The sequence below is a fragment of the Pseudozobellia thermophila genome, from assembly GCF_900141855.1.
GTDB classification, from domain to species: Bacteria; Bacteroidota; Bacteroidia; order Flavobacteriales; family Flavobacteriaceae; genus Pseudozobellia; species Pseudozobellia thermophila.
In genome coordinates this window covers 115,344-576,716 of sequence record NZ_FQYU01000002.1, presented here as the reverse complement: position 1 = coordinate 576,716, position 461,373 = coordinate 115,344, and the positions used below count along the sequence as shown (strand labels likewise).

At 47.3% G+C, this 461,373-nt stretch carries 430 protein-coding genes, 1 other RNA gene and 2 riboswitches (2 of these 433 running past the window's edge); of the genes, 213 read left to right on the top strand and 218 right to left on the bottom strand.

The features are described from left to right. Positions 1-189: the beginning of an AraC family transcriptional regulator gene (locus BUB37_RS07950; protein WP_072991455.1), read on the bottom strand. Its footprint begins 654 nt before the window's first position; only the first 189 of its 843 coding nucleotides appear in the window; its start codon is at positions 187-189; its stop codon lies off the left edge, out of view. A gap of 159 nt (positions 190-348) precedes the next feature. Beyond that, positions 349-442: riboswitch (TPP riboswitch) on the top strand. Positions 443-506: 64 nt separating this feature from the next. On the opposite strand from BUB37_RS07950, the gene thiM reads away from it, so the two are divergent. From thiM to BUB37_RS07925, 5 genes are all read left to right on the top strand, one after another. Continuing rightward, entirely contained in the window at positions 507-1,304 is a 798-nt protein-coding gene (gene thiM, locus BUB37_RS07945; protein ID WP_072991452.1) for a hydroxyethylthiazole kinase, read from the top strand. Beyond that, complete coding sequence (gene thiE / locus BUB37_RS07940; protein WP_072991450.1) at positions 1,304-1,939, top strand: thiamine phosphate synthase; 636 nt, start codon at positions 1,304-1,306, stop codon at positions 1,937-1,939. Before thiM ends, thiE begins: the two co-directional genes overlap by 1 nt. Beyond that, positions 1,936-2,772, top strand: a complete 837-nt coding sequence (gene thiD / locus BUB37_RS07935; RefSeq protein WP_072991448.1) for a bifunctional hydroxymethylpyrimidine kinase/phosphomethylpyrimidine kinase — start codon at positions 1,936-1,938, stop codon at positions 2,770-2,772. The genes thiE and thiD overlap by 4 nt, the downstream gene beginning before the upstream one ends. After that, a complete protein-coding gene (tenA, locus tag BUB37_RS07930) occupies positions 2,756-3,403 on the top strand; it encodes a thiaminase II (RefSeq protein ID WP_072991445.1) in 648 nt (215 codons plus the stop codon). The genes thiD and tenA overlap by 17 nt, the downstream gene beginning before the upstream one ends. A gap of 165 nt (positions 3,404-3,568) precedes the next feature. Next, entirely contained in the window at positions 3,569-4,081 is a 513-nt protein-coding gene (locus tag BUB37_RS07925) for a DUF5004 domain-containing protein (protein ID WP_072991442.1), read from the top strand. Positions 4,082-4,143: 62 nt separating this feature from the next. Here BUB37_RS07925 and BUB37_RS07920 read toward each other — a convergent pair whose 3' ends face one another. Further along, positions 4,144-5,244, bottom strand: a complete 1,101-nt coding sequence (locus BUB37_RS07920) for a polysaccharide biosynthesis protein (RefSeq protein WP_072991439.1) — start codon at positions 5,242-5,244, stop codon at positions 4,144-4,146. Positions 5,245-5,777: 533 nt separating this feature from the next. Continuing rightward, positions 5,778-6,488 (bottom strand): LytR/AlgR family response regulator transcription factor, encoded by a 711-nt coding sequence (locus tag BUB37_RS07915; protein WP_072991433.1) that lies wholly within the window; start codon positions 6,486-6,488, stop codon positions 5,778-5,780. Positions 6,489-6,604: 116 nt separating this feature from the next. Here BUB37_RS07915 and BUB37_RS21605 point away from each other — a divergent pair, with 116 nt between their 5' ends. Continuing rightward, positions 6,605-6,769, top strand: a complete 165-nt coding sequence (locus BUB37_RS21605; RefSeq protein WP_170863131.1) for a hypothetical protein — start codon at positions 6,605-6,607, stop codon at positions 6,767-6,769. Here the strand turns inward: BUB37_RS21605 and BUB37_RS07910 are convergent. The 6 genes from BUB37_RS07910 to nirB all read right to left on the bottom strand — a co-directional run bounded on the left by BUB37_RS07910 (position 6,766) and on the right by nirB (position 13,147). Then, positions 6,766-7,167, bottom strand: a complete 402-nt coding sequence (locus BUB37_RS07910) for a response regulator (protein WP_072991430.1) — start codon at positions 7,165-7,167, stop codon at positions 6,766-6,768. The genes BUB37_RS21605 and BUB37_RS07910 overlap by 4 nt on opposite strands. A 113-nt stretch (positions 7,168-7,280) precedes the next feature. Continuing rightward, positions 7,281-7,646, bottom strand: a complete 366-nt coding sequence (locus tag BUB37_RS07905; RefSeq protein ID WP_072991427.1) for a DUF7009 family protein — start codon at positions 7,644-7,646, stop codon at positions 7,281-7,283. Between the two features lie 4 nt (positions 7,647-7,650). Further along, complete coding sequence (locus tag BUB37_RS07900) at positions 7,651-9,498, bottom strand: sensor histidine kinase (protein WP_072991424.1); 1,848 nt, start codon at positions 9,496-9,498, stop codon at positions 7,651-7,653. An 18-nt stretch (positions 9,499-9,516) separates the two neighbouring features. Then, entirely contained in the window at positions 9,517-10,110 is a 594-nt protein-coding gene (locus BUB37_RS07895; RefSeq protein ID WP_072991421.1) for a DUF4202 domain-containing protein, read from the bottom strand. An 83-nt stretch (positions 10,111-10,193) separates the two neighbouring features. Beyond that, positions 10,194-10,574, bottom strand: coding sequence for a nitrite reductase small subunit NirD (gene nirD / locus BUB37_RS07890; RefSeq protein WP_072992667.1), 381 nt, complete (start codon positions 10,572-10,574; stop codon positions 10,194-10,196). A 53-nt stretch (positions 10,575-10,627) separates the two neighbouring features. Further along, positions 10,628-13,147: a nitrite reductase large subunit NirB gene (gene nirB, locus BUB37_RS07885; protein ID WP_072991418.1), complete on the bottom strand. Its 2,520-nt coding sequence runs from the start codon at positions 13,145-13,147 to the stop codon at positions 10,628-10,630. Between the two features lie 124 nt (positions 13,148-13,271). Here nirB and cobA point away from each other — a divergent pair, with 124 nt between their 5' ends. From cobA to BUB37_RS07855, 6 genes are all read left to right on the top strand, one after another. Continuing rightward, a complete protein-coding gene (gene cobA, locus BUB37_RS07880) occupies positions 13,272-14,045 on the top strand; it encodes a uroporphyrinogen-III C-methyltransferase (RefSeq protein ID WP_072991415.1) in 774 nt (257 codons plus the stop codon). A gap of 258 nt (positions 14,046-14,303) precedes the next feature. Continuing rightward, positions 14,304-15,722, top strand: a complete 1,419-nt coding sequence (locus tag BUB37_RS07875; RefSeq protein ID WP_072991394.1) for an MFS transporter — start codon at positions 14,304-14,306, stop codon at positions 15,720-15,722. Between the two features lie 86 nt (positions 15,723-15,808). Continuing rightward, positions 15,809-17,104, top strand: a complete 1,296-nt coding sequence (locus tag BUB37_RS07870) for an alginate export family protein (protein ID WP_072991391.1) — start codon at positions 15,809-15,811, stop codon at positions 17,102-17,104. Between the two features lie 175 nt (positions 17,105-17,279). Beyond that, positions 17,280-17,951: a response regulator transcription factor gene (locus BUB37_RS07865; RefSeq protein ID WP_072991388.1), complete on the top strand. Its 672-nt coding sequence runs from the start codon at positions 17,280-17,282 to the stop codon at positions 17,949-17,951. Between the two features lie 224 nt (positions 17,952-18,175). Then, positions 18,176-19,600: a DUF1593 domain-containing protein gene (locus BUB37_RS07860; RefSeq protein ID WP_072991384.1), complete on the top strand. Its 1,425-nt coding sequence runs from the start codon at positions 18,176-18,178 to the stop codon at positions 19,598-19,600. 54 nt (positions 19,601-19,654) lie between these two features. Further along, a complete protein-coding gene (locus tag BUB37_RS07855) occupies positions 19,655-21,142 on the top strand; it encodes a glycoside hydrolase family 28 protein (protein WP_094766588.1) in 1,488 nt (495 codons plus the stop codon). 7 nt (positions 21,143-21,149) lie between these two features. Here the strand turns inward: BUB37_RS07855 and BUB37_RS07850 are convergent, their stop codons facing one another. Next, positions 21,150-22,448 (bottom strand): serine hydrolase domain-containing protein, encoded by a 1,299-nt coding sequence (locus BUB37_RS07850; RefSeq protein ID WP_072991377.1) that lies wholly within the window; start codon positions 22,446-22,448, stop codon positions 21,150-21,152. Between the two features lie 462 nt (positions 22,449-22,910). On the opposite strand from BUB37_RS07850, the gene BUB37_RS07840 reads away from it, so the two are divergent. Then, positions 22,911-26,444: a nitrate reductase gene (locus tag BUB37_RS07840; RefSeq protein WP_072991372.1), complete on the top strand. Its 3,534-nt coding sequence runs from the start codon at positions 22,911-22,913 to the stop codon at positions 26,442-26,444. A 55-nt stretch (positions 26,445-26,499) separates the two neighbouring features. After that, positions 26,500-27,939 carry a rubredoxin gene (locus BUB37_RS07835; protein ID WP_072992664.1) on the top strand — a complete coding sequence of 480 codons (1,440 nt, stop codon included), beginning with the start codon at positions 26,500-26,502 and terminating at the stop codon, positions 27,937-27,939. Between the two features lie 55 nt (positions 27,940-27,994). Here BUB37_RS07835 and BUB37_RS07830 read toward each other — a convergent pair whose 3' ends face one another. After that, the gene (locus BUB37_RS07830) at positions 27,995-29,245 is read right to left on the bottom strand and encodes an MFS transporter (RefSeq protein ID WP_072991368.1); all 1,251 of its coding nucleotides are present in this window, start codon (positions 29,243-29,245) and stop codon (positions 27,995-27,997) included. Positions 29,246-29,618: 373 nt separating this feature from the next. Here BUB37_RS07830 and BUB37_RS07825 point away from each other — a divergent pair, with 373 nt between their 5' ends. Genes BUB37_RS07825 through galK form a run of 4 tightly spaced genes read left to right on the top strand, consistent with a single transcriptional unit; the run spans position 29,619 to position 34,877 of the window. Beyond that, positions 29,619-30,968 (top strand): Gfo/Idh/MocA family protein, encoded by a 1,350-nt coding sequence (locus BUB37_RS07825; protein WP_072991365.1) that lies wholly within the window; start codon positions 29,619-29,621, stop codon positions 30,966-30,968. A 9-nt stretch (positions 30,969-30,977) separates the two neighbouring features. Next, the gene (locus BUB37_RS07820) at positions 30,978-32,561 is read left to right on the top strand and encodes an arylsulfatase (protein WP_072991362.1); all 1,584 of its coding nucleotides are present in this window, start codon (positions 30,978-30,980) and stop codon (positions 32,559-32,561) included. 29 nt (positions 32,562-32,590) lie between these two features. Beyond that, complete coding sequence (locus BUB37_RS07815) at positions 32,591-33,730, top strand: formylglycine-generating enzyme family protein (protein WP_072991358.1); 1,140 nt, start codon at positions 32,591-32,593, stop codon at positions 33,728-33,730. Positions 33,731-33,743: 13 nt separating this feature from the next. Continuing rightward, positions 33,744-34,877, top strand: coding sequence for a galactokinase (galK, locus tag BUB37_RS07810; RefSeq protein ID WP_072991355.1), 1,134 nt, complete (start codon positions 33,744-33,746; stop codon positions 34,875-34,877). Here galK and BUB37_RS07805 read toward each other — a convergent pair. Further along, positions 34,874-35,578, bottom strand: coding sequence for a LytR/AlgR family response regulator transcription factor (locus tag BUB37_RS07805; protein ID WP_072991352.1), 705 nt, complete (start codon positions 35,576-35,578; stop codon positions 34,874-34,876). The two genes, galK and BUB37_RS07805, sit on opposite strands and share 4 nt — an antisense overlap. A 628-nt stretch (positions 35,579-36,206) precedes the next feature. Here BUB37_RS07805 and trxB point away from each other — a divergent pair. Beyond that, complete coding sequence (gene trxB, locus BUB37_RS07800) at positions 36,207-37,172, top strand: thioredoxin-disulfide reductase (protein WP_072991349.1); 966 nt, start codon at positions 36,207-36,209, stop codon at positions 37,170-37,172. Between the two features lie 77 nt (positions 37,173-37,249). On the opposite strand, the gene BUB37_RS07795 is transcribed toward trxB, so the two are convergent. The 7 genes from BUB37_RS07795 to BUB37_RS07765 form a co-directional block, all read right to left on the bottom strand. Then, positions 37,250-37,696, bottom strand: coding sequence for a hypothetical protein (locus BUB37_RS07795; RefSeq protein WP_072991346.1), 447 nt, complete (start codon positions 37,694-37,696; stop codon positions 37,250-37,252). A gap of 183 nt (positions 37,697-37,879) precedes the next feature. After that, positions 37,880-38,935 carry an aminotransferase class I/II-fold pyridoxal phosphate-dependent enzyme gene (locus BUB37_RS07790; protein WP_072991342.1) on the bottom strand — a complete coding sequence of 352 codons (1,056 nt, stop codon included), beginning with the start codon at positions 38,933-38,935 and terminating at the stop codon, positions 37,880-37,882. Further along, complete coding sequence (locus tag BUB37_RS07785) at positions 38,935-39,945, bottom strand: dipeptide epimerase (protein ID WP_072991339.1); 1,011 nt, start codon at positions 39,943-39,945, stop codon at positions 38,935-38,937. The genes BUB37_RS07790 and BUB37_RS07785 overlap by 1 nt, the downstream gene beginning before the upstream one ends. A 125-nt stretch (positions 39,946-40,070) precedes the next feature. Further along, positions 40,071-40,802 carry a head GIN domain-containing protein gene (locus BUB37_RS07780; protein WP_072991336.1) on the bottom strand — a complete coding sequence of 244 codons (732 nt, stop codon included), beginning with the start codon at positions 40,800-40,802 and terminating at the stop codon, positions 40,071-40,073. Between the two features lie 140 nt (positions 40,803-40,942). Beyond that, positions 40,943-42,715, bottom strand: coding sequence for a PspC domain-containing protein (locus tag BUB37_RS07775; protein ID WP_072991333.1), 1,773 nt, complete (start codon positions 42,713-42,715; stop codon positions 40,943-40,945). A 61-nt stretch (positions 42,716-42,776) separates the two neighbouring features. Further along, positions 42,777-43,106, bottom strand: coding sequence for a PadR family transcriptional regulator (locus BUB37_RS07770; RefSeq protein WP_072992661.1), 330 nt, complete (start codon positions 43,104-43,106; stop codon positions 42,777-42,779). Between the two features lie 169 nt (positions 43,107-43,275). Continuing rightward, positions 43,276-43,758: a DUF4870 domain-containing protein gene (locus tag BUB37_RS07765; RefSeq protein WP_072991330.1), complete on the bottom strand. Its 483-nt coding sequence runs from the start codon at positions 43,756-43,758 to the stop codon at positions 43,276-43,278. A 133-nt stretch (positions 43,759-43,891) separates the two neighbouring features. On the opposite strand from BUB37_RS07765, the gene BUB37_RS07760 reads away from it, so the two are divergent. The 7 genes from BUB37_RS07760 (at position 43,892) to nudK (ending at position 50,057) form a co-directional block, all read left to right on the top strand. After that, complete coding sequence (locus tag BUB37_RS07760; protein ID WP_072991327.1) at positions 43,892-44,347, top strand: DUF4442 domain-containing protein; 456 nt, start codon at positions 43,892-43,894, stop codon at positions 44,345-44,347. Positions 44,348-44,598: 251 nt separating this feature from the next. Continuing rightward, positions 44,599-45,489 (top strand): DUF6268 family outer membrane beta-barrel protein, encoded by an 891-nt coding sequence (locus BUB37_RS07755; RefSeq protein WP_072991324.1) that lies wholly within the window; start codon positions 44,599-44,601, stop codon positions 45,487-45,489. A 179-nt stretch (positions 45,490-45,668) separates the two neighbouring features. After that, complete coding sequence (locus BUB37_RS07750) at positions 45,669-46,466, top strand: TIGR00266 family protein (protein WP_072991321.1); 798 nt, start codon at positions 45,669-45,671, stop codon at positions 46,464-46,466. A 107-nt stretch (positions 46,467-46,573) separates the two neighbouring features. After that, positions 46,574-46,987 (top strand): response regulator, encoded by a 414-nt coding sequence (locus BUB37_RS07745; protein ID WP_072991317.1) that lies wholly within the window; start codon positions 46,574-46,576, stop codon positions 46,985-46,987. 179 nt (positions 46,988-47,166) lie between these two features. Continuing rightward, positions 47,167-48,867, top strand: coding sequence for a GMC oxidoreductase (locus BUB37_RS07740; RefSeq protein WP_072992658.1), 1,701 nt, complete (start codon positions 47,167-47,169; stop codon positions 48,865-48,867). 2 nt (positions 48,868-48,869) lie between these two features. Next, entirely contained in the window at positions 48,870-49,463 is a 594-nt protein-coding gene (locus tag BUB37_RS07735; protein ID WP_072991314.1) for a gluconate 2-dehydrogenase subunit 3 family protein, read from the top strand. Between the two features lie 12 nt (positions 49,464-49,475). Continuing rightward, positions 49,476-50,057 carry a GDP-mannose pyrophosphatase NudK gene (gene nudK, locus BUB37_RS07730; protein ID WP_072991311.1) on the top strand — a complete coding sequence of 194 codons (582 nt, stop codon included), beginning with the start codon at positions 49,476-49,478 and terminating at the stop codon, positions 50,055-50,057. Positions 50,058-50,063: 6 nt separating this feature from the next. Here the strand turns inward: nudK and BUB37_RS07725 are convergent, their stop codons facing one another. Next, entirely contained in the window at positions 50,064-51,332 is a 1,269-nt protein-coding gene (locus BUB37_RS07725; RefSeq protein ID WP_072992656.1) for a D-alanyl-D-alanine carboxypeptidase/D-alanyl-D-alanine-endopeptidase, read from the bottom strand. Between the two features lie 153 nt (positions 51,333-51,485). Here BUB37_RS07725 and BUB37_RS07720 point away from each other — a divergent pair, with 153 nt between their 5' ends. Further along, the gene (locus BUB37_RS07720; protein ID WP_072991308.1) at positions 51,486-51,683 is read left to right on the top strand and encodes a hypothetical protein; all 198 of its coding nucleotides are present in this window, start codon (positions 51,486-51,488) and stop codon (positions 51,681-51,683) included. Between the two features lie 84 nt (positions 51,684-51,767). On the opposite strand, the gene BUB37_RS07715 is transcribed toward BUB37_RS07720, so the two are convergent. Then, positions 51,768-52,706 (bottom strand): LysR substrate-binding domain-containing protein, encoded by a 939-nt coding sequence (locus BUB37_RS07715; RefSeq protein ID WP_072991305.1) that lies wholly within the window; start codon positions 52,704-52,706, stop codon positions 51,768-51,770. Between the two features lie 105 nt (positions 52,707-52,811). Between BUB37_RS07715 and BUB37_RS07710 the strand changes: the two genes are divergently transcribed. Then, positions 52,812-53,291 carry a Dps family protein gene (locus tag BUB37_RS07710; protein WP_072991302.1) on the top strand — a complete coding sequence of 160 codons (480 nt, stop codon included), beginning with the start codon at positions 52,812-52,814 and terminating at the stop codon, positions 53,289-53,291. 53 nt (positions 53,292-53,344) lie between these two features. On the opposite strand, the gene BUB37_RS07705 is transcribed toward BUB37_RS07710, so the two are convergent. Then, on the bottom strand, positions 53,345-53,764 hold the full coding sequence (locus tag BUB37_RS07705; RefSeq protein WP_072991299.1) for a DUF2141 domain-containing protein: 420 nt from the start codon (positions 53,762-53,764) through the stop codon (positions 53,345-53,347). A 166-nt stretch (positions 53,765-53,930) separates the two neighbouring features. On the opposite strand from BUB37_RS07705, the gene BUB37_RS07700 reads away from it, so the two are divergent. The 6 genes from BUB37_RS07700 (at position 53,931) to BUB37_RS07675 (ending at position 60,262) form a co-directional block, all read left to right on the top strand. Continuing rightward, entirely contained in the window at positions 53,931-54,824 is an 894-nt protein-coding gene (locus BUB37_RS07700) for an AAA family ATPase (protein ID WP_072991296.1), read from the top strand. Positions 54,825-54,839: 15 nt separating this feature from the next. After that, complete coding sequence (locus BUB37_RS07695; RefSeq protein WP_094766586.1) at positions 54,840-56,018, top strand: vWA domain-containing protein; 1,179 nt, start codon at positions 54,840-54,842, stop codon at positions 56,016-56,018. Positions 56,019-56,138: 120 nt separating this feature from the next. Further along, entirely contained in the window at positions 56,139-56,588 is a 450-nt protein-coding gene (locus tag BUB37_RS07690) for an SRPBCC family protein (RefSeq protein ID WP_072991293.1), read from the top strand. Positions 56,589-56,616: 28 nt separating this feature from the next. Further along, positions 56,617-57,081: a (2Fe-2S)-binding protein gene (locus BUB37_RS07685; RefSeq protein ID WP_072991290.1), complete on the top strand. Its 465-nt coding sequence runs from the start codon at positions 56,617-56,619 to the stop codon at positions 57,079-57,081. 3 nt (positions 57,082-57,084) lie between these two features. After that, entirely contained in the window at positions 57,085-59,445 is a 2,361-nt protein-coding gene (locus BUB37_RS07680; RefSeq protein WP_072991287.1) for a xanthine dehydrogenase family protein molybdopterin-binding subunit, read from the top strand. 16 nt (positions 59,446-59,461) lie between these two features. Beyond that, positions 59,462-60,262, top strand: a complete 801-nt coding sequence (locus BUB37_RS07675; protein ID WP_072991284.1) for an FAD binding domain-containing protein — start codon at positions 59,462-59,464, stop codon at positions 60,260-60,262. Positions 60,263-60,310: 48 nt separating this feature from the next. Here BUB37_RS07675 and BUB37_RS07670 read toward each other — a convergent pair whose 3' ends face one another. The 3 genes from BUB37_RS07670 to BUB37_RS07660 all read right to left on the bottom strand — a co-directional run bounded on the left by BUB37_RS07670 (position 60,311) and on the right by BUB37_RS07660 (position 62,313). After that, complete coding sequence (locus BUB37_RS07670; protein ID WP_072992650.1) at positions 60,311-60,673, bottom strand: TfoX/Sxy family protein; 363 nt, start codon at positions 60,671-60,673, stop codon at positions 60,311-60,313. 41 nt (positions 60,674-60,714) lie between these two features. Further along, on the bottom strand, positions 60,715-61,323 hold the full coding sequence (locus tag BUB37_RS07665; protein WP_072991281.1) for an FMN-binding negative transcriptional regulator: 609 nt from the start codon (positions 61,321-61,323) through the stop codon (positions 60,715-60,717). A gap of 153 nt (positions 61,324-61,476) precedes the next feature. After that, positions 61,477-62,313 carry an endonuclease/exonuclease/phosphatase family protein gene (locus tag BUB37_RS07660; protein ID WP_072991278.1) on the bottom strand — a complete coding sequence of 279 codons (837 nt, stop codon included), beginning with the start codon at positions 62,311-62,313 and terminating at the stop codon, positions 61,477-61,479. Positions 62,314-62,512: 199 nt separating this feature from the next. Between BUB37_RS07660 and BUB37_RS07655 the strand changes: the two genes are divergently transcribed. Continuing rightward, on the top strand, positions 62,513-63,544 hold the full coding sequence (locus tag BUB37_RS07655) for an AI-2E family transporter (protein ID WP_072991275.1): 1,032 nt from the start codon (positions 62,513-62,515) through the stop codon (positions 63,542-63,544). A gap of 30 nt (positions 63,545-63,574) precedes the next feature. Here BUB37_RS07655 and BUB37_RS07650 read toward each other — a convergent pair whose 3' ends face one another. The 3 genes from BUB37_RS07650 to BUB37_RS07640 form a co-directional block, all read right to left on the bottom strand. Further along, positions 63,575-64,879: a DEAD/DEAH box helicase gene (locus tag BUB37_RS07650; protein ID WP_072991271.1), complete on the bottom strand. Its 1,305-nt coding sequence runs from the start codon at positions 64,877-64,879 to the stop codon at positions 63,575-63,577. Between the two features lie 95 nt (positions 64,880-64,974). Beyond that, on the bottom strand, positions 64,975-66,531 hold the full coding sequence (locus BUB37_RS07645; protein WP_072991268.1) for an NAD(P)/FAD-dependent oxidoreductase: 1,557 nt from the start codon (positions 66,529-66,531) through the stop codon (positions 64,975-64,977). A 70-nt stretch (positions 66,532-66,601) separates the two neighbouring features. Further along, positions 66,602-67,468 (bottom strand): AraC family transcriptional regulator, encoded by an 867-nt coding sequence (locus BUB37_RS07640; protein ID WP_072991265.1) that lies wholly within the window; start codon positions 67,466-67,468, stop codon positions 66,602-66,604. Positions 67,469-67,637: 169 nt separating this feature from the next. Here BUB37_RS07640 and BUB37_RS07635 point away from each other — a divergent pair, with 169 nt between their 5' ends. The 3 genes from BUB37_RS07635 to BUB37_RS07625 are packed head-to-tail and all read left to right on the top strand — an operon-like array spanning position 67,638 to position 72,748. Next, complete coding sequence (locus BUB37_RS07635; protein ID WP_072992647.1) at positions 67,638-70,730, top strand: PVC-type heme-binding CxxCH protein; 3,093 nt, start codon at positions 67,638-67,640, stop codon at positions 70,728-70,730. 25 nt (positions 70,731-70,755) lie between these two features. After that, the gene (locus BUB37_RS07630) at positions 70,756-71,616 is read left to right on the top strand and encodes a sugar phosphate isomerase/epimerase family protein (protein ID WP_072991262.1); all 861 of its coding nucleotides are present in this window, start codon (positions 70,756-70,758) and stop codon (positions 71,614-71,616) included. A gap of 4 nt (positions 71,617-71,620) precedes the next feature. After that, complete coding sequence (locus BUB37_RS07625) at positions 71,621-72,748, top strand: Gfo/Idh/MocA family oxidoreductase (protein WP_072991259.1); 1,128 nt, start codon at positions 71,621-71,623, stop codon at positions 72,746-72,748. Between the two features lie 7 nt (positions 72,749-72,755). Here BUB37_RS07625 and BUB37_RS07620 read toward each other — a convergent pair whose 3' ends face one another. Then, positions 72,756-73,751, bottom strand: a complete 996-nt coding sequence (locus BUB37_RS07620) for a DUF1028 domain-containing protein (RefSeq protein WP_072991256.1) — start codon at positions 73,749-73,751, stop codon at positions 72,756-72,758. 288 nt (positions 73,752-74,039) lie between these two features. On the opposite strand from BUB37_RS07620, the gene BUB37_RS07615 reads away from it, so the two are divergent. The 4 genes from BUB37_RS07615 to BUB37_RS07600 all read left to right on the top strand — a co-directional run bounded on the left by BUB37_RS07615 (position 74,040) and on the right by BUB37_RS07600 (position 77,022). Then, positions 74,040-75,377: a 2TM domain-containing protein gene (locus tag BUB37_RS07615; RefSeq protein WP_072992643.1), complete on the top strand. Its 1,338-nt coding sequence runs from the start codon at positions 74,040-74,042 to the stop codon at positions 75,375-75,377. A 119-nt stretch (positions 75,378-75,496) separates the two neighbouring features. Then, positions 75,497-75,799 (top strand): 2TM domain-containing protein, encoded by a 303-nt coding sequence (locus BUB37_RS07610; RefSeq protein WP_072991253.1) that lies wholly within the window; start codon positions 75,497-75,499, stop codon positions 75,797-75,799. Then, positions 75,790-76,146, top strand: a complete 357-nt coding sequence (locus BUB37_RS07605) for a 2TM domain-containing protein (RefSeq protein WP_244526760.1) — start codon at positions 75,790-75,792, stop codon at positions 76,144-76,146. Before BUB37_RS07610 ends, BUB37_RS07605 begins: the two co-directional genes overlap by 10 nt. A 120-nt stretch (positions 76,147-76,266) precedes the next feature. Beyond that, positions 76,267-77,022 (top strand): LytR/AlgR family response regulator transcription factor, encoded by a 756-nt coding sequence (locus BUB37_RS07600; RefSeq protein WP_072992638.1) that lies wholly within the window; start codon positions 76,267-76,269, stop codon positions 77,020-77,022. Positions 77,023-77,102: 80 nt separating this feature from the next. On the opposite strand, the gene BUB37_RS07595 is transcribed toward BUB37_RS07600, so the two are convergent. Further along, entirely contained in the window at positions 77,103-78,290 is a 1,188-nt protein-coding gene (locus BUB37_RS07595; RefSeq protein WP_072991250.1) for an LETM1-related biofilm-associated protein, read from the bottom strand. Between the two features lie 975 nt (positions 78,291-79,265). Between BUB37_RS07595 and BUB37_RS07590 the strand changes: the two genes are divergently transcribed. Further along, entirely contained in the window at positions 79,266-80,393 is a 1,128-nt protein-coding gene (locus BUB37_RS07590; protein WP_072991247.1) for a BamA/TamA family outer membrane protein, read from the top strand. Between the two features lie 216 nt (positions 80,394-80,609). Here the strand turns inward: BUB37_RS07590 and BUB37_RS07585 are convergent, their stop codons facing one another. The 4 genes from BUB37_RS07585 to BUB37_RS07570 form a co-directional block, all read right to left on the bottom strand. Next, the gene (locus BUB37_RS07585; RefSeq protein ID WP_072991244.1) at positions 80,610-81,218 is read right to left on the bottom strand and encodes a superoxide dismutase family protein; all 609 of its coding nucleotides are present in this window, start codon (positions 81,216-81,218) and stop codon (positions 80,610-80,612) included. A gap of 174 nt (positions 81,219-81,392) precedes the next feature. Then, complete coding sequence (locus BUB37_RS07580) at positions 81,393-82,037, bottom strand: hypothetical protein (RefSeq protein WP_072991241.1); 645 nt, start codon at positions 82,035-82,037, stop codon at positions 81,393-81,395. A gap of 107 nt (positions 82,038-82,144) precedes the next feature. After that, positions 82,145-82,843, bottom strand: coding sequence for a DUF2490 domain-containing protein (locus tag BUB37_RS07575; protein ID WP_072991238.1), 699 nt, complete (start codon positions 82,841-82,843; stop codon positions 82,145-82,147). A 148-nt stretch (positions 82,844-82,991) separates the two neighbouring features. Continuing rightward, positions 82,992-83,573, bottom strand: coding sequence for a YdeI/OmpD-associated family protein (locus BUB37_RS07570; RefSeq protein WP_072991235.1), 582 nt, complete (start codon positions 83,571-83,573; stop codon positions 82,992-82,994). Between the two features lie 227 nt (positions 83,574-83,800). Here BUB37_RS07570 and BUB37_RS07565 point away from each other — a divergent pair, with 227 nt between their 5' ends. Beyond that, on the top strand, positions 83,801-86,716 hold the full coding sequence (locus tag BUB37_RS07565) for a ThuA domain-containing protein (RefSeq protein ID WP_244526758.1): 2,916 nt from the start codon (positions 83,801-83,803) through the stop codon (positions 86,714-86,716). Positions 86,717-86,785: 69 nt separating this feature from the next. Here BUB37_RS07565 and BUB37_RS07560 read toward each other — a convergent pair whose 3' ends face one another. The 3 genes from BUB37_RS07560 to BUB37_RS07550 all read right to left on the bottom strand — a co-directional run bounded on the left by BUB37_RS07560 (position 86,786) and on the right by BUB37_RS07550 (position 92,096). Further along, positions 86,786-88,399 (bottom strand): M1 family metallopeptidase, encoded by a 1,614-nt coding sequence (locus BUB37_RS07560; RefSeq protein ID WP_072991232.1) that lies wholly within the window; start codon positions 88,397-88,399, stop codon positions 86,786-86,788. 12 nt (positions 88,400-88,411) lie between these two features. Continuing rightward, positions 88,412-89,599, bottom strand: coding sequence for an MFS transporter (locus tag BUB37_RS07555; RefSeq protein ID WP_072991229.1), 1,188 nt, complete (start codon positions 89,597-89,599; stop codon positions 88,412-88,414). 289 nt (positions 89,600-89,888) lie between these two features. Beyond that, entirely contained in the window at positions 89,889-92,096 is a 2,208-nt protein-coding gene (locus tag BUB37_RS07550; RefSeq protein ID WP_072992635.1) for a bifunctional alpha,alpha-trehalose-phosphate synthase (UDP-forming)/trehalose-phosphatase, read from the bottom strand. A 102-nt stretch (positions 92,097-92,198) separates the two neighbouring features. Here BUB37_RS07550 and BUB37_RS07545 point away from each other — a divergent pair, with 102 nt between their 5' ends. Next, positions 92,199-94,001, top strand: coding sequence for a glycoside hydrolase family 15 protein (locus BUB37_RS07545; protein ID WP_072991226.1), 1,803 nt, complete (start codon positions 92,199-92,201; stop codon positions 93,999-94,001). Positions 94,002-94,083: 82 nt separating this feature from the next. Here the strand turns inward: BUB37_RS07545 and BUB37_RS07540 are convergent, their stop codons facing one another. The 5 genes from BUB37_RS07540 to BUB37_RS07520 all read right to left on the bottom strand — a co-directional run bounded on the left by BUB37_RS07540 (position 94,084) and on the right by BUB37_RS07520 (position 102,034). Beyond that, positions 94,084-95,895, bottom strand: a complete 1,812-nt coding sequence (locus tag BUB37_RS07540) for an acyl-CoA dehydrogenase family protein (protein WP_072991223.1) — start codon at positions 95,893-95,895, stop codon at positions 94,084-94,086. A gap of 81 nt (positions 95,896-95,976) precedes the next feature. Further along, positions 95,977-97,167: an acetyl-CoA C-acyltransferase gene (locus BUB37_RS07535; protein ID WP_072991220.1), complete on the bottom strand. Its 1,191-nt coding sequence runs from the start codon at positions 97,165-97,167 to the stop codon at positions 95,977-95,979. A 3-nt stretch (positions 97,168-97,170) separates the two neighbouring features. Next, positions 97,171-99,576 (bottom strand): 3-hydroxyacyl-CoA dehydrogenase/enoyl-CoA hydratase family protein, encoded by a 2,406-nt coding sequence (locus BUB37_RS07530; protein WP_072991217.1) that lies wholly within the window; start codon positions 99,574-99,576, stop codon positions 97,171-97,173. Between the two features lie 28 nt (positions 99,577-99,604). Continuing rightward, positions 99,605-100,072: a MarR family winged helix-turn-helix transcriptional regulator gene (locus tag BUB37_RS07525; RefSeq protein WP_072991215.1), complete on the bottom strand. Its 468-nt coding sequence runs from the start codon at positions 100,070-100,072 to the stop codon at positions 99,605-99,607. A gap of 189 nt (positions 100,073-100,261) precedes the next feature. After that, entirely contained in the window at positions 100,262-102,034 is a 1,773-nt protein-coding gene (locus BUB37_RS07520) for an AMP-dependent synthetase/ligase (protein ID WP_072991212.1), read from the bottom strand. A 709-nt stretch (positions 102,035-102,743) separates the two neighbouring features. Between BUB37_RS07520 and BUB37_RS07515 the strand changes: the two genes are divergently transcribed. Next, the gene (locus BUB37_RS07515) at positions 102,744-103,013 is read left to right on the top strand and encodes a hypothetical protein (protein WP_139278087.1); all 270 of its coding nucleotides are present in this window, start codon (positions 102,744-102,746) and stop codon (positions 103,011-103,013) included. 26 nt (positions 103,014-103,039) lie between these two features. Then, complete coding sequence (locus BUB37_RS07510) at positions 103,040-104,344, top strand: DUF6623 family protein (protein WP_072991206.1); 1,305 nt, start codon at positions 103,040-103,042, stop codon at positions 104,342-104,344. An 83-nt stretch (positions 104,345-104,427) separates the two neighbouring features. On the opposite strand, the gene purL is transcribed toward BUB37_RS07510, so the two are convergent. Further along, on the bottom strand, positions 104,428-108,114 hold the full coding sequence (gene purL / locus BUB37_RS07505) for a phosphoribosylformylglycinamidine synthase (RefSeq protein WP_072991203.1): 3,687 nt from the start codon (positions 108,112-108,114) through the stop codon (positions 104,428-104,430). A 99-nt stretch (positions 108,115-108,213) separates the two neighbouring features. Then, positions 108,214-109,425 (bottom strand): RsmB/NOP family class I SAM-dependent RNA methyltransferase, encoded by a 1,212-nt coding sequence (locus tag BUB37_RS07500; RefSeq protein ID WP_072991200.1) that lies wholly within the window; start codon positions 109,423-109,425, stop codon positions 108,214-108,216. Between the two features lie 82 nt (positions 109,426-109,507). On the opposite strand from BUB37_RS07500, the gene BUB37_RS07495 reads away from it, so the two are divergent. Next, positions 109,508-110,536 (top strand): WD40/YVTN/BNR-like repeat-containing protein, encoded by a 1,029-nt coding sequence (locus BUB37_RS07495; protein ID WP_072991198.1) that lies wholly within the window; start codon positions 109,508-109,510, stop codon positions 110,534-110,536. A 63-nt stretch (positions 110,537-110,599) separates the two neighbouring features. Here BUB37_RS07495 and BUB37_RS21435 read toward each other — a convergent pair whose 3' ends face one another. The 8 genes from BUB37_RS21435 to BUB37_RS07455 form a co-directional block, all read right to left on the bottom strand. After that, entirely contained in the window at positions 110,600-110,950 is a 351-nt protein-coding gene (locus BUB37_RS21435) for a DUF6515 family protein (protein WP_072992632.1), read from the bottom strand. A 114-nt stretch (positions 110,951-111,064) separates the two neighbouring features. Then, positions 111,065-111,511 (bottom strand): hypothetical protein, encoded by a 447-nt coding sequence (locus BUB37_RS07485; protein ID WP_072991195.1) that lies wholly within the window; start codon positions 111,509-111,511, stop codon positions 111,065-111,067. After that, the gene (locus tag BUB37_RS07480; protein WP_072991192.1) at positions 111,504-112,016 is read right to left on the bottom strand and encodes a hypothetical protein; all 513 of its coding nucleotides are present in this window, start codon (positions 112,014-112,016) and stop codon (positions 111,504-111,506) included. Before BUB37_RS07480 ends, BUB37_RS07485 begins: the two co-directional genes overlap by 8 nt. Positions 112,017-112,049: 33 nt before the next feature. Beyond that, a complete protein-coding gene (locus BUB37_RS07475; protein WP_072991189.1) occupies positions 112,050-112,592 on the bottom strand; it encodes an RNA polymerase sigma factor in 543 nt (180 codons plus the stop codon). A 94-nt stretch (positions 112,593-112,686) separates the two neighbouring features. Beyond that, entirely contained in the window at positions 112,687-114,510 is a 1,824-nt protein-coding gene (locus BUB37_RS07470; protein WP_072991185.1) for an ABC transporter ATP-binding protein, read from the bottom strand. After that, positions 114,510-116,219, bottom strand: coding sequence for a phospho-sugar mutase (locus BUB37_RS07465; RefSeq protein ID WP_072991182.1), 1,710 nt, complete (start codon positions 116,217-116,219; stop codon positions 114,510-114,512). The genes BUB37_RS07470 and BUB37_RS07465 overlap by 1 nt, the downstream gene beginning before the upstream one ends. A gap of 31 nt (positions 116,220-116,250) precedes the next feature. Next, positions 116,251-117,225: a glycosyltransferase family 2 protein gene (locus tag BUB37_RS07460; RefSeq protein WP_072991179.1), complete on the bottom strand. Its 975-nt coding sequence runs from the start codon at positions 117,223-117,225 to the stop codon at positions 116,251-116,253. Positions 117,226-117,266: 41 nt separating this feature from the next. Beyond that, positions 117,267-117,797, bottom strand: a complete 531-nt coding sequence (locus BUB37_RS07455; RefSeq protein ID WP_072991176.1) for a DUF4199 domain-containing protein — start codon at positions 117,795-117,797, stop codon at positions 117,267-117,269. A 571-nt stretch (positions 117,798-118,368) separates the two neighbouring features. On the opposite strand from BUB37_RS07455, the gene BUB37_RS07450 reads away from it, so the two are divergent. The 4 genes from BUB37_RS07450 (at position 118,369) to mtaB (ending at position 122,227) form a co-directional block, all read left to right on the top strand. Beyond that, positions 118,369-118,737 carry a hypothetical protein gene (locus BUB37_RS07450; RefSeq protein WP_139278086.1) on the top strand — a complete coding sequence of 123 codons (369 nt, stop codon included), beginning with the start codon at positions 118,369-118,371 and terminating at the stop codon, positions 118,735-118,737. Positions 118,738-119,039: 302 nt separating this feature from the next. After that, on the top strand, positions 119,040-119,333 hold the full coding sequence (locus tag BUB37_RS07440; RefSeq protein WP_072991167.1) for a type B 50S ribosomal protein L31: 294 nt from the start codon (positions 119,040-119,042) through the stop codon (positions 119,331-119,333). Positions 119,334-119,514: 181 nt separating this feature from the next. Then, entirely contained in the window at positions 119,515-120,690 is a 1,176-nt protein-coding gene (locus BUB37_RS07435) for a GlmU family protein (protein WP_072991164.1), read from the top strand. A 208-nt stretch (positions 120,691-120,898) separates the two neighbouring features. Next, complete coding sequence (gene mtaB, locus BUB37_RS07430) at positions 120,899-122,227, top strand: tRNA (N(6)-L-threonylcarbamoyladenosine(37)-C(2))-methylthiotransferase MtaB (protein WP_072991161.1); 1,329 nt, start codon at positions 120,899-120,901, stop codon at positions 122,225-122,227. A gap of 67 nt (positions 122,228-122,294) precedes the next feature. Here mtaB and BUB37_RS07425 read toward each other — a convergent pair whose 3' ends face one another. Further along, positions 122,295-122,588: a GNAT family N-acetyltransferase gene (locus tag BUB37_RS07425; protein WP_072992629.1), complete on the bottom strand. Its 294-nt coding sequence runs from the start codon at positions 122,586-122,588 to the stop codon at positions 122,295-122,297. A 166-nt stretch (positions 122,589-122,754) separates the two neighbouring features. Here BUB37_RS07425 and BUB37_RS07420 point away from each other — a divergent pair, with 166 nt between their 5' ends. The 3 genes from BUB37_RS07420 (at position 122,755) to cls (ending at position 126,001) form a co-directional block, all read left to right on the top strand. Next, positions 122,755-123,417, top strand: a complete 663-nt coding sequence (locus tag BUB37_RS07420; protein WP_072991158.1) for an alpha/beta fold hydrolase — start codon at positions 122,755-122,757, stop codon at positions 123,415-123,417. Between the two features lie 45 nt (positions 123,418-123,462). After that, entirely contained in the window at positions 123,463-124,422 is a 960-nt protein-coding gene (locus BUB37_RS07415) for a lytic transglycosylase domain-containing protein (RefSeq protein WP_072991155.1), read from the top strand. A 106-nt stretch (positions 124,423-124,528) separates the two neighbouring features. Further along, positions 124,529-126,001 carry a cardiolipin synthase gene (gene cls, locus BUB37_RS07410; RefSeq protein WP_072991152.1) on the top strand — a complete coding sequence of 491 codons (1,473 nt, stop codon included), beginning with the start codon at positions 124,529-124,531 and terminating at the stop codon, positions 125,999-126,001. Between the two features lie 66 nt (positions 126,002-126,067). Here cls and BUB37_RS07405 read toward each other — a convergent pair whose 3' ends face one another. After that, a complete protein-coding gene (locus BUB37_RS07405; RefSeq protein WP_072991149.1) occupies positions 126,068-126,583 on the bottom strand; it encodes a hypothetical protein in 516 nt (171 codons plus the stop codon). 12 nt (positions 126,584-126,595) lie between these two features. Then, the gene (locus BUB37_RS07400) at positions 126,596-127,495 is read right to left on the bottom strand and encodes a DUF6263 family protein (protein WP_072991145.1); all 900 of its coding nucleotides are present in this window, start codon (positions 127,493-127,495) and stop codon (positions 126,596-126,598) included. Positions 127,496-127,676: 181 nt separating this feature from the next. Between BUB37_RS07400 and rpmH the strand changes: the two genes are divergently transcribed. Next, positions 127,677-127,844, top strand: a complete 168-nt coding sequence (gene rpmH, locus BUB37_RS07395) for a 50S ribosomal protein L34 (protein WP_072991142.1) — start codon at positions 127,677-127,679, stop codon at positions 127,842-127,844. 123 nt (positions 127,845-127,967) lie between these two features. Beyond that, positions 127,968-130,823: a carbamoyl-phosphate synthase large subunit gene (gene carB / locus BUB37_RS07390; RefSeq protein ID WP_072991139.1), complete on the top strand. Its 2,856-nt coding sequence runs from the start codon at positions 127,968-127,970 to the stop codon at positions 130,821-130,823. A 45-nt stretch (positions 130,824-130,868) separates the two neighbouring features. On the opposite strand, the gene BUB37_RS07385 is transcribed toward carB, so the two are convergent. The 4 genes from BUB37_RS07385 to gndA form a co-directional block, all read right to left on the bottom strand. After that, positions 130,869-131,219 (bottom strand): GIY-YIG nuclease family protein, encoded by a 351-nt coding sequence (locus BUB37_RS07385; protein WP_072991136.1) that lies wholly within the window; start codon positions 131,217-131,219, stop codon positions 130,869-130,871. Between the two features lie 6 nt (positions 131,220-131,225). Further along, on the bottom strand, positions 131,226-133,484 hold the full coding sequence (locus BUB37_RS07380) for a tetratricopeptide repeat-containing hybrid sensor histidine kinase/response regulator (protein WP_072991133.1): 2,259 nt from the start codon (positions 133,482-133,484) through the stop codon (positions 131,226-131,228). A gap of 132 nt (positions 133,485-133,616) precedes the next feature. Then, complete coding sequence (locus BUB37_RS07375; RefSeq protein WP_170863130.1) at positions 133,617-134,120, bottom strand: DUF3124 domain-containing protein; 504 nt, start codon at positions 134,118-134,120, stop codon at positions 133,617-133,619. Between the two features lie 110 nt (positions 134,121-134,230). Continuing rightward, on the bottom strand, positions 134,231-135,643 hold the full coding sequence (gene gndA / locus BUB37_RS07370) for an NADP-dependent phosphogluconate dehydrogenase (protein ID WP_072991108.1): 1,413 nt from the start codon (positions 135,641-135,643) through the stop codon (positions 134,231-134,233). A 158-nt stretch (positions 135,644-135,801) separates the two neighbouring features. Between gndA and zwf the strand changes: the two genes are divergently transcribed. Next, a complete protein-coding gene (zwf, locus tag BUB37_RS07365) occupies positions 135,802-137,334 on the top strand; it encodes a glucose-6-phosphate dehydrogenase (RefSeq protein WP_072991106.1) in 1,533 nt (510 codons plus the stop codon). A 45-nt stretch (positions 137,335-137,379) separates the two neighbouring features. Continuing rightward, positions 137,380-138,105: a 6-phosphogluconolactonase gene (gene pgl / locus BUB37_RS07360; RefSeq protein WP_072991103.1), complete on the top strand. Its 726-nt coding sequence runs from the start codon at positions 137,380-137,382 to the stop codon at positions 138,103-138,105. Here the strand turns inward: pgl and BUB37_RS07355 are convergent. From BUB37_RS07355 to BUB37_RS07330, 6 genes are all read right to left on the bottom strand, one after another. Beyond that, positions 138,086-138,631 carry an acyl-CoA thioesterase gene (locus BUB37_RS07355; RefSeq protein WP_072991100.1) on the bottom strand — a complete coding sequence of 182 codons (546 nt, stop codon included), beginning with the start codon at positions 138,629-138,631 and terminating at the stop codon, positions 138,086-138,088. The two genes, pgl and BUB37_RS07355, sit on opposite strands and share 20 nt — an antisense overlap. After that, the gene (locus BUB37_RS07350; RefSeq protein WP_072991097.1) at positions 138,628-138,996 is read right to left on the bottom strand and encodes a 6-phosphogluconate dehydrogenase; all 369 of its coding nucleotides are present in this window, start codon (positions 138,994-138,996) and stop codon (positions 138,628-138,630) included. The genes BUB37_RS07355 and BUB37_RS07350 overlap by 4 nt, the downstream gene beginning before the upstream one ends. Positions 138,997-139,040: 44 nt before the next feature. Next, complete coding sequence (gene rmuC, locus BUB37_RS07345) at positions 139,041-140,408, bottom strand: DNA recombination protein RmuC (protein WP_072991094.1); 1,368 nt, start codon at positions 140,406-140,408, stop codon at positions 139,041-139,043. 65 nt (positions 140,409-140,473) lie between these two features. After that, positions 140,474-141,259, bottom strand: a complete 786-nt coding sequence (locus tag BUB37_RS07340; RefSeq protein WP_072991090.1) for an ABC transporter ATP-binding protein — start codon at positions 141,257-141,259, stop codon at positions 140,474-140,476. Next, positions 141,259-142,290, bottom strand: a complete 1,032-nt coding sequence (locus tag BUB37_RS07335; protein WP_072991087.1) for a FecCD family ABC transporter permease — start codon at positions 142,288-142,290, stop codon at positions 141,259-141,261. The genes BUB37_RS07340 and BUB37_RS07335 overlap by 1 nt, the downstream gene beginning before the upstream one ends. Next, positions 142,290-143,432, bottom strand: a complete 1,143-nt coding sequence (locus BUB37_RS07330) for an ABC transporter substrate-binding protein (RefSeq protein ID WP_094766649.1) — start codon at positions 143,430-143,432, stop codon at positions 142,290-142,292. Before BUB37_RS07330 ends, BUB37_RS07335 begins: the two co-directional genes overlap by 1 nt. A gap of 70 nt (positions 143,433-143,502) precedes the next feature. Beyond that, positions 143,503-143,718, top strand: a riboswitch (cobalamin riboswitch). A gap of 72 nt (positions 143,719-143,790) precedes the next feature. Here BUB37_RS07330 and BUB37_RS07325 point away from each other — a divergent pair. Beyond that, the gene (locus BUB37_RS07325) at positions 143,791-145,668 is read left to right on the top strand and encodes a TonB-dependent receptor plug domain-containing protein (RefSeq protein WP_072991084.1); all 1,878 of its coding nucleotides are present in this window, start codon (positions 143,791-143,793) and stop codon (positions 145,666-145,668) included. A gap of 8 nt (positions 145,669-145,676) precedes the next feature. Continuing rightward, positions 145,677-146,603 (top strand): ABC transporter substrate-binding protein, encoded by a 927-nt coding sequence (locus BUB37_RS07320; RefSeq protein WP_072991081.1) that lies wholly within the window; start codon positions 145,677-145,679, stop codon positions 146,601-146,603. Positions 146,604-146,663: 60 nt separating this feature from the next. On the opposite strand, the gene BUB37_RS07315 is transcribed toward BUB37_RS07320, so the two are convergent. Continuing rightward, positions 146,664-148,145, bottom strand: a complete 1,482-nt coding sequence (locus tag BUB37_RS07315; RefSeq protein ID WP_072991078.1) for a S41 family peptidase — start codon at positions 148,143-148,145, stop codon at positions 146,664-146,666. Between the two features lie 92 nt (positions 148,146-148,237). Then, a complete protein-coding gene (locus BUB37_RS07310) occupies positions 148,238-149,752 on the bottom strand; it encodes a S41 family peptidase (protein ID WP_072991056.1) in 1,515 nt (504 codons plus the stop codon). Between the two features lie 234 nt (positions 149,753-149,986). Between BUB37_RS07310 and BUB37_RS07305 the strand changes: the two genes are divergently transcribed. The 6 genes from BUB37_RS07305 to BUB37_RS07280 all read left to right on the top strand — a co-directional run bounded on the left by BUB37_RS07305 (position 149,987) and on the right by BUB37_RS07280 (position 153,695). Then, entirely contained in the window at positions 149,987-150,496 is a 510-nt protein-coding gene (locus tag BUB37_RS07305; protein WP_072991054.1) for an RNA polymerase sigma factor, read from the top strand. Then, the gene (locus BUB37_RS07300) at positions 150,483-150,932 is read left to right on the top strand and encodes a hypothetical protein (protein WP_072991051.1); all 450 of its coding nucleotides are present in this window, start codon (positions 150,483-150,485) and stop codon (positions 150,930-150,932) included. The genes BUB37_RS07305 and BUB37_RS07300 overlap by 14 nt, the downstream gene beginning before the upstream one ends. A 16-nt stretch (positions 150,933-150,948) precedes the next feature. Further along, a complete protein-coding gene (locus BUB37_RS07295; RefSeq protein WP_072991048.1) occupies positions 150,949-151,500 on the top strand; it encodes a DUF4252 domain-containing protein in 552 nt (183 codons plus the stop codon). Positions 151,501-151,570: 70 nt separating this feature from the next. Beyond that, the gene (locus tag BUB37_RS07290; RefSeq protein ID WP_072991044.1) at positions 151,571-152,113 is read left to right on the top strand and encodes a DUF4252 domain-containing protein; all 543 of its coding nucleotides are present in this window, start codon (positions 151,571-151,573) and stop codon (positions 152,111-152,113) included. 34 nt (positions 152,114-152,147) lie between these two features. After that, the gene (locus BUB37_RS07285) at positions 152,148-152,687 is read left to right on the top strand and encodes a DUF4252 domain-containing protein (protein ID WP_072991041.1); all 540 of its coding nucleotides are present in this window, start codon (positions 152,148-152,150) and stop codon (positions 152,685-152,687) included. 192 nt (positions 152,688-152,879) lie between these two features. Next, entirely contained in the window at positions 152,880-153,695 is an 816-nt protein-coding gene (locus BUB37_RS07280) for a mechanosensitive ion channel family protein (RefSeq protein ID WP_072991038.1), read from the top strand. Positions 153,696-153,792: 97 nt separating this feature from the next. Here BUB37_RS07280 and purB read toward each other — a convergent pair whose 3' ends face one another. From purB to BUB37_RS07265, 3 genes are all read right to left on the bottom strand, one after another. Then, the gene (gene purB / locus BUB37_RS07275) at positions 153,793-155,136 is read right to left on the bottom strand and encodes an adenylosuccinate lyase (protein ID WP_072991035.1); all 1,344 of its coding nucleotides are present in this window, start codon (positions 155,134-155,136) and stop codon (positions 153,793-153,795) included. A gap of 87 nt (positions 155,137-155,223) precedes the next feature. Then, positions 155,224-155,784, bottom strand: a complete 561-nt coding sequence (locus tag BUB37_RS07270; protein ID WP_072992622.1) for an adenylosuccinate lyase — start codon at positions 155,782-155,784, stop codon at positions 155,224-155,226. Between the two features lie 9 nt (positions 155,785-155,793). Further along, positions 155,794-156,486: an SIR2 family NAD-dependent protein deacylase gene (locus tag BUB37_RS07265; RefSeq protein WP_072991032.1), complete on the bottom strand. Its 693-nt coding sequence runs from the start codon at positions 156,484-156,486 to the stop codon at positions 155,794-155,796. Between the two features lie 35 nt (positions 156,487-156,521). On the opposite strand from BUB37_RS07265, the gene BUB37_RS07260 reads away from it, so the two are divergent. Both BUB37_RS07260 and BUB37_RS07255 read left to right on the top strand, forming a co-directional pair. After that, positions 156,522-157,175, top strand: coding sequence for a TrmH family RNA methyltransferase (locus tag BUB37_RS07260; protein WP_072991029.1), 654 nt, complete (start codon positions 156,522-156,524; stop codon positions 157,173-157,175). Between the two features lie 82 nt (positions 157,176-157,257). Then, a complete protein-coding gene (locus BUB37_RS07255) occupies positions 157,258-157,791 on the top strand; it encodes an SRPBCC family protein (RefSeq protein ID WP_072991026.1) in 534 nt (177 codons plus the stop codon). Between the two features lie 51 nt (positions 157,792-157,842). Here BUB37_RS07255 and BUB37_RS07250 read toward each other — a convergent pair whose 3' ends face one another. The 5 genes from BUB37_RS07250 to BUB37_RS07230 all read right to left on the bottom strand — a co-directional run bounded on the left by BUB37_RS07250 (position 157,843) and on the right by BUB37_RS07230 (position 163,576). Further along, the gene (locus tag BUB37_RS07250; protein WP_072991023.1) at positions 157,843-159,552 is read right to left on the bottom strand and encodes an alpha-amylase family glycosyl hydrolase; all 1,710 of its coding nucleotides are present in this window, start codon (positions 159,550-159,552) and stop codon (positions 157,843-157,845) included. A 50-nt stretch (positions 159,553-159,602) separates the two neighbouring features. Further along, positions 159,603-160,376 carry a carboxypeptidase-like regulatory domain-containing protein gene (locus BUB37_RS07245; RefSeq protein WP_072991021.1) on the bottom strand — a complete coding sequence of 258 codons (774 nt, stop codon included), beginning with the start codon at positions 160,374-160,376 and terminating at the stop codon, positions 159,603-159,605. Between the two features lie 87 nt (positions 160,377-160,463). Then, the gene (locus BUB37_RS07240) at positions 160,464-162,230 is read right to left on the bottom strand and encodes a DEAD/DEAH box helicase (RefSeq protein ID WP_072991018.1); all 1,767 of its coding nucleotides are present in this window, start codon (positions 162,228-162,230) and stop codon (positions 160,464-160,466) included. Between the two features lie 163 nt (positions 162,231-162,393). Next, entirely contained in the window at positions 162,394-162,999 is a 606-nt protein-coding gene (locus tag BUB37_RS07235) for a DUF4337 family protein (protein ID WP_072991015.1), read from the bottom strand. After that, a complete protein-coding gene (locus BUB37_RS07230) occupies positions 162,986-163,576 on the bottom strand; it encodes a non-canonical purine NTP diphosphatase (protein WP_072991012.1) in 591 nt (196 codons plus the stop codon). The genes BUB37_RS07235 and BUB37_RS07230 overlap by 14 nt, the downstream gene beginning before the upstream one ends. Positions 163,577-163,670: 94 nt before the next feature. Here BUB37_RS07230 and BUB37_RS07225 point away from each other — a divergent pair, with 94 nt between their 5' ends. The 4 genes from BUB37_RS07225 to serA all read left to right on the top strand — a co-directional run bounded on the left by BUB37_RS07225 (position 163,671) and on the right by serA (position 167,618). Further along, positions 163,671-164,123, top strand: a complete 453-nt coding sequence (locus tag BUB37_RS07225; protein ID WP_072991009.1) for a methyltransferase family protein — start codon at positions 163,671-163,673, stop codon at positions 164,121-164,123. Between the two features lie 110 nt (positions 164,124-164,233). Continuing rightward, positions 164,234-164,845 (top strand): hypothetical protein, encoded by a 612-nt coding sequence (locus BUB37_RS07220; protein WP_072991007.1) that lies wholly within the window; start codon positions 164,234-164,236, stop codon positions 164,843-164,845. Then, positions 164,842-165,540, top strand: a complete 699-nt coding sequence (locus tag BUB37_RS07215; protein WP_072991004.1) for a DUF3307 domain-containing protein — start codon at positions 164,842-164,844, stop codon at positions 165,538-165,540. Before BUB37_RS07220 ends, BUB37_RS07215 begins: the two co-directional genes overlap by 4 nt. A gap of 185 nt (positions 165,541-165,725) precedes the next feature. After that, complete coding sequence (gene serA, locus BUB37_RS07210) at positions 165,726-167,618, top strand: phosphoglycerate dehydrogenase (RefSeq protein ID WP_072991001.1); 1,893 nt, start codon at positions 165,726-165,728, stop codon at positions 167,616-167,618. Positions 167,619-167,657: 39 nt separating this feature from the next. Here serA and rlmH read toward each other — a convergent pair whose 3' ends face one another. Next, positions 167,658-168,131: a 23S rRNA (pseudouridine(1915)-N(3))-methyltransferase RlmH gene (gene rlmH, locus BUB37_RS07205; RefSeq protein WP_072990998.1), complete on the bottom strand. Its 474-nt coding sequence runs from the start codon at positions 168,129-168,131 to the stop codon at positions 167,658-167,660. Positions 168,132-168,255: 124 nt separating this feature from the next. Here rlmH and nadC point away from each other — a divergent pair, with 124 nt between their 5' ends. From nadC to priA, 4 genes are read left to right on the top strand one after another with little or no spacing between them, the layout of a single operon-like run. Then, on the top strand, positions 168,256-169,113 hold the full coding sequence (gene nadC / locus BUB37_RS07200; RefSeq protein WP_072990995.1) for a carboxylating nicotinate-nucleotide diphosphorylase: 858 nt from the start codon (positions 168,256-168,258) through the stop codon (positions 169,111-169,113). Next, positions 169,114-170,082, top strand: a complete 969-nt coding sequence (locus tag BUB37_RS07195) for a YihY/virulence factor BrkB family protein (RefSeq protein ID WP_072990992.1) — start codon at positions 169,114-169,116, stop codon at positions 170,080-170,082. It begins immediately after the preceding gene. Beyond that, a complete protein-coding gene (locus BUB37_RS07190) occupies positions 170,079-170,519 on the top strand; it encodes a DUF2147 domain-containing protein (RefSeq protein WP_072990988.1) in 441 nt (146 codons plus the stop codon). Before BUB37_RS07195 ends, BUB37_RS07190 begins: the two co-directional genes overlap by 4 nt. 14 nt (positions 170,520-170,533) lie before the next feature. After that, complete coding sequence (gene priA / locus BUB37_RS07185; RefSeq protein ID WP_072990985.1) at positions 170,534-172,990, top strand: replication restart helicase PriA; 2,457 nt, start codon at positions 170,534-170,536, stop codon at positions 172,988-172,990. 75 nt (positions 172,991-173,065) lie between these two features. Here the strand turns inward: priA and BUB37_RS07180 are convergent, their stop codons facing one another. Continuing rightward, positions 173,066-173,758 (bottom strand): LytR/AlgR family response regulator transcription factor, encoded by a 693-nt coding sequence (locus BUB37_RS07180; RefSeq protein WP_072990982.1) that lies wholly within the window; start codon positions 173,756-173,758, stop codon positions 173,066-173,068. A 231-nt stretch (positions 173,759-173,989) separates the two neighbouring features. On the opposite strand from BUB37_RS07180, the gene rpsF reads away from it, so the two are divergent. The 6 genes from rpsF (at position 173,990) to hisS (ending at position 180,338) form a co-directional block, all read left to right on the top strand. Beyond that, positions 173,990-174,328: a 30S ribosomal protein S6 gene (gene rpsF / locus BUB37_RS07175; protein ID WP_072990979.1), complete on the top strand. Its 339-nt coding sequence runs from the start codon at positions 173,990-173,992 to the stop codon at positions 174,326-174,328. 5 nt (positions 174,329-174,333) lie between these two features. Then, complete coding sequence (rpsR, locus tag BUB37_RS07170; RefSeq protein ID WP_072990975.1) at positions 174,334-174,630, top strand: 30S ribosomal protein S18; 297 nt, start codon at positions 174,334-174,336, stop codon at positions 174,628-174,630. A gap of 12 nt (positions 174,631-174,642) precedes the next feature. Further along, positions 174,643-175,095 carry a 50S ribosomal protein L9 gene (gene rplI / locus BUB37_RS07165; protein ID WP_072990972.1) on the top strand — a complete coding sequence of 151 codons (453 nt, stop codon included), beginning with the start codon at positions 174,643-174,645 and terminating at the stop codon, positions 175,093-175,095. Positions 175,096-175,190: 95 nt separating this feature from the next. Next, entirely contained in the window at positions 175,191-178,346 is a 3,156-nt protein-coding gene (locus BUB37_RS07160) for a TonB-dependent receptor (RefSeq protein ID WP_072990967.1), read from the top strand. A 62-nt stretch (positions 178,347-178,408) separates the two neighbouring features. Continuing rightward, positions 178,409-178,879 carry a DUF6495 family protein gene (locus BUB37_RS07155; protein WP_072990965.1) on the top strand — a complete coding sequence of 157 codons (471 nt, stop codon included), beginning with the start codon at positions 178,409-178,411 and terminating at the stop codon, positions 178,877-178,879. Positions 178,880-178,961: 82 nt separating this feature from the next. Continuing rightward, positions 178,962-180,338, top strand: a complete 1,377-nt coding sequence (hisS, locus tag BUB37_RS07150; RefSeq protein WP_072990963.1) for a histidine--tRNA ligase — start codon at positions 178,962-178,964, stop codon at positions 180,336-180,338. Here the strand turns inward: hisS and BUB37_RS07145 are convergent. Together BUB37_RS07145 and BUB37_RS07140 are read right to left on the bottom strand one after the other, a co-directional pair. Next, positions 180,333-180,881, bottom strand: a complete 549-nt coding sequence (locus BUB37_RS07145; protein WP_072990961.1) for an NUDIX hydrolase — start codon at positions 180,879-180,881, stop codon at positions 180,333-180,335. The two genes, hisS and BUB37_RS07145, sit on opposite strands and share 6 nt — an antisense overlap. A gap of 50 nt (positions 180,882-180,931) precedes the next feature. Continuing rightward, complete coding sequence (locus BUB37_RS07140) at positions 180,932-182,020, bottom strand: M42 family metallopeptidase (RefSeq protein ID WP_072990959.1); 1,089 nt, start codon at positions 182,018-182,020, stop codon at positions 180,932-180,934. Positions 182,021-182,124: 104 nt separating this feature from the next. On the opposite strand from BUB37_RS07140, the gene BUB37_RS07135 reads away from it, so the two are divergent. Next, the gene (locus BUB37_RS07135) at positions 182,125-182,814 is read left to right on the top strand and encodes a DUF4294 domain-containing protein (protein ID WP_072990957.1); all 690 of its coding nucleotides are present in this window, start codon (positions 182,125-182,127) and stop codon (positions 182,812-182,814) included. A 4-nt stretch (positions 182,815-182,818) separates the two neighbouring features. On the opposite strand, the gene BUB37_RS07130 is transcribed toward BUB37_RS07135, so the two are convergent. From BUB37_RS07130 to BUB37_RS07095, 8 genes are all read right to left on the bottom strand, one after another. Beyond that, positions 182,819-183,055: a DUF6095 family protein gene (locus tag BUB37_RS07130; RefSeq protein WP_072990955.1), complete on the bottom strand. Its 237-nt coding sequence runs from the start codon at positions 183,053-183,055 to the stop codon at positions 182,819-182,821. A 33-nt stretch (positions 183,056-183,088) separates the two neighbouring features. Beyond that, the gene (locus tag BUB37_RS07125) at positions 183,089-183,928 is read right to left on the bottom strand and encodes a DUF4249 family protein (protein ID WP_072990953.1); all 840 of its coding nucleotides are present in this window, start codon (positions 183,926-183,928) and stop codon (positions 183,089-183,091) included. Positions 183,929-183,932: 4 nt separating this feature from the next. Further along, on the bottom strand, positions 183,933-186,332 hold the full coding sequence (locus BUB37_RS07120; RefSeq protein ID WP_072990951.1) for a TonB-dependent receptor: 2,400 nt from the start codon (positions 186,330-186,332) through the stop codon (positions 183,933-183,935). Between the two features lie 114 nt (positions 186,333-186,446). Continuing rightward, complete coding sequence (locus BUB37_RS07115; RefSeq protein WP_072990949.1) at positions 186,447-188,666, bottom strand: NADP-dependent isocitrate dehydrogenase; 2,220 nt, start codon at positions 188,664-188,666, stop codon at positions 186,447-186,449. Between the two features lie 771 nt (positions 188,667-189,437). After that, entirely contained in the window at positions 189,438-189,788 is a 351-nt protein-coding gene (gene rplS, locus BUB37_RS07110; RefSeq protein WP_072990946.1) for a 50S ribosomal protein L19, read from the bottom strand. Between the two features lie 117 nt (positions 189,789-189,905). Then, positions 189,906-190,583 carry a tRNA (guanosine(37)-N1)-methyltransferase TrmD gene (gene trmD / locus BUB37_RS07105; RefSeq protein WP_072990942.1) on the bottom strand — a complete coding sequence of 226 codons (678 nt, stop codon included), beginning with the start codon at positions 190,581-190,583 and terminating at the stop codon, positions 189,906-189,908. Between the two features lie 249 nt (positions 190,584-190,832). Further along, positions 190,833-191,453: a tRNA (guanine-N1)-methyltransferase gene (locus BUB37_RS07100; RefSeq protein ID WP_072990939.1), complete on the bottom strand. Its 621-nt coding sequence runs from the start codon at positions 191,451-191,453 to the stop codon at positions 190,833-190,835. A gap of 256 nt (positions 191,454-191,709) precedes the next feature. Beyond that, the gene (locus BUB37_RS07095; RefSeq protein ID WP_072990936.1) at positions 191,710-193,104 is read right to left on the bottom strand and encodes a S1C family serine protease; all 1,395 of its coding nucleotides are present in this window, start codon (positions 193,102-193,104) and stop codon (positions 191,710-191,712) included. Positions 193,105-193,299: 195 nt separating this feature from the next. Here BUB37_RS07095 and dapF point away from each other — a divergent pair, with 195 nt between their 5' ends. From dapF to BUB37_RS07075, 4 genes are all read left to right on the top strand, one after another. Further along, positions 193,300-194,079 carry a diaminopimelate epimerase gene (dapF, locus tag BUB37_RS07090; protein WP_072990933.1) on the top strand — a complete coding sequence of 260 codons (780 nt, stop codon included), beginning with the start codon at positions 193,300-193,302 and terminating at the stop codon, positions 194,077-194,079. After that, positions 194,073-194,597: a GNAT family N-acetyltransferase gene (locus tag BUB37_RS07085; RefSeq protein WP_072990930.1), complete on the top strand. Its 525-nt coding sequence runs from the start codon at positions 194,073-194,075 to the stop codon at positions 194,595-194,597. The genes dapF and BUB37_RS07085 overlap by 7 nt, the downstream gene beginning before the upstream one ends. Further along, positions 194,597-195,640, top strand: coding sequence for an endolytic transglycosylase MltG (gene mltG / locus BUB37_RS07080; RefSeq protein ID WP_072990927.1), 1,044 nt, complete (start codon positions 194,597-194,599; stop codon positions 195,638-195,640). Before BUB37_RS07085 ends, mltG begins: the two co-directional genes overlap by 1 nt. Before the next feature lie 147 nt (positions 195,641-195,787). Then, positions 195,788-196,432 (top strand): hypothetical protein, encoded by a 645-nt coding sequence (locus BUB37_RS07075; protein ID WP_072990924.1) that lies wholly within the window; start codon positions 195,788-195,790, stop codon positions 196,430-196,432. Positions 196,433-196,649: 217 nt separating this feature from the next. On the opposite strand, the gene BUB37_RS07065 is transcribed toward BUB37_RS07075, so the two are convergent. The 4 genes from BUB37_RS07065 to dnaA all read right to left on the bottom strand — a co-directional run bounded on the left by BUB37_RS07065 (position 196,650) and on the right by dnaA (position 200,899). Beyond that, positions 196,650-198,143 carry an amidohydrolase family protein gene (locus BUB37_RS07065; RefSeq protein WP_170863129.1) on the bottom strand — a complete coding sequence of 498 codons (1,494 nt, stop codon included), beginning with the start codon at positions 198,141-198,143 and terminating at the stop codon, positions 196,650-196,652. A gap of 132 nt (positions 198,144-198,275) precedes the next feature. Beyond that, on the bottom strand, positions 198,276-199,001 hold the full coding sequence (locus tag BUB37_RS07060; protein WP_072990915.1) for an SAM-dependent methyltransferase: 726 nt from the start codon (positions 198,999-199,001) through the stop codon (positions 198,276-198,278). A 19-nt stretch (positions 199,002-199,020) separates the two neighbouring features. Next, positions 199,021-199,467 (bottom strand): low molecular weight protein-tyrosine-phosphatase, encoded by a 447-nt coding sequence (locus BUB37_RS07055; RefSeq protein ID WP_072990912.1) that lies wholly within the window; start codon positions 199,465-199,467, stop codon positions 199,021-199,023. A 7-nt stretch (positions 199,468-199,474) separates the two neighbouring features. Continuing rightward, positions 199,475-200,899: a chromosomal replication initiator protein DnaA gene (gene dnaA / locus BUB37_RS07050; RefSeq protein ID WP_072990909.1), complete on the bottom strand. Its 1,425-nt coding sequence runs from the start codon at positions 200,897-200,899 to the stop codon at positions 199,475-199,477. 203 nt (positions 200,900-201,102) lie between these two features. Between dnaA and BUB37_RS07045 the strand changes: the two genes are divergently transcribed. Further along, a complete protein-coding gene (locus BUB37_RS07045; RefSeq protein WP_072990905.1) occupies positions 201,103-201,519 on the top strand; it encodes an acyl-CoA thioesterase in 417 nt (138 codons plus the stop codon). Here the strand turns inward: BUB37_RS07045 and BUB37_RS07040 are convergent. The 4 genes from BUB37_RS07040 to ribD are packed head-to-tail and all read right to left on the bottom strand — an operon-like array spanning position 201,516 to position 204,649. After that, entirely contained in the window at positions 201,516-202,127 is a 612-nt protein-coding gene (locus BUB37_RS07040; RefSeq protein ID WP_072990902.1) for an IMPACT family protein, read from the bottom strand. The genes BUB37_RS07045 and BUB37_RS07040 overlap by 4 nt on opposite strands. Positions 202,128-202,134: 7 nt before the next feature. Further along, positions 202,135-202,998 (bottom strand): DMT family transporter, encoded by an 864-nt coding sequence (locus BUB37_RS07035; RefSeq protein WP_072990899.1) that lies wholly within the window; start codon positions 202,996-202,998, stop codon positions 202,135-202,137. After that, complete coding sequence (locus tag BUB37_RS07030; protein ID WP_072990896.1) at positions 202,999-203,604, bottom strand: HAD family hydrolase; 606 nt, start codon at positions 203,602-203,604, stop codon at positions 202,999-203,001. Beyond that, positions 203,597-204,649, bottom strand: coding sequence for a bifunctional diaminohydroxyphosphoribosylaminopyrimidine deaminase/5-amino-6-(5-phosphoribosylamino)uracil reductase RibD (gene ribD, locus BUB37_RS07025; protein ID WP_072992619.1), 1,053 nt, complete (start codon positions 204,647-204,649; stop codon positions 203,597-203,599). The genes BUB37_RS07030 and ribD overlap by 8 nt, the downstream gene beginning before the upstream one ends. Positions 204,650-204,714: 65 nt before the next feature. Here ribD and prmC point away from each other — a divergent pair, with 65 nt between their 5' ends. Both prmC and ligA read left to right on the top strand, forming a co-directional pair. Continuing rightward, positions 204,715-205,578, top strand: coding sequence for a peptide chain release factor N(5)-glutamine methyltransferase (gene prmC / locus BUB37_RS07020; RefSeq protein ID WP_072990893.1), 864 nt, complete (start codon positions 204,715-204,717; stop codon positions 205,576-205,578). Between the two features lie 61 nt (positions 205,579-205,639). Next, positions 205,640-207,637, top strand: coding sequence for an NAD-dependent DNA ligase LigA (gene ligA / locus BUB37_RS07015; protein ID WP_072990889.1), 1,998 nt, complete (start codon positions 205,640-205,642; stop codon positions 207,635-207,637). Positions 207,638-207,666: 29 nt separating this feature from the next. Here ligA and BUB37_RS07010 read toward each other — a convergent pair whose 3' ends face one another. Continuing rightward, a complete protein-coding gene (locus tag BUB37_RS07010) occupies positions 207,667-208,899 on the bottom strand; it encodes a hypothetical protein (RefSeq protein ID WP_072990885.1) in 1,233 nt (410 codons plus the stop codon). 78 nt (positions 208,900-208,977) lie between these two features. Between BUB37_RS07010 and BUB37_RS07005 the strand changes: the two genes are divergently transcribed. Beyond that, positions 208,978-209,280, top strand: a complete 303-nt coding sequence (locus BUB37_RS07005; RefSeq protein WP_072990882.1) for a hypothetical protein — start codon at positions 208,978-208,980, stop codon at positions 209,278-209,280. Between the two features lie 13 nt (positions 209,281-209,293). Here BUB37_RS07005 and BUB37_RS07000 read toward each other — a convergent pair whose 3' ends face one another. Further along, positions 209,294-210,205, bottom strand: coding sequence for a bifunctional metallophosphatase/5'-nucleotidase (locus BUB37_RS07000; protein WP_072990880.1), 912 nt, complete (start codon positions 210,203-210,205; stop codon positions 209,294-209,296). A gap of 2 nt (positions 210,206-210,207) precedes the next feature. Continuing rightward, the gene (locus BUB37_RS06995; protein ID WP_072990878.1) at positions 210,208-210,978 is read right to left on the bottom strand and encodes a 5'-nucleotidase C-terminal domain-containing protein; all 771 of its coding nucleotides are present in this window, start codon (positions 210,976-210,978) and stop codon (positions 210,208-210,210) included. 102 nt (positions 210,979-211,080) lie between these two features. Between BUB37_RS06995 and BUB37_RS06990 the strand changes: the two genes are divergently transcribed. From BUB37_RS06990 to BUB37_RS06930, 13 genes are all read left to right on the top strand, one after another. Further along, positions 211,081-211,614 carry a DUF6913 domain-containing protein gene (locus tag BUB37_RS06990; protein ID WP_072990875.1) on the top strand — a complete coding sequence of 178 codons (534 nt, stop codon included), beginning with the start codon at positions 211,081-211,083 and terminating at the stop codon, positions 211,612-211,614. Further along, a complete protein-coding gene (gene dapA / locus BUB37_RS06985; protein WP_072990872.1) occupies positions 211,614-212,507 on the top strand; it encodes a 4-hydroxy-tetrahydrodipicolinate synthase in 894 nt (297 codons plus the stop codon). The genes BUB37_RS06990 and dapA overlap by 1 nt, the downstream gene beginning before the upstream one ends. A gap of 174 nt (positions 212,508-212,681) precedes the next feature. Continuing rightward, the gene (locus tag BUB37_RS06980; protein WP_072990868.1) at positions 212,682-213,518 is read left to right on the top strand and encodes an outer membrane protein assembly factor BamD; all 837 of its coding nucleotides are present in this window, start codon (positions 212,682-212,684) and stop codon (positions 213,516-213,518) included. A gap of 12 nt (positions 213,519-213,530) precedes the next feature. Further along, positions 213,531-213,863 carry a DNA-directed RNA polymerase subunit omega gene (locus tag BUB37_RS06975; RefSeq protein ID WP_244526751.1) on the top strand — a complete coding sequence of 111 codons (333 nt, stop codon included), beginning with the start codon at positions 213,531-213,533 and terminating at the stop codon, positions 213,861-213,863. Positions 213,864-213,869: 6 nt separating this feature from the next. Then, positions 213,870-215,075 carry a bifunctional phosphopantothenoylcysteine decarboxylase/phosphopantothenate--cysteine ligase CoaBC gene (gene coaBC, locus BUB37_RS06970; protein ID WP_072990862.1) on the top strand — a complete coding sequence of 402 codons (1,206 nt, stop codon included), beginning with the start codon at positions 213,870-213,872 and terminating at the stop codon, positions 215,073-215,075. After that, entirely contained in the window at positions 215,068-215,955 is an 888-nt protein-coding gene (gene porD / locus BUB37_RS06965; RefSeq protein ID WP_072990860.1) for a type IX secretion system protein PorD, read from the top strand. Before coaBC ends, porD begins: the two co-directional genes overlap by 8 nt. 56 nt (positions 215,956-216,011) lie before the next feature. Next, positions 216,012-217,664 (top strand): DNA repair protein RecN, encoded by a 1,653-nt coding sequence (recN, locus tag BUB37_RS06960; RefSeq protein WP_072990857.1) that lies wholly within the window; start codon positions 216,012-216,014, stop codon positions 217,662-217,664. A gap of 128 nt (positions 217,665-217,792) precedes the next feature. Continuing rightward, positions 217,793-218,602 (top strand): enoyl-ACP reductase FabI, encoded by an 810-nt coding sequence (locus tag BUB37_RS06955; protein WP_072990854.1) that lies wholly within the window; start codon positions 217,793-217,795, stop codon positions 218,600-218,602. A gap of 92 nt (positions 218,603-218,694) precedes the next feature. Further along, positions 218,695-219,735: a glycosyltransferase family 2 protein gene (locus tag BUB37_RS06950; protein ID WP_072990851.1), complete on the top strand. Its 1,041-nt coding sequence runs from the start codon at positions 218,695-218,697 to the stop codon at positions 219,733-219,735. Then, positions 219,713-220,675: a CdaR family protein gene (locus BUB37_RS06945; protein WP_072990848.1), complete on the top strand. Its 963-nt coding sequence runs from the start codon at positions 219,713-219,715 to the stop codon at positions 220,673-220,675. Before BUB37_RS06950 ends, BUB37_RS06945 begins: the two co-directional genes overlap by 23 nt. Next, complete coding sequence (gene coaE, locus BUB37_RS06940; RefSeq protein ID WP_072990829.1) at positions 220,672-221,262, top strand: dephospho-CoA kinase; 591 nt, start codon at positions 220,672-220,674, stop codon at positions 221,260-221,262. Before BUB37_RS06945 ends, coaE begins: the two co-directional genes overlap by 4 nt. A gap of 80 nt (positions 221,263-221,342) precedes the next feature. Next, positions 221,343-222,926, top strand: coding sequence for a sensor histidine kinase (locus BUB37_RS06935; protein WP_072990826.1), 1,584 nt, complete (start codon positions 221,343-221,345; stop codon positions 222,924-222,926). A 9-nt stretch (positions 222,927-222,935) separates the two neighbouring features. Next, positions 222,936-223,649: a response regulator transcription factor gene (locus BUB37_RS06930; protein WP_072990822.1), complete on the top strand. Its 714-nt coding sequence runs from the start codon at positions 222,936-222,938 to the stop codon at positions 223,647-223,649. A gap of 56 nt (positions 223,650-223,705) precedes the next feature. On the opposite strand, the gene BUB37_RS06925 is transcribed toward BUB37_RS06930, so the two are convergent. The 6 genes from BUB37_RS06925 to BUB37_RS06900 all read right to left on the bottom strand — a co-directional run bounded on the left by BUB37_RS06925 (position 223,706) and on the right by BUB37_RS06900 (position 229,139). Continuing rightward, positions 223,706-224,203, bottom strand: a complete 498-nt coding sequence (locus tag BUB37_RS06925; RefSeq protein ID WP_072990819.1) for a gluconokinase — start codon at positions 224,201-224,203, stop codon at positions 223,706-223,708. Next, on the bottom strand, positions 224,200-225,102 hold the full coding sequence (gene miaA, locus BUB37_RS06920) for a tRNA (adenosine(37)-N6)-dimethylallyltransferase MiaA (protein ID WP_072990816.1): 903 nt from the start codon (positions 225,100-225,102) through the stop codon (positions 224,200-224,202). The genes BUB37_RS06925 and miaA overlap by 4 nt, the downstream gene beginning before the upstream one ends. Next, complete coding sequence (locus BUB37_RS06915) at positions 225,102-225,950, bottom strand: ion transporter (protein ID WP_072990813.1); 849 nt, start codon at positions 225,948-225,950, stop codon at positions 225,102-225,104. Before BUB37_RS06915 ends, miaA begins: the two co-directional genes overlap by 1 nt. Before the next feature lie 3 nt (positions 225,951-225,953). After that, on the bottom strand, positions 225,954-227,321 hold the full coding sequence (locus BUB37_RS06910; protein ID WP_072990810.1) for an exonuclease domain-containing protein: 1,368 nt from the start codon (positions 227,319-227,321) through the stop codon (positions 225,954-225,956). A 66-nt stretch (positions 227,322-227,387) separates the two neighbouring features. Then, positions 227,388-228,044 (bottom strand): YggS family pyridoxal phosphate-dependent enzyme, encoded by a 657-nt coding sequence (locus BUB37_RS06905; protein WP_072990807.1) that lies wholly within the window; start codon positions 228,042-228,044, stop codon positions 227,388-227,390. Between the two features lie 114 nt (positions 228,045-228,158). After that, positions 228,159-229,139: a Gfo/Idh/MocA family protein gene (locus BUB37_RS06900; RefSeq protein WP_072990805.1), complete on the bottom strand. Its 981-nt coding sequence runs from the start codon at positions 229,137-229,139 to the stop codon at positions 228,159-228,161. 164 nt (positions 229,140-229,303) lie between these two features. On the opposite strand from BUB37_RS06900, the gene BUB37_RS06895 reads away from it, so the two are divergent. Then, the gene (locus BUB37_RS06895; protein WP_072990803.1) at positions 229,304-229,945 is read left to right on the top strand and encodes a protein-L-isoaspartate(D-aspartate) O-methyltransferase; all 642 of its coding nucleotides are present in this window, start codon (positions 229,304-229,306) and stop codon (positions 229,943-229,945) included. A gap of 24 nt (positions 229,946-229,969) precedes the next feature. Here BUB37_RS06895 and smpB read toward each other — a convergent pair whose 3' ends face one another. Next, positions 229,970-230,434 (bottom strand): SsrA-binding protein SmpB, encoded by a 465-nt coding sequence (gene smpB / locus BUB37_RS06890; protein ID WP_072990801.1) that lies wholly within the window; start codon positions 230,432-230,434, stop codon positions 229,970-229,972. 77 nt (positions 230,435-230,511) lie between these two features. Next, positions 230,512-231,069, bottom strand: coding sequence for a SixA phosphatase family protein (locus BUB37_RS06885; protein ID WP_072990799.1), 558 nt, complete (start codon positions 231,067-231,069; stop codon positions 230,512-230,514). 38 nt (positions 231,070-231,107) lie between these two features. On the opposite strand from BUB37_RS06885, the gene BUB37_RS06880 reads away from it, so the two are divergent. Next, positions 231,108-232,883: a PorP/SprF family type IX secretion system membrane protein gene (locus BUB37_RS06880; RefSeq protein WP_072990797.1), complete on the top strand. Its 1,776-nt coding sequence runs from the start codon at positions 231,108-231,110 to the stop codon at positions 232,881-232,883. Between the two features lie 82 nt (positions 232,884-232,965). On the opposite strand, the gene BUB37_RS06875 is transcribed toward BUB37_RS06880, so the two are convergent. Then, positions 232,966-233,562: a TetR/AcrR family transcriptional regulator gene (locus BUB37_RS06875; RefSeq protein ID WP_072990795.1), complete on the bottom strand. Its 597-nt coding sequence runs from the start codon at positions 233,560-233,562 to the stop codon at positions 232,966-232,968. Positions 233,563-233,675: 113 nt separating this feature from the next. Further along, positions 233,676-236,276 (bottom strand): ATP-dependent chaperone ClpB, encoded by a 2,601-nt coding sequence (clpB, locus tag BUB37_RS06870; RefSeq protein ID WP_072990793.1) that lies wholly within the window; start codon positions 236,274-236,276, stop codon positions 233,676-233,678. 165 nt (positions 236,277-236,441) lie between these two features. Here clpB and ytxJ point away from each other — a divergent pair, with 165 nt between their 5' ends. Continuing rightward, positions 236,442-236,837 carry a bacillithiol system redox-active protein YtxJ gene (gene ytxJ, locus BUB37_RS06865; RefSeq protein WP_072990791.1) on the top strand — a complete coding sequence of 132 codons (396 nt, stop codon included), beginning with the start codon at positions 236,442-236,444 and terminating at the stop codon, positions 236,835-236,837. Between the two features lie 97 nt (positions 236,838-236,934). Here the strand turns inward: ytxJ and fahA are convergent, their stop codons facing one another. Continuing rightward, complete coding sequence (gene fahA, locus BUB37_RS06860; RefSeq protein ID WP_072990788.1) at positions 236,935-238,221, bottom strand: fumarylacetoacetase; 1,287 nt, start codon at positions 238,219-238,221, stop codon at positions 236,935-236,937. A 110-nt stretch (positions 238,222-238,331) separates the two neighbouring features. Here fahA and glyA point away from each other — a divergent pair, with 110 nt between their 5' ends. Continuing rightward, positions 238,332-239,606, top strand: coding sequence for a serine hydroxymethyltransferase (gene glyA, locus BUB37_RS06855; RefSeq protein WP_072990785.1), 1,275 nt, complete (start codon positions 238,332-238,334; stop codon positions 239,604-239,606). A gap of 128 nt (positions 239,607-239,734) precedes the next feature. Here glyA and BUB37_RS06850 read toward each other — a convergent pair whose 3' ends face one another. From BUB37_RS06850 to BUB37_RS06825, 7 genes are all read right to left on the bottom strand, one after another. Next, positions 239,735-240,388 (bottom strand): hypothetical protein, encoded by a 654-nt coding sequence (locus BUB37_RS06850; protein WP_139278085.1) that lies wholly within the window; start codon positions 240,386-240,388, stop codon positions 239,735-239,737. Positions 240,389-240,552: 164 nt separating this feature from the next. After that, entirely contained in the window at positions 240,553-241,227 is a 675-nt protein-coding gene (locus BUB37_RS06845; RefSeq protein ID WP_072990781.1) for a response regulator, read from the bottom strand. 18 nt (positions 241,228-241,245) lie between these two features. Next, a complete protein-coding gene (locus tag BUB37_RS06840; RefSeq protein WP_072990778.1) occupies positions 241,246-243,303 on the bottom strand; it encodes a tetratricopeptide repeat-containing sensor histidine kinase in 2,058 nt (685 codons plus the stop codon). A 113-nt stretch (positions 243,304-243,416) separates the two neighbouring features. Beyond that, on the bottom strand, positions 243,417-243,581 hold the full coding sequence (locus BUB37_RS21600) for a hypothetical protein (protein WP_170863128.1): 165 nt from the start codon (positions 243,579-243,581) through the stop codon (positions 243,417-243,419). A gap of 140 nt (positions 243,582-243,721) precedes the next feature. Then, the gene (locus tag BUB37_RS06835; protein ID WP_072990775.1) at positions 243,722-244,453 is read right to left on the bottom strand and encodes a LytR/AlgR family response regulator transcription factor; all 732 of its coding nucleotides are present in this window, start codon (positions 244,451-244,453) and stop codon (positions 243,722-243,724) included. 469 nt (positions 244,454-244,922) lie between these two features. Further along, positions 244,923-245,315 carry an acyl-CoA thioesterase gene (locus BUB37_RS06830; RefSeq protein WP_072990773.1) on the bottom strand — a complete coding sequence of 131 codons (393 nt, stop codon included), beginning with the start codon at positions 245,313-245,315 and terminating at the stop codon, positions 244,923-244,925. Next, the gene (locus BUB37_RS06825; protein WP_072990772.1) at positions 245,316-246,365 is read right to left on the bottom strand and encodes a glutaminyl-peptide cyclotransferase; all 1,050 of its coding nucleotides are present in this window, start codon (positions 246,363-246,365) and stop codon (positions 245,316-245,318) included. 129 nt (positions 246,366-246,494) lie between these two features. Between BUB37_RS06825 and ffs the strand changes: the two genes are divergently transcribed. The 3 genes from ffs (at position 246,495) to fsa (ending at position 248,257) form a co-directional block, all read left to right on the top strand. Then, positions 246,495-246,593, top strand: an RNA gene (gene ffs, locus BUB37_RS06820) — signal recognition particle sRNA small type. A 125-nt stretch (positions 246,594-246,718) separates the two neighbouring features. Then, on the top strand, positions 246,719-247,528 hold the full coding sequence (locus BUB37_RS06815; protein WP_072990768.1) for an SDR family oxidoreductase: 810 nt from the start codon (positions 246,719-246,721) through the stop codon (positions 247,526-247,528). A gap of 72 nt (positions 247,529-247,600) precedes the next feature. Further along, complete coding sequence (fsa, locus tag BUB37_RS06810; protein WP_072990765.1) at positions 247,601-248,257, top strand: fructose-6-phosphate aldolase; 657 nt, start codon at positions 247,601-247,603, stop codon at positions 248,255-248,257. Positions 248,258-248,312: 55 nt separating this feature from the next. On the opposite strand, the gene BUB37_RS06805 is transcribed toward fsa, so the two are convergent. Beyond that, complete coding sequence (locus tag BUB37_RS06805) at positions 248,313-249,695, bottom strand: transaldolase (protein WP_072990762.1); 1,383 nt, start codon at positions 249,693-249,695, stop codon at positions 248,313-248,315. A gap of 181 nt (positions 249,696-249,876) precedes the next feature. Between BUB37_RS06805 and BUB37_RS06800 the strand changes: the two genes are divergently transcribed. Both BUB37_RS06800 and BUB37_RS06795 read left to right on the top strand, forming a co-directional pair. Continuing rightward, positions 249,877-251,505 (top strand): ABC-F family ATP-binding cassette domain-containing protein, encoded by a 1,629-nt coding sequence (locus tag BUB37_RS06800; protein WP_072990760.1) that lies wholly within the window; start codon positions 249,877-249,879, stop codon positions 251,503-251,505. 29 nt (positions 251,506-251,534) lie between these two features. After that, positions 251,535-252,665 carry a hypothetical protein gene (locus BUB37_RS06795; RefSeq protein ID WP_072990758.1) on the top strand — a complete coding sequence of 377 codons (1,131 nt, stop codon included), beginning with the start codon at positions 251,535-251,537 and terminating at the stop codon, positions 252,663-252,665. A gap of 62 nt (positions 252,666-252,727) precedes the next feature. Here the strand turns inward: BUB37_RS06795 and BUB37_RS06790 are convergent, their stop codons facing one another. Next, positions 252,728-253,444, bottom strand: a complete 717-nt coding sequence (locus BUB37_RS06790; protein ID WP_072990755.1) for an ATP synthase subunit B family protein — start codon at positions 253,442-253,444, stop codon at positions 252,728-252,730. Positions 253,445-253,646: 202 nt separating this feature from the next. Here BUB37_RS06790 and BUB37_RS06785 point away from each other — a divergent pair, with 202 nt between their 5' ends. Further along, the gene (locus BUB37_RS06785; protein WP_072990752.1) at positions 253,647-254,192 is read left to right on the top strand and encodes a fasciclin domain-containing protein; all 546 of its coding nucleotides are present in this window, start codon (positions 253,647-253,649) and stop codon (positions 254,190-254,192) included. Here BUB37_RS06785 and pheT read toward each other — a convergent pair. The 3 genes from pheT to BUB37_RS06770 all read right to left on the bottom strand — a co-directional run bounded on the left by pheT (position 254,189) and on the right by BUB37_RS06770 (position 259,329). Then, positions 254,189-256,615: a phenylalanine--tRNA ligase subunit beta gene (gene pheT, locus BUB37_RS06780; RefSeq protein WP_072990749.1), complete on the bottom strand. Its 2,427-nt coding sequence runs from the start codon at positions 256,613-256,615 to the stop codon at positions 254,189-254,191. The genes BUB37_RS06785 and pheT overlap by 4 nt on opposite strands. Before the next feature lie 270 nt (positions 256,616-256,885). After that, positions 256,886-258,004 carry a 3-isopropylmalate dehydrogenase gene (gene leuB, locus BUB37_RS06775; protein ID WP_072990746.1) on the bottom strand — a complete coding sequence of 373 codons (1,119 nt, stop codon included), beginning with the start codon at positions 258,002-258,004 and terminating at the stop codon, positions 256,886-256,888. A 152-nt stretch (positions 258,005-258,156) separates the two neighbouring features. Next, a complete protein-coding gene (locus BUB37_RS06770) occupies positions 258,157-259,329 on the bottom strand; it encodes a 2-isopropylmalate synthase (RefSeq protein ID WP_072990742.1) in 1,173 nt (390 codons plus the stop codon). Between the two features lie 147 nt (positions 259,330-259,476). Between BUB37_RS06770 and BUB37_RS06765 the strand changes: the two genes are divergently transcribed. Continuing rightward, the gene (locus tag BUB37_RS06765) at positions 259,477-261,021 is read left to right on the top strand and encodes a hypothetical protein (RefSeq protein ID WP_072990739.1); all 1,545 of its coding nucleotides are present in this window, start codon (positions 259,477-259,479) and stop codon (positions 261,019-261,021) included. Between the two features lie 6 nt (positions 261,022-261,027). Next, a complete protein-coding gene (locus BUB37_RS06760; RefSeq protein WP_072990735.1) occupies positions 261,028-261,885 on the top strand; it encodes a DMT family transporter in 858 nt (285 codons plus the stop codon). Positions 261,886-261,991: 106 nt separating this feature from the next. Here the strand turns inward: BUB37_RS06760 and BUB37_RS06755 are convergent, their stop codons facing one another. From BUB37_RS06755 to BUB37_RS06745, 3 genes are all read right to left on the bottom strand, one after another. Then, on the bottom strand, positions 261,992-262,840 hold the full coding sequence (locus BUB37_RS06755) for an SDR family oxidoreductase (RefSeq protein WP_072990733.1): 849 nt from the start codon (positions 262,838-262,840) through the stop codon (positions 261,992-261,994). Positions 262,841-262,854: 14 nt separating this feature from the next. Then, positions 262,855-263,058: a hypothetical protein gene (locus BUB37_RS06750; protein ID WP_072990730.1), complete on the bottom strand. Its 204-nt coding sequence runs from the start codon at positions 263,056-263,058 to the stop codon at positions 262,855-262,857. A gap of 197 nt (positions 263,059-263,255) precedes the next feature. Continuing rightward, a complete protein-coding gene (locus BUB37_RS06745; RefSeq protein WP_072990727.1) occupies positions 263,256-264,119 on the bottom strand; it encodes an AraC family transcriptional regulator in 864 nt (287 codons plus the stop codon). A 664-nt stretch (positions 264,120-264,783) separates the two neighbouring features. Between BUB37_RS06745 and BUB37_RS06740 the strand changes: the two genes are divergently transcribed. Further along, the gene (locus BUB37_RS06740; protein WP_317616548.1) at positions 264,784-265,836 is read left to right on the top strand and encodes a fatty acid desaturase family protein; all 1,053 of its coding nucleotides are present in this window, start codon (positions 264,784-264,786) and stop codon (positions 265,834-265,836) included. 126 nt (positions 265,837-265,962) lie between these two features. Further along, positions 265,963-266,154 carry a cold-shock protein gene (locus BUB37_RS06735; RefSeq protein ID WP_072990724.1) on the top strand — a complete coding sequence of 64 codons (192 nt, stop codon included), beginning with the start codon at positions 265,963-265,965 and terminating at the stop codon, positions 266,152-266,154. A gap of 87 nt (positions 266,155-266,241) precedes the next feature. Here the strand turns inward: BUB37_RS06735 and BUB37_RS06730 are convergent, their stop codons facing one another. The 6 genes from BUB37_RS06730 to panB all read right to left on the bottom strand — a co-directional run bounded on the left by BUB37_RS06730 (position 266,242) and on the right by panB (position 272,605). Next, positions 266,242-267,726: a mannitol dehydrogenase family protein gene (locus BUB37_RS06730; protein ID WP_072990721.1), complete on the bottom strand. Its 1,485-nt coding sequence runs from the start codon at positions 267,724-267,726 to the stop codon at positions 266,242-266,244. Further along, positions 267,726-269,447 carry a purine-cytosine permease family protein gene (locus BUB37_RS06725; protein ID WP_072990717.1) on the bottom strand — a complete coding sequence of 574 codons (1,722 nt, stop codon included), beginning with the start codon at positions 269,445-269,447 and terminating at the stop codon, positions 267,726-267,728. The genes BUB37_RS06730 and BUB37_RS06725 overlap by 1 nt, the downstream gene beginning before the upstream one ends. A gap of 518 nt (positions 269,448-269,965) precedes the next feature. After that, complete coding sequence (locus BUB37_RS06720; protein ID WP_244526750.1) at positions 269,966-270,544, bottom strand: DUF4252 domain-containing protein; 579 nt, start codon at positions 270,542-270,544, stop codon at positions 269,966-269,968. A gap of 31 nt (positions 270,545-270,575) precedes the next feature. After that, the gene (locus tag BUB37_RS06715) at positions 270,576-271,274 is read right to left on the bottom strand and encodes an RluA family pseudouridine synthase (RefSeq protein WP_072990714.1); all 699 of its coding nucleotides are present in this window, start codon (positions 271,272-271,274) and stop codon (positions 270,576-270,578) included. Further along, positions 271,274-271,768 (bottom strand): signal peptidase II, encoded by a 495-nt coding sequence (lspA, locus tag BUB37_RS06710; protein ID WP_072990711.1) that lies wholly within the window; start codon positions 271,766-271,768, stop codon positions 271,274-271,276. Before lspA ends, BUB37_RS06715 begins: the two co-directional genes overlap by 1 nt. Positions 271,769-271,786: 18 nt before the next feature. Beyond that, positions 271,787-272,605: a 3-methyl-2-oxobutanoate hydroxymethyltransferase gene (gene panB / locus BUB37_RS06705; protein ID WP_072990708.1), complete on the bottom strand. Its 819-nt coding sequence runs from the start codon at positions 272,603-272,605 to the stop codon at positions 271,787-271,789. A gap of 142 nt (positions 272,606-272,747) precedes the next feature. On the opposite strand from panB, the gene BUB37_RS06700 reads away from it, so the two are divergent. Beyond that, positions 272,748-273,206: a 3-methyl-2-oxobutanoate hydroxymethyltransferase gene (locus tag BUB37_RS06700; protein ID WP_072990705.1), complete on the top strand. Its 459-nt coding sequence runs from the start codon at positions 272,748-272,750 to the stop codon at positions 273,204-273,206. 52 nt (positions 273,207-273,258) lie between these two features. Here BUB37_RS06700 and BUB37_RS06695 read toward each other — a convergent pair whose 3' ends face one another. After that, the gene (locus BUB37_RS06695; protein WP_072990702.1) at positions 273,259-274,725 is read right to left on the bottom strand and encodes a Gfo/Idh/MocA family protein; all 1,467 of its coding nucleotides are present in this window, start codon (positions 274,723-274,725) and stop codon (positions 273,259-273,261) included. A 169-nt stretch (positions 274,726-274,894) separates the two neighbouring features. On the opposite strand from BUB37_RS06695, the gene BUB37_RS06690 reads away from it, so the two are divergent. After that, positions 274,895-275,824 carry a 3-keto-disaccharide hydrolase gene (locus BUB37_RS06690; RefSeq protein ID WP_072990699.1) on the top strand — a complete coding sequence of 310 codons (930 nt, stop codon included), beginning with the start codon at positions 274,895-274,897 and terminating at the stop codon, positions 275,822-275,824. A 34-nt stretch (positions 275,825-275,858) separates the two neighbouring features. Here the strand turns inward: BUB37_RS06690 and BUB37_RS06685 are convergent, their stop codons facing one another. The 3 genes from BUB37_RS06685 to BUB37_RS06675 all read right to left on the bottom strand — a co-directional run bounded on the left by BUB37_RS06685 (position 275,859) and on the right by BUB37_RS06675 (position 279,896). Beyond that, on the bottom strand, positions 275,859-277,289 hold the full coding sequence (locus tag BUB37_RS06685) for an L-serine ammonia-lyase (RefSeq protein WP_072990696.1): 1,431 nt from the start codon (positions 277,287-277,289) through the stop codon (positions 275,859-275,861). A 64-nt stretch (positions 277,290-277,353) separates the two neighbouring features. Then, positions 277,354-278,601, bottom strand: a complete 1,248-nt coding sequence (locus tag BUB37_RS06680; protein ID WP_072990692.1) for a hypothetical protein — start codon at positions 278,599-278,601, stop codon at positions 277,354-277,356. A 125-nt stretch (positions 278,602-278,726) separates the two neighbouring features. After that, the gene (locus tag BUB37_RS06675; RefSeq protein WP_072990690.1) at positions 278,727-279,896 is read right to left on the bottom strand and encodes a Gfo/Idh/MocA family protein; all 1,170 of its coding nucleotides are present in this window, start codon (positions 279,894-279,896) and stop codon (positions 278,727-278,729) included. 210 nt (positions 279,897-280,106) lie between these two features. Here BUB37_RS06675 and dnaK point away from each other — a divergent pair, with 210 nt between their 5' ends. Together dnaK and BUB37_RS06665 are read left to right on the top strand one after the other, a co-directional pair. After that, the gene (dnaK, locus tag BUB37_RS06670; protein WP_072990688.1) at positions 280,107-282,011 is read left to right on the top strand and encodes a molecular chaperone DnaK; all 1,905 of its coding nucleotides are present in this window, start codon (positions 280,107-280,109) and stop codon (positions 282,009-282,011) included. A 123-nt stretch (positions 282,012-282,134) separates the two neighbouring features. After that, entirely contained in the window at positions 282,135-283,064 is a 930-nt protein-coding gene (locus tag BUB37_RS06665) for a hypothetical protein (RefSeq protein ID WP_072990686.1), read from the top strand. A 4-nt stretch (positions 283,065-283,068) separates the two neighbouring features. Here BUB37_RS06665 and BUB37_RS06660 read toward each other — a convergent pair whose 3' ends face one another. Both BUB37_RS06660 and BUB37_RS06655 read right to left on the bottom strand, forming a co-directional pair. Continuing rightward, positions 283,069-283,506 carry a YybH family protein gene (locus BUB37_RS06660; protein ID WP_072990683.1) on the bottom strand — a complete coding sequence of 146 codons (438 nt, stop codon included), beginning with the start codon at positions 283,504-283,506 and terminating at the stop codon, positions 283,069-283,071. A 150-nt stretch (positions 283,507-283,656) separates the two neighbouring features. Beyond that, positions 283,657-284,265: an RNA polymerase sigma factor gene (locus BUB37_RS06655; RefSeq protein ID WP_170863127.1), complete on the bottom strand. Its 609-nt coding sequence runs from the start codon at positions 284,263-284,265 to the stop codon at positions 283,657-283,659. Positions 284,266-284,376: 111 nt separating this feature from the next. Between BUB37_RS06655 and BUB37_RS06650 the strand changes: the two genes are divergently transcribed. The 9 genes from BUB37_RS06650 to BUB37_RS06610 all read left to right on the top strand — a co-directional run bounded on the left by BUB37_RS06650 (position 284,377) and on the right by BUB37_RS06610 (position 296,957). Beyond that, on the top strand, positions 284,377-285,534 hold the full coding sequence (locus BUB37_RS06650; protein ID WP_072990680.1) for a FecR family protein: 1,158 nt from the start codon (positions 284,377-284,379) through the stop codon (positions 285,532-285,534). A 200-nt stretch (positions 285,535-285,734) separates the two neighbouring features. Further along, positions 285,735-289,169: a SusC/RagA family TonB-linked outer membrane protein gene (locus tag BUB37_RS06645; protein ID WP_094766580.1), complete on the top strand. Its 3,435-nt coding sequence runs from the start codon at positions 285,735-285,737 to the stop codon at positions 289,167-289,169. Between the two features lie 11 nt (positions 289,170-289,180). Further along, positions 289,181-290,713, top strand: coding sequence for a SusD/RagB family nutrient-binding outer membrane lipoprotein (locus BUB37_RS06640; RefSeq protein WP_072990677.1), 1,533 nt, complete (start codon positions 289,181-289,183; stop codon positions 290,711-290,713). A 34-nt stretch (positions 290,714-290,747) separates the two neighbouring features. Beyond that, complete coding sequence (locus tag BUB37_RS06635; protein WP_072990674.1) at positions 290,748-292,247, top strand: mandelate racemase/muconate lactonizing enzyme family protein; 1,500 nt, start codon at positions 290,748-290,750, stop codon at positions 292,245-292,247. A 204-nt stretch (positions 292,248-292,451) separates the two neighbouring features. Continuing rightward, positions 292,452-293,387, top strand: coding sequence for an RraA family protein (locus BUB37_RS06630; protein WP_072990671.1), 936 nt, complete (start codon positions 292,452-292,454; stop codon positions 293,385-293,387). Between the two features lie 35 nt (positions 293,388-293,422). Continuing rightward, on the top strand, positions 293,423-293,857 hold the full coding sequence (locus BUB37_RS06625; protein WP_072990667.1) for a nuclear transport factor 2 family protein: 435 nt from the start codon (positions 293,423-293,425) through the stop codon (positions 293,855-293,857). Between the two features lie 13 nt (positions 293,858-293,870). Continuing rightward, positions 293,871-294,974, top strand: a complete 1,104-nt coding sequence (locus BUB37_RS06620; protein ID WP_244526749.1) for a bile acid:sodium symporter family protein — start codon at positions 293,871-293,873, stop codon at positions 294,972-294,974. A 204-nt stretch (positions 294,975-295,178) separates the two neighbouring features. Further along, the gene (locus BUB37_RS06615; RefSeq protein WP_072990664.1) at positions 295,179-296,219 is read left to right on the top strand and encodes a sugar kinase; all 1,041 of its coding nucleotides are present in this window, start codon (positions 295,179-295,181) and stop codon (positions 296,217-296,219) included. Positions 296,220-296,288: 69 nt separating this feature from the next. After that, positions 296,289-296,957, top strand: a complete 669-nt coding sequence (locus BUB37_RS06610) for a bifunctional 4-hydroxy-2-oxoglutarate aldolase/2-dehydro-3-deoxy-phosphogluconate aldolase (RefSeq protein WP_072990662.1) — start codon at positions 296,289-296,291, stop codon at positions 296,955-296,957. A 5-nt stretch (positions 296,958-296,962) separates the two neighbouring features. Here BUB37_RS06610 and uxuA read toward each other — a convergent pair whose 3' ends face one another. Together uxuA and BUB37_RS06600 are read right to left on the bottom strand one after the other, a co-directional pair. Beyond that, positions 296,963-298,165 carry a mannonate dehydratase gene (gene uxuA / locus BUB37_RS06605; RefSeq protein ID WP_072990659.1) on the bottom strand — a complete coding sequence of 401 codons (1,203 nt, stop codon included), beginning with the start codon at positions 298,163-298,165 and terminating at the stop codon, positions 296,963-296,965. Positions 298,166-298,219: 54 nt separating this feature from the next. After that, positions 298,220-299,026 carry an SDR family oxidoreductase gene (locus BUB37_RS06600; RefSeq protein WP_072990656.1) on the bottom strand — a complete coding sequence of 269 codons (807 nt, stop codon included), beginning with the start codon at positions 299,024-299,026 and terminating at the stop codon, positions 298,220-298,222. 135 nt (positions 299,027-299,161) lie between these two features. Between BUB37_RS06600 and BUB37_RS06595 the strand changes: the two genes are divergently transcribed. Next, positions 299,162-299,992, top strand: a complete 831-nt coding sequence (locus BUB37_RS06595; protein ID WP_072990654.1) for a fumarylacetoacetate hydrolase family protein — start codon at positions 299,162-299,164, stop codon at positions 299,990-299,992. 37 nt (positions 299,993-300,029) lie between these two features. Here BUB37_RS06595 and BUB37_RS06590 read toward each other — a convergent pair whose 3' ends face one another. The 3 genes from BUB37_RS06590 to BUB37_RS06580 are packed head-to-tail and all read right to left on the bottom strand — an operon-like array spanning position 300,030 to position 302,271. Further along, positions 300,030-300,374, bottom strand: a complete 345-nt coding sequence (locus BUB37_RS06590) for an L-rhamnose mutarotase (protein ID WP_072990651.1) — start codon at positions 300,372-300,374, stop codon at positions 300,030-300,032. Between the two features lie 40 nt (positions 300,375-300,414). After that, positions 300,415-301,242 (bottom strand): amidohydrolase family protein, encoded by an 828-nt coding sequence (locus tag BUB37_RS06585; protein WP_072990647.1) that lies wholly within the window; start codon positions 301,240-301,242, stop codon positions 300,415-300,417. 15 nt (positions 301,243-301,257) lie between these two features. After that, entirely contained in the window at positions 301,258-302,271 is a 1,014-nt protein-coding gene (locus BUB37_RS06580; RefSeq protein WP_072990645.1) for a zinc-binding alcohol dehydrogenase family protein, read from the bottom strand. 121 nt (positions 302,272-302,392) lie between these two features. On the opposite strand from BUB37_RS06580, the gene BUB37_RS06575 reads away from it, so the two are divergent. After that, complete coding sequence (locus BUB37_RS06575; protein ID WP_072990642.1) at positions 302,393-303,280, top strand: phytanoyl-CoA dioxygenase family protein; 888 nt, start codon at positions 302,393-302,395, stop codon at positions 303,278-303,280. 143 nt (positions 303,281-303,423) lie between these two features. On the opposite strand, the gene BUB37_RS06570 is transcribed toward BUB37_RS06575, so the two are convergent. The 8 genes from BUB37_RS06570 to BUB37_RS06535 all read right to left on the bottom strand — a co-directional run bounded on the left by BUB37_RS06570 (position 303,424) and on the right by BUB37_RS06535 (position 310,518). Further along, the gene (locus tag BUB37_RS06570; RefSeq protein WP_072990639.1) at positions 303,424-305,151 is read right to left on the bottom strand and encodes a phytoene desaturase family protein; all 1,728 of its coding nucleotides are present in this window, start codon (positions 305,149-305,151) and stop codon (positions 303,424-303,426) included. Between the two features lie 78 nt (positions 305,152-305,229). Continuing rightward, entirely contained in the window at positions 305,230-306,357 is a 1,128-nt protein-coding gene (locus BUB37_RS06565) for a Gfo/Idh/MocA family protein (protein ID WP_072990636.1), read from the bottom strand. Between the two features lie 4 nt (positions 306,358-306,361). Continuing rightward, positions 306,362-307,051, bottom strand: coding sequence for an SGNH/GDSL hydrolase family protein (locus tag BUB37_RS06560; protein ID WP_072990632.1), 690 nt, complete (start codon positions 307,049-307,051; stop codon positions 306,362-306,364). Positions 307,052-307,061: 10 nt separating this feature from the next. After that, positions 307,062-307,523, bottom strand: a complete 462-nt coding sequence (locus BUB37_RS06555; protein WP_139278084.1) for a hypothetical protein — start codon at positions 307,521-307,523, stop codon at positions 307,062-307,064. A 134-nt stretch (positions 307,524-307,657) separates the two neighbouring features. Further along, positions 307,658-307,993 (bottom strand): avidin-fold protein, encoded by a 336-nt coding sequence (locus tag BUB37_RS06550; protein WP_072990626.1) that lies wholly within the window; start codon positions 307,991-307,993, stop codon positions 307,658-307,660. Then, on the bottom strand, positions 307,990-308,727 hold the full coding sequence (locus BUB37_RS06545; protein ID WP_072990623.1) for a carbon-nitrogen hydrolase family protein: 738 nt from the start codon (positions 308,725-308,727) through the stop codon (positions 307,990-307,992). The genes BUB37_RS06550 and BUB37_RS06545 overlap by 4 nt, the downstream gene beginning before the upstream one ends. Positions 308,728-308,831: 104 nt before the next feature. Further along, a complete protein-coding gene (locus BUB37_RS06540) occupies positions 308,832-309,746 on the bottom strand; it encodes a helix-turn-helix domain-containing protein (RefSeq protein WP_072990620.1) in 915 nt (304 codons plus the stop codon). A gap of 10 nt (positions 309,747-309,756) precedes the next feature. After that, positions 309,757-310,518 (bottom strand): SDR family NAD(P)-dependent oxidoreductase, encoded by a 762-nt coding sequence (locus BUB37_RS06535; RefSeq protein WP_072990615.1) that lies wholly within the window; start codon positions 310,516-310,518, stop codon positions 309,757-309,759. A gap of 372 nt (positions 310,519-310,890) precedes the next feature. Here BUB37_RS06535 and BUB37_RS06530 point away from each other — a divergent pair, with 372 nt between their 5' ends. The 4 genes from BUB37_RS06530 (at position 310,891) to BUB37_RS06515 (ending at position 315,648) form a co-directional block, all read left to right on the top strand. Further along, positions 310,891-313,275: a TonB-dependent receptor gene (locus BUB37_RS06530; RefSeq protein WP_072990612.1), complete on the top strand. Its 2,385-nt coding sequence runs from the start codon at positions 310,891-310,893 to the stop codon at positions 313,273-313,275. 54 nt (positions 313,276-313,329) lie between these two features. Next, positions 313,330-314,484: a PepSY-associated TM helix domain-containing protein gene (locus tag BUB37_RS06525; protein WP_072990609.1), complete on the top strand. Its 1,155-nt coding sequence runs from the start codon at positions 313,330-313,332 to the stop codon at positions 314,482-314,484. A gap of 176 nt (positions 314,485-314,660) precedes the next feature. Next, positions 314,661-315,017, top strand: coding sequence for a pyruvate kinase (locus BUB37_RS06520; RefSeq protein WP_072992601.1), 357 nt, complete (start codon positions 314,661-314,663; stop codon positions 315,015-315,017). A gap of 64 nt (positions 315,018-315,081) precedes the next feature. Beyond that, the gene (locus tag BUB37_RS06515) at positions 315,082-315,648 is read left to right on the top strand and encodes a TlpA family protein disulfide reductase (protein WP_072990606.1); all 567 of its coding nucleotides are present in this window, start codon (positions 315,082-315,084) and stop codon (positions 315,646-315,648) included. A gap of 20 nt (positions 315,649-315,668) precedes the next feature. On the opposite strand, the gene BUB37_RS06510 is transcribed toward BUB37_RS06515, so the two are convergent. Further along, positions 315,669-316,064, bottom strand: coding sequence for a DUF983 domain-containing protein (locus BUB37_RS06510; protein WP_072990603.1), 396 nt, complete (start codon positions 316,062-316,064; stop codon positions 315,669-315,671). Between the two features lie 201 nt (positions 316,065-316,265). On the opposite strand from BUB37_RS06510, the gene BUB37_RS06505 reads away from it, so the two are divergent. Then, on the top strand, positions 316,266-317,141 hold the full coding sequence (locus tag BUB37_RS06505; RefSeq protein ID WP_072990600.1) for an AraC family transcriptional regulator: 876 nt from the start codon (positions 316,266-316,268) through the stop codon (positions 317,139-317,141). 16 nt (positions 317,142-317,157) lie between these two features. Here the strand turns inward: BUB37_RS06505 and BUB37_RS06500 are convergent, their stop codons facing one another. The 3 genes from BUB37_RS06500 to BUB37_RS06490 are packed head-to-tail and all read right to left on the bottom strand — an operon-like array spanning position 317,158 to position 319,165. After that, on the bottom strand, positions 317,158-317,922 hold the full coding sequence (locus BUB37_RS06500; RefSeq protein WP_072990597.1) for a TIGR02757 family protein: 765 nt from the start codon (positions 317,920-317,922) through the stop codon (positions 317,158-317,160). Further along, entirely contained in the window at positions 317,919-318,491 is a 573-nt protein-coding gene (locus tag BUB37_RS06495; RefSeq protein ID WP_094766579.1) for a CPBP family intramembrane glutamic endopeptidase, read from the bottom strand. The genes BUB37_RS06500 and BUB37_RS06495 overlap by 4 nt, the downstream gene beginning before the upstream one ends. Continuing rightward, entirely contained in the window at positions 318,488-319,165 is a 678-nt protein-coding gene (locus BUB37_RS06490) for an ABC transporter ATP-binding protein (protein ID WP_072992594.1), read from the bottom strand. Before BUB37_RS06490 ends, BUB37_RS06495 begins: the two co-directional genes overlap by 4 nt. Positions 319,166-319,348: 183 nt before the next feature. On the opposite strand from BUB37_RS06490, the gene folE reads away from it, so the two are divergent. The 5 genes from folE to BUB37_RS06465 all read left to right on the top strand — a co-directional run bounded on the left by folE (position 319,349) and on the right by BUB37_RS06465 (position 323,147). Then, positions 319,349-319,948 (top strand): GTP cyclohydrolase I FolE, encoded by a 600-nt coding sequence (gene folE, locus BUB37_RS06485; RefSeq protein WP_072992590.1) that lies wholly within the window; start codon positions 319,349-319,351, stop codon positions 319,946-319,948. 105 nt (positions 319,949-320,053) lie between these two features. Then, positions 320,054-320,353, top strand: a complete 300-nt coding sequence (locus tag BUB37_RS06480; protein ID WP_072990592.1) for a hypothetical protein — start codon at positions 320,054-320,056, stop codon at positions 320,351-320,353. A gap of 160 nt (positions 320,354-320,513) precedes the next feature. Then, positions 320,514-321,734 (top strand): sulfite oxidase, encoded by a 1,221-nt coding sequence (locus BUB37_RS06475; protein WP_072990589.1) that lies wholly within the window; start codon positions 320,514-320,516, stop codon positions 321,732-321,734. Then, positions 321,735-322,223 carry a monoheme cytochrome C gene (locus tag BUB37_RS06470; RefSeq protein ID WP_072990586.1) on the top strand — a complete coding sequence of 163 codons (489 nt, stop codon included), beginning with the start codon at positions 321,735-321,737 and terminating at the stop codon, positions 322,221-322,223. Between the two features lie 39 nt (positions 322,224-322,262). Further along, the gene (locus tag BUB37_RS06465; protein ID WP_072990583.1) at positions 322,263-323,147 is read left to right on the top strand and encodes a sterol desaturase family protein; all 885 of its coding nucleotides are present in this window, start codon (positions 322,263-322,265) and stop codon (positions 323,145-323,147) included. Between the two features lie 55 nt (positions 323,148-323,202). Here the strand turns inward: BUB37_RS06465 and BUB37_RS06460 are convergent, their stop codons facing one another. From BUB37_RS06460 to BUB37_RS06430, 7 genes are all read right to left on the bottom strand, one after another. Next, a complete protein-coding gene (locus tag BUB37_RS06460; RefSeq protein WP_072990580.1) occupies positions 323,203-325,422 on the bottom strand; it encodes a TonB-dependent receptor in 2,220 nt (739 codons plus the stop codon). Positions 325,423-325,903: 481 nt separating this feature from the next. Next, on the bottom strand, positions 325,904-326,209 hold the full coding sequence (locus BUB37_RS06455) for a DUF6787 family protein (protein ID WP_072990576.1): 306 nt from the start codon (positions 326,207-326,209) through the stop codon (positions 325,904-325,906). Between the two features lie 29 nt (positions 326,210-326,238). After that, positions 326,239-326,697, bottom strand: a complete 459-nt coding sequence (locus BUB37_RS06450; RefSeq protein WP_072990573.1) for a DUF6146 family protein — start codon at positions 326,695-326,697, stop codon at positions 326,239-326,241. Between the two features lie 105 nt (positions 326,698-326,802). Continuing rightward, on the bottom strand, positions 326,803-327,423 hold the full coding sequence (locus BUB37_RS06445; RefSeq protein WP_072990570.1) for a DUF937 domain-containing protein: 621 nt from the start codon (positions 327,421-327,423) through the stop codon (positions 326,803-326,805). A gap of 142 nt (positions 327,424-327,565) precedes the next feature. Next, complete coding sequence (locus BUB37_RS06440) at positions 327,566-328,516, bottom strand: D-2-hydroxyacid dehydrogenase (protein WP_072990567.1); 951 nt, start codon at positions 328,514-328,516, stop codon at positions 327,566-327,568. Positions 328,517-328,570: 54 nt separating this feature from the next. Continuing rightward, a complete protein-coding gene (serC, locus tag BUB37_RS06435; RefSeq protein WP_072990563.1) occupies positions 328,571-329,635 on the bottom strand; it encodes a 3-phosphoserine/phosphohydroxythreonine transaminase in 1,065 nt (354 codons plus the stop codon). A 129-nt stretch (positions 329,636-329,764) separates the two neighbouring features. After that, positions 329,765-330,805, bottom strand: a complete 1,041-nt coding sequence (locus BUB37_RS06430; RefSeq protein WP_072990560.1) for an acyl-CoA reductase — start codon at positions 330,803-330,805, stop codon at positions 329,765-329,767. A gap of 113 nt (positions 330,806-330,918) precedes the next feature. Between BUB37_RS06430 and BUB37_RS06425 the strand changes: the two genes are divergently transcribed. Next, on the top strand, positions 330,919-331,272 hold the full coding sequence (locus BUB37_RS06425; protein WP_072990557.1) for a 4Fe-4S dicluster domain-containing protein: 354 nt from the start codon (positions 330,919-330,921) through the stop codon (positions 331,270-331,272). 79 nt (positions 331,273-331,351) lie between these two features. Here the strand turns inward: BUB37_RS06425 and BUB37_RS06420 are convergent, their stop codons facing one another. Next, entirely contained in the window at positions 331,352-334,027 is a 2,676-nt protein-coding gene (locus tag BUB37_RS06420) for a TonB-dependent receptor (RefSeq protein WP_072990555.1), read from the bottom strand. 123 nt (positions 334,028-334,150) lie between these two features. Here BUB37_RS06420 and ychF point away from each other — a divergent pair, with 123 nt between their 5' ends. Continuing rightward, entirely contained in the window at positions 334,151-335,245 is a 1,095-nt protein-coding gene (ychF, locus tag BUB37_RS06415) for a redox-regulated ATPase YchF (protein ID WP_072990552.1), read from the top strand. An 18-nt stretch (positions 335,246-335,263) separates the two neighbouring features. On the opposite strand, the gene BUB37_RS06410 is transcribed toward ychF, so the two are convergent. Together BUB37_RS06410 and BUB37_RS06405 are read right to left on the bottom strand one after the other, a co-directional pair. Beyond that, positions 335,264-335,557, bottom strand: a complete 294-nt coding sequence (locus tag BUB37_RS06410) for a chaperone modulator CbpM (RefSeq protein ID WP_072990549.1) — start codon at positions 335,555-335,557, stop codon at positions 335,264-335,266. A 2-nt stretch (positions 335,558-335,559) separates the two neighbouring features. Then, positions 335,560-336,471, bottom strand: a complete 912-nt coding sequence (locus tag BUB37_RS06405) for a DnaJ C-terminal domain-containing protein (protein ID WP_072990546.1) — start codon at positions 336,469-336,471, stop codon at positions 335,560-335,562. Between the two features lie 290 nt (positions 336,472-336,761). Here BUB37_RS06405 and BUB37_RS06400 point away from each other — a divergent pair, with 290 nt between their 5' ends. From BUB37_RS06400 to BUB37_RS06385, 4 genes are all read left to right on the top strand, one after another. Then, positions 336,762-338,624, top strand: coding sequence for a DNA topoisomerase IV subunit B (locus BUB37_RS06400; protein WP_072990543.1), 1,863 nt, complete (start codon positions 336,762-336,764; stop codon positions 338,622-338,624). 25 nt (positions 338,625-338,649) lie between these two features. Continuing rightward, positions 338,650-341,397, top strand: coding sequence for a DNA gyrase/topoisomerase IV subunit A (locus BUB37_RS06395; RefSeq protein WP_072990540.1), 2,748 nt, complete (start codon positions 338,650-338,652; stop codon positions 341,395-341,397). Positions 341,398-341,401: 4 nt separating this feature from the next. Next, positions 341,402-341,833, top strand: coding sequence for a large conductance mechanosensitive channel protein MscL (mscL, locus tag BUB37_RS06390; RefSeq protein ID WP_072992586.1), 432 nt, complete (start codon positions 341,402-341,404; stop codon positions 341,831-341,833). A gap of 104 nt (positions 341,834-341,937) precedes the next feature. Beyond that, positions 341,938-342,894: a sterol desaturase family protein gene (locus tag BUB37_RS06385; RefSeq protein WP_072990538.1), complete on the top strand. Its 957-nt coding sequence runs from the start codon at positions 341,938-341,940 to the stop codon at positions 342,892-342,894. An 86-nt stretch (positions 342,895-342,980) separates the two neighbouring features. On the opposite strand, the gene BUB37_RS06380 is transcribed toward BUB37_RS06385, so the two are convergent. The 3 genes from BUB37_RS06380 to BUB37_RS06370 form a co-directional block, all read right to left on the bottom strand. After that, entirely contained in the window at positions 342,981-343,790 is an 810-nt protein-coding gene (locus tag BUB37_RS06380) for a TerC family protein (protein ID WP_072990535.1), read from the bottom strand. A 12-nt stretch (positions 343,791-343,802) separates the two neighbouring features. Then, positions 343,803-344,180 (bottom strand): DNA topoisomerase IV, encoded by a 378-nt coding sequence (locus BUB37_RS06375; RefSeq protein WP_072990532.1) that lies wholly within the window; start codon positions 344,178-344,180, stop codon positions 343,803-343,805. 77 nt (positions 344,181-344,257) lie between these two features. Beyond that, entirely contained in the window at positions 344,258-344,668 is a 411-nt protein-coding gene (locus tag BUB37_RS06370; protein WP_072990529.1) for a helix-turn-helix transcriptional regulator, read from the bottom strand. Positions 344,669-344,958: 290 nt separating this feature from the next. On the opposite strand from BUB37_RS06370, the gene BUB37_RS06365 reads away from it, so the two are divergent. The 3 genes from BUB37_RS06365 to BUB37_RS06355 all read left to right on the top strand — a co-directional run bounded on the left by BUB37_RS06365 (position 344,959) and on the right by BUB37_RS06355 (position 347,255). Next, positions 344,959-346,068, top strand: a complete 1,110-nt coding sequence (locus tag BUB37_RS06365) for a M14 family metallopeptidase (RefSeq protein ID WP_072990526.1) — start codon at positions 344,959-344,961, stop codon at positions 346,066-346,068. A gap of 112 nt (positions 346,069-346,180) precedes the next feature. Then, entirely contained in the window at positions 346,181-346,660 is a 480-nt protein-coding gene (locus BUB37_RS06360) for an Lrp/AsnC family transcriptional regulator (protein WP_072990523.1), read from the top strand. Positions 346,661-346,733: 73 nt separating this feature from the next. Next, positions 346,734-347,255 carry a DinB family protein gene (locus BUB37_RS06355; protein WP_072990520.1) on the top strand — a complete coding sequence of 174 codons (522 nt, stop codon included), beginning with the start codon at positions 346,734-346,736 and terminating at the stop codon, positions 347,253-347,255. Positions 347,256-347,344: 89 nt separating this feature from the next. Here BUB37_RS06355 and BUB37_RS06350 read toward each other — a convergent pair whose 3' ends face one another. Then, complete coding sequence (locus BUB37_RS06350; RefSeq protein WP_072990517.1) at positions 347,345-347,674, bottom strand: hypothetical protein; 330 nt, start codon at positions 347,672-347,674, stop codon at positions 347,345-347,347. A gap of 129 nt (positions 347,675-347,803) precedes the next feature. Next, positions 347,804-348,868: a 3-dehydroquinate synthase gene (aroB, locus tag BUB37_RS06345; RefSeq protein WP_072992583.1), complete on the bottom strand. Its 1,065-nt coding sequence runs from the start codon at positions 348,866-348,868 to the stop codon at positions 347,804-347,806. Between the two features lie 127 nt (positions 348,869-348,995). Between aroB and BUB37_RS06340 the strand changes: the two genes are divergently transcribed. After that, entirely contained in the window at positions 348,996-350,162 is a 1,167-nt protein-coding gene (locus BUB37_RS06340) for a proline dehydrogenase family protein (protein WP_072992580.1), read from the top strand. Between the two features lie 2 nt (positions 350,163-350,164). On the opposite strand, the gene BUB37_RS06335 is transcribed toward BUB37_RS06340, so the two are convergent. From BUB37_RS06335 to porX, 6 genes are all read right to left on the bottom strand, one after another. Then, positions 350,165-350,545, bottom strand: coding sequence for a DUF4258 domain-containing protein (locus BUB37_RS06335; protein WP_072990514.1), 381 nt, complete (start codon positions 350,543-350,545; stop codon positions 350,165-350,167). Between the two features lie 96 nt (positions 350,546-350,641). Beyond that, on the bottom strand, positions 350,642-351,841 hold the full coding sequence (locus BUB37_RS06330; protein WP_072990511.1) for an alanine dehydrogenase: 1,200 nt from the start codon (positions 351,839-351,841) through the stop codon (positions 350,642-350,644). Between the two features lie 106 nt (positions 351,842-351,947). Further along, positions 351,948-352,598 (bottom strand): hypothetical protein, encoded by a 651-nt coding sequence (locus tag BUB37_RS06325; protein WP_072990508.1) that lies wholly within the window; start codon positions 352,596-352,598, stop codon positions 351,948-351,950. 93 nt (positions 352,599-352,691) lie between these two features. After that, positions 352,692-352,850, bottom strand: a complete 159-nt coding sequence (locus tag BUB37_RS21595) for a hypothetical protein (protein ID WP_170863125.1) — start codon at positions 352,848-352,850, stop codon at positions 352,692-352,694. A 207-nt stretch (positions 352,851-353,057) separates the two neighbouring features. Further along, on the bottom strand, positions 353,058-353,465 hold the full coding sequence (tsaE, locus tag BUB37_RS06320) for a tRNA (adenosine(37)-N6)-threonylcarbamoyltransferase complex ATPase subunit type 1 TsaE (RefSeq protein WP_072990505.1): 408 nt from the start codon (positions 353,463-353,465) through the stop codon (positions 353,058-353,060). A gap of 13 nt (positions 353,466-353,478) precedes the next feature. Then, positions 353,479-355,020 (bottom strand): T9SS response regulator signal transducer PorX, encoded by a 1,542-nt coding sequence (porX, locus tag BUB37_RS06315; RefSeq protein ID WP_072990502.1) that lies wholly within the window; start codon positions 355,018-355,020, stop codon positions 353,479-353,481. A 165-nt stretch (positions 355,021-355,185) separates the two neighbouring features. Between porX and BUB37_RS06310 the strand changes: the two genes are divergently transcribed. From BUB37_RS06310 to hisIE, 20 genes are all read left to right on the top strand, one after another. Next, positions 355,186-356,415, top strand: coding sequence for an HD domain-containing protein (locus BUB37_RS06310; protein ID WP_072992577.1), 1,230 nt, complete (start codon positions 355,186-355,188; stop codon positions 356,413-356,415). Between the two features lie 23 nt (positions 356,416-356,438). Continuing rightward, positions 356,439-357,488 carry a UDP-3-O-(3-hydroxymyristoyl)glucosamine N-acyltransferase gene (lpxD, locus tag BUB37_RS06305; protein ID WP_072990499.1) on the top strand — a complete coding sequence of 350 codons (1,050 nt, stop codon included), beginning with the start codon at positions 356,439-356,441 and terminating at the stop codon, positions 357,486-357,488. Continuing rightward, on the top strand, positions 357,469-358,854 hold the full coding sequence (locus BUB37_RS06300; protein ID WP_072990496.1) for a bifunctional UDP-3-O-[3-hydroxymyristoyl] N-acetylglucosamine deacetylase/3-hydroxyacyl-ACP dehydratase: 1,386 nt from the start codon (positions 357,469-357,471) through the stop codon (positions 358,852-358,854). Before lpxD ends, BUB37_RS06300 begins: the two co-directional genes overlap by 20 nt. 1 nt (position 358,855) lies before the next feature. Continuing rightward, complete coding sequence (gene lpxA, locus BUB37_RS06295; RefSeq protein WP_072990493.1) at positions 358,856-359,641, top strand: acyl-ACP--UDP-N-acetylglucosamine O-acyltransferase; 786 nt, start codon at positions 358,856-358,858, stop codon at positions 359,639-359,641. Positions 359,642-359,690: 49 nt separating this feature from the next. After that, entirely contained in the window at positions 359,691-360,257 is a 567-nt protein-coding gene (gene efp / locus BUB37_RS06290; RefSeq protein ID WP_072990490.1) for an elongation factor P, read from the top strand. Between the two features lie 48 nt (positions 360,258-360,305). Continuing rightward, on the top strand, positions 360,306-361,238 hold the full coding sequence (locus tag BUB37_RS06285) for a UDP-3-O-(3-hydroxymyristoyl)glucosamine N-acyltransferase (RefSeq protein WP_072990487.1): 933 nt from the start codon (positions 360,306-360,308) through the stop codon (positions 361,236-361,238). A 104-nt stretch (positions 361,239-361,342) separates the two neighbouring features. Next, positions 361,343-362,215, top strand: coding sequence for a succinate--CoA ligase subunit alpha (gene sucD / locus BUB37_RS06280; RefSeq protein ID WP_072990484.1), 873 nt, complete (start codon positions 361,343-361,345; stop codon positions 362,213-362,215). A 116-nt stretch (positions 362,216-362,331) separates the two neighbouring features. After that, positions 362,332-363,078 carry a 3-oxoacyl-[acyl-carrier-protein] reductase gene (fabG, locus tag BUB37_RS06275; protein ID WP_072990481.1) on the top strand — a complete coding sequence of 249 codons (747 nt, stop codon included), beginning with the start codon at positions 362,332-362,334 and terminating at the stop codon, positions 363,076-363,078. Between the two features lie 113 nt (positions 363,079-363,191). Then, complete coding sequence (locus BUB37_RS06270) at positions 363,192-365,195, top strand: vWA domain-containing protein (RefSeq protein ID WP_244526748.1); 2,004 nt, start codon at positions 363,192-363,194, stop codon at positions 365,193-365,195. A gap of 13 nt (positions 365,196-365,208) precedes the next feature. Beyond that, entirely contained in the window at positions 365,209-366,024 is an 816-nt protein-coding gene (locus tag BUB37_RS06265) for a prohibitin family protein (protein ID WP_072990474.1), read from the top strand. A 201-nt stretch (positions 366,025-366,225) separates the two neighbouring features. Next, complete coding sequence (gene hisG, locus BUB37_RS06260) at positions 366,226-367,083, top strand: ATP phosphoribosyltransferase (protein ID WP_072990470.1); 858 nt, start codon at positions 366,226-366,228, stop codon at positions 367,081-367,083. Positions 367,084-367,092: 9 nt separating this feature from the next. Further along, positions 367,093-367,527: a GNAT family N-acetyltransferase gene (locus BUB37_RS06255; protein WP_244526747.1), complete on the top strand. Its 435-nt coding sequence runs from the start codon at positions 367,093-367,095 to the stop codon at positions 367,525-367,527. Between the two features lie 4 nt (positions 367,528-367,531). Next, positions 367,532-368,827, top strand: a complete 1,296-nt coding sequence (gene hisD / locus BUB37_RS06250; protein WP_072990465.1) for a histidinol dehydrogenase — start codon at positions 367,532-367,534, stop codon at positions 368,825-368,827. Position 368,828: 1 nt separating this feature from the next. Continuing rightward, positions 368,829-369,872, top strand: coding sequence for a histidinol-phosphate transaminase (hisC, locus tag BUB37_RS06245; protein ID WP_072990462.1), 1,044 nt, complete (start codon positions 368,829-368,831; stop codon positions 369,870-369,872). Continuing rightward, positions 369,872-371,008 (top strand): bifunctional histidinol-phosphatase/imidazoleglycerol-phosphate dehydratase HisB, encoded by a 1,137-nt coding sequence (gene hisB, locus BUB37_RS06240; RefSeq protein WP_072990458.1) that lies wholly within the window; start codon positions 369,872-369,874, stop codon positions 371,006-371,008. Before hisC ends, hisB begins: the two co-directional genes overlap by 1 nt. 84 nt (positions 371,009-371,092) lie before the next feature. Continuing rightward, positions 371,093-371,677 carry an imidazole glycerol phosphate synthase subunit HisH gene (gene hisH / locus BUB37_RS06235; protein ID WP_072990455.1) on the top strand — a complete coding sequence of 195 codons (585 nt, stop codon included), beginning with the start codon at positions 371,093-371,095 and terminating at the stop codon, positions 371,675-371,677. Positions 371,678-371,755: 78 nt separating this feature from the next. Next, positions 371,756-372,487 (top strand): 1-(5-phosphoribosyl)-5-[(5-phosphoribosylamino)methylideneamino]imidazole-4-carboxamide isomerase, encoded by a 732-nt coding sequence (gene hisA / locus BUB37_RS06230; RefSeq protein WP_072990452.1) that lies wholly within the window; start codon positions 371,756-371,758, stop codon positions 372,485-372,487. Between the two features lie 145 nt (positions 372,488-372,632). Further along, on the top strand, positions 372,633-373,388 hold the full coding sequence (gene hisF / locus BUB37_RS06225; RefSeq protein ID WP_072990448.1) for an imidazole glycerol phosphate synthase subunit HisF: 756 nt from the start codon (positions 372,633-372,635) through the stop codon (positions 373,386-373,388). Between the two features lie 21 nt (positions 373,389-373,409). After that, complete coding sequence (locus BUB37_RS06220; RefSeq protein WP_072990445.1) at positions 373,410-374,012, top strand: hypothetical protein; 603 nt, start codon at positions 373,410-373,412, stop codon at positions 374,010-374,012. Then, entirely contained in the window at positions 374,012-374,629 is a 618-nt protein-coding gene (hisIE, locus tag BUB37_RS06215) for a bifunctional phosphoribosyl-AMP cyclohydrolase/phosphoribosyl-ATP diphosphatase HisIE (protein ID WP_262987426.1), read from the top strand. Before BUB37_RS06220 ends, hisIE begins: the two co-directional genes overlap by 1 nt. 7 nt (positions 374,630-374,636) lie before the next feature. Here hisIE and BUB37_RS06210 read toward each other — a convergent pair whose 3' ends face one another. The 3 genes from BUB37_RS06210 to BUB37_RS06205 all read right to left on the bottom strand — a co-directional run bounded on the left by BUB37_RS06210 (position 374,637) and on the right by BUB37_RS06205 (position 376,278). Next, a complete protein-coding gene (locus BUB37_RS06210; RefSeq protein WP_072990438.1) occupies positions 374,637-375,359 on the bottom strand; it encodes a head GIN domain-containing protein in 723 nt (240 codons plus the stop codon). Positions 375,360-375,427: 68 nt separating this feature from the next. Next, on the bottom strand, positions 375,428-375,613 hold the full coding sequence (locus BUB37_RS21425) for a hypothetical protein (protein ID WP_139278083.1): 186 nt from the start codon (positions 375,611-375,613) through the stop codon (positions 375,428-375,430). Then, complete coding sequence (locus tag BUB37_RS06205; RefSeq protein ID WP_139278082.1) at positions 375,610-376,278, bottom strand: hypothetical protein; 669 nt, start codon at positions 376,276-376,278, stop codon at positions 375,610-375,612. The genes BUB37_RS21425 and BUB37_RS06205 overlap by 4 nt, the downstream gene beginning before the upstream one ends. A 194-nt stretch (positions 376,279-376,472) precedes the next feature. Here BUB37_RS06205 and BUB37_RS06200 point away from each other — a divergent pair, with 194 nt between their 5' ends. Then, a complete protein-coding gene (locus BUB37_RS06200) occupies positions 376,473-376,901 on the top strand; it encodes a DUF1330 domain-containing protein (protein ID WP_072990432.1) in 429 nt (142 codons plus the stop codon). Between the two features lie 172 nt (positions 376,902-377,073). Here BUB37_RS06200 and BUB37_RS06195 read toward each other — a convergent pair whose 3' ends face one another. From BUB37_RS06195 to BUB37_RS06185, 3 genes are read right to left on the bottom strand one after another with little or no spacing between them, the layout of a single operon-like run. After that, positions 377,074-378,174 (bottom strand): DUF4097 family beta strand repeat-containing protein, encoded by a 1,101-nt coding sequence (locus tag BUB37_RS06195; protein WP_212635262.1) that lies wholly within the window; start codon positions 378,172-378,174, stop codon positions 377,074-377,076. Next, complete coding sequence (locus BUB37_RS06190) at positions 378,146-378,685, bottom strand: hypothetical protein (protein WP_072990426.1); 540 nt, start codon at positions 378,683-378,685, stop codon at positions 378,146-378,148. Before BUB37_RS06190 ends, BUB37_RS06195 begins: the two co-directional genes overlap by 29 nt. After that, entirely contained in the window at positions 378,685-379,227 is a 543-nt protein-coding gene (locus tag BUB37_RS06185; RefSeq protein ID WP_072990424.1) for an RNA polymerase sigma factor, read from the bottom strand. The genes BUB37_RS06190 and BUB37_RS06185 overlap by 1 nt, the downstream gene beginning before the upstream one ends. Positions 379,228-379,464: 237 nt before the next feature. Here BUB37_RS06185 and BUB37_RS06180 point away from each other — a divergent pair, with 237 nt between their 5' ends. After that, positions 379,465-381,870, top strand: a complete 2,406-nt coding sequence (locus tag BUB37_RS06180; protein WP_094766578.1) for a TonB-dependent receptor — start codon at positions 379,465-379,467, stop codon at positions 381,868-381,870. Positions 381,871-381,875: 5 nt separating this feature from the next. Beyond that, positions 381,876-382,724, top strand: a complete 849-nt coding sequence (locus tag BUB37_RS06175) for a DUF4249 domain-containing protein (RefSeq protein ID WP_072990421.1) — start codon at positions 381,876-381,878, stop codon at positions 382,722-382,724. Between the two features lie 126 nt (positions 382,725-382,850). Here the strand turns inward: BUB37_RS06175 and BUB37_RS06170 are convergent, their stop codons facing one another. Then, a complete protein-coding gene (locus BUB37_RS06170) occupies positions 382,851-383,651 on the bottom strand; it encodes a DUF1853 family protein (RefSeq protein ID WP_072990418.1) in 801 nt (266 codons plus the stop codon). Between the two features lie 181 nt (positions 383,652-383,832). Between BUB37_RS06170 and BUB37_RS06165 the strand changes: the two genes are divergently transcribed. From BUB37_RS06165 to BUB37_RS06155, 3 genes are all read left to right on the top strand, one after another. Then, the gene (locus BUB37_RS06165) at positions 383,833-385,191 is read left to right on the top strand and encodes a Gfo/Idh/MocA family protein (RefSeq protein ID WP_244526746.1); all 1,359 of its coding nucleotides are present in this window, start codon (positions 383,833-383,835) and stop codon (positions 385,189-385,191) included. A 116-nt stretch (positions 385,192-385,307) separates the two neighbouring features. After that, entirely contained in the window at positions 385,308-386,465 is a 1,158-nt protein-coding gene (locus BUB37_RS06160; protein WP_072990412.1) for a vWA domain-containing protein, read from the top strand. Positions 386,466-386,484: 19 nt separating this feature from the next. Further along, entirely contained in the window at positions 386,485-387,954 is a 1,470-nt protein-coding gene (locus tag BUB37_RS06155) for a MoxR family ATPase (RefSeq protein WP_072990409.1), read from the top strand. Between the two features lie 183 nt (positions 387,955-388,137). Here the strand turns inward: BUB37_RS06155 and BUB37_RS06150 are convergent, their stop codons facing one another. Beyond that, positions 388,138-389,637: a sensor histidine kinase gene (locus BUB37_RS06150; protein WP_072990406.1), complete on the bottom strand. Its 1,500-nt coding sequence runs from the start codon at positions 389,635-389,637 to the stop codon at positions 388,138-388,140. After that, positions 389,634-390,332, bottom strand: coding sequence for a response regulator transcription factor (locus BUB37_RS06145; RefSeq protein ID WP_072990402.1), 699 nt, complete (start codon positions 390,330-390,332; stop codon positions 389,634-389,636). Before BUB37_RS06145 ends, BUB37_RS06150 begins: the two co-directional genes overlap by 4 nt. A 233-nt stretch (positions 390,333-390,565) precedes the next feature. On the opposite strand from BUB37_RS06145, the gene BUB37_RS06140 reads away from it, so the two are divergent. Then, positions 390,566-391,453, top strand: coding sequence for an anti-sigma factor (locus BUB37_RS06140; protein WP_072990399.1), 888 nt, complete (start codon positions 390,566-390,568; stop codon positions 391,451-391,453). Positions 391,454-391,508: 55 nt separating this feature from the next. Here BUB37_RS06140 and BUB37_RS06135 read toward each other — a convergent pair whose 3' ends face one another. Both BUB37_RS06135 and BUB37_RS06130 read right to left on the bottom strand, forming a co-directional pair. Beyond that, positions 391,509-391,994: a hypothetical protein gene (locus tag BUB37_RS06135; RefSeq protein ID WP_072992571.1), complete on the bottom strand. Its 486-nt coding sequence runs from the start codon at positions 391,992-391,994 to the stop codon at positions 391,509-391,511. A 188-nt stretch (positions 391,995-392,182) separates the two neighbouring features. After that, a complete protein-coding gene (locus BUB37_RS06130) occupies positions 392,183-392,617 on the bottom strand; it encodes a hypothetical protein (RefSeq protein ID WP_072990396.1) in 435 nt (144 codons plus the stop codon). Between the two features lie 69 nt (positions 392,618-392,686). Between BUB37_RS06130 and BUB37_RS06125 the strand changes: the two genes are divergently transcribed. The 3 genes from BUB37_RS06125 to BUB37_RS06115 all read left to right on the top strand — a co-directional run bounded on the left by BUB37_RS06125 (position 392,687) and on the right by BUB37_RS06115 (position 395,563). Then, positions 392,687-393,472: a tRNA pseudouridine synthase A gene (locus BUB37_RS06125; RefSeq protein WP_072990393.1), complete on the top strand. Its 786-nt coding sequence runs from the start codon at positions 392,687-392,689 to the stop codon at positions 393,470-393,472. A gap of 51 nt (positions 393,473-393,523) precedes the next feature. Then, on the top strand, positions 393,524-394,627 hold the full coding sequence (gene corA / locus BUB37_RS06120) for a magnesium/cobalt transporter CorA (protein ID WP_072990390.1): 1,104 nt from the start codon (positions 393,524-393,526) through the stop codon (positions 394,625-394,627). A gap of 138 nt (positions 394,628-394,765) precedes the next feature. Further along, positions 394,766-395,563, top strand: a complete 798-nt coding sequence (locus BUB37_RS06115; protein ID WP_072990388.1) for an alpha/beta hydrolase — start codon at positions 394,766-394,768, stop codon at positions 395,561-395,563. A gap of 8 nt (positions 395,564-395,571) precedes the next feature. On the opposite strand, the gene cysM is transcribed toward BUB37_RS06115, so the two are convergent. Continuing rightward, on the bottom strand, positions 395,572-396,459 hold the full coding sequence (gene cysM, locus BUB37_RS06110) for a cysteine synthase CysM (RefSeq protein WP_072990385.1): 888 nt from the start codon (positions 396,457-396,459) through the stop codon (positions 395,572-395,574). Further along, a complete protein-coding gene (epsC, locus tag BUB37_RS06105) occupies positions 396,449-397,243 on the bottom strand; it encodes a serine O-acetyltransferase EpsC (RefSeq protein WP_072990382.1) in 795 nt (264 codons plus the stop codon). The genes cysM and epsC overlap by 11 nt, the downstream gene beginning before the upstream one ends. 94 nt (positions 397,244-397,337) lie before the next feature. Between epsC and BUB37_RS06100 the strand changes: the two genes are divergently transcribed. Continuing rightward, a complete protein-coding gene (locus BUB37_RS06100; protein WP_072990379.1) occupies positions 397,338-398,018 on the top strand; it encodes a DUF2461 domain-containing protein in 681 nt (226 codons plus the stop codon). Here BUB37_RS06100 and BUB37_RS06095 read toward each other — a convergent pair. Further along, a complete protein-coding gene (locus tag BUB37_RS06095) occupies positions 398,010-398,417 on the bottom strand; it encodes a glyoxalase (RefSeq protein ID WP_072990376.1) in 408 nt (135 codons plus the stop codon). The genes BUB37_RS06100 and BUB37_RS06095 overlap by 9 nt on opposite strands. A gap of 206 nt (positions 398,418-398,623) precedes the next feature. Here BUB37_RS06095 and BUB37_RS06090 point away from each other — a divergent pair, with 206 nt between their 5' ends. The 9 genes from BUB37_RS06090 (at position 398,624) to BUB37_RS06050 (ending at position 411,186) form a co-directional block, all read left to right on the top strand. Continuing rightward, complete coding sequence (locus BUB37_RS06090) at positions 398,624-399,979, top strand: NAD-dependent succinate-semialdehyde dehydrogenase (protein ID WP_072990373.1); 1,356 nt, start codon at positions 398,624-398,626, stop codon at positions 399,977-399,979. 41 nt (positions 399,980-400,020) lie between these two features. Then, complete coding sequence (locus tag BUB37_RS06085) at positions 400,021-400,917, top strand: DUF72 domain-containing protein (protein ID WP_072990370.1); 897 nt, start codon at positions 400,021-400,023, stop codon at positions 400,915-400,917. A 55-nt stretch (positions 400,918-400,972) separates the two neighbouring features. Further along, positions 400,973-401,374 (top strand): acyl-CoA thioesterase, encoded by a 402-nt coding sequence (locus tag BUB37_RS06080; protein WP_072990367.1) that lies wholly within the window; start codon positions 400,973-400,975, stop codon positions 401,372-401,374. A gap of 843 nt (positions 401,375-402,217) precedes the next feature. Then, entirely contained in the window at positions 402,218-402,973 is a 756-nt protein-coding gene (locus BUB37_RS06075; RefSeq protein WP_139278080.1) for an Hpt domain-containing protein, read from the top strand. A 9-nt stretch (positions 402,974-402,982) separates the two neighbouring features. Continuing rightward, complete coding sequence (locus tag BUB37_RS06070; RefSeq protein ID WP_072990360.1) at positions 402,983-403,354, top strand: response regulator; 372 nt, start codon at positions 402,983-402,985, stop codon at positions 403,352-403,354. A gap of 1 nt (position 403,355) precedes the next feature. Continuing rightward, positions 403,356-406,088 (top strand): HEAT repeat domain-containing protein, encoded by a 2,733-nt coding sequence (locus BUB37_RS06065; protein WP_139278079.1) that lies wholly within the window; start codon positions 403,356-403,358, stop codon positions 406,086-406,088. Continuing rightward, complete coding sequence (locus tag BUB37_RS06060; protein ID WP_072990354.1) at positions 406,081-407,511, top strand: glycosyltransferase family 2 protein; 1,431 nt, start codon at positions 406,081-406,083, stop codon at positions 407,509-407,511. The genes BUB37_RS06065 and BUB37_RS06060 overlap by 8 nt, the downstream gene beginning before the upstream one ends. A 7-nt stretch (positions 407,512-407,518) precedes the next feature. Then, entirely contained in the window at positions 407,519-409,885 is a 2,367-nt protein-coding gene (locus tag BUB37_RS06055) for a sulfatase-like hydrolase/transferase (RefSeq protein ID WP_072990351.1), read from the top strand. Further along, positions 409,885-411,186, top strand: a complete 1,302-nt coding sequence (locus BUB37_RS06050) for a YaiO family outer membrane beta-barrel protein (RefSeq protein ID WP_072990348.1) — start codon at positions 409,885-409,887, stop codon at positions 411,184-411,186. Before BUB37_RS06055 ends, BUB37_RS06050 begins: the two co-directional genes overlap by 1 nt. 64 nt (positions 411,187-411,250) lie before the next feature. On the opposite strand, the gene BUB37_RS06045 is transcribed toward BUB37_RS06050, so the two are convergent. Together BUB37_RS06045 and BUB37_RS06040 are read right to left on the bottom strand one after the other, a co-directional pair. Further along, a complete protein-coding gene (locus tag BUB37_RS06045) occupies positions 411,251-412,549 on the bottom strand; it encodes a hypothetical protein (protein ID WP_139278078.1) in 1,299 nt (432 codons plus the stop codon). 721 nt (positions 412,550-413,270) lie between these two features. Beyond that, on the bottom strand, positions 413,271-414,134 hold the full coding sequence (locus BUB37_RS06040) for a sigma-70 family RNA polymerase sigma factor (protein ID WP_072990342.1): 864 nt from the start codon (positions 414,132-414,134) through the stop codon (positions 413,271-413,273). A gap of 174 nt (positions 414,135-414,308) precedes the next feature. Here BUB37_RS06040 and BUB37_RS06035 point away from each other — a divergent pair, with 174 nt between their 5' ends. From BUB37_RS06035 to BUB37_RS06025, 3 genes are all read left to right on the top strand, one after another. Continuing rightward, complete coding sequence (locus tag BUB37_RS06035; protein ID WP_072990340.1) at positions 414,309-414,818, top strand: DUF6155 family protein; 510 nt, start codon at positions 414,309-414,311, stop codon at positions 414,816-414,818. Positions 414,819-415,129: 311 nt separating this feature from the next. Further along, the gene (locus BUB37_RS06030; RefSeq protein WP_397459877.1) at positions 415,130-416,635 is read left to right on the top strand and encodes a DEAD/DEAH box helicase; all 1,506 of its coding nucleotides are present in this window, start codon (positions 415,130-415,132) and stop codon (positions 416,633-416,635) included. Positions 416,636-416,696: 61 nt separating this feature from the next. After that, positions 416,697-417,941, top strand: coding sequence for a glycosyltransferase (locus BUB37_RS06025; protein ID WP_072990334.1), 1,245 nt, complete (start codon positions 416,697-416,699; stop codon positions 417,939-417,941). Positions 417,942-418,004: 63 nt separating this feature from the next. On the opposite strand, the gene BUB37_RS06020 is transcribed toward BUB37_RS06025, so the two are convergent. After that, the gene (locus tag BUB37_RS06020) at positions 418,005-420,644 is read right to left on the bottom strand and encodes a PAS domain-containing sensor histidine kinase (RefSeq protein WP_170863124.1); all 2,640 of its coding nucleotides are present in this window, start codon (positions 420,642-420,644) and stop codon (positions 418,005-418,007) included. Between the two features lie 297 nt (positions 420,645-420,941). Here BUB37_RS06020 and BUB37_RS06015 point away from each other — a divergent pair, with 297 nt between their 5' ends. Then, positions 420,942-421,784, top strand: coding sequence for a 1,4-dihydroxy-2-naphthoyl-CoA synthase (locus tag BUB37_RS06015; protein ID WP_072992568.1), 843 nt, complete (start codon positions 420,942-420,944; stop codon positions 421,782-421,784). Positions 421,785-422,026: 242 nt separating this feature from the next. Here BUB37_RS06015 and BUB37_RS06010 read toward each other — a convergent pair whose 3' ends face one another. After that, on the bottom strand, positions 422,027-423,355 hold the full coding sequence (locus BUB37_RS06010) for a serine hydrolase domain-containing protein (RefSeq protein ID WP_072990328.1): 1,329 nt from the start codon (positions 423,353-423,355) through the stop codon (positions 422,027-422,029). Between the two features lie 54 nt (positions 423,356-423,409). Between BUB37_RS06010 and BUB37_RS06005 the strand changes: the two genes are divergently transcribed. From BUB37_RS06005 to BUB37_RS05990, 4 genes are read left to right on the top strand one after another with little or no spacing between them, the layout of a single operon-like run. After that, positions 423,410-423,829, top strand: coding sequence for an FG-GAP repeat domain-containing protein (locus BUB37_RS06005; protein ID WP_170863123.1), 420 nt, complete (start codon positions 423,410-423,412; stop codon positions 423,827-423,829). A 3-nt stretch (positions 423,830-423,832) separates the two neighbouring features. Further along, entirely contained in the window at positions 423,833-424,249 is a 417-nt protein-coding gene (locus BUB37_RS06000) for a 3D domain-containing protein (protein ID WP_072990323.1), read from the top strand. Between the two features lie 3 nt (positions 424,250-424,252). Then, positions 424,253-424,921 (top strand): peptidoglycan recognition protein family protein, encoded by a 669-nt coding sequence (locus BUB37_RS05995; protein WP_072990320.1) that lies wholly within the window; start codon positions 424,253-424,255, stop codon positions 424,919-424,921. A gap of 11 nt (positions 424,922-424,932) precedes the next feature. After that, positions 424,933-426,393, top strand: a complete 1,461-nt coding sequence (locus tag BUB37_RS05990; protein WP_072992565.1) for a M14 family metallopeptidase — start codon at positions 424,933-424,935, stop codon at positions 426,391-426,393. A gap of 16 nt (positions 426,394-426,409) precedes the next feature. Here BUB37_RS05990 and BUB37_RS21590 read toward each other — a convergent pair whose 3' ends face one another. The 3 genes from BUB37_RS21590 to BUB37_RS05980 all read right to left on the bottom strand — a co-directional run bounded on the left by BUB37_RS21590 (position 426,410) and on the right by BUB37_RS05980 (position 428,929). Next, entirely contained in the window at positions 426,410-426,577 is a 168-nt protein-coding gene (locus BUB37_RS21590) for a hypothetical protein (protein ID WP_170863122.1), read from the bottom strand. 210 nt (positions 426,578-426,787) lie between these two features. Beyond that, complete coding sequence (locus BUB37_RS05985) at positions 426,788-427,615, bottom strand: OmpA family protein (protein WP_072990316.1); 828 nt, start codon at positions 427,613-427,615, stop codon at positions 426,788-426,790. A 222-nt stretch (positions 427,616-427,837) separates the two neighbouring features. Continuing rightward, positions 427,838-428,929, bottom strand: coding sequence for a vWA domain-containing protein (locus BUB37_RS05980; protein ID WP_072990312.1), 1,092 nt, complete (start codon positions 428,927-428,929; stop codon positions 427,838-427,840). A gap of 282 nt (positions 428,930-429,211) precedes the next feature. Here BUB37_RS05980 and BUB37_RS05975 point away from each other — a divergent pair, with 282 nt between their 5' ends. The 7 genes from BUB37_RS05975 to BUB37_RS05945 all read left to right on the top strand — a co-directional run bounded on the left by BUB37_RS05975 (position 429,212) and on the right by BUB37_RS05945 (position 436,186). Then, complete coding sequence (locus BUB37_RS05975) at positions 429,212-429,673, top strand: (2Fe-2S)-binding protein (RefSeq protein WP_072990308.1); 462 nt, start codon at positions 429,212-429,214, stop codon at positions 429,671-429,673. 55 nt (positions 429,674-429,728) lie between these two features. Then, positions 429,729-431,963, top strand: a complete 2,235-nt coding sequence (locus tag BUB37_RS05970; protein WP_072990305.1) for a xanthine dehydrogenase family protein molybdopterin-binding subunit — start codon at positions 429,729-429,731, stop codon at positions 431,961-431,963. 123 nt (positions 431,964-432,086) lie between these two features. Then, the gene (locus tag BUB37_RS05965; protein ID WP_072990303.1) at positions 432,087-433,097 is read left to right on the top strand and encodes an XdhC family protein; all 1,011 of its coding nucleotides are present in this window, start codon (positions 432,087-432,089) and stop codon (positions 433,095-433,097) included. After that, complete coding sequence (locus BUB37_RS05960) at positions 433,097-433,714, top strand: nucleotidyltransferase family protein (protein ID WP_072990300.1); 618 nt, start codon at positions 433,097-433,099, stop codon at positions 433,712-433,714. Before BUB37_RS05965 ends, BUB37_RS05960 begins: the two co-directional genes overlap by 1 nt. 25 nt (positions 433,715-433,739) lie before the next feature. Beyond that, positions 433,740-434,813, top strand: coding sequence for an amidohydrolase family protein (locus tag BUB37_RS05955; RefSeq protein WP_212635261.1), 1,074 nt, complete (start codon positions 433,740-433,742; stop codon positions 434,811-434,813). A gap of 95 nt (positions 434,814-434,908) precedes the next feature. Beyond that, positions 434,909-435,922, top strand: a complete 1,014-nt coding sequence (locus BUB37_RS05950) for a M4 family metallopeptidase (RefSeq protein ID WP_072990294.1) — start codon at positions 434,909-434,911, stop codon at positions 435,920-435,922. Then, positions 435,923-436,186 (top strand): protealysin inhibitor emfourin, encoded by a 264-nt coding sequence (locus tag BUB37_RS05945; protein ID WP_072990291.1) that lies wholly within the window; start codon positions 435,923-435,925, stop codon positions 436,184-436,186. 45 nt (positions 436,187-436,231) lie between these two features. On the opposite strand, the gene BUB37_RS21585 is transcribed toward BUB37_RS05945, so the two are convergent. Together BUB37_RS21585 and BUB37_RS05940 are read right to left on the bottom strand one after the other, a co-directional pair. Continuing rightward, positions 436,232-436,375 (bottom strand): hypothetical protein, encoded by a 144-nt coding sequence (locus BUB37_RS21585; protein ID WP_170863121.1) that lies wholly within the window; start codon positions 436,373-436,375, stop codon positions 436,232-436,234. Between the two features lie 200 nt (positions 436,376-436,575). Further along, entirely contained in the window at positions 436,576-437,196 is a 621-nt protein-coding gene (locus BUB37_RS05940; RefSeq protein WP_072990288.1) for a GntR family transcriptional regulator, read from the bottom strand. A gap of 239 nt (positions 437,197-437,435) precedes the next feature. Here BUB37_RS05940 and BUB37_RS05935 point away from each other — a divergent pair, with 239 nt between their 5' ends. Further along, positions 437,436-438,248, top strand: coding sequence for a hypothetical protein (locus BUB37_RS05935; protein WP_072990286.1), 813 nt, complete (start codon positions 437,436-437,438; stop codon positions 438,246-438,248). A gap of 118 nt (positions 438,249-438,366) precedes the next feature. Here BUB37_RS05935 and BUB37_RS05930 read toward each other — a convergent pair whose 3' ends face one another. Further along, the gene (locus BUB37_RS05930) at positions 438,367-439,827 is read right to left on the bottom strand and encodes a c-type cytochrome (protein WP_094766577.1); all 1,461 of its coding nucleotides are present in this window, start codon (positions 439,825-439,827) and stop codon (positions 438,367-438,369) included. Positions 439,828-440,115: 288 nt separating this feature from the next. Here BUB37_RS05930 and BUB37_RS05925 point away from each other — a divergent pair, with 288 nt between their 5' ends. Together BUB37_RS05925 and BUB37_RS05920 are read left to right on the top strand one after the other, a co-directional pair. Beyond that, positions 440,116-440,331: a hypothetical protein gene (locus tag BUB37_RS05925; protein ID WP_072992561.1), complete on the top strand. Its 216-nt coding sequence runs from the start codon at positions 440,116-440,118 to the stop codon at positions 440,329-440,331. A 190-nt stretch (positions 440,332-440,521) separates the two neighbouring features. Further along, the gene (locus tag BUB37_RS05920; RefSeq protein ID WP_072990281.1) at positions 440,522-440,974 is read left to right on the top strand and encodes a cold-shock protein; all 453 of its coding nucleotides are present in this window, start codon (positions 440,522-440,524) and stop codon (positions 440,972-440,974) included. A gap of 41 nt (positions 440,975-441,015) precedes the next feature. Here BUB37_RS05920 and BUB37_RS05915 read toward each other — a convergent pair whose 3' ends face one another. The 10 genes from BUB37_RS05915 to BUB37_RS05865 all read right to left on the bottom strand — a co-directional run bounded on the left by BUB37_RS05915 (position 441,016) and on the right by BUB37_RS05865 (position 447,702). Further along, positions 441,016-441,621: a pseudouridine synthase gene (locus BUB37_RS05915; protein ID WP_072990278.1), complete on the bottom strand. Its 606-nt coding sequence runs from the start codon at positions 441,619-441,621 to the stop codon at positions 441,016-441,018. Then, entirely contained in the window at positions 441,614-442,351 is a 738-nt protein-coding gene (locus BUB37_RS05910) for a phytanoyl-CoA dioxygenase family protein (protein WP_072990275.1), read from the bottom strand. Before BUB37_RS05910 ends, BUB37_RS05915 begins: the two co-directional genes overlap by 8 nt. Positions 442,352-442,443: 92 nt before the next feature. Then, positions 442,444-442,761, bottom strand: coding sequence for a hypothetical protein (locus tag BUB37_RS05905; RefSeq protein WP_072990273.1), 318 nt, complete (start codon positions 442,759-442,761; stop codon positions 442,444-442,446). 83 nt (positions 442,762-442,844) lie between these two features. Beyond that, positions 442,845-443,258 carry a nuclear transport factor 2 family protein gene (locus BUB37_RS05900; RefSeq protein ID WP_072990270.1) on the bottom strand — a complete coding sequence of 138 codons (414 nt, stop codon included), beginning with the start codon at positions 443,256-443,258 and terminating at the stop codon, positions 442,845-442,847. A gap of 11 nt (positions 443,259-443,269) precedes the next feature. Continuing rightward, complete coding sequence (locus tag BUB37_RS05895) at positions 443,270-443,833, bottom strand: GNAT family N-acetyltransferase (protein WP_072990267.1); 564 nt, start codon at positions 443,831-443,833, stop codon at positions 443,270-443,272. Between the two features lie 213 nt (positions 443,834-444,046). Then, positions 444,047-444,886 carry an alpha/beta hydrolase family protein gene (locus tag BUB37_RS05890; RefSeq protein ID WP_094766576.1) on the bottom strand — a complete coding sequence of 280 codons (840 nt, stop codon included), beginning with the start codon at positions 444,884-444,886 and terminating at the stop codon, positions 444,047-444,049. A 367-nt stretch (positions 444,887-445,253) separates the two neighbouring features. Further along, positions 445,254-445,694: a hypothetical protein gene (locus tag BUB37_RS05880; RefSeq protein WP_139278077.1), complete on the bottom strand. Its 441-nt coding sequence runs from the start codon at positions 445,692-445,694 to the stop codon at positions 445,254-445,256. A gap of 288 nt (positions 445,695-445,982) precedes the next feature. Continuing rightward, positions 445,983-446,402: a carboxypeptidase-like regulatory domain-containing protein gene (locus BUB37_RS05875; protein WP_072990258.1), complete on the bottom strand. Its 420-nt coding sequence runs from the start codon at positions 446,400-446,402 to the stop codon at positions 445,983-445,985. 105 nt (positions 446,403-446,507) lie between these two features. Next, a complete protein-coding gene (locus BUB37_RS05870) occupies positions 446,508-447,170 on the bottom strand; it encodes a hypothetical protein (protein WP_072992559.1) in 663 nt (220 codons plus the stop codon). Between the two features lie 61 nt (positions 447,171-447,231). Further along, entirely contained in the window at positions 447,232-447,702 is a 471-nt protein-coding gene (locus BUB37_RS05865; protein ID WP_139278076.1) for a hypothetical protein, read from the bottom strand. A 184-nt stretch (positions 447,703-447,886) separates the two neighbouring features. Here BUB37_RS05865 and BUB37_RS05860 point away from each other — a divergent pair, with 184 nt between their 5' ends. Continuing rightward, complete coding sequence (locus BUB37_RS05860; RefSeq protein WP_072990256.1) at positions 447,887-448,210, top strand: hypothetical protein; 324 nt, start codon at positions 447,887-447,889, stop codon at positions 448,208-448,210. A gap of 85 nt (positions 448,211-448,295) precedes the next feature. On the opposite strand, the gene BUB37_RS05855 is transcribed toward BUB37_RS05860, so the two are convergent. From BUB37_RS05855 to BUB37_RS05810, 10 genes are all read right to left on the bottom strand, one after another. Further along, positions 448,296-449,183, bottom strand: coding sequence for a ChaN family lipoprotein (locus tag BUB37_RS05855; protein WP_072990254.1), 888 nt, complete (start codon positions 449,181-449,183; stop codon positions 448,296-448,298). Positions 449,184-449,201: 18 nt separating this feature from the next. Continuing rightward, positions 449,202-450,644 carry a M16 family metallopeptidase gene (locus BUB37_RS05850; RefSeq protein WP_094766574.1) on the bottom strand — a complete coding sequence of 481 codons (1,443 nt, stop codon included), beginning with the start codon at positions 450,642-450,644 and terminating at the stop codon, positions 449,202-449,204. A 9-nt stretch (positions 450,645-450,653) separates the two neighbouring features. Beyond that, positions 450,654-451,970: a M16 family metallopeptidase gene (locus BUB37_RS05845; protein ID WP_072990233.1), complete on the bottom strand. Its 1,317-nt coding sequence runs from the start codon at positions 451,968-451,970 to the stop codon at positions 450,654-450,656. 41 nt (positions 451,971-452,011) lie between these two features. Continuing rightward, positions 452,012-453,544 carry a DUF6850 family outer membrane beta-barrel protein gene (locus BUB37_RS05840; protein WP_139278075.1) on the bottom strand — a complete coding sequence of 511 codons (1,533 nt, stop codon included), beginning with the start codon at positions 453,542-453,544 and terminating at the stop codon, positions 452,012-452,014. Positions 453,545-453,575: 31 nt separating this feature from the next. Then, the gene (locus BUB37_RS05835; RefSeq protein WP_170863120.1) at positions 453,576-454,793 is read right to left on the bottom strand and encodes a DUF4876 domain-containing protein; all 1,218 of its coding nucleotides are present in this window, start codon (positions 454,791-454,793) and stop codon (positions 453,576-453,578) included. Positions 454,794-454,824: 31 nt separating this feature from the next. After that, positions 454,825-457,758 (bottom strand): TonB-dependent receptor, encoded by a 2,934-nt coding sequence (locus tag BUB37_RS05830; RefSeq protein ID WP_170863119.1) that lies wholly within the window; start codon positions 457,756-457,758, stop codon positions 454,825-454,827. A 175-nt stretch (positions 457,759-457,933) separates the two neighbouring features. Beyond that, entirely contained in the window at positions 457,934-459,079 is a 1,146-nt protein-coding gene (locus BUB37_RS05825; RefSeq protein ID WP_170863118.1) for a FecR family protein, read from the bottom strand. Between the two features lie 157 nt (positions 459,080-459,236). Next, complete coding sequence (locus tag BUB37_RS05820) at positions 459,237-459,797, bottom strand: RNA polymerase sigma-70 factor (RefSeq protein ID WP_072990218.1); 561 nt, start codon at positions 459,795-459,797, stop codon at positions 459,237-459,239. A gap of 321 nt (positions 459,798-460,118) precedes the next feature. Continuing rightward, positions 460,119-460,772 carry a response regulator gene (locus tag BUB37_RS05815; RefSeq protein WP_072990216.1) on the bottom strand — a complete coding sequence of 218 codons (654 nt, stop codon included), beginning with the start codon at positions 460,770-460,772 and terminating at the stop codon, positions 460,119-460,121. Continuing rightward, positions 460,762-461,373, bottom strand: the end of a protein-coding gene (locus BUB37_RS05810; protein ID WP_170863117.1) for a tetratricopeptide repeat-containing sensor histidine kinase. Its footprint extends 1,401 nt past the window's final position; only the last 612 of its 2,013 coding nucleotides appear in the window; its start codon lies beyond the right edge, outside the window; the stop codon is at positions 460,762-460,764. The genes BUB37_RS05815 and BUB37_RS05810 overlap by 11 nt, the downstream gene beginning before the upstream one ends.

The window sequence follows — 461,373 nt, the reverse complement described above, 5'->3', positions numbered from 1 at the left end:
CAGAACATCCCCCGATTTGTATTCATTTATCGAATCGCCGACAATCAAGCTCCCCGAACCTTTTAAAACATAGCTGATTTGAATTTCGGCATGCTGGTGGAGCAAATCATAAAACAAGGGACCTTGGTCTATCTGAAAAACCAAGGCTTCATTTTTGGGTTTGGGTATTTTAAACGGAAGTACCTTCAATGGAATATTTTGTACTAAAATACCTTAAAATGTAAAAAACAACCTCCTTATTGGGTAATATTTGGTTTTGCCCCAAGCCATAAAGGGCAGAATTTCTTTAAAATCCCGCACAATAAAATCCGGGTCCGTTCGATGTATGATCGAAAAATGTTACTTTTGGTACGGCTTTAGGGGTATTCTATTGTAGAATTGAGAGAGTCCCTTTGAACCTGATTTGGTTGATACCAACGTAGGGAAAAGTTCGCACCGTGTCTTCGGCCTTCTTTTTAATCTCTTCTCGAGGATTCCTATAGCCCTAAAATTTTTAAACCTTTGTTATGGAACACAATCTTTGGAATCACGTTTTACAAGTCAGGGCACAATCTCCCTTAGTACATAATATCACCAACTATGTGGTGATGAACAATACCGCAAATGCACTTTTGGCAGTCGGGGCCTCGCCCATAATGGCCCATGCCCATGCCGAAATTGACGAAATGGTAGGTATTTGCCAATCGTTGGTGGTAAATATCGGCACCTTGGATGAGTACTGGGTAAAAGCGATGCTACAGGCCTCGACCAAGGCGGCCGAACTGAAAAAGCCGTTCGTAATCGATCCCGTTGGTGCGGGTGCCACCTCTTTTAGAAACGATACCTTGTCAAAACTTTTGGCAACAAGACCGACCGTAATACGGGGTAACGCATCGGAAATTATGGCGTTGGCAAAACAGAATACCGCCACGACCAAAGGGGTCGACAGTACGGCCGAAAGCGATGAGGCCATAGGGGCGGCCATCGATTTACACCGGCAATTCGGCGCGGTGGTGTGTATTTCGGGGCAAACCGACATCGTGGTTTCGGGAGACAGGCGCAGCTATGTCAAAAACGGGAGCGGCCTGATGACCAAGGTAACGGGCCTCGGGTGTTCCGCCACGGCCCTAATCGGTGCCTTTATTGCCGTCGTTGACGATAAGTTTGAGGCGGTAACCGCCGCCATGGCCCTGATGGGACTGGCAGGTGAACTTGCTTCGAAACAGGCGGCCGGCCCCGGTAGCCTACAGATGCATTTGCTCGACAAACTTTACAATATTACCGAGGAGGAATTTTCGGCACACCTACAACTTGTGGTCAAATAATGGGCATTGAATTTCCATACCGACTTTATTTGGTGGTTTCGCAGGAAAGTTGTGCCGGCCGGAGCATTATCGAGGTGGCCGAACAGGCCATTGCCGGTGGCGTCGACATCGTACAACTTCGTGAGAAGAACATACCGACCGAAGTGTTCGTCGAAAGGGCCATGCTCCTAAAGGACGTTCTCGATAAACACAATGTGCCCTTGATCATTAACGACAATCTTGAGGTGGCGATGAAGGTCGGTGCCCTTGGTATCCATGTGGGCAACAACGATACCCCTCCGACCGGCATACGGGCTACGTGGGGTGCCCCGCATTGCTTGGGCTATTCCATCGAATACCTCGAGCAACTGCAGACCGATCAAACCAAGGCCTCCGACTATTTGGGGGTGAGCCCCGTTTTCAGTACGGCCACCAAAACGGATACGGTTACGGAATGGGGCCTTGGGGGGCTCGCCCGGATTCGGGCCCTGACCGATAAGCCTTTGGTGGCGATCGGGAGCATTAACGTTGACAACGCCTTTGAGGTGGTCAGGGCGGGGGCCGATTGCCTCGCCGTGGTATCGGCCATTTGCCAAGCCCAAGATCCGGCCAAGGCGGCAGAGGGACTAAGAAACGAAATAGAAAAAGCACTATGAAAAAATATAGCTATCCATCCGTTTTGAGCATTGCCGGCTTTGACGGGAGCGGGGGGGCGGGAATTCAAGCCGATATCAAGACGGCATCGGCACTCGGTTGTTATTCGACTTCGGTACTGACCGCACTGCCCGTTCAAAATACCACAGGGGTCAAGGCCATTTATCCCATTCCCCATAAGGCCATAGCGGAACAGATAGAGTCCATTTTTGACGATATTTTTCCCGATGCCGTAAAAATCGGCATGGTACATACCCAAGAACTGGTAGAAACCATTGTGGCCTCCTTGGGTAAATACCGGCGAACCCCTTTGGTTTTCGACCCGGTAATGGTTGCGACGAGCGGGGATAAATTGATCGAGGACGATACCATCGCTACCATAGTGGAAAAACTGATTCCCCTGGCCGATGTCATTACCCCGAATCTCGATGAGGCGTCCATTTTGGCCGAAATGCAAATTGAAAGCGTGGACGACATGTACGTCGCGGGCGAACAAATTAAAAAACGGGGTGCACGTTCCTTACTTTTAAAAGGAGGTCATTTAAAGACGGAAAGGCTAACATCGCTGTATTTTGCGGAAGATGGACAGGTGCACGAATTTCACTTCGAAAAATATGTGACCGCGAACACCCACGGTTCAGGCTGTACCCTATCATCGGCGATTGCCAGTTACATCGCCCGGGGGGAAACGTTGCTCGGGGCCATAGCCAAAGCCCAGGATTATGTAGACAAGGCGATCGGGTTTGGCAAGGACGTTAAGGTAGGTAAGGGCAACGGGCCACTCAACCATTTTTATAACCCACTGGAATTGAAAAAAAATGAATTGGAGCACTAAAGCATGGCAAGAAATCGGGCCCATCTATCAAAAGATTATCGAAATGCCCTTTATCGAAGAACTCATGAAGGGATCTCTTCCCTTGGAAAAATTTCAGTTCTACATGGTTCAAGATGCACATTATTTGGATCAGTTCGGAAGGGCCCTGGCCATAATCGCTGCAAGGACCCATGACCTTGAAGACTCCTTGGCCTTCATCAAATTTGCCGAGGGGGCCGTGGTCGTCGAAAAAGCCCTGCACGAATCGTATTTTGAGGGTTATGGCCTAAAGGAAAGGGGCAGCATTCAACCTACCTGTCACCACTATGGGCATTTTTTGAAAAGTACGGCGGCCTTGCAACCCGTTGAGGTGGCCATTGCGGCGGTACTGCCCTGTTTCTGGATCTATAAGGAGGTGGGCGACCATATCTATTCGAACCAAGTGTCGGACAACAACCCCTACCAAAAGTGGATCGATACCTATGCGGGTGAGGAATTCGGTCTAATTACCCAACGGGCGGTAGCCATCAGCGACCGCATAGCCCTAGGGTGTACCCCTAAACAACGACAGGCCATGACCGAAGCCTTTATTACCGCCAGTCGATTGGAATACGAATTTTGGCACAGTGCCTATACCTTAAGGAGGTGGTAGGGCACCTTTTCAAAGATGAGTCCCCCAAAAAGAACATGGTTATATGGGCCTTTGGGGGCGTGGGTTAGGTTTTTGTTCATGTTTGGGGGCAAAGTAGGGGTAGTTGAAGCAACCAATTGGCCAAATCATCATCTTTTATAAGAACCTAATCTTAACTGTAATTTTATGAAAGTACGAGTTTGTATATTGGGCCTTGCGGCCTCGTTGGCTACCTTGACGGCATGTAACACGGACAATAGTGTGGAGTGCCCCGAAAATTATAGCGGACCCCTAGCTTCCAGTGAGGAGAAAATGGTAGGGGAATGGCTGCTCACCGACATAATGGCCGATACCGAGGTCGATCTCACCGATGATGGGGAAGACAACCCCTCGACCAACATTTTTGATCAGTATTCCGATTGCCAAAGGGATGGGGCCTATACCTTTGCTACAGACCGGACCTATAGCTTCAAACAAAGTCTCAAAGCTACCGATTGTGAAAGAACCGTCGATTTGAGCGGCACCTGGCAACTCGCCGGTTCGACATTGGGCTTGGTGGGCTCTTGTACCGAACAGTACCTGGTTATTGAACTGAACGAGGATAATACGGAATTTGTTTTCAAGGAAAATTTTAATGTAACCGACGTTAGCGGCAATATCGTGCAGACCGAGGTCAGTTTTACGTATAGCCTTCAATAAGGCCTACCATGGTAAAAGTACAAGGGGAACGAAAAAAACACCGTTCCCTTTTTTTGTGCCGATCAATTTTGGTTCAGGTGTAGACCGGGTTTTACGAAGCTCGTCGTCTTGCTGTAAAAGAACAGGATTTGCGCACTTAACAAGGCCATCATTGAAATTATTTGAAGCTGTACGACCAAACTGATACTATCGTTAAAAACGAGAATGAGCAGCATCTGGATGACTCCGACCACGGTGGAAAAAAAGGCGGGGAGGTATTCTCCCGTAACTAAAAAATAGTAGGTAAAAATATTGGATAGGACGAAAAGGGAAACGGCAAGTCCCAATTGCCAAAGCAACTGCGAGGCAGATAGGTAGGTTTCGTCGAAGAAGAGCTCGATAATACTCTCGGGAAATAGGTAACACGCATATACGATAAGGGCCAGTAGCGAACCAAGGTATCCGATGAATTTCTTGACCAAGGGAATCGTGGGTATTCCTTTTTTGTGCTTGATCACCACGGTAAGGGAAAACAACAGAAGAAAAACCCAGGCCACCGCATAAATCGCCCTTCCAATCAGGGCCATGGACGTATAAAGGGCCGTATCGGCCTGGTTAAAGAAATGGCTCACCAGTACGATATCGCTGTTCTTGATGATTATTTGAACGAATTCGTACCCTGTGGCCAGAAGTACTAGATATAGTATTTTTTTGGCCTGCTCTTTGGAGTTGTTGTCAACGGAGCCTTTAAAGGGGCTGAGGAAACTACCGGGCATGAGCCGCTTAACAAGGCAAACGGGCAAGGAGGCACTGAGAACCATAAGGGAGCCCCAGCTCGTCGAAGGAAAAAAATCCTTAAGCTCGGTCAGGTAGAACAGACCTGAGGTGAGGAGAATTAGGCCCAGGGCCACACCGCAGGTATAGGGGACCTTAAAATTGCTAAAGGGCCTGTTTTTTTCAAAAAACGAACCGAAGCGTATCGCGAATACTTGCAGTACCATCCCGGCAAAGGCCACGGCGATCAGAAGGGTTATGGGCTGGGCACCCTCGGCAAAGGATTCGGGACCCAATACCTGCCCGAGCAGCAGGTTGTAAAGGTAGCTGGCCCCACTGGCCAAAAGCACACTGCCTATGATTAAACTTTCTGGGGTCGTTTCTTTGATTTTTATGGGGGCAAGGCTCATACTTCTTTTTTTCGGATAAATAGTGTTGACTGCTGGTGGATCGAATGAACCGTGTATCGAATCCATGCAAATATCCCTAGATGAAGGTAGATGGACGGCCGCATCTAGGTAAATGGGCATTTGCTGTAGACGAACGGTAATTTTTGTACTGTAAGTAATTGTAAGACATGGTTTTGGACTGTCTGTGGAGGAAGGTGTTTCCCTAATAGGCGGACCATAAAAAAAGGACAACCAAGCCAAGTAGCTTGATTGTCCTAGGGGCGGTTGCACGCTCCGAACCAAAACATTAAGTGTACAACCGATGAATTAACCCATATTGTTTACCGGGCATGGCCCAAATGGTGAAGGGCAAATGTCGCCCATTCCATAGCATTAAGGGGAGGGGAATCGACAAACGGAAAGTTTGTGTAGACGGTTGGGGGAATTATTGGGATGATGCCGCAAGATAGATAGGGGCAGGTCATGGGCCGATGGCCTTGGACGGTGCCAAGTGGGCATGCCAAATTATCCAATGGAAGCAAGGCGGGGAAGAACTATACCAGGTTCAGGCGGCGCATCAGTTCGGGGCGGTTGGAACGGCTGATGGGCACTACGTTTTTTCCGATCAAGACGCTGTTGTCTTCGATATCGATGATCTTGTTGAAGTTTATGATAAACGACCGATGGATCTGTAAAAAGGTCTTTTCGGGGAGTTTGCCCTTTATCTTCTTTAAGGTCGTATGAACGCGATGCGTATCCTTTTCAAGCTTTATCTCAATATAGTCGCCCTTGGCTTCCACAACCAGGATTTCGTTGCATTTGAGCTTTATTAATCGGCGGTCGATGTTGATGTAAAGCTCGTCGGCCCCATAAGTGGCCTTTTCGTCCTTGTCGGCGGGCAGGGGCTCCCTCGACATTACTTTTTTTAGTTTCTGAACGGATTTTTGGAAACGATCGTGGGTAATGGGCTTTACCAAATAATCGACAATGGCCTCGTATTCGTATGCTTCTATGGCGAATTCCGTATTGGAGGTGGTCAAGACTATATGGGGTGGGTTTTTGAGGGTCTGGATAAAATCTACCCCGGTAAACCCGGGCATGTGAATATCCAAGAAGACAATGTCGACTTCGTTTTGATTAAGAAATTTAATGGCGTCAATGGCGTTTTCAAACAGTTCTATGACATCCAAATCGGGAATCTTGGCACAAAGATGGCTTACTATAGCCCTTGAGGAAGCCTCGTCGTCGACAATAATACAGTTCATAATAGCGAATTATCTTTTCGAAAATACCCTATTAAGTTAACTATAATATTCTACAAATCGGACAATAGTTACAACGGCGGGCCCTTTGATAACGGAATACGGGCTACGGTAATTGTGTGCGAAGCGAATTATTTGTCCCTTTTGAAGTGGCTTCCGTCTTGCCCAAAACGGCTCGAAGGGGTGAGGGGAGGGTACAAGGTTCAATGGAGGTAAAGGATGTTGGTGTCGATATAGGGGAAGCGGTGGTGGGCCGCCATTTGGGCAAAGGAGGGGCCGGTTAGGCGGGAATCAGGTCGATGGCCTCCCAATAACCGAATATCTTCTCCATCTTTTTTACGTAATCTTCGTACTTCAATGGTTTTATTACATAACCCGCTATTCCCGAACAATAACATTCGACCAGGTCGTCCCGGTTCTGTGAGGTGGTAAGTACGACCACAGGTATGTACTTAAGGGTATCGTTTTGCTTAATGATTTTTAAGAACTCGTTCCCGTTCATTCGGGGCATGTTCAGGTCCAAGAGGATGAGGTCGGGCAAGCGGGTACTTGATTCCAATAGGTCGAGGGCCTCCTGACCGTTGCCGGCCATAACGAGCTCGTGTTTGGATTTTAGTCTCGCAACCGTTCGTTTCATCTTCATGGTCTCCACTTGGTCGTCTTCTATAAAAAGGATCTTCATGGCTTTTGTAATTGAGTGAAGGACAAACTTCGCACTATAAGGTCGAAAAAGAACGCCCTTGTCGACGGATGGGAGTTTACTGTAGACGAACGGTTCCCTTGTTTAGGTGGACCTTATTCGGCCAAGGGGTTCGGATAATTGTCCGATTCGTCCTCGTCCCTTTCGTCCAAACAAACAAAATCCTTCTCGACCAAGAGGGACAAAACCCCTCCCGTATCGAGTTTATACTCGTTTTTAAAGCCCACCTTGGGGCTATCGGCCCAAGTGTCGGCTTCCTTTTCGGGGACGAATACGGTAATCGTATTATCGACAAAGTCGGCCTGAAGTCCCGCAATGTTCTTTTTTGAACGCAGTTCGTAGACCAGTTTTTGGGTATTGAAAAGTGTGGTTTCGGTGTAATGTCCCGTTTGGCAGAAAGTCGCTACTTCGGTCTTGGTCAGTCGGTACCGTACCGAATTTCCCCTGATCCTTATCTTCATCTGACTATGTTTTTATAAGTTCGTTCTGTTCTGTATTATAATTGATGGTGACCCGGGTGCCCTTTCCCGGTTCAGAGGTAATGAATAGGCGTCCGTTGATGTAACTGATACGCTCTTTCATAAAGAACAGGCCCATCCCCCCTTCGCTGTTGTTTTGTGGGGGCCTATTTACCACTGAGGTATCGAAGCCCTTGCCATCATCATCGATAACTACGCTAAGGATGCCCTCCGAATAGTTGATGGTAACCAGGATGTAATTGGCATCGGCATATTTGATGGCATTGTTCACCGCCTCTTGGGTAACCCTGTAAATGTTCGTTTCGGCCAAGGAATCGAATCGAATGGGGCCCTCTGTTTTGTTTTCGAAAAGTATATTTTTTCCCGTAAGCTTAGAAAGCTCGACGGTCATTTTTTGCAGGGCCGGAAAAATTCCGTGGTCGCTTAACTCGGGCGGTGTCAGGTTGAAGGTGGCCGTACGGACCCCCTTTATCAAATCGGAGGCCAAGGCCTTGAGGTAATCTATTTTCTCGGCGGCTTTTACCTTGTTTTCAAGGTCGATGGATTCAATATTGAATTTGAGGGCGGTAAGCATTTGGCCGATTCCGTCATGGATGTCCTTGGCAATGCGCTTGCGTTCCTCTTCCTGCGACTCGACAATTTGGCTGGCCTGGATTCTTTTTTGGAGCATGCGCTCCTCAAAATTCTGCAGTTTTAATTGTTCCAGCTTTAGGGCGTTCCTCTTTCTTTCGGTAATATCGGAACAGAGGATCAGTACGCTTTGTTGTTCACTGGACGGGTGCATGGGAACAATCGACATGTCCAACCAATGGTTTTCGCCCGAAACCGTCGTAATGCGTATTTCCTCGGTGCGTATGACGTTTTTTCGATTGTTCCGAAGCACCTTCTTTAGGTATTGTTGTTGCCCTTCGTCGGTTGTGAGTATTTCCGATAGGGGCCTGTTCAGGTCTCCCGATTTGATATTGAGCAAGTCGAGGAACTTCTTGCTGATAAAAACGACGCTGCCGTCATGGCGCACACTTGCGAATAGGGCCGCATTGTCGATTACAAAGTTGAGCTCTTGAAGTTCCTTTAACGACTTTTCCTTTTCTATGAACAGACGCTGTGTTTCCATGGCCTGCCTTTCCGATTCGGCCCGGCTCTGCATTAAACTGGCAATGGTCTTGCGGATCTGGATCGACAGCGGCCTGAATATAAAGGCGATTTCCAACAGCAGGATGCAAAGCGAGATGGCCAACAGAAGGTATTCCTTTCGTTTTAGGTTTTCCAGTTTGGCCTTACTCCTTTTATCGTACTGGTTGACGATGGTGTCCATCACTTGTAGGAACCTGCTTTCGTTCTTTAAAATACTATTGGTCAGCACGGCGAGCTGGTCTTGGTTTAGCCTTTGGTCGTTAAAGGATGCGATAAGGGTTTCGGCCGCCCCTACCATGGCTTCGTGGTAGGGCTCCAATTTTTTGAACAGGGCCAAAATCTCAACGTGCTCCTCCACGGGCAGGTTTAAGGTATCACTGCCTTCCTGCAGGGCCCTGTGGGAGCTTTTCCAGACCGTGAGCGTCTTTTGGAGTTCGGGGACGATCGTGGCTATGTTGCCGCCCGGGTAGCCATCTTTGATGAGGAGGGCCTCTTTGGCCAACTTCTGGCTGTAGGCCCTTTGCCGTCCCGCCACATTGATGACCCTCGAGTCGTTCAGCTGTGAGTTGAGGTGGATTTGAATGAGGATCTGTGCGATGATAATGGTCAGGGCTATGCCGGCCAAGGCCAATAGGTACCATTTACGGATCCGTAGAAAGGTCGTATTGTCGAGTGAGTGTTGGTACTTTGTTGGGTCCACAAACCGTTGTTTATGAGGTTAAGCCGTCTCGATGGCCTTGGTGACCAAACGGACCGTATCTTCCGATAAGGGCAACTGCAATGCGGCCTCCTGGCCCTTTTTGGACATCTTTTGCCATGTTTTTTTTAGAATGTCGATCAGTTTGTCCTCGGGATGCCTTTGCGCGAAGTCCTCAAAATAATGCTCCAAAAACACCAGGCAGATGACATCTTCAAGGGTTTGGGTTTCCTCGTTTTTCTTGAGCTGTTTTTTTTGCAGCAAAAAAGCGACTTTTTCGATCGTTTCCGCATCATAACCGACTTCCTTCAATATGTCGGTGGCCGTTTGGGCGTGAAACCTCTTGAGCTCTTGCCGCCACCTGAGGTAACCCGCCCGGTTCATTTCGTACGACTTGCGGGGTATCTCCCACCTTCGTATGTGTTGACACCGGGCCGTTAGCTTAAGGGCATCCGAAGCATCGGGTGCAAATTGCCCCAGTTTTTCGGTCATTCTCATGGCGTAAAGAACTTCCTTGGGGTAGGTCTTCCCTTGGTACGTTTCGGTATTTGGGTCTTCGCTGTTGGCCGCATCGAACCGTTCGTATGCTTCGGCCAATTTATTATCAGTAGGCATGTGCTTCAATTTTTTAGGAAAGATAGCAAATAACTTTCCTTTTTATCAACCCGGGCCGTTTATGGGGCCGGTCGATTTGAAGGCTATTCGGTAAAACCGATGTGCACAAAGCCCTCAATGATCCGTACGGGATAGGTCGCAATGGCATTGAGGTTGCCGTTCAGATGCGCGCCGGTTTTCAATGAAAAGGTATTTTTGTGCAGGGGGCAGGCCACCTTGGGTTCCAGGTTTTCATCGCCGATCATACCTCTTGAGAGCACCATTTCCATTTTGTGCGGGCAAAGGTTCTGGCAGGCGTACCAGATATTCTCCTTGGCGAAGTTGAACACCGCAATTTGCTGGTCTTTATACTTTATGCACGCCCCGCCGTTCTTGGGAAATTTTGAGACCGGTGCCGCCTTGAACCACAGGGTAACTTCCTCGGGGGCTATGGTGTGATACTGATGCAATAGGGTTGCTTTCATAATTGGTGTTTTTATATCGTTGTGTTTACACTGTTCGCCTTGAATAAGGGGTGTCAGGCCCATTCCTTGGGCATTTTTTGTTCCCTGAGCGATACGAACTCTATGTTGTCGTCCTCGGCGTCGGAATTCACGAAATGGGTATACCGCGAACGTATTTCCGGGTTTTCTACAGCTTCTTTCCATTCACATTGGTACGTGTCTATATAGGCCTGCATCTCGGCGTCCAATTCGTCGGCTATGCCCAAGGAGTCGTTGATCACCACGTTTTTCAAATAGGTAATGCCTCCCTCGAGCTTGTCCAACCATGCCGCTGTCCGTTGTAGGGGCTGGGCGGTTTTTATATAGAACATGACAAAGCGGTCGATATAGGTAATGGCGGTCTTTTTGTCCACCTTTTCGGCCAGGAGTTCGGCGTGTTTCGGGTTGGCGCCACCATTTCCCCCCACATAGACGTTCCAACCTCCCTCGACGGCTATAAGGCCAAAGTCTTTGCATCGCGCCTCGGCACATTCCCTGATACAGCCCGAAACCCCACCCTTAAATTTATGGGGCGAACGGATGCCCTTGTAGCGGTGCTCTATTTCAATGGCGAGGCTTACACTTTCATCCATGCCGTAGCGGCACCAAGTGGAACCGACGCAGCTCTTTACGGTACGGAGCGATTTTCCATAGGCCTGTCCCGTCTCGAAACCTTCGGCCAGGAGCTCTTCCCATATCAATGGAAGTTCGTGAAGTTTCGCGCCGAACATATCGATGCGCTGTCCGCCGGTAATCTTTGTATACAGGTCGAATTTTTGGGCAATCCTGCCCAGGGCCATAAGCTGTTTGGGGGTAATTTCGCCTCCCGCCACACGCGGAACCACGGAATAGGTGCCGTTGCGCTGGATATTGGCCAAGTAGCGATCGTTGCTGTCCTGTATGGTTTCCTGCCGGTTGGCGGTTTCGTTGTATATGCTGGCAAAAATACTGGCGGCCACCGGCTTGCAGACCTCGCAACCGTAACCGCCGGATCCGGCACTGTCCAACAATTCGTTGTAATCTTTGATTCCGCGGGCCTTTACGATATCGTAGAGTTCCTGCCTCGAAAAATTGAAATGTTCGCAGATGCTGTTTTTTACCGTTTTACCGATCGTTTTAAGGCTCTCCGCCACCAGGTCGTTGAGCATGGGCTTGCAGCCTCCGCATCCCGTACCTGCCTTGGTCGCCTTGGCAACCGCTTTTACGCTTTCGTTACCGTCGTCGAGTACACTGCAACAGATCTGGCCCTTGGTAACGGCCTCACAAGAACAAATGACCGCCGTATCGGGCAGGTCCATGGCGCTGCCGAAGGCCGAACCTCCTTCGCCGCGTGCCCCCACGATCAATTCTTCCGCATTGTCGGGCAAGGGTATGTTGTTGAGGTACATTTGGTGCAAGATGCTGTAATCGGCCGCATCGCCTACCATGATTCCGCCGAGGAGCGTCTTTCCGTCGTGGCTGACATTGATCCGCTTATAAATGCCCTTGGTCTTGTTCTCGTAGATAATCGATAGGCCCTTGTCGGCGGGCATGTAGGGAACCCCGAAGCTGGCTACGTCGACTCCGATCAACTTCAGTTTGGTCGACATGTCGATTTCTTTTTTCATGGCCGCTTCGCGATTGTCCAAAATTTGGTTGACGGCCACTTCGGCCATTTCGTAGCCAGGGGCTACCAGTCCGTATATCATTTGATTGTAGAGGGCGACCTCGCCAATGGCGAAAATGCAGGGGTCGGAGGTTTGCATCCTATCGTTGACAACGATTCCGCCACGAACGCCCGTTTTAAGATCACAGGTTTTGGCCAGTTCGTCCCTGGGGCGTATACCGGCCGAGACGACGAGCATGTCTACCTCCAAGGTGTCGTCTTCCCCAAAGTCCATTCCCGTTATGGCCCCGTTCCCCAAGATTTTGTTGGTGGCTTTTCCCGTATGTATTTGAATGCCGATCGATTCTAGGGTGAGTTGCAGTACGTTGCTGCTCCTCGAATCGAGTTGCCTCGGCATTAATTTGGGGGCATATTCCACTACATGGGGCTCGAGCCCCATGTCCATAACCGCCTTTCCCGCCTCCAGGCCCAGAAGTCCGCCCCCCAGTATGGCCGCCTTTCCATTGTCTTTCCTGCTTTTTATTTTTTCGGCATAGGCCAACATGCCCTCGAGGTCCTCAATGGTCCGATAGACGAAGACCCCCTTTTTTTCGACCCCGTTGATGGGCGGGACAAAGGGAGCCGACCCCGTGGCAAGTACCAGGTAGTCATAGCTGTATTCCTTGTCGCTCGCCGTGGAAATGGTTTTGTGGTCCCGGTGTATATCGGTTACCCGCTCATTGATGATCAGGTCGATGTTGTGCGCACTGTACCATTCCAAAGGGGCCAGTTGAAGGGCCTGCGCATCGCGATTGGAGAAAAATTCACTGAGATGTACCCGGTCGTAGGCGGCCCGGGGCTCTTCGCCGAAGACGATCAGCTTAAAGTTTGAACTATTTTCATGGGCCATGAACTTCTCACAGAACTTATATCCTACCATTCCGTTGCCGACCACAATTACTGTTTTCATACCGCTTCGATTTATAACTTGAAAACAAAAATAAGTATTTATACGTAATTTTAAAGTAATTTTATATGAATAATTACGTAGTTTTGTTGGGAAATTCATAATCACATACCGTAAATTCAAGAATATGAAAGGGAGGAAGGAATCAAGAATAACCTTGGTAGGGGCCGGCCCCGGCTGTGAGGACCTAATAACCGTGCGGGGCTTGAGGGCCTTGCGAAGCGCCGATGTCGTCCTATACGACGCCTTGGTGGGGAAGAAGCTTTTGGAAGAAGTAAGTGAATCGGCCCAAAGTATATACGTAGGGAAACGTTGTGGGAAACATTCGTATGGTCAAGACGATATCAACAGGTTGTTGGTCGAATGCGCCATGAACTATGGCCATGTGGTACGCTTGAAGGGGGGAGACCCCTTTGTATTCGGGCGGGCGACGGAAGAAATCACCTATGCCGAGTCTTTTGGGATTCCCGTAACCGTGGTTCCCGGGGTAACAAGTGCCATTTCCGTCCCGGCCAGCCAAGGAATACCCGTAACGGCCCGGGGGGTGAGCAGTAGCTTCTGGGTCATGACGGCTACGAAGAGGGACGGGACTTTTTCGGAGGACCTGATGTTTGCCGCCCGTTCCCAGGCCACCATGGTCATTTTGATGGGGATGCGAAAATTGGACGCAATTGTGGGGGAGGTACTTAAGTACCGAGGGCCGGCAACCCCTATGGCCCTTATTCAAAACGGTACCCTGCCCAATGAATCGTGTGTGCTAACGACTTTGGGGAAAGTCCCCGATTGCGTGAATCGCATCGATACGGGCTTGCCCGGTATTATTGTTATCGGCGATGTGGTGGCTGAGCATCCCTCCTTTTTTCAGGAAGAGGTGCAACGCGTACTTTATTCAAACCTTTAAGGCCGACCTATATATTAAGGTATAAGCTCTACCGAACCTAGGCCAAGAAAACATATCAAGGGCCATGGGCTTGGGAAATACGCATTTTTTAACACCTGTAATTTCCATTTCCTGATTTTTATCGGATAAAATCGCCCTTCTTGATAAAATGACATAGTTGAAACTTAAAAACAAGGTATAAATACGTGTAAGTACGTATTTATACGTAATATTGTAAGGAACAACTAAGTAAATTATCCATCCTAAAAAATTGAGATCATGAAAACCCAAGTGTCAAAGAAGGCCACCGCCCTGAAGCTTACTAATTTGAAAAGTATGCCCATCCGTACGTTTTGGATTACCTCCATTGCGTTCTTTATCTGTTTCTTTGCCTGGTTCGGAATCGTGCCCTTTATGCCCGATGTGGTAAAGGATTTGGGGCTGACGCCCGAACAGAAGTGGAATTCCATTATCCTGGCCGTAACAGGAACCGTTTTTGCCCGATTGTTGATAGGAAAACTGTGCGATCGTTTCGGTCCCCGACTTTGCTATACCTATTTGTTGATACTGGGGGCGATACCCGTAATTTTGCTCGGCTTTGTGCAGACCCCCACGCAGTTCTTGGTATGTAGGCTCTTTATCGGCTTTATAGGGGCCTCTTTTGTTATCACGCAGTTCCACACCTCCATTATGTTTGCTCCCAACATTGTCGGTACGGCCAACGCGACATCGGCCGGTTGGGGCAATTTGGGCGGAGGGGCGAACCGCTTGGGGATGCCCTTGATTGCCGCCGCGGTGGTAAGCTTTGGCGTGGCCGATGAAATGGCATGGCGTTATTCGATGGTCATCGCCGGTATCATAGCCATGTTGATGGGGCTGGTGTATTTCTTTTTTACCACCGACACGCCCGAGGGCAATTTTTCCGAACTTAAGGCAGCCGGCAAAATGCCCGCCTTGAAAAAGGATGAGGAAAGCTTTTTGGAGGTTTTAAAGGATTATCGGGTCTGGATATTGTTCGTTGTATATGCCGCCTGTTTCGGTATGGAGCTTACCGTCTACGGTACTATGGACGATTATCTTCAGAACAACTTTGGGCTTACCCGGTCTACTGCCGGAAACCTGGTCCTCTCCTTTGCCTTGATGAATATCTTCGCGCGCACCTTGGGCGGTTTTTTCGGGGATAGGTTCGGAAAGATGAAAGGCCTGAGGGGGCGGGTGGTTTTCCTGACCCTGATCTTGGCCGCGGAAGGCCTAATGCTTTCGGCCTTTTCCATGACCACCAGCTTGGCCTTTGGTCTGGTCTTCTTGATCGCCTTCAGCCTAACGGTACAAATGGCGGAAGGGGCCACGTTCTCCGTCGTTCCCTTTATCAACAAAAAGGCCATCGGCTCCATTTCGGGTATTGTCGGGGCCGGAGGAAACGTAGGGGCTTTTTTGGCCGCCCTTTTTCTAAAATCGAAGTCCGCCATGGCCGAAACACATGCAATTTCCGTAAATTCGGCCTTGGGCGAAGAAGCCGTAAAAGCGGCCCAATCGACCGCCGCGGCGACTGCGGTGTCGGGTGGGTACTTTGTCATAGGCATTTTTGTTGTCATTAGTGCCCTGACCACCCTTGCGATCAGGTTCTCCATGGCCGACGAAAGGGCGGTGGAGGAAGAGATGAAGGCCGAGTTAACACTCTCCCGATCGACCGATTAATTTTTTAAAAGACGGCATAGGGGGGCGTTGGCCTTGACCGGTCGCAGACCTCCCGCGCTTGACTAACAACCTGTAAATTTTTAAGTATGAATAATCGCCCTTCCGTTTTCCTCTTTATTTGCCTATGCTCCTTTCAAATCGCTTTCTGCCAGTTCACCCTCGACGGTGAGTTTAGGCCCCGTACCGAATACCGGCACGGATTCGGGAATATTATCGCCGATGGGGCCGACCCCGGTTTCGCCATTTCGACACGGACCCGTTTGAACGCTGGATACAAGTTCAGTTCGTATGAATTTTATTTAAGCCTGCAGGATGTCATGGTCTGGGGGGAGAATAGACAGATACTGCCTTACGACCAGAACAATTCCTTTGCCGTTTTTCAGGCCTGGGCCAAATTAAAGCTGGCCAAAGACCTAAGCGCCAAATTGGGACGACAGGTAATTGCCTACGACGATCAACGTATTTTTGGGGGACTCGATTGGGCCCAGCAGGGGCGTAACCACGATGCCGCTTTGGTCAGCTACGGAAAAGACCGCTTCATGGTCGATCTGGGCCTGGCCTTCAACCAAGACTTTAGCAACCCCTCGGGGTTTCAATCCGTTGGTACGGCCTACAACACTTCAGGCTTTTTCTCCTATAAAACCATGCAGTACCTGTATTTAAAACAGCAATGGACCGATTTTTCGGGAAGCCTGTTACTGCTCAACAATGGGTTTCAGGACTTTACGGAAGAAGGGGAAGATCTTGTGGCCGACGGGGTCAGTAACTTGCAGACTTTTGGAAGCCATCTCAATTATTCAAAGGGAAAGGTAAAGGCGACCTTCAATGCCTTTTTTCAAACCGGCGAACGGCAAAATAGGGTCGAGGTGGGAAGTGCCTATCTCTTGGGGCTGGATCTGACCTATAGGGCCTCCCCGAAAATAGGCCTGGGTATCGGTGCCGAAATGATCAGTGGCGACAAGTCCGGTACGGCCGATAAAACCGAAGCCTTTTTCCCCCTATACGGGACGAACCACAAATTCAACGGCTTTATGGATTATTTTTACGTCGGCAACCATGCCAATTCCATCGGCCTGTTCGACCTTCACGCCAGTGCCGATCTTAAACTGGGAAAAAAATCGAGCCTGCTCCTAAAGGTCTTGAAATTTAATGGCGAGCAGGACCTGCCCAGCGGGGAAAGCTCCTTGGGTACGGAAGTCGATGTGGTTTTCTCCCAAAACTTGGACGGTTTCGGCTTTAAGATCGGATATTCCCAACTTTTTGCCGCTGACGGTATGTACGAATTGAAGGGCATTTCAGAAGGTGCCGCCGCCGATAGTCAAAATTGGGTTTGGGCCATGCTCGTCATCAAACCGAAGTTTATAAAAGCAAGTGGCCAATAAGCCCGTTCCAACGATGCTTCGATTGGGCCGTCTCGACCATTGGGGTCGGGGCGGTCCTTTTGTTTTTCGGCCTTCCTCCTTAACTTAAATTTGAGGATAGATTGTACCGATGGTTTTAATTTGATGCCCTTCATCATAAAATTCAATTATATTTGTACGTACAAATACCTATAAATTGAATCAAACCACAAAAATTGTTTTAGTAGACGACCATTCCTTGGTGCGCGACGGAATTCGTGCCTTGCTTGAAAGTGAGGAAGACCTTGAGGTCATAGGGGAAGGGGCCAGTGGCAAGGAAGCCCTTGCCCTGGTAGATGAAAAAGAGCCCGATGTGCTGATCATCGACATTCGAATGCCCGTAATGACGGGAATAGAGGCCGTAAAGGAATTGAAATCAAGAAATTCACCCGTCAAATCCATCATCCTTTCCATGCACGACTCGGAGGAGTATATATTGCAATCCGTGGGCGCCGGGGCCATGGGCTACCTGCTCAAGGATACGGGCAAGGCAGAGTTCATCAAAGCCATTCATACCGTTCGCGATGGCGGTAAATACTATAGCGGCGATATTTCGAACGTTTTGGTAAACCATTTGTTGAATCCCGCCAAGGAGGGAATCGAAGGCCCGAAAAGGAACAAGGCTGCCGACAATCCCTTTGATCTGACCAACAAGGAACTTCAGGTCTTGAAGTTGGTGTTGTCAGGACTTACCAATAAGCAGATTTCCGAAAAACTACAGAACAGCAAACGGACCATCGAAACCCACCGCTTTAACCTGATGCGCAAGATGGAGGTCAAAAATTTGATCGACCTGTCCAAAAAGGCACAGGAGTATAATTTGGTGTGAAGAACAAGCGCTTCCTTACAACCGAACCAGGGTTTTCAGATCGGGTCCTGCCTTGGTCTCTTTTGAAAAAAAGCGAAAGGGCCTTTTTTTTGATGGCGAAGGCCTTGGATAGGGGGCTACCCTAATTCGGTAAAAAGGGAAATATTTAAGTTTGTGCCGCCAGGCTTGTTGTTGTGGTAAAAAAAATAGCTTTATATTGCGGATTGTTTTAAAAACGCCCTGATATGAGAACATATACTACCACCTTGTTAATGATTTTGTTTTTAACTTTTGGCAACGCGCAATCGATTACAAAAAATAGGGTGATCGTCTTGACCGATATTGAGGCCGATCCCGACGATACCCAATCCTTGGTGCGTTTGTTTCTATATGCCAATGAAATCGAGATTAGGGGCTTAGTGGCTACGACCTCATGTTGGATGCAATCGTCCGTCCATCCCGAATCCATCGAAAAAGTGATCAAGGCCTACGCCGAGGTATGGCCCAATTTGTCGAAACATGCCGAGGGCTATCCCAAGGCCGAAGAACTTATGCGCCTGGTCAAAACGGGTCCCGCCAAGTACGGTATGACCGCAGTGGGCAAAGGGATGGATACCGAGGGTTCCGATTGGATCATTGCCGAGTTGGAAAAGGACGACGACAGGCCTTTGTGGATCTCGGTCTGGGGGGGTGTAAATACCTTGGCCCAGGCATTATATACGATCAAGGAGACCAAGTCGCCGCGGGAGGTCAAAAAGTTGGTGGCAAAACTTAGGGTCTATACCATATCCGACCAAGACGATAGCGGTATTTGGATCCGCAACAACTTTCCCGATCTCTTCTATATCGTTTCCCCGGGCGATTATTACGCCCATGCGACATGGACGGGAATCAATGCCTTCGTCAAGGGGATTGACAATAGCACGATCAGTAACGCGTGGCTTGCCGAAAACATACAACAGGACCACGGTCCGCTTGGGGCGGTATATCCCGACGTGGCCTGGGGTATGGAGGGCGATACCCCGGCCTTTCTCTCCTTGATTCCCAATGGACTCAATGTTTCGGAGCATCCGGAATGGGGCGGTTGGGGCGGCCGATACGAATTGTACAAGCCCGATTTTTCAAAAACCAAGGAGGGGAGCTCGATTGTTCGGATCCAACCCGAAACCCGGCCTATATGGACCAATGCCATTGATAGTTTGCCTCGTTATGTACCCAAGGCATACGGTAGGACCGTACAGCCCGACAGCGTTTCCCACAAAAGCGATAAAGCCAGCTTATGGCGCTGGCGCGATGATTTTCAAAATGATTTTGCGGCACGGATGGACTGGTGTATCCTGCCCGTCGAAGAGGCCAATCACCCTCCTGTGCCCAAACTGGGCCATGCAGACAAGATTACCGTTAAAGCGGGCGAGAGCTTTACCTTAGACGCCTTTGAAAGCACCGATCCCGACGGTGACAACCTAAGTTTTTTGTGGTTCAACTATCCCGAGGCGGGCACATACAGGAAATTGATTAAAGTGAACGGAGCTGAAAACGTGCATTTGGCCAATTTTACGGCCCCTAAGGTAAATAAGAAACAGACCGCCCACTTCATTGTAAAGGTTACCGACAAGGGGAGCCCTCGATTGAGCCGTTACAAAAGGGTTATCGTAACCATCGTTCCCTAGTGGCCGTATGCTGTTTGCCAAGTCCGTCTACCATCATAAAAGCCAAGTTACCTTATGAAGAATATAACAACAATCGCCTTGATGTTCTTTTTGGCCCAAGTGGTCCGTGCACAGTTCAGTACACCGGCGTCGGAAGAGCCACTTGTAACCAAGGAAGAGGTAGGTGCGCATGCCTTGCCCGCCGATATTGCCCCGATCAAGGCCCCTTTCGCGATGCCCCAACTAAATAGGCCGAAATTCGCGGCTTATAGCTTGAATATTATGCAACTAGGGGCAAAACCGGGTCAAAAGGTGACCAAGAGTATCCAAAGGGCGATCGATCGGGTACATAAACGGGGAGGGGGGACGGTCGTTGTACCTTCGGGGGTGTGGTACACGTCCCGAATCGAACTAAAGGGCAATGTTAACCTCGAAATACAGGAAGGGGCCGAGCTTCGGGTCGGGGGTGAAATAGAAGATTTTCTTCCAGCGGTATTTACAAGGGTCGAAGGTATTGAGGTGATGTCCAGCGGTGGGTTTATTTATGCCCACAAGGCCGATAATATCGGTATAACCGGTAAGGGCAAGATCATTGGCCCCGATCGGGATGCCCCCGTTAGAACGGCCCCCGGCCCCAAGGGTGTTGTGGAAAATGCCATTGATCAAAGCGCTCCGGTAAGGGAAAGGGTGTATGACGGTCACAAAGGAAGGTTTTTCTACAAGCCCAAATCGATTTGTTTGGTTGAATGCAAGAACGTTCTTATAGAAGGTATTACCATTGAGAAGAGCGTTACCTGGAACGTAACCCCGATTTATTGTGATGGCGTTATTATTCGGGGCATTACCGTTAATTCCGTGGGAATCCCGACCGGTGATGGTATAGATATCGAATCTTCCCGAAACGTCTTGATCGAATATGCCACGTTGAACAATGGCGACGATTGTTTTACCATGAAATCGGGACGAGACAAGGACGGAATCCGGGTCAACCGCCCTACCGAGAATATAGTGGTGCGGTATTGCCTATCGGAAGCAGGCCACGGAGCCATTACCACCGGCAGCGAAACGGCCGGTTGGATTCGTAACGTTTACCTGCACGATTGCATTTTTGATGGCACGGACAGGGGTTTCCGGTTTAAGACCCGAAGACCACGTGGCGGCGGTGTGGAGAACATCTATTACGAAAGGGTGAGGATGAACATTAAAAGACATGCTTTGGAGTGGGATTTGTTGGGGAGCAGAACCTATGTCGGCGAGTTGGCCGATCGCCTGCCCAAACGCCCTATAACCGAACTTACCCCGCGCTACCGTAACCTGTTCTTCCGCAATGTCGTTATACATACCGAAGAGAACTTCATTAAGGGAAAGGGCATACCTGAGGTACCCTTGACCAATGTGGTTATGGAAAACCTGGATATTACCTCGGGACAAAACATTTACCTGAGCGATGTAAAGGACTTTGTGATCAAAAACTCGGTGATCAGAAGCAAGGACCAATCCATCGAGATTATCGAGGGGCGGAACGTCAGGTTCGAGAATGTCGATATGTTCTACCGGGAGTAGGAAGGACCTAGAGGGGCGTGTTCATTTCAGACGTGTGGTGCTGGGCAATTTCACGGGTATTCGGCCGGTAGATCCCTTTGACGATCTGATAGAGGTCGGGGATAACGGTACGGGCAATTTTTGAGTTGTTGCTCAAGAGGACACAAATGCCCAAATCGGCTTCTGGGTATACGGCTATCTCGTTTCTGTAGTTGTTTACACTGCCCCCGTGGTGCCAGATCGTCTTTTCGCTACCGTCCTCTTCAAACTTGTGTATGCGCCATCCGAAGCCGTAATAAGACTTTTTATGGCCGGGCCATTTGTGATAATACTTATGGTGCCCGGTAATTTCGATAAATGGGGTAAAGGCTTCCGCCAAGGCCGATTTGTCCATTACCTCGGGGTTGTGGCCGAGTAAAAAACGCATCCACTTGGCCATATCGTGGGCACTGGCATTAATACCACCGGCCGCAATGGCATTGTAATAGTTGTCGGTCAGTTTAAGGCTTCTCCATCCTTTGCCCCTTTTGGCATGGGGCAGGGCCACATTCACGGTTTGGTTTAGGGTGTTGTAGTCCATTGAGGTACTGCACATACCAAGAGGGGTAAAAAAACGGTTCTTCAACGAAGCGCTGATCTCGTTGCCCGTTGCCTTGCGCATAACTTCCCCGCACAAAGCAAAAATGGCATTTTGGTAACTGTACATGGCACCCGGTTTACTGATAGGGGCTACTTCCTTGAATCGGGAGGCAATGGTTTCCATGGGAAGACCGGCTTCGACAAGATTGGTAAAACTGTGGTAGGGGGTTCCCGAAGTGTGCGAAAGAATATTGGCCAAGGTAATCTGGGAGGTGTTGTCTTGGTCGCCTAGTTGAAACTGGGGCAGATAATCGATAACACGATCCTTCCATTCGATATACCCCTCGTTTTTTAAATCGGCGGCGAGCACACCCGCAAATCCCTTGGAGAGCGAGCCGAGCCTAAAAACGGTTTCCCCGTTCACTAAATCGTTTTCGTTGTGTTTGCGTTTTCCAAAACCTTCGGCAAGTACTATACTGTCGCCCTGAACGATACTTACCCCTGCTCCCACGATTTCTCCCGAGGCGATCGCTTTTTGAAAATAGGAGCTTAATGCGGCGCTTAGCCTTAGCTTGTTCCTCTCATACTTTTCGGCATCGAGGCCGTTTTTGGCAAGGTCTTTTTTAACCGATGGAGGATCGGTTTGCTCCGTATCCGAATGTGGTTTTGATGAGGGGCTACTTGAAGTGGCATAAATAAGGGAAAGGGTCAAAAAAACAGATACGGCCAAAAATTTAAATGTCCTCATAGGTAGTAAAAGAGTTTGCCTTTTGGGGTTATGTAGTGTGAATATAAGATGAAATACTTAAATAACGGATGAATTGCATTATTTCTTATACATATCGGTATTTTTTTGGGACATTTTACCGGGTATTGAATTTAGGGGCGGTTTTTTTTAGGATATATAATCCCATAGGCCTTGTGCCACGGATTTCCTTGGCACCCAAAGGAATTTTCCTTTCGCGATGTGTGAACGAAAAATGACGATAGCGGCCATCGGAGGAAGTAGGGGCACAATCCTTACTGTATGCCACATACCCCGAAAGGGGCTTAAAAGTCCGCCCAAGATGGATTTTTTGAATAAAGGGGCCATTTTTTACGGTACTCTTAGAATATCGCCCAACTTTTACGATATAATTACTACGTATATATACGTATATTCTTAATTTGCATACGTAAATGTCACAGTAATAGTTATCAAAGCCTGACGATGTTGAAAAAGAAAGTGAATAAGACCATTTGTTCGTATTGCGGGGTGGGCTGCGGTATGGATGTTTCAGTTGATTCGAAAGGTACCATCACCGTAGAGGGCGACGTATCCTACCCCGTAAACAAGGGCATGTTGTGTTCAAAGGGTAAAAACTTAAATTATGTGGCCCAAGACACAACGGACCGCATTTTGTTTCCCCAAATGCGTTGGAGCCGCAACCATCCTATGCAGCGGGTATCTTGGGATTCGGCTTTTGAAAGGGCCGCGGCGGTTTTCAAGAGTATTATAGATAGGCACGGTCCCGACAGTGTCGGGTTTTATGTCTCGGGGCAATGCCTGACCGAAGAATATTACCTGGTCAATAAACTCGCCAAAGGCTTTATTGGCACGAATAACATAGATACGAATTCCAGGCTTTGTATGAGTTCGGCGGTGGTAGGCTATAAGAAAATGTTGGGCGAGGATTCCGTCCCAATTTCCTATGACGATATCGAACTGTCGGACTGCTTTCTGATTGCCGGGGCCAACCCGGCGTGGTGCCACCCCATACTCTTCCGCAGGATAGAAAAACACAAGGCCGAAAACCCGAACGTGAAAATTATCGTGGTAGATCCTAGAAAGACACAGACTTGTGCCATAGCCGACCTTCACCTCCAGATCCTGCCCGGTACCGATGTCATCCTTTTCAATGCCTTGGCCCGATGGTTGATCGAAAAAAGGAAAATTGACAAAAAATTTATAAAGCAGCACACCTCCAATTTTGAAGCCTGCAAAAAGACGGCCTTTGAGCTATCCCTTAAAAGGGCGGCCGAGCTATGTGGTATTGCGGTTGACGATATTCGAAAGGCCGCGGGCTTTATAGGCAATGCCAAAGCTTTTATTTCGATGTGGACGATGGGACTCAACCAGAGTGTCATCGGGGTGGCTAAGAACATGGCCCTGCTCAACCTGTCCTTGTTGACCGGCCAGATCGGCAAACCAGGGTCCGGACCTTTTTCACTTACGGGCCAACCCAATGCCATGGGCGGTCGTGAGGTAGGGGGGATGGCAAGCCTGCTTGCGGCCCACAAAGACCTCGGAAACCCGAAACATAGAAAGGAAGTGGCCGAATTTTGGGGCTGTAAGGCCATATCGGGCGAAGCCGGCTATACGGCAACCGAGATGTTCGATGCACTGGACCGCGGTAAATTGAAGGCCATATGGATCATCTGTACCAACCCCGTTGTAAGTCTGCCGAACTCGCACAAGGTCGAACGGGCGTTGAAAAAAGCCAGCTTCGTCGTGGTCCAGGACATTTCGCACAGGTCGGAGACGACCCAATTTGCCGACTTGCTCTTGCCGGCCGCCGGTTGGTTGGAGAAGGAAGGGACGATGACGAATTCGGAACGGCGGATCAGCTATTTGCCCCAAGTGATCGACCCTCCGGGGGAAGCGCTTCCCGATGCCGAGATTCTATGGCGTTTTGCCCAACATATGGGGTTCAAGGGCTTTGATTATAAAAACGCGGGGGAAGTTTACGACGAGCACTGCCTGTTGACAAAGGGAACCCATATCGATATTTCCGGATTGTCGCATCGCCGCCTGAAGGACGAAGGCAGTTTTCAATGGCCGGTGCCAGATCCAAAACACATGGGCACCCCCAGGTTGTTTACCGATTTGCGGTTTTATACGAACGATCAAAAATCCCATTTCAATGTCCCTCCCAAACTTTACAACCAATCCGAGGAAACCGATTCAACGTTTCCCTTGATATTGAATACCGGAAGGGTACGAGATCAGTGGCACACGCGCACCAAGACCGGCAAGGTAAAACGCCTGCTTGCCCATATCCCCGAACCCTATCTTGAGATGAACAAGGTAGATGCCTACCTTAGGGACTTGAAGGATGGCGATGTGGCGATCGTAAAAAGCCGTAGGGGGCAGGTTCAGGTGAAGGTAAAGGTGAACTTTGATATTCGGGAGCGCGTGGTCTTTTTACCCATGCACTGGGGCAAGGTTTTAAACAACGATTTTGGCCGGGCCAATAACATAACAAACGATTTGGTCGACCCCATATCAAAGGAGCCTGATTTTAAATATTGCGCGGTTCAGGTGGGGAAGTTCGTAAAACCCAAACAGAAGGTAGTGGTCATTGGGGCCGGGGCGGCGGCCTATCGTTTTGTACAAACGTACCGGGCTACCAACAAGGTAGACGAGGTACACGTTTTTTCAAGGGAGGAGCACCCCTTCTACAATCGGGTACTGCTGCCCGAATACGTAAGCGAGGAACTCACATGGCCGGCCTTGGAAAAACTAAAAAAGGGAGAGGTTAAAAAGCTCGGCCTAAACTTGCATTCGGGGTTGGGAATTACCGAAATAGACAAGGTAAACAAAAAAATCGTCGACGATTGTGGCAAGGTACACAGCTATGATATCTTGATTTTGGCCACCGGAAGCCGGGCCTTTGTGCCCAGTGGCGTCCAGATCAAGCTCCCCGGTCGGTTCACCATGCGCGAACGCGGTGATGCCGATAGTTTGCGAAGGTATTTAAGGGAAACGGGCCTCCCCGCCGAGGAACAGCATGTGGTTATTGTGGGGGGCGGACTGTTGGGGCTTGAGCTGGCAGCGGCCCTCAAAAAAAGAAACATCAACATTAGTATTATCCAGCGGGCGCCGAGGTTGATGGAAAGGCAGCTCGATCCCGTGGCCAGCAGGCTGCTGGCCGAAGACGTATCGGAACGGGGGATCGCCCTTTATTTCGATAATGAGGTGAGTACGGTATTTGAGGAAAGGAAACAAGACCATATTTTGTCGGTAACCCTTAAAACGGGGCGCACCATTGCCTGCAATGCCGTTGTATATGCCATTGGTACAAGGCCGAACATCGAGCTGGCCAAAATGGCCGATATCGATACCAGTAGGGGAGTGGTGGTCAACGATTATTTGCAGACCAGTGCCCCTGATATTTTTGCCCTGGGCGAAATAGCCGAGTACAACAATGCCTTGTTCGGTATTACCTCGGCCGCCGAGCAACAGGCCGATATTGCGGCCAAGTACATTTTAGGCGATTATGGCAGTAGGTACAGGGGATCGGTATTGATGAATATTTTAAAGTTCGAAGACCTCGACCTGTGCAGTTTGGGCATGGTGAACACGCCTGGCAATGATCCGGATTACGAAGAGATTATTTTTATGGATACCAGTAAACGGTATTACAAGAAATGCATCGTGAAGGACGACATCTTGGTGGGGGCCATTTTGATGGGAGATAAAAATGAATTCGCCGAATTTAAACGGCTTATCGAAGACGAAATCGAACTGTCGGAAAAGCGCGATGAACTTCTGAGGGGAAACAGCGCATCGGTACCCCTAAAGGGTAAATTGGTCTGTTCGTGTAGTCAGGTTGGCGAAGGCAATTTGATCGAAACCATAACCAACGGCTGCCATGAGTTTGCCGCTGTTTGTTCTCAGACCGGTGCCGGACTGGGATGCGGGAGCTGCAAACCGGAGATTCAGGAAATCCTGACCGCACAATTGCAGGGAGCGACCCGTTGAAAACGGGGTGGAGGGAACGATATGCGAAGAATAGCGAATGAAATACGATATTGTCATGGGCAAAAACTTACATAGGATAATGATCAAGGGGGGCGTTACTTCGCCAGGGGAACTCAAAGATGGCATTGCCATGCTCGAGGCCGTGGGACTGAAGGAAGTGTTTTTTGGTTCGAGACAGGATTTGTTGTTCCCCTTGGAAGGGGGAGGTGATACCTTTCTCGATAATATCTCAAAATTTGATATCGATGTCGAATCCGATAGAAGCGTACAGAATATCGTATCGTCCTATGTCGCCGCCGATATTTTTGAAATGACCCATTGGTTGAAAGGCTCGACCTACCTCTATATCCTTGAGGGCTTCGATTACGGTCCCAGGCTGAAAATAAACATTACCGACCCAAAACAGCGTTTGGTGCCCCTGTTCAATGGCAATCTCAACTTTATCGCCTCTGAAAACGAAGATTATTGGTACCTGAACATAAAACTGCCGGGCTGGGAAAAGGCAGCCTACTATCCGGTACTGATCTACAGTTGGGACATCACCGCCGTTGCCAAGGCCATCGAAGACCTTTATGAAGATGTGGACAACGTCGATGAGCTCTCGTTCATCTTGAACAAAAGGCTGAATACCAACAGCCGAACGATGGATAGGGTGTTGAAGGTTCCCTATATCAAGTTTCCATACTACGAGGGCATGAACAGAATGGGGCTTGACCAATATTGGTTGGGGCTCTATTGGCGCAACAATAGGTACGACCTGGGGTTCTTAAAGGAGCTGTGTGGTTTTTGTTTGGACAACAGTATCGGCAAGATTTGTATAACCCCCTGGAAATCCTTTATTGTAAAGGGGATAAAAAAATCGGGCCGCGACGGGCTGGAGCGCTTTTTGGGCCAAAGGGGAATCAACGTAAGGCATTCGCAGTTGGAAATGAATTGGCACCTGCCCGTTGATGATCGGGAAGCCCTTGAGCTTAAGAAGTTTTTGGTGCGCAGTTTTGACCAGAATGACATCAGCACCTACGGACTGACCTTTGGAATAAGCAACGACGTAGGCAAGCGTTCCCATTTCGCCTCGGTTATAATCGAAAAAAACGCCCCGCCCTCGATTATAAAAGATTTTGACGTAAGGCCTACCTACAACGTTCTTCATGCAGAGAACTTTGACCCGAACAACCAAAAATATCGTCCATTCGCCCAAGATGTGGATAAAATTGAGCTCCCAGGCCTGCTTATGGAACTCAGTAAAAAATATTTCGACCAACTGGGTTCCGAACCGAAGGTCGTGGCTTCTACCCCGGCAAGCCCAATGAAGGAACAACCTGTTCGCAAGGTCTATCAATGTACCGCCTGTCTAACGGTCTACGACGAGCACTATGGCGATGTAGGTTCGAACATTCCCCCGGGCATTCCTTTTTCCGAAATACCCGAAAGCTATACCTGCCCCGTTTGTGAGACCTCGAAGGCAGGGTTCGAACTGACCGAAATCAGGATATGACAAACAAAAAAACGGCCCATATTGGGCCGTTTGCTATAAATATCAAGCCTGCCACTTATGCGGAAGCCGATTCGGCCTGTGCCTTGGCCTTATTGTTACGTACCCAAAAATAAAGTATGGTAAACAATACGATGAGAATGATCGGGAAAATGGTTATGGTGCGCATGGTTTCCTGCCCGGCCACCAATTCGAGCTCGTCACCGGTCAACCCCCTAGCGGCCACTTTTTCCAGGTCGCTATCGATCCATCTACCTGTTATGGGTTGAAAGATGGTTTGCGAGAACATACCGACGGCTCCCATGATAGATAGGCCCAATGCACCACTTTTTGGAATCTTATCGGCAACGAAGCCGATCATGTTGGGCCAGAAATAGGCAACGCCCAATGCAAAGAAAACAGCGGCTATATAAGCCATTGCCCCCGTTTGTGTACTAAAGAGGTAGATGCCGATGGCCGCCAAAACCGCAGACCCCAATAAAACTCCCGTTTGGTCGAACTTGTGCACCATCTCGCCACCAAAATAGCGGGCAACCGCCATGATACCCGTAACAAGGGCTAGGATGAGCATGGGTTGGGCGCCACTTTTGGCAAGGATGATACTTGACCACTGTTGTGGAATAAATTCAGATGCCGCCGTCAAGGCCATACATACGACCATAAAGAGGAACAGAGGCGAGACCATGGCCTTTAAATTACCTGTAAGTGTGGCACCTTCCTCAACTTTGGCCTTGGGCCAAGATTGTCCGAAGAATAGATAGGCGTAAATAAGGGTCGGGATCATAATGATCCAAATCTGGGTCTCCCAGCTCATTCCCAGGTCGGTTATGAACTTGGAAATCAAACTTCCGACTACAATGCCCCCAGGGAACCACATGTGAAAACGGTTGAGCATCTTGCTCATTCGGGTGCCTTGGTAGGCATCGGCGATCATAGGGTTACAGGCGGCTTCGGTACATCCGTTGCCCAAACCGATTAGCAAGGTCGAGATTAAAAGGCCAACATAGCTGCCTGAATAAATGGTAAGGATTATACCTACGGCATGGGCAAAAAAGGCAAATTGCATAATGGCCTTTCCGCCTACTTTGTGGTAGATCAATCCGCCTATGACCATGGAAATGGGAAAGCCAAGGAACCACATCGAATTGATGAATCCCAATTGCTCGGCCGTTAAGCTAAGTTCTTCCCCGAGTTGCGGTAAAATACCCGCCCTGATACTGAACGAAAAGGCGGTGGTTATCAATGCAAAACAACTTGCATAAAAAAGTCTGTTGGCGTTAGGAGCCGATACATTTGCTGATGTTTCCATACGTTATTATTTGGTTTATTGTTTTTAGGTTGTGGTTTAGAATCTTATGGTTTAGGTGCCTTTTTTTTCGAAAATTGCAACGAAAGATAATCCAAAAATCCGTAATTGATAAAAAAATTGCGCTTTAACCAACAAAATAATTCGGTGAATATGTTAAAGCAACAGCGGGATGGTGTGACAAAAAACACCCCTTGAACTTTGTAAAAAACTCTACAGCAAGCATTAAGGGCTTCCTGTCTTTGCCCAAAACTATTGGGTCAGGGGGCAATTTCGTTAAAATCTGAAATTACGAAAACGATTGAGTAGGATATTATTTATATATTGATAACTTTACTGGATAATCACCAAATTCAACCAATAAAACTATAATAAAATGGAAAAATCATCCAAAAAAATTGAGAATGCCCATAAAGCCACCCATTCGAGAAGGGGGTTTGTAAAGAACAGTGCTCTGTTGGCAGGTGGGGCGATGCTTTTGCCCAATATGCAAATGAGCGGTATGGTCAATGTCTTGGGCAATAAAAAATTGAAACTGGCCCTAGTCGGCTGTGGCGGTCGCGGTACCGGTGCCGCCGTACAGGCATTGAACGCCGACGAGAATGTTGAGCTGGTGGCCATGGCGGATGCCTTTGAAGACCGTTTGAAGAATAGCCTAGCCAATATTTCCAAGGCCATGGGCGAGACCAAAAAGGTCAACGTTAAGGAGAAGAACCAATTTGTGGGCTTCGATGCGGCCCAAAAGGCAATGGACCTGGCCGATGTGGTAATTTTGGCCACCCCACCGGGTTTTCGTCCACAACATTTTGAATATGCCATAAATAATGGCAAGCATGTATTTATGGAGAAACCCGTGGCTACCGATGTGCCCGGCGTCAGAAAGGTATTGGCGGCGGCCAAACTGGCCAAGGATAAAAAGCTGAACGTGGTGGTGGGCCTCCAACGCCATTACCAAGATAGTTACTTGGCAGCTCTCGAACAATTGAAAAACGGGGCCATCGGCGATATCGTATCGGGCCAGGTATATTGGAACAGTGCCGGGGTATGGGTGCGCGAACGCCAACCGAACCAGACCGAGCTCGAATATCAAATGCGAAATTGGTACTACTTTAATTGGCTCTGTGGAGACCACATCCTCGAACAACATATACACAATATCGATGTGGCCAACTGGTTCATCGGGGAATACCCCATATCGGCCCAGGGAATGGGAGGAAGACAAGTAAGGACAGGGAAGGACCACGGCGAGATCTTTGACCATCATTTTGTGGAATACACCTATCCTAGCGGGGCCGTTATTGCCAGCCAATGCCGCCATCAACCGGAAACCATGAGCAGGGTGTCCGAATTTTTTCAGGGTACCAAGGGTACGGTTTCAACCGAAGGCAATAAGGCCAGACTGAAATCCCATGACGGACAAATCCTTTTTGATCATCGCGGTAAGGACGATCCCAATCCCTACCAGGTAGAACATATCAAATTGTTCGAATCCATCCGTAACGGAGGGGTGATAGCCGATGCCGAAAACGGTGCCAAAAGTACAATGAGTGCGATAATAGGCAGAATGGCCACCTATTCGGGCAAGGTTATAAAATGGGACGAAGCCATGCAGTCCAACTTGAAACTGGTGCCCGATACCCTTACCTGGGATTCGCCGGCACCCGTTCAGCCCAAGGCCGATGGAACATACGAGATACCTACTCCGGGCAAGACAGTTGTACTATAAACCGCGCATATGAAGATATCGATTAAATCAACTGTGTCCCTGCTTATGGCAGGGACACTTTTTTGGTCGTGTAGGGATGGCAGCAACGCCCAGGCCGATCAACCGACAAGCCCCCGGCCTAACATCATCTATATTTTGGCCGATGACCTCGGTTATGCGGAAGTAGGGGCCTATGGCCAGGAAAAAATAGAAACGCCCAATATCGATGCCCTGGCAAGCTCGGGAATGTTGTTTACCCAGCATTACAGCAGTGCCCCGGTCTGTGCCCCGGCACGGTATATGTTGCTCACGGGAAAACATGCGGGCCACGCCTATATTCGAAGCAATTCGGAATGGAAGGAACGCGGCGATGTTTGGAACTACAGGGCAATGGCCAAAGACTCGACCCTGGAGGGGCAAGGACCCATGCCGAAATCTACGGTTACTTTGGCGCACCGGCTGAAGGATGCCGGGTATGTCACCGGAATGGTCGGTAAATGGGGTTTGGGGGCGCCGCATACCCATTCGATACCGAATACCATGGGGTTCGATTTTTTCTTCGGATTTAACTGTCAAAGGCAGGCCCATACCTATTACCCATTGCACCTTTATAAGAACAAAGAACGCGTTCATCTGTCCAACGACACCATTGCACCCAACACGCGTTTGCCCGAAGGGGCCGACCCGAACGACCCTGCCAGTTATTCCAACTACACCCTAACGGATTATGCCCCCGACCTGATGTTCAGGGAACTGGGCAATTTTATAAGCGACAATGGGCAGAAGCCCTTTTTTCTTTACTGGGCCACCCCGATACCCCATGTGGCCCTACAGGCCCCCAAGCGTTGGGTAGATTATTATATCGAGAAGTTCGGCGAAGAGGAACCCTACTTGGGCGAAAGGGGCTATTTCCCGCATAAGAATCCGCATGCGGCCTATGCGGCCATGGTTTCCTATCTCGACGAGAACATCGGAAAGTTGGTACGGCAATTGAAAGACGAAGGTATCTATGAAAATACCCTTATCGTATTTACTTCCGATAACGGTCCGAGTTACGCCGGGGGTGCCGATCCCAGTTTTTTCGAGAGTGCCAAGCCCTTTGAGGGCAGTTGGGGTAGGGGCAAGGGCTACCTGTACGAAGGGGGGATCCGCGTACCGATGATCGCCGCCTGGCCCAATAAAATACCCGCAGGAACGAAAAGCGACCTTGTTTCGGCCCATTATGATATGGTGGCAACCTTTGCCGAGGTGGCGGGCTACCCCCTTCCAAAAGATACCGATGGTATCAGCCTATTGCCCACACTGTTGGCCGATGGCGAACAAAGGCAACACGGGTTCATGTATTGGGAATTTCCCAGTTACGGGGGGCAAGTGGCATTGCGTATCGGGAATTGGAAAGTACTGCGCCGCAACCTAATAAACGACGAACCCGAAACCCTTGAGGTCTATGACCTGGAAAATGATCCTAGGGAGCAACACAATGTTGCCGCGCAACATCCCGAAATCGTTCAAAAGGCAGCGGAGATTTTCGAAAGGGAGCGCGAAACACCTGAACTGGCACATTTTAAGATACCTGCCATTGAAAATGGTTTGATTCCTGAAAATAAGGATTAACTTTGTCATTCTACAACTTAAATAGAAACATGCATAGCATTTCCCGATTTTTTCTGGCCACGACGATCATTTCACTGACCGTGGCCTGTAAAGACACCAATAAGAAAACAGCTGAAACCGATAACGGCAATGAAAGGCTTGAAAAAGTAAAGGAGGTGGTGGTAGATACCACCGTCATCACGACAATACCCGAGGGAATCGAAGCACCCGAAGGCATGGTGTGGGTACCGGGAAAGGTATTCGAACAGGGGGCGGTAGCCCAGGACAAGGTGGCCATGGACCATGAGAAACCGGCCCATAAGGTTGCCGTTGATGGGTTTTTTATGGATGTTACCGAAGTGACCAATGCCCAGTTCAAAAAATTTGTTGACGAGACGGGCTACGTAACCGTGGCCGAACGCGAAATCGATTGGGAGGAGATGAAGAAACAGCTGCCGGAAGGCACCGCCAAGCCCCACGATTCCATATTGCAACCGGGCTCCCTTACCTTCAAAAAAACCAAGGGTTCGGTGCCCAACCTTTATGATTTTTCACAGTGGTGGAGGTGGACGATTGGTGCCAGTTGGAAACATCCCAACGGGCCGGGAAGCGATATTAAGGGCAAAGACGACCACCCGGTCGTACATATAGCCTATGAGGATGCCCTGGCCTATTGCGAATGGGCGAACCGACGCCTCCCCACCGAGGCCGAATGGGAACTGGCGGCGAGGGGTAACCATCTCGGTACCATTTACTTCTGGGGAGATGATATGGATGTGCTCAGCCAAAAGGGCAATACATGGGAAGGTGAGTTTCCGGTTACCAATACAAAGCAGGACGGCTTTGAGCGCAGGGCCCCCGTCAAGTCGTACCCGCCCAACGACCTGGGACTGTACGACATGGCCGGTAACGTGTGGGAGTGGACCTCGGACTGGTACAATACCAATTACTATCGTGAGGTGGCCGCACAACATACGATTTTAAAAAATCCCCAAGGGGCAAGTTCTCCCTACAATGAGAGAGACCCGTATGCCAGGGAGAAGGTAATGAAGGGGGGCTCTTTTCTGTGCAACGCCTCCTATTGTTCAAGCTATCGCGTTTCATCGCGTATGGCCACAAGTTTGGATTCGTCCCTCGAACACCTGGGTTTTCGAACCGTCGCCACCGTCGATATGGTCTCAGGGCAATAATTAACTTTATCCTATGCAATTTACGATCGATTTTATACCCGAGTTAAAGGTGGTGTCGCCCGGTAGGATCAATCTGATTGGTGAGCACACCGACTACAACATGGGCTACGTGCTTCCTACCGCCATCGAAAAGAATATTACCTTCGGTTTTCGGAAAAACGGATCCGATACCAAATGCGGTGTTTATAGCAAAACCTTTGATACGGGTTTTGAAATCGACCTGAACGGGATTGCCCGTAGTGGGGTCGAATGGGAGAACTATATTCTTGGCGTATTGAACGAGATTTCGAAACGTACCGACAAGCTCAGGGGCTTCGATTGTATTTTGGAAAGCAACCTCCCCACAGGTTCGGGACTAAGTTCTTCCGCGGCCTTGGAGTGTGGACTGGCCTACGGCTTGAACGAGCTTTTCGATCTGGGACTTACAAAACTTGAGCTGGTACAACTCTCACAGACGGCCGAACATACCTATGCCGGTACCCAATGTGGTATCATGGATCAATACGCTTCCGTAATGAGCAGGGAAAACCACCTTATTTTGTTGGATTGTTTGACCCTGGAGGCCCAATACATACCTATTGATCTGGATCCCTACAAGATCATTCTTTTGAATACCAAGGTCTCCCATAATTTGGCCACGAGCGAATACAACGTTCGTAAGCGCGAATGCGAACAGGGGGTGTCATTGGTCAAGGAGAAGTTCCCCGAGGTCGATTCGCTAAGGGATGTAACCGGAGATATGTTGAAGGCCTGCAAGGATGGTATGCCCGACAAAATTTTTAAAAGGTGTGCCTTTATCGTTGCTGAAAATGCACGCGTATTGCAAATGGCCGATGCGTTTAAGGCCGGGGACCATGCCAAGGTAGGCCAGCTTCTCTATGAAGCCCATCAGGGAATAAGTGAGCTCTATGAAGTGAGTTGTGCCGAATCTGACTTTTTGGTCGATTTTTCCAAATCCTATCCATCGGTTTTGGGAGCCCGACAGACAGGGGGAGGTTTCGGTGGCTGTACCTTGAATATCGTACATCGCGATGCGGTGGCCGAATTTGTCGAAGCGGCCACGCATGCCTACGAGGAAAAATTCGGTATCGTGCTCGAACCTTACGAGGTGGAGCCCTGCGGAGGAACCGGAAGTTTTGTGCCTTAATGTACCGAAGCGTTCAAAAGGGCCTCTTCGAGCTCCAATTTCTTGTGACGGCTTAAGGGAATTTGATTTCCGCACAGCTCTACATGCTGGCTGTTGTACCTTTCGACCCGGTTCAGGTTGACGATATACGACTTATGGATGCGTAAAAAGTCTTCGGCGGGAAGCTGGTTCATAAAGTTTTTCATTGTACTGAGCACCAAATAGGTTTCGCTGTCGGTAATGATTTTCAAGTAATCTCCCAAGCCTTCGATCCAACGAATATCCTTCAAGAATATTTTTACCTTCTTCAGTTTGCTGTTGACAAAGATATGCTCTTCTTCCTCGTCGGTGGCCCCACGGCTTCTCAACAGGGCCTTTTGGATCGATTTGTTAAAACGTTCGGAAGTTATGGGCTTCATGAGATAATCGGTAACATCGTAGTCAAAGGCCTGCATGGCATATTGGGGCTTCGATGTGATCAAAATGATCTGTGGCCTTTCTTCGAGTGATTCTATAAACTGGAAACCGTTGATAACCGGCATTTCAATGTCTAGGAAAACGATGTCCACGTGCTTGTCCGTAAGCCCCTTTTGTGCCTTGATCCCATTTTCGTAATCATCGATCAAAATGAGGTTTTTGTGGTCTTTTATAAGTTTGGATACTGCCGTTCGCTGAGTCTTGGAATCGTCTATAATTACGCATTTCAATATAGATGTACTCATGGTTCATTACTTTGATTGGGGGAAGTGAATTTTTAAATTTGTAATCTCAAAAAGAGTGCACGCAAAGGGAGTGTTAACCCTGAAGGTTATCACTTGAAGTTCGCCCGCTCTAACACAAAGATAGATATAATAACCATTTATAATGTAACCGAGGTTACTTAACTGGCGAATTGTACCTTATTTTTATCGAGTTGGTAATGCGCTACTTGTGGCGATTGAAAATTTTTTAACCGGTTAAGGGCGTTGTTTCGTTTATCCGTAATTCAGCTCCGTTTTTTGGACAAAACGTTTGGATTTTAAGGATATACCGGTCTTTATTGGCGGAGTCGGTACGATTTTGGTTTTTGCGGTCCGTCGAAAAAAAGGGATCTGCGCTGTACTCGCGCTAGGGTAATACCCTGGAGATTTACGCTTTTAAAAGTGAAATTTGCCTATTCGGGTCAGGGGAAGGTTCTTGGGCGAAACAATTTATGGCGGTAACGACGTCCCGAAAGGGGCATCCTTTGCCATAGAGTAAGTTAACGGCTTGATAACCGACAGATAGCTATAACTTTTAATAACTTTAAAGGGATGTTTTTTTGAAAAAAACTACATTTGTTCGTTAATTATTTTAAATGAGTATTGTACTATGGCAGAGAAGATAGAAAGGGTAAAAACGTTGATTATTGGTTCGGGCCCTGCGGGTTATACGGCGGCAATTTATGCGGCGCGCGCCGATTTAAAGCCTGTTTTGTATACGGGTATGGAGCCGGGCGGACAGTTGACCACGACCACAGAGGTCGATAACTTTCCCGGATACCCCGAAGGCATTGATGGCCCGACAATGATGGTACAGTTGCAGCAGCAGGCCGAACGCTTTGGCACCGATGTACGTATAGGAATGGTTACCGCCGTCGAATTAAGCGATCAGGTGGGCGGAATCCATAAGGTGACCGTCGACGATAGCAAGGAGATAGAGGCCGAGACCATAATTATTTCCACTGGGGCATCTGCCAAGTATCTGAATATCCCCAGTGAACAGCGCTTAAGGGGCGGAGGCGTATCCGCATGTGCGGTCTGTGACGGCTTCTTTTATAAGGGGCAGGATGTGGCCATCGTTGGAGCGGGCGATACCGCGGCCGAAGAGGCTTCGTACCTGGCCAATATTTGCAACAAGGTAACCATGTTGGTGCGCAAGGATTATATGAGGGCTTCAAAGGCCATGCAGCATCGCGTCAACAGCCTGGAGAATATTGAAATTAGATACAATACCGAAGTGGATGAGGTTCTGGGCGACCAAGTGGTCGAGGGAATTCGCGTGGTGAACAACCAAACCGGGGAGAAGGAAGAGATAGCCGTTACCGGCCTCTTCATCGCCATTGGCCACAAACCCAATACCGATATATTCAAGGGACAGTTGGATATGGACGAGACCGGGTACATCATAACCCAGGGCAAATCGACCAAGACCAACAGGCCCGGGGTCTTCGCCAGTGGCGATGCCCAGGACAAGGAATACCGTCAGGCGATAACGGCCGCCGGTACGGGTTGTATGGCCGCCCTTGATGCGGAAAGATATTTAGCGACCGTCGAAACTCCGCAGGAGATGGTTTGATAGCTATATTTAATAAGGAAACATAAAAAATCCGGTAAATGCTGTTTACCGGATTTTTTTTGTACATCTGTCGGCACTCAATCGATACGCCTGTAGTTCTCCGAAAATGTTCGATTGCCGTTTTCATCCACGGAAATTTGACTATAACTGTTCTTGTCGAGCTGAAGCTCGAATCGGAATACTTCAACGGTATCCTGAATGCTCATCATTACTTTTGAGCCGTATTCCAAGCGCTCTTCCAAGTAATCGTCCGTGTTGGTATATGAACCGTATCCGAACCATTCGTTCGGATCGTCGGGCGAGTAGCGGGTCCACATTACTTTGCCCTTACTATAGATTTTGACCTGTTGGTACCCGTTGGTATTGGGTATGGTGTCCGATACGTTCCCGTCTTCCCAATTGTAACGGTTAATGAGTTCCCAAGTGCCCTCCAGGGAGGGGGCTTTTTGAGGTTTTGTAGATGTATACAGGGTGGCCGAGACCAAGAATAACATCAAAAAAACCAATCCGAATAGCTTTTTCATGATATAGTGTTTTTAAAGGGTGTGAAATCAAATTGCCTTAATAAGATACGATTATTTTTGAATATTTCGTAAATATTTTCCTCATAAATTGGAATGTTTTTATATGGAAAAAGCTGTTGGACAACGTACTGCCGAGGCAGTGGCCTTGGTAGAATCATACCTTCGGTAGGGGAGAGGACCGCCCTAGATTTTTGGGAGGACGTTGATGCAGTTTAACAAATGGTCGATGTCCTTTTTTTCATGGGCGGCACTTAAGACGATACGGCTCATAATTTGGGAGTCTTCGTCGGGGTAGGCGAAATTGGTCACCACGATATGGTGGGCTTCCAAATATTCGCTCAACTGTACATCTGAAAAGGTAAATGCAGGGTGGTCGGGCATAAAGTGAAACTTTTTCTTATGGACCAGGCCCTTGGTAAAGTAGTCGATGTTTTCCCTCAACAGCCTTCTTTTTTTGGCATAGAGGTCATGGGCGTCGAGTAAGGTGGCCATGGCCGCCGGGCTGGCCGGACTCGCACCTCCGAAGAAAGCGGTCGCCTTTAATAGGTCGATGCGCCGTTGTGTGGCGAATATCGCCCCCGCCTGAATGGCAAATCCCTTGCCCAAGGAACAACAGACCACCAGTTCCTTGGGTTGCAGGGCCCTAAGGGTTTTATATACGCCGCCGCCGTTTTCACCCACGATACCGATACCGTGCGAGTCGTCGACAACAAGGATCAGCTCGCCCAGGGGCAGGGTACGCAACGCTTCAAAGTCGGGATGGTTACAGCCCGAAAAGTCAATGGCATCCAAGAAGACCACGGGGGGTTCACTTTGCTTGGCGGTGCTTAACTGCTCCCTTACGGCTATGTTGAGCGCGGTAAAGGTGGTATAGGTCTTCGTTTCGGTCTGGTAAAGGGCGGCATGGGTATTGGGAGCGTAGAAAAGCGGGTGCTTTTTATTGCGAAAGGTCTGCGAGATAAGTTGTCCGGCAAGGTATCCCGAAGAAAGGGTCAGGGCCTTAGGGCATCCGACCAAGTCGGCCAGATAGGCTTCGGCCTTGTCAAAGATGTCTACCTGTACATTCGATTTTCGGGATGCCCCATAATTGGTGCCGTACCGTTTGACGTTCTTAATGAACATTTCCTGAAATTCGGCATCGGTCTGAAGTCCCAAATAGGCCGTGCCTCCAAAATAGAGGTGGGCATCCCCCTTAATATTGATTACCCTTCCCGGAAACGAATTTATAGAATAGGCCATCACTTCAAAGTTACGCCAGATCCGCCTAATTGGGGAAAAACAAGTTTCCCGCCTTCCTTTATCCCGATTCCATTCGCTATATCCTTCTTAAGCAATAGGGAACCGTCCATATCCACATAATCGAGTTGGGGCAGCATTTGGGCAATGGCCGAAATACCCACGGTAGATTCGGTCATACAGCCCACCATTACCTTTAGGCCCATTTCCTTGGCCTTCTTTATCATGCGGAGGGCCGGGGTAAGGCCGCTGCACTTGGTAAGTTTTATATTGATACCGTTGAAGTACCTTCCGCATTTTTCAACATCTTCCTCAACGATACAGCTCTCGTCCGCTATGACGGGCAAAACACTGGATTCGTGTACTTTTTTCATGCCGTCCCAGTCGTCGGCACGTAGGGGCTGTTCGAGAAACTCGACGCCTAGATCCTTAAGCAAGGGGGCGTTGGCAATGGTTTCCTCGGCCGACCACGCGCAATTCGCGTCGATCCTGAAAATGGCATCGGTATGCTTTCGCAATTCTTCGACGATGGCCACATCGTTGTCGGTTCCTAGTTTTATCTTGTAGATGGGCCAGGGCATTTCCTTCATTTTCGCCACCATTTTATCGATGGGGGCAATGCCGATCGTATAATTGGTTATCGGGTAGTTTTCGTTCGATGTCCCCCATAATTCATATAGGGGCTTGCCCTTTAGTTTGCCGAATAGGTCCCACGCGGCCAGATCCAATGCGCATATGGCAAAGTTCGATAGGTTCTTATCGGTCAAAAATTGGTGGAAGGCCTCGGGACGGTCAAAGTCGTACGACTCGATCTCACTGCGGATCGCGTTGATTTCCTCGGTCATGCTTTCAACGGTAATCTTGTAGTAGGGGTTCGAGGTACTTTCGCCATAGCCTGTCTGGCCGTTCAACCCAAGGGCGACGACAAGGGTGTCCTGATAGTCGTGTGACTCGCGCGATATACTGAATGTGTGTTTTAGTTCAAGTACGTATTTTTTGAGGGATAATTGCATACTTAGGGTTTTATGGGTACGAAGATAAAAAGACCTTGGTTGAAGACGGGGCCCAGAACACAAATTTTTAAAGAAAAAGGCCCGATGGGGAACCACCGGGCCTTGGTAAGCCGGAGATGATTCGGTCAATATTGGTGAACGCTTCCCGAAACCGATTTTTTGGTCGATACATTGGGATCGCCCGAGTAGGATATGTTTCCGCCGCTGGTGGCATCGGCGGTCAATGATTCCGATACCCTGATCTGCACGTTGCCCCCGCTACTGGCATCCGCATTGCAGGTTTTGGCCTGTAAGCCTTTGGCATTGACGTTACCTCCCGAACTGACGTCTACGTCCACGTGGTCCGCCTGCCCTGAAATCGTGAGGTTCGCCCCGCTACTGGCATCGACTTCCAAGGCCTGGGAGGTCACGTCGACGTGTAGCAAAGCGCCGCTACTTCCGTCGATTTCCAAAGCATTGCCTTCGATGGGGGCCGTCGTTTTTAGGTGGGAACCGCTTGACGCCTTCAGTGCGGTTATTTTAGGTAGCGATACATAAACGTTTTTTGTGGCCCTACCGATATTCTCCTCGGCGTGTATGCGCAATTTACCATCCTTGATATCGGTAGCGATCAGGTCGATAATGTTTTCGTCGCCTTCAACCTCGATTTTATAGAGGTCGCCCGGACTTACATAGACGGCTAGGCCTTCGGAGGCCGAGACTTCCGTAAAATCGGCCGTAACCTTACGGCTTTCCTTCACTACATGGCCGTTGCCCGGTTTACCGGTGCCAAAATCGCCGATATTAATGTCGAATCCGCAAGAAGACAGAAAAACGGCTACTATAAAAGCAATTGCTATTCGTACTAGAGTTGTCATGACTGTTCGTTTTTTGATTGATTTTGATTGTTTTTGATGGTCGCTTGTTCAACCGACCCGGTAAAGTTGTTCATTATAGACGAATTACCTTAAAAGTTGTTACCGAATCGTACAATTTAAAGACCGAACCGTTATGTGCCCTACTCGTCGATTTCATGACCTTCTTCCTTTCCGTTAATATTGATGTCGACGTTGTCTTCGTGGTCCTTTGCCTTGATCCGAACTTCGTCCTTGTCAATTTTCATCTGAAAGGATTCCCCGTTCTCGTCCTTGATATGGATGTCTACCCCGTTTTTGTCGATTTGGATCCGATTTTCTTCTTCCTGCCCAATTTCCTCCGGACAATTTTGGCATTTCAGTTCGCCGTCCCTGCCCATCTTCCATATATAATCTTCGGGAGTGTCGATAGCTACGTCCCTCTCCGATCGTATCGTCCAATTGCGCCGGTTGGAAGGGTCGTATTTGAGAAGTTGTCCGGCGGGCAGGTAGAGATTGACCCTTACTTCCTGGTCGTTGAACTTGCTTTGGTCGGCCGTAGTCAGGTAATTGTTGAACATGAGGGTGTTGCCTCTTTGTTCGTATTCGTATACGATCTGTTCGGCGGTATTTCGGGCTTCGTGGAACGACGGACCGTTCGCTTCCTTGCGAATGGATATTCGGGCCAAGGTATCGTTCGATTTTTTGATGTTGAGCCGAACATCTTCCGATTGCAACATAGGGTTTCCTTCGTCATCGTAGACCATTATCATATCGTTCATGCGCACGTGCTCCCCATCGTCGTAAAATTCGGAGGAGACCAATTGGATGTTAAGGGTGTCTTGGCGGCTTTTGAGGTAGATCGGGTTTTCGTCGGTAACACTGCCGGTAAAGGCGTGGGAGGCCGCTTCCCGTACGCCCATTACGATAAGTGAGATCAGGCAGATCAGCCATAGGCCCAAAAGTGAGAACTTGGCAATAGGGCCGATCGACTTTAAATTGTTGACCAGGATCTTGAGCCCTAGATAGAGCAGGAAGAAGAAAGGAATGCCTATGACAAAGAAAAACAACAGGGACAGAAACCAAACGGGCGCGCCGGTTATGTTGTCTATGACCCCATGAACGCCGGGCAGGCTGATCCAATCCAGGGTGCCGACGGTAAGCATGCCGATGAACATGCCTATTATGGCCGCCGCACCGATAATTACGAGTATGATGCCGATAAATTTTCCGAATACCTTGAAGAGAAACATAATAATATCCCCCAGGGTATCGAAGAACGATTTTCCACCGTTCTTAACCTTGTTGGTCACACCTTCGTAATCGACGCTCTTGATTTTTTGGGCAACATCATCAAAGCCTTCCTTGACCTTGCGTTCTATATTGCTGATGTTGATGTCCTCCCCCCGCATGTCCAATTTCTCCGAGGTCGTTTTGGCCTCGGGGATAAGCAACCATAGCAGTCCGTAGATGATGATAAAGGCACCGGTAGATCCCACGGTAAGTATGATCCACAGCAATCGGATCCATAGGGGGTCGATGTTAAAATAGTGGCCCAGCCCCGAAGAAACGCCGGCGACATATTTGTGCTCCGTGTCGCGATAGAACTTTTTGGCCCTTTTGCGTCCGGCTGCTTTTTTACCGGGTACGGGCTCGTCCTCAAAAATATCCTCATCGACCATGTAATCTTCGGGCTGCCCCATAATGGTAATGACTTCGTCCACTTCCTTGAGGGTGATCACCTGTCTTTCGTTTTCGAGCTTTTCGTGAAAGAGCTCGGCGATGCGGGCCTCGATATCGGCCAAAATCTCTTCACTGCCCGGGGTGTTGGCGAACGAACGTTTTACCGACTCCAGGTAACGCTGCATTTTGTTGAATGCTTCCTCATCGATGTGAAAAAGCATGTTGGCGAGGTTAATATTTACAGTTTTGTTCATTGTCTTTATTTTTTACCCTGCACTTCTCCGTTTTAAGGGGTACAAGGGGCGTTCTTTAGGGTTATTTGTTATTGGTCACTAGGTTTGTTGCCGTTCTTAGCTCGTCCCACGTGGCATCGAGTTCCTTTAAAAAGAGTTTCCCGGTCTCGGTGAGGGCATAGTATTTTCTTGGTGGGCCCGAGGTAGACTCTTCCCATCGGTAGCTTAAGAGACCTGCATTTTTAAGGCGGGTGAGGAGCGGGTATATGGTGCCCTCGACCACCAGCATTTTGGCATCTTTAAGGGTTTCCAGAATCTCGGAGGCATACTTGTCCTTTCCGTTTAGAATGGACAGGATGCAGTATTCCAGAACACCTTTGCGCATTTGTGCTTTTGTATTTTCTACGTTCATAATTTCATTTTGCTTTTTATGCAGTTCCTTTCCGTTCGGGGAACGCGATGATCTTAAAAATGTGGCCTGCATGAATTGACTGTTCGTTTTTTGATCGATGAATAAACATTTTGATTGCGATTGATGAATAGACTCCTATAGATTCAGGTGTGATGAAGACCTGTTGTTGCTACTTGATGAATTTTATGGTCAAAGGGTATTCGAAATACTGCCCTTCGTTGGTTTTTATGGTGGCCAATATGGTGTACACGACGTTCACAATAAAAAGGGCGGCCTTTGCCAAGCCCGCCAGACTTAAGGGGATTAACCACGAACCAAACTTGAAATCGTCGGTGTTCAGGTTGATCGAAAAACTGTTGTAATTCGATAATTGGTCGAGGCCCAAAAAGCTGAAATTCAATATTTCGGGAAAAAAACCTACCAAGAACGGAATGCTGATCGCACCGAGTACAATGGAATAGAGCAGTAGGCTCATTTGAAAGTTCAGGGCCTGCTTTCCATTGTGGTCCACAAAGGCGTATTCGTTCTTGTTGGCCGTCCAGAGTACCAAGGGGATGATAAAATTCCCGAACGGAACCACGAACTTTGAAAAGGTCGACGCATGTATCAAGGCCGATAAATTTCTTTCGTGTTTGGTGAGTGTACTTTCCATGGCTTAGTAATTTCTTATGCAAATATATGGCTAAAAAAAGGTACTATGTAAAACAAAGTACTGAAATTTAAGAAATAATTAACATTTATAAACCCGGTTATTTTCTCTATTTTTACACAAAATCGAAAGTATAATGGGCGTTTCCGCAGGAAAATTCAATAAATTCACTTTTTTTAAATTGCCTGCCGCTTGGTGGACCGGGGTACGGGTAAAATCGATTAGCGACCAAAAATGCGTGGTAACCGTTAAATACGGTTGGCGAAACCAAAACCCTTTCAAATCGATGTTTTGGGCAGTACAGGGTATGGCCGCCGAACTGAGTACGGGTGCCATGGTCATCGATAGAATACAGCAAAGCGGAAAAAAAATTAGTATGCTGGTGGCCAACAACAAGGCCAATTTTTCCAAAAAGGCCACGGGAAGGATCACCTTTACCTGCGAAGACGGTCATTTGATCCAAGAGGCCATAGACAAGACCGTGGCCACGGGCGAAGGCCAGGCGTTTTGGATGAAGTCCGTCGGGGTGAACGAAGAGGGGGTGGTGGTATCGACCTTTCACTTTGAGTGGACGATCAAACTGAAACAATAACTTTCCGAATACCAAAAGACATTGAAAAAGCGTGTAATCCCATGTGCCGGGAACAAACGGATCCCGGTCGAGCTACTATGTCTTGCCAATTTTTAATTAAAAAACAGGGTTGGTAGATACAATTCCCTTTTTGCTCTAGACAGTGTTCGGGGGCATCTATTAAGATTGGCTTTCCTTTCTATTTTGGGCACTTTTACGGGGCTTGAAATGGGGCTACCCATTTTATAACTTTAATAAAGTAGCATTGAACTATGAAGAAAGCCTTGATTTTTTTATCTGTACTTGCATCGGGTATGGCTTATGCCCAAGAGACCGATGGTGTTTATGTTGATGCACAATTACTGCCCGGTTCCGACGTAGGAAGCGTCTTGAAACTGGAAGCCGGCCTAACCGTTCCCCTAATCAATACCGCCAAGGAAAAGTTGACCCTCGGAGGCAAGGTCCAACAAACGGCTTTCGATTTTGTCGACAAGGATGTGCCCTTCGAAACCGATCAGATTGAAAACTTCAATTCCTTTGGCATAAAATTCACCTACCAAAGAAATTTAAGCGATACCTGGGCCCTGAACTTGATGGGCGAAACCCAGATCGCTTCCAATTTCGATGAGAACGAAATAAAGACCGATGACATATTTTTTAACGGTCTGCTTACCTTCGACAGGTATAACGACGAAAACAATTCGATGTGGACCTTTGGTGCGGCCTACGACATTAGGTATGGCCTGTACTATCCGATTCCGGTACTGGCCTATACCAAAAGAATGGACGAGGCCTGGGCCTATAAATTGGGGGTGCCCGATAGCCGGGTCAAATATTCCGTGGGGGGCAACCACGAGTTTGAGGGCTTTGCCACACTTACGGGCTTTACCGGTAACATCAACGACGATATTGACATATACAAGCAAGAGTATACGGGTACGCTAAGGCAAACCAATGTCCTCTTGGGCTTGGGGTATACGCTGCGTTTCTGGGACCGTTTTAAGGCGACGCTAGAAGGGGGGTATACGGCGTACAACCAGATGCAGGTGCGCGATTATGACAATGAGCTGATCTACGATTTTGAAATGCCCAATAGCTTCTATTTAAACGTCGGCCTGAAATACACCTTTGACAGCAAGGCCCGGGTCAATAGGGTGTACTGATCCTAGGCCAACGGTCCCAAGGTGTGGGACGAACGCCATTGTTCTTGGTGCCCATGGTGCGGTAAGGCTTTATTTTTCCCGTCATTCTTGTTATATTTATTGGATGGGCCAAGGTGTTTTTGTAACAAAAGGAAAAACTTGGCTACGTATACGGTAAACTAAAAATAGGAATCGCAACTATGAACGCACACGAAATAGATTACCAGATTTACGGGGAGGAAATGCAATATGTCGAAATCGAACTCGACCCGCAAGAAGCCGTAGTGGCCGAGGCCGGTAGCTTTATGATGATGGATGCCGATATAAAAATGGATACTATTTTCGGCGATGGCTCCAATCAGGACACCGGGGTGTTGGGAAAGATTTTCTCCGCCGGAAAACGCATCCTGACGGGGGAGAGCCTCTTTATGACCGCTTTTTTGAACATTGGCCAAGGGAAAAAGCAAGTGAGTTTCGCATCACCGTACCCCGGCAAGATCTTGCCCATTGACCTGTCAGAGAAACAAGGCAAGTTCATTTGTCAAAAGGACGCTTTCCTCTGTGCTGCCAAAGGGGTTTCGGTGGGTATCGAGTTTTCGAAGAAATTGGGCCGGGGCCTGTTCGGTGGCGAAGGCTTTATCATGCAGAAATTGGAAGGCGACGGAATGGCCTTTGTCCATGCCGGGGGCACCATGGCCAAAAAAGTATTGGCTCCGGGCGAAGTGCTTAAGGTCGACACGGGCTGCATCGTTGGTTTTACCAAGGATGTGGACTACGATATTGAATTCGTCGGAGGAATAAGAAATACGGTGTTCGGAGGCGAAGGCCTCTTTTTCGCCACCCTGCGGGGTCCGGGAACGGTATACGTGCAATCCCTTCCCTTTAGCCGATTGGCCGGACGGGTTTTGGCCTCGGTGCCCCGTGGGGGAAAAGACAAGGGAGAAGGTAGTATCTTAGGTACGCTGGGCGACATTGTGGGCGGGGACAATAGGTTTTAAGGGCCTTGAAAACAATTTAATAACAAAAAAAGTTTGGATTGTTCCTGTCGAAAACCCTAGATTTGGTCCTGTTGTACATTTTGATTTTTCTACCCTAAATTTTTCGTATGAAGCCCACTGTCCATTCTGAACTTGTCGTTTGGGTCATAGACGACGATTTTGTTTCCCTTTTTGCTACGCGTTACGGAATTGAACAGTGGAACAGAAAATGCAGGGTAGTCGATTTTGACAATGCCGAAACGGCCTTGAAAATTTTTTCCGATACCTTGGAGGAAGGGGGCGAAAAACCGGATGTCATTCTCCTGGATCTGATAATGCCCGATATGGACGGCTGGACCTTTCTTTCCAAATTTGAGGAAATGTACGATGGGACCTCGGGCACCGACGTCTATATTCTTTCGGCCTTTACAAACTCCAAGGACCGCAAGAGGGCCAAGGAGCACCCATCGGTAAAGGGACATTTTGACAAGCCCTTGTCGAAACACCTCTTGGAGGAGGTCTTCACCAAAAATTACTCTTAAACCAGATCGTCAACCTGTTTTGCCCGGTTTTCCTTCCGGATCCGGCAATGCGAAAATACGTTCCGTTTAAAAAGGGTTGCCGCCTTCCCGGTCGCTAGGAAAGGCGTTTTTTGAAGGCCGCAAATTTTTGCCGTCCGGTTGAATATTCCCTATCTTGGGAGGATGAAATAATGGAATTTATGGCGAACTATAATATCGACGCAAAAAAGGACATGACCTACGATGCCATAGTAATCGGCTCCGGGATCAGTGGGGGTTGGGCGGCCAAGGAGCTGTGCGAAAAGGGCTTGAACACCTTGGTACTCGAGCGGGGAAGGATCGTAGAGCACGTGACCGACTATCCGACAATGAACCTGGATCCCTGGGATATGGATTATCGAGGCAGGTTAACCCCGGAACAAAGAAAAAAGCACTACAAAAATATACGTTCAGGTTGGGTAGGGGCCGATACCGAGCATTTCTGGGCCGATGATGAGGCCAATCCCTATACGGAGGTCAAGCCTTTTCTCTGGCTTCGCGGCCATCAAATGGGAGGAAAATCCTTGTTGTGGGGAAAACAGACCTACCGCTGGAGCGACCTCGACTTCGAGGCCAATGCGAAGGACGGCCATGGGGTCGATTGGCCCATTCGTTACAAGGATATCGAACCGTGGTATACCTATGTCGAAAAATTTGCGGGTATCAGTGGCGAGGCCCTCGGCCTGCCCCAGCTTCCTGACAGCCATTTTTTACCGCCCATGGAATTGAACTGTGTCGAAAAACACATCAAGGGTAGGATCGAAAAGAACTTTCCCGGTAGAAATATGATCATCGGCCGTGTGGCCCACCTTACCCGCCCCCTAAACGGCAGGGGCCAGTGCCAATACCGGAACCGGTGCAGCAGGGGATGTCCTTACGGGGCCTATTTTAGTAGCAATGCCGTTACCCTCCCTGCCGCAAACGCTACGGGCAAGCTTACCATTAGGCCCTATTCCATAGTTCAATCGGTTGTTTATGACGATAAAAAGGGCAAGGCCACGGGGGTCCGAATTATCGATGCCGAAACCAATGAAGATTTGGAATATTCGGCAAAAATAATCTTCGTAAACGCCTCGACGCTCAGTACGACACAGATATTAATGAACTCGGTCTCGAATCGCTTTGAGAACGGTTTGGGTAACGACAGTGGTGAATTGGGGCACAATTTAATGGACCATACCTATAGGGTCGGAGCCTCCGGTATCGTCGATGGTTTTGACGACAAATATTACAAGGGAAGAAGGCCGAACGGAATTTACATTCCCCGATACGTCAACCTCGACGAAAAGACGAAGTCCGATAAGTTCTTACGTGGGTTTGGCTACCAAGGCGGAGGTTTTCGAGGAGGTAATGCCGCCAATATAGAATCCTTCGGTGCCGAATATAAGGACAGTATCCTAAAACCGGGACCCTGGGAGTTCTTTATAACCGGCTTTGCGGAGTGCCTGCCCTATCACGACAACAAAGTTTCGCTCAACAAAGAGGTATTGGACAAATGGGGGCAACCTACCTTGTCCATAGACGCCGAATTCAAGGAAAACGAAAAGGCGCTCAATAAGCAGATCCAGGAAGATGCCGTGGAAATGCTCGATAAGGCAGGGCTGAAAGATATTGTCGGATTCGACAACGAGCATCCACCGGGGTACGGCGTACATGAAATGGGAACGGCCCGAATGGGTAAAGACCCCAAGACTTCGGTGTTGAACAAGTTCAATCAGGTACACGGGGCAGAGAATGTATTTGTTACCGATGGCGCCTGTATGACGTCTTCATCATGTGTCAATCCTTCGCTTACCTATATGGCCCTGACGGCAAGGGCCGCCGACCATGCCGTATCGGAATTGAAAAAACGAAACCTATAGTTATGGACAGGAGAAAAGTATTAAAGCAAACCGGACTATTGGCAGGGGCCACTGTTTTCGGCCCCTCCCTCTTTTCATTGTTGCAATCGTGCAGGGAAGAGCCGCGATTGGATTGGAAGCCTGAATTTTTTACCGAGGAGGAAGCGCTTACCATAGCGGCCCTATTGGATGCCATACTGCCTCGTACCGAAACACCGGGAGCCTTGGATGTAAAGGCCGATATGTTTATCGATAAGGTGATTGCGCACACCTACGATGAAAAGGAACAGCAGGGGATGCGCGACCAAATAGCGGAATTCAATGCGCAATGTGTAAAAAAACACGGAAGTAATTTCAGTGACCTTGGTGAAGCCGAAAAAAACGAGGCGCTGAAAACGGCCGAAGCTAATTCGGGCAAGTTCAGCCGGGGGGTATGGGGAACCGCAGTGGGCGAACAAGAACCGATAGGTTTTTACCGGGCCTTTAAGTCCATGGCCCTATGGGCCTATACCACATCCGAGGAAATAGGGGAAAAAGTATTGAACTACGATCCCATACCCGGTGGCTACGAACCTTGTAAGCCGCTTTCTGAAGTGGGCAATCGTTGGAGCCTATAATCTTATGACCCAATGGAAAATAGTAGAGTTAGAAATATTAAGAAGGAGGTACTTTCGGATAATTGGTACACCCTCAACAAATTTACCTTTGAGTACCAAAGGGACGATGGTACGTGGGAAACCCAGCAAAGGGAAGCCTACGATCGCGGCAATGGCGCCGCCATATTGCTTTACAATCGCGAAAAGGGAACGGTAGTACTGACCCGCCAGTTCAGGATGCCGACCTACATCAATGGCAATGCCGATGGCATGATGATCGAGGTGTGTGCCGGATTGCTCGATGGGGATCATCCCGAAGATTGCATCAAAAAAGAAGTGGAGGAAGAAACGGGCTACCGTATAGACAAGGTAGAAAAGGTTTTCGAATCCTACATGTCGCCCGGTTCCGTAACGGAAATACTTCATTATTTTATCGGGGCCTACGAAGAAAAAATGAAAGTGGGCGAAGGGGGAGGAGCCGACGACGAGACCGAGAATATCGAGGTCTTGGAGTATAAGCTGGAAGACGCCCTCCATATGGTAACGACCGGCGAGATCAAGGACGCGAAGACCATTTTGCTGCTCCAGTATGCCCAGATCCACAAACTGGTCTGAAAAGGCCTAGTACGTATCCCTGACCTTTTCCAAGATCGACTGCATCCTTTTCTTTACTTCCGACGAAGGGTGCCTAAAATGGTTGTTCATAAAACTGAAAATAAGGGTCTTTCCCGATTTTGTGATCAGGTAACCGCTCAGGCAGTGGTTGTTGCCCAAGCTGCCCGTTTTTGCATAAATATAGGGCTCGGGGTCGCCTGGGTACCAATTTTTGAGGGTGCCCGATTCCCCTCCGATGGGAAAATAACCGAACAGCTGCGCGCGTGGCACTTCCAAATACATCCTGTGCAGCACGTGCACCATAGATTCGGGGGTGAACAGATTGTATCTCGAAAGTCCCGAACCGTCTACCCAACGGGGCTCCTGTCTTAATCCGGGCAATAAGGTGCCTAGCACATGTTCGCGGGCCCGCTCACTGCTTAGCGTATCCGATAGGGTGGAAGAGGCAAGTATTAGGAGTTGTTCCGCAAGAAAATTGTCACTTTGGTGCATCATTCTTTTGTAGACCGTGTCCGAAGCGATGCCGTAGAAAACCTTTTTTTCACCTATGGGCATTTTGTCGACAAGCCTTAGCTCCTTTCCCAATTCCCGTTCAAGCAAATGCCTCGTAAGCTCTTTGCTGCCCCTATAGGGAATTTCAAGGGTGTCTTGCCGCGAAGGGTCGAAGTAAAAAATGTTCCTTTCGATTTCCCTGTTTTTGGAGGTACGGACCATGACCACACTATCCTTGAAATAGATCGGGCTCGCCTGTAGCCCCTGGTCGTTGCGTAGGGTAAGTACGTTGCCGTACAAAGGCAGGGACGAGCGTTCGGCCTGATAGTAATATTGATAGTCTCCCCACGACCAACCGGGACCGTATTTTTCGTCTTCGAGGTTGTCTAGGAACAGGGCGATATGGGCCTGCGACTTAAGGAAACGCATAAGCCCCTTGTCTTCAAAATAGGGGTGGAGCAAGGTGGGGTTTCCGGTACCTTCTATAAAAAGGGTGTCGTTCTCAAAGACATACTTTAGGGCCGGGATACTATCGGGCAACATATGAAGCGCCGCGTACAAGGTGAAGATTTTGGTATTGCTCGCCGGTGTAAAATACTTTTGGCCGTTGTATGAGACCAGGGTATCGCCAGACCCGGGATCGAAGAGGACAAAACCCGTGAACTGGTTTTGGTAAAAGCTTGAACCTAGGATGCTTTCAGTATTTTTTTTAACGATTCTCGAGCCGCCCGCACAACCCGTTAGTACGAGGGCCAGTATGAATGCAAAGAGGAACCTGATCATTTTTACCATTGGTTTTAGCCCCAAAAATAGGGCATTTAACAAGAATTTGGCTAACTTTTAACAGCAAAGGAACAATAATGGAAATACATTAATGTTTAACTTTATACGTGAATGATTACTATAAGAGAAACAATTAACTAAACATATTGAAATATGGCAAGAGCTATGCTTGAGTACAGTAAAACAGTGCTGAAAAAAGTTAGTTTCGATTCAAAACTGTTTTTAAAAGAACTAAAAAAAGCGGTAAATAGATTGCTCCCCGAAGAAATCGAAGAACTTAAACTCTGGTTACAACAGTTTACGACCGACAAACCGGAACTTCAACAAAGTTTAATTTATTTGAAAGTATAACTTACAACGATTATAAAGCCCTCTGAAAAAGAGGGCTTTTTGTTTTCCATGGATGGGGCGACAAGATAAACCCCTTTTGCGATACTATTTGTTCAAGGGGCTCACGATCTGTACGTCCTGAAAGGCGATGGCACCCCTGACTATACCCAAAATGACATCGCGCAGCGCCTCTGTAATTTGGATCTTTAATTCGCTTTTGTGGTAAATTAGGCTAACTTCCCTGGCCGGGGAGGGACTTTCAAAAAACTTGAGTTTTTCCTTTTTGCCTTCATCGAGCTCCAAGGTATTTAGATAGGGCAACAAGGTCATGCCCAAACCTTCGTCCGCCAAATTTATCAAGGTCTCGAAACTGCCGCTCTGTAGGCTGAAACGCTCATCGTCAAGACTGCGCGATGCCTTGCACAGGTTGATGACGCCGTCCCTAAAGCAATGTCCGTCCTGCAACAGGAGTACATCGCTTATACTGAGGTCTTCGGGCCTTAGTTTCGGCAACTTGTTGAGTCGATGGTTCTGGGGGACATAGCCAACAAAGGGCTCGTAATAAAGCGGGCGTTCCTTGATGAACTCTATTTCTAGGGGTGTGGCCGCAATACCGGCATCAAGATGCCCGTCCTGTAGGTTGCGAATAAGGTTTTCCGTACTCTGCTCCTTGATGATTAGGTTGACTTTTGGATACCGGTTGATAAAGGTCTTTAGGAACATGGGCAGGAGCGTGGGCATTACCGTAGGGATGATGCCCAAAACATAATCCCCTCCGATAAAGCCTTTTTCCTGGTCGACGATATCCTGTATACGATTGGCCTCGTTTACGATATTTTTGGCCTGCTTCACTATTTTTTTGCCCACTTCGGTAATGGTTATGGGCTTTTTGCTGCGGTCAAAGATCAGCACGTCGAGCTCGTCTTCGAGTTTTTGGACCTGCATGCTCAAAGTAGGTTGGGTGACAAAACTTTTTTGGGCCGCCAAGGTAAAATTTTGGTACTCGGCAACCGCCAGTACATACTGTAATTGGGTAATCGTCATAGCACATAAATTAAAGCGATAAAATTATAAAAAGTATCAATAAACCTTATGGAGATTTACGCTTTATATTTTTTAATTTTATGGTGGATTTAAATAGAATACATTATGAAACTAAATAGTATAGGACTAAGCGAAAAGGATTCAAAAACGATCAGCGACGATCTTAACGAACTTTTGGCCAACTTTCAGCGGTATTACCAAAACCTAAGGGGTATTCACTGGAATATTAAGGGAAAGCGATTTTTTGAACTGCATCCCAAATTCGAGGAACTCTATGACGATGCCAATATGAAGGTAGACGAGATCGCCGAAAGAATACTGACCCTGGGGGGCGTGCCGCTGCACACTTTCGAGGACTATATCGAAAATGCAAAGGTCCCGGTAGGTCGGAACATTTCCAAGGACGAGGATGCCATTCGACTCATTGTAGATTCCCTAAAAGACCTTTTGGTCATCGAAAGACGCATTTTAAATGCCTCCGACGAGTCTGGCGATGAAGGTACCAATGCCATGATGAGCGATTTTATCACCGAACAGGAGAAAACGGTTTGGATGATGAAAGCCTGGTTGGCCGAGGAGATTTAATAACCGGTAAAACTGATTTGAAGGCCCCGCCGATAAGCGGGGCCTTTTTTTGCTTAAAACCGAATGTTGAATTCCAGGTCTTCATCGGCAACCTCAAACTTGGCATCGGCAAAAACCGGAGGACCGTAAAGGTTGATATCCCCGGTTTGTCCGTAACTTTCAACGGGCATACCCGATACGTCAAAGTCCATTCTCTTGTTATCGTTACTGTCGTGAATGAGGAGCACGGCATACGTTCCGGGCTTGACATTCTCGAACCTAAGGCTAACATCGCCCTTCTTGGCCGGACTTTCGGCATGGGCCACCCCGACACCCTTCATAAAGGTAGCTTCGGTATGGAGTGAGGCCAAGATAGAACCCTGGTCCGAGAGTACGTTCTCGATCTTCAGGGTTATATGGGCACCTTCTTGCGCTTGGACACCGGCACCGAATAGAGCCAAAAGGAGCACGAGGACTAGAGCGGATCGTTTCATATTTAAAGTTTTTGTGGTTAATGAAGTAAAGGTCGACCAAAGCATCGGATAAAGACAACCTAACTTACCCAAGTGTCGAAAAGGGCGGGCGAATTGAATATTTCGGCCCCGAAGTTGGTATGCGTATTATAATTAACTTTACCTACACTCACATTATTCCGCTTTTATGAAAACACCAGAGCTTTCCGAGATAGGCAACATGCTAGAAAAACAGGGGTATATAAGTAACGGTTCGATCGCCATGTCCATTTTCTTGGCCATGCAATTGGAAAAGCCCTTGCTCATCGAAGGCCCGGCCGGCGTAGGAAAGACCGAGATCGCCAAGGTGATGGCCAAGGCCTTGGACACCAACTTGATCCGCCTTCAGTGCTATGAGGGACTCGACAGTACCCATGCCCTATACGAATGGAACTACCAGCACCAGCTCCTCTTCCTAAAAATGCAGGAAGCCTCGGGCCACGACCCGAAAATGCTAGAGGAAACCATATTTTCGGATAGGTTTTTGTTGAAGCGACCCGTTTTGCAGGCCATATCGCAGAAAAGGAAACCGGTGTTGCTGATCGACGAGATCGACCGGGCCGATGAGGAGTTCGAGAGCTTCCTGCTCGAGGTGCTGTCCGACTGGCAGGTGACCATCCCCGAGATAGGAACCATTAAAGCGGCCCAAAAGCCCCAAATAATTCTTACCGGCAATCGTACCCGCGAACTGTCGGAGGCCCTGCGCAGAAGATGCCTGTACCTGTGGATAGACTATCCCGACTTTGAAAAGGAGCTGGCCATCGTCAAGGCGAAGGTACCCGAGATCGATGCAAGATTGGGCGAGCAGATCTGTACCTTTATGAAGGAACTGCGTCAATTGAAACTGGAGAAAACGCCCGGCATATCGGAAACCATCGATTGGGCCAGGGCCTTGGCCGGTATGCACCTGGGCCATTTGGACAGGGAAGTGGTCGAAAACACCCTGGGGGTTGTACTTAAGGATTGGCAAGACATGCGCCATACCCAAGACGCGCTATCGGAACTTCTGGAAAAGACCGGTGTAACCTCCCGAATCGGGTAATTTTATCCTCCCTCTATGAAAACACCCTTGATACGGCACCAAACTGAAATTTCGGCCCACGTGGTCCTGCTGTGCCGTTATTTGAGAAAGGAAGGGTACTCCCTTGGGGTCGCCGAGGAAGCCGATGCCATGAAGGCCCTTGAAAGACTTCCTATCGATAAGGAACAGAACTTTGTCATGGCCTTAAAGGCGGTATTGGCCAAAAACAGCCATCAGTATCTCAACTTTGACGGGCAGTACGACGAATTCAAGCGCCAACTGGCCAAGGCGTCCGATTCAAAAATTAAGGAAACTCCCAAAAAGAAAGATAAAAAATCGAAGGCCGAAAGGGAGCAGGCGCGTTTCGATGCCCTGAAAAATTGGTTGAACCTAAATCCGTCCGAAGAAGAAAAGCAAGTGGCCTCCTATAGCGATATGGAAGTATTGGGCAAAAAGCATTTTTCCGATTTGAGCGAGGACGAGATCAAATTGATGATGCGATTGCTCAAGATTCTGGCAAGGAAGGTAGCACACCGAAAGAGCCGGCTTCGAAAAATTTCCAAGCGGGCACGCCAGCTCGATCTAAGACACACCGTGCGTGGCAGTATGCGAAGCGGGGGAAGCTTGCATAACCTGGTCTACAGCGAGCGAAAAAACAAAAAGCTCAAATTGGTGCTCTTATGCGACGTGAGCCAGTCGATGGACCTCTACAGCCGCTTTCTCGTCCATATGATCTATGCCTTTCAAAATGTATACGATCAACTGGAAACCTTTGTCTTTAGCACTGCCCTGCACCGGGTGACCTCCATTTTGGAGAACAATGGGCTCGACAAGGCCTTTGATATCATATCGGACAGGGTGCCCGATTGGTCCGGCGGAACTACCATTGGCGGGTGTTTGCAAGATTTTGTGGATGATTTCGGATATGGGATGTTGGATAAAAAGACCATTGTTTTGGTGATGAGCGATGGTTGGGATACCGGTGGGCCCGAAACCATTGAAAACGCCATGAAGACTATCTATAAAAAATCGAAGAAGGTCATATGGTTGAACCCCTTGGCCGGAAGCCCCGGTTTTGCTCCCGATACCATGGGCATGAAGACGGCCCTTCCCTATATCGATGCCCTGGTCTCTGCCCATAACTTGGAGAGTTTAAGGCAAGTTCTTCATCAGCTGCGCCAACGCCGGAATATTTCGAAAAGAATCGCTTTGTAAGAGATACTTTATGTATGTCTTAATGTTGTGTTATGTTTTATGGCAATATGTTAAAAAACTAATTAAAATATTTACGATTTACGACATGATTTTTTATATTCATAAGCTCAATGAAGAAATATGAAGATCAAAGGAAACTATACCCTTAGCACGACCCCTGAAATTTTTTGGCAAATGGTGATGGATCCCGATGTACTCGAAAAGGTTACCCCGGGAATCAAGGAACTAAAAGCGCTTTCCCCGGATAACTACGAGGCCCTATCCGAGGTAAAGGTAGGCCCGGTACGGGGAAACTTTAAGGGAAACCTGTCGATAAAGGATAAGGTAGAACAAGAAGGTTGTACCCTGGTCATCGACCAAAAAAGCAAAATGGGCAATGTAATAGCGGAAATCGTCATGACCCTCGCCCCGGAAGGGGAGGGGCAGACCAAGGTCGAATACACCGGTGAGGCAAAGATGTCGGGTACCCTGGCCAGTATGGGGCAGCGGATCATGAGCGGGGTGGTCAGTACCCTGTCCAAGCAGTTCTTTAAGTCGATGGAGGCCGAGATCGCCGCACGAAAAGCATAGGTTTAATAATAACTTTAAATACAAGAATATGAATGTAACCATCACGGTCAATGGGAAAACCTATACCCATGACATAGAACCACGGATCAGCCTTGTTCAATACTTACGTGAAACCTTGGACTTGACGGGAACCCATATAGGATGCGATACCAGTGGCTGTGGCGCCTGTACCGTTTCCGTTAACGGTGAAGCGGTCAAATCATGTACCATGCTGGCCGTCCAGGCCGATGGTTGTGAGGTTACAACGATCGAGGGCATGGCCCAAAACGGGGAAATGCATCCCATTCAGGCGGCTTTCAAGGAAAAACACGGCCTGCAATGTGGTTTCTGTACCCCGGGCATGGTTATGGTCGCCGCGGATATTTTAAAAAACCATCCGAACCCTTCCGAAGAGGAAATTAGGCACGGCCTAAAGGGCAATTTCTGCAGATGTACCGGGTATCACAATATTGTTAAATCTATTCAGCTGGCTGCTGAAACCTTAAACGAATAAATCATGGGTAATTTCATTGGAAAAGCAGTTAAAAGACGCGAAGACGCTCGATTTTTAAAAGGGGCGGGAACCTATACCGACGATATCAAACTTCCAAAAATGACCCAATCGGCATTTGTAAGGAGTCCCTACGCCCATGCCAAGATATTAAGCATCGACATTACCGAAGCGGAAAAAGCGGACGGCGTCGTGGCTATTTTTACGGGTAAGGACCCCTGTGGCGATTACGGCGTACCCTGCGGATGGCAGGTCGATTTCAAGAACGGGGAAACCATGAGGGAGCCCAAACACCCCCTTTTGGCCAAGGACAAGGTCAAGCATCTGGGCGAGGCCGTGGCCATTGTGATTGCCGAAACCCTCGAACAGGCCCGGGATGCCGCCGAACTCGTCGAAGTGGACTACGAGGAGCTGCCGGCCGTGACCAATCCCCTAAAGGCCATGGAAAAGGATGCGCCCTTGGTCCATGACGAATGGGAGGACAACGCGGCCTTCGATTGGTGCATCGGGAACGATAGGGCCGAAGTGGAAGCGGCCCTGGAAAAGGCCCACCACGTGACCGTGATGGAATACCGCAACCAAAGGTTGGCCCCGAACGCCATGGAGCCAAGAAGTTATATCGCCGACTACGATGTCAACGGAGACCGCTATACCTTATATACGAGTACCCAAAACCCGCACCTGATACGCTTGTTGTTGTGTGCCTTTGCATTGGGTATTCCCGAACATAAGGTGCGCATCGTCTCGCGCGATGTGGGTGGCGGCTTCGGAAGCAAGATTTATCATTATACCGAAGAGGCCCTCTTGACCTGGGCATCCAAGGAAATCGGACGACCGGTAAAATGGACCTCCGATCGCAGTGAGGCCTTTTTGACCGATGCCCATGGCCGCGACCATGTGGTAAAATCGAAAATGGGCTTCGACAAGGACGGTAAAATTGTGGCCCACCTTACCGATGAGTATTGTGGCATGGGTGCTTACCTTTCTACCTTTGCCCCGGCCGTGCCGACCTATTTGCACGGTACCTTGTTTCAAGGGGTCTATACAACGCCCTTGATCCATCTGAACGTAACGGCGCCTTTTACGCATACCGTTCCCGTCGATGCGTATCGCGGGGCCGGAAGACCCGAAGCCACATATCTGTTGGAGCGCATCATATCAAAGGGAGCCCAGGAAATGGGTATGGATCCGGTGGAAATCCGGCTTAAGAACTTTATACCGCCCTTTGACGGGGTAGAGCAGGAAGGTTACCAGACCCAGGTAGCCCTACAATACGATAGTGGCAATTACGAAAGGGCGCTTAAAAAGGCACTCGATAAGCTCGGCTATGAAGATTTTAGAAAGGAACAGAAAAAGGCCCGTGAGGAAGGCCGCCTGTTGGGCGTGGGCATTTCGACCTACATCGAGGGTTGTGGTATCGCCCCTTCCGCCGTTGTCGGGGCCTTGGGGGCCAGGGCCGGCCTGTACGAGGTGGGGCAGGTCAGGGTGCAGCCAACGGGCAAGGTATCGGTCTTTACCGGCTCCCATTCGCACGGCCAGGGACACGAAACCGTTTTTGCACAGTTCGTGGCCGATAAATTGGGTATCGATATGGCCGATGTTGAGATTGAGCACGGCGATACCGACCAAGTAGCCTTCGGAATGGGTACGTACGGGTCAAGAAGTTTGTCCGTCGGAGGCAGTGCCATTATCAAGAGTATAGACAAAATTTTGGAGAAAGGGGCCAAGATTGCCGCCCATAAACTGGAGGCCGCCGAGGATGACCTCGAATACGCCAATGGGAAATGGACGGTGAAGGGAACGGAAAAATCCGTGTCCTTCGGCGATGTGGCATTGACGGCCTATGTGCCGCATAACTATCCGGAAGGACTGGAACCGGGACTTGACTTTTCAAGTTTCTACGACCCGGGCAATTTTACCTATCCCTTCGGTACGCACATCGCCGTTGTTGAGGTAGACAAGGATACCGGCAAGGTGGAGCTGCAACGTTTCGTAGCCGTTGATGATGTGGGCAATATAATGAACCCGATGATCGTCGACGGTCAAATTCACGGCGGCGTGGCCCAAGGCGTGGGGCAGGCCCTGTTGGAAGAGGTCGTATACGACGAGGGGGGGCAGATGATTACCGGTTCCTATATGGATTATGCCATGCCACGTGCCGATGACCTGCCCATGATCGAGACGGACAATACGGTTACCCCGTGCCCCCATAACCCCTTGGGCGTAAAAGGGGCGGGTGAGGCCGGGGCCATTGGGTCCACTCCCGCCGTGGTGAACGCCGTTGTCGATGCCTTGGCACATTTAGGGGTCACCGATATTCAAATGCCCCTAAAACCACAGACGGTTTGGAAAGCGATGCAGAACTAATCAAAAAACTGAAAAAATGATACCAGCAAAATTCGACTATATAAAGGCATCTTCAATTAGCGAGGCCGTCAACCTCCTGGACAAACACGGTTATGATGCGAAAATATTGTCCGGGGGGCAAAGTCTGCTTCCGGCTATGAAGCTAAGGCTCAACCGGCCCGAAATAGTGATCGATATCCATGGGATCCCAGGAATGGACACTATTGAGGAAACAGGTGATGAGGTAATTATCGGCGCCAACTGCACGCATACCCAAATATTGAATTCCGAAGTGGTGTACAAAAATCTCAACATTATGCACCAAGCGGTGCAGACCTTGGGCGACGTGCAGGTCAGGAACCGCGGAACCATAGGCGGGAGTTTGGCCCATGCCGATCCGTCGGCCGATTATCCGGCCGTAGTACTGGCCTGTGAGGCAAATATAGAAGTAGAGGGAAAGAACGGAAAACGGAGCATTGCGGCTACCGAATTTTTTGAGGGCATATTTACAACGGCCTTGGAAGACGATGAGATCATAACCGCGGTACGGTTCCCGAAAATAGCCCATGGCACGTATTTGAAGTTTTACCAATCGGCCTCGCGGTTCGCGGTGGTCGGGGTGGCCGTCGTTCACGAGGGAAGCGGTGTAAAAGTGGGAATTACCGGAGTGGCCGATACGCCGTATAGGGCAACCGAGGTAGAAAAGGCGTATAATGGCAACAGCGATGCCGCCGAACATGCCGTAGATGGCGTAGAGGTGATGAGCGACCATTTTGCCGATTCCGAATACAGGGCCCATCTGGCCAAGGTAATGGTGAAAAGGGCCTTGGAGGCCTGATGTGATCAATACGAAATAACCCAAGCCCCGACGTTTTGTCGGGGTTTTTTATTTCCTTTTTTTACTGCTTTGGGCCAAGGGATTGTAATCGAGGCAAAGTTGGATCCAAAATTCCAAATCGGCATCGGTATCGAAACCCTCGGCACTGACGAAAACATAGCCTTTCATTGGCCGGCCCGTAAAGTTCATTTCGGAGCAGTGGTCTTGGCTCATGGCCATGCCGTAATTTTCGGGGCCGACGCGGCACATGAGCCTTGCCGAATCCGTTTTTTTATCGGTATTCAACCCAAAACACATTTTGTCATCGACCATATAGCACAGGCCGCCCATCATTTTTTTTTCCTCAAAGGCTATTGATCTCTGTTTTAAGATTTGCCTGATCCTGTCGGCCAAATATTCATCGTATGCCATGGTTTCCTTGTTTTTGGTAGGGGGGAGCGAAAGCAAATATATCAGTTTCCCTTTTTCATTGCCTTGGCAATGGCATGGCTTCCCGGATCGTCCCGGTCTTCCAGTTCTTCGATGATCTTGCCATGGTCGTGTTCCCTGTTCTGTGATAATTTGTACCGGGCCTGGATATCGGTAATTTCGATTTGGAAACCGACAATGCCCTTTACCTGTTTTAAGGTTTGGGGCGACATATTTTTCAAGGAAACGGGGTGTTTCGAATGGGCTTCATAGGTGTCTACAAGCCGGTGTAGGGAAGCCATGGTTTCCGCTTCGTCCAGAATTTTGAGTTTTCCGTAGACATGGACGGCGATGTAGTTCCATGTGGGTACTTCTTCCTCTTGGTACCAAGACGATGAAATGTAGGCGTTCGGACCATTGAAAATGCAGAGCACTTCCTCTGTTCGTAAAAAATGCTTTGCTTGTTCGTTGGCTTTCGCAATATGGCCGGTCAGGAATTCCTTCCCGTTTGTGTCGTACTCCAATTCCAACGGAATATGTGTGGCCAAGGTCTTTCCTTCCGAATGGGTGACCAAGACGCCAAAACTGTTGGCCTTGATAAACTGCCTTACTTCTTCGGGATTCCCATTTTTGTGATAATCAGGAATGTACATGGGTCGTTACGGGTATTTGGTTCGCTTATGCTGCCCTAAAACATTTTTTGTTCATTGCCTATGTGTTTTGCACGATAGGGGCACTATTTTCTAGGGGATCCGGGAATTCGATTCTACCCGGCCTTGCACCCCTTTATAAACCCAACAGGTCTCCTAATGGCTCAGCTCCGCAATTACGGGCAAATGGTCTGAAACGTGCTTGCCGTTCGGCAATCGTTCATCGATATGCGAATAGGACCTCACAGTAAAACCCTCGGTAAATATATAATCGATCCTTCGGTTGATGGGTTCTTCAAGATTAAAGCCGTTAAAGGTGCCTATGGGGCCCTTGTTCGGTTTTTCTGCGACCAAGAGTCCATCGGTCATTTTTTTGGCCAACAGTTCGATGGGCTGTTGTTCGGGCTGTAGGTTAAGGTCGCCCATAAGTACCACGGGCAGCTTTTCGCGGTTGATCGCCTTTATCTTTTTTAGAATGAGTTTGACCGATTTTTTTCGGGCCTTGACCCCGCGGTGGTCAAAGTGTGTATTGAATACCCAAAACCTTTTGTCGTCGTCCTTGGTCTTGAAAAGGGCATAGGTGCAAATGCGCTCCAGTGCGGCATCCCACCCGATGGAAACTTCATCCGGGGTGGTCGAAAGCCAGAACGTACCCGATTTTAAGAGCTCGAACTTTTGCGTGTTGTAGAAAATAGGGGAAAATTCACCCTTTTCCTTGCCGTCTTCCCTTCCCACCCCTACATAATCCAGATGGGGCATCGATTCGTTCAAAAACTGCAACTGCCTGAACAGAACCTCTTGCATGCCGATCACTCCGGGATCGAACTTGTTGATAAGGTCGACCATGGGGTGTTTCCTGTCGTTCCAGTTGTTCACGGTATCGCTTACGTTGTCGTATTTGATGTTGTAGGTCATGACCTTGACGTCCTGGCCTTGTAGGGTAAAGGCAAGGAAGAATAAAATCGCAGGGGCAAAATACTTTAAACGCATCATGAAGGTTGTTTAGGGGTTCAATTTAGCCATTTCCAATGCATTTTACGCCCAAAATTAGATAACCGGAGCGAATTTTTTTTTGCCTTTCGCGCTTTTAATCCAAACCGGTCAAAAAATGAAGCGTAAAGGCTACCCTTTGCACGGTTTTCGATATACATTCGCCATGGGTTGCCCGTGGCATTTAACTATATGTTCCTCTATGAAATCGATACATCCCAATATTATCCGACAGATTTTCATACTGCTTCTTATCGTATGGATAGGCGGACTCATTTTTTGGGAAATTGTACCTTATCTCTCCGGCGTGCTGGGAGCCATTACCCTTTACGTACTTTTTCGCAAATGGATGGTCAGGTTGGTCCGAAAGGGGTGGAACCCCAACATCGCGGCGGCCTTGATCATGTCGATCTCTTTTATTGGCATTTTACTGCCCGTAAGTGGTTTGGTCGCCATGCTCGGAAGCAAAATAGGAAGGGCCATCGAGAAATCGGAAAGTGTGGTGGAGGCCATAAAGAATCAACTCTTCATCGTAGAGAAAGCCGTTGATTACGACCTTACTTCAAAAATCGATGCTTCGGGGGCCTCTACATGGTTGACCGAAAGGGCCTCTACCTTTGCCGGTGGGACGTTCACCATGTTCATCGCTATCGCGATCATGTATTTTCTACTCTATTATATGCTGACCAACAGAAGGCAGTTAAAGGAGTCGTTGTTCGGGTACATCCCCATCAGCAAGGAGAACTTGAAACTCATCGGGAATGAGGTCCAGGCAATGGTGCGGTCCAATGCGCTGGGCATACCTTTGGTCGCCGTGGCCCAAGGAGTGGTGGCCCTGATTGGTTTTTTTATATTCGGAATCGACAATCCGTTCTTTTGGTTCGTCATCGTGGCCATCGGTTCAATGATTCCCTTTGTTGGGACACTGGTAGGTATTCTTCCGGTTTTTATACTGGCCATGGCCAACGGTAACCAGGTTCAGGCCTGGGGCATACTTTTGTACGGGCTGGTGGTCGTAGGCTCTACCGATAATCTAATACGGCTCTACGTGCTTCAAAAACTGGACAACGTACATCCCCTGATAACCTTGATAGGGGTTATCGTGGGCGTACCGCTCTTCGGGTTTATCGGGCTGATATTCGGTCCCTTGCTTATCAGTCTTTTTCTGATTGTGGTCCGCATCTACAAAAAGGAATACGGGCAAGGGAGCTTCGGTAAGGAAGGGAATTTGTAAGATGCCCGAAGATATGACTCCTCAAAAGGGCTAATTGTCCCTTTCCTTGGTATTGCCTTGCCCCTTGTTTCGATTGCGATTGTTCCTGCCTCTGTAATTGGAATTTCTCGAGCGGCCGCGGTTGCGGTTGCGGTTCCGCGAAGGGTTGTTGTTTTTCGATGGGGCAGGTGTATGTTGCGACTCTTCCCCGCTCTCCTCGTCATCGACGAACTGGTGTTCGGGCATACGCGGAACCTCCTGTTTGATCAATTTTTCAATGTCCCGCAAATAGGGCCTTTCGTCCTTATCGCAAAAGGATAGGGCTATGCCGCTGGCATTGGCCCGTCCGGTCCGTCCAATACGGTGAACATAGGTCTCGGGTACGTTGGGCAAGTCGTAGTTGATGACCAAGGCCAGGTCTTCCACGTCGATTCCCCTGGCGGCGATATCGGTAGCGATCAAAACCCTTAGTTTTCCATCTTTGAAGTCGCCCAAGGCCTTTTGCCTGGCGGTCTGCGACTTGTTCCCGTGGATGGCCGCCGAACGGATGTCGGCTTGGGACAATTTTTTAACGATTTTGTTCGCCCCGTGCTTGGTTCTCGAAAAGACGAGTACCGAGTCTTTTGGCCGCTCTTTTAGCAGGTGGATCAGTAACTTGGGTTTGTTCCTTTTGCTCACGAAATATACCCCTTGGTCCACTTTTTCGGCCGTGGCCTGCTGTGGTTTTATGGTAACCCTTTCGAAGTCGCCCAGCATTTTTTGTGAAAGCTCTACAATGGTCTTGGGCATTGTGGCCGAGAAAAACAACGATTGCCGTTTGGGCGGCAATTGCGCGATAATTTTTTTGATGTCGTGAATAAAGCCCATATCGAGCATTTGGTCGGCCTCGTCAAGCACCACGAATTCGAGGTCGCGAAAGGTAATAAAGCCTTGTCCCATTAAATCCAATAGGCGACCGGGGGTGGCGATCAGTATGTCGACGCCGTTTCTTAGTGTGTTCACTTGCTTGCCCTGTTTGACGCCGCCGAAGATGACGGTGTTTCTGAGTCCCGTATGCTTCCCGTAGGCGGTCAGGCTCTCGCCGATTTGAATGGCCAACTCCCGCGTAGGGGTTACGATAAGGGCCTTAATTTTTCTTTTGCCCTGTTGGCCGTTCTGCGAACGGTATAGATGATGGAGTATGGGAATGCCGAATGCGGCCGTTTTTCCGGTTCCGGTCTGGGCCACTCCCAAAAGGTCTTTCCCTTTGAGTAAGATCGGTATGGCTTGTTGTTGAATTGGGGTTGGGGAGGTGTAGCCTTCGGCTTCAACTGCTTTAAGAATGGGTTCGGCGAGGCCGAGGTCTTTAAATGTCATATAAATAAATAAGTTGCAAAGGTACGTTTTATTTAATGGACTGGGTAAATAGTGTTAAAACTCTGCTTTTTCCGGGTTATTGCCGGTCGGGGAATTTACCCTCCTAAGCCCATGATGGCCGCCTCGGCACACCGTTCGCCATCCATGGCCGCGGAAACGATTCCACCGGCGTATCCGCCTCCTTCACCACAGGGAAAAAGGCCCTCGACTTCAGGATGCTCCAGTTTTTCGTCCCTAGGGATGGTGACCGGGGAAGAGGTGCGCGATTCTACACCGACGATGTTGGCCTCGGCCGTATAGTACCCCTTCATCTTTTTTCCGAATTCCTCGAACCCCTTTCGCAAACGGCTCCCTATCAGTTTGGGCAAGAGCGAATGCAAAGGGGCCGATTTCAATCCGGGCTGATACGATGTAGGGTTGAGGGCCGTTGAGATCCGTCCTTCAACGAAATCCGTTAATCGCTGTGAGGGAGCCATTTGCGTTCTTCCACCCGAAGTAAAGGCTAGACGCTCCAAATCTTTTTGAAATTCCAGTCCCTTCAAGTTGCCAAAGGGTTCGTACTTCCTGATATCGCGTTCGACATCAATTTCTACCACAATTCCCGAATTGGCAAATTGGTTGTTTCTTTTGGAGGGCGACATGCCGTTTACGACAACCTCGCCCGGAGCGGTGGCAGCGGGGACGATAAAACCTCCGGGACACATACAGAACGAATAGACGCCGCGCCCCTTGACCTGCTGCACTAGACTGTAGGCCGCGGCCGGTAAAAGCTCGTTGCGCTTCCCCGAACAATGGTATTGTATCGAATCGATGATGTGTTGGGGATGCTCGACCCTCACCCCCATGGCGAAGGACTTTGCCTTAAGTGCTATTTTCTTCTTTTCAAGCAGGTAAAAGATATCCCTTGCCGAATGCCCCGTGGCCAATATGAGGCGTTTGACCTCTATTTCCCTATCGTTGTTCAGGGTGATGGATTTGAGTTTGTTGCCCTGGGTCGTGATATCCGTTAGTTTAGTATTGAAATGCACTTCCCCGCCATGGTTCAGTATGGTTTCGCGAATATTTTTAACGATTTTGGGAAGTTTGTTTGTGCCGATATGCGGATGGGCGTCGATCAGTATTTCTTCGGTAGCGCCATGGTGTACCAAACTGTGAAAAATGCGTTTTACGTCGCCGCGCTTTAGGCTTCGGGTGTAGAGCTTGCCGTCGGAATAAGTCCCTGCCCCGCCTTCACCAAAGCAATAATTGGAGTCTTCGTTTACCAAGTGTTCTTGGTTAATGGCTCTCAGGTCGCGCCGGCGTTCCCGTACGTCCTTACCACGTTCAAAGACCACGGGTTTAAATCCGAGTTCCAGGCATCTGAGGGCCGCCCACATGCCTGCCGGACCGAAACCGACGATGTGTATGGGGTGGGACCGTGACACATCCTTGTAATCAAAAGAAGGGTCTTGGGCAGGTATAGCTTCCCCGATATACGCTGCCAGCTTGTAATTGAAAACGATCTGGGGCTTGCGCGCGTCGATCGATTTTCTGATTATTTTCAAGGCAAAGGCCGATTCGGGAAGTCCCAAGTACTTGGCCGCCCTATGTTTCAATTGCCCCGGTTGGGCTTCCTCTTCAAGGGATAAACGTATCTGTAGGTTTTTTACCATGGTGCAAAATTAGGGGAATTTGGCCCAGGAATTTACTTTATGGCCCTATAATCCTTCTTGGCCCGTGGCCCTATCTGCCGTATTCCTTTTTGTAGGCCAAGGGCGTTCTGTTGGTGATGGCCTTAAACTGGCGATTGAAGTTGGAAAGGGTCTGAAAGCCGCTTTCGTAACAGGCGGTAGATACATTTTTCTTTTGTTCGATGAGCAGTTTACAGGCGTGGCCGATCCGTATTTCACTGACGAATTGGGTGAACGACTTATTGGCGTGTACCTTAAAATACCTGCTGAAGGAAGTAGGGGTCATATTGGTCATCTCGGCGAGGTCTGAAATGGCCAGTTTGTTCTTAAAGTTTTTCATTACATACGAATAGACCTTGTACATTCTTTCGGTATCCGCTTCCCGTAGGGTGTTGGTATAGCCCGAACTCGCCAAAAGGTGATAGTTGTCGGTATGGCTGATACAGTTCAGAATTTTAAGCAAGTGCAGGATGCCATCGAGCCCTTCGAGACCAACCAATTGCATAATCATTTTTTTGAGCTTCTTGGCCGTGTCCCCGGTAAATTCCATTCCCCTTAAACTTTTGCGAAACACCCTTCGCAATCGAATGGCCTCATCGGTATGTAGGAAATTGTTTCCCAAAAAATCTTCCTTGAAGTAAATGACGACTCCTTGTGCCCAGGGACTGTTCTCGGTTTCCCCCTGTTCTTGGTCGCTTCTCCAGAGATGGGGCAGGTTGGGCCCTGTAAAGGTGATGTCGCCTACCTTGAACGGTTTTACGCTATCCCCGATAAAGCGGGTGCCGTTTCCCTTTAAGACTAGGAATATTTGGTACTCTGAATGAAAATGCCAATGAGGGTCGAAAATGGGGTCGTTCAAAAGTTTGGCGACGTAGGCCCTCGATTCTGGAATAGGTGATTTTTGAAGTGCGGTCTTCACTTTCGTAAGGTTTTTTTAAAGGTCTATTCTTGAAAATTTAAGCACTTATATATCAAATATATTAATTAAGAAGTTGAATTATGATATAAAACAGTCAGTATGTGATATTTCAGAGTGATTTTTTGATGTGGATTATTCTTATCATTGAATGCTGAAAATCAAAGGTCTTATGAAACTCAACTTATCAACCGGCTGCCCACTGCTCTTTTTGTTCTTGATTATGGCCTGTGGCCCCGAAGAAAAACAACTTGCGGAACACTTGGATGATGAACCCCGTCGCATCGAGATTTTGTTTTTGGGTCATTCGCAGGAACACCACAACTCCAGGGCCTATTTCCCGATCTTGGCTTCGGCCTTGGCCAAGGATGGGATCAATATCACCTATACCGAAAATCAAAACGATATCAATAAGGCAAACCTTTCTAAATACGATGGGTTAATGGTTTATGCCAATCATGAACAAATTTCCCCTAAGCAAGAAAAAGCACTTCTTGATTATGTATCCGAAGGACATGCCTTTATTCCCGTTCACTCGGCAAGCTTCTGTTTTAAAAACTCCCCCGCTTATATCGATCTGGTCGGGGGGCAGTTTATGACGCACGAAACGGGAACCTTTACCGCCGATATTGTGGCGAACGACCATCCTGCAATGCAAGGGGTCGAGGCGTTTTCTACATGGGACGAAACCTATGTCCATGATAAGATGGCCGACGATATAACGGTTTTGATGGAACGGGTAGAGGGAGCGCATAGGGAACCGTGGACATGGGTGAAGAATTTTGGCGCTGGCAAGGTTTTTTATACGGCCTATGGCCATGATGAAAGAACTTGGCGCAACCCCAATTTCCATAACCTGATCGAAAAAGGCATATTATGGGCGGTTTCGGATCATGTGAAAAAAAACTGGGAGGCTTTTATGAAAGACATGCCCGAGTTGACCTATAAGGAGGTGCCGAATATTCCCAACTACGAGAAACGCGACCCTGCCCCCAAATATCAATTTCCACTCTCGCCCGAAGAATCGGCCAAGTTGATCCAGGTACCCGCCGGTTTCAAGTTGGAGCTATTTGCCTCGGAGCCCGACATAATCAATCCGATAGCCATGAACTGGGACGAAAAGGGGCGGCTATGGGTCATTGAAACCGTAGATTATCCCAATACCGTGCGCAATGATCAAGGGGTCGGGGACGACAAGGTGAAGATATTGGAAGATACCGATGGCGATGGGAAGGCCGATAAGGTTACCGTTTTTGCCGAAAATTTGAACATACCCACAAGTTTTGCCTTTGTCAACGGTGGCATCATCGTTTCCCAAGCCCCTGTTTTTTTGTTCCTGAAAGATACGGATGGCGACGATAGGGCCGATGTGAGGGAAACCATCATTGATGGTTGGGGGACTTTCGATACGCACGCTGGTCCCTCAAACCTGCAATACGGTATTGATAACCACATATACGGGGTGCTGGGTTACTCGGGTTTCGAAGGAAAAATTTTCGGTAAGGACTTTAAGTTCAGGCAAGGTATCTACCGGTTCGATAAGGGGTACGGCGACTTTGAATTTTTGACCAGTACCAGCAACAATACCTGGGGCCTAGGGTTTACCGAGGATAATTCCATTTTCGCTTCTACGGCCAATAATACCCATAGTGTGTTTTTGGGCATTCCGAACAATAATTTTGCCCATATAGAAGGGGTTGAGATCCAAGGAAGCTTAAAAATAGACGGACATTACGACATGCAGCCCATTACCCCGAACTACAGGCAGGTCGATGTTTTTGGCGGATTTACCGCTGCGGCCGGCCACCATTTCTATACCGCCCGAACGTATCCAAGCCGGTATTGGAACAAAACGGCCTTCGTATGCGAACCGACCGGGGGACTGGTACATATCGCCCAAATCGAAAAAGACGGTGCTGGATATGTTGAAAAGGATGGTGGAAACCTCTTTGCGGGGGCCGATGAATGGGTTTCGCCTGTTGAGGCAAAGGTAGGTCCCGATGGGGTGGTTTGGGTGGCCGACTGGTATAACTTCATCGTTCAGCACAATCCTACTCCCAAGGTGGAACGCGGTGGTTTTAATGCGGAAAACGGACCGGGAAATGCCTACGTCAATCCATTGCGCGACAAATCGCACGGGCGTATATGGAGGGTGGTCCCCAAGGAATACGACAATCCCGACATTTTCGAACTTGATATAGACGACCCCGATGCACTGGTGCATGCCCTGGGACATACCAATATGTTTTGGCGTATGACCGCCCAACGTCTATTGGTGGAACGGGGTAACGACGACGTTCTTAACGATCTCTATAAGCTGGTCAACAACAATGCGGTAGACCGTCTTGGGCAGAATGCCGCTGCCTTACATGCCTTGTGGACGATTGATGGCCTGGGGGCGGTGCAAGGCGATAAGAATGCCGCTGCCGTGGTCAGGGGGGCTTTGTTTCACCCTGCGGCCCCGGTGCGCAAGGCCGCCATACAGATCCTTCCAAAAAGCAATGGGGCCGATGGGGCCCTAAAGCTGGCGGGAGTGCTGAATGACAGGGATCCGTCGGTCCAATTGGAGGCCTTGTTGTATTTTTCGCAACGAAGTCCTTCTAAGGAAATAGGTGAGGCCCTTTATTCGCTCAGTCAAGATAAGGCCGTGCAAGAAGACAAATGGCTGTCCCAAGCCGTTTATGTGGCGGCGTCAAAGCATATCGATGGCTTTATAGGTGAATTTAAAAGGCATCATATGGAGTATAGGACAAAGCCTTTGCGGGGTGAGGGTAATAAAAAGGTTTTGGAGGGAGCCAGGCTGGCGGAGACCTTTGTGGAAAATTATATAGACAGGGTAGGTACCACTGGTGTGGGTGCATCTGCCGATGAAGCAGGGTCCGGATCCGTAATCAATATTGGAACGGTGACCAATGAAATGAAATTCGATGTTTCCGAATTTGTTGTCGAAGCGGGAAAAAAGGTGACCATTGTTTTTTCGAACACCGATTTTATGCAGCACAACCTGGTCATCGTACAAAAGGGACAAAAGGAAAAAGTAGGGGCGGAGGCCGATAGGTTGGCCGTTGATCCCATGGGACCCGAAATGAACTATGTCCCGGAAATACCGGAAGTCCTTTTTGCGACTGCCATTGTAAATCCCGAAGAGGGCGTTACCCTAAGTTTTACGGCGCCTATGGAACCGGGCGAGTATCCCTTTCTGTGCACTTTTCCAGGGCACTGGCGCATCATGCAAGGGGTTATGAAAGTCGTTCCCGCTAAATAATAATTGACCAGAAACTGAATATATTATGTTGAATTCCATAAAACTTGGGGTGAGTACCTGGTTGTGGCAGTCTCCCTTTACTAATGAATCGGTATCCCTTTTTCCCAAAATAAAAGCCTTGGGCTTCGATTTGGTCGAAATTCCTGTCGAGGACCCAAAGCTTATCGATGCTAAAGTGGTAAAGGACGCATTGGCCAAAAATGGTCTATCGGCTTCGGTGTGCGGGGTGTTCGGCCCTACCAAAGACCTGACCAGTGACGATGTCCAACTGCACAAGAATTGTTTCGATTACGTGGAAAAGTGTTTTGAGCTTTGTGCCGCCCTGGGTGTTGATTTTTTAGCAGGCCCTATGTATTCGTCGGTCGGTAAGGCAAGAATGGTACCCGACGAACAACGCCGGGCCGAATGGGAGCTCGCGGTCAAAAACCTGAGAAAGGTCTGTGCCCTGGCCAAGGGTTTTGGCCAATCCATTGCCTTGGAACCCCTGAACCGTTTCGAGTCCGATTTAATAAATACGGCAGAAGACGTAAGGTGCCTGATTGATGATATAAACGAGCCTAATGCCAAAGTTTTGCTTGATGGTTTTCATATGACCATTGAGGAGGAAAATATTAGGGAGGCGATCCATACGGTGGGCGATAAATTGATCCATGTCCAGGTGTCGGAAAACCATAGGGGGATACCCGGGACGGGTCTGACCCCATGGGACGATTTTCATCAAGGTTTAAAGGATATAAATTATACAGGGGATATCGTTATTGAAAGTTTTACCCCCGAAATACAGGAACTCGCCGGTGCGGTCTGTATCTGGAAAAACTTGGCCGATAGTCAAGACGAATTCGCCAGGGAAGGAATAAAATTTTTAAAGGAAACATTCAAAAGTTAGATAAATGGAAACAAAGAAAATAAACGTGGCCATTGTAGGACTGGGATTCGGGGCGGAATTTATCCCGATTTACCAGAAGCATCCCAATGCCAATCTTATTGCGATCTCGCAACGAAACGAAAAAAAGTTAAACGATTTGGCGGATGCCTTTGGTATCGATAAAAGGTATACCGATTACGATGAGCTTTTGAAGGATCCCGAGATCGACGCGGTTCATATCAATACACCTATTCCCGACCACGGCATTCAGTCGATCAGGGCCTTAAAGGCGGGCAAGCATGTAGCTTGTACGGTTCCCATGGCCACGACGGTCGATGAGTGTCGCGAAATTGTAAGGCTTACCGAAGAAACGGGGCTGACCTATATGATGATGGAAACCGTGGTCTATGCCCGGGAGTTTCTGTATATGAAAGAACTGTATGATAATGGCGAATTGGGCAAGGTGCAGTTTTTAAAGGCCAGTCACCAACAAGACATGGACGGTTGGCCGAACTACTGGCCGGGCTTGCCGCCCATGCACTATGCCACCCATTGCGTAGGGCCGGTCCTGGCCTTGACCCGGGGGCAGGCCGAATATGTTTCCTGTTTTGGTTCGGGAACCATTCGGGAAGAATTGATAGGCCACTACAACTCGCCGTTTGCCGTAGAGACCACGCATATCAAGTTTAAGGATTCCGACTTGAGTGCCCAGGTCTACCGTTCGTTGTTCGATGTGGCCCGTCAATACCGTGAGAGCTTTGAGGTTTATGGTTCAAAAAAGTCTGTGGAATGGCCCTTGATCGAAGGAAGGCCTTTGGTGGTGCATACGGCCAAGAAACCCGAACCGGAAATACCGGAAGAGGTTGATAGTCCCGATTTTGCAAAGCTATTGCCCAAGGAGATACAGCCTTTTACCACCCAGGGGGTTTACGATACCGATGAAAACCAGCACTTGTCGTTTACCCAAGGGGCCGGGCATGGGGGCTCGCACCCCCATTTGGTCCATGCCTTTGTAGATGCTTTGGTACAGGGCAAATCCCCTTATCCCAATGCACGGCAGTCGGCCAATATTACCTGTGTGGGCATTTTGGCCCATGAGTCGGCCTTAAAGGGAGGGGAGATTATCAAGCTTCCCGGGTTTACCTTGTCCTAGAATAAATTCAAAGACTTAAGATCTTTTTTAAATCGCCTTCCGAAACGGTCAACAGACCCGATTTGGGAAGGCGTTTTGTCAAGGTTTTCCAATTGGGGTCTTTTGAGAAAACGGTTTTGAAGATGGGCAAGGCTTCATCCAGCCTTTGGTTGTTGGCAAGGGCAATGGCCGTCCAATACTTCATTTCAAGGTTCTCGGGAAACATTTTTTCCGCGGCCCCGTATTCCCTTAATGCGGTATCCATATCGTTGGCCTCGATTGCCAAATCGCCTTTGTTCATGTGTTCATAGGCCCGGTGTACCTTTAAAAGCCGTTCTAGTTCTGCGACGGGTGTGGGACTGTCGTCTACCCGTAGATCCACCTTTTTGTCTTGCCAGATATGCTCGACCGGTTTTGCGTTTACAACCAACAAGGCGGCCGACTGTCTGCCGCGTATATCGCCTCCCGCCTTTTGTGCGGCCAAAAGCACCTGAACGACACGTTCGGCCAATGGAAGATGGCCATTGCTCTCGAAGGCCTCTACCATGGCAGGTACCACGCCGTCGTTGAGCATCATATTGGCCTGTACGGCAAAGTTGTCGCCTATGTAGTGACCGGCCGATTGCACGCAGTTCTTACCCGTATGGCTAGCGGCGTTTCCGTAGGCATCGAGAAAACCCACCTGCCTGAAGTCTTTTCCTTCGTCATTGGCGACCAAAATCCTTAGGGCTTCGCCGGCACTTTTTCCTTCTTCCATGAGTTTCAGCCCTTGGGGGCCGTATGCGGGATTGATAAAGGATTGTGTGGCTACGACCCCTACGCCCGATTTTCCCCAGGCAACAGAGGTGCCAACCGAAAACCAATGGCTTTGCACACCAACGGCCATATCGCCTGTGTTTTTGTCGCGGGCGACAATGGAGAAGGTGTGGGCAAATTGGTCTTTGTACGCTTGTTGGGCCCACGTATCAGGGAAAAGGCCGATGGTAAGTACTAGAAACAGGGTCTTAACAATGGAGGGTTTCATGGGTGCTCTTTTTTTGAAAGTATACGAATATAGCCAAAAAGCGAATTGTTTTTTTCGGGGTGTACGATAAAACAATTGGGGAGGGATTATTGACAAGTCGGAACCTCTTTATTGGAAAGAAATCGTTTCATGGCGATATTCGTCGGGTAATACATAGCATCTAGGTGAAGGTGTAACCTTCGGGGTCTCGCTCCTTCGCCCGGTTGTCGCTTAACTTTTGCTAACTTTAGGCGATGGCGGGCATTGCTGGTAAAAAGTCAAGGGTGTTTGGGTCTTATAACGATGAATATGCAACAGTTTATAAAGGATATTGGCAGGGCCTTGTTGATAGGTACGATAATTTATTTTGTGATTCTTACGGCCTTTTACCTAACAGGTAGGTTTAATACGGGGTTTCGTTTTTACGAGGCATGGAGGGAATATTACGAGAACATGTTGTTCTCCATCGTCCTTTACTTGGTCAATATCCATACCTGGCGTTTTTTACAGGGTAGGTTCGGTAGTAATTTTAGGTCTTTTAGGCGACTGGCCTTGGGGTTGGGCGGTAACCTGGTAGCCTCGTTGTTCGGGATATTCGTTGCGAGGGCGATTCTTATGGTGGGCTTGTACGGTCAATCGGTACCCGATTTTCTGGGTAACGAAGGTATAGGGCATTATTACTATTCCCTTCTTATTTCGGTTGTGGTGCTGGCCGCATTCTACGGTTTTTATTACTACAAATATCGCCAAGAGACCAAGGTCAAGGAACAAAAGATCATAGCGGGTACGGCGTCGGCCCAATTCGATGCGCTAAAGAACCAATTAGACCCCCATTTCCTGTTTAACAGCTTAAATGTTTTAACGAGCTTGATCGAGGAAAATCCGCGCCAAGCGCAAAAATTTACAACTTCGCTTTCAAAGGTTTATCGATATGTACTTGAACAAAAAAATAAAGACTTGGTTTCGGTCGCCGAAGAGCTTCGTTTTGCCAAGACTTATGTGGAGTTGTTGAAGATGAGGTTTGAGGACAGTATCGTTTTTGAAATTCCTGACGATATAGGGGAGGAAGAGGAGAAAATAGTGCCCCTTTCCCTGCAGCTGTTGCTCGAAAACGCGGTAAAGCATAATATGGTAACTTCCGACAGGCCCTTGGTCATAAGGGTTTATAAGGAGAATGGAATGTTGGTGGTGGCCAACAACCTTCAAGAAAGGCATGTAGTGAGGCGAAGTACGGGTGTTGGCCTTCAGAACATTAAGCAGCGTTATGCCGTATTGACCAATAAGACCTTGGTTATCGAACGATCGGCGACCGAATTCAGGGTTCGCCTTCCGATACTGACCCGGCAGGTTTCGGTAATGGGAAAACAACAGGATTATATTGACCATAAGCGATACGAAAAGGCCAAGGAGCGGGTAGAGAACATCAAGGCCTTCTACGGGAACCTTTTGGCCTACGTGATCGTCGTTCCGTTCTTGGTTTTTCTCAATTTTAAGACAACTTCCTTTCCTTGGGCCTTGTTTCCTTTGTTTGGTTGGGGTTTTGGCGTGACCATGCACGGAATGATGGCCTTTGGGTTCAATCCTTTGTGGGGAAAGAAGTGGGAAGAGAAAAAGATGAGGGAGTATATGGAGGACGATAGTTTTTGAATACCTTGGGGGTGGTGAGGCCGGTTCATCCCGCGAATTCGACAGTTGGGGAATCAAGATTGGGTGGAGCACCCGGTTTTATGGAAATTTGGGGAAACAAATAACGGATACTGGAAATTATGGAAAATATTGAAAAAGAAAGTAAGTACCTACGGGCCAAGGAGCGTGTTCAAGAGGTAAAAAAGTTTTACATGAGCTTGCTGTCCTATGTGGTCTTCATTGGCTTTTTGGCCGGTCTCAACTATTATATCGATCGATGGAGTTACCCTTGGTTCCTGTGGGCGGCGATGGGCTGGGGAATAGGCTTGGTTTTTCAGGGGGTAAAGGCCTTTGGGAAAAACCCCTTCTTCGGGAGAAACTGGGAAGAGCGCAAGATTAAGGAGTTTATGCAGGAAGAGGAGCGCTTTAATCGATGGGAATAATAAGTGGTGCTATGGTAACGGAACAGAACGATAAAAAGGCCAGGGCCAAAAAGAGGGTGGAAGAGTTAAAGGGCTTCTATATACATTCCGCCGTGTATGTGGTGGTCAATTTGTTTATTATGGTGGTGTCGGTGGTCGTGAGGATGAACGAAGGGGAGTCGTTCGCGGAGGCCTTTTTTAATCTTGGGATACTGGTTACGCCCTTTTTCTGGGGCCTGGGGCTCGCCTTTCATGCCTTGAAGGTGTTCTCGTTGAGCCCGATTTTTGGTAAGGAGTGGGAAGAGCGCCAAATCCGAAAGTTTATGGAGGAGGACAGGCGCGAAGCGGAAAAATACCGGGACCAATAGAAAATAGGTTATGTTTGAAAACACTTACGGAAATTTTTAAAAAATGGGGAGCGGGACTGCAATGGAATGGTTGAAGGGGTATATTCGCTTAACGAACGAACCGATAAACCGCCTAGAAAAATGAAGACCCTGATCATAGAGGACGAAAAACCATCGGCAAGAAGGTTGTCTAGATTGTTGGCGGGCATGGGTGTAGAGGTCACTACCTTGCTTCATTCGGTTAGGGAATCCATCGAATGGTTCGGTAACAATGGGCATCCCGACCTTATCTTTTTGGATATTCAATTGTCGGACGGACTTTCCTTTGAGATTTTTGAGCAAATCGAGGTGCGCAGTGCCATAATATTTACTACGGCCTATGACGAATACGCCCTTCAGGCTTTCAAGTTGAATAGTATAGATTATCTGTTGAAGCCCATTGATGAGGAGGAGCTGCAAGCGGCGGTTACCAAATATCGATCCTTGGTGCCCAGGCCCCAAAAAATGGCCTTGGATTTCGATGATATCAAAAAGCTTCTGGTCAACCCTTTGGAGCGGGAGTACAAAAAGAGGTTTACGGCCAGGGTGGGGCAACACCTCAAAATTATCAATGCCGAGGATGTTGAATGTTTTTACAGTGAGAACAAGGGTACCTATGCGGCCACCTCCGAAGGAAGAAATTACCTTTTGGATACTACCCTTGAGCATTTGGAGAGCGAATTGGATCCCCGGTATTTTTTTCGGGCCAGTCGTAAATTCTACATCAATATCAATCATATAAAAGACATTGTCTCGTATACCAATTCGCGCCTTCAGGTCAAGTTGAACCGCTTTTCGGGGCAAGATATTATCGTGAGCAGGGAGCGTGTAAAAGACTTTAAGTTATGGTTGGAGTAAATATGTTTAAATAATTGAAATATAGTAAATTGTATTTTTATATAGATATTTCTTATAGTGTTCAATCGGGTAAAATGGCCCTATTTTTCGATTCGATTTTCATCAAAAGACGAAGGCAGAAGCTTCGGGATCAATTTGATAAAAAGAGGTAGTAAGACCGCACCGCCCGGCAGCATAAATATGGCCAGGGAGGGTATGCTCTTAAAGATATCGATAAGTTGGTTCTGTACTTTTTTTCTTTCCTCCGGGGTAAGGTCCTTTACCGTCGCCTTTGAAATGAGAAACACCAGCTCCTTGCTTTCTGTCAATTCCTTCTGCAGGCGTTTGCTGTTTCTCAATATAAGCTTGTTGACTATTTTCGACATGCTATCGTGCAGTTGCAGGGCCAAGTTGGTGTCCTTTAAGAAAGGAACGGCCTGCATGTGGGCGCTGAAGAAATCTTGAACTTCGCGAATCGATTTTTTTATGTGCGTTTCATCGAAACCCAAATCCCTTCCTAGGGCACAGATAAACTCCGATTCACGGTACTCCAGCGATTGATCTTCCCAAACGGTCAAGCAGGCAATATCAAGGAAGTAGCGGTTTTCCCAAATCGATTCGTTTTTAAGTAGGTGGTCGCGATACAGGCCGTCGAATTTGTTGGCCTGGCTATCAATAAAGGTCAATGATGACGCAAAAAGTTGGGCCAATCGCTCATCGCTTTTGTTCTTTTTCTTTGAGTTGAGCGCGTGGTAGGTAATGTTTATGGTCAAGTATTCGAGGCGTTTGGCGTGCTCCCTAATGTTTTTTGGGTTTTTGGTGTACCTTCTGAAGAGGAGGACATCTATAAATAGCAGGGAGTTGGTGATAAAGCTGCTAAAGGTCTTGCTGATGGGGTTGTCTTCCAGGTATACCCTACTGTTTATTAGTTTTTCGAGTTGGGCCGAGGTTTTGGTCCCCGACAGGATCCTGTTGAACAAGGAGCCGTTTCCCACTTCTAGATCCTGATAGAACTTAAAGACCGTTTGTAAAAACAACGGGAAATCCTTGCGGCCCAATTCCAAGGTAAAAGTACCATAGAGGGCCGTCAATAAATTGATCTTGGCCTTTTCGTCTTCCGATAGGTCAAGTTCCGACATCGTAAAATCGGGTGTATAGGTATTTATACCGTAAACAAAGCCCATATGCTTAAGGGTGGCATAAAGTACTTCGTAGTCGGTATGGTAGTTTTGGTCATTGTCGACAAGCGAACCGAATTTATCGATCCATCCAGGAGCGGAAGGGTTCATAAACTACATTTTTTAGAGAGCCAAAATACTACAAAATGGGTTAAGGAGTTTGATGACAAACTTAAATAGCCGGGTAAATTTGTGCGTCCATCTAAAATTTTTCTTTTTGATCTACAAAGGGGATTATGAAATTTTTAACTTTTGTGTAGGAAATTACAATGATCTTTATTATGTTTATACTCCAAAAAAGATCTTTACCACTTATAGGGTATTGATTTTTATTGGGTTTGCCAAACTTAAACCTTAATAGTTCCCTAAATTAGTAGTCTTATGGAGTACGTTCTTTTTGCAGTATGGCTTACTTTCATGTTGTTGTTGTGTTTGAAAGTGCTATACGCCCGAAAAGGTCTTCGTAAAGTTCTTAAAGCAAAAAAATAGAACTTTTGATTTGTCAAGTCAACTGAAGGGTTGATTGATTTTTTCTTCGCTGATAAACCGCATAGACGGTTTATAAATGGATTTGGGTCTTTGTTTTAATTAGACCGGACTCAAGAGTGTCTTTATTGTGTCCATTTTTTGCATTCACGGGTCGGTAGCAAAGGCTTATAAGGATTTTTTTTGCGGTCTCCCAAGATTGGTACGCCCTATTTTGACTTGTCAATTTGTGCCTATGTGCCGGGTTTTGAACCCGCTAAATATCCCGACGTTCACGCCCCTGGACCAAACGTTTATTCCGGTTGTTTGCTTCGGTCCATTGCATCGGGGCCCTTGTAAGGGCTTTGGTTTTATCCAAAATTTCCTGTGTCACCAAGTAGGCATGGATGTATTGTACATGCCCAAGAAAAGCCCAGATCTTATATGTATTATATCGTGTTCCCCGTTATCAACGTGAACTGTGGAAGGGGCCAAGCATTGGCCGCCCACCCTTGCAAATCGTTCCAAGGGAGGCATTAGGGCAAGAATTTTATGCATAGGGTACACCGGTTGTGCTTATTAGGGCTTTATTTGCCTTGTTCACCCTAATAACAGTCTTTAATGACCGGAAAGTCTCTTATCTGCACCATAAATCGATCGGGAAAAAGTATTTGCCTAATTTTTCTAGTACTGTTGTCCCACTTTTTGCAAGGGCAGGATGAGAGTAAGGTCAAGAAAGATTCGCTCCATAAGAATTTAAAAATAGCCGCCTTTCCCGTAGCCTTTTATACACCGGAAACGGCCTTTGGTTTCGGCGGTTTGGGGATAGCTACCTTTTGGCTTAAGGACGAAGGTCGAACGACCCGGCCCTCGTCGATTCAATTGGGCGTGAGCTATACGACAAAAAGCCAGCTGTTGGTCTATGCCCCGTTTGAGTTTTATCGCGACGGGGAAAGATGGCGGTTTTTGGGGGAGATAGGGTATTACAAATATTTCTACAATTTTTATGGCCTGGGTATTGAATCCCCCGAAGAAAACGAGGAGACCTACGAGGTAACCTTTCCAAGGGTCAGGCTGTCCCTGCTTCGCGAAGTCTTCCCCGATTTTTACGTAGGCTTGGGGTACGAACTAGATCGTTTCGGAAGTTTAAAAATTAAGGAGGGCGGGGTATTGGAAGCTTCCAATGTACCGGGTAAAACGGATGGGACCATTTCGAACATAGGGGTTCGGGCCTTCTACGATACGAGGGACAATCGATTTTTTCCGACGAAAGGGGTTTATGTGCAAGGTAATTTTTTTACTTCCTCAAAACTTTTGGGCGCAACCTTCGGCTATTCGAAGTTTGAGATCGATGCCCGTTACTACTTAAAATTAGGCGATAAACAAGTCTTGGCGACGAATGGCTTTTTGGGCCATAGTACCAAGAATACCCCCTTTTACGACCTGTACTACCTGGGTTCGAAACGTTCGAGGGGAATCAACAACCGGAGGTTCCAAGACAACGCCGAACTCAGTTTTGCCTTGGAATACCGCTTTCCGATAGCCGGTAGGTTCGGGGCGGCGGCCTTTGGCTCGACCGGAACGGTCGCACCCGATTTGGCCAAGAGTGTTTCGTCTTCGTTCAAGATGGCGGGGGGAGTGGGCCTACGCTATATCATCAACAAAAGGGATGGTGTGCGTATTCGGGCCGATTACGGGATGTCAGGCGAGGGAGGAAACTTTTATTTTACCATTAAGGAGGCCTTTTGAAGATCGCTTGCGTCTGTTACACCTGTTTTCCGGGATCTTCCCTCGATTGCGGGCCGGTCTTGGCCCCGTATGCCCATTGACCCGAACCTTTGAAGTCCTTGTCCCGCTTTTTAGATGTTCGGAATGGGGCCTATGTGTCCTCCTTCCGAGAATTAAAATCCGTTAGGTATGTTGGGCCCGCTGGAACAGAAGGCGACCGTTTTTCAATGGACCGGGCTATCGGGCGATTGCCGAGCAAGCTACTCTTTCCCCTGCATTGCCACTGGGTTGCGAGGTGTAATCATCGATTCCTTCATGGACGATAACCGCCTTTCCAATAATGTTCTTTTTTTCATCGTCACAGTCCAAACACCATTGGTCGGTGCTAAAGTCGAGGGAGGCATGCCCTTCGGAATCGGCGGTAAAATTGCCTATGTCTCCCTTGTGGTATCCATTTTCGTCGCCCCATTGGCCATGTGGCTCCTCGGTGGGGTTCCAATGTCCGCCCGCGGATTTCCCGTCAGGGGCCGAGCAGTCGGCATTTTCGTGAAGGTGAATGGCATGGGGGCCTTGCGTCAAACCGCTGAGCACGACCTTCATTTCTACCTTGCCGTCTGCTTCGGTAAACCATACCCGGCCCTTCACATCGCTGTCGCTGGTGCCTTTCAGCAAGAGGGCCATGTCGGCGTGTCCCGTGTTGTTGTCGGTTTCGTTCGCTTCGCTCTTTTCCTGGTCGTTCTCCTTGTTTATGGGCTCCTTGGTTTTGTCACTATTCCGCTTGACATCCTTACAGGACGCTATCGAAAATAGAAAAGTGGAAATAAGGATCAATTTTGCGTACTTCATAAGATCTAAGTTTTTAGCGTTATACCTGAAGTTAACGGGAATGGGAAGACTGGGCAAGGGACTTTGTCGAAGGGGGCATCATCTTTTTCTTTTGGGTTAAAAATCCACCCCAAAAAAAAGCCTATCCCAGATAGGGATAGGCCAATAAACTTATAAAGAATTTTTTATCGAAGCTTATTCGGTTTTTTCCAAAAGAACCTCGGCATGCACGGCTACCTCGCTCCAGGTTTTGCTTACGCCGTCTTCCCCGGTGTGTAGGGCTTCACATGCCTTGTTGATCGACGCCACGGCATCGAGGGCCTTCCAGTTTTCAAGCTCCATGGTACCGTCAAAGGATAGTTTGGTCTCCGAAACCATCTTGTGGGTCAAGGGTATGTTGGAGGTCTCCCCGTTCAAGGTCACATCGATGGAACAGGCATCGCCTTCGCCTACTTTAAAAACCCCGGATATCAACTCGGTGTCTTTCATCACGCCAAAAAAGAACTCGAGGATCTTGGGATCCCTGGTTCCTGTGGCGTCATTGGTAAAGAGGCTGCTGACAGGTATGCTGAAGGCTACCCCGTCGAGGGTTTCAAGGGGAGTGGCCCCTTTTTTGTCATTTGATATGTTGATTTCCTTAAATTCTCCTCCAACAGGTACTTTTCCGGTAGTCTTATAGGCCGTAAAGCTTACCTTGGTCGAATCTTTTACCAAAGCAAATTGTTCTGCCATCTCGGTAGTTTCCGTTGCGCTACCCTCGGATGGGTTCTTTTTTGTTTCCTTACAACTGAAAGAGCCTATGAGCAAGAGTCCGACAGCGATAAATGTAATTTTCTTCATGTTGTACTCGGTATTTAGATGAATGTTGAAATTTTAGAGTAAAGATACTTATAGATAGATTAAATTCTAGTTGTTTGGCCCACTAAAAAAAGAAAGTAGGGTAGAACCTAACTTTTTTCCCTGTTTCCCTTAAACAAATTTCTCAGGTCGGGATTGTAGAAAACTCCTATCTGCAATCGGTCGAAATTTGCCGAGGGAAAATGATTCTTAAGGTAGCCTATCTGGGTGCTTAAATTGTCGGTGATGTTCACGCCTATCGCACCGTACAGCCGGTTTTGGCCAAATACTTCGTCTTGCAGGTTCAGAAAGATTTCATCATAAAAGTTAAGAAAAAAGATATCGGTAAGTGGCAAGGTGACCTGAATGCGGTACCGGGCCCGGTGTTGGGTATCTTTTCGGTCGCCGAAATCTATAAAACGCTGTTCAAGCCGGTAACGGTGTTCAAAGTTCAGTTCCCAGACCTTGTTTTTTAAGATAAACTGCTCGAAAATGCGATGTTCCCTTGTGTCGGTCTCCCCTTCAAAATCCTCAAAGGTACCGTCGGTGGTAATGTGCCCGTAGCCCAGGGTGGCTATGGCGTTGCCGGCTATATGGTAGTTGAGGCCCGTGCGCAGCAATAGCTGGTTGAAGTTTTTGCCATTTTCGTAATACCGGAGCTGGGCCTCGGTATGTAGGCTGAGCCGGTCCGAAATTTTATTGGTACCGAAATACATATGCCAAGAACCAAGGTGCTTGTCGCCACGTTCCTGCGCGCTGAGCTGTACCGTTAACAATAGGGCCAAAAGGAAGAGGATTTGTTTGTGCATTTCGAGGTGGACTTAGTTTTGGGGCCTAAAAATAAAAAATTTAATGAGTGCAGTGGCCTTATATCTGTTAAGGCTAACCCAAAATTTTAAATCAAATGACCATCGCTGGACGGTCCGGAAAAGTTCCGGTAGGCTTTGGACGGGTACTTTAGGTTAAATAGGGGTTTCTCGATTTGATGTTGAGCGAACTTAACCGGATGATTTCGGCAATTCGCTTTTGGCGCGTTCCTTCACGTTTGGCTTGATGAAGCCAATAGAGGTAACTTTTCCTTTGCCCGAAGGTGAATTTTTTGAAATTGGCATAAGCGTCGGGGTTTTGTTCAAATTCCTTGCGCAGGTCAACGGGCAGTATTCCCTTTTCCACTTGGTCCATGGCATCCCACGAACCGTTTTTCTTGGCCGTTTTTATGGAGGCAAGTCCACTATGGTGCATTAGGCCCTCGGCCTTGAGCGACCTAATGTGCTCCTTATTGCGTTTGCTCCATGTGCTTTTGGGCTTCCTACGACAGAAGTATTGGCGCCGCTTTCCGTCCCCCAGACTCTTTACGGTACTGTCGATCCACCCGTAACACAGTGAAACCCTTACGGCCTCTTCCCATCGCATGCTTTCCTTTGGGTGGTCAACGGCATAAAATATCAGGTAGATGCCTTTCTCTTGGTGAAAATGGGCCTCTAGCCAAGTACGCCATTCCTCGCTATTCTTAAAATAATATTCGGTAACCTCCTCCATCTATTGATAAATTCTTAATATGGGATTAAAAATACAGTTTTACTTTAAAAATTTTGGCGGTTTAGACCCTGAATTCCTATTTTTGGCGCTTCTGTTCAACCATTATTCAAATCAAACGATACATGAGAAAAATGACAGTTGCCTTAATGGCGATAGTGGGTCTGCTTCTATTTAGTTGTGGAAACAAAAGGGAGGGGAAACCCAAAGTTTTGGTCTTTTCTAAAACCATGGGCTACAAACACGCCTCTATTCCCGACGGAATTGCAGCAATTCAAAAATTGGGATTGGAGCATGGGTTTGCGGTAGATACCACAAAGAATGCCGAACTCTTCAACGATGAGAACCTCAAACAGTATTCGGCCATCATCTTTCTCAGCACCACGATGAACGTTCTTGACCATAGGCAAGAAGCGGCATTCGAAAGATATATCCAGGCGGGTGGCGGCTTTGTGGGGGTCCATGCGGCAACCGATACCGAATATGACTGGGGCTGGTATACGAAATTGGTAGGAGCCCAATTCTTAGACCATCCGGCAGGTACCCCCGAGGCCGATTTTAAGATAAAGGACCGAAACTTTATCGCCACCCAACACTTTACCGATTCGGTTTGGCACAGAAGCGATGAAATTTACAACTTTAAAAAGTTGAATCCAGACGTAAACGTGGTGATGACCGTTGACGAGTCTTCATATGAAGGGGGCAAGAACGGCGATTACCATCCCTTTGCCTGGTATCACGAATTCGACGGCGGACGGGCCTTCTATACGGGAGCGGGCCACACTTCGGAAAGTTATTCCGAACCTTTGTTCCTAAAGCATTTGCTAGGGGGCATTCAATACGCCATTGGAAAAAACGAGGTTTTGGACTACTCAAAGGCCACAACACAAATACCGCCCGATGTCGACCGCTTTACAAAAAAACAGTTAAGCGTGGGCGAGTTTTTTGAACCTACCGAAATGGCGGTTTTGCCCAATAACGACGTGTTGATCGCCCAGCGAAGGGGACAAGTGCTCCTGTATAGCGATGCTACACAAGAACTTAAGGAGGTAGCCTCGCTGGACGTTTATTACAAGACGCTCAATACGCCCGGTGTCAACGCCGAGGAAGGCTTGATGGGACTCCAAAAAGACCCCGATTTTGCCACCAACCACTGGATTTATCTCTACTATGCCCCTACGGGGGATAAATGGGTGAACCGCCTATCCCGTTTTAAGTATAGGGACGGTGTTTTCGATCTGGCATCGGAACAGGTGATCCTCGAAGTCGATTCGCAACGAGAAATTTGCTGCCATACCGGCGGCTCCATAGCCTTTGGCCCCGATAAGTTGTTGTACCTCTCCACGGGCGACAACTCCACTCCCTTCAACGAAAAGGGAGCCAAGTACGTAAACAACGGGTATGCCCCCTTGAACGACCTTCCGGGGCGACAGCAGTACGACGCGCGCAGGTCTTCGGGCAACACCAACGATTTACGGGGGAAGATCCTTCGCATAAAGGTTAATGAAGACGGTAGTTACGACATTCCCGAAGGCAACCTCTTTCCGGTAGGAACGGAGAAAACCAGGCCGGAAATCTATACCATGGGCCACAGAAACCCCTATCGCATTTCGGTCGACCCCAAAAACAGCACCCTGTATTGGGGCGAGGTCGGTCCGGACGCGAGAAAAGACCAGTTTAAAACACGCGGGCCCAAGGGTTACGACGAAATGAACCGGACCACGAAAGCCGGTAACTTTGGTTGGCCCTTGTTTATTGCGGACAACAAGCCTTATGTTGATTATGATTACGCAACCGGTGAAAGCGGTATCACCTTTGATCCGCAAAAGCCCATCAACGACTCCAAGAACAACACGGGACTCAGGGAGCTTCCCCCGGCCCAACCTGCCTATATCTATTATCCCTATGTGGCCTCGACCGAATTTCCGGAAGTAGGTACGGGCGGTAGAAATGCCATGGCCGGGCCGACCTATTATTCCGATATGTATCCAAACGGAGGCGGGCTTCCCGATTATTTTGACGGCAAGACCCTTATCTACGATTGGATGCGCGGATGGATGAAGGCCGTTTCCTTCTTTGAGGACGGAACCCTCTATAAAATGGAACCCTTTGCTTCCGATATCAAGTTGAACAACCTGATCGATATGGAAATGGGACCGAACGGAAGGGTTTATTTGTTGGAATATGGAAGCGGTTGGTTTACCCAGAACGACAATTCGGCTTTAAGTTATATCGAGTACAACGGAGGTAACCGCCCACCGGTAATCGATAATTTGGTGGTCGACCATACCTCGGGAAAATTGCCGCTTACGGTTACTGCCAAAGTAGAGGCACACGATCGCGAGAACGATGCCATTTCTTATGTTTGGCATTTGGGTGATACAAGTAAGGAAAGCACAGAGGCCGAGATCAGCCATACCTTCGATACGGCCGGTCAGTTCCGGGTCTATGTCGAAGTGAAGGACGCCCAAGGCGATGCCGTAACGAGTGATGTCATTTCCGTGGTTGCCGGAAATTCAAGGCCCGAGGTGGCCATTTCCCTAAAAGGTAACCCGGAGGTCTTTGAGAAAGGGGTGCCCGTGGCCTATGAGGTCAAGGCCACCGATGCCGATGGCGACGAGATCGACCCAAAGAATATTTTTGTTTCGGTCGATTACTTGGAAAGCTTTGACGAACAGAATATGTCCTTGGGCCACCAACAGGTTTCCGCGGCTGTTATGGGCAAGGCCTTGACACAGGGAATGGACTGTAAAACCTGCCATAAGGAGGCCAGTTCGTCCATAGGGCCCGATTACAAGTCCGTTGCCGAAAAGTATAAAAACGTCAAGAAGGCCCAATCGTACCTACAAAAGAAAATCGTTGCCGGTGGTGGCGGTGTTTGGGGCGAGGTGGTCATGCCTGCGCACCCGAACATTACCCCGGATGAGACGAGGCAGATCGTTGCCTACATCATGTCTTTGGCCGATACGGGCAAAAAGACCGAATCACTTCCGGCTTCCGGAAGCATTGTGCCGCAACCCAGCAAAGACGACAAGGTAATGGTGATTACGGCAAGCTATACCGACCAAGGCCAGGAAGGGACCATTCCGCTTACGGGAATGAAAACGGTCGTTTTGAAGGCCAAGGAAGCCGAAGCATCCGAGTAAACGTATTTCCTTAAAAACAAGAAAAGCGGTCCACATGCCAATGTGGGCCGCTTTTTTATGTCTAGGCGTTTATTTTACTTGCTTGTGGTCTACGTAATAATTGCGGTCTACTTGCAAGGTGGAAAGGTCGCCCCTTAGCTCCCGTGTTTTCCATTCGGCGGTAGGGGTAAGGGTATGGGACTTTCCATCGACCCAAATATCGAGCGGCATCTGAAAGCCATCGACGGTATTGGTATAGCGGTACTTCAATTGCTTGCCGTCGACCTTATATTCAAAAACGGGGATCATGGCCGTACGGAGGTACTGGTCGAACACTTTTGAAAGGTCGATGCCCGATTGGGTCGAAATATAGTCCTCTATTTGTTGGGTAGTTACCGTTTGGTGGTAAAATTCCTTGTTGAGTCCCCTAAGGATTTGCCGCCATTTCTCGTCGTCGCCCGCCAATTGCCTGATCGTATGCAGCATGTTGGCCCCTTTGTAGTACATATCGCCCGAGCCTTCGGTGTTTACACCGTAGGGGCCGATTATGGGCTTGTCGTTTTGAATGTTCGACCGTGTACCGACGACGTAATCGGCCGAAGCTTCCTTGCCGTAATAGTAGTCGATAAACAAATTTTCCGAATAGGCGGTAAACCCTTCGTGTACCCACATGTCGGCAATGTCCTTATAAGTAATGTTGTTGGCGAACCATTCGTGCCCCGCTTCGTGGATGATGATAAAATCGAATTTGAGTCCCCACCCGGTACCGGACAGGTCCCTGCCGAGGTAGCCTTTCATATATTGGTTGCCATAGGTTACCGAACTTTGGTGTTCCATACCGAGGTAAGGCACTTCAACCAGTTTAAAGCTGTCTTCGTAAAAGGGATAGGGACCGAACCAATGTTCAAAGGCCTTCATCATTCTAGGGGCATCCTTAAAGTGTTCCTTGGCCTTTTCCAAGTTATCGCGGAGTACGTAGTAATCCATGTCGAGGGTGCCTTTTTCCCCTTCGTACTTTTCGCCAAAATGTACGTAGTCGCCGATATTGATGTTTACCCCGTAATTGTTGATGGGGTTCGAAACGAACCAGTGGTAGGTATTGGTGTCCCTGTCCACCTTTCGCAACCTGCCGTTGGAGACGTCCATCAATCCCTTTGGTGCCTTCACACTGATCAGCATACTGTCTACCTCGTCGTACATATGGTCTTTGTTCGGCCACCAGACGCTCGCCCCCAAACCTTGGTTGGAGGTTGCGATAAAATCCTTGCCGTTCTTGTCTTTTTTCCATGAAAACCCACCGTCCCATGGGGCACGGACGGCTTCCCTGGGGTGGCCGGAATAGAACACCTTGATTTCGTTGTAGTCGCCCTTTTTCTGTTTTTTTATCAGGTGAACGAAGTGGGCGTTGCCCTTATGGACCACCTCGAGTTCCTTGCCCTCTTGGGTCACTCTTTCTATTTTCATGGGGGGCTGAAGGTCGATTTGCATCACTTGGTTTTTCTTCAGCACCTTGTAGCGGATGGTATTGCTTCCCGAAATGAACTTTTTGTCGGGGTCTACGGCGACATCGAGGTGGTAATAGTTGAGGTCCCACCACTCGCGTTCGGGGGTGATACTTCCCCGTAGGGTGTCTTGTTCGGTGAATTCCTGTCCCATGGCACCGGTAAAGGCCAGAAGGACCAGAAATGTCGTAAAATGTTTCATTTGCTAAAAGTTTTAATCAGGTTTGCTCGGCTTGTCCGATACGTGTTTTCTTCCTATATGGAGAAGGCCAAATAGCGGTCCGAGGGCCAAGATAATAAAAGCGTAGGACGGATTATAATTTTGTACTAAAACCGATACGGTTTCTATGCTAAGGATGCTAATGGCAAAACCGATACAATTGACCAGGGTGAGGGCGGTGCCTTTGAGTTCGGGAGGGACGGAAGCGGCTATCAAGTTGGAGAACTGGGGCGAATCGGCCGTTACCGCCATGCCCCAAAGTAGCCATCCCATCAAAAACAGGGGTAGGGGAAATGCGAAGAGTAGGGGCGATAGTATGCATAGGAGCCCGGATACGGCAAGGGATACGACGGCCACGTTGCGGCTTCCCGCCCGCAAAGAGACCCATCCGCCCAATACACAGGAGAGTCCGCCCAAGGCGATGACGGTTCCGGTAACCAATGACACGGGCATTCCGGAACCACTTAGGTTGTTATAGGTTGTTACGGCCAGCGGGGTAAAGGCCCAAAAGGCATATAGCTCCCACATATGGCCAAAGTAGCCGAAAGCGGCTTGCCGATAAGCAGGGAGCTTAAAGAGCAAGGGGCCTGCGCCCAGGTTAAGCCGGGCACTGGGTTTGCGATACGGTCCGTTGGGCACCAAGGCCCAGAGCGCAAAACCGCCGGTCAGGGAAAGTACCGAGGTTGTTTGGATTACCCGGGTAAAATCGCCGCCCGTGCTTGTTCCCCCGACGAAGTAGGGGAATGCGGTTCCCAGAACCAGGGCGCCTACCAGATAGCCCAAGGCCCTGCCCAAGCCTTCCCGATAATAATCGGCGGCTATCTTCATGCCTACGGGATAGATGCCGGCAAGGAAAAAACCCGTACCGAAACGGGCAAGGAGGAGCGTCCATTTGGACAAGTTTTCAGCAAGCAGGCAAAAGTTGCACAGGGCCGCCAAAACCGAACAGACCAAAAATACCCGGGAAGGCGAAAACCGGTCGGCCACCATAAAAAGACCGAATGCCAAGGTACCTATGATAAACCCGAATTGTACGGATGAAAGTACATATCCGATAATTTCGGGGCCTAGTCCCGTTTTGGTGGCAAGCTCCCCCACGATGGCGTTGCCGGCAAACCACAACGAGGTACAGGCGAATTGCGAGGCGATAATTACAGGGAGTATGTGGGGTTTGGGCTTCAATCAGTTTTTCTATCTATTAAATCAAGGGCAACTTTACCCGCTCGATTGGCTAAATTACCTCAAGCGGGGACAACGGGGCACTAGGCTGTGCTGTTTTGTCGCTGATATTCTGTCGAATTACAAAACGGGCCGTTTTTTATATTGACCTAATACCACCTATCTATCCGCTTAGGCGAAACGAAAAAACGGGGACCAATTGGCTTGGCCCCCGTTTTTCGGGATGTTCTTTAAGGCCGATCGGGCTTGCCCCATGTGCCTTTATACACGTCGATCTACCGCTATCGCCGAGTTAGTATACAAAGCGTTTCAACAAAGACCTTACGTTCTTTACACTTTCGACATAGTAGCGGGCATTTGTTTTTTGACGGCCTACCTTAACGGTAATCGAATCTTCGGGCAATTCCATAAACATAAATTCGTCGGTCCAGTCGTCACCGATCGAAAACACAAAATCGTAATCGTCTTCGGCATACATACGCATGGCGGCACGGCCTTTATTGACGTTGCTGCTCTTGATTTCCATTACCTTATTGCCGTTTAAGACGCTGAGGTCGTCGGTTCCGATCAGGCTGGTAAGTACGGTATTGAGCTCACTGGCCCTTTTTTGGCCAAAATCGGGGTCGGTGTTTCTGTAATGCCAGGCCAAGGAGTAGTTTTTTTCCTCGATAAAGCTACCCGGTGTCCGATCGACAAAGGATTCGAGTACCGGAAGTATTTTTTCCATCCAGTCTTTTTTGACGTTTTCGATCATTTTAAATTCTTCCCCATTCCTTGAAAGCCAAACCCCGTGTTCGACGATCATATTGTATTTTTTGGGCAAGAACCATTTGGTGAACGTTTCCTTATCGCGTCCGCTTATTAAGAACATTTCAGTGTTTTCTTGCGACGAAATAAGGTCGAGCAGTTCGTAGAGCTCTGGGTCGGGCCCCGCTTTTTGGGGGTCTTTGTAAAAACCGGCCAAGGTTCCGTCGTAATCGATGAACAAAAGCCTTTTACGGGCCGATTTATAGTCCTTGACGATGGTATTCATTAAATCTACCGATAGTTTTCTGGCCACATGGCTGAAATCCTTTTCTTTTTGGTCTAATAACGACCCCATAAAATCGTTTGCCCATTTTTCGACATTGTAACGTTCGAGTCGCTTCTGAAGTACCCGGTTTCGTTCCTGTTGCTCTTCAACGGGCATGGTAATGGCCTGGTTCAGGGCATCGGCCGTTTGTTCAAAATTATTGGGGTTGATCAAGATGGCCTCGTTCATTTCATTGGCCGAACCGGCCATTTCACTGAGAATAAGAACCCCGGTGCGGTCGGTTCTCGTAGCGATATATTCCTTGGCCACGAGGTTCATCCCGTCGCGGATGGGGGTTAGCCAGGCAATGTCGCAGGTGGTGTACAGGTCGATAAGGTTTTCAAAGGGCATGGATCGATAGAAATACCATATCGGGGTCCAGCTTACGGTAGAGAATTCGCCGTTAATGCGGCCCACAAGTTCGTCTATTTCCCTTTTTAGCAATTGGTACTGGGGGACGTTCGACCGGGAGGGCACGGCGAGGATAATAAGGCGTACCTTTTCTTTGTATTGGGGGTATTTGTTGAGAAAATACTCAAATGCGTTCAATCGCTTGGCAATGCCCTTTGTATAGTCGAGCCTATCGATGGAAAGAAAAAATTTGGCATCGGGATCGGTCTTTTTGTGTTTGTACAGACGCCTTTGAAGTTCCGATTGCTCCCCGGGCGGGGTATTTTGGTTTTTAAGCGCCGCTTCACTGAACTTCTTGTAATCGATACCCATGGGGAAGGAATCGACCTTGATCACCCTTTCGTCCATATGAATATCGTTGAAGCTCACTTCGAGGCCCAACAACCTTCTGACCGAACTTAAAAAATGCCTTTCGTAATCGTAGGTGTGAAACCCTATTAGGTCGGAACCCAAAAGGCCTTCGAGGATTTCTTCACGCCACGGAAGGGTCCTGAATATTTCGAAGGAAGGAAAGGGAATGTGTAAAAAGAAGCCAATGGAAATATTGGGTTTCTTTTCCCTGACCATTTGCGGGACCAGCATTAATTGGTAGTCGTGTACCCAAATAATGTCATCGTCGTTCGCAACCTTGAGAATGGCATCCGCAAACTTTTGGTTGACCTGTTTGTATATGTTCCAATTGTCAAGTTCAAATTCGGAGTACTCCAGAAAGTAGTGGAAGAGGGGCCATATGGTACGGTTGCTGAAGCCGAAATAGAAGCCGTCGACTTCGTCGGCCGTCAAATTGACCTTTGACGAGCCATGCTCGCTTAGGGCCTTGTCTATCTTGGGCGCCAGGGCCTTGGGTATTTCCTCATCGGTGAGTCCGCTCCACCCGATCCATAGACTATCGCCCCCGGAGTGTACCGATTTCATTCCGGTTGCCAGGCCGCCCACACTGGGAATGGCTGTAATGTCTCCGTTGCTGATTTGTAATTGAACAGGAAGTCTATTTGAGATTATGATAGTTTTGCCCATAAATTGCAAGTTTTACTTTGTTTTGAAGTTTATTTCTCTAAATTTCGTGAAAAAGAAGGGTAATAACAATTCGATACCCTTATGAATCAATAATTTTATTGAATGGATAATTTAGATTATGGAATTATAGGAAATTGCCGAAGTGCGGCCCTTATATCCAAAACGGGAAGTATCGACTGGTGCTGCCTGCCCGAATTTGATTCGTCATCCGTATTTGCAAAACTCCTGGATGAGGAGATCGGGGGGAGTTTTGGTTTTATCGTAGACGAAAGTTACCGCATAGACCAAAGCTACATCGAACATACGGCCTTGTTGCGCACCTCGTTTTCCGATGGCGAAAATGCCTTTGAGGTCTACGATTTTATGCCGCGTTACCATAAGGTTTCGGGCGGTTACCACTCGCCACCCGAAATTGTCCGGTATATAAAACTGGTATCGGGAAGGCCCAAGTTCAGGGTGCATTACGACCCCAAACTCGAATATGCCCTGGGAGCGACCGAAACTTACGTAAAGCATAATTTTTTGGCAAGCCTTACCCATGCCGTGAAATTCGATACGGTTTTTTTGTACACCTCGTTCAATAAGAATGCGGTAGTCGAGGGACGTGAAATCGAAATTACCGAGGACGGTTATTTCTTAATGGGGTACAACGAAAAGATCCTAATGCCCAATACCGAAAAAATATACCTTGAAATGGAGCGTACCAAGGTGTATTGGCTTAATTGGAGCAACAATACCCCGACATACAAGAAATACAACGCAGAGATCAGCCGTAGTGCCATAACCCTAAAGCTTTTGAGCTACGATAAAACGGGGGCCGTCTTGGCGGCGGCCACTACCTCTTTGCCCGAAACGATCGGCGAGGTAAGAAATTGGGACTATCGGTTCTGCTGGATACGCGATGCCTCGATGGTGGTCAAGGTGGTGTCCGAACTTGGGCATAAAAATGTGGCCCGACGCTATTTGCAATTTATAATCGACCTGATTCCCGACAAGGACGAGAAGTTGCAGATCATGTACGGTATCAACAAGGAAAAAATATTGACGGAGGAAACCTTGGACCATCTCAGTGGTTATAAGGGGTCGAAGCCGGTTCGGGTCGGAAATGCCGCCTACATACAGCGCCAAAACGATATTTATGGCATTTTAATGGATGTCATTTACGAACAATTGGTTCAATTCAATACCGATATCGAAAACGGGGAGGAAATATGGACGATTACCAAAGGAATAGTCTGGATTGTTGAAAAACACTGGCAGGAAGCCGACAAGGGCATATGGGAGTTTCGTTCGGAAGATAGGCACTTTACCTTTTCCAAGGTGCTCTGTTGGACGGCCATTGACCGGGCCATCAAGGTGGCCAAAATTTTTAACAAGCACCACAAGATCGCAAAATGGAAGCCCTTGCGCGATACCATTTGGCAAGATATCTACGAAAACGCTTGGAACGAGGAGGTAGGGGCATTTACCCAGTCCTATGGGTCGAAACACCTGGACGCCTCGGTACTCTTGATGGAATCGTACGGGTATATCGATGCCAAGCACGAAAAGTTCGTGCGTACGGTCGAGGCCATTGAAAGGGAGCTCAGTAACGATGGATTGTTGTACCGCTATAAGAACGAAGATGATTTTGGCCTGCCCTCCTCGTCGTTTACCGTATGTACCTTTTGGTTCGTCAACAGCTTGTTCAAGATCGGGCAGGAGGAAAAGGCAATGGAATATTTCGACCGCTTGTTGGGCTACAGCAATCATTTGGGCCTGTTTAGTGAAGATATCGACTTTAAGAGCAAAAGACTGCTGGGCAATTTTCCGCAGGCCTATTCGCACCTTGCCTTGATCGAATGTGCCATTAATTTTTCGAACAAGAACAGCGAGGAAAAAATATTGGAATCTATGCGGGAGTAAGGATCGTTTTAGATAGGTATAAAACAAAAAACCGCCCGTATGGGCGGTTTTTCTGTGTGTAAACACACGATAGGTATTTGAATTAGTCAAAAGTATAAGCATTGTCGGCTGCAACCTTGTCGGCTATTTGAATGCGCAAGGCCGCTACATTGGGGTTGTTCGTGTATTTCGTAAAACGTTTAAGTCCCATTAACATCATTCGTTGCTCATCGCCTTCGGCAAAGGAAATAATGGCTTCCTTGCCCTTTTTGATGACCGTTTCTGTGGCGTTGTACAGGTAGAGCTGGGCCATGGCTATTTGGGTGGCCTGGGCCTCTTCGCCAAAGCGTTTGACGTTTTTCTCCGTTCTTAGGATAGTGCTTTCCGCCATGTAGATTTCAATAAGAATATCGGCCGCGGCAAGCATCAGTTGTTGGTGTTTTTCCAATTCGGGACCGAATTTCTGAACGGCGCTTCCGGCAACCATCAGAAATACCTTTTTCAAACGTGCTATCAAGTCTTTTTCCTCGGAAAGCACCTCGGAAAAATCGGGTGTGTCAAACGAAGGTATGCCCATCAGTTCGTCGGCCACGGCGGTGGCGGGCCCCAGAAGGTCGACATGGCCTTTCATGGCCTTTTTGACCAACATTCCTACGGCCAACATCCTATTGATTTCATTGGTGCCTTCGTAGATACGTGCAATACGTGCATCGCGCCATGCCTTTTCCATAGGGGCGTCGGCACTAAAGCCCATACCTCCAAAGATCTGTATTCCTTCGTCGGTGGTCTGTTGTACGTCTTCCGAAACGGCAACCTTCAAGATGGAGCACTCAATGGCGTATTCCTCCACTCCCTTGAGTTCGGCCTCTTGGTGGGAGTTTCCTTCCGATTGGCGAATGGCGATCCTATCTTCAATGTTTTTGGCGGCCCTGTAACAGGCAGACTCACCGGCATAGGCATTTACCGCCATATCGGCGATTTTGGCCTTGATGGCCCCAAAGTTGATGATGGGGGTTTTAAATTGAACCCTTTCATTGGCGTATTTGACCCCTTCGGTAACGATTCTGCGCTGCGCTTCCAAACAGGCGGCGGCCAATTTGATCCGGCCGATGTTAAGTGCGTTCATGGCAATTTTAAAGCCATTGCCGCGCTCTGAAAGCATGTTTTCTACGGGTACCTTGGTTTCGTTGAAGAAAACCTGGCGGGTAGAGGAGGAGTGTATACCTAGTTTTTTCTCTTCCTCCCCTAAACTGATACCGTTATCCGGATCATTTTCCACAATAAATCCGGTAATGTTCTTGTCGTCTTCTATTCGGGCGAAAACGATGAACAGGTTGCAGAAACCGGCATTCGAAATCCACATTTTCTGGCCTGAAATACTATAGTATTTTCCGTCTTCAGATAAAACGGCCTTGGTCTTGCCCGAATTGGCATCCGAGCCGGCTCCCGGTTCGGTAAGGCAATAGGCGCCGAACCATTCGCCCGAGGCCAGTTTGGGGACGTATTTGCGCTTTTGCTCTTCGGTGCCGTATAAGGTAATGGGCATTGTGCCGATTCCCGTATGGGCGCCGAAGGCCGTACTGAACGAACCTGTGGCCCCCGAGATATAGTCGCAGACCAACATGGTCGAAACGAAGCCCATGCCCATTCCGCCATAGGCCTCGGGCACGGCCACGCTTAAAAGGCCCAATTCACCGGCCTTGCGCATGCACGCTTCGGTATAGGCGTAATCCTTCTTCTCGAAACGCTCCCATTCGGCCCAAAGTTCCCGGTCGACGAACTCTTTGGTACTTTCACGCATCATGCGTTGCTCTTCGTTTAGGTCTTCCAAGGTGAAAACCTCGTCACAAGGGGTTTCCTTGACCAAAAATTGACCACCTCGTAAGATGTCCTTTTCTATTTTATCGGTACTCATGTTGTTGATTTTAAGTGTTTAGACAATACTATCGATACTGAATATGGGTAGCAAAACCCTTATGGAAACCTTTTTGTGTTCCTATTTCAGGAATTCAAAAATGCCTGCGGCCCCCTGTCCTGTTCCCACACACATGGTAACCAAGCCATGCTTGCCCTGTAAGTTGCGCTTGCGCATTTCGTCGAACAGTTGGACCGAAAGTTTTCCGCCGGTGCACCCGAGGGGATGACCAAGGGCAATGGCGCCCCCGTTTACGTTGACAATGTCGTTGTTGAGTCCGAGTTCGCGGATAACAGCGAGGGATTGTGATGCAAAGGCCTCGTTCAATTCGATCAGCTCAATGTCGTTCAGCTTAAGGCCGGCCTGTTTCAGGGCTTTGGGAACGGCCTTTACCGGTCCGATGCCCATAATTCTCGGTTCTACCCCGGCAGCGGCATAGCTCACCAGGCGTGCCTCGGGTTCCAGGTTCAATTCCTTCACCATGTCTTCGCTCATGATCATTACGAAGGCGGCACCATCGCTGGTCTGCGAGGAATTGCCCGCCGTAACGCTTCCGTTGGCGGCAAAAACCGGCCTAAGCCTGGCCAATGCCTCCAATGACGTATCGGCTCTCGGGCCTTCGTCCTTTGTTACGGTGTACGTTTTTGTCGCTTTTTTGCCCTTTTCGTCAATATAGGTCTGTTCTACCTGTATGGGAACGATCTGGTCTTGGAAACGGTCTTCGGCCTGTGCCTTTAAGGCCTTTTGGTGCGAATGGTAGGCAAATTCGTCCTGATCTTCGCGTGAAACCTTGAATTCCTGGGCCACGGCTTCGGCGGTATTTCCCATTCCCCAATAATAATCTTCATGGCCGGCCTTGACGAGGTCGTAGTTGAGTTCCGTCCTAAAACCTGTCATGGGTACCGAGCTCATACTTTCGACGCCGCCCGCAATGATGCAATCGGCCATTCCCGACTGGATCTTGGCCGTGGCGATAGCGATGGTTTCCAGGCCCGACGAGCAGAACCGGTTGACGGTAACCCCGGGAACATCGACAATGTCGAGCCCCATTAGCGATATCAACCTGCCCATGTTCAGACCTTGGGAGCCTTCGGGCATGGCGTTTCCGACCACAACGTCGTCAATTCTCTTTTTGTCAAAACCTGGGAATTGCCCCATCACGTACTGAATGGTCTCGGCGGCCAACTCATCGGCCCTTTTAAACCGAAACACCCCTTTACCCGATTTTCCAACGGCGGTTCTATATCCTTTTACTATATATGCTGTTTTCATTTTTTAATTTCTTAGTGGTTTACCGGTTTTCAACATGTGCTGTATTCTTTCCAGCGTCTTTCTTTCGGTACAAAGCGATAAAAACGCTTCGCGCTCCAGGTCGAGCAGGTATTGCTCGTCGACCAGGGCAGGTTCCGATAGATCGCCACCCGCCATCACATAGGCCAGTTTATTGGCAATTTTCTTGTCGTGTTCGCTGATGTAGTGGCTGGCTTCCATCGAATCGGTACCGACCAAGAACATGCCCAGGGCCTGTTTGCCCAGAACCTTGATGTCCTTCCTTTTAATAGGTTTGGTGTATCCGGCCTCCGCCATAAGCAGGGCATGGGCCTTTGCCGTCGCAATCTGGCGGTCTTTGTTCACCACGACAATATCCTTTCCGGGTTGTAAAATACCCAAGTCGTAGGCCTCGTAGGCCGATGTGGATACCTTGGCCATTCCTATGGTCAAGAAATACTCCTGCAATACGTTTAGCTCAACGTCGTTTTTCTTAAAGGTATCTTGGGCACGGACGGCAAATTCCTTGGAACCGCCCCCTCCGGGTATCACACCGACACCAAATTCTACCAGACCGATATACGTCTCAGCAGCGGCAACGACCTTGTCGGCATGCAAGGAGAGTTCGCAGCCTCCGCCAAGGGTCATTCCATGGGGTGCGGAAATGGTTGGAATGGAGGAGTAGCGCATGCGCATCATCGTATCCTGGAACATTTTGATGGCCATGTTCAATTCGTCGTACTCCTGTTCGACGGCCATCATAAAGATCATTCCGATATTGGCGCCGACCGAAAAGTTCGCCGCTTGGTTGCCCACGACCAAGCCTTGGTAGTCTTTTTCGGCCATATCCAAGGCCTTGTTCAGGCCGGCGAGCACATCGCCGCCGATGGTGTTCATTTTGGACTGGAATTCTACGTTGAGTATGCCATCGCCCAGGTCTTCAACGACGACCCCTTTGTTTTTGAAAACTTTCTTGGTCTTTCGGATGTTGTCTAGAATGATAAAGGCATCTTGTCCGGGCACCTTTTCCATGGCTTTTTTCGAAATGTCATAGAAATAGGTCGCACCGTCCTTTACCGTATAGAACGAATCCACTCCGGAAGCCTTCATTTCCTCGACCCAAGCCGCGGCTTCCTGGTTTTCCGATTTTATGAACTCGAGACCTTTTTCAAGGCCTACGGCGTCCCAAATCTGGAAAGGGCCGTGTTCCCAACCGAAACCGGCCTTCATGGCATCGTCTATTTTATACAGCTCATCCGATATTTCGGGAATTCTGTGCGATACGTAGGCGAAAAGCTGTCCGAAACTCTTTCTGTAGAACTCCCCGGCCTTGTCTTTCCCGGCCGTAAGTACAGGAAAGCGATCGATGACCTTGTCGATGGTCTTGGTCAGTTCGAGCGTGGCGAACTTGGCACTTTTCTTTGACCGGTACTCCATGGTATCGAGGTCCAGGGTGAGGATTTCAGTCTTTCCGTCCTTGTCTTTCGATTTTTTATAAAACCCTTGTCCCGTTTTACTTCCCAACCATTTGTTCTCCATTAGGGTATCGATGAAATCGGGCAATTTGAACAGTTCGTGCCGCTCATCGTCGGGGCAATTTTCATAAATTCCGTTGGCCACATGTACCAAGGTGTCGAGGCCGACGACGTCGACGGTGCGGAAGGTGGCCGACTTGGGCCTACCGATAACGGGGCCGGTAAGTTTGTCGACCTCCTCGACGGTCATACCCAATTCCTTTACCATATGAAATAGGCTCTGGATACTGAAAATACCGATCCTGTTGCCAATAAAGGCAGGTGTGTCTTTGGCGACTACCGAGGTTTTTCCCAAGAACTTTTCGCCATAACCGTTCAAGAACTCCAAAACCTCAGGGGAGGTCTTTGGCCCGGGAATGATTTCGAAAAGTTTGAGGTAACGGGCCGGATTAAAAAAGTGGGTGCCGCAAAAGTGTTTTTGGAAATCCTCGCTACGGCCTTCCGACATGAACTTGATCGGAATACCCGAGGTGTTTGAGGTTATGAGGGTACCTGGGGTACGGTGTTTTTCCAGGTTTTCGAAAACCTGCTTTTTAATGTCGAGCCGCTCAACGACGACCTCGATGATCCAATCCACTTCGGACACTTTGGAAATATCGTCCTCCAGATTGCCCGTGGTAATCCGCGAAGCGAATTTTTGATGATAGATGGGCGAGGGCTTCGACTTTAAGGCGGAAGCGAGCGACTCGTTTACCAACCGGTTGCGAACCACCTTGTCGTCAAGGCTCAATCCCTTTTTTTTCTCTTTGTCGTTCAGTTCCCTTGGAACGATATCCAGAAGGAGAACCTCTACTCCGATATTGGCAAAATGGCAAGCGATACCGCTTCCCATAATACCGGATCCTATAACCGCTACTTTACTTATGTGTTTGTTCACTGTTAAATATTATTTATAGGTTAAGTGGTCAATCTGTTTTTTGACCATTGATCGTATTATCGTTCGTTTGAATGATCTTTTCCGAAATCATTTCATTGATCGAGTTCATCACTTCAAAAAAGCCATCCAGACTTTCTTGTGAGACCCTTGACCTAACGGTTTCGTTGAAGCGGAGCACCACATTTTTCGAATCGTTCCTTTTTTCAAGACCGAAATCGGTAAGGTGTATAAGCACCCCCCGCCCGTCTTGGGGGTTGGGCTTTCTTTCGATCAAGCCCTGCTCCTCCATTCTCTTTAAGATACGCGATAGGCTTGTGGCCTCCATTCCCATTTTGGGGCCCAATGATGTCGAGGGCGTACCCGTTTTGGGGTCGATACTCAACAAGGTGAAGCCCACGGCCATTGTAGAACCGAATTTTTTCGCCTCTTCGTTGTACATCCTGGCAACGGCCTGCCACGTGGCACGAAGTGCGTAGTCAATCGTAATTTCTTTCATCGGTCGGATTTAGGTCTACCAAAGATATGAAAAATTTATTATGCATGCATAATAAAATCACAAAAAAATAATGGTGCCAAAACCCCGGTTTGGGACGTTCAATGGGAGTTTCTACTACAAAGGTCTAGCCTCTTTCGCCAGCTTGCCAAAGCATATGACGGTAGGTAAACGACGGCCGGCCGATGGGGGTCAATGGCCGTAGATGTCGTTGTAAAGGTCGATGTATTTTTCTTTTATAATTTTTCTTCTCAGTTTCAAGGTCGGGGTGAGGTGGCCTTCGTTAATGCTCCAGACATCGGGGGTAAGGCGAAATTGTTTGACCTTCTCCCATTTGGCGAATTTCTCGTTAGCCTTGTCCACTTCCAATTGATAGCGTTCCAACACTTTTTCGTTCAAGATGATATCCGAATTCTCGGGAATGGTAATGTTGTGTCTTTGGGCCCATTCGTGCAAGTATTCAAAGTCGGGCTGGATGAGGGCGGCCGGCATTTTTTCGCCTTCTCCTACGACCATGATCTGTTCGATGAACCGCGATTGTTTGAACCGGTTCTCCAAAAGTTGTGGGGCCACGTACTTGCCACCGGAGGTCTTGAACATCTCTTTTTTACGATCGGTAATCTTTAAGAAGCCGTCCTGGTCTATTTCGCCGATATCGCCCGTATGGAAATAACCGTCAATTATAGCTTCGGACGTTTTTTCGGGGTCTTTGTAATACCCCATCATTACTTGGGGCCCCTTAATGCATATTTCGCCGTCTTCGGCGATCTTGACCTCGGTTTTGTCAATGGGCTTTCCAACCGTGCCGATACGGAATCCTCCATTGCGCATATCGTTTACGGCAATTACCGGCGAGGTCTCCGTTAGTCCGTAGCCCTCCATCAGTCCGAATTCGGCCGCATTGAAGATCCGGGCCAGTCGGGGTTGTAGGGCGGCACTACCCGAGGCGATAAGGCTCAGGTTTCCGCCTAGGCCTTCTTTCCATTTGCTGAAAATCAACTTTCGGGCAAGGGCCAGTTTTTTTTCGTACCACCAACCGTTTTGTCCATAGGGCTCAAACTTGAGGCCGACCCCTACGGCCCAAAAGAAGAGTTTCTTTTTGATGCCCGTCAGCTCGGCCCCCTTGGCGATAATCTTATCGTATACCTTTTCGAGCAAACGCGGAACGGCCGTCATCACGTGCGGGCCCACTTCTTTTAGGTTTTCGCTGATTTTGTCGAGCGATTCGGCATAGTAAATGCTTACACTGCGGTATTGGTATAGGTAGATCAACATACGCTCGTAGACATGGCACAAGGGCAGAAAACTGAGCGCCTTGGTTTTTCCGTCCGTAATGGGAAGGCGTTTGGAGCTCTCGAGGGCATTGCTCACCAGATTGGAATGGGAGAGCATGACGCCCTTGGGCTTTCCGGTTGTTCCCGAAGTGTAGATTAGGGTGGCCAGATCGGAAGGCTTTACACTATCCTTTAGCTTGTCTACTTCCCCTTGGTTCGAAACGTCGGCCCCTAGTTCCAAGACTTCCTTCCAATTTTTACAGGAGTCGATCTCGTCGAAGGAATACACTTCTTCAAGGTTCGGAACCTGGTCCCTGATCGAATTGACCTTGTCGTACACCTCTTGACAGGAGACAAAACAATATTTGGCTTCCGAATGATTGAGCACGTAAACGTATTCTTCGGCCGAAATGGTCGGATAAATGGGCACATTTTGCGCTCCCAATTGCAGTATGCCTATGTCCATCACGTTCCATTCGGTACGGTTGGTCATTGAAATTACCGCTATTTTGTCATTTGTGCCTACGCCCATGCGCAACAAGGCCCGGCTGATCGCATTGGCCTGGTCTATATATTCTTGTGTGGAAAGGGCAAGCCATTTTCCGTCGCGCTTGGTGACCAAGGCCTCCTCCAGCGGGCAACTTTCAAGTTGGTAGTAGGGAAAATCAAAAAGTCGAGTGATTTCTGTCATAACTGGTATTAATAACTACTTGCAAAATATGAAAAGCAAGCGGTATTTTAAAATAGGATTCATAAAATCGATACTGCTTTGATGTCAAATTGCAAATTTTCAACGAGTTGTCAATGGATTAATTTATGAATTTTCGATAAACGCCCATAAATTAGGTATGAATTGAGGTTAAGAACCACCTAAAAACCTGGCCCATAATGCAGGGTGGGGGGCATTAAGTACACCAGTTGGCCCAAATGCGTATACGATATCCGCCCCCCTGATCTAAAATTTTGGCAATAGGGCATAGGTGCGTGTCGACAATGGGCATGTAATTCTTATCGTGCCCTATACCTTGGATACTAATAGGATTGTTTTTTGTAATATATTGTTTTTTAGTTTTTTAAACTGCATATTATACAATATTTCTTACAAGTTATAAGTCTATTCTTACGATTTGTGAAGTTTAGCTGTTTTTTTTATGGATTAAAGTGTAGCTTTAATCTGCTTGGATGTCAATCTGATGTTGGCATATAAGGCCCAACGGCCTTTTTGTGTGTTATAGGTCCTTTTCTGTTTGGGACTCTCACAGGGCAAGACCCGCCTGACCCATCAATTTTTAGCAATGAGAATATGTACTGTTTTGCTTATGTCGATAGTGATCGGAAGTTCTTGTGCCCCAAAAAGGACCAATAGTTCAACGGTTTCACCCCACCAAAAAGAAATGGCTATGAAACAAAACACGGTAGAGAACCAGCCCGGAATTATAAATTTTCGGGAGGATATCCAAAAATTCAGCATTTCGTTCCATCAAAAAAACACCATCGACTCGCAATTCACCTGTATCGTTCCCGATTCGGGAATGATCCCCCAAAACTTGCAAAAACCGGGAACCAAAGTGGTTTTTACGGGGGTACTTGTAAAGGATCCTACCTTGCCGCCGCCCAGAATGGGGGGAGAGCAGGTTTATCTTCTAGCGGAGCTAAGAAGCATAGAATAGTACTTAATCTTCAAAAACAATGGGTTATGAGTGAAGTTGTAGAAAAAAAGAGTTCGAAAAAACTCAAAAAGGCGGAATATGTTCCGCAAAAGTCATCGGATGTAAAGGAATTGCAAAAGCATTTGCAGTTGTTCGGGTACCTAAATCCCGAAGATGCCGCTTTTGGGGTAGAGGAAAACAGGCCTCCTCAGCCTGAGGAATCTGCGCTGGAAAGCTTGAAAACCTCCTTTATCGAACCTGGAAAAATGGACAAGGCGACAGTGGAGGCACTGAAGAAGTATCAAGAGTTTCATGGGCTTGACGTTACGGGGAAGTTGGACAGGAAAACCCTCGACGAACTGGATCAAAAGCGTTGTGGTATGCCCGATTTGGGTGAGTTCTCTACCCATGGCAATAAGTGGTCGACGACCAGTCTGACCTATGGTTTCGATAACTATACCACCGATAATGGACTTACGCCGGCAAAAATTCACGAAGCCATAGCACAGGCCTTTGCGATGTGGGCGGCCGAAACACCGCTGAGCTTTAGAAGGGTCAACAATAGTGCAAGTGCCGATATACGGATCAAGTTCGTTTCGGGAGCCCATGGCGATGGATCGGCCTTTGACGGGAAAGGAGGCGTATTGGCCCATGCCTACTACCCACCCCCAAATTCCGGAGCCTTGGCAGGTGACGCCCATTTTGATGGCGCCGAATCGTGGACCATCAATATACCTACTGGGAGCGGCAAAGTCGATTTGGTAACGGTGGCGGCCCATGAATTTGGACATTCTTTGGGGCTACGCCACTCCAACGTGAACGGTTCGTTGATGTTTCCCACCTATGCGGGCCCCATGCGCTACCTGCATGCCGACGATATCGCAGGTATCAGGACCATTTATGGGGGATACTCCATTGAAAACGCCCCTTGGATCCACGGAACCAGTATTCAGGTCGAATACCCTGAGCGCTTGGAGCGTATTACCAGGGCCGGATTTTACACCTACCTGTACGGCAAGCCCAATACCACCAACTGGTTTCATTTTGCCTTGCCGACACCGGTTATAAAGGACCAAAAACGGTTAAAAGTGGTCTGTGCCATTTTGCGTTTCAGAACCTTTTCGACCAAGGCGATGGTCGACCATGTCCATATTTATGACGGTTATAGCAAGATAGCCGCACACAATAACCTAAGCCTGTCCGGCGATAACTGGTTCAAAAAATTTGGTGTGGCCCATAAGCCCTATGTGTATTGGGGATTGGGAATCTCGATCGGTGTTTCCTTTTCGAACGGTACTTTGAACGAAAGGCGAATGGACTTTGTATCCGCCGGTTGTGATTTGATCAATTAACGGATCTTCGGTTCGGTTACGAAAAGAGGCTGCCCGAAAAGGCAGCCTCTTTGATGGTTTTTTATGTTGAAATAAGGTGTTCCTTATTTCTTTTCTATCCACTCCCTCGCATTGACAAAGGCCTCGAGCCAAGGGGAGACCTTGTCGTTTCGGTCTTTCGGATAGTAGGCCCAATTCCATGGGAAGATGGAGCGTTCGATATGGGGCATGGTTACCAAATGCCTTCCGGTTTTGTCACACAACATGGCCGTGTTGAAATCGCTTCCGTTGGGATTGGAGGGATAGCCCTCGTAGCCGTATTTGGCGACGATCTCGTAGTGGCTTTCCGGTAGGGGCAGGCTAAATTTGCCTTCCCCGTGGGAAATCCATACGCCTAAGGTAGTTCCGGCCAAACTGGAAAGCATCACCGAGTTGTTCTCCTGTATTTTTACCGAGGTAAAATTGCTTTCGTGTTTGTGCGAATCGTTATAGGTCATTCGACCGTGGGTCTCGTGGTCGGGATTGATCAAATCGAGTTCCATAAACAATTGGCATCCGTTACAGATACCAATGGATAGGGTATCGGGCCTGGCGAAGAAGTTCCTTATCGCCGTATTGGCCTTTTCATTGTATTTGATGGCCCCCGCCCAGCCTTTGGCGCTTCCCAATACATCGGAGTTGGAAAAACCCCCAACGGCCCCGATAAATTGAATGTCTTCAAGTGTTTCGCGGCCCGAGATCAGGTCGGTCATATGCACGTCCTTCACGTCAAAACCGGCCAAGTACATGGCATGGGCCATTTCCCTTTCGGAGTTGCTTCCCTTTTCCCTCAAAATGGCCGCCTTTGGCCTGGAGGAGGAAGTGAGTTTAAAATTCTCCAAATCTATTCGCGGTTTTGAGGGAAAGGAATAGGAGAGGGGCTGAACCTTGTAATTGTCGTACCGGGCTTTGGCCAGGTTGTTTGCCGTCTGCCTGTCGTCCAATAAATAGGAGGTCTTGAACCATACATCGCGCAAAGAATCAATGTTTAGGCCCATTTCCATACCGTTGTTCTTAAGGGTCAGCTTGCTTTCCGAAGTAACTTCCCCGATTTTCCTGTAATCGATGTTCTGTTCGGAAAGATAGGTTTCCACACGGGCATCCTTGGCTTGAAAAACAATACTCGCATTTTCTGAAAACAGTAGCTTTATAGTATCCTCCTCCTTAAGGTCCGACAGGTCTAGGGCGGCCCCCAAATCGGTATCGGCAAAGCACATTTCGAGAAGGGTGGTGATCAAACCGCCCGAGGCCACATCGTGACCGGCGATTATATCGCCCTTGCGGATCAGTTTTTGAACGGTATTGAATACCGTTTTGAAATAGGGGGCGTCGACAATGGTCGGAGCCTCGCTCCCAATGGCGTTACGTACCTGTGCGAAGGAAGAGCCGCCCAGTTTATAAGCGTCTTTTGATAGGTTGATGTAGTAAATGGGTCCCCCTTCTTTTTGAAAAACGGGTTCCACTACCTTGGTGATGTCGTCGCAATGGGCCGCGGCCGAAATGATAACGGTACCCGGGGCGATGACTTCTCCGTCCTTATATTTTTGCTTCATCGAAAGGGAGTCTTTTCCCGTGGGCACGTTGATGCCCAGCTCGATGGCGAAATCGGAAACGGCCTGGACCGCTTCGTACAACCGTGCATCTTCCCCTTCGTTTTTGCAGGGCCACATCCAGTTGGCCGACAGCGACACTGATTTCAGGCCCTCTTTCAAGGGGGCCCAAACAAGGTTCGTCAAGGCTTCGGCGATACTGTTCTTGCTACCGGCGGCGGGAGCGATAAGTGCCGAAACGGGGGAGTGGCCTATACTCGTGGCGATTCCTTCCTTACCCTTAAAATCCAAGGCCATTACGGCGCAGTCGTTCAAGGGAAGTTGCAAGGGGCCTGCGCATTGTTGTTTTGCCACCCGGCCGCCGACGCAACGGTCTACCTTGTTCGTTAGCCAATCTTTACAGGCTACCGCTTCCAATTGTAAGACCTGCTCGAGGTAATCGTGAAAGAATTCCAGGGAATATTCGGGTTCTTTATAGTTGCGTGCGATACGGGTATCCTCCATGGTGGTTTTCGGGGAGCTTCCGAAGATGTCCGATAGGTTGACGTCCATGGGTTTTTCACCGGTGGTCTTCGATTCAAAGGTAAAGCGGTCGTCGCCGGTTACATCGCCCACTTCGTACATCGGGGAGCGTTCCCGTTCCGCGATCCGTTGAAGTAGATCGATATTTTTCTCGCCGATTACCAGTCCCATACGTTCTTGCGACTCGTTTCCGATAATTTCTTTTGCCGATAATGTGGGGTCGCCGACCGGAAGCTTGTCCAAATCGATTTTTCCGCCTGTATCTTCCACCAATTCAGAAAGGCAGTTCAAGTGGCCACCGGCACCGTGATCGTGAATGGAAACGATGGGGTTTTCGTCGCTCTCTACCATGCCCCTGACCGCATTTGCCGCCCTTTTCTGCATTTCGGGATTGGAACGCTGAACGGCGTTCAGTTCAATGGCCGAGCTGAACTCGCCCGTGTCTGCACTCGATACGGCCGCCCCGCCCATTCCAATTCGGTAGTTATCGCCTCCGAGGATCACAATCTTATCACCGACTTGCGGCGTTTCCTTCAGGGCCTGTTCGGCCTTGCCATAGCCAACGCCCCCGGCCTGCATGATTACCTTGTCGTAACCCAATCTTCTCGCCTTATCGGCGGCCTGGTCTTTGTTTTCATCGTGCTCGAAGGTCAATACGGAGCCCGCGATAAGCGGTTGTCCGAATTTGTTTCCGAAGTCGGAGGCCCCGTTGGAGGCCTTGATCAGGATGTCCATCGGGGTTTGGTAAAGCCAATCGCGCTCGGGCATGGCCTGCTCCCAAGGGCGGTCTTTTACGAGGCGGGAATAAGCCGTCATATAGACGGCGGTACCGGCCAAGGGCAAAGACCCCTTTCCGCCGGCAAGGCGATCGCGAATTTCACCGCCCGATCCGGTCGCTGCCCCGTTAAAGGGCTCTACCGTAGTCGGGAAGTTGTGGGTCTCCGCCTTTAGGGATATGACCGATTCAAATTCCTTTTCTTCGTAAAAATCGGGAACGTCGGCCCTTTTCGGGGCGAATTGTACCGCTTTGGGCCCCTTTATAAAGGCAACATTGTCTTTATAGGCCGAAACGATGTCGTTCGGATTTTTTTCCGAGGTCTTCTTTATGAGTTTGAAAAGCGAACTCGGCATTTCCTCGCCATCGATCACAAAAGTGCCGTTGAATATTTTATGGCGGCAGTGCTCGGAATTTACCTGACTGAACCCGAACACCTCGGAGTCGGTCAATTTGCGGCCCATTTTTTCCGCCAGCTTATTCAAATAATCGACTTCCTCGTCGCTTAGGGCAAGCCCTTCTTTCTCGTTGTAGGCCGCAATGTCGGCGATTTCCAAAATAGGTTCGGGATTAACATCGATATGGAAGATCTTTTGGTCCAGACCTTTGAACTTTTGCGACAACATGGGGTCGAAATCGATAAAATCTTCCGTAACCGCTTGAAACTCTTCGATACGGACAATTCCTGAAATACCCATATTTTGGGTGATTTCGGTTGCATTGGTACTCCACGGCGTAATCATTGCGGCCCGGGGGCCAACAAAAAAGGCGTCGAGTGACGCCGCGTTCAGTTTAGGTCGGTTGCCGAACAACCATATAAGTTTGTTTGTATCTTCTTGGGAAAGTTCGCCTGTAGTTTGTACAGCGAAAACTTTGGTACTGGCATCACCGAAAAAAAAGACCATTGAATTTATGAATTGTTGGATTTAAGAAAGCACAAATTTACAGCTTTTAACCCAATCCATTTCCAAGAAAAGTTAACAGTTTTTCGGCGAAATTGTTGATTACTTCTTCTGTAGCAAGGCCATATAAAATCCATCGAAACCACTTTTAGAGGCAAAGATCTTCCTTTCTTCGACCAAACTAAAGTCCTTGCCCTCTTCGGCGGCCAAGAACGATTGTACCTGATCGGCGTTCTCCTGGGGCAGTATGGAGCAGGTGGCATAGACCATTTTGCCCCCCGGTTTTACAATTTTGCTGTAGCTGCGCAGGATCTCTTGTTGGGTATTGATGATCTTTTCAAGAAAGTCGGGCCGTAGCTTCCATTTGGTGTCGGGATTTCTTCTGATGACCCCAAGTCCCGTACAAGGGGCATCGATAAGCACCCGGTCGGCCGTTCCGTAGAGTTTCTTAAAAACCTTGGTAGAGTCGATTTCCCGTGTTTCGATGTTATGGGCACCGTTTCTACGCGCCCTTCGTTTTAATTCCTTGAGCTTGCTGCCATAAACATCCATCGAGATCAGATGGCCCTTGTTTTGCATCAGGGCGGCCAAGTGCAGCGATTTTCCCCCGGCACCGGCGCAAGTGTCCACTACACGCTGGCCCGGTTTTACGTCCAACAACTCGGCGACCAGCTGCGAAGAGGCGTCCTGTACTTCAAAAAGGCCGTTTTTGAAGGCATCGGTAACGAAAACATTGGCACGTTCGGGAAGGCGTAGGGCCAGGGGGTACCCTTTTATGGGTTCGGCCACGATGCCCTCGTCCAACAAGGCTTTCCTTAATTTTTCCTTCGTCGTTTTTAGGGTGTTGGTACGCAATATAACTTCGGCCTGCTGGTTCAGGGCGGCTATTTCTTTCGTCCATAGCTTTTCGCCCAGGGCCTTGGCGCATAGTTCGTCGATCCAGTCGGGTAGGGCTTCACGGTATTTCCTGATTTTTGAGAGCTCGTCGAACCGGCCTTTGATCCTTCGTTCGGGAGTGGGTTCGATCTGTTTCCAGTCGGGTAGTTTGATTCCTTTCAAAACCGCCCAAACGGCCCACATCCTAAAAAGGTCTTGCCTGCTGAAAGGGGCCTTTACCTCGGCAATTTCGGCATACAACCTTTTGTAGCGGACCATCTCGTATGTGGTCTCCGCAATAAAACCACGGTCGCGCGACCCCCACCTCTTGTCGAACTTCAACACTTTTTGTACCACCTTATCGGCATATTCGCCTTCGTTGAAGATGAGGTTAAGGGCGTCTATAACGGCAAAGACCAGGTTGCGATGTAATTTCATAGAATAAGGTGCTAAAAAAAAGATGCTTGCAAAGGTATTGCATTCGGTTTGAATCGCTGTATTTTTGACAAACTTTATACGTATGCGTCTTATTATCTTCCTAGCTCTTGGCGTTTGCCTGTTATCGTGTAACGAAAAAGAGACCAAACAAGCCTTTTCGAAAGTTACGGTCAATACCTTGTACGAAGACTCGCTGAGTATCAGGGCCATTGAACTTATGGGAGGCAGCTTGGCCTTTGCGGGCAACAACGGTGTTTTCGGGAGCATTGACCTAAGAACGGGGCAAGTGCGGACGAATGTTCAGCAATTCGATTCCATTACACCCGAATTTAGGGCCGTTGCCCACACCTCGAACGATTTTTTTATGTTGTCGGTGGCCACCCCCGCCCTGTTGTACAAAACAGGGGGGAAGGGCCGGATGGAACTGGTTTACAAAGAGGAGGGTGAGGCCGTTTTCTACGACGCCATGACCTTTTGGAACGACCAGGAGGGCATTGCCATCGGCGACAGCATCGAAGGCTGTATGGGCATCGTTATAACAAGGGACGGGGGACGTACCTGGAATAAGGTAGAGTGTGCCGACCTACCTAAGGCCGTGGAAGGGGAAGGGGCCTTTGCGGCCAGTAATACGAACATCGAGGTAATGGGCGATAAGACTTGGGTGGCCACAACCGCCGGACGTATTTATTTTTCGCCTGACAAGGGAAAATCGTGGGAAGTTCAAAATACGCCCATGGTGAGCAAAGAACCCACCCAGGGCATTTATTCCATAGACTTTTACGATGAAAATCTTGGCGTGGCGATAGGAGGCGATTACACCCGGCCCGAAGCGAATACGGCGAACAAGGCCATCACCAGGGATGGCGGGGCCACCTGGCAATTGATCGCCGATGGGCAAACCCCGGCATATAAGAGCTGTATTCAATTTGTACCAAATTCGGGCGGAAAGGAAATGGTGGCTTTGGGCTTTACGGGGATAGCGTACTCCGCCGACCAAGGGAACACGTGGAAAGAGCTTAGTGGTGAGCCTTTCTACACCCTTCGGTTTCTCAACGATTCGGTCGCCTATGCGGCTGGGAAGAACCGGATTTCGAGCTTGGTCTTTCAATAAAAAAAATCCGGACAAATACGGGAGGGCGCATTGTCCGGATGATATAATCGGTTTGCTTAAGGCCTATAGACGTACGACCACATAGGTACCGCCCCTTTTTTGGTAATGTACGCCATTGAACTTATAGAATTTACGTCCTTTGACGACGACCACTTTATTGCCCCTGGGCAGGCTTCTTACGGCAAGACCTACGGGCGGGCGGACGACGACCAACCTTCTTCCGCGGGTAATGTACCATTTTCCATTCCTAAAATGGTAGGTACGGCCCTTGAATACGACTGTTTTGGTGGCTGCCCTGCGGACAGTTGTGTTAGTTTCTATGGCAATTTTGTCTGAAGTGGGAGTTGCTTTGGCAAAAGCGGAACTGGCACCCATCAACGCGAGAACGACAAGTAAAACTTTAAGATTTTTCATAGTCTTTAATTTTAAGGGTTTATACTTTTTTGATGGTGCAGAAAGCAAAAGGTTTAATGAGAAAAAGAGGCCGAAAGGCCTCTTTTAGTGTATTTTATCGAAAAGTTTCAGTGGTCAACGGTTGCCCCGTCTTTCGCGATATTGTTTGATCAGGTGCTTTTTGAACTCCTCTTCGGAACGCAGCAGCAACAAGGTTTTTTTGGCCGTGATCACTTTGCTGACCGCATTGAGGTAGTCGCGTTCGATTTCCTCTTCCTTTTCTTCAAAGCTGAGGTATTTTTTTAGGATACTTTTGGCCTCGTCCTCGGATAGGACATCGGTGTCCCTGATCTTCGAACGGATTTCGGAAACCTCCCTTCGGCGCAAGGCCTCCCTGTCTTCCTCATATTTGTTGTAAAGGGGCCAGAATGCCTGGGCTTCCTTACTGGAGAGGTCTAAGCGCTCTGTGATAAAAGCTATTTTTAAGGATCTAATCTTGTCCTTCTTATGTTTGTCCTGTGCATGGAAGAGACTGGTGGCAAATAGAAATGCGACCAGTAGTATTGTTCTTGTCCTATTCATTGTAATCAAGGTTTAAGGCTTCAAAGTCTTCGATATTCTCGGTAAGGTAATCTACCATTTGCTCTTCGGCGAAACGGTTCTCCATAATATCGTACACCTCCAATTCGTCTACAGGTATAACTTCGGCCAGTTCGTATGTGCTCAATTCTATTTCGTTGTTCTCAAAATAACGGTCGATATCCGAAACGGCCAGACTTTCGAACGAGGGTTCCGTGTCCGATTTTAAGTTTATAACGATGGCAACCAGTAGTATAGCCGCAATTGAGGCCGCTACATAGTAGAATTTTTTATAGGGATTCAGTTTAATGACCTTGGGTTCGTCGGTTTCAAGTTTTTTGAGAATGCTCTCGTGAACGGAGTCGAAATACCCTTCGGGAACCGAGAAACCTTCATCCTTTGGGATGTCGGATATCCCTTCGGATAATTTGGCCCTTAACCTGGATTCAAAACTTTCGAAATAGTTTTCGGGAGTTTTGAACGGATTTTTTTTGTTCATTTTGTTCATAGCTATTATTTGACACTCAAATAATTAAAAGGTTTAATCTTCTTTTAAAAAGGCTTCTATTTTTTTTACCGCTAAATGGTAGGAAGCCTTTAGTCCGCCTACGGAAGTTTCCAGGATTTCTGAAATTTCCTCATATTTCATTTCCTGAAAATACTTCATGTTAAAGACCAGTTTTTGCTTTTCGGGCAGGGAGGCTATGGCCTTTTGTAGTTTTAACTGTATCTCGTCCCCTTCAAAATATACGTCGGCCTCGAGGTTTTGGACCAAGCGTTCCTGTGTTTCCGAATCGCCTATACCGCTGTGTTTGGCCTTTTTTTTCAAGAACGAAAGCGCTTCGTTGGTCGCGATGCGGTACATCCAAGTATAGAGCTTGCTCTCCCCTTTAAAATTGGCAATGTTCCTGTAGACCTTGATGAAGGTATTCTGCAACACATCGTCGGCATCATCGTGGTTTAGGACGATTCTTCGAATATGCCAGTACAAGGGCTCTTTGTAGGTGTTCACCAACACTTCAAAGGCATCAGCCTGGCTATCCCTTTGTTTTAATTGCCTTACCAAGGTTTCCTCTGCAATCAATACGTCTGCTTTAGGTTTAACAATAAGACTCTAAAGTTACGCAAAGGTTTAGTCGGGAATAAGAAAATGATGTCTATGTTTGGAAAAATGATGTCTATCCCAAAGATTGCATGGCCACCAGTTTGCTGTAGGTGCCGTTTTTTGCAAGCAGTTCCGAATGTGTGCCTTGCTCGACGATTTCCCCTTTTTGGAGTACGACTATGGTATTGGCGTTTTGAATGGTCGAAAGTCGGTGGGCAATAACAATTGAGGTGCGGTTTTGCATCATTTTCTCCAGGGCGTCCTGTACCAAGCGTTCGCTCTCGGTATCGAGGGCCGAGGTGGCCTCGTCGAGTATCATGATGGGTGGATTCTTCAGTACGGCCCTGGCAATGGATAGACGCTGCTTTTGACCGCCGCTGAGTTTGTTGCCGCTATCCCCTATGTTGGTGTCGTACCCCTTGGGCAGCTGGGTAATAAAGTCGTGGGCATTGGCGATTTTGGCGGCCGCCATAATTTCTTCTTGGGTAGCGTTTTCCTTTCCTAAAGCAATATTGTTGGCTACGGTGTCATTGAATAAAATGGAATCTTGGGTAACGAGCCCCATAAGGCCGCGCAGCGATTTTTTGGAAATGTCCTTAATATTACGCCCGTCAATGGAAATTTCCCCTTCGTTCACATCGTAGAAACGGGTTACTAGATTGGCTATGGTGCTTTTACCGCTGCCCGATTGGCCTACCAGGGCCACTGTGTTGCCTTTGGGTACGCTAAGGCTAAAGTTTTTTAATACGTATTCGTCTTCGTATTTGAACGAGATGTTCTCCAGTTCTATGCCTTGGTCAAAACTGGATTTCTCTACAGCACCGGCCTTGTCGACAATGGGGTTCTCGGTCTCCAGTATTTCCAAAACCCGTTCGGCCGCGGCATTGCCTTTTTTTACCCCGTAAGAGGCCTTGCTGATCGATTTTGCCGGGGTGAGGATGTTGTAGGCCAGTCCCATATAGGCGATGAACGATGAGGGGTCGAGGGTTTTGTCGACCAAGACCATTTTACCGCCGAACCACAGCAGTACGCCTATCACCAGAATGCCCAGGAACTCGCCCGTTGGCGAAGCCAGGTTCTGGCGGTTGAGCAAGGAGTTCGAAAACTTAAAGAAGCGGAGGGTCGATTTTTCGAATAGCCGGGAAAAGTACGATTCTGAATTAAAGGCCTTTATGACGCGCAGGCCGCCCAAGGTCTCCTCGACGATCGAAAGAAACTCGCCCTGTTCCCTTTGTACGCGATCGGATTTTTTCTTCAACGATTTACCGATCCTTGAGATGATCGTACCTGCAATGGGGATAAATACAAATACGAAAATGGTGAGCTTGGTGCTTATACCGAACATGATAATGATCGTAAACAAGATCGTTAAGGGTTCGCGTACGATCAATTCGAGGATGGAAAGAAAGGAATGTTGGATTTCGAGCACATCGGAGGTGATGCGTGCGATAACGTCACCCTTTCTTTTTTCGGAATAAAAGGATATGGGAAGCTCCACGATTTTTTGGTACATCTTGTTCCGAATGTCCTTCAGTACGCCGTTCCGGAGAAAGGTAATGAAGTACATGGCCAAGTAGTTGAAGAAATTCTTCAGAAGGAAAAGTACCAATACCAGACCGATGACCAATATAAGTCCCTTCATTTCATCATCGCCCGAATATTCGGTGACCTTGAAGTTGATCAAGGCCTGAAGATAGTCCTTTAGATTACCGAAACCGGTATATACGGGCGCTTCAAAAACCCGGTTTTCGGGTTTGAACAATACGTCGAGCATCGGAATCAGTGCCGCAAACGAAAGGGCGCTGAACAAGGCGTAGAGTATGTTGAAAAAAATGTTGAGGTATCCGTATTTGCTATAAGGTTTGGCAAACTGTAGAATTTTCTTAAAGTACTCCATTAACCCAAGTTGAGTTCGTCCAAAATAGTTTGGATTTTTTTATCGAGTTCGGCCGATACTTTCTTGAAGTCGTCCGCCTTGTCAAGTTTTGCGTTCGTGCTGATGTAAAACTTTACCTTGGGTTCGGTTCCACTTGGCCTTGCGGCGATACGCGTACCGTCTTCGGTTTCGTAGATGAGAACGTTCGATTTTGGGATATCGATAGCCTTCTCTTCACCGGTAAGTACGTTCTTGGCTATGGACGTGTTGTAATCCTCTATCCATTTTACCTTTGAACCGGCCACCGAGGAAACCGGGTTTTCCTTGAAGTCCTTCAGCATTTGCTTGATTTCCTCGGCACCGCTCATGCCTTTTTTGGTGATGGAGATCAGTTTCTCCTTATAAAATCCGTAATCGACGTAGCAATCGATCAAATCTTTGTAAAAGGAACTTCCGTTCGCTTTTGCCTGGGAAGCGATTTCACAGGCGAGCAGGGTAGAGGTAACGGCATCCTTGTCGCGTACGAAGTCGCCCACCATATAGCCAAAACTCTCCTCTCCGCCACCGATAAATTTCGATTCGGGGAAGTCCTTGATCATTTTACCGATCCATTTGAACCCGGTAAGTGAAGTCTTGAACTCGACACCATAGGCCTTGGCCATGGCCTCCATCATGGGGGTTGAGACAATGGTAGTGGCTATAAATTCGTTGCCTTTAAAGCCTTTTTGTTTTTGTTTTTCCAAGAGGAACTTGGTCATCAATATCATGGCCTGGTTGCCATTTACGATTTCCATTTTTCCGTCGAGGTTTCGAACTGCAATACCTAAACGGTCGCTGTCGGGGTCGGTACCTACCACCATGTCGGCACCGATTTCTTCCGCTTTGGCAACGGCCATGGACAGGGCTTCGGACTCTTCGGGGTTGGGCGACTTTACCGTCGGGAAATTTCCGTCGGGTTCGGCCTGTTCCTCTATGATGGTCACGTTCTTATAACCGGCCCTTTTTAACACTTCGGGGATAGCGGTAATAGACGTACCGTGTAACGATGTGAAGACGATCTTAAAATCGTCTTTGCCCGGGGCATTAAAGTTTCCATTGGCCACCGAGGCTTCAAAAAAGGCCTCGTCTACCTCGGTATCGATAAGTTGGATCAAATCTTCGTTGGCCGTAAAATTGATGTCTTCGTAGGAAAGCGCATTGATTTCGGCGATAATTTCCCCGTCCTGGGGCGGCACGATCTGTCCGCCATCGGTCCAATACACTTTGTAACCGTTGTATTCCGGCGGGTTGTGCGAAGCTGTAAGGACAATGCCGGCATGGCAGTTCAAGTGGCGCACGGCGAAGGAAAGCTCGGGCGTGGTCCTCAGGCTGGAGAACAGGTATACGTTTATGCCGTTGGCGGAAAGCACTTCGGCCACTGTTCGGGCCAAGGTGTCGCTGTTGTTCCGGCAATCAAAGGCGATGACGACCTTTAGGTCTTCCCCGTCATATGCCTTTTTTAGGTAGTTGCTCAGGCCCTGGGTGCTTTTGCCCAAGGTATATTTGTTGATTCTGTTGGTGCCTACGCCCATAACGCCACGCATGCCTCCGGTACCGAACTCCATGTTTTTGTAGAAGCGGTCTTTCAGTTCGTCGGTATCATTGGCGATCAGGTATTCAATTTCCTTTTTTACTTCCGGGTCGAAAAAATCGGTCAACCAGGTCTTGGCAGTGTTTAGAATCGTATCCATAGTTTATGGTGGTATATTTTAGTTTTTAAATTTAAGAAGAATATTGTTGTTTAAGTGGGTCGACATTGATTTCTTCCGAAACGGTATACCGGGCCTCGTTTTTTCGGGAACGTATCAAAATCTCACCTAAAAATCCGGCCAAAAACAACTGGGTTCCTATGATCATGGCAGTGAGCGAGATAAAAAACTGGGGCCTGTCGGTAATCAACCGGCCGTAGGGGTTGATAAATAGTTTGTCGATGCCCAAATAGAGGGCGAAACCAAAGCCGATGATGAACATGAGGACGCCCAAGGCCCCGAACAAGTGCATGGGTTGGCGGCCGAACTTCGAGACGAACCAAATGGTCAACAGATCGAGAAAACCGTTGATAAAACGTTCCATGCCAAATTTGGTGCTGCCGTATTTTCGGGCCTGGTGGCGCACCACCTTTTCCCCGATTTTGCCAAAGCCCGCATTTTTGGCCAGCACGGGAATGTACCTGTGCATTTCGCCCGAAACCTCTATGTTCTTGATCACTTTATGGTCAAAGGCCTTCAGTCCGCAATTAAAGTCGTGCAGTTTTACGCCCGAGGTCGTGCGGGCGGCCCAATTGAACAATTTGGAGGGAAGGTTCTTGGAGATGACCGAATCGTACCTTTTCTTTTTCCACCCGGAGACCATATCGAATTTATCTTCCTTGATCAGGCGGTAAAGTTCCGGAATTTCCTCGGGGTTGTCTTGCAGGTCGGCATCCATGGTAATCACCACATCGCCCTGTGCGGCCTTGAAGCCGGCGTGCAAGGCTTGGGACTTTCCAAAATTCTTAACGAAACGAATACCCTTTACGTGCTTGTTCTGACTTGCCAAACGGTCTATCCGTTTCCAAGAGCCGTCGGTACTACCGTCGTCTATGAAAATAATCTCGTACGAATAACCGTTGGAATCCATTACGCCAACGATCCAATCGTGCAATTCGATGAGGGATTCTTCTTCGTTAAGAAGGGGTATTACGATGGAAAGATCCATTGAGTTATGCTATAGGTCTGCCCAAAAATACAACTTTGCAATCAATACTCGGGTTTTTGTTTTTTTAGGATCAAGGCGGGAAACAAGGAGCCGACAAACCCAATGAAAAGATTAAAAATAAGTCCTCCCGCAACCTTCCAAAGTACATTGGGGTTTTTTTGGCTTTCCATTTGCTTGTCTATGGCTTCCGGATCCATTCCCGATTCCAACATCATGTTCGTTGCATATTCTATGGCCTTCTGTTCCATTTCGGGATCGATGACCTTGGTCAGTACAAAACTGAAAATTATGCCGATAATACCCGATATCAAGGCCATTCCTATACCGATTTTCATTCCTTCGCCAAAACTGACGTATCCGTTGTTTTGTTTTTTGAATTCCTTGATCCCAATGATCGACCCCACAACTATAAAGATCAAGCCAAGGCCTATGGTAAACAATATGCGTTTTATGTCAATCTGGTAATGAAGGTCTTGGGAATACAGCATGAGGTTGAACACAATGCCGATAATCCCTATAATTAGCCCATATTTTAGTGCGATTTTCCCCGTTTTGGGTTGATTGTCTTCCATTTTAGTATATTTAGGTTGTTGTTGTACAGTTGTATGAGTGATTTAAATCATCTTTTTGTTACATTGCGGTGATTAAAATCTTAATTTGGATTGAAATATAGGGTTTTGCGTATCTGTGCCATAAGGTGTAATCGTCTTAAAAACAATCGCTTATGAATGCTTTGCTCGGCAAAGATAGGATAGAAACGGAAATTGTTCCTTCTATTACGTAAACAAAATGGGGATTTTCTTCAACGGTTCCCCCGACCGTAAATCTTCAATGTGTTATTCTGTAGGCCCTAGATAGGGTTTAAATTGGAGTCGAATTCCGTGAAGGGCCCTTTAGGGGTGCTACTCCCCGTAATCGCTCTATCGGCCATATAGCCCGAACGGTTCCTTTTGGATGTGATCGGGGCGGCCCGTAATACCGATAGGCGTAGGGCATACCAAGGTTGGGGATGTCGCCGAACCGACCTGATAAGGGCAAAGGGAGTTGGGAAAGAGGTAGCGGTCTGCTTTTTTGTGGTACGGGTAGAAGAAAAATGAGTAAGAATTAGAGTTCAAATATGTATTAATGTTATAAATTTTAAAAATGAAAACGAGACTATTATTCCCATTACTATTGATAATTATAAATATGGGGTGTATCGAAGACGATGGGGAAGAAGAACAATCGGAATGTGCCAAGGAATGGATCGAATTCTTGGAAGGTTATGACGAAAGCTACGATCAACAAATTGCGAAAATCAGAAATCCCGACGGTACCTATTATACCTTGGAACAGTGTGAGGCCCAATTGCGACTTGCCCAGGCTTTTTTGGAGGAAGTGGAACAAGAGGAAGAAGACTTTAACACCGATTCCCGTTGTAGCGATAAGGAAAAATTTGATATCAACAATATTTTTGAGAGGCTGATATTGGAATATGAGGCGGATGTGGCTATCACCTATGATTGTGAGTAAAGCGGAGGTTTAAAGCCCTACCGGTTGTTTGTCTTGGGGTGGAGGCATCTTCGGCCCAAGGTTTGTTGGTGTTTTTGGGATTCGGAAGCGGTACAGTTGCTAAGCTGTTGGCGCAAACCCGTATACCTTGCCCTTTTTGTTATCGCAAAGGTCGGCTCGCCCTTGTTTGATGAACTTGATAATTTTTTTTGGATACTAGGGCTCTTTTTTTTGGCTTTAAGATTGTAGGTTAAGGAAAAAAGGCTAAATTTGCAGCCTTAAAATGAGTGCCTGTTGGAATGGGTGCGTTAAATTTTAGAAGAATGAAAAAGAATATACACCCAGAAAATTATAGGTTGGTCGCCTTTAAGGACATGTCGAACGACGATGTGTTTTTGACTAAATCTACCGCGGAAACCAAGGAAACTATCGAAGTGGATGGTGTTGAGTATCCTTTGGTAAAACTTGAAATCTCGAGAACCTCGCATCCCTTTTACACAGGAAAAGCCAAATTCTTGGATACGGCAGGACGTATCGACAAGTTCAAGAGCAAGTACGAGAAATTTAAGAAGAAACCTGCTGCCAAGGCTGAAGATGCCGAAGCGGATAAAAAATAAGCCGGTTTTTAATATATATAAGACGCCTTCGATACACCGAAGGCGTTTTTTGTTGGGGGTATTTGACAATGAGGAAGTTGTTCTATTTGGACTTTATTTTTTGTTTCCCTGACCAGTTGGCAATATTTCAAGGCTTTTATCGTCTTTAGATTACGTAATTTTATCGAAAGTTGACTAACTAATGAACTATATACTTTTTGACGGTACGGTAAGGGAAAACCTCTTGCCCTTTACCTTTACCCGCCCCGTGGCCGATATACGAATAGGGATCCTTACCATTCGCGAAAAATGGGAAAAGTATCTGGGCTATACGACCACTACGATTACCGAAGACTACCTTTCCGAAAAATATCCTATGGTCGAAATGGAGGAAAACGTACTTATAAACGCATCCTTTCTTCCGAACCGGACCCTCGTCGAGATGGTCACCGGGCTAAGGGAAAACGAGGCCATATTTCAAGGGGAGGAGGTCATAGCCTTTTACGCCCGGGAAACCCAGGAAGAGGTCGACTTTTCTAGCTATAGGCATATAGAGTATGAAGGAGAGGCGCTACGCGTTGTCAATACATGGGATATCTTTTCGAAGAACGATCGGGCCCTTCAGGAAGATTTCGACCTTTTGACCGAAGGACGGGAAAGCGCTCCCATTTCAAATACAAATACCCTAATCCACCCAGAACGCATTTTTGCCGAAGAGGGGGCCCAGGTCGAGCACAGTATCCTGAACGCCACGGACGGACCCATTTATCTGGGAAGGGATTCCCAGGTTTGGGAAGGTAACCTCATACGTGGAGCCTTCGCCCTTTGCAACAATGCCGTTGTAAAAATGGGGGCCAAAATATACGGGGCCACTACGGTCGGGCCCTATGGCAAGGTTTGCGGTGAGATAAGCAATTCGGTAATTTTTGGCTATTCGAGCAAAGGCCATGAAGGTTATTTGGGCAATGCCGTCTTGGGCGAATGGTGCAATATCGGTGCCGATTCGAACAACTCCAACCTCAAGAACAACTACGCCAAGGTAAGGCTGTGGAATTATGCGACCGAACGTTTTGAGCAAACGGGACTCCAGTTTTGTGGCTTGATGATGGGCGATCATAGCAAAACGGCCATCAATACCATGTTCAATACGGGTACGGTCATAGGGGTCAACTGCAATATCTATGTGCCGGGTTTTCCGAGGAACTTCGTTCCCAGTTTTAGCTGGGGAGGGGCTTCGGGGTTTTCGACCTATGCGCCGGCAAAGGCTTTCGACGCCGCCAAGGTAATGATGGCCAGAAGGGGAGTGGAGTTCGGCGAACAGGATGCCAAGATATTGGAACACGTATTCGAACTGACCAAAAAATGGCGTAATTATTAAGGGAAGGTACGTATCCCTGTTCCGGGCGGTGAGCCCTCGTTTTTTCTTTCCGGGATGCGTTCGTCGCAAAGTGCTTTGTACCCTGCCATCGTTTGGCAACCGGGCTGGTTCGCCTTTGATGCATACGCTTTTTCCGTTCTTGCCTTTGCAATACCCTGATATGGTTCTAAGTTCGTATATTTGCAGCCCGAAAACGTAATTGGGCCGCATGAAAAAGAAAGTCGCTTTTTATACCTTGGGCTGTAAGCTGAACTTTTCCGAAACGTCTACCATTGCCAGGGGTTTTCAAGAGGAAGGCTTTCAGCGCGTAGACTTTTCCGAAAAGGCCGATATGTACGTTATCAATACCTGTTCGGTAACCGAAAATGCCGATAAGCGCTTTAAGACGATCGTCAAGCAGGCCCAGAAAGTGAATCCCCAGGCCTTTATTGCCGCCATTGGCTGTTATGCGCAACTAAAGCCCGAGGAACTGGCGGCTGTCGATGGGGTCGACCTTGTGCTCGGGGCCACCGAAAAGTTCAAAATAACCGATTATATCAACGACCTGACCAAAAATGATTTTGGTGAGGTGCACTCCTGCGAAATAGAGGATGCCGATTTTTATGTGGGCAGTTACGCCATTGGAGACCGTACAAGGGCCTTTTTGAAGGTACAGGACGGGTGCGACTACAAATGCACCTATTGTACCATTCCGTTGGCCCGCGGAATTTCGAGGAGCGATACCTTGGACAATGTCCTGAAAAATGCGGCGGAAATCTCGGCACAGGGCATCAAGGAAATCGTCTTGACCGGGGTCAATATCGGAGATTACGGCAAGGGGGAATTCGGGAACAAGAAGCACGAGCACACTTTTCTTGACCTGGTGAGGGCCTTGGACAAGGTAGAGGGTATTCACCGCCTGCGCATTTCGTCTATAGAGCCCAACCTGTTAAAAAACGAGACCATAAATTTTGTGGCCGAAAGCAGGTCTTTCGTTCCCCATTTTCATATCCCCCTGCAAAGTGGAAGCGATGCCATTTTAAAGAAAATGCGCCGCAGGTACATGAGCAAATTATATGTCGACAGGGTCCGTCAAATTAAGGAGGTAATGCCCCATGCCTGTATAGGTGTGGATGTTATTGTCGGTTTTCCCGGGGAGACCGATGAACACTTTTTGGAAACCTATCACTTTTTGAACGAGCTCGACATTTCCTACCTGCATGTTTTTACCTATTCCGAAAGGGAAAATACACCCGCCTCGACCATGGAAGGTGCCGTGCCGAAAAACATACGCCATAAAAGAAGCAAAATGTTGCGCGGCCTATCGGCCAAGAAGCGAAGGGCTTTTTATGAGAGCCAATTGAACAGTACGCGCACCGTACTTTTCGAAGGGGAAAACAAGGAAGGCTATATTCACGGGTTTACCGAAAACTACGTCAAGGTGATGGCGCCGTGGGATCCGGGCCTTGTGAATACCCTGCATCGCGTGAAACTCACCGAAATCGATGAAACCGGCCTGGTGCGCCTTGAGTTTTTGGAGACCCCGGTCCGGGCATAGAACAGGGGCAAAAAAAATAGTCCCGATGTAAGGGACTATTTTTTCAAACTAATACTAGAGCATACTTTTAGATTCGGATACCTACGGGCAGCATCTCTTTGTACTGTCTGTTCTTCCGTAAGAATCCTGCAATTTGTGGGCTTGTTGGAACAACTCTTTGGTTTTGCTCCTGAATGTGATGAAGAACGGATTTGATGAAATCCTCTTTGAATCCTTCTGTGGTAATTCCTTCGGGAATGACCAATTTGGTTAAAAACACCTTTCTTTCTTGCGAAGAGTATTCGATTTTGGCCAATTTACCTTCGACCTTAGTTTCAAATTGGCGCAAGAAACTGTTGTCCTTAATTTCGACTTCATTCATATAGATTGATTTTTGTAGTTGCATTGGACAAAAAAATTACGATGCTCCCCAATCGTAATTTTCTATACTTTTGCTCTTGTTAAGTAAACGATGGATTTCCCCCAAAGTCCGCAACAAAAGTAGTGAAAAAATTGTTAAATTCCTAATAATCCTTGGGTTAATACTTATGTCGAGAAATAAGGTCCATGTTTATTTTATGCCGGGCATGGCGGCCAATCCTTCGATCTTCAAGCACATCAATTTGCCCGAAGCTATTTTTGAGACCCATCTCTTGGATTGGTTCTTGCCTGAAAAAAATATGGGCATTGAAGCCTATGCCCAAAAAATGATCGAGCGAATAGAGCACCCCGACCCCGTCTTGTTGGGGGTTTCCTTTGGGGGGATGTTGGTACAGGAAATGGCCAACCAGATGCCGGTACGAAAGGTTGTCGTGGTATCGAGCGTAAAAAGTGAGGCCGAATTGCCCAAACGGATGATCTTTGCCAAATACACCAAGGTGCACAAGCTCTTGCCTACGGGATTGGTAAACAATATGGAGCTTTTGGCCAAGTATGCCTTTGGGGAAACGGTGCCGAAACGCCTGGCCCTTTACGAAGAGTACCTATCGATACGCGACAAACATTACCTGGACTGGTCGATCGACCAGATCGTAAATTGGCGGTCAAGCGGATGCCGGGCCGATTTGGTCCATATACAGGGAGAGAAAGACACCGTTTTCCCGATCCGATACATAAAGGACTGTATAAGGGTCAAAAACGGCACCCATGCCATGATAATCCATAGGGCAAAATGGTTTAATGAGAACTTACCGACAATTATTTTGCAATAAGTGAGTTGTAGTATTAACTTTGATAAACGATCAATCCAAAAAAAAATGAAGATTCTAAAGAATATTTTAATGCTGTTGGGTGTCTTTTTTGTAGTGAGCACCCTAATTTTTGCGGTACAGGGCGAGGCCGACGCCACTGATGGCGGCACCGAGGACGTCGCTGAAAACGATGTAGAGAAAAACGTGGCCGATACGTATCGCATTTCGGCAATCGATATTCCTGAAGACTTGAATTTTGCCGGGGAAAAAGTACCCTTGGACGATCCGGAGATCATGGAGCGTATCGATCGTGAGTTTTTGGTGAACACCTATTGGCAGTCGAATGCCGTACTCTTGATAAAAAGGGCCCATAAATATTTTCCTATCATCGAACCTATTTTGGCCAAAAACGGGGTCCCCGATGATTTTAAATACCTGGCAGTGGCCGAAAGCGGCTTGCAAAATGTGGTGTCGCATGCCGGTGCCACCGGGTTTTGGCAGATCATGAAGGCGACCGGTCGCGAGTATGGCCTGGAGATCAACAGCAATGTCGATGAGCGCTACCACCTTGAGAAATCGACAGAGGTGGCCTGTGCCTACCTAAAAAAGTACAAGGAGAAGTATGGCAATTGGACCTTGACCGCGGCTTCCTATAATGCGGGGGCGGGGGCCATCAACAAATACCTGGGCATTCAGCAGGTCGACGATTATTACGACCTTCTACTGGGGCAGGAAACCGGAAGGTACGTGTTCAGGATCATGGCCATAAAGGAAATTTTAAGCCATCCTGAAAAATACGGTTTCGACATAGACGAAGAGGATATGTACAAAGCGGTGCCTACCTTTAAGGTAGAGGTCGACGAACCTATTTTGAGCTTTGCCGATTTCGCCAAGCAATACGAGATCAACTACAAGATCTTGAAACGGCACAATCCCTGGTTGCGCGAACCCCATCTTAACAACAGTTCGGGTAAAAAATACATCATTGAGATCCCGTACAAGGGGTACTATAAAACCTCCAAGTAAATTTGCGTCCACATTGGTGCCGAATGTAGTAGTTTTTTAGCCCATATTTTACCACCTTTATAAGCCTTGGCATATAAATCCGTATGCCATGGTGCGACTATAAAGGATGGAAACTCTTCTGCGTTTTGGTAAGGAAAACCTGGTGCCCATTGTATTGGCCATCAACTACATATTGGTTTTTGTTCTCTGCCTTGTCATCATGCTTAAGAACAAAAACCCGGTCAAAACCCTTTCCTTTCTCTTTGCCCTGGCCATTTTGCCCGTCCTGGGGTTGGTCGTTTATTACTTCTTCGGACAGGATTACAGAAAGTCAAAGATTTTTGAAAAAAAGTACATTCTCGACAATGACCGTATACGGGAATGGCGAAAAAAATTTCGCTTGGACCAAGGGGAACGCGAAGATTTTGAAGAGGCTTTTGGCGAGGGGATATTCAAAATCTACAAGTTGTTGAAAAACAATGAAAAGGCCGTGCTGACCTTTGATAACGAGGTCGATATACTCATTAACGGGGAAGTTAAGTTCGCCCGGCTGAGAAAGGACCTAAGGGCCGCCCAACACCATATCCATATGGAGTATTTCGTGGTTTTCGACGATGAGCTCGGAAAGGAGCTTATGGATATACTCTGCGAAAAAGCCCGTGAAGGAATAGGGGTCAGGCTTATTTACGACGATGTGGGGAGCAGCATCTCGAAAAAATACAAGCGTAAAATGACCGAAGCGGGGGTACGGCATTACCCCTTTATGCCGGTCTTGTTTTCCAATTCGACCAGTAAACTCAATTACCGGGATCACAGGAAGATAGTGGTCATAGACGGTACCATCGGCTATGTCGGGGGAATCAACCTCGATCGTAAATACGACAACTCGTACGACAATGAGCGGTATTGGCGCGACATGCACTTAAGGCTGCGGGGAGGGGCCGTGGGGGCACTTCAGTCTTCCTTTTTGCTCAGTTATAATTTTGTCTCCAAAAGTGAACTGCCTATCGAGCAGCACTTTTTTCCGGGCATCAAGCCCGATACGCAAAGGTCGGTGGCCGTTCAGGTGGCGGCAAGCGGACCCGATACGGACTGGGCCAATATCATGGAGGCCTATTTTTGTGCCATCAACTCCGCCACGAAACACATTTATATCACTACGCCCTACTTTATGCCCAACGAGGCTATTCTAACCGCCCTGGCCACGGCTGCAAGGAGTGGCGTCGATGTGCGCGTCATCCTTCCCTATGCGTCGGATTCCTGGGCCGCACAGTACGCTTCGGACTCCTATATCGGGGAGTGCCTCGAATCGGGCATCGCGATCTATCGGTACCGCAAGGGCTTTGTACATGCCAAGACCATGGTGGTCGACGACCGGTTCGCGTCGGTGGGTACCGCCAACCTCGATTATAGGAGCTTTGCCTTGAATTTCGAGATCAACGCTTTGATCTACGACGAAGCTTGCAATAGACGAATGGCCGATATTTTTAGGGCCGATCTGGACGATTGTGACCGGGTGGAACCGGAGCGTTGGAAAAACCGGGGGGTTCGGCGTAAGCTTAAGGAATCGTTCAGTCGCCTATGGGCGCCCTTGCTCTAGCGAAAATGGAATCAAAAAGCCCCGGACTTTGCGGTCCGGGGCTTTTTAAAAGGGATAAGCCCTTCCTTAAATGCGCTTCATCTGTTGCTGCATCATCTTTATTTGCTCGGTGAGCATATTGTTCTTGTCAAGTTTCTTGGCTTCGTTCAACAGGGTAGTGGCCTCCCGTTTGCGTCTTTTCTGCATGGCGATTCCCGCTAGGCTTAGCTTGGCCATTGCGACATCGTAATCCATGGTAAGGCCCAATTTTAAGGCCTTTCTAAAAAATTTCTCGGCCTGGGTCAGGTTTTTTTGCGAGTGAATGATCCCGTAAAGGTAGTTGTAGTAACCTTGTTGCTTCGTGATTAGGGCGGCTTCGGGGTTTTTTATTTTTTGCAACCATTTTTCGGTGCCCTCCAGGTCTTGTTTCCTCATGCGCAAAAAGGCCAACAGGATAATTTCGTTTCTGTAATATAGAAAGATAAAGATGAGTGAGAGTAAGATCAAAAAAATTCCGTTTCCAATATTGCCTTCGATAAATTGATAGACCGCATATGCGATGATGAGTCCGGCTATGGCTAGCTTAATATTTTTGTGGAACATTTTAAGTAATAATTAATTGGTTTGTACTTCAGGGGCTATAAGTTCGTAGCTAATGGTAGATTCGATGGTGGTGGGTATTTCCTGGTCTCCCATCTGCGCCATGGTAGAGGCGCCTTTCGATAAACCTTCCACACTCATTTTTCGGATGAATCCCGAGTTCAGGTCGGTCGTGATCCTTGTTTTTTGGGAGCCGGACAATTTCATGGTCGTGGTCATTTCCGTAACGTCCATGGTTATGTCGGCCAAACCACTGATCGATGCCGTTTCCGAAGATAGGTTCTCAAGGGTCCAAACGTTTTTGGCCTGTAGTTTTCCGGTATATTCGTTTTTCCACTGGCTGCCTATCTTCACTTTTTTCTTAGGGTAGATAAAGGTCATTTGCTTGTAGCTGTTCGAAAGGGCTTCCGATCCAAATTCCTTTTCAAGGGACTTTTTCATCATGTTTAACGAAAATTCGTCTTCCAGTCCCGAAGCCTCGGCCATTTCGGCAACGAGGGCATTTCCTCCCTTTACCTCCAGAATATCGCCGTTCTTGGCCAGGGCGATATTGACCGGTTTGTCTAACAGGCTGTGGAATATTTGCGATTGCATATTGGTTTCGTCTACCTCCCTGGCGCTGACGTTCATAAGCTCTCCCTGAATGCTTGAGGTCATTTTTAGGTTTAGGTCCCTAAAGGTCAGTGATATGTCGTAAATACTGTCACGTTGGCCCAAAACCCTAAACTCGAGGATCCCGTCGATAAGGTTGGTCAATTCGTGGGTGGCCCCGTCAAGTTCTTGGGTAATGACCTGCTTGGCCTCCTGTTTTATGGTATAAACAGCATCTTTTTCCAAATTGTACTCCAATGTGGTCTGCCCAAAGCTGAACGTTCCGAAAAGCACGGGAAATAAGAGGCTGAAAAAGTGTCTCATAGGTCGATTTTGTTACTAAAATCAGATTTCGGCAAATGTAATAAAAACCAATTGCAGGCGGGCAGGCAATCCCGAAAAATATTTTTTTAAATCTATTTGCCAAAGAAAAAACTCTTCGTATATTTGCGCCCAGATTTTGCGAAGGGTTTCGCAGATTTTCAACCACGAAAAGGATAATACAATGCCCGGACAGAAAAGAACATATCAGCCATCAAAGCGTAAAAGAAGGAACAAACACGGTTTTAGAGAGCGAATGGCCTCTGTAAACGGTAGAAAAGTATTGGCTCGTAGACGGGCGAAAGGAAGAAAAAAATTGTCTGTATCCTCTGAGCCGAGACATAAGAAATAATGATTCTATTTTTTATAAGGAAATATAGGTGTTACTTTTTTTAAGTAGCACCTTTTTTTTGGCCAATCAGGAAATTATCCACTATCTTATCACTTATTACCCAAGCTTAAAAGAACACGAGAAATGCCCAAAAGAGAAGACTTAAAATCGATATTAATAATAGGTTCAGGCCCAATAATTATTGGTCAAGCTTGCGAGTTTGATTATTCAGGATCGCAGGCGCTGCGAAGCTTGAGGGAAGATGGCATAGAGACCATTTTGATCAACAGTAATCCGGCCACGATCATGACCGACCCTACCATGGCCGATCATGTGTATTTGAAACCCCTCACCACCAAGTCGATTTTGGAAATCTTAAGGGAACATCCGCAAATCGATGCCGTTCTTCCCACAATGGGTGGGCAAACGGCCTTGAATCTTTGTATAGAGGCGGATGAGAAGGGAATCTGGAAAGACTTCGATGTAGAGATCATCGGGGTGGATATCAATGCCATCAATATTACGGAGGACAGGGAAAAATTTAGGGAACTGATGCTGAAAATTGGGGTAGGAATGGCCCCGCAGGCTACGGCAACTTCTTTCTTGAAGGGAAAGGAAATTGCCCAGGAGTTCGGCTTTCCATTGGTGATCAGGGCTTCTTACACACTGGGTGGGGCCGGGGCTTCCATCGTCTACAGGCCCGAGGATTTTGACGAGTTGTTGAGCCGTGGCCTCGAGATATCGCCCATTCACGAGGTGATGATCGACAAGGCCTTGATGGGTTGGAAGGAATACGAGCTGGAGCTGCTTCGCGATAAGAACGACAACGTGGTGATCATATGTACCATTGAAAATATGGATCCCATGGGGATACATACGGGAGACTCCATCACGGTGGCCCCGGCAATGACGCTCTCCGACCGTACCTTCCAAAAAATGCGCGATATGGCCATCCATATGATGCGCAGTATCGGCGACTTCGCCGGGGGATGTAACGTTCAGTTTGCCGTGAGTCCCGATGACCAGGAAGATATTATCGCCATCGAGATCAACCCAAGGGTGTCGCGTTCGTCGGCCTTGGCTTCTAAGGCAACGGGCTACCCCATTGCGAAAATAGCCTCAAAACTGGCCATAGGCTACCATTTGGACGAACTGGACAACCAGATTACCCAATCGACCTCGGCCTTGTTCGAACCTACCTTGGATTACGTAATCGTAAAAATTCCAAGATGGAATTTTGACAAGTTCGAAGGCTCCGACAGAACCTTGGGCCTACAGATGAAGTCGGTCGGTGAAGTGATGGGTATCGGCCGCTCCTTCCAAGAAGCCCTGCACAAGGCGACACAGTCCCTCGAGATCAAACGAAACGGATTGGGTGCCGACGGCAAGGGCTATACCAATTACGACCAGATCATCCAAAAACTCACCGTTCCCAGTTGGGACCGGGTCTTTGTTATCTACGACGCCATTCAAATGGGTATCCCCTTAAGTAGGATCCATGAGATAACGAAAATCGATATGTGGTTCTTAAAGCAATACGAGGAACTCTACCTGCTCGAAAAGGAAATTTCAACATATACCATAGCCACCTTGACCAAGGAATTGATGCTCGAGGCCAAACAAAAGGGTTTTGCCGATCGCCAGATCGCCCATATGCTGGATTGTTACGAAAGCGAGGTGCACAAAAAACGTACCGAGGAAATGAACATCAACAGGGTCTATAAACTCGTAGATACCTGTGCGGCCGAATTCAAGGCCATGACCCCTTATTATTATTCCAGTTTCGAGGAGGAGATAGAAAAGCCTGACGGAACTAGGTATGTCGAGAACGATAGCGTGGTCAGCGACAAAAAGAAAATCATAGTATTGGGGTCTGGACCTAACCGTATCGGTCAGGGAATTGAGTTCGATTATTGTTGCGTACACGGTGTATTGGCCGCGTCCGAGTGCGGTTACGAGACCATTATGATCAATTGTAACCCCGAAACGGTTTCTACCGATTTTGACACCGCCGACAAATTGTATTTCGAACCGGTTTTCTGGGAGCATATCTATGATATCATCCGTCACGAAAAACCGGAAGGTGTAATTGTTCAGCTAGGGGGGCAAACGGCCTTGAAACTGGCCGAGAAACTCTCCAAGTATGGTATTAAGATTTTGGGAACCAGTTTTGAGTCCCTCGATTTGGCAGAGGACAGGGGCAGTTTTTCGGAACTTTTAAAGGAAAACGACATTCCCTTTCCCCGATTCGGCGTTGCCGAAACGGCCGATGAAGCCTTGCAATTGGCCGATGAGCTGGATTTCCCGTTGCTGGTGCGACCCTCTTACGTGCTTGGTGGACAAGGGATGAAGATCGTCATCAACAAGGAGGAGCTTGAAGAACATGTGGTCGATCTCTTGCGAAAAATACCCAATAACAAACTCCTCTTGGACCATTACCTCGACGGTGCCATCGAAGCGGAGGCCGACGCTATCTGTGATGGGGAAGATGTCTATATCATTGGTATTATGGAGCATATCGAACCTTGTGGCATCCATTCCGGGGATTCGAACGCCACCTTGCCGCCCTTTAACTTGGGTGAGTTTGTAATACAGCAGATAAAGGACCATACGAAGAAAATCGCCCTGGCCTTGAACACGGTCGGACTCATCAATATCCAATTCGCCATAAAGGACGATATGGTCTATATTATCGAGGCCAACCCTAGGGCTTCGAGAACCGTACCCTTTATCGCCAAGGCCTATAAGGAACCCTATGTCAATTATGCGACCAAGGTGATGTTGGGCGAAAAGAAGATCAAGGATTTCAACTTTAATCCGCAGCTTGAGGGCTTTGCCATCAAACAACCGGTTTTCTCGTTCAATAAATTTCCGAACGTCAACAAGAACCTAGGCCCTGAAATGAAGAGTACCGGGGAGAGCATCCTGTTTATAGAGAATTTAAAGGACGATGAGTTTTATAACCTTTATGCCCGAAGGAAAATGTATTTGAGCAAATAGAACAATGCGTTTCGATAAAAAAAGCACCTGAAGAAGGTGCTTTTTTTAGTTGTACCAGACCGCATATCGTTTTCTCCTAAGCTCAAGGGCCAGGGCTTCTTCCCGTTTTAGGGCTTCGGCCCTTGACGAGATCGGCGCGATGTGGTTGTAAAGGCTTCCCCGCAGGTATTGGCCATATTTCTTTACGATAGAAGAAGATAGGTTGTGTCCCTTTTTGCTTAAGCTTCCCTTTTTGTGCTGTTCGAAGCGTTCCTTCGGGGTTTTGCTGGTCATGCCCACATAGAGGCATTCGAGAACCCCGTTAAATTGTGGGTTGGCCTCGCGAAACCTTCTGTTTTCGGTAAAGACCTTCTTTGAAAGCTCTACGACGTAGATATGGTAGCGTACTTTTGACATTGTTTTTTACCCCCCTTGGTCTTGTTGATGGTTTTGGTCGACCTTAACGGATTCCTCACATTCTTTCTTGCTCAGGTAGCTTGTCACCGTCTCTAGAAATTTAGTGAGGTTATAGGGCTTATGGACAATCGCGTCGATACCCGAATTTAGTATTTCGATTCTGTTTTCTTCGAGTTCTACCGCCGTAAGCGCTATTATGGGCACTTCTTTATTGAACTTCCGAATGTGTTTCGAGGCTTCCATACCGTTCATTTTGGGCATGTTGATATCCATCAGGATCAGGTCGAAATCGTGTTTTTTACATAGGTCTATGGCTTGGGCACCGTCATCGGCCAGACGCGATGCAATATTGTGTTTTTGCAAGGTTTTCTGGGTCACCTTCTGGTTGATTTTGTTGTCGTCCACGATCAGCACTTCCTTTTGTTCCGACGGTTCAAAATTTTGGGGCACAAGTGTTTGGTCGGCTTCCTTGTCGGGCGAGGGCCCTTCGTCGAGCGCTTTTAGATTTAAGGTGAAGCTGAACTCGGCACCTTCGTTGGGTCGGCTGTCGAGGTAGATCTTGCTTCCGTACAGTTTCAGTATTTTCTTTACTATGGTAAGGCCGAGACCCGTTCCTTGGTAGCTGTGGTTGTTGTTCTCAACCTGGGTAAACTCATGGAATATGGTGCTTTGCAACTCTTGGGGAATTCCTGGCCCGTCGTCCTTAATGGTAAATCGGGTCTCATAGGTGTTGCCATCGTTCGATAAAAGTTGAAGCTCGAGCCAAATGTTTCCCTTCTCGGTAAATTTGATCGCGTTTCCTACCAAATTGATGAGTACCTGTGATAAGCGGACCGGATCGCCGATAAGGTTGTTGGGTATGTTATCGTCAATGTTAAGGTGTAGGCGGTTACCGTTCTTTTTAAGGGTCGATTCGAAGGAGTGCACAATATTTTTCAACAAAATATCGAGCTTATAGGGCACCTTGGACAAGGAAATGGCGTTGGCGTCCATTTTGCTGAGCAACAGCACATCGTTGATCAACGAGAGCAGATAGTCGGCAGAGAATTTCAGGGAATCGAGGTCTTCGGCATAGGCCTTGAGGTTCTTGTCTTCCTTTAATAGCGTTGCTATACCGATGACACCGTACAATGGGGTGCGCAGTTCATGGCTAACGGTAGAAAGAAATTTGGTTTTTATCTTGGAAAGCTTTTCGGCCTTTTCGCGGGCCGTATCCAGCTCCTTGTTTTTTATTTGTAGGTTGTCGATGTACTTTTTTCGGGTCCTAAAGAAAATATAGACCCCTAAAAGGGAGAGAAGCAATATGGTGACCACGGTAAAGAGCAAGGTGGTCAGCGACCTTGATTTTGAAATAAGCTCTTCGGAATATTGTTGTTCCTTTAGGGCGGCCTCTAGGTCTTTTTGGGCTTGCTCGAGCTCGAATTTGGCCCTGGCTTTCTCCGTTTCTTCCAGCTTTTTAAGGGTATAGGCCTTTTCCCTATAGTCGTGGTACTTGTCCAGTTTGTTGTAGGCTTCCTCAAAGTTGGCGGTTTCCTTGTATAGTTGTGATAGGTATTCATAGGCCTCCATGGCGATGTCGATATGGTTTTCCCTATCGGCATAAAGGGCGGCATTCTCGAGTTGCAATGCGGCCGTTTCGTAGTTTTTTTGATAGAGGTGGTACCTTCCGTACAACAGGTTGAGGTAAACCTTGTTTAGGCTGTCGATTTTTTCGGCAGGCAGGGCCGAGGCCTTTTGAAGATACTTGTAGGCCTTGTTGGGCTGGTCATTGTCCAAATACGTCCATATCAGATTGATGTAGGTGAGGTAGACTTCATCGAAATCCTTTAGTTTTTGGTTGACGGCGATGCTTTCCTCGAAATAGCGAACGGCTATGTCCAAGGTGTTTTTGTTGTCCGAATACAGAATGCCCAGGTTTAGGGCGCCCCAGGCAATCAGGCTGTCCTGCCCCGATTTTCGGGCCAGCTCAAGGGCCTTTTCGGCGTATTTCCTACCCTGTACACTATCTTTGGTTTCGGCATAAATGGCCCCTAAAAGATCGTATCCCAGAAATTCGTAGTCTTTTTGATTGTATTCCTGTCCTTTCTCTACCAAGGCCGAGGCATACTCAATGGCGTCTTTATAGCGATAGAGGTCGTAGGCGGCATTTGACTTGTTTAAGAAAGATTCCAAGGTGTCCCTTTGCCATAGGGAATCACTTTGGGCAAAGGCAAAAGTGGTGCATAACAAAAAACCAACCAAAGTCGATTGCTTGAATTTTTTCATAAGGATATAGGGCGGTATAGGATTAACGGGGAAAGCCCTTTGGACGACTAATATAGGAAAATGAAATAGAAATGCTCCGAAGAAGGCCGAGAGATCGATGGCCGGCACACTTTTTCGGCCGGTTTTAAACGCTTATTCGGGTTCTACTTCCACGCCTTCCGTGGTGAAGGAAAAGGCCTGGGCTCCGAGTCCGCCGACCATAACAGCCTGGAATAAAGGGGAAAGGGGCCTTTTGGCATACCAATGGATAATGAAGTTGGCACCACTGCCTCCCGAAGTATCCTTTTGTTCGATGACATAGTCTATGGTCTCCATCGGGCGGAGGTAGATGCTTTGATCGATATAACTTCGGACCAGGTCGCCCTGGGTATTGTAGTAATCGATTTTGTTTATGAACAGACTGTCGCGAATACTGGTGTTTCTTATGCTTAGGGTAGCGGTAAGCAAGGTACGGGTGTCCCGTGTCTGATTGTAGATGTCGGAGTAAATGGGAACATAGACCTCGTGTATACGGGAGGCCATGGCATTGATATCCGGGCTCTCGTCGAGTGTGTGGTCGTCAAGTATTTCAATCGGAACCTCCTTGCCCTGGTTTTTTTTGCACGAGCACAGACTTTGGGCCAATAAAAGAATCATACAAATTGAAAAAAAGCGGCCGTAGTTCATCTTGTGGTGCTGTGTTTCTGTAATTTATTATCTCCGTACTAAAAAACAAGGGCCGCTCCATCGTGCGGCCCTTTATGGTCTTATTCCCATTCGGTATGAAAAATACCTTCTTGGTCGAGCCTTTCATAGGTGTGCGAGCCAAAGTAATCGCGTTGCGCCTGAATGAGGTTCAAGGGCAGTCGCGAAGCGGTGTAGGCGTCGAAATAGGTCAGTGAATTTGTCAATCCGGGCAAGGGAATGCCGTTTTTGGCCGCATGGGCCACCAAGCTTCGGGCAGAGGCCACGCTTCCCTTGACCTTTTCCACGAAATGTGGCGAAACCAATAAGTTGGGGAGGTCGGGGTTTTCCTCAAATGCCTCGCTGATGTCGGCCAAGAGTCCGGCCCTTATGATACATCCTGCCCGCCATATTTTGGCTATGGTGGCGATGTTCAGGTTGTAGTCGTATTCCTTTGAGGCGTCGGCCAATTGGTGCAAGCCTTGGGCATAGGTGATAATAAACGAAAAGTACAGGGCCTCTTCGGCCATCTTTTCCAACCCGGCCTTGTCCAATACCTCGACCTCGGGCTTGTCGTACAGTTGCTCGGCAGCTGTACGTTCGGCTTTCAGGGCCGATATTTCGCGCATACTCACCGCAATGTCGATAGAGGGAACGGGAATACCCAGGTCCATGGCGTTCTGGCTTGTCCATTTACCGGTGCCTTTTTGTTTGGCCTTGTCAAGTATCTGGTCCAATAAATCGCCCTTGCCCGGGTCGAGGTCGTCCTTTTGCTTGAATATTTTAGAGGTGATCTCGATCAAGAACGATTGCAGCCGGCCTTCGTTCCATTTGGTAAAGGTGTCGTGAAGCTCTGCGTTCGAAAATTTCCCGGCCTTTCTTAAAAGGTCGTATACTTCGGAAGTCAACTGCATAAGGCCATATTCAATGCCGTTGTGCACCATTTTTACGTAATTGCCCGATGATTTGGGGCCTAGGTAGGCAACACAGGGCTCCCCGTTGTATTTTGCCGCAACCGCCTCGAAAATGGGTTTGATGTGTGCGTAGGCCGATTTTGAACCTCCCGGCATAATGCTGGGGCCCAAACGGGCGCCTTTGGCACCTCCCGAAACCCCGGCCCCAAAAAAGTTAATGCCCCTTCCTTGAAGGTAGGCTTCGCGTCTGTCGGTATCGGTAAAAAAGGAATTGCCGCCATCGATAATAATATCGCCTTTGTCGATATGCGTCAATAGGCTTTCAATTACGGAATCGACAATTTTCCCCGCGGGTACCAACAACATGATCTTGCGGGGTTGTTTTAGGGCCTGTACAAAGGTCTTGATACTTGTCGAGGCGTTTACAGAGGCTTCATGGCCCCCTTCTTCCTTAAGGGCCTTGACCTTTTCGGGATCGAGGTCGTGGCCAAAGGCCGAAAAACCGTTATCGGCGACATTTAATATAAAATTGCGTCCCATAACCCCGAGACCGACCAATCCAAAATCATATTTTCCTTCCATAATTGTGTAATTCTGTTAATCGCAACGCCCAAAACTCTTTTGATGGAACGCGCACCAAAATTAAATGAAAATATTGTAACAATTGATTAAGTTAGGGTAAACTCGTTGCTAATACCTTTACTTTTCGATACTTTTACCGCTTAAATTTTTCAATGGCTATGAATAAGACAGAAAATCAGATTCTTGTGATATTTGGCGCTTCGGGCGACTTGACGGCCAGAAAGCTTGTCCCGGCGTTGTTCAACCTTTACGTGGGGAAGCAGCTGGGCGAAAATTTTGTTGTTCTTGGTACCAGTCGCAGCGATATGACCGATGGCGAGTTTCGGAAAAAGGTGGTGTTGGAGAGCGCATATCTAAAGGATAAGATAAAGGGTGAGGACCAGGAGTTTGTCAATACATTCGCCGATAAGTTTTTTTACGAGGATTTAGGGGGAAGTTACGATACCGATTACAGCAAGTTAAGAAGCCGGGTCGAGGACCTGAAAAATAAATACAGGACGTCGGGAAATATCATTTACTACCTGTCGACGCCCCCGACGCTGTACGAGACCATTGCACAACGCTTGGCAGATGCGGGCATGAGTACCCAAAACCACGGCTGGAAACGTCTGATCGTCGAAAAACCCTTCGGTTACAGCTTAGAGACCGCCAAAAGGCTCAACAAGGGGTTGCAACAATTTTTTAAGGAGCACCAGATATACCGTATCGACCATTATTTGGGCAAGGAGACCGTGCAGAACCTTCTGGTTACCCGTTTTGCCAACAGCATATTCGAACCGCTCTGGAACCGAAACTACATTCACCATGTCGAAATAACCAATGCCGAACAGGTGGGCGTCGAAAAACGGGGAGGCTACTACGATAAATCCGGAGCACTTAGGGATATGTTCCAAAACCACTTGTTGCAGATCGTTTCCTTAGTGGTCATGGAACCGCCCATTAGCGATGCACCCGAAGACATTCGGAACGAAAAGGTGAAGGCACTCAAGTCTTTGCGGATCATGAAAGACGAGAAAGACCTGTTCAATAATACGATCAGGGCGCAATACACCGGTTCGGTCATCGACGGTAAGCCGGTCAAAGGATATAGGGAAGAAGAGGGCGTCGATAGTAATTCGACGACCGAGACCTATGCGGCCATTAAATTTTTTGTAGACAACTGGAGGTGGAAAGATACCCCCTTCTACGTGCGAACGGCCAAACGTATGCCGACCAAGGTTACCGAAGTGGTCATACACTTTAAAACGCCGCACCACCAGATCTTTAAAGATTCGGGGGTTCATGATAAGGACAATAAACTCATCATTCGCATCCAGCCCGACGAGGGTATTTTGATCAAGTTCGGGGTAAAGGTTCCGGGCCAGGGCTTTAAGGTAGAGCGGGCCAATTTGGATTTTTATTATTCGAGTTTGGCCGAGACGCGTGTCATGGATGCCTACGAAAGGCTTTTGTTGGATGCCATGCAAGGTGACGCGACCCTCTATGCCCGGGCCGATGAAGTAGAGGCCGCTTGGGAGTTTGTCGATCCTATCCTAAAATACTGGGAAAGTGGCAAAGACGTTAGAATGTACGGTTATGCCGCGGGCGTATGGGGGCCCGAGAACGCCGATGACCTGATCGAAGGGGTGGCCGGATGGCGAAACCCGGGCGCCAATTTGACCGATGATCCCGGTTTTTGTGTCATTTGCTAACCCCCGTCACCTTAAAACACGGTCCAAAATTAAAGTTGATACCTAATGGAATTGAAAATTTACAAAGATAAAAACGAGGTAGCCGAAGCCTTTTCCAGCTTTTTTTCAAAGCAGGTAAACGGTTCGAATGAATTTCATGTAGCCCTTTCGGGGGGGAGCACCCCCAAGATCGTCTTTGACGTACTCGCCCGGGAGTTTGGTGCTTCCATCGATTGGCGTAAGGTCCATTTTTACTGGGGAGACGAGCGTTGTGTAGCCCCTAGCGACGATCAGAGCAATTATAAAATGACGGTCGACCACCTTTTTTCCAAAATTGAGGTCCCCGAAGGAAACATCCATCGTATTAAGGGCGAGAATGCCCCAAAGGACGAGGCCGACCGCTATGCCGGGGTTTTGGAAACAAACCTGCCCAAATCAAATGGCCTCCCCCAATTTGATCTCGTAATCTTGGGTATGGGCGACGATGGCCATACCGCCTCTATCTTTCCGCATGAATTGGATCTATGGCACTCCGAAAAACTTTGTGAGGTTGCCGTACACCCCGATAGCGGACAAAAACGGGTAACCATAACAGGCTCGGTGATCAACAATGCCGAAACCGTTGCGTTTTTGGTAACCGGTGGGGGCAAGGCCGAAAAGGTCGCCGAGATACTAGGGCAAAAAGGGGGCTATCGGGAATATCCCGCAAATTTGGTGGCGCCAAAATCGGGCAAGCTCCTGTGGTTTTTAGATGAGCCGGCGGCGGCGTTGACTACTTCAGGGCAATCTTAACGTTTTCGTTTTCGAGATCGGCCAGGTACTTTTCCATCTTAAAGTATGAGCTTTCGAATTCGGTATCGCGAATAAAAGCCTCTTCTTTGCGCTTTTTGCTTCGGGCGAAGCGCCTTACGCCCTGTTCGTTTTCTAAGAGGAGGCCCGGAACGGGTATGCTGTTTCCTTTTTCATCCTTGGCCACCATGGTAAAATAGGAAGAATTGCAATGGCGTTTGGTGCCTTCGGTAATATTCTCCGACTCGACCCGAACACCTACCACCATAGAGGTGCGTCCGGTATAGTTGATGGAGGCCCTTAGGGTCAACAATTCGCCCACCTCGACAGGATGGAGAAAATCTACCCGGTTGACGGAGGCGGTTACGCAATAGCATTGTGAATGCTTTGAGGCACAGGCAAATGCAATTTGGTCCATGAGGTTGAGAATATGCCCGCCGTGGACCTTGCCCCCGAAATTGGAGTGCGAGGGCAGCATGAGTTCGGTAATCGAAACCCGCGATTCGGTAGCGCTTTTGTACTTTTTCATTGATTTCTTAAATGAGGTGATTGTTCTTGTTCTACCTTGGTGACAAAATATTTGGAGTCGCCCAACCAGAAAAAGGTGGCAAAACGTTCTACATAATGCAGTTTTACGTATTGTCCTTGGTAGTCTTGCAGCTTTTCGATGACCTCTTTGTCCTTGTCAAGAATGGAAAAGGAAAAGATTTGGGCCCCTGAGATTCCTTGGCTGATCTCTCCTTCCCAGGTTTTTACAATGACGCCCTTATGGCTTATTTTGATAAGTTCCCCCGAACGGATACCGCTGCTATAGGGAACAAAATAGATGAAGGCATAGACCAGGGCGAACAAGGCCGCGATCAGGGCCAGCGTAATGAACAACGGTTTTTTCATAATTGGGGTGTCAAGTTATTAATCGGTAGGCGATCGGGTCGACTTTATAGGTTGAGTTTTCCCGTGGTGTTCGAATCGTTTTCAATTTCCTCAAAATCGTTTTCCCGGGCCCGTTTTAAAATGGGGTCGGGAAGTGATTTTTTGGCCTTGGCCCCCATTTTTTTCAGTTTTTCGATACTGGTGACAATATTGCCCCGGCCCTCGAAAAGTTTGTTCATGGCGCCTTTATATTCGTTTTTGGCTTCATCCATTTTTTTGCCCACCTTGGTGAGGTCGGTCACGAATCCTTCGAATTTATCGTAGAGTGCACCGGCCTGCCGGGCGATTTCTATGGCATTGCGCTGCTGTTTCTCGTTGTTCCACATACTATCGATGGTACGCAAGGTGGCCAGTAGGGTAGAGGGGGTGACGATAACGATGTTCTTCTCAAAGGACTTATTGTACAGGGTGTTGTCGTTGTTGATCGCTATGGCGAACGCCGGTTCGATAGGGACGAACATCAGAACGAAATCAGGACTCTCCATCTCGTACAGGTCTTCGTATTTTTTGGACGACAATTGGTCGACGTGCTTTCTCAAGCTGTTGATATGGTCTTTGAGAAACTTTTCCTTGAGGTCGTCCTCGGCATTTACGAAACGCTCGTAGTCGGTTAGGGAAACCTTGGAGTCGACGATCATTTTCTTGCCATCGGGCAGGTTGATGATCACATCGGGGAGCACGCGGCTGCCGTCTTCCCTGGTAAAGCTCTGTTGCACCGAATATTCCCGGTCTTTTTCGAGTCCCGATTTCTCAAGTACGCGTTCGAGTACCAGTTCGCCCCAATTTCCTTGCATTTTACTGTCGCCCTTCAAGGCCCTCGTCAGGTTTTCGGCTTCCTGTGTTATTTTCAGGTTTTGGGTCTGAAGGTTCAACAACTGCTCCTTAAGCGCCGAATGTATGCTGATGTTTTCCTTTTGGCTTTCCTCGACCTTTTTTTCGAAGAGCTGGATCTTTTCGTTAAGTGGGCTAAGTATATCCTTGATGTTCTTTTCGTTACGTTCGGTAAACTTCAGGCTTTTTTCCTCTAGGATCTTGTTGGCCAGGTTTTCAAATTCCTTGGTAAATTTTTCCTGCAGTTTTTCGACCTCGAGTTTCTGTTCGCGGTTTTTGGCGTCCAAGTTTTCCAAATCGGCCTGGTAGCGAACGATCTGGTTGCTCAGTTGCTCTTTTTCTTCCTGCAAGTGCATTTTATGCTCTTCGGCATCGCGTAGCCGCTGTTCCAGTCCGGCGATATTGGCGTGCAGTTGTTGCCCGCGTTCCTCGAGGGCACTCTGCCTCGATTTTGTCTTGAGGTTTTGTATGTAATTGCCCAAAAAATAGCCTATGGCAAGGCAAATCAATGCGATGGATAGGTATGTCAAGTATTCGTTCATTTTTGTAATAGGATGTTCGAAGTAAAGATACGGGATCGGTAATAAATGGCGATAGGCTTGTGGCCTTACTTTTTTATCCGAAACGTACCGGTTTCGCCGTCGAAGGTAACGGTGTCGTCGGGAAAGATGGCTTCAAAGGCTCCTTGTTCGATCAGTTGGCAGGGCTGGCCAAAGGGATTGTCGGTACCGTTCAACAACAGCATTTTATCGCATAACTGTATGGCCATCTCTATTTCATGCGTGGTAAAGACCACGGTTTTTTGGGTCTCGTGGGCGATGGATTTCAGAAGCTTTAGAATCTGAACTTTGTGATAAAGGTCGAGATGGGTGGTAGGTTCGTCGAGCAGGATGATCGCCGTGTCTTGTGCCAGGGCCCGTGCTATCATGGCCCGTTGCAGTTGTCCGTCGCTCAGTTCGTAGCATTTTTTTTTCCGTATGGAGGCAAGCCCCAATGCGGCCAGGGCCTCTTCGGTCTTTTGCCGGTCGTCTTCGGTCAAGGTACCGATCCAATTGGTGTAGGGCTGTCTGCCCAGGGCCACCAGTTCGGCTACCGAAAGGTTCTTCGATGCCAGGGGCTCGGTAAGCACCATACTTATCTTTGAGGAAAGCTTTTGGGGCGTGTACGTGTCAAGCGGTTTTCGGTCCACTTCGATGCTCCCCGAAAGCGGGGGCTGCATGTGGGCCATGGTTCGCAGCAATGTGGACTTGCCTATACCGTTGATTCCTACAATGGCGGTCAGTTCCCCGCCATTCAAGGCAAAGTTGATGTGCCTGGCGACCTTGTTTTTTTTATAACCTATGGCAAGGTCGGTCGCAGAAAGGACGGTATGTCGACTTGTGTCTTCCTTCATTAGAAAATCATTCGCTTTTTTCGCACTAAGAGCCAGATGACCACGGGCGCACCCAAGATACTGGTAATGGCATTGATGGGCAAGACGTTTTCCGACCGGGGCAATTGGGCCACGACATCACAAAGTAAGAGCAGGATGGCCCCGTAAACCAATACGGCCGGAACGAGGATTTTGTGTTCCGTGGTACGGAATACCTGCCGGGTCAGATGGGGAACGGCCAAACCGATAAAGGCAATGGGGCCTGCAAATGCGGTTACACTGCCGGCAAGCAAGCCCGTGGCCACGATAATAAGATAACGCGATCGCTTTAAGTTGATGCCCAAGCTTTGCGCGTAGTTCTCGCCCAAAAGTAGGGTGTTCAGGCTTTTTATGGCAAAAACGCTCAAAAGGATGCCGATAAGGACACTTGTGGCCAAAAGCGCCAACTGGGGCCACGACAGGTTTCCTATGCTTCCAAACGACCAATAAACGAACTGTTGCAGCTTTTCGGCCTCGGTAAAATAGGAAAGTATGCCAACGATGGCGCCGGTCATACTTCCGAACATCAACCCGATGATCAACAGGGCCATGGTGTCCTTTACCCGCGAGGCAACCGTTACTACGGCGAGCAATACCAAAAAACTGCCCAGGCTGGCGGCAACGGCGAGGGCCGCATCGTTCAGGAACCCGAATGAGAGGATGCCCGAAAGCAGGGAAGAACCCATGATCAAAAGGGCGGCCCCCAGGCTTGCCCCCGAACTGATGCCCAGTACAAAGGGTCCGGCCAGGGGATTCCTGAAAAGGGTCTGCATCAATAGCCCGCTTAAGGCCAGGGCACTACCGGCCAACAAGGCTGTAAAGGCCTTGGGCATTCTGTAATTCCATATAATGTAATCCCAAGAGCTATTGGAGGCGGTACCACCGAAAATAACGTTTAAGGTATCTGAAAAGGGAATATGTATGGATCCCAGGCCAATATTCAACAAAAACGAACCTAGCAGTGCCAAAGCGAGAAAGGTAAAGGGCCTGCGATATGTTCCGAAGTTGTTCATTATTGCAAGGGCTTAAAGAAATGGGGGGTATAATCGGGGAGTAGCCCGGGGTGGAAAATATGGATAAGGTCCTTTAACACCAGATCTGGCCGATTGGGGGCAAGCTCGTAATACAACAGTCCGCCAGTGTCTCCCTTTGCTATTACATTGGAGTAGATTTTCCTCTTCTTAAAGGCTTCAAAGCGCGTGTAGTGCCGGTTGGCGTCTTGCATATCGGCATAGGAGGTCAGCATGGAGGGGTTTAACCAAAAATCGGCCTTTTCGGCCTTGGCCAATACCGATTCCAGGCTTACGGCAACACCTCCGGTTTCATTGTTGCCGGCCCATAGATAGGCAGCTTGGGCATCTTCGAGAAATTGGGCCATCCAGCTTTTTCCGCCCGAAACATGCCAGACATCCTTGTAAAGTCCACCGGTCAAGACCGTCGGTTTTTCGGTGGCGTTCGCGGCCAATTCCTTGGCTTGGGCATATTCTTTTTCGATACCGGCGAACAAGCTATCCGCCTTTTTTTCCAAGCCGAAAAAGGGAGCGAAAAACTTGATCCATTCGGCCTTTCCCAAGGGGGATTCCTCGGCCCAATCCCCGTTGTACACCACCGGAATATTGGATCTTTTAACGGTCTGGTAGGCCTTGTTTTGGTCATTGATCGCGAAACCTACGACCACATCCGGATTCAATTCGATCAGCATTTCGGTGTTTATCGATTCGTTGTTGCCCAGTTCCTTGACCTGCCCTGATTCGATGCGTTTTCGGGTGGCCTTTGACGAAATAAGTGCGGTGTTCGGAAAACCCACCAACCGGTCGCCGACCCCCAAAACTTCAAGTGACGGAATATGGGTGGTAGAGGTAACCACTATCTTTTCGACCGGAACGGTAACTATGGCATCGTAGGCATCGCGATCGAGGGTCGTCTGGGCCATTTTGTCTTTTGGTACCAAGGCGTAGGTATAACCCTTATCGGCACCTGGCCAAGGGGACGTAACCTTGAGTAAGGTAATATGGCCCGACTTTCGAATGCTAAAGCCCTTGGCGTGCGCAATTAAGGAGGGGCCTTCGGTTTGTAACCGGGGCAATTGTTCCTTCTTCTCGGTCTTGCAAGAGAAAAGGACTAAGAGAAGGACAATGACGAGTGCTTTGTTCAAGGTAAAGGATTTAATGTTTTCAAAAGTAGTATTATTTGATCTTTGAACTAAAAGATTAAACAAAATGTTTATTTTCGCCCTGAAATTTGGTTTCTACCGCTGTTTGGGCGGTAGGATTAAAAGGGAATCTGGTGAGAATCCAGAGCTGTTCCCGCAACTGTAAGCTTAGCCCCTTAGGGGCGGTTGCCATTTTCTTCGAATGCCACTGCAACGATGATCTGTCGTCGTGCGGGAAGGTCAATGGTAATACGCAAGTCAGGAGACCTGCCAAATTCAAACAACAAAGTGTTAAACTTTCGGGATAAAGGTTTACGTATGGGTTACACACGTACTGATCGCTCGAACAGAGATTTTTTAAATGAATAAAAATGTTTTGGGGCTTTACGCCTCTATTTTGGTGTGCGCCAATGGCGTTGCCCAACAAGGCCAAAAAGATGCTACCCAGGTTACCCAATTGCAAGAGGTGGTAGTAAGTGATTCGCGTTTTGAGTTAAAACGTGAAAATTCGGGAAAAACCGTCGTTAAAATCGATTCCGCCCAATTGCAACGGTATCAAGGAAAAAACGTTACCGAGATCATAAATACGATAAGCGGTATCGAAATTTCGGGAAGCCGGGGGCGCGAAGGTTCCGTATTCGGGGTTTATGCGCGCGGCGGAAGGGGACGTCAGGTCCTTATCCTCATCGATGGGATCCGGGTTTCTGACCCATCCTCCTTATCGGCCGACTACGATTTGCGCCTACTTTCCGCGGCCAGTATCGAATCGATTGAAATAATCAAGGGAGCCGCCAGTACCCTATACGGTACCAATGCGGCTACGGCGGTAATCAACATTACCACCAAAAAGGCCTCGAAAAAGGCCATTGCGGCCACGGTGATGTCAAGTATGGGTACCAATCAAACGGCTGACGACCAAAATTACAATATATCGAGGTCGTCGAATAGCGTGCAGGTAAGCGGTACCTTGGACAAATTTGACTATTCGGGCAGTTTTTCAAACCGATATGCCGAAGGATTGTCGGATATCATTACCGCTACCAACGAAAAGGATGGTTTTTCGCATTTTGCAACGGACCTGCGATTGGGGTATAGGTTTTCCGATAAACTGAATTTATCCGTCTATGGAAACCAGACCAAGGCCCGGACCGACTTCGACGAGTCCTTCGGTTTTTTGGATGCCCCCTATCGGTTTATAAGCAAGCAAGAACGGGTAGGACTTGCAGCCATCTATGATTACGGTAAAGGTTCGTTACAGGCCAATGCGGCATATAGCAGTTACGACTCCGACAGCCAATCGGCCTTTCCGTCGAGCTATAAAGGAAACAACTATGTGGTTGACGTATACCACAAATACAATTTCAACGATAAGTTTTATAGTATTGTCGGTCTGAACTACTTGGCCGATGAAACCGATTTTTCGTCCAAGCAGAAATTCGAGATTACCGATCCGTACGTCAACGTGGTCTACGTCACCGATTTCGGTTTGAACCTAAACGTCGGGGGGCGCTTGAACAACCATACGGAGTACGGCAGTAATTTTGTTTACAATATCAACCCCTCCTTTACGCTTAAGATGGATGGCAGCTACTTGAAGCTGCTGACCTCGTATGCGACTTCGTACATAACCCCGTCGTTAACGCAGCTGTTCGGCAATTTTGGGGCCAATCCCGACTTGAAGCCGGAGGATGACCGTACCTTGGAAGGCGGAATCGAATTCGCCCACGACGATGCCAACCTTAGGGTCAGTGCCCTTTATTTTAACAGAAAGGAAGAGAACTTCGTTTATTGGGATTTGGTCGGTAACGGCTATGCCAATGCCGAGAACACCATCGATGCCCAAGGGGTAGAGGTAGAGCTGGGGTGGAAGGCTTCCAAAAAATTGAATTTCGGGGCCAATTATACCTTTACCGAACGAAAGGGCGATAACGCCATTCGCATCCCCAAGCATAAGGTCAATGCCAATGTGGGCTATGCCCTTTCGCCGAAAACCTTTGCATCGTTGGGCTATAGCCTTACGGGCAGCAGGACGGATACCGATTTTGCATCCTATCCAACGGTCGATGTGCCCTTGGACAGTTTTTCGTTGGTAGACCTTTATTTGTCGCACGAATGCATCGACAACAAGTTGAGAATTTTCTTGAACGCGTCCAATATACTCAATGAGGAGTATACCGAGGTCTTGGGCTTTACGACTAGGGGACGCAATATTATGCTAGGGTTTAATTTAAATTTATAGGATTGAAAATGTTAAAAGTATGTTCCTTTTTGCCGGCGGTCACCCAAATGTTGTACGACATGGGCTTGGAAGATCATTTGCATGGAATTACTTTTGAATGCCCTCCCAGGGCCTTGGAGGAGAAAAAGCCGGTGGTGCGGTGCATTCTCGAAGGAAAGGAATACAGCAGTAAACAAATCGACAGGTTCTTTACCGAAAGCAAGAAACAAGGAAAAAAACTCTACTACGTCGATGAGGCCCTACTGGCCGAAATAGCTCCCGATATCATTTTTACCCAAGACATGTGCGATGTATGTCAAATCGATACCGAATGTACGGCCGCCGCAGTGGCCAACCTGGATAAGCAACCGCAGCTTATATCTATAAGTCCCAACGGGTTGGCCGATGTTTTTGACAATGCCGTAACCATAGCAAAGGCCTTGGGCAAGGAAGAGGCCGCCTACCGGTACTTGGCCGGCCTAAACCAGCGTATCGATGCTATCGTAGACCGTTTAAGGGCGGCCAAGGTGCGCCCGAAAAGGGTGTCGTTGCTCGAATGGGTCGACCCGATATACAATTGCGGGCATTGGATTCCACACCAAATCGGATATGCCGGAGGGGTTGACATGCTTTCGAACCCATCAGGAAACAGTGTCGTTACCCCTTGGGAGAAAATAAGGCAATACGATCCCGAGATTATCGTAGTTGCCCCCTGCGGTTTTAACACGAAAAGGGCGGTAAAGGAAATGTACCCTTTGTTGGACAAAAACGGATGGCCCTCATTAAAGGCCGTAAAGGAAAAAAATGTCTTTATTGCCGACTTTGATTTGTTCACCCAATCTTCGGCCAGTACCTTGGTCGACGGTATAGAGCTTTTGGCCGGTATTTTTCACGAAGAGGCCGTGTCGATACCCGAGCGGCTAAAACCGAAATACCTGAGGTTTTACGAGTATTGAAAGCACAAAAAAGGCCGGCATATTTGCCGGCCTTTTTTTGATATATCGGTTACCGTGAACTTACCACACGACCGGCAAATCCTTTACGTACATATTGTCCTTGAGTGGAGCGAACATCTTTGAAGTGGTCAAGGTCCTGGCGGGCATGGCCGTTGTAAATTGTCTCTTTGCGGAGTTTCCGGTAATTTCGTCCAGGGCCCGTGCCAACAAGGGCTCGTTTAAATCGCCGAGAATGCCCAGATTGGTAAGGTCTTCCTCCATTTCAATATCGGGAACGAGTCCCGAGGTAAAATCGGAAAAACCGTCGGCGTTCTCGTTTCTGCCCAAGAGGGGCTGTATCGCCCACTTGTTGTTGTCGTTTATTTTACCGGTCCTATCGGGACTGTACAGGTAATTATTGTCCCTATCGTCGACCATGGTTGTTGAGAACTCGTTCTTGCCCCGTGTTGTTTCGCCGATTTGGACAACATCGATATACGGGGTTAGGCCATTGATTACCAGTTCGCTTGCCGAGGCCGTGCCCGAAGTGGTCAAAATGTATACCTTGCTGAGGTTCAAAGTGTTGATTTGGGTGCCATCCCCGGTCTTGTCGGCAAAGAAACGCCTAAGGTCGGTATCGTTGTCCTCCAAGATTTTTTGATATTTATCGTTGTACCTGGCCTTAAGAAAAACCTCTTTGGTATTGGTGCCATAGATCATGCTCGAGAGCAATATGGCCGTATTGACCGAGCCTCCCGGGTTGTATCTTAAATCGAGTACCAGGTCTGTTACCCCACCCGACTTGAACCTGCCGAACACCTTGTTGAGCTCTTCGTCAAACTCGTCGGTAAAGCCCGTATACACGAGGTAGCCGACTTTGGCACCGCCGATTTCTATAATTTCATCGAGAAGGATGGGGTTTTCCTGTAGCCCTACTTCCTTGACCAGGCTTACTTCCTTATCATTGGCGACCAATTGGCCGTCTATTATATCGGCCATGTTCAGCGTATAGCTATCGCTATCACCGAAGAGAAGGGAAACATAGTTGGTATCGGTCAACGAGGTACCATCGACCCCGATAAAGATATCACCGCGTTCGATGTCCTTTTCCGAGGCATCGGAACCGGGTACGATGTACTGCACGTAACCAAAAATATCACTGCTGTTTTTTATCCGTACAAGACCGAATATCAATCCGTTGCTCTTTGATATGCCCGACAATGACTGGGTCAGGGTAACGTAATCGTCGGAGTAGAAGCTAAACCGGTCTTCGCTATATAGCAATTGATTGTCGAAGAATTTGCCCGGGTCGCTCTCCGAGGCCAAAAATTCGGTGTAGGCCCGGGAGCCTTCCTCGGTATCTGGAAACTTGGTGTCGGAAAGGTTTTCGACATCGGCTTGCCAGAAATACCAAAAATTCATGGCCTTCCACATAAAATCCTGTACGTGCACGCCTGCTTCGGGATCGGGATCAACCGTGTCCGGGATGGAAAAATCATCATCGGATACACACGACACAAAAAGTAGTAGGGACAGTAGTATTCCCGTTGAGAATTTTTTCATCAATTAAGTTTTATAATACAAAGTACTTGAGTAAGAAGATAAATCGCCTCCATATTGTCCAACGTAAAACCAACCGTATTATTCTCAGTGGCTTAGTTAAAGTTTTTTAACAATCCGTCCATAAACATATTGTCTTTCGTCGGGCGGAACATTTTTGAATTCGTCAAGTAATTGGCCGGATAGGGCTGCGATAGGCTACGCTTGGCCGTTTCACCCGATATTACGGATAGGGTAAGGGCCAAGAGGGGTTCGTTCTCATCGCCTAGGATGCCTAAATTCTCAATGTCCTCGTCTAAGAGGTAATCGGGAACGAGTCCGTCGGTATAATCGGAGAAGCCATCGGCGTTCTCGTTTCTTCCCAAAAGGGGCTGTAGTCCCCAAAGATTGTCGGGGTTGATCTGGCTCTCCCTTTCGGCGTTGTATATGAAGGCCCCTTCGGGGTCGTCGACAAATGTGTTTGAGAATTCGTTTTTGCCTACCGTGGTGCCACCGATCTGAACAACATCGATATAGGGCTCAAGACCGTTGATCACCAACTCGCTCGCCGAAGCGGTATTGTCGCTGGTAATCACATAAACCCTTGAAAGTCCCAGTACGTTTATGGGCGTATTGCTATCAAAGGTAGTGTCGGTAAAATTATCGGGCGTTCCGAATTGCTCCTGCAGTTTGTCGTTAAAGCGTGGCCTGATGAAAACTTCATCGGTATGGGCCCCGTATATCGAACTGGCTATTTGAATGGCCGAAGAGACTCTTCCGCCCGGATTGTATCGAAAATCCAAGATCAGCTCATCGATGTTCTCGGATTTGAACGTGCCGAACACTTCGTTTAACTGGTCGTCGTAGGCGGCTAAAAAGCTGTTGTACATTAGGTAGCCGATCTTGAGGCCGTTCTGTTCAATGATTTTATTGATCAAAATGGGGTTTTCCGAAAAGTTTTCGACCTTGGTCAAGGTAACCTCGTTGCCGTTGTTCACAATATTGTTGTTGTCGAATTCGGCCATGTTCAGGGTGTAGGAGGTGTCTTCCCCGAAAAGTAAGTCGATATAGTTATTAATGTTCAACGCTTGGCCGTTTACCCCGGTAAAAACATCACCGCGCTCGATATCCTTATCGGAGGCGTCCGAATCGGGCATTATGTAAGTAACCACCCCGTAAACACTGGAGAGGTCGTTTGCCAAATATAGGTTGAATTCCACGCCGTTGCTGCTCGAAATGCCCTGAAGGGAATTAAGCAAGTCGCGATAGTCGGCAACAGCCCCGCTAAACCGGTCGATGGCACTTTCCTCGCCCACGGAATTAACGTGATTGTTGCAGAGCGAATTGTAGAAAAAGTCGGACGGGTCGCTGCCTGAGGCCAAAAAATCGATGAAATCTGGGTCGTTAGGCCCGCTAAACTTATTGTCGGCCAGGTTGGCCACGTCGCCCTGCCAAAAATAGAAGGTGTTCATCACCTGCCACATAAAATATTGGGTGGGATAGTCTTCGGCCGTTGCAGCGGCCTGTTCTTCCTGTGGCTCCTCAATATCCGGAATGATGTTGTCATCGGACGAACAAGCGACAAAAAACAGGATTGTACCAATGTATAGGGGTATAAAGAACTTTTTCATAGACTTTTTTTTGAGATATGAAACATCAATCAATTATTGTTCCATAAAAACGAAGGGATTTTTCGGGGGTTACTATTGATTATGTGCATACATACGCAAAAAACTTTGCTTATGGTTGACCAAATTACTTACATTATAAAAAATATAAAAGTATAATGTAACAAATATGATGGAGGTTCGTCTTCCTTGTGTAGACCGTTCATCAGGTGTGCGATAAACAAGTCGATCAAAAAAATGCAACAGTCGGATTTTTTAAAAATGGTGACACCCTTTCAGGATAAACTGTATCGGATGGCCAAGCGGCTATTGGTTTCGCGCGAAGAGGCCGAAGACGCCACCCAAGAGGTTCTCTTGAAACTATGGTCGAAAAAAAAAACCATAGGCTCGTATAGGAACATTGAGGCCTTTGCCATGACCATGACGAAAAATTTCTGTCTGGACCGGCTCAAGTCGAAACAGGCCGGGAATTTAAAACTGGTACACAGTAATTATCAAGAAGGCGGTACTTCGCTTCAAAAACAAGTGGAGGCCGTGGACAGTGTAGACTGGGTGCGGAAAATAATGGAGGAGTTGCCCGAGCAACAGAAAATGGTCTTGCAGCTCAGGGATATCGAGGAGTACGACTATGATGAAATAGCGGAAATGTTGGAAATGAAACCAACGGCGGTACGTGTGGCCCTGTCGAGGGCCCGAAAAGCGGTACGTGAAAAGTTAATGGAAAAACATAATTATGGAATTGGATAATATAGAACGGTTATTGGAAAAGTATTTTGAGGCCAAGACCACGGTCGCGGAAGAAAAAGTCTTGCGAGCCTATTTTTCGCAAGAGAAGGTGGCGGCCCATTTGGAGGTGTACAGGCCCATGTTCGGATATTTTTCCCAAGGGAAAACCGAACAGTTTACAAAGGAATTGCCCTTAAAGGAGACCTCCAAGGGGCTTTTTAGACGCCTCTATCCCTGGCTTTCGGTCGCGGCCGTAACCGTCCTGATGATCGGGGTCTATTTTGGCAAAAAACGTTACGACCAACAACAGCTGGAAAAGGAAAAAGCCCAATATGCCTATCAGGAAACGAAAAAGGCCCTTTCGCTACTGGCCGATAATTTTAGTAGAGGTACGGAGAAAGTGGCTTATTTGAACGAATTCGTTGAAGCGAAGGAAAAAATTTATAACAAGAATTAAATCAAAACCCGAAAAAATGAAAAAGATACTATTTGTAATGCTTATGGCGGCCATGCCTGTAGTGGGGACCTCGCAGTCCTTGTTCGATAAGTATGAAGATTTGGATAACGTGAGTGCGGTTGTGGTCAACAAAAGCATGTTCAACCTGCTTACCAAGATCGATGTAGAGGTAGACGACCCCGAAGCCCAAGACTTTATGGATATTGCCAAAAGCCTTAACAACCTAAAGGTGTTTATCACCGAAGATAGGGCCGTTGCCGCCGACATGAAAGTCTCGGTAGAGAAGTATTTGAAATCGAGCAACCTAGAGGAGCTGATGCGCGTTAAGGACAAAGACGCCAACGTCAAGTTTTATATACGCAGCGGTAAAGACGACGACCACGTCAGCGAACTGCTCATGTTCGTTACCGGGATACAGAATGCCGATATCGACGTTAACGGTCGAAAGTTGGAGACCGTTCTTTTATCGCTAACGGGCGATATCGACCTGAACAAAATAGGGTCCTTGACCAAAAAAATGAACCTTCCCGAAGAACTGAACGAAGCGGGAAAAAGGGGTAACAGGTAAGTAAGGAACGCTTGCGTTCAAAACGATACGATCATAATATTTTATTCATCAATCAATTAAATCAACAGTCATGAGAAAACTAAGTGTAGTATTAGCCATTGTTTTAATGCCCTTATTGGGTAGGTCTCAATCCATTTTTGAAAAATATGAGGACATGGACCACGTGGCTTCGGTTACCGTAAATCGAAGCTTGATCAGGTTGGCGGGCAATGTGGCCGCCTTTGACCGGGATAATCAAGAGGCCCAGGATTTTGCCGAAATATCAAAGGGACTTGACGGTATTAAGGTGTTTATCACCGAAGACGCAAGTATCTCGCGGGATATGCAGAGAACGGTGGACAAGTACCTGAAATCATCTTCGATGGAAGAGCTGATGCGGGTCAAGGACAAGGAGGCCAACGTCAAATTTTATATCAGGCAAGGGCGGGATGAAGACCATGTAAACGAGTTGCTTCTTTTCGTATCCGACATCAACAATGAAGACCTTGAAATCGGAAACAGAAAGTTTGAAAGTGTTCTGGTGTCCTTGACCGGCGATATCGATTTAAAGAAAATAGCGGCCCTTACCAAGGGTATGGACCTTCCCGAGGAATTGAACAAGGCCGGCAAGTAGCCCGCCGATCACAGACCCTATAAAACCAGGAACAATGAAAACAATAAAATTCACGGCCTGCCTAATTGTTTTGGCCCTTGCAAGCGCATGTTCCCCGACCCGGAGTTTGCAGGAATACTATGTCGATAATTCGGAGAACCCCAATTTTATGGCCTTGGATTTACCGGTAAGCCTGTTGAACATCGAGAGGGCAGGTCTGACCGAGGCCGAAAGGGAGGCTTTGGGGGCATTGAGAAAGCTCAATGTACTGGCCTTTAAAAAGACGCCTGACAACCAGGCCGAGTTCCTAACGGAAAAGACCAAGGTCAAGTCGATTTTACGCGATAGCAAGTTTGTCGAGCTCATGAAGATCAATACGGGTTACGGCAAGGCCACCATAAAGTACCTAGGCGATGAAAATGCGATAGATGAGGTGGTCATCTACGGGGATAACGATGACAAGGGCTTTCTTTTGGTCCGGGTTTTGGGAGAGAACATGAATCCGGCCAAAATGATCCAGTTTCTGCAGGCCTTGGAAAAATCCGATTACAAGGGAGAAGGTTTGGGCCCATTGGGTGAGTTGCTCAAGGGCTAAGGCCTTGGTTACGATTATAAAACCCGTTTCGACAACATTGTCGGAACGGGTTTCTTTATGCCTTTTTCGGACGGGCTGGCCCCAATTATCCTTCCAAGACGACATATCCCAGTAATAATCTGTATTGGTATAGGGGGCTTAAGAATGAATTTTTTAACTTAGGGCCTTAACACTAACTAAAATTATTTAACTATGGAACAAGCAGAAGTTTGGATGAACAAAGGAATCGATTTTGCCGTTGAATACGGCCCTAAGGTACTTGGGGCCATTTTAATATACATTATCGGTTCTTGGGTCATTAAAAGTGTACTCAAGGGAGTGCGGAAAGTTATGGCCAAGGGCAGTTACGACGAATCGTTGCAGCGGTTTTTGGCGAATATGCTTTCGTGGGCGTTAAAGGTGCTGTTGGTAATCGTGGTCATCTCTACCTTAGGGGTGAACGTAACTACCTTCGCGGCGATTATCGGTGCGGCCGGTTTGGCCGTGGGGCTTGCGCTTCAGGGCTCTTTGGCCAATTTTGCCGGAGGGGTATTGATCATGATCTTTAAGCCCTATCGAATAGGGGACTTGATCGAGGCCCAGGGAGTTTTGGGTTCGGTGAAGGAAATTGAGATTTTTACCACCAAGTTGATCACGCCTCAGAACAAATTGGCGATCGTGCCCAACGGGGCCATGGCCAATGGCAATATCGTCAATTATACCGCCGAGGGAAAAATGAGGGTCGATACCACCGTGGGAGTAGGCTATGATGAGGATATCAAAAAGACCAAGGAAGTACTCCTTGAAGTACTCACCTCGAACCCCAAGGTCTTAAAAGATCCCGCCCCATCGGTCAACGTATCGGAGTTGGGCGACAGCTCGGTCAACTTTGCCGTAAGGCCCTATTGCAAACCTGAAGATTATTGGGATGTTTATTTTGGTACGATAGAGGGATGCAAGCTTGCCCTTGATAAGGCCGGAATCGAAATTCCTTACCCACATCAAGTGGAAATCCAAAGAAAGGGCTGATTTCCTTTTTGGACGAACGAAAAGAAAAAGCTTCCCTAGGGAAGCTTTTTTTGTTAAGGCACAAGGCTTGGCTTTTGTCGAAGCCTTTCAATAGGGGTCAAATACCCGTGTAATTGCTTGGGGTAATGGCCTTTAATTCTTTTTTTATGGTATCCGCTACCTCAAGGGTATCGATAAAACTGGCAATAGACGACCGGTTGATGGCCTCATTGGTACGGGTCAAGCCCTTGAGGGCCTCGTAGGGGTTGGGATAGCCCTCGCGCCTCAGGATGGTTTGAATGGCCTCGGCGACAACGGCCCAATTGTTCTCAAGATCCTTTTCGAACTTTTCCTTGTTCAGCAATAGTTTGTTCAACCCTTTTAGGGTCGATTGAAAGGCGATTACCGTGTGGGCGAAGGGCACGCCGACATTTCTTAGTACCGTACTATCGGTAAGGTCGCGCTGAAGTCGCGAAACGGGTAGCTTTGCCGACAAGTGCTCGAAGATGGCATTGGCTATGCCCAGATTTCCTTCTGAATTTTCAAAATCTATCGGGTTGACCTTGTGCGGCATGGCCGAGGATCCGACTTCCCCCTTTTTGATTTTTTGCTTGAAGTAATCCATGGAAACGTAGGTCCAAAAATCCCTATCGAGATCAAGGATAATGGTATTGATCCGCTTCAAGGTATCGAACAGTGCGGCCATATGGTCGTAGTGCTCAATTTGCGTCGTCGGAAAGGAATGGTGCAGGCCTAGTTTTTGTTGAACGAAATTTTTACCGAAAGCCTTCCAATCTATGTCGGGATAGGCCACTTTGTGGGCATTGTAATTTCCCGTGGCTCCCCCAAATTTGGCGGCACTGGGTATATCGTTCAATAGGTTGAACTGCTCTTTAAGGCGTTCGATAAAGACCTCTACCTCCTTGCCCAATCGGGTAGGGGATGCTGGTTGCCCATGGGTTCGGGCCAACATGGGTATATCGGCCCATTCCGAGGCGAGTTCCCTCAGTTTGTCCAATACCTCGAGATAGGCGGGTACGTATACCTCGTTCATGGCCTCCTTAATGGAAAGGGGAATGGCCGTATTGTTGATGTCTTGCGAGGTGAGTCCGAAATGGATAAATTCCTTGAAATCGGATAGTCCGAGTTTGTCGAAAGCCTGTTTTATGAAGTATTCCACCGCCTTGACATCGTGGTTGGTCACCTTTTCGATTTCCTTGATCTCTTGGGCGTCCTTGGCGTCGAAGTTTTGGTAGATTTCCCTTAGGGCCCCAAACTTGTCCTTGTCGAAATCGACCAATTGTGGCAAGGGCACTTCGCACAGGGCGATAAAGTACTCGATTTCTACACGTACCCTGTACCTGATAAGGGCCTGCTCTGAAAAATAGGGGGAAAGGGATTCTGTTTTACTTCGGTACCGCCCATCAATGGGTGAAATAGCGTTCAAGACATTTAGCGACATACTTTTGATAAGGTATTGAAATTTGAAAAAGGCAAAGATATCATAAGATGTGGATTTTAGGGGCGATTTGGGTCAGAAAAACGACGATTATTTGAGTTGGGCCAAGGTGTGCCTGGCCCGGGCTTTGTAGGCGGCACTTCCATTTGCGTAGTTCTGCTCGATAACCATTTTCAATTCGGGCCATATCCAGGCATATTTTGAACCCAAGAGCAATAGGCTGGTCATCGAATAGGCCTTGGCTGCCACCTTGTGCTCCCCGATCAGCCAGTCGAAGCAGGTGTTTGTAATCAGTTCGAGGTGCCGGTCGGTCAGTGCTTTTTGAATTTTGTTTTCGGAGTTCGAAAAATAGGCCTTGGTCAGGTACTCGCAAATTTTGGCCATGGGCCTTACGGCCGAATCGAAACGCACCTGACCGATGTGGGCCGTAAAAAGGTCTAAATGGGGGATGATACAGTCGAGGTTTTCCTTGGCGGTGAATTCGAGCACCCAGCTTGCCCGGCTCGATATGGGATCGTCAAAAGTAAAGGCTATCTCCATCAAGGGGGCGACCAAATCGGGTCGTGACAAGATCAGCGAGGACATTTCGGCGCGTTTTTCTCGCGAATGGTCCACGTGGTCCAATACTTGGTAAAGTTCTTCCTTCCCCACCACTGATTATTATTGGCCGTTCAGTAATTTACGAACGAGTTCGGGAACGCCCTCGGCCGCTTTTTGGGGCAGTATGGTCAGGTCGTTAAAATCGTTGCCAGATACACTGGGTCTCGGGTCGATAAAGTAAATGGGGGTTCCGCTAGGGGCGTAATTGACCAAACCTGCCGCAGGGTATACCTGCATAGAGGTACCTATGATGATCAAAATGTCGGAGGTGGAGGTGATTTGCACCGCTTTTTCGAGCATGGGCACCTCTTCACCGAACCAAACGATGTGGGGACGCAGTTGATGGCCCTTTTCACATAGATCCCCTAGTTTGAGGTCGTTTTTCCACTCCAGCACGATCGAATCGTCGCCGGTACTGCGGACTTTAAGTAATTCTCCGTGCAAATGCACCACCTTGGTGCTTCCGGCGCGTTCGTGCAAATCGTCCACATTTTGGGTTATAATGGTGACATCGTATTCCCTTTCCAGTTCCGCCAAGGCCAAATGGGCTTTGTTGGGCCGTACTTGGTGCAGTTGACGGCGCCTTTGGTTGTAGAATTCGAGCACCAGTCCGGGATTGCGGTAAAAACCTTGTGGTGAGGCAACCTCCATAACATCATGGCCTTCCCAGAGTCCGCCTGCATCCCTGAAGGTATTGATGCCACTTTCGGCACTTACCCCGGCACCCGTCAAAACCGTAACCTTTTTCTTCATGACCATAAAAATAGAGTTTTTATTAATTTAGGCGCATGGATGATAAACAACTTCTTGACTATTTAGAGGGATTTATTACCGAAGAACGCAAACTCCGATTTTCGGAAATCCTTCAGGAGCGCACCAAGTTCTTGACTGTGGCCATGGAAGACGTCTACCAAATGCACAATACCAGTGCCGTTATAAGGAGCTGTGATGTCTTTGGCATTCAAGAGGCCCATGTCATCGAGAACCGTTTTGGTAAGCGTCTCGATAAGAACATTGCCATGGGGGCCCAGCAATGGGTCGATGTACACCGCTACGGGACGACATCGCAGTGCATCGATAGCCTTAAGGCGAAGGGGTACAGGGTCGTCGCCACTTCACCCCATAACGATTCGTGCTATCTGGAGGATTTCAAGATCCAGGGCAAAACCGCCTTCTTGTTCGGAACCGAAAAGGAAGGCTTGAGCGAGGAGGCCCTGCAAAAAAGCGACGGATTTCTCAAAATACCCATGTTGGGCTTTACCGAAAGCCTCAATATTTCGGTATCCGCCGCCATTATTTTGCAGCACCTGACCACCGAACTCAGAAAAACTCCCTTCGATTGGAGGCTCACCGAAGGGGAAAAGCTTGAAAAAAGGCTGGATTGGACCAAGAAATCGATCAAGAGCATCGATAAGATACTTGCACGGTTGCAGGAGGTATAGACAGGGTATTTCCCGGGAAGAAACGGCGAAGCTAACTGAATTTTTTGTACATTTATAAGTAGTCGCCAATCCCTTTGATAACATGTATATAGCCCTCTACATCGTCTTAGGACTTGTTGTCCTATTTATACTGCTCTATAGTATTGCCCCCAAAACCTATATGGTATCAAGATCCATTGACATATCGAGGCCAAAATCGGAGGTCTTCGATTATCTAAGGTCGCTGAAAAGAATGGATGAATGGTCGCCATGGGCCAAAAAAGACCCGAAGATGGAAAAGAAATTCAGCGGGACCGACGGTGAGGTAGGTGCCGTAAGCTATTGGAAAGGTAACAAGGATGTAGGGGAGGGGGAGCAGGAGATTACCGACATAATCGAAGGCGAACGCATCGAGACCGAGCTGCGGTTTTTAAAACCATGGGAGTCTACCTCTGATTGTTTTTTACAGTTGGACGAGGTGGACGACAACAAAACAAGGGTTACTTGGGGCTTTGCGGGAAAGCATAAGTTTCCTATGAATATTATGATGCTTTTTATGAGCATGGACAAGGCGGTGGGAAAGGACTTTGAATCGGGCCTGGCGAATTTGAAAGCCGTAATGGAAAGCCGGGCATAGGTCCCTCTCGATCCTTATATGGAAAAAGGCCTTGTTCGCAATGCCCCGGGGTTATGGCACGAGCTCAAGTAGGGCCGTGTCAAAATCGTTTTCGAGCACCACACGGCCTTTTTCCACGGTAACCCTTGTTTCGGAGTAGGTGTCGAAGAGTTGGGTGCCATCCCCAAAGAAACCTTTTACCGATAGTGATTTCTTTCCCTTGGGCAGATCCAAGCCCACGACCACTTTGTCCTTGTATCCCTCCTTCACATAGGTCCTGCTGAACACATAGGGCTCCGAGGAAAGCTTTTTATGCCTTCCGGCGCCAATGGCCAAATGGTTTTTTCTAAAGCTTCCCAGTTTTTGCCAATGCTTGAGAATTTCCTGCTTTTGCGGAATGCTGTCGAGTTCGTCCCAATTCATAAAGGAACGAAGGGAGGCATCGCCCTGAACGGGGTGGTCGACGGAGCCCTTTACGGTCAGGTCGCGGGCCGTTTCGTCGCCATAATAAATCTGTGAGGCCCCTGGTGCGAGCAAAAGAATGTTGGCGGCCCTTCTGGGGTCGGTACGTTCCATGTCAAAGGAATTGGCGTCGTCGTGCGAGGTAAGATAGTTGACGACACTCTTCCCTTTGAGGTCGGAATATAGCTTTTTGTAGTAGTTGTCGAAAACCTGTTCATATCCTTTCCGGGCATCTGTTTTGAGGTCGAAATTGATCAGGCTTTTGAACCCATGGGCAAAATAATCTACTTTCTTATCCCCGAAATCATAGGTCCTTCCGTTCGAGATGCCGTAGCCGTATACCTCTCCGACCATAAAGAAATCTTGGTCGTCCAGTACTCTGTCCGGATGCATTTTTTTCCAAGTCTGAAAGGCATAGTTGGCCTGCCTGTACAGTTCTGACCATACGTTTTCCTCTACGTGTTTGGCCGTATCGACCCTAAAACCGTCAATACCTAGGTGGCTTACATAGTCGGTTAGCCATTTTATCAGGTAATATCGCGGCGCCCTCGGGTAACCGGTACGTTCAAAAAACAACTGTAGCTCGTCGAGCTCCTGGCTAAGCCTGCCTTCGCTTTTCCATTTCGCCAACAAGGCATCGGGCAGTTCAACGGGCTGGTCCGATTCCGTACGGATGTCGGGCAGGTTCTCCACCAAGGTGCATTTGGTGGTGTTTCCGTAATTCGTAAAATCGCATGTCGGGGAGGTCCGAACCCATTCTTCGGGCCAGACGGGATCTTGGGGGGTTACCGGTCCGGTATGGTTCATAACCACGTCCATCAGCACGCGAATACCGTTTTCGTGGGCGGTTTTGACCATGGTGGCAAGTTCTTTTTTGGTGCCAAAATTGGGGTCTAAGGTGGTCCAATCCTTGGCCCAATAACCGTGATAGCCGTAAGTGTTGCCCGTGCCTTCGTCGGTCGCCCCGTGAATTTGTTCCACAACGGGGGAAAACCAAATGACGTTAACCCCTAGGTCGTTAAAGTAGCCTTCCTTTATCTTCTGGGTGATCCCCGCAAGGTCGCCGCCCATAAACCCCCGTAAGGGGCCTGTGGGGCCACTTCTTTCGAAATTCACGTCGTTGTGGGTATTCCCGTTGTTGAAACGATCGGTAAGTAGGAAGTAAATGTTGGCCGCTTCCCAAGCAAAGGGAACCTTTTTTAGGGTGTCTATTCCCGACTCGTTTACGGTTGTTGTATTATCCTCGACCGGTTCTTTTTTCTGTTCGACACATCCGGCGACCAAGAATAAGAAACTTACCGCAGCGAACAGTTTTTTCATAGACTTCTATTTTGTCTAAAGCTATAAAATGCATCGGGGAAATCAAAGAATTATTTTTTTCGGTTAAGCACCTTGAATTCTTCGTAACAGCTGCTGATGGCGTCTAGGATCTGAAGGTCGTTCGCGGTGGTGATAAACGATTTTGAATAGTTGCAATTGTTCAATATGTCCTCGATGTCGACCTTTTCAATTTGCAAAAGTTCGGTAAGGGTCTCACGGTCGAATTTCGACGCCAATAAATCGCGGATCTGGTCGTCTTCCTTCATCTTGCGCAATTTCTTCATTTGGTTCGGCTGTTTCCCGAAAAGATTGCGCAGTAGATCGGCGGGGTTGAGAATGGCCCCTAGTACCTTGGTGACGGCACTGGGGTTCTTGTTTCCTCCCTCATAACTTACCGAAAGCCCTGAAATACTATACTGGTACGCATTGTTGATGGGAAAGTTCTTAACATCGATTTCGAGATACCCCGTCAACTGATAGGGGCGCACGATTACTTCTTCGAGGGCATAGGCAAGTTCGGTAAGGGCAATCTTGGTGTCCTTGAACTTGAACATATCGTTGGTTACCCTGATTTTTTGCGATTTAAAGCCTAGAAAGGAAAAATAGAGGGTGTCGTTTACCGCTGCGGCAATGGAAAATTCGCCATTGTCGTTGGTGATGGTTCCCACCACTTGGTTTAAGTTGACAACGTGAACACTCCCCATCGGCTTTTCCGTTTGTGCATTGATGACCACCGCACTAAACCGCTGGTCGTCCTGTGCGTTTTCTTGAGCAAACAGGCTTATGCCGCAACAGAGTGTAAAAATTATAAGGAGTGCTCTCATTAAACTTAATAATGCTGGAATAAAAGTAACAAACAAAACGAAAAAATACGCCTTAGCGTATTTTTTAATATATGATTAACTAATTATCTAAAAGAAGTCGCTTCTGTTCTTTTTGCTTCTTCGCTTACCCGAATGGCTTGCGGAACCGCCAAAGGAAGACCTGTCCTTCTTTTTTCCGCGAAAGCGCTCATTGGTGTCCTTTCCGCGCCGTTTGGATCGGTTCTTTCTACCGCGGCCCCCGTCGCCTCCAGGGCTTTTGGAAACCTCGACATTGATAAAACGTCCATCTAGCTTAAAATCCGTAAAAAACTGTAATATCTGTTCTTCGTGCTGCTTGTCGGTGTTGAAAAAGGAAAAGGTATCCTTGGTATCCACCTTGTAAACATCCTCTTTGCCCAGGTTAAGGGTGTCCCGCAAAAAGTCCTTGAGGGTCATCCAGTCGTAACCGTCCTTTTCGCCCACATTGATAAAATAACGTACGGAACCGTCGGAGGGGGCGTGGCCGTTTCTGCCCGAGCGGTCGTCGCCGGCCGAACTGTTGATGTCCTTGGTCTTGTTGTAGTAATTGGAGAACCTGGTAAATTCGACCGACACTATCTTTTTGATCAGTTCGTCGCGGTCGATGCCGTCGAGTACGTCGTTTATGGCCGGTAGATAGTTTTCAACGTCTTTGTTGATCTTGGTGTCCTTGATCTTGTTGGCGAGGTGGTAAAGCTGAATTTCGCAAATTTCGATTCCGGTAGGAATTTTTTTGTTGATAAAGTCCTGCTGGATCTTTTTCTCGATCGAGTGGATTTTGCGCATTTCGCTTTTGGTGACGATGACCATTGATATACCCGACTTGCCGGCCCGACCGGTACGGCCGCTACGGTGGGTATAGGTCTCGATTTCGTCGGGAAGTTGGTAGTTGATAACGTGGGTTATATCGTCAACATCAATGCCCCGGGCGGCCACATCGGTGGCAACCAACATTTGAATTTGTTTTTTGCGAAAGGCGTTCATGACCAAATCGCGCTGGTTTTGGCTGAGGTCGCCGTGCAGGGCACCGGCATTGTAGCCGTCTTCGATCAATTTTTCGGCCACCCTTTGGGTATCCCTTTTGGTCCTGCAAAAGACCACGGAAAAAATGTCTGGATTGGCGTCGGCCAGTCTTTTAAGGGCCGGGTACCTGTCCCTGCCGCCTACGACATAGTATTCGTGCTGTACATTGGAAGTACCCGCGTTCTTGGCACCTACCGTAATCTCGACGGGACTGTGCATGAACTTTTTGGCGATTACCGCAACTTCCTTGGGCATCGTCGCCGAGAACAGCCAGGTCGACTTGTCCTTAGGGGTGTTCGAAAGAATGTCCTTGATGTCTTCATAGAAGCCCATGTTCAACATTTCATCGGCTTCGTCGAGTACGCAATAATCGATCTTGGAAATGTCGACCAACCCGCGGCCTATCATATCCTTCATACGGCCAGGGGTGGCCACAACAATCTGTGCCCCGCGCTTTATTTGTCTGGCTTGATCGGTTATGCTGGCCCCACCATAAATGGCTACCGTGCTTAAACCTTTTACATACTTCGAGTAGGCCTGTATTTCGTTGGTGATCTGTAAACAGAGTTCACGGGTAGGGGAGAGTATCAACCCCTGTGTGGTGCGGCTGTTGCTATCCAATTTTTGGATAAGGGGAAAACCGAAGGCGGCGGTTTTACCGGTTCCTGTTTGTGCGAGGGCCACTAGATCGACCTCGCTTTCCAATAGAATGGGGATTGCTTTTTCCTGTACTTCCGAAGGGCTCTCAAAGCCCATATCGGCAACAGCATCCAATAGGGCCTTGTCGAGCCCCAATGCTTCAAATTTTGTCATAATAAGTTATTACTTAATCGCTAATAGGTGTGTTGCGTAGAGCGATTATCGTATATAACCCTTATACTCAATGCAACACCTGCCATACCGGCGGCGTTAAAAATAAGCGGCAAAGGTAAGCTTATTTATTGATAAAACACGGTCTTTTGCCAGAGATGTCGGTTTATAGTGATAGGACATAGCCGTATAGGGAGAGCGCAATGCCCATAAAACCTGAACCTATCATCAACCAAGTAAACATATTTTGAAGCCTGGGGTTCTCGTGGATGATGAGTCCGACGACTCCGAATACTAGGCTTATCTGTAGAAATAAGATACCCAGGTCTATTTTTGCCACCGTTTCCGTTAGTTGTCTCGATATGTCGCGCCATTCCCTGAGGCCGACGATCTTGCCCATCTCGCCATCCAGGTCTTGAACCCAGGCACTGGGGGGGATGTTGGCCGATCCCATCAAAATTTCGGTCTTTTCGGCTTCGTATTTGTAAATGAGCGATTTGGTGTCCTCTATCTTTTCTTTGACTTTAGACGATTTGTCCTTGTCGAATACGCCGGCGCTGAGCAGGGCCGATAGGTGGTCGCGTTCGCTTTCCTTCATTATCTGCTTGATACTTTTGGCATTGTACCAGTCCGAATAGCTTACCTCGTTGTTGTTGGCGTTGACGATCTTCTTTTCAAAGGAGCCGTTGATTACTTTCATTATGGCCAGGAGTGCAACAAAGAAAATGATCAGTACTCCGCCGCGCTCTTCTATTTTTTTATTTTGTGACATGTTGGTTGGTTTGTAAATAATTTATAAGTTGTTCGATGGCCTTGCCGCGGTGGCCGATTTTATTTTTTATATTGATCGGTAGTTGGGCGAAGGTTTCGGGGTAGCCCACCGGCCTGAATATGGGGTCGTAGCCAAAACCTCCCGTGCCTTGGGGCTCGTTGGTGATATGGCCTTCTACCTTGCCCTTGAACAGTAGTTTTTCGTTGCCTAGGTTGAGGGCTATTACCGTTTTGAAATGGGCTCTTCGGTCCGCTTGGCCTTTTAACTCCAAAAGTAATTTGGCAATGTTGTCACCATCTTTTTTTTGGGGGCCCGCATAGCGTGCGGAATGTACGCCCGGACGGCCATCGAGGGCATCGACGAGCAAGCCGGTATCATCGGCAAAGCAAGGGATGTTGTATTTTTCGGTTACATGATCGGCCTTTATCTTGGCATTTTCCTCCAAAGTATGGCCCGTTTCCGGAATTTCGTCAAAACAAGAAATGTCGTTGAGGGATAGCAGGGTTATAGGGTCGGGCATCAGTTTTTTGACCTCTAGAAATTTGTTTTGGTTATGGGTGGCGAAGACAAGTTTCATTTACGGGGGTGTGGGATATACTTTAATATATACGGGCGTGAACCCTAGAACGGATTGAAAATGGGTTAATTTTGTTTAATGTTAAAGCTTTTGTATGAAATTAAAAATACCACCTGTAGTTGTTTTCTTGCTTTTTGCCTTGTTGATGTACTTATTGGCGGAATTCTTGCCTTTTGGACAGTTCGATTTTTTTGGCCGGCACTACTTGATGTGGGGACTCTTGGGCGGTGCGGCCTTGGTTGCGGCCCTTGCATTGGTGCAATTTGCGCGAAGCGGGACAACGGTAGACCCCGTTCGTCCCGAAAAGGCAGCCAAGTTGGTCGATAACGGTATTTACGCTTATTCGCGCAATCCGATGTACCTGGCCCTGCTGATGGTGCTTTTGGCCTGGGGCATCGGATTGGGCAATGCCTTTAACACCTTATTGGCGGCGGGCTTTGTCGGGTATATGAACCGCTTTCAGATCAAGGCCGAGGAGGAGGCCTTGACCGCCATTTTTGGAAAGCAGTACCGGCAGTACTGTATCAAAACCCGAAGATGGTTTTAAAAAAATAAGCTTTTTGGCTTATATTTTAATTTATTAGTTTTTTTACTTATAATTTTGATTATTAGTATTTTTGCTTATATTTGTGTATAGTAGTTGTTTAGCTGATAAATATGATAGCGATTCTAACCGGGGACATTATAGGTTCGGGCAATTATAGCTCCGGCACTTGGTTGCCCATCCTTAAGACTTATTTTTCCAATTTGGGCGATGCCCCCCACGATTGGGAAGTATACCGAGGCGATGAGTTTCAATTGAAGATTCCGTCGGAACAGGCGTTGCGTACGGCTATTTATATCAAGGCCCTTTTAAGATCGATCAAGGGCCTCGACGCGCGTATGGGCATAGGCTTGGGTGACGAGACCTTTACGGGAACCGGCATAAGCGAATCCAATGGCCCCGCCTACCAACGGTCGGGCAGGGTATTTGAGGGCCTGAAGGAGGCCAAGGTAAACCTGGCCCTCGCCTCGGGGAAGGTGTTTTTTGACGATACCTTGAATTTGATGTTGAGGCTCGCCCTTGATTTTATGGATGACTGGAGTCCCGTTTCGGCCGAAATAGTGGTCTTGGCCCTAGACAATCCGCATGCCTCGCAGACCGAAATGGCGCAATGGCTCAATATTCAACAGTCGGCAGTGAGCCAACGCCAAAAAAGGGCCCGCCTGGATTTGGTCTTGCAACTGCTCGATTATTATACCAAAACCTTAAAAGAAATAAACGGATGATCTTGTTTACAAAGCTGTTGCTGGCCCACTTGATAGGCGATTTCCTCTTGCAGCCCAACCGGTGGGTCCTTCATAAGGAGGTGCATAAGGCAACCTCCAAATACCTGTATTTCCACGTCGCCTTGCATTTTGTGGTGGCCCTCGTGCTGTTGTGGGACCTAAGGTATTGGAAGGTCGTCGCGGTGATTGCGGTCTCACATTACCTGATCGACCTGGCCAAACTATATGCCACCCCGTATTTTAGGTTGAAGAGCATCCCCTTCTTTATCGATCAATTTTTGCATGTCCTTGTGCTGTACGCCTGCGCCTACTACGGAAACTTATGGGAACACACCGCCCAAATCATCGAAAATTTGAACTGGGGCCTGATAACGGCCATCGTTTTTGTAAGCTTTCCATCGGCCATTATCATGGGGAAATTGTTGGAAGCGATGTCCGACAAAATAGAACTCGATCATAAATCGCTGCCCAATGCCGGAAAGTATATAGGTATAATAGAACGCTTGTTTGTTTTGATGTTCATTATAATGGGACGTTGGGAGGCCATCGGCCTTTTGATCGGAGCCAAATCGGTTTTTCGGTTCAACGACCTTAAGGAAAGCAACAACCGAAAACTGACGGAGTACATCCTAATAGGAACCTTGCTGAGTTTCGGGCTGGCCATTTTGACGGGAATCGTCTATGTGGCGTACTGAACGCGGGTTTGTCGGTCAATGGTATGGCGGCCGAGCCCATTAAGGCCAATGCCTCCGGTACCTATTCCCTTTTAAATTACTTGCCAAAATTAATCGGATTAGTTACAGGAGTAACTTTTCATAATATTACCCCGAATCACACCGAATTAATCTTTATTTTTGTGCCCTAATTTTTCACTATAAACATGGTAGCAACAAATAGGAAATACGTATTCGATTTTGACAGTACACTAACCCGGGTAGAGGCATTGGACGTTTTGGCCGAAATGACCTTGAAGGACAAATCGAATAGAGAGGAAATCGTTAACCAAATACAAGAGATCACCAATTTGGGCATCGATGGCGATATTTCTTTTACCGAGTCTTTGGAGCAACGTATAAAATTGCTCAATGCCCATAAGGACGACCTGGGGCCCTTGGTAGAGGAGTTACGTCAAAAGATTTCCAAGTCCATTGCCGCCAATAAGGAATTTTTTGAAAAATTTTCAGACGATATTTATATCATTTCATGTGGTTTCAAGGAGTTTATCGATCCCATTGTAAAGGAATACAATATCCCTTCCGACCGTGTTTATGCGAATACCTTTGTTTTTGACGAGGAGGGCAATATCGTCGGCTTCGACGAAAAGAACGTGCTTTCGCAACACAATGGAAAAATCGAGTGTTTGCGCCAGATGAACCTCGAGGGCGAGGTACAGGTAATCGGTGACGGGTATAGCGATTACGTAATGAAAGAGGCGGGTATTGCCGACAAGTTTTTCGCCTATACCGAAAACGTACATCGCGAAAAGGCCACAAGCAAGGCCGACTTTGTAGCTCCCAATTTGGATGAGTTCCTCTTTGTAAACGACTTGCCCCGAAATATCTCCTATCCCAAGAACCGTATCAAAATATTGTTGTTGGAGAACGTACATCCGGCCGCCCTGGAGAACCTTTCAAAAGACGGATTTTCCGTTGAGCTGGTTAAGCACAGCCTGCCCGAGGAAGAGTTGATAGAGCGGATAAAGGGGGTTCATGTGCTGGGCATACGTTCAAAGACCCAGGTGACCCAAAAGGTACTTGACGCCGCCAATAAACTGTTGGTGGTCGGGGCATTTTGTATCGGTACGACCCAAATCGACCTCGATTATGCGCGCAAACGCGGCGTGGCCGTGTTCAATGCCCCCTATAGCAATACCCGCTCGGTAGTGGAGCTGGCTATCGGGGAAATCATTATGCTGATGAGGAGCGTGTTTGCGCGAAGTACCGAAATACACGGCGGGCAATGGCAAAAAACGGCCCAAGGCTCCCGTGAGGTAAGGGGCAAAAACCTGGGAATTGTCGGATATGGGAACATAGGCAAGCAGTTGTCCATTCTGGCCGAGGCCATAGGCATGCGCGTTTACTACTACGATGTGGAAGACAAGCTGTCGCTGGGTAATGCCCGAAAGTGCAATAGTCTCGAAGACCTGTTGAACGTATCCGATGTGGTCACCCTTCACATCGACGATAACAAGGCCAATAAAAACTTTATCGGCGAGCGCGAGATCAACCAAATGCGCGACGGTGCCATGTTGATCAATCTGTCGCGGGGTTTTGTGGTCGATATAGATGCCTTGGCCAATGCCTTGAAAAGCGGAAAACTTGCGGGTGCGGCCATAGATGTCTATCCAGAGGAACCGCGGAGCAATGGAGCGTTTACAACGCCCTTGCAAGGCATTCCCAACGTAATCCTTACGCCCCATGTAGGCGGTAGTACCGAAGAGGCTCAACGCGATATTGCCGATTTTGTGCCCAATAAGATTATGGATTACATCAACACCGGAAATTCCGTCGATGCCGTTAATTTCCCGAATATCAGGCTGCCCAAGCAACAGAATGCCCATAGGTTCCTGCACATCCATAAGAACGTTCCCGGCATCATGGCAAAGATCAACGAGGTCTTGGCCAAGTACGAATTGAACATCGTAGGGCAGTACCTTTCCACCGATAGCGAGGTGGGCTATGTGATTACCGATGTCGATAAGAAATACGACAAAGATGTGATCAAGGCCTTGAAAAAGGTGGAAAACACCATAAAATTCAGGGTGTTGTACTAGTCGGGACATCACATAGTATATCCAAATAAAACAAGGGCCCTATCGATGATGATAGGGCTCGTTTTTTAGGATGGTAAAGGCCCGGTAAACCTGTTCTACGAAAAAAAGCCGGACCATTTGATGGGAGAAGGTCATTTTTGACAGGCTTATTTTGCCTTGTGCCTTTTGGTAAACGGCATCGCTAAATCCGTAAGGTCCCCCGATGACGAATACCAATTGCTTGATTCCCGAATTCATTTTCTTTTGGAGGTAGTTTGAAAAGTCTACCGATGTGTATTGCTTGCCATTTTCGTCCAAAAGGATCAAGATATCGGTGGGGGCCAATTTTTTTAGGATCATTTCCCCTTCCTTTTCCTTTTGTTGGGCTTCCGATAAATTTTTGGCGTTCTTAATGTCGGGAATCACCTCCATGGAGAACCTTATATAATGCTTTAGGCGGTTTTCGTACTCCGAAATAAGAAGCTGTAGCGGTTTACTGTCCGTTTTGCCTATGGCGAGTAATTTTATGGTCATGCACAAATATAGATTGATTTTACAAAATCCGGGGTGGCCGTTCGGGTACGGTTATCAAATAAGCCCATCGCATCCATTTAAAACGCGAACATTTCTTAATTTAGCCCAAAGCTAAATCCCGTTTATGATTTCCCAAGAACAGTTTCAGAAAGAAATAGATTATATAATAGCAAATGCCATCCGCGAGGATGTCGGGGATGGCGACCACAGCTCATTGGCCTGTATTCCAAAGGAGGCGACGGGGAAGGCGAAATTGTTGGTAAAGGACGATGGGATTATCGCAGGAATCGATTTTGCCAAACAGGTTTTCGGTTACGTCGATACCGACTTGAAGGTGGAGACCCTCATCGAGGATGGGGCGGCCGTTGCGTACGGCGATATTGCCTTTTATGTCTCTGGAAGTTCCCAGAGTATCCTTAAGGCCGAGCGTCTGGTGCTGAACGCCATGCAGCGCATGAGCGCCATTGCCACCAAAACCCGTTCCTTTGTGCGCTTGTTGGAAGGTACGGGAACAAAAATTCTCGATACGCGCAAGACCACCCCGGGTATCAGGGCCCTCGAAAAGTGGGCGGTGAAAATAGGGGGAGGCGAAAACCACCGTTTTGCCCTGTACGATATGATCATGCTCAAGGACAATCACATCGATTTTGCGGGCGGAATCACCCAGGCCATAGCAAAGACCAAGGCCTATTTGGAGGAAACGGGCCGGGACCTGAAAATTATTGTCGAGGCGCGAAACCTCGACGAAATCCGTGAAATACTTGAATCCGACGGGGTGTACCGCATCCTCATCGACAATTTTGATTATGAGGATACCCGCACGGCGGTCGAACTTATCGGTGATAAATGCCTGACCGAGTCATCGGGCGGCATAAACGAGAAAACCATTCGAAAGTATGCCGAGTGTGGCGTTGATTATATTTCGTCGGGCGCCTTGACCCACTCCGTGTACAATATGGACTTAAGCCTAAAAGCGGTCTAAATGTCGAAGGAAATAGAGGAGAAAATCGATAAAATTCCAATTCTGAACGGATTGGCCAAGTTCCTTAAAGGAATCAGGCTTCCCGCCTTTGAGGGGCTGTCCCTTTACGATTTGATCGAAATGTACATCCTGGGTATCTTTAAAGGGGCCATTTCGACCAGGGCGAGCGCCATTGCCTTTAGTTTGTTCCTGGCCCTGTTTCCCCTCCTCATTTTTTTGATAACCCTCGTGCCTTTTATCATACCGTATGTAAGCGTGGGCAATGAGAATTTCGATTCCCAATTTTTAATGTTCCTCGAATCCTTCCTTCCGTCGGCGACCAGCGATTATTTTGGTGAAATCTATCAGCAGATCAAGGACCAGAAACAGGGCGGACTCCTGTCTTCGGCCTTTTTTATATCCATTTTTTTAATGGCCAATGGGGTCAACGCCATTTTTGGTGGATTTGAGAACTCCTACCATGTCTCGCTGACCCGAAACTTCTTTCGCCAATATCTATACGCCCTCATGGTAGGCTTGATCCTTTCCATATTGCTTATTGTGGGGGCCGTTGCCTATGTGTACGTAGAATTCTATATTCTTGATTATTTAAGCGTATGGGCGGCAAAGACGCGAGGTTACGACCTTACCGAAAGTGATATCGTAGGGGCCCAGGTCGGAAAGGTGCTGTTCTTTGTTTTGCTGTCGTACCTGACCACGGCCATTCTCTACTATTTTGGGACCACCGAAGGCAAGCAGGCCAAATTCTTTTCGGTCGGCGCCTTGATGACGACCCTGCTATTTATGCTTACTTCCTACCTTTTTGGCGTGTATGTTGAAAAATTCGCCAGATACAACGAATTATATGGTGCACTGGGCGGTTTATTGATTTTAATGGTTTATATCTGGTTAAATTCCAATATATTGCTACTTGGGTTTGAATTGAACGCCTCTTTGAACTCCTTACGCAAAACCTATAATAAAGAATGATAAAGTCGGGTAAGATAGTTTTAGTGGGATTGTTGGTCTGCAGCATACAGCTGGTTCAGGCCCAAAGTGTCTTTGGAAAATGGAAGACGATAGACGATCGTACCGGCAAGCCCAAAGCCATTATCGATATCTACGAGAAAGAAGGGCTTATGTACGGCAAGGTGGTCCAGATTGTCGAGGAAGGAAAGGAAAACTTTATCTGTGATAAATGTAAGGGCGAGCTAAAGGGGAAACCGGTCTTGGGAATGACCATTATAGAAGGGGCCGAACATGTAGGCGATGGCGTATACAAGGGAGATACCCTTTTTGATCCCCAACAGGCCATGACCTTTCGGTGTAAAATATGGTTGAACCCCGATAACACGGATGAATTGAAGGTAAGGGGCTACCTGGCCTTTATTTACCGTACACAGACCTGGCTGCGTGTTGAAGGATAGAACGAAAGGCGTTTATGGAGTACTTTGTCGATGTTATCTTGCCGATTCCCTTAGAGAAACTTTTTACCTATAGCATTAGTGGGGCCGAAGCAGAGGTCGTTTCCCCAGGTATGCGCGTAGGGGTCCCCTTCGGTAAATCGAAGGTCTATACGGCCCTGGTCTACAGGGTGCATAACGAACCGCCCCAAATCTATGAGGCCAAGCCCGTTCATAAGGTGTTGGACGAGAAGCCCATTGCCAACGAATTTCAATTGAAACACTGGAAATGGATCGCCGATTACTACATGTGTTCGGTGGGAGAGGTCTTTCGAAGTGCGGTACCCGGTGCCTTTTTGCTCGAAAGCGAAACCTTGGTGCTTCGAAACGGGGAGGCCGATATTGATGAATCGGACCTGGAGGACGACGAGTTTTTGGTGTTCGAGGCCCTGCAGCACCAGAGTTCTTTAAAGGTACAGGAGGTAGGGGCGATCGTAGACCGCAAGAACGTGCTTCCCATTTTGGACCGCCTGCTTCAAAAAAAGGTCATTCTCCTGAAGGAGGAAATCTACGAACAGTACAAACCGAAGCTCGTAAAATTCGTAAAACTGGGCGGGGAGTACCAGGCCGAGGAGAAATTGGAAGCCTTGTTGAAAACCTTGACCAGGGCCCCCAAACAAAGTCAGGTTGTCCTATCCCTGTTCCAATTGCAGGCCGTCAACAAAAAGCCGATAAAGGTATCCGAGCTCGAAGAGGCGAGCGGGGCCTCAAAGGCGGTCATCAAATCCTTGGTGGAAAAAGGGATTTTAGAGGAGTATTTTATTAGGACGGACCGCGTGAACTACGAGGGCGACGGGGAGAACAGCGATTTAAAAAGGCTTAACGAATATCAGGAAAAGGCATTGGCCGATATTCGAAACAATTTCAAGGAAAACCGGGCAGTGCTCCTGCATGGGGTAACCTCTTCGGGAAAAACGGAGGTCTACGTTAAGCTTATCGACGAATGTATCCAAAGCGGTAGGCAAGCCCTGTATCTGCTTCCCGAAATAGCCCTTACCACCCAGCTTATTTCGCGTTTACAGGAGTATTTTGGGGACAAGGTATCCGTTTATCATTCCAAATACAACGTTCAGGAAAGGGTAGAGGTATGGAACAATGTCCTGGCCCAAAAGACGAAGGCACAGATCATTATCGGGGCAAGGTCGGCCTTGTTCCTGCCGTTTTCAGATCTGGGGCTGGTTATTGTGGATGAGGAACACGAAAGCTCGTTCAAGCAATTCGACCCCGCTCCGCGCTACCACGCCCGCGATGCGGCCATCGTCTTGGGCAACTTGCACAACAGCCATATTCTACTGGGGTCGGCCACACCCAGTATCGAAAGTTATTTTAATGCCAAGACGGGGAAGTACGGCTATGCCGAAATAACAAGAAGGTACGGCAATGTGCTGATGCCCGAGATCGAATTGGTAGACTTGAAGGAAGAGGCGCGAAAGAAGCGTATGAAAGGCCATTTTTCCGAGCGTTTGTTCCTTGAGATCGAAGCGGCCCTGAAAGAGGGGGAGCAGGTCATCCTTTTCCAAAACCGGCGCGGGTATGCACCGATCGTTGAATGTACCACCTGTGGCCACTCGCCCCAATGCCCCAATTGCGATGTGAGCCTTACCTTCCATCAATATAAAAAACAATTGCGCTGCCATTACTGCGGTTACCACATGGCCCTGCCCGAAAGCTGCCAGGCCTGTGGAAGCCCTACGCTGGATACCAAGGGCTTCGGTACCGAACAGGTCGAGAAAGAGCTGGAAACCCTTTTTCCGGATGCAAAGACCTGGCGGATGGACCTCGATACCACGCGCGGAAAACACGGTTTCGAAAAGATCATTACGGCCTTTGAACAGCACGATATCGATATTTTGGTAGGTACACAAATGCTTACCAAAGGCCTCGACTTTAGGAATGTGGGCCTAGTGGGCATCATGAACGCCGATTCGCTGTTGAACTTTCCCGATTACCGGGCCCACGAAAGATGTTTTCAACTATTGACCCAAGTGGCCGGAAGGGCGGGGCGGACCCAAAAGAGGGGCAGGGTCATCATACAGAGCTACAATCCCTACCATCAGATCTTAAAACAGGTGTCGACCAACGATTATCTCGAGATGTTCAAGGAGCAGCTGTACGAGCGGGAACAGTTCAAATACCCCCCCAAGAACAGGATCATACGGATCACCTTTAAGCATAAGGAGTTCAATCGGTTGAACGAGGCGGCCGAATGGTTCGCCAAGGCCCTTAGAAACAGTTCGGGGGCCAGCGTATTGGGCCCCGAATACCCACCGGTGGCCCGTATACGAAACCAGTATTTGAAAAATCTGTTGGTAAAGATTCCCTCCGGCAAATCGGTGGGTGGGGTAAAGACGGGAATCAAAAGAATTGAAAGGTCGTTCAATGCCGTGGCCCAGTTCAGGAGTGTCCGGGTCATATACAATGTAGACCATATTTGAGGTTTGCCAATGAATCCTGGCATAAAAAAAGCCCTGTTTGTAGACAGGGCTTGTTTATCGCTTTAAAGTAGAGGTTTAGACGTTGCTCAGCGCTTCGGCCAGCTCCGACTTCTTGTTCCTGCTTAAGGGAATGGACCGTCCACTTACTTCAACGTTCTTACTGTTGAACTTTTCTATTTTTTCCAGGTTCACGATATACGATTTGTGAATTCTTAGAAACTTGTCTTCGGGCAATTGCTTTTCGAACGATTTCATGGTGGATAGGATAACAATGTTCGCCTCATCGGTGACCAATTTGATGTAGTCGCCCAAGGCCTCTATCCATTTGATGTCGTTTAAGATTACCTTTCTCTTTTTGAGGTTGCTCTTAACGAAGATGTGCTCTTCGTCTTCTTGAACCTTGTGCATCTGCTCGTACTTGGCGACGGCTCTTTTTACGGAGGCATCAAAGCGGGCCATGGTAATCGGTTTGTGCAAGTAATCGGTAACATCGTAATCGAAAGCCTTCAGGGCATAATCGGGTTTACCGGTGATCAGGATCACCTGCGGACTGTTTTCCAGTGATTCGAGTAGGTCGAAACCACTGATGATTGGCATTTCAACATCGAGAAAAATAAGGTCGATCTCATTGTTCTTGATTCCATTTTTAGCCTCGATCGCATTGCTGTATTCCGCCACCATAGCTAGGTTTGGGTGACTGTTGACCAACTTTGCAACGGCCATACGTTGCATTGACGAGTCGTCGACGATAATACTTCTTAATTTCATAAACGGGTCGATTTGTGGGGTTAAATCATCGACAAAATACTAAAAAATGACGTTAAACAGCAATTAATCTTGTAAAGATCGCCATGTTTTGTGTGTATTTTGTAATGACCATAGGTTAAGATTTGGTTAAGCTCAATTTTTTAGGTTACCCATCTATAACGAAGAAATTTCGGTTTTCTTGTAAAGTGTAATAAATATTCTTACTTTTGCGCTCCTAAAAAATATACATTTATGAACCATTACGAAACTGTTTTCATTTTGAATCCCGTGCTTTCTGATGATCAGATAGCGGAAACAGTTAAGAAATTTGAGGATTTCTTAATTAACAATGGCGCCAAGATGGTCTCTAAGGAAAACTGGGGACTGAAGAAATTGGCCTATGCCATACAGCACAAGAAAAGTGGTTTTTACCATTTGTTCGAGTTTACCGCTCCCGGTGAAGTAATTGCTCCTTACGAGCAAGAATTCAAGAGAGATGAGCGGGTAATGCGGTTTTTGACCGTAAAATTGGATAAGCACGCCATCGCGTGGGCAGAAAAGAGAAGAACAAGGTTAAAAGCTAAAGCGTAAGTATTATGGCAACGTTACAACAGCAGGCAAAAGGAAAAAAAGACGGGGAAATTCGTTATTTGACCCCATTGAACATCGAAACCAATACTAAAAAGAAGTATTGCCGTTTTAAAAAATCAGGTATCAAATATGTGGATTATAAAGATCCTGATTTCTTGATGAAATTGGTAAACGAACAAGGTAAATTGTTACCTAGGAGACTTACCGGAACTTCTTTGAAGTACCAACGCAAAGTGGCCCAAGCGGTAAAAAGGGCACGTCACTTGGCTTTAATGCCGTACGTAGGCGATCTACTAAAATAAATTTAAGGCAAGATGGAACTTATACTAAAACAAGACGTAGAGCATTTGGGCTTTAAAGACGATGTGGTAACCGTTAAGAATGGTTATGGTAGAAATTACCTTATTCCCAGGGGTATGGCCACCATGGCTACTCCTTCGGCGAAAAAGGTACTTGAAGAGAACTTGAGGCAGAGGGCCCATAAAGAGAAGAAAATCGTTGACGCGGCCAAGAGTACCGCCGATAAATTGGCTCAACTGGAGGTTAAGATACCTGCCAAGGTAGGTGCCGGCGATAAGCTTTTTGGATCGGTAACTGCAGCTGATTTGGCAGAGGTACTTGCCAAGGAAGGTCATGAAATCGACAAAAAATTCATCAGTATCAAGGGTGGATCTATTAAAAGATCTGGTCCGTATACCGCAGACATACGTTTGCACCGTGAGGTGAAGGTTCAATTTAATTTTGAAGTTGTCGCCGAGAAAAAGTAAACGGTTGATAATCACTGATAACTTTTAAGAGCTATGCGTGCATAGCTCTTTTTTTTTGGGTTAATTTTAACGCGAATTAACTCAAACCCTTTATTATGAAAAAAGTTTACTTATTCGCATTTTTGATGCTGGTAGGGATTGCCGCATCGGGGCAGGTCACCACTTCAAATATGTCGGGAACGGTCTTCGATGACCAGAACCAACCCCTGCTTGGGGCCAACGTGGTTGCCGTACACACCCCAACGGGAACCAAGTACGGCTCGATTACCAACGAAAACGGACTCTTTAAAATATTGAATATGAGGGTCGGCGGACCGTATGAGGTTACCGTCTCCTATATCGGATTTAAGGAGCAGACCATCAACGATGCCTATTTGTCCTTGGGCAAGACCTTTACGCTGGATGTGGTAATGCAAACCGAAAGCCAGGCCCTCGACGAGGTGGTCGTGGTCTCCGATCGGGGCGGTACCTTCGGAAGTGACCGTACCGGGGCCGAAACCAGTGTCGGTAGACGGGAACTTACCCGATTGCCCACCATCTCAAGGTCTGCGCAGGATTTTACGCGATTGGAGCCTTCTTCCACCGGAAACTCCTTTGGGGGACGAAACGACCAGTACAATAATTTTTCGCTCGACGGGGCCATTTTCAACAACCCCTTCGGACTGGACGCCCCGACACCGGGCGGCCAGACCGATTCGCAACCCATTTCCCTAGATGCCATCGACCAGATCCAAGTGTCATTGGCTCCCTACGACGTTACCCAGTCGGGTTTTACAGGGGCTACCGTCAATGCGGTTACGAAAAGCGGGACGAACGAATTTCATGGTACCGTGTACGGTTTCTTTAGAAACGAAAGCCTTACAGGGGGTAAGATCAAAGGGGAAAAAGTGGTCAAGCCCGATTTGAAACAAAATCAATACGGACTGAGCATTGGCGGGCCCATCGTAAAGAACAAACTTTTCTTCTTCGCCAATTTTGAGCGCGACCAAAGAGACGATTTGGGCTCCAATGGCTGGGTGCCCAATACGGGTTCGGGGGCGATCAACGAATCACGCGTCCTTGAAAGCGACCTTATTGCCGTTCAGTCGGCTCTTTCCGGACTGGGTTACGATACGGGCCGTTACCAAGGTTTTACGTACGGGGCCGAATCTACAAAGGGTATTGTCAAACTGGATTGGAACGTAAACGACAACCATCGGTTGGCCGTGATCTACAACTTTTTGAGCGCCTCAAAGGAAAAACCGGCCCATCCTACGGCCTTGGGAACCAGGGGGCCTAATTTTCAGGTGCTGCAATTTGAGAATTCGGGATACGAGATCAACAACAACATTCAATCGGTCCAGGTCGAACTTAATTCGACCTTTGGGGACAATGCCACCAATAAATTGCAGGTAGGCTATACCCATTTCGATGATTATCGAAATCCCTTGTCGGCCCCCATACCGGCCATTACCATCCAAGATGGGGCGGGAAGCAATTACATTATCGCCGGCCACGAACCCTTTTCGATCAACAACGAATTGGATCAAAAGGTGTTTCAGGTAACCAATAACTTCAACTATTTTCTAGGAAACCACACCTTTACCATAGGGGCGTCCTTTGAGAAGTTTGAATTTGACAATTCCTTTAACCTGGGGGCCTATGGCTACGATGAAAACGGCGACTTTGTCCAAGAAGTCGGTGCTTTTGCCTCCTATCCCGATCTGGCCGCCTTTCAAACCGATGTGGCCGATGGAACCCTGGCCGCAGCCTTGGCCAATGCCCAAAATATTTTTGCGAACAACAATGCGGCCGGTGTAGGTAGCGTGGGCGGATGGACCTTGGCCGAAACCAATGTGGGCCAGTTTTCCTTCTACCTGCAGGACGATTGGAGCATCACCCCCGATTTTAAACTTACCTATGGGGTGCGCTTCGATAAGCCGCTCTATTTTGATACGGAGGATAAAATTCAGGAGAACATCGAAAGAAAGCCCTTTACCTTCGATCCGAGCATCTCCTATTTTAACCCACAGACGAACCAGGAAACCCTATTGGATTCAAAAACCTTGCCGAGCAACGATTTCTTGGTCTCTCCCAGGGTAGGTTTCAATTGGGACGTGAAGGGCAACCAAACCACCCAGATACGTGGGGGAAGTGGGGTGTTCACCGGTCGTTTTCCCTTTGTGTGGTTGGGCAACCAGGTTCAGGGGCTTGACTCCTTCTTCTACCAGATCGTCGATCCCGATTTTAAATGGCCACAGGTATGGCGAACGAATATAGGGGGCGACCACCGATTCGAAAACGGATTGATATTGACCGCCGACCTATCCTACACCAAAGATATCAACGGGGCCCATGTCCAGAACTGGGGATTGAGAAATCCATCGGAAACCCTCGATGCACCGGGGGATAACCGGCCCATTTATGCCGATGCCGACAAGGGCAACAACGCCTATGTCTTTACGAATTCCGACAAGGGAAGAATATGGAACGCTTCCCTAAAGGCACAAAAGAGCTGGGATAACGGTCTTTATGCCAGTTTGGCATACAACTATTTGAACGCCAAGGATGTCAACTCCATTGAGGCCGAGATTACCGGCGATGCCTTTGATTTTAACCCCAACTACGGCAATGCGAACGACGATGTGCTGTCGTTTTCCAAATACGGCGATACCCACCGCTTTATCGGGGTAGGATCGAAGCAGTTCAATTACGGCAACGACAAATGGTCGACTACCATTTCCACATTTTTTGAATATGCCCAGGGAGGCAGGTTCAACTACACCTATGGGGGCAATATCAACAACGATAGCTCTTTTCAGAACAACGATTTGCTCTACATTCCGACCACGGCAGAGGTACAGCAAATGCAATTCTCGGGTCCCGGCCAGGCCGAAGCTTTTGAGCGGTTCATCCAGCAAGACGACTATATGGCCGATCACAGGGGCGAATATTTCGATAGGTACGGAGCCTTGGCCCCATGGAGGGGCAAGTGGGACGTTAAATTGTTGCAAGACTACCGTCTTTCGGTCGCCGAAGACAAGGTGCACACCATTCAGTTCAGCGTCGATATCCTAAACTTCGGCAATCTATTGAACAGCGATTGGGGCGTGATCCAACAGCCCAATACCATCAACCCCCTATCGGTATCGGTCGATGCCAACAACGTGCCGACCTATACCTTTAATACCGACCTGACCGAAACCTTCGGCTACGATGCGAGCTTGCTTTCGAGATGGCAAGTGCAATTCGGACTGCGCTATATTTTCTGATAAGCGTTAATATTTATAAAAATAAGGCCATGCATTTCGCATGGCCTTTTTATTTTTGCCGAATGAAATATTCAAGGCTCACAAAACAACAACTGGAAGAACTGCATCAGGAGTTCATCAACTTTTTGGCAACGCAGTCCATTACCGCCGAAGAGTGGCAGGACATCAAGGCCAACAAACCCGAGGTGGCCGAAGAGGAAATCGATATTTTCAGCGATCTGGTCTGGGAAGGGGTACTGGGCAAGGTAGAATACTTGGAGAACATTTCGGCCCATCAAATGCACCTTTTTCACCTGACCGACAAAGAGATGAAGTTGCTGTCGGTCAAGGTAATGAACCCCGACGTGGACCTGACCACAAAAACGGGCTTCGCTTGGTTCAAAAAGAATTGGCAATCCGATTTTGTCGAATACCTAACGGCCTCCAAGGCCTATGGCGAAGATAAAAATTTGGATAAATTTAAACTGATCGAACAAGGGGCCGTGATCACCAAGGGCGAATTGTACCAGTGGTTTGATAAAATCATTAATTAAATCGATATTTGCCCGATTGTTTACTTCATGTACCGGGGCCGGTTAACACCCCGATCCGGTATTGCCACATTAAACTATTTTCATGGCCAAAAAACCGAGCATACCCAAGGGAACCAGGGATTTTACCCCTTCCGAAGTCATTAAGCGGAACTATATCTTCGAAGTCGTAAAGAAGCATTTTCAAACCTTTGGCTTTCAGCCCATCGAAACGCCCTCTTTCGAGAATTCCGAAACCTTGATGGGCAAATACGGCGACGAGGGGGACCGTTTGATCTTTAAGATCTTGAATTCGGGGGATTATCTCAACAAGGTCGACGACGCGATTTATACGTCAAGGAATTCCAGCTTGCTGACGCCTAAAATTTCTGAAAAAGCCCTTCGCTACGATCTTACCGTGCCCTTTGCCCGCTATGTGGTCATGCACCAGAACGAAATCGATTTTCCGTTCAAAAGGTACCAGATACAGCCGGTCTGGCGTGCCGATAGGCCCCAAAAAGGCCGTTTTCGCGAGTTTTACCAGTGCGATGCCGATGTGGTGGGCTCCGATTCCCTCTTGCAGGAAATCGAACTGGTACAGCTCTACGATGCCGTTTTTACCGAATTGAAGTTAGGGGGAGTCAATATCAAATTGAACAATAGAAAAATCCTTTCGGGCATCGCCGAGGTGATCGGGGCCCAAGACCTGTTGATCGATTTTACCGTGGCCTTGGACAAGCTCGATAAGATAGGGGAAGAAGGGGTAAAGAAGGAAATGGCCGAACGGGGGCTCACGCCCGAGGCCATAGCCAAGGTCGAGCCACTTTTTTCCCTTTCAGGAAGTAATACCGAACAACTTCAAGCCTTGAAAGAACTCTTGAAAGATTCGGAAACCGGAAGCAAAGGGGTGGAAGAGCTTACCTTTATTGTCAGTGCCGTAGAGGAAATGGGGCTGCAGTCGGCCCAACTTTCCATTGACGTTACCTTGGCGCGCGGACTTAACTATTACACCGGGGCCATTTTTGAAGTGGCCGCTCCCGAAGGCGTTAAAATGGGATCCATCGGTGGCGGTGGCCGCTACGACGACCTTACCGGAATTTTTGGGCTCAAGGATGTCAGCGGTGTCGGTATCTCCTTTGGTCTCGACCGCATTTATTTGGTGTTGGAGGAATTGGGACTTTTCCCCGAGAGCATCGACCGGTCGTTACAGGTACTTTGCTTGAATTTTGGGGAAAAGGAATCTTTTGCGGCCCTAAAATTGGTGACCGCCTTAAGAAGGGAAGGGGTAAAGGCCGATGTGTATCCGTCGAAGGCGAAAATCCAGAAACAGTTCAAATACGCCAACAACCGCAACGTACCTTATGTCGTCTTGATAGGGGAAAAGGAGTTGGAGGAAAATTCATTTGTTGTCAAGCATATGGAAAGCGGGGAACAGCAAACCTATGCCCTTGATGCCGTGGGCAATTTTATTGCGGGCCTATAGGCGTTTTTTGATTTCCTTTACAACCGTTTTGTAGTACTCAATACCATGGGGGACGTATTTGCCCAAGTTGGCCAGTCCCCAGGTTTCCTGTGAAAATTGGATCAAGGAAATCAGTTTGAGGTCTGCAACTTCGCTCTCTTGCTTTTTCAGTCGATGGAGGGGCACTTTGAGCTCACATAAAAAGGTATGGTGAAATTCCCGGTCGATCAATTCGGGCGAATGTTCATGAAAGGACGGGTAGCAACCTATTTTTTGCAAATCGCCTTCTTCGACCTTGAGGCCGATTTCTTCCTCGATTTCGCGCAGGGCGGATGTCTTGACGGCTTCGCCCGCACCGATATGCCCGGCTACCGAAACGTCCCATAAAAGGGGATGGGTATCCTTGTTCGCGGCCCGTTGCTGTATAAGTACCTTGCCGTTGGCCGTATAGAACCAAATATGTACCGATTGGTGGTACCATCCGTATCTATGGGCCTCCGATTTCATGGCCGTCTTGCCCGTAGGATTTCCCTCGGAATCAAGAATATCTATCAACTCATCCATAACCCAAAAAAAAAATTAAACCCTCCTTGAACAGGAGGGCTGTGGTATGTCTAATCGAAATAGCTGAACGTTTCCCCGTCCTTAATGTTCAAAAGGGTCTCGTAAATCAACCTGATTACGTTTTCAACATCGTCTTTATGCACCATTTCTACCGTGGTGTGCATATAGCGCAGGGGTAATGAGATCAATGCCGAGGCCACACCGCCATTGCTGTAGGCAAAGGCATCGGTATCGGTTCCCGTAGACCTCGAGGCGGCCATGCGTTGAAAGGGGATTTTGTTGGCTTCCGCCGTTTCCAAGATGCGTTCGCGCAATTTGTTCTGTACCGCCGGGGCGTAGGAAATTACGGGACCCGCACCGATTTCGGTATGACCTTGGGTCTTTTTGTCGATCATCGGGGTCGTGGTATCGTGGCAGACATCGGTGATAATGGCTACGTTCGGCTTTATGGTCTGCGTGATCATTTCGGCGCCCCGAAGGCCTATTTCTTCCTGGACGGCATTGGTGATATAAAGGCCGAAAGGCAGTTTTTTCTTGTTTTCATGCAGAAGGCGTGCCACTTCCGCCACCATGAAACCACCGGCGCGGTTGTCGATGGCCCGACAGACAAATTTGTCGCCGTTCAATATTTGGAACTCGTCAGGATAGGTGATGACGCATCCTACGTGAACGCCCATTTTTTCCACTTCCTCCTTGTCCTTGGCCCCTATATCGATAAAGATATTATCCAGTTTCGGAGGGGTTTCCTTACCCTTGTCGCGCGTATGTATGGCCGGCCATCCGAAGACCCCTTTGACGACCCCCTTCTTGGTGTGGATGTTTACCCATTTTGACGGGGCTATCTGATGGTCGCTTCCACCGTTTCTAATTACATAGAGCAGACCATTGTCGGTGATGTAGTTGACATACCAGGCGATTTCATCGGAATGCCCTTCGATCACCACCTTGTATTTTGCATCCGGATTGATAACCCCAACCGCAGAACCGTAGGTGTCGGTAATGAAGGTGTCAACATACGGTTTAAGGTATTCCATCCATATTTTTTGACCTTCCCATTCGTAACCCGTAGGGGAGGCATTGTTCAAATATTTTTCAAAAAACGCTAGCGACTTTTTTGTAATAATTTTCTTGTTAGCCATTTAAATTCGATTTATCTGCAAACTTAGCAATATTCACTTTTAATTAATAATAAGGCGGGGTATTTATCGTTAATTTTGGCAAGGCTTTTGCATTTGATTCCGCCATGAAAAAAAATATTTTCTTTTTCTTTTTCGCAGCATACTGCGCCTTGGGTTTTGCCCAGGTAGCGGAACAGCCACTCGATTCGGTGGCGGAGAAGATGATCATAGTCGAAGGGGACTCCATCTTCAGAAGTTCGATCGACCTCGATGAAGTCTATCTTTTCGGGAAACTCAAATTTGGCTCTTATAAAGAAAAACTGCGTTATTATATTCTGCGCCGAAAGACCATAAAAGTGTACCCCTATGCCAAATTGGCGGCCGAAAGGTTGGTTGAACTCAATGACAGTATTTCCAAGATCAAGAAAAAAAGACATCAAAAAAGATATACCAAAAAAGTACAGAAGTTTATCGAGGAAGAATTTTCGGAAGAACTTAAAAAGCTGACCCGTACCGAAGGGCAAATACTCGTAAAACTCATCTACCGCCAAACCGGGGAGACGGCCTTTAACCTGGTAAAGGAGCTGCGAAGCGGGTGGCGTGCCTTTTGGTACAATACCACGGCCAGCATGTTCGATATCAACTTAAAGGAGGAGTTTCACCCAGACATGGTACACGAAGATTATCTGATCGAGGACATCCTTCAAAGGGCCTTTGCCTCCTATCGGTTGGAACGCCAAGAATCGGTCTTGGATTACGATTACGCCCAATTGAGCAATAAATGGACCCTGAGCGGCAAACGGGAGAATAAGTGATGGCCTACTTTTTCCTTTTTTTGGGGCCGAACATGGAGTCTACTACAATCTTTATGCTATAGAATCCCATGGCCACCGCGGCCACGGCCAATATGAGGCCCACGATAAGTACGGGCCAAAAGAGAATGTTCTCTTGGTTCTTAAAGGCCTGGTACAAAACGATGGGAGCCAAAAACATGAGGAGTACGGTATAGGCGAGGGACTTGATTCCCTTGACAAGCATTTCTTTATCGGTTCTCATAGCAATAGGTACCTAAATTTTATACGGTGTTTTTTATTCTATCGTAATGGTTTTGGTGTAGGTCTGGCATACGGCAAAATAGCCTAGGGCAAAATTGTTTTGGCCATCTATGTTCTCGGGGTCGGTAATGTTTATGATATTTCCGCGAACGGTGGCCGAAGGCGTTTGAAATGGCCCCTGTTCGGCCCCTGCCTGCACAATTACCTGGTTCATGTAATTGAAAAGGGAGTGGTCGACCCCGATAAGGCTAATGCTTATTTCCCTGCCCGAATCAACCCCATCGTCATAAAAATAGGAAAACTCGAAGGTTTGGCCTTGGTAAAACGCATCCTCCGTTACCAGATACTCGTTAAAATCGAAGTCGAACAGGTAGTAGTCGTCCCGTTCAGGGGCATCGGTAAAGGCGACCACAATTTCAATTTCATCGCCCGTGAACAGACTTCCATCGCCTTGTTCCAGTTTATCTATGGGTACTGCCGGAACGTAGCTGGTCGTGGCCGAGTAAACCTGGTCGTCGTAACCAATGGTCAGTTGCAGCTCGCCCGTTGTAAAAAAGTCGGTGTTTTTCGTGCCTTCGTAGACCCCGGGAAAATTTTCACTGAGTACCATAAAGTTTTCATCGGATACATCGGTACCGGTGTAGCTTTCATTGCGGATTATGACTTCGGCCCCGGCAGCTGACTCGGTCGATTCGAAAAAGCTACTGGTGAGTCCGACCTTTATCGAAACGGTCGTGCTCGGCATGGCGGCATCTATCCGTATAACTCCGTCAACGAATAACCTGGGTGCCTCGGTCGGGGTATCTATTTCCACCACATCCTCACAGGCCGATAGAAACAGAAGGCTTAAAAGGGGGATAAGGTATTTCTTCATGGTCTTAAAATTTGAAATTGTAGGTTACGGCGGGCACGATTCCAAAAATCGAGGTACGTACCGCCTCGTTGTTCCTGGTTTCGGTGTTGCGCCTGAACGAAATGGACGCCGCATTTCTTCGATTGTACGCGTTGTAAATGCTGAATACCCATTCGGCCTGCCATTTTCTGTTTTTGTTTTTGGATGGGGTTAAGGTGGCCGATAGATCCAAACGGTGATAGGCGGGCAGGCGCTCGGCATTTCTCTGCCCATAATAGGGAACCGAAAGTCCTTGAATGTTGAATTGCCCGATCGGGTAATTGGTAGGTTGCCCGGTCTGGAAAACGAAATTCGAATTAAAACTCCATTTGGGACTTAGTTCGTAACTGCCGTATAGGGATAGGTCGTGGGTCTTATCGTATGGGGTGTTGTACCATTCCCCAAAATTGATCCCCGTTTCGTTGGGCGAAATGCCGTTGCTTGGGGTCGATGTCCTTCCCGGGGTGCGCTGTTCCGATTTTGAAAGGGTATAGGCCAACCATCCTTGAAACCGGCCTTCGTTTTTTCGCAACAGGAGCTCAAGGCCATAGGCCCGTGCCTCGCCTGTCAGTATGGTCTGTTCAATGGCATCGTTGGCAATAAGGTTGGCCCCGTCGATGTAGTCGATGCGGTTTTGTATGTCTTTATAAAACACTTCGGTTTCAAACGAATAGCGCCCGGAGTCCATGGTTCGAAAATAGCCCAATGCATATTGGTCCAGCAACTGGGGCTCTATAAAAGGGCCACTGGGGGTCCACACGTCCAAGGGAGTAGGTGAGCTGGTGTTAGAGAGCAGGTGCAGGTATTGGGCCAAACGGGTATAGCTGCCCTTGAGCGAACTGTTGTCGTTAAGGGTGTAGGCCAGGGAGAACCGGGGCTCAAAGTTGTTGAAAGAGGCCAGGCTGGCACTTCTCTTTGGGTTGACGACCCCTATGGGTTCAGCTTCTTGGTATATCAATAGCGAGGGGTCGAAGCTTACGGGGTTGTCGTTCTCGTAAACATTGAGCTCATCTTGGCCCAACCGGGTGAAATTGCTGAACCGAAGGCCATAATTTAGGCTGAGATTTTCGGTAATGTCGTGCTCTATATCGATATAAGCCGCAAATTCGTTGGCGTATTTTTGGATCAATTGCTCTTCAACGATACCTGAATTCGAATTGCTGGGCTCAATTTTTCCGGGATTGAACCGATAATAGATGTCATTTATACCGTAGTTGACCTGTAATTTGTCGCTAACGTAGTGTTTTAGGTCGTACTTAAGGTTAAAGTTCTGGATGCCCGAATTCCAGTTAAAGCCCACAAAATCGAGTTTAAGACCGTAGTAATAGTCCGAATAAATCAAGGACAGGTTCGAAAAAAGCTTATCGGAGAACAAGTGGTTCCACCTGAAATTTCCGACCGCATTGCCGTAAGTGTTGACAAAACTATCGCTTATCCCAAAGACATCACGCCCAAAATACCCCGAAAGGTATATACTGTTTTTGTCGTTGATGTTGTAATTCAATTTGGTGTTCAGGTCATAAAAGTAGGCGGTATTGTCCACATCGAACAAGGGCAGGAAAAGGTGGGCATATGAGGCCCGGCCACCGACCAAAAAAGCGGCCTTGTCCTTCACTATCGGTCCTTCGGCCAACAAGCGGCTGGCCACGGCACCGATGCCCCCGTTGACCTTAAACTGTTTGCTGTTGCCCTCTTTTTGAAATATATCGAGCACCGATGATACCCTGCCCCCATACCTTGCGGGAATCCCTCCTTTGTACAGTTTCAAATCCTTTATGGCATCCGGATTGAATACCGAGAAAAAGCCAAAAAGGTGCGAAGAGTTAAATATGACGGCCTCGTCCAACAGAATAAGGTTTTGGTCGACTGCGCCGCCGCGGACATTAAAGCCCGAGGCACCTTCACCCGCATTGGTAACGCCGGGGAGCAATAAAATGGATTTAATGACATCGGCTTCGCCCAGGATGACGGGAATTTTCTTGATGGTTTCGACCGACATGGCGTTTACGCTCATTTGCGGTTTTCGGATATCCATTTTTTCCACATCCTCGGTAACCACCACCTCCTCGAGAAGCTCGGCCGACTCTTCCATTTGAAAGTTCATTTTTCGGTTTTCGGTAAGCGAGACCGTTTGAACGATGTCTTGAAACCCCAGGTAACTTACCTGTATGCGATACTCCCCTTCCGGAAGGGTTATGGAATAGAATCCGTATTCATTGGTGGTTACACCGGTCTTTAGGTCAGGAAAGGCAATGGTGACCCCGATCAGGGTTTCGTTGCTTGCAGCCTCCGACACCGTGCCGCTTAGCGTGAAGCGCTGCTGTGCCAAGGCAAATTGTGGAAAAAAAAGTAGGGAGGCAAGGACAAGCTTTATGAATTGGGCCATCAATAATTAATTTTTATAAAAGTAGCCAGAAATGACAAGTAGGGAAATAGTAATCGTTAATAAAAAAGCCCTCTATCCGTAGAAAGAGGGCCTCTAAAATTTATTGCCTACCTGTTAGATAGTGTCTAAAATCGAATTTAAGGTTGAACTAGGTCTCATGGCGCTGCTTACTTTTTGCGCATCGGGCAGGTAGTAACCTCCAATATCTTTCGGGCTTCCCTGGCACTCGATCAGTTCCTTGACGATTTGCTCCTCCTTTTCGCTCAATTGTTGGTAAACTTTTCCAAATACGCCCTTGAGTTCTTGGTCCTTGTCCTGGGAGGCCAATGCCTCGGCCCAGTATAAGGCCAAATAGAAGTGGCTTCCCCTGGTATCTATTTCCATTACCTTTCGCGATGGGGATTTGTCGTTGACCAGGAATTTTTCGGTAGCGCTGTCCAGGGCATCGCCCAGTATGCGGGCTTTGGGGTTGTCGTTCTTCTCCCCATAGAAATCAAGGGAAACGCCCAAGGCCAGGAATTCCCCTAAAGAATCCCATCTCAGGTGGCCTTCCTCCAAAAATTGCTCCACGTGCTTGGGGGCCGAGCCTCCCGCACCGGTCTCGAAAAGTCCGCCACCGTTCATCAAGGGAACGATAGAAAGCATTTTGGCACTGGTGCCTACTTCCAAGATAGGGAAGAGGTCGGTCAAATAATCGCGTAATACGTTGCCGGAAACGGAAATGGTGTCTTTGCCGTCTTTCATCCGTTTGAGGGTGTATTCGGTAGCTTCCTTAGGCGACATTATCTTTATGTCGAGTCCGGTCGTATCGTGACCCTTTAGATAGGTGGTTACCTTTTTGATCAATTCTACGTCGTGGGCCCTGTTCTCGTCCAACCAGAAAACGGCCGGCCACTGGGTGGCCTTTGCCCGCGATACGGCCAACTTGACCCAATCTTGGATCGGGGCGTCCTTTACCTGGCACATCCGCCAGATATCACCCGCTTCCACCGCGTGTTCGAGTACGGTCTCGTTGGTGTTTAGATCGATGACCTTAACGGTACCTGGTGCATCGATTTCAAAGGTTTTGTCGTGCGAGCCGTATTCTTCGGCCTTTTGTGCCATAAGGCCCACGTTGGGAACGGTACCCATAGTGGTAGGGTCAAAGGCGCCATGTTTTTTACAGAAGTCGATAGTGGCCGAATAGATATCGGCATAGCTGCTATCGGGTATAACGGCCTTGGTATCTTGGGGCTTGCCTTCGGCATTCCACATTTTACCTGAATTACGGATCATGGCCGGCATCGATGCATCGATGATTACGTCACTGGGCACATGGAGGTTGGTGATCCCTTTATCGGAGTTCACCATGGCCAGGTCGGGGCCGTTCTCGATGGCTTGCTCGATATCGCCCTCGATTTCCTGCCTTTTGTCGGCGGGTAGTTGGTCAAGTTTTGAAAAGAGACTTTCTAGTCCGTCGTTGGCACTGATTCCCAGCTCTTCAAAAGTTTTTTGGTGTTTTTCAAAAACATCGGCAAAGTAGGCTTCTACCGCGTGGCCAAAAATGATGGGGTCGGAAACCTTCATCATTGTGGCTTTCATGTGAAGGGAAAAGAGTACGCCCTTGTCCTTTGCATCTTTGATCTGCTCCTTTAGAAAAGTGGTCAGGGCCGCTTTGTTCATTACCGTGGCGTCGATAATTTCGCCGGCCAAAAGGGGCATGGCCTCCTTGAACACTTTGGTCGTACCATCGTTGCGGACCAGTTCTATTTTTATTTTGGTGGCATCTTTGACGGTCAACGACTTTTCGTTGCCCTTAAAATCGCCATGCTGCATAGTGGCTACGTGGGTCTTGCTATCGGGACTCCATGCGCCCATGGTGTGCGGGTTTTGTTTGGCGTAGTTTTTTACCGCACGGGGGGCCCGCCTATCCGAATTACCTTCGCGCAATACCGGGTTTACGGCGCTCCCTTTAATTTTGTCGTACCTCGATTTAATTTCCTGCTCCTTATCGTTGCCAGGGTTGTCGGGATAGTCAGGTAGGGCATAACCCTTGCCTTGCAGCTCGCTGATGGCCTCCTTTAATTGCGGAATCGAGGCACTGATATTGGGAAGTTTGATGATGTTCGCCTCAGGCTTTTTGACCAAGGCTCCCAATTCTTCTAAATCGTTTGAAATTTGTTGGTCCGGGGTTAGAAAATCGGGAAAATTCGCAATAATTCTACCGGCGAGGGAAATATCTTTGGTTTCAATAGTTACGTTCGCTGTTTTCGAAAAAGCCTTTACTATGGGCAAAAACGATTGGGTCGCCAAAGCCGGGGCCTCGTCGGTCTTTGTATAAAAAATCTTCGACATGAATAGATGTAGTTTAATTTAAAGCGGAGCAAATATACAATTTTATGTTGTGTTAAGGCCAAAAGAAGGGGGCATTCTGTGACAAGAATTTTATAGATCGGGGGCAATACGGGTTTCTTTGTAATAAACGGGCCGAAAGCTTGTGTTTTTTGTAAAAAGTGGGGCCGGGAAGGTGTGCCGATCGGTGAAGCGCGGGGGCAAAAACAAAAGCCATATCATTGTATGAATACATTGACATGGCTTTCTGGAACTAGTTGTCGAACTTTCGTACCCATTATAAAACAGGCCGGCAACCATTGATTGCGTTCGCATCACTATTTCCACGTTTGAAAACCCTTTTGTTCCATTAGGGATTTCTCCCAAAAACAAAAGTACTTTTCTTCTTGTCGTCTTAATGCCTTAAATCGTCCATGCAAACTCTAGGCCCTTATGTCCGTTAAGTACATCCACATAATGTTTTTCCAAAAAACAACCGCTTTTTGGCCTTATGCTCGCTATTTCGTTAATGTATTTTGAATTGCTCCAAACTACCGAAATAAACTAAACAACAATATAAAGAACGTTAACTTTATAACGGCCTCCATATCCACCATCGACAGGCTTTTACTTTAACCGTGAAATAAATATACAAAGAAAAGGCGTTACTTCTTGTTTTTTAACACATTTAAAATCAACATTTTATAAACATGGGTAATTAACAATTGTTCATAAAAAAATCCCTTACCGGTCGTCGACCGGTAAGGGATGCTATTTTCTAAGAAATATGTGCCCTTACGAACGGATTTCCTTGATACGTGCTTTTTTGCCGGTTAGGCCTCTGAAGTAGAAAATTCTTGCCCTACGTACCTTACCTCGCTTATTGACCTCGATTTTCTGAAGGGCCGGCATGTTGATAGGGAAGATACGCTCTACGCCCACAGTACCCGACATCTTGCGAATGGTGAAGGTCTCGGTGGCTCCGCTACCTCTTCTTTGGATGACAACGCCCCTAAAAAACTGGGTACGTGTTTTTTCCCCTTCCTTGATTTCGTAATAAACGGTAATGGTATCCCCAGCGGAAAACTCAGGAAATTCTTTTTTCGCAACAAATTCGTCTTGTACGAATTTTAACAATGCTTCCATGATATAAATTTATCGTTAATCTTAAAGCAACATTCACGATTTTCGTCAGAGGTTGATTTAACAGGATGCAAAAATAGTCTATATAATAGAATCCACAAGGGTTTTTTTACCTTTTTTCTATTCCTCCAAGAGGTCGGGCCTTAGTTTCTCCGTTCTGGCCTGGGCTTGGTCTTCCCGCCATTTTTCAATTTTGGGAAAGTCGCCGGTAAGCAGTACCTCCGGCACCTTCATTCCCTTGTACTCCGCAGGTCTGGTATAGACCGGAGGGGCCAAAAGATTGTCCTGGAACGTGTCGGTAAGGGCCGAGGTTTCGTTGTTCAATACACCTGGTATGAGTCTGATAACGGCGTCACAGAGTACGGCGGCACCTAGTTCACCGCCCGAGAGAACGTAGTCTCCGATCGATATTTCCTTGGTGATAAAACGGTCGCGAACCCGCTGGTCAACTCCCTTGTAATGCCCGCATAGCACGATGATGTTGTTGAGAAGCGAAAGGCCATTGGCCATTTTTTGGTCAAGGGTCTGGCCGTCGGGCGTCATATAGATGATTTCGTCGTATTGGCGCTCGCTCGTCAATGACGTAATGCATTTGTCGATGGGCTCTATCATCAGCACCATACCGGCACCGCCCCCGTATTGATAGTCGTCTACCTGATTGTACGATTTGTCGGTGTAATCCCTTAGGTTGTGAAAGTGTACTTCAACAAGTTCCTTTTCAATGGCCCTTTTTAAGATCGAGGCATTGAACGGACTCTCCAATAGCTCGGGCAAGACCGTGATTATATCTATTCGCATGAAAGTATAATTTGTTTAAAGACCCTATGGGCCGTCAAATGTAGTGAAAGTTGATCGAATCTCCCTTGGCCCGATTTTTAGGGTATTATGGGAATTGAACGGAACCTAGAGGGAGCGGGTCGCATTCAAAAATAGGCGATTACGCCCCGCAGCGTTTCGTGGCACCAAAGGAGGGGCCTTGCCTCAATATGCCCGTACGACAATTTTGAACCGGAAACAAAAAAGGCTCCCGGGAAGGAGCCTTTTTGGTTATTTCTGTTTTTTGTACTTGTTGATCTCGTCTTGCAGCTGCCTGCTTATTTTTTGCTCCCTTTCCAAGGCCCTACGTCTGTGGTCTTCGTATTCGGTTTCCAGTTCGGCCAGGTTCGACTTGGCTTCCTGTGTCAGGATGTTGCTGTTTCTGAATTTATAGATAAAAAACAACAGCAAGGCCAATAGACAGGCGATAACCGTCCACAAAATGCCGTTGTAGGTGCTCTTGGAAACCATGATTCCCAAAAACGACATGCTGTCCTTTTCTTCCGTTACGGCGGCCAGGTTGTTGGTGGTCTCCTCGAGTTTGGCGTTAAGCGAGGCTATGGTCGATTCGTGGCCCGCTATGGTCGCCTTCAGTTCGGCGGCCCTCTTGTTGTACGCCCCTAATGTATCCAATACGTTCTGCCTTAGTTTGTCGAGCGACAGGGTGCGCACGACCTCATAGCGCTTGCCGTCGGCACGGTAATTGCCCGATTTTTTATAAACAAATTCGAATTGGCTGTCTATGGTGCCCTTTTCCAATGACAGGTCTTCCTGAGGCTCCTCTTCTTGGGCAAATTGAAGGTTGAAAGTAAATAAGGCCGTTATAAGTAACAGTAGTCTAAAACCTTTCATATGTTCAAATGATTCTTTGGGGTTAATCGATTAGAGGGGGCTAAAGTAATCCAATATTATCAATTAATAAAAAAAATTGCCAATAAGCTTATCTTCCAAGCCCAAGGGCAAACACTAAAAATTTGAATAGATACGTAGAAAAATAGCCGTATGGATTTTAATACAGCATCAAAACATAGTGTTTTTTCTAAAGGTAGGAATAAAAAAAGAAAAACGCCCCGAAAAAGGGCGTTTCTCCATTCGTTTTTTCGACGTCTTACTGAAAAATAAGCCGCTCCCGCTCTCCTTTTTGGTTGATCATGGTCATGATCGTCCTGCCCCGACGCGATATGCGGCCAAAAAGCACCTTGGCCTCTTCGATGTCGTTTATTTCCTGGTCATCCAACGATAGGATTACCTTTCCCTCGAGGCCGTAGCCCCGATAGATTTCAGGAACGCCTACGACCTTGACCCCTTTCTTCGTCTTGAACTTTTTCATGTCTTCCTTGGTGAGGTTCTTGATCTCGAGTCCCATATTGGGCACGGTAATGACCTGCCTTCTTTTTAAGACTACGGGGACCGTAAAAATTTCCTTGTCCCTTTCGATGGTCACTTGCACCGTGTCTTCCGGTCTCTTCGAGGAAAGGTAGCCGGTAAGGTCGGCGTACTTCCTTATTTTGATGTCGTCTATCTCTTTGATGATGTCCCCTTCGCGGAGGTCGGCCTCTTCGGCCCCTGTATCTTCCTCGATACCGGCAATGTATACCCCTTCGATTTGGTTGATGCCTTTCTGGATGGCGTAGGGCGTATTGGCCCTGACGATATCAACGCCTAATATTCCTTTTTGAACGTTGCCGTATTCCAAAATGTCGTCGACGACTTTCTTTGCGATGTTGCTGGGTACCGCGAAAGAATAACCGACATATGATCCGGTTTGCGATGTAATCGCCGTATTGATTCCAATAAGGTCGCCGTTGGTATTCACCAAGGCACCACCGCTGTTTCCGGGGTTGACGGCCGCGTCGGTCTGAATAAACGATTGGTCGGCCTTTCCGAGGTTTCTTGCCTTTGCGCTTACGATACCGGCGGTAACGGTCGAAGTCAGGCTAAAGGGGTTGCCGACGGCCAAGACCCATTCGCCCACCTTAACGTGGTCCGAATCCCCAAAAGCGAGGTAGGGGAGCTTTCTGTCGGCATCGATTTTGATCAGTGCAATATCCGAATTGGGGTCCGTACCGATAATTTCCGCATCGTAAACCTTGTTGTTGTTCAGCATTACCTGCAGTTGGCTCGCGTTTTCAATAACGTGGTTGTTCGTAACAATGTAGCCGTCTTGCGAAATAATTACCCCAGATCCCGTTCCTACTTGGGGCCGGGCACTACTGCCATGGCCGTAGAAGAAGTCCAAGTAACTGCCCCGGTCACGGGTAATCGAAACGTTCTTTACGTGTACCACGGCATTTACCGTCATTTCTGCCGCCGTGGTAAAATCGGCCTCATTGATGCCTGCGCCCTTGGGCGAGGTAGGTGTGTAACTGGTATTGAAAACAGGACGGCCCTCACTCTCTGTCACGATAGCGTAGTTCGGTTTCTCGAAGAACAATTTATACGCGCCTAAAGTAATGGCTCCTGCAAAAAGGGCCGTAAAAAATGTGCTTGCGATTTTTTTCATAATACTGTTGAAAAATTTAGTTTCCTTACAAGTGTTAAAATTACTCCATTTGACTAGGGTTATAATGGCTTTAACGCCATTTTAACTGCTAAAATAATCTTAATCAGATTATTGGACAATCAATAATGGCGATGCGCTTCACGAAAGGGGGGCGATAGCTTTAAAACCTTATATTTGTCGCTCGATTTTATTGTTATGCAACTTAAGTTTTATAAATATCAGGGTACGGGCAACGATTTCGTTATGATCGATAACCGTTCCTTGTCCTTTCCAAAGGAAAATACCGAATTGGTGGCCAACCTGTGCGATCGTAGGTTTGGCATTGGGGCGGACGGACTCATTCTTTTGGAGGATGACGATGCGGCCGATTTTCGAATGGTCTATTACAATGCCGATGGCCACGAGGGAAGCCTTTGTGGCAACGGTGGCAGGTGTACGGTTGCCTTTGCCAAATTCCTGGGTATTATCGATAAGGACACCCGGTTCAATGCAGCCGATGGTGGGCATAGGGCCACTATTGACGATGACGGGACGGTGAGCCTGCAAATGCAAGACCTGACGGAAATCAGGGAGAAATCGAACTATGCCTTTTTAAATACGGGCTCCCCGCACCATGTGCAATTGGTAAAGGGCATTGAAGACTTTGATGTCTATAATGAAGGAAGGAAGATACGGTATGGACTTTACGGTAAAAGGGGGAGCAATGTCAATTTTGTGGAGCCCTTGGACGACGATTGCTTTGCGGTACGCACCTATGAGAGGGGAGTAGAAGACGAAACACTTTCATGTGGGACCGGGGTTACCGCCGTTGCCCTGGCCATGCACAGCCAGGGAAGGATCAAGGCGAACCAGGTTAAGCTGCGGGTACAAGGAGGCCAGCTGAAGGTGAAATTCAATAAGAAAGACGGGGTTTACAGAGACATTTACCTTATCGGCCCGGCCGAACAGGTCTTTAAAGGCGAAATCGAATGCTGACCTTAAGGGGCGAACATATCAACTTGAGGGCCCTCGAGCCCGATGATCTCGATTTCCTTTACGAATTGGAGAACAATCCCGAGGTTTGGGAAATCAGCGGTACCACCGCCCCCTATTCCAGGTTCCTCTTAAAGCAATATTTGGAGAACGCCCATAGGGATATTTATGAGGTGAAACAGCTTCGACTCTGTATTTGCGATCAAGATGGTACGGCCCTGGGACTTGTCGACCTGTTCGAGTTCGATCCCAAAAATCGACGGGCCGGACTCGGAATTGTGGTGCTCGACGAAGAACGGCGCAATAAGGGAATCGGTAGCGAGGCCGTTCAAGTGGTCCTCGATTATGCCTTTAAGGTCTTGGACCTCAGGCAGGTTTATGCCAATGTCTTGGAAGAAAACCTCAGAAGTATCCACCTGTTCAAGAAACTGGGATTCGAACAAGTCGGCATTAAGAAAGATTGGATCCTGTCGGAAGGAAATTATAAAAACGAAATCTTATTTCAAAAGCTCCAAACGTAATGTATATCAAAAGAATTTTACTGTTTATCGTATTGGCCGGTCTGGTGGTGGGCGGAATATTCTCTTATATGGTATACCGTGCCATCTTTGCCCCCAATACGGCCTTCAATAACGACGAGGCCTTTGTTTACATACCGTCGGACGCCGATTTCAACGAGGTTAAACAATTGGTCGAGCCCCTTCTCGAAAACTTGGGGACTTTCGAACAAGTGGCCAAGCGTAAAGGGTATACGACAAATATAAAAGGGGGGAAGTATGCCATCAAGAAGGGCATGAACAACAACGATATCATCAATTCGCTCAGGGCGAACAACATTCCCATAAAGGTCTCCTTTAACAACCAAGAGACTTTGGCCGACCTGGCGGGAAGGATTGCGGAACAAATCGAGGCCGATAGCGTTTCGCTCCTGAACGCATTTAACGACCGGGATTTTCTTAAGAAAATGGGACTTGACGAAGAAACCAAGTTGGCGATGTATATTCCCAATAGTTATGAATTTTTTTGGAATACCTCGGGAGAGGGGTTCAGGGATCGTATGGTCAAGGAGTATGATCGTTTTTGGAACGGGGAACGCTTAGGGAAGGCCAAGGCACTCGGTTTGAGTCCCGTTGAAGTAATAACCTTGGCTTCCTTGGTGCACAAGGAAACCGCCAAGGTCGATGAACGGCCCAAGGTAGCCGGACTATACCTCAACCGCCTGAGGAGGGGGATGCTGTTGCAGGCCGATCCCACGGTGATCTATGCGCTTAAAAAGAAGGCGAATGATTATAGTTTGGTGATTAAAAGGGTGCTTTATAAGGATTTGGAGATAGATTCCCCCTATAACACCTACAAGTATGCCGGGCTGCCACCCGGGCCGATAGCCATGCCCGATATATCGGCCATTGACGCCGTGCTCAACCCCGAAGAACACGACTATCTTTATTTTGTGGCCGATGTAGAGAATTTCGGCTATCATAAGTTTGCCAAAACCCTGGCGCAGCACAACAGGAATAAGGTGCAGTATATCCAGTGGATAAACGCCAAAAAAATCAATCGATAGGCAGTTTGTCCAAACTTTATGACTTCTTAACTAAATCGGGTATCTTTTAACAAAGCTTTTTTAAAGTAAGCCTAAATCGGGCGTATATTTGCGGCTTGTGAAATCTATGCAGGTGTTTTTTACCGTAAGTCATAGGAAAAACAGTGTATGAGAAAGTGGCTAATTTTTACAAGCCCCCTTATCATTACCGGCATTTTAATGAGTTTTGCCTTTAAACCTGTCAAGGTTAAAGTGCCTGAAACCCTTAAAGTGAATCAACCTACTTTGGTTTTGTTCCCCAAAAACAAGACCGTTTCGAAAACCATGTTAATGGCTCCGCCTTTTTTAGGAAGCTCTTATATTGGTTTTAAGGAGGCCCTGGCGTTCAAGGAATCTCAGGGCAATTATTTTACGACAAATACCTTGGGGTATTTGGGCAAGTACCAATTTGGTATTGGCACCTTGCAGCTGATGGGCGTCTACAATGCGACCCGTTTTCTCAATGACCCCGTGTTGCAAGAAAGGGCCTTTCATACCAATATTGCCCGCAACAAGTGGATCCTTAGAAGGGATATTCCGCGTTTTACGGGTAAGACAATCAACGGTACGGTGGTTACCGAGTCGGGTATTCTCGCAGCGGCGCATTTGGCCGGAGCGGGAAATGTCAAAAAATACCTGCGCTCTTGGGGTGCCCTCGATGTGGCAGACAGCTATGGTACGAGTATTGCGCAGTATATGCGCAAGTTTTCGGGCTACGATGTTTCGGATATCGTTCCGAAACGAAACCCTAAAGTTTTAAAAACGTCTAGTTAAGGTACAATGTACATATGAAAGTGGACGGGCCCCAATAGAACTATTGGGGCTTGTTTTTTTTTCTGTCGTTCAGGTGAGGCTATGTGTACCCTACCAAGCGTGTTCTGGGCGTCGTGCCCTTTCGTATGGGTAGGGAATAAGTATGCAAGTATTTGTTCGTTGGCCCGGTAGGTTCCAATCCTCTTCATCATGCAGTGTTATCTCAATTTGTTTGGGGTTATTCGCTGATTTCCAGCTTCTTCCTTTCAATGCGTTTACCACCAACGATTACCTGTTCAATGGTATTGTAGGCCTCTATTTCTTTTAAGGGGTTTTTGGAGAGCAGCACTAAATTGGCCTTTTTGCCGGTAGTTATTGAGCCTAGTTGGGCGTCTAGATGAAATGCCTTTGCATTGTTGATGGTGGCCGAAGAAAGAATTTGGTGTAGGGGAACACCGGCTTCTTCCATCAATTTAAACTCCCAATATCCGTTATGGCCGGGTTGGTTTCCATAGGTCGGCGATGACGGGGTGTCCGTTCCGAATAAAATGAGTCCGTTATTGTCGGATAGGTATTTTAGGGCAAGCATGGCGTGGGCTTGAATGTTTTCGTAGATGGTATGGACTTGGTCGACCCCATATTCGCCAAAAAGTTCGTTGGCAAACCATTGGCCTTCTTCCGTTCGATACCAGTCGAGAAGCTTTTGGGGAACTACCTTTTTTAACCCGGGCTGATTGAGGAACCTATCATCGGCCAAGGCTTCTTCCCCGGCAATAACGGTGAGGGTAGGGGTGTAACCTATTTGTTTTTGAATAATTAGGTCCAAGGTTTGCTTAACTTCCAGGGGCAGCGAATCCTTTGGTACATCTTTGTATCTTTCCCAATTCCATAACCCGTGCGCCAAGACATCTACCCCTACACCGGCCAAAAAGGAATGTGCTTCAAGTGAGTTTCCGTGAACGGTTAAAACCAGTCCGTTGGCATGGGACTCCTCGAGCAATTCTTCCATGATTTCCCTTGTTGGTACAGGTAACTTGGGCATGCCCCTAAAACCGGATTCGTAATACGACTTTACGGCTATGGCGCCTGACCGCTTGATCCGTCCCACAACGGCCATGGGAGTGTGGTCGGCGGGTTCGAATTTATGGGGTATGCGCTCGGCTTCACTTTCCAAATAAATGAAGTTCGGGGTCGCTTCAAAGCGATGGTGTTCAGGTGCAAAATTCATGGGATAGCCATTGGCAACCGAAGCCCCCGAACGTCCGGTATGGTATAGGTCCGGCCTAAGGGGTTGCGAATTGAAATCGTCGATCTGTTCTTGGGAGATGCCTCCAAGGTTGACGAGCGTGGTAAACCCATGGTATAAATAACTTTTTGGCATTTGCCGGTTAAACTCTTCGGTAATTTCGGGATACTTTTCCATATGGTGTGGAAGCATTCCCTGTACCTCGGTTATGTGGACATGACTGTCGATCAAGCCGGGTACCACAAATTTTCCGGAGCCATCAATTCGCTCAAAGGTGCCGGTAATACGGGGTTCTTTTTCGTCTACGTAAAGAATTTTGTCCTTTTCTACCACTACATGGCCGATGAACGGGGTGTAGGTGCCGTCTTCCGTAGATATTATGGTTGCGTTTGGGATGTGAAGCCCTTGGGAAAGGTTGAGCTCTTTTTGTCGGCTTTGACAAGCTACGAACTGCCCTATGAGAATTAATAAAACGATTCTTTTCATTTTGATAGCTTGATTTTTCGACATTGCCCGGGTAAGTAGTATGTACTTGTGTCCTGTTGAAGCGACTATGCTTGTAATTTTACAGGGGGGGGCAAGATGCTGATTTTCAGCTATTGAAGAAAAAAATAATGCTTATCCCTGAATAATAAAGATGGCGGGACGCTTATGAAGGGATTCTATTTTGGTGCGTTTCCAGTCGGCTATGGTTTTGGTCAGGATGTATTCTGTGGGAAGGGTTAAGTCGCAAGCGATACATACCCGTGTGTTGGGGTGTAGGGTTTTGAGCAACTCGGCAAAAAGTTTGTCGTTTCTATAGGGGGTTTCAATGAACAATTGCGATTGTCCATATTCTTTGGAAAGCTTTTCCAATCGTTTAATGGAGCTTTTCCGTTCGGCGTTGTCTATGGGCAAATAACCGTTGAAGGCAAAGCTCTGCCCGTTCATGCCACTGGCCATTAGGGCCAATACGATGGAGGATGGTCCGACCAGGGGGATTACACGGATATTTTTTCCATGGGCCAGCCGAACAACTTCCGAACCTGGGTCCGCAATTCCGGGGCAGCCTGCCTCTGAAAGAATGGCGATGTCATTGCCCTGCAAGCAAGGCTCAAGCATAACGGGAACCTCTTCGGGTTCGGTGTATTTGTTGAGTACCGAAATAGTTAAACCGGGTTGCGATTTTCTCGGACTGATTTTTTTGATAAAATGCCGCGCCGATTTTTCGTTTTCGACGATGTAATGGTCAATGTCCTCTATGGCCTGTTTAATCGAAATGGGCAGTACTTCCAAAGGAGCTGTGTTGCCCAAGGTCGTTGGAATTAGATATAGGCTTCCGGTTTGGCGTTCGTTGTTTTTCATATGTTCTGGGGCCCTGTTTTCAAAGCTTTTTGGCAATGGCCTCACAAGCGGCATCGATCATTTCGAACACCTCTTCGAAACCATTGTCGTTCCAATAGGGATCGGGTACTTCCCTGCCGTACCTATCGACTTCGTCGAGAAGAAGCTTTACCTTTTCTATTTCGGCCTGCGAGGAGGCCAAGGCGATAATATTGTTGTAATTGCTTTGGTCCATCGCGTAAATGAGGTCGAATTCACTGAAATCGGCCGGCCCGAACTGCCTACAGCGTTGGTCTTCGATATGGATTCCGTATTTTTTGGCGACGGCAATGGAGCGTGGGTCGGGCGGGTTGCCTATATGGTAGCCCCCTGTACCGGCGGAATCGACAAATACCCTGTCGGGATCGACCTTGTTTTGAAGGATGCCTTCTGCCAATGGCGACCTGCATATATTGCCGAGGCATACCATTAAAACCTTGGTTCTCATGCGGGAATCATGTGAATTTTTTGGTCAAGTCTTCGATGTACTTTCTGAACTGCTTGTCGGTCTCGGCAAGATTGTCCACCGTTTTGCAGGCATGCAAAACGGTCGCATGGTCCCTTTTGCCTATCTGTGAACCGATACTGGCCAAAGAGGCCTTGGTGAACTTTTTGGCAAAGAACATGGCCAATTGCCTTGCTTGTACGATATGGCGCTTACGGGTCTTGGATTGTAAGGTGGCCACATCCATCTCGAAGTAATCGGAAACTACTTTTTGAATATAATCTATGGAGACTTCGCGTTTGGTGTTTTTTACGAACTTTTCAACAACTTGCTGTGCAAGCTCCAAGGTAACTTCCTTTTTGTTGAACGATGATTGTGCGATCAACGAGATAATGGCGCCCTCCAGTTCGCGAATGTTCGTTTTTATGTGCTTGGCAACGTAGTCGACGATTTCATCGGGCATTTCAACCCCATCTCGGTACAACTTGTTCTTTACAATGGATACACGGGTTTCGTAGTCCGGACTTTGAAGTTCGGCCGAGAGGCCCCATTTGAACCTAGACAGCAAACGCTGTTCGATATCCTGCATGTCAACGGGTGCCTTGTCGGAAGTCAAGATCACCTGTTTGCCGTTTTGGTGCAGGTGGTTGAAGATGTGGAAAAACACATCTTGGGTACCTGATTTGCCCGACAAGAACTGAACGTCGTCGATAATGAGAACGTCTATCAATTGATAGAAATGGATAAAATCGTTTCGGGTGTTCTTTTTGACCGACTCTATGTATTGCTGTGTAAATTTCTCGGCAGAAATATAGAGCACGGTGCGTTCGGGATATTTGTCCTTGATCTCTACCCCAATGGCGTGGGCCAAGTGGGTTTTTCCCAAACCGACACCGCCAAAGACCAAAAGCGGATTAAAGGAAGTGCCTCCGGGCTTATTGGCGACCGCCATACCCGCCGAACGGGCCAAACGGTTCGAATCGCCTTCCAGAAAATTATCGAAATTGTAATTCGGGTTTAACTGTGACTCGATCTTGATGTTTCGAATTCCCGGTATGACAAAGGGGTTCTTTAGTTCGGGGTTTTTTGACTTGATGGGCACATCCATTTCCTGTGGCCCCATATTGCCCCGGTTCGAACTCGGAATCTTTTCGGTAAAGGGTTCCTTGTTGCCGTATGTGTTCTCCATACGGATGATATAGACCAATTTGGCGGTTTCCCCCAACTCCTTTGTAAGGGCCACTTTGAGCAATTTCACATAGTGCTCCTCCAACCACTCGTAAAAGAATTTACTGGGAACTTGGATGCTTAAAGCATTTTCCGAAAGCTTAATCGGCTTTATAGGCTCAAACCATGTTTTGAATGCCTGCGGTTGGATATTATCTTGAATAAAAGCCAAACAATTTTTCCATACGGAATTAGCAGTAACACCCATTTTAAAGTTTATCTATTTTGTCGGTTAGTGATTTCGTAAGTCGGGCGAAAGCATGAGGGGATACCTACTTTCTTAGTGGGGCAAATATGTGAACAAAAAAGCTAAAAAAAAAATCGAAAGTCTATTGAATTTGCCCTTTTTTTTTCGCATGTTCATTGCCTAGCTTGAAATCATTTAAATATATAGTTTTTACACGAAATTCAATGAACTTTAACAAAATTTCTTTCCGGGTCAGATACGGCGAAACCGATCAAATGGGCGTTGTCTACCACGGCAATTATGCGCAATATTTGGAGATAGGAAGGGTGGAATGGTTAAGGTCATTGGGTATTTCCTACAAAGAGATGGAAGAAAACGGCATTATATTGCCAGTTATATCCTTAAATATACATTTTAAAAAATCTGCGGTATATGACGACCTTATAACCGTTGAGACCAAACTAAAGAAAAAGCCTGGGGTCAAGATCGAATTTGATTACACTATTTATAACGAAAAAAAGGAGGTTTTGGTTTTGGCCAATACGGTCTTGGCCTTTCTCGATAGCAAGACCAAAAGGCCCATAAAGTGCCCCGATTACATTTTGGAAAAAATAGGGGACGAAGGGGCGGGGCGAACTTAAATCGGCGTTAACCTTACCTGATGTAGGGCTTCAAAAATTTCCTCGGTTTCCTTGGCCTGTTTCGCCCTTACGGCAATTATCAGTTCGCAGTCCAGTTCCATCTTTTGGGAAACAATTTCGAGGTCCCTTTGTTTGATGGTGCGCATCACAATGTCCATTTGGGCGTATTCAAAATTGAGCTTGAACAGGGTCTTTACGGTCCGGGTTACGATCTTCGACTGCTCCAGGGCCATTTGGGCCGCCGTCCTGTAGGCAGATATCAGGCCCCCTACGCCCAGTTTGGTCCCTCCGAAAATCCGGGCTACCGCTATCAGTACGTTGGTAACCCCGAAGGATTGAAGCTGTCCGTAAATGGGCATTCCTGCCGAATTGTTGGGCTCCCCGTCATCATTGGCCCGGTAAGTGGGCGATTCGACCCCTATTTGCCAAGCATAGCAAACGTGGTTGGCCCCCGAATGCTTTTTTCTTAACTCCTCGATAATCGGTTTTACCTCTTCTTCCGATTCAATAGGATAGGCATATGCATAAAACTTGCTCTTTCGGTCTTTGTAGAGCGCTTCCTGTGAGGGGGCGGCAATAGTTTGATATGTGTCGTTCATTTCTTCCATTCTTCCATCAAAAAAGGGCGACCAGTAATATACTTATGACGGCGAGGCCGATTCCGAACCAATTCTTTCCACTGATCTCTTCCTTAAAGAGCACGATGCCCAATAGGGTAGAGAACATAACGATGGCCACATTGTTTATGGTAAATATCGAAGCACTGTTGAGCGTGTCGTTTTGGAGGGCCTTTAAGAGAAAGTATATCGAAAAGTAATTGGGGATGCCCAGGGCGACCCCGCCCAAAATATTCCTTACGTCCATTCTTAAGGGTGTGTGCCTGCTTTTACCAATGGCAAAAAGAATGCCGGTCAGCGCCGCGGCACCAAAAACGGTTGCCGAAAAAAGGGGGTATTCGTTTTCGTGGATATAGACTTCCTGTATGTACTTTATGCTGGTGTCGATAATTCCCGAGCCCAAAAAAACGCCTAAGGGCAGTAGAAGGGACGGTCTTCGTACCCTTATCGATTTTCCCTTTATGGAGGCAAAGTACACTGCGGCCAAGGCCAAGAGTATGCCTATTTGCTTGCCTATGCCCAATTCTTCACCGTAAACGACCATACCGAAGACGACGGGAATGACCAATGACATCTTGGTGGCCACCGATGCCACGCTTACCCCAATGCGTTGCGCCGTAGCGGCTATAAGGTTGAATACCACAATAAACAACAGGCCTAGGGCCAGCGTGCCCCAAAACCAAGGTTTTCGGGCAATTTCGCTATAGGGCACATCGCCCGTATAAAAAAGAAGGCCCACTAGGCAGGCTACCACATAATTGGTGACGATGGCGTACAGGGTTTCGACCTTAAACCGATCGAACAATTTAAAGACCACGAATATCAAACTTGAGGCGAGTACGCTAAGGCACAGGTAGAGCATCTAAAGTCTTGATTTTAGTTGAACGATGTCGTCTTTGCCAACTCGAAGGTTCCAGCATCGAATGCCGAGCTTTTCGGCCGCCCTGGTGTTTTCTTGGGTATCGTCGATAAAAAAGGTCTCTTCGGCCTTCAGACCGTTCTCTTCAAGTACGAATTGGTAGATGGCCGAGGAGGGCTTGCGCAGTTTGATCTCGTGTGAAAGGTAGAATTTTTCAAAAGCGTTTTTAAACCTGTCGAACTTAGCCTTGCCCATGATTTTTTGCACATGTTCGATGTGGAGTTCATTGGTATTGCTCAAAAGAAACAGACGGTACCTTTGTTGCCGGGCCAAATCTTCGATAAAGTGCAATCGTTCATCGGGGAAGTCGAGCAACATGCCGTTCCAAATGTCCACGATTCGGGTAGGGCTGGCCGAAGGGTAGATCGCCGACAGCCTTGAGATAAAATGTTCGGTAGAAATCTGCCCTACCTCATAACGGTTGTTCAGGTCGATCAATTCCGGTCCCAGGTGTTCGCTAGCCCCTAATTGGATCATTTCCCTAAAAATAATCTCCTTGTCCAAATTGATGAAAACGTCTCCAAAATCGAAAATTATGTTCTTAATCATTGCGGTATATGTTCAAAGTGTCGGTTGCCACCCGTTTTGTGTGGACCAAACGGCCCGATAATGTTGGGGCCCGTAGGCCTTTTTTGAAGGAAGTTGTTCCCGTAAAGACACGTGCCTCGTCCCAAAGGCCGGTAGCGATAAAGCTTTGGAGGGTTTTTGCCCCTCCCTCTACGATAATACTGGTTATGTTGTGTTCGTGCAAGACGTCACATAATTGACCGACCACATTTTTTGAAAAATCGATAAAGGCATATGTGACCGTTTTAGGTCCCTTTCCCCGGTGTTTGGGGTCGGAGACCATCAATGTGGGCGTCTTTCCGTCCATGACGTGGTATCCCGTATCTAATCGCATTTCCCTGTCGAGTACGACCCGCAACGGGTTTTTGCCTGTCCACGACCTGACATCCAATTTCGGGTTGTCTTCGGTAACCGTATGGGTGCCCACCAAAATGGCCTGCTCTTCACTTCGCCATTTGTGTACCAACTGCCTCGAATACGTGTTGGTGATCCAATACGGTTCGGGGTTTGATTTCCTTAGGTTCCGTTCCGGCGCTATAAAACCATCGGTTGTTTGTGCCCATTTGAGGATGATGTACGGCCGCCCTTTTTCGTGGAAGCACAAAAAACGTCGGTGGTGTTCGCGGCATTCGGCCTCCATGATTCCATATTCGACCGATATGCCCGCGTCCCTTAGCTTTTGTATGCCCTTGCCCGCTACCTTAACATGGGGGTCCAACAGGCCGATGACCACCTTGCCGACCTGGTGTGCGACGATCAGGTCGGCACAGGGCGGGGTTTTTCCAAAATGGGAGCAAGGTTCGAGGGTAACGTAAAGGGTGGCGTCCTTTAACAGCGACTTGTCCGCCACCGAATTTATGGCGTTCACCTCGGCGTGGGGCCCGCCGTAGGGACTGGTGTAGCCTTCGCCGATGATTTTTGAATTGTGCACGATGAGGCATCCGACCATCGGATTGGGGGCGGTGGTGCCCAAGCCGTTCTTTGCGATCTGAAGGCACCTAAGCATGTATTTTCTGTGTATATTCACGCCGTAAAAATAGGATATTATTTCTTGGGGACCAGCCTCCAAAACCATCAACCCGCACCGTTTCAATGCAGCTAAAGGAAATCAAAAATATATTTCATAAAGAATTGGGCAGCCTTTATCCGCCCGAGGAAGTGAACAGCTTTTTTTATCTCTTGATCGAGCATTATTTGGGCATGGAGCGTTTTGTGCTCGCCCTTCAACCCAATTTAACGGTTTCGAAGGATGAGGAGCAACCCCTTTTCGAGGCTTTGTCCCAATTGCGTTTGGGGCGGCCCATACAGTATGTAATAGGGCAAGCCGATTTTATGGACTTGGAGTTTTTGGTAAACGACAAGGTGTTGATCCCTAGGCCCGAAACCGAGGAATTGGTGCGCTGGATTTTGGACGATGTGAATGACGGTAGGGGCAAAGGGGGCGTCGGGGAACTTAAAATCTTGGATATCGGTACCGGAAGCGGATGCATAGCCGTTGCCTTGGCGAAAAACCTGCCGAAGGCCGAGGTACATGCCCTCGATGTTTCGGGGTTGGCCCTGGAGGTGGCGCGGAAAAATGCCGTAAGGAACGCCGTTGATATCCAATTTCTCGAAGTCGACATTTTGAAAGGGCCCGAGCTACCCGATGCCTTTGATGTTATCGTGTCGAACCCACCCTACGTCAGGGAGAAGGAGAAAGCGGAAATGCATGCCAATGTGCTGGACAACGAACCCGATATGGCCCTTTTCGTCAGTGATGGGGATCCTTTGCTCTTTTATCGCGCCATAGCCCGGTTTTCGAAAGGCGGACTGAAAAAAGAGGGCAGGCTGTACCTAGAGATCAACCAATATTTGGGAAAGGAGACCCAAGAACTTCTCAAAGAGCATAATTTTTCAGAAATTGAGCTGCGAAAAGACATGTTTGAAAACGATCGCATGATTCGGGCGTGTTTTTAAGACTGTAGATGTTTGTATGTGTATGGAACCATTTGGCCATACCCCGATTTAATAAGAGCTAATGACCGAAAAAGAACAAATAGAGGCACTTCGCCAAGAACTGCGCGAACACAATTACAATTATTACGTTTTGGACAACCCTACGATTTCCGATTACGATTTCGATCAGAAATTAAAGCGGTTACAGGAGCTTGAGGCCAAGCACCCCGAGATGTACGACCCCTCGTCGCCAACCTTAAGGGTAGGCGGTTCGGTAACCAAAAACTTCGATACGGTGGTACATAACGAACGTATGTATTCGCTCGACAACTCGTATTCAAAGGAGGATCTCGAAGATTGGGAAAAGCGCATTCAGCGTATTCTCGGCAATGAAAAAGTAGAGTTTACATGCGAGCTCAAATACGACGGGGCCTCCATAAGCCTAACCTATGAAGGGGGAAGGTTGGTCCGCGCCGTTACCCGGGGCGATGGTTTTCAGGGCGATGATGTTACGACCAATGTAAAAACGATCAAATCGGTACCCCTACGGTTAAAGGGCGATTTTCCGGAACGCTTCGATGTTCGCGGCGAAATCGTGCTTCCGTTCGAAGGCTTTGCCCAAATGAACGCCGAACGGATGGAAATCGGGGAAGAGCCCTATATGAACCCAAGGAACACGGCCTCGGGAAGTTTGAAGTTGCAAGACAGTGCTTTGGTCGCAAAACGCCCGCTAGATTGCCTGTTGTACGGTATCGTCGGTCGGGATACGGGAATAAGTTCGCAGTGGGAAATGCTCGAAAAAGCGAGGTCGTGGGGCTTTAAGGTGCCTACGGAGGCCAAGTTGTGCCAGTCTACGGATGAAGTTTTGGCCTATATCAACTACTGGGATACCCATAGGCACAACCTGCCTTACGAAACCGATGGGGTAGTGGTAAAGGTCAATAGCCTGCAGCAGCAGGAAGAACTGGGGTTTACCTCCAAGTCCCCAAGATGGGCCATGGCCTATAAGTTCAAGGCGGAACAGGTGGCAACCGTGCTTAACGAGATTACCTATCAGGTGGGTAGGACGGGTTCTATAACCCCGGTTGCCAATTTGGAGCCGGTCCTTTTGGCGGGTACTACGGTTAAAAGGGCTTCGTTGCACAATGCCGATCAGATCGCCAAGTTCGATATTCGGGAAGGGGATACGGTCTTTGTCGAGAAGGGGGGCGAAATTATCCCGAAAATCGTAGGGGTCGATTTCTCCAAACGTCCCAAGGATTCCAAGCCCACCCAATATATAGATACATGCCCCGAATGCGGAACACCACTCGTGCGGGCCGAAGGCGATGCCAAGCATTTTTGTACCAACTATTACGGGTGTCCGCCCCAAATTACCGGCCGTATCCAACATTATATTTCGAGAAAGGCCATGGATATCGAAGGATTGGGAAGTGAGACCGTCGAACAGTTGTATAAAGAGGGACTCATAACCAATTATGCCGACCTGTATACCCTGACCAAAGAGCAGTTGCTGCCCTTGGAACGCATGGCCGAAAAGTCGGCCGAGAACTTGGTAAAGGGGGTGCAGGCTTCGTTGGGCATTCCTTTTGAACGGGTGCTTTTCGCCTTGGGAATCCGTTATGTTGGCGAAACGGTCGCAAAAAAACTGGCCAGGGCCTACAAGAATATTGATGCCTTGATGGCCGCTTCGGAAGAAGACCTAATGGGCATCGATGAGATCGGACAGCGTATCGCCCATTCCGTCGTCGAGTTTTTCGGTGATGAAACCAATCGTGAAATAATAGCCCGGTTAAAAACTTACGGGGTACAATTCAGTCTTTCCGAAGAGCAACTGGAAAACCAGTCGGAACGGCTTAAGGGCTTGACCATCGTTGTATCGGGCGTTTTTGAAAAGGTGGGTAGGGCAGAACTCAAAAAGCTGATCGAAAACAACGGGGGAAAGGTGGGGTCGAGCATTTCGTCAAAAACGTCGTATTTGGTCGCCGGTGATAAGATGGGCCCCAGTAAACGGGCCAAGGCCGAAGCGCTTTCGGTACCCATTATTTCAGAGGACGAGTTTTTGGGGATGTTGCAATAGGCTTTCCTGTAATGGGCCCGCGGACCAATTCACTTTTCCGGGGCCTTCCGTTTTGGGAGTACGTACGATACGTGATAGCTAAGGACGAGGTTGAGGACAAAGAGGTATTCTTGGTAGAAATTGTTGGCCCCCAGGCCTAGGTCGGCATAGAGTTTAAAGCAGAAAAGGAAATTGCCCAAGGTCAGGCCCGCGAAGACCAACAGGGAGGTCTTGCTTTTTATCCAATTTCGTAGGGAGTTTTTGGAAAACAAGGGGGTCAGGTCGTTTGCGAACAACTGGAAGAAAACGGGCCAGAGCAGCAGCAGCGGAAGTGCAAAAAGCCGCGATTCCCGTGCAAATGCCGTTAAAATGACAATCGGGGTGTTGATCATGGCGGTTATCCAAAAGGCCTTGATGAAGTCTTTGTCCCTCTTCTTTGCCCCCTTTTCCTTATAGTGAAAAAGAGTCAGATAGACAGGGAGGGCAAGTACCGCATATAAGGAGGTAATCGATTCTATGGTGTTTTTTCGGTTTTCAAAATTTTCGAGAAAGCACGAATACCTGCTCGCCATTTCGTTCTGGGCATGTCCTACCAGCTTGTTCGTCCATAGAAAAATACCGAGATAAACGAGGTAGGCCAATACCGGTACCAGTAGGTAAGCCAGTTTTTTTGCCTTTTTTCTTCCCGGTTCCCCATTGTTGAAAACCTGGTCATTGAAGGCCAAATAGGCCAAGGCGGGCAGCAAGATAAGGCTGGTTTCCCTTGTAATGGCCGAAAGGGTGAAGAGGATCGCGAACCATTTCCAACGTTGCTTGAAGAACAGGGTCAGCGAGGCAAATATCAAACAGTACTGCAAAGGTTCGTCATAGGAAAAGACGGGTGGGAAAAAGGCAAAGAGGATGGAAAAGGACGAAAAATAAAGGAGCATATTGGCCAAGGCCGTTTTTCTTGAGGCTTTGAGCTGTATTGAAAGCAGGTAAAGGAGAATTCCCGATGCGAACATCAATAGAAAGTTGATCAAGATAAAGGAATGGCCGGCCCTTATGCCCAGGTTTTTTGTGGCACCGTCAATCAATAGGGTCGTGAAGGGGCGCCGGGCGAAAGGCGGGAGTTCTTTGTGGTAGTCGATTTGGGATTGAAGAAAAACATGGGATATTTTTACGTTGTTTTCATTCAACATACTGTCTACCGCCGGGAGCATGTGAATGCAGAGTATGGATAAGGTGGCCGATATGGCGACCCAATAGGGGAGGAACCTGTGCGAAAAAAATCGGTAGAACATGTTTCTGGTCAACGGCGGTTTAATTCTAAGTGAAAATAGGTAATTTTAGAATCGAATTGCAAAGCAAAGAAGACTTAAATGAGCACGCCAGGCAACTATCAGGAATTTCAATCGACATTGGGGCAGGGGAAACCGTCTTCCGATTGGCCCGAAGCCTTAAAGGCCATGTGGTATGCGGCCAATGGTAATTGGGAAGCGGCCCACGACATAGCCCAGGAAATATATACCGATGTGGGTAGCTGGATCCATGCCCATCTGCACAGGGAAGAGGGCGATCGCTTCAATGCGGGATATTGGTATCGAAAGGCCGGGCGCCCCTACTGCAATGCCACTTTGGAGGAGGAACGCCGGGAAATCACCGTATTCGTGCTCTCCCTGTGATCCGTTTCTGCCCTTAAACGGTAATCGAGACGCCCTTTGAAAGCTGGTTCTTCGCCCCGTCGAAGTAAAAATCGATACGGCCCAGGTTAATACCGAAACAGCCTACTTGGTTGACCAGAATGTTACGCCCGTCCTTGTTGGGAACCACGGTGGGCTTATCGAGAAACGTGTGTGTATGGCCGCCAATGATCAAATCGGTGTGCCGGGTGTGTTGGGCCAGGTTCAGGTCACTCGGTTTCTTCTTGTTTTGGTAATCATAGCCCAAGTGTGATAAACATATGATCAAATCGCAATTGTGGTACTCCTTTAAATTGGTTTCCGTGTCTTGGGCGACCTCGAAGGGGTCCAAGTATTCGGTTTCCATATATAGCTTTTTCGTCACCAGCCCCTCCAATTCGATGCCGAGGCCATAGACTCCGATCTTGATGTCGTCTACCTCAAAAATCTTATAGGCCTGCACATGGCCGTCCATAATCGTATTCTTAAAATCGTAGTTGGCGGAAAGCAATTGAAAATTGGCATGGGGCATTTGGGCCAAAAGACCGTCGATACCATTGTCGAAATCGTGGTTGCCTATGGTGGCCGCATCGTACTTGAGCATGCTCATCAATTTGAACTCCAACTCGCCCCCGTAAAAATTAAAATATGGGGTTCCCTGAAAAATATCGCCCGCGTCGAGCAAAAGGGTATTCGGATTTTCTTTTCGGATCGACGCTACCAAAGAGGCCCGCCGGGCTACCCCTCCGAGGTTGGCATATCGCGAATGCGACGCGGGAAAAGTATCGATGTGGCTGTGGACATCGTTGGTGTGTAGTATGGTGATGTGTTTCTTCATCGCACTGGAGCAAGAACCCAGTGAAAGGCCACCAAGGCCCAATAAGGTGGCAGCGGCACCCGCTTCGTGTATAAATTGTCTTCGTTTCATGGCTACTGTTCCGTCAATTTTATAAATCTGTCGTCGACCGTGGGGGCCACCGTATCAACTTTTTTGAAATAATCGATCATGGCATTCCGGATAAGGTAGTCGGTATCGACAACCTCTGTCGCGTCCTTAAAAAAGAACATGCTGTCGCCCCCCGAAAGGAGGTAGTTCGAGGTCGCCACCCTATAGGTTTTGTCCTCGTCGAAATCTTGCCCCTGTATTTTAACGGTCTTGACCTGATGGTCCCGGTCCAAAACAATTTGAAGTCCGGAAATAGGGTGGGCCCTTCCCGAATCGCGCAAATAATCGACCAATTTAAGAACGGATTTTCCGCCCAGTTCGGCCACGACGATCGAATTTTCAAAAGGCATGACCTCGTAGGCCGTTCTTGATGTAATGCTTCCTTTTGAGATACCGGACCGTATTCCGCCGTGATTGAGCAGGACGAAGTCGATTTCATGGCCGGTACGGGCCTTATAAATGGGGTTGGCCTCAGAAAGGACAATGTCGGCCATTAGGTTGCCGGCCGTGGTGTTGTAGGTTCCATCCGTCTTTGATATAGGGTTTGGGGCATAGGCCAAGGTACTGTCCAATACTTCGTCAACCCGATCGCGGTAAGGGGCGACAAAGGAATCTATCTCCTTCGAATCCGCAATATCCGCATCGATGCTAAGCTGCCGTCCCTCTATTTTTGAGAGTCCTATGGTGCTGTCCCGGCATGAACACGCACCTATAATTGTTATAAATGCAACAAAATGTTTTATTTTTAAAATCATATTTCATTTTATCTTAGCGCAATAATATGCAATGAGATTCTTTACATTTGTAAGACACTTCGCGCCTAGTAATAGTCGTTGTGTTCTAAAATGTAAAAGTACATGTTTAAGGGAATAAAAGATAAGCTTAAGTACAATTCGGGCGTAAAATTTTTGAAGCAGGAATTGGCGAAAGAGCTACCGACGGTTGACCGAAGCAGAGGTATTACATCGGTAGGGTGTATCGTTGATTTGGACAGTTTTGATGATGCCAATGTTTTCTACGAGTTTGTGGAAGACTACAATTTAAGGCCAAACGCCGTTAAAATTATCGGTTATAAAAGCTTTTACGACAAAAATTCGCCCTATTCGACCCCCGTTTTTTCGGATAAGGACCTGGGGTGGAACGGCAACATAGAGAACAGTTATGCTTTGGAATTCTTAAGCCGCGAATACGACCTTTTGGTCAATTACTATACCAAAGAGAACCTTTTGGTACAGCTCATGAGCATTAAGACAAAGGCGCGTTTTAGGGCAGGGTTCAAGGATGTGGACAAGGTTTACAACGATTTGATACTCGATGCGCCCCTAAACGACTTTAAGACGTTTAAAAAGGAATTAAAGAAATACCTTGGAGTATTAAATGAACTAGAATGATGAAAGAGCTAATCGGGACGGGGGTTGCGTTGATAACGCCCTTTAAGGAAGATTTGACCATAGATGTCGATGCACTGCGCAAAGTGGTCGATTACTGTATCGACGGAGGTGTGGACTATTTGGTGGTGTTGGGGACCACCGGGGAATCGGTTACCTTGACTAAGGAAGAAAAGCAATTGGTTATGGATACGGTTACCCTGGCCAATGCGGGGCGATTGCCCTTGGTCGTTGGGGTGGGGGGCAACAATACCCATGCCGTTATCGAGGAACTCAAAAAGCTCGACCTTACCCATTTCGAGGCGGTGCTTTCCGTTTCGCCCTACTACAATAAACCGACCCAGGAAGGGATTTTCCAACATTTCAAGGCAATCGCCGAAGCCTCCCCAAAACCGATCATACTCTATAATGTACCGGGCAGGACGGGAAGCAATGTATTGCCCGCCACCGTGGTACGGCTGGCCCGCGAGTCGCGCAATATCGTTGCCATTAAGGAGGCTTCCGGCAATATGGTGCAAGTACAGGAATTGATCAAGACCTGTCCTGGCGATTTTCAGGTCATTTCGGGCGATGACGCCACGGCCTTGCCAACCGTATTGGCCGGGGGGGCAGGTGTCATTTCGGTACTGGGGCAGGGATTGCCTTCCGAATTTTCGCAAATGATCCGTGCCGGTCTCAACCAACAGGTGGAAGAGGCCTACAAGTACCACTATGCCATGCAGGAAGGCATGCAGTTGATCTTTGAGGAAGGAAACCCGGCGGGAATCAAAGCCATCTTTGAGATCTTGGGATTGGCCAGGGCCACGGTACGCTTGCCCTTGGTCGAGGCTTCCGCGGCACTTAAGGGCAAGATCGAAGCCTTTGTAAAACCTTTCGTCAAGGTGGCTACAAGTTGATACGGGGCTTTCCTTTGGTCTTCCTAGGCCCTTGGGCGACATGCCAATTCCGGTAATTTCGGTTCCCCGGTGTTAAATCTTCCACAAAAGCATTGGTGCAAAGTTCCTATTGAACTAAATTAGGAGTTTTATTTTTTGTTTTTTATATCCGAAGGGAATCCGTAATTTTGCAAAATGTTTTTTAGAATGAGACTGTTAGCCCCTATTTTAGTATTCGCCGTTTTGTCACAATCGTGCAGCGAATACCAAAAAGTACTTAAGAACGAGGATGTTAAGGCCAAATATGACATGGCCCAGAAGTTCTATGAGGAAGGTGATATGAAAAGGGCCAACCGCCTCTTTGAGCAAATTGCGCCCAAGTATATCGGTAAACCCCAGGGGGAAAGGGTCATGTTCTTTCTGGCAGATACCTATTTTAAGAGAAAGGACTTTAATATGGCGGGTTACCAGTTCGAGCGCTTTGTAAAGTCGTACCCCAAGAGTGAAAAGGTGGTCGAAGCCTCCTTCTTTGGGGCCAAAAGCTATTTTGAGCTGTCGCCCAACTACTCGCTCGACCAGACCGATACCGATAAGGCCTTGATCAAATTACAGAACTTTATCAATGCCTATCCCGATTCCGAATATTTTGACGAGGCCAATGCCATGGCCAAGGAACTCACCCGAAAAAAGGAAAAAAAGGCTTTTGAAATCGCCAAACAATTCAATAAGTTGGGGAAATTTGACTTTACGTTCCTGACCCCGGCCGTAGCCGCGTTCGATAATTTTATTTCCGATTTCCCGGGCTCTATCTATAGGGAAGAGGCCATGTTCTATCGGTTTGAGTCGGCTTCGCACTATGCCCTTAACAGCTTTGAGGTTTTGCAAAAGCCGAGGTTGGCGGTGGCAAAGGAGCATTATGCGGCATTGAAGAAGCAGTTTCCCGAAACCAAATTTATGGAGGAGGCCGATAAATTATTAGAAAAAGTTAATGAAGAATTAGAGGGCTTCTCGCCACAGGGAGAGGCTAAATAAATCACTGTAACTATGAATATGAACGACTTGAAAAATTCCAAAGCGCCCGTTTCTACCGTAACCATCAACAGAAACGAGTTTGATGCCAAAACGGGCAATATTTATGAAGCGATCTCCATAGCCGCCAAACGTGCGATTCAAATCAATTCGGAGATCAAGAAGGAGTTGTTGGAAAAATTGGAAGAATTCGCTACGTACAGCGATAGTCTTGAGGAGGTTTTTGAGAACAAGGAGCAGATCGAGGTTTCAAAATTCTATGAAAAACTGCCTAAACCGCATGCCCTTGCCGTAGAGGAGTGGTTGAACGACAAAATTTACTACAGAAATACGGAGAAAGAGAAGTAAGATGCTATGTTGGGCGGTAAAAACATCCTTTTAGGCATTACCGGGGGGATTGCCGCTTACAAAACTACCTTTCTCGTTCGTTTATTGATAAAGGCTGGCGCCAATGTTAAAGTGATTTTAACGGAAAGTGCCGGCTCTTTTGTTTCTCCCCTTACCCTTGCCACCCTCTCCAAGAATCCCGTTCTTTCCTCCTTCGTCAATGAAGAAGGTGGGGAAGTCGATTGGAACAACCACGTGGAGTTGGGCCTGTGGGCCGACATCATGCTTATTGCCCCCGCTACGGCGAATACCTTGTCGAAAATGGCGAATGGCACTTGCGACAACCTTTTACTGGCGGCCTATTTGTCGGCCAAATGCCCTGTCTTCTTTGCCCCGGCCATGGACCTCGATATGTACCGGCATCCTTCCTCCAAATCGTCCTTTGAAAAATTACAGGCCTATGGCAATGTTATGATTCCGGCCACTTCGGGCGAACTGGCCAGTGGACTATACGGAGAGGGCCGAATGGCCGAACCTGAGGCTATCGTCGATTTTATAAAAAAACACCTTGCCCAAGGCTTGCCCCTTAGCGGTAAAAACGTCTTGATTACGGCAGGTCCTACCTATGAGGCCATAGACCCCGTCAGGTTTGTGGGCAACCATGCCTCGGGCCGTATGGGTTACGAGCTTGCCAAGGTCGCGGCGGGTCTGGGGGCGAGGGTTGTCTTGGTCTCCGGTCCTACCCATTTAAGTCTGAAGCACGATTCGGTACAGGTGGTAAAGGTGGTATCTTCCGAAGAAATGTACGATGCCGTACATTCGTATTATAAGGATATGGACGTCGTGATTTGTGCCGCTGCCGTGGCCGATTACCGGCCCAAGCGGATAGCGGACCAAAAAATAAAGAAAAAAACGGCCGAATTGACCTTGGAACTCGTCAAGACAAAAGATATTTTGTTGTCTCTGGGCGAACGGAAAAAAAAGCAGTATTTGGTCGGTTTTGCCCTCGAGACCGAGAACGAGATCGAAAACGCCAAGGCCAAGCTGGAAAGGAAAAACCTCGATGCCATCGTGCTCAACTCCTTGAACGATAAGGGGGCGGGATTTGGCCACGCTACCAATAAAATTACCTTCATAGATAAGAATTACGCCATTAATCCGTTTGAACTTAAGAGCAAGGCGGCGGTAGCCGAGGATATTTTTGCCGAAATCTTGAAACGATATCATGCGTAGTGTAGTTCTACTTATAGTTTTTACCTTTTTTGGATGCTTTGTCCGGGCACAGGAACTCAATTGTACAGTAACGGTAAATGCCGATCAGGTATCGCAGACCAATCAACAGATCTTTAAGACCCTGGAGCGCTCCCTCAACGATTTTGTGAACAAGACCAAGTGGACCAACCGCATTTACAAGGAGAACGAAAGGATCAACGCCCAGATGTTCATTACCATAACCAACTACGAGTCGAACCGCTTTGAAGGGAACATTCAGATCCAGTCTTCGCGGCCGGTCTTCAACACCTCTTACGAAACCCCGGTATTCAATTATAAGGACGCCCAGTTCAATTTTGAATATATCGAATTTCAACCCTTGATTTTCAATGAAAATGTGTTCGATTCCAATTTGGTAGGTGTTGTTGCATACTACGTGTACGTGATATTGGGACTTGATGCCGATACTTTTTCCTTGGAAGGGGGTACCGAATATTTCAGAAAGGCACAGGCCATTACCACCCAGGCCCAAGGCACCAGTTACTCGGGTTGGGACCAAAGTAACGACAGAAGCCGTTTCGAGCTGGTCGACAACCTGTTGTCAAATACCTATCGCGAATACCGTATCGCCATGTACAACTACCACAGAAAGGGATTGGATATACTGGGAGACAATAATAGTACGGGCAAACAGGTGATCGCCGGAACCATGAGACTGTTTGAAACCATGATCAAGAGGCGTCCGAATGCCTTTTTGATCCAAACCTTCTTTGATGCCAAATCCGAGGAAATACGAAACATTTTTTCCGATGGCCCCAAGGTGGATATCGTAAAGCTTAAAGAAACCCTTAACCGCGTAGCTCCTTTGTATTCGAGTACCTGGAACGATATTGAATACTAATTCCTTCAGTATGCATTTATGGATTATCTTTGCCGAACGCAAAGAATCGATAATACGTGCTTACAAACCTTTCCATAAAAAATTACGCCCTAATAGACAATTTGAACGTGCCCTTCTACGATGGGTTTACCTGTATTACGGGCGAAACAGGTGCGGGAAAATCCATTCTCTTGGGTGGCCTGTCCCTCGTATTGGGCAAGCGGGCCGATTTGTCTTCGCTGCGCGACAAAAACAAGAAATGTATTATCGAGGCCGAGTTTCAAATAGGGAAGTACAAGCTAAGGCCCTTTTTTGAAAAGAACGACCTCGATTATGACGATCTGACCATCGTGAGGCGCGAAATCCAGCCCAGTGGCAAGTCGAGGGCCTTTATTAACGATTCCCCGGTAACCTTGGATGTATTGACCAAGTTGGGCGATAGCTTGATCGATGTCCATTCGCAGCATCAGACCATGCGTTTGACCGATAGCGCCTTTCAGCTCAAGGTAATCGATGCCTTGGCCGATAACGGGGTACTTTTGGAGGAATATGGCGCCCGTCTTGCCAAGTTCAAGCAGGTTGTAAAAGAACTGGATGCCTTGGTCGATTTTCAGAAAAACGCCATAAAGGAACACGATTACAATAGTTTTTTATTGCAGGAGCTCGAGGCGGCCCCGCTCAAACCGGGTATCCTCGAAGAGCTCGAAGAGCAGTACGAACAGCTCAACAACGTGGAAAACATATTGGAGCTCTTGGCCAATGGATATCAATTGCTCAATGATGAGCAGGTGGGCGTGGTCAACCTCCTGGCCGAACTGAAACAGGTGTCGAACAAGCTTTCGGCCTACGGTACACAGTACGTCGAGTTGAACGGGCGCATACAGTCCCTGTTCATCGAAGCCGATGACATTTCCGGCGAATTTCAACGGCAACAAGAGGGGACGGAGGCCGATCCCCGGGCCTTGGAAGAAATTAATGCCAAACTTCAGCAGCTGTACGACCTCCAGAAAAAACATGGTGTCCAAGAGATTCCGGAATTGCTCGAGATCAAGGCGGATCTGGCCCAAAAAGTGGAGGCGGTAGCGAATATCGATTCCGATATCCAGGCCAAGGAAAAGGAGGTCGCCAAGGAAAGATCGGAACTGTCGAACCTGGCCAAAAAATTGAGCGAACGGCGACAAAAGGTGGTGCCCCAGCTCAAAAAGCAGTTGGAGGACAGCTTAAAGACCTTGGGTATGGCCAGTGCCTCGTTCAAGATAGGCCTAAGTCCGGCAGATGATTTCAAGAGCAATGGTACGGACGAGTTGACCTTTCTCTTCTCGGCGAACAAGGGCGGAAGCTATGGCGAGCTTAAAAAAGTGGCTTCCGGGGGCGAACTGTCGCGGATTATGCTGACCATCAAGTCGATCTTGGCCAAGTATGAAAATTTGCCCACCATGATGTTCGACGAGATCGATACAGGGGTTTCGGGAGAGATTTCGAACCGAATGGGGGAAATCATGCAGGCCATGAGCAAGACCATGCAGGTCTTTTCCATTACCCATTTGCCCCAAGTGGCCTCAAAGGGAGACCATCACTACAAGGTGTACAAGGTAGAGGAAGCCTCGGTCACCCATACCAAGATGAAAAAATTGGATGCGGAGGAAAGGGTGGTCGAACTGGCCGAAATGTTGGGAGGAAAGGATATTTCGGATTCGGCCATTGCCCATGCCCGACAGTTGTTGAATTGATAAAACCCCGTGAATCGACATAGAAGGCAGGTGCGGAAACCGATTTTAAAATTTGATGCCTCGATTTAATTACCTTTGTTAACATTTAAATATCTTTGAACCCTTAACCCAGTCAAATCTGATTACACATGTCATACAACTTACTAAAAGGAAAGAAAGGAATTATTTTTGGAGCGTTGGACGAGAATTCCATCGCATGGAAAACGGCCGAAAGAGTGCATGAGGAAGGTGGAGAATTTGTGCTTACCAATGCCCCCGTCGCCATGCGTTTGGGGCAAATAAAGGAACTGGCCAAAAAAACGGGTTCCGAGATCATACCGGCCGATGCCACAAGTGAAGAAGATTTGGCAAATTTGGTCAGCCGGTCCATGGAAATTCTAGGAGGTAAGATCGACTTTGTCCTTCACGCCATAGGAATGTCGATCAATGTTAGGAAAGGACGTGCCTATACCGACGAAAAATACGATTTTACCACCAAGGGTTGGGACGTTTCGGCTTTGTCGTTTCACAAGGTATTGCAAAGCCTTTATAAGGCCGATGCCATGAACGAATGGGGAAGCATCGTGGCCCTGACCTACATGGCGGCACAGCGCGTTTTTCCCGATTATAACGACATGGCCGACAACAAGGCTTATTTGGAATCGGTGGCCAGAAGTTTTGGTTACTTCTTCGGAAAGGAGAAAAAAGTGAGGGTAAACACCATATCGCAATCGCCGACGCCGACAACGGCCGGACAAGGGGTGAAAGGTTTCGACGGCTTTATCAGCTATGCCGAAAAAATGTCGCCCTTGGGCAATGCGACGGCCCTTGAATGTGCCGATTATACGGTGACCCTGTTCTCCGACCTCACCAAAAAGGTGACCATGCAGAACCTGTTTCACGACGGCGGTTTTTCCAATACCGGGGTTAGCCAAGAAGTAATCGAGCAGTTTTCATAGGGCGAAGGTGCCCTTGGCCTTGCGCTCCCTCCCGTATTCAATATGCCTCCCCGTGGAAGGGGATTATGGGATACTGAACCATACTTAGTTTAATGGATTTATCATTTTCCTTTATCGTTCCCGTCTATAACCGACCGGATGAAATAGAAGAACTATTGGCCAGTCTAATGGTTCAAACATACCGGTCGCCTTTTGAGGTGGTTATCGTCGAAGACGGTTCGACGGTCGGGGCGAAGGAGAAAGTGGACGGTTTTAGGGACCGGGCCGGGACTTCGATACGCCTTTCCTATTACGAAAAACCGAACTCGGGTCCGGGCGACTCGCGCAATTTCGGTATGAAACGGGCCAAGGGCAATTATTTTATCATCCTCGATTCCGATTGTATCGTTCCCGAAGGTTATTTGCAGGAAGTGGACAAGAGCCTACGGTCAAACTTTGTGCACTGTTATGGCGGACCCGACGCGGCACACCCCTCCTTTACCTTGATACAAAAGGCGATCAATTATGCGATGACCTCCGTTTTGACCACTGGCGGCATCCGGGGCCACAAAAAGGCGGTCGGAAAGTTTCAACCGCGTAGCTTCAACATGGGGATCTCAAAAGAGGCTTTTGAAAGTACCGGGGGCTTTGGCCTGATCCATCCAGGCGAAGATCCCGACCTGACCTTCCGCATTTGGGCGAAGGGCTACGATTCTAGGCTGATCGAAACAGCCTTCGTGTACCACAAAAGGCGGATCGATTGGAAGAAATTCTACAGGCAGGTGAACAAATTCGGGAAGGTTAGGCCCATACTGAATAGTTGGCACCCGCATACGGCCAAGATAACGTATTGGTTCCCTACCTTGTTCGTCTTGGGGTTTATAGTGTCCGTCCCGCTCTTCGTTGCCGGCATCAAATTGCCCATGTACCTCTACGCCGTGTATTATCTCCTCATAGGTGTCGATGCCTTGGTGAAAAATGGAAATTTGGCCATAGCCCTGTGGTCGATCTTGGCGGTAAGTATACAGTTTTTGGGCTATGGACTTGGTTTTTTAAAGTCGAGTATCTTGGTTAACTTTAGCAAGAGGAGACCGGAGGAATTGTTTCCTGAACTATTTTTTAAACCTGGGAATGTTGATAGTACAAAAAATTAAAAGCGGGCTGAAAAAGCGCAAGGTCAAAATATTCCTGATATTTTTTCTTTGCTCGGCCCTTATTTGGTTTATCAATAATTTATCGAGGTCGTACGTAGATGATGTGGTCTTCGATTTGGAGTACGTTAACGTGCCCGAAGGCTATTTGTTCGAGAGTGCTTCCAAATCGGAGGTCGACGTGAAGTTGCAGGCGGGCGGCTTTCAGTTTTTGCGCTTTAATTTTATACATAAGAAGGTTTTTATAGACCTTTCGTCCCTAGAGAAAAACGACAAGGGCTTTTTTGCGGCGCCCTCGACCTATCGGAAGCAAATTGAGCAACAGCTACCGGGTACCATGTCGCTGCTCGATATCGATAACGATACCCTCTTTTTTAAAATGTTGGCGGTCGAATCGAAAAAAGTACCGGTAAAGCCAAAAGTAGAGTTGAATTTGGCCAAAAATTACCTGCTCGATGGCGAAATGAAGGTGGTACCCGATTCGATTGTGGTTACGGGACCGATGGAGGAGATAGATACCCTTCGATGGGTGCGTAGCGAAAGGATAAGCTTACCGGATATGGCTTCCAGTTTCTCCGAAGAGGTAGATTTGATCCAATCTCCCGAACTCGAAAATACGACCTACTCCAGGTACCGGGTTACGATAACGGGCGAAATCGCGCGTTTTTCCGAAAAGGTTTTCAAAACGCGCATAAAAAAGGTCAATTTCCCGAAGGGAACCGAAGTGCGGACCTTTCCCGAAGAAGTACAGGTCTTGTGCAAGGCCAAGATAGAAAGGTTGAAGCAATTAAGGCCCTCTGATTTCGAGGTAACCGTAGATTACAACGATCTTGAAAGTTCCGATGCGAACACATTGCCCTTAAAATTGGCCAAAAGTCCCGATAGGATTCATGCGGCGAGCCTTTTGGACAAGGAGGTTGAATTTATACTAAAGCGCGAATGATCGTAGTAGGGTTGACAGGAGGTATAGGAAGTGGCAAGACCACCGTGGCAGGTATGTTCGAGGATCTGGGGGTACCCGTGTATAATTCGGACAAGGAAGCCAAGAACCTGATGCGGTCGTCCCCGGCCGTAAAAGAGGCCATCGTACGATTGCTGGGCGATGGGGCCTATGCCGGCGACCAATTGAACAGGGCGTATATCGCCGAACGCATATTCAACGACGAAGGCCTGTTGGCACAAATAAACGCCATCGTACACCCGGCGGTCAGGGCCGATTTTTTGGACTGGAAGCAAAGGCAAAAAGCCCCCTATGTGATACAGGAGACGGCTTTGATCTTTGAGAACAAGGCCCAGGATCTGTACGATGTGATAATCTTGGTGACCGCACCGGAAAATGTCAGGGTAAGACGGGTCATGTCTAGGGATGCCGGGGTTTCCGAAGCCGATGTAAAGGCACGCATCGAAAACCAACTCGGCGATGACGAAAAAAAGGCAACTTCCCATTTTGTAATCGAAAACCTTGATTTGGAACGGACTAGGGCCAGGGTAGGGCAAATACATGAACAACTCCTTTTGAAACATCCGTAAATATTGGGTTTTAACATTTTTGTTAAGGTTTGGTTAAACGTACATTTTGCTATTTGTTAAATCTTTAATTTTATATTGAAATGAATAAGAGGTTGTTTGTTCTTTTGGTGATTTTGATGAGCCTCTCGTTGATCGGAATCATTTTCGTTCAGAGTTTTTGGATCAAACAGTCCGTAGACGATAAGGAAGAGCAGTTTTCGAATGCGGTAATCGACATTTTGAACGAGGTTACCGATAAAATCGAAAGACGGGAGAGACGGGACTATTCCGAAAGGTATTTGAGCCAAATCGACAGCATAGGGGTAGAACCGAAAACCACTCCGATACGCAACTTTTTGTTTATTGATAAAGACTTGAATTCGAACGAGATACGTACCTATTCCCACGGAATACTCGAAGAAGATTACAATATAGCATCGACGTTCTTTGACAATAGCGATAGTGGTGATACGACCACGATAAAAAATTATACCAGTAAGCGGACCAGCATGGTTTTTAAGGAAAACTTTGATCTGGATGGTAAGAATATATCGTTGACGCCCATTCAAAAAATCGAAAAGATCGGGGGACTTACCTCCCTTGAAAAGGCTGCCTTCGACGATATGTTCATGGAGTACGCTAAAAAAGTACCTATTCACAAAAGGGTTTCAAAACAGGAAATCGAACTTCTTTTGGATCGTGAGCTCAAAAATCGGGGCATGGATATCGAGTACGAGTACGGCATTTACAGTAGGGGCTTGCCCACCAAGGTTAAGTCGCGAAAATTCAAGTTTGCCGAAAGTACTATCTATGAAGCCCCCATTTTTAAGGATAGTGAAGGCGAGACGAATTTTTCACTGCTTATCAATTTTCCCAAAAAGAAACGTTTTTTGATCAGTTCCATTATGGGAATGGCGTTTTTGTCGCTCCTGTTCATTCTGGTCATTGTCGCTTCCTATTCAGGAGCTATTTACCAATTGATACGACAAAAGCAGATTTCCGAGATCAAATCGGATTTTATCAATAACATGACGCACGAGTTCAAGACGCCGATAGCAACCATAAACCTCGCCGTAGAAGCGATCAAAAATCCGAAAATAATCGGCGATAAGGAAAAAGTACAGCGTTATTTGGGAATGATCCGGGATGAGAACAAACGTATGCACGCCCAGGTTGAAAATGTGCTGCGAATATCCAAACTCGAGAAAAACCAATTGGATATAAGTAAGGACAGGGTAGACCTGCACGACATAATCCAAGATGCCATAGCCCACGTAGAGTTGATCATAGCCGATCGAGGAGGCTCCATAGAGGCGCATTTGGACGCGGCTCGGAGCGAAGTCCTTGCCAACGAAATGCATTTTACCAACGTTGTCGTCAATATTCTCGACAATGCGATCAAGTATTCCCCGGAGGCGCCCCAGGTAAGAATATCGACCGAGGTGGCCAAGAATTTTATCATCCTTAAAATTCAAGACCAAGGTGCTGGTATGAGCAAAGCTGTTTTAAAAAAGGTCTTCGAAAAATTCTATAGGGAACACACCGGAGACCTGCATAACGTTAAGGGCCACGGTCTGGGACTGGCGTATGTGAAAAATATTGTAGAAGACCACCAAGGAGAGGTCTATGCAGAAAGTGAAAAAGGAAAGGGAAGTACGTTCTATATAAAATTGCCTTTAATTTAATTTAAAATTATGGAAACAATAAATAAGAAAATACTATTGGTTGAAGATGATCCGAATTTCGGAATTGTGCTGAAGGATTATCTTTCTATGAACGAGTTTGATGTGACATTGGCCAAGAATGGAATGGAGGGCTTTGAAAAGTTCAAGAAAGATAATTATGATATCTGCATCCTGGATGTCATGATGCCCTATAAGGATGGGTTTACCTTGGCCAAGGAAATTCGCGAAAAGAACGAAAATGTGCCAATCGTATTTCTTACCGCCAAAACGATGAAGGAAGATGTGTTGAAGGGGTATAAGGCCGGGGCCGACGATTACCTGAACAAACCGTTTGACTCCGAGGTATTGTTGATGAAACTCAAGGCCATTCTTCAAAGAAAGGCATCCAATACATTGGCCGATAGCAAGAAATTTGAATTTCAAATCGGTAATTTTCATTTGAATTCAAAGCTTCGGTTCTTGAAATATAAAGATGAGGAGGCCATCAAACTCTCCCCGAAGGAAAATGAATTGCTTCGTCTTTTGGCCCTTCATGAAAATGATTTGATGCCTAGGGAGTTGGCCCTCACCAAGATTTGGAGAGACGACAATTATTTTACCTCAAGGAGTATGGACGTGTACATCGCAAAATTGCGGAAGTACCTCAAACGCGACGATACCGTGGAGATTTTGAACATCCATGGGGAAGGATTCCGCTTGGTGGTAAAGGAAGAGGAAAGCTGATTTACTGCTATTGACGAATACAAAAAAGGGGGAACTGTCGAAGTTCCCCTTTTTTGTTAGGTCTTGTTCAAGGCCTTGACAATATGGGCCACGATAACCTCGGGATCGTCCTCGATAGAGACCGATAGGGCCGATCGGGGTACTTCCAAGGCCTCGAATTGGGAGCGCAAGAGTTCAGGAGGCATAAAATGGCCTTTCCTCTGTCGCAGGCGTTCCGAGACCAAATCGAAGGAACCTTCGAGAAAGACAAATTGAAGTTGCCCTTCGATTCCTTCCTTGAGCAGGTTTCGATACTTGTGCTTTAGGGCCGAACAGGCCACTACGGCGCCTGATTCGCGATGGTTTTTGGCCAATTGGTTCAATTCTTTCAACCATCCCTCGCGATCATTATCGTTCAGCGGATGGCCTTGCGCCATTTTGTCCACGTTTTCCTTCGGATGGAAGTCATCACCATCAAAAAAACGGAGCTTCAATTCCTTGGCCAAGAGTTTGCCGATGGTACTCTTCCCCGAACCTGAAACTCCCATAACAAATAAAATAGGCGGCTTTTTCATAATACTGGATCTAAATCGGTTATAATTTGAAGCGTCGGTGTTTTATACCCGTACCAATGCGTTTGTTCGTTTTTTTTGAACCACGTTATTTGCCTTTTGGCAAACCGCCTGGTGTTCTTCTTGATTTCGGAGAGGGCAAAATCAAGGGACCATTCGCCTTTAAAATAGTTGAAAAGCTCCCTGTATCCGACCGTTTGAAGGGCATTGAGGTTTTGGTACGGGATCAAACCCCTTGCCTCTTCGATGAGTCCCCCGTCTACCATCATATCTACCCGCTTGTTGATCCTGTGGTATAGGGTTTCCCGCTCCGAAGTCAGGCCAATCGATATGGTCTTGAACGGTCGCGGGTCGGTTTCCTTATTGAGAAAGGAAGAATAGGGGAGGCCGGTGCCGATACAGACCTCCAGGGCCCGGATAAGACGGTGGGGATTGGCCAGGTCTACTTTTTTGTAGTATACCGGGTCCTTTGTCCTTAGTTCTTCCTGAAGGCTTTCAATACCCTTCTCCCGCAGTTGCCTGTTGAGCCCGGTTCGAATATCCTTGTCTATTTTTGGAAAGTGGTTCAGCCCCTTGGTAACGGCATCGACGTACAATCCACTGCCACCTACCATGATAACGATGTCCTTTTTTTCAAAAAGACGGTCCAGCAGGGAAAGGGCATCGCGCTCAAAATCGCCTACGGAATAGGCTTCGTGAATGCTTTTGTGCTGTATGAAATGGTGCTTGGCCATAGCCAGTTCCTCTCGGGAGGGTACGGCCGTTCCTATTCCCATTTCCTTATAAAACTGTCGGGAGTCGGAAGAGATGATCTCGGTATCGAAGTGGCGGGCCAGTTCTATGGCAAGCTTTGTTTTGCCAATGGCGGTAGGTCCTATGACGGATATCAAGGTTTTTTCCATTATAGCTTGCTTCCACAATTGTAGCAGTAAATAGCGTCGTCCCTATGGCCTTCTTTGGCACAAGCGGGGCAGGCTTGGGTGTTCAGGTGCACGTAGCCCTTGTCGCCCGGACTTTTTTTCCCCTGGCCCTGTCTTCCGAATTCTACGGTAACGATACCCGTAGGAACGGCGATGACACCATAGCCCACAAGCATGATGAGGGTCGCGATAAACTGCCCCTCCGGTGTAATGGGGGCAATATCCCCGTAGCCCACGGTGGTGAGGGTAACAATGGTCCAATAAATACTTGTGGGAATACTTGTAAAACCGGCCTCGTCACCTTCTATGAGATACATTACCGTACCCAAGATTACCGATAGGATCAATACGGCGAACAAAAACACGGTAATCTTGGCCCTGCTGGCCTTCAGGGCCTTTTTTAATTGCGAGGCCTCGCCCAAAAAACGCACCAGCTTTAATATCCTGAAGATCCGCAAAAGCCTTAAGGAACGTATGGCCAAAAGTGCTTGCGACCCGGCAAATATGTATGAAAGATAAAGCGGTATGGTGGCCATTAGGTCTATGATTCCATAGAAGCTCAAAACGTACTTCAAAGGTTTCTTTATGCTAACTATACGGGCAATATATTCAATGGTGAAAAAAATGGTAACGACCCACTCCAAAATGAAAAGGGTTTTGTGGTACTCCGCATCGATACCCTTTACGCTTTCGAGCATAACGAGCAATACGCTAATGATGATCAGAATGAACAATAGAATATCGAACCACTTACCCATAGGGGTGTCGGCCTCGTAAATAATTTCATGGACTTTGTTTTTCCAGCCCTTTTCAGGTTTTCTTTCTTTCAAGACTTAGTTTCTTAACTCCAAAATCTTTACTACGCGTCTTTTTCGCAGGTAAGTTTCAATGATGTGCGTGGTGTTTTCATTGCCCTCCATGGGAACGATAATCGATTCTAAGATATGAATATTATTAATTTGATGGTTCAGGTCGTAATAGCCCAGCCCCTTAAAACTTCCATTTTTAATGAGTATCGCACTGTATTCACCTACTTCGCGGCCCTTATCGACAATAACTATGTTCTTATTATTGAGCGAATACTTTTCTACGCTCGCCAAAACCCTTTCGTTATAGGTTTCGGAAGCCTCCTTTTTTATACAGGCGCCATGGCATTCGCCCGATTCAACACTGGAACAGTTTTCACGGGCTTCCGATATGCCGTTTAGTTTGGGGCACAGTTCGAAGTCTTTGGTAAGCTTGAAAATAAAATTCTTTGCACCGGCCAAGCTGTTAAATGTGGCGAAGGCGCCGTTTCTTTCATTGGTCTTTTCAACGACCAGGGTATGGTAGCCATCGCTGTTGCTGTTTAGGGCTACGGTATAGGAAAAAAGTGATTTGGGGGGATTTTGGTTGAATTTCGGACGGTTTCGGTTAAGTTCTTCGTTCTCTTTCAAGAGGGCGACCAGTTCACTACCCGTTTTTTCGTACGTCACCTTCTTGGTGGCTTTTTGAAGCAGTCTGGATCGCCTGCCATTGTTGGTGAAATGCTGGTTGACCCTTTTTTTCATATTGGAGCTCTTTCCCAAAAACAATACATCGCCGTCTTTGTCGTGCATATAATATACCCCCGTTTCGGATGGGAGCGATTCTACGATGTCGAGTTGGCGGTCGGAAAGTTCGCCGTGCTCCTTTTCCCTGATTATACCCTTGATTATGGTTTTGTCGGAGTCTTTTGACAGCAAGATCTTGAACAGTTTAAGTGTGGCCAGTGCGTCTCCGTTGGCGCGATGTCGGTCGCTGACGGGAATGCCCAGGGATCGTACCAGCTTGCCCAAGCTGTGCGATTCGGCTTCGGGGATCAATTTTTTCGAGAGATCGACCGTACAAAGGGTCTTTCTTTCAAAGTTGTATCCCAGTCTCCTGAATTCGGTTCGCAGAATCCTGTAATCGAACTGTGCATTATGGGCCACCAGTACCGTCGAATCGGTAATCTCTACGATGCGCTTGGCTACTTCGTGGAACTTGGGCGCCGTACGGAGCATCTTGTTGTTTATCCCTGTTAAATTAACTACGAAGGGCTGTATTTCTTTCTCGGGATTGACCAAGCTGATAAACGTATCGACAACCTTGTGACCATCGAATTTGTGAATCGCTATTTCGGTAATGCCTTCCTCATTGAATTTTCCTCCTGTGGTCTCTATGTCGAGTATTGCGTACATTAAAAGGGTTTAGTCGTGTAAAGATACATTATAGGTTTTGCCGGCAAGGGACGAATCGCCAAAAAGCTAGTAATTTCTGGCTCCGAAGATACTACTGCCAATGCGTACCATGGTGCTGCCTTCTTCAATGGCGATCCTGTAATCGCCGCTCATGCCCATAGAGAGAATGTCTATGTCGGGAAGTTCGGTCTTAAGTCCGTCAAAAACCGATTTGAGTTGCCTGAACTCCCTGCGTATTTGTTTTTCGTCGTCGGTAAAGGTGGCCATGCCCATAAGTCCCCTGATGTTTATGTTTTCAAGGGATTTGAATTCCGGCGATTGTACAATGTTCACAAGTTCTTGTTCGTCCAAACCAAATTTGGTCTCCTCTTCGGCGATATGCATTTGTAACAAGCAATCGATGGTCCTGTTTTGGTCCATGGCCCTTTTGTTGATTTCCTTGAGCAACCTAAAGCTGTCGACCCCATGTACCAGCGATACGAACTTCGCCATGTACTTGACCTTGTTTCGTTGGAGGTGGCCGATCATATGCCATTCGATATCCTTTGGCAACTGTTCCCATTTATCGACCATTTCCTGTACCTTGTTCTCGCCAAAAATGCGATGGCCCGAATCGTAGGCTTCCATGAGAAGTTCTATCGGCTTGGTCTTTGAAACGGCGACCAAGGTTACGTGGTCGGGCAGGGTTTTCAGTATTTCCTGTAGGTTCTCTTTTACGGACATTTTTAGATGTAAGTATTTAAGTTCAGCGGATATGATCGATAAGGTTTTACAGGTTCACCAACCTTGGCCATTTGGGCCGGTTTAGGCATTGCCTCCCTCGATGGAAGGTGCAGGTCAAACAACGCTCGTCCGGGTATCGAAAGACGCGATTATCTGCAGGGCCACTTTAAGGGCCTTGGTCCCCTGCTCGAGGCTGACTATGGGTTCGGTGCCATTGGTAATGGCGTCGGCAAAGGTCTCCAATTCGTCCAAAATGGCATTGTTTTGCCCCACATCCGGATTCTCAAAATAGATCTGCTTTTTCTCACCTTCGGCATTTTGCAATATCATGTCAAAATCCCCGGGACTCTCAGGCGCGTCCTTCATTTTGACAACTTCCACTTTCTTTTCCAAAAAGTCTACCGAAATATAGGCGTCCTTTTGAAAAAAACGCGATTTCCGCATGTTCTTCAACGAAATACGACTCGAGGTAAGGTTGGCTACGCAGCCGTTGGCGAATTCTATTCGGGCATTGGCGATATCGGGCGATTTACTGATTACCGATACCCCGCTGGCATTGATCTGCCTCACTTCCGAATCAACGACACTCAATATGGCGTCGATGTCGTGTATCATCAAATCCAAAACAACGGGAACATCCGTTCCCCTGGGGTTGAACTCGGCCAACCGATGGGTCTCGATGAACATCGGATTTTTGATTTGCCGTTTAACCGCCATGAAGGCCGGGTTATAACGTTCTACATGGCCCACCTGACCCTTTACGCCATACTTTTTTTCGAGTTCAAGCAGTTCGTTGGCTTCCTCGATGGTGTGGGTGATCGGCTTTTCGATAAATATGTGCTTGCCCCTTTCAATGGCCTTTTTGGCACAATCAAAGTGGGAAAGGGTAGGGGTGACAATATCCACGACCTCCACCTCGTCGATCAGTTTGTTAATGTTGTCAAAATAGCGATAGCCAAATTCATCGGCCACCTTCTTGCCGTTAATGGCATCGGCATCGTAAAAACCGATCAACTCGTATTTTTTCGATTCGTGGAGCAACCGTAAATGGATTTTTCCCAAATGGCCTGCTCCTAAAACCCCAACTTTTAGCATCTAATTATATTTGCTTCAAAAATAAGGATATTTTTGGGTTTAATCTTTTCAATCTAATTTGAGTCAAAATCAAAAACTTATCCGTTTTGCCGTTTTCGAATATGAGAGGTGCACTTGTGATTTGATTAATTACGACCTAACTTTACCTTTCAAAAACCAAACCATTGAAAGATACCTTTAAACATAAGGGAATGCGCAACAAGCTCGCCGAAGTGTTGGTAGGCAAGGGTATTGCCGATACCAAGGTGCTTGGCGCCATCAAGACCATACCGCGACATTTGTTTATGGACAGCAGCTTTGAAGGGCATGCCTATCAAGACAAGGCCTTTCCCATTGCGGCCGATCAGACCATTTCGCAACCCTACACGGTTGCCTTCCAGACCCAGTTGCTTCAGGTGCGGCCGGGACACAAGGTGTTGGAAATCGGCACGGGAAGCGGGTATCAGACCGCGGTATTGTTGCACTTAAAGGCCAAGGTATATACCATTGAAAGGCAGCAAGAGCTGTTTAAAAAGACCAAGCTCTTTTTTGGGAAAATGGGATACCGGCCCAAAAAGACCGTTTTCGGTGACGGCTACAAAGGTCTTCCCGCCGATGCGCCCTTCGATTCCATCATCGTTACGGCAGGGGCGCCCGAGGTGCCCAAAGCCCTAATGGCCCAGTTGAAGGTCGGTGGCCGATTGGTGATTCCCGTTGGGGTCAATGAACAGGTCATGACCCTATATATACGAAAATCGGAAAAGGAATTCGAGAAGAAGGAATTCGGCTCCTTTCGGTTTGTTCCGCTCTTGGAAAACAAAAATTGATGTGGGTAATTTGACCGCCCGGGGCTAGTTGTTGAAGCTTTTTTTAATCCGGGCCAGGTTTCTTTTGTTGTCACGATCCTTAATGGTCTCCCTTTTGTCGTACAGTTTCTTACCCTTGGCCAAGGCAATCTTGACTTTTGCGAGCCCCCGGTCGTTGATAAAAAGGGAAAGGGGCACTATGGTCAATCCACTGGTCGTTACCTCTTTTCTAAGTTTTTTGAGTTCCCCGCGATTCAGCAGCAGCTTTCGTTCGGCCTTCGGTTTGTGGTTGAAGTACGATGCATGGGAATATTCGTCGACTTGCATGTTGACAACGAACAATTCGCCCTTGTCGTTGAATTCGCAAAAGCTCTGTGTAATCGAGGCCTTCCCTTCGCGAATCGATTTTATTTCGGTACCGGCCAAAACAATACCGGCCACATAGGTATCCAAAAATTCATACTCGAACTTGGCCCTCTTGTTTTTTATGTTGATGTTCTTTTGAACCATCCTACAAAAATAAAGGAAGTAGGGGAAATTTCAACTATTTATTGCAACAGTTCGAGGGGGCACACTTGAAAATGCGCTCAATCCCGCTCCTTTGGGCAATTGCAATTAAAATGAAGCCGTTGGGACGTGGCTATATCGTTGACAATGGTAACGATGAAGAGACTGCCGTTGTCGGTGTCGTCCATCTCGAAATACTTGTCCTCACCGATCATATGGTTGACGAATTGGGGCGTGGTATTGCTATGGCCTACCACCAAAACGGTTTTGTTCAAGTTGTCTTTCTTGAATTGTTCCACATCGATGGTCTGGGGTTCGTAGTATATGACATCAATATCCCGTTTTACCGATGTGGGGGCCGCTGTCATCGATGTCCTTTGGTAGTCGGTCGAGTAGATCGCATCGAGCTCTACTTCATCGAGAATCTCTGCCCAATGCATGGCCCTGCCCAGTCCGCTTTGGTTCAGTTCGGGATCGGGGTCCTCGGGGTTGGAACGGTCCTTCTCGGCATGGCGGATAAAATAGAAAGTTGATACCGAGGGCTCCGATGTAGGCGGAACCTCGTTTTTTTCATTATCTTTACAGCCTACAAAACATAGGAAAAATACTACAATATAAATAAGTTGTATTCTTTTCATGGTCGAAGACTCTTTTTTGGTTGAAAACTATTGCATAAATGTTAACTAAATTTAGCCTAAAAAAGTATGTTAAAGAGCTTGTTTTTGTTTTTTTGTGTATGTTGAGAACACTGCCCCTTCTTATTATCCTATCTTTTTCCTTATTGGCCTATGGGCAAAAGGAAGAGCGATTGCCTGCCGATCTGAGACAGCACAATTTGACCACCTACAATGCCAGTCTGTTCAACCCCGCGTTTTCTTTCGACAGAAACAATGCGGAATCGGTCGCTTTTTGGTCGAGATGGCAGTGGCAGGCCATAGATGGCGACCCCACCACTGTTTTTTTGAACTATACGCGAAAGCTTAATGGCAGGTCGGCGGCCGGGTTGGCCTTTTTTCAACAAAATACGGGGGTGTTCTTCAACACGGGCGGCGCCCTCAACTATGCCTATCAATTTCAATTCAACGAGCTGGTCAGGCTATCCGTAGGGCTCAATGTATTTGCCTTTCAACAAGAATTGGCGGACGATCGCTTTCAGACCGACCCCAATCTTCCATTGCCCTTGACATCGACCGTGGGCACTGATTTTATCGTGCAGATGGCCCCCGGGGTCAACATTTCGGTCGAAAGGCTAAGCCTAAGTTTGGCCTCGGAAAATTTAATCGATTATAATTTCAACGAGAAAGAGGGAAATACGGCGAAGGAAGACAAAATATTTATGTCTTTGCTTTCCTATGATTTTCCTTTGATGCTGGGCTCGGCGACGAATGCCTTTTTGCGGCCATCGATGTACCTGCGTACCATTCCCGGGCAATCCAACCAAGTAGGCTTCTATACCCTCTTGAACACCGACAAGTATTGGGGGCAGGTAGGATATAACAATTTTTACGGCTACGGAATCGGTGCAGGGGCCACCTTTTTCAAGCACCTATCCCTCGGTGCCCTGGTCGAACTTGGTACCGGGGCGTCGATCACAAAGGACACTTCCTTTGAACTAATGGCAGCTTATCTTTTGGGCAAGCCCGATCAACGGAACAAGGTAGTGGGCTTTGATCTCGAGAGCGATACCGACATTGTGATGGAACTGAATCCCGATGGGCAAAAGAAAACGGCGGAGGTCGAAGTACCCGAAAAAGCCGAAGAGTCGGCACAAACGGATAAGGAGGAAGCGAAACAAGCCAAAAAGGTTGCCAAAATCGAAGAAAAGGAAAGGCGTAAGCGGGAGAAATTCGTACGCGATTCGATAGCAAGAGTGGAGAAGGAAGCCGCCTTGGCCGCCAAGGCACTCCAAAAGGAACAGGATAGGGAGGCGAAGAAAATAGCGAAGGAAGCACAGGGCAAGGACGAGGAGGCACGAGAGGCCGAGTTGCTGGCCCGTAAACAGCAAGAACAGGCACGTCAACTCGATTCGATCAACAAGGCCAGGGAAGAACGGGCATTGGCTGAGGCCCGGAGCCTGGCCGAAAAGCGGAAACAAGATTCGATAGCGAAGGTCGAGGCGGCACGTCGTTTGGCCGAACGTGCCAAACAGCAAGAGGCCGATAAGCCCAAACAAGGAGAAAAATACGAAGAGGTCCAAACGGAAGACGGCTTGGAACCCGGCTATTACTTGATTGCCAATGTATTTGGCACCAAAAAGTATTTTGAGGCCTTTATGTCCGACTTAAGGAGCAAGGGTATGGATCCCGGATTCTTTGTACGAAGTAAAAACAACTACCACTATGCCTACCTCGGGCGATTCGATACCATGCAGGCGGCAAGGGCGGCAAGGGACAGCAACTTTGGAGGAAAATACACCGGAAAAACCTGGATATTCCGGGTCGTCGGAAAATAACGGGGAATCAGGCTTCGGTAGGAAATAGAAAGCTTAGGGGGCTTATAAGAACAAGCCCGATGTAAGTATAAGTACCGGCAACCTACCTTTTGATTTCTTTCTTGACCAACAGGTCGAGATAGGCAATGGTGTTCACGAGGTATTTTCTGTCCCTTGTTATCGTGGACATGGCCACGGCCCCTTGGATCATGGTATAAAACTGTTTGGCAAATTGCAGGGGAGGAACGGCTATCTTTAACTCCTTGTTTTCAACACCCTTTTCCAATACCGAGGCGATCTTACGTTCGATTTCCTTGATCGTTTCACGGCTTGCATCGGCGAGCGGCTTGTTGTTGTGCTGGGCGTCGACCCCCGTGTTCAAAACCGGACAACCTCCCAGGTCGGCCGTAAAGACATCGTAGTGCCGATAAAAGTCGGTAAGGGCAAAAATCTTGTCCAACGACGTACCTTCGGTCGCCAATACTTCATCGATCTTGGACAATAACTTTTTACTGCTGTATTCAAATGCCGAAAGGGCCAGGGCTTCCTTGTTTTCAAAATTACCGTACAAGGCCCCTTTGGTCAGGCCCGTAGCTTTGGTCAGGTCGCTCATGCTCGTGCCGACATACCCTAGTTTATTAAATATCGGCGCTACGGTCTCGATAATATAGGCCGTGGTTCTTTCAGCTTTGGTGGTCATGGTTGTGCAGTTTTATACGAAGATAGAAAAATTATATACTGTATGGTATCTTATTATGTCAAAAAAAAGGCACCTTTATTAAAGATGCCTTGATCAAATATATCCGTTAATTCCTACTTGACGAGTTCCGCTTGGTTTCTGAATACGAGTTGGTCTTCAAACGCATCGATAAGTACGATACTTTCGGGTGAAATACTGCCTTTCAGCAATTCTTTCGAGAGCTTGTTGAGCACTTCTTTTTGAATGACCCGTTTTATGGGCCTGGCCCCAAATTGTGGGTCGTATCCCCTTTCTGCCAGATATTCGACGGCCTCATCGGTTGCGTCTATGGTAATGTGCTGCTTGGCCACGACTTTCTTCAACTGGTCGAGCTGCAATCTGACAATTTTGGTAATATCCTCCCTGTTGAGCGGGGTGAACATGATTATATCGTCTATTCGATTCAAGAATTCAGGTCTGACCGTTTTCTTCAACAATCCGAGTACTTCGACCCTTGCGGCTTCCGAAGCGCTATAGATATCGTCGTTGTTTTCAAATTTCTCTTGAATAATATGGCTTCCCATATTACTGGTCATGATAATGATCGTGTTCTTAAAATCGGCCACCCGGCCTTTGTTGTCGGTCAGCCTGCCTTCGTCCAAAACCTGTAACAGGATATTGAATGTATCGGGGTGCGCTTTTTCGATCTCGTCCAGCAAGACCACGGAGTAGGGCCGTCTTCTTACCGCTTCGGTCAACTGGCCCCCTTCGTCATAACCTACGTATCCTGGAGGAGCACCTACCAAACGGCTTACCGAATGCCTTTCTTGGTATTCGCTCATGTCGATCCGGGTCATGGCGTTTTCGTCGTCGAACAGGTAGGCGGCCAATGTCTTGGCCAATTCGGTCTTACCGACACCCGTGGTACCCAAGAAGAGAAAGGACCCTATAGGACGCTTGGTGTCCTGTAAACCGGCCCTACTGCGGCGAATGGCATCGGAAACGGCCTGGATGGCCTCTTCCTGGCCGACGACCCTCTTGTGCAGTACATCTTCCAGTTTTAAGAGTTTTTCCCGTTCGCTTTGGAGCATTTTGGTTACGGGTATCCCCGTCCACTTGGCCACTACCTCGGCAATATCCTCACTGGTGACCTCCTCTTTGATCAGGGTCTCGTTTTCTTGTTGTTCCTGAAGCTCTTTCTGCAGTTTGTCCAATTGCTCTTGGGCTTCCTTTATCTTGCCGTAGCGAAGTTCGGCCACTTTACCGTAATCGCCGTTGCGCTCGGCCCGTTCGGCTTCCGTTTTATACTCCTCGATATCCTGCTTGGTTTTCTGGATGTTGTCCACTACCGATTTTTCGCTCTCCCATTTCGCATAGATCTCGTTTCGTTCTTCCTTGAGGTTGGCCAGGTCTACGTTGAGTAATTTTAGTTTTGCCTTGTCGTTTTCGCGCTTGATGGCCTCAATCTCGATCTCCAATTGCATTATTTTGCGGTCGAGTACGTCGAGCTCTTCAGGTTTCGAATTGATTTCCATCCGTAGTTTCGAGGCCGCTTCGTCCATGAGGTCAATGGCCTTGTCCGGCAAGAAGCGATTGGTGATGTAGCGTTGCGACAATTCTACGGCTGCAATGACGGCATCGTCCTTGATGCGTACCTTGTGGTGTGCCTCGTACTTCTCCTTGATACCCCGCAATATGGATATGGCGCTCTCGGTATCGGGTTCGTCGACCGTCACCTTTTGGAACCTTCTCTCCAAGGCTTTGTCCTTTTCAAAGTACTTTTGGTATTCGTCCAACGTAGTGGCCCCGATGGCACGCAATTCGCCCCTTGCCAAGGCGGGTTTCAGTATGTTGGCCGCGTCCATGGCACCTTGACCGCCACCTGCGCCGACCAAGGTGTGGATTTCGTCAATGAACAGGACGATGTTGCCATCGGAAGAGGTAACCTCCTTAATGACCGACTTTAAGCGCTCTTCGAACTCTCCCTTGTACTTGGCACCCGCGATCAGGGCCCCCATGTCTAGGGAATAGATAACCTTGTCCTTTAAGTTTTCGGGTACGTCGCCCTGCACTATACGGTGTGCCAGGCCCTCGGCAATCGCCGTTTTACCGGTACCGGGCTCACCGACCAACATAGGGTTGTTCTTGGTCCTTCTCGAGAGGATCTGAAGAATTCTCCGAATTTCCTCGTCGCGGCCGATGACCGGATCTAGCTTGCCGCTATCGGCCAATTGGTTCAGGTTACGTGCATATTTGTCCAGCGCGTTGTAAGTCTCCTCCGCACTTTGCGAGGTAACCTTGCTACCACCCCGAAGTTCCGTTATGGCCGCCTTCAGGTCTTTTTCGGTGGCCCCTTGGTCTTTTAGTATCTGGGCGATCTTGCTTTTCGACTTCAATATGGCCAAAAGCAGATGTTCTATGGACACGTATTCGTCACCCATTTTTTTGGCGATGATACTGGCCTCGGTAACGGTCTTGCCGGCTTCCCTGGATAGCATGATGTCGCCCCCGGAAACCTTGGGGAAGCTCTCGAGCTCTTTGTCGAGAATCTGCTTGAGCATACCGACGTTGATGTTCAGTTTTTTGAGAATAAAGGGGAGTACATTCTCATCTACTTCCCAAATCGCCTTGAAAATATGCTCGTTCTCGATCTGTTGGTGGCCCAAACCCTGTGCAATTTGCTGGGCCTGTTGTATCGCCTCTTGCGATTTTATGGTGTAATTATTAAAATTCATATTCTTATATCTTTAGCTTATTGTTTACTTTTGAGGTGGATAGGTCAAGAATCTTACCAATGTATCCCGCAAGACAAAATGTCTGCTTATCCCAATAAATACAAGACATTTCGGCAGGTCGGGGTATTTTGGTTTTATCAATTTTTGTTTTAAAAATAGAAGGAAATGGGACTTTTTAGTGGATTTTTCGGAGGAAGTGGAAAAGAGGGCGGCGAATCGGGTTCCAAGGTGCCGTGGCTTGCCCTTTCACGCCTCGAACAACTGGACGATATCGTCGAAAAATCGCATTCGAGACCACAGGTGATTTTTAAGCACTCCACTACCTGTGGAATAAGTAGGATGGTCTTGAACATGTTCAATCGCAATTATGGGCTTTCGGAAGGCCAAATGGATTTTTATTTTTTAGACCTGCATCAATTTCGGGATGTGTCGGACGGGGTGGCCACCCGGTTCGGAATCGTGCATCAATCTCCCCAATTGTTGGTTGTCAAGAACGGAACGGTCGTCGCCCACGATTCGCATGGGGCCATTACCGATCTGCAATTGGACACCTTTGTGTAACAAGGAATGAAGGCCCCAAAAAAAAGAAAGGTCGGGGGCAGTTTTTTCTTCCTTGGGCAGGCCCGGCCTTGGCCCGGAACCGTATGTAACTGTGTCGCTATTTAATGGTTTCGAGGGCGGGGAGCAGCTTGGTGGAAACTTCGCCAAACCCGATCCGGACATCTTTATGGGCACAGTAGCCCCTTAAAACTACGGTGTCGTTATCCTGTATAAATTTTCGTTCACTTCCGTCATTGAGCTTTACCGGCTTGGTTCCCTGCCACGATAGTTCGAGCATAGAACCGTAGGCGTCGGGCGTGGGACCCGAGATCGTGCCGCTGCCCATCATATCGCCGCTGTTTACCTTGCACCCGTTTATCGTGTGGTGCGCGAGCTGCTGGGCCATGGTCCAGTACATATACTTAAAGTTCGATTTGGTAACGGTAGTGGGTATGCCGGCCTCGGTCAGGATGTCTACCTCGAGATTGATATCGAAGCTATGTTTGCCGTTAAGCCTCAAGTAAGGCAGTGGTTCGGGTACTTGAATAGGGCTATCTACCCGAAAGGGTTCTAGGGCGTCCATGGTTACTATCCATGGCGAGATCGACGAGGCAAAGTTCTTGGCCAAAAAGGGGCCAAGGGGTACATATTCCCATTTCTGGATGTCCCTGGCGCTCCAATCGTTGAACAATACCATACCAAAGATGTAATCTTCCGCCTCTGACACGGGAATGGGTTCCCCCATTAGGTTGGCATCGGTGGTGATAAAGGCCATTTCGAGTTCGAAGTCCACCAGTCTTGACGGCCCGAAAACGGGTTGGTCCGAATTTTTGGGTATCGTTTGCCCTAGGGGCCTGCGCACCGGGGTCCCGCTCGGCACTATGGTCGAACTGCGCCCGTGGTAACCGACCGGAATGTGGAGCCAGTTGGGAAGCAGTGCGTTCTCGGGGTCCCTGAACATTCGGCCAACATTGGTGGCGTGCTCCTTGCTGGAATAAAAATCGGTATAATCGCCTATTTGGACCGGAAGTTGCATTTCAACCTCGTCCATCGAGAACAAGACCGCCTCTTTATGGCTGTCGTTGTTTTTTAGTTCATCGTTCGAAACATCGAAAATTTCACTTATCCGGTTTCGTACGGCCCTCCAGGTTTTCTGTCCGTCCGAGATAAAATCGTTCAGCGTATCCTGTAAAAAGATATCGTCGGTGAGCGGGATATCCTTAAAATAGCCAAGTTGGTGCAGGGCACCCAGGTCTATGGCGTAATCGCCTATGCGGGTACCGATGGTGATGATATCGTCCCGTGTGAGAAATACGCCGAAAGGTATGTTCTGAATCGGAAAATCGGAATCCTTGGGTACCTTCAACCAAGTTTTTTTCGTAGGGTCGTTCGCTAGTATAGGCATGGGCAATTGTTAATTTTTATTTGATAAAATGCTAACCAAATATATTATTTTATAGGTATTAACGAGGATCAATTCGTACTTTTGCAGCTCATTTAACACAATATTGACGTATGCAACGCGACAACCGAATTTTTGATTTGATAGCCGAAGAGAAAGAACGGCAAAAAAGTGGTATCGAGCTTATAGCTTCAGAGAATTTTACCAGTCCGCAAGTAATGGAAGCTGCAGGCTCGGTATTGACCAATAAATATGCCGAAGGCTACCCGGGCAAGCGCTATTACGGTGGGTGCGAGGTCGTGGATAAGATCGAGCAATTGGCCATAGACCGAGCAAAGGAACTTTTCGGTGCTGCCTACGCCAATGTTCAGCCCCATTCGGGGTCCCAGGCGAATGCCTCCGTGTATCACGCCTGTCTAAAGCCGGGCGATACCATTTTGGGCTTCGACCTTTCCCATGGGGGACATTTGACCCATGGTTCTCCGGTGAATTTTTCAGGTCGCTTGTACAACCCCGTTTTTTACGGAGTGGACAAGGAAACGGGCGTATTGAACTACGACAAGATCCAAGAGATCGCCGAAAGGGAAAGGCCCAAGTTGATTGTTGCCGGGGCTTCGGCCTATTCGAGGGATATGGACTTTAAACGTTTCCGGGAAATTGCGGATAGCGTGGGAGCATTGCTCATGGCCGATATCTCACACCCGGCGGGCTTGATCGCCAAGGGTATTTTAAACGACCCCATTCCACACTGTCATATCGTTACCACGACTACGCACAAGACCTTGCGCGGTCCGAGGGGTGGACTCATCTTAATGGGGGAGGATTTTGACAATCCGTTCGGAATCAAATTGAAAAACGGTAAGCTTAGAAAAATGTCGGCCCTGTTGGATTTGGCCGTTTTTCCCGGTAACCAAGGAGGGCCATTGGAACATATTATCGCTGCCAAGGCCATTGCCTTCGGGGAAGCCTTGACCGATAACTTTCTGCATTATATGCTACAGGTAAAGAAGAATGCCGAGGCTATGGCCGCCGCATTTGTGGCCAAGGATTATCATATAATTTCGGGAGGCACCGACAACCATATGATGCTTATCGACCTTAGAAACAAGGATATTACAGGGAAGGATGCCGAAAAAGTATTGGTACAGGCCGATATCACGGCGAATAAGAACATGGTGCCTTTTGACGATAAATCGCCCTTTGTCACCTCGGGTATCCGCTTTGGTACGGCGGCCATTACCACTAGGGGCCTAAAGGAAAAGGACATGGCAACCATTGTTGACCTCATCGACGAGGCATTGACCAATGCCGATGACCTATCCAAAATCAACAATGTGAAGAAAAAGGTGAACGATTTGATGAAAGACCGTGAACTTTTCAACTTTTAAGGCCGATTATCGGTAGGGTAACCCCACTACAAAAAAATCCGCTATGTCGTATGACTAGCGGATTTTTTGTTTTGATGCATACCTTTTGGGCCATTGCATCAAAGGTGGATATAAAAAGGCAAAAATTTTCATTCGGTGTTGAGCATCAACAAATCGCCGTTCTCCAAATGGGAGGCACGAAGGTCGTAGATTATGGCATCGTCCTCAGATTCGAAATACAGACCCCAATAATTGAAATAATCTTTCTTGGTGTGGCTGGCCTCAATGGTCCTGAGGAGAATATTCTCTTCCGATTGGTCTTCCTCGAAAACGGGCACGTAAATTTCGTAGGGTGTTTCCGATAGGCCCTTGCTGATATGGACATAGTGCTTGCCCATTTCGCTCAAAATATTATCAAGCTGTTCGGCGACACTTCTTTCGTAGATCTTATTGATGATGATCCTGGTATCCTTAAATAGAATGGACAACTCCTCGATATCTATGGAAACCGGATTCTCCCTTCTGAATTTGTCCAGTACGGAGACAAAGGAAGAGCTTCCTTGGGAAAAATTTCCCCAGGTACCCCGATTGAAATGGAAAAGCATTTCGACCAGGCTAAGGTTGCATTCCAGCTCAACGGCCAAGTTTATGCCCATGGTACTTGAAGCCCAATTGCGCACCGTGGCTTCTGAAAAGAAATACTTCTCTAAGCTTTTTCTAAAGGACTCAATTCCTTCCAGTTTCAAATCAATATTGAAACCTCCGGATGAATTGTTTTCGAAATTATCTGGAAATGAAGGCATAAACATATAGTGTAATACAATTGACTACCAAAAGTAAATTGATATGTTGCTATTGGTACAAAGAAAAACCCCAAAAAAAATGGGGTTTTTCTTTAAGCCAGGCCCTTGTGGTTATAATGTGTTGGTTTGTAGTGTTTTGCGTGCAATTTCTACGCGGGTGGGAACTAAATAAATCCTCTCTTTCGAGCTTCTTCGATCAGGGCAAAATCATTGCCGTTCTCGACCCCGAAAATGACCTTTAATTGTCTTTTTCTGTTTTCAACGGTGGTACTGGCCGCGGCCACGATGGAAGAAATGTCCTTGGTTTTGGTTCCGATGGACAATTGGTATAGAATTTTTTTATCGCGTTCGTCGATTTGATCCTCGTTTGCCATTTTTCGCCGTATGGCCTGAAGGGCGGCGGCGGTATAGTAAGGAGGTTTGGCAAGCACGGTCTTTACCATGTCCTGCAAGGTTTTTTCATCAACTTCCGATTTTACCATATACCCGTCGGGGTTAATGACCTTGAGAATGTTGTTGATCCGGTAGCTGTCGCTGAACGAGGAAAGAAAAACAATCTTGGAAGTGGGGGAGATTTGTTTGGCCAACAGCCCTAGGTCCTCACCACTCCTGTTTTCCTTCGCACTTTCCGGAAACATCGAGATGTCGAGCAATATAATGTCGTAAGGCAGTCGTTTTGAGGAGCTCTCTATTTCTGCCTTTCCCTTTTCGTAACTTGCGGCCGTATTGACGACTACCTTGAAATCATCGAATTCGGTGGCTTCAAGGGTATATTTGTAACCCAGCACTATCATTTCGTGGTCGTCGACTGCCAATATGCGTACTAAATCGTCATTCATCGTTCTATTTCTTGGGTATTAGGTTAGTTCTTCCTCCTTGGGTCGTTCAACTTTGGTGTTTTGGGGTGTAGCAATGGGTACCTTGAACCAGACCTTGGTGCCTTTTCCCGGGGCGCTTTCAATATGCCATTGGCCATTTAGTTTTTCGATTCGGGAAGCCATGTTTCGCATTCCGATTCCCTTCTTTCCCTTTTTTTTGGCGAATCCCTTGCCGTCATCGGTAACGGTAACCCTTAGTTCGTTGCCCCCGGCGTCTAAATTAAGCCAAACATTCTCGCATTGGGCGTGTTTGACACAATTCTGCAAGCTTTCTTGTATCAAACGGTAGATATTGATTTTTGTTACCCCTTTAATGCCGTCCCAATCAAAATCCTTGTTGTAGTCAAAGGTATAGTTGAATTTTCCACTTACCTGTACGGTTTCCAACAAATCTTCGATCGAACGTATAAAATTATTTATTTTTTGGTAAGCGGCGTGACTCAATTCGTGCGAAATGGCACGTATTTCCTTTTCAACGTCCTGTAAGGCATCAATGGCCTTTTTCCGCTGAAGCTCGGACGCCTCGTCTTGCTTTTTGTTCAACCCGGTCAATACCATACGGGCGCCTAGCATGCGGCCCAAAACACCGTCGTGCAATTCTTCCGAAATCCGTTTTTGTTCAAGTTTTTTTCCTTCCTCTACCTTTTGGTTTTGGGCAAGCATCAGGTTAAAGATCTCTTGGTTGGCGGCCTGCTGTTCTTGTTGAAAGCGCAATTTTTGGTTTTTTACGCGTTGGTCAAGTATAAAGTAAGACATTATACCCAATAAAAGTACGGCAACGGCAATACCCGTCCACAACTGTTTCTGTCGGGCCAAGAGCAGGTTTTCGGCAATAAATTCGTCGGTTTCAAAACGAATGCGGGCAAATTTGTTGCGTACCTGCCTTTCTACCTGCTGTAGGCTGTCGTTAAGGGTAATGTATTCCTTGGTATAGGCGCTTGATTTTTCGGGCTCCAATTTGGCCATGAGCTGCAGGTCGAGAAGTATCCTTTCGTTGTTGTTGGCCTGCTTGGCGTACTCCTTGGATTTTTTGGCGAAGGCAAGGGCCTGTAAGGTGTCTTTTTGGGTCAAATTGAACTCGGCAAGGTTGTAATAGGCCCTGGCCAGCCCGGGAATATTGTTAATGCTGTCCAATAACCTGATAGACCTTTCGATATCGTCGGCCACATCGACCTTGGGGTCTGATTTAAACTTACTGTACGCCCAGTGGTTTAGGGCCAAGGCATAAAGTTTTGGGTCGCTTTGTCGAAACGATTTTTTTTCCAATACCTTTTCAAAATAGGGCAGGGACTCTTCGTATCGACCCTGTTCTTGATAGACCACGCCGATGTTGTTGTTCAAGCTGGAATCAAAGTGGTTTTCGGTTTCGATTTGTTCTTGGTATTCAAATGCGGTCTTGTAATACTCTATGGCCCGTTCAAATTCCTTAAGTTCCTTTGTGACCGAACCCAAATTGTTGTAACATAAATACAGTTGTTTGGCCTTTTTCAGCGGTTTTAAGATTTCAATGGCCCGAATGGTATTGATTTCGCTTCCGGTATAGTCCCTGACCGCCGCCTGTGTTATGGCCATGTTGTATAGCATTCTGGCACTTTCGAAGTCGCGGTCGAGCCTTTCGTATATTTTTTGTGCCTTTGAATAGTTGTAAAAGGCACTGTCGGGAAGCGCCCGGTTGTTAAAGAAGATGGCCCTGTCCCAAAGGGCTTCGGCCCAAATCACGGAATCCTGCCTTTTTTGGGCCAGGCTAATCGTTTTTAGGTTGAGCCTGTTAAACCTTAAAGAATCCTTGAGCTTGAGGTAGGAGTATGAAATTTTGGATGTCAACACCGTTTGTACGGAATCGTTATAGAGCTTGTCCACACTTTTCTCGGCCTTTGTAAGGTAGTCGATCCGTGCATTGCGATCCAGATGGCTGTTCCGGCCTTGGTCGATCCATCGGAATATGGAGTCAACGGTCTCATTTTTACCGCTATGGTAAGGTGCGTCGGTTCTGCTTTGCCCACAGTTTGAGGCCAAAAGCCCAAGGAATACGGTCAAACAAACAATTTGATATGTAGAAAATCTTGGGAGCATTCGGGTTTGTTAGGTACAAGGTATAAAAAAAGCCTTAAATAAACATTAAGGCTCTTTTTAAACTATATGGAATGATACTATCCGTTGTCTCTTTCGTCTGGGCGTACATCATCGCCGTCGGTCGCAGCATCGATGTTCAACTCGTATACGGCGTCAGTCTCTTCCAAATTGGTTTCGGCTTCACAAGAGAACATTCCGATTGCCATTACTACTACTGCGAAAATACTTGCTACTCTTTTCATAATTAAAAATTTTAGGGGTTATTTGTTTTTTTCTTGCTGCTAAACTACTGCCAGCGGGCAGAAGACAAAGAGTAGAAATGTAAGACAATAGTAAACGTCCCCAGTTTATGAGTTAATGGCTTAATTCTGTGAGTATTTGATCAATTTAAGGAAGAAATGGCGTTTTTTGACAGTAATTGCTTCAATTGATCGATGTTCTTGCGGTAAGATTTTGAGAAGGGCAATTGTTTTTTACCGTGTTTCAATGTGCATACAGATTTGCCATAACTTATTCGCGAGATGCAATTGGTATTTACGATATAACTTTGATGGATGCGTACAAAATTTCTGGGTAATTGATTTTCAAAGGTCTTTAACGTTTTAAAGGCATTGATTATTGCTCCGTCTTTCATAATGAATTCCGTAGCGTTGTTATCGGCTTTCAGATAAAGGATATCATCGGTGTCGATATATTGAAAGTCGCGATATGAACTTAGGCACAAGGTTTGGGGCTCTGGGGTGACCGGAACCTGTTTTTTGAGCCGAAATATCGATTTCCGAATTTCAAACTCGTTATAAGGTATCAGCCAATAATCGAAAAAACCGTTTTTGATGGCGTCGTAGGCATATTGTTTCCCCTTGGCCAGTCCTATGATTATCGGTAAATCGTCCAAGTATTGGTGCAACTCCATAACCATTTTGAAATATTCATAGGCCTGCCCGTTTAGGTGGATAAAGACAATATGGGGAGAGAATTTAAGTATAGCGTTGATCCCTTCATCGCTGTTACGGGCCTGCGAAGTGCAAATAAAATCGCCGTATTCTTCCAAATAATGTTGCAATTGCAAATTAGAAGTTGCATCAGAATCGATTATAGTATATTTATACTCCATCTGTACGATACGATTTTTGTGCAAATTAGTTATAGTAAGTTAGAGGCGAACCAAGTAATTCCCCAGAATATTTGGGGATTTTTCTCTTAAAAGCCTGAAAATTAAGAAGTTTGAAAGAAAAAACCTTCAAAATGACAGATTATTTGTAAGAAAATCTTACAAGTGTCGAAATTCAAGGTTTTTTATGCCCTTTTTATGCCCTTTACTTTAGGGCAAGTCGGCAAAAAAAAGGGAGGAGGCATTCGGGTGAAGCCGGGGAAATTTGATAAAATGAGTGTGCCCTTTTTCCGGATATGGATTTTTCAAAATTTAAAGGCCCGAGGTGGGGTAATTGGCTTCCGTCCCTACCCGAAATGTTCCGGTTGCCTTTGGGGAAATACTTGGCGCGATACGGTCAATCGCATAAAGTGCCCGCGCTCCCAGGCAATGTTGCGCACGGTATGGAAGGGCCATAGGGCTGGGGCAGGGACTATGGATGAAACATTTTTTTTACTTCTTCGGGAATGCGCACCGGTTTTAAACTTTTTGAGTTCAACAGGCACCATTCGGTCTTGGAATGCAATAAAAGCTGTCCCGTTCGGGCGTCGTGCATTTCAACGATCCGTTCAGATCTGGCTCCCTTGCTTTTTGAGATATAGGTCTCAATGTTGATGACATCCCCCAATTTGGCGGCAAACTTATAGGTGATGTGATGGGTCATAACGACCCAAATACTGGTATTTCGAATTTCCTCGGGACAGACCTTGAGCCAATGTTCCTTGGAAATATCCTGTATCCATTGTACATAACGTACATTGTTTACGTGGTCTAGCTCATCGAGGTCGTCCTTTTCTACAACTAAGGTCTTTTGGTATTTTTGCATTTACTTTTTTTCAATAATGACCTCGAACATTTTGTCCCATTCCTTTCCGGTAACGAAGAAGGTTTTACGCCCAGGATGGTAGGCTATTCCATTGAGTACGTTGTCGGTGTCGCTCCATGTCGCGTGGTGGGTGACCTTTGCGCTTAAGCCGCTGAAGTTGATTACGCCTTCGATGGCCCCACTTTTGGCGTCGATGATCATGACGCTCGGTTTTTGGTATACATTGGCGTAAATTTTGCCGTCTACGTACTCCAATTCGTTGGCGCTGTCGTTAATTGATTTGTGGGTAACGGTTTCAATGGCCCCTTCCTCTACCAAGGTGTCGGGATTTAGGATCCATATTTTTTCGGTACCGTCACTTTTGAACAAGCTCTTTCCGTCGTTGGTCAAGCCCCAGCCTTCCTTGCTTTTGCCGTATCGGAAACTGTCTATTCGCTCCAAATTGTTTAAATCGTAGATAAAACCTATCCCGCTCCGCCATGTCAACATATAAATTTTGTTGTTCATGATGGTAATGCCCTCGCCAAAGTAATTGTCTTCCAAATCGACCTGTTGAATAGGTTCCCCGGTCTTCCAATCTACCTTTCTCAAAGAAGACCGGCCCTTTTTACCGGTGCTTTCGTACAGGGTGTCGTTGTGAAACTCCAAACCTTGGGTGTAGGCCTTGTTGTCGTGGGGGTACTCGTTGAGTATTTTGTAGGTGTAGATTTCCGGTGCTTTTGGTGAAAGCAGTTTTATATCCTTGGTAACCGCTACCGTTTGGTCTTCGTATTTGATCTCGGCCTTTAGGGTCTTGTCGCCCAAGGTGGGGGCTTCCAAGGTCAGTTTGCCGTCCCTTAGTTCAAGTGGGTTTCCCTCAAGAAAATAGGTAACCTCCCCTATATCTATGTTCTTCTTGTTTTTTATGGATACGGCAACGCTTTGGTTTTGTTGAAATTTTTTGCTGTTGGAAGCCAGGTCTATTTCGAACAGATCGGCGGGGGAGGGGTCTCCGCCACAGGCCATAAAAAGAAACAGCAAGCTCGTTGAGAAAAATTTTAGGGTATTCATTGGATTGTATTTTAAAGTCGTTGGCGACCGGATATAATGGACAAAAATAACGAACTCCCGTCAATATTTGAATATAAAATAAGGGGCGAAACGATTGTGTAAACCGCAAAAGGTTGTATATTTGCGGCCGGGCAAGTCCTACACGACCAGCTCCTGTAGAATCCCCCAGGGCGGGAACGCAGCAAGGGTATATGGTTGTAGCGGTGCGATGTAGGTAGCTTGCCTTTTTTTTGTGTCTTTTTTTTAAGGCCGGCCTATAGGTGCCTTAGGTATCCCCAAGGTGGTAGGCCCACGGTTTTGCCTCTCAATTTTTACTTCACATCTCCCTATTTTATTTGTTACTTTGCACGCATATGGAAAAAAAGGTGGTACTTATTACCGGAGGATCTTCGGGTATCGGAAAGTCAATAGGTCTTTTTTTAAAATCGAAAGGGTTTAAGGTTTACGGAACAACCCGGGATTTGAACAAGCACCCCGATTTTGAAGTGTTCGATCTGCTCGAGCTCGATGTGACCGATCGGGAAAGCATCGATAGGGCGGTGCGTCAGGTAATCGATTTGGAGCAACGTATAGATATATTGGTGAACAACGCCGGAATGGGCATTACAGGTGCCATCGAAGAAACGCCGAACAGTGAAATACAACGGGTTTTCAATACCAACCTGTATGGTCCGATAAATGTGTCCCATGCGGTACTTCCGCAGATGAGGGCCCAACAAAGTGGCTTGATCATCAATATCACCTCGATAGCGGGGTATATGGGGCTGCCCTTTCGGGGGATCTACTCGGCTACAAAAGGGGCCTTGGGCCTTGCTACCGAGGCCCTGAGGATGGAGGTCAGGGGCTTTGGCGTCAAGGTCTGTACACTTGCTCCCGGGGATTTTAGGACCAATATCGCCGCAGGTAGGTATCATGCCCCGGTCAAAGACGACTCTCCTTATAAGGAAGCTTACATGGCAACCCTTAAGATGATAGATGATGATGTCGATAGCAGCGGCGACCCCATTGCAGTGGCAAAAAAAGTATGGGAGATCATTGAAACCAAGCATCCCAAGGTTCATTACAAAGTAGGGGAGCCCTTGCAAAAATTTTCGACCCTGCTCAAGGGGCTCTTGCCTGATAAACTCTACGAGAAACTCTTACTTAAGCATTATAAATTGTAAATTCGTGGTTTCGGGCAAAATAGACCCTTGTTCAAACTTTAATCTAATTCTAAACCTAATAAAACAGTACGAATGAAATTTTTTATAGACACAGCAAATTTGGACCAGATTCGTGAGGCGCAACAATTGGGAGTGCTTGACGGGGTTACCACCAACCCATCTTTGATGGCCAAGGAAGGTATTACTGGTAGAAACAATATATTGAAGCACTATGTGGATATCTGTAATATCGTGGATGGTGATGTTTCCGCTGAAGTAATTTCTACCGAATTCGATGAAATTATCAAAGAGGGCGAAGAATTGGCCGAGCTTCACGAGCAGATTGTCGTTAAGGTCCCCATGATCAAAGATGGGGTAAAAGCCCTTAAATACTTCTCGGATAAGGGAATACGTACCAATTGCACCTTGGTTTTCTCGGCCGGACAGGCCCTTTTGGCAGCTAAGGCAGGAGCCACCTACGTATCGCCTTTTATCGGTAGACTGGACGATATCTCTACCGACGGCCTAAATTTAATTGCCGAGATCCGTCTTATTTACGACAACTATGGTTTCGATACCCAAATTTTGGCCGCATCGATCCGCCATACCATGCACGTACTGGAATGCGCAAAAATCGGTGCCGATGTAATGACGGGGGGACTTTCTTCCATTACAGGTCTTTTGAAGCACCCCTTGACCGATAGTGGTTTGGAGAAATTCTTGGCCGATTACAAGAAAGGCAATCAGTAGTCTTAAACGCTTGCATGAAAATGAAAAGGGAGGATTTGTCCTCCCTTTTTTGCGTTTATAAGGGCCCGTACAAATTGGCAAAGGCATCGACGATGACGTCGTCTTTGGTAACGATGCATTTGTTGAGCGGGTAAATGATCAGGGCTTTGGTCAACTCTTCGAAGTTGGGGGCCCTAAACTGCTTTGTGGGATCGAGGTTTGAACTCTCCATAAGGGCCTTCCACTGGCCTTCCTCGGTTTTGATATTGATGCCGATATAGGTGTATTTGGGTTTTTCGACAGAGAGTTTGGCGATCCTCCGCTTGATGTTCTCGAAATGGGCCCGGTCGATACCCGACCAAAAATAAAAGACGGCATTCTTGTCCTTTGCTATTTCGGGCAATGAAACTTTTTTGCCATCGACATCCAAAACCTGTACGGCGGGTATCTTTTTATTGGGTTGAATGTTCTTGATCCCTTCATAGAGGGCATTGATTTCCTCGATATGCCGGTTGTTGCTCGACAATTGATGGAAGCCCCGGATGAATTCGTCATTGTTTTTCTCCGAATCGTGTACTTTGAGCAGGTAGTCAAAGGCCACATTCCTAAAAAGGTTGTCCTTGAGTTCCTTTTCCTGTACCAGGCTGTCTATTATATGCAGCTTGTGCTGGTTGAAGTGCAATTGGTTGCGGACGATTTTTTGCTCTATGTCACAGGCACGGGCGCACGTCGTATAGCTCAGGTTGCCTATATGGTTCTTAACAAAGTTGTAATAAGGACGCAGATAGGTCAGGTCTTTATCGTTAAAGGTAAGCTGGGTCCGGTAATCGTAGAACCCGGCGGGCAACTCGTTGATGACGTCGTTTTTGGTTCGCCCTTTGTGTCGAAAGGGGTAGACCTCCTTATACATGTTGTAATTGTAAAAAACACTGGTCCTGGCTATCTTTTCCTCCTTTTCCGATAAGTTGGCGTCCATCATCAAATCGGCCAGGGCTTGTAGTTTCTCGTCTTTTAAGGAATCGATTTTTCCTGCAAATTCCTCGGCTTCGAGAAAGTAGTAAGAGCGTATTACGTTGGCTTCCTCCTCATTGGCCAAAAACAGTTCGAGAAGAAAATTGTTGATTTCCTCGCCTCGGCCACTAAAGATAAGGGACTCGTCAAAATCGACGGTGTTGAGCCGTATAACGATACTGTCGCCCTGTTGAAGGTAGATGTATTGAACCTCCGGTTCGTGGTTGAAGTGGTACAACCCCTCGGAAAGGGAATCCAGGTCAAAAGAAAAACGGTTCGTTTCGTCCAGCCTTGCAGAATCTATGACTTCATCCCCCTTAAAAAGAACCACATAGTTATCTGTGGGGTTTACTATTTCGCCTGCAAAATAAACTTTTTGGGAAACTTCCTTTCCCTTACCACAACCAACCAATACCAAGAGAAAAAGAAAGAGTAAATGTTTATTCATATGTCATATATCTGCCGTATGCCTAACAAAATTAAACAACCCTAGGGGCTAGGCTGTTAATAGTGAGTTAAAAGTTAGGGGGTTAAGTTAATGATTTTGGACGAATGGTTTAGAAACAAAGATTATTGGTGCAGGCATATAAATTTCTGTATTTTTGCACGGATTTTAAAAAGGGAGCCCTATGTTATCAGTATCGAATTTATCCGTTCAGTTTGGTAAGAGAGTTTTGTTCGACGAGGTCAACGTAACGTTTACGGAAGGAAACTGTTATGGGGTCATCGGCGCAAACGGAGCCGGAAAATCGACTTTTCTTAAAATACTTTCAGGTCAAGTGGAACCTACCTCGGGGCGTGTGTCGCTTGAACCTGGTAAGCGGATGTCGATCTTGGAACAGAACCACAATGCCTACGATGAGGCAACCGTCTTGGAGGCCGTGGTAATGGGTAATAAGCCTCTTTTTGCCATTAAGACCGAAATTGATGCCCTATACGCCGATTACAGCGACGAGAATGCCGATAAGATAGGGGAGTTACAGGTACAGTTCGAGGAAATGAACGGTTGGAACGCCGACAGCGATGCTGCGGCCCTCCTCTCCAACCTAGGCATTTCGGAAGACCTGCACTTTACCACCATGGCCGACATGGACTCAAAACTGAAAGTAAGGGTATTGTTGGCCCAGGCCCTTTTTGGCAATCCTGACGTTTTGATTATGGATGAGCCTACCAACGACCTCGATTACGAAACGATCAGTTGGTTGGAAAACTTCTTGGCCGACTATGAGAATACGGTGATAGTCGTCTCCCACGACAGACACTTTTTGGATACCGTATGTACCCATATCGCGGATATCGATTTTGGCAAGATGAACCTGTATTCGGGCAACTATACCTTTTGGTACGAGAGCAGCCAGCTTGCCGCAAGGCAGCGGGCGCAACAAAATAGAAAGGCCGAGGAAAAAGCCAAGGAGCTTCAAGAATTTATCGCCCGTTTCAGTGCCAACGTGGCCAAGAGCAAACAGGCCACCTCGCGAAAAAAGATGCTGTCGAAGCTTAAGGTCGAGGACATCAAACCATCGAGCCGTCGATACCCGGCCATAATTTTTGAGAGGGAAAGGGAGGCAGGAGACCAAATTTTAAATGTTGAGGGATTGTCGGCCACGACCGAGGATGGCGATGTGCTCTTCCAAAACGTCAACCTGAATTTGGCAAAGGGAGATAAAGTGGCGGTCATTTCAAAGGATTCGAGGGCGACCACCGCCTTTTACGATATAATCAACGGTCAGCGAAAAGCCGACCAAGGAGAATTCCAATGGGGGGTAACCACCACCCAATCCTATTTGCCTGCCGATAACTCCGGGTTCTTTACCGAACCCATCAGTTTGGTCGATTGGCTCAGGCAGTGGGCGAAAACCGAGGAAGAGCGCGAAGAGGTGTACATAAGGGGCTTCTTGGGAAAAATGTTGTTCAGCGGGGAAGAGGCTTTGAAAAAATGCACCGTACTCTCAGGAGGGGAAAAGGTAAGGTGTATGTTGAGTAGGATGATGATGATGAGGGCCAATGTGCTGATGCTCGATGAGCCCACCAACCATTTGGACCTTGAGAGTATAACCGCCTTTAACAATTCGCTCAAAAACTTCAAGGGTACGGTCTTGTTTACTACCCACGACCACGAGTTTGCCCAGACGGTTGCCAATAGAATTGTAGAATTGACGCCCAAGGGCAACATTGACAGGTATTTGTCGTTTGAAGAATATATGTCGGATAAAGTATTGAAAGAGCAGCGCGAGAAAATGTACGCCGGGTCTTTCTAAGATGCTTTATCGTCCTAAATTCTTACATCATGAAAACCTACAATCTGTTCTGTGCCTTATTGGCACTGGCTATCATTGGTTGTACAAAATCTGATGATGGCAGTAATCCCACCGACAATAACAAAGGAGTAAAAGCTTCGTATTCCTTGATTTTGAACAATAAGGGCACCCTATCGGGCCTTGATCTTTTGGTGCAAGGCGAAGAACTTTCCGTGAGTGAAACGGAAAGCTCTTTTGAGGTTGCCGAAGAACCACAGTTGCGTTTTCAAGGCGACGGTGTATTGGGTTTGTATTATACGAGAGGAGATTGCCGAGGCGAGATTACCGTTCACGATTTTAACGAGGGGCGCGCGCACACCTATTCGGTCTTCGACGATTTGGAGCCTTGTGGGCTCACCGCAAATTCCATTTTGACAACGGCGACGGAAATTTATATCGCTTACGAAACGGAAGTATCGCCAAAGAAGAAAAAATACTATGTAAGGGTACTTGATGCCACTTCGGACGAGAATGGGGGCATCGATGTGCTTCTTGATGAAAAACCCCTTCAAATGGCCTTTGCCAACAAGCGGCTCTTTGTTCTGACCTTGGATGAGGACGATACGGGCAAAAATGGATTGGCCGTTATCGACTCCAACACGAAGGCCGTTATCCATAGCGAGGTGCTGTCAACAGGCGCAAGGACGATCTTTACGGGGGGCGAAGGGAATATAATCGTAGGTTACGACGGCCTGCACTTGACCATAGATGGCACTACCTTGGCTATCACTAGCACAATGTACCAAGAAGGAAGCGAACCCAACTTTGCCCAGGCCTTGACAAAAACATTCGACGACAGCGGTAAAATGTACTACGATATGATAGCGGATAACCACAGTGTTTATCCGGTAATTTCCGCCGTGTATGACTTTTCGAACAACGCTGCCGTACTATACGCCTATGAAAACTTTCTTACCGAAACACAGCGAAAATTTGAATACGCGATAGAGAGTACCACCATGGTGTCTTTTGATGAAAATAACAACTACATACTGATAGGGTATAAGAAGACAGGGAGCAGCGATAAAGGGGGACTCCTAAGGATCAAGCCGGCGCCCGACCCCAAGCTTATCGATAACCTGGATACCGAAGGGGTACCCTATGCCATTTTTATCGATTAGGTGCGGCCCTTTTCTTTCTTTCTTTCTTTCTTTCTTTCTTGGGGTTGTTTGAGAATCGATTCCTATGTGTTGTAGTATTTGCTGTCCCATATGGCAGGACTAAAGTTTTTTCCGAGGGCGAAGCCGTAAAAAATTACGACCGATGCCATGCACTTGAACATAAACAGGAAAATGATCCAAAACTCGGCGCTGCTGTTGTTCCTCGAAAACAAGCCTTCGGGAATCATCAGGGTGAGCAAGTAACTCAGTAGCGCAACCACCAGCGTTAGGTTTACGATGCTCTTGAAGGGCCACATAAGCCATTTTCTCAGAGGGTGGAGGTCGTTGCCCCATTTGTGGATCAAATAGAAGTAATCGTTGCCTATGGGCGCAAACAACAGTGGGTCGTCCTTGTCCTCAAGTTTAAAGAGTTTGGAAGGGGCCAGTATTTTTAGTCCATTGACCTCGGTTTGATGGATTCGTTCGAGTTCCCTGATTTTTGTAATGGCTTCCGGGGGTATTCTTCCCTTAAAATAGGAAGAGGCTAAAAAGCGCAGTCGGTAGTCGATGCAAATCTTACGGATATGGTCGATATGGTATATCTTGTCCGTTTCCAATAAATCAAAGTCGAAGCGGTTGGCGGCTTGGGGCGTACCATCGGCGATGGTGTTGCTTATTCTTTTGCGCTCAGCTTCGTTTTCCTGTAAAATCCTTCGGACTTCATCGAGTAAATGGGCCGAAGATTCCCTAAGGGTCCGTTCACGGTCCAGTTTATCCTTAATGTTGGTCTTTCTCAGCATCTCCTTCTTTTTTTTGCATTATACTCAAAATTAGCGATTTCACCCTGCGATTGAGCTTGGCCCCGCGAATTCAAATGTTAATAATATGTTAAAAATTAAAAAATATCATTAATTTTTTTTGTAAACCCCCTGCATTGATCGTTATTTGTCGACAAAAGTTGCCGTTCATCGGGTTTTTAGTTAAAATATTTAACCAATTCGAATGAAATTACATACAAGATTCCTCGTATTTCTTTTTCTCGCCGTAACCGGTATTACTTCTGCCCAGGAGAACTTCTCAAATGGGGGCAAAAATTCCATAATCAACACTACGGCGCATTCGGAGCGTCATAAAACCCTGTTGGCCGTCATGAAGGCCACCGATTTGGAAGAGCTTCTCGATCAATCCGGGCCTTTTACCGTTTTTGCACCTTCCGATTCGGCCTTTGAAAAGCTATCGGGAAAGTCCGTTGAGGATTTGATGGACCCTGAGAACAAAAAGGAATTGAAGGATTTGTTGACCTACCATATCGTGGCCGGCAATCTATCGGCTTCGAAAATCTTAAAGGCCATGTGCCGGGGCCGGGGCAAGGCGACCTTTACCACCGTTAACGGTGATGATATCACCGCAACCATGGAAGGCCTTGACATCGTACTGACCGATGGTTATGGCAACCAGGCCAAGATAGTCGTGGCCGACTCCAATCAGTTGAACGGCGTCATACACGAGATCGACAGTGTCATTCTACCCCAAAAAGTCAGGTCTTAGCGCAGTTCGGCGCCGAGCTCCTGCTCATAACGCTTCTGCAACTTGTCCATTATTTTGTCGATTTGCTTATCGGTCAACGTACGTTGGGTGTCTTGCAGTGTAAAACTAACGGCATAGGATTTTTTGCCTTCCGGAAGGTTTTTACCTGTATAGACGTCAAAAAGGCTGATTTGTTTCAATAGCTTCCGTTCCGTTTTAAGGCCAAGTTCATACACCTGTTGAAAGGAAACGCCCTCGTCCAACAATAGGGCGAAATCGCGTTTCACCTCGGGGTGTTTGGGGATTTCTCGGTAAAGTATGCTGTTCTTGCTGGCAAGGGCTATGACGTTGTCCCAATTGAAATCGGCATGGATTACTTCCTGCTTTATGCCCAATGCGTTTAATATATCCTTTTTGACCAAGCCTAGGGATACAAGGGGTTTTGACTTTAAGGATAACGTGATGCCTTCCGATAAAACCGTATTTTCGGTAGGAGATGGCACGCTTTGGGCGATGCCCAAGCGCTCGAGTATGTTTTCTACAACGGCCTTTACGAAAAAGAAGTCCGATTTCGTGTCCCCGCCGATCCAACTGCCGTTATTTCGGTTTCCGGTCACAAAGAGGCTCAGGTGCTTATTCTCTATTCTTTCGGCCGCGTTTTGATGGTAGGTCTTTCCGAATTCGAAGAACTTGAGGTTCTGCTTTTTTCTGTTGATGTTGTAGGCCAGGGCCTCCAAGCCCGAAAAGAGCATGGATTGCCTCATTACCGATAATTCATTGCTCAATGGGTTGAGCATGGTAATGGGGGCTCCTTCCTTTTCATCGTTCAACAACGAACTGTAGTTGGGTGAGCTCAAACTATTGGTCATGATCTCGTAGAAGCCCGTCGAGGCCAGTTGGTCCCCGATTTTCGATTGCAGTTTGTGGTCGTCGAATTTCGAAACGGGTGCCACGGAGGCATTTATCTTGTTCTTTACACCGATATTGTTATAGCCGTAGACCCTGAGTATTTCTTCGATAACATCTACTTCGCGCTGCACATCGACCCTGTAGGAGGGTATCGATAGGCCGAGTCCGGCTTCGGTAACGCTTTTTACCTTAATGTCCAACGAAGCCAGTATCGACTTTATGGTGTCTTGCGGTATTTTTTGGCCGATAAGCGAGTAGGTTTTTTCGAAGGTCAGAAAAACCTGGTGCTCTTCGATTTTTTTGGGGTAGAAGTCCTCTACATCCGAAGTGATGTCCCCTCCGGCGATCTCTTTGATCAGCAGGGCCGCTCTCTTAAGGGCGTATTCGACATTTTCTATATCGATGCCCCTTTCGAACCTAAAGGAAGCGTCGGTGTTGAGTCCGTGTCTTTTGGCGGTTTTGCGTATGGAAACGGGATCGAAGTAGGCGCTTTCCAAAAATATCGAGGTGGTCGATTCCGTTACCCCGGTATTGATTCCCCCGAAGACGCCCGCTATGCACATGGGCTTTTCCGAATCGCAGATCATGAGGTCGTCTTCGTGCAATTCCCGTTCCTCGCCATCGAGGGTCATAAACTTGGTGCCGGCGGGCAAGGTCTTTACGATGACCTTTTTTCCGTGAATTCGGTCGGCATCGAAGGCGTGCAAGGGTTGTCCTAGCTCATGGAGCACGTAATTTGTGGCGTCGACCACGTTGTTTATGGGCTTTAGTCCTATGGACCGCAACCTGTTTTTCAACCAATCGGGTGAAGGTTGTACGATAAGGTTGCTCATCGTTACCCCACAATACCTAGGGGCCAATTTGCTGTTTTCGACCTCGACTTGCATTTTCAACGAGCGATTATCGACGTTAAAGTTGCTGATCGAGGGGGTGATCAATTCCTTATTGATTTCCTTTTGTCTCAACCCGGCCTTCAGGTCCCTCGCCACGCCGAAATGGCTCATGGCGTCGGCGCGGTTGGGGGTAAGGCCTATGTCGAAGACCTCATCGTTTTCTATCGAAAAGACCTCCGAACACGGGGTGCCGGGCAACAGGTCGTCGTTTAATACCATGATGCCCTCGTGATTGTTGCCCAGGCCGAGCTCATCCTCGGCACAGATCATGCCTTCGCTTATTTCGCCGCGTATCTTCCCTTTCTTGATTTTCCATGCTTCCCCTTCGGGAGTATAAAGTGTCGTGCCGATGGTCGCTACGGGTACTTTTTGCCCTGCGGCCACGTTTGGGGCCCCGCAAACAATGTTTAGGGGGGTGTCTTGTCCAATATCGACCGTGGTAATTTTCAATTTGTCCGCATTCGGGTGTTTCTCACATGTGAGGACCTCGCCCACAACAATGCCCTTTAAACCTCCCTTTATCGATTCGAAGGGGCTAATCCCTTCAACTTCAAGACCTAGGTCGGTAAGTAATTCAGCTGTTTTATCGGCTTCCCAGTCCAGCTTAAGAAATTGTTTCAACCAGTTGTATGAAATCTGCATCGGCTAATTTTATTGGGCGCAAAGGTAAAACATTGCGGTAAGACATTCAACAAGGTGCATAGCTGAATTATTTATTTTTTTGTCGTAAGTTTTAGGCTCGATTTTGGCACAATGGCATTTGATTTTTAGCGGGGGAGTAAACGGATTGCGGGGTTCAAAGGGGGATTTTTAGCCTTCCCCTTACAGGGTTACGACCTGTCGAATTTAAAAAGAATTTTACCACTTCGCAACGGGCGTTTGGGGTGACGGGTCAAAATATTGTGCTTCAACTTAGATGATGGTTGATTTGCCGAGTCCGATATTTTCGTCGTTGATATTCAGGTTTTCGTCCGGATCGACGATATGCTCTGAAATAAAGTCGCCGACGTAATCGGTGCCGTATTTGCTGCTTCCCAAGACATCCAAGGTCACTACTTTTTTGATAAACGATTCGTTTACGGCCGATACGATGGCATTGGCCTCCTCGTTTAGGCCATAATGTTGCAACAGCATGGCGGTACTCAATATGGAGGCGACCGGATTGGCAATGTTTTTTCCCTTGGCCTGTGGGTACGACCCGTGAAAGGGTTCGAACATGGCGTTTTCCCTTCCTATCGAGGCCGATGGCAACAGGCCTACGGAACCAATGATTACACTGCCCTGGTCGGAGAGGATATCGCCGAACATGTTATCGGTCAAAATGACATCGAATTGCGTGGGGTTCATCATCATCTGCACTGCGGCATTGTCGATGAACATGGTCTGCAGTTCGACGTCGGGGTAGGATTTTGCGATCTCGGATACGGTTTTTCGCCAAAGGCGTGACGATTCGAGGACGTTGGCCTTGTCGACCAAAGTCAATTTTTTTCTGCGTTTTTTGGCCGCCTTGAAGGCAAGGTGGGTTACCCTGCCAATCTCGTCCTCGGTGTATTCGCATACATCGGAAGCCCGGGTACCGTCTTCACTGATGCTCTTTTTGCCAAAGTATATACCTCCGGTCAGTTCGCGAAAAATCACCAAATCGGTTCCTCGTACAATGTGCTCTTTTAGAGGTGAATTGGCAATGAGCGAATCGAACATTTTAACGGGCCTAATGTTGGCGAAGAGGCCCAATTCCTTTCGTAGCCCCAAGAGCCCTTGTTCGGGTCGTACTTGGGCGTCGGGGTTGTTGTCGTATTCGAGGGAACCGATGGCCCCAAAAAGAATGGCATCGGCTTCCCGGCACAGTTTTAGGGTGGCGTCGGGCAAGGGCTTTCCGGTATTGGAAATAGCTACGGCCCCGACGGAAGCTTCAACATATTCAAAACTATGGTTGAAGGTTTCCTCGATGGCCTTGAGGCACTTGACGGACTGGGCCAAAACTTCGGGTCCGATTCCGTCTCCACCAAGAAGAGCGATTTTTAGCTGCATACGTAGTTCTTTTTCACTGCTTGCCTCCCATTATCAGTGGCCTTACAAACAAAAGTTTTAATTTGGCATGTGGCTAAGGTCAAAAAAAATGATGACAAATTAGCAAAAAAGGGACTAAAATTACGTCGGATCGGTAAAATGACAGCCGGCCATCAAGAGAAACTGGCCAGGTCGAGATTGGCCGCCTCCATGATTTTGGGAATATCCTCGTCCGTAATTTCCTTGTGCAAATCGGCAAATTTCAGAAACTCTTGGTACGCGTGGTCTAGTTGCACTTTTGTCAATTCGTAGCCCACGATCTTGGCGCGATAGGCCAGGGCGGCCCTTCCGCTTCGCGCGGTGAGCACGATCGACGACTCGTTGACGCCGACATCGGCCGGATCGATAATTTCATAGGTTTCCCTGTTCTTTATGACGCCGTCTTGGTGAATGCCCGAACTATGAGCAAAGGCATTTGCACCGACAATGGCCTTGTTGGGCTGGACGATCATTCCCATTTTCTCGGAAACCATCCGGCTGGTATCGTAAAGTAATTTGCTGTTGATATTGGTATCAAGGTTCAGGCTGGGGTGCTGGCGCATGATCATCACCACTTCCTCCAAGGAGGTGTTGCCCGCACGTTCGCCTATCCCGTTTATGGTACACTCTATTTGTCTGGCCCCGTTGATCACCCCGGCAATGGAGTTGGCGGTGGCGAGTCCGAGGTCGTTGTGGCAATGGCAGGAGAGGGTGGCCTTGTGTATGCCTTTTACGTTTTCCTTTAGGTACTTGATTTTTGCCCCGTATTCCTCGGGTAGGCAATATCCCGTGGTATCCGGAATGTTGAGCACCGTTGCTCCGGCCTTTACGACGGCCTCACAGACCCTGGCCAAAAACTCGTTGTCGGTTCGACCGGCATCCTCGGCATAGAACTCCACATCTTCAACAAAGGTCTTTGCATAGCTTACGGCACTGATGGCGCGTTCGATGATTTCTTCCCTGGTGGAGTTGAACTTGTATTTAATATGCGAGTCCGAAGTCCCGATACCGGTATGTATTCTAGGTTTTTTTGCGGTCTTAAGTGCTTCTGCCGCAACTTCGATATCTTTTTTCACCGCCCGGGTAAGTCCGCATACCGAAGCATTTTTGACCAAGTCGGAAATTTCGGCAACAGATTTAAAGTCGCCAGGACTTGAAATAGGAAAACCCGCCTCGATTATATCCACACCTAGTTCATCCAATCGTTCCGCAATGACCAATTTTTGCTCGGCATCCAATTTGCAGCCGGGCACCTGCTCCCCATCTCTTAGCGTAGTATCAAAAATCTGTACCTTATCTTTACTCATTATATTTATGTAGTTTAGCTAACCATTACGAATATATAACCAATAGGTTAAAACACCTAAGGTTTTAAAAAAAAATGTACAACGTTTAATAAGTTTTCAAAGTGCTTAAAACGTTGATAAACAATAATCTAAACTATACTTTTTACGATGACAAATGTGCACAGGGATGCGTTGTTCGTGCTCGTGAAATCACTATCAAAATCAGAAAAGCGACAATTCAAATTGTATGTTGGACGTTTGGGAGTGAATACCGATGCCAAGTTTTTGGCCCTTTTCAATCTTCTTGACCGTCTAAAAAAATATGATGAAAAGGCTATTTTGGAATCGGGGATCGTAAAAAAGGCCCAACTTTCCAACCTAAAGGCCCATTTGTACAAACAAATTTTGGTGAGCCTTCGCCTTAACCCCGTAAACCAAACCATTCGGATCCAAATTCGGGAGCAGTTGGATTTTGCCACCATTCTTTATCAAAAGGGGCTGTACAAGCAGAGTCTTAAAATATTGGAAAAGGCCAAGTCTATGGCCATCGATAACGAGGAGAAGAACATAGCCTATGAAATCGTAGAGTTCGAAAAGATTATCGAGACCCAGTACATTACCCGAAGTATACCCGATAGGGCCAATGAACTGGCCGTGCAGGCCAAGGAACTCTCCGCCCAAAACGTGATTACCAGCAAGTTGTCGAACCTGTCCCTTCAGCTTTATGGAATGATGCTCAAGGTTGGGTATGTGCGCAGCGATGAGGATTATCAACGGGTAAGGAACTATTTCGAAAAGCATTTGCCAAAGTACCAGATCGAAAGGTTGGGCTTTCGTGAAAAGCTATGGCTGTACAAGGCCCATCTTTGGTACAGTTTTTTAATACAGGATTTTCTTTCCTCGTACAAATATGCGAGTAAATGGGTCGATCTTTTCTACGAGCACGAGGAGCAAATCGCATTGAACCCGGTCTTCTTTTTAAAGGGCAACCACTATTTGTTGGAGTCGCTTTTCTACGTAAAGTACAGTTCCCAGTTCAAGACCACCTTAGACCGCTTGGAAGAGGTGGTAGAGAGCAAGGGCTTTCCAAAGAACGACAACATAGCCTCACTGGCTTTTTTGTATATAAATGCCAACAGGTTGAACTTTCATTTTTTGGAGGGAACCTTTCAGCAGGGGCTCTATTTGGTAAAGATTGTCGAATACGGCATCAACAAGCACAAAGACCGTATAGATGTACACCATATTATGGTGTTGTATTACAAGATAGCCTGCCTGTATTTTGGCATTGGCGATAACAAGACCTGTATCCAATACCTAAAGAAAATCATCAACAACAAAAACCTGAAGATGCGCGAAGACTTAATGTGCTTTGCCCGGGTACTTAGTCTTGTCGCCCATTACGAGGCGGGAATGGACTATCATTTGGAGGTGCAGTTAAAAAGTACCTATAAGTTCCTTTTAAAGATGAACGACCTACATGCCGTGCAAAAGGAAATGATCAAGTTCTTGCGCAATTTGGGCAACATATACCCCAGCGAACTGAGAAACGAATTTCAAAAATTGTACACCGAACTCAAAAAGTACGAAGACCACCCCTACGAAAAAAGGGCCTTTTTGTATTTGGATATTATTTCTTGGTTGGAAAGCCATCTAGAGAACCGTCCGGTGGCCGAAATAATTCGGGAAAAGGCCTTGGCTGTTAGAAGATAGGAGCGGATGACAGAACGGAACCACGCCCGTAATTTCCTCGAGATAAATTTGGCCATGCTTTTTATGTCGACTTCGGGTCCTTTTGGAAAATTTATAGTCCTGCCCGCCCCATTGACCATAGAGGTGAGGGCCCTTCTGGCCTTTGTGTTCTTGGTCGTCTATTGCAAGATAAGGGGCGTTTCGTTTCGATTGAACGCGCGGGACAGGTGGCCTATCTTTATTTGTTGCCTATTGATGGGGGTCCACTTGATCAGTTATTTTCATGCCCTGCAGCTGTCGAATGTGGCCATCGGTATGTTGTCTTTGTTTACCTATCCCGTCATGACCGCCTTTCTCGAACCTTTGTTCTTAAAGACCCGGTTTCAAAAACTACACCTGCTTTTGGGGCTGATGGTGCTTATCGGGATTTACCTATTGGTACCCGATTTTAACTTGGAAAACTCGAGTACCGTCGCCATTGGCTTCGGCCTGTTTTCGGCCTTGGCCTATGCGGTCAGGAACCTGATACTCAAGACCAAGGTCGACCGCTATGAGGGCTCTGTGTTGATGACTTATCAAATGGGTGTGTTGGCCGTTTTGTTACTGCCTACATACTACTTTTATGCCACGGAAGAGGTTATAAGTTACGCCCCGGCGTTATTGGGCCTCGCCTTGATAACAACGGTGGTCGGCCATACCATGTTCATCAATTGTTTTAAGCATTTTTCGTTGACAACGGTGAGTATTTTGAGTTGTATACAACCGGTGTACGGCATAATCATCGGGGCGATCTTTCTTTCCGAATTGCCCGGATGGAGGACCATTTTTGGCGGTTTTTTGATATTGGCCTCCGTCATCCTCGAAAGCCGAAGGTCGTATCGGTAGTAATTTGGTAAAGGAGGGGCGTCTTTCTTTGCCTTTGGGCCAGAATCGGCTAGGGGGCAGGGCATCCCCCGGTAACAAAGGAATGCCTTAACCCTTGTTGTTCTTCCTATCCGAGTTTGAAGTTCTCTATGAGCTCCAACGGGGACAGATGGGGCCTGCCGGCCGCTTTTTCGTAATCGGAGGGCACATCGTTGGCACCGTTCAAAATGCCTTCGTAAATGCCGGCTATGATGGTTCCCATAAACTCGCCAAGCTCGGCCTTTCTGTCCTGTTCATACGCGGCTACCGATACGGGCCTGTATACCAGTTTGGTCCCGTATACCTGATTGATCAACCGGGCCAATTCGGCCTGGGTAATGGGTTCCCCGGCCAAATTATAGGTCTGTCCGTTGTGTTCGTCGCCCAAAAGCATCTGCGTATAGGCTTGGGCCAATTCATTTCTGCTGGTGTAGGCGCACTTGCCGTCACCCGCGCAATTGCTGATTTCCCCGGCCGCCACATAATGGTCTAAATACTCCAGGTCGGGTTCTATATAAATACCGTTTCTGCCGATTGCCCATTCCAGTCCCGAATTCCTAAGGTCTTCTTCGGTTTGCCGGTTACTTTTTACGATCGGTTGAAATGCCGTTTGGTTTTCGTCGCCTATGATGCTCGTGTACACGATCTTTTTTACCCCGTTCGACTTGGCCGCCCCAATAACGTTTCTGTGCTGTCCGATCCTTTTTTGGGGATCGTCCATACCCGAGACCAAGAGTACTTTGTCGACACCCTTTAGGGCCGCTTCAAATTCGCCCCGGTTGTTGTAATCCCCTTTTCGTATCTCAACCCCCAGGTGTTCGGCCTTTTTTGGGGTACGGGCGATGCCGATTACATGCGCTTCCCCAATTTCCTCGATCAATTGCCTTGTTATGGCCGACCCTAATTGTCCGCTTGCCGATGTTACCGCTATTTTCATGTTTTTCGTAAGGATTAAGATTGTTTTTCCGATTTAAGCCGTTCCAATTCCTTCTCAAGTTTTTCGGCCTTTTCCTTGAATTTTTCCATGGCCTTCTTGAGCTGGCCTACTTTTTTAAACACTTCATCGTCTTGAACCGCTTGGTACGAAATGTTTCCGTTTTTTTCCTTGATTTTCGATTTGGCGCCACAGGTAGGGCATATTGCAACTTGACTCATAATTCTTTGTTTAAATTCATTACATCGTATTGGGCGCTGTTTTCGGTTGCTCTTGGACGTATAGGGAGCTTTTCGCTCCACCCTATTTCCAATAAAGGTAATGAAACGCGCATCAATGTAAAGGGCAAAGGTAGGGATGCCTGTAGGCCATATAAAGGTAAATGAGGGCCAAGAATGGTAAATCTGAAACCAAGGGGCTATAGGCCCATCTTGTATTGTTTTGGGGTCAGGTTCGTATGCTTTTTAAAGAATTTTGTAAAGTTGGTGACCTCGTCGAATCCGTGGGTATAGGCAATTTCCTTAATGCTTAGGTCGGTACTGAGCATGGTTCTCTTCAGCTCGAGGACGACATATTGGTCAATGAAACTCTTGGCGGTGTTTAAAGTAAAGGTCTGGACGATATGGTTCAGGTGTTTGGGGGTGATTGACATGGTTTCGGCATAGTCTTTTACGTTGCGCATTTCCTTATAGTTTTTTTCGACCAGGGTCTTGAACAGAAAGAAAAGTGGATAATGCTTTTTGTTCGTGGGGACGGAGACGTAGCTCTGTGATAGGCGTTCCAATCTCAACAAGTACAACTCGAGCAATTTGGCGACAATATTCTTTTGGGTGTCCGAGGTTCCTGTTGCAAGTTCCTGTTCGCTCTCTTTGATAAATGTTTCGTTAAAGGGGCATTTCGCGACCAAGGGCTCGGAAATGTGGTAGTTGTACAGGTGGGAGATGGAGTCAATTGACGATTTTGAAAAGTATTTTAAAACAAAATCTTCGGTAAAGATTACCAGATAACCATCATAATCCAGGGGCCCTTGAAAGGCATGAACCTGACCTTTGGCTATCTTTAGGACACATCCCTTTTTTAAGGTAAACGTTTTGAGGTCTATTAGATGCCTGCCCCAACCTTCGGTAATGAACAATAAGGCAAAAAAGCTTATTCGATGGGGTTGCCTTGGATCATGGGTGGGATGGTCTTTGATTCTTTCAAATAATTCGGAAACCTTTAAAAATTCGATGTCCGTAGCATCGTCCTTTCCTTGGAATGATATGTCGGGTATTTGGTTCAAAGTGCGAAATCTTGTTTTTGCGTCCAGCTAACAGGTCGTCAATGCCTTGCTTTTTCTGGCCCAACCCGAAGGCACCATTTAAATGGGATGGGAAAATACTAATTTAGGGAACAATAATTCACCCGATGGGGGTACGTAGCAAAAAAAAAAGTATAGAAGGGGGAATGTTTTTCTTGCGATGGTTGGGTTTATTGGCAAATACATCGGTTTTTTGTTCCCCGTATTTCGGTAATATTCGCTTTGTCGATGAATAGGGCTTAGGTTTCAAAAGTTAAAAACAGTTAATTAATTGGGGAAGGTACTTGGTCGCTTGTGGTAATGATACGGGGCGCTACGGGCCTTTTTTATGGGGTGTGGGGAAAACGGCTCTGTGGTAATTGTGGCCCAATTCTTAGGGTTGGCCCGATAATTTCAGTACATTTGTAACCAATTCATGAAACAAAGCATTGTTTTGTGGACAAGATTAAAACAGTAAAAATACCCTGCTTTTTAGTAGTTCTTCGTTAAGCAATTTTCCTTAGAGTTTACTTCAACGTTTTCATTTGATTACAAGATCAAATACCATTTTTACCCTTTTTTCGAAGTAATTTTTGTTTAACTAATTTCTTTTCATATCAAAACATTAAGATTTTCAAAATCAGTTAGTTCTGATTTTTCAAAGACATTGAAGCTTCGGGTATCCGAATATTTCAAGACCGCCAAAAAAAGTAGGTACGGCAACAAACGCATGGTTATAAAGACCATTTTTATGCTCTTGCTGTTTTTTACGCCATTGGCATTTATCATTTTCGCCCCTATAACCAGTATTCCCTTATTGTTCGGATTGTATATTCTAAGTGGATTGGGTATGGCGGGTATTGGCATGGGTGTAATGCACGATGCCATACACGGATCTTACTCAAAAAACAAGATCGTTAACAAACTCATGGGCTATACCATAAATTTAATTGGGGCCAATGATAAGGTATGGCGGTTACAGCACAATGTGCTGCACCACAGTTTTACCAACATCGAAGAACACGACGATGATATAAACGCCCCGTTCTTTCTTCGGTTTTCGCCCCATGCAAAAAGAAACAAACTGCACAGGTACCAACATTGGTATGCATGGTTCTTTTACGGTTTGTCGACGATTTCGTGGGTCACTTCCAAAGATTTTATCAGGTACAAGAGGTATTATAAATTAGGACTGATCAAGGACCGCAAGACCTATATAAAAGGTTTGTTCAAGATCGCGGCTTGGAAAGTGGTGTATTATTCCTACGCCTTGGTATTGCCGATCGTTTTAACGGCTTTTGCCCCATGGACGGTAGTACTGGCCTTTTTGGCAATGCACTTTGTAACCGGGTTAAGTATATCCTTGGTCTTTCAAACGGCCCATGTATCTCCCGACGCCGCTTTTCCGCTACCGGATGAAAACGGAAACTTAGATTCCGGTCGCTTGGCACATCAGTTGGAGACGACCTGTAATTTTGCTCAAAAAAGCGTGGTCCTGTCTTGGTTGGTAGGAGGGCTTACACATCAGATAGAGCATCACCTTTTTCCGAACATATCACATGTCCACTATAGAAAAATAGCCCCGATCGTAAAACGGACGGCGGAGGAATTCGGATTGCCCTATCACACCAATGGCTCTTTTTTAACAGCGGTAATCAAGCATTTTCAAATGCTCAAAGACTTGGGACGCACGGATATGATTCCCGTCCAAAGCACTTAAAACAATATAAAAATGGATAGCTATATCCAATGGAATGGGTAGGTAACATAGGTGTTAACCTTAATGTAGGCCCGCACATTCGCCAATGAATAGCAGATAAATTTTAAAAATTAATATATTACAATTATGCAAGAAGGAACAGTAAAGTTTTTTAACAATGACAAAGGTTTTGGTTTTATAACACCGACCGATTCAAGTGAAGATGTTTTCGTACACGTATCGGGCCTTATCGATGAAATCGAGGAGAACGACCAAGTACGCTACGAAACGCAACAAGGCCAAAAAGGTCTGAACGCCGTTAAGGTAGAGCTGGTTTAAACTCAGATGAAATAGATACAAAAAGAGCGGCTTATGGCCGCTCTTTTTATTTTCAGGGATGTTCGTCCGTATCTTGAAAAGATGAACTTATATCATGGTTTCCATATATTTTTTAACATCGGCATCCTTGTAAATTTTCCCTACCATATTTACATATGATTTTGCAAAACGCTCGTTTTTCGCAAGGTTTCCGAAAAGGGATTCTTGTTTAATAAAGGCCAAGGGATCCGTTGCGGTTTGCTTTGCGGCTTGGTGAAGCTCCTCTTGCATGGCATCGATAATCTCCAGGGGCTGCCCGTTCTTATCGGCCTGTTTGTCGCTGTAATAGCACCAAGCGGCAATGATCAGAGTTATAAACTCGATGCTTCTTTCCGCCGATAGATTCTCTTGAAGGGTCTCAAACAAGAACTTGGGCAATTTGGCAGAACTTTCAGAACAGATGCGGCTTACACTATCCTTTATATTGGGGTTGGCAAAACGCTCCTGTAGGCTATCCTTGTAGGCGTTAAGGTCGATTCCCTTTACCTCGTCGAGGGTAGGGGTGGCCTCACGGTCCATAAAGGTTCTTAAATAGGTAACGAAGGTCGGGTCTTCCATACAGGCATTAATGGTAGGGTGGCCGTGTAAGGCTCCCAATATGCCCAAGACCGAATGGCCTGCGTTCAATAAACGAAGTTTCATTTTTTCGTAGGGCTTTACATCGGGTACAAATTGTACGCCAACCTTTTCAAATTCAGGTCGGCCGTTCGAAAAATTGTCCTCTACCACCCATTGTATAAAGGGTTCGCAGGTTACGGGCCATTCGTCCTTAATACCGTAATTCTCTTCGAGATAGGCGATATCCGCGGCCGTGGTCACCGGTGTTATACGATCCACCATACTATTGGGAAAACAAACTTCGCGTTCGATCCAGTCGGCCAAGGCGGTGTCTTGCCTTTTGGCAAAGGCAAGCAACATTTTACGGGCCATATCGCCATTGTGCTGAATATTGTCGCAAGACATTAGGGTGAATGCCGGCAGGTTTTTATCACGTCGTTTTTTTAGGGAGGCGGTCAAAAATCCGTAAACCGTCTTAGGTGCGTCGGGATGTTGTAGGTCGTGCTGGATATCTCGGTTTTCAAAGTCGAATTCTCCCGTAGATGGATTAAAATTATAGCCGCCCTCGGTAATGGTGAGGGAAACAATTCTTGTGGCCGGGTCCGCCATGCGGTCGATTACTTTTTTGGCATCGTCGACGCCTAGTAAAAAATCGCATATAGAACCTATGACCTTGGGTGCTACCTTGCCATCGGGGTGCTTTACGATCAAGGTGTAAAGTCCGTTTTGCTTGGTCAGCACGTCGTATATTTTGCGGTCGCCCTCCCTCAGGCCGATACCGCAGATGCCCCATTCGGGTGCGCCGTATTTCTCTTGAAGGGCATTGGTGTAAAAGGCTTGGTGCGAACGATGGAAACCGCCCACGCCAATATGCACCATGCCCGATACCAGGTTGTTTCTATCATAGGAAGGACAAGGAATGCGTCCTGCCAATTCCGCTACGTTCTTTTGTTCCAGAGTTAGGGTGTTTTTCATTACAATGCTGCTTTTTTTTGTTTTCCGCGTTTAAGGGCCCAATAGGCTGTTATAAAATAGAGTAGGGTGCAGATAAATGCGTATTTGTAAAATACCTCGCGATTTTCCACATAAAAGGTCTCGTCAGAACTACCGAATAGCGTAATGGCGGCCAAAATAAGGGTAATTACCAAGGTAATAAGCGAGATGACCTGTAGTGTCCGCGTAAGAAAGGAATTGTCCTTTACGGTCAAGGGTTGCGATTTGGCCTTGTGTTCATGAAATTTTTCAATGTTCTGGAGACGTATTTCCTCTTGTTTCTGGGCTTCTGGATAGGCTTTCTTGGCTCCATATCGGCCCGCCATAAGGGTATAGACAAGGATCGTAAATATCCATGTGGGAATAAACAGGTAAAAGAAAGACATGACGTTAAAGGCGTTGAGGCCAAAACCAAACAAGAGTCCCAATGCCCATGAGGCTACTGCCGGGGTGCTAAAAGTCAGTTGGCTGTACGAAGACCAATAGCGGGTATAACCTATTCTAGGGAATATCTGGTGTTCGGCAAATACGATGGCCCCTACGGGAACGACCAATAGGCCGGCATAGGTAAGCAGCGGTAGTATTTGTGAAAAAACGAAGGGGAAACATGCGATGGCAACGGTTATCAATCCTACCACTATGGTGGTTTTCTTTCTCGAGTGGTTATGGAAAATAGCTTGTGCCGCCAGGCCTGCGCGGTACAGGTTGGTGATAGCGGTCGTCCACCCGGCCACTATGACGATGACGAAGCCCGACCAGCCCAAGGCGTAATAGGCGACATCCCCTGGATCTAGCTCCACGATCGATTTCCCTATGATTACGGCCGCACCGGCACCCATGATACCTGCTGCGATCCAGGCGACGTAGTGCCCGAACATCATTCCCGTACTGGTCGATAGGCCATAAATTTTCTTTTTGGCAAAACGCAAAAGCGCCATGTCTATGAGTCCAAAATGGGTAATCGTATTGGCCGCCCAGGCAAAGCCGATGACCTCTATGAGGCCTATACCGGGCTCGCCGTTGCTGTCAAGTCCCGTCCAAATGGACTGGTCGCCCAGGGCAATAAAATCGTTCCATCCGGCAGGCAGGGTCTTCCCCAGAACGTCCAATGAGAGGGCGGGTAAAAGTACCATGGCGCCACTGGTGAACATAACGAAGAGCCAAGGGGCGCATATGCCCGAAAATTCCGAAACGGCATTAAAGCCATAAATGGCGATGGATACCACGACGGCACCTACGCAAAATACGATCAATACAAACCACAGGTTGGTAGGGTACCAGTTTAACTGGGCCGGCACGTCAAAAGCAAAACGCACCGCCGTGGCCGATACGGTGATCATGGCGGCGGAAATGACCGAAAATATAATTACATTGGCCCAATTATAAAGCTTGGTCATAGAGTCGCCGGCAATTTTGTTCAGGTAGGTATATAGGCTAAGCCTAGTGTCTACGGCAATGGGCGAGGTAATAAACGTCCAGCTGAGAACGGCCAGGATATTACCGATCAACAGGCCCAGGAGAATATCCATGGTTTTGGCCCCGAGCGCGACAAATGTAGCCCCTATGACAAATTCGGTGGCTGCTACGTGCTCTGCGGCATAGAGTCCGGCAAAATGGGTCCAATCGTGTAATTTATGTTTGGCGACGGGTAGTTGCTCTTCGTTTAAATCTTCAAATTGCTGATAATCTGTAGTAGTGTCCATGAGTTAAGTTGATGTGTCAAATGGTGCCCCCTTAATTACTGATGTTAAGGTAGGGTTGCATGTGAGTGTTAAGTGATAGGGATAAGCACCATAATTAAGTGTTTAAGTTACTAGCCGGGCTAACAAGCGGGCTAATTTAATAAATGCAGACCGAACAGAAAATCTACAAATGATATATATGTGATTTTCCTTGCCGGGTCGGGTTCCCAAAGAAGCTAAGGGGCTGTACCCCTTTTGGCTATTTCTTATATACCATTGCCCTTCAATACAATAAGAAATCAATTAAAGGGAGCAAGGGTGATTCTAAAATCAATGGCTTCATTTGGGATAAAGGTTTGCACATGCCCTGAATTATCGCTGGTGCCCTTAAACTTTGTCTTTGGATATTGCAGGCGCAATTTGGCAATGGGGCCGAGGGTATGCTACGGCAGGGGCGATACCGACCGTGGAGTTAATGTGTTAGGTAAACGTCTTCCTTGTTATGCCGGAATTGCTCTTTCATGGAAGAAGGAATGGGTTCAGTTTTGCGGCGGGCTCATTTGATATTGATCGATCAAATTGGCACCCAGGTTTTGAAATTCCTCGTTTTGGGCCATTTGCCTTACTTTTACCGGGTCGAAATTGCCGTTGAAATAAAGGAAGGAGCCATTGAGGTTGTTATTGTTGTATATCAGGATTTCCTTGACCGCATTCCCCCTTTCCCTAATAGATATGATATTTCGTTTAAGGTTGTCGTTTTTTCGATAGACCTCGATAAACGAATTCCCCGTAATACCGTTCATTTGCTTGTTGAGGAAGGAAGTACGTTCAGGGGTGGCACTGGGAAACTGCATATAGCGCAGGTCTTTGGTATTGCCTACTAGCGTTTTCATTTCGGGCGAAATATTGCCGATCATCGACAACATAAAACGCGGTATGCGTACCGCAGTTACCTGGTCGTCTTCCTTGTGGGCATTGTAGAATGAATCGATGGAATTGTAAGACCCGCAATTGGCGAGTATCACGAGGCTGCAAATGAAAAGTGTTCTTTTGATCATGGTGCAAATGAAAAGTGTTCTTTTGATCATGGTGCAAATGAAAAGTGTTCTTTTGATCATGGTGTAGTGTTTGTCGTTAAATATAAGGTATTTAACAACAAGCGTTCCAAACAGGATCCTTAGGGGGAGGGGCCACTAGGTTGACGGGCTCTTTTTTGACCGGGTGTACGAAAGAAAGCCTTCGGGCGTGTAAATGGATACTGGCGTCTTTGTTGCTACGGTCAAAACCGTATTTGAGGTCCCCTTTTATGGGGCAACCGATGGCAGCCAATTGGGCACGTATCTGGTGATGGCGACCGGTCTTCAAATCGATTTCCAAAAGATAATAACGGTCTAGTTTTTTAAGGACGCGATAGTCGAGAACCGCTTTTTTACTGTCCTTTACTTCTTTGTCGTGTGCGTACGATTTGTTTTGTTGGCTATTGCGCTTTAGCCAGTGCTGCAGGGATGCTTCCGGTTTTTTGGGCGCGTTTTTTACTACGGCCCAATAGCTTTTTTTTGCGTTTTTTTCGGCAAAAAGCTTGTTGAGCCTCGGCAGTGCCTTTGAGGTTTTGGCAAAGACCACGATTCCCGAGGTCGGCCTGTCCAGTCGGTGGGCCACCCCCAAATATACATTTCCGGGTTTGTTGTATTTTTCCTTGAGGTATAGTTTTACGACCTCGCTCAAGGGCATATCGCCCGTCTTGTCGCCCTGGACGATATCGCCGGGCCGTTTGTTGACGATTATCAGGTGGTTGTCTTCGTAAAGCACCTGTAGGTTCTTGGGGGTAGTAAGGATCTTGTTAGCCACTATGCCGCGGGTTTTTCTGTTCGGAAGGATAAGGCCAAAAGAAGGAGTACCCCCGTGGTTACCGAAACGTCGGCCATATTGAAGATACCGGTTTTTAAAAAGCCGAGCTTAATCTGAAAAAAGTCGGTTACCGAACCATAGGCGATACGATCGACCAAATTGCCGATCCCGCCACCGATGACAAAGGCAAAGCCGATGATGGCCCATAGGCCCAGCTCCTTTTTTCCGAGAATCCGGATCAATAAGACCAAGAGGACCAGAACGGGCAATACCTGAAAAAGGACAATCTTTAGGATAGGGGGGAAGTCTTGCCCGAAACCGAGCATGGCACCCGTGTTTTCAACATTGGTGAGAATAAAATTGTCGCCCACCACTTGTATGTAATCGTTGGGAACAACGCGTTGGCGTACCACATCCTTTGATATTTGGTCGCACCCAAAATTCAGTAATACGAGTACAATTATGCCCAACCTCCGTAGTCCTGTGGAGCCCATTCCTTTATCGTTCGAATCCTAATACTGTTCTTGGTCGTTGGGGAAGTCCCTGTTTTTTACGTCGTTTACGTATTGCGATATGGCATTGCCCATATCCTCATAAAGGTTCATATACCGGCGTAAGAACCTGGGGTTGAACTCGTGGGTCATTCCCAATAGGTCGTGGATCACCAGAACTTGCCCGTCGGCATGTTTTCCGCCACCGATCCCAATAGTGGGTATGCTGATGCTCTCCGAGACTTTTTTGGTAAGCTCGGCAGGAATTTTTTCCAATACGATACTAAAACATCCCAGTTTTTCGAGCAACTTGGCATCTTGTATAAGTTTTTCCGCTTCCTGCTCCTCTTTGGCCCTTACGGTATAGGTACCGAATTTGTAAATCGATTGTGGGGTAAGGCCCAAATGGCCCATAACGGGTATACCGGCATTCAATATCCTTTTAACCGATTCCTTGATTTCCTCGCCCCCTTCCAATTTTACGGCATGGGCACCGCTTTCCTTCATGATCCGAATGGCGGAACGCAAGGCTTCCTTGGGATCGCTTTGATAGCTTCCGAAAGGAATGTCGACCACGACCAAGGCTCTTTGAACGGCCCGGATTACCGAAGTGGCGTGATAAATCATCTGGTCCAAGGTGATGGGTAAGGTGGTCTCGTGGCCCGCCATAACATTACTGGCCGAGTCTCCGACAAGAATGACGTCTACATTGGCAGAATCTACAATTTTGGCCATTGAGTAGTCGTATGCCGTAAGCATAGATATCTTTTCGCCGTTTTTCTTCATGTCCACTAGGGACTTTACCGTTACTCGTTTGTATTCTTTTTTGACAGTCGACATTTACTTTTGGTTTAGAAAGGATAAAAGTAAGAATTTTGTTTTGGGGAAAATAATGCCCGTACCGTTTCCTGTTGACCGCGTTTTTTTCAAAAATCCTTACCTTGGGGGGGCGCTAACCGAACTGTTTAAATGGTAAACGATTATGAAAAACTTGGTAATGGCAATGTTTTTGCTGATTTGCTTTGATGCCGTTGGGCAAAACGGGGAAGAAACGGAAGTGCGTAGAACTATCGATAGGTTCTTTGACGGATTTCACAAACAAGACTCCCTTATCATAAAGGAAACGGTATCGGAATCGATAGTCTTGCAGACCATAGCCAATAACGAACAAGGGGAGGCCTTGGTAAAAAGCCAGGAGTTCAGCGCTTTTTTAAAGTCCCTGGTGGGCATACCCAAAACCACGAAGTTTCAAGAGGTCATTACCGATTGGTCGATACAAATCGATGGTCCCATGGCCCATGCCTGGACGGACTATGAATTTAAGGTCGACGATGCTTTTCACCATTGTGGGGTAAATTCGTTTCAGTTGGTAAAAGATGCCGAAAAGGGGTGGCAGATCATTTACCTGATCGACACCCGTAGAAAGACCGATTGCAAATAAAAAACGGGAAACCTTTTGGGTTTCCCGTTGTATATAGGTTTTTGGAACGGAATTATAGTTCCCAGCCTTTTCTGTAGGTACGGCCGACGTATTGGTTGGCTTCCTCCAGGTTGGTGATCCGCATGTTCTCTCCGTCCCACAGCAACTTTTTACGGGCGTAGAAGTCCATTTTTCCTTTACTGTCTTCCTTTCTCAACAGATAGCTTCGAATGGCCAAATTGCCCATAAGAACTGTTTCGGTCATGGGCCCTGCGTAATCGAACGAAGAGGTCAGTCCCTTGTGCTCTTTACTGCCGAAACCGGCTTTACAGGCATCGACCCATAGACGTTGGTGACCGTATTCCGGCTCGTCGTTTGGCTCCGTTTCCGGTCCAAATTCAGTGGTGCCGTCGTTAAGGTATAGTTTTGGGGTCAAGGGGCTACTGTCGTTGATATTGGTAGAGATAATACCCTTTTCTCCAATGATAAGGACGCCGTTGTTGCTTCCAGGTCCTCCTATATCGTTGTTGGCAGGTATGATTTCAGGATGGGCAGGTCTGATTCCACCATCGCTCCAGGTCATTTCTATCGGAGATTTCGATTTCTCGGTAGCGCCGAAATGAAGTGTAATGAACGATGAGGCCGGACAACCTTCGGGGTGGTAGTCGGCGTTCCACATCTGGGAGTATACCGAACCGACGCTACACTCGGCATCCGTAGGATATTTTAGCCCTAAGGTCCTGAAAGGGATATCGATCAAGTGGCATCCGACATCACCAAGGGCCCCTGTACCATAATCCCACCAGCCCCTCCAGCTAAACGGGTGTAGATTGGGCGTATAGGGTTTTTCGGGTGCGGGCCCGAGCCAAAGGTCCCAGTTTAAGCTATCGGGCTTCAAGGAAGGGTTGGGCTCGGGCATGGCCCCGCCCTGCGGCCATACGGGTCTGTTGGTCCAAATCTGAACCTTTGAAACCGCCCCGATGGCATCGTCGTCGATCCATTTCTGGACCATTCCCAGTAAGGGGTTCGACCCCCCTTGGTTACCCATTTGGGTTACTATTTTTTTATCACGGGCCATTTGGGTAAGCATCCGGGCCTCGCGAATATTGTGGGTCATTGGTTTTTGTACGTAGACGTGGACGCCCCTGTTCATGGCGTAGGAGGCCGCAGGTCCGTGCACATGGTCGGGAGTTGAGATGGTAACGGCATCGATGCCCTTCTCCTTGTCCAGCATTTCACGGTAATCGGCGTACAATTTGGCCTTCGGGAATCTTTCGACCGATTTTTTGGCGGAACCGCCAAAGTCCACATCACAGAGGGCTACAACGTTTTCGCGGCCGTTTACGGAGGCATTGGCAATATCGCTGGCACCTTTGCCACCGGCACCGATCGCGGCAAGGTTCAACTTGTCGCTGGGGGCCAGGTAGCCGACTCCGCCCAGAACATGGCGCGGCACTATAAATATGGAAGATGCCGCAGCCCCCTTCTTAATAAAGGAACGCCTGGAGTTGGTTGAAGATTTAGTCTTCTTGTTTTTCATGTCTTTTTGGATATAGTAAGGATTAGAATTAGCTTCTAAAGTTAATAAAATATGTCAAAATTGTAATAAATCCCGTCTTTAATAATCAATTTCCAAACTCCGCGGTCATATTTGTTCATTTTTGGGCGTAATACCTATCTTTGATATCTTATTTTAATAAAACTCTATAATGAAAAAAATTACAATTTTCTTTTATTTCGTAGCCTTGTGTTTGGGCTCCAACGCTTATGCCCAGGACAGTAAATTTTTTGAGGGCAAGTGGGATATGGTTGTTGAAAAGGACGGTAAGCAACTACCGTCTTGGTTGGAAATCAAACATTCCGGTTCCAAGACCTTGGTAGGCCGTTTTGTTTCCTGGTCGGGTAGTGCCCGGCCCATATCCGAGGTAAAGGCCAAGGATGGCAAGTTCTCCTTTACGATACCACCACAGTGGGCCCCTGATCTGGGTGACCTTACCATAAAAGGGGCAAAAGACGGTGAGGGCCTAAAGGGAACCCTGGCCTTTGCCCATGGGGAAACCTATGATTGGACGGCGGTTCGCGCCCCCAAATTGACCTACGTTGAGAACCCGAAATGGGGACAGCCCATCGAACTTTTCAATGGCAAGGATTTATCGGGATGGAAGGCCTTGGGCAAAAACCAATGGGTCGTCGAAGACGGGATTCTTAAAAGTCCGAAATCGGGAGCCAATTTGGTGACCGAAGAGAAATTCCAGGATTTTAAACTGCACGTCGAATTTAAGGTACCCCCCGGAAGCAATAGTGGCGTTTACCTTCGCGGACGCTATGAGGTGCAGATCACCGACGACCACGGAAGCGAACCCAGCAACGTTCTCTTTGGCGGGATCTATGGCTTTTTGACCCCCAACGAAATGGCGGCCAACCCGGCCAGCGAATGGCAGACCTACGACATTACCTTGATCGGAAGGCGCGTAACGGTCGTGGCCAACGGCAAGACCATTATTAGTGGGCAGAACATACCGGGAATTACCGGTGGTGCTTTGGATAGCAAGGAGGGCGAACCCGGACCTTTCTATATTCAAGGTGACCACGGCCCCATTATGTTCAGAAAGTTCACCGTTACCCCTCGTATAGACTAAAGAAAGACGTAAGTACGAAATAGGTATGGGCGATCTAACAATCGCTCATGTTGATACCGACAGCGAGACCTCCTTTGGAGGTCTCTTTGTATTTGGAGCTCATATCCTTGGCCGTGGCCCACATGGTTTCCACTACCTTGTCGAGAGGTACCTTGGCGTCTTTGGGATTACTGTCCAAGGCCAGTTCGGCCGCGTTGATGGCCTTGATGGCCCCCATCGAATTGCGTTCGATACAGGGTATTTGAACCAAGCCGCCTACAGGGTCGCAGGTAAGTCCCAAATGATGCTCCATGGCGATTTCGGCCGCCATCAAGACTTGTTCGGGACTTCCACCCAAAAGCTCGGTCAGTCCCCCTGCCGCCATGGCCGACGACACTCCGATCTCGGCTTGGCAACCGCCCATGGCCGCTGAAATGGTTGCCCCTTTCTTAAAAATGCTGCCTATTTCGCCGGCTACGAACAGGAATTGCCGGATCTGCTCAAAACCGGCCTTGTGGTCTTCTATGGTCAAGTAATACATCAATACAGCGGGAATAACCCCTGCACTGCCGTTTGTAGGGGCGGTGACCACACGGCCCAAGGAGGCATTTACCTCGTTCACGGCCAGGGCGAAACAGCTTACCCATTTAAAGATTTGACGGAATTTGACCTTGGTTTTTCGAATCGTTTGCAGCCATTCTTGCGGCGTGGCATAGGTGTTGTAATTCGCCCCCAGCAGCCCCTTGTTTAGGCCGGATGCGCGTCGATGGACGTTCAGCCCGCCAGGTAGTATGCCATCGGTGTGGCAGCCCGTATACATGCATTCTAACATTGTGTTCCACACCTTTTGGGCTTCGCGTTCAATTTCCTTTTTGTTCCGTAACGACAGTTCGTTCTTGAGAACGATCTGCGAAATGGATTTGTTTTCCTCTCTGCAATAACCGAGCAATTGTTCGCCATTTTCAATCGGGCAGGGAAAACGGTGAAAGTCCGCTATCTTTCGCTTGGCGTTTTTCCGTTCCTTTACCACCACAAAACCGCCCCCGATGGAGTAGTAGGTTTTCGATTTTTTGCTTCCCGATCTTAAATGCGCCTCGAATTTGATTCCGTTTGCATGGAAGTCGAGAAATTTTCGATGAAAATGGATATGGCGGTCGGGGTCAAAGGGCAATCGGCGTTCTCCCCCGAAATTGATGGTCTTGTTTTCTTGAATGCGTTCGACCGTGGTATGGATCTGCGCTATGGGTATGGTTACGGGATCTTTGCCAGAGAGGCCGAGCATTACGGCATAATCGGTGGCGTGGCCCTTGCCGGTCAACGAAAGCGAACCGTACATATGGACGTCGATCGTTTCCACTTCGTTGAACAGGCCGGCCGATCTCAGCTCCTCGATCCAACGTTCGGCGGCCCGCCAAGGGCCTAAGGTATGGGAACTCGAAGGGCCGATGCCGATTTTAAGCATGTCGAAAACACTGATGCACTCCATGGCAAAAATTAGTTTAAGACAAAGATATACTTAAAAACAGGAAGCATGTAAACGGCAAGGGATGCTAGCTGCCTTTTTGTAAGGGGATGCCAATATTTAGGGCCAACATATTTTGGTTAAGGCCTTCAAATTTATCGAGGATACCGGATCTATTATAAACAAGGTCGAGGTAGATTTCCTTTTTCAAGACCATGGTCTTTATGCCTGCCCCCAATGAGAATCCCAAATTTAACTTGGAAAATGGACTCGTGGTACTTTCATCCGTTCTTGTGGTTATTCCATTGGTGTTCCTTAATTCGTATTCTTGCTTATAGCTAGAGGACAGTTCTAAATTATTGAATGCGCCAATTTGAAATGTCGGCTTGACTTTTCCTCTTGGGAATTCATATTTTATCGATAGATTATTGGACCAAAACCATCTTTTTGAACTGATGTTGTTGATTTCGGTAAAATGATATAGTGTTTCTTGCCTATCGTGGGCCCATTCCAAATTTTCGTAATAAAAATTGGCAAACCACTGCAGGTTTATTTTTTCATTGATCCTTGGGAAATTGGTTTTGAAGAAAAATCCGATACTGGGTGAAAAGGAAGGACTGGACAAACTTCCCCTAAAATAATAAAACCGGTCCTGAAGATTATCGCCATGGGAAATATTGACCATGTTTATTCCGATCAGGGGTCCGTAAGAATAAACGGGGGTTGATGCTTTTTCACCATGAACGTAATAGGGTTCTTGCCCGGCAACTTCCTTGTGGTACTTTTTCGCAATTTTTACTAGGGAATTTCGGTTTAAGGAAAGGGTTCTTACTTCTTTTTGAATAATTGCACTCTTGTGAAAAATCAGGCTTAGCGTCGTACGGAACTCTTTGGTTTCAAGTACGTACTTCTTACCGTTTTTAACAATTTCCCTTTCTTCGTTTTTGAGCAAAGAAAGGGTTCCGCTTTCATCACTGGCTAGGTAATGATCCCTGCCATTGAGATTCAGGTAGAAAAAGTCAACCGCCCCCTCAAATAAATATTCAAGAAAAAAAGTATCTTCCTTGCCATCGAGGTTGAGGGGTTTCGATAAATAATACCTTCCATTTTCGTAGCTGTACGCCTTTAATTCTTTTGGGGAGTACGACCTACTGTCACTATTCTTCGTTTTTTTAAAGACACATTTCTTGGCGTTTGATTGATTTCCCCGATAATCGATGTAGCCGTAAATCGTATCGTTTAAATTGTTGATGATGTACCCTTCCCTATAATCGAACTGGGCAAGGGTTTCGAAACCCACAAGGGTTAGGGCGATAGCCAAGAAATAATTTTTCATAGTTTTTCGGGACTAGTGAAAAACAAAAATATTTTTTCGGTACTGCTTCGTTTAGTTTATCCGCCGATAGGTTAATAAAAATCGTTAAAAGTAGGGTACATTTGGGGTATGGGAAATGGTAAATATCACCCCATGTTCAGCCTGAACGCTTTCTCCTGTGCCGTGAGAGCCAGTTCGGTGGCCAAAAAACAATGGTCTTGGGGCATGGCGGTCTCGGTGCGGTTGACCACATCGTTGACCAGCTGTTCCCCAAAGGGCATATGGACATTGCTGCAATCGAAATACTTGGTCTCCTTTTGGTCGACTAAAAACAGGTGGTTGCCCTTGGGCCTTCCTGCAATATCGATGTATTTGCGCATTTCGATATAACCTTCGGTGCCCAGGATAAAAGTTCTGCCGTCGCCCCAGGTGCCCAGCCCCTCGGGTGTAAACCAATCGATACGTATATAACCGGTGGCGTGGCCGCTCCGTACCATCATATCGCCAAAATCTTGGTAGTCGGGATAGTCGGGCATGCCAAAGTTGCCTACTTGCGAGACGCTGACCTCGGCTTCCTTTGAATTGGTGTAATGGAGAAACTGGTCGCATTGATGGGATCCGATGTCGCAAAGGATGCCCCCTGCCTTTTCAGGATAGAAAAACCAATCGGGCCGGCTTTCGGGGCGCATGCGGTGGGGACCGAGGCCGATGAGCTGGACCACTTTTCCGATGGCTCCTTCCTGAACCAATTTACTGGCCATGACCGATGCGGGGTTGGCCAAGCGTTCGCTATAGACGATCGAATAGATACGCCCCGTTTCTTTCTGAACCTTTTTTACCTCGTTGAATTGGTTGAAGGTGAGAATGCCGGGTTTGTCGGTCATATAGTCCTTTCCCGACTTCATGACGCGTATCCCTATCGGTGCGCGTTCAACCGGTATGGCGGCACTCGCAACCAATTGTATCGAGTCGTCTTGAATGATTTCGTCCTCGCTTTTGACAATTTTCACCTCGGGGTATCTTTTGGTAAAGTTCTTCAATAGGTCGGCTTCTTTGGCATAAACGGCTACCAAGGTTCCCCCGCCCGAAAGCAGCGAATTGACCATGCCGTAAATATGCCCGTGGTTGATGCCAATGACCGAAAAACGTATCTTGTTCTCTATTTTGGGCCTTTGGGAGGCCGGCACCCGAATCTCCCTTATCCTTTTTGTATTGTGGTCGTTGGCATACACGTCGAACGGAAGCATCGATGTAGCGGCCAAACCAGCGGCCGAAACCGCACTTTTTCTTAAAAAACTTCGTCTATTGAATTCCATAGTAGTGTTGAATTGTCATATGCTGCAAAATAGAAAAATTAGTCGGTTTAACCGACTTTGGCTTTGTAAATAAACGAAATGGGTGGGGAAGGGGAGGTAGGGGAAAACGCTACAAATGACATCATGTCATGTTGCCGGGGCTTGGCATATTGTTTGACATTTAGGAATTGGTTTAAAAAACAAGCACTAATATTTAATAACATATATAGAATGAGCAAAATTATAGGAATAGATTTGGGTACGACCAACTCCTGCGTCTCCGTAATGGAGGGTAATGAGCCCGTCGTAATTCCAAATGCAGAAGGAAAACGAACTACTCCGTCCGTTATCGCTTTCGTAGATGGTGGCGAGATTAAAGTTGGCGACCCGGCCAAAAGGCAAGCGGTGACCAACCCCAACAAAACCATATACTCGATCAAACGTTTTATGGGTAACAAGTATTCCGAATCCCAAAAGGAAGCGGAGAGGGTTCCTTATAAAGTGGTTAAGGGAGACAACGATACGCCACGAGTAGATATTGAAGGACGTTTATATACACCCCAGGAACTTTCGGCCATGGTTCTTCAAAAAATGAAGAAGACGGCAGAGGATTATTTGGGGCAAGACGTAAGCCGTGCCGTAATTACCGTACCGGCCTATTTTAACGACGCGCAGCGCCAAGCGACCAAAGAGGCCGGTGAAATCGCCGGACTTACCGTAGAGCGAATTATCAACGAACCGACAGCCGCTTCATTGGCCTACGGTCTTGACAAGAAAGATACAGACCAAAAAATCGTGGTCTTCGACTTTGGTGGCGGTACGCACGATGTCTCCATCCTCGAATTGGGAGATGGGGTTTTTGAAGTATTGTCTACCGATGGCGATACCCACTTGGGCGGTGACGACGTCGACCAGAAGATCATCAACTGGTTGGCCGAGGAGTTTAAAAAAGACGAGGGAATCGACCTTAGGGAAGATGCCATGGCGCTTCAACGCCTTAGGGAAGCTGCCGAAAAGGCAAAAATCGAATTGTCTTCCTCGGCACAAACCGAAATCAACCTGCCTTACGTAACCGCAACCGCTTCGGGCCCCAAACACTTGGTGCGTTCGTTGACCCGTTCGAAGTTCGAGCAATTGATAGAGGATTTGGTGAAAAGAACGATCGCACCCTGTGAGTCTGCCTTAAAAGCAGCCGGACTTTCAAAGAGCGATATCGATGAGATTATCTTGGTCGGTGGTTCTACAAGGATTCCGGCAGTACAGGAAGCCGTTGAAAAATTCTTCGGTAAAAAACCGTCAAAAGGGGTGAACCCCGATGAGGTCGTGGCCATCGGTGCCGCCATCCAAGGTGGTGTACTTACGGGAGATGTAAAGGATGTATTGCTGTTAGACGTAACCCCATTGTCGCTGGGTATCGAGACCATGGGCGGGGTCATGACCAAATTGATCGAGGCGAATACGACCATCCCTACCAAGAAATCGCAGGTGTTCTCGACCGCTGCCGACAATCAGCCATCGGTAGAGATCCATGTGTTGCAAGGTGAGCGCCCCATGGCGGCCGACAACAAAACGATCGGTAGGTTCCATTTGGACGGTATTCCACCTGCGCCAAGGGGTACACCTCAAATCGAAGTAACCTTCGATATCGATGCAAACGGGATCATAAAGGTTTCGGCAACCGATAAGGCGACAGGTAAATCACAGGATATTCGAATTGAAGCTTCTTCCGGACTTACAGAAGAAGAAATCAAGAAAATGAAGGCAGAGGCGGAAGCCAACGCCGAAGCGGATAAAAAAGCCAAGGAAACTGCGGATAAGTTGAACGAGGCCGATAGTATGGTCTTCCAGACAGAGAAACAGTTGAAGGAATTCGGCGATAAGTTGTCCGCCGATAAGAAAAAGCCTATCGAAGATGCGCTTGAAGAATTGAAAAAAGCGCATGCGAGCAAGGATTTGGCCCTGATAACACCGGCTTTGGACAAAATCAACGAGGCTTGGAAAGCAGCCTCCGAAGAAATGTACAAGGCACAGGCCGAGCAAGCAGGTGGCCCCTCGGCCAATGGTGAGGATACGGCGAGCTCCAATGCGGGCGAAAGTGACAATGTCGAAGATGTAGACTTCGAAGAGGTCAAGTAAAGTTTGATTTTAGTTTAAGTATAGGCGAGGCCCACTTGGTATTATACCGAGTGGGCCTCTTCGATTTGTCGAAATGGTACGGCTTTTGTTTTTAGTTGAAGTAATTACAGCTAAATTTGTAGTATGTCAAGAAAGCACCAACTTCTTTTTTTAAACCTTTTCGTACTCCTTTCCATTTCGCTGTCCGCCCAAGAAGTAGAGACTTTTAGGGTAGAGGACTTTGATTTGAGGGGAAGGGTCAAATCATGTACGGTTATTACCGATTACGGTAAGGAGGAATATTATTTCGACGAATCGGGCAGGCTGACCAAATCGATTACCCGTTTCAACGATACCGATTACGAGACGACATACTATAAGTACAAAAACGGGCGCCTTAGAGAAAGACGTGTTGAGAACTATCTCGACAATGCCTTTGATAAGGCAACCTCCATTGCCAATTTCTATGGGTACGACAGCCTTCCCGAACATAGGTTGACCGAGAAGATCGTCTCTTACGAAAAAAAGCTTTTGGAGAAGAATATCTATCGATATGGCGATGAGGGAAGACTGGAAAGTATCGAACATATCGATACCGATGGAATCGACCAAAGGACGTTTTCCTATGAAAAAAGCGATAGCCTGGAGTTAGTTTCCCAAAGGTTGAACGGTGTTTTGGCGAAGACCGTCCAAACATCCCTTGCCTATGTAGAAACGGATTCGTTGCAGAAGACTGTTTTGACACATGAATACCTTGACGGGGAGCTTAGCACCAAAACCCTGGAGATCGTAGACGGCAACGAAAGGCCCTTGTTCCATAGTTTGGCCCTTTACGATGCCCCGACCGGAAAATGGATCTTGCAGGAGGAGGTGACCTATATTTATGACGAAGAAGGAATCTTGAGTCGGAAAAAGACCAAAAAAAACGGGTTTACCTCAACCAAGGAGTACATCTATCAATTCGATGGAAGCGAAGCCAACAATTGGGTCAAGGAGATTATTACTCCCGATAATACCTATAAAACCCGTAAGATCAAATACTACCCAAAGCCTAAGGTCGAAGGGGAAGAATGACAAGCTAACACGACGAATCGGCAATAATCTTCCACTCGCCGTCGATTTTCTTGAAAATGATCATGAAGGTGCCATGGGCATTGCCCACCTTTCTGGTCAAAAAGTATTCGCCCATTACATAATAGGCATTTTCCGATATTTGTGTTAATTGGGCTATCTTGAAGGTAAGTTGGCCCGTATGGGCTTTGGAAGGATAGCCCTTTTTATACTTGTTCAAGGTGGTCTCCCATCCCTTGGTAATGCTGCCCCTGCTAAAATACGTAAGCGAATCGGATTTCCAATAGTCTTGCATAAAAGCTTCCAAATCACCGTTCGACCAAGCGCTTGCCTGTTTGTCCAGTATAGACCGTATGGCACTTTGATCGGTGTCCTGTGCGCAAAGGGAGGTTGAAAAAACAAGGCCTAGCCCTAAGAAAAGAAGCTGAACTACAAAGGTTTTCATGTGACGTGGTTTTTGATGGGTTGGGACCCTAAGGGTCGATGTTGCCCAAAATAAGAATAGTTTACGGCTTTATAAAAAAGTGCGGTCCAAAAATTTCACACCGGGCGTGTTATTGGGCAGGGTGCGGATAAATGTTTAGGACAAGGGCCCTTAAGCCGTTGGAGATGCCATTTTCCTATTCTTGTTGAAACCGAACAAGAGGAACAAGACCGGTTCCAAATCGCGGCTGGCCTTCTGCCTGAGTATGGCAAAGGCCTTGGTAATATGATATTCTATGGTCTTTTGGGAAAGATTCAGATGTTCGGCGATCTCGATGTTGCTAAACCCTTCCTGCTTGCTCATCAAGAAAATTTTTCTGCATTTCGGGGGCAGGTTTTGAATTTCTTCCTGAACGATTGACAATAACCGTTCAAAAAACACTTCATCCTTTTCCGAAAACCTTTCCAGCTCCTCGATGTATTTTTTTTCAAGGGCGGTAACCGATTTTTGTTTCCGGTATTGGTCGATAAACTCGTTATGCACCGATTTGTAGAGAAAGCTCTTAATGGTAAAAGTGGGCTTAAGGTTATACCTTCTTTCCCAGGTGCGGATAAAAACATTCTGTACGATATCCTCGGCTTGGTCCTTGTCGTTGACCAGGCTGTTGGCATAGACGCAGAGCCTATGGTGGTAAGTCTCCACCAAATATTCGTAGGCTTTTTCTTGGCCGTTTTTTAGGTGCTGGATTAAAATCCCGTTGTTGTTGTAATCAATGTTCATGATTGATAAAATGGTTCTTAAATGGGGCTTTTGGGTTTAAATGTATAAAAAAAAGGTAAAAAAATTTAGGGTTGTTTAATAATTGTACGTAATAGTTGTAGAAAACACAATATGGACAAGTGTGATTTTAAAATTTCCCTAGCTAAGTTTTTGTCGCATTCCATCGCTTCGGAAGAGTTGGACGATTTGAACCTGTGCCTAACGCGGGGCCGTTATCACAAGCTCTTTCGGTCGCATATAGAGATAGATTACACGACAAGATATATTATGGGTAGATATAATGCGGATAAAGCCAAAAGAATATTGTTGGACAAGATCCGCCGCGATAAACGCTCGGCCAGAAGGTCGAACCTGTTCCGATTGACAAGGTATGCCGCAGTACTACTGACATTTCTCGGCCTAGGGTATTTCTACTGGGACCACAACTTTAGACAGGGCACCGTGGGAAATGTGGACAAGGGCGACCAAATTACCTTGGAACTGTCCGATGGAACCGTAAAAACAATTTCAGAGCTGGGCAATGCATCGGTTTATAACAGGAAGGGCGACCGGGTAGGTCTGTTGCAAGGCAACCAACTGGTTTACCACAAAGGCGGCAAGGCCAAGGAAATTCTCTACAATACGGTAAACGTGCCCTATGGCAAAAGGTTCGTCCTGATCCTGTCCGATGGTACCAAGGCCCATCTCAATGCAGGAAGCACCTTAAGATATCCGGTCGAATTTGTCAGGGGCAGGGAGCGAAAGGTCTATTTGAAGGGGGAGGGCTATTTTAACGTGGCCAAGGACGAAACCAGCCCCTTTATTATCAATGCCAACGAATTGAACATTCAGGTTTTGGGCACCAAGTTCAACCTATCGGCATATCCCGAAGACGATAGCGTAAAAACGGTATTGGTCGAAGGGTCGGTGGGCTTTTTTACGACATCTTCGGACTTCGATGAAGATTCAAAGCGCTTGGTTCCCGGACAAATGGCGGTATGGGGCAAACAAGACCAAAAACTCGTGTTCAAGGAGGTAGACACCGACCTGCATACCGGGTGGATGAACGGCAAGATTATTTTTAGCCATATGCCCTTCGAAGACATCGTCAAAAAGCTTGAGCGCAACTATAATGTCAGCATAGACAACCAGTACGAAGCCTTGAACCCGATACGCTTCAATGCCAGTTTCGACACCGAGACCATTACCCAGGTATTTGAGGCCTTTAGCAAAAACTACCCCATGACCTTTACGATAAATGGGGACAGGATCATTATTTACCAACCTTAAAAAGAGATGCCTATGATATGAAGATGCTGTAAAACCAACACTTCAAATCAAAAAAAATCGGAAAATGCTGGCACATTTCCCGATTGCGATTTAGAGTGATATACACTAATGATAACCATCTAAATTCGAACAAAGATATGAAAAACCCAGTCACTTGGATAAGGGGGAATATTGCCTATCCAATACCGTTACAGCGAAAAATGAAACTTAGCATCGGCCTTATTGCGATCATATTCTATCAAGCGCTAGGAAACCCGTCTTCGGCTGATATTGAAATCACCCTTCAACTGCAGAACGTAACCATAGAAAAGGTTTTGCAAGAAATTGAGTCACTGACCGATTTTAAGGTGTTGTACAACGATAACCAGGTAAACTACAACAGAAAGGTTAGCGTAAGCTATGTAAAGGCCCCGTTGATCGGGGTACTCTCCGATTTGTTCAAGGGCACGCCCATAACATTCGAGATTTTGGATACCCAAATTATCCTGACACAAGGTACTTTGGGAATTCGGGCCAAAACCTTGGGGGCCGGCGACATACAACAAGAGATATCGGGGATTGTTACCGACGCCCAAGGCATGCCCTTGCCTAGTGTTTCGGTGGTGGAAAAAGGTACGACCAATGGCACGGCTACCGACTTCAACGGAAATTATTCGATTACCACACGGGGTGCCAATGCCACATTGGTCTTCAGTTCCTTGGGCTTTGCCACCAAGGAAGTTCCGGTGGGCGAATCGACCAAGATCGATGTCCAACTTGCCGAAGATTCGGAGTCCCTCGACGAAGTGGTGGTCACCGCATTGGGAATCAAGCAAGAAACCCGAAAGTTGGGCTATTCCGTGGCCAAGGTCGATGCCGAGGATGTAAATGTCAACCGCTCGTCAAATTTCATGAACACCCTGCAAGGCAAGGTGGCAGGGGTAAATGTCTCGGCCTTGGGCACCGGGCCCGGAGGTTCTTCCAAAGTGCGGATCAGGGGGCAATCGTCCATTTCGGGCACCAATAATCCCTTGATCGTGGTAAACGGTGTGCCCATCGACAATACCAGCTTTGGAACCAATATCGGTAGTTCGGGCGGAAGTGGCGAACTGGGCACTAGCAGCGGAGGGGTATACTCCGACGGGGGTGACGGCTTTTCAAGTATCAATCCCGATGATATCGAAAGCATGACCATTCTAAAAGGAGCCACGGGCGCTGCCCTCTATGGGTCTAGGGCCAAAGACGGGGTAATTATGATCACTACCAAAACAAGGGGCACCGGCCAAGGTATCGGGGTCACCTACAACCTCAGCGTGGCCGATCATACTCCTTTGGACTTTACCGACTACCAATACGAGTACGGACAGGGCGAAAATGGGGTACGACCCACCACGGCCAACCCTACCTCGGGCCAATGGTCATTTGGTGAAAAATTTGAACCCGGAATGACCCAAGTATTGTTCGATGGGGTCGAGGTACCCTATGTTCCCGTGTACGACAGGATCAAAAAGTTCTACCGACACGGCTTGGACATTACCAACTCCATCGGCCTTTCGGGCAACGGGGAAAAAGGGGGCTTTAATCTATCCCTGTCCAACCTCGAAAGTAAGGGCATTACCCCCAACAACGAGTTCAAACGCATCAATGTGGGATTGGGGGCGAGTTACGAACTGACCGAAAGCTTGTCCTTTACCACCAATATCAATTATTCCAACGAAAAGAACACCAATCCGCCCAATGTAGGCCAACAAGACAATACCATATCGGTGGCCTTGTACAATATGGCCAATTCCATGCCCTTGGACCTTTTGGACGAGAAGAAGTTCGACGAGAACGGAAATGAATTCGTGTATTCGCGCTTTAGAAATAGGACCAACCCCTATTTTACCCTTAGCGAGCAATTCAACCACATCGAGCGCGATCGCATTTTTGGCAATGCCTCCCTGAAGTACAATTTTTTACCATGGCTATTTGGCCAGATTAGGGTGGGCCAAGATTACTGGTCGAGGGACCAGGATTATAACGGCTATCCTACCGGACAGGCGTCCAGGCCTCCGGCCCCGGAAGGTTTCGTGAACGGTACCTATACCCAAGAGGTGCGTAGGTTTAGGGAAACCAATGTAGACTTCCTGATTTCGGCCAACAAGGAATTCGGCGACGATTTCGGCCTGGGAGTCAACTTTGGGGGCAACAAAATGAGAAGGGTTTCGAAGCTCAATCGGGTGAACGTCACCGACTTCATTATCCGGGATCTTTACACGGTACAGAACGGCAGGGTCAAAGACCCGATCTATAGCCTATCGGAGAGAGGGGTAAACTCCTTGTACGGTTCAATGGACCTTTCCTACAAAGACACCTATTATTTGAGTGGGACCTTAAGGAACGATTGGTTTACGACCTTGGCCCCCGACAACAGGAGCATCCTATACCCTTCGGTCTCTGCCAGCTACGTGTTTTCCAACGCCTTCGAAGATTCGGAGTGGCTGACTTTCGGGAAGTTGCGGGCAGCCTATGCCGAAGTGGGCAGCGATACCGATGTGCCGCCGTATTCCGACGCATTGTTCTACAATATCAATTCGAACCTTTTCGCCAATTCAGACGGGCAATTACAGCCTGTGGCGGCACCGAACACCAGTACCTTGCCCAATCCGAACCTAAGGCCGATGCGGGTCAAGGAAACGGAAATCGGTATCGATCTGCGCATGTTCGATTCGCGGGTAAATCTCGACCTGAGTGTTTACCGTAAATCGACCTTCGACCAGATCATACCCGCACAAATCTCAAATGCCTCCGGCTTTATAAGCACCTTGATCAATAGCGGGGAGAGCCGAAGCGACGGGGTTGAGGCCCTCTTAAGCCTGATACCGGTCAGAAACGAGGATTTTCAGTGGGAACTGACCCTGAACACCTCTTACAACAAGACCGAGGTCATTAGCCTGCTTACCGATACCCCGGGTGAAAGTATAGTGGTCGGTACCCATGCCTTCAATGGATTTTTGTACCAAGTCGTCGGTGAGGAGATCGGCCAGTTGGCGGGCTTCGGCTACAAATTTGATGACCAAGGACGGCAGATTTTTGCCGATGATGGTCGGCCCCTTCGCTCCGACGATATCGTTTTCTTCGGAAGTGCCCTGCCCAAGTGGGTCGGGGGTATAACCAATGCCTTCAGGTACAAGAATTTCAACGCATCGTTCTTGATCGATTTTAAGTTGGGGGGCAAAATGATCTCGGGAACGAATTTCAACGCTACCCGTCACGGACTCCATAAAATGACCCTCGAAGGTAGGGAAGGCGGTGTTACCGGAGATGGCGTCAACCAAGCCGGGGAACCCAATACGGCCAGTACACCGGCCCAAACCTATTGGGAGGTGGTAAGGTCACAGCAGCTTATAGAGCCCATTGTATACGACAGCGGTTATTGGAAATTCAGGCAACTGACCCTAGGGTACGATTTCTCGAATCTTTTAAGGGACCAAACCTTCTTTAAGGGCGTAAGCCTCAGCTTGTTCGCAAACAATGTTTTCATCATTAAAAAATGGGTTCCCAATATCGACCCCGATTCGTTCGGCTACAGTTCTGACAATGTATCGGGCCTCGAATCTACCGGTGTTCCGACGACAAGAAGCATTGGTTTGAACCTTAACTGCAAATTTTAAAGGAGAGCATCATGAAAAACACAATAAATAGATTTTTGACGTTAGGAGTCCTCTTCCTCGTCATCTCATGTGATAAGAACTTCGACGAAATAAACACCAATGTGGTCGACCCGACCAGCGATAGTGTAGATCCCATATTTTTATTGAACAACGCGATTGTCAACACCTCGTTTTCAAATGCGCAGATCATTTTTGACATGGGTGTGGTGCAACAGGTCATTTCTCCCAACTCAGGTGTGCTTACCGGTGCCAATTACAATCAGGATAACCGCGATGTTACCGACGACCATTGGGTGAAGTATTACGAGAACGTGATTAAGAATACGGGCGACATCATAGGCCAGTTACAGGCCGAAGATGCTCCCGATAGACCCAATTTACTCCACATGACCCGATTGATCCAGGCCCTGACCTTTATGATCTTGACCGATGAATATGGCGATATCCCTTATTTTGAAGCGGGTAAAGGGGTTACCGAACAGATCGTATTGCCCCGGTACGATTCCCAAGAAGCCATTTACGCAGACCTTATCAAAGAGGTGAGGGAGGCCAGTGCCGGCCTCAGCGAAAGTGCTCCCGCCGAAAAGGGCGAAGTATTGTACTCGGGCGATATTGGCAAATGGAAACGTTTTGGGTATTCCTTGTTATTGCGATTGGGCATGCGCCTGTCGGAGGTCGATCCCTCATTGGCGGAACAGACCGTGGCAGAGGCCTTTGGTGGCGGACTTATGCAATCCAATGAAGATAATTACGCCATCAGGCACGATAGCAATTATACCAATAATGCGGGGTCTTTGCTGAATTCTACCGAGGCCAACAACTTTTATATGGTCGATACCTTTGTCGAATTTCTACGGGATACGAACGATCCCAGGCTTATGTCGTTGGCCTTGAGGTTTACCGGGGCTACCTCGGGACCCGAACAGGTCATAGAAACAGGGTCCAAAGATCCCGCGGAGCAAGTGGGCATGCCCTTGGGCTACGACAACGGTACCATCGGAACGGTAGTCGACGACCTCGGTTTGGCCAGTTTTTACGATTTTACGCAAATAGACCGCTTTAGGGTGGCCAAGCAAACGGCCCCAATTTATGTGCTAACCTACAGCCAAACCCAACTCTTGTTGGCCGAGGCCGCCGTTCGCGGATGGGTTACGGGCAATCCCGAGGATTACTACAACCAAGGGGTTACGGCACATATGCAGCTGATGGCCGAGTACGACGAGGAGGTTGCGATAGCCGATGTGGACATTCAAACGTATCTGGCCGACAATCCCTTTGATGCGGGCAATGCCATTGAACAAATAAACAACCAATATTGGGTATCGTGTTTTTTAAACGGACCCGAGGCCTTTGCCAACTTTCGCCGAAGCGGGTTTCCCGACCTTGATAGCAACCCATATCCTGCCCAGGATATCGGCACACCATTTATAAATCGGTTGACCTACCCCAATTCAGAGGTGGCGACCAACAACGAAAACCTAAGCGCCGCAGTATCCCGAATGGGCCCCGATAACCTCGAGACCAAGGTATGGTGGGATCAATAACGGAATCGATATAACCAAAAAAACACTACTAAAAATGAAGAACACGTTACAAGAGCTCATAGCTAAAAGCAAGAAAGAGGAAAAAGCCTATGCCGATTCGCTGCAGGCGGAGATAAAAGACCCAAAAACCGGTGACGACCGAAGAAATTTTTTAAAGAAAACCGCCTTGGGGGGTATAGCACTATCGAGTTTTATGGGCTATTCCTTCGAAGACCGGGTGGCCGAAACCACTTCAAAGGTAAACAGGGCATCGGCCCCCTCCGAATTGAAGATTACCGATATGCGCTATGTGGTGACCAATGTGATGGGGGGTACGCCCATCATAAAGATCGAGACCAATCAAGGTATTCACGGTCTGGGAGAAGTGCGGGATGCCGGTGATGTTAGGTATGCCCTGATGCTTAAAAGTCGGATTTTGGGTAAAAACCCCTGCAATGTTGAAAAGATCTTTAAAAGTATAAAACAATTTGGTGGCCCGGCCCGACAGGCCGGGGGGGTCTGCGCCGTTGAAATGGCCTTGTGGGATTTATGCGGCAAGGCCTACAATGTGCCCGCATGGCAACTTTTGGGAGGTAGGTACAGGGACAAGGTTAGACTCTACGCCGACACCCCGGAGGCCAGCTCTCCCGAGGAACAGCAGCGCCTGATCAATTTCAGGGTAAAGGAACAGGGGTATACCTGGTTAAAGATGGATGTGTCGATAGCCGAGTTGAAGGGAATGAAGGATACGGTTGTCAACGGCAAGTTTTGGGAAGATTCGAAAGGCAACCTCAACCAGTGGGGGGATCGTAGAAACTTTATGTCCTATGGCAATACCATGCATCCGTTTACCCAAATACAGATTACCGAAAAAGGCCTTGAGCATTTGCAGCAAGTGGTAGAGGACGTCAGGAATATGGTAGGATATGAGATTCCTATTTCTACCGACCATTACGGACATTTCGATATGAACAATAACATTCGTTTGGCCAAGGCCCTCGAAAAATATCGTTTGGCATGGTTTGAAGATATGGTACCCTGGCAATACACCGAACAATGGAAGGAAATAACCCGGTCTATCGAAACCCCGACCACTACCGGGGAGGATATCTATTTGTTAAAAGACTTTTTACCGCTTATTCATGAGCGGGCCGTAGATATCGTGCACCCCGACCTGGCCTCTTCGGGCGGTCTTTTGGAGACCAAGCGAATTGCCGATTATGCCGAGGAATTTGGTATCGCCATGGCCATGCACCAAGCGGGTACTCCCGTTTCCTTTATGGCTAACGTACATTGTGCCGCGGCCTCACAGAATTTCTTGGCCCTTGAGCACCATTCGGTCGACCTGCCCTGGTGGGAAGACCTGGTTACTACCGTAGGCGGCTTTAAAATGATCGACAAGGGCTTTGCCACCGTGCCGCTAACGGCTCCTGGCCTGGGCATCGAACTGAACGAGGAGGTGCTGAAAAAGCACGTACATCCGAAAGACAAGAGTTATTTTGCCCCTACCGATCAATGGAATGCACTGCAATCGCACGACCGCACCTATAGTTGAACCAATTGAGGTATAGAAGAGCAAACCATAGCAAATTAGATCTTAGAATTTTGTTTGAGTTGGTTTGGTTGCCGTTGAGCACCCCGATTATTTAATCTTAATCGGGGATGTTCAACTACCTTGGCCTTCTACCATTAAAAAATATTGCGTTGTCCGCTAAAATCGTTAAAAACAGTTTAGATTAACAGTATAAATACACTACAAATGAAAATAAAGTTATTTTTAGGGATGGTTTTTGCTTTTATGACATTCTCGGTCTCTGCCCAAGGTGTTGCTGCAACCCCTGGATATATCAAGGAGTTGACCGCCGATTGGCAAGGGGAGCGTTTTCCTGACGGAAGGCCCAAAGTGTCCGATGCCCTATTAAAGCGTCTCAAGAACATTCAGATCGAGGAGGCCTGGGGCTATTTGCGCCGCAAGGGGTATAACAACCAGTACGATGGCAATTGGAAAATATTGCATCCCGGACAGGTGATGACGGGCCGCGTCCTTACCGCCCAATACACCCCCTTGCGCCCCGATTATCAGCAACTGATCAAGGTAAAGGGGGGCGCGGAAAATCGCGATACCATTGGAGGGAGCAACTCCTGGCCGATCGAAATTCTACAGCCCGGTGATGTCTATGTAGCGGACGGATATGGCCGGATCATAGACGGGACATTGATCGGATCGAACTTGGGCAATGCCATTTACGCGAATTCGCAAAACGGTTTCATCTTTGACGGTGGGGTGCGCGATGTGGCCGGACTTCTCGATATCGAGGGCTTTAACGGCTGGTACCGGGGTGATGATCCATCGTACCTCGCCGAACAAATGCTTACCGAGATCAACACACCGATACGGATCGGAAGGGCCATCGTATTGCCGGGCGATGTGGTATTGGCCAATCGGCACGGGACCATCTTTATACCCTCGCACTTGGTTGCGGAACTGGTGCTCTCCTCCGAGGTTGTCGGACTTAGGGACCAGTTCGGGTTTCAGCGGCTCCGTGAGAAAACCTATACTCCGGGACAAATCGATACCAAATGGACCGACGCCATTAAGGCCGATTTCGTACAGTGGTTGAAGAACTATCCCGACAACCAGCTGCCGATGACACGGAAGGAACTCGACGATTATATAAAAAATGCGGGCTATTGATAAATATTGGCCCAGTATAAACACACCATTTGACAATGAAAAAAACAATTTACCTATACGCTTTTCTTGGCCTGTTTACCGCATGTGTCCAAGCCCAGTCAAATACCGATAAAAAGAACATAGAAACAGGGGTAGGGGCCCTCTATGCGGCCATGGTCGCCAGGGATGGGGCCGCACTTCAAAAATTGACCGACGATAAACTCACCTATGGTCATTCGAGTGGGACACTGGAAAATAAGGAAGAATATATCGAAGCGGTGTTGAAGGGCCCCTTTGATTTTTTTTCGATCCTGCCCGAAGACCAGACCATAGCCATATCTGGCGACGTGGGTATCGTTAGGCACATTTTCGTGGCCAAAGGTACCAACGACGGCAAGGATGCCGATGTGCGCATCGGGGTAATGATGACCTGGCAGAAGAAGAACAACGAGTGGCGCCTACTGGCCCGACAAGCCTATAAACTCATGTAAAAACATTCCTATCTTGAAAAAAATCAATCTCTATTCCATTAGCTTGGGCATTGCAGCGGTCTTGTTGGTCTCTATAATCGGCTTGTTGCTTTCAGGCAGACTTGAACAGGGAGGCCTACCGTTTTTACTGTTTTTTGCCCTTCTGGCCTTGGGCTTCAGCGGTTATAAAACCTTGAACGGACTCGTATTTACCACCATGATTTTTGCCGGGGTCTCCGCCGCATTGTATTACCCCCATTTCTTCACCGTGGTAGGGGGCTTTAAGCTAACGGCCCTGATCATACCCTTGATACAGATCATAATGTTCGGTATGGGTACCTCGATGAGCATCAAGGATTTTGCCTCGGTATTTAAGACCCCGAAAGGCGTAATGATCGGGGTGGCGGCCCAATTGTTGATCATGCCCATTGTCGGTTTTGCCTTGGCCAAAATAAGTGATTTTCCGCCCGAGATCGCCGCCGGTATCGTGCTGATCGGATGTTCGCCAAGTGGTGTGGCATCGAATGTTATGGCCTATCTCGCCAAGGCCAATTTGGCCCTTTCGATTACCATTACGTCCATCGCCACCTTATTGGCCCCCTTTCTGACCCCGCTTTTGATGAAATTATTGGCCGGGGAGTTTATCGAAATCGATGTATTGGATATGATGTGGAGCATCACCAAAATGATCATACTGCCGATCGGGGCCGGACTCCTCTTTAATAAATTGTTCAAGACCAAATGGCTCGATAGGGCCATGCCCATTGTTTCCATGTTGGCCATAGGCATAATTATCACGATTATAACTGCCGCTGGCAGGGATAGCCTGCTGGATATTGGGGGGCTTTTGATGGTATTGGTATTGGTCCACAATGTATTTGGCTATAGTTTGGGCTATGGCTTCGCCAAACTTTTTAGGATGTCGGAGCAGGATTCCCGTACCATAGCGATCGAAGTCGGTATGCAGAACGGCGGACTTGCCTCGGGAATTGCCAATTCTTTGGGCAAAATCGCCACCATGGGCCTCGCACCGGCCGTTTTCGGTCCGCTGATGAACATCACCGGTTCCATCCTGGCTTCCTACTGGCACAAAAGACCCCCTGAAGTACGGGTAAAACCCCTCGTCGACGAACAATAAGTGGACACTTCTTCATCTTTTGGGCGGGGTTAATCCCTCATGAAGGGAAAAAATATCTCAATTCCATGAATTATTGTTATAGGAATATCGATTGCCGTATTTGTAAATCTTTCCTTCTGATATTTTAGAGTAAATCTTTATTTTCGGCCTATCAAAAAATAACCTTTATCTTCGTGAAAAGCGAACATAAATAATTAATAGATAATGAAAAAAGTAGTGACTTTTGGGGAAATTATGTTACGATTGTCCCCTCCAGGGTTTTTAAGATTTTCGCAAACCAATAGTTTCGACGTGGTGTACGGTGGTGGCGAGAGCAACGTGGCGGTTTCATTGGCCAATTATGGCGTGCCCGTTGATTTTGTTACCCGATTGCCCAAAAACGATATCGGTGAATGTGCCCTCATGGAAATGAGAAAAAGAGGGGTCGGTACCGATAAGATAATTTATGGGGGCGATCGCCTGGGCATCTACTTTTTGGAAACCGGCGCCGTAAGCCGTGGCAGTAAGGTCGTTTACGATAGGGCCCACTCCGCCATTGCCGAAATCGAAAAGGGAATGATCGATTGGGATGCCGTTTTTGAAGGGGTCGAATGGTTCCACTGGACCGGTATCACACCGGCCATTTCGCAAGGTGCCGCCGACGTCTGTCTCGAGGCCGTAAAAAAGGCAAGCGAAAAGGGCATCACCATTTCGACCGACCTGAACTACAGGGCCAAACTTTGGAACTATGGCGGGGATAGGGAGGCCATTATGACCGAACTTACTTCGTATTGCGATATTATTCTGGGCAATGAAGAAGATGCCGAAAAGCATTTTGGCATTCACCCCGAAGGACTCGATGTTCACAAGCACGGGCACGATGTGAAGGCGGAGGCCTTTTTGTCGGTATGTAAGCAAATGATGAAAAAATTCCCCAAGGCCAAGAAAGTAATCACTACTTTAAGGGGCTCCATATCCGCATCGCACAATACCTGGGCGGGCGTATTGTACGACGGGGAGAAAATGTACGAGACCCGTCAATACCAAATTACCGATATTGTAGACAGGGTCGGCGGTGGCGATTCGTTTATGGGAGGCTTGATCTACGGCTTGCTGAAGTATCCGGACGACGACCAGAACGCCCTCGACTTTGCGGTTGCCGCATCTTGTCTAAAACACACCATCAAGGGCGACGCCAACCTGGTAACCGTGGCCGAGGTTGAAAAACTTATGGGGGGCGATGCTTCCGGAAGGGTGGCGAGATAAAGGTCCCAACCCTATTAACTTATAACTATAAACTTTTAACTATTCACTTATAACTATTCACTGACAATTATGGCCAAGTATTCAAGAATTGAAGTAGCCCAGGTGATGGAGGAGACCGGAATGGTACCTCTGTTTTATCATCCCGATATCGAATTGGGCAAGAAAGTTTTGAAAGCATGCTATGACGGGGGGGCGCGATTGATCGAGTTTACCGCCCGCGGCGATTTTGCTTTTGAGGTATTTCTGGAACTGAACAAGTTTGCCCTAAAGGAACTGCCCGGAATGATCATGGGGGTCGGATCCATTACCGATGCGGGTGCGGCCAGTATGTTTATGCAAATGGGGGCTAACTTTATCGTTACCCCTACCTTGCGCGAAGACATCGCGATCGCCTGTAACCGAAGGAAGGTGCTTTGGTCCCCGGGTTGTGGTACGCTTACCGAAATCAACAGGGCCGAGGAGCTGGGATGCGAGATCATCAAATTGTTCCCGGGCTCTACCTATGGTCCGGGTTTTGTAAAGGCCATTAAAGGTCCGCAACCATGGACGAGCATAATGCCGACGGGAGGTGTCAGTACCGAAGAGGAAAACTTGAAAGGCTGGTTCGGTGCCGGTGTAACCTGCGTGGGCATGGGCTCACAGTTGATAAGCAAGGAAATACTTGCCAATAAGGATTATGCCGGTCTTGAAGCCAAGGTAAAAGATACCTTGGCCTTGATCAAGCGTATTAGAAGTTAAACCGTTTATTCGAAATACGACTTTCGAATACCCAATTCCAATCCCCGTAATTCTGCCAACCCGCGCAAGCGGCCAATGGCGGAATAACCGGGATTGGTTTTTTTATGGAGGTCGTCGAGCATTTGATGGCCGTGGTCGGGCCGCATCGGAATCTGACTGTCTTCCCGGCCCTCTTCCTTCCTTCTTTTTTCCTCGGCCAGAATCAGTTTGACCAATTCGTACATCGGTACGTCGCCTTCTAGGTGGTTGGCCTCGTAGAAGTTGCCCTTGCCATCGCGTTTGGTGCTTCTCAAATGAAGAAAATGTACGCGGTCGGCGAACCTTTTGAACATTTGCGGAATATTATTGTCTTCACGCGCTCCCAAGGATCCCGTACAAAACGTAATTCCGTTATGTAGCGATTTTACCTTATCGAAAATATAGGCGTAATCGGCTTCGGTACCCATAATACGTGGGAGTCCCAAGATAGAAAACGGAGGGTCGTCGGGGTGGATGCAGAGCCGTACCCCGGTTTCCTCGGCGACCGGGACTACTTCCTGTAAAAAGTAAACCAGGCTGTCCCTCATTTCGTCTTCGCCAATGGAATTATAGGTATCCAAAATGGTTTGGAACTTGCTCAGGTCGAAGCCCTTCTCAGGCACGGGATAGCCCTCCGAAGAACCGGGAAGCCCCGCAATAATGGTTTTTACCAGCTGCCAGATGTCTTCTTCCGACATGGCCGAATAACGTTTTTTGGCCTCCGCGATTTGGGCCTCGGTATAGGTGGCCTCGGCATTTGGCCTTTTTAGGATAAAGAGGTCAAAGGCGGCCAAGGCGGCAAATTCAAAGGAAAGGGCCTTTGAGCCATCTTCGACTTCAAAATCGAGGCTGGTACGCGTCCAATCCAATACGGGCATAAAATTGTAGCATACCGTTTTTACACCGCAGGCGGCCAGGTTCCTTAGGCTCTCCTTGTAATTTTCGATGTATTTTTTGTATTCGCCTTGTTGGGTCTTGATGTTTTCGTGGATGGGCAGTGATTCGACCACCGACCATACCAGTCCGTTGTCCTCTAAATGCTTTTTTCGCTTCTCGATTTCTGAAATGGGCCAGACTTCCCCGTTCGCGATATGATGTAAGGCCGTAACGATACCCGTTGCACCGGCTTGTCTGATGTCTTGAAGGCTTACGGGATCGCTTGGCCCGTACCATCGCCATGTTTGTTCCATACTGTAGTTATATAAGTTGTTCCCAGAAAATTAATGGAGGGTTCGATAAAAGGTTTATACCCCGCTAAATGCACTAAACCCGCCGTCTACGGGCAATACGATTCCCGTAATGAACTTGGCGGCATCACTGCATAAAAATTGTACGGCACCGTTCAGCTCTTCGATTTCCCCGAACCTGCCCATGGGCGTGTTCCTGATGATATCCTCGCCCCTTTGGGTATAGGATCCGTCTTCATTGGTCAAAAGGGCCCTGTTCTGTTTTCCGATGAAGAAACCAGGTGCCACGGCGTTCACACGAATGCCCTCACCGAACTTCGAGGCCATTTCCACGGCCATCCATCGGGTAAAGTTCTCCATGGCGGCCTTGGATGCGGAATATCCGGCAACCCTGGTAATGACACGATCTACGGCCATAGAGGAATAATTGATGATGACCCCTTCCTTTTGCTCCGACATCACCTTCCCAAAAACAATGGAAGGGATAACCGTACCGTTAAGGTTCAGGTCGGTAACCTTTCTAAAGGCGTCGATCGAAAGGTCGAAAATGGTTTTGTCGACCCCGATGGTCGCACCGGGAAGGTTGCCTCCCGCAATATTCAGAAGAATGTCTATTCGCCCAAAATCGGATAGTATTTGGTCTTTTACCTCCCCTAGGGATTTTTCATCCAAAATATCCGCCTCGTAAGCCTTGGCATATCCGCCCACTGAATCAATTTCGGCCATTAAACCGGCAAGGGACGATTCTTTGCGGGTGAGCAGGGCCAACTTTACACCGGCCTCGGCAAAGCTTTTGGCAATGCTACCTGCCAGGGATCCACTGGCGCCGGTAATAATGGCAATCTTGTCTTTGATGCCGAACATAATTTATGTAGTTTATCTGGTTTGAGGGCCGAAGATAAAACAATATCCCTTAAAAACTAAAAGTGTGTTGATTCTCCTTAAAAAAGCAACAAAAAAACTTTACTTTTAGAGAAACAAAACGATCAAACCGAACTTATGAAAATTTACAAGACTTCACACGGAGCTGTTATAGAGCACAACGAAAAAATGTACGTTAAGAAAATTGGGGACTGGGATGTTTTTCTTAATCGCGAGCATCTGTTCCAGGCCTTGGAATCCGATTTGGGGAGTTTTGACGATTTTAAGGGGACTATTGGGGATGCCGATATCGAAAAGCCTATGGGGAACCAAGAGGTATGGGCATCGGGAGTTACCTATATGCGCAGTAAGACCGCCCGTATGGAGGAATCGAAAAAGGCCGGGGGCGGTACCTTTTACGATCGGGTGTACGACGCCGATCGCCCGGAACTGTTTTTTAAGGCCACGCCCCAGCGAACGGTAGGCCAGGGGGGAACCGTTCGGATCAGGAAGGATTCGGGCTGGGACGTACCCGAACCCGAATTGACCTTGCTCATAAGTTCTAAGGGCTCTATTGAAGGTTACACCATCGGAAACGATATGAGTTCTAGAAGCATCGAGGGGGAAAATCCCTTGTACCTGCCCCAGGCCAAGACCTACGATGGGTGTGCCGCCTTAGGACCTTGTATTTATGTGCCGGGCGAACCCATTTCACCCGATACGACCATAGAACTTGAAATTATAAGAGGGGGCGATCAGGTCTTTAACGATAAAATTCAGATCAACCAGATGAAGCGAAAGCATACCGATTTGGTGGCCTATCTGTTCAGGGAATGCCATTTTCCCAACGGCTGTTTTTTGATGACGGGTACCGGAATTATACCCCCGGACGAATTTACACTTAAGCCGGGCGATGAAATACGGATAAGTATCGATCATATCGGGACCTTGGTAAATTTCGTCGGCTAGTACCTTTTAATCACGAGGCGATTGACCAGGGCGAAGCCTAAAGTTGAAATATCTTCTCCAAGGCAATCCATTTTTCGTCCTTTTCGGCCCATGGCAGACTTTGCTGGAATTTCCACATGAGTTCTTCCCACTTTTGGACGGCGGGGTTGTTGGCGTCCATTTCGGCCTTTTTGGCCGGGTCGAAGCTTTCGTTGACCTCCATGATCATAAACATCCGGTTGCCGGTCAGGTAAATCTCCATGTTCTCTATTCCCGCATCCTTGATGCTTTTTACGATGGCCTCGGGAACGGCGCCCGGTGCATGGTGGGCCTTGTATTCCTCGATCAGTTCGGGGTCGTTCTTTAAGTCGCACGAATAGCAGAAGCGCTTTGTTCGGGTCATTTTATTGAAATTTTAGGGAGGGGCTATATTAGCCTTGCGTTTACAGGTCGTAGAACGCGATTGCGTTTTCGCCCATTATTCTTTTTTGTTCGTCATCGCCCAAGGTCGAAACAAAATCGTCGACGGCCTTCTTCATCCGGTCATAACTGCCCGCAAGCAGACAGACCGGCCAATCGGAGCCGAACATTAGACGGTGGCTGCCAAAGGCTTCCAAGACCAAGTCCATGTAGGGTCGGAGTTGCCCGCTTGTCCATGTTCCATGATCGGCCTCGGTAATCATTCCCGACAGTTTGCAATACACGTTTTCGTGTTTGCCGATTTCCCTCATCAACAGTGCCCATCCATCATAAAAGCCATCTTTGATATAAGGTTTGGCAATGTGGTCGATAACGAATTTCTGATCGGGAAATTTTTTGACGAATTCCAATACCGCTCCCAACTGGTGCGGAAAAACCAAAATATCGTAGGTATGGCCGTAATCGGCGAGTTGTGAAATACCGCTTAAAAAATCGGGACGCAATATAAAATTATGGTCCGCTTCGTCTTGCACCACATGCCGCCATCCCTTTAGTTTTTTTTGGTCGGCGTAGCGACCCAGAACCTCGGATAGGTTTTCCGATCTTAAATCGGCCCAGCCTACCACGCCTTTTATAAAATCGTTCGCGGCCGCAAGCTTGAGCAAAAAGTCGGTCTCTTCCAGGGTTTGGTCGGCCTGAACGGCCACACAGCCGTCGATTCCGTTGGCCCCATAAATGGGTTTAAGGTCGGAGGGCAGGAAGTTTTGCCTGATGTCGGTCATGGTATCGTCTATCCAGGCATGTCTTTTTTCATCGTAGATCCAAAAATGTTGATGGCTATCGATTGTCATTGTACGGTAGTTTTTTTAAAAAGTAACGGTTGCTTTGATGACGCCGTTGGCGGGGTCCAGCCAACTGTCGAAATTCGAAATCATCTCGGTGTAGGGTACGGTGTGGGTGATAAAGGAAGCGGTCGGGAATTTCCCCTGTTCCATTACCTTCATGACGTATTCGAAATCGGCAAGGGTCGCGTTTCGGCTGCACAAGATCGATGTTTCCTTGGCGTGTATCTTGGGATGGGCGAACACCAGGTCGCCCTTGGAAAGGCCGACCAATATATACCGTCCGCCGTGCGCCATAAAGTCGATTCCCGCCTCTAGGGCGCCTTTGTGTCCCGTGGCGTCGTATACGGCCGTTGCCATATCGCCATGGGTGAGCTTTGACACTTCTTCAACGGCCTGGGGCCCACCTAGAACGGTATGCTCGATCCCGATTTCCTTTTTTACGTAGTCCAGTCGCCGCGGGTTCATATCGACGGCAATAACGTTTGCACCTTCTATTTGGGCGAATTTCATGATGCCGATCCCTATGGGGCCACAACCGACAACGACCACGGTTTCCCCGGCTTTGACCTTCGACCGTCTGATCGCATGGGCGCCAATCGACAAACATTCGACGATGGCTATTTCGCTGTCCGATAGAGGGTTGGCCGGTAACAATATATCGGAGGGAACGACGATACGCTCTTGCATACCGCCGTCGGTATGCACGCCCAATACGGCAATATCGGTGCAGCAATTCGTCTTTCCGGCCCTACAGGCCACACATTTCCCGCAACTTAGATAAGGCATTAATACGACTTTGTCGCCCGATCGAATGCCTTTGGGGTTGTCGTCTATTTCAACGACTTCGGCGGCAAGTTCGTGGCCCAATATCCGAGGATAGGTAAAAAAGGCCTGATTGCCCGCATAGGCGTGTAGGTCGGTGCCACAGATACCTACTTTTGTGATTTTTAAAAGGGCTTCACCAGGGTTTCTTTGCGGTTCTTCCTTTTCCTTCATTAAAAACGTTCCGGGCTTTTCGCAGACGATATATTTCATTTGGTCCCTATAATTTTGATATAGGGATCTAATTTAGGAAAAAACTACTTCAACCCTTCCCCTTTTAGAGGATTATAAAGTAATTTAAGGTTTTTGTAATTTTTAAGGCCAAGATGTAGTTATGTCGACAAGCAAGGTAAAAGACCTGGCCGAAGTGCACCACTTGATCTCCGATATGTTCAAATGGCCCGAATCGGAAGAAGAGTGGCAGCCCTATCGGCTAAGCGAAGAACAGGTAAACCATTTTCATGAAGAGGGCTATGTGTCTGGAATTCGTCTATTGAACGATGAACAGATCACTATTTTGAGAAAGGAATTAGAGGAACTGGTAAACCCGGAACACCCCGCACATCATTTGTTCTATGAATTTCACGGCAATGAGTCGGAAGACCCAGATTCGGTTCTTTTCCACTCCTTGGGACATTGGCGCATTGCCCCAGGCTTTCACGACGTTTTGTTCAACCCGGCATTCGTTATGGCGGCTTATCAGTTGCTGGGGGAAAAGCCGGTGCGTTTTTGGCACGACCAACTCTTTTGCAAGCCTGCACGACACGGTGGGGTCGTGGCGTGGCATCAGGATTATTCGTATTGGACCAGAACCGTGGCCATGCAACATTTGACCTGTTGGACGGGGTTGGATGATGCTACCGTCGAAAACGGATGCCTGCACTATATACCCAAGAGCCATAAATGGGGACTTTTGGACGCCCCCTCCCTGGCCGGGGACATGAACGGTCTAATGAGGTATTTGAACGCCGAACAAAAGGAACAGTTTAAAAAGCCGGTAGCCATTGAATTAAAAAGGGGAGAGGCTACCTTTCACCACCCGCTGATGGTACATGGTTCGTATGGGAACAGGTCCGATGTTAGTCGGCGGGCCTTTGTACTCAATGTGTTTGCCGATGGAACGTTGAGCAATACCGATGATGAACTTTTACAGGGCGTGCCGATTATACCCAAGGGCAAAAAAATGGAAGGTCGATTTTTTCCCCTCCTTTTTAAGCCGTGATCGTCGGATCGACTATAAACCTGTTTTTTTCATTGCCCCGGCAAACGGTGGGAAGTGCTTCGTCATATGGTTCCCTTTTAGGTACGAATCCCAGATTGGACTTATCGGCATCCTTTCTTTGTTCTGGGCAAAATGGGTTGCCCTTAGGCCGAGGTCTTTTCCGATTTGGCATGGGCCCTTGCCTTTCGAAGCTTTATTTTCCTTTTGAGCCAATCGGGGTATGTCGATGGGTCTTCGGCTTCGTAAATGCGGAGTTCCTGATCCTCCTTGGGCTCTTTTAGCTCGTCGGGCGTACAGCCCAGGATACGGGCGGCCGTATCGACTCCCGAATGGGACGCCCCCGCCACCCCGTGTGAGAGAATGCTCGAGCCGCAGAGGAAGAGGTTCTTAATTTCACTTTTGGCACGAAAGGCGAAGGGGCCGATATGGAACAGGCTTTTTTCGGTGCCGTAAACATTGCCCTTGGTCGTGTTAATATAGTATTTATTGGTCAGGGGCGTGCCCAGTTCCCGGTGTACAATGTGTTTGCGAATGCCGGGTATGGCCCTGTCTACCCCATTGATCATTTTTTTCGTTAGGCGTTCCTTAAGCTTAAGGTATTTCTGTGAACGTTCTCGGTCGGTATTTTCAAATTCCTCGAAAGTTTTATAATCCACAAAGGTTATGGCCTCGATACTGTGGTGTTTGCCGTCGAAACTGGAGGGGTCTTTTAAGGTGGTGCAACTAATGAACATGCCCTCAAAGGCATGGCCTTCGTCAATGTTCCCGGCAAAGATCTCTTCATAGAAGTCATTGGCGCCCCTATCGGGCATCAACCAAATATTACCTGAATCCACACCGGCTTTTTTTAGGTCCATATCCACCGTTAAGAACAACATTAGCGAAGTGCACGAGTATTTTGTTTTCGCTAGTTTTCGCTGCAGTCTTTTGCTCAAGTTTTCAAGGCCGACCAATTGGTTATAGGTAATGCCTACATCGGCATTGGAAACGATCTGGGAGGCATATAATTTTTGGCCGTCTTCCAATACGACCCCTACGGCTTTTTTCTTTCGGTCGCCTTCCAATATGATTTTGGCCACTCCGGCCGAGGTGCGTACTTCCCCGTTGTGTTTCTTGATCACGTTGGTCATCGATTTTATAAGGGCGCCACCGCCCCCCATGGGGTAGTAGCCTCCCTTGTAATAGTGGTACATCAAGGCACTGTGCAAGAGAAAGGGGACCTTGTTGGGTGCCACCCCATGATCGCCACATTGAATGTTCAGTATTTTCTTTAAAAGCGGGTCTTTGATAAACCAACCGATGACCCTACTTAGGGTAAATAGCGAGTATTTGCCAAAATACCGTGTTTTGTAGGGCATGATCAATTTTTGCCAAAAACCCTTGAAATTGGGAATGCTGTAGAGTTCGCGACTGACCCTTTGGGTCATGTTCAGGTATGCTGAGATGTTCTTTTTTTCTTTTGGGAAACGTTCCGACAAGCGCGCGACCAGTTGGTCGAAATTGGCGGGAAAGTCAAATTTTGTGTCTCCAATACGCACGTGTTCGTAGGCATCGGGGTTCATCCGAAAAAATACAAGCTCGTTGGCAATGCCTAGGCCCTTGTAAAGGTCGCTTGTCGTTTCACCTTCCCCCAAAAGGCCGACGTAATGGACCCCAGGGGTAAACCGGTGGCCGTTCAGGTAAAAGCTGTGACACCATCCGCCGGGCACGTCGTGCTGTTCAAGCACCAGAACCTTTTGGCCCCTTTCGGCCAAGCAGATGGCACAGGCCAGGCCACCCGCACCCGAACCGATTATGATGGTGTCGTACTTTTCGGGACCAATGGTGTCGTTGGATGTTTCCGTTGACCGGTGCGGGACAGATTCTTGCATACTATCAAAGATAGGGGAAGTTTTATTCGTATTTCCCCGTATGGGATTTATTATTTGTAGATCGTGGCCTGCAGGCCATCAATTGTCGGTTGGGGGAAACAGCTCTTTCCAGTGTACCGTCGCCCCCGATTGGGCCGAAAGCTTGGCGGCCTCGAGAATTTGAACCACAATTTCGGCGTTCTCGAGGGACGAAGGGTCGTAGGGAGGGAGTCGATACGAATCGTGTACTACCTTTCGAAGGAGTTCAAAGGGGTCGTCGTCGCCTTTGGGCAAAGGTTCGGCCTTTATACTTCGGGGTGCATCCGTTTCGTTGAACATAACTTCCATTTTCTCCGCGTTTTTACATTTTATGAATCCTGTGGTGCCAAATACTTCCATATCTTTTATATGGTGGGGCCAGTTCCATGAGGCTTGGATGATCACTTCGGTTTGCGCATACTTGAGAATAATGGTGGCATCGTCATCGACCTTCGGATAAAGTCCGGGTTTTAGTTGTTGCGTTATACAGGTTACCGATTCGGGGGTCTGGCCCTTCATCAGCCAAGTCGATAAATTGGCGCCATAGCAACCAAAATCGGTCAAGGCCCCGCCGCCGTTCAGAACGGGATCTGTCAACCACTCCAAAAACTCTTGGCTGCAACCGATTTCCACTGGCCCCATATGTCCCGTATGAAAAACGATTCTCCGCACGGGGCCAATGGTCTTTTCGTCGTGGATGAGTTCATAGGCCTTCTTATTGCTGCCGTACCAAGAGGTTTCGTAATTGGTCAGTAGGTGGATCTTGTGCTTTCTGGCGAGGGCCGCCATTTCCCTGGCGTGGGCCCAACTTACGGCCAAAGGTTTTTCTACCATTACATGAATGCCCTTTGGGGCACAGTAGCGTACCGTTTCAAGATGGTCGTAGGTACTGTTGAAGGCATTTACGGCCTCGGGTCGCGTAGCCTTGACCATTTCGTCGAGGGTGTCAAAAACGATATCCATCGAAAGGCCATAGCGACGGGTCAATCTTTCGGCAAGGTCGCGGTCGGGCTCGGCGATGCCCACGATTTCGATGTTGCTTTTCTTTGCGTTTTCCAGAATCCAATGCACATGGCCATGAACCAGTCCCACTACACCGACCCTTAGGGGAGGTTGTTGTGTATCGCTTTGCCCTGAGGTCTTCGAAAGCTGAAAAAACAAGGCCGTAAAAACGAGAAAGTACCTCATGGCCTTAAGGTTTTTTAAGGGCCTCGGCAATCGCTTTTTCTACCATGGGCTCCATGACCATGTATCCTTCCGGGGTAGGGTGTACTTCGTCTTTTGCGTATTTTTTGGGCAGGCCCTTGCGTTCATCGGCCATGGCCGAGAAATAATCGAGGTAAATGTGACCGGCCTCTTCGGCATAGGCCTTTATCTTCTTGTTCAGGGCCACGATCTTTTCCGCGGGCTTAACCTCGGGCCTCCACGAATATTTAAAGGCAGGCAGGGTAGACGAGAGTATAACTTTTATATTGTTGGCCTCGGCCAGTTCGGCCATCGACTTGATGTTGTCCATGATCATATCCAAGGTCGACGGACCTGTGTTTCCGGCGATATCGTTGGTGCCCGCAAGAATGACGACTACCTTGGGCTTGAGTTCGATGACATCTTGTCGGAAGCGCAAGAGCATCTGGGGAGTGGTCTGACCGCTGATACCGCGGTTGATATAGGGCTTTCCTGCAAAGAATTCAGGTCTTTTTTTCAACCAGCCAATGGTAATCGAGTTCCCCATGAAGACGACCCGGTCTTCATCCGGTGCCGGTGCACTCAATTGTGCATTCTCTTCTTGAAACTGTTTTAGGTTGGGCCAGTCCTGTGCCTGAAAGGTTACTGGTGCGGCCGATAAAAAAAGAGTGGCAATCAATGTTTTAAATGGGTTCATTGTTGAAGGTTTAAAGTTTAAATTGATTTTCTTCCTCCCGGGTAAGGGGCAGTTGGTCGATAAGTTTGGCCGCGGTGGGCCTTTGCGCAAAGAGGTAGGCCACCAATAAAAGGACGATGACCAGATGCAGGGCATTGCCACTGGATGAATAGGCGAAGAGGGCCATTAAGGCCGGTCCCTCGAGCAGGGCATATTTTTGTATCGAAGCGCTTTGGTACCTCGACAGTTTGAAGTTTAACGCTTCTTCCCTGGTAATGGTCGACAATTGCTTTTTAAAAAGATACTGACTTAAAAAATAGCCTATTGCGGCGGCGACCGGAACGATGTAGATAAAGGGGTCTTCGGAATCCATCCCGGCCTGGAAACCACCGTTGCTTGAATAGACGAATAGGGCGAATCCAATCAGACTGGCTAAAAGCGCCATATGGATGACCGTTAGGGTCTTTAAAAAATTAGCGGGTTTGGAGTCCATTTCTCGGCTGGGTTTTAGGTTGGGTTATTCGGGCCTTTTCCGGTCTAAGATAAGAATTCTTATCAATTGAAATTAATAGGTAGTTACGGGGAAATTACCGTTTTACGAAGAAATAGAACCACCAAGGGTCAGGGTCAAACTTCTTCGAGTACCGATTCGCCCTGGCTTCGGTCACCCGAGGTCCACTGCCATTTTTCATGTAGCCTGATCGTTCCGTTGGGCAGAATTTCGGGGGACGAAAGGCAGGTGCCGGTCATAAGTTCTCCCTTGGTGTTGATCTGATGGTACCGCATGTCTATGTTTCCATCCGGATCGACCTTGCCTATCAAATGGCCTTTTACTATTTGCCCGCCCGAATAGGTGCAATAAAGTAGGTTGCCCCGCTGTTGGTAATGAAAAAGGGTTTCATGGGAAGTTTCCCCGTTAAGGGTGTTGCTTAGGGGCCTGAAGGTTTTGTCGTTGTAGTTCATGTCAAGGGTAGGGGTTTAACCGTTGTGGAACCACGGGATGTATCGTAGATCAACAGGCTTTGTTCTTTTGGCGTGAGTTGCCCCACGAGCCTGCCTTCGGAATTCCACACGGAGCTTTGCCCCGCACTTTCAAAATTATCGCAAGGTCCAACGGCGTTTACCATCAAAATAGGAAGTTGGTGGAGTCGTGATTTTTCGGGAAAATAGGAACAGGCCCTATCGATTCCTTTTTGCGACTTGGCCACACTGGCCAAATACATATCGGCCCCTAGGCTTATATTTTGCTCCAAGTGCCTTTCCTGAAGGCTCTCGTAGCAGATGGCCAGGGCGATCTTTTTGTCCTGTAGCCTCAAAATTCCGGGGGCATCCCCTGCTGTAAAGTAAGGTCGTTCATCGTCGTGCAAAAACTGTTTGCTATAACGGGCCACAGGCCGTTGGGGTTGAAACAGCAGCATTGAAATGGAAACGCCGCCCTTTTCTTGGAGCGGGACGCCGAGGGCAATGACGATATTGTTCGAGCTGCCGATTTGCCCAAAAGCTTGGAGGCTTTCGTCGCCGATTCCGATCTTTAAACCTTCCGCCAGGGCGGGCTCGTATCCCGTCAAGGAAAGTTCGGGAAAGAAAATGGCATTCGTGTTTTCTTCAATGGCCGCCCGGATGGCACAGGTGTGCAAAGCAATGTTTTCTTTATAATTGCCTTTTGTCGGATGTATCTGTGCAAGGGCTATTTTCATTGGGTACGCTACCTAATCTTACCTCAGGCCAAAGGTAATGGATTTAGGCCGTAATTGGGCCTTGGCAGGGAAGGAGCCGGCCAAATTCTTGATCGCCCGGCCTTTTAAGCAAAGGAATCCCTGAACTCGGAAGGGGAGAGGCTGGTTTTTGATCGGAACAGTTTACTGAAGGACTGGGAGTGTTCGAAACCTAGGTCATAGGCAATTTCACTGATCGATAGTTCGGAGGTCGATAGCTTTTCCTTAGCTTTTTCTATAAGCTTTTCATGAATGTATTGCTGGGTGTTTTGACCGGTAAGGGTCTTGAGCAAGCTGCTCAGGTAATTGGGACTTAAGTTCAGTTTTTCGGCGACGAATTTTACCGAAGGGATGCCCGTCTTGGAAGATTCTTCATCGTTGAAATAGTCGTTCAACAATTTTTCGAGCCGAGCGAGCACTTCGTGGTTGCTTTTCTTGCGCGTGATAAACTGCCTCTGGTAAAAACGTTCGGAGTATTGAAGAAGGAGCTCTATTTGGGCAATGATGATGTTTTGGCTGAACCGGTCGAGGTTCGCTTCTATTTCGCCTTGGATATTCTTGAAAATCCCTTCGATTATCGACTCTTCCTTAGGCGACATAAAAAGGGCTTCGTTAATGGAATAATCAAAGAAGTCGTATTTTTTGATCGATTTGGCCAAGGAGGTGTTCCATATAAAATCGGGATGTAGTAAAAGCAGCCAACCCGACGGCTTCTGGCCGGGTTTTTCATTCGGCCGTATGCCCAAAAGCTGCCCTGGGGCGATAAAGGACATTAGCCCTTCGTTAAAATCATAATGCTGTTGGCCATAGCGCAAGGTGCCCACGTTGCGTTTGACGCCTATGGAGTAAAATGTAAAAAGCCATTGTTCCCCAATGTGCCGATTGGTAATCGTGGTTTTTCCGTAGTCGATCAAGCTCACCAAAGGATGGAGGGGACTATCGAGCCCCCTTAACCTATGAAAATCGTGAATGGATTCAATTTTTCGGATTCCTTTTTTCATATTTTCCTGTCTATAAAATTATACCTCCGGACACCTCGATGCGTTGGCCGTTGATCCAACGCGCATCATCCGTACACAAAAAGGCGACCACGCCTCCCAGGTCTTCCGGTTCGCCGACCCTTCCCAAGGCGGTCAGACTCGAAACGGCCTTGATCTTTTGTTGGTTGGTCTTGTTTTCCCCTCCGCCAAAGTCGGTTCCCACCGCTCCCGGGGCGACAACGTTGGCCCTTATTTTCTTGTGTGACAACTCCTTGGCCAGATATCGGGTGAACACCTCCACGCCCCCTTTTGCCGAGGCATAGGCCGACGAATTGGGAAACGAAAACCGGGCCAGTCCCGACGAAATATTGATGATTCGGGCGCCATCGTTAAGAAAAGGTACCGCTTTTTGGGTTAAGAAATAAACCCCTTTCAGGTGAATGTCGAGCATTTCATCAAAATCGGCTTCGGTGGTGTCGAGAAAGGGTTTGTAAATACCGGTACCTGCGTTGTTTACCAGAAAATCAAAGTGGGCACTGCCGTATTCTTCGATTAGGTACTTGGAGAGGCCTTCGTAAAATCTGTCGAATTCATCGACATTGCTGGTGTCCAGCCTAAAAGCCTTGGCCTTTTGGCCTGAGGTTTCTATGGCCTCGACGACCTCTTCCGCCGCCTTTTGGTTCGAATGGTAGGTGATGACCAGGTCTATTCCCTTCTCGGCTACCCTAAGGGCCATTTCCCGACCAAGCCCCCTGCTTGCCCCGGTGATCAATGCAATTTTTGTCTTTGCCATACTTATAAAGTTTTAATTGGGGTAAATGTCCAAAAAAAAGAGGGCATTAATTGAACCAAATACACGGTATATGAAGCCAAATTCCATTCCTGTGCCTTAAAAAGGATATGGTATCCAGGCATTTGAATGGTTAAAACACGGGCTTCCCTGTACCCGACATTGCGAGCCCCCCTGGTACCATTGTTTTGAGGGGAGATGTCCCACTAATAATGATAGCTTGCAAATGTTAAAATTTTTGAATTTAGGAATTGTGAATCAAGCAATTAATCAGGCTTATTTAGATTTGGTTCAAATAAATTTGTGTAGAAGGCAATGGACCTATAAATTCGCGGCAAAATCCAAATAATTTATATCAAGTCTAAATAAATATCAATGAGACTTTTAGTGTTGCCCCTATTTATGTTCGGTCTGTTCCTGGCCCATGCACAAGAACAGGTCCATACCATTCACGGAAAAGTAACTTCGAACGACGGGGAGCCCGTGGCCTATGCCCATGTCGCCATTGTAAAGAGCGCAAAGGGTGCGGCGGCAAATGAAAACGGGGAGTACGAGATTACGGGTGTTCCTTCGGGCGCCTACGAGCTGCAGGTAAGTGCCGTTGGCTATAGGACCCTTAAAAAGGCGGTTACCGTTTCGGATGGTGATGTAACCCTAAATTTTAAGGTCCGTATGGATTCGGAGCTTGACGAAGTGGAAGTATTTGGATCCCGTTACGAGCACCCCGATAAAATCGAGGCCTTGACCCGTTTGCCCTTGGCTACCTATGAGCAGATTCAGAGTATATCGGTTATTTCGGAAAAAGTTATCGAAAACCAAGGGAACCTCACCATAGCCGATGCAACCAAAAACGTACCTGGGGTCTATTCTTTCGCCACCTATGGCAACCGAAGTGAGAGTATGTCTTCACGGGGATTTAGGGGAATTCCGATTCTAAAGAACGGGGTGCGCGTGCATTCCGATTTTAGGGGTACCGGTATTCTTACCGATATGCAGGGCGTCGACAATATTCAGGTGCTGAAAGGCGCCGCTTCCATCACTCAAGGGGTGGCTACCGATTTGGGGAGTCCGGGCGGGGTGATCAATATCGTTACCAAGACGCCCAAATTCCAATTTGGCGGACAGGCCTCAATGCGCGCCGGTAGTTTCGGACAGGCCAGACCGACTTTCGACGTATACGGTCCGTTGAACGACAAAAAGAATACGGCCTTTAGGATCAACGGGGCCTTGGAGCGTGCCGACAGCTATCGCGCTACCATATCGTCGCAACGGTTTTATATCAACCCCTCCTTTGAATGGCGAATTGACGAGGGTACGACCCTGACCCTTGAAATGGATTATTTTGACGACAGCAGGACCCCCGACCTCGGAACGGTCAACCTGGCAGAAAACGATACCAATGCCATTTATGATTTGCCCTATGACCAGTTCCTGGGCTTTGAAAACGATAAGGCATTGACCCAAAACCTTAATTATTCGGCCCGATTCAAAAAGGAGATCAACGATAAACTCAGTATAAACGCGGCCTTTTTTGCCTCCAGTCTGGATCTCGATGTCAAAACGGCCAGTTTAGGCAGTGCGATCAGCGATGTTGACGGTAACACCGCATATAACATGAGGACCAGGGGCTATTCGATATCGACCCGGGAAGACGAAAACAGTGTTTTTCAGGTAGACCTTATCGGTGACGACATGTATACCGGATCGATCGCACACACGTTTCAGGTGGGTATGGACTATCGGACATCGACCTACAATACTTCCAGTAGTACCGCCTCGGTAGTGGATACCTTGGACGTATTCGGTACCATATCGAATCAATTGCCCGGTGACATTGCCATGAGCGATCCCACCTTGGCCGGTTCCAAATCGAGGTCCCTCGGTTTTGTCGCACAGGACGTCATTACCTTTAACCCCTGGTTGAAATCGTTCTTGGGCTTCCGTTACAGTACGACTGAAACCAGTACGGATACGGAGACGAGTAGTAGCGATGCATTCAATCCCTTGGCAGGCTTGATCATCACCCCAATGGAAAACCTGAATGTCTTTGCCTCGTACACCAACAGCTCGTACCCACGTACCGGAACCCGTTTGGGGGAAGATGGCAGGGAGCTCGGCAATGAGCGGTTTGACCAGCTCGAAGCGGGCATAAAGACCAACTGGCTCGATAGCCGTTTGCGTTTCAACTTGACGTATTTTAAGATCAACAACAAGAACATCAACCTGCCGGTCTACGATGAAAACTGGATCGCCACCGGATATTACCAAAAAGGGGGCAACGACCAGCGACAGGGGGTTGAGGTTGAGCTTACCGGGCGTATTCTCGATAATTTCGAGGTTATTACCGGGTACTCGTATATCGACGCCCAGTACAAGGAGCACACCTCTTATGTTTACGGTTCCGCCCCGTTGAACACCCCGAAACATACCTTTAACGTGTACGGGAACTACGCGTTCAAAAATAAGTTGAAAGGCTTATCGTTGGGTGCCGGGGCCTATTACACCGGAGAGCGGCCCATCAACGACTGGAGCGCGGGTGCCGTTACCCACGAGGGCATTGTTCCGAACCAAAAACCATTTGACGTAGACGCCTATACCCTGGTAAATGCGCAAGTGGCGTATCGCATAAACGATAATTGGGGGGTACGCCTCTTGATGAACAACGTTTTCGACGAAATAGGTTATAATGCCTATCGCACGGCCTATATCAACCAAACCGATCCTAGAAGTTTTTATGGGGTACTTACCTATAGTTTCTAATAGTTTCTAAATTTGAAGAAGGCTACCTAAACGATTTAACGATAAACCGATAATATGAAAAAGTACGGTCTAAGGGAATTGATCAACGATATACACTTGTGGCTTGGCCTTGCAAGTGGTATTATCTTGTTTCTTGTTTGTTTAAGCGGTACCCTCTTGGTTTTCGAACACGAGATAAAAGACCTGTTTAAGGAAGATTTTACGGTAGCCGTATCGACGGCCGATAAAATGTCGGTGGAAACACTTGCCGAAAAGTTGAAGGGAGAGGGACAAATAAACGGCATTACGATTCCCGCCGAGGCCGATGCCCCTTACTTGTTCTCGATTAAGACCGATCCCAAGCAGCGTAGGGGAAGCACTTTTTTTGTCGACCCCTATACGGGGCGGTTTCAAAAGGAACTGAAATCATCGCTCGATGGTTTTTTTATGGCTATGTTCCGCCTGCACCGTTGGCTGTTGCTGGATATGGAGGTCGGTAGGCCCATAGTGGGGATCGCCACGCTGATTTTTCTTGTTTTGTCGATAAGCGGACTCGTGCTGTGGTTTCCGAAAAAGCTAAGATGGAAACATATAAAAACCGGTTTTAAGATCAAGTTCTCGGCCAATTGGAAACGTGTCAACCACGATTTGCACAACACCTTGGGCTTTTATGCCTGTATATTTCTGGTCGTCATGTCGCTTACCGGCCTGTGTTGGTCCTTTCAATGGTACCGCGATGCGGGAAGTGCCGTCCTTGGCGCCAAAATATTCGGTAATAGGGGAGGTGGGCCCAAAATGGAATCCGGACTTGAAGAAGGTGCGAAAGTATTGTCCGTGGCCGAAATTTTGGGTGTTGTCAATAAAGAACTTCCCTATACCGGAGCCATAAGTCTTTCGCTTCCAAAAACGAAAAAAGGGGTGTATACCGTTTCCAAGAACGATGCATCGGGATTTTCACCCGTTATTACCGATAAATTGGTGCTTGACCAAGACGGCACGGTGTTGAAGAAGGAAATTTTTAGCGAAAAACCGCTCAATGTTAGAATTGCCGCACTTATAAAGCCCCTTCATATGGGCGATATCTACGGGACCTTCTCAAAAATACTATACTTTTTGGCCTGTCTGATAGCTACCAGCCTGCCCATTACCGGCACCTTGATCTGGTGGAACAAACTGCAGAAAAAAAGAAAGCGGAACAAGGGAAAGGCGCCAAGGCTGGAAAGGGCTTGAGCCTTCGGTTCCGGTGTGTGGCAGGTTTCCGCGGCCCGACCATGCATGCACATCCTTTTTTGTATTTGCCTAGGTGTCGGGGCCTTATGCCCGATAAGCGTATTTTGTTGATAATTTCTTCATGCCGATTTTTTGAATCGCATCCGAAGCCATTAATTTTGCCCGCTTTTAAGACCATGCGAGAATTAAAAGTAGGAGATAAACTGTACAACGCCAAGCAAGATGGCTTTGACGATTTTGTAAGGTATTCCTTTTCGGAAGTGGTCAGGCTTACCAAAACGCTGGCCGTTTTAAAAAACGGGGTCAGGTTGATCAACCGGCCCAGAAGATCCTATATAACCGAAGACATTGGTTACTCCGTTAACCGACAAAAAGGGGTACACTGGCACTTGGTATCGATAGAGGCCATACGCAAGGCCCAGATCGAAAATGAAAAGATAGCGGCCTACGAATGGTTCGAGAACAAGGAGTTTACCTTGGAGGAAAAGCAATGGATCTACAAACAGTTCCAAAAGTTTGGCAAGGAAAAATAGACCGGTTTTTTTAGATTAGTCCCAAAGGGGCGAGTTTTTCATTGGACTGCGTATTTTTGCACCGATGAGAAAGGGAAAAATAAGAATAGGCGACGTCTTGCTCTTGGTCTTTGTACTGTTGGTAATCATACCGCAAACACGGAAACCGATCCAAGTGTTCCTCAACGGCATTAAAGTACAGCTTTTTTCGCCCTCGGTACTCGACGCCGAAGCGCAGGTGACCGTAACGCCTTTTGAATACCGGGTAACTGACTTGAACGGCGCCGATGTGTCGATAACGGTGGGAAACGGCAAGGTAAGCTTTATCGGATATTGGGCCACTTGGTGTCCGCCCTGTATTGCCGAGATGCCAAGTATCCAAAGCTTGTACGACGATTACGGCGATTCGGTCGATTTTGTGCTTCTGACCCATGAAGATCCCGAGGTGGTCAGAAACTTTTTGGAGCGAAAGAAGTTCAGCCTACCGGTTTACTTCCCTAAAATGCAGGCGCCCGAAGAACTGTACGAAAAGAGCATCCCGGCCAACTTTGTCATCGACAAAACCGGGAAGATAGTTGTAAAGGAGACCGGTGCCACGGATTGGAATGCCGAAAAGATCAGAACGATTTTAGACGGACTTATCGCTTCTTGATTCGATTTTGGCAAGTACCCCTAAGTCCTTTGCTTGCCTTTAAGGGATTTGCCGTAGTGCATGAAGAAATTGATCCAAATGTTTCGCGAAAGACGAAGCACTATGGGCAAGACCAATACCATTTCCACTACGATAATGGCATAGGTGGTTATCAAGCCGAGGCCGATCATCAGATAACAAAGGAAAAAAGCAAAGCCCGCAAAAAAGAGTCCCACAGGATAACTTACATACATGGCACCGTAGAAAAAAGAAGGTTCTATTTTGTACTTGGTATGGCAGTGGCTGCAGCGTTCTTTCATTTTTAGGGTGCTTGAAAGTTTATACGGATTTGCTGTGGTGTACATACTTTCGTTTTGGCAAACGGGGCAAGTGCCCGTAAAAATGCTGTAAATCTTGGTGCCTTTAAAAAGTTTCATATGCTCTTTTCTATTTCAATTACAGGAACATCCCCTTATGGACTGATGCCACATACAGACCTTCCTTGCACTTTTTGAACCAAGGTAACATCTGTATATTTTGATGTGCTTTTGTTATGGTTCAAAACTAGTAGTTATTCCAGTGCTGGTCCTTATAGCTTTATCGCCAATTTTTGTACTTTTAAGACATATTTAGATTCCGTGAAGATTGTACCTGTCCTGCATATAGAACAATTCGAAGAAGAGCATTCTTCGGTCGATTTTTATAGTAACGCCTTGGACGCCCACCTCAAAAAGAACGAAACCATCGTACACCGGCCACACCAGCACGATTTTTTTCTTTGTGTGCTCTTTTTGAAGGGTAGTGGTGTTCACGAAATCGATTTTAGTTCCTATCGCATTGAAAAGGGAAGCCTGTTCTTCTTAAAACCCGGGCAAACCCATAGTTGGAAGTTTGACTCGGCAGTCGAAGGGTATATCTTTTTTCATACCCAATCTTTTTTCGAGTTGAATATTTCGGGTATTAAGTTGCACCAATTTCCATTTTACTATTCCTATAAAAATCCCCCTAACCTCACCTTGTCACCGGAAGGGCTTCAAGGTATAGCCCAGCGCTTCAATGAAATCAACCGAGAATATCATGCTAATGTGGTCTATAAAAAACAGAAATTGGCAAGTCTGATCAACTTGACCTACATTGACCTTAGTCGATATTACGCCGCTTTTGACACTACAGAACATGTGTTGTCGCCCACCTATTTAAAAATACTTTCAGAATTGGAGCAAACGGTGGAGCGATTTTACAGAAGCGAAAAGCAGGCCCGTTTTTATGCGGACCAACTGCATATCACCACAAAACACCTAAACCGCGTTACCAAGAGTACCTTGGGCAAGACCACCACCGAATTGATTAACGACCGTATTCTTTTGGAAGCCAAACGGTTGATCGTGCATTCCCGGACTTCCTTGGCCCATGTGGCCGAACAATTGGGCTACGAAGATTACGCCTATTTTTCAAGGGTATTTAAGGCGAAGACACAGATTACACCTTTGGAGTTTAAAAAGCGGTATCAATAAGCGGTGGCTTAGTTTCCTAGAATTTTTCAAAAACACCCAATCCGAAAAGGGCGAAGTCGTATTTTACCGGATCGGTAGGGTCTAGTTTACGTAGGTTTTTATCGAGTTCGGCCAAGGCCTTGGCATCGTTCTGTTTCCGGGTGAGCAATTTTAGCTTTCGGGCGACGTTTCCCGAATGAACATCCAAGGGGCAGGACAATTGACTGGGGGAAATGCGCTTCCATATTCCAAAATCTACCGAAGTGGCGTTTGAGCGAACCATCCACCGTAAAAACATATTGATCCGTTTGGCGGCGGAGCCTTTTAAGGGGTCGCTTACGTGTTTTTGGGTCCGCAATGGATGGGGGAGCTCAAAAAAAGTCCTTTTAAAGGCAGAAATGGCCATTTGCATCGAGTCTTCTTTGGCATGTTCGGCAAAGACCGCCTCCAATCCGCCGTGATTTAAATAAATGTTCCTTAGGCTTTTTATAAAGTATTTTAAATCTTCGCCGTTAAAGGTTCGGTGGACAAAGGATGCGAGTTCTTCCCTGTCTTCCTCGGCGTACTGAAGCACGTAGTCGTAGGGCGAACCGCCCATTAGTTCCATAAGTTTTTGGGCGTTGTTGATGATGCTCTTGCGATTGCCCCAGGCAATGGTCGCCGTTAGAAAGGCGCTTATTTCAATATCTTCCTTTCGCGAGAATTGATGGGGAACTTGTATGGGATCCGTTTCCAAGAATTTGGGGTGCTCGTATTGCTGTACCTTGGCATCTAAAAATTCCTTGAGTTCCGCTTGCTTCATTCCACTGGGAGGTCAAAAATTTGTAATAGTATAAAAGGTCCTATCAATATAAGGTTGTATGCCGCATGTAGGGCTATGGACCAAGGCAGTCCGAACCGAACCCGAATAAAGCCCAAAAAAACGCCAACGGATAGTTGGGGGGCTACCAAGAGGGGCGAAAGCCAGAGGGTAGTGGAGGTAAATTCGAAATTTAGAATATGGTAAAAACCGAATATAAGGGTAAGAAGGTAAAAGATATAGGGGAATAGGGGGCTGTCTTTGAAAAAAAAGAGCGGTCCCCTAAAGAAAAGCTCCTCTAAGAGGGGTGCCAATACCACCGCCATTAGAAAAAGCAGCCACGGAGCGTCTTTTATAAAATCTTCACTGGCGTGTTTTCCGATGTCTAAATTAAGGAAGGTTTCCAGGCTTTGGTTTAAAAGTCCCAGTCCATAACTTAAGATCAGGGCATAGAATAAAAGCTGGATAAAAACCCTGTACTTGTCGTTAAAGTCACTTTGTTTATCTTCTTGATATACAGGGTTTTTTAAAAACGACAAAATTTGACCGAGTATGGCTCCCTTTGTGTTCAAGCGACTACCTCCTTACTTACTATGCGTCCGTCGACCATGGTCAGTTTTCGATCGGCCATGTCGGCCAATTGTTGGTTATGGGTAACGATTACGAAAGTTTGTCCGAATTCATCGCGAAGTTCAAAAAAGAGCCTGTGTAGGTTATCGGCACTTTCAGAATCCAGGTTGCCACTGGGTTCGTCGGCAAAGACGATCGAGGGTTCGTTGATCAAGGCCCTGGCCACGGCCACCCGTTGCTGTTCCCCGCCCGAGAGTTCATTGGGCTTGTGCTTGCTTCGGGCCGACAGGCCTAAAAAATCTAGCAGTTCCTTGGCCCTTTTTTCGGCTTGGACTTTCGGGGTGTTTTTGATGAAAGCGGGAATACAGACGTTTTCCAAAGCCGTAAACTCGGGAAGCAATTGGTGAAACTGGAAAATAAAACCAATGTGCTCGTTGCGAAATTTGGCCAATTGCTTTTCCGATAATCGGGTGACCTCCGTTCCGTTGATTAACAGTTCGCTTTCATTTGGGTTGCTTTGGGTGTCAAGGGTGCCCAAAATTTGCAGGAGCGTCGTCTTTCCGGCCCCAGAGGCACCTACGATTGAAATGATTTCCTCTTTCTTGATATGGAGGTCCACTCCTTTGAGTACCTGTAAGTCGCCGTAAAACTTTTGTATATTGGTGGCTTTGATCATAGGGTCCGTTTTTGAAACGACCATTGTGGCATTTCATCCCACAAAAGTAAGGAAATTTGATATTTGCCGGACCAAGCATATTAAAACCCTAAATTTGCAGGATAAAGTTGGCGGGACCTTCGGTTTTTTATGTCCTTGTTCCCGTTAACCGAAAAATTTAAACGTAAAAACAAATCCATTTTAATGGCTCCATATAGAAATTTAGAAGAGTACAATTTAGAGGTTACTTCAGAAGTTAAAGACCGTTATTCCAAGATAATAAGTGAAATAGGGGAGGATGTAAGTCGCGACGGACTTATAAAAACGCCGGAGCGGGCGGCAAAGGCAATGTTGTTCTTGACCCAAGGGTATAAGCAGGATGCCGTTGAAATTTTAAAGAGTGCCATGTTCAAGGAAGATTACGACGACATGGTCATCATTAAGGATATCGAGCTTTATTCGCTTTGCGAACACCACATGTTGCCCTTTTTTGGCAAAGCGCACGTGGCCTACATACCCAACGGCCATATTGTCGGCTTGAGCAAAATACCCCGCGTGGTCGACGTTTTTGCCAGAAGGTTACAGGTTCAGGAACGATTGACGCACGACATTCTCGAGTGTATCAACAATACCCTAAAGCCCCAGGGAGTGGCGGTCGTGATCGAAGCTTCCCATATGTGCATGATGATGCGCGGCGTACAAAAACAAAATTCGGTTACCACAACCTCGGGATTTCGGGGGCAATTTGAGAAAATCGAGACCCGGAACGAATTTTTGAAGCTGATAAGTTCAGATTTGTCTTAGGTTCCCGTTGCTTAAGTTTGGGGCTTAAATGCCGTATGTATTGACTTTGCGGGATACTTTGGCACTTTTATTGCTTGGGTATAGGCGTAACTTTAAACACTGATCATGTCACAATCAAAAGACAATAAGTATAAAAAGCTCTTTTTGGGACTTCTTTTCGATGCGATAGGAATGCTTTCGTTTGCCATACCCTTGATCGGGGATTTTTCCGATATCGTTTGGGCGCCCTTGGCGGCCTGGCTGATGACGCGAATGTACAAGGGGAACATAGGAAAGGGGGCGGGAATCGTTACGTTTTTGGAAGAAATAATTCCCGGACTCGATGTGATACCGACCTTTACCATAATGTGGTTGTATACCTATGTATTTAAAAAATCGACACAGAAAACGACAATCGAGGTGTAGTTGCCTGGTAGTCAATTTTAAAGGGGGAGGCGTCTTGATTTAGGGCGCCTTTCCTTTTGGAGGGCCTTTGTTTTTTATTGTTAAATAGGTGTAATTTGGTATCCAAGGTTACTTACGAAAACTTCGATTATTTATAACTTTACCTTCTAATGATTTTTTTATGCAGCGAAGAAAGTTTATCAAAGGGGCTACTTTGGCATCCTTTGCAGGAGTTATTGGGGCCGAAATTGTTTACGGTTTAAAAATGCCCTCGGGCTATGTGCCCCTGGCGCTTCAAGAGCCGGATCCCTTTAAGATGTTCGACAAAAACACCGAAATGGTCGTGTTGAACGACAAACCCTGGAACATGGAGGCCAGGGCCCATCTTTTGGATGACAAGGTTACCCCCAACGAAGCTATCTTTATCCGGAACAACGGTCTTGTTCCCGAAGGGATAGATGCGGCAAATTGGACGCTTACCATCGATGGGGAGTCCGTAAGGCAGGAGAAAACCTATACGCTCGAAGAGCTTAAGAGCAAATTCAAGCACCATACCTATCAATTGACCTTGGAGTGCGGGGGTAACGGAAGAAGTGAGTTCGACCCTCCGGCAAAGGGGAACCAATGGACCGTCGGGGCCGTCTATTGCGCGGAATGGACGGGCGTTCGCCTACGCGATGTATTGGAAGATGTGGGAATTAAGGACGATGCGGTGTATTTTGGTTACCATGCCGCGGATATTCATTTGAGTCGCGATCCTAAAAAAGAGCCGATATCAAGAGGGGCGCCCATGGCCAAGGCCATGCAGGACGAAACCCTATTGGCCTTTAAAATGAACGGCAAGGACATACCCTTGGTACACGGTTATCCCCTGCGGGTTATCGCCGGTGGCTGGCCTGCCTCGGTTTCCGGAAAATGGTTGCAGCGTATCAGCATTAGAAATATAGTGCACGACGGTACCAAAATGACCGGAAGCGCATATCGGGTACCTTGCAAACCCGTTGCACCCGGGGAAAAAGTGGCCGATGAAGATATGTGCATCATCGAATCCATGCCCGTAAAATCGTTGATAACCTACCCCAAATCGGGGGCTACCCTTGCTAAGGGCAAAAAGTTGGCGATCAGGGGGCATGCCTGGGCCGGGGAACTGGAAGTGGCCAAAATGGAATATTCCATAGACTTTGGGGCTACATGGAAGACCTGCAAGCTCGAAAAACCCGTTAACCGGCTGGCGTGGCAGCATTTCTCGGCCGAGGTCGATTTTCCTCAGGAAGGTTACTATGAGGTTTGGGCCAAGGCCACCGACTCCAAGGGCGTTTCGCAACCCATGTTATTGCCCGGATGGAACCCCAAGGGATATTTGAACAATGCTTGTCATAGAATAGCCGTAAAGATTGTGTAAATGAAAGACCAAGATCACGATAAATTAAAAAAAGGTTTTCAGGGGGTCTATCGGATTTTGATTCTGGCCTGTGTTGTAGTGGCGCTTTTTTCGGTGGCGATGGTGTATTTGTTGGGTAATCCCGACCTATCGCTCTTTCAGGGGTCCAAACCTGATACGGAAGTGGTTGCCGTTGGGGCCGATGACGACGACTTTGACAAGGTCGAGAACGGTATCCATGTACGTACCGGTTTTATCGATGCGCCGGGAATGATGGAAACCGTTCAAAATTGTACCAACTGCCATTCGGCCAAGCTGGTGATGCAAAACCGTATGAACAAGGAACGCTGGAAGGCTACCATTAAATGGATGCAAGAAACCCAAAACCTATGGGACCTGGGTAAAAACGAAGATATCATCATCGACTATTTGGTGACCAATTACCCGCCCAAAAAGAAGGGTAGAAGGGAAGCCTTGACGAATATTGAATGGTACGAGCTTAAGGATTGACGAACATTTTCGACCAATTTGCCCTAAATCAATTAGGTTGTGGAAAAATACATGGATTCTTTTTTAAGGGCTATTGAGGGAACCGCCAGTTGGACGTGGAAATCCATAATCTTTGAGGTGCCATGGTATACCAATTACTTTTGGGGTATCGTTGTGCTGTCCGTTGCGGTGTGGCTATTGGAGATCCTGTTTCCCTGGCGCAAGGACCAAGCGGTTTTCAGAAAGGATTTTTGGTTGGATGCCTTCTATATCTTTTTTAATTTCTTCATATTTGCTATAGTTATTAGTGGTTTTTATAAACTGCTCGAAACATTGTTTTTGGATGTAGGTATTTCAATGGATGGTTTAGCGATTGTCGATTTGACCTCCTTACCGTCTTGGGCGCAATTGCTCATCTTCTTTCTGGTCTTGGATTTTGTGCAGTGGTTTACCCATGTACTTCTCCACCGCTACGAGTTTCTGTGGCAATTTCATAAGATCCATCACAGTGTAAAGGAAATGGGGTTTGCGGCGCATATGCGCTACCATTGGATGGAGAATGTGCTCTACAAGCCGCTAAAGACCTTTGGGGTGATGATACTTGGAGGCTTTGAGCCTGAGCAGGCCTATATCGTTCATTTTTCGGCAATTGCCATTGGCCATTTGAACCATGCCAATATTAAAATTACCTGGGGGCCGTTAAAGTATCTTTTGAACAATTCGGTCATGCACCTGTACCATCATGCCTATGCCTTGCCCGAAAACCATCGCTATGGGGTCAATTTCGGTATCAGCCTGAGCTTGTGGGACTATTTGTTCAAAACGGACTTTATTCCTGAGGATAGCGGAAAAGTGCCTTTGGGCTTTGAAGGGGACGATGAAGTGCCCAAACATTTTTGGGGACAGCTCCTGTACGGTTTCCGAAAACACAGGTCTAAGAAATAGGGAACAAAAAAAAACGGGCACTTTGGGTGTCCGTTTTTTTGTATTGCAGGCAGGTTTAAAAGGGTACGCTGATCCCTAGGTTGATATTTCTTCCGATATTGGATATACCGTCGGTTTTCAACCGCGATAAGTGTGAAACGTAATCGGTATTCAGGATGTTGTTGCCACTTATCCTAACATCGACCTTTTGATTGAACAGGGGGAGTTGCGCCCCAAGTCCCAAATTAAGCAGGGCATATCCGTCGGTCTCGGTTTCGAAGGTGCTGATGTTGCCTTGTTTGAAGACCGATTTTAGGGTGATATAGGCGTAGCTGGATTCGAACCATCTGCTCGGTTCGGAAAACTCGGTACGCAACGTGTTGGTCCAGCTGTTTGCCGGAATAAGGGGAAGGTAGGAGTCATCGTCCAATTTTCCCGTTACGGTCTCAAAGCTACTTTCGAGGTGCAGCCAATCCAAGGGGTGGGGGTGGATGTGCAACCCTATTTCCCCACCGTACAATTTGGCGTCGTCTTGCTGGTAGGCAAAGACCGCATCGCTTTCTATGGTTTCTCCGTTGGGTTCGATAAAGATATAGTCGTTTACGCGATTGTAGAAACCATTTACAAATATTTCAATGTGTTCGTTCTTGTATTCCAAAGACAGGTCGGTCTGTACGTTCTGTTCGTTTCTCAGGTCGCCGTTCCCGATTTCGTAACGGTTGGTGCCCTCGTGCACGCCGTTTGAGGTCAGCTCGGCCAAGTTGGGGGCGCGAAAGCCCGAAGCGAGGTTGAGCCGTCCGGTAATTCGATGCAGGAGCTCCCACTTGTAGCCCAACGCGGCATTAAAGCTGTTAAAGTCCCGGTCCAGGGCTTCGATATAACCTTCTTCCCCGACTTCCCCGTGTTCCTTGCCTTCGATCGATCTTCTGTCGTAACGCAGGCCGAGTTGCAAATCGCTATTGTTTTGAAAATGCAGGTGCGAAGTGCCGAAAATACCGAAATCGGACGTAGTGGCGTCGGGAATCAACAATTCCTCACCATAGTTGTTATTGGTTTGGTGCATGCCTTGTACGCCAACGATACTCTCCAGGCCGCCCCATTTGGGCAAGTGGTACTGCAGGTTGTAATTGAACGTTTCCAGGTCCATGTCGAGGGCGGCCCCTTCTTCGCCCTCCTCGAATTCCTTGCGGTTGTTAAAGGTGTAGCCCAAAATGGCCTCGAGGCTTGTACGTCCGAAGAAAAGGTTGGTCTTTGAACTGAGGATGTGGTTGTTGATTTCTTGGTAGGGCGATTCGGGGGAACGCTCGTTGGTGCGTTCGCCCAGCTCTTCGGGTATGCCCAGTTCGAGATTGTTGTAGTTGTAGCGCAGATCCGTTTTGAATTTTACGGTCTGGTAGCCTATGCCGGCCTTGAGGTCGTATTCGCCGAACCGCGAATTGGTAACGCTCACATCGTCTCCGGTATGGTAGTCGGTATGACTGGCCACGCTTCCCCTTACCAAATATTTGAATTTCTCGCCTGAAGATTTTATACCCGCATTGGCGGCTAATCCATTGGTGTTGGAAAAGTAATTGAGGTTTACGTCGCCCTCTGTTTCTCCTGCTATGGCGAATTTTTCCGGGTTCAGGTAGAGTACCCCGCCCAGGGCATCGGAACCGTATAATAGCGAGGCTGGGCCTTTGATGATCTCGATGCTTTCAATTCCCGCATCGCTCACCCCTAGGCCGTGCTCGTCGCCAAACTGTTGGTTCTCTAGTCGGACCCCTTGGGTGTACACCAAAACACGATTGGCGCTAAGCCCCCTGATGACCGGTTTTCCAATTCCAAGGCCGGTGGAGAGGCTTTCGACGCCGGGCACGTTGGTGATCCCGTCCGATAGGGTGATGGCACCCTTGGCTTTAAGGTCGGTCACATCGGCGCGTTCGACTTTCATGACGTTTTCCCGTTGTAGCTTGTGAAAGGGGGTTGAGACGATTACCTCTTCCATCTCAATGGCGCTTGGTAAGAGTTCGATGTTCAGGAAATTTTTTCCTTGGGCTATGGAAATGGTTTTTGAATAGGTGGTATAGCCTATGTAGCTGGCTACGATCTTGTAGCTTCCACTAGGCAGTCCGCTCATCGTAAACTTGCCGTCATCGTCCGAAACAGCACCTTTTTCAAGTTGGGGAAAATAGATTTGGACCATTGGTAAGGCTTCGTTCCTGTCGCTGCTTGTAATGGTTCCTTCCAGTGTGTTTTGGGCTTGCCCATAGGTAAATAGCATTGTAAAAAGCAATGCGGTATAGATGCATTTCATATAATATATTGATTAAAGTATAACTTTTTATAAATACGTTTAAATCGCTATAAATATGAAATATAAGGAGGTCCTCTTAATACAAATTGAAGTTTTTGGTACTTGTTTAAAAAGAAGTAGAAATTAAAGTCCGATCGCGCTATGGTCGGAGGTAGGAGTTTTGTATAGGAAAAAAGGGCGGCTAAGACTTGTGGTGATAATTGAAACTTTTGAAAATCGCAATCCAATTGCGCTTCGTGTATATGGAGCGCATTGGTCTGGTCACAATCCAATCGCTGGTGTTCATAGAGGGCGTGACCCAATTTGGTAAGTGATGGTGCCCATATGCACAGTGCCACCAAGACACAAATAAAAGAAACCAGTACACTGTGTTGCCTCCGCATGCCTCAAAAATACTTAATTTTTAAGAATAGTAAAGCTTTGTGGGGTTCGGTCAAACTTAAAAAGTGCGGTAAGGGTTGGGGGTGGGCTCGGGAAACGATCATTCCTTGAACAAAAAGCCCAGGCCGATGCGGTGCAGCATCTTTTTTTCGAAGTTCCAGAAAAAACGGAATTGACCAAAAAGCCAGCCAAAACATACGAGGAGCACTTGGTATAGGGGAAAAATCAATAGAATTCTTATGGTCCAATACAGCCAAGCGGAGGTGGTCTCCCTATCCAAGCCGATCAATTCGGTTACCGGTTGTGCCAATTGGGCCGCGGTTGAGCCTGTTACCGCAAAGACGATTAAAATGACCACAATTTGATAGTTGGAATCGAGCCCCCAACGTTTTTTCAGTTTTTCCATAGATCCCTTAATAGGGCAAATATAGGTAATCAAATTCTCGGGACAAAGGGCCCAAGGCGTTGATTGTATTTGCGCTGGAAATAGATGAAATAGTTGTAAAGTTTATAGTTGACCTCGTAACCATAGTCGATGTTCGGGTCGTAGTTGATTTGGAACTCGTATAAGTTGGGGTCGTAGCGCTGCGGCTGCAGTACCCTTTGGTTGTAATTGATTACGTAGATCTGGTTTCTGTTTTCCAAAAATGATTGCGAGTAGTAGCCCCTTGGTTTGGCAACGCTTTGCAACCAAAAGTTGAAACCGGGCTCTATAATGATGATTTCGTATTCCGTACTGTCGCTGGCGATCTTTACCGTGTCGCCTACTTGTTGGCTAAAGGCCTGTTTTTCCTCGTCGGTGATACGCACCGTTTCCTTGGTTCCCGAGCAGCTGGCGATGGACAGCAAAAGAAAAACCGCGCAGACGGAAAGGGCCAAACATATCTTTTTCATAGTACCTTGTTTTTTTGTGTAGAATAGAGCAAATTTCGTACCATATAAGATACAAAAAAGCCGCTTGAATCTACAAGCGGCCTTTGTTGGATATGTTTTTGTGTCTTATTTGCCAAAAAGTCCGCCTAGAAGACCTCCGATGCCACCTTTTTTGCCTCCAAGGGCCATGGATGCAACGTCGTCGAGGATGCTTCCGTCGCCGTCGGAATCCAAAAACGATTCGATAAGCGATTGTTCTTGGTTGCCTCCCATAAGGCTTCCCAGCAGGTTGCCGATGCCATTGGAATCGCTAATGTTCTGTTGTTGGGTCTGTTTACCCAAGAAGCCCAACAAGATAGGGGCGGCCATTTTAAGTATGGAGCTGACCGAGCCGGCATCCATTCCCGATTTGGCGCTCAGGGCAGATTCTACTTGGGCTTGCTTGCCGCCAAGTACGTGGCCAAGGATGCCTGCGCCATCGTTCATGACGGATTCGTCCACACCACCGTTAAAGAGTCCTCCCAAGTTATCCAAGATGCTGCCGTCGTGTTTGCTCGACAAGGCGTTCATCAAGCCTTGTGCCCCCTCGGGCGTAGCGGCGTTCTTTTTCATTGCCCCCATAAGTACGGGCAAGGCCATGCTCAATACGCTGCCGGTTTGGTCGGTCGACTGGCCGGTTTGGGAAGCTGCCCCGCTGATCAATTGTTGGCCCATAGGGCTGCTGAGTAAGTCTAATAATCCTGACATGTGTTTAGTATTTTATAATTAATGTTGGTCCCCAATGTACAAAAAAGATTGACGAGCCTTGGGGAAATGGCGCAAAAACTCGCCTGATTAACAGGTGTAGGGCCATTTACCAGTGCCAAAAAGCCTGTGTTTAACGCTTTTTCTATTTGAGCAGACTGATAATTTGTTCCGCCAGTTCGATGCCGATGCGATCTTGGGCTTCCGTGGTGGCCGCCCCGATATGCGGTGTAAGCGAAATGTTCGGGTGCATGAGTATCTTTATTTCCGGCTTGGGTTCCGATTCGAAGACATCGAGGCCCGCAAAACCGACCTTTCCCTTTTCCAAGGCTTCGACCAGGGCTACCTCGTCCATAACGCCTCCGCGTGCCGCGTTCACTATCCCTACGCCGTCTTTCATCTGTTCAAATTCCTTTTTGCCGATGACGTACTCCTTTTGGGCGGGAACGTGCAGGGTTATGAAGTCGGCGGAAGAAATCACTTCGTCCTTGGTCTGTGATTTTAGGTCGAAGCTTACCGACTGTCCGTCGTAAAAATCGACCTCCACCTGGGCCTCCTTCAAAAACGGGTCGAAGAAAACAACCTTCATTCCCGTACCGAGGGCAATTTTTGCGGTTGCCCTGCCGATGCGGCCGAAACCGATGATGCCTAGGGTCTTGCCGCGCAACTCAGTGCCCTTGGCGTAGCTTTTTTTCAGTTCCTTGAACCTACTGTCGCCTTCGAGGGGCATATTGCGGTTGGCATCGTACAGAAAGCGCACCCCTCCGAACAAATGCGCGAAAACCAATTCGGCTACCGATCCCGAGGAGGCGGCTGGGGTGTTGATTACGTGTAGGCCTTTTTTCTTGGCGTATTCGACGTCGATATTGTCCATGCCCACTCCGCCACGTCCGATAAGTTTGAGGTCGGGGCAGGCGTCTATCAGCTCTTTTCGTACCTTGGTGGCGCTGCGCACCAAAAGACCGTCAATGCTGTTTTCGTTGATGAAATTCACAAGCTGCTGTTGGGCCACGGTCGTGGTCAGCACCTCAAAACCTGATTTTTCAAGTAGGTCGATGCCCGATTGGGCTATTCCGTCGTTCGCTAGAATTTTCATTGCGATCTAGTTGTTTTGATTAATCTGCCAGTTGTTGTTGGATGCGTGCCGGTCTTATCCCTTTCGTTCGAGTTCGCTCATGACATCTACCAAGACCCCGACACTTTCGAGGCTCAGGGCATTGTACATGGAGGCGCGGTAACCGCCCACCGACCTATGGCCGTTTATTCCGTTGATACCGGCTTCCTTTACCATGGTGTCAAAGGTGTCTTTCAGCTTTTCGTCGACAAGGTTAAAGGTGGCGTTCATGGTCGAACGGTCTTCTTTGTTGGCGAAACCTTTGAACATGGGATTCAGGTCAATTTCGGAGTACACCAACTGCGCCTTCTTCTCGTTGATTTCCTCGATTGCCGAAATTCCGCCCAGGTTTTTCAGCCACTCCAGGGTAAGCATCGAGGTGTATACCGCAAAGACCGGTGGTGTGTTGAACATACTGTCTTTTGAGATATGCACTTGATAGTCGAGCATGGAAGGGATCTGTCGGGAAACTTTACCTAGGATGTCTTCTTTGATAACGACCAGTGTGGCTCCGGCAGGGCCCATATTTTTTTGGGCACCGGCATATATTAAATCGAATTGGGAGAAATCCAACTGTCTTGAAAAAATGTCGGAGCTCATGTCGCAGACCAAGGGGGCGTCCGTTTTGGGGAACTGCTTGATCTGGGTTCCGAAAATGGTGTTGTTCGAGGTTAGGTGTAGGTAATCCAGGCCTTCGGGAACGGTGTAGTCTTTTGGAACGTAATTGAAGTTTCCGTCCTTCGAGGAGCCTACCTCTACGACCTCCCCGAAAAATTGGGCTTCCTTGATCGCCTTTGAACTCCAGGTGCCGGTATTCAAATAACCCGCCTTTGTCTCAAGCAGGTTGTATGCGGTCATCAAAAACTGCGTGCTTGCACCTCCCTGTAGGAACAGGGCTTGGTACCCTTTGTTCTCCAGTCCCAACAATTCAAGGGCAAGGCTCCGGGCCTTTTCCATTACTTCCACAAAATCTTTGCTCCGGTGTGAGATCTCGATAAGTGAAAGCCCCGAACCGTTAAAGTCCATTACCGCCTCAGAGGCTTTTAAGAGTACTTCTTGGGGCAATACACAAGGGCCTGCACTGAAATTATGTTTTTTCATAGGGTCTATTTAAGATTGTTTTGCCGGATTTTTCACAGGCAAGGGCCAAAAAACGATCCGGTTTGGATTAGGAGGTTAAAGGTCTTGAATTATATGCGATTTAGAACCATCGAACACCAAAAAAAACAGCTAGGTTTTTAACAGGAAATCAACAGTGTCGATATCATCGGCATAATCCGGGAGCGAGGGTTTTTGGGTTTTTCCGAAGCCGGTCTCCGTCGGATAAAAACCTTCTGAAACGATACATTGCAGTTGTTCCCTTTCGTTTTCGAGCCGGTTTTTCAATTCGGCGGTGCTGTCGTAACGTTCGTAAAATAAGGAGGCAATGGGGGAGGCGTAGCCTTGGTCTTCCTTAAGGATCAAAAAGCCGTTGTCCAATATGTTGAAGTCCGACATCAGATAAACCGCCTTGTTGTAGTCGTAGTTGTTGGCGTATTTCTTGTGGTCGATTATATCGGCATAGGCATAAAGGGACTTAAACAAGAGGTCGAAATCATAGTCTTTGGGGACAAATACCTTTGAAACGCTCCGGCATCCCAGGCCGTAGTACCTGAAAATATCCTCTCCAAGGGCCTTTAATTGCGCCTCGGACTCGTTCCCTGTCAAAACCGCGACCGAATTCCGGTTCTTTCTGATGATGTTGGGGCCTTTGCCAAAATAGTGCTCGAAATAACGCGAGGTGTTGTTGCTCCCAGTGGCTATAACGGCATCAAAATTTTGCAATCTTTCCTTTTCGAAGCGAATTTTTGGTTCAAGTGATGCTTCAATATGTATCAGGTATTCCCCTATAAAGGATAACAGTACATCGTCATTTGAGGAAAGTTTGACCAAGGCCCGGTTACCGGTGATCAGCACCGATAAAAAATCGTGGAAACCCACCAAGGGAATATTTCCTGCGAGGATCAAGGCCACCGTTTTGGGTCGGTTTTGGTTTAAATCATATTCGCCGAGCCATGCTGAAAGTTGCTCTTCGGTTAAAAGTTCTCCCCAGTTTTGAAGGGCGTGCAGAACATTTTCCGATGTAAACCAGCCATTCTTGTGTTTGGCAAGTGCTACGGCCTCGTCCAATTTCTTTGACCAGGGGTCGACGGATTGTTGTAAATTGCAATAATCACGTAAAAAACCGCCAAGTTTAACGAAAGCAATAAATGTTTTGTGATGGTCGTTCATATTATTTGCGATAAATAGGTCTACAATGTACCTTTGTATTCAAATTGATTGCAAAAGTAAGCATACTGCGCTAAAGAGAGGTATGCGGAAATTAACCCGTAGAAGAAGAAAATATGGCTATAGTTATAACCGATGAATGTATCAATTGTGGGGCCTGTGAGCCGGAATGCCCGAATACCGCAATTTATGAAGGGGCCGATGAGTGGCGATATTCCGATGGTACATCGTTGGAAGGAGACGTTGTCTTGCCTAGCGGAAAGGCCGTCAATGCCGATGAGCCGCAAGAGCCCATTAGCGATGAAATCTATTATATTTCACCTGACAAGTGTACCGAATGTATGGGCTTTCACGAAGAACCGCAATGTGCGGCCGTTTGTCCCGTTGACTGTTGTATACCGGATGAGGACCACGTTGAGAGCGAGGAAACCTTATTGGCCAAGCAGGCCTTTATGCACCCTGAGGGATAAAGGGGTAAAACAAATAGGTAAGGATAGGATAGAAAAAAAACCGGACTTCTCGTCCGGTTTTTCTTTTATAAGTGCTTTTTTAGAATGTAAAGCCGAGGCGGGCGTAGTAATACGCGCCCCCGAAGCCCATTTGTACCGCATCCCAGTAACCCCCGCCTTCGACCCAGTCGTCTTGCTGGTCGGGGTATTCGTTGAAGATGTTGTTGGCCCCAATGTTCAGTTTGAGGCTTTCCGACAATTGATAGCCCAACACTATGTCCGTTACGATTTTCGGGTTGTAGCTATCGGTGGCTGCAGCCACTTTGTTGGCGAAGCTGCCGTAATCCGCCGTAGGTTCCAGCATTTGAAAATCCAAAAGCGCTATACTGCTAAATCGGGTAAAGGCCAACCCTGAATCAAATTTGTTTTTGGCGTAGTTCAGGTTCAGTGAAAGCTTGCTTTCGGGGGCCGAGGCCAATAAAAAGGCTTTGTCCCTTTCCCCGAAAAAGGTTTCGGCGTCTAAATTGCCGTTGTGTACGTCGGTAATATCCATCTTGTTAAGGTTGCCGGTAAAGGTGGCGGACAGGCGGCCGTCATCGATGTTCTTTTTCCAGGCAAGGATAATGTCGAGACCCGTCGTTTCGGTATCTACCCCGTTGACAAAGAACTGTGCCGCGGAAACACCGGGGGTGTCGGTCTCAAAATTCCCCGTCAATACGATCCTGTCCTTGATATGGATGTAGTATCCGTCGATGGTCGTCGTAAAATTGCCAAAGGTGCCGGTAAAGCCCAGCCCGGCATTCACCGCTTTTTCCTCGTTGAGCTGATCGATGCCGAAGGAGGCGGTTACGGGACTGTTGTTCGGGCTGAGCAGTTGGTCTATGGCGTCGCCACCGATAAAATTGGTAAACCGCAAATTGTAATAGATCTGTGCCAAGGAGGGGGCCCTAAAACCTGTACTTACCGACCCCCTGATGTTGATGTTGTCGGAGGCCTTGAGCCGGGCTGCCAGTTTACCGTTTAGGGTCTCCCCGAAATCACTGTAGTTTTCAAATCGCGCGGCGGCACTCAACAGGAAGGCTTCCGAAATATCGAGTTCGCCATCGGCATAGAGTGAAAAGTTGCTTCGGCTGCGGTCTACTTCGTTCGAGGGACCATATCCGGGAAAGCCCTGGGACCCGCCAGGCCTGGGAACCTCCTCGCCGTCAATGAGAACCGTAGGTTGCGATTGGGTCGATGGATCGGTAATCAAGAGGCCGTTTTCATCAAAGGTGCCGTACGATCCGGGTTCCCCGGCAAAAATGACAAAGTTTTCCGTGCGATATTCGGCACCGAAGGCCAGGTTCATTCCCTCGAGTACGTCATCGTAGTATTTGGAAAAGTCCAAGTTTACCGTGTTCTGGCTCAGGCTGTGGCCCCCGGCGTCAAAATCGGTCGGGGAGGCTTCTTCCAACGAGGCGTTCAAGGTGCCCTTGATGAAATAGTGAAAGAAGTTCTTTCCGTAGGTATTGCTAATGTCTACCTTCCAGCCGCTGTCCATTTCCGTGCGAAATCCGGCAGAGATGGAATTGTCGATGATGTTCGAGGTGATCCTCGGGTTGAATCCATCCGGATAAATGGAAGTCACCACACGTTCGCCCCCGTTCCTTGTAAAGGCATAGGCATCGGTATCCCTGTAGTTTCGGCCCCCAAAGGCATAGATTTCGGCTTTGTCGGTAATGGGGTAGGCGGCATTGACCATAAGGTTAAAGCCCTCGACGGCCGCTTCGCCGAAGCCCCTTCTAAAATCGAATCCCGGTCTCAGGGTTTTGTTCTTGTTGATGTATTCGGTAGTGAAATTTACGTAACCTGTTTCTCCCAGGCCGATACCGTAGTTGATGGCCGCCTTTACCGACCCGCCGTCAAAATTTTGGTCGTCGCCGATCTGGTTACCGTCTTTATCGGTGTCCAGACGGTAGCCGTCGGTATTGGGGGTACCTTCGGGAAAATCGCCTTGGGCGTTCGTGCTATAGGCACCATAGCTAAGGGTTCCGGTCACCCCGTCGGTTTTGTCCTTTAAGACGATGTTGATTACCCCGGCAATGGCATCGGAACCGTACTGGGCGGCCGCCCCATCGCGCAAGATTTCGATTCTTTTGATGGCGGCCACCGGTATGGTATTCAGGTCGGTACCCGTATTGCCCCGCCCTTTGGTGCCGAAAATATTGATCAGCGACGATTGGTGCCGCCTTTTTCCATTGATGAGCACCAGGGTTTGGTCGGGACCAAGGCCGCGTAGGGTGGCAGGGGTAATATGGTCGGCCCCGTCGGAACCGGACTGCTTATTGGCATTGAAGGAGGGGGCGGCATACTGCAAAAGTTCGTTCACCTCTAGTTTGCCGCTCTGGGTAGCCACCTCTGCAATGTCGATCACATCGACGGGTACGGCGGTGTCGGTAGAGGTGCGTTTTGGGCTTCTGGAGCCTACCAGCATCACTTCGTCCAGTAGAACACCTTCGGATAGGGTGACGTCGATCGTGCCCTGCCCGGTCGTGTTCACTTCCTGGGTGTTGAAACCAATGTAACTAAAAACAAGAACGGCGCCTGCGGCAACATCAATGGAGTAGTTGCCGTCAAAGTCGGTGACCGTCCCGTTGGTGGTACCTTTTTCCAAAATGTTCACCCCGGGCAAAGGTTCGCCCGAGCCGTCCCTGACCGTTCCACTTACGGTGGTTTGGGAGTAGGTAAAAGAATAACTGACCAGTAAAAGAAAGGTCAAAACGAATTTTGTTTTCATAATAATGGGTTTAGGGTTCGTAGTCTAAGGTAATACTATTCATGTTAAATTTAACATTGGGGATTTAAAAACTTATAAATGCTATCTTTGCGCCCAAATTGAAAAAGTCTCTAATATTTTATTATGAAAGCAGGTATCGTAGGATTGCCCAATGTTGGAAAATCAACACTCTTTAATTGTCTTTCCAATGCCAAGGCGCAAAGTGCCAATTTTCCCTTTTGTACGATCGAGCCGAACATCGGTGTAGTGAACGTACCCGACCCGAGGTTGCAAAAATTGGAGGAAATAGTGAAGCCTGAGAGGGTCTTGCCTGCCACGGTTGAAATCGTCGATATTGCGGGGCTTGTAAAAGGAGCCAGCAAGGGGGAGGGGCTCGGCAACCAGTTTTTGGGCAATATTAGGGAAACCGATGCCATTTTGCACGTATTGCGCTGCTTTGACAACGACAATATCGTGCACGTAGACGGAAGTGTCGATCCGATCAGGGACAAGGAGACCATCGATATGGAGCTGCAGCTCAAGGATTTGGAGACCGTCGAGAAAAAGCTCGACAAGGTCAAAAGGGCGGCAAAGACAGGTAACAAGGAGGCCCAAAAGGAGGAAGCGGTGTTGCTGGCCGTTAAGGATGCCTTGGAAGCCGGTAAATCCGTTAGGTCGGTGTCCGTAGCAAAGGAAGATCGGCTCGAATACATCAAGCCCTTGCAGTTTATTACCGACAAACCCGTAATGTACGTGTGCAATGTGGACGAAGGTGCCGCGGCAACGGGCAATGCATATGTCGATAGGGTCAAGGCGGCGGTGGCCGATGAAAATGCGGAGGTTATCGTACTGGCCGTCGGGACCGAGGCCGATATTACCGAACTGGAAACCTATGAAGAACGTCAAATGTTCTTGGAAGACCTGGGGCTGAACGAACCCGGATCGGCCAAATTGATCCGCGGGGCCTATCGCTTATTGAATCTGGAAACCTATTTTACCGCAGGGGTAAAGGAGGTTCGGGCATGGACCATTCCCGTAGGGGCCACGGCCCCCCAAGCGGCCGGTGTCATACATACCGACTTTGAGAAGGGCTTTATCCGCGCCGAGGTCATTTCTTATGACGACTACGTTGCCTACGGCAGTGAGGCCAAGGTGAAGGAGGCGGGGAAAATGCGGGTCGAGGGAAAGGAGTATATCGTCAAGGATGGCGATGTAATGCATTTCCGCTTCAACGTGTAGTGCCTGGGTAGGCACCCCTTACTTTTCGTAAATAGCCAGCCTGTTCCGCAGTAGGCGAAGCTCGCTCTCCATTTCGCGCAGCCGCGACAACATGTGGTTCAGGGCATCGATGCCCTCCAAATTGATCCCCAGCTCGTGGTGCAGGCGGTCTATTCGTTCGATTTCATTGATGTCGTCACTTGAGATATAAGTCTCGGTTTCTATTTTTTTATATTCGATGAGCCCGTATTCGTGCAATGAATCGATAAACGAGTCGCTGATCTTCGTTTGCTCGCAGTAATGCTTGACCAAAATATAGTTTTCCTGTTCCATAATTACCTTAGTTTTGCTAGCTGCGCGAAAAGTTCCTTTTCCTTGGCCGTTAAGTTCTTGGGGAGTTTTACCTTGTAGGTGATGTAGAGGTCGCCAAACTGCCCGTCTTTCTTGTATTTGGGCATGCCTTTTCCACTTAGTTTGATCTTGTCGTTGTTTTGGGTTTCGGGCTTGACCTTCAATTTTACCTTTCCGTTAAGGGTGTCCAGCTGCAAGTCGCCGCCCAAGATGGCTTTGTACAGATCGATTTCCTCGATTTTGTAAAGGTCGTCGCCCACGCGTTGAAACGGGGTGTTGTTCACGATTTCAAAAGTGATGTAAAGATCTCCTTTCGGGCCTCCGTTCATCCCTTCACCGCCATATCCGGCAATTTTTATGGTCTGCCCGTCTTCCACACCTGCGGGAATGGTGATCCGTATTTTCTTGTCGCCGAGGTCTATGGTCTGTTTTTGGCTGGTCAATATGTCCGTCAAATGCAATCTTAACGTTGCGTTATAGTCCTGTCCCTTAAACTGATAGGCGCTTCTGCCTCTACCTCTGCTAAAACCTGAGGAAGCTCCGCCGAACATCGATTCGAAAAAATCGGAGAACTCGCTTTCGGTATAGCCACCACCACCCGAATGCGATCGGCCACCGGTAAAGCCACCGGATGATTTTCGACGTTTTTGCGCTTCTTCAAAGGCCTCGGCGTGCTCCCAGTCCTTTCCATACTTATCGTACTTTTTTCTTTTTTCGGGATCGCTCAATACTTCGTGGGCTTCATTGATCCGTTGAAACTTGCGTTGTGCGTCCTTGTCGTCGGGATTTAGGTCTGGGTGGTATTTTCTGGCCAACTTTCGGTATGCCTTCTTTATTTCGGCCTCCGAAGCGTTCTTTCCGACTTCCAGAATTTTGTAGTAATCTATAAACTCCATGCAGACTGGTTCTTTTTTTGTCTAAATTCTAAGAGGTATTTAGGCTAAATTCTATTCAAAGATCTTTGTTTTTTTTGTTATGGCATACAAAATGGCCGATAAATTACACCAAAAAGTTAACGTGTTGAGACTTAGATCTGTTGAAAAAAATCGAAGGGCCTAACCCGTTGAACCATAGGTATATCAACAAAAACGCGGAATTAATTGTTAATTACTTTAGCGGATAGGGGTTTTATCTTTTTAAATGTCGTATTATCTTTAGCGTTACTATACATTTCAAACCCCATTCTATGTCCGCTAATTCTCAATATACCGAAGAAAATATCCGCTCATTGGATTGGAAGGAACATATCAGGCTAAGGCCGGGTATGTACATAGGTAAATTGGGTGACGGTTCCTCGGCCGACGACGGTATCTATATCCTTCTGAAGGAAACGATCGACAACTGTATCGACGAGTTCGTAATGGGTGCCGGTAAGACCATTGAGATATCGGTGCAGGGCGAACGTGTCATTGTACGCGATTACGGTCGCGGTATTCCGTTGGGAAAGGTGGTGGATGTGGTTTCGAAAATGAATACCGGAGGCAAGTACGATTCGCGCGCCTTTAAGAAATCGGTAGGTCTGAACGGGGTAGGTACAAAGGCGGTGAACGCCCTTTCGAGCTACTTTCGGGTTGAGAGTACCCGTGACGGAAAATCAAAATCGGCCGAGTTTAAGACCGGCGAGCTGGTCAACGAGGAGTTTCTTGAGGAGACTACGCGCAGGCGTGGGACCAAGGTAACCTTCATACCCGACGAGACTATCTTTAAAAAGTATAAGTTTCGCCATGAGTATATCGAGCGAATGCTCAAAAACTATGTGTATCTCAACCCGGGCCTGACCATAATCTTCAATGGGGAAAAATTCCACTCCGATAACGGGTTGAAGGACCTGCTGGAGGACAACAACAATGCCGAAGACCTGCTGTATCCGGTCATCCATTTGAAAGGGGAGGATATCGAAGTGGCCCTGACCCACAGTAAGACCCAATACAGCGAAGAGTACCATTCTTTCGTGAACGGCCAGCACACCACCCAAGGAGGGACGCACCAAGCGGCATTTAGGGAGGCGGTGGTCAAAACCGTCCGCGATTTCTACGGTAAGAACTACGATGCCTCCGATATTAGAAAGTCGATAATTTCGGCCATATCGATCAAGGTAATGGAACCGGTCTTTGAGAGCCAGACCAAGACCAAGCTGGGCTCTACCGAAATGGGAGGGGATTTCCCTACGGTACGTACCTATATCAACGATTTTATCGGAAAGCACCTCGATAATTACCTGCACAAAAACCCTGAAACGGCCGATAAGCTCCAGCGTAAGATAATTATGGCCGAAAAGGAGCGAAAGGAATTGTCGGGTATTCGCAAGTTGGCGCGCGATCGGGCCAAAAAGGCCAGTCTGCACAACAAAAAACTGCGCGATTGCAGGGTGCACCTGGGCGACATGAAGAACGACCGGCGTTTGGAGAGCACCTTGTTCATTACCGAGGGGGATTCCGCTTCGGGATCGATCACAAAATCGAGGGATGTAAACACCCAGGCCGTTTTCAGCCTACGGGGAAAGCCCTTGAACTCCTACGGCATGAGCAAAAAGATCGTTTACGAGAACGAGGAGTTCAACTTGTTGCAGGCCGCCCTCAATATCGAGGAATCGATGGAGGACCTGCGCTACAACAATATTGTAATAGCCACGGATGCCGATGTGGACGGTATGCATATCCGCCTGCTCTTGATCACCTTCTTTTTGCAGTTTTTTCCCGAACTGATCAAAGAGGGGCATCTGTATATTTTGCAGACCCCGCTCTTTAGGGTACGCAACAAAAAGGAGACCATTTATTGCTATAGCGACGAGGAACGCCAAATGGCGATCAGAAAACTTTCGGGCAAACCTGAGATTACCCGCTTTAAGGGGTTGGGTGAAATTTCGCCCGATGAGTTCAAGCATTTTATCGGGGGGGATATCCGGTTGGAGCCCGTTATGTTGGACAAGGCCATGTCAATAGAGCAATTACTTAAGTTTTACATGGGGAAAAATACGCCCGACCGCCAGGAATTTATTATCGAGAACCTTAAAGTGGAAGTTGATTTAGTAGAGGAAAACCAATTATAAACCATAGAGATACGTATATTTCTGAATGGAAGAAAATGACGACTTGAACGAAACCAATGGCCAAAACCAGCCTGAAGAAGGGCAGGGTCATTCTGGAAATGGACAGGAACAGAACAATGGAGAAACATCGCAGTCCGACGATGGGGAACAGGCGCAGGACAGCGCCCTTACCCGGGTATCGGGAATGTACAAAGATTGGTTTCTTGATTATGCTTCGTACGTAATTCTTGAACGTGCCGTACCGGCTATCGAAGATGGCTTCAAGCCTGTTCAGCGGCGTATTATGCATTCCTTGAAGGATTTGGACGACGGCCGCTACAACAAGGTGGCCAACGTAGTGGGGCATACCATGCAGTACCACCCCCATGGCGACGCCAGTATTGCCGACGCCATGGTGCAAATTGGCCAGAAAGACCTGTTGATCGACACCCAGGGCAACTGGGGCAACATACTTACCGGCGATAGTGCGGCGGCGCCCCGATATATTGAGGCGCGACTTTCAAAATTTGCCCTGGAGGTGGTCTTTAGTCCGAAAATCACCGAATGGCAGTTGTCGTACGACGGCAGAAAGAAAGAGCCCGTCAACCTGCCGGTCAAATTTCCGTTGTTGCTGGCCCAAGGGGCCGAAGGTATCGCCGTGGGCCTTTCCACAAAAATATTGCCGCACAACTTTAACGAATTGATCGATGCCTCTATAAAGCATCTCGAGGGCAAGAGGTTCAAGTTGTTTCCCGACTTCCCTACGGCGGGCATCATCGATGTCACCAATTACAACGATGGTATGCGGGGCGGTAGGATCCGGGTCAGGGCCAAGATATCCCAGCATAGCAAATCTACATTGGTCATCACCGAGATACCTTATGGGACGAACACCTCTTCTTTGATCGATTCGATACTGAAGGCCAACGACAAGGGTAAGATCAAAATCAAAAAAATAGAGGACAATACGGCGGCCGAGGTCGAGATATTGGTTCATCTGCCTGCGGGCATCTCACCCGACAAGACCATCGATGCCCTTTACGCCTTTACCGCTTGCGAGACCTCCATTTCGCCTTTGGGTTGCATCATCGAAGACAATAAACCCTTGTTTATCGGGGTGACGGAAATGCTAAGGCGTTCGACCGACGCCACGGTCGATTTGCTCAGGCAAGAGCTCGAAATTCAATTGGGCGAACTCGAGGAGCAATGGCATTTTGCCTCATTGGAGCGCATCTTTATCGAAAACCGTATCTATAGGGATATCGAGGAAGAGGAAACCTGGGAAGGTGTGATCAAGGCCATTGACGAAGGACTTAAGCCGTTTACCAAACATTTGAAGAGGGCGGTAACGGAAGAGGATATCGTTCGCCTGACCGAAATCCGTATCAAGCGTATATCCAAGTTTGATTTGGACAAGGCCCAAGAGAATCTGGATAACCTTGAAAAAAAGATAGCCGAGGTACAGCATCATCTCGAGCATCTCGTGGAATACGCCATCGATTACTTTAAGGGCCTTAAGGAAAAATACGGTAAGGGCAGGGAAAGAAAATCGGAGATAAGGTTGTTCGAAGATATTGAGGCTACGAAAGTTGTGATACGTAATACGAAGCTTTACGTTAACCGTGAAGAGGGCTTCGTGGGTACTTCCCTGAAGCGCGATGAATATGTTACGGATTGTAGCGATATAGACGATATCATCGCCTTTACCAAAGACGGCAAGATGATGGTCTTTAAGGTCGACTCCAAAACCTTTGTGGGCAAGGGAATCATCTATGTGGCCGTTTTCAAGAAGAAGGATAAACGTACCATCTACAATATGATCTACAGGGATGGTAAGGGAGGGGCTACCTATATCAAACGCTTTAACGTTACCAGTGTCACGAGGGACAGGATGTACGATATCGGCCTGGGCAAGCCCGGCACCCTGGTCTACTATTTTTCGGGCAACCCGAACGGAGAGGCCGAAGTGGTGACCATTAACCTAAGACATGTGGGCAGTATCAAAAAACTGAAATGGGACGTCGATTTTGCCGATGTACGCATCAAGGGACGGGGCAGTAGGGGCAACATCGTAACCAAGTATTCGGTTAAAAGGGTAGACCTTAAGGAAAAGGGGCTTTCTACACTCAAGCCTCGAAAATTGTGGTTCGACGATGCCGTGCAGCGTTTGAACATTGATGGTAGGGGGGAGTTCCTGGGTGAATTTACCAGTGAGGACCGACTGCTTATCATTAACCAAAAGGGGCAGGTAAAGGCCGTAATACCCGAATTGACCCTCCATTTTGACGACGATATCGTCGTTTTGGAAAAGTGGGTGCCCGACAAGCCCATTTCCCTGATCTATTGGGAAGGGGAAAAAGAGCTTTACTATGTAAAACGGTTTTTGATAGAGAATCCCGATAAGGAAGAAAATATACTTACCGACCATCCCAAATCGCATCTAGAGACGGTTGCCACGGATTACAGGCCAAGGGTAGAGGTGGTTTTTGCCAAAAAAAGAGGGCAGGAACGAAAGGAGAATTGGGAGGTCAACCTCGAAGAATTTATTGCCGTTAAGGGCATTACGGCCATGGGCAACCAATTGACCAAGGAAAAAGTTCTTGAAATCAACAGATTGGAGCCCTTGCCCTACGAACCGCCCGAGGCACCCAAGGCCGAGGAAATGGAAGTGGTCGACGAACAAAGGGTCGAAGGGCCGTCGTCAAACGAAAAGAGCAAGGACGGGGAAACTTCGGGAAAGAATACGGCATTCGAAAATGGCGACGATGAGGGCCAACCTACCTTATTCGATTGAGAAAATGAAAAATTTTTACCAAGAATTCAAAAACTTTGCCATCAAGGGCAATATGATCGATATGGCCATCGGCATTATCATCGGTTCGGCCTTTAATAACGTTATCAATACATTGGTAAAAAAAGTGATTTTGCCGCCCCTATCCCTTCTTACGGCCGATGTCAATCTGTCCGATAGGAAATACGTGCTCAGGGAGGGCACTGGGGAAATGGGCGAGGTTGCCATTGGTTATGGCGAAATGTTCGAGGTTATGATCGATTTTTTTATCGTCGCATTTACTATCTTTATAGTGCTCAGGGGTATCAATCGGTTTAAATCCAAGGCTGAGGACCCCCACGACCAAGAGGTGGAAACGCCAAAAAACATTGAGCTTTTGTCCAACTTGGAACAACTGATGAAAGAGCAGAACGACTTGTTAAGGGCTTCACAAAAGTAAGGATATCTTCAATTATCGATTTTAATTATCGTATTATCGAGCTTATTATTAAACATATGGTTTACGAACTTTTAATATCATTATCTTAGCACAAACACTAATCTATGGAGTTTACGAATCCTCTGGTATACGGAGTCCCCTGTTTTATTGCCTTCATTTTACTGGAGTTGACATATAGCAAAACGCATGGTCACGACGACCTTTATGTTTGGAAAGACCTAATGGCCAGTGGCATCATGGGTATTGGGTCGGCCATTTTGGGGCCTTTGATCAAGGTTACCGTACTTATTGTGGTCTTTGAGTTTACCTATGAATTTTTTAACCCCGTAGTCGATGGGGTTCGAACCAATATTATGGGCTATAAGTCTTTCGGCTATGCTTGGTATGTCTGGTTGTTGTGCCAATTGGCAGACGATTTTACCTACTATTGGTTTCATCGGGCCAACCACGAAGTGCGTATTTTATGGGCGGCACATATCGTTCACCATTCCTCGGACAACTTTAACCTGGGTACCGCCGTTCGCAACGGTTGGTTTACCTTGCTGTACAAGCCTTTCTTTTACATGTGGATGCCGGCCATAGGGTTTCCGGTGGAAATGGTCGTCGTCTGCTTGGCCATCGAATCGTTTTGGCAATTCCAACTGCACTCATTGTACGTGCCCAAAATGGGTTGGATCGAAAAGATATTCAATACCCATACCATGCACCAGGTACACCATTCGCAGAATGTTGAATATTTGGACAAAAACCACGGCGGCTTCCTGAACATCTTCGATAAGATGTTCGGTACTTGGAAGGAACTGGACGATGATGTCGAGGTGAAATTCGGGGTCATACACGCGCCGAATTCCTATAACCCCATAGTTATATTGACCCACGAGTTCAAGGATATCTGGGCCGATGTAAAGAAGGCCAAAAAATTTAGCCATAAACTGATGTATATATTCGGGCCTCCGGGATGGAGCCACGACGGAAGTACCATGACGGTCAAGCAACAGCAGCGCTTGTTCAAGGAAGAAAAAATGAGAAACCCCGAAGCGGTCTTTAGCAGGCCTAATTAGGTGGGGCGTTTAAGATAAGTAGAAGTAAAAAGAGCAATCCCCGGACTTGAAAGTGCGGGGATTGTTTTTTATATATGGATTATCCTTTAATTGACTTCCTTGATTTCAGAGCGGGTGTTTTTCTTCATCCGTAAATCCAAGAACTCGACCAATAGGGAGAAGGCGATCGAAAAGTACAGGTAGCCCTTCGGTATGGTGCCGACCTCGTTACCAAAGACGATCAGGTGTCCGATGTGCGCCGCCTCGGCAATCAGCATAAAGCCGATCAGTATCAAAAACGAAAGTCCCAGTATTTGAATGGAAGGGTGCTTGTTCACGAATTCCCCGACCGGGTTGGCAAAGAGCATCATAATGACGACCGATATCACTACGGCGACGATCATTAAGATCAAGGCGTCGTTCGGGTCGGGCGAAATGCCGTTCGTCATCCCGATGGCGGTCAATATCGAATCGAAGGAAAATACAATATTGATCAAGGTGATCTGTATAATCGCCTTGGTCAGGGTCGTGGCTTGTCCCTTTCTAACCTCGGCCTCGTCGTGGCCCCGGTGTTCTACCTTTTCGTGTATTTCACGCGTGCTTTTGTAAAGTAGGAACAGGCCTCCTGCAAAAAGAATAAGGGCCTGGCCGCTGATACCGCCCGAAATCCAGCTGCTTTCAAAGACCCAAAAGGGTTTTTTCATGGCGGTAAGCAAGGTAATACCGAAGAGAAGGACGATCCGCATGACCATGGCCAGTACCAGTCCGATATTCGTGGCTTTTTTTCGTTGTTTCGGGTCGAGCTTGCCCGCCGCAATGGAAATAAAGATAATATTGTCTATACCTAAGACAATTTCTAAAAAAGTAAGGGTGAGTAGGGCTATCCAAGCATCGGGGCTTGTGAATATTTCAAACATACTTATCTGGATTTAGTCGGTTTTTATAGCTTCGCCACGCGATTTTGCGCTCTGGCCCACTATGCTGTACTCAAATGTATAGGAATTATCCGTCGTGGACAATATTTTCATGTGAATGGACTTTTCCTCTGCCTTGCTTTTCGGGTTCAGTTTTTTTACGATATACTCGCAATCGTTGATCCAGCGTACCGAAGAAGTGTCGGCCTTCCCCTCGAAATAATCGATTTCCATATCGTCTTCCCTAACGAAAATGGTGGTTTTTTCCTCTCCGTCGATTGTTGTGGTGAACGAAAATCTTCCGTTTTTAAACTGTTTGCAATTTCTTTCTGGCTGATAGCACGATGTCATTGACAACAATAGGCATGTGCCGAAAACTGTTCTTCGTATCATTTGCACAAAATTAAAGAAATATGGCTTGGGATTGAAACGGGAAGGGAGCGATTTTATCGAACTTGGGCGATTTCCTTTTAGGTCGGGTCGGAGTAGGCCCTAAATGTGCCATCGGAATAAAAGATTACAATTTTGTCTATGGTCTTTTCCGGGGCTTCGGGAAGGGACGGGGAAGCCGAAACCGATTTTTGGGGAAGACCTTCTGTCGCTTCTTCGTTCGGGCCTTTGGCCTTTGGAGCCGGGGCTTCGTTCTTTTGGCCTCCGCCGGGAAACGCACCCTTGCCGTTGAGCAGCCAATAGAGGTTGACCTCGGGAAAGGCCTTGACGACCTTTAGTACAAATTCCAGGCTGGGTTTGTTCCTGCCCGATAGCAAGTGGGAAATACTGGAACGCTGCACCTTGACTTTATCGGCAAAACCTGAGGCCGATAAACCGTAGTACTTCAACAAATACTCGAGTCGCTGAATAAATTCGGCTGTGTTTACCATTGTAATCTATTTGGGTTAAATATAATACTTTCAAAGCGAATTTGGCAATCGATATAGCCTGAAAAAGGCTATAAAAAGTAACCTATCACTACATATAAAAATGGTTAAATAACTGAAAAACAACAATATGTAATTCGATATTTATGTTTGTAAATTGTTAGGCCCCAAAAGGGTTACAAATGTATATAAACCAAAGGGAGGCACGAAAAGGGTTGTATATTGTTGTAAACAACAACATGTTACAATTGTAAAATATTAAGCTGTTACTTTTGTGGACTAAAAATAATCTGATGGACTTTTTATTAGACGACCATATATCGATCAAGGAAAACGCCTTGCAAGGTAGGTATGTGACCCATGGCCAAATTCAAGAAGTATTGCGGAAATTGCCGGCCCTGTTTTCGGTCAGGAAAATCGGGGAATCGGTCCAAGGCCGATCGATCGAGAGCATTACGTTTGGTAGCGGCGATACTAAAATACTGATGTGGTCGCAGATGCACGGTAACGAGTCGACCACCACAAAGGCGGTGTTCGATCTCATGGGACTTGTAAGGGAGCGCCCCGATAAGGTAGCGGATATTCTTGAAAAATGTACGATTACGATAATACCCATGCTGAACCCCGACGGGGCCGAAGTATATACCCGGGTAAATGCCAACGGGGTCGATTTGAACCGCGACGCCCAAGAAAGAAGTCAGCCCGAGAGTGTCGTTCTGAGGCAGGAGTTCGAAAACTTGGCCCCCGATTTCTGTTTTAACCTTCATGATCAGCGGACCATCTTTAATGTGGGCGAGACGGCCCGACCGGCCACGGTATCCTTTCTGGCCCCGGCACATGACGAGGAGCGAAGTATTTCGGGTTCAAGGGCCTTGGGCATGAAGCTTATCGTGGCAATGAATGAGGCCTTGCAGCAGATCATACCGGGCAGGGTAGGTCGGTACGACGACAGTTTCAATGCGAATTGCGTGGGCGATACCTTTCAAATGTTGGGAACCCCGACCGTTCTGTTCGAGTCGGGCCATTCGCCCAACGACTATCAACGGGAAGATACCAGAAAGTATATTTTCATCTCCCTTCTGAAGGCCTTAACGGTAATAACGGAAGGTGCCCTTGAGGGCTATGCCCTTGACAAATATTCCGAAATTCCCGAGAATCGAAAGCAATTTGTAGATATCATGGTCAGAAATGCGGGGATTATAAATGAAAAATTGAAAGAAAAAGGTACTTTTGCCTTTTTGTATCAAGAAGTATTGGAGGGTGGAGCCATCCGGTTTGTGCCCAAAATGGTCGAAATCGAACCGGGTCGTAGTTATTTTGCACACCAGTATTTTGATTGTTCGATACCGAGTGATTTACAAAAGCTTAAAACGCAATCGTACTATCCAATGCTTAAATTTTGATTTTTAGGAGTTTATCTCTAAAAATCACTTTTGTTACATTTTTGTTATAAAAAGATAAGTTTTAGTGCATATTATTTTGTAATTTTTTATTTTTGCTGAAATTCTAACCATTATGGGAAAAGTTAAATTAGACGAAATTGATCACCAGATTCTGGATATGTTAATCGATAATACCAGAACGCCATTTACTGACATAGCCAAAAAATTGTTGATATCGGCAGGTACTGTACATGTAAGGGTTAAAAAAATGGAAGAGGCCGGTATTATAAAAGGTTCTTCACTGACATTGGACTATGTCAAATTGGGGTATGCCTTCATTGCATATGTGGGAATCTTTTTGGAGAAAACGCACCAAACAAAATTCGTGCTCGAACGATTGGACGAAATACCGAACGTTACCGTTGCGCATATCACGACAGGCAAATTCAATATTTTCTGTAAAATCAGGGCTAAAGATACCAATCATGCCAAAAACATCATTTTTAAGATCGATGATATAGATGGTATCAGTAGAACGGAAACCATGATTTCCTTGGAGGAAAGCATCAATGATAAAAAGCGTTTGATGCATACCATATTCAATGAATTGTAGATAATTCAAATCTTGTTCAAATATTAAATCCCGGGTGTCACTGCCCGGGATTTTTTTTATAGCTTCGTATATCATGAAAGTATCCGACCTGGAATTTACGCGCCCGTATCCCTTTTATAAGACCTACATCGACCTATTGGACGATGTTGACCTTGTGGAGTTATTGGAACGCCAGCTGAAAAATTTCCCGCAATTTATAAGGAGTATTCCCGAAGGTAAGATGGGTTACGCGTATGCCACGGGTAAATGGACGGTGGCGGAGGTTTTAGTGCATATCATCGACTCCGAAAGGGTCTTTCAGTACCGGGCGCTTCGATTTGCCAGAGGGGATAAAACGGTTTTGCCTGGCTTTGATCAAGATGAATATGTGCCCTTGTCCAAGGCCGGGAATCGTTCGAAGGAAAGTATTTTGGAAGAATATCGGGCGGTTCGCCAATCGACGATCGCACTGTTCGGAAACCTCGAGGAAGAGGTATTGGGCTACAGCGGTGTCGCCAGTAATTTAAACTGGAGCGTAGGGGCATTGGGCCTTGTGATCTGTGGGCACCAAAGGCATCACAGAAATATACTGCGTGAGCGCTATCTCCGAGCCTAGGGGCGTGCCGAGGGCGGCCGACGTTAAAATGGGGGAATCGGGTTCGGGCCTTAAGAACCAACAGAATCCAAAACGCCCAAATAACGCCCCTATTCCATATCGTCTTCGAGTTCCATGTCCCGCTCCAATTCGACGTCGAATTTTTGTGATTGGCTTTCTTCCAAGACGGATTCAGGTTCGACATCCAGTTCCTTGTCCATATGGTCTTCGAAATTGGAAATAAAGTCGGCAAGGCTTTTGCTTATCTTGACAAGGTAAATCGTATCGTCCGTTCGCAGTTCCACCGCTTCAACGGTTTCTCCTTTGGTGTTCTTAAAAACGATGATGTCGTCGTCTCCGTACCCGTCCGGGTAGGTCTCAATTAAAAGTGTCGCCAACGAATGGTCGAGCTTTTTGTAGTCAACTAATTTTCGTAACATAACTAAGTGGGGTTTAATCGATAATAATCAATACAGTTTTGGGATGGTAAAAAATCCTTTACCTAAACTATATAATTTTATTCAACTAAAAGCCAAAGAGTTGTCAACCGTAAATTTAAGTATATAAAGTTAGTTTTCGGCGTAGTAAGCAAAAGCTTTTTTGTACAGCTCATCGGGAACCTGTATATCGATTACGGGATCGCCGATGCTTTTTAGCAGGACAAAGTTGATGTTGCCGTGTGAGTTTTTTTTGTCGAACTTCAACAGGGCAAGAATGGCCTTGATGTCGTCTTCGGTAAAATCGACCTTAGGGTATCGACCTAAAAATGTGTTTTTGATGTCGGCCAATTGTGCTTCGGGCAGGCCGACCAGGTCTTTTGAAAGATAGCCTTCCAGAACCATTCCAACGGCGATGGCCTCACCGTGCAACAAGGCTTTTTTTTCGACGTTTTCCAAAAAATACGATTCTATGGCATGGCCCAGCGTGTGGCCATAGTTCAGGATTTTCCTCAGATCTTGTTCCGTGGGATCTTCGAGCACCACCTTGTTCTTGATCTGTACCGATTCGTATATAAGGTCGTCCATCAGCTTAAAGTGCGAAACTTCCTTGAGCTCCTCCCAGTAACCGGCATTTTGTATGAGCCCGTGTTTTAGCATTTCGGCAAAACCGCTTTGCAGCTGCCGTTCTTCGAGGGTTTTTAGAAAGTCGGTGACGATCAAGACCATTTCGGGTTGGTTGATCACCCCGATCTGGTTCTTTAAAGGTCCGAGGTCTACCCCGGTTTTGCCTCCCACCGAAGCGTCTACCATAGAAAGTAGGGTGGTGGGTACATTGATAAAGTCGATTCCCCTTTTAAAGGTCGATGCCACAAATCCCCCCAAATCGGTAATCACCCCGCCTCCAAGGTTGATCATCAGGCTTTTTCGGTCTCCGTCCAATTCCGAAAGCACGTTCCATACCTGGGTACAGGTATCGATGTTCTTGTTTTCTTCCCCCGATTCGAGTTCGATGATCTCAAAATCATAGGTCCCCTGAATTCGCCCCATAAAGGGGGCGAGGCAGTGTTCGTGGGTGTTTTCGTCAACAACGATGAAAATTTTGGAGTACGATTTTTCAGAAAGATGCCCGTTTAGGGCGTCGTAGGCTCTTTGATTAAAATGTACGGCGTACGAAGAAGAGGAAATAGATTGCATTCGGTTTATATTAAATAGGGCACAGGGCCAAATCGTATAAAAAGTCAAATGCAAAATAAAGGATATTTTTTGTCGTGGGAATACAATTTGTGTCTTTATATTTGACCCCGTTTTTAACATGGAAGAAATGGAGCGAATTTTTGAAGATACCGAAACGGCCTTCGCCTTGAAAACGGACTCTGAATTGGAACGTGCCTACTTTTTGTTCAAGATGATCGCCAACGAACCCTTGGTGCGTATCGGCAAGGTTATGACCAACTTTGCGATAAAGACCCATTTGCCGGTAGAAAAACTGATCAGGGCCACGGTGTTCGACCATTTTTGTGGCGGGGTGAACGAGTTCGATTGCCTGCCTACCGTAGACAAGATGTACGGAAAGAAAGTGTGCTCGGTTTTGGACTATTCCGTGGAGGGAAAGGATACCGAGGACCCCTTGGACGATGCCTTGGAAATGATTCTGAAGGTACTCGATTTTGTCAAGGAGAAAGAGGCTATACCTTTTGCCGTTTTCAAGCCTACGGGCTACGGTCGTTTTTCATTGTTCCATAAAGTGAACGAGGGCAAATCGCTTACCAAAAAAGAACAGGCCGAATGGAAAAGGGTTGTCGACCGTTTCGACAAAACCTGCAAACGCGCCCACGAGTTGGGGGTTTCGTTGTTGATAGACGCAGAGGAAAGCTGGATCCAAGATGCGGCCGATGCCTTGGTAGAGGATATGATGCGCAAATACAACAAAGAAAAGGCCATTGTGTACAATACCCTGCAAATGTACCGCTGGGACCGTATGGATTACCTGAAAAAACTGCACGAAAAAGCGGGTAAGGAGAATTTTAAAATCGGGCTGAAGGTCGTTCGCGGAGCCTATATGGAAAAGGAAAACGAGAGGGCCGAAGAAAAAGGCTATCCGACGCCAATATGTGCCTCAAAGCAGGAGACCGATGCCAATTTCGACAAGGCCATTGCCTATATCATCGAACACCTGGACACCATTGAGGTTTTCGCGGGAACCCACAACGAAAACAGCAGCTATCGTTTAATGGAACTGATGCGGCAAAAAGGGATTGGGAATGGGGATAACCGGGTTTGGTTCGGCCAGCTTTACGGTATGAGCGACCATATTTCGTTTAACCTGGCCGCGCGGGGCTATAATGTGGCCAAGTACTTGCCCTTTGGCCCCGTAAGGGACGTTATGCCCTACCTCATACGTCGGGCCGAGGAAAATACTTCGGTGGCGGGACAGACGACGCGGGAATTGGACTTGTTGAAAAAGGAGCGGAAACGCAGAAAGATATAGGGCTAGTTCGGTATCTCGTCGAGAACTACCTTGTTCGAACAGTTTTTGAATTTTAGGGTTTGTCGATCTCCTTTCAAATCACCCTCTATCCAGTAGATCTTACAGGGTTTGGCCTTGGTGTCGCTCCTTCCAAAATCGACGTCGCCATTCTTTAGGAACAGGGTGATGTCCAATGTATCGATGTCCTTTGCTTTAAGCTGTTGGTTTACTTGATCGGAGAAGGTGATGGGCTTTGAACGAAGGTCCTTTAGCACCCTACAGTTGGGAAAATAACAAAACTCGGTACCTGTTTCCTCTGATTTTTTTTTCAGGAAGAGGGTGAGAAAGACAATACCGATCGATAATCCGATCAAATAAAAACCCAAACGTTTTAAAAAGGCCATATAAATGAATTGCTTTGAGCATTAAGGCTGCAAAAATACAAATACGCCTTTAATAATCGGCTTGAAACCTAAAATGCTTATTGGGATATTTCGATACTAGAAAATCAGGAAATTAATGTCGCTGTACTGTAAGTCGAACCATTCGCCAACCGATTTGTTGGTTAGGATACCGTGATACATGTAAAGTCCGTTCCTCAAGCCCTTATTGAAGCGCAAGGAGTTTTCCATACCGCCATTTTCCCCAAGTTCCAATAAGTAGGGGGTAAAAATATTGCTTATGGAAAGTGTCGCGGTTTTCGGATAGCGCGAGGGAATGTTCGGTACCCCGTAGTGGATGACCCCGAATTTTTCAATGGTAGGTTTGGCGTGGTTGGTTACCTCGCTGGTTTCGAAACAACCGCCCATATCGATGCTTACATCAATGATCACGGCCCCTTTTTTCATGTTCTCGACCATGTCGCTCGATACCACTACCGGGGTCCGGTCCTTTCCCCGTGTGGCCCCGATGGCCACATCGCACCTTTTTAGCGACTTCATCAGGTTCTTGGGTTGAATGGTGGAGGTGTAGACCGTTTGTTTCAGGTTGGCCTGTATATTGCGTAATTTGGTGATCGAGTTATCGAATATTTTAACGTTGGCCCCAAGGCCTATGGCCGACCGCGCCGCGAATTCGCCCACGGTCCCCGCACCGATAATGACCACCTCGACGGGTGGCACCCCGCTTATGTTCCCGAACATTAGACCGTTGCCGTCGTTGGTGGCCGCCATAATCTCAGAGGCGATAAGCACCGATGAAATACCGGCAATCTCACTGAGGGAGCGAACGGCCGGATATTTTCCGTCGTCGTCGCGAATGTACTCGAAGGCGATGGCGGTAACCCGTTTTTTGGCCAGTTTCTCGAAATAGGTCTTGGATTGGGTCTTTAGCTGCAAGGCCGAAATGATCGTGGTCTGCGGATTGAGCATTTCAATTTCCGACAGGGTGGGGGGCTCTACCTTTAACAGCAAAGGACATGAGAACACTTTCTTGGTATCCCTCGTAATTTCGGCACCTGCATTGACAAAATCCAGGTCGGTATAATCGGCGCCTTCACCGGCGCCCGATTCTATCAGTACTTTGTGGCCGTTGGAGGTTATGGCGTTAACGGCATCGGGTGTAAGGCAAATGCGCTGTTCTTGATACTGGTTTTCCTTAGGGATACCGATATAGAGTTCTCTTTTTTGACGTAAGACCTCAAGGGTTTCTTCCTGGGGGAGTAGTTGCTGTTTGCTGAACGGAGAGGCTGGTTGGTTCATAGTAGATGCTGCAATCGCAATAATTTCGATTAACAGTAAAAATACGACAATTTACGAAATTGGAAAGCCAAAATGAAAGGCAGTTGTTTATAAAATGATGGATCGGTCAAAACTTAAAATTTATCCAATTGCTAAGCTGACCTTGAAACTGCTTGATTTTTGATGGGCTATGGGGGCTTGGGACTACTTCCTCCATCAGGTCGGCATCGTTTGGCGCAGGGGATGCACCTTCGATCTGTTTGTTTATCTTGGCCATTTGCCTGGCCTTTTCCCTGGCCTGTTTTTCCTTTAGTTCCTGCAGCTCTTGTTCCATGGCCTCCAAGTCGATGCCGTGTACATATTTGTCTACCAGTTTGATACGGATTAGATATACAACCGGAACAACTAACATACAAACCCCTAGCAAGTATAGTATTTCATTTTCATCTATTTTGGTAATATCCTCACTTAGGACACTATATAGTTGAAAGCTATACATTGCGATTGGAATAAGAATGGCATGGTACCACCAACGCTTACATGTGATAAACCAAATGGTTAAAAGGGTTAATGGAACAATTTTTGTTAAATAATAATAAAAGGCGGTACCAACATCCCTGTAGCCGTTATTTGTGAAGGTAATATGGAGGAACTCCCAATTTTCTTCGGTTTTAGGTATATACTTATAGAAATAGAATAGAATGGGGGAAATAACAATCAGAAACGCAATAACCCCTTCTATAATCAACCTCGTCCTTATTTTTCCTTTGTCTGACATACTATTCTACCTAACTGCCAAAACTAAATTTTATTGTACAAAAAAAGCGCAAACTAATGCGCTTTTAATGATAATCGGATAAAGAGGTCTGTTTTATCCTCGCCCTTTTCGTGCATCATCTTCTGTTTGAGCTGTTTTCTTGTCTATTGAATGTGTCTCGTAAACACTGTCGTCATCAGCGGTAGAACTGGTTTCACAAGATACGGCTAACAGGGTTACACATGCCAAAAGGCCAAATACGATTTTTCTCATTTTCGAGGGTTTTTTGGTTAAATAATTAGGTTTTTACGATTCAAATGTAGGAAAAAAACCACTAAGTTTTTGTTATAAATCGAAGAAATTTGACATTTTAACGTAAAAAAATGGTATTTGGTCGATTTTAACACGGATAAGACAATAAAAGTTTCGAGAAAACGATGTGTTGGGCCGCTTTCACGGTCAAAAGAAAATACCCCGCCCTCAAAGGGTCACTTTCCTTCTGTGCGGGTCAATGATGTCTATGGTGATCTTTTGGGTATCGGGCGGTACCAGCGAAGGTATTTTTTCGGGCCATTCCATAAAAATATAGCAGTCTTTGTCCAGATAGTCTTCCAGGCCCATGTCCAATGCTTCCATTTCGTCGTTTAAGCGATAAAAATCGAAATGATAGGCCAAAAGGCCTCCATGCTCGTTATGGTATTCGTTAACGATACCGAACGTGGGGCTGCTTCCGGTGTCAATGGCGCCCAGTTCCCTTAGCATGGCTTTGATCAAAGTGGTCTTGCCGGCACCCATCGGGGCGTGAAAGGCCAGGGTTTTTGAATTTGATTTGCCCAGTAGTTGCTTGGCAACTTGGTCGAGCTCCTGTTCTTTGTAAGTTATGTCCATGTTCAAATCCTAATTATTTTGGCGAAAGTACTACAAACGGAATGATCATTTCCTCCAATGACACCCCGCCGTGCTGGTATGTGTTCCTGTAGTAACTAACATAGTGGTTGTAGTTGTTCGGATAGGCAAAGAACAGGTCGTTCTTGGCGAAAATAAAGGAACTGCTCACATTGATGCGGGGCAAGTGAATTTTTTCGGGGTTTTTGGCCGCAAGTACATCCTTGTCTTCGTAAGTCAGGCTTCGACCGGTCTTATACCTGAGGTTAAGGCTGGTTTCCTTATCTCCTATAACCTTGCTGGGCTGTTTTACGTTAATGGTGCCATGGTCGGTGGTGATGATCAGCTTCATGCCCAACTGCTGGGCCTGTTGAATGATTTCGACAAGGGGGGAATTCTTGAACCAGCTCTGGGTCAGGCTGCGATAGGCCTTGTCGTTGCTGGCCAGTTCCTTGATTACTTCCATCTCGGTCTTGGCATGCGAAAGCATATCGACAAAATTATAAACGATTACCGTTAGGTCGTTGTCCTTTTGCGTGCGGAAATTTTGCGATAGCTGCTTGCCCTGCCTTAAGCTGCTTATTTTATGGTATTCCCATTTGAGATCAAGGCCCAAACGTGCGATCTGGGCCCCCAGAAAATCGGCTTCGTGTAAATTTTTGCCCCCTTCTTCATTGTCGTTTTTCCACCAGTCGGGGTGTTTCCTTTGCATCTCAAGGGGCATGAGTCCCGAAAAGATGGCGTTTCGGGCATACTGCGTGGCCGTTGGGAGAATACTCAGATATGAATTTTCCTTGTTCTTTTTGTAGTAAGTGCCCACGGTATCTTCAAAGGCATACCACTGGTCGTAGCGCAAATTGTCAATAACGACCAAGAGGGTGGGGGCGTCTTCGATTTCCGGTTGGATCCACTCCTTGAACAAGGTGTGCGACATTACCGGGCCGTCGCCACCGAACCAATCGAGATAGTTTCTGTCGACAAACTTTCCAAAATGGTTGTTGGCTTCCGTTTTTTGCGATTCAAGTATTTCGAACATCCCGTTGTCCTCGATATCCTCGAGCCTCATTTCCCAATATATCAGTCTTTTGTACAGGTCGATCCATTCGTCTACCGAATTGACCATCGAAAGGTCCATGGCGATCTTTCGGAACTCTTGCTGGTAGTTGGCCGTGGTCTTTTCGGAAACCAGGCGGGAATGGTCCAGGTTCTTTTTAAGGGAAAGAAGGATTTGGTTGGGGTTGACCGGTTTGATCAGGTAGTCGGCGATTTTGGCGCCAATGGCCTCTTCCATTATAAACTCTTCCTCGCTTTTGGTAATCATTACGACGGGGAGGGAAGAATCGATGACCTTGATTTCGTTCAAGGTCTCCAATCCTGAAATGCCCGGCATGTTCTCGTCCAAAAAAACGATGTCTACATTGGTTTTTTGTAATTCCTCCAGGGCCTCCTGCCCACTTCTACAGGTAATAACTTTGTAATTTTTGTTCTCTAGGAATATGATATGCGGTTTGAGAAGGTCTATTTCGTCATCTACCCAAAGTATGGAGATATTGTTCATTATAGTGTCTTGCTTTTTTAGTGTTTATATCGTTCTGCTTTGGCCCCGATCCCCTTTGGCGTCGGATACCTATAGGGCCCACCATTAAAAATGACGGGTTCCAAAAGTAGATTGCATCAGCTTTTGGTTAACTTTGACAAATAGAATATGGCAAACGATTTTATTTTGACAACGACCACAAAGCTGAAGATCTTCAATGATCCAATTTACGGATTTATTACAATTCCCAATCCCCTTATCTTTGATCTTATAGCGCACCCTTACTTTCAAAGGTTGCGAAGAATTTCCCAAATGGGACTGTCGTACCTGGTATATCCGGGGGCACATCATACCCGGTTTCACCATGCGCTCGGAAGTATGCATTTGATGCAAAAGGCCGTGCAGGTATTGCGTTTAAAAGGGGTGGAGATTACCGACGACGAGGAAAAGGGGCTCTACTGCGCCATTCTACTGCACGATATCGGCCACGGACCTTTCTCCCATGCCATGGAGCACAGCATAGTCGAAGATACCGACCACGAGTATATCTCGCTTCAATTTATGGAAACCCTGAACCGAACTTTTAACGGAAGTTTAACTACCGCCATCTCCATTTTTAAGGGACGGCATAAAAAAAACTTCTTGGTCCAATTGGTCTCCAGTCAATTGGACATGGATCGTTTGGATTACTTGAAGCGCGATAGTTTTTACACGGGCGTCGCCGAGGGCAATATCAATTCCGAACGGCTTATATCGATGTTGAACGTGGTCGGCGGAAACTTGGTCGTAGAGGAAAAGGCCATTTACAGCGTCGAGAAATTCTTGATCGCGCGAAGGTTTATGTATTGGCAGGTGTACCTGCATAAAACGGGCATAGTCGCCGAACAACTGTTGATACGCATACTGAAAAGGGCCAAGGAAACCTTAAAGGGCGACCAATTACGGCTTTGTAGCGAACCGCTTCGTTTTTTTATGGAAAACAAGATAGCCCGAAAAGACTTTGACAAAAATGTGCTGGATACCTTTGCCCAACTCGACGACATCGATATACTATCGGCCATCAAGGTTTGGCAAAAAAGTGAAGACTTTGTACTATCGACACTTTCTACCATGTTGTTGAACCGAAGGTTGCTCAAGGTAAAGTTGAAAAACAAGCCCATAGCCAAGGCCAAGATCGACAAGCATTTTAAAAGAATACGGGAAAAATATGCGCTCAGCGAACAAGAGGCCGCGTACTTTGTCTTTACCGGCGAGATCGAAAACAAGGCTTACGACCTGGGCAAACAACATATCAATATATTGAGGAAGAACGGCAAATTGGTCGATGTGGCCAAGGCCTCCGATCAGCTTAACCTAAGGGCCCTTTCAAATACGGTGACCAAATATTATATCTGTTTTCCCAAAGATTCCGTTTGACAATTTTTCTTACTTTTGTGCTCATGATATTCACGGCAGGTCAAATTGCGGGAATTTTAGAGGGCGAACTCGATGGAAATCCAGAGATAGCCGTTTATAAACTCGCTAAGATAGAAGAAGGGGAAACGGGATCGTTGACCTTCTTGGCAAATCCAAAATACACATCGTACATCTATACTACAAAGGCTTCGGTAACCATTGTAAATAGGGACTTTGTGCCAGAACAAAAATTAGAGACCACCCTTATAAAGGTAGATGATGCCTACGAGGCCTTTTCGAAAGTGCTGAAGGTATACAACGAGGTAAAGAAGAATAAAGTCGGCATTGAGGAACCGGTTTTTTTACCTGATACCACGACGTACGGTGAAAACTTTTACTTGGGGGCCTTTTCGTATTTGGGAAGCAATGTTACCATCGGCGACAACGTAAAGATATATCCGAACGTTTACATTGGCGATAATGTGAAGATCGACGATAACGTCGTTATTTTTGCAGGTGCCAAGGTGTACTCCGAAACGGTTATCGGTAAAAACTGTGTCATACACAGCGGGGTGGTAATCGGGGCCGACGGCTTCGGTTTTAGTCCGAATAAGGACGGCGAGTTCCAAAAAGTCCCGCAGACCGGAAACGTCGTCTTGGAAGATAATGTGGACGTGGGTGCGGGTACGACCATCGACCGGGCTACTTTGGGCTCCACCATACTGCGAAAAGGGGTAAAGCTCGACAATCAAATTCAAATCGCCCATAACGTTGAGATCGGTGAGCATACCGTGATCGCCGCCCAAACGGGCATAGCGGGTTCTACCAAGATCGGTAAGCATTGCATGATAGGGGGGCAGGTAGGTATCGTGGGCCATATTACGATCGGCGACAACGTAAAGATCCAGGCGCAATCGGGTATTGGCAGAAACGTTCAGAACGATGAGGTTTTACAGGGGTCCCCGGCATTGAACTACGGCGATTACAACAAGTCGTACGTTTACTTTAAGAAATTACCGAAAATTTCAAATAGAATTGACGAACTGGAAAAAAAATACAGCGAGCAATACAAGAATGAAACAGAGAACAATTAAAAAGGAGGTGATCCTCAAAGGTGTCGGATTACATACGGGCGCCGAGGTGACCATGAAGTTTGTCCCGGCACCCGTAAACCACGGTTATGCGTTTAAGCGGGTAGACTTGGAAGGAGAACCTATCGTCGAGGCAGATTCGAATTATGTAGTTAACACCCAAAGGGGTACAAATCTCGAAAAACGGGGCGTTAAGATCCATACTTCCGAACATGTTCTGGCGGCCTTGGTGGGTATGGAAATCGACAATGTCTTGATCGAATTGGATGCTCCCGAACCACCGATAATGGATGGTTCCGCAAAATATTTTGTCGAGGCCCTTGAAATTGTCGGAGCCGAGGAGCAGGACGCCGAGCGCGAAGAATATGTCATTAAGCACGTAATCTCCTATAAGGACGAGGCAACGGGCAGTGAAATAACCGTTATCCCTTCCGATACCTATCAGGTAACCACCATGGTCGATTTTGGGACCAAGGTCTTGGGAACCCAAAATGCCACCCTGGAAAAGCTATCGGATTTTAAGGATGAAATTGCCGATGCACGGACCTTTAGCTTTTTGCACGAACTGGAAATGCTATTGGAAAACGGACTGATCAAGGGGGGCGACCTGAACAATGCCATCGTTTATGTGGACAAGGAGATCTCGGAGGAGACCATGCAAAAACTGGAAAAGGCCTTCAACAAAAAGAAATTGTCGGTCAAACCCAATGGAATTCTGGACAACCTGACCCTGCACCAGCCCAACGAGGCCGCTAGGCACAAGCTGTTGGACGTGATCGGGGACCTGGCCCTTACCGGAACCCGTATCCGGGGCAAGGTAATCGCCAATAAACCCGGACATTACGTCAATACGCAGTTCGCCAAAAAATTGGCCAAGATCATCAAGCTCGAAAGGCGCAACCGCGTACCGAAATACGACTTGGACCAACCGCCATTGATGGATATCAACCAGATTATGGCCATGTTGCCCCACCGTCCCCCATTCTTGTTGGTCGACCGTATTTTAGAGCTTTCCGATACCCATGTGGTGGGCATGAAGAACGTGACCATGAACGAACCCTTTTTCGAGGGGCATTTTCCGGGAGCGCCCGTAATGCCCGGGGTACTTCAGGTAGAGGCTATGGCCCAAACAGGGGGTATCTTGGTGCTGAGCACCGTGCCCGACCCCGAAAATTACCTGACCTTCTTTATGAAAATGGACAATGTCAAGTTCAAGCAAAAGGTACTTCCGGGAGATACCCTAATATTCAATTGCAGCTTGATATCGCCCATACGAAGAGGGATATGTCACATGCAGGCCTATGCCTATGCCAATAATAAATTGGTCTGCGAGGCAGAATTGATGGCCCAAATCGTTAAAAGCAAATAACATGAACCAACCCCTTGCCTATATACATCCAGGCGCAAAAATTGCCAAAAACGTAGTGGTCGAACCCTTTACGACCATACACAACAACGTTACCATTGGCGAAGGTACGTGGATCGGATCCAACGTTACCATCATGGAAGGCGCCCGGATCGGTAAAAACTGTAATATTTTTCCCGGAGCGGTAATTTCGGCACCGCCGCAAGACCTGAAGTACGAGGGAGAGGAGACGACCGTGACCATCGGTAACGGAACCACGATCCGCGAATGCGCCACGATCCACAAAGGTACCTCCGACCGCAATAAAACCGTAATCGGAAAAAACTGCTTGATCATGGCCTACTGCCACGTGGCCCACGATTGCATTGTCGGCGACAACTGTATTTTTAGCAATAACTCCACTTTGGCGGGCCATGTTACGATAGGCGACAACGTGATTTTGGCCGGTCTGGTCGCCGTGCATCAATTTGTATCGGTAGGGCAGCACGCCTTTGTAACGGGAGGGTCCCTGGTACGCAAGGACGTACCTCCGTTCGTAAAGGCGGCCCGCGAGCCCCTGTCATACGTGGGTATCAATTCCGTGGGCTTGAGAAGAAGGGGCTTCGCCTCCGAAAAAATTCGCGAAATACAGAACATTTACCGCATCCTGTATCAAAAGCATTACAACAACACCCAGGCCACACAGATCATCGAGGCCGAAATGGAAGCTACTCCCGAAAGGGATGAAATTTTACAGTTCATCAGAGATTCCCAACGGGGTATCATGAAGGGCTATTTCAGCAATAGCTAGTATATTTATTCCCCGATTTAATTGTTAACTTTATTCGAATAATACATATATGGCATCAACATCCGACATTAGAAAAGGGTTGTGCATTCGCTACAACAACGACATCTACAAGATCATTGAGTTTTTACACGTCAAGCCCGGTAAAGGTCCGGCCTTTGTACGTACCAAGCTAAAGAGTTTATCCAACGGCAAGGTTTTGGACAACACCTTTTCTGCGGGCCACAAAATCGATGATGTCCGCGTCGAGACCCGATCCTACCAATTTCTTTATGCCGAAGGGGAAACCTATCACTTTATGAACACGGATGATTACAACCAAATTACGCTACAAGAAAGTGCACTGGACACCCCGGGCCTTTTAAAGGAGGGCGAGGTGGTAACCATTCTTTTCAATACGGAGGATAGTATGCCCCTATCGGTAGATATGCCCGCCAGCGTCGTCTTGGAGGTCACCTATACCGAACCTGGGGTAAAGGGCAATACCGCTACCAATGCCACCAAACCGGCCAAGGTGGAAACGGGCGCCGAGGTAAACGTGCCTCTTTTTATAAACGAGGGCGATAAAATAAAAATCGATACTTCCAGCAGTTCGTATATGGAACGGGTCAAGGAATAGACTTTCGTTGGGAAAGGCATACTTTAATAAGCACTTTAACTATTTTTCTTGAAATTTCCTGTACCCCATACCCTAAAGCAAATTGCGACATTGATCGATTGTCGATTTGTGGGGGCCGATGATTTTCCCGTACTCGGCATGAACGAAATTCATGTGGTCGAGGCGGGCGATATCGTTTTTGTCGACCACCCCAAGTACTACGACAAGGCCTTGGCGAGCAAGGCGACCATTGTCTTGATCAATAAGGAGGTGGCCTGCCCGGATGGCAAGGCCTTGCTGATATCAGAAGACCCCTTTACCGATTTTAATAAGCTGACCAACTATTTCAAGCCCTTCGAAAAAGCGGGGAAGCGCATCGCCACTTCGGCCAAAATCGGTAAAAATACGGTGGTTCAACCCAATGTATTTATTGGCAACAATGTAAAGATCGGCGATAATTGCTTGATCCATTCAAACGTATCCATTTACGACAACTGTATTATCGGCGATAATGTGATCATCCATTCGGGCTCTGTATTGGGCTCCGATGCCTTTTATTACAAAAAGCGGGATACGGGTTTCGATAAGTTGGTCTCCGGAGGAAGGGTCGTTCTCGAGGACGATGTCGAGATCGGTTCGCTGTGTACCATTGATAAAGGGGTTTCGGGCGATACGACCATAAAAAAGGGAACAAAACTGGACAACCAGGTGCACGTGGGCCATGATACGGTAATCGGTGAAAAATGCCTGATAGCCTCGCAGACGGGCATAGCGGGCTGTGTGGTAATCGAGGACGAGGTGACCATATGGGGACAAGTGGGCACGAACAGCGGTATAACCATTGGCAAGAAGGCCGTCATTATGGGGCAGACCGGGGTGACCAAGTCCGTAGCAGGCGGAAAAAGCTACTTCGGTACGCCCATAGAGGAATCGAGGGAAAAGTTGAAGCAATTGGCCTACGTTAAAAAAATTCCGGGCATATTGAAAAAATTAGAAGAATAATTACGGGGCAAATTCTTTAGAAATCGATGGCAATCCCATATTTTTGTTGCCCACCGTATAAACAGTGATACAATATAAAATAACGTTAACGAATATCATAAAGCATGAGCGTCTTAGTAAATAAGGATTCCAAGATCATAGTACAGGGTTTTACCGGTAGCGAAGGTACTTTTCACGCAGGACAAATGATCGACTACGGTACGAACGTAGTCGGAGGGGTAACCCCTGGAAAAGGAGGACAAGAACATTTGGGCAAACCTGTTTTCAATACGGTGGCCGAGGCTGTTGAAAAGGTGGGGGCCGATACCTCCATCATTTTTGTTCCGCCCGCGTTTGCCGCTGATGCCATTATGGAGGCCGCCGAAGCCGGAATAAAGGTGATCATTACCATTACCGAAGGTATTCCTGTTGCCGATATGGTAAAGGCGTCGAACTATATAAAGGATAGGGACTGTCGTTTGGTAGGGCCCAACTGTCCGGGGGTGATTACCCCAGGTGAAGCCAAGGTAGGCATCATGCCGGGCTTTGTTTTCAAAAAGGGCAATGTCGGTATTGTCTCCAAATCGGGAACACTTACCTACGAGGCGGCCGATCAAGTGGTTCGCCAAGGTTTGGGCATCACCACGGCCATAGGAATCGGTGGCGACCCGATCATCGGAACCACTACCAAGGAAGCCGTTGAGCTTTTGATCAACGACCCGGAGACCGAGTGTGTGGTTATGATCGGTGAGATCGGGGGCCAGTTGGAAGCGGATGCGGCCAAGTGGTATAAAGAAAGCGGTAGCAAAAAACCCATTGTTGGGTTCATTGCCGGAGAAACCGCACCTGCCGGTAGAACAATGGGACACGCCGGGGCCATTGTGGGCGGAAGCGACGATACCGCACAGGCCAAGAAAAAGATCATGAGGGAACACGGCATTCACGTGGTCGACTCCCCTGCCGAAATCGGCTTAAAGGTAAAAGAGGTTATGGGCTAATGCCCGAAAACATATATTGATCCCGTTTTCGACTTTTCGGAAACGGGATTTTTTTATCGTTGTTGTGTAAAACAAAACTTATATTTGAAAGTAAGACTTAAGAAAAACTTTAAAGCATGAAATTGTTAGACGGAAAAATTGCAATCATTACGGGGGCCAGCAGGGGAATAGGTACCGGTATAGCCCAAGTCTTTGCCGAACAAGGGGCCAATGTGGCCTTTACCTACAGTTCAAGTGAAGCGCCTGCATTGGCCCTTGAAAAAGAGTTGAATGCTTTGGGGGTAAAGGCTAAGGCCTATAAGAGTAATGCTGCGAGTTTTGAGGAATCTGAAAAATTGGTCGCCCAGGTATTGGAAGATTTTGGCGGTATCGATATTTTGGTCAATAATGCCGGAATAACAAAGGACAATCTGTTGATGCGGATGTCAGAAGACGATTTTGACAAAGTTATCGAGATCAACTTGAAATCGGTCTTTAATATGACCAAGGCCGTACAGCGCACCATGTTAAAGCAGCGCAAAGGGTCCATCATCAATATGAGCAGTGTCGTCGGTGTAAAGGGCAATGCGGGTCAGACCAATTATGCGGCCTCAAAGGCCGGAATGATCGGGTTTACCAAATCGGTGGCCCTCGAACTGGGGTCGCGCAACATACGTTGCAATGCCATTGCACCAGGTTTTATCGAAACCGAAATGACCGAAAAACTCGACGAGAAAACCGTACAGGGATGGCGTGATGGGATTCCCCTAAAGCGCGGGGGCACTCCAAAGGATATCGCCAATGCCTGTCTGTTCTTCGCTTCCGACCTTTCCGACTATGTTACCGGGCAGGTGCTTAACGTAGACGGGGGCATGCTTACCTAAGGTTCGAAGAGGAGGGGATTGCTTCCCGTGGGAAGATTGACTTGTCCGAATACCAAGATCTATAGGCTTAAACCTGAAACTGATTTCAATTAATGCATATTCAAACAGTTATTTTGATTATCCTAGCCGCCATAATAGCCTTGGTAATCGCACTGTTTCAATATTATTACAAAACAAGGAAAAGAGGGCGCATCGCTATATTGCTCTCTTTTCTTCGTTTTACGACCTTGTTCGGGCTTTTGCTTCTCCTTGTCAACCCTAAGTTTTCGAAGAAGGTCTATTCCACCGAAAAGGCCAATCTCATTTTATTGACCGACAACAGTTCATCGGTCGCACCCTATCAAGACGATATCGAGTCGGTGTTGGACGCCATACGGGATGATGCCAAAATATCGGAACGGTTCGAAATACGCCCCTATAGCTTTGATCGTACCCTAGGCAACGACAGTCTGACCTTTGCCGGGGGGCAAACCGATATTACGACGGCCTTGAAAACGGTACAAGAGGCCTATTCCAGGTCCAATGCCGCGATTGTCATGATTACCGATGGCAATCAGACCTTGGGACAAGATTATGGTTTTTACGGGAAAAACCAAGAGATGCCCATCTATCCAGTGGCCATAGGCGATACTACCCGTTATGAAGATCTGGCCATTACCCAGGTAAACGCCAATCGCTATGCTTTTTTAAAGAACAAGTATCCCATCGAGATTTTTGTCTCTTACTTTGGTTCGTCGGATACAAGATCCCGGCTTGTCGTTCTTGAAGACGGCAAACAGGTCTACAGGGAAACCTTGAGCCTCAATGGCAGCGACAACGTAAGGGTGATCAACGCTTTGTTCGACGCTGGGTCCGTGGGCCTTAAAAATATAACGGTTTCCATAGAGGCCTTGCCCGACGAACGTAACACTGCCAATAATTTAAAGGAAATCGCCGTAGAGGTCATTGATGAAAAAACAAATGTTACCCTCGTTTCCAATTGGGTGCATCCTGATATAGCCGCGTTAAAAAAGGCCATAGAAAGCAACGGCCAACGGTCGGTCTCCATTGCCAGGCCCAAGGCCGATGCGAAGGCATGGGAAGATACCGACCTCTTTATTCTCTATCAGCCCGATCATTCGTTCAAGGCGGTCTACGATTATATCGATAACAGTAAGACGGGGGTCTTGACCCTTGCCGGAAGCCGAACGAACTGGACTTTTTTGAACCAAGTCCAAAGCGCATTTGCCAAAAACAGCTCCCAACAGTCCGAAGCGATAGGGGCCCTGCTCAACGAAGGCTTTACCCTCTTCGATACCAAGGATTTTTCGGTGGCCGATTTGCCCCCGGTAACGGGAAGCCTCGGGGAAATACGGCTAAGGGAGCAGGCCGAAGTGTTGTTGGGCCAGCGCATTAAGGGCGTTGACGTTAAACAGCCCTTGTTGGCGGTTTTCAACGGTGACGTGCAAAAAGAGGCGGTCTTCTTCGGGGAAGACATCTGGAAATGGCGGATGCAATCGTATCGGAGGGACCGGAATTTCAAAAATTTTGACGATTTGATCGGCAAATTGGTCCTGCTGCTCACCAGCAACCAGTCGCGCGAGCGCTTGACCTTGGAGTACGAAGCTATTTTTTCGGGCAGCCGGGATGCCAAAATCCAGGCTACCTATTTCGACAATACCTTTGTCTTTGATCCCGAGGCGGATCTTTCGCTAAGGCTCGAAGGCGGCACCATAACTGGGAGCATGGAAATCCCCATGTTGTTGAAAGGAAGATACTACGAGGCCGATTTGAGCAATTTAAAACCGGGCAAGTACACTTTTACGGTTACCGAAAAGGGGGATGGGATTTCAAAATCGGGGCGGTTTACCATTCTTGACTTTGATGTGGAAAAACAGTTCCTGTCCACCGACTACCCAAAAATGGAACGTCTGGCGCAGAATACCGATGGTGTTCTGTTCTATCCTTCAGGGGTTACGGCCTTGGTAGATAGTTTGGTTTCCGACCAGCGGTTTGTACCTGTGCAGGTAAGCGACCAAAATATCGTATCTTTGATAGATTTCCGGATGCTATTGGCAATTATCGTCTTTTCGTTGGCTGCTGAATGGTTCATCCGCAAATATAGCGGACTAACTTAAAATCATATACTACATGGATAAATTGCCAAAAATAGCATTGCCGGTCATATTCGGTTTTGTCTTACTCGTTATTTTAATCTCAAAGTCGGCCGTTACGATCGGTTCGGGAGAGGCAGGGGTGCTTTATAAGACCTTCGGTGGCGGGGTCGTTACCGATGAGCCCCCGTTGGGGGAAGGATTCCATATTGTGGCCCCTTGGAACAAGGTTTTTGTCTATGAGGTTAGGCAGCAAGAGGTACTTGAAAAAATGCAAGTGCTTTCATCGAATGGCTTGGAAATTAAATTGGAATCTTCGGTTTGGTTTCAGCCTAAAATCGAATTTTTGGGAAAACTTCACCAAGAAAAGGGTGCCGAATACATTCAGCGCGTACTCTTGCCGACCATACGTTCGGCCGCTAGAAGCGTAGTGGGCCGCTATACACCTGAACAGTTGTATTCGAGCAAGCGCGATGCCATACAACAGGAGATATTCGAGGAGACGGAAAAAATTGTCGATGGCCAATACATTCAATTGAACGAAGTCTTGGTGCGCGATGTCACCTTGCCGGCTACCATTAAAGAGGCCATTGAGCGCAAGCTCAAACAAGAACAAGAGTCGTTGGAATACGAATTTCGTTTGGTAACGGCCGCCAAGGAGGCGGATAAGGTGCGTATCGAGGCTCAAGGTAAGGCCGATGCGAATAAGATACTAAGTGCATCGCTTACCGATAAAATTCTACAGGACAAGGGAATCGATGCGACCATCGAACTCGCAAAATCGCCCAATACAAAAGTAGTGGTGGTCGGTAGCGGCGAATCGGGACTACCATTGATTTTGGGAAATAATTAAAATAAATTTGTACGGTTAAAATTTAGTTTTAATTTTACGAACGTAATGAAAAACAGAAACACACATCACCATCATTTTTACACTGGCTCTCAAGCGAGGTAGAAATGTATTGTAGTGTTGCAACATATTTACGGCCCGTTTGAGAAATCAAACGGGCTTTGTTTTTAGAACTCATATAATCAATCGAACACCCAAACGAAAATGACAAAGATTAGGATTGCTATTCAAAAATCGGGACGCCTGAACGAAGACTCGCTAATGATTCTAAAAAATTGTGGTATTTCCATTGACAATGGCAAGGATCAGTTAAAGGCCTCGGCCCGTAATTTTCCCTTGGAGGTCTTTTATTTGCGAAACGGCGATATACCCCAATATTTGAGGGATGGCGTGGTTGATATAGCCATTATCGGCGAGAACGTATTGATCGAAAAGGGCGAGGATATTTCCATCGCCGAGAAACTGGGCTTCTCAAAGTGCAAGGTATCCTTGGCCGTGCCCAAATCGGTAAAATATACATCGGTACATGACTTTGAGGGAAAAAAAATCGCGACATCCTACCCCAATACCGTTCAAATGTACTTGGACAAACACGGGGTAAAGGCCGATTTGCACATTATCAACGGTTCCGTTGAAATTGCTCCCAACATTGGTCTGGCCGATGCCATTTGTGATATTGTTTCCAGCGGGAGCACCCTTTTTAAGAACAACCTGAAAGAGGTAGAGGTTATGTTGACCAGTGAGGCGGTTCTGGCGGTTTCGCCCAAAATTTCAGAGGAACGCCGCGAAATATTGAAAAAACTACAGTTCAGGATCCAGTCCGTTTTACAGGCCAGGCAATCGAAGTATGTCCTTTTGAACGCTCCGAACGAAAAATTGGACGCCATATTAAGGTTGTTGCCGGGTATGCGCAGCCCCACCGTTCTTCCCTTGGCCGAAGAAGGTTGGAGTTCTGTCCATACGGTAATCAATAAGGATAAGTTCTGGGAGGTAATCGACGAGTTAAAGGCTGCAGGTGCCGAGGGCATCTTGGTTTGCCCTATCGAGAAAATGGTGCTTTGATTGGGAATGATGGACAATTTAAGATTGGAATTGATTCCCTATGGAGAAATGGAGCGTATTCTGCCCCTGGTTTACGAATTGAATAAGGGGAAGTTTTCCGTTTCGGTGTTGAAAAGCCGCTTGAAGCCGATGCTGTCCATGGGCGGATACCAATGTTTGGGCGTTTACGATAACGAAAGGTTGATCGGCTGCTGTGGTATTTGGTTGCTGCATAAGCTGTATAAAGGAAAGCATTTGGAGCTTGATAATGTGTTCGTGAGGGAGGAATACCGAAGTCGGGGAATAGGCCGACGCATGATGGAGTGGCTGGATGATTACGCAAAAAGTAGGGATTGTAACAGCATAGAGCTCAATTCCTATGTAAATAACGAAAAGGGAGTCGAGTTTTGGAAACGTCATGGGTTTGAACCCTTGGGCTTCCATATGATCAAGAATTTAGAGTAAAGCAATGAGAAAGATATATAATCCCGACCGATCGGAGTGGAAGGCCATTTTAAGGCGTCCGACACAGACCGTGGCGGATATCGAACAGACCGTAGAGGCCATATTCAAGGAAGTAAGGGATCACGGCGATGCCTCCTTAAGAAAGTATACCGAAAAGTTTGATGGTATTGTACTGGAAGACCTCGTCGTCTCCGAAGCCGAAATAAGGGAAGCCGCCGACCGGGTTGCCCCCGAACTTAAGAAAGCCGTTCAATTGGCCAAGAACAATATCGAGGTATTCCATAAGGCCCAGAAAACCGAAAGGGTTTCGGTGGAGACCGCCAATGGTGTGCACTGCTGGCAGGAAAAAAGGGCCATTCAAAAAGTGGGACTCTATATTCCCGGGGGTACGGCGCCCTTGTTCTCAACGATTTTAATGCTCGCCGTACCGGCTACCATTGCCGGGTGTGAGGAATTGGTGCTGTGTTCACCGCCCGACAAGGAGGGCAAAATCAATCCGGCCATTCTTTATACGGCCCACCTGTGCGGGGTAGGTAAAATATTCAAAGTAGGGGGGATCCAGGCCATAGCCTCCATGACCTTTGGTACGGAAAGCGTTCCCCAGGTGTATAAGGTTTTCGGCCCGGGAAACCAATACGTGACCGTGGCCAAACAGATCGCCACCAAATACGGTATTGCCATCGATATGCCCGCCGGCCCCAGTGAACTGTTGGTGCTGGCCGATGATTCCGCCAATCCCGCCTTTGTGGCCTCCGATTTGTTGAGTCAGGCCGAGCACGGTGTCGATAGTCAGGTTATCCTGGTTTCAACTTCAAAGGATATGGTCGATGCCGTGGAAAAGGAAGTCGAAAAACAGCTCCCACGGCTGCCAAGAAAGGATATTGCCGAAAAGGCCATTGCCAATAGCAAATTGATTTATGTGGAAGACGACCGGACGGCCAACGACCTGATCAATGCCTACGGCCCCGAACATTATATTGTTTGTGTTAAAAACGAGGACTTCTTTGTTGACAATATTAAAAACGCGGGTTCCGTCTTTATCGGCAACTATACGCCCGAGAGTGCAGGCGATTACGCCTCGGGCACCAATCACACCCTGCCGACCAACGGTTACGCCAAGCAGTACAGTGGGGTGAACTTGGACAGTTTTATGAAAAGCATGACCTTTCAAAAAATTTCGGAAACGGGGATACAGGAAATTGGGCAAGCCATTGAGATTATGGCCGAGGCCGAAGGCTTGCAGGCCCATAAAAATGCCGTTACCCTGCGATTGAATAGTTTAAGGAACCAAAGAATGTAATATGGGGTTTAGTCTAGATAACATTATCCGGGAAAATGTAAAAGGCCTAAAGCCTTATTCCTCGGCACGGGACGAATATGTGTCCGATGGGTCGGGAATGGTTTTTCTCGATGCCAACGAGAATCCCTTCGAAAACGGGGTCAACCGTTACCCCGATCCACAGCAGCGGAGTTTGAAGGCGGTGCTGGCCGATCAGAAAGGTATAGGGCCAAAAAATATGCTGTTGGGCAACGGTAGCGACGAGGTGCTCGACCTTTTGTATCGGGGGTTTTGCGAACCCCGGGTCGACAATATCATCACCATGCCGCCTACCTACGGTATGTACAAGGTCTTGGCCGATATCAATGCAATAGAAAACAGGGAGGTGCTCTTGACCGAGGGTTTTGAACCGGATGTAGCGGGAATCTTAAAGACCGTCGACCAACGGACGAAACTTATCTTTGTCTGTTCGCCCAACAACCCCACCGGCAACAGTTTTCAAGCGGAGGGCATCGTTGCGCTTTTAAAAGGCTTCGACGGATTGGTGGTGGTCGATGAAGCGTATATCGATTTCGCCAACGGGGCGTCGTGGGTTTCGCGCCTATCCGAATTTCCGAATCTGGTGGTGACCCAAACCCTGTCGAAGGCCTATGGTATGGCCGGTATACGTTTGGGAATCTGTATGGCATCCGAAGAGATCATAGAGGTTCTCAATAAGATCAAACCCCCTTACAACGTAAACGAACTGACCCAGTCGCGGGCCTTGCGGAGGGTTTCGAATGCATCGCGTATCGAGTCTGAGGTACGTGAGATTCTGGAACAAAAGGACTTGCTCCTAAAAGTGTTGCCCAAGATCGAATGTATCGAAAAAATCTACCCGTCCGATGCCAATTTTATATTGGTACGGGTAGACGATGCGAACAAACGTTATAATGAACTTTTAAAGATGGGGGTAGTGGTCAGAAATAGAAGTTCGCAGCCGCTATGTGGGAACACACTCCGTTTAACCATTGGTACCAAGTACGAAAACATTAAACTTGTTACCGCTTTAAAAAGCTTGAGCTGATGAAGAAAAAAGTACTGTTTATTGATCGCGATGGCACCATCATCAAAGAAACGGTAGACGAGCAGATAGATGCCTTTGAAAAAATGGTGTTCTACCCCAAGGTATTCACCTATTTGGGAAAAATCGCCAAGGAGCTCGATTACGAACTGGTCATGATCACCAATCAAGACGGATTGGGTACCGAAAGTTTTCCCGAAGCTACCTTTTGGCCGGTACATAATTTTATTATGCAGGCCTTCGAGAACGAGGGCGTCGTATTCGACAAGGTTTTTATCGACAGAACCTTTCCGCACGAGAATGCCGATACCCGAAAACCCGGAACCGGCTTGTTGAACGATTATTTTTCCGAGGCCTACGATCTTTCGAATTCCTTTGTTATCGGTGATCGGCTTACCGATGTTGAACTGGCCAAAAACCTTGGGGCCAAGGGTATTTTCATCAATGACGAAACCCATTTGGGAGCAGGTGAAATTACGGTCAAAAAGGAGGAATTGAACGATTTTATCGCCCTTGAAAGCAATGATTGGGAAAAAATTTACGAGTTCCTAAAACTAAAGGACAGAACCGCCGAGACCCGTAGAAAGACGAACGAAACCGATATTTTTATCAGGTTGAACCTCGACGGTACGGGACAGAGCGACATTAAAACGGGATTGGCCTTTTTTGACCACATGTTGGATCAGCTGGCCCGTCACGGCCAAATGGACCTTGAAATCAAGGTAAAGGGCGATCTGGAGGTAGACGAACACCATACCATAGAGGATACGGGCATTGCCCTGGGTGAAGTATTCGGAACGGCCTTGGGCCAGAAGCTGGGAATTGAACGTTACGGTTTTTGCCTGCCCATGGACGATTGCCTGGCGCAAGTGGCCATTGATTTCGGAGGTCGCAATTGGCTGGTCTGGGAGGCAGAATTCAACCGTGAAATGGTAGGGGATATGCCTACCGAGATGTTCCACCACTTTTTCAAATCGTTTACCGACGGGGCCAAGGCCAATCTAAACGTAAAGGCCGAAGGCACCAACGAGCACCATAAGATCGAGGCCATTTTCAAGGCCTTTGCCAAGGCCATTAAAATGGCGGTAAAGCGCGATGCCGAAAAAATGGTGTTACCAAGTACGAAAGGGGTTCTTTAAAACTTTACGAAGTAAGGGTACAAGGCAGTATATCGTCAATACGTCTTGCACCGGTTACCTTCGTTGTATTCAAGACGAATTAAAATGAAAATAGTAATTATAAATTACGGGGCGGGCAATATCCAGAGTATCAAGTTTGCCATCGAACGTTTGGGCTACAAGGCCGTCCTGAGTCACGATGCCGACGAAATCAAGACTGCTGACAAGGTGATATTTCCCGGGGTGGGAGAGGCCAGCAGCGCCATGAAAAAGCTACGCGAAAGCGGTCTTGATAGTCTTATCCCACAATTGACACAGCCCGTTTTGGGCATTTGTTTGGGCATGCAGTTAATGTGCAACTCTTCCGAGGAAGGCCATACCAAGGGCCTGGGAATTTTTGATGTGGATGTCGTCAAGTTTTCGCCGGGGGTTAAGGTACCCCAGATCGGTTGGAACCAGATCGCTAAGCTGAAGTCCGATCTTTTTGAAAATGTCGAGGAAAACTCGCATATATACCTCGTACACAGTTTTTATGCCCCCATATGTGGTGAAACCATCGCCGAAACGGAATACGGTATCAACTACAGTGCCGCATTGAAAAAGGACAATTTTTACGGTACCCAGTTTCACCCCGAAAAGAGCAGCGATGTAGGGGAGCGGATCCTCGGGAATTTTTTGGGGAGTGTTTGATATAGGGGAGAGGCGTGTTGAAGCCAAGAACAGGAACGAAAACGGAGAAATACAGTAGTACGGACAACGAATAGGACCATGAGAATAATACCGGCAATAGATATTATAGAAGGTAAGTGCGTTCGCCTGTCGAAAGGCGATTACGATACCAAGAAAATTTACAATGAAAACCCCTTGGAGGTCGCCAAGGCATTTGAGGACCACGGTATACAATACCTGCACCTCGTAGATTTGGATGGGGCCAAATCGAAGCATATCGTCAACTACCATGTATTGGAGCGGATCGCTTCAAAAACCTCTTTGAAAATTGATTTTGGCGGGGGACTCAAGACCGACCGGGACCTGCGGATCGCTTTTGATAGCGGGGCCCATCAGATTACCGGTGGTAGCATTGCGGTCAAGGACAAGGAAACTTTTTCGGGGTGGATTACAACGTATGGCCCCGATAAGATTATTTTGGGCGCCGATGCCATGGACGAAAAGATAGCCGTTTCAGGTTGGCAAGAGGAATCTACCGAAGAGCTGATACCCTTTATCAAGGGGTACCAAGAAAAGGGGATCGCCTATGTCATCTGTACGGATATTTCAAGGGACGGTATGCTGCAAGGCCCGTCTTTCGACCTGTACCAACGTATTATAGAAGAATGCAAGGGTGTAAAATTGATAGCTTCCGGGGGCATTTCGACCTACGATGAGCTGCCAAGGCTAGCCGAAATGGGATGCGAGGGCACCATAATCGGCAAGGCCATTTACGAAAACCGGATAAGCATAAAGCAGCTGGAAGGCTTTGTGTTGCAATATGGGTCGTAGGCCCGACAAAATCGTATTAAGAACTAAAAAATAAGGGACGGGGGAGTCTAATGTAAAATTTGTTTTTATTTTTGGGTTGTTTGAGCCTAAATAAGCAACGAATCCACGTGCACTCCTATCCCAACATCAGGTTTTAGCTTAAAGTATGTTAGCAAAGAGAATAATACCATGTTTGGATATTAAGGACGGGCGCACCGTTAAGGGAGTGAACTTTGTGGATTTGCGCGATGCCGGAGATCCGGTCGAACTGGCCGAAATATACAGCAGGGAGGGGGCGGACGAACTGGTCTTTCTCGATATTTCGGCAACGGAACAAAAACGAAAGACCTTGGCCGATTTGGTATACCGCGTAGCCGAAAAGGTCAATATCCCGTTTACGGTAGGGGGCGGTATCTCTTCGATAGAAGATGTGGACGTTTTGCTCCACAATGGTGCCGACAAGGTTTCCATTAATTCTTCCGCGGTTAAAAACCCGCAATTGATCAACGACCTGGTATCGAAATTTGGCTCGCAATGCATTGTGGTGGCTATTGATGCCAAACAGATAGAAGGTGAATGGATCGTTCATCTGGTAGGGGGCAAGGTGCCCACGGAACGCAAGTTGTTCGAATGGGCCAAGGAAGTCGAGGAACGGGGGGCAGGGGAGATTCTTTTTACCTCTATGGACCATGATGGTACCAAAGACGGTTTTGCCAATGGGGCATTGGCCCGCTTGTCGGGAGAATTGAACATTCCGGTCATTGCTTCGGGAGGAGCGGGAACAACAAGTCATTTTATCGATACCTTTAAGGAGGGAAAAGCCGATGCGGCCTTGGCGGCCAGTGTTTTTCACTTTAAGGAAATCGGTATAGGAAACTTAAAACAAGAGTTACGGGAAAATGGGATTCCTGTAAGAATATAGTATAGTAAAGATTTTAAAGCATTGATAAAGGCAACCAAAGCGGATAGGGATTTAGTGGTGGACATATTGGTAGAGGCCTTCGAGCCCCTTAAGGAAGACAACTCCATCAATTTTGTAGTTAAACAGGATCATAAGCGAAGCAAGCGCATGCGCGTGTTAATGGAGTACCTTTTCGATACGGCCATGCGAACGGGCGTGGTCTGTCTTTCCGATAACAGGGCCAGTTGTCTGCTTCTCACCTATTCGAACAGGGACCGGCTGACTTTCGGTAAAATATACTCTACCTTGCGCCTGGCCTTCAAATGTATAGGCATAGAACGGGTGGCCAAGGTATTGAAGCGGCAGAAAATCGTAAAACGCAATTATCCGAAAACCGATCATATACGGCCTATGATTTTTGCGGTAAAGAACGAGTACAGGGGCGGGGTTACGGCCCCAAGGCTCATTTTACAGGTCTATGAGGAATACAGGGACACCAAATTGCCCGTTATTGTCGATGCGGCCAGCCAGCACAATGTAAAGCTGTACCAGAAATTTGGGTTAAAGATATTTAACACGGAAAAAGGTCTGGGTTTTCCTATCTATCTGATGCGAATGAACGGGGTGCCCGAAAAATCCATCTAATCAAAAGAAGCGTAAAAATGAAGGTAAATTTCGATAAGAATAACGATGGACTCGTACCGGCGATCGTACAAGACGCCCTGACAAGGAAGGTTTTGATGCTGGGTTATATGAACCAGGAAGCACTCGAAACAACCCAGGAAACCAAAAAGGTAACTTTTTACAGTCGTACCAAGAAAAGACTATGGACCAAAGGGGAGGAAAGCGGTAATTTTCTCAACCTCGTGTCCGTACAGTCCGATTGCGACAGCGATACGCTTTTGGTCTTGGTACATCCCGTCGGGCCTACGTGCCATAAAGGCACCGATACCTGCTGGGGCGAGGGGAACGACCCCCATTTTGGCTTTCTGTCGGAGCTTGAGAAGGTTATCGAACAACGGAGGACGTCCGCTGATTCCAGTAAATCGTATGTAGCCTCCCTATTTGAAAAAGGGATCAATAAAATTGCCCAGAAAGTAGGGGAGGAAGCGGTCGAGACCGTTATAGAGGCCAAAGACGATAACGACGATCTCTTCCTATACGAAAGTGCCGATCTGTTGTTCCACTATCTGATATTGCTTCAGGCCAAGGGTTTTTCGCTAAAGGATATCGAAGCCGAGTTAAAAAAACGTCATAAATAGCCGATGGCTAATTTCTGTTTTTTAGCTGGGAGGCACCGGTAATACGTTGGTGCCCTATGTCCGCAGGCCCTTTGTAGTTCAAGGTACTCGCCCCGCTTGCTTCGACATCTATCGACTCCGTTGCGGTAAGAAAGGCCTCGCTCGCTCCCGAAAGGTCTATGTTCAGGCGCTCGACCTGCATATCGTAGTCCCTGAGGTCGCTGCTTCCCGAAAGCTTGGCATGTACCGATTTTACCTCGCCGTAAATATCCCCTTCCGAGGCGCCGTGCATATCGATATCGAGGTAGTCGGCGATGATTTCCCCGTTCAGGTCGGAAGCCCCTGAAAGCTCGATTCGGGCCCTATCCGTGTCCCATGGGGTTTCGAGGGTAAGGCTGGCCGCTCCGGAAAGGTCGATTTCGGAAATATCCCGGGCGTTTATAAAGGCTTTTAAGGTGGGATTGCCCCTTACGGTGGTATACTTTTTAAGCTTGACGACAAGTCCGTTGCCTTCGCGGGCCACGACAATACGTTTGTGCAGGTTGTCGTTCGCCTCTATGCGTATGTTCTCTTCATCTTCAGAAAAGGTGACATATACATCGAAGGCATGGGAAACCTTGAGCCGGTCGAAATCGGAAACGGTAAAGTCCTTGTTCGTAATTTCTCCCGAGGCTTTTATATGTTCGTAGTCACAGGAGCTTAGGATCGTACATGCCACGGCCGTGGCGACAAATAGGGTTTTTGTTCGCATTTTGATTGATTTTAGGCCTGTTGTCCAACAGGCCGGTTGATGAATTGTACTTTGTTTAGGCAGGGATGCTACCTTAAGTGTTCTTCCAGTCGAACAACGGAAATCCACTGAAAATTAATGGGATACCATTCCTCTTCCGTCAGGGGATTTTCGTTGCCTCCCTTTAAATAGACCTGATCGCCTTCGCAAAACACATGTTGTGTTTCGATAACGTCATGACAAAAGGCACAGCGCGTTTTTACTTCTGCTTTCATTGTATGTTCTTTTTATATCGGTTACGGCCCATATTGAAGATGCCCACCTTGATTCCTATACCGGCGGAGAAGCCGTTTATGCGGGTGGTACGGGTCGGGGGAAGTTCTATTCTACTCGAAAATCGGTACTTTAACCCCGCTTCGAGTTGTAGGTAGCGCGAAATGTTAAAAAGTGCGCTGATGCCGGGTTCGGCCACAAAGACCACGTCAAAATCATCTTCGGTAAGTTCTTCTTCGTAAACGGCATCATCGTGAAAGCGATGGTCGATATACCCAACGCCCCCGCCCCCCAGTAAAAGGGGGAAAGAAAGGTTGACCCGTTTTTTGCTGAAGAATATAGGTTCTAGGTGGAGGCCGCCATAGGCCCCGATCAAATCCTCATAACGTCCTAGGCTATTGTTATAAATATCTTGTTCGGAATAGAGAAAATTACCCGCAAAACCGACCTCAAACTGGCGATTGGCCACATAGGCTATTTTAAGTCCGCCCATATAGGCCGGATCGCCATCGATTTCGCCCACGCCCATGGTTAGGCCGAGGTACACCCCGTGTACTACATTGTTTCGGTCGTTAAACTCGAGGTATTCGTCACCTTCATCTTGCCCAAATCCCAAGAAGGGGATTGCCAAACACAAAACAAGAAGAGGGGTTGAAAATAACTTCATGACTGTTTGTTTTTTGATTGATTACCTAATAGACAGCCGAAGAGGAAAAAAGTTGCACGAAAAACGATTTTTTTTTTGATCGGTTAGGGAGGTAAGGATTGGATGATGTAAATTTTCACCCGTTAAGGAGGGAGTAGGCAAGGGATGGCAAGTTATTTTACATTGCCGTATCTTGTCTTTTCAAAAGTAGAGATATGAACTATTTAGATCCTACTCCGGAAGCGGGCAGGGAATTCTATCAGGAATTTAAGGGAAAGGGACGCCTGGTAATGCTCAATCTGGTCCGGTTCAAGAGAACTGCCGATTATTCACATGCCCCCCATTTAAAAAAGTCCGGGGCGAAGAGTGGAAGGGCCGCCTACGAGGAATACATTGCGGCTATCAGGCCGGTTCTTGAGGCAGCTGATGGCAAGGTATTGTTTTACGGCGAATGCGGCGCATTTGTTGTAGGTCCCGAGGCGGAAAAATGGGATAGGGCCCTTTTGGTCGAGCATGCATCCGTCGATACCTTCATGAAATTGGCCCAGTCTCCCGTTTATCTGGAAAATTTAGGCCACAGAACGGCCGCCTTGGAAGATTTTAGGCTACTGCCCATGACGTCCATAACCGGGGGTAATTTTTAGCTCTCCGCGGCGCCGGTAACAAAAATAAAAGGAGGGAAAACGAGGGCGTGGCGCATAGGTGGCGCGTGTCCAAACGGTCCACTTGCTTCTTTCCGCCCTGTGGTATATTCGGCCTGTCTTTAAGATTTATCAAGGACGTTGATATAGCGGTACTGGACCTTAGGCCCTAAAATCAAAGTTCCTTCAATAGCACCAAGCCTTTTTTTCCGGTAATCGAAATTTTCCCTTGGCCCTGCTTGCCGTAAGTAGCCTTGATTTCCCTTCGTTTTTTGCCTTTGTCCAGAAGTTCTGAATTGACATTTTGAAAGGATTTTGGCAAACGAACGAGGCCTTCTTCGAGTATGGCGCTAAACTTATGGGGGAAATCGGATATGTTGATGCTGATTTCCGATGATTCTTGGTCTATCGTGATGGTCGTCTTGGCATTGGTAATACGGTCTATCCTAAAATCGGCTATCTTCATGCCCATATCCACGTCGAGACCCAAGCGGTTCAAGCGTAAACTGGTGAATTTCAGGCTTCCGTAAATACTGCCTGCCTCATCTATGGTAACCTCGTCCTTGTTCGAATAGAATTCCAGCGAGGTAACCTGCCCGATTTCAATATCGCTTCCGCTACTATTGATTCTCAGGTTTTTGGAGTCGTGCATGTCTACCCCCCCATTTTTGAGCTCAAGGTTTCCATAGCTGATATTTTTCGCCCTAAGCTCGCCGAATTCGAGGCTTATATCGGCCTTGTTCAAATTCTCGCTTATCCATATGTCCCCATGTTGTACCTGGGCCTGTAGGGCCCCGTTCCAATCTTCAATGAATACGTCGCCGAATTTGTTGGCCAATTCCAATTCGGCCTTTTCGGGCAGGAACACCTCGTAATCGATCTGAATGTTACTGCGATCGAAATCGAAGGGATTTGCTTTTTCAAAAAGTTGTGAGAAAAAGCCCGAACTGCTCTCTCCGATCTCATAGCTGAGCGATACAAAATTATCGCTGTTTCTCAGTACGGGCCTTATACGGTCCAATAATTCCTGGGCATTGTCCTTCTTTTTATGGGTAACCGTAATGGTTACGGTAAGTGAGAGTTCTTCCTTGTCCCATCCGTAGATATTCACGTTCCCGTACTTATTGTCCAAATGCAGTTCCCCCGCATTGGTCAATCGATAGCTTTTGGCCAATTTTTTGCTCCGTTTTTCCTGGGCCATAAGGGGCAGGGACAAACCCAAGGCCACGATGACAAGAAATAGCCTTCTACAATGTGTACCCATAGTCGTCATCATTATCGATTTTCTGTTCGTTTAACTGCTCTAATAGATTTTCTATAAGTTCGATCCGTTTCTTATAGTTGTTTACAATGGCCTGTAACACCAATTGATTGTCCAAATTGTTCCGCATTTCCAAACGAAGCTCCTCGTATTCCTTATCGAGTTCATCCATAAAGGACAGGAACTCTTGCTTGTCTTCTTCCGACAATTGTTGATTCGACTCTACCAATTTCACGTGATAGGATACCAGGCCTTGGTAGTGCATATCGATATCTTGCAATTCTTGGGAAACAAAGTCGGCATTGCGGTCTTCGGTAATGAAGGGGATGCCGATAAGGCCGGTAACGCCGAGTAATAGCAATGCCACGGCCGCGGCACGTAGCAACGGAAGCCGCCAAAGCGGTATCGACTTGGGTTTTACCGGTTCGAGCTGGCCTTCTATATTTGCCCACAGTTTGGCCCGGTCGGCCTTATGGACGTCGAAGGCTGCCCTGTTCTGTCGGATGTGTTTTTCAAAATTGTCCATTATATATGTTGTATAATTTCAACTAATTTCTTTTTCGCCCTGTGGTATTGCGATTTTGAGGTAGAGGCGCTGATTCCTAGAATCCCCCCAATTTCAATATGGTCATAACCTTCGATCAGGTATAGGTTAAGGATCTCCCTGTATCCCGGGGGCAATTCTTCGATCCCCTTCCTTACTTTTCGGATATCGGCCGGTTCATAGGCCTCTTCCTTAACCTCTTCCGTCAGGTGATACTCATGGTCGGCGATAGTGGTCAAGTTCAAGCGTTTTGTTTTCAGGTGGTTGATGCATTTATTGATCACTATACGCTTTAGCCATGCGCCGAAGGTACTTTCGTATTTAAAGCCGTCCAGGTTCTTAAAGGCGTCTACAAAGCTATCCTGTACTATGTCCTCGGCCTCTTCCTTTACCCGTAAAAATCGCATCCCAATGTTATACATGGCATCGACATAAAGCTCGTACAGTTGATACTGTGCGTTGCGATCGCCCGACTTGCTTTTTTCGACAAGTGCCTTATGGGTATAACGGATATGGGTTTCCAATTAAAATGGGATGGTTATTGGTGTATTAAATCACATTTCTAAAACAATGACAATAAAAAATCGACAGGGTTGCATTTCGGGTATTTGTTTTGTGCAAACCTAAAAAGCTTCCCCTGCAAGTTATTTATACTATCGATGGCAAGGCACTTTTTTGGAAAAAAAAGCAAAGGGGGTGCAACCTATTCCGATTTTGCTTGTCAATAGCTTTGTTCAACAATCAAAATACCAACGAGCATTATGATAAATCAAAGGAAAGGGAAAATCCCGGGACCCCTATGGGCAAGCACACTGTTGTTGGCCCTGTTTTTTGGCCTCAACCTAGGGGCGCAGGAAAAATTCACCATTAGCGGCAAGATCACCGACCAGAACGACGGGGAAACCCTCTTTGGTGCCTCGGTATTCTTGGAGGGCACCTCGATCGGTGCCATTTCGAATGAATATGGCTTCTACTCGATAACCGCCCCCAAGGGAGAATACCGCTTATTGATCTCTTTTATGGGCTATACGGGCAAGTACGAGGAGGTCGTTTTGGATAGGAACCTGAAAATAAACTTTGAGATATCGGAACAGTCGACCGAATTGAACGAAGTGGTGGTTACCGCCGAAGAACCCGAAAGGGCCGTCTTGCGAAAACCGGAAATGAGCGTTGCCAAAATGAACATAGCGACCGTTAAACAAATGCCCGTGGTGCTGGGCGAGGTAGATATTCTAAAATCGCTGCAGATGCTGCCGGGGGTGACCAACAATGCCGAAGGAACGGGCGGATTTCACGTAAGGGGGGGCGCCCAAGACCAAAACCTTATTTTGCTCGACGAGGCCATAATCTATAACACGTCGCATCTGTTTGGCTTTTTTTCCGTCTTCAATGCGGATGCCATCAAAGACATGAAGCTTTATAAGGGAGGGATTCCCGCTAGGTTCGGCGGAAGGGTATCGTCGGTACTCGATGTACGTCAAAAGGATGGAAACAACAAGAATTTTGCGATGACAGGGGGAATCGGACTTATTTCGAGCAGGCTTTCGGTGGAGGGGCCCATCCTTAAGGACAAGGGGTCTTTTTTGATCGCCGGCCGAACCTCATACGCACATCTCTTGTTGAAGGCCGCGGGAGAGGACAATACCGCCAGTTTTTACGACCTGAACCTGAAGACGAACTACAGTATAAACGACAAGAACAAGGTATATCTTTCCGGTTATTTTGGCCGCGATGTATTGAAGTTCGGAAACATTTTCGACAGCAGCTACGGCAATACCTCGGGAAACTTGCGATGGAACCACATATTTAACGACCGGTTGTTTTCCAACATGTCGGGCATTATCAGTAAATACGATTACGACCTGGGTTTTACCATGGAAGATTTTGTGTGGGTGGCCTCCATCACCAATTACAATTTGAAATACGACCTGAAGTATTACTTCAACGATAGGTTTAAACTCGACTTCGGGGCTAGCGGACTGCTTTATGATTTTGACCCGGGGCAGATCAGGCCAACATCCGACACCTCTTCCATAAACCGTCTGGCTCTTGATAAGAAAAGGGCCTTTGAAGCAGGGGTCTACATCAACGCCGAGCATAGGTTGACGGATAAGTTGTCGGCCCAGTACGGATTGCGGTACAGTAACTTTAGTAGGCTGGGGGGGCAGCCCATATCGAATTACGGGAATGACCTACCGGTGGTATACAATGCCGACCTGGGTATTTATGAAAGCGGAACGGCCATTGGCGAAACGGATTACGGCAAGGGGGAGACCATTAAAACCTTTGGGAATTTTGAACCTCGGGTGGCATTGGCCTATCAATTGAACGACGCTTCTTCGGTAAAGGCGGGGTTCTCGCGTTTCGCCCAGTATGTCCACTTGCTTTCCAACACGGCGGCGGTGACTCCCGTTGATGTCTGGACGCCAAGTGGGGAATATATCGAGCCCCAGCTTTCCAACCAATATGCATTGGGCTATTTTAGAAATTTTGACGGTCAGGCCTATTCCATGGAAATTGAAACCTACTATAAAACCGTCGACAATCGGATCGATTACATAGACGGCTCCGACCTTATCGGGCAGAATACGATAGAGACCGAAATTTTAAATGGCGAGAGCAGGGCCTACGGCTTGGAAGTCTTGTTGCGAAAAAACGAAGGTAGGCTTACCGGATGGTTGGCCTATACCCTGTCGAAATCGGAACAAAGAACCCCCGGAGGCAGGGCAGGGGGATCGGGCATTAACAACGGGGAATGGTACCATACGCCCTACGACCGTACGCACGATATCTCATTGGCGGGGGCGTACCAACTGAACGAGAAATTAAGTTTTGGGGCCAACCTCGTCTTTCAGACCGGAAGGCCGGTAACCTATCCCAACGGGCAGTATATGTACGAAGGGATTTCGGTGGCCAGCTATGCTCCCAGAAATTCGGACCGCCTACCGGCGTATCACCGTTTGGACCTTTCGCTAAATTACAAGCCCAACAGGAGACCCGAAAATCGATGGAAGGGCGAATGGGTGCTTGGCATATACAATGTGTACAACCGCAAAAACGCGGCTTCCATATCCTTTGGTCAAAATCGGGAGACCGGTGCCAATGAAGCTACCCGTACCGCCATTTTCGGCATTGTACCCTCAATTACCTACAACTTTAAATTCTAGACAAAATGAAAAATTACATACAGAATTTCGGACTTCTATTCTTGGCGCTGGTGGTCTTTGCCTGCGAAGACGTGATCGATGTAGACGTGCAATCGGCCCCCAAAAGGTTGACCATCGAAGCTTCCTTGGATTGGGAAAAGGGTACGTCGGGCAACGGGCAGACCATTTACCTACGCACTTCCACCGACTTCTTCGATACGGCCTCGAATACTGCCGTGACGGGTGCGGTGGTCAAGGTCACGAACATGGACAAGGGTAGCGAATTCAGTTTTGCCGACCAAGACGACGGGAGTTATACCACCACAACGTTTGAACCTATTGTGGGAGATACGTATGCATTGGAGGTCAACTACAACGGGGAAAACTATTATGCCGAAGAAACCCTGTACCCTGTGCCCGACCTTACCGTGGTCGGACAGTCGAGGGATGATGGTTTTAGCGAGGATGACCTTGAAGTGAATATGCAATTTGTCGACCCGCAAGAGGAGGGAAACAGCTATTTTTTCAAGTTTCAGAAGGAAGGGGCGCTTTTGCCCGTGTTTGAAGAGTTGGACGATGAATTTGTAAATGGGAACAAAATCGATTGGTACTACGAGAGCGATGAAGACGACGATACCGATGAAATGGAAGCCTTTAAGCCCGGAGATACCGTTTTTATAGAGTTCTATGCCATATCTCCCGCTTATCACGATTACCTACAGATTTTGATCAATCAAATAGGGGGAATGGGTATTTTCGACTCCACACCCGTTTCCGTCAAAGGCAACTGCATCAACCTTACCGACCCCGAAAATTATGCGCATGGTTATTTTAGGGTAACACAGATGGTGAAGGCCAGCTATACCTTTGAGTGAATCGTTACCGGTGCCGGGTGTCGGCACGCCCAGCGGCCTGAGGTATGGTACGGGGTAAATAACCGAACGACGAAATGCAATTGACTAAAGGTGCACCCATTTACTTCTAAAAACCAAGGACTACCATCAAACCACAAAGAGTTTTTCAAGTGTTCCGTCCTCCTTTTTCATCCACAGCATTGGGGAGTTCTTCGTGTGTATTCTTTGGATGACATCCGGCAGGATATTGCCGTGCGGGATATAGGATACCTTATCGTGGGCAGCTATTACCCATTCAGGTTTAGGGGGGATGTAATACCTGTGTTGTCTGAACTCTTCGGAATCAAAACCGTCGTAATGGATCCAATACCCGGCCTTGCAACGGTTGTTAAAGGGGTGAAGGTCGAATTTGCGTTCGGCATGGGGCATGAAAAGTTGCGCCTTGAAACAACATTCGTTCCGAATACCCGCCGTGTCGACCCCCACGGATTCCAATGCCCTTTTACCGGCATCGCTGTGTAGCATGTTGAACTGGCGTTTTTTTATTTTTTCCATTTTGGCAAAGAACCTATCCCTCCGGTTCGGACCCATTAGCCGATGTACGGGCGCTGAAACCGAAAGGTCGACGATATAGAATTTATAGGTCAGTTCAACATGTACAAGTTGTTCGGTATCGCGGTTTTTAAGAATGAAGTCGATTTCGCCTACGGTTCTTTTGTCTTCCTTTACAAGAAGGTTTCGCAGAACGACCCGATACTGCTTGGAGTGCGATATCAGTTGATGGAACACATGTTCCATTTGATGCCCCAGTCGGAGATTGTCAGGTACCTCCCGAAGGGGAAGGCTTTCTAGCTCGATCTCGGGAAATACAAATTGGCGGATACCGAATGTCTCGTTTATCCAAAGTGGCGGGGTATGGTAAAATCCTTTACACTGTTCTATTGGCATATCCGCTAAAGTATGGGGTAAAGGGGCAACATCAAAGCGCCGCGCCCGTAATATTGTTCCAGACTTAAGTTTTTGGTTAAATTTCCATATCTTGTACACTATATTTAATCCGAACTACACCAAAATTTAATTGAACACCCGTATGAATCCGAACAGAAGAAATTTTATCAAAAAAACGTCAATGGTAGGAGCCGGCATAACCTTGGCCCCCACAATTACCCAAGCTTCCCTTTTTGGGGATCCACGCCCGTCCTATGCAACCTATATGGGTGGTTTTTCGGCCCCGAAACTTGACAAGGTGCGGTTTGCCTTTATCGGGGTAGGGGCAAGGGGTTCGGGCCATGCGAAGCAAATTGCCGCCATTGAGGGTACCGAAGTGGTCGCCATCTGTGATTTGTACGAAGACTTGGCCAAGCGATCGGCCGATGCCTGTAGGGAACAGGGCAAAGGAGAACGGCACAAAAAGATAAAGATGTATACCGGGGGCGAGGACGATTGGAAAAAGATGTTGAAGGAGCAGAAGCCCGACGCCGTAATAATCGCTACCCCGTGGCGATTGCATGCGCCCATGGCGATCGGTGCCATGAACGCCGGTGCCCATGCCTTTGTCGAGGTTCCGCTAGCCCTTACCATTGAAGAAATGTGGCAGTTGGTGGATACTTCCGAGAAAACCCGGAAGCACTGCATGATGATGGAGAACGTCAACTATGGCCGGGAAGAACTTTTATACCTCAACATGTGTAGACAAGGCGTAATCGGCGAATTGCTTCATGGGGAAGCGGCCTACATACACGAACTTCGCGGGCAGATGAACGAAGTGGAACGGGGTACGGGATCATGGCGTACATACCACTATGCCCGTAGAAACGGAAACCTTTATCCCACACATGGTCTTGGACCCGTGGCCCAATATATGAACATAGCACGAGGGGAAGACAATTTTAAGTTTATCAATTCATTCTCGTCGCCGGCAAAGGGAAGACAGCTTTACGCCGAAAAAAACTTTCCGGCCAATCATCAGTGGAACCAGCTCGATTTTAAGGGGGGAGATATAAATACCTCGATCATCAAGACCACGATGGGAAGGACCGTTATGGTCCAATGGGACGAGACGAGTCCGCGCCCCTATAGCCGCCATAACCTTATTCAGGGAACTAAAGGTACCTTGGCCGGATTCCCGACACGGGTTGCTTTGGAAGGTGGGGTAGAAGGCGCCACCGAAAACCATCACGAATGGGCCGAGGGCGAAAAATTGGCCCAGGTCTACGAGAAATACGAACATCCATTGTACAAGCGACTAGGGCAGCTTGCCGTTAAGATGGGCGGTCATGGGGGCATGGATTTTATGATGCTTTACCGCATTGTCGAATGCCTAAGAAACGGGGAACCTCTAGATCAGAACCTTTACGAAGGTTGCCTGTGGAGTGCGGTCGGCCCCTTGAGCGAGGCATCGGTAGCGGCCAATGGCGCGCCACAAGAGTTCCCCGACTTTACCCGAGGAGCTTGGAAGGATACCGAGGCCTTGGCTATCGTCCAATAAAAAATGTGCTTAGATTGGGAACGGGCGTAATCGGTTTACGCCCGTTTTTTTTGATTGCACCGTTAACATTTCCTAAAAATAGAGGTGTTCACAGCTAAATGTACTAAATTTATGTAATGGCTATGAATACAAGAACCGGATTTCGCTTTTCGCAGTACGAGGCACCCGAACAAACTCCCTTTGAAAAACTTTTTGATATTTTTCAAGAACTTATTACGCATACTTCGGGCGACTTTGACGAGGCCATCGATTGGCTTCGGGAATTGGACAAGGAGTACGAACTTACCGACGACGATTATACCATAGACGATTTTATCGAAGAGTTAAAGGCCAAAGGCTATATTCGAGAGGAATTTGAGGATGGTGGGGGAACTGCAGACGAAGGAGAGGAGGGCGATGGAGACCGAAAGGGAACGATCTCCATTACCGCAAAGATGGAACGGATCATTAGGCAACGTGCCCTCGACCAAATTTTCGGCAAGCTCAAACGCAGCGGTTCGGGCAACCACAAGACGGGAAAGTCCGGTCAGGGCGACGAACATACAGGTGATTTCAGGGAGTACCGTTACGGCGATGGCCTGGAACATATTTCGATGACCGAAAGCCTTAAAAACGCCCAAATCAACCACGGTATCGGCAGTTTCTCGTTGAGCGAGGAAGATTTGGTGGTAGAAGATACACAGCACAAGGCCCAAATGAGCACGGTGCTTATGATCGATATAAGCCATAGTATGATCTTGTACGGTGAAGACAGAATAACGCCGGCCAAAAAGGTAGCGATGGCACTGGCGGAATTGATCACCACGCGCTATCCGAAAGACACGCTCGATATTCTGGTATTCGGCAATGATGCATGGCCCATATCGATCAAAGAATTGCCCTATTTAAAAGTTGGTCCTTACCACACGAACACCGTGGCGGGTTTAAGGTTGGCCATGGATATGCTGCGGCGAAAGCGAAATACGAACAAGCAGATTTTTATGATTACCGACGGTAAGCCCAGTTGCCTAAGGCTTCCTGATGGAAATTATTACAAAAACAGCGTGGGCCTCGACGATTATATTGTCGAGAAATGCTACAATATGGCCCGGCAGGCGCGAAAGCTACACATTCCCATTACCACATTCATGATTGCACAAGACCCTTACCTCATGCGCTTTATAAGGCATTTTACCGAAGCGAACAGGGGCAAGGCCTTTTTTACGGGATTACAAGGCTTGGGAGAAATGATTTTCGAAGACTACGAGGCCAATCGAAGAAAAAGACTTAAATAGATCAAAGCGAAAAAGAACTATGAGTATAGACCACAAAAAAATTACAAGTCTCGGCGCATTGAAGCAGAGCGGATATAAGACCAAAAGCATAAAAGACGAACTAAGGGACAACCTTAGGGATAAGATAAAAAAGGGGGAGGAGACTTTTCCCGGGGTGTGGGGCTATGAGAATTCGGTAATCCCCGAATTGGAGAGGGCCATCCTTTCGCGCCATAACATTAATCTGCTGGGCCTTCGCGGGCAGGCAAAAACAAGGTTGGCCCGGTTGATGGTCAATTTGTTGGATGAGTATGTTCCGGTAGTGGAAGGCTCCGAGATCAACGACGACCCCCTGAGGCCCATGTCGCGGTATGCGACCGAACTGATAAAGGAAAAGGGGGACGGTACCCCGATTACCTGGCTGCACCGTAGCGAACGTTTTGCCGAAAAACTGGCGACCCCCGATGTAACCGTGGCCGATTTGATCGGTGATGTCGATCCCATCAAGGCCGCCAACCTCAAACTTTCGTACGCCGATGACAGGGTCATCCATTTTGGTATGATACCCAGGGCCAACCGCTGTATTTTTGTAATCAACGAGTTGCCCGATCTGCAGGCACGAATTCAGGTATCGCTATTCAATATTTTGGAGGAAGGGGATATCCAGATCCGAGGTTTTAAATTGAGGCTGCCCTTGGATATTCAATTTGTATTTACGGCAAACCCCGAAGATTATACCAACCGCGGAAGCATCGTAACCCCGCTAAAAGATCGGATCGGATCGCAAATTTTGACCCATTACCCCGAATCCATAGAAATTGCCCGAATGATTACCGCCCAAGAGGCCGATCTAGACGAACGCCAGTCCGAGTCGGTATACGTTCCCGACCTGGCCAAGGATTTACTAGAGCAGATCGGTTTTGAAGCCAGGAACAGTGAATATGTGGATGCCAAGAGTGGCGTGAGTGCCCGAACCAGTATCACCGCTTACGAAAACCTGCTGAGTACCGCGGAACGCAGGGCGCTTCAAACCGGGGCAGAAAGTACCATGGTACGCTTGAGCGATTTTCTTGGGGTGATTCCCGCCATTACCGGAAAAATCGAACTCGTTTATGAAGGCGAGCAGGAGGGGGCCGATGCCGTCGCCGAAATATTGATCGATGATGCGGTCAAATCCCTGTTTCCGGAGTATTTCCCCAAAATAAACAAACTTGAAAAAAAAGGTGTAGCAACGCCATACGACGAGCTGGTATCTTGGTTCTTTCAGGGAGAAGGCTTCGAACTGCTAGACGACTTTACCGACGAAGAGTATAAAAGGGCCTTGGATAGCATTCCCCCCTTAAACCAATTGGTAAAGGAGTATCAGCCCGGATTTCCCGAACAGGACGTTTATTTTTTAAAGGAATTGGTGCTTTGGGGACTCGTATCGTACAAAAAGTTGAGCAAGAGCCGGTTTTCGGAAGGCTATCAATTCAAAGACCTATACGGTAGCTTTATCAGTGGATTATAAGGATTGTTGTTATATGGGAAAAAGGCATTTCGTTTTTGAAATGCCTTTTTCTTTACGGTGTATCCATGCCCTACTCCCCGCTTAACCATTGTTTCAGTACCCTTGCAATGAAGTGACCCTTTGTGGGCGGCAGGTACAACCTATTAGGGGGTAAGGACCTTGAGGGACTTGGAGGTACTGGTCCTAAACCTGGTACGCCGGAAGCTTAAAAATAAAGGTACTTCCCTTCCTCGGTTGGCTAAGTACCGTTATCGTGGTATCGTGCAGGTCCATGATTTTCTTTACAATGGCCAAGCCAAGACCATAGCCTTGTTTTTTTACCGTTGTATTGCCGTCTACCTGCTTGTAGCGATCAAATATAAAGGGTTGTTCGTTTACAGGTATGCCCGTGCCCGTATCGGTAATGTTGATCTCTACGTTACTGCCCTTTTTTTGTAGGGAAAGGGTGACCTTGCCCCCGGATTCGGTATACTTGATGGCATTTTCGATCAAGTTTTGCAAGGCCCTTTCGACCAGGCTTACATCGGCATAGACCAGGCAATTCTCTTCGGGGTTGTCGAGTTCCAGAACAATGTCTTTCTTCTCGGCCAAGACCCTGAACTTGGCGATCAGATCGTGTGACAGTTCAGTAATCGAAAAAGGCTCCTTTACGGGGACCACCTGTTCGGCTTCAAGTTTTGAATACTCAAAAAGTTGATGGATAAGGTTTGAAAGCTTATCTACATTGTCGTGGGTAATTTGCAAGTACTCCTCTTTTTCTTTTTCCGATAAGGTGTCATGCTTGATCTGCAAGGTCTCAATATAACCTTTTAATACCGCCAGGGGCGTTCTTAGATCATGCGAAACATTGGCTATCAATTCCCTTCTTAATTGGTCTACCGACTGCATTTTGTCCATATTGCTTACAATGCTATCCGCCATATTGTTGAACGATTTGGCGAAAACCTCGATATCGGATTTCTCGGGATTGGAGATTCGGGCCTGTAGGTCCCCTTCATGGAACTTTCTAACCGTTTGGGTGATTAGTCGCAAGTTTTTGGTCAGGAACCAGATGGCCAACAGGCCGATAATCGCTGAAAATAGCATCGTTAGCAAGGTCGCCCCGATACCCAACCTTGTAAAATACTGGCTCATAAGCGTAGCGCTTACTTCCTCGAATTTCTTTCCCGCCAGTATGATATAGATGTAGCCCGAATGTCCGTCGACATGGTACGGGGCGGCGGAGAATATCTTCTTTTCCCCCGGGTTTCTTGGGTCATCGCCAAGTATAAAATTATTTCCCTTATCGGCAATGAAGGAATTAATGGGAGCCAAATCCACTTTTTTGGCCGGTGCCTTATCGGAGTGATCTAACACCACCGAATATAAGATCTTACCTTCTTGGTCAAGCAAATACACTTCAATACTCTGGTTGACCGCCATCATATCGTGCATTAGATCGCCAAACAAGGCCTTATTGACCGAGCCATCTTCAAGAAAAGGGGAGGCCCCGTTGAACTTTTCGGCTATTACGTGATTGGCCACATCGGCATTTAGCCGTTGGGTGGTCTCCAGGCTATGTTTATTTGCGAAATAGCCGGTAATAAAAATGTAAGAGGCCCCCATTAGCAAAACCAGACAGATGAAGGCCACCCATAATTTTTTTACGAGCTTTGGGGTTAGGGTTTTTTCGCTCTTGTTCATATCGATATATCCTCATTGAATTTATAGCCAACGCCCCAAGTGGTCAAGATATAATTCGGATTGGCCATGTCCGATTCAATTTTTGCCCGTAACCGATTGATGTGCGAATTGACGGTGTGCTCGTAACCGTCAAAATTATAGCCCCAGATTATGTTCAACAGTTCGGTTCTCGAATAGTTCCTTCCCGGATTGGAGGCCATCAATACCAACAATTCAAATTCTTTGGGCGACAGCTCTACCTTGGTACCGCCGAGCAAAACCTTTCTTTTCTCCACATCGATCTGTAAGCCCTCAAACGTCATGGCGGTAGATTCTTCCCTCGTTTCCTTTCGATTATCGCTTCTTCGTAGCACAGCTTTGATACGGGCCAATAGCTCCCTGATACTAAAAGGTTTGGTGATGTAATCGTCCGCGCCGATCTCCAAACCCAAGACCCGGTCTATTTCCTCCGACTTGGCCGTGAGCATGATCACAGGAGTTCCCTTTTGGGCCCTTAGGCGCTTGCATATTTCCACCCCGTCCATGGAAGGCAGGGTCAAATCGAGCAAAATCAAGTCATAGTCCTTTTCCAAGGCCATTTTTAACCCTAGGGCACCATCCGCTGCCACAGCGGTTTGATAAATAAGGTCGGTCAGGTGGATCTCTAAAAGTTTGATGATTTCCGGATCATCTTCTATTATTAAAATTTCTTTCATAATTCTGTATACGAATGAATATAAAAAGTATCACACAAGTATCACGGTTGGGTCGTATCCTCTCAAAAACCCGCCCAATGGTATGTCGGTAGCGGTTTTTATTGCAATTAGGTCGTTAAAAATGTTAAGAACTCACAAAATGATAACAAAAATTAAGTAAAAATTGAATATTTCGTGATTTTGCCATGATATGGTAGGCCGTAGTTTGTCATATAATTCAAAACCCTTAGAAAATGACAAACATTACAATTAAAACAGGATTTGCCTTGGCCTGCATGGGACTGATGCTAGCTTCATGCAGTGATAACGACGATCAAACGGAAATGCCCGAAGTGGCATCATTGAGCTTAAACTTAAGTGGACTTGGGAACTTAGGGGATGATTTTCTCTATGAGGGATGGGTGATAGTGGACGGGGCACCTGTGTCGACCGGTACTTTTTCGGTAAACGATTCCGGTGAACCCTCGGCCACTGAATTCGCTATGGACGCCGAAACCTTGGCCAGTGCCACGGCCTTTGTGCTGTCCATCGAGCCCAATCCGGACCCCTCGCCAGACCCGGCCGACACCAAGCTTTTTGTCGGTGATTTTAATGGAAGCACGGCCAATTTAAGCACAGGTACGGTAGCACCTTCATTTGATGCCATTGCGGGGAAGTTTATAGTGGCCGCTCCCACGGGAACAGGTGCGGAAGAAGAGAAATACAGTGGAATTTGGTTTTTGGACAACAGTACGGGCAGTATGATGCCCGGTCTGGAATTGCCCGAACTTGAAGCCGGATGGAAATACGAAGGTTGGGTAGTTATCGATGGCGTGCCTGTTACTACGGGTACTTTTACCGATGTCAACGCCTCCGATGAACAAGCGCCGTTTAGCGGAACAAACCCAGGGCCCAACTACCCGGGTGAGGATTTCTTGGTCAATGCCCCCTCTTCCTTGACCTTCCCCACCGATATAAGGGGCAAAGTCGCAGTGATCAGTATTGAACCTTATCCCGATAACGATCCCGCACCGTTTGCCCTAAAACCCCTGGCCGGAATGATTTCCGAAGACGGAATGGGCATACAGGAAATCGGGGATAATGTACAGGCAAGTTTTCCTTCGGGAAGTGTAAGCAGATAGTTGGATTGCGCCAGCGTATTAAAGGATAACCTCGTTAAATACGGGGTTTCTTTCTTTATTGTTCCCACGAATCGATATGCTCGTTCAGGTCTTCAAAATTGTAATTGCCTACCATTTTTATCCTATAGTTAATGGCCAATATAGAAAGGAGTAAGAGGGACAGTTGAAGTAACAGGGTAAAAATACCTACCGGGAAAAAGGTAGCGGGAATCACATGGTTCGAAAATTCGGTAAAACTGAATAAGGTTACCACGGTGTTGACGGTATAGAGTACATAGAGTACTATTACCCCATACAATAGATACTCGATAGTGCGCATCTGGGGGTCGGTAGTCTCATCTTCCCTTATCTTGAACCAAAGCACGTAGAGAAATATAAAATGGATGATACTTACCAATGGAAAAACAAAATTCTCTGGTTTCAGCACCGGAAAACTATTGGTGTAAAGCCCATAGAAATTAAAAAAGGTCAGCAGAACGATAATGGCGATCGAAAAGTGAATGGTTCTTTTCCACGGAAGAAGGGTTTCAAAAGTTTTCATACGTAACATGCATACCGGGCTTATTGGCTCAACCGTACAAACGGCCCGGGAATTTGGTTTATTTAAAAAATTCGACAAACCGCACTTTCAAGTTTCCTTTGAAAAAGCGGGGGAACTATTGATAATTAAGCATTTTGCACGCGACAAAGTATAGATTTAAACCCAAGGGATAAAAATTTTATCGTTCATTATCCTAAAAATGCGTTCTTTTTGGCCCATTTCGCGAAAATGATCAACAAAATGCCTGTCGTTATGATCAACAGGGGAAAGGCCATCGCCTCCCTACCCAGTACCTCGAAGGTGTTGCTCAAAAAGAATTGGTACACATTCTGGGCAAGGACACCTACCAAGGAAACGATGAACAAGGGAAGGGCCCAATCCTTTCGGAGCAAGAGGGCCAGGGAACCCAACAGGCCGCCCCATACGGCAAAGGCAAAGGCTGCCGTGACCCAGGCCGGCCTTGATTCGTAGAGGTTTTGTTGTTCTTGGCTAAGTGCGGCCAAGGCCTCGGCACTCATAAAGGCATCGGCCAAATAGGCCATAACCCCGATAATATTCCAGAGTAGGGCAACGATACTTACCACCCAAAACCAGGCGGGCGGCTTTTTTAGATTGGTTTTCATAAGGTTTATATTTTATGGTTGTCTTTACAAAATACAAAAAAAATGCTAGCTTGGCCTTAAAGGAGTTTTATGCAAAGACAGCGTTTTTATTATCTGGTACGCGTGCAGTATTTGGGCTTCCGATACAGTGGTTGGCAAAACCAACCGGGGCAGAAGACCATTGAATCGATGTTGGTAAAGACCTTGAAATTCGTATTGCCCGATAAAAAATTCAAGGTTCTGGGTGCCGGCCGTACAGATGCCAAGGTCTCGGCCTTGGATATGACGTTCGAATTGTTCATTGAAGATGTCCCATTGGCGGAACCCGATGTTTTTCTAACTACCCTCAACCTTAACTTGCCACCTGATATCAGGGCCTTGGATGTAAGGCAAGTCGATGGGGCATTTAATATCATCAAAGATGCAAAGCTGAAGGAGTATGTCTATCTTTTCTCTTGTGGCGAGAAGAACCATCCGTTCGCGGCCCCTTTTTTGGCCAATATCATTGCCCCCCTCGATATTAAGGCCATGAAAAACGCGGCTAGGCTGTTTGAGGGAACCCACGATTTTTCTTCGTATACGGCACGGTTGCGCGAAGGAACCCAAACGCTTAGGACCGTTGCCTCCTGCGAACTTAGGGACAACGAACTTTTACAAGCCAATTTTTTCCCGGAGAAGAGCTATGCCCTTTACATCAGTGCCGCGGGGTTTATGCGCTATCAGGTGCGTATGATAATGGGCGCGTTGATCCTGTTGGGCAAGGGGGAGCTCTCATTTGGCGACCTCGAGAAATCGTTACAGGGCGATGGCGGAATAAAACTTACCTATGTGGCACCGGCATCCGGTTTGTTTCTGAATCAATTGAATTTTCAATAGAATCGTAAAGAGCGCGTACTTCTTACTATATTTATACAAATAGCTCCATCCATGGGAAGACCAAAAAAAAGGAAAGGCTTGGGCAAGCTTAGGCCCCAAAGGAAGTCGAAGTTCGAGGGAAAAATGGGCAAGGCCCCGGGAACCGTTACCTATATGGGGCGCAGGGAAGGCGGTGAAAGCATCGTCAACGTGTTCGAGTACAATGGCGAAGTGCTCCATACCTACGAACGGACAACGATTGAATCCGTCCTTGCCCAAAAAGGGGATTCATATACTACCTGGGTCGATATTATTGGAATCAGCGACGAAGCCTTTATAGAGCAGGTGGGCAAAGGTTTCGGCCTGAACCCCTTGGTACTTGAAGATACCGTAAACACCCATCAGCGTCCCAAGATAGATGAGTACGAAGACTATATCTTCGGGGTTTTCAAGATGTTGTATATCGATGGCGAAAGCCAGGAAATCGTATGTGAGCATGTGGCCCTGATCCTTCTCGATAACCGGGTACTTGTTTTTCAGGAGTTGGAAGACGATGTGTTTGCCGGCGTGAGGTCCAGGGTACGAAACAAGTCGGGCCGAATTCGTTCGAGGGGGGCTGATTATTTGTTCTTTGCCCTTTTGGATGCCATCGTAGACAATTATTTTGTCGTCTTGGAACACCTCAACGAACGGATCGAACATTTGGAGGAACTGGTCTACGCCAACCCCACGAACGAGGTGGCCCAAGAAATACAGATTCTTAAAAAGGAGGTGCTCAAAGTGCGAAGATGGATATCCCCGGTCAGGGAACTGGTAAGCCGACTTATAGATTCTGAACATCCCTTGATTTCAAAGGACACGAAGGTGTTTTTGAGAGACGTACTCGACCACTCCATCGAAATTAACGAGAGCCTACAGATCTATCGCGAAATGTCGATGAGCCTAATGGAAATGTACATGAGCAATATGAGCAACAAGATGAACGAGGTAATGAAGGTGCTGACCATTATGGCCTCCATCTTTATCCCATTGACCTTTATAGCGGGTATTTATGGAATGAATTTCGACCATATGCCCGAACTTCATTGGAAATATGGGTATCCCATGGCCTGGGGCTTTATGATCCTTCTTTTTATTGCCCTGTTGATCTATTTTAAAAGAAAAAAATGGTTGTAGGGCCATGTGTTCCTCCCTCCGTCGCCATGCCTTCCTGTTTGTCGGGTGGCAATGAAGAAAGCTTGATCCTATGAGGTCCGTGGGATCGGTTGAAGGGAAGAAGGTAAAGAAGACTTGAATTTTTTAACCGTTTATCGAATGCGCAGACTCAAGAAAATTGCAATTGTTTTATCGGTAGGATATTTATTGATAACGGCCCTGGCTTATTTTTATCAGGAACGCCTGATCTTCTTTCCTTCGAAAATGCCCATGAACCACACCTACGATTTTTGCCAACCCTATAAGGAGTTCTTTATCGATACGGAAGACGGGGCCCGGTTAAATGCGGTACATATAAAACAAGAAGATGCCAAGGGGGTGATTCTCTATTTTCACGGCAATTCGGGAAACATCTCCCACTTGAACCATGTAGCCAATAGATTTTCGAGAAACGGGTATGAGTCCATTCTGGTCGATTATAGAACCTATGGGAAAAGCTCTGGCGAACTAAGCGAGGAAGCCTTGTATAGCGATGCCGAAAAATTCTATGATTACGCCCTTGAACATTACGATGAAAATAATATTATACTGTACGGACGCTCTTTCGGAACGGGAGTGGCCACTTGGTTGGCCTCCGAACACCATCCGGGCAGATTGATCTTGGAATCGCCCTTTTTCAGCGCGGTCGACCTAGGGAAGCATAGGTTTCCTTTTCTGCCCATTGACTGGTTGTCGAAATTCCGGTTTCCGTCGAATGAATATATCAAAGACGTCACCTGTGCCATTTATCTTTTTCACGGAAAGGAAGATTCGGTCATTCCCTATACCTCGGCGAAGCGGTTGTACGAGTGCATTCCGGGTACCAATAAGCATTTAATAATGGTCAAGGATGCAGGTCACAATTACCTACAGGATTTCGATGTCTTTAAAAAGGGCCTACGAGAAGCCCTGAAGTAAGAAAATGGTCATTCATCGAAGAGGCTTGACGAAAGATACCGGTCCCCACGATCACAAACGATAGACACAATGACACCGCTGTCGAGGGTTTCGGCCAATCGCAAGGCGGCCGCTGCCGCCCCTCCGCTGCTCATTCCCGCAAAAATGCCTTCTTCCTTGGCCAGTCTGCGGGCCATAGCCTTGGCTTCGTCCTCGCTTACTTCGATCACCTGGTCGACCTTGCTGGCATCGAAAATTTTGGGCAAATATGCTTTCGGCCATTTTCGAATGCCGGGTATGCTCGAATTATCGGTAGGCTGTACCCCTACAATTTGAATCGTGTCGTCTTGCTCCTTTAAGTAGGTCGATGTGCCCATGATCGTACCCGTGGTACCCATGGCCGATACAAAATGGGTTACCGCTTTATCCGTGTCCTTCCAGATTTCAGGACCGGTCGTTTTGTAATGGGCTTTCCAGTTATCGTCATTGGCAAACTGGTTGATCATAATATAGCCTTCGTCCCTAACCTTGGCCTCGGCGTAGTCGCGTGCCCCTTCGATACCCACGTCCTTGGGGGTGAGGGTTACCTTTGCCCCATAGGCCTTCATGGTCTGTACGCGTTCCTTGGTGGCGTTCTCGGGCATCACCAGTTCAATGTCGAGGCCGTAAACGCCGGCGATCATGGCCAAGGCGATACCCGTGTTTCCGCTGGTGGCCTCTATCAATTTCGATTCGGTCGTAAAATCGCCCCGATCGAGGGCACTTTTGATCATGTTCAATGCGGCCCGGTCTTTTACACTACCGCCAGGGTTGTGCCCTTCCAACTTAAAATAAAGCTTGACATTGGGGTTGGTGTTCAATACACGGGATTCGACCAAAGGCGTATGGCCTACTAAATCGAGCAGGTTATGAGACATGCGGTAATGTTTTTATTTTTATTTCTGGTGTGTGAAAGACCGTAGAGTTTGGGGGTACCGATGCGGTGATCCAAGCGTTGCCCCCGATTATGGAATTTTCTCCAATGACGGTTTCCCCGCCTAAAATGGTCGCATTGGCATATATGGTTACGTTGTTTTCTATCGTCGGGTGCCTTTTCGTTTTTTGCAAATGTTTGGCAACATAGAGTCCGCCCAAGGTAACCCCTTGGTAAATTTTTACATGGTCTTTGATAATGGCCGTTTCGCCGATGACGACACCCGTACCGTGATCGATATGGAAGGAATTGCCGATCTCGGCCCCGGGGTTGATGTCCACACCGGTCTGCCTATGGGCGTATTCGGTCATTAATCTCGGTACCAGGGGAAAACCTTCCAAATACAGTTCGTGCGACAAACGGTAAATGGCTATGGCATAAAAACCGGGGTAGGCCATGTAGACCTCTTCGATGGACAAGGAAGCGGGATCGCAGTTAAGCGTTGCCTCGGCATCCAGGTTCAGGCGCTCCAAGATATGGGGCAATTTCGAAACGTAGTTGTTCCATACGGCCTTGCACGATTTGTCGACGTCCCAACAGGCCAGGTCGACCAGTCCGTCGAACTGCTCCTCGAGTTTGTCCAAGTTCTTCGCAACCGCGGTGTCGCTGTCGAACAAGGTATAGAACAGCAGGTCGGTAAAGACTTCTGTTTTTTCCTTTAACGTATACCTTAAATTGGGTTGCTTTTTGTGTTTTTTGATTTGATCGATTATCGATTTCCTGTCCATAAAGAAGCTACTATTGGTCAAAAATACTGATTATTGCAAAAGTCTGATTTGTGAAAAAGGTTAACTTTAGCATAAATAACAACCTTTTGGTCGTATGTTACAATCTACAATTACGAAGGAGACCTTCGATTTTTTAAAAGCGCTTGAAAAAAACAACAATAGGGAGTGGTTTAATGGGTATAAAGCGGAGTTCAAGGCCCGTGAAGCCGAGGTCAAAGACTTTTTCGAGGCCCTTAGGGAGCGCTTGGAGAGCCATGACGACATAGAGCGGTCCAAGTTGTTTCGGATCTATCGCGACGTTCGATTTTCCCACGACAAGACACCTTACAAAACCCATTTTGCGGGGTCGTTTTCGCGACTGGGCGCCCATCTTAGGGGCGGCTACTACCTACACTTACAACCCGGGGAATCCTTTGCCGCTACAGGTTTTTGGAATCCCAATAAGGATGACCTGTTTCGTATCAGAAAGGAGTTTGAACAAGATGCATCCGACCTCAGGGAGATTATGAACGCCCCAAAATTTAAGGACATTTGGGGAAGCTTACAGGGCGACGCCGTAAAAACGGCGCCCAAGGGTTTTGACAAAAACCACGAAAACATCGACTTGATCAAGCGCAAACAGTTCATCTTTTTGCGCAAGTTTAGCGACGAAGAGGTGTTGTCGCGTCAATTTATTGACGATGTCGACCGTGCCTTTAAGGCCATAAGGCCTTTCTTTGATTACATGAGCGATGTGCTCACGACCAATCTCAACGGCGAATCGATCTTAGACTAGGACGGACGATTCAAAAAGCTGGACTTGGTCCTTTAGCCTATTGATTACCATGTTCATCATGCGCTTGTTCAAGGCCGAGGAGTTTTGAATGTACTCTTGGAACTCCTCAAGGGTGAACTGGCCTATGACCATACCTTTTAAGGCATTTCTGAATTTTATGTCCCTTTGCACCGCATTCTCTATATACTCGAAACGTTTGGGCAAGGAAAGTTCGTAGAACGAATTTTTGTGTTTGGAAGCATAGTTCCTGAACGCCGCGACAAATAGCTCGTCCTGCATCTTGATAATGGGGCGAAGCGTACGATTTTGAAAACGTTCTTCGTCACTCATGTCGTTATGGATCAAGGCAGAAGCAATTTCAGGGCGAATGCGGAGGAGACTTTGGGATCGATCGCTCATCTTACTGGTTTTTATAAAGGTAGTGATTAACCCCATCCTTGGTCTTGGGCGCGAACATTAGTTTTTAACGGGGTTATGAACAGTTTTTGGAAACAGGCCTTCTTGGTCCCTATAGGTCGAAAAGGTAACCCAATGCGATTTATTCCCTATCTTCATTTTTTGCTCTACCCATATATGCGTAGTTTTATTGAAACGAATTTTTTAAGATGAAAGAATCGATAAATCCTTATTCCGGGGAAAAGTTGTTTAGTTTTAAAGAGTTGGATCAAAGGGGATTGGAAGCTAAGATAGGGCTTGCCGATGCCTGTTTTTCAAAATGGAAGCACACGTCGTTTGCGGAGCGTTCGGTGATGATGCGGAAGGCTGCGGAAGAGTTGAAAACGAACAAAAGGAGTTATGCCGAGGTGATTACGCTTGAAATGGGGAAGCCCATAAGCCAGGCGATCGCCGAGGTTGAAAAGTGTGCCTGGGTCTGTGGGTACTATGCGCAAAATGCAGAGGGGCAATTGGCCGATGAGCTTGTGGAAACCGAGGCCCAAAAAAGCTACGTCGCTTACGAACCCCTAGGGGTCGTTCTCGCCGTTATGCCGTGGAACTATCCGTTTTGGCAGGTGTTCCGATTTGCCGCCCCCAATTTAATGGCCGGTAATGTGGGCATTTTAAAACATGCTTCGAATGTTATGAAATCGGCAGAGCTTATAGAGCAGGTATTCACAAGGGCCGGTTTTCCCAAAGGCTGCTTCCAAAACCTGGTCATAGGAAGTGAAAAGGTCGAATCGGTAATAGGGCATCCATCGGTGAAGGCCGTAACTTTAACGGGCAGTACCCCCGCGGGGGCTTCGGTGGCCTCCATCGCCGGAAAGAATATTAAAAAAAGCGTTCTCGAACTCGGGGGCAGCAACGCCCTGGTCGTTTTTGACGATGCCGATATCGATAAAAGCGTGACAACCTGTGTGCAGGCCCGCTTTCAAAATACCGGACAAAGCTGTATTGCCGGGAAGCGTTTGCTGGTGCATGAGGATGTGGCGGACGAGTTTCTCCAAAAATTCACCGACCGGGTGGGGAAGCTTAAGAGCGGCGACCCCATGGACGAAGCAACGTTTATCGGTGTCCTGGCCAGGGAAGACCTTGCCAAAGGCATAGAGGAACAGGTCGACAAGTCGGTTGAAATGGGGGCAAAGCTCCTTTTGGGAGGTCGAAGAAAGGGTACGTATTACGAGCCGACCCTACTTGGCGATGTAACGCCCGAGATGCCGATATTCAAAGAAGAGACGTTCGGACCGGCCATCGGGCTTACCACGTTCAAAACCGATGAAGAGGCTGTGGCCCTTTCAAACACATCAAGTTTTGGCTTGGGCGTTTCGCTATTTACCAAAAATATCGAACGGGCCAAAAAACTGGTGCCGAGGTTCGAAGAAGGGGCCGTATTCGTAAACGAACTGGTCAAAAGCGATCCGAGGCTTCCTTTTGGGGGCGTTAAGATCTCAGGCTACGGCAGGGAACTTTCAGCCCACGGCATACGGGAGTTCATGAATAGAAAAACGGTCTTTATTGACATGTAGGGCCTTTTGGCCATTGATTTTGACCACAAATAGCGCAGGCAATGAAATTCGGAAAAGTTGATAATCCCGAACATATAGATTTTACCATTCCCGCCGATCATCCGGATACGGCCGTGGTATTGGCCCATACCCAGACCAAGCAACCCTTAAAGGTTTATGTAGGCTGTGCCAAATGGAACCGTCAAGATCTTAAGAATTTCTATCCCCGGGGCACCAAGGACGAACTGGCCTATTATTCGACCCAGTTCAATTGCATAGAAATGAATGCTACCTTCTATCGCATATTCCCGGCGGAACAATACCAAAAATGGTACGACAAAACACCTGATAATTTTAGGTTTTTCCCCAAGATGACCAATGAGGTGAGTCATCTCAGAAGGCTGAACGACGCCGTTTACCCTACGGTCGACCGGTATCTTGAGGCCACATCGAACCTGAAGGACAAACTGGGAACGATATTTCTTCAGATGCACAATAATTTCGGGCCCAAAAATTGGGACAGGGTAGTCCGCTTTGTCGAATATTGGCCCAAGGAGTTTTCACTGGCCGTTGAATTTAGGCATACCGATTGGTTCAACGAGGAAACGGTAGCCCAAGAACTCTTTCACTTGCTGGAGGAAAACGGTATTGCCAACGTTTTGGTCGATACGGCCGGTAGAAGGGACCTGATGCATATGCGCTTGACCAATAACGAGGCCTTTGTCAGGTATGTGGGCGCCAACCACCCGAGCGATTACGACCGTATCGACCAGTGGGTCGAACGGCTGGACGATTGGAAAGGAAAGGGCTTGGAAAACATCCACTTTTTTGTACACCAGAACTTGGAATTGGAGTCTCCGTTGATTTCCGCACGATTTATTGAGAAGTTGAACGGAAAATTGGAAACGGATTTAATTATTCCAAAAACCTTGCACAAAATAGACGGTAAGCTATTCTAACGCCGTTATCTTATTTAATTTTGCACCTAAAAAGGAGCTCCAAAAAAAAAGTATTATGAGATTTCATACAAGAAAATGGGTTAAACCTGAAGATTTGAACGCCAACGAAACCCTATTCGGGGGCCGTGTTTTAGCTTGGATCGATGAAGAAGCGGCTTTGTACAGCATAATACAGTTGGAGAACAAGAAGGTGGTCACCAAATATATGTCGGAAATCAATTTTATGAGTACGGCAAAACAGGGCGATATCATTGAAATCGGTATTGAGGTGGTGAAGTTCGGTGTATCTTCGTTGACCTTGAATTGTGAGGTACGCAATAAAATGACAAGGGAAACCATTGTCACGGTAGACAACATTATCATGGTCAATTTGGGTGACGACGGCAAACCTAAGCCCCATGGCAAGAAAAAGGTGGAATACGTAAGAGATCGCCTGGCTTCTAGCGAGGGGAATTGATATCGCGGCAGAGCCTACCATTCAGGAACCTTCAAACCTTTTGATACGTAACCGAAAGACGGTTTTCTTGCAGAACACGTCCATAGGGCGGTTCGGACCAGTTCTTTTGGGTCATCCGGACCACGGACTCCGGTTATAAGGCATCCCCGTTTTGGTTCAAGATTATCGGCTGATCCTTCCCGAGGTTATCATTGCGCTCGTACAGCCCCGGCCGAAGAGGGGAGAGGGCATTGGCGAGGCATTCGCAACAATTTCCTTTGCATCAGGGTCCCCTACTTTTTATTTGGCGTATGTGCTTGTATAACAATTGTTTGTTTCGGGTTGCCTTATTTGTAAATTGAATAATTTCTCGCTCCCTATATCGGTTGGCCAATCGCCAGGCCGATTGCTTCCACCTTAACGCACCTCGACCGAAGTTGGGTCGGTTCTCGCCACTATGCCATGTGCCCGGGCTTCGAAGTCCTATTCGTATTTTTCCTTTTTTATTTCGGAAGTGAAGTTGTTGATATTGATGTCGATAGGGATGATCATTGCAATAGCAATTTCAGGTATCCGTCTAGCTTTTTGAATAGCGGCAGGTTCTTTTTTTGTTGGATTCGGTACATGACATAGTGGTCATCAGGGACAAAATATAGGTGAAATACCTCATAATGTAAGATTTATACCTACAAATAAGGCCCTTTGACAACATAATTGGAAGCATAGGTAACATTTAATTGCCTAGACCCCGTGAAAAGGGGAATTTTATACATGTAAAACGGTAAACATGGCAGTTGCAACACGTTGCGTTCGGCCCGGGCATCCGTTTTGTCCCAAAGCTATTAACCAAATCTACAGTAAAAATTGAAAGCTGACGACCTACTTAAACGAGTTAGTGATTTAGAAGTCCTTTTGAACGATTTCTCCCAAGGGCAATTGCGTATCGACCAGGCGGAGAACCTAAAACAAGTATTTCTTTTCTTCAAAAAGACGCTGGTGCATAGTATTTCCTCAACGGGTATGTACCATTCGGGACCCACGGGTGCCAAGGAAAAGACCTCGTTCGATCCGCTGCGATCGCCCTGCGCTGAAAACAAAACGGAAGACCACATTGATATACGTACCTACGATGCCATTGTCAACCATTTCAAGACCTACGATACCGTCCTCAAATCTTTAAATATCGAACCTCCCATGAAAACAGAAATATACAGTTCGTTCATCTATAACAACAACGGCAAATCCGTCCTGGAGAAAAGAGAATCGGTCGACCTGATGCCACTTCTCGATGACTGCATGGGCGAAATGGAACTTTTGGAAGAGCTTCTCAAGCTCTATGAAAAAAACGCCATGGAGTTTATAGGCTTGGCCAAGATCCATCTTCAAAATGCCGACTACCAAAACCTAAAAATGGCTGCCCATAAAATCAAGGCAGGACTGGCCATGTTAAAGACAAACGACCTTTATTTGATCGTTTCCCAGATGGAGCACGTTTGCGAAACCAACAAAGACGATAAATACCTGCATTTTCTATACAATTGTTTTGTAGAAGAGCTACCCTTGGTCATAGAAAGTTTGCAAGAGGCCTTGAGCGACCTGAGAAAAAACAACAAGCATTAAAATAGGGTAATGGTGAGAAAAAAGCTATTGCTGGCAGAGGACGATGAGCTATTGGCCTCCTTGTTGAATTTTCGACTGAACAAGGGCGGGTATGAGGTAATTCATAGCAGCAACGGCAAGCAGGTAAAGGAATTTTTGGGGCAGACCATGCCCGATATTATTGTAAGCGACATCATGATGCCCTATTTCTCGGGCATCGAGCTTATCGGTTATGTACGCAACGAGCTTAAATCGGCCGTACCGATAATCATAATTTCTTCCGCCGGTAACGAAGAGAACGTTCTTAACGCCTTTGAACTGGGCGCCAACGATTTTATCTCAAAACCGGTAAGTCCCTCTGAACTATTGGTCAGGGTGGCCAGGGAGTTAAACAAAAACTAAGGTGCTAAAGACAAGATCGCTATTTTGGAATCACCATTTGATAACCGCACCCGAGATCGATACCGAATGGCTATGGGTATTGACCTTGGTCTTTATGGGGTTGTCGGCGGTATACCTGGTTTCGGTCTTTGTTTTTAGAAATCGAATTTCGTCCACTTCGGAAAAGACCAAAAAACTCAAGAAAGAGCTATCTCCCATGATAAGCGAATTTCTCTTTTATGAGGACGATGTCGCTAAGTCGGAGAAGTCGCACTATATCGACTTAAAGATCCAAGTGCGCGAACTGTTGAAGGACAGGTTTAACCGACAACTCCTTACGGAAGTACTTTTAGACTTAAAAAAGGACGTTTCAGGGGATACCCGAATGCGCCTGTTACAGTTGTACCAAGATCTTGGTCTTCACAACGACGCCTTTGCAAAACTGCATAGTTGGCGGTGGGAGGTGATAGCCAAGGGCATATCGCAACTGACCGAGATGCAGGTCGAATCGGCCTACAGTTTTATTTCAAAATTTATCAACGACCGCCGGTCTACAGTACGGAAACAGGCCGAAATAGCCATTGTAACCCTTAAACCCGAGGGAATCAATTATTTTTTAGACACGACACGTTATAAAATATCGGAGTGGCAACAGTTAAAATTATTGGATGTACTAAGAAACCGGGAGACTTTTGATCCGCCCAGGTTCAAGTTATGGCTTACATCGACCAATAGGCACGTGGTACTTTTTGCGCTTCGGCTTATCAAATACTACAATCAAAATGATGCGAATTCATCGTTGGTCGAATTGTTAAAACACAAGACGGCTCTAATAAGGTTGGAGGCCATTGAATGCATCAAGGAGTTTAATGTGGTTGAGGCCCTGCCCGTCTTAAAAAAGGTCTTTTACAAAAGCAATACCGATATCAAGATTGCCATTTTAGGCACTATCGGGGAGTTGGGGGGACAGGCGGATACCGGGTTCTTGCATGCCGTCGCCCAAAGGGAAGGCCATTTTTCGGTGAAGAGCAAGGCCTTGGCGGCCATCAACATGATCGCTCCCGAAACGGTTATGCCTACCGAAGGTATCGATCACTTCGAAGTGGAACCCGTGGAGCGGGAAATCTTGGATTCAACGTATAAAACGGACGAAAACATGGAAGAGGGGGTCCGTCCCCAAGAGCCCTTGGCAGACCTTACGATTTCGGGAAAGGAAGACCAATCGGCCGTCGAGGCAGGCTTGGGGGCAAGCGACATGTCCACGGCACTTTCCGTCGTGACATCCGAAGCGGCCACGGGCCTTGGAAAGGGACTCGTCGGAGCGACGGCCTCGAGGGAAACCGGAAAAAAAGGTCAGTGCGGGACGGCACAAGAACACGTTCCCCCGTCCGTTTCCGGAGGCAAGGGTCTGCGGTCGGTTTCCCCTGGATTGGGACCTCCCGCGAATATAATTTTCTTGCCCCCTGTAACCCCATCCGATCCATCACCTTACCCATCGTTCGATAAAACAAATAGCATGAAAGACGCCACAAACCATGGTCCAGACATTCTCAATCTTGAGGTATGCTATGAAGAAATACGGGCAATGCCCGGAAGACCGGATAGGACCGATCAACCACAAATCCATAGCGATGATATCGACTTTTTACCACCGACAGCAGGTAATGAAGAGGAGGGAAAAACGGAAAACGACCTTGTCGCACAAGGTTTTTCGAACGCTGTTGACGACCCTGGTTTTGTGCCCGGGCCCGTGGACATGTCCGATGGGATTGAGGGCTACGGCCTGTCCGATTTTGAGGTCGAATTCGTGAAGGCCGAAGATAGGGGACCTATCGAGGACATTGGTTTTGAATTGGAAGAAGCACCTTATTCCGTCGAGGACGAGGGGGATCAAGACGATGTATTGACCTGGCTATTGCTTCAAAACGAATTGAACGAAATCGAAGTCGAATACGAAGAGGTCACCACAGACCTTCCCCTTGATGACCAATGGGGGCACCTGATACCGGAACCCGTCTATTACGACCATCATGAGACCTATATGATGGGGCTATTGGACGATTTGGAGGAAATGGGCGACCATAGGGAAATCCCGTTATTGGAAGAGCTATTGGCGGCCGAGAAGAAAAATTTTATAAAAGATAGAATCGTACGTATGATAAAGTTATTCAGTAGACAGCACGATGGTCACACGACCACAAAAAAGAACTATGTAGAAGAGTTGAACCTTCCTTTTTTCAGTGTCTTCGCCGATTTGTTCAAGAACATTGACCGCGAAGCCAAACTTATATTGCTCGATGAGGTGGTGGCCGTGGGCGATGAAAAGGAAATTAAATTCCTTGACGGCCTTCTCGAACATCCCGATACCGAAATCAGGGACAAGGCCCACCAGGTGTTGAAATTGTTGGTGGATAAGATGGCCCGTGAAAAACAATCCGAAAAGGATAAAAAAAAAGAAAGTGAGGCTAGGGAGACCAAAGCCCTCTTTGATCGCCAGATGGCCGAGGAAAACCCTGAGGTCGACTATACCGAGGACGAATTCCATCAACTTCTCGACGAAATGGAGATCGAACCCTCGGCGGATCCCGAAGTTTTTGAAATCGATTTTGAACCTGAGGAAGCGCTTGATCGGTGCCATTCCAAAGAAATATTGGATATGCCCGTAGTTGCTACCGAAGTATCACACAACGGGGCCTCTTTTCTATTTCAACTGTACAGATTGCAAAGGAATTTTATGTGCAAGTTGAATGGATAGTACCCTGTTCCATATTATCCTCGAATATATAAACACCGTTTTTCTTGTGTTTACGGTGGTATTGTTCGCCCTCTTCACCTTTATGGGGTACCTATCTACCCGAAATTCGATCCATTATCGTAAAAAAAACAGTTTTGGCGACCTGTCGAAAATAATGGCGTCTCCCTTATCGCCCAGTATTACCATTATCGCCCCGGCGTATAACGAAGCCCTTACCATTGTTGAGAACATCAGGTCTTTGCTGTCGTTGCGTTATGTAAACTATGAGGTCATGGTGGTCAACGACGGTAGCAAAGACGATACCCTGCAAAAGTTGATCGATGCGTATGAGCTCGAAAAAATCGATTTTGAGGTCGACCCCCATGGGAAGTACAAACCTATAAGGGGCGTATATAAATCGCGACAGCGGGCCTTTGCGAGACTGACGGTGGTCGACAAGGAAAACGGCGGCAAATCCGATGCCCTTAACACCGGAATGGCCTTGTCGAACAGTCGCTATGTCGGCTGTATCGATGTCGATTGCCTCCTGTTGCCCGATGCACTGTTGCACGTGGTCAAGTCCTTTTACCAACGTTCGGCAAAAAGGGTAATCGCCGTGGGAGGCGTGATCAGAATAGCCAATTCATGTGTCATAGAGGGCGGGCAGTTGGAAGAGATACGACTGCCGAAAAACTGGTTGGCCCGTTTTCAATTGCTCGAGTATACCCGGTCCTTTATTTTAGGGCGTATGGCCTGGGGACGCATAGACAGCCTTTTGATCATCTCAGGGGCATTCGGCTTCTTCGACCGGGAAATTGCCATGGCGGTTGGTGGCTACGATACCGATACCGTGGGCGAAGACATGGAAATTGTCTTTAAAATGAGACGTTATATGCACGATCGTCGCGAGCCCTATACCATAGAATATATTCCCGATCCCCTATGTTGGACCGAGGTGCCCGAGGATTTTCGGATACTGGTCAATCAACGGGATCGGTGGGCCAGGGGCAATTTAGAGACCTTGTTTAAGCATAAGGACATGTTCTTTAACTCCAAATATGGGCGGCTGGGCCTTTTGAGTTACCCCTATTGGTTCTTTTATGAGTGGTTGGCCCCCTTGCTCGAGTTTTTCGGTTTTTTCACCATTTTGGTGTTTTTGTACCTGGGTATTTTGAATTGGGGCTTTTTCATTGCCATAACCGCCATGGTCTACGTGTTTTCAGTGATGTTCTCGTTCTATGCCATTCTTTGGGACGTATACAGCTACAACGAGTATCGCAAAACCAAGGACATCTTGATCTTAATGGGCTGTGCCCTTATCGAACCCTTGGCATTTCACCCGATCGTGGTATGGTCGGCGGTCAGGGGCAATTACAAAAAACTGTTCAGAATTAAGTCCGGTTGGGGCTCACAGGTCAGAAAAGGATTTGCAAAAGCCGCTTAAATGTAAGATGAATACCAGTACACGCGACAGATATGGCCTTAAGCATTATACCCGGTTGATCCTTTCCTTCTTCGGAGGGCTGCTCGTGCTTACCATCTATCAGTATACCACCCTATATTTCAAAGGGGTCGTCGACCTTATCTTCGGGACTAGTTTTTTTATAGCGGTGGTACACCAGATCGGCTATGCCTCATTGGTCGGCTTGACCTTGGTCTTTCCCTTCAATTTTCTTGAAAACCTGAGGCCTGGGTACGGCTTCGGCCCCATTGCCGTTATTTTGGCCCTGCTCTTGCTTGTCGAAGCCATGCTCATCAGCTATTTCTGTACCGCCTTGGTACCCCTGGGTTCCGATCTATTGGGCTATAGTCTTGCCGATATAACGACCACCATAGGCAATTCGGGAGGGGTGTCTTTTACCGGGGCTATCGGTTTTTTCACAATCATCGCGGTTTATTTCGGTCTCTATAGGTTGAGCTCCAAATACTACCACCACATCAGCAAAATGTACCCTTTTACCATCATCCTGGTCAGTATGTTCGTTATGGCCATGTTCATCGCGGGCAAGCCCATAGACCAGAACAAGACCCAGTATCTGGTGCTGAATATTTACGACTCCTCGACCGAAGACACCTCCTACGATTCGAGTGTGGAGTTTCCTTTGATCAAAACCCAAAAGACCAAAAACGTCCTTGGTCCGTATTTTGACCTTAAGGATGAAAAACCGAATCTCGTTTTTATAATGGTCGAAGGTTTGGGAAGGGATTTTGTGGGCGAGGGCGCCGAATTTGGGGGCTTTACCCCATTTTTAGACGATCTGACGACCAAATCGCTTTATTGGGAGAATTGCCTTAGTAATACGGGAAGGACCTTTGGCGTGCTCCCTTCCTTGATCGGCTCACTGCCCTTTGGCAAAAGCGGTTTTATGGAACTGGAGCAATACCCCAACAAGCTAACCCTTTTCGGCATATTAAAGAACAACGGTTACCATACTTCCTACTATCAGGGGACCAATAGTGCATTTGATAATGTCGATCGCTTCCTGAACAGCGAAAACGTCGACTTTGTCCTCGATAAATCGGGCTTTGGCTCCCAATATACGATGCAGGCCGAAGATGCCGCCGGTTCGTCATGGGGTTACCCAGACAAGGAATTGTTTAAAAAAAGCATGAGCTTGCCCCGAAATTCCGAACAGCCCAGAATGGAGGTATATATGACCATAAGCACGCACGAACCTTTTGTTCCGCCCCGCCCCGAGGTATATGAAAGCCAAGTGGGGCAGATACTGGCCAATGGGGGCTACGAGGGAAAGACCCGAAAAATAATCGAAAAAAACGCCAACGTTTTTGCCTCCCTATTGTACACCGATGAAGCCCTGCGCTACGTGTTCGAAGCCTATAAGGAACAGCCCGGTTACGATAATACCATTTTCATTGTCACAGGCGACCACAGGCTTATTCCCATACCCCAACGAAACAATTTAAGCCGCTTTCATGTGCCCTTGATCATCTACAGCCCGATGCTCAAGTCTCCTAGAAAGATGGGCGCCATTAACTCCCATTTCGATGTAGCCCCGAGTATTACGGCTTTGCTCCAAGGAAAATATGCCATAAAAATGCCCAAAAAAGTGGCGTGGATGGGCAATTCCCTCGATATGAACATCGGGTTTAGGGGGGTAAAGGACATTCCCCTCATGCGCAATAAGAACGAATTGAAGGAATTCATAAGCGGGGAAAAACTATATACGGAAGGCAAGGTGTACACCATTGACGAAAACATGGACCTTGGTGGAAGTTTCGGTGGTTCCGACCTTGAGGCAAGGCTAAAGGCGTTTAAATCGCTGAATGCCTATGTTACCGCGAACGATAAGATCATACCCGATAGCCTGGCCCTTTTCAGCGTACCGAAAGAACAATTTACCGATAGTGAGATCGTGTGGATCAACAGCGTCTATAACGGGGAAAACTTTGATAAGGTCTATTTGAAGGCACGGGCCTTGGCCTTTAAAAAGGAGTACGACAAGGCCCTGTTGCTATGCCGTTACATACTTTCCGAATCGCCAAGTCATATCGATACCAAGGTCCTTATGGGAAGGGTGAGTGTGTGGAACGGGGATTATGGGGCCTCTATACGGATTTTGAAGGAATGTATAAAGATGAACCCCAATTACATTGATTCCTATTCCGCCCTTTTTGATGTGTATTACTGGTCGGATAGGACAACAGAGGCCTTAGAGCTTATAAAATTGGTCGAGGCGAACAGTTCCAGTGTCCATGAAATAACCGATAAGATTGACCGGGCCAAAAGACAGGCAAGAAAAAAAGGCATTGCCTTTGCCAAAAATACGGACGCCAAGTTGGCGGCAAGCGAAAACTAATGTATACCAAAAAAATATATACCGTGCTTCTCATTTGGTTTTTTGCCTATGCCGGCAAGGGCCAAGACAGTGCCCTTGGCGAAACGGCCGACCCTGGCTTTCAACAGGCCTACGATCTTGCCTTTGAAGGCAGGCACGCTTCGGCAAGGCAACTACTGGAGGGCATTGTTAAAGAAGATCCCGAAAATATAAAGGCGAGGAACCTTTTGGCGAGTACCTATAGCTGGCAGGGCCAATATCGTTTGGCAAGGCAACAGTTTAATGTGGTTACCTCCAGAAGTAGGGAAAATGCGGATATATGGGAAGCGGCCATCAAAAACGAGCTATACGCCAAGAACAACGCCACCGCCTTGGGGCTGGCCAACAAGGCCCTTTTCTACCTAAAAAGGGATACGGTCGCGATTCTTAGGTTGAGGGACATTGCCCGACAGCGGCTTGAACAAAAGGCATATACCACCGAAGAAGGAGATGGTCGAGGAGGGGACCTGTCAATGGGGGACCAAGGGGCGGATGCGGCCAATGCCGAGGAAGAAAGGCGCCCTGAAATGGTGGCCGAGGCCGAGAAGGAGCCCAGGAACAGGCTCGATTTTGGCAATGCGGTAACGGTATTTGACCAGCGCTACGACCCCATGGTCTACTCCAGTGTTTCCCTAAAGCACCAAACCAAGGTCGGAAGCCTTATCCCGAGGATCAATTATAGCAACCGCTTGGGAAAAAACGGGCTGCAATACGACCTGGATCTTTATCCCAAATTTTCAAAACGGTTTTACGCCTATTTAAACTACGGGTATTCAAATTCGAGTATCTATCCCAAGCACAAGCTAGGAGGGGACCTTTATGTGAACCTTCCCGGAGCGTTTGAGTTCTCGGCTGGGGGAAGGCATATTCTGTACGACACCAATGACGTTACGGTAATTACCAATTCCCTAGGTCATTATAGGGGCAACTATTATTTTTCATTGCGTTCGTACATTACCCCGCAACCCGATAAGTTGACCCGGTTTTCGGGCAATCTTTTGGTGCGGAAATACCTTAAGGATGCCGAGAACTATTTTGGCATTAACGCGGGCATGGGCTATTCGCCCGAATTGCGACAAATTATTTCAGGGGAAGAGCTACTGGCGGAAACCTTGCTCTATGTCGAATCGCAGCGTTTGAGTCTCGAATATCAGTTTACGGGAAAAAACGACCGAAATTCCTATCGGGCCAATATCGGGGCAACACGGCAGGAGTTGGCCTATGCGCCCGGCGAATTTTTCTATGGTATTTCCGGGGGCATTACCTATCAGGTAAAATTCTAGGTCCGTCCGTCCCTTTTCCGACCTTCGGGCGATTTCTTTTGACCGCCAAAGGGCCTGCGACCGCTTATTTGGAAACCTTGGGGGCGTCGAGCGGGCCAAAGGCCCATTGGTCGGCATACATCCCATATACCAGTCCCAATTCGTTATCGTACACGTATTTTTCGTCCTTGCCCGGATCAAAGTTGACATGGTATACGTAAACCTTTACCCCTTGGTCTTTAAGCTGTTGCATCAGCTTGGTGTTACGGGCAATGATCCTGCGCGATACGGCCGCGTATTCTACCTGGTTAAGGGCCAGATAATCTAGCCTGTCGCCCTTCAACGCCAGCAAGGGTTCTTGCGAGATCATGGCCTTTATGCCCTGTTTGGAGGCTTGTTCGATGGCCATGGGACTAAAAAGTTCCATGATCAATCGTTGTTTGTCGACAAAGGCACTGGCAAAGGCCATCGGGTCGTTTATCTTATCGGTTACCAAAACGGCATCGGGGTGGGCCTTGAACCACGAATTGATGCCCTCCATATCCAATGTGTGGTATGCCCCATAAATCTTGTGTTTGACAAATTCCTCATGGGTAGGGGGCAGGGAACCCTTATAGTCGGTAAAACGGGACCACATGTTCCAATCGTGGGCGGCGACGAACTTACCATCCGAGGTTTTGATGATATCGAGCTCAAAAAACCGAAAGCCCTTACGGTAGTTCAAATCGAGGGCCTCTTTTGAGTTTGTCGATTTTACACCTTCGATTTCCCCTGCGGCATGGGCGATATACCGATCGTTACCCGGTTCGAACTCGTATTTTATTTTGGGAAAGTAGATGTTGGCATCCGATAGTCTATTGGGAGGTTCAAGGTGAAGCCTGACCTGCAGGTCGTCGACCTGTTCGTAAACGTGGCCTTGAAAATTGTGCATCGCATAGGCCTGTCGGCCTTTTATGTTCACCAATTTGGGGTAGCCGAGCGCCTTTAGTTCGCTCGAGTGGCTTATGATGGCATTGGCGGCCGAATCGTGCGCCAAAATGGCAAATACCGCTTTTTTTTCGGTCAGTTGTCTTAAGATGGCAATGAATTCTTGGCAGGCTTCGGCACTGGCATAGGTATCGAAGGTCTTGAACTCGTATTTTTCCCCTGAGTTGAAATGAACAAGGGTCAATCCCCTTTCTACATGCTCCGTATGTCCCGCAACTACGAATCCACTTCTTTTCTTCGCGTTAAAGCCAAAGCTGTTCAATTCTATGTCATGGGAGGGATGGTGATCGTTCTGGACGTCCTGTAGGGCGAACAGATCCGACCAAAGGACGAAGGCGAGCAACAGGGCCAAACCCAGTGTCTTTCTTTTTTTGTTTGTCAATGGGCTATGTATCATGGCATATCGGGTTTTGGCCCTGGCTATGTACAACCACTCCGGGCCTATAACAAAACGGTTAATGAAGGCCCTTATTGTTAGCGATTTGGCGCACTTGTTCCTATAGGTCTTGTATGGTGCCATCGGCCTGGCCCCTAAGGTGCGGCCCTGGTGTACCAAGTCGATACCGGCAGCAGGGGAGGATTGGACGGCAAGGTTGGTCAAGGATATCGGACACGTATCGACTTTTGGGGCGAACCGACAAACCAACTATATACAATTTCCGCGTTTTACAACAAAAAATGCCGTCTTCACCACATTTTGTTGTTCGGTCGAAGGTATATTGATAGTTTTACTATATAAATAATGCGACCCAAATCGCGTTACGGTAAAAAGTCAAACTTAACCTATATCCTATGCTTTACGATACCTACGGAGAAGAATACCTTTCTTTCTTGCAAGAGTTGAACGAAATTTTAAGTGTAAACGAATTGGTGGAATTGGATTATATGTAATCCGCCACCAAGTCCTGATTCTTAATCTTTAAAACCTACACCTATGGCAAATCAAAATCCAGACAATACCGCTTACATGAGCTTTATTGAGAGCCTCAACGAAATCTTAAAGAGCCAAGAAATAAACAAACTAAATTATTCTTAATGTTTTAGTTGTTGATCTAGTTAGTTATATCAAAAAAGGCTTCCATGTTCGTGGAAGCCTTTTTTTGCTTGTATCGATTGTTCTATCCCAAATAGGTCTTTAACAATTTACTTCTTGAGTTATGGCGAAGCTTGCGAATGGCCTTTTCCCGAATTTGCCTTACCCGTTCGCGCGTAAGGTCAAAGGTCTGGCCGATTTCGGCCAAGGTCATCGACTGTTGGTCGCCAATACCGTAGTATAATTTAACCACGTCCGCCTCACGTGGGGACAAGGTTTCGAGGGCGCGGTTGATCTCCGTGTTCAAAGACTGTTGCATAAGGGTCTTATCGGGTCTTGGCGATTCGCCCGACCTCAAGACATCGTACAGATTGGAGTCTTCGCCTTCCCTTAAGGGGGCGTCCATGGAAACGTGCCTTCCCGAATTTTTGATGGATTGTTTCACCTCGCTTACGGTCATTTCAAGTTCCTTGGCTATTTCTTCTGCCGAGGGTGGGCGTTCATGGGCCTGTTCCAAGTAAGAAAAGGTCTTTTTGATCTTGTTGATCGAACCTATTTTGTTCAAGGGAAGTCTTACGACCCGCGATTGTTCGGCCAAGGCCTGTAAGATCGATTGGCGTATCCACCATACGGCGTAGGAGATAAACTTAAAACCACGGGTCTCATCAAAGCGTTTGGCGGCCTTGACCAAGCCCAAATTGCCTTCGTTGATCAAATCGGGAAGTTTTAGACCTTGGTTCTGGTATTGTTTTGCAACGGAGACCACAAATCTTAGATTGGCGGTAGTCAACCTTTCAAGGGCGACTTGGTCTCCAGCTCGGATCCTTTGGGCCAGTTCGACTTCTTCCGCCGCATTGATCAGGTCTATTTTGCTGATATCTTGCAGGTATTTGTCCAATGATTTCGATTCGCGATTGGTTACCTGCTTGATAATCTTAAGTTGCCTCATATATATTGCTTATGTTTATAATTGCTACAAGTTCTCATTATACATTTTTATTACGTCTTTTCCAAAGACTTGTCAGTATACTTATACATAATTTATGAGAAGTTTAAGATTTACTTTCCGAAAACACCTGAAATTTCAGGCTTTCCCATATTTTTACGCGGTAATGGAGAATTTATGAGCAAAAGGGCCCTAAAAAAATATATTGCCGAATTGCCGAAAGAGGCTTTGGAAGAACAGATGATCGACCTTTATGAGCGCTTTCCCATGGTGAAGGAGTATTACGACTTTATTTTCAACCCCAAGGAAGACAAGCTTGTACAGAATGCAAAGGCAAAAATCGGCAATGAGTACTTTCCCGTCAAACGCCGACGGGCGAGGGCCAGAAGGTCGGTCGCGCAAAAGTACATCAAGCACTTTATCAAGCTCGGGGTGGCCCCCGACCTGGTAATCGACGTTATGCTATACAATTTGGAAATAGCACAACTGTTTGCCAGGGAGCGAAACGTACCCGATTCTTTTTACAAAAGTATGCTGAACTCCTTCAACGAGGCGGTTCGCTTTATTTCGGTACACGGTTTATTGCCCGATTTTAAGGAACGTATCGTGAAAATTTATACCGAGACCCAAGAACAAGATTGGCCTTATACCGAAGGTTTTTCCAGGGCACTCGATATTATCGATTGAGTCTTTTCCATTTAGTAGCCCTTTTTAATAGGGGAAGGGTACGGTATACGCATATGTAAAAATCTGGTTTCAAGGCGGTTGAAGGCAATAACCGGGTGGGAAACCCGAGGGCCGTTGCCCCGGTCAAAAGGCCTGGGGGCAGGGACTTTTCTAAGTGGTTGATTAGTCGGATGTTCTGCGATTTTAACGCTTTTCCGGGAGATAAATTTCATCCTGGTACAATTTTCCTTTAGTTTTGCAAATTGAGGTTTTGTACAAATCTTGAAAAATCACTAAGTACACAAATCTAAAATACCACCACCTACTTGGAAGTGCGAACAGACAAATCCGACAAAAAACTTTACGACTATCAGATCAAGGATCTGCATAAGATTTTCGAGTATCTCGAAAGCGATACCGAAAGCGGCAATCTTTTGTATCAGTTGCCGACGGGTGGGGGTAAAACGGTGGTCTTTTCAGAAATTGCGCGCCGCTATATCGAAAAAACCGGTAAGAAGGTGGTCGTACTGACCCACCGAATCGAATTGAGTGTCCAAACCTCAAAGATGCTCAAGGGGTTCGGGGTACGCAACAAAATTATCAACAGTGAGGTCAAGGAGCTTACCGACCAAGACGAGTTCATGTGTTTCGTCGCCATGGTCGAAACGCTGAACAACCGCCTGCAGGAAGAAAAGGTGGAAATCAACAATATCGGCCTGGTCATCATCGACGAGGCCCACTACAACTCCTTCCGCAAGCTCTTCAAGTACTTTAGCAAGTCGACCATTCTCGGGGTTACCGCAACTCCCTTGAGTTCGAACATTAAATTGCCCATGAAGGACAACTACCAAAAGTTGATCGTGGGCGAATCGATCTCTTCGCTGATCAAGAAGAAGTTTTTGGCCAAGGCCAACGTTTATAACTACGATGTCAGCCTTCAAGGGCTGAAGTTGGGGATTAACGGCGATTACACCGTAAAGTCATCCGACGAGCTCTATGGCAACCACAGCATGTTGGGCAAGTTGCTCTCTGCATACAAGGAAATCGCCGAAGGTACCAAAACCTTGATTTTCAACAACGGGATCAATACCTCGCTGTACGTTTACGAAACCTTTAAAAAGGCAGGTTACAACGTTCGCCATCTCGATAACAAAAACACCGCTTCCGAACGCAAGGAGATCTTGGAATGGTTTTCGAATACGCCCGATGCCATTTTGACTTCGGTGAGTATTTTGACCACGGGCTTCGACGAGCCTTCGGTAGAGACCATAATATTGAACCGGGCCACGCGATCGCTGACCCTCTATTTTCAAATGATCGGACGTGGTAGCCGTATCTTGCCCAACAAAGAGGAGTTTACCGTAGTCGATCTGGGCAACAACGTCGCCCGTTTCGGAATGTGGGACGCGCCCATCGATTGGCAGGAGATTTTCCACTTTCCCGATTTCTACTTGGAAAACATCAAGAACGACGAGGAAATTGAACGCGAGTTCGTATACGAAATGCCCCCCGAACTGCGAAAGAAGTTCAGTAAATCGTCCGATATCGAGTATAATATTAAGGAAGAATACAAAAAGGTTTTCGCCCAAGGCCTAAAATCGAAGGTCGTACTGGAACGGAGTATCGAACAACACGCCAAAATATGTGTCGAAAATGCCGAGGATGTTTTCGATGCCCGGATGTTGGCCAAGGAACTGAAGGACGAAATAGCCTATCGCGTCAGGCAATACTCTTATTGTATTATGAACAATACCAAAAATTACAAGGAATGGCTGGAGGAAGACTACGAGCGCAAACTTCGTTCGAGTATCTCCCGGCGGTTCGCCGAAAAGATGTAGGTCAGGCCCGTTTGTGATAGAGGGCCGAACGTCGGTAGTCATCCACTTGATATTTAGTTTCATGCGAGAAAGTTGCCTTTTGATCATTGGTTACACTTGGCCCGAACCGGAATCGACGGCCGCCGGAAACCGTATGCACCAGCTTCTCCTTTTCTTTCTCTCGCTCGATTATAAGATTGTTTTTGCCAGCACCGCCAAGGCTTCCGAACGCTCCCTTGCCCTGGCCGACATGGGTATCGAAACCAAGGCGATACTTTTGAACGATCCGGGTTTCGACCGTTACGTTGCCCGCCTGCAACCCGAAGTGGTGCTGTTCGACCGTTTTTTGACCGAAGAGCAATTTGGTTGGCGGGTGGCCGAATTCGCTCCGGGCGCATTGCGTATACTGGATACCGAAGACCTACATTCGTTACGGGCCATACGGGAAAGGAACCACAAAAAGGGAATTGACTTTTCCCTATCGGAGTGGCTGAAAAGCGATGTGGCCAAGCGGGAACTCGCGAGCATTTATCGCAGCGACCTGTCGTTGATCATATCCAGTTATGAAATGGAATTATTGTCCGTCCTGAACATCGATGACCGTTTGTTGCTGCACCTGCCCTTTATGGTCGAGACCCTCACGGACGCCGACACCGAACAATGGCCTTCGTACTCCGACAGAAGCGGCTTTGTTTGTATCGGCAATGGAAAACACCAGCCCAACATCGATGCGCTACGGTGGTTGAAATCCCAAATTTGGCCCAGGATCAAAAAAGGCCTTCCCGAGGCCAAACTGAATGTTTACGGTGCCTATCTACCCCAGTCGATCATGCAGATGCACCATGCCAGGGAAGGTTTTTTGGTCAAGGGATGGGTCGAGGATGCCGATTCCGTTATGAAAATGGCCCGATTGAACTTGGCACCCTTGCGCTTCGGTGCGGGAATCAAGGGCAAACTGCTTTTGGGCATGACATGCGGAACGCCCAGTGTCACCACTTCGATAGGAGCGGAAGGCATGTGCGGCACCCTGGCGTGGAACGGTAAAATCGAAGACGACGCCGAAGGCTTTGCCCGGGCGGCCATCCATTTGTACGAAAATGAATGCGAATGGAAAAAGGCCCAAGAAAAAGGCGTTGCCCTGGTCAACGGCCTTTATGGCAAAGAAAGACATGAGGCCCTTTTTAAGGACAGGATCCAGGCCTTGTCAGAGGGACTCGAAGAACACAGGCTTCGCAATTTGACCGGCTCCTTGCTGCAGCACCACACCCTGAATGCGACCAAGTACATGGCCAAGTGGATCGAGGAAAAGAAGGCTTCGGGGAAGTAGGCGGACCTTATCAGGGCCTGTTTCCAAACGGTTCAGAACCGAACTAAGCGGATTGTCCTGCGACTATCTCAAATCGGGTAATTGATTTTTAAGTACAATTTTGAAGGTAGTGCCTTTGCCTACCTCGCTATCGGCACGGATATCGCCTCCTACCGATTCGATCTGGGTTTTGGTCATGTAAAGGCCGACACCCTTGGCTTCGGGGTGATTGTGGAATACCTTGTTCAAGCGAAACAGGTTGTGGCCATATTTCTGTAGGTCCATACCCAGGCCGTTATCGGAGAACAACAAGGTGACGGTTCCGTTGGATAGTTTCGAGGAAATGGTAATTACGGGACTGCGTTCGGGATCTCGGTATTTTAAGGAGTTGTTGATAAGGTTTTGGAAGAGGCTTTCTAAATAGAGCCTTACATAAATTACGTGGTCGACTTCCGAAAAATCGCAGTGGAGCGATGCCCCGGTATGCTCAATTTCGGCCATAAGAATTTCCTTGGTCTTGGCCAATACCTTGTTCAGGCTTAATTTTTCAAGTAACATCGACTGGTTCGTCTGCACCTTCAATGAATCGACCAAGGTATCGAGGGTTAGGGTCAGATGCCCCGTTACCCGTTCCAATTTTTCGAAGAGAAGTGATTTTTCCGCTTCGGTGCTTGCTGTTTTGTACAGCTTTAAAAGGGCGTTCAAATTATTGACGGGCGCCCTAAGGTTATGGGTGGTTATATATGAAAAATCTTCAAGTTGATGGTTTTGCGACCTTAACTCCTTGGTAAGTCGTTCAAGATTTTCCTTTGCCTGTAAAATTAGGCTTTCGGCCAATTTTTCTTGGGTAATGTCCCTCGCTACCCAAGAAACCAATAGTCCGCTTTCAGTTTGGACAGGGCCCAAGGTGATATGTACGGGAATTTCTTCTCCTTGCTTGTTGCGCATATATAGACTTTCCTTTAGGTCGACTTTCTGTACCGTCGGATTTGAAAAAAAAGCATCTTGCAACATATCGCCAACAGGGTAGAATCTTTTTGGAAACAGTTTTCTTATCGATTGGCCCAGGAGTTCCTTTGACGTATAACCGAACAGATGCTGGGCCTGTTTGTTGGCCATTACGATACTTCGGTCGTAATTGATGATGAATGTCGGATTGGGAGCGGAATCCAAGAGGTTCCTGAATTTCAATTCCTCGGCTCGTTGCCGGGTGATATCCTGGCACACGCCCAAAATTTCGGATACCCCCTCCTTATGGTCGATCTGTACTTCATTTGGTACAAACAGGGTTTTGACGCGGCCATCGTTCAGCACTATGCGAAACATAAATTCCTTAAAAGCCTTGTTTTTTTTGATGAGGCCGAATTCAGACCTTACCTGTTCCCTGTCCTCGGGATGGATACGTTGTAACATTTCGTCCAAAGTTATACCGTCACCATTCCCTTTGATACCAAAAATATTCTCCAAGTTTTGCGACATGGTAACAACGGGGCTGTCACTTTTGGTATGCCAGTGTCCCATGGAGGCCTTTTCTTCCGCAAGGTTTAAAAGGTAGTTGTTTTTAAGGATGTGGCTTTCGTAATCCTTCTGTTCGGTAACGTCTTGAAAAATACCGAGAATTTCCTCGATTTCATTATTGCCGTCGAGATATACCTCCCCACTGGTCCTAAGTATTTTTATATGACCGTTATTTAGGACGATGCGGAATTCAAAACGGTCAAGTCGTTTTTTTGAGAGGGCATGGGAAGTATACTGCCTTACCGCCGTGGCATCTTCGGGATGTACAAACTTCAGTAGGTGTTTGATCCGAACGTCTTCCCTGTCAAAGTCCTGGCCGAACAAGCGCAACAGGTTTTTGGATGCCAAAAGTGTTTTTGTGCCGGTTTTCCAGTACCAGTGCCCCATGGAGGCCTTTTCTTCCGCAAGGTTGAGAAGGTGGTTTTTTTTAATAAGCCTGGCTTGGAACTCCTGTTGGTCGGTTACGTCCTGTGAAATACCGAGGATATTGGTAATGTTGCCATCGGCATCGGTATTTACCTTCCCGATTACCTTAATGTAGCGCATACTCCCATTTAGAATCAGGCGATGTATAAAACTTTGATATCTTTTATGCATTACACTTTTCTCCAACGACCGGCGCACGGTTTCCACGTCTTCCGAAGGTATGTGCTTCAATATGGTGCTGAGGGGTACGGGGGATTCCTTTTCCGTTTTTAGCAGACGTGACATGTTTTCGGAACAACGTACCATATTGGTTCTGTGGTCCCATTGCCAATGGGCCAGCCCCGCCTTTACTTGCGCAACGTTCAATAATTGGTTTTTACGGTGCAAGTTTTCCTCGAGGGCCTTTAGCCGGGTCAAGTCTTGGGTTAGTCCCGAAACCTTTAAGCACTTCTCCTTAACGATATAAGCCGATGCCGCCACCATAACCCAAATGAGCTGTCCATCGGGTCTTTTCAATTGTATTTCGGTATTGAAGGGTTCGCCATTTTCGATTAGGTTGGCCATAAGGTGGTCCGTGCTGTCCTTTTCTGTGTCCGATACAAAGTAGGGGGGGGCTTCGCCTTTGGCCAAGCGGCTTCCCTGGGGTAGCCCAAGGATACTGCAGCTAATATCGTCAAGGGTGAATATTTGGGAGCTTACATCAAATTCCCAATGGCCGATTTTCGCCTGGGCATATAAGTCACCATACGGGGTATGATTTTCGTTGTTATTGCTTTTCACTATAGGTAATGTTGATATAAAGGGAAGGATATGGGCTACGCCGATAATCTCCTGACAAATTTTATACATCGTGGCCGATACCCTTACTAAGGTAAACTAAATATATCTAATACAGGAACTTAAGTCTTATTTCTCGCCCAACGTAACGCCTTTCGGCAATGATTTCGGAGTTGACACCCATTTTATGGGTATTTGGGAACCACGTAAAGGAGCCTGTCCCGTATTTTGGGTGGGTATGGTATTTACTATCTCTGGTAATTGTACTATTTTGCACTTTCATTAAAAGTAGACTCAATGATGGAACGACCCGATTGGAAAACAGCTATTCAATTTGAAGACATAACCTATAAAAAATGTAATGGGGTGGCACGTATCGCATTCAATAGACCGAACGTACGCAATGCGTTTCGCCCCAAAACGACCAGCGAGCTTTACAAGGCTTTTTACGATGCCCAGGAAGATACTTCCATTGGCGTGGTATTGTTATCGGCAGAAGGGCCATCGACCAAGGACGGGGTCTACTCCTTTTGCAGTGGTGGCGACCAAAAGGCGAGGGGGGAGCAAGGATATGTCGGTGAGGACGGCATGCATCGATTAAATATTTTGGAGGTTCAGCGCCAGATCCGTTTTATGCCCAAGGTGGTTATTGCCGTGGTGCCCGGGTGGGCCGTAGGCGGAGGCCATAGCCTGCATGTGGTCTGCGATTTGACCTTGGCGAGCAAGGAGCACGCCATATTCAAACAAACCGATGCCGATGTTACCAGTTTTGACGCGGGGTACGGCTCGGCCTACTTGGCCAAAATGGTCGGTCAGAAAAAGGCCCGAGAGATTTTTTTTCTAGGCCGTAACTATTCGGCCCAAGAGGCTTTTGAAATGGGAATGGTGAACGCCGTGGTACCCCACGACGAGCTCGAGGATACGGCCTACCAATGGGCCCAGGAAATTTTACAAAAATCGCCCACCTCTATAAAAATGCTAAAATTTGCGATGAACCTTACCGATGATGGTATGGTGGGCCAGCAGGTATTTGCCGGTGAGGCCACCCGATTGGCCTATGGGACCGAAGAGGCCAAGGAAGGACGTAACGCCTTCCTCGAAAAGCGAAAACCCAATTTTGGGAAGAACAAATGGATACCTTAAAAGGGGTTTAATACCTGTTGGTACACAGTGTATACAAAAAAGGGCCTTCAATTGTTGAAGGCCCTTTTTGACAACATACTTTACGAAAATGAAAATTCACTCTATTTGAATTACAGGTCAAACTTAGGCACAGTGTTGCCCAAACAAAAAAAATTGTTGCAAGATATAGGGGAGTTGTTGTAAAAATGGCAAGAAAAACCAAATTGCCCCCTTATGTAATTGCGAGTGAGGGCAGGCTTGGCTTATGGAATCGCCTTTAAAATATTCCTTAAAAATTCGTTGATGTTGAAATCCGGTTCCTCGGCCAGTCCGGTGCGTACGATCACCAATTCCTTTGAGGGAATAATAAACACCCGTTGCCCTTGGTAGCCGTTGGCCGAGTACATGTCTCGCGGTGCATCGGGAAACTTGCCATGGGCATTGAGCCAGAAATGACCTCCATAGGTGCCATCGGAATGTGCCGTAGGTTTTGTAACATAATCGACCCACTTTTTGTCAAAAAGACGCTCACCGTTCCATTCTCCCTCGTTTAGGTAGAGGATACCGAATTTGGCCCAGTCCCTCGTGCTGGCCCATCCGTACGAAGAGCCCACATAGTTTCCGGCCTGATCGGTCTCGATGAGCATTGAATGCATTCCTATTTTGTCGATCAGTGCGGCGTAGGGAAAATTCAGGTAGGCCTGATGGCTGTCGAAGCGACTTCTTAGAATACCCGACAGCAGGTTGGTGGTTCCCGAAGAATAGTTCCATATTTCCGTGGGCGGGGCAATGGCTTTCTTTTCGGCCTGTCCCTTGGTCATGTCCGAATCGAGAAACAACATCTTGGTCACATCCGAGATTGAGGTATAATCTTCTTCCCAGGCCAGTCCGCTCTGCATTCGCAAGAGGTGGTTCAGGGTAATATTTTTTCTATCGTCCCTTTGCCATTCCGCTATGGGGGCCGGATCGTTCAGGTCTATTTTTCCTTGGTATTCGAGGATACCGTACAGGGTGGCCAATACACTTTTGGTCATGCTCCATCCCAAGATAGGCGTATCTTTGGTAAAGCCATTGGCATAGCGTTCGGCAACGATATGGTCTTTATAGACGACAAGGACCGATCTCGTTCTTTGGATGTCGGGCGATTCGAAGGCTTTGTCAAGGGCCGATTCCAGCATCCGGTAATCGATGTTTTCAAATAAGGTGTCCTTGCCTGGGGCATCCCCGTAGGGAAACGGTAAATCGGATTGGGTAAATGTTCTTTTTGGCCGGGGGATTACGGTGTTGGGGTCGTAATCGTCATTGGTTAAAATACAACCCAAGCCATCGAAACAGACCGATTTGCGCTCCATGAGTCCGAAAACGGTGGCCGCCGCACTGGAACCATCGGTTTCAACATCCGCAAGTTTGATCAAAGGTACATCGTTGTCGTGTTGCTTTACCGATTCGGCGTTTCTACCTGTTAAAAATACAGTGGAAGCCATATTCTTTGCGGCATAACCTGAAATGATGTTTAGCTTGGGGTATTGGGTATAAATGACGATGGCCAGAAGAACCAAAAGGGCCAATACGATTCTCTTTGCTATTTTCATAAAATGTGTAGGTAGTTGATTTGTAAATTTATGGACAAAAATAATCGAAATATAATGAAGCCCTATCATGGCATGCGTATTCATTTGAACGACGGAAACAACGACTTTAAGGAAGCTTTCTTTTATCCGATGCACGGTTGTACCCGGCTTATAGTCCAAGACTTTGATGGGGACGGCGATGTGGATATTGCCCTTCTGTCAACATTTCCCGATTACGAAAGTCACCCGAATGAAACCTTTGTTTACCTAGAAAACAACGGTATTCGAGATTTTGATTTCACGGGATATGCCTTGCCCGATCCAAACGCCGGCAGATGGTTTTTAATGGTTTCGGGAGATATGGATTCCGATGGCGATGAAGATATAATAATAAGCTCATTGACATATGCTTACAGTCCTGTTCCCGAAGATTTGCAGGAAAAGTGGGATGCAGAAAGTTTAGATCTATTGCTTTTGGAGAACCTTACGAAATAGTTTATGGCACTAAAACAGGCTTTGTTTTTACAGCTCTTTTTCCTTCTTTCCGCTTGTGGCTCGGCCGAACAGGAGTATATTTGGAAGGAAAAGGAAGTAACCGTATCGGCCTATAACTCCACCCCTGCGCAAACCGATCGTCGACCTGATATCGGTGCCTGGGGCGATACCCTGAAACCTGGTGCCAAGGTGGTCGCGGTTTCGAGGGATTTGATCGAGCTTGGCCTTGACTACGACACCCAGGTAAAAATCAAGGGCTTGGATGGTATTTATAGGGTCAGGGACAAGACGCACGGTCGCTGGCGCAATACAATCGATGTCTATATGGGACTGGATGTCGCCAGGGCCAAGGAGTGGGGGCGAAAAAGGGTGAAAATTAAATACAGGATAAAGAAAGACACTATACCAAACACGAATTAACCTATGAAAGTTTACTTATGGACCCTAGTTCTGGGTATGGCCCTTAGTTCTTGCGGCTCTTCCAAACCTATTATCGACAGACCGATCGTTTTCGACGAGACCCGGATACAGTTGACTTCCGAATACATGAAGGAACGCTACGGTATTGAACGGGACGAACCGGTTATCGACCCCAAGATGATCGTGCTCCATTGGACGGCCATCCCGACCCTTGAAGGCTCCTTTGAAGCCTTTGAGCGACCAACGTTACCCAATTATCGGCCCGACATCAAAGGGGTGAGTGGCCTGAATGTATCGACCCATTTCCTGATAGACCAAGACGGGACCATTTACAGGTTGATGCCCGAAACTATGATGGGACGCCATGTCATCGGGCTGAACCATACCGCCCTGGGCGTTGAGAACGTTGGCGGTACTGAAGACACGCCCTTGACCGAGGCCCAGTTGAAGGCCAATATTTGGTTGGTCGAATACCTGGCCAAAAAATACGATATCGAATACCTTATCGGCCATTACGAGTATACCAACTTTGAAGGACACCCCCTTTGGTTGGAAAAGGATGATGGCTACAGAACCCAAAAAACCGATCCCGGCACCGATTTTATGAAAAAAGTAAGGGAAGCGACCAGGCACCTTAACTTCAAACCGGTACCAAAAGCCAAAAACCGATGATTCCAATGCATATGAAATTTTTACTGCCCCTATTCTTATTATTTTCACTAGCTCAGGCCCAAACTTCCGATTTGACCTCCTCGCTCTACGAGACCTACGACAAATACAAAGAGGCGACACTTGACAAAAGGCGTATCAAACACAGCCAATTGCAGCCCCTTATCGATGCCTATCGAAAACATCCCGACTTTAGGGTCAACAAGGTCGGGGAGTCCATAGAAGGCCGGGAACTGTCCTTGGTCAGTATCGGAAAGGGCGATATCTCGGTTTTTCTTTGGTCGCAGATGCACGGTGACGAGCCTACCGCAACACAGGCCATTTTTGATATCCTCAATTTTTTGAAAAGTGACGATTTCAAGAACGAAAAGCGGGCCATTCTTGAAAACTGTACGCTGCACTTCCTCCCGATGCTCAACCCCGATGGGGCGGAAGTGTTCCAGAGAAGAAACCGTTTGGGCATCGATGTCAACCGCGATGCACTGCGCCTGCAATCGCCCGAAGGGCAAACCCTGAAAAGGGTTCGCGATAGCCTGGAGGCCGACTTTGGTTTCAACCTGCACGACCAAAGCACCTACTACAATGCCGAACGTACCGAAAAACCGGCGACGATTTCCTATCTGGCACCCGCCTATAACTATGAAAAGGACATCAACGAAGTGCGGGCCAATGCCATGAAGGTCATTGTCTTTATGAACAATATTATACAGAAATACGCTCCGGGACAAGTGGGCAGGTACAACGATGATTTTGAGCCGAGGGCTTTTGGCGATAACATCCAAAAGTGGGGTACAAGCGCCATTTTGATAGAGTCGGGCGGTTATCCGGGCGATGTGGAGAAACAGGAAATAAGGAAGCTGAACTACGTTTCCATACTCTCTGCCCTCTATACCATTGCCCAAGGTTCCTATAAGGACATTCCACTGGAACGTTACAACGAAATCCCCGAAAACGACCGAAAGTTGTTCGACCTGAAGATTGTAAACGCTACCTTTCCGCTGTTGGGTAAGAACTACCAAATAGACCTGGGCATTAACCGCCTAGAGGTAAACAAAGAGGGCTATAACGATTTTTGGTACAGTAGCCGGGTATGGGACATCGGAGACCTTTCGACCTATTACGGTTATGAAACCCTCGATGCCACGGGGTACGTCATCAGGCCGGGCAAAGTTTATCCGACCCCGGTGAACAACATGGCCGGGCTCGAAGGGCTCGATACCTTTGCCCTGCTGCGGGCAGGGTATACCTATGTACGGATGCAGAACATTCCCAAGGAAAAGCTTTCGTCTCCCGTAGCCCTCCACATTGTGGGCAAAAACTACAAGATTCCCGACCTCGCTATGGAAGTAGGGGTAAACCCCACCTTTCTTCTCGAAAAGAACGGAAAGGTTGGGTATGCCGTGATCAACGGTTTTTTGATCAACCTATCGGAAGGTAAAACCGGCAACTTTAAAAATGCCATGATCTACCGCTAAGACCCGGTGTCGGCCTTTAGTACGAGAAACGAACGATCATGTCCGGCCCATGGACCAGCAACACATAGTAGCTATACAAGACAATTGCGGCAATAAGCCCGAATAGGCTTAGGGTAAGGGCCCGATACCACTTGGGCATGCCGTTCAGGGCGCTGTTTTCAATAATAGTGTTCCATACATCCATAACCTAGGGAGTTTAAGGTGATACAAGGTGCTTCTTTAGCGGTGTAGGACGTTTAGGGAAGATGGGGACCCTTGCCTTAAGAACAACTGACAACACACATTCCCTAATGGAAAATGAAGGTTTTCGATGAAGTGCAACAAAAAAGGGAGAACCATAAAGTCCTCCCTTTTCTCAGATTATTAACCAGGTACCAAACTCCTGATAGTGCAATTATAAGGTTTCTGCGTCTAAAAGCGCAAAAAATTTGTCTAAATTTGGAATAAGTACGATTCGAGTACGTCTATTTTTGGCCATATTCTCTTTTGAATCGTTCTCTACCAAGGGCATATAGCTACTTCTACCGGCAGCGATCATCTTGGTTGGATCTACATTGTATTTGTTCTGAAGGATGTCAACGACAGAGGTTGCCCGCTTTACACTAAGGTCCCAGTTGTTGCGGAACATTGGGGTGCTGATGCTTCTCGAATCGGTGTGGCCTTCGACCATTACCTCCATGCTGGGCTCCGAATTGATTACTTCGGCGAGTTTTGACAAGATCTTATCGGCCTTGCTGCTCACTTTGTAGCTACCACTGTTAAAAAGCAATTTGTCGGAAATATTGATCATGACCACGGTTTTATCGATGTTTACGTCAATATCGTCGTCTTCGTCGGAAATGGACTTTTTAAGGTTGTAGGAGATGGCGAGGTTCATCGAATCTTGCAAGGTTTTGGCCCCTGCCAATTTATCGGCATCCACCTTCGACAAGGTAGCCCTCATTTTTTCCTTGGTATTGTTGCTCATCACGGCAACATCGTCGACACTTGAATACTGGCTGTCGTTGATTTCCTTTAGGGAGCTTATCTTCTCATTGTATTCGGCAACCCTGGCTTCGATCTTTGCCATTTTACCCTCGAGTTCTTCTTTCTCTACCTGTGTTTTGGTCAGGGCACTTTGGGTTTCCGAGAGATTGGTTTCCAAAGCGGTGTATTTCTTTTTTGAAACACAGGAGGCCAAGAAGGCTATGGAAAGTGTACTTGCGATAATCGATTTCTTCATTGTATAGTTTTTAATGATTTAAAAGGTTCTGTCTCGGAATAAAATACGCAGCATCCGACGTTTCGGATGTCAGGAAGGCTTTAGGAGCAGCGGGTTTTTCTTGTTGCCAGGCCCTTTGTCGATTGCAATGAACTGTAAATGAATGCTTAAAACCTTTGTTTACAGCACAAAAAAAGTGCCCTAAGGTGGGCACTTTTCTTTTAAACGGATATGTTTTTGCACTTATTCGCAGCCTCCCGTAAAGCCGTCGGCGCTAAATTTGGTCTGTACGGCCCCTTGGAGGTTGCCGTTTTTTACCTGGATGGCCAAGTTGTTGTCGCCACTGCCATCGCGCTTCGGACTGCAATACTCAAATAGGTAAAAGCTGTTGGCACGCTGGGAGACCAAATCGGAAATGTCGTTGAAGGTGGTCTCCAGTTCGTCTTTGTTAACGGCGAACACACTTGAGGTTTTTCCCAGGTCGGAAAGAACCTGTTCGTCGATTTCGGAACCAAGGCCAATAGTAAAGAAGGAGATGTTGGCATCGGCCTTGTCCACTTTTTCCTGTGCGTCGTCTTGCGTATATCTCGAGGCCTGATCGGTTCCATCGGTAAAGATGACGACCGAGGCCGCACCGATCTTGTCGCCCTTCGTGCTTTCCACCAAGAGGTCGGAGGCAATCTCGGTCGATTCGATTACGGCACCGTAAAGATCGGTAGAAGGATCTTGGCTAATATCGTCGGTAATTCCCTCTATCGATGCGGTCAGCTCTTCCTTAGATGCCGTCAACGGATTCAGTTCGTGCAGGCCGTCTTCCCCGTCGAACCAATAGATGGCCATTTTAAAGGATTCTTGGGTAACCTCGGGCATTACGTTGTTGACAAAACTGATGCTCGCCGATTTGAGCTCCTCAAGGCTCGACTCGAGTACACTGGCGCTCAAATCGAGTACCAAGAGCGTATTGTTGCTGAATATTTGCGAGTTGGGCGATATGCGGGCTGCCGATTCGGAAGTCGAGATGGTGTTGAAGCACTCGTCGTTCCGTCCCTGCTCATAGATCGTAAATTGGTCGGCACTCAATCCCGGAACGGGGTTGCCCTCGCTATCGGAAACCTTGAAAAAAATGGAAACCTTGCCGGGCAGGGTCGTGTATTGGTCCTGAATGGATAAAATCAAATCGTTTTCGCCCAGGTCAAGACATTCGTCGACCGGCTTGCCCTCTCCCAATCCGTCTCCGGTGTTTAGGGCGAAATTTACGTCGTCGTCAGCATTTCCACAAGAAAACAGGGTTAGGGCCGATAGAAACAAAAGAATAAGATGCGAGGAAAATTTCATTTTCTAAATTTTATGGTTCAACCTTCACAACGGCAAAATCGGCTTAAAAGTATGGCCCTCAAAAAAAAATATGTTAAACATTGTTAATGCCATGAAAACGATTTCGCAACCTGTATCCCTTGCCGTACAATTGGTAAAATTGTTGTATTGTTTCCATGTGGGAATAACCGACTTGGGAAGCCATAAATTATATTTAACAAATTGTTAAAAAGGCCATGGTACTGCCGTTTTTTGGTAACTTGTTGTAAACTAATCCTGTGTTATCCTAAAAACAAGCTCAATATGCCAAGCTATCATCTAAAAATCAACGGAGAATCGCATGCTGTCGAAGCCTGTGAAAATACGCCCTTGCTCTGGGTATTACGCGACCATTTGGATATGGTCGGAACCAAATTCGGTTGTGGTATTGCCCAATGTGGCGCCTGTACCGTTCATTTGGATGGAAATGCGGTACGAAGCTGCTCCCTTCCCGTATCTGCCGTAGGGGAAAAGTCCATAACCACCATCGAAGGCCTTTCGAAAGACGGTTCCCATCCGGTTCAAGTGGCCTGGAAGGAAATCGATGTGCCCCAGTGCGGCTACTGCCAGGCCGGGCAGATAATGACCGCCTCGGCCTTTTTGGCGAAAAACCCCGATCCTTCGGAGGAAGAGATCAAAAACGCCATGCATGGCAATATATGTAGGTGCGCCACCTACAACCGGATCCAAAAGGCCGTGGCCCTGGCTGCCAAAAAAATGGCCTAGGCCTACCCAACCACTATTTATCCGTTTTCGCTAATTCAACTAAAATCTTTCAACCATGTCTTCAACAACTTCCAATATAAAGTTCAACAGAAGGGATTTCCTACGGACATCCTCCTTGGCCGGAGGCGGCCTGCTTATCGGTTTTAACCTGTTTACGGCCTGTAAGCCCAACGCAAAGCCGCCCGTAGATTTGGCCGACCTGAACTATAAGGATTTCAACGCCTTTATAAAAATTGCCAAGAACGGGGCGGTGACCATTTTTTCGCCGAATCCGGAAATCGGCCAAGGGGTCAAGACCTCCATGCCCATGATCATAGCCGAGGAGCTCGACGTGGCCTGGGACAATGTGTATGTGCAGCAGGGCGACCTGGATACCGAAAACTATACGCGACAGGTGGCCGGCGGTAGCCAATCCATTCGATTTGGGTGGGATGCCCTACGCCAGACCGGGGCCACGGCCAAACAAATGCTGCTCAATGCGGCGGCCGCGAAATGGGGCGTCGATGTAAACGAACTTTCCGTAAGTGAGGGAATCATAAGCAATAAGGCCGGGGAGACCCTTGGCTATGGCGATGTGGTCGAAGAGGCCGCCCTGCTCGAGGTGCCTGGGGAGGTTACCCTCAAAGACCCCAAGGATTATAAGATCATCGGTACGGACCGAAAGAACGTCGATATTGACAAGATCACTACCGGAAAACCCCTCTTCGGCATCGATTACAAGACTGAAGGGATGGTATATGCCTCGGTGTTGAGGCCACCGGCTTTCGGCCAAGAACTCGAGTCTTACGACGCCAGCGATGCCAAGGCCGTACCTGGTGTTATCGACGTGATCGAGATAGGGGACAAGGCCAAGAAGCTTTTGGCCGGGGAAAAAGTAAATTGGACCGCCCAGCTGAGTCCCAGTGCCAAGGTCGTGGTCATTGCCGAAAATACGTGGGCGGCCATGGAAGGGAAGAAGGCGGTCAAGGCCCAATGGAAATTTGCCTCTCCGCCCGAAAGTACCGAATTCCACGATAAAAAATTGACGGAGTTATTGGACGGTAAGGAATTTACGACCTTGAGAAAGGACGGTGATGTCCAAAAGGCCTTTGCCCAGGCCGACAAGGTGATCGAACGCACCTACGAATCCCCGTTTTTGCCCCATAACTGTATGGAGCCCATGAACTTTTTCGCCCATGTCACCGATGAAAAAATACACCTGGTAGGTCCTGTTCAAACCCCCGAGGATGCGGCCAATACGGTGGCGGAGCTATTGGGCAGGGACGTCGCGGACATCCATTTGGAAATGACCCGAATGGGAGGTGGTTTCGGCAGAAGGCTTTATGGCGATTTTGTCTATGAAGCCGCGGAGATAGCCGATACCCTGCGAAAACCGGTAAAAATGGTATCTTCCCGTGAAGACGATATGACAACCGGGGTATACCGGCCTGCCATCAAATACCGCATCAAGGCGGCGATCAAGAACGGCGAATTAACGGGATACTACCTGAAAGAGGCGGCCATTAATGGGAATATGTACGGACTCATTCCCAATTTCTTTCCGGCGGGCGCCGTGGAGAATTATCAGGTCGATGTCGCCAAATACGACAGTAATATTACCACAGGGGCCTGGCGCGCTCCCTATACCAACTTCCTGGCCTATGCCGAACAGAGCTTCTTCGATGAATTGGCCGAGGAGATGGGCGCCGATAAGGTACAATTGCGCCTCGATCTGTTGGAAAAGGTGAAGGGAACGACCGACGAAAGGATCCAATACTCCCCCGAGCGTATGCAAGGGGTCATTAAAAAAGTGGTCGAAAAATCGGGGTGGGGCAAACAGCCCGAAGGAACCTATCAGGGTTTTGTGGCCTATTATTGCCATAACACCCATGTGGCCGAAGTCGCCGATGTACAGTTGGAAAACGGCGTCCCCGTCGTTAAAAAGGTAACCTGTGTGGTCGACTGCGGAATTGTGGTCAATCCCTTGGGGGCCCTAAACCAAATCGAAGGGGGTATTATCGACGGTATAGGCCATAGTATGTACGGAAACTACGCTTTCAAGGAAGGCATGCCGGAAGCCAAGAACTACGACAGGTACCGTTTGATCCGCATGAAGGAAGCGCCCAAGGTGGAGACCTATTTTATGGAAAACGAACTCTCTCCCACGGGATTGGGCGAACCTACCTTGCCGCCTGCGGGCGGAGCCGTGGCCAATGCCATTAAGGCGGCAACCGGGAAGCGGGTATACAAACAGCCCTTTATCCAGTACGACGAAATCTGGAAAGTGGCGGAGAAACCTGTTTTGGGTTAGGGAACGGATTTATTTTTTTAACTTAAGCCTTGTAACGGAATCGATGGCAGGGGAGAGGGCTCTCCTTAATCGGGATGGATGCCTAGCATACCTGCCCGTACGGTTCATCTAAGTTGTTGAGGAATGACCCATGAATTAAAAAAAATTATCAAGGCCTATCGGAACGCCAAGGAGCAGGGAAAAAAGACGGTTTTGGCCACCGTGGTCGCCTTGGAAGGCTCTTCGTACCGAAGACCGGGCGTTCGCATGCTTATTACTGATGACGGTACCATGATAGGTGCCGTAAGCGGGGGCTGTGTGGAAAAGGAGATAGCCAGGCAGGCCCAGGGTGTTTTTGCAAGCCAGGTGCCGAAAATGATGACGTACGATGGCCGTTACCGATTGGGCTGTGAAGGTATCTTGTACATTTTAATAGAGCCCTTTGCCCCCGATGAAGCGTTTGTAAGGGCCTTTGATGGCGTTATACGCGATCGAAAGCGTTTTAAGATCGTATCCGCCTTTGCAAAGGAGGAAGGCGAAAATGCCGGTCTAGGTTCCTTCTTTATTTTTGAAAATCAGGAGTTTGGCGCCCGACCGTCCCTAAAAAGGGCCGATGGTGTCCAGTTGTTCGAACAGCTATTGCCGCCGTGCTTCAAACTGGTGATCATCGGTGCGGAGCACGATGCCGTTCAACTTTGTTCCTTCGCTTCCCTTGCGGGATGGGAGGTGACCATTGTCGCCTCGGCCAACGAAGAAAAGAACATTGGCGACTTCCCCGGAGCGGACCATTTTTTCTCCGTTGAACCTGAAACGATGCCCGTGGACATAATCGACGGACAGACCGCCGTGGTATTGATGACGCATAGTTACGTACGCGACCTTAAATACCTGTTGGCCATTAAGGAGACCGAACCTGTTTATTTCGGACTTCTCGGTCCGGCCACCAGGCGCGAAAGGCTTTTGGACGAATTCATCGAATATTATCCCGAGGTGTCGGACAGTTTCTTCGATCGGGTCTATGGCCCCGCCGGCTTGAACATCGGGGCCGAAACGGCACAGGAAATCGCCATATCCATCATATCGGAAATCCTTTCCGTTACCCGAAAAACCGAACCTATGATGCTTAAGGACAAATCGGGTAGAATTCACAGTTAATGCCGCATTCAACAAAACAATTTCCCGTTCTAATTTTGGCGGCAGGTGCATCATCGCGTATGGGCCGGCCCAAGCAACTACTTTCTTGGAAAGACACGACCTTGTTGGGGCATGCCATAAAAAATGCCCAAGCCAGTAGATGCAGCGACGTGGTTGTGGTCTTAGGGGCCAACTACAAGGCCATAAGGGCCGGATTGGACCAAAACGGTTTCGAAATTGTGGTAAATACCCATTGGAAAAAAGGCTTGGGAAGTTCCATAGCCTATGGAATGGAATACCTGGTGGAACAAAAAAACGATATGGACGGGGTCCTGATTATCTTGGCCGACCAACCGCTTATCGATTCGAAATACCTGAATACCTTGATCGATCTGTACGACGGTGATACCAGCACGATTGTGGGTACCCGATACAAGGGCGGTACAGGTGTTCCGGCCTTGTTCGGAAAAATGCATTTTAAGGAATTGATGGGGTTGAATGAAGATAGTGGGGCCAAGGCGATCATTAGGAACCACAAGTATAAGGTCTTGGCGGCCGACCCTGGGGGAACGGCCATCGATATAGACACGGAATCGGAATATATAAAATTAAGCAATCAATTAGATAAAACCAGTTAATTTGATGAATTTCAATAATATATGTATGTTTTGTGTTCTTGCCTTTTTGTTGGTTTACCCAGCTGGGGCACAGGAAATGGGCTTTGAGGAATACAACCCTGAATCGACTTTGGTGGTTCCGGAAAACAAGGTGACAAGGGCCAAATTTCCCTTTGTTGATATCCACAGCCATCAACGCAATATGTCGCCCGGGCGGCTAAAGGAATTGGTCGGGGATATGGACAGGCTGAACGAGGCCATTATGGTGAACCTCAGCGGTGGGTCCGGTGCAGGTTTGGTCCAAATGGTGCAAAATATCGAAGAAAACTGTCCGGGTCGCATCGTTGTCTTTGCCAATGTCGATTTCGATGGCATCGGTAGCCCGGGGTGGACCGAAAAGGCGGTGGCCCAGTTGGAAAAGGATGTCGAGAACGGGGCGAAAGGCTTGAAGGTCTTTAAGAGTTTGGGACTCCGCTATACCGATAACCAGGGCAAAAGGGTGGCGGTCGATGACGAAAGACTCGACCCTATCTGGGCGAAGTGCGGAGCATTGGGTATTCCCGTTTTGATCCATTCGGCCGACCCCAGATCGTTTTGGGACCCTATGGATGCAAAGAACGAAAGATGGCTCGAGCTTAAAACCCATCCGCGACGAAAGCGTTCCGATACGGATCCCGCCCCTTGGCAGCAGATCATCGATGAGCAGCACCGCATGTTCAAGAAACACCCGAATACCCAGTTTATCAATGCCCATATGGGCTGGTATGCCAACAACCTGCAAGAGTTGGGCAGGCTGTTGGATGAAATACCCAATATGAGCGTGGGCATCGCGGCCGTAATCGCCGAACTGGGTAGACAGCCCAAAAATGCACGGGAGTTTTTTATCAAGTACCAAGACCGTATCCTTTTTGGAAAGGACAGTTGGAACCCCGACGAATTTCCGACCTATTTTAGGGTCTTGGAAACCGAGGACGAATACTTCCCTTATTACAAGAAATACCACGCCTTTTGGGCCATGTACGGCCTTGGCCTGCCCGACGAAGTGCTGAGGAAAGTCTACTACAAAAACGCCCTGAAGCTCGTTCCGGGCTTAGATCCCTCGCGCTTTCCCAAAGGGTAGGGGGCCTTCGAATTTAGTAAAGGCTTAACGAAGTTTTTTTGGTAGAACTTTCAAAAGATTCGAACTTGTAGGGATAATTCCCTAAAATCTTAAGTATGTGTACCGCCAAATGTCATATTGTACCGCCCCATATTCTCGAAGAACTTGCCAAAAGGGGCAGTTTGAGTTGCAAAAGAACGCTTAACGATACCGGTAGGATACGCGAGCGCCGTCAGAACGCCTTGAACTATTTATTGTCGAGGGCCCAGGAAGCGGGTGAAGGAAAGCGTTTCGTATACGATTGCAAAACGCAGTACGAACAACGGGTCGCCTTGGTACGCCAAGAAGGGGAAGACCCCGTGGCCGATGAAGCGGCCAATAAGGCTTACGATACCTCGGGCTTTGTACGCGATTACTTCAGGAATACCTTTGGACTGAACTCGATCGACGACAACGGCCTCGATATTATTTCGAACATTCACTATGGGGTGGCCTATAACAATGCTTATTGGGACGGGGACGAGATGACCTATGGCGATGGGGATGGTCGGGAATTTACCAATTTTGCGGGTGCCATTGATGTTGTGGCCCACGAATTGGCGCATGGGGTAACCCAGTTTTTGGCCAATTTGGAGTACCAAAGCCAACCCGGTGCCCTGAACGAGCATTTTTCCGATGTCTTCGGAACGGTCGTCAAGCAAAAGTACTTGGGGCAAGATGTATCGGAGGCCGATTGGTTGATCGGCGATAGCGTGGTGACCGAGGCCTTTCCCGGAGTGGCCATACGTTCGATGAAGGCACCGGGTACGGCCAATGATTTCGATACCCAGCCCGACCATATGGACAACTACTACAACGGAACGGCCGACAATCAGGGCGTGCATATCAATTCGGGCATACCCAACAAGGCTTTTTACCTAAGTTGTATGGAAATCGGTATCGACGACTGTGCCCTAATCTGGTTCGAAACCTTAAGGGCGCTATGGAGAACGGCCAATTTTAACGATATGCTCGAGACCTTGGTCAATACGGCCCAAAGCTTGGCGGACGAGTCGCGGGTCGCCGAAAATGCGGTCGAGGCCGTAACGGCCAGTTTTGCCCAAGTGGGCCTAACTCGAACGGTAGTTTAGATGAAATATAAGATAGAAATAACGGGCGGGTTTACGGGCATTCCGAAGTCTTATGAAGGTGAATTGCCCCTGAAGGGGGCGGAAAAGAAAGAACTGCTCCGTACCTTACGGTCACCTTCGGTCGGCAACGAAGCACTTCGCGACGGGCAACATTACAGCCTATCGTTCGAGGACGGCGACAAAACCTACGCTGCGGCCTTCGCAGAGCATAGCCTACCTCGCGAATTAAGGGAGCTGATAGACCGACTTATCGTATCCGGTTGAGCTTGTGGTACGGATCGAAAAAGGTCCGTCAGGTTGTGGTCGAACCTAGTGCTCCTTGCGGGAGGCACCGTTTTCCAACTTGCCGTAATCCTGAAAAATTCCGCAAGAATATTCCTTTTTGATAAGCGATTTTTTTTCTTGCTTCTTTTTTTTGGCCAATACTTCGATTTCAGGTGATAAATAGCCCATAATCCTGTTTTTTTTAATGACTCTTGTTAAACGCTCGACATATCGTTTTGTTGTGGCAATTCGATATGCTGTTCAAATTATAGGACAAATTTAGGGCAGAAACGGTTTATAATGTAACACTTTACAAAAATTTTGTGATTCTTTAGCGCTGGGTTTAAATACCTGCGGATTTACGGTCGAACCGGGTGAGGAAGGCGTACCTATAAAACCACCAATTGCTTTTCTATATAGCTCTGTACCATCATCCAGTTCATCTTTAAGACCAGGGCGGCCGAGGGAATGTTGTCATCTTCGATGGCCGAGATGATGGCGTCGTGCTGGTCGTTGGAATTGTAATGAAAGGAGTCGTTGGCCATAAAGGCCCTTTCGTAGAAAAAGATGCGGGTCTTTAAATCCTTCAAGATTTGTTGAAAGACCTCGTTTTTGTAATTTTTGGTAAGCAGGCGATGGAACTCCATATAGGCGGTCAGGCGTTCGAGGGCGGTGCGTGCACCGGCAACCACATCGCGCTGTCTTTTGAGCTGCGCTATGGTCGTGGCATCGAATTGCGACTCCTCAAGGGCCAATACCTCGAGGTGGGCGACCAATTCGTAAAGGTTTTTGGCCTCTTCGGGACTGACCTTGGCGATGATGAATCCGCGGTTGGGTATGGCCTTTACGATATGCGATTGCTGTAATTGGGTCAGGGCCTCCCTGATAGGGGTTACACTAACGCCGATGACCCTTGATACCGCGGCCAGGTTGATGTTCTGTCCGGGCTGCAAACTCCCTTTTTGCATCTCTTTCAACAAATACTCCCTTACCTTGTCCCTATAGATCATAGTTGCCCCTTATTAATTATATCGTATACGATTCACAACGTAAAGAAAGTCAAAAAAAGTATATCAATCGGTATGGAAGTGACATTGTTTCCGATTTTGTATGATCCAAAAAAGTAATGTTATTCGTACTTTCTTATGGGATTAATCCTTTTTAAGGGGGAGTTTGTCCAATTTCCTTGTTTCCAAATACTAAATGGGCAGCCCTTCCGTTCATACCGCATAACCCTAAAATATTGAATATGCATAACTTGATTCTTAATGTGAAACGATTTTTGGTCCTGACGACCGGGGCCTTTGTTGTTTTTAGTTGTTCGGACGACGCCGATGAAGGCAACGATTTCGACAACGAGGGAAAAGTTACCTCGACCGAATTGAAGACCATTCTTGAAACCGAGAGCGTTACCGGCGCTACGGATCAATTGGTTTCCGAGTTGTACGGGTCTTCCGGTAAAAGTGGAAAAACCGGAAAAACCGATGAAGGATGTTACACCGTTTCCTATTCGGAAACCGGCTATACCTTAAGCTTTGACGATTGTACCATTGAGGACGGGGGAGAGCAGCTAAGTGGCTCGATGACCGTGGTCTACGGTGGCGATGACGACGAATATGCCTTTTCGGTTACTTATGACGAGTTGCGGGTAGGTAAGTCTTATGTCGACGGTACAAGGAAATTTAAAATCTATAGTGAGGAAGAAAGCCAATCTGTTAGCTGGATCGTTGATAGTGACTTGATGGTTACCTTGGAGGATGGAACCGAGGTCGATGAAGAAGGGACGAAAACCATGTCGATCGTATTTAACGACGACTTTAGTGAAAGTGTGTTGACCGTAGACGGCAAATGGGTATTGAAAATCGACGGGAATACCTATTCGGTCGACATTACCGAGCTATTGGAAGCCCAATTCGGATGTGATTATATCGGTAAGGGCGTTATGGCCCTCACCAAAAACGGACTCGAAGTCGATGTCGATTTTGGGGATGGCGATTGCGATGCCATAGCCACCGTAATATATCCCGATGGCACCGAGGAGGAAGTTTCCCTTGAGGATTAAGGCTCCTTTATCATTTAATATACTGGGCGGAACATGTATTTGTTCCGCTTTTTTTGTGGCAGTTGACCAGGTACGCTGCACTTCTTCCCTATGGCCCGTACGTTCGAATCGCCAAGGCTTACAAGGTCTTTAAGTATTCGAGCAGGGCCGTGCGTTCGGCTTCGGTAAGGTGGTCGGCAAAGGTATGTCCCCCATTGCCATAACCCTTTTGGGTCGTATCGTAGGTGTTTTTGTCCGTTTTTTGGTTTTCAATGGTGTACTTCCAACCCAGGTTTTGGGTATCGTAGTCCTTACTATCAAAACTTCTCCTCCAGTACGTGGGTCTTTCGGAACTGTTGAGCACCTCCGCAAGGGTAGGTACGGAACCGTTGTGAAAATAGGGTGCGGTCGCCCAAATGCCGTCGAGCGGGGGGGCGACGTAACCTCCTTCTGCCAAGACTTCCAAAGGTTCGGAGTAGCTGCCGAACCAGCCGTTGTTGAACCAATCGATAAAATAATCGTTGATTTCCGATGGGGCCGTATAGTGCAGGGAGAGTTCGGGATCGGTACCTATCGTATTCAACGCAACCAAAAGGTTCGGATAACTTTCGTCTTCACCATAGGTGCCGTGGCACTTTACGCAATTGTCCCCAAAGATTACCTTTCCTTGGGCGCTTAGCCCGGTATCGATGTCATACGGATAGGGAGGGGGCTCCAGACTATAGATATAGGCGAGCATATCGGGCATTTTTTCATCCACTTCCTGGGCCTTTTCAATTTCTGTCATGGTGAGCAGCGAAGAGCCGATGAACGATTTGCAAAAATCCTTCCTGCCCAGTCCGGTGTAGAACAGGGCGTTCTTTTTCTTTAGCAACCACCAGGCAGGCACATCGGTGGGGATAACCTCGTCGCCGACCTCGACAAGGGGATCGTCGGACCACTCCAAGGTATTTTTATCACGGTGGGAAATAAGGACTTGGGTAATCTTATCGGCGGGATTGGCCCCCCTTGTTTCGGTCATGGTCTTGGGGCCGATGGCCAAAATACCCTTGCGAAACTGGTCGTAGGCTTCCCATTCCTTACTGTCTTCCCCGTATATCAAGGCGATAACGGAGCTTGCCGTAGCAATGGTATTGGCCCTGTTCGAAGTGTAATCGGAGGAATGGTTGCCCAGTCCGATTATGAGTTCGTCGTTCAGGAAGTCGGCGTGGCAGGCCATGCAATTGGGCGAAACGACCCTTGTGCCGTTCGAGGCGGTGGCGGTCGTGTAATCGTAGACGATGACGGCATTGTCTCCCGTTCTGCCCAACAGGTTGTCGGAAGATTCGCCATTGGCCGCGATATAGGCGTTGTAAGGCACACCACTGCTCATGTATTCCCCCGATACCAAATACTGGTAACCTGTACTTGGGTCGCCCTGGCGCTGGGTGGAAGGCGGTATGGCATCTACCTCCAATATGGTATCGGGATCGGGATCTGGCACCGGATCGGGAGTAGGCGTTTCGGTATCGGGCGCAAGGGGCCCATCGCCATCGCTTGAGCACGAAAGGAAGGTCGTTGAAAAGGCTAATACGACAAATAATGTACGAAAACGGTTCAAAATGTTGTTTTAAATTTATTAATTTGAAAACCAATTGTTTAAACCAAATCTACAAATTAATTTTAGCAATGGCACCAATGCCTCTATTATACCCACTTTCTTCGATTAATGGCCCTTTGCCCCGACCAAGGGGAACGTTCCGGTCCGAATCCGGCTATTTTATTCCACATAATTTAAACATTTGTTAAAGCCCATAATCGGAAATAACACAATTTGTACCTTGCGTTTTTAAAACGCAGCGCTCCCAAAAAAATAATGAATGGAGTGTTAACCTTAATCTCAAACAATATGGACTTACTACATAGAGCTGCTGATTTTGAAAACAGAAAATGGTCGGGAATGACCACAAGCGACAGGATCAATGCATCTCGTGAAGCCAAGGAACTCATTCTTTCGATCAACGAAGTTTATAAGACCACCAAGGATGAATCGCTTATGGACGTAATGAAAAGGCTTACCGCAATAAAAAGAAAAATTGAAAAGCGTTTGAACGCCAAATTGTAGTTGGGCAATTGCCCGATATCGGCTAACTTCTAGACCATCAACAACTTATTTTTTTTCCGCGATCATTAGGGATCGAAGCCAACAGGGCATTATTCTCCCGGTCAATGCCCTTTGCGATATTTCTTTGCCTAAAATCCATTAAAGGATCAAATAATTTGCATACCTTATAGGCATAAAGCAAAATTAAAGAATGGCAAGATCGCAACAGACTTATAACAAGACGGAAAAAGAAAAAAAGCGTCTTAAAAAAAGAGAGGAAAAACAGAAGAAAAAAGAGGCCAGAAAGGCCGAGGCCAAGGAGGGTAGTGGAATTCCCTTTGCCTATGTAGACCATAACGGCAATTTGGTGGACACTCCGCCCGACCCGTCCGAAAAGGTCAAAATCGATGCGGAAAGCATTGTAATCGGTATTCCCAAAAAAGAAGAGGGAGACGAAGAGGAATTCGATCCCGTTCACAAGGGCAAGGTGTCGTATTTCGATTTCTCAAAAGGCTTTGGTTTTATCATCGACTCGGAAGACCAAGAGAAATATTTTGTACATGTCAGCGGGTTGATCGATGAAATCGATATTGACGACAAGGTCTCTTTCGAGCTTGAGAAGGGCATGAAGGGCATGAATGCCGTTCGGGTAAAGAAGATCTAGTTCCGAATACCTTACGGATAGCGTACACTTACCAAACCTTATTACTTCACATTAAAACCTTGAAGCTTTTCGACCTGTCCGGGCTGAAGTCCTTCGAGCACGATTGTTCCTACCCTGATGCGGACCAAGCGTAGGGTGGGAAATCCTACGGCTGCCGTCATCTTGCGTACTTGGCGAAATTTACCCTCGGTTAAGGTGATGCTTATCCATGAAGAGGGGCGGTGCGCGCCTATGCGCAATTTCGGACTCGCCTCGGGCAAGTGCGGGGCTTCGATCCGTGTTATCGCACAGGGTCGGGTAATGTGTTTTTTTCCAAAAAGACCTATTTCAATACCCTTGCGCATTTGGTTTAGGGCCTCATCGGTGATGGGTCCGTCGACTTGGGCGTAATACTCCTTTTCGATACCTGAGCGGTTGATGGTATCGCTAAGTTTTCCGTCGGTGGTCACCAACAATAGGCCTTCCGACTTTTCATCGAGGCGGCCAATGGGCATACTGTTGGGAGGGAAGTCGAAAAGTGCGCTCAAAAAGCGCTTTTTGCGCAATTGGACCGGGTCATTGGAGCTCAATTGGCTCAACATTCCGAAAGGTTTGTAGAGTCGGTAATGGCTGTGGGCGCTGTCGGGCGCTATCGGGGTATTACACATCGAGTATCTCCTTGGCCCGATTGCTGATCCGGTTCCGTGTTTCCTGGGTAATGTATTTTTTCTGATCGATCTGCTGGGGCTGGTCGGCCGCACAAAAGTAACTGTGTATGCTGCGCCGGGTCTTGGATGTCGTATTGGTTGTACCGCCATGCCATACGTGGGAATTGAAAATAAACACCGACCCGGCCGGGGCATTGATCAAGATCTCCTCGGGGTGGGGTAGGTAGGGATCTTTCAGAACCTCATCGGGCAACCTGTCCGATTTGTGCGTGCCCGGAACGATGCGCGTGGCCCCGTTTTCAGGGGTAAAGTCATCGAGCAACCAAATGGAGTTGCACACCTTGTAGGCTTGGTCTACTACTGCGTTTTTGTAATCTACGTGCAGCTTTTGCAAACCCTTGCCCGGTTTGGCGGCCCGGTAGTTCAACGAAGACAGCTTGTAATCGTTGCCCAACACGGCGGCTATACCGGCCAATACCTTGGGGTGGGTGTAGAACACGTCGAACACGGCCCCTTTGTTGACCAAATCGGCCAAGCGATGGGCGCCTTCTTCCTTGGGGTGGCGTATGTACTTCGATTCGGCCAGTTCGGATCCCGCATTTTCACCCTCTTCGACCAGCAGTTCGTCAATTCTGTTGTTTATGGCGCCTACCTCTTCATCGGTCAGTAGTTGGCCGAGATCCAGATAGCCGTTCTCTTCGAGAAACCCAAGTTCATCCTTAGAAAGCATGCTCTGTTATTTTTAGTTCAATTTACACAGCCCGATCAAAAATCGCAATTTATACAAGTGCCTTGCCTTGTCGCCAAGCCATCGTCGTTGCCTTAGAGCGACGCAGCCGTTCCCAATACCGCCAATCCGGCAAAAACAAGCAAGAGCAAAATAAGTCCCAGAAAGGAAATGATAACTCCGGCAATGGCGAGTCCACGCGGCTTTTTGAATAGTCCGATAATCGAAAGGATAACCCCAAGGAGCCATAGGATCCATCCTAAAAACGGGATCCATCCCAAGAACAGGGCGATCAGGGCCAACACGAAGCCCGCGGTCCCCGTGCCGTTCGACTTGCTTTCTTGCCGGGTTATTATAATGGTTTGCCCTTGCTTATCTTTTTGATTTTCATTTGCCTGTGAAGCGTCGTTCATAATCGGTTCAATTAATTGTTATCCCAAGTCCTAAAATGCCGGACCTAGGCTACAGGTGATTCCGGTTGGCAAGGTAATATAATTCAAGAAAAGGGTTCAAAGCAATCGTAGTTACGTTGCCTGAAAATCTTACCTTCCTTAAACTCAAAAACTTGGGCGAAGTAGGCCACCATCTGTCCGCCGGCCTTGATCGCTCCCACAGGTACGGCCAATGTCCCGCGCCATACGCATTCGAGTACTACCGTATGGCCCGATGGGAGTAGGTTTTTTATTTCGTAGCTTTCCTTTGAAAGTATTTTGGCCCCTTTCTCCGAAGCCTCTTTTAACTCCTGCAAGCTTCGGGTGGTAGTTTGTTTCGTCAAGGCATTGGGAAACTCGATCTGTTGCGCTTCGGGATGGTAAAAACGGTCAAGCTCATTTGATGACTTGCGGTTCTCCAACATTTTCAAAAATTCAATTACCGTCTTTTCGTTTGCCGTAATGTCCTCTTTTTTCATAACCTTTAACTTTATTTATTTTGGGTCCGACTTTTTCGTGCATTCCACTCCCTTGCCAGTAGGGCATAGACCAAGTCGTCGACCCATTCTTCGTGAAAAAAAAAGCCTTCGACAAAATGGGCCTCCTTTCTAAAGCCCAATCGTTCGATGAGTTTGATGGAACTTGGATTGTTCGGGTCAATGTGGGCGGTAATCCGGTGCTTGCCCAAGGTGTTGAACAAATAGTCCACTACGGCCGACAAGGCTTCGGTAGCGTATCCTCTCCCGCGAAAGGCTTTATGGAGCGTGTAACCGATTTCCGCCTGTCCATGTTGGGGGTCATTGGCCGGAAAATGGATTCCAATATCGCCGATCAACCGATTTGTTGCCCTTTCTATGATACCCAGCTGAAACCATGTGCCGGGAACATTGACAAGGGGCGAGGAGTGGACTATAAAGTTTTCAATATCGTCTACCGACTTTGGGACCAGGCTTAAGTACTTGTAGGTGTCCGGGTCGCTGCGATAGCTGAAAACCGATTCCTTGTCATCGATGCACAGGGGCCTAATATGTAGTCTACTGGTGTTTCGGTTCATTGATCTTATGATATGCCCCATGGCAAAGGCGTAAAACGGATAGCCCAAGGGAAGGGGACTTCGGGCTTTTTGGGCCGACCCGTCCTATACAATGCCGCTGGCACCGTTTTGCCCTGCGCTTTCCTTGCCTAAAAATAGGAAATTTCCGAAAAAAGGTAGGGGTAAGAGGGGACTCCCGCAGGGGTGTTTTGATTTTATGGTATACGGGGTCGCTTACCCGTTATGTATATCCTTCAAAAATTGCGTCCAAATGGTATTTTTAAAACGCTCCTTGAATATTCCAAAATGTCCGATGGTATCGGCTTGGAAATCGGCTGGGGCTAAATGTACCGATTTTCTTCTTGCATTCTTATATTTCCCGGTCATCCATTCGACCGCAGCTTTGGGTGCAAAATCATCATCGTCGATGCTATAGGCGGTCATGTCAGCCTCTATGGCTTCGTAGAATGTGTTTTTTATCGACTTGTCGCTAAAAATATAGTCGCTATTCTTGCCCCAATTCCGCCATTGGTTGGCGACATTTTTGGGCAGGTCTTCCATTCCGCTGATTTTCTTTGACTTTAGATAACCAAAGGTCGCGATCAGGAATGGAAAAAGAACATACCAGTTCAACCACATTTTTATCCTTGCCATCCCTTTCCAGTGCTTCCAATAACCTGATTGCGCTGCCACCAAAACTATTTTGTCCAATTGACATGACGATTGGGCAAGTCCGATCAATTGGCCTCCAATACTATGCCCAAGTATGGCCTTCCTTGATTTTGGGTAGTTGTTTATAACGTATTGTATGATGCGTTCCAAATCATTGCTGCCCCAATCGGCGGCATTGGTTTTTACTTCTTGGATCGGTTTTTTCAAGGAACGACCGATACCCGTATAATCGAAGGTGATAACCGTAATCCCATTATGCTGGGCATATTTGGCGAATTTAAAATAGTACTCCTGCTTTACTCCTGTAGCCGAGGCAATAATTAAAACGGTCTCACTGCCATGGGCGTCGAACAACGTTGCCGACAATCTTTTTGAATTATATGGTATTTCAATTGCTTTCATTTTTTAACGACAACTATGGGCCACGACCATGGGTAGTTGGGGGCAGAGCGCAACTTGGTCAGCTACATACCCATTAGAAAACCCTTGCGGATTTTTAGAAGCGGACTGGAATAAGCAGTTACTTAGAGCCGTTGCGCTGGTAGCACAAGTTATAAAAAAAAGGGGGTGGGCCATGGCCGATCGGATTTTGGATAGCGATTTGGGGTATTCCCGGAAATAGGGGTACCCAGAAAAACGATTCGCCCACGTGCCGTTGGGACTATGGGCCAGATGCTGAAAAAGCACCTTGACCTTTCGAAAAAAGATCCAAAAAGCGGGTGTAGAGGTCGTTAACTATGGACTTGGACGACTTTCGCCGTTCAAGGTCTCACCATCGGGTTTGACCCAATATTCCCTTTCCTTCGGTTTTTATTACCAAATGTTCCCTTGGATTAGTTTTTAGATACAACACCAGAAAGGTACTATCGTTATTGATTCTAAATTCACCAAATTTCACTTTTCCTTTGTACGCATTGTTTTGGTCATCGTAATATATATAATTGGCCATGGTAACATTATGCTTATTAAAAACGCCCAGTTTTCCGCTACCAGATTTTTTTTCCATGCTGTAGAATTCAACCTTGGCAGTGGTTCTTATTCCTTTATCAAACAGTCTGTTTTCCATTGCTTTGTCCGGTAAGTAATGAAAAAAGACAAGGCACCAGATAGGAGAAGTAATTAAAAGCGCAAGAAGGACCATTTCAATTTTATCTGAGATATTTGATAAGGACATTTTGTGTATTGGTATTATTCTTGGTATGAACTTCATCTAATTTGAAGCAAAAATCGGTAAAGTCAATCTAATATTCATTTGGCATTATAAGGTTCTTGTTCTGGTATGATGGTTATCAACCCCCTTATTTTTTCCAATACGTTTTACCTTTAAAGTGTTACTTATTTTAAGCTTTTTTTCTTCCTATACCCCTTTAATTTAGCAATTCCGGCCAGCCGGGCAAGTCATTCTGGCGGGGCGGATTTCCCCGACTTGCTTCGGGATAATCAAATCCGTCGATACGAGCGGAGCGAACTGGCGCAAGCAATTTCCAGTTATGTATTGTTAGCAACTGCTATTTTTCCACGCGTTCCGTTTTTCCGCTTTTTTATATAATTTTTTTAGTCGTTTTTCAATTTCCCGATATGCTTTGCGATATTGTTTTTCGGTCCATTCGGCTCCCAGACAATTCACATCTTTATCAATCATTATCAAATTCAGGGTCCGAGTCGGTTTTTCAATTTTTATTTTGTCAGTTGTCAGTCCAATCATTTGAAATTTCAAAGTGTCGTTTTCCGTTGCGCTTATTTCATAACGACCATTTCGGTCTGATATAGACTCCGCTCCACTATTTAGATTTGTAATTTTTACTCCGAATAAACAAGTCAGTTTTTCATCCACTATTTTTCCGCTCAAATTTGTTCCAATTTGAGCAAAAGTCAAATTAGAAATACCTATTAATATTATGAGCGGAATTTTTTTCATAGTTATGGTTGTTGCCAACTTGTTAGGATATGCGTAGTGGCCTTAGGTGAACGAAGAATTTAGTTGTTTTTTTACCATAGGTCTATGTTTTGGACAGGTTTATATTTAATAATGGTACATGCCCAACTCATCAAAGTCCTTTATTTCAGAAAGTTTTAGCAGCTTTTCTATTTCAATCGTATTCCAGGTTTCCTTAAAAATTTCATCACCGCCTTCAGCGTTTTCATTGGTGTTCTCTTTGGTCAATTTCTTTTTTGCTACAAAATTGATACTGGTTTCTTTCGTTATGATCGGTCCGCGATTGCTGCTGGCATCGAATCCGATCAATTCAAAATTTTCATTTTGATAGCGGAAGGTGTAGGTCCAATAGCCATACCTGCCGTGTGCATAGTGGATGAACATTTTTCCGTCCCTGATGTCAATTGATAATTCGGGAGGAAAATAAACCCCGCCATCCTCATTTTCAGACGAAAAACAGTCGTAATTTTTATCGGCAAGCCTATACCCATCTTTGCTTTTAAACAATACAATTATTCCCCGTCTATTTCTGTCGACCATTTTGTCGAAGCGGTTTTTAACCACATTATTCGTGTCCGTTTTTTTGATGAGTAGCACAAGATCCTCCTGTCCGTCTTTATTCAGGTCCCCAAAATAGGTTTCAAACTCCATATATCCTTTCGGAATAAAGTCCTTTGGCCCGCTCTCCTGTGCTCTGCCCCCAAGAATTATCAGCATAAAAACGGGTAGTATTTTTAAAATCCTGTTCATTGGGTTGCCCATTTGCAGTAGTTGGTTTTATTCGTCTATATTGATCCTATTGCCATCGGTGTTATGCGTTTTGGATTAAATCCTTTACCTTTTTAATCCCGCAGCCTAGTACAAAAATACGGGTTCGCCGGTCTTGGCTTCCGCCATAGGGAATTTTGTCGGTCACGTAGGCAACACCACGTTTTTTTAGTTCGCTTACTATTTCTTCGACTTCCTTGTCGCATTTGTACATGCCGATATAATTTCTGTTCGCATGCTCGTCGGATTTGATCTGATGTAGGGCATGTGCAACGGCTTCCTTTTCGGTGGCAAAAATTTCCAATACCTGTTTATGGCCACGCTCCGTATAAAACCATTGAAAACGGCCGCCGTTTTTTTCGAGTCCATAGCCTTCGTAAATCGCATTTCCACTAATGCTATACCCATGCATGGGGTAGCAGTTATCCTTTAGCCACTTTTCGAGTTCCGAAATGGTTTCTATATCCGTTTCCCTTTTCAAATCGCATAGCGTTTCAAATACACCTGTGTGCATTTTTATGTTATGGCGAGGACTAATGTAATGGATTTTGGGATGTTTGGGAAGCGATTTTGGTAGTTGGAGATCAAGTCTCCGCGATGTGCCGGGATGGGGTGCCCTAATGGGAATGATATATGTCATAGGGTATACCCTTGACTTTCAGTAGCTTTAGATGTAAATCCATCTAAAAACTGATAAAATGGACAAAATCAATAGCAAAACGCCCCCAAAAACCTACTGGATTTTAATACTCGTATCCGTACTTGTAGGATACCTGCTCTTCGTCGTTTTAAAAGACGAATTTAGTGTACAAAGCCTTGTCTTTTTATCGGGCATTCCCTTTTTGTTGTTTGTTGCCGGGATTTTCGGTTTGTTATGGCCCAAGATCAAACCCACTGGCGATGCGATATATATTACCCACGCCCTGTGGGTCGGGCTGCTTTTTATCGTCCTGTTCTTTATCCATGTTTGGATCATCCTACCCCGTATGTGTCCGGATTTCGGCGCATGTCTGGGGATTTAGGTCCCAGGTGAGTTTTGGGGCGCAAGGGCAACACTGCTTTTGGTATGGGCCCATGTCCAATAAAACGGTTTGGTCCCTTTTAAGATTAGCCTTGGGTGCTTGTCATGGTGTTTACCACTACAATTATATAATCTGCAATATCCGCTCTATCCTCAACAGAAAGTTTTTCCCATTCGGACTGAGAAACGGTCGTAATGGACTTAATCTCCAAACCCGGCTGAATTTTATTGATCCACCATATAATGCCTTGATCATAATTGGAATGGTAGGATCCCTGAAAATGCAATAAGAGATCGCCCTTGTTAAAATTCTTAAGTGAAAAATGGGCCATCGTGGCATCTTTGGCCGCTTGGGCCATTTGCATGTTTAACATATTGGGCGGCACATGCCCCCCCATATTACTGGCCATTTCCGCATAGGCCTTGACCGTCGGGTCGAAGTGTTTTTTTAGATCCGGCCCGATGAGTGCCTTTGCTTCGGGACTTAGTATTTCAAGGGCATCGAATCCCTTCTTACTTATCATGGATGCATAGCGCCTGGGTATGTTCGTGGCAATGAACCGCAAAGCATTCTCCTTGGCGAATTCCACCAAAGGTCTGTAATCGGTATTATAATTACTCCACAATTGGGTTATTTCCGGAATCATTTTAGATTCTGCATAGAAGCCCTGTAGGTATTCATCGAGCACCAATTGGTTTCCGCTCTCGAACATTTCGGCCCCCAAAAACAATTTTGTTCCTTTTATATCGAACAAACTTTTACCGACCTCCAGTTCCAACCAATGCGAAATAGGGTTAAAATGATATTCCCCAAAAAAGACCATATCGCCGGTGGCCAGATCTGAGATCATATGGTCATAATTTACGACCTCCCCAGTATTTTTATACAATTGGTAGGCCGGCTTGCCTTGTGCTGATCCTTTTTCCACAAAAAATAGGGCCAATAAGAGCGCTAACGTTATTATATATCTCATAGTTGTTATGTATTTAATTTATATTCTATTCCCGTTTTGATCGTAGTACAATACCTCTCCGAATTTTTCGAGCTTTCCCTTTAGTTCCGACACCTTGCCGGATATGGTTATTACGCACTTAAAGGGATCGATGTACTTCTGGGCCATTGCCTTAACATCTTCGATGCTTACATCGTAGTATTGCCTTACCTTATTCTGTAGATAATCGTCAGGTAGGCCATAAACGTCTTTCTGCATGGCAAAAGTTATATACGATATTGGGGCAATGGGGCTTAAAGACCTCGTATATTCCCCAATTAAACTGTTTTTGGCAATTTTCAGGTCCGATACGCTGACATCTTCGTTTCTTAGCCGCAGCATTTCCAAAATAATATTTTCTACGGCATAGGCCGTTTGCTCATTGCGTACATCGGTAGCTACCGATCCCGTACCCCCGGCTACCGAACTGCCCACCGAAGATCTTATGTAATAGCAAAGTCCCTTATCTTCTCTCAGGTTTTTGTATAAATAGGACAATTGGCTTTCCCCAAAAATTTTATTTAGAACTTGCAGCTTTATATCGTCTTCGAAATAGGTATAAGCGTCTCCCAAGTGCCATTTGAACGAAATTTTGGACTGTACGGCGTCGGGCACATCCTTCACCACTATTTTTCTGCTTTTAATAATTGACACTTTCTGTTCCACGGTATTTTTTTTCACGTACTCGGCACCCGCTTTCCAATCCCCAAAATAACGTGTCATCAGCGCACGGCATTCCGATTCTGAAAAATCGCCTACGATCACCACTAATGAATTGTTTGACAAAATCCGGTCGTTCTTATAATCATAAACATCCTGAACGGTCAGTCCCTTAAAATTGGGGTCTAGCCTAGTTTTGGTTTTCCCTTCCTCTTTTTTGGCCCCAAAAAGCAATGAATCGACAAGGGCATCCAAAGAGAATTTACGCAATGGCCGTGACAATGGCTTTTTGGTCTTTTTTTTACGGTCTAAAAATTCCTTATGTCTTTCACTGATAGTTTCTTTCGCGATAATAGGGTGCAACATGAGGTCTCTATACGCATCCAGTAAATCGTCTATATCTTTCTTCATCCCTTTGACCGTGCCACCATAGGTATTTACATTGATCATGGCAGGGTAGGTGTTCTCCATGGAATCTATCTCATGGTTTGGATATTTTTTAGATAGCTTGTTCGAATAGGCCGATCCCAAAACCCGTTTCTCGGCCAATCGTGTTTCTTCATCCAAGCTCGGTGATTCGATATTGACGGACATCGTAAATTTCGGATAGTCTTTTACAGGGGCCAAATACACTCGAAGTCCGTTATCCAATACTATAGGAATTAATTTTCCTATATTCAATTGTTGGGGTGTATCCGCTTCTGGGGGTACGGTTCGGTTTACTTGGGCATGGCCCAAAAAACCGCAACAAACAAATAATATAAATAGATGTAATTTTTTCATTTTATGGAATCATTCGGGATGATAACTCATGACAATGCGCCTATCGGTATCAAGATATTTTTTTGCCACACGTTGTATATCACTGCTTGTCACTTTTTCAATATCACTTATAAGGGCTCTTATATCTGAAGTGTTTTTATGTAAATGATAATAGTTGGTCACCTTGTCCGCAAAGGTCTGTGCATCGTAAAAAATATCGATATAGGTAGCAATGAATTGTTTTTTGGCCCGCTCCAACACCATAGGGTCTACAGGTCTTGTCTTTAACAGTTCAAATTGTTCGTTTATCCTTTGCAATGCATAAGCCCCGCTTTCTCTTGTTTTTACTTCGGCCTTAACGTTCAAGGTTCCTACTTTTTCCCAAAAACTTGCAGAAGCACGTAAACGATCAATAACGGTATCTTGTTTTGTTTTTAGATTGTTCTCGAAATAGGAAAAATCACTGTTTCCCGATAAAATGGAGGTTATTATTTGCATAACAGGGGCATCTGCACTGCTTTGGGACATTATAGGGTAGGCAATCTCTATAGATTCGTTCTGTAATCCCTTAACCGTTATATCCGTATGGGGGTCCGATATCGAAGGCTTTTTAAATTTTTTGGGTCTTTTAATTTTTTCTCCCTTCGGAATATCCTTAAAATAGAGACTCACCCATTTTTTGGTATCTTCTATATTGATGTTGCCCGATACGACCAAGCAGGCATTGTTGGGCACGTAAAACCTTTTAAAAAATCCGTCAAAATCTTCTAGGGAAGCCCTATCCAAATCTTCCATAGATCCAATAATATTATGCCCGTAAGTATCGTAGGTAAACAGCTCGGACATTACCTCAAAATAAGAATTGCCCAAAGGTTTGTTGTCGTACCGCATACGTTTTTCCTCCTTGACAATTTCCCGTTCGCGATCTATCCCTTTTTGGGTGATGATAGGATGAAGCATACGTTCAGATTCTACCCATAGCCCTAGTTTATATTCATGGGCGGGAAGTAACTGGTAATAGTATGTGACATCGTAATTGGTATAGGCATTACAATATCCGCCTGCATTAAAGATGATATTTTCCAACTCGCCCTGCGGTATATTTTTGGTCCCATGAAACAAAAGGTGCTCAAAAAAATGGGCAAACCCGGTTTTGTCGACATCTTCGTTTTTAGAACCCACATGGTACTTTGTACCCACGATTACGTTGGGCTCATTGACATCCTTGTGAAGGATCACATGCAAGCCGTTGGGCAAATCGTATTCTTCTATATGCACGTTATCTATCTTTTGACTCCAGGTACAAAAGGGAACCAAAAAGACTATTGAAAAAAATAATCTCTTCATTAAATAAGATTTACAAACGGTGTAAAATGGAATAAAAAAGGCTAGAAATGTAATTTTAGACCGGTGGTCAGATTTAGGTAATCATCATTTTTAGAATAGTAGTTCGAGCTGTTTTCCGATAGTTTTGCAACTTTTAAATAATTGGAAGATACTGACAGCTCTAACCTGTTCTGGTTTTTAAGTTTAAAATCGGTGCCTAGTTTTATGCCATAATTGATGGTACTTATCCCTGTGTAATCGGCAATTTTGTTTCCTATCCAATCCACAAAAATGTTGTTAGCCGCAAATGGATCGTGTTCAACATCGAGCACATGGTGATATAAAGCGGAGATATCCGCGAAAAATGCCGCTTTTTTAGAAATACCCTTGTTTAAACCTAGAGTTAACTGTGGGTCTATATACTGATAATCAAAGGTATAGGCGTAATTTAAATCGTACTGTTCCTTATTGTGATAAGTAAGGCCGAAACTAACCTTGTTAAGAAAACGGTTATAGAACAACAGGGTAGCACCCGTTGCAAGCCTGTAGCTGGTGGTCGTAAAATTTTTGGCATAAATAGCACTTGTTTCTTGCCATACCTTGCCGTCTCCCTTTAAATAACCGGCATTTAAATTAAGGGAGAAAAGGCTATTGGCCTTATACCGATTATAGAAGACTGTAAAATTTTGGTCCATAAAACGATATCTTGTTCTCTCGTCGTTCTCTTCGACATGAAGGATATTCTTGTCTATCCAGCGTTCTGTACCCAATTTTGTATCACTTTCTATTGACAGGTCCCAATTACCTTGTTTTAAAAACCATTGCAATTGTACTTCGGGTATGCTTCTTTTGGTGTCAAAACCCCTATCCAAGTTTTTTATATAAGAACCCAAACCGGTATTGAGATAATAATCGGCGGTCAGTTCCGTGTTGTTTTCGGGAAACTTGTTCGATAATTCAGAGTTTGCCTTATAGAACTCATTGCTTACAACAACACTAAATAAGTGCTTGTCGTTAAATTGATAGCTGGCGGACAACTTTCCGAGAATTTTTAAGGCTGTCAGCTCATTTCTGGTGTCGTTTTTTCTGAAATAAAAATTGGTGTCGTAGTTTAGGTAAGCCCCTAAAGTAAGTTTGGAGTTCACCTTATTGGCTCCGGCCACTTTAAAATTATAGTTTTGATGGTTCCACAAACCACTTGTTTGTTGAAAAAAATAGTAAGGCGAACCATAATCCACAATACCATAGGTCAAGTTGTTCTCTATGTCCTCTTTTCGGGTATTGAGGTATTCCAAACTACCGTACAGGGTCCAATTGGTATTTTTCAAAGCGGTCAGGGAGGCCGTTTCCAAATACAGACCGTTTTGTTTCTTGTAGTCTTGTGGATGTCTCAATGAGCCTTCTGAATACTGAAATCTCCCTTCCCCATATGAGAAATGGTAAACATTTTCATGGGCGATCAGAGAAGGGGTATCGAAGAACCTATCCTCAAACAATTGTAAGTGAAAATCCCGTTCCAAGACCGATAGGCTATCGGTGCTTTTTTTTGATTGGGAATATGTACTTGAGATTAAAAATAGTAAAGAGAATGTCATAAACATTCCCTTTACCATTGAATAACCGCTATTAGTTGTTGTACCCATATTTATCTGGAAAATTTATAGCTTCAAAATCTACCGTTGAATTGTTGGTATCCAATAAAATGGTTCTCCCAAAACGGGCTGTTGCGGTCTCGTCTATTTTTCTTCTATTGCTTAAGCCGGTATAAGAAATGGCGCCATCTTCCGTTAAAAAGGTAAAACCGGCATCTATAGCATTGGGAATACGTTTAAACTCGGCGGAAGCGGAGTTGTCTAAAATATCGACACCATCTACAACCAAATCAACAGAGATTTTCATCAATTTATAGGTTGTTGTAGACCCTGTTGCTGTATAATCCACAATTTCAGAATCACCAAAACTGGCCTCGCTACTGACCAAAACCACACTTGCGGGTAAGGACAGCCTAAAGAAATTGGTTCCTTCGAACATATAGGTATTGGTCATGTTCGGTACCGATGGGTTGTCCAATTCGAAAAATGAATTTCCGGTACGGCCTTGGGCTTCCAACCAATCGATGGAATAATGCTCCAAGGTAGCGTCCGTATTGTCCAATTCACCATCCGGATTTGCACTTCCCTCCTTAAAGTTAATGGCGTTCAAGGCTATTACGATGCTCTGTCCGGAAGCCACGGGGTAGTCTGTACCTGAACCGGGTATTTGGCTCATTACATCGGTATATACATAGTCGGTATCTGTCAAGATGCTATATAACGGCGTATCGCCCGATGCACCCGAACCTCCGAATACGTTGGCAATGTACATTCCATCGGCATATAATGTTTCGGATGAGTTATTGAAAATTTCTATAAACGAATCCTTCAGTAAGGTGATATACCCCGATCCGGCGGTGTATACTTCCTTGATTACCAGACCTGCGTTAAAGTTGGTTGCATTAACTTCTAAAGTGGTCTGCGTTGTTTCTTGGATGGCAACGGAAACATTATTGGCCGTACCGCTTAATTGATAATCGTCAGTGGTACTGGTAGCGACTATGTTATAAGTGCCTACGGAAATATTTGAAAATGTCACAGCACCGGTTGCATCGGTCGTTAGGTTCAAGGTTGCATTATCCACCGTATTCGTAATACTGACATCGACCCCTTCTAGGGAGATATCGCTAAGGCCGGCCGCCAATTCCAATTGTACTTGTAGGTTACCTAAATTCGCTACACTGTCATCATCACTACTACAACCCACCAAGGTTGCTGCGAACAATACGATTGCTATTATTGATTTTGTCACACCTGTTTTTCTTAAAATGTTTGATTTCATGTTATTTGTTGGATTTATTATGGATTAGTATCGTGGCATTGAACCCCACCGATAATTTGCTGTTCAAAGTTGCTCTATTGCCCAGGTAATCGTATGTGGGATTGTACCAGGGAGCATTGATCGCAAAAAAGCTGAACGAATGTCCCTGTTTGGTTTCTTTTCGAATTTGCAGGTTAAAATTGCTGTAGAAGGGTGTGCCGACAGTGGTATAGGTATTGTCGTCTTTTTTTAGATCGGCAAACTCGGGGTCGGCCCTGTTTTCTTTAGGGATCTCAATGTAATTTCCATCCGCATCGTAGTAGGCAAATGGGTATAGGCTTGCTCCGATATATTTGCTGTTTTCCTTAAAATTCAATTCGGCCGAAAGCGTTAATACAAATCGCAAAGAGGGTATATGCTGGATCAAGGTCAACGTACCAAAGCTTCTTACGGCTTCGATCATTGCATTTTCGTAAACCCCATAACGCACCGAATTGTCTCCGACGACATAGGCCGATTTGTTAATATTATACCCCTTATCGGTTACCAAGCTTTTTAAATAACTATACCTAAAATTGAACTCTGTATTGGTCGCTTTTATCCGTTCCGGATTCAGGGTGACCTCAATACCATCGGTAGACTCGTAGTAGTTGTTTTTCATAACACTGATCGTTCTGGGAATGTTATAAACTTCGCCCGTGGGTTCTACCGTTGGCTGCTGTCCTGCGGGTGCATCTACTACTTCATAAAGGGCCTTTGGCAACAATAACAGCTCATCCGTTACATTTATACCTCTGCGTAGGTCTTTTTTGAAATAGGTGACGTTCAAATTCATAAAAGAAGGGGACCAGTCGAAACCAATTTCTTTTACATCCGAATAATTGGGTTTTAAATGCTCGTTCGTCGGTTGGTAGATATAAGTGGTAACCACGGCCAAACGTTCGTCCGGATTTTCCGCGTAGTATTGGTAGTTGATATAATCGATGTAAGATCGACCGGGATATAACTGGATCATGGCCGGGGCCTTATAAGAAACGCCCCAGGCAGCCCTACCCGTAATCGTGTTGTGTTTGGTAGAAAAAGACATTCGTGGCGATACCAAATTGTAACGCTCCAGCATATTGTCGTACCTCAATCCTAGATTTAGTTGCTGGTTGGAATTTTCGGCCTTTCTTTTGATAATGGTTTGATGGTAGGCCGAAAAGGTCTTCGATGCGGGTATTTTCTCAAAAGAGGCAGACCTACTACCCACTACATCCTGGGTATGGGCGATATTACCCGTTGCAACCCTGCCACTGCCCGTATTATCATCAAAGGTATACTGCAAACCGGTCTCAAAATTAAAATCCAAATTTTGAAGGCTTAGGTTTTGGGTAGCGTCGAGCCTGGCATTTAAATTTACCGGTCTTCCCTTGATGTCCCTGGTCTGGTTAAAGGTAGAGGGGGAAAAGGTGGTGGTATATGTGCCACTTTCCAAAGATTCTATAATAGGAAAGGGGCCGTTGGTCACAAAAGTATCGTAATAAGAATGTTGGTTTACGATGCTACCGTTCAGGTTATAGTCTACTTTTCCCAGCAAGGACGATTTAAAGTTCCCTGAGAGCGTTGCCTGATAAGAGGTACTTTTTACATCGGCCTCATTCTTATAAACCTCTTCCGGTTCGTGGCGGTTACCGTCATCGGAATGATTGATTCTTATGGATGTAAAATGGTTCCAGTCCAGGTTTTCGAAAACGGGCAACTTCCATCGCAGACCCAGATTGAAGCTTTGGTAGAACAATTTGCGCTCGGTTGGGGAGCCCGATGAATAGGCATATGAAAAATCGGAATTTAAGATGCCGTACTTGTTAAGCTCATATCCTTTTGCAAGGGATGCCTGGTAGTTCGTAGAGGAAACGTTCGCAGAAACGAGGTAGGGAGATTTACCGACCTTGCTTTTCACTAATATGCCCCCGGAAGATATATTCCCATATTTAGGGGACGCGACACCCGAAATGACCTCCACCGATTCGACATTGGCCAAGGAGACACTTCTTAAATCGACACCCCCGGCAACGACCGATTTTCCACCATATAAAGACCCCGAATTCTGTGCTTGCATATTCGCATCGGTACTAATTGCCGCACCGTCCAAAATAATGGCCGTACCAAAGGCATTTACCTTGGAGGCGGTTGCACTACGCAGGTTAGCTTGTTTTGTCGATGTCAGGTCTGTTGCTTCAATTTTATTGCCCGGTAACAAACTAAGGACATCCGATAAGTTCATGGCCTGTACCTGCTTTATGGCCTGGCTTCCTATTTTATAGGTAGAGGTACCCTCCCTACTAACCGTCTTTTTGGCAGTAACGACGATCTCATCTAAATTTAAGAGGTCTTCCTTTAACGTTATTACGACATTCGATAGGTCGGGAAGGGTAGAAATATCGACCTTCTCTGTTTTAAACCCTATAAGGCTCAACTCTAGCTCAAAGTTGGTATGGGGCAACTCCAAGGAGAACTCGCCATCCATATTCGTGAACGTCCCGATATTCAAATCCCTGACGATGACGTTGACATAGGATAGGGGATTTTGGTCGGCATCAATGACCCGCCCTCTGATCGCAATCGCTTCATTTTTTCTTTTCCGTACGGCCTTTTCCTTTTTTACTTCAACTTTCTCCTTGATGATAATGATGTTGTCGTCGGTCAATGTGATATCGACATTCCCGCCCGAGAGGGCCAAGTGCAAGAGTTTGTCCAGTTTTATGCTTCCTTTTTGCAAGTGTACCTTTGGGTAGGAAGCGAAGAGGTTTTTAGGGTAGATGAACATAAAGTCGCTCGCCTGCTCCTTGATCATCTTAAAGACCGTATCAACGGTAACGATTTGATCCTCCGCAATCTTTATTTCGGCATTTTGGGAGCGCACAGGACCAAAACTGAACAAGGTTGCACAAAACAAGAATATAAATATTCGCATAATACAGTTTAGCACACCTTTGGTCCATAGCCAGGTGGCACCAATTAATTTAAATTTCATTAATTTGTAACCTATTAATTGATTAAACTTGATTAATACCTTTTTGGAGAAATAGTGTTGAATTTGACCGTTTGAACTATTTCTCCTTTTTTTTATAGGATGGTATTCCCATCCCTTATTTTATGATGACCGATTTGTTGTTGATTTCAAATGCATTGATAATGTTCGCTTTTTGAAAAATGGACAGTATGGTTTCTATGCTGTAATTCTTTTTTAATACTCCGACAAACCTTTCCGATTCCAGATTTTTCTCCTCGAAGGCAACATCGATGTCGTACCACCTCGAGAGTACGGTCATGATGTCTTTCAATGATTTGTCGTCAAAACTGAAGATGCCCTCTTTCCAAGCGATTTCATTATATACGTCTACCTGGCTTACATCTATGGTACGGTTGGCCGTATTCAATTGGGATTGTTGGTTCGGGACAAGGTCTTGGACAAGTTCTTGGGTCCGTACCTTTACCTGGCCCTCTACCAGGGTAGTATACACGGTAACCTCGTCTTTATAGGCCTTAATATTAAATTCGGTACCCAAGACCTCCACCGATTGCGCTCTGTTGATCACTTCAAATTTTGCGCCCTTGTGCATCGTGCTTGGAGAAACATCAAAATAGGCTTCCCCATACAAAAGTTCCACCACACGGGGTTCGCCTACCTTGAACCGTACCGGGTATTTAAGCTTCGAGTCGGAATTCAACCAAACGTGCGTACCATCGGATAGGGTCAGCTGAAATTGCCCTCCGCGTGGGACTGTCAAAAAGTTATAGGCGATCTCCTTAACGGTCGACTCGGGGTCAGAAGCCTCGTTGTACACAATATTTTCGCCATCGGATTGTACGTTTTCAGCGGTATAGGGTACATCCTTGTCCAAGTTCACCTCTTCTCCGGTTTCCAAGGTCAATATGGCCTTGTCGTCTCCCGGTACTATCTGGTTGTTTACAATAATGGGATCGGCCATATCGGTCGCCGAAAAACCGCCTTTTGAAACAAAAATGGTCGTACATATACCCAATACAATGGCTGCTGCCGCCGCATAGGGCCAGTAGTTCGTTTTTTGGGGAAGGGCCAGATTTGATTGTATTTTTTCCCAATCCGCCTTACGGTCGATCTGTGCTTTGAGATGTAATCGCGAAGCTATTTCAGATTCGTCGGTAAGCCTGTTGATGATTTCCTCCTTCTCGTCATCGGAAAACAGTTCGGAAGAATCCAAAGCCTCTGGTTTCTCGTCCTTTAGCAATGAAGCAGCGATCTGCTTTGACAACGATAAAATTTTAGTCAGGTTTAGCATATAGAAGAACTACCGTTTACATCCAAGACGACAAAATCGTGTGGGGGGGTTAAAAAAAATTAATGTTTTTTTAACCCAGAGGCGAAATACGTGAATTTATCGAGCCATAAAGGCCGGATCGGGAGGAGGGTCAGGCGGTATAATCGAAGACAAAGGCCATCAAAACGAAGTAATCCTTTAACAAGGGCCTTAGCTTTTTGTAGGCAATTTTCTTTTGGGCCTTAACGGTATTCAGGGAAATGCCTAGGTGCTGCGCTATCTCCGGATTGGTGAGTCCGCCGATACTTAGGCGTATGATCTGGGCGCACTTTTTGGGCAAGGTGTCAATGGCCGTCTCGATTCGGGTAGAAACCTCTTCGATAACGACCTCCTTTAAATAAAAAGAATCGCGGGTTAACTCATCCATATCCTCGACGGACATATTTTCCGTTGATCGGAACCGTTTGCTCTTTAACAGGTCGAAACATTTGTTCTTAACCGCCATATACATATACGATTTTACGGTGGCCTCGTTCCTGAATCCGACCTTGTCTTCCCAAACCTTTATAAAAACCTCTTGTACCAAGTCTTTTGCCAGGTCGAGGTCATGGACATAATTTCGGGCAAATAAACACAGGGAAACATATAATGAATCGTAGACATCCTTATAAGTCTTTAAGGATAAGTTATATACGTTTTTTGTGTGGGACAAAGGGATGTATAGTGAAAATGAAGCGCCAAAAGTACCAAAAAAAGTAACAAAACCGGGTAAGGCCCTTAAGCTTTAACGTTCTTTTATATAGGGCTTTGAGAGGCCTGAAAACACCCGTTTTAATGGCTGATCGGTGTTTTTTGGGGAGGGGAGATGAGGACTTGCCAAGAACTGCGGCCATAAATCGACAATGTGGTAAAAAAAGGGGGGTAAAGAAGGGAAATACAAGCTATTCGCCCCATAATCCGAATTAAAACCTTGCCGATTGTTTTAATTGTTCGACACCGACATGGAACAAGGAGACTATGCTCCCCTTAGAATTTATTCCGATTTCGGATCGGTATCGATCAAGCCCAGATAAATGGCGTGCTTGGTAAGGCCTGCAAGGTTTTTGGCGTCCAGTTTCAACAATAAATTTTTACGGTAGGTCTCTACCGTGTGCTTGCTTATATAGAGCTTATCGGCAATTTCCTTGGTGGTGTATTCGCGGGCTATGAGTTCCAAAACCTGCAATTCCCGTGAGCTCAAGGGCGTTTCCTTGGTTTCCTGCTCCGTAAAAAAGCTATCCTTATAGACTTTAAGTATGGTGTCGGAGAAATAGTTTTTGCCTGATAGGATAGTGTCTACGGCTTTCAACAGTTCGGCCTTTGAGGCGTTTTTCTGCACATAGCCATTTACCCCGTTTTGCTTTAATTGATGAAACATATTGGCGTTGCTGTGCATACTTACCATGAGCATCCTTACTTGGGGAAATTCCTTCTTAATGCCGGTACTCAAGGCGATGCCGTCCATTTCGGGCATGGATATATCGGAAATAATCAAATCGATATCCTTGGTATGCCTTAAAAATTGAAGGACCATTTTCGGCTTGTCGGTCTTTAGGACAATGTCGATGTTGGGGATGTCTTCAAAAATACTCGTTAAACCATCAATGAACATCTTGTGGTCGTCGACGATAATTATCTTATGTGGCATGTAGTTGTTCTTTAATGGGTATGACAATATTTACCAGGGTGCCGTGGTTCTGCTTTGCATCTATGGTTACCGCTCCACCAAGGCTATCGATGCGCTCGTTGATATTTCTCAGACCGATGCCTTCTGTTTTTTCCCCATAATCAAATCCCTTTCCGTCATCCTCATATAAGAGATTGACCATGTCGCTGTGCCCGTTTAGTTGTATTTCAATGGACGAGGCCTTGGCGTGTTTAACGGTATTGTTGACCAGTTCTTGAATTATTTTATAAAGATTGGTCTGAACCGTATTGCTTGCCCCGTTGATCAGGCCTTCATTGAAAAAGGAAGTATTGATGTTTACCTGCGTGGAATCGGCTATCTTTTTAAGGTAGTTTTTGATTACCCCTGTAAACTTCCCGTTTTCAATTTTTCGGGAAAGTAGGTCGTGTGAAATATGGCGCACTTGGTTATACGTCTCGTCCAGATGCTGAACGATACCTGATAGTTTTGGTTCTTTCGATGACAGATGGTCCAGTTGCAGTTTGATCCCGGCCAGACTTCCTCCAACGGCATCGTGCAATTCTTGGGCGATACGCTTTCTTTCCTTTTCCTGTCCCTCTAT

Coding starts and splice junctions, on each gene's coding strand:
- BUB37_RS07000 (WP_072990880.1), bottom strand. CDS start 210,205: ATGAAACGAAGACAATTTATACACGAAGCGGGTGCCGCTGCCACCTTA.
- BUB37_RS06955 (WP_072990854.1), top strand. CDS start 217,793: ATGTCATACAACTTACTAAAAGGAAAGAAAGGAATTATTTTTGGAGCG.
- BUB37_RS07540 (WP_072991223.1), bottom strand. CDS start 95,895: ATGAGTACCGATAAAATAGAAAAGGACATCTTACGAGGTGGTCAATTT.
- BUB37_RS05960 (WP_072990300.1), top strand. CDS start 433,097: ATGCCGCATTCAACAAAACAATTTCCCGTTCTAATTTTGGCGGCAGGT.
- BUB37_RS06080 (WP_072990367.1), top strand. CDS start 400,973: ATGAGATTTCATACAAGAAAATGGGTTAAACCTGAAGATTTGAACGCC.
- BUB37_RS07850 (WP_072991377.1), bottom strand. CDS start 22,448: ATGAGGACATTTAAATTTTTGGCCGTATCTGTTTTTTTGACCCTTTCC.
- purL (WP_072991203.1), bottom strand. CDS start 108,114: ATGGTCTTTTTTTTCGGTGATGCCAGTACCAAAGTTTTCGCTGTACAA.
- serA (WP_072991001.1), top strand. CDS start 165,726: ATGGTAGCAACAAATAGGAAATACGTATTCGATTTTGACAGTACACTA.
- BUB37_RS06055 (WP_072990351.1), top strand. CDS start 407,519: ATGAATACCAGTACACGCGACAGATATGGCCTTAAGCATTATACCCGG.
- BUB37_RS05980 (WP_072990312.1), bottom strand. CDS start 428,929: ATGAAATTTTCCTCGCATCTTATTCTTTTGTTTCTATCGGCCCTAACC.
- BUB37_RS21585 (WP_170863121.1), bottom strand. CDS start 436,375: ATGGGCTATTTATCACCTGAAATCGAAGTATTGGCCAAAAAAAAGAAG.
- BUB37_RS07425 (WP_072992629.1), bottom strand. CDS start 122,588: ATGAATGAAGTCGAAATTAAGGACAACAGTTTCTTGCGCCAATTTGAA.
- BUB37_RS05920 (WP_072990281.1), top strand. CDS start 440,522: ATGGCAAGATCGCAACAGACTTATAACAAGACGGAAAAAGAAAAAAAG.
- BUB37_RS06170 (WP_072990418.1), bottom strand. CDS start 383,651: ATGCCAATAGAACAGTGTAAAGGATTTTACCATACCCCGCCACTTTGG.
- BUB37_RS07135 (WP_072990957.1), top strand. CDS start 182,125: ATGAAAAAAAATATTTTCTTTTTCTTTTTCGCAGCATACTGCGCCTTG.
- BUB37_RS05925 (WP_072992561.1), top strand. CDS start 440,116: ATGGACTTACTACATAGAGCTGCTGATTTTGAAAACAGAAAATGGTCG.
- BUB37_RS07335 (WP_072991087.1), bottom strand. CDS start 142,290: ATGAACAACTTCGGAACATATCGCAGGCCCTTTACCTTTCTCGCTTTG.
- BUB37_RS07240 (WP_072991018.1), bottom strand. CDS start 162,230: ATGACAAAATTTGAAGCATTGGGGCTCGACAAGGCCCTATTGGATGCT.
- BUB37_RS06330 (WP_072990511.1), bottom strand. CDS start 351,841: ATGAACCAACCAGCCTCTCCGTTCAGCAAACAGCAACTACTCCCCCAG.
- BUB37_RS07700 (WP_072991296.1), top strand. CDS start 53,931: ATGAAAACACCAGAGCTTTCCGAGATAGGCAACATGCTAGAAAAACAG.
- BUB37_RS07870 (WP_072991391.1), top strand. CDS start 15,809: ATGAATAATCGCCCTTCCGTTTTCCTCTTTATTTGCCTATGCTCCTTT.
- BUB37_RS06990 (WP_072990875.1), top strand. CDS start 211,081: ATGTTTAAGGGAATAAAAGATAAGCTTAAGTACAATTCGGGCGTAAAA.
- BUB37_RS07480 (WP_072991192.1), bottom strand. CDS start 112,016: ATGAACAAAATGAACAAAAAAAATCCGTTCAAAACTCCCGAAAACTAT.
- carB (WP_072991139.1), top strand. CDS start 127,968: ATGCCCAAAAGAGAAGACTTAAAATCGATATTAATAATAGGTTCAGGC.
- BUB37_RS05985 (WP_072990316.1), bottom strand. CDS start 427,615: ATGAAGAAATCGATTATCGCAAGTACACTTTCCATAGCCTTCTTGGCC.
- BUB37_RS06520 (WP_072992601.1), top strand. CDS start 314,661: ATGCGAGAATTAAAAGTAGGAGATAAACTGTACAACGCCAAGCAAGAT.
- BUB37_RS06190 (WP_072990426.1), bottom strand. CDS start 378,685: ATGGACAATTTTGAAAAACACATCCGACAGAACAGGGCAGCCTTCGAC.
- BUB37_RS07575 (WP_072991238.1), bottom strand. CDS start 82,843: ATGCACAAACAAATCCTCTTCCTTTTGGCCCTATTGTTAACGGTACAG.
- mltG (WP_072990927.1), top strand. CDS start 194,597: ATGTATATCAAAAGAATTTTACTGTTTATCGTATTGGCCGGTCTGGTG.
- miaA (WP_072990816.1), bottom strand. CDS start 225,102: ATGGAAAAAACCTTGATATCCGTCATAGGACCTACCGCCATTGGCAAA.
- BUB37_RS06685 (WP_072990696.1), bottom strand. CDS start 277,289: ATGGAGTGCATCAGTGTTTTCGACATGCTTAAAATCGGCATCGGCCCT.
- BUB37_RS07815 (WP_072991358.1), top strand. CDS start 32,591: ATGCATAGCATTTCCCGATTTTTTCTGGCCACGACGATCATTTCACTG.
- BUB37_RS06725 (WP_072990717.1), bottom strand. CDS start 269,447: ATGGACACTACTACAGATTATCAGCAATTTGAAGATTTAAACGAAGAG.
- BUB37_RS21600 (WP_170863128.1), bottom strand. CDS start 243,581: ATGAAAAGAGTAGCAAGTATTTTCGCAGTAGTAGTAATGGCAATCGGA.
- lpxD (WP_072990499.1), top strand. CDS start 356,439: ATGATATTCACGGCAGGTCAAATTGCGGGAATTTTAGAGGGCGAACTC.
- BUB37_RS06070 (WP_072990360.1), top strand. CDS start 402,983: ATGGTGAGAAAAAAGCTATTGCTGGCAGAGGACGATGAGCTATTGGCC.
- BUB37_RS07535 (WP_072991220.1), bottom strand. CDS start 97,167: ATGAAAACAGCATATATAGTAAAAGGATATAGAACCGCCGTTGGAAAA.
- BUB37_RS07300 (WP_072991051.1), top strand. CDS start 150,483: ATGGAATTGGATAATATAGAACGGTTATTGGAAAAGTATTTTGAGGCC.
- BUB37_RS06735 (WP_072990724.1), top strand. CDS start 265,963: ATGCAAGAAGGAACAGTAAAGTTTTTTAACAATGACAAAGGTTTTGGT.
- BUB37_RS06580 (WP_072990645.1), bottom strand. CDS start 302,271: ATGAAATATATCGTCTGCGAAAAGCCCGGAACGTTTTTAATGAAGGAA.
- sucD (WP_072990484.1), top strand. CDS start 361,343: ATGAGCGTCTTAGTAAATAAGGATTCCAAGATCATAGTACAGGGTTTT.
- BUB37_RS06145 (WP_072990402.1), bottom strand. CDS start 390,332: ATGAAAGAAATTTTAATAATAGAAGATGATCCGGAAATCATCAAACTT.
- uxuA (WP_072990659.1), bottom strand. CDS start 298,165: ATGGAACAAACATGGCGATGGTACGGGCCAAGCGATCCCGTAAGCCTT.
- BUB37_RS07820 (WP_072991362.1), top strand. CDS start 30,978: ATGAAGATATCGATTAAATCAACTGTGTCCCTGCTTATGGCAGGGACA.
- BUB37_RS06880 (WP_072990797.1), top strand. CDS start 231,108: ATGTTAACTAAATTTAGCCTAAAAAAGTATGTTAAAGAGCTTGTTTTT.
- BUB37_RS07590 (WP_072991247.1), top strand. CDS start 79,266: ATGACCGGAAAGTCTCTTATCTGCACCATAAATCGATCGGGAAAAAGT.
- BUB37_RS06805 (WP_072990762.1), bottom strand. CDS start 249,695: ATGAATAAACATTTACTCTTTCTTTTTCTCTTGGTATTGGTTGGTTGT.
- BUB37_RS07060 (WP_072990915.1), bottom strand. CDS start 199,001: ATGAAAAACAACGAACGCCAAACCGGAAGCCTATATCTAATTCCAACG.
- BUB37_RS06425 (WP_072990557.1), top strand. CDS start 330,919: ATGGCTATAGTTATAACCGATGAATGTATCAATTGTGGGGCCTGTGAG.
- hisA (WP_072990452.1), top strand. CDS start 371,756: ATGAGAATAATACCGGCAATAGATATTATAGAAGGTAAGTGCGTTCGC.
- BUB37_RS06255 (WP_244526747.1), top strand. CDS start 367,093: ATGGACAATTTAAGATTGGAATTGATTCCCTATGGAGAAATGGAGCGT.
- BUB37_RS05880 (WP_139278077.1), bottom strand. CDS start 445,694: ATGAAGTTCATACCAAGAATAATACCAATACACAAAATGTCCTTATCA.
- BUB37_RS06875 (WP_072990795.1), bottom strand. CDS start 233,562: ATGACCACCAAAGCTGAAAGAACCACGGCCTATATTATCGAGACCGTA.
- BUB37_RS06825 (WP_072990772.1), bottom strand. CDS start 246,365: ATGAATACCCTAAAATTTTTCTCAACGAGCTTGCTGTTTCTTTTTATG.
- cls (WP_072991152.1), top strand. CDS start 124,529: ATGGAAACTCTTCTGCGTTTTGGTAAGGAAAACCTGGTGCCCATTGTA.
- BUB37_RS07400 (WP_072991145.1), bottom strand. CDS start 127,495: ATGAGACACTTTTTCAGCCTCTTATTTCCCGTGCTTTTCGGAACGTTC.
- hisD (WP_072990465.1), top strand. CDS start 367,532: ATGAGAAAGATATATAATCCCGACCGATCGGAGTGGAAGGCCATTTTA.
- rpmH (WP_072991142.1), top strand. CDS start 127,677: ATGCCCGGACAGAAAAGAACATATCAGCCATCAAAGCGTAAAAGAAGG.
- BUB37_RS06750 (WP_072990730.1), bottom strand. CDS start 263,058: ATGAGTCAAGTTGCAATATGCCCTACCTGTGGCGCCAAATCGAAAATC.
- smpB (WP_072990801.1), bottom strand. CDS start 230,434: ATGGTTCAAAAGAACATCAACATAAAAAACAAGAGGGCCAAGTTCGAG.
- BUB37_RS07190 (WP_072990988.1), top strand. CDS start 170,079: ATGATAAAGTCGGGTAAGATAGTTTTAGTGGGATTGTTGGTCTGCAGC.
- BUB37_RS07265 (WP_072991032.1), bottom strand. CDS start 156,486: ATGAAGAAAAAGGTTACGGTTTTGACGGGTGCCGGGGTAAGTGCCGAA.
- BUB37_RS07740 (WP_072992658.1), top strand. CDS start 47,167: ATGGCGAACTATAATATCGACGCAAAAAAGGACATGACCTACGATGCC.
- BUB37_RS06690 (WP_072990699.1), top strand. CDS start 274,895: ATGAAAAAAATTACAATTTTCTTTTATTTCGTAGCCTTGTGTTTGGGC.
- BUB37_RS07085 (WP_072990930.1), top strand. CDS start 194,073: ATGCTGACCTTAAGGGGCGAACATATCAACTTGAGGGCCCTCGAGCCC.
- panB (WP_072990708.1), bottom strand. CDS start 272,605: ATGTCGACTGTCAAAAAAGAATACAAACGAGTAACGGTAAAGTCCCTA.
- BUB37_RS05895 (WP_072990267.1), bottom strand. CDS start 443,833: ATGAACCGAAACACCAGTAGACTACATATTAGGCCCCTGTGCATCGAT.
- BUB37_RS21590 (WP_170863122.1), bottom strand. CDS start 426,577: ATGGATGTATGGAACACTATTATTGAAAACAGCGCCCTGAACGGCATG.
- BUB37_RS07835 (WP_072992664.1), top strand. CDS start 26,500: ATGGGCAAAAACTTACATAGGATAATGATCAAGGGGGGCGTTACTTCG.
- corA (WP_072990390.1), top strand. CDS start 393,524: ATGGGAAGACCAAAAAAAAGGAAAGGCTTGGGCAAGCTTAGGCCCCAA.
- BUB37_RS07910 (WP_072991430.1), bottom strand. CDS start 7,167: ATGAAGATCCTTTTTATAGAAGACGACCAAGTGGAGACCATGAAGATG.
- BUB37_RS07855 (WP_094766588.1), top strand. CDS start 19,655: ATGAAGAATATAACAACAATCGCCTTGATGTTCTTTTTGGCCCAAGTG.
- BUB37_RS05850 (WP_094766574.1), bottom strand. CDS start 450,644: ATGAAAAAATTACATCTATTTATATTATTTGTTTGTTGCGGTTTTTTG.
- BUB37_RS06540 (WP_072990620.1), bottom strand. CDS start 309,746: ATGAAAAAAGGAATCCGAAAAATTGAATCCATTCACGATTTTCATAGG.
- BUB37_RS07295 (WP_072991048.1), top strand. CDS start 150,949: ATGAAAAAGATACTATTTGTAATGCTTATGGCGGCCATGCCTGTAGTG.
- BUB37_RS06380 (WP_072990535.1), bottom strand. CDS start 343,790: ATGTTTGAAATATTCACAAGCCCCGATGCTTGGATAGCCCTACTCACC.
- BUB37_RS06085 (WP_072990370.1), top strand. CDS start 400,021: ATGAAATTCGGAAAAGTTGATAATCCCGAACATATAGATTTTACCATT.
- clpB (WP_072990793.1), bottom strand. CDS start 236,276: ATGAATTTTAATAATTACACCATAAAATCGCAAGAGGCGATACAACAG.
- BUB37_RS06160 (WP_072990412.1), top strand. CDS start 385,308: ATGGCTATGAATACAAGAACCGGATTTCGCTTTTCGCAGTACGAGGCA.
- BUB37_RS05905 (WP_072990273.1), bottom strand. CDS start 442,761: ATGAACGACGCTTCACAGGCAAATGAAAATCAAAAAGATAAGCAAGGG.
- BUB37_RS06635 (WP_072990674.1), top strand. CDS start 290,748: ATGAAGAACACGTTACAAGAGCTCATAGCTAAAAGCAAGAAAGAGGAA.
- BUB37_RS07055 (WP_072990912.1), bottom strand. CDS start 199,467: ATGAGAACCAAGGTTTTAATGGTATGCCTCGGCAATATATGCAGGTCG.
- BUB37_RS06545 (WP_072990623.1), bottom strand. CDS start 308,727: ATGAAAATAGCCCTTGCACAGATACATCCGACAAAAGGCAATTATAAA.
- BUB37_RS07320 (WP_072991081.1), top strand. CDS start 145,677: ATGTTAAAAGTATGTTCCTTTTTGCCGGCGGTCACCCAAATGTTGTAC.
- BUB37_RS07610 (WP_072991253.1), top strand. CDS start 75,497: ATGGAAAATATTGAAAAAGAAAGTAAGTACCTACGGGCCAAGGAGCGT.
- BUB37_RS05840 (WP_139278075.1), bottom strand. CDS start 453,544: ATGACATTCTCTTTACTATTTTTAATCTCAAGTACATATTCCCAATCA.
- BUB37_RS06830 (WP_072990773.1), bottom strand. CDS start 245,315: ATGCAAAAATACCAAAAGACCTTAGTTGTAGAAAAGGACGACCTCGAT.
- nirB (WP_072991418.1), bottom strand. CDS start 13,147: ATGAAAACAGTAATTGTGGTCGGCAACGGAATGGTAGGATATAAGTTC.
- BUB37_RS06925 (WP_072990819.1), bottom strand. CDS start 224,203: ATGAAAAAGCCGCCTATTTTATTTGTTATGGGAGTTTCAGGTTCGGGG.
- BUB37_RS06910 (WP_072990810.1), bottom strand. CDS start 227,321: ATGTACGCAATACTCGACATAGAGACCACAGGAGGAAAATTCAATGAG.
- BUB37_RS07625 (WP_072991259.1), top strand. CDS start 71,621: ATGGAAACAAAGAAAATAAACGTGGCCATTGTAGGACTGGGATTCGGG.
- BUB37_RS07485 (WP_072991195.1), bottom strand. CDS start 111,511: ATGAATAGGACAAGAACAATACTACTGGTCGCATTTCTATTTGCCACC.
- BUB37_RS07305 (WP_072991054.1), top strand. CDS start 149,987: ATGCAACAGTCGGATTTTTTAAAAATGGTGACACCCTTTCAGGATAAA.
- BUB37_RS06790 (WP_072990755.1), bottom strand. CDS start 253,444: ATGCTGAGAAAGACCAACATTAAGGATAAACTGGACCGTGAACGGACC.
- BUB37_RS07840 (WP_072991372.1), top strand. CDS start 22,911: ATGTTGAAAAAGAAAGTGAATAAGACCATTTGTTCGTATTGCGGGGTG.
- BUB37_RS07795 (WP_072991346.1), bottom strand. CDS start 37,696: ATGAAAAAGCTATTCGGATTGGTTTTTTTGATGTTATTCTTGGTCTCG.
- BUB37_RS07895 (WP_072991421.1), bottom strand. CDS start 10,110: ATGCCTACTGATAATAAATTGGCCGAAGCATACGAACGGTTCGATGCG.
- BUB37_RS05995 (WP_072990320.1), top strand. CDS start 424,253: ATGAAAGTTTACTTATGGACCCTAGTTCTGGGTATGGCCCTTAGTTCT.
- rplI (WP_072990972.1), top strand. CDS start 174,643: ATGGAACTTATACTAAAACAAGACGTAGAGCATTTGGGCTTTAAAGAC.
- lspA (WP_072990711.1), bottom strand. CDS start 271,768: ATGGGCTCCACAGGACTACGGAGGTTGGGCATAATTGTACTCGTATTA.
- BUB37_RS07655 (WP_072991275.1), top strand. CDS start 62,513: ATGAAATCGATACATCCCAATATTATCCGACAGATTTTCATACTGCTT.
- BUB37_RS06515 (WP_072990606.1), top strand. CDS start 315,082: ATGAGAAAGGGAAAAATAAGAATAGGCGACGTCTTGCTCTTGGTCTTT.
- BUB37_RS07450 (WP_139278086.1), top strand. CDS start 118,369: ATGAAAACGAGACTATTATTCCCATTACTATTGATAATTATAAATATG.
- BUB37_RS07515 (WP_139278087.1), top strand. CDS start 102,744: ATGAAACAAAACACGGTAGAGAACCAGCCCGGAATTATAAATTTTCGG.
- BUB37_RS06300 (WP_072990496.1), top strand. CDS start 357,469: ATGAAACAGAGAACAATTAAAAAGGAGGTGATCCTCAAAGGTGTCGGA.
- BUB37_RS06935 (WP_072990826.1), top strand. CDS start 221,343: ATGAATAAGAGGTTGTTTGTTCTTTTGGTGATTTTGATGAGCCTCTCG.
- glyA (WP_072990785.1), top strand. CDS start 238,332: ATGCAACGCGACAACCGAATTTTTGATTTGATAGCCGAAGAGAAAGAA.
- BUB37_RS06135 (WP_072992571.1), bottom strand. CDS start 391,994: ATGAAAACTTTTGAAACCCTTCTTCCGTGGAAAAGAACCATTCACTTT.
- BUB37_RS06665 (WP_072990686.1), top strand. CDS start 282,135: ATGTCAAGAAAGCACCAACTTCTTTTTTTAAACCTTTTCGTACTCCTT.
- BUB37_RS05855 (WP_072990254.1), bottom strand. CDS start 449,183: ATGAGATATATAATAACGTTAGCGCTCTTATTGGCCCTATTTTTTGTG.
- BUB37_RS07825 (WP_072991365.1), top strand. CDS start 29,619: ATGGAAAAATCATCCAAAAAAATTGAGAATGCCCATAAAGCCACCCAT.
- BUB37_RS06035 (WP_072990340.1), top strand. CDS start 414,309: ATGAGCAAAAGGGCCCTAAAAAAATATATTGCCGAATTGCCGAAAGAG.
- BUB37_RS06405 (WP_072990546.1), bottom strand. CDS start 336,471: ATGGAGTTTATAGATTACTACAAAATTCTGGAAGTCGGAAAGAACGCT.
- folE (WP_072992590.1), top strand. CDS start 319,349: ATGGCTCCATATAGAAATTTAGAAGAGTACAATTTAGAGGTTACTTCA.
- BUB37_RS07645 (WP_072991268.1), bottom strand. CDS start 66,531: ATGGTAAAAAACCTACAGATACGTTTATCCCTTGAAGAGGAAGCCCAA.
- BUB37_RS06785 (WP_072990752.1), top strand. CDS start 253,647: ATGAAATTACATACAAGATTCCTCGTATTTCTTTTTCTCGCCGTAACC.
- rplS (WP_072990946.1), bottom strand. CDS start 189,788: ATGGAAGCATTGTTAAAATTCGTACAAGACGAATTTGTTGCGAAAAAA.
- BUB37_RS07595 (WP_072991250.1), bottom strand. CDS start 78,290: ATGAACCCTTCCGCTCCTGGATGGATCGATAAATTCGGTTCGCTTGTC.
- BUB37_RS07695 (WP_094766586.1), top strand. CDS start 54,840: ATGAAAACACCCTTGATACGGCACCAAACTGAAATTTCGGCCCACGTG.
- BUB37_RS05845 (WP_072990233.1), bottom strand. CDS start 451,970: ATGAAGAGATTATTTTTTTCAATAGTCTTTTTGGTTCCCTTTTGTACC.
- BUB37_RS06845 (WP_072990781.1), bottom strand. CDS start 241,227: ATGAATGACGATTTAGTACGCATATTGGCAGTCGACGACCACGAAATG.
- purB (WP_072991035.1), bottom strand. CDS start 155,136: ATGTCGCTAAATGTCTTGAACGCTATTTCACCCATTGATGGGCGGTAC.
- BUB37_RS06325 (WP_072990508.1), bottom strand. CDS start 352,598: ATGTCAGACAAAGGAAAAATAAGGACGAGGTTGATTATAGAAGGGGTT.
- BUB37_RS07765 (WP_072991330.1), bottom strand. CDS start 43,758: ATGGAAAGTACACTCACCAAACACGAAAGAAATTTATCGGCCTTGATA.
- BUB37_RS05815 (WP_072990216.1), bottom strand. CDS start 460,772: ATGCCACATAAGATAATTATCGTCGACGACCACAAGATGTTCATTGAT.
- BUB37_RS06500 (WP_072990597.1), bottom strand. CDS start 317,922: ATGAAGCAAGCGGAACTCAAGGAATTTTTAGATGCCAAGGTACAGCAA.
- BUB37_RS07615 (WP_072992643.1), top strand. CDS start 74,040: ATGCAACAGTTTATAAAGGATATTGGCAGGGCCTTGTTGATAGGTACG.
- BUB37_RS06585 (WP_072990647.1), bottom strand. CDS start 301,242: ATGACAATCGATAGCCATCAACATTTTTGGATCTACGATGAAAAAAGA.
- BUB37_RS07100 (WP_072990939.1), bottom strand. CDS start 191,453: ATGAAAGGTTTTAGACTACTGTTACTTATAACGGCCTTATTTACTTTC.
- BUB37_RS07095 (WP_072990936.1), bottom strand. CDS start 193,104: ATGAAAAAAATCGCAAGCACATTTTTTACGGCCCTTTTTGCAGGAGCC.
- BUB37_RS07310 (WP_072991056.1), bottom strand. CDS start 149,752: ATGAAAAAGTTCTTTATACCCCTATACATTGGTACAATCCTGTTTTTT.
- BUB37_RS07660 (WP_072991278.1), bottom strand. CDS start 62,313: ATGATGCGTTTAAAGTATTTTGCCCCTGCGATTTTATTCTTCCTTGCC.
- BUB37_RS06000 (WP_072990323.1), top strand. CDS start 423,833: ATGGCACTAAAACAGGCTTTGTTTTTACAGCTCTTTTTCCTTCTTTCC.
- BUB37_RS06025 (WP_072990334.1), top strand. CDS start 416,697: ATGCGAGAAAGTTGCCTTTTGATCATTGGTTACACTTGGCCCGAACCG.
- BUB37_RS06350 (WP_072990517.1), bottom strand. CDS start 347,674: ATGTTACGAAAATTAGTTGACTACAAAAAGCTCGACCATTCGTTGGCG.
- rpsF (WP_072990979.1), top strand. CDS start 173,990: ATGAACCATTACGAAACTGTTTTCATTTTGAATCCCGTGCTTTCTGAT.
- BUB37_RS06660 (WP_072990683.1), bottom strand. CDS start 283,506: ATGAAAACCTTTGTAGTTCAGCTTCTTTTCTTAGGGCTAGGCCTTGTT.
- BUB37_RS06200 (WP_072990432.1), top strand. CDS start 376,473: ATGAACTATTTAGATCCTACTCCGGAAGCGGGCAGGGAATTCTATCAG.
- BUB37_RS06430 (WP_072990560.1), bottom strand. CDS start 330,805: ATGAACGACCATCACAAAACATTTATTGCTTTCGTTAAACTTGGCGGT.
- BUB37_RS07195 (WP_072990992.1), top strand. CDS start 169,114: ATGTCGAAGGAAATAGAGGAGAAAATCGATAAAATTCCAATTCTGAAC.
- BUB37_RS06150 (WP_072990406.1), bottom strand. CDS start 389,637: ATGAACAAGAGCGAAAAAACCCTAACCCCAAAGCTCGTAAAAAAATTA.
- BUB37_RS06995 (WP_072990878.1), bottom strand. CDS start 210,978: ATGATTTTAAAAATAAAACATTTTGTTGCATTTATAACAATTATAGGT.
- BUB37_RS07245 (WP_072991021.1), bottom strand. CDS start 160,376: ATGAGAGCACTCCTTATAATTTTTACACTCTGTTGCGGCATAAGCCTG.
- BUB37_RS07470 (WP_072991185.1), bottom strand. CDS start 114,510: ATGGAGTACTTTAAGAAAATTCTACAGTTTGCCAAACCTTATAGCAAA.
- BUB37_RS05935 (WP_072990286.1), top strand. CDS start 437,436: ATGCATAACTTGATTCTTAATGTGAAACGATTTTTGGTCCTGACGACC.
- BUB37_RS07120 (WP_072990951.1), bottom strand. CDS start 186,332: ATGGCCCAATTCATAAAGCTTGTCCTTGCCTCCCTACTTTTTTTTCCA.
- BUB37_RS06600 (WP_072990656.1), bottom strand. CDS start 299,026: ATGTTCGGCATCAAAGACAAGATTGCCATTATTACCGGCGCCAGTGGA.
- BUB37_RS07280 (WP_072991038.1), top strand. CDS start 152,880: ATGGAACAAGCAGAAGTTTGGATGAACAAAGGAATCGATTTTGCCGTT.
- BUB37_RS07230 (WP_072991012.1), bottom strand. CDS start 163,576: ATGAAACTTGTCTTCGCCACCCATAACCAAAACAAATTTCTAGAGGTC.
- BUB37_RS06400 (WP_072990543.1), top strand. CDS start 336,762: ATGTCCGCTAATTCTCAATATACCGAAGAAAATATCCGCTCATTGGAT.
- BUB37_RS05955 (WP_212635261.1), top strand. CDS start 433,740: ATGTTTTGTGTTCTTGCCTTTTTGTTGGTTTACCCAGCTGGGGCACAG.
- BUB37_RS06730 (WP_072990721.1), bottom strand. CDS start 267,726: ATGAAAAACACCCTAACTCTGGAACAAAAGAACGTAGCGGAATTGGCA.
- BUB37_RS06440 (WP_072990567.1), bottom strand. CDS start 328,516: ATGAAAATTCTAGCGAACGACGGAATAGCCCAATCGGGCATCGACCTA.
- BUB37_RS06095 (WP_072990376.1), bottom strand. CDS start 398,417: ATGAGCGATCGATCCCAAAGTCTCCTCCGCATTCGCCCTGAAATTGCT.
- BUB37_RS07235 (WP_072991015.1), bottom strand. CDS start 162,999: ATGTCACAAAATAAAAAAATAGAAGAGCGCGGCGGAGTACTGATCATT.
- BUB37_RS06370 (WP_072990529.1), bottom strand. CDS start 344,668: ATGGTAAACACAGCCGAATTTATTCAGCGACTCGAGTATTTGTTGAAG.
- BUB37_RS07160 (WP_072990967.1), top strand. CDS start 175,191: ATGAAAAAAGTTTACTTATTCGCATTTTTGATGCTGGTAGGGATTGCC.
- BUB37_RS06015 (WP_072992568.1), top strand. CDS start 420,942: ATGGAACGACCCGATTGGAAAACAGCTATTCAATTTGAAGACATAACC.
- BUB37_RS21425 (WP_139278083.1), bottom strand. CDS start 375,613: ATGAAAGCAGAAGTAAAAACGCGCTGTGCCTTTTGTCATGACGTTATC.
- BUB37_RS07750 (WP_072991321.1), top strand. CDS start 45,669: ATGAACGCACACGAAATAGATTACCAGATTTACGGGGAGGAAATGCAA.
- BUB37_RS07500 (WP_072991200.1), bottom strand. CDS start 109,425: ATGAAATTACATCGCAACCTGGTCTTTGCCGTTATAGACGCCCTTAAC.
- BUB37_RS06460 (WP_072990580.1), bottom strand. CDS start 325,422: ATGAAATGCATCTATACCGCATTGCTTTTTACAATGCTATTTACCTAT.
- BUB37_RS05900 (WP_072990270.1), bottom strand. CDS start 443,258: ATGAAAAAAGAGGACATTACGGCAAACGAAAAGACGGTAATTGAATTT.
- BUB37_RS07665 (WP_072991281.1), bottom strand. CDS start 61,323: ATGTACATTCCTGATTATCACAAAAATGGGAATCCCGAAGAAGTAAGG.
- epsC (WP_072990382.1), bottom strand. CDS start 397,243: ATGGACAGGAAATCGATAATCGATCAAATCAAAAAACACAAAAAGCAA.
- BUB37_RS21595 (WP_170863125.1), bottom strand. CDS start 352,850: ATGAGAAAAATCGTATTTGGCCTTTTGGCATGTGTAACCCTGTTAGCC.
- BUB37_RS06930 (WP_072990822.1), top strand. CDS start 222,936: ATGGAAACAATAAATAAGAAAATACTATTGGTTGAAGATGATCCGAAT.
- BUB37_RS06695 (WP_072990702.1), bottom strand. CDS start 274,725: ATGAAAAACAAGAAGACTAAATCTTCAACCAACTCCAGGCGTTCCTTT.
- dnaK (WP_072990688.1), top strand. CDS start 280,107: ATGAGCAAAATTATAGGAATAGATTTGGGTACGACCAACTCCTGCGTC.
- rlmH (WP_072990998.1), bottom strand. CDS start 168,131: ATGACCATAAAATTACTCGCCATAGGCAAAACGGACAGTAAACCGCTA.
- BUB37_RS06765 (WP_072990739.1), top strand. CDS start 259,477: ATGACAAATGTGCACAGGGATGCGTTGTTCGTGCTCGTGAAATCACTA.
- BUB37_RS07005 (WP_072990882.1), top strand. CDS start 208,978: ATGAGCACGCCAGGCAACTATCAGGAATTTCAATCGACATTGGGGCAG.
- BUB37_RS06005 (WP_170863123.1), top strand. CDS start 423,410: ATGAAGCCCTATCATGGCATGCGTATTCATTTGAACGACGGAAACAAC.
- BUB37_RS06335 (WP_072990514.1), bottom strand. CDS start 350,545: ATGGCCTTTTTAAAACGTTTGGGTTTTTATTTGATCGGATTATCGATC.
- BUB37_RS07290 (WP_072991044.1), top strand. CDS start 151,571: ATGAGAAAACTAAGTGTAGTATTAGCCATTGTTTTAATGCCCTTATTG.
- efp (WP_072990490.1), top strand. CDS start 359,691: ATGGCATCAACATCCGACATTAGAAAAGGGTTGTGCATTCGCTACAAC.
- BUB37_RS07905 (WP_072991427.1), bottom strand. CDS start 7,646: ATGAAGATAAGGATCAGGGGAAATTCGGTACGGTACCGACTGACCAAG.
- BUB37_RS07040 (WP_072990902.1), bottom strand. CDS start 202,127: ATGGAAGAAATGAACGACACATATCAAACTATTGCCGCCCCCTCACAG.
- BUB37_RS05890 (WP_094766576.1), bottom strand. CDS start 444,886: ATGAAAGCAATTGAAATACCATATAATTCAAAAAGATTGTCGGCAACG.
- porD (WP_072990860.1), top strand. CDS start 215,068: ATGCGTAGTGTAGTTCTACTTATAGTTTTTACCTTTTTTGGATGCTTT.
- BUB37_RS07635 (WP_072992647.1), top strand. CDS start 67,638: ATGAAACTCAACTTATCAACCGGCTGCCCACTGCTCTTTTTGTTCTTG.
- BUB37_RS07620 (WP_072991256.1), bottom strand. CDS start 73,751: ATGAAACCCTCCATTGTTAAGACCCTGTTTCTAGTACTTACCATCGGC.
- BUB37_RS06180 (WP_094766578.1), top strand. CDS start 379,465: ATGATAAATCAAAGGAAAGGGAAAATCCCGGGACCCCTATGGGCAAGC.
- BUB37_RS07650 (WP_072991271.1), bottom strand. CDS start 64,879: ATGACATTTAAAGACCTCGGCCTCGCCGAACCCATTCTTAAAGCAGTT.
- BUB37_RS06645 (WP_094766580.1), top strand. CDS start 285,735: ATGAAACTTAGCATCGGCCTTATTGCGATCATATTCTATCAAGCGCTA.
- BUB37_RS06755 (WP_072990733.1), bottom strand. CDS start 262,840: ATGAAAATAGCGGTAACATCGGCAAGCGGACAATTAGGGTCGGCCATA.
- fabG (WP_072990481.1), top strand. CDS start 362,332: ATGAAATTGTTAGACGGAAAAATTGCAATCATTACGGGGGCCAGCAGG.
- dapA (WP_072990872.1), top strand. CDS start 211,614: ATGAAAGAGCTAATCGGGACGGGGGTTGCGTTGATAACGCCCTTTAAG.
- BUB37_RS07630 (WP_072991262.1), top strand. CDS start 70,756: ATGTTGAATTCCATAAAACTTGGGGTGAGTACCTGGTTGTGGCAGTCT.
- BUB37_RS06575 (WP_072990642.1), top strand. CDS start 302,393: ATGTCGACAAGCAAGGTAAAAGACCTGGCCGAAGTGCACCACTTGATC.
- BUB37_RS06630 (WP_072990671.1), top strand. CDS start 292,452: ATGAAAATAAAGTTATTTTTAGGGATGGTTTTTGCTTTTATGACATTC.
- BUB37_RS06550 (WP_072990626.1), bottom strand. CDS start 307,993: ATGAACTACAACGACAAAACCTTCAGGCCCCTAAGCAACACCCTTAAC.
- BUB37_RS07220 (WP_072991007.1), top strand. CDS start 164,234: ATGATAGCGATTCTAACCGGGGACATTATAGGTTCGGGCAATTATAGC.
- BUB37_RS06265 (WP_072990474.1), top strand. CDS start 365,209: ATGGATAAATTGCCAAAAATAGCATTGCCGGTCATATTCGGTTTTGTC.
- BUB37_RS06175 (WP_072990421.1), top strand. CDS start 381,876: ATGAAAAATTACATACAGAATTTCGGACTTCTATTCTTGGCGCTGGTG.
- BUB37_RS07420 (WP_072991158.1), top strand. CDS start 122,755: ATGTCGAGAAATAAGGTCCATGTTTATTTTATGCCGGGCATGGCGGCC.
- cysM (WP_072990385.1), bottom strand. CDS start 396,459: ATGTCTCATAACCTGCTCGATTTAGTAGGCCATACGCCTTTGGTCGAA.
- BUB37_RS06375 (WP_072990532.1), bottom strand. CDS start 344,180: ATGATACGAAGAACAGTTTTCGGCACATGCCTATTGTTGTCAATGACA.
- BUB37_RS07925 (WP_072991442.1), top strand. CDS start 3,569: ATGAAAGTACGAGTTTGTATATTGGGCCTTGCGGCCTCGTTGGCTACC.
- BUB37_RS06760 (WP_072990735.1), top strand. CDS start 261,028: ATGACAGAACGGAACCACGCCCGTAATTTCCTCGAGATAAATTTGGCC.
- BUB37_RS06155 (WP_072990409.1), top strand. CDS start 386,485: ATGAGTATAGACCACAAAAAAATTACAAGTCTCGGCGCATTGAAGCAG.
- BUB37_RS07715 (WP_072991305.1), bottom strand. CDS start 52,706: ATGACGATTACCCAATTACAGTATGTACTGGCGGTTGCCGAGTACCAA.
- thiM (WP_072991452.1), top strand. CDS start 507: ATGGAACACAATCTTTGGAATCACGTTTTACAAGTCAGGGCACAATCT.
- hisB (WP_072990458.1), top strand. CDS start 369,872: ATGAAGAAAAAAGTACTGTTTATTGATCGCGATGGCACCATCATCAAA.
- BUB37_RS07780 (WP_072991336.1), bottom strand. CDS start 40,802: ATGACAACTCTAGTACGAATAGCAATTGCTTTTATAGTAGCCGTTTTT.
- BUB37_RS06975 (WP_244526751.1), top strand. CDS start 213,531: ATGAATATGAACGACTTGAAAAATTCCAAAGCGCCCGTTTCTACCGTA.
- BUB37_RS06570 (WP_072990639.1), bottom strand. CDS start 305,151: ATGCAAGAATCTGTCCCGCACCGGTCAACGGAAACATCCAACGACACC.
- BUB37_RS07685 (WP_072991290.1), top strand. CDS start 56,617: ATGAATGTAACCATCACGGTCAATGGGAAAACCTATACCCATGACATA.
- BUB37_RS06010 (WP_072990328.1), bottom strand. CDS start 423,355: ATGAAAATAGCAAAGAGAATCGTATTGGCCCTTTTGGTTCTTCTGGCC.
- BUB37_RS06950 (WP_072990851.1), top strand. CDS start 218,695: ATGGATTTATCATTTTCCTTTATCGTTCCCGTCTATAACCGACCGGAT.
- BUB37_RS07565 (WP_244526758.1), top strand. CDS start 83,801: ATGGGCTACAAACACGCCTCTATTCCCGACGGAATTGCAGCAATTCAA.
- BUB37_RS07435 (WP_072991164.1), top strand. CDS start 119,515: ATGAACTATATACTTTTTGACGGTACGGTAAGGGAAAACCTCTTGCCC.
- pgl (WP_072991103.1), top strand. CDS start 137,380: ATGGAATTGAAAATTTACAAAGATAAAAACGAGGTAGCCGAAGCCTTT.
- BUB37_RS06675 (WP_072990690.1), bottom strand. CDS start 279,896: ATGGAATTCAATAGACGAAGTTTTTTAAGAAAAAGTGCGGTTTCGGCC.
- nadC (WP_072990995.1), top strand. CDS start 168,256: ATGATTTCCCAAGAACAGTTTCAGAAAGAAATAGATTATATAATAGCA.
- BUB37_RS07550 (WP_072992635.1), bottom strand. CDS start 92,096: ATGGGCAAAACTATCATAATCTCAAATAGACTTCCTGTTCAATTACAA.
- BUB37_RS07510 (WP_072991206.1), top strand. CDS start 103,040: ATGAGTGAAGTTGTAGAAAAAAAGAGTTCGAAAAAACTCAAAAAGGCG.
- BUB37_RS07675 (WP_072991284.1), top strand. CDS start 59,462: ATGATACCAGCAAAATTCGACTATATAAAGGCATCTTCAATTAGCGAG.
- BUB37_RS07340 (WP_072991090.1), bottom strand. CDS start 141,259: ATGAAGGAAGACACAAGTCGACATACCGTCCTTTCTGCGACCGACCTT.
- BUB37_RS07875 (WP_072991394.1), top strand. CDS start 14,304: ATGAAAACCCAAGTGTCAAAGAAGGCCACCGCCCTGAAGCTTACTAAT.
- tsaE (WP_072990505.1), bottom strand. CDS start 353,465: ATGGACATAACTTACAAAGAACAGGAGCTCGACCAAGTTGCCAAGCAA.
- BUB37_RS07770 (WP_072992661.1), bottom strand. CDS start 43,106: ATGAACGTAGAAAATACAAAAGCACAAATGCGCAAAGGTGTTCTGGAA.
- BUB37_RS05910 (WP_072990275.1), bottom strand. CDS start 442,351: ATGCTTTCTAAGGATGAACTTGGGTTTCTCGAAGAGAACGGCTATCTG.
- BUB37_RS07775 (WP_072991333.1), bottom strand. CDS start 42,715: ATGAACAAAACTGTAAATATTAACCTCGCCAACATGCTTTTTCACATC.
- BUB37_RS07745 (WP_072991317.1), top strand. CDS start 46,574: ATGAAGCCCACTGTCCATTCTGAACTTGTCGTTTGGGTCATAGACGAC.
- BUB37_RS05865 (WP_139278076.1), bottom strand. CDS start 447,702: ATGCACACAGGTGTATTTGAAACGCTATGCGATTTGAAAAGGGAAACG.
- BUB37_RS07710 (WP_072991302.1), top strand. CDS start 52,812: ATGAAACTAAATAGTATAGGACTAAGCGAAAAGGATTCAAAAACGATC.
- BUB37_RS05830 (WP_170863119.1), bottom strand. CDS start 457,758: ATGCGAATATTTATATTCTTGTTTTGTGCAACCTTGTTCAGTTTTGGT.
- BUB37_RS05940 (WP_072990288.1), bottom strand. CDS start 437,196: ATGATCTATAGGGACAAGGTAAGGGAGTATTTGTTGAAAGAGATGCAA.
- BUB37_RS07030 (WP_072990896.1), bottom strand. CDS start 203,604: ATGATTAAGAACATAATTTTCGATTTTGGAGACGTTTTCATCAATTTG.
- BUB37_RS05945 (WP_072990291.1), top strand. CDS start 435,923: ATGAAATATAAGATAGAAATAACGGGCGGGTTTACGGGCATTCCGAAG.
- BUB37_RS06625 (WP_072990667.1), top strand. CDS start 293,423: ATGAAAAAAACAATTTACCTATACGCTTTTCTTGGCCTGTTTACCGCA.
- hisC (WP_072990462.1), top strand. CDS start 368,829: ATGGGGTTTAGTCTAGATAACATTATCCGGGAAAATGTAAAAGGCCTA.
- BUB37_RS06420 (WP_072990555.1), bottom strand. CDS start 334,027: ATGAAAACAAAATTCGTTTTGACCTTTCTTTTACTGGTCAGTTATTCT.
- BUB37_RS07605 (WP_244526760.1), top strand. CDS start 75,790: ATGGGAATAATAAGTGGTGCTATGGTAACGGAACAGAACGATAAAAAG.
- BUB37_RS05970 (WP_072990305.1), top strand. CDS start 429,729: ATGTCTTCAACAACTTCCAATATAAAGTTCAACAGAAGGGATTTCCTA.
- prmC (WP_072990893.1), top strand. CDS start 204,715: ATGCAGCTAAAGGAAATCAAAAATATATTTCATAAAGAATTGGGCAGC.
- BUB37_RS05875 (WP_072990258.1), bottom strand. CDS start 446,402: ATGAAAAAAATTCCGCTCATAATATTAATAGGTATTTCTAATTTGACT.
- BUB37_RS06655 (WP_170863127.1), bottom strand. CDS start 284,265: ATGAACATTGATTACAACAACAACGGGATTTTAATCCAGCACCTAAAA.
- BUB37_RS06885 (WP_072990799.1), bottom strand. CDS start 231,069: ATGAAAAGAATACAACTTATTTATATTGTAGTATTTTTCCTATGTTTT.
- BUB37_RS06770 (WP_072990742.1), bottom strand. CDS start 259,329: ATGAGTAAAGATAAGGTACAGATTTTTGATACTACGCTAAGAGATGGG.
- BUB37_RS05860 (WP_072990256.1), top strand. CDS start 447,887: ATGGACAAAATCAATAGCAAAACGCCCCCAAAAACCTACTGGATTTTA.
- ligA (WP_072990889.1), top strand. CDS start 205,640: ATGACCGAAAAAGAACAAATAGAGGCACTTCGCCAAGAACTGCGCGAA.
- BUB37_RS07380 (WP_072991133.1), bottom strand. CDS start 133,484: ATGAAAAAATTCAAGCAATCGACTTTGGTTGGTTTTTTGTTATGCACC.
- BUB37_RS07465 (WP_072991182.1), bottom strand. CDS start 116,219: ATGGATACGATTCTAAACACTGCCAAGACCTGGTTGACCGATTTTTTC.
- coaBC (WP_072990862.1), top strand. CDS start 213,870: ATGTTGGGCGGTAAAAACATCCTTTTAGGCATTACCGGGGGGATTGCC.
- ychF (WP_072990552.1), top strand. CDS start 334,151: ATGAAAGCAGGTATCGTAGGATTGCCCAATGTTGGAAAATCAACACTC.
- BUB37_RS06455 (WP_072990576.1), bottom strand. CDS start 326,209: ATGGAAAAACTGAAAAAACGTTGGGGGCTCGATTCCAACTATCAAATT.
- BUB37_RS07065 (WP_170863129.1), bottom strand. CDS start 198,143: ATGAAAAGAATCGTTTTATTAATTCTCATAGGGCAGTTCGTAGCTTGT.
- hisG (WP_072990470.1), top strand. CDS start 366,226: ATGACAAAGATTAGGATTGCTATTCAAAAATCGGGACGCCTGAACGAA.
- BUB37_RS05950 (WP_072990294.1), top strand. CDS start 434,909: ATGTGTACCGCCAAATGTCATATTGTACCGCCCCATATTCTCGAAGAA.
- BUB37_RS07260 (WP_072991029.1), top strand. CDS start 156,522: ATGGATGATAAACAACTTCTTGACTATTTAGAGGGATTTATTACCGAA.
- BUB37_RS07690 (WP_072991293.1), top strand. CDS start 56,139: ATGAAGATCAAAGGAAACTATACCCTTAGCACGACCCCTGAAATTTTT.
- BUB37_RS06590 (WP_072990651.1), bottom strand. CDS start 300,374: ATGACCCGAACAAAGCGCTTCTGCTATTCGTGCGACTTAAAGAACGAC.
- BUB37_RS06100 (WP_072990379.1), top strand. CDS start 397,338: ATGTTACAATCTACAATTACGAAGGAGACCTTCGATTTTTTAAAAGCG.
- BUB37_RS06945 (WP_072990848.1), top strand. CDS start 219,713: ATGTTGATAGTACAAAAAATTAAAAGCGGGCTGAAAAAGCGCAAGGTC.
- BUB37_RS07915 (WP_072991433.1), bottom strand. CDS start 6,488: ATGAACTGTATTATTGTCGACGACGAGGCTTCCTCAAGGGCTATAGTA.
- BUB37_RS07130 (WP_072990955.1), bottom strand. CDS start 183,055: ATGAGAACCGATAAAGAAATGCTTGTCAAGGGAATCAAGTCCCTCGCC.
- gndA (WP_072991108.1), bottom strand. CDS start 135,643: ATGGAAGGAAAATATGATTTTGGATTGGTCGGTCTCGGGGTTATGGGA.
- BUB37_RS06125 (WP_072990393.1), top strand. CDS start 392,687: ATGCAAAGACAGCGTTTTTATTATCTGGTACGCGTGCAGTATTTGGGC.
- BUB37_RS05965 (WP_072990303.1), top strand. CDS start 432,087: ATGACCCATGAATTAAAAAAAATTATCAAGGCCTATCGGAACGCCAAG.
- BUB37_RS06165 (WP_244526746.1), top strand. CDS start 383,833: ATGGTAGGAGCCGGCATAACCTTGGCCCCCACAATTACCCAAGCTTCC.
- cobA (WP_072991415.1), top strand. CDS start 13,272: ATGAAAGGGAGGAAGGAATCAAGAATAACCTTGGTAGGGGCCGGCCCC.
- BUB37_RS06610 (WP_072990662.1), top strand. CDS start 296,289: ATGGCCAAGTATTCAAGAATTGAAGTAGCCCAGGTGATGGAGGAGACC.
- coaE (WP_072990829.1), top strand. CDS start 220,672: ATGATCGTAGTAGGGTTGACAGGAGGTATAGGAAGTGGCAAGACCACC.
- BUB37_RS07010 (WP_072990885.1), bottom strand. CDS start 208,899: ATGTTCTACCGATTTTTTTCGCACAGGTTCCTCCCCTATTGGGTCGCC.
- BUB37_RS06680 (WP_072990692.1), bottom strand. CDS start 278,601: ATGAAAAATTATTTCTTGGCTATCGCCCTAACCCTTGTGGGTTTCGAA.
- BUB37_RS07600 (WP_072992638.1), top strand. CDS start 76,267: ATGAAGACCCTGATCATAGAGGACGAAAAACCATCGGCAAGAAGGTTG.
- BUB37_RS06795 (WP_072990758.1), top strand. CDS start 251,535: ATGAAAACCTACAATCTGTTCTGTGCCTTATTGGCACTGGCTATCATT.
- pheT (WP_072990749.1), bottom strand. CDS start 256,615: ATGCAGATTTCATACAACTGGTTGAAACAATTTCTTAAGCTGGACTGG.
- BUB37_RS07180 (WP_072990982.1), bottom strand. CDS start 173,758: ATGAAATTAAGAAGTATTATCGTCGACGACTCGTCAATGCAACGTATG.
- BUB37_RS07215 (WP_072991004.1), top strand. CDS start 164,842: ATGATCTTGTTTACAAAGCTGTTGCTGGCCCACTTGATAGGCGATTTC.
- BUB37_RS07830 (WP_072991368.1), bottom strand. CDS start 29,245: ATGGAAACATCAGCAAATGTATCGGCTCCTAACGCCAACAGACTTTTT.
- BUB37_RS07785 (WP_072991339.1), bottom strand. CDS start 39,945: ATGCAATTATCCCTCAAAAAATACGTACTTGAACTAAAACACACATTC.
- hisF (WP_072990448.1), top strand. CDS start 372,633: ATGTTAGCAAAGAGAATAATACCATGTTTGGATATTAAGGACGGGCGC.
- BUB37_RS07755 (WP_072991324.1), top strand. CDS start 44,599: ATGAAGAAAGCCTTGATTTTTTTATCTGTACTTGCATCGGGTATGGCT.
- BUB37_RS07285 (WP_072991041.1), top strand. CDS start 152,148: ATGAAAACAATAAAATTCACGGCCTGCCTAATTGTTTTGGCCCTTGCA.
- BUB37_RS06850 (WP_139278085.1), bottom strand. CDS start 240,388: ATGCCTTCATTTCCAGATAATTTCGAAAACAATTCATCCGGAGGTTTC.
- BUB37_RS06800 (WP_072990760.1), top strand. CDS start 249,877: ATGTTATCAGTATCGAATTTATCCGTTCAGTTTGGTAAGAGAGTTTTG.
- BUB37_RS06555 (WP_139278084.1), bottom strand. CDS start 307,523: ATGGACTCCAAACCCGCTAATTTTTTAAAGACCCTAACGGTCATCCAT.
- BUB37_RS06905 (WP_072990807.1), bottom strand. CDS start 228,044: ATGTCCGTAAAAGAGAACCTACAGGAAATACTGAAAACCCTGCCCGAC.
- BUB37_RS06595 (WP_072990654.1), top strand. CDS start 299,162: ATGAAAATTTACAAGACTTCACACGGAGCTGTTATAGAGCACAACGAA.
- nudK (WP_072991311.1), top strand. CDS start 49,476: ATGGAAAATAGTAGAGTTAGAAATATTAAGAAGGAGGTACTTTCGGAT.
- BUB37_RS06525 (WP_072990609.1), top strand. CDS start 313,330: ATGAAAAAGTACGGTCTAAGGGAATTGATCAACGATATACACTTGTGG.
- BUB37_RS07075 (WP_072990924.1), top strand. CDS start 195,788: ATGAGAAAGTGGCTAATTTTTACAAGCCCCCTTATCATTACCGGCATT.
- BUB37_RS05975 (WP_072990308.1), top strand. CDS start 429,212: ATGCCAAGCTATCATCTAAAAATCAACGGAGAATCGCATGCTGTCGAA.
- BUB37_RS07140 (WP_072990959.1), bottom strand. CDS start 182,020: ATGGCTAACAAGAAAATTATTACAAAAAAGTCGCTAGCGTTTTTTGAA.
- BUB37_RS07725 (WP_072992656.1), bottom strand. CDS start 51,332: ATGATCAGGTTCCTCTTTGCATTCATACTGGCCCTCGTACTAACGGGT.
- BUB37_RS07315 (WP_072991078.1), bottom strand. CDS start 148,145: ATGAAAAAATTCTCAACGGGAATACTACTGTCCCTACTACTTTTTGTG.
- BUB37_RS07045 (WP_072990905.1), top strand. CDS start 201,103: ATGAACTTTAACAAAATTTCTTTCCGGGTCAGATACGGCGAAACCGAT.
- BUB37_RS07225 (WP_072991009.1), top strand. CDS start 163,671: ATGAAATTAAAAATACCACCTGTAGTTGTTTTCTTGCTTTTTGCCTTG.
- BUB37_RS06450 (WP_072990573.1), bottom strand. CDS start 326,697: ATGAAAAAGATATGTTTGGCCCTTTCCGTCTGCGCGGTTTTTCTTTTG.
- BUB37_RS07385 (WP_072991136.1), bottom strand. CDS start 131,219: ATGTCAAAAGTACGCTACCATATCTACGTCGTAGAGCTTTCAAAGAAG.
- galK (WP_072991355.1), top strand. CDS start 33,744: ATGCAATTTACGATCGATTTTATACCCGAGTTAAAGGTGGTGTCGCCC.
- BUB37_RS06395 (WP_072990540.1), top strand. CDS start 338,650: ATGGAAGAAAATGACGACTTGAACGAAACCAATGGCCAAAACCAGCCT.
- BUB37_RS06060 (WP_072990354.1), top strand. CDS start 406,081: ATGGATAGTACCCTGTTCCATATTATCCTCGAATATATAAACACCGTT.
- BUB37_RS07580 (WP_072991241.1), bottom strand. CDS start 82,037: ATGAAGAAAATTACATTTATCGCTGTCGGACTCTTGCTCATAGGCTCT.
- BUB37_RS07790 (WP_072991342.1), bottom strand. CDS start 38,935: ATGGCCTATTCTATAAATTCGTTTCCGGGAAGGGTAATCAATATTAAG.
- BUB37_RS07860 (WP_072991384.1), top strand. CDS start 18,176: ATGAGAACATATACTACCACCTTGTTAATGATTTTGTTTTTAACTTTT.
- BUB37_RS06835 (WP_072990775.1), bottom strand. CDS start 244,453: ATGGAGTATAAATATACTATAATCGATTCTGATGCAACTTCTAATTTG.
- dnaA (WP_072990909.1), bottom strand. CDS start 200,899: ATGGGTGTTACTGCTAATTCCGTATGGAAAAATTGTTTGGCTTTTATT.
- BUB37_RS06210 (WP_072990438.1), bottom strand. CDS start 375,359: ATGCGAACAAAAACCCTATTTGTCGCCACGGCCGTGGCATGTACGATC.
- porX (WP_072990502.1), bottom strand. CDS start 355,020: ATGAACAATATCTCCATACTTTGGGTAGATGACGAAATAGACCTTCTC.
- BUB37_RS07355 (WP_072991100.1), bottom strand. CDS start 138,631: ATGAAAAAGTACAAAAGCGCTACCGAATCGCGGGTTTCGATTACCGAA.
- BUB37_RS06410 (WP_072990549.1), bottom strand. CDS start 335,557: ATGGAACAGGAAAACTATATTTTGGTCAAGCATTACTGCGAGCAAACG.
- BUB37_RS07440 (WP_072991167.1), top strand. CDS start 119,040: ATGAAAAAGAATATACACCCAGAAAATTATAGGTTGGTCGCCTTTAAG.
- rmuC (WP_072991094.1), bottom strand. CDS start 140,408: ATGAACGAATACTTGACATACCTATCCATCGCATTGATTTGCCTTGCC.
- BUB37_RS06115 (WP_072990388.1), top strand. CDS start 394,766: ATGCGCAGACTCAAGAAAATTGCAATTGTTTTATCGGTAGGATATTTA.
- BUB37_RS21435 (WP_072992632.1), bottom strand. CDS start 110,950: ATGAAAAATCTTAAAGTTTTACTTGTCGTTCTCGCGTTGATGGGTGCC.
- serC (WP_072990563.1), bottom strand. CDS start 329,635: ATGAAAAAACATAATTTCAGTGCAGGCCCTTGTGTATTGCCCCAAGAA.
- BUB37_RS05870 (WP_072992559.1), bottom strand. CDS start 447,170: ATGAACAGGATTTTAAAAATACTACCCGTTTTTATGCTGATAATTCTT.
- BUB37_RS06045 (WP_139278078.1), bottom strand. CDS start 412,549: ATGATACATAGCCCATTGACAAACAAAAAAAGAAAGACACTGGGTTTG.
- BUB37_RS05915 (WP_072990278.1), bottom strand. CDS start 441,621: ATGTGTAATACCCCGATAGCGCCCGACAGCGCCCACAGCCATTACCGA.
- priA (WP_072990985.1), top strand. CDS start 170,534: ATGGAGTACTTTGTCGATGTTATCTTGCCGATTCCCTTAGAGAAACTT.
- BUB37_RS06050 (WP_072990348.1), top strand. CDS start 409,885: ATGTATACCAAAAAAATATATACCGTGCTTCTCATTTGGTTTTTTGCC.
- trxB (WP_072991349.1), top strand. CDS start 36,207: ATGGCAGAGAAGATAGAAAGGGTAAAAACGTTGATTATTGGTTCGGGC.
- BUB37_RS06615 (WP_072990664.1), top strand. CDS start 295,179: ATGAAAAAAGTAGTGACTTTTGGGGAAATTATGTTACGATTGTCCCCT.
- BUB37_RS07255 (WP_072991026.1), top strand. CDS start 157,258: ATGTATATAGCCCTCTACATCGTCTTAGGACTTGTTGTCCTATTTATA.
- BUB37_RS07560 (WP_072991232.1), bottom strand. CDS start 88,399: ATGAAACATTTTACGACATTTCTGGTCCTTCTGGCCTTTACCGGTGCC.
- BUB37_RS07325 (WP_072991084.1), top strand. CDS start 143,791: ATGAATAAAAATGTTTTGGGGCTTTACGCCTCTATTTTGGTGTGCGCC.
- BUB37_RS06700 (WP_072990705.1), top strand. CDS start 272,748: ATGAAAAACTTGGTAATGGCAATGTTTTTGCTGATTTGCTTTGATGCC.
- BUB37_RS07145 (WP_072990961.1), bottom strand. CDS start 180,881: ATGGATGAGTTGATAGATATTCTTGATTCCGAGGGAAATCCTACGGGC.
- BUB37_RS06475 (WP_072990589.1), top strand. CDS start 320,514: ATGCAGCGAAGAAAGTTTATCAAAGGGGCTACTTTGGCATCCTTTGCA.
- BUB37_RS06470 (WP_072990586.1), top strand. CDS start 321,735: ATGAAAGACCAAGATCACGATAAATTAAAAAAAGGTTTTCAGGGGGTC.
- BUB37_RS07805 (WP_072991352.1), bottom strand. CDS start 35,578: ATGAGTACATCTATATTGAAATGCGTAATTATAGACGATTCCAAGACT.
- lpxA (WP_072990493.1), top strand. CDS start 358,856: ATGAACCAACCCCTTGCCTATATACATCCAGGCGCAAAAATTGCCAAA.
- BUB37_RS07920 (WP_072991439.1), bottom strand. CDS start 5,244: ATGAGCCTTGCCCCCATAAAAATCAAAGAAACGACCCCAGAAAGTTTA.
- BUB37_RS06510 (WP_072990603.1), bottom strand. CDS start 316,064: ATGAAACTTTTTAAAGGCACCAAGATTTACAGCATTTTTACGGGCACT.
- BUB37_RS07735 (WP_072991314.1), top strand. CDS start 48,870: ATGGACAGGAGAAAAGTATTAAAGCAAACCGGACTATTGGCAGGGGCC.
- BUB37_RS06900 (WP_072990805.1), bottom strand. CDS start 229,139: ATGCTAAAAGTTGGGGTTTTAGGAGCAGGCCATTTGGGAAAAATCCAT.
- BUB37_RS06195 (WP_212635262.1), bottom strand. CDS start 378,174: ATGATGACGACTATGGGTACACATTGTAGAAGGCTATTTCTTGTCATC.
- BUB37_RS06130 (WP_072990396.1), bottom strand. CDS start 392,617: ATGAAAACCAATCTAAAAAAGCCGCCCGCCTGGTTTTGGGTGGTAAGT.
- BUB37_RS06090 (WP_072990373.1), top strand. CDS start 398,624: ATGAAAGAATCGATAAATCCTTATTCCGGGGAAAAGTTGTTTAGTTTT.
- aroB (WP_072992583.1), bottom strand. CDS start 348,868: ATGCAATCTATTTCCTCTTCTTCGTACGCCGTACATTTTAATCAAAGA.
- BUB37_RS07250 (WP_072991023.1), bottom strand. CDS start 159,552: ATGAAAAAACTGTTCGCTGCGGTAAGTTTCTTATTCTTGGTCGCCGGA.
- tenA (WP_072991445.1), top strand. CDS start 2,756: ATGAATTGGAGCACTAAAGCATGGCAAGAAATCGGGCCCATCTATCAA.
- BUB37_RS06355 (WP_072990520.1), top strand. CDS start 346,734: ATGAAAGTATCCGACCTGGAATTTACGCGCCCGTATCCCTTTTATAAG.
- BUB37_RS07375 (WP_170863130.1), bottom strand. CDS start 134,120: ATGATTCTTTTATTGGCCCAAAGTCTGTGCTCGTGCAAAAAAAACCAG.
- BUB37_RS07520 (WP_072991212.1), bottom strand. CDS start 102,034: ATGACAGAAATCACTCGACTTTTTGATTTTCCCTACTACCAACTTGAA.
- mtaB (WP_072991161.1), top strand. CDS start 120,899: ATGAAAAAGAAAGTCGCTTTTTATACCTTGGGCTGTAAGCTGAACTTT.
- BUB37_RS06560 (WP_072990632.1), bottom strand. CDS start 307,051: ATGAACCCATTTAAAACATTGATTGCCACTCTTTTTTTATCGGCCGCA.
- BUB37_RS05990 (WP_072992565.1), top strand. CDS start 424,933: ATGAAATTTTTACTGCCCCTATTCTTATTATTTTCACTAGCTCAGGCC.
- BUB37_RS06205 (WP_139278082.1), bottom strand. CDS start 376,278: ATGAAGTTATTTTCAACCCCTCTTCTTGTTTTGTGTTTGGCAATCCCC.
- BUB37_RS07415 (WP_072991155.1), top strand. CDS start 123,463: ATGAAGATTCTAAAGAATATTTTAATGCTGTTGGGTGTCTTTTTTGTA.
- hisS (WP_072990963.1), top strand. CDS start 178,962: ATGGCCAAAAAACCGAGCATACCCAAGGGAACCAGGGATTTTACCCCT.
- BUB37_RS07495 (WP_072991198.1), top strand. CDS start 109,508: ATGCGTCTTATTATCTTCCTAGCTCTTGGCGTTTGCCTGTTATCGTGT.
- dapF (WP_072990933.1), top strand. CDS start 193,300: ATGCAACTTAAGTTTTATAAATATCAGGGTACGGGCAACGATTTCGTT.
- rpsR (WP_072990975.1), top strand. CDS start 174,334: ATGGCAACGTTACAACAGCAGGCAAAAGGAAAAAAAGACGGGGAAATT.
- BUB37_RS06565 (WP_072990636.1), bottom strand. CDS start 306,357: ATGAGGTACTTTCTCGTTTTTACGGCCTTGTTTTTTCAGCTTTCGAAG.
- ytxJ (WP_072990791.1), top strand. CDS start 236,442: ATGGGACTTTTTAGTGGATTTTTCGGAGGAAGTGGAAAAGAGGGCGGC.
- BUB37_RS07680 (WP_072991287.1), top strand. CDS start 57,085: ATGGGTAATTTCATTGGAAAAGCAGTTAAAAGACGCGAAGACGCTCGA.
- BUB37_RS06040 (WP_072990342.1), bottom strand. CDS start 414,134: ATGAGGCAACTTAAGATTATCAAGCAGGTAACCAATCGCGAATCGAAA.
- BUB37_RS07455 (WP_072991176.1), bottom strand. CDS start 117,797: ATGGAAGACAATCAACCCAAAACGGGGAAAATCGCACTAAAATATGGG.
- thiD (WP_072991448.1), top strand. CDS start 1,936: ATGAAAAAATATAGCTATCCATCCGTTTTGAGCATTGCCGGCTTTGAC.
- BUB37_RS06640 (WP_072990677.1), top strand. CDS start 289,181: ATGAAAAACACAATAAATAGATTTTTGACGTTAGGAGTCCTCTTCCTC.
- BUB37_RS07585 (WP_072991244.1), bottom strand. CDS start 81,218: ATGAAGTACGCAAAATTGATCCTTATTTCCACTTTTCTATTTTCGATA.
- BUB37_RS06140 (WP_072990399.1), top strand. CDS start 390,566: ATGACAAACATTACAATTAAAACAGGATTTGCCTTGGCCTGCATGGGA.
- BUB37_RS07115 (WP_072990949.1), bottom strand. CDS start 188,666: ATGTCGAAGATTTTTTATACAAAGACCGACGAGGCCCCGGCTTTGGCG.
- fahA (WP_072990788.1), bottom strand. CDS start 238,221: ATGCCTATACTAGCGAACGACCCTACGAAAAAAACTTGGTTGAAGGTA.
- mscL (WP_072992586.1), top strand. CDS start 341,402: ATGAAAAATTTTTACCAAGAATTCAAAAACTTTGCCATCAAGGGCAAT.
- BUB37_RS06480 (WP_072990592.1), top strand. CDS start 320,054: ATGTCACAATCAAAAGACAATAAGTATAAAAAGCTCTTTTTGGGACTT.
- BUB37_RS07705 (WP_072991299.1), bottom strand. CDS start 53,764: ATGAAACGATCCGCTCTAGTCCTCGTGCTCCTTTTGGCTCTATTCGGT.
- BUB37_RS07670 (WP_072992650.1), bottom strand. CDS start 60,673: ATGGCATACGATGAATATTTGGCCGACAGGATCAGGCAAATCTTAAAA.
- leuB (WP_072990746.1), bottom strand. CDS start 258,004: ATGCAGCTAAAAATCGCTCTTCTTGGTGGAGACGGAATCGGACCCGAA.
- BUB37_RS06650 (WP_072990680.1), top strand. CDS start 284,377: ATGGACAAGTGTGATTTTAAAATTTCCCTAGCTAAGTTTTTGTCGCAT.
- BUB37_RS07155 (WP_072990965.1), top strand. CDS start 178,409: ATGAAATATTCAAGGCTCACAAAACAACAACTGGAAGAACTGCATCAG.
- BUB37_RS06360 (WP_072990523.1), top strand. CDS start 346,181: ATGGGAAAAGTTAAATTAGACGAAATTGATCACCAGATTCTGGATATG.
- BUB37_RS07525 (WP_072991215.1), bottom strand. CDS start 100,072: ATGAAAGAAATTACGATTGACTACGCACTTCGTGCCACGTGGCAGGCC.
- BUB37_RS07350 (WP_072991097.1), bottom strand. CDS start 138,996: ATGAAAAAACCGTTGTTCATTACGCTGGCCCTGATCGCGGCCTTGTTC.
- BUB37_RS06385 (WP_072990538.1), top strand. CDS start 341,938: ATGGAGTTTACGAATCCTCTGGTATACGGAGTCCCCTGTTTTATTGCC.
- fsa (WP_072990765.1), top strand. CDS start 247,601: ATGAAATTTTTTATAGACACAGCAAATTTGGACCAGATTCGTGAGGCG.
- BUB37_RS06980 (WP_072990868.1), top strand. CDS start 212,682: ATGTTTTTTAGAATGAGACTGTTAGCCCCTATTTTAGTATTCGCCGTT.
- BUB37_RS06535 (WP_072990615.1), bottom strand. CDS start 310,518: ATGGCAAAGACAAAAATTGCATTGATCACCGGGGCAAGCAGGGGGCTT.
- trmD (WP_072990942.1), bottom strand. CDS start 190,583: ATGCGAATAGATATAATCACGGTCTTGCCCGAGCTATTGGAGAGTCCG.
- BUB37_RS07125 (WP_072990953.1), bottom strand. CDS start 183,928: ATGAAGAAATACCTTATCCCCCTTTTAAGCCTTCTGTTTCTATCGGCC.
- BUB37_RS06530 (WP_072990612.1), top strand. CDS start 310,891: ATGAGACTTTTAGTGTTGCCCCTATTTATGTTCGGTCTGTTCCTGGCC.
- BUB37_RS07720 (WP_072991308.1), top strand. CDS start 51,486: ATGGCAAGAGCTATGCTTGAGTACAGTAAAACAGTGCTGAAAAAAGTT.
- BUB37_RS06815 (WP_072990768.1), top strand. CDS start 246,719: ATGGAAAAAAAGGTGGTACTTATTACCGGAGGATCTTCGGGTATCGGA.
- BUB37_RS07405 (WP_072991149.1), bottom strand. CDS start 126,583: ATGTTCCACAAAAATATTAAGCTAGCCATAGCCGGACTCATCATCGCA.
- BUB37_RS07760 (WP_072991327.1), top strand. CDS start 43,892: ATGGGCGTTTCCGCAGGAAAATTCAATAAATTCACTTTTTTTAAATTG.
- BUB37_RS06445 (WP_072990570.1), bottom strand. CDS start 327,423: ATGTCAGGATTATTAGACTTACTCAGCAGCCCTATGGGCCAACAATTG.
- thiE (WP_072991450.1), top strand. CDS start 1,304: ATGGGCATTGAATTTCCATACCGACTTTATTTGGTGGTTTCGCAGGAA.
- zwf (WP_072991106.1), top strand. CDS start 135,802: ATGAATAAGACAGAAAATCAGATTCTTGTGATATTTGGCGCTTCGGGC.
- BUB37_RS07545 (WP_072991226.1), top strand. CDS start 92,199: ATGGATAATTTAGATTATGGAATTATAGGAAATTGCCGAAGTGCGGCC.
- BUB37_RS07570 (WP_072991235.1), bottom strand. CDS start 83,573: ATGGAGGAGGTTACCGAATATTATTTTAAGAATAGCGAGGAATGGCGT.
- BUB37_RS06490 (WP_072992594.1), bottom strand. CDS start 319,165: ATGATCAAAGCCACCAATATACAAAAGTTTTACGGCGACTTACAGGTA.
- BUB37_RS07460 (WP_072991179.1), bottom strand. CDS start 117,225: ATGGATCTTTCCATCGTAATACCCCTTCTTAACGAAGAAGAATCCCTC.
- hisH (WP_072990455.1), top strand. CDS start 371,093: ATGAAAATAGTAATTATAAATTACGGGGCGGGCAATATCCAGAGTATC.
- BUB37_RS06340 (WP_072992580.1), top strand. CDS start 348,996: ATGGAGCGAATTTTTGAAGATACCGAAACGGCCTTCGCCTTGAAAACG.
- nirD (WP_072992667.1), bottom strand. CDS start 10,574: ATGAAAGCAACCCTATTGCATCAGTATCACACCATAGCCCCCGAGGAA.
- BUB37_RS06720 (WP_244526750.1), bottom strand. CDS start 270,544: ATGATCAAAAGAACACTTTTCATTTGCACCATGATCAAAAGAACACTT.
- BUB37_RS06365 (WP_072990526.1), top strand. CDS start 344,959: ATGGACTTTTTATTAGACGACCATATATCGATCAAGGAAAACGCCTTG.
- BUB37_RS07035 (WP_072990899.1), bottom strand. CDS start 202,998: ATGCTCTACCTGTGCCTTAGCGTACTCGCCTCAAGTTTGATATTCGTG.